Origin of the sequence: Rhizobium sp. Root149, from assembly GCF_001427345.1 — a bacterium.
Lineage (GTDB): Bacteria > Pseudomonadota > Alphaproteobacteria > Rhizobiales > Rhizobiaceae > Neorhizobium > Neorhizobium rhizoryzae.
This window is the reverse complement of the sequence record NZ_LMGD01000001.1, coordinates 113,932-566,925: the sequence shown is the minus strand read 5'-3', so window position 1 is coordinate 566,925 and position 452,994 is coordinate 113,932. Positions and strand designations below refer to the sequence as shown.

444 protein-coding genes and 2 tRNA genes (2 of these 446 cut by a window edge) are annotated in these 452,994 nt (G+C 58.9%); 242 read left to right on the top strand and 204 right to left on the bottom strand.

Features of this window, described 5'->3' with window-relative positions; genetic code table 11:
• On the bottom strand, positions 1-296 hold the 5' end (the start) of the coding sequence (gene xylF, locus ASD54_RS02755) for a D-xylose ABC transporter substrate-binding protein (protein WP_062553036.1). It extends 745 nt beyond the left edge of the window; only the first 296 of its 1,041 coding nucleotides appear in the window; the start codon lies at positions 294-296; its stop codon lies off the left edge, out of view.
• A gap of 274 nt (positions 297-570) precedes the next feature.
• Here xylF and ASD54_RS02750 point away from each other — a divergent pair, with 274 nt between their 5' ends.
• Entirely contained in the window at positions 571-1,734 is a 1,164-nt protein-coding gene (locus tag ASD54_RS02750) for an ROK family protein (protein WP_062553257.1), read from the top strand.
• A gap of 6 nt (positions 1,735-1,740) precedes the next feature.
• Here ASD54_RS02750 and ASD54_RS27395 read toward each other — a convergent pair whose 3' ends face one another.
• Genes ASD54_RS27395 through ASD54_RS02740 form a run of 3 tightly spaced genes read right to left on the bottom strand, consistent with a single transcriptional unit; the run spans position 1,741 to position 3,107 of the window.
• Complete coding sequence (locus ASD54_RS27395) at positions 1,741-1,866, bottom strand: hypothetical protein (RefSeq protein ID WP_280139161.1); 126 nt, start codon at positions 1,864-1,866, stop codon at positions 1,741-1,743.
• A gap of 48 nt (positions 1,867-1,914) precedes the next feature.
• The gene (locus tag ASD54_RS02745) at positions 1,915-2,169 is read right to left on the bottom strand and encodes an exodeoxyribonuclease VII small subunit (protein WP_062553256.1); all 255 of its coding nucleotides are present in this window, start codon (positions 2,167-2,169) and stop codon (positions 1,915-1,917) included.
• A 2-nt stretch (positions 2,170-2,171) separates the two neighbouring features.
• Positions 2,172-3,107: a histone deacetylase family protein gene (locus ASD54_RS02740; protein ID WP_062553035.1), complete on the bottom strand. Its 936-nt coding sequence runs from the start codon at positions 3,105-3,107 to the stop codon at positions 2,172-2,174.
• Positions 3,108-3,284: 177 nt separating this feature from the next.
• Between ASD54_RS02740 and ASD54_RS02735 the strand changes: the two genes are divergently transcribed.
• Positions 3,285-3,686 carry a thioesterase family protein gene (locus tag ASD54_RS02735; protein WP_062553034.1) on the top strand — a complete coding sequence of 134 codons (402 nt, stop codon included), beginning with the start codon at positions 3,285-3,287 and terminating at the stop codon, positions 3,684-3,686.
• Here the strand turns inward: ASD54_RS02735 and ASD54_RS02730 are convergent, their stop codons facing one another.
• The 3 genes from ASD54_RS02730 to ASD54_RS02720 are packed head-to-tail and all read right to left on the bottom strand — an operon-like array spanning position 3,687 to position 5,582.
• A complete protein-coding gene (locus ASD54_RS02730) occupies positions 3,687-4,250 on the bottom strand; it encodes a biotin transporter BioY (protein ID WP_062553033.1) in 564 nt (187 codons plus the stop codon).
• A gap of 40 nt (positions 4,251-4,290) precedes the next feature.
• Positions 4,291-4,908, bottom strand: a complete 618-nt coding sequence (locus tag ASD54_RS02725) for an energy-coupling factor transporter transmembrane protein EcfT (RefSeq protein ID WP_156379028.1) — start codon at positions 4,906-4,908, stop codon at positions 4,291-4,293.
• Positions 4,902-5,582, bottom strand: a complete 681-nt coding sequence (locus ASD54_RS02720; RefSeq protein WP_062553032.1) for an ABC transporter ATP-binding protein — start codon at positions 5,580-5,582, stop codon at positions 4,902-4,904. The genes ASD54_RS02725 and ASD54_RS02720 overlap by 7 nt, the downstream gene beginning before the upstream one ends.
• A gap of 130 nt (positions 5,583-5,712) precedes the next feature.
• Between ASD54_RS02720 and ASD54_RS02715 the strand changes: the two genes are divergently transcribed.
• Positions 5,713-6,906 (top strand): winged helix-turn-helix domain-containing protein, encoded by a 1,194-nt coding sequence (locus ASD54_RS02715; RefSeq protein WP_062553031.1) that lies wholly within the window; start codon positions 5,713-5,715, stop codon positions 6,904-6,906.
• Positions 6,907-6,967: 61 nt separating this feature from the next.
• Entirely contained in the window at positions 6,968-7,333 is a 366-nt protein-coding gene (locus tag ASD54_RS02710; protein WP_062553254.1) for a GNAT family N-acetyltransferase, read from the top strand.
• A 13-nt stretch (positions 7,334-7,346) separates the two neighbouring features.
• Here ASD54_RS02710 and aroC read toward each other — a convergent pair whose 3' ends face one another.
• Together aroC and ASD54_RS02700 are read right to left on the bottom strand one after the other, a co-directional pair.
• Entirely contained in the window at positions 7,347-8,447 is a 1,101-nt protein-coding gene (aroC, locus tag ASD54_RS02705; protein WP_062553030.1) for a chorismate synthase, read from the bottom strand.
• A gap of 126 nt (positions 8,448-8,573) precedes the next feature.
• Positions 8,574-11,744, bottom strand: coding sequence for an EAL domain-containing protein (locus ASD54_RS02700; RefSeq protein WP_062553253.1), 3,171 nt, complete (start codon positions 11,742-11,744; stop codon positions 8,574-8,576).
• A 303-nt stretch (positions 11,745-12,047) separates the two neighbouring features.
• On the opposite strand from ASD54_RS02700, the gene ASD54_RS02695 reads away from it, so the two are divergent.
• Positions 12,048-12,308, top strand: coding sequence for a DUF1344 domain-containing protein (locus tag ASD54_RS02695; RefSeq protein ID WP_062553252.1), 261 nt, complete (start codon positions 12,048-12,050; stop codon positions 12,306-12,308).
• A gap of 19 nt (positions 12,309-12,327) precedes the next feature.
• Here the strand turns inward: ASD54_RS02695 and ASD54_RS02690 are convergent, their stop codons facing one another.
• The 4 genes from ASD54_RS02690 to ASD54_RS02675 form a co-directional block, all read right to left on the bottom strand.
• The gene (locus ASD54_RS02690) at positions 12,328-12,924 is read right to left on the bottom strand and encodes a histidine phosphatase family protein (RefSeq protein WP_062553029.1); all 597 of its coding nucleotides are present in this window, start codon (positions 12,922-12,924) and stop codon (positions 12,328-12,330) included.
• A gap of 34 nt (positions 12,925-12,958) precedes the next feature.
• Positions 12,959-13,777, bottom strand: a complete 819-nt coding sequence (gene fabI, locus ASD54_RS02685; protein WP_062553028.1) for an enoyl-ACP reductase FabI — start codon at positions 13,775-13,777, stop codon at positions 12,959-12,961.
• A gap of 194 nt (positions 13,778-13,971) precedes the next feature.
• Positions 13,972-15,207: a DnaJ C-terminal domain-containing protein gene (locus tag ASD54_RS02680; RefSeq protein WP_062553251.1), complete on the bottom strand. Its 1,236-nt coding sequence runs from the start codon at positions 15,205-15,207 to the stop codon at positions 13,972-13,974.
• A 216-nt stretch (positions 15,208-15,423) separates the two neighbouring features.
• Positions 15,424-15,894, bottom strand: coding sequence for an RT0821/Lpp0805 family surface protein (locus ASD54_RS02675; RefSeq protein WP_244484636.1), 471 nt, complete (start codon positions 15,892-15,894; stop codon positions 15,424-15,426).
• 50 nt (positions 15,895-15,944) lie between these two features.
• On the opposite strand from ASD54_RS02675, the gene pdxH reads away from it, so the two are divergent.
• Positions 15,945-16,559: a pyridoxamine 5'-phosphate oxidase gene (pdxH, locus tag ASD54_RS02670; RefSeq protein ID WP_062553027.1), complete on the top strand. Its 615-nt coding sequence runs from the start codon at positions 15,945-15,947 to the stop codon at positions 16,557-16,559.
• Between the two features lie 21 nt (positions 16,560-16,580).
• Here the strand turns inward: pdxH and ASD54_RS02665 are convergent, their stop codons facing one another.
• Entirely contained in the window at positions 16,581-17,639 is a 1,059-nt protein-coding gene (locus ASD54_RS02665) for a polysaccharide deacetylase family protein (protein ID WP_062553026.1), read from the bottom strand.
• Between the two features lie 105 nt (positions 17,640-17,744).
• Positions 17,745-18,509 carry a sulfite exporter TauE/SafE family protein gene (locus ASD54_RS02660; protein WP_062553025.1) on the bottom strand — a complete coding sequence of 255 codons (765 nt, stop codon included), beginning with the start codon at positions 18,507-18,509 and terminating at the stop codon, positions 17,745-17,747.
• Positions 18,510-18,635: 126 nt separating this feature from the next.
• Here ASD54_RS02660 and ASD54_RS02655 point away from each other — a divergent pair, with 126 nt between their 5' ends.
• On the top strand, positions 18,636-18,947 hold the full coding sequence (locus ASD54_RS02655; RefSeq protein ID WP_062553024.1) for a pyrophosphatase: 312 nt from the start codon (positions 18,636-18,638) through the stop codon (positions 18,945-18,947).
• A gap of 12 nt (positions 18,948-18,959) precedes the next feature.
• On the opposite strand, the gene ASD54_RS02650 is transcribed toward ASD54_RS02655, so the two are convergent.
• The 4 genes from ASD54_RS02650 to ASD54_RS02635 all read right to left on the bottom strand — a co-directional run bounded on the left by ASD54_RS02650 (position 18,960) and on the right by ASD54_RS02635 (position 22,293).
• Positions 18,960-19,655, bottom strand: coding sequence for an HAD family phosphatase (locus ASD54_RS02650; RefSeq protein WP_062553023.1), 696 nt, complete (start codon positions 19,653-19,655; stop codon positions 18,960-18,962).
• Between the two features lie 33 nt (positions 19,656-19,688).
• A complete protein-coding gene (locus ASD54_RS02645) occupies positions 19,689-20,117 on the bottom strand; it encodes a VOC family protein (RefSeq protein ID WP_062553022.1) in 429 nt (142 codons plus the stop codon).
• Between the two features lie 7 nt (positions 20,118-20,124).
• Positions 20,125-21,540, bottom strand: coding sequence for a metalloprotease TldD (gene tldD, locus ASD54_RS02640; protein WP_062553021.1), 1,416 nt, complete (start codon positions 21,538-21,540; stop codon positions 20,125-20,127).
• A gap of 96 nt (positions 21,541-21,636) precedes the next feature.
• The gene (locus tag ASD54_RS02635) at positions 21,637-22,293 is read right to left on the bottom strand and encodes an invasion associated locus B family protein (RefSeq protein WP_062553020.1); all 657 of its coding nucleotides are present in this window, start codon (positions 22,291-22,293) and stop codon (positions 21,637-21,639) included.
• Positions 22,294-22,588: 295 nt separating this feature from the next.
• Here ASD54_RS02635 and coxB point away from each other — a divergent pair, with 295 nt between their 5' ends.
• The 14 genes from coxB (at position 22,589) to ASD54_RS02565 (ending at position 32,913) form a co-directional block, all read left to right on the top strand.
• Positions 22,589-23,473: a cytochrome c oxidase subunit II gene (gene coxB / locus ASD54_RS02630; RefSeq protein WP_062553019.1), complete on the top strand. Its 885-nt coding sequence runs from the start codon at positions 22,589-22,591 to the stop codon at positions 23,471-23,473.
• Between the two features lie 13 nt (positions 23,474-23,486).
• On the top strand, positions 23,487-25,178 hold the full coding sequence (gene ctaD, locus ASD54_RS02625) for a cytochrome c oxidase subunit I (RefSeq protein WP_062553018.1): 1,692 nt from the start codon (positions 23,487-23,489) through the stop codon (positions 25,176-25,178).
• Between the two features lie 63 nt (positions 25,179-25,241).
• Complete coding sequence (locus tag ASD54_RS02620) at positions 25,242-26,198, top strand: heme o synthase (RefSeq protein WP_062553017.1); 957 nt, start codon at positions 25,242-25,244, stop codon at positions 26,196-26,198.
• On the top strand, positions 26,198-26,332 hold the full coding sequence (locus ASD54_RS27390) for a hypothetical protein (protein WP_062553016.1): 135 nt from the start codon (positions 26,198-26,200) through the stop codon (positions 26,330-26,332). Before ASD54_RS02620 ends, ASD54_RS27390 begins: the two co-directional genes overlap by 1 nt.
• 27 nt (positions 26,333-26,359) lie before the next feature.
• Positions 26,360-26,965: a cytochrome c oxidase assembly protein gene (locus tag ASD54_RS02610; RefSeq protein ID WP_062553015.1), complete on the top strand. Its 606-nt coding sequence runs from the start codon at positions 26,360-26,362 to the stop codon at positions 26,963-26,965.
• Between the two features lie 56 nt (positions 26,966-27,021).
• Positions 27,022-27,897, top strand: coding sequence for a cytochrome c oxidase subunit 3 (locus ASD54_RS02605; RefSeq protein WP_062553014.1), 876 nt, complete (start codon positions 27,022-27,024; stop codon positions 27,895-27,897).
• 121 nt (positions 27,898-28,018) lie between these two features.
• Positions 28,019-28,399 carry a DUF983 domain-containing protein gene (locus ASD54_RS02600; RefSeq protein ID WP_062553013.1) on the top strand — a complete coding sequence of 127 codons (381 nt, stop codon included), beginning with the start codon at positions 28,019-28,021 and terminating at the stop codon, positions 28,397-28,399.
• Positions 28,400-28,424: 25 nt separating this feature from the next.
• Positions 28,425-29,162, top strand: coding sequence for an SURF1 family protein (locus ASD54_RS02595; RefSeq protein ID WP_062553249.1), 738 nt, complete (start codon positions 28,425-28,427; stop codon positions 29,160-29,162).
• Positions 29,163-29,209: 47 nt separating this feature from the next.
• Positions 29,210-29,575, top strand: coding sequence for a DUF1304 domain-containing protein (locus ASD54_RS02590; protein ID WP_062553012.1), 366 nt, complete (start codon positions 29,210-29,212; stop codon positions 29,573-29,575).
• Between the two features lie 8 nt (positions 29,576-29,583).
• The gene (gene ispH / locus ASD54_RS02585) at positions 29,584-30,588 is read left to right on the top strand and encodes a 4-hydroxy-3-methylbut-2-enyl diphosphate reductase (protein WP_062553248.1); all 1,005 of its coding nucleotides are present in this window, start codon (positions 29,584-29,586) and stop codon (positions 30,586-30,588) included.
• Between the two features lie 109 nt (positions 30,589-30,697).
• Entirely contained in the window at positions 30,698-31,045 is a 348-nt protein-coding gene (locus tag ASD54_RS02580) for a VanZ family protein (RefSeq protein WP_062553011.1), read from the top strand.
• Positions 31,046-31,149: 104 nt separating this feature from the next.
• Positions 31,150-32,121, top strand: coding sequence for a homoserine kinase (locus ASD54_RS02575; protein WP_062553247.1), 972 nt, complete (start codon positions 31,150-31,152; stop codon positions 32,119-32,121).
• Complete coding sequence (gene rnhA / locus ASD54_RS02570; protein WP_062553010.1) at positions 32,118-32,558, top strand: ribonuclease HI; 441 nt, start codon at positions 32,118-32,120, stop codon at positions 32,556-32,558. Before ASD54_RS02575 ends, rnhA begins: the two co-directional genes overlap by 4 nt.
• A gap of 46 nt (positions 32,559-32,604) precedes the next feature.
• Positions 32,605-32,913 (top strand): Dabb family protein, encoded by a 309-nt coding sequence (locus tag ASD54_RS02565; protein ID WP_062553009.1) that lies wholly within the window; start codon positions 32,605-32,607, stop codon positions 32,911-32,913.
• A gap of 189 nt (positions 32,914-33,102) precedes the next feature.
• Here ASD54_RS02565 and ASD54_RS02560 read toward each other — a convergent pair whose 3' ends face one another.
• The 6 genes from ASD54_RS02560 to ASD54_RS02540 form a co-directional block, all read right to left on the bottom strand.
• Entirely contained in the window at positions 33,103-33,999 is an 897-nt protein-coding gene (locus ASD54_RS02560) for a metal ABC transporter substrate-binding protein (RefSeq protein ID WP_062553008.1), read from the bottom strand.
• A 16-nt stretch (positions 34,000-34,015) separates the two neighbouring features.
• Positions 34,016-34,888 (bottom strand): metal ABC transporter permease, encoded by an 873-nt coding sequence (locus tag ASD54_RS02555; RefSeq protein ID WP_062553007.1) that lies wholly within the window; start codon positions 34,886-34,888, stop codon positions 34,016-34,018.
• On the bottom strand, positions 34,885-35,625 hold the full coding sequence (locus tag ASD54_RS02550; RefSeq protein WP_062553006.1) for an ABC transporter ATP-binding protein: 741 nt from the start codon (positions 35,623-35,625) through the stop codon (positions 34,885-34,887). The genes ASD54_RS02555 and ASD54_RS02550 overlap by 4 nt, the downstream gene beginning before the upstream one ends.
• Entirely contained in the window at positions 35,622-35,744 is a 123-nt protein-coding gene (locus ASD54_RS27385; RefSeq protein WP_280139160.1) for a hypothetical protein, read from the bottom strand. Before ASD54_RS27385 ends, ASD54_RS02550 begins: the two co-directional genes overlap by 4 nt.
• A 150-nt stretch (positions 35,745-35,894) precedes the next feature.
• Positions 35,895-36,380, bottom strand: a complete 486-nt coding sequence (locus ASD54_RS02545; RefSeq protein ID WP_062553005.1) for a peroxiredoxin — start codon at positions 36,378-36,380, stop codon at positions 35,895-35,897.
• 52 nt (positions 36,381-36,432) lie between these two features.
• Positions 36,433-37,272, bottom strand: a complete 840-nt coding sequence (locus ASD54_RS02540; RefSeq protein WP_062553004.1) for a protein-disulfide reductase DsbD domain-containing protein — start codon at positions 37,270-37,272, stop codon at positions 36,433-36,435.
• 167 nt (positions 37,273-37,439) lie between these two features.
• On the opposite strand from ASD54_RS02540, the gene ASD54_RS02535 reads away from it, so the two are divergent.
• The 3 genes from ASD54_RS02535 to ASD54_RS02525 all read left to right on the top strand — a co-directional run bounded on the left by ASD54_RS02535 (position 37,440) and on the right by ASD54_RS02525 (position 39,505).
• The gene (locus ASD54_RS02535) at positions 37,440-38,048 is read left to right on the top strand and encodes a YqgE/AlgH family protein (RefSeq protein ID WP_062553003.1); all 609 of its coding nucleotides are present in this window, start codon (positions 37,440-37,442) and stop codon (positions 38,046-38,048) included.
• A 108-nt stretch (positions 38,049-38,156) separates the two neighbouring features.
• The gene (locus tag ASD54_RS02530) at positions 38,157-38,348 is read left to right on the top strand and encodes a CsbD family protein (protein ID WP_062553002.1); all 192 of its coding nucleotides are present in this window, start codon (positions 38,157-38,159) and stop codon (positions 38,346-38,348) included.
• A 95-nt stretch (positions 38,349-38,443) separates the two neighbouring features.
• On the top strand, positions 38,444-39,505 hold the full coding sequence (locus ASD54_RS02525; protein ID WP_062553001.1) for a putative zinc-binding metallopeptidase: 1,062 nt from the start codon (positions 38,444-38,446) through the stop codon (positions 39,503-39,505).
• A gap of 3 nt (positions 39,506-39,508) precedes the next feature.
• Here the strand turns inward: ASD54_RS02525 and ASD54_RS02520 are convergent, their stop codons facing one another.
• From ASD54_RS02520 to thrC, 5 genes are all read right to left on the bottom strand, one after another.
• A complete protein-coding gene (locus tag ASD54_RS02520) occupies positions 39,509-40,348 on the bottom strand; it encodes a DUF1003 domain-containing protein (protein WP_244484657.1) in 840 nt (279 codons plus the stop codon).
• Between the two features lie 175 nt (positions 40,349-40,523).
• Entirely contained in the window at positions 40,524-43,430 is a 2,907-nt protein-coding gene (locus ASD54_RS02515) for an EAL domain-containing protein (RefSeq protein WP_062553000.1), read from the bottom strand.
• Positions 43,427-44,029: a GNAT family protein gene (locus tag ASD54_RS02510; protein ID WP_244484635.1), complete on the bottom strand. Its 603-nt coding sequence runs from the start codon at positions 44,027-44,029 to the stop codon at positions 43,427-43,429. The genes ASD54_RS02515 and ASD54_RS02510 overlap by 4 nt, the downstream gene beginning before the upstream one ends.
• Before the next feature lie 69 nt (positions 44,030-44,098).
• Positions 44,099-45,397 (bottom strand): pitrilysin family protein, encoded by a 1,299-nt coding sequence (locus tag ASD54_RS02505; protein WP_062552998.1) that lies wholly within the window; start codon positions 45,395-45,397, stop codon positions 44,099-44,101.
• 46 nt (positions 45,398-45,443) lie between these two features.
• A complete protein-coding gene (gene thrC / locus ASD54_RS02500; RefSeq protein ID WP_062553246.1) occupies positions 45,444-46,841 on the bottom strand; it encodes a threonine synthase in 1,398 nt (465 codons plus the stop codon).
• Positions 46,842-47,042: 201 nt separating this feature from the next.
• Between thrC and ASD54_RS02495 the strand changes: the two genes are divergently transcribed.
• On the top strand, positions 47,043-47,666 hold the full coding sequence (locus ASD54_RS02495) for a PilZ domain-containing protein (protein ID WP_210300730.1): 624 nt from the start codon (positions 47,043-47,045) through the stop codon (positions 47,664-47,666).
• A gap of 144 nt (positions 47,667-47,810) precedes the next feature.
• Here the strand turns inward: ASD54_RS02495 and ASD54_RS02490 are convergent, their stop codons facing one another.
• On the bottom strand, positions 47,811-48,500 hold the full coding sequence (locus ASD54_RS02490; RefSeq protein ID WP_062552997.1) for an HAD family phosphatase: 690 nt from the start codon (positions 48,498-48,500) through the stop codon (positions 47,811-47,813).
• 259 nt (positions 48,501-48,759) lie between these two features.
• Here ASD54_RS02490 and ASD54_RS02485 point away from each other — a divergent pair, with 259 nt between their 5' ends.
• A complete protein-coding gene (locus tag ASD54_RS02485) occupies positions 48,760-49,890 on the top strand; it encodes a site-specific DNA-methyltransferase (RefSeq protein WP_062552996.1) in 1,131 nt (376 codons plus the stop codon).
• Between the two features lie 211 nt (positions 49,891-50,101).
• Here the strand turns inward: ASD54_RS02485 and ASD54_RS02480 are convergent, their stop codons facing one another.
• Genes ASD54_RS02480 through mutY form a run of 3 tightly spaced genes read right to left on the bottom strand, consistent with a single transcriptional unit; the run spans position 50,102 to position 52,143 of the window.
• A complete protein-coding gene (locus tag ASD54_RS02480) occupies positions 50,102-50,386 on the bottom strand; it encodes a putative quinol monooxygenase (protein WP_062552995.1) in 285 nt (94 codons plus the stop codon).
• Positions 50,387-50,398: 12 nt separating this feature from the next.
• The gene (locus ASD54_RS02475) at positions 50,399-51,013 is read right to left on the bottom strand and encodes an HAD family phosphatase (RefSeq protein WP_062552994.1); all 615 of its coding nucleotides are present in this window, start codon (positions 51,011-51,013) and stop codon (positions 50,399-50,401) included.
• Between the two features lie 32 nt (positions 51,014-51,045).
• On the bottom strand, positions 51,046-52,143 hold the full coding sequence (gene mutY, locus ASD54_RS02470) for an A/G-specific adenine glycosylase (protein ID WP_244484634.1): 1,098 nt from the start codon (positions 52,141-52,143) through the stop codon (positions 51,046-51,048).
• 54 nt (positions 52,144-52,197) lie between these two features.
• Between mutY and ASD54_RS02465 the strand changes: the two genes are divergently transcribed.
• From ASD54_RS02465 to ppdK, 7 genes are all read left to right on the top strand, one after another.
• Positions 52,198-52,935, top strand: coding sequence for a glycosyltransferase family 25 protein (locus ASD54_RS02465; RefSeq protein ID WP_162249530.1), 738 nt, complete (start codon positions 52,198-52,200; stop codon positions 52,933-52,935).
• A gap of 80 nt (positions 52,936-53,015) precedes the next feature.
• Positions 53,016-54,248, top strand: a complete 1,233-nt coding sequence (locus ASD54_RS02460) for an O-antigen ligase family protein (protein ID WP_062552992.1) — start codon at positions 53,016-53,018, stop codon at positions 54,246-54,248.
• Between the two features lie 3 nt (positions 54,249-54,251).
• A complete protein-coding gene (locus ASD54_RS02455) occupies positions 54,252-54,755 on the top strand; it encodes a DUF721 domain-containing protein (protein WP_062552991.1) in 504 nt (167 codons plus the stop codon).
• 156 nt (positions 54,756-54,911) lie between these two features.
• A complete protein-coding gene (locus ASD54_RS02450; protein WP_062553244.1) occupies positions 54,912-55,613 on the top strand; it encodes a DsbA family protein in 702 nt (233 codons plus the stop codon).
• A 75-nt stretch (positions 55,614-55,688) separates the two neighbouring features.
• Positions 55,689-59,150, top strand: a complete 3,462-nt coding sequence (gene smc, locus ASD54_RS02445; protein WP_062552990.1) for a chromosome segregation protein SMC — start codon at positions 55,689-55,691, stop codon at positions 59,148-59,150.
• A complete protein-coding gene (locus tag ASD54_RS02440) occupies positions 59,150-59,569 on the top strand; it encodes an Ivy family c-type lysozyme inhibitor (protein ID WP_062552989.1) in 420 nt (139 codons plus the stop codon). The genes smc and ASD54_RS02440 overlap by 1 nt, the downstream gene beginning before the upstream one ends.
• Before the next feature lie 609 nt (positions 59,570-60,178).
• Entirely contained in the window at positions 60,179-62,857 is a 2,679-nt protein-coding gene (gene ppdK / locus ASD54_RS02435) for a pyruvate, phosphate dikinase (protein WP_062552988.1), read from the top strand.
• A gap of 18 nt (positions 62,858-62,875) precedes the next feature.
• On the opposite strand, the gene ASD54_RS02430 is transcribed toward ppdK, so the two are convergent.
• Positions 62,876-63,964 (bottom strand): glycosyltransferase family 4 protein, encoded by a 1,089-nt coding sequence (locus tag ASD54_RS02430; RefSeq protein WP_062552987.1) that lies wholly within the window; start codon positions 63,962-63,964, stop codon positions 62,876-62,878.
• Between the two features lie 93 nt (positions 63,965-64,057).
• Entirely contained in the window at positions 64,058-64,249 is a 192-nt protein-coding gene (locus tag ASD54_RS02425; RefSeq protein WP_062552986.1) for a hypothetical protein, read from the bottom strand.
• A 134-nt stretch (positions 64,250-64,383) separates the two neighbouring features.
• Here ASD54_RS02425 and ASD54_RS02420 point away from each other — a divergent pair, with 134 nt between their 5' ends.
• A complete protein-coding gene (locus ASD54_RS02420; RefSeq protein ID WP_062552985.1) occupies positions 64,384-65,358 on the top strand; it encodes a DUF1499 domain-containing protein in 975 nt (324 codons plus the stop codon).
• Positions 65,359-65,388: 30 nt separating this feature from the next.
• Here the strand turns inward: ASD54_RS02420 and ASD54_RS02415 are convergent, their stop codons facing one another.
• On the bottom strand, positions 65,389-66,303 hold the full coding sequence (locus ASD54_RS02415; protein WP_156379049.1) for an MBL fold metallo-hydrolase: 915 nt from the start codon (positions 66,301-66,303) through the stop codon (positions 65,389-65,391).
• Positions 66,304-66,476: 173 nt separating this feature from the next.
• Between ASD54_RS02415 and ASD54_RS02410 the strand changes: the two genes are divergently transcribed.
• From ASD54_RS02410 to ASD54_RS26400, 3 genes are all read left to right on the top strand, one after another.
• Positions 66,477-66,551, top strand: a tRNA-Gln gene (locus ASD54_RS02410).
• A gap of 218 nt (positions 66,552-66,769) precedes the next feature.
• Positions 66,770-66,940: a hypothetical protein gene (locus tag ASD54_RS26405; RefSeq protein WP_156379026.1), complete on the top strand. Its 171-nt coding sequence runs from the start codon at positions 66,770-66,772 to the stop codon at positions 66,938-66,940.
• 12 nt (positions 66,941-66,952) lie between these two features.
• A complete protein-coding gene (locus ASD54_RS26400; protein WP_156379025.1) occupies positions 66,953-67,507 on the top strand; it encodes a hypothetical protein in 555 nt (184 codons plus the stop codon).
• A 63-nt stretch (positions 67,508-67,570) separates the two neighbouring features.
• On the opposite strand, the gene ASD54_RS02400 is transcribed toward ASD54_RS26400, so the two are convergent.
• Positions 67,571-67,915 (bottom strand): hypothetical protein, encoded by a 345-nt coding sequence (locus ASD54_RS02400; protein ID WP_062552982.1) that lies wholly within the window; start codon positions 67,913-67,915, stop codon positions 67,571-67,573.
• Positions 67,916-68,162: 247 nt separating this feature from the next.
• Between ASD54_RS02400 and ASD54_RS02395 the strand changes: the two genes are divergently transcribed.
• Complete coding sequence (locus tag ASD54_RS02395; RefSeq protein WP_062552981.1) at positions 68,163-70,436, top strand: heavy metal translocating P-type ATPase; 2,274 nt, start codon at positions 68,163-68,165, stop codon at positions 70,434-70,436.
• 352 nt (positions 70,437-70,788) lie between these two features.
• Entirely contained in the window at positions 70,789-71,460 is a 672-nt protein-coding gene (locus tag ASD54_RS02390) for a helix-turn-helix transcriptional regulator (RefSeq protein ID WP_062552980.1), read from the top strand.
• A 17-nt stretch (positions 71,461-71,477) separates the two neighbouring features.
• Here ASD54_RS02390 and ASD54_RS27130 read toward each other — a convergent pair whose 3' ends face one another.
• Complete coding sequence (locus ASD54_RS27130; RefSeq protein ID WP_244484633.1) at positions 71,478-73,328, bottom strand: flagellin; 1,851 nt, start codon at positions 73,326-73,328, stop codon at positions 71,478-71,480.
• A 234-nt stretch (positions 73,329-73,562) separates the two neighbouring features.
• Between ASD54_RS27130 and ASD54_RS26385 the strand changes: the two genes are divergently transcribed.
• Positions 73,563-73,799, top strand: a complete 237-nt coding sequence (locus ASD54_RS26385; protein ID WP_156379024.1) for a hypothetical protein — start codon at positions 73,563-73,565, stop codon at positions 73,797-73,799.
• Here the strand turns inward: ASD54_RS26385 and ASD54_RS02375 are convergent.
• Together ASD54_RS02375 and ASD54_RS02370 are read right to left on the bottom strand one after the other, a co-directional pair.
• Positions 73,766-74,677 carry a CehA/McbA family metallohydrolase gene (locus ASD54_RS02375; RefSeq protein ID WP_062552977.1) on the bottom strand — a complete coding sequence of 304 codons (912 nt, stop codon included), beginning with the start codon at positions 74,675-74,677 and terminating at the stop codon, positions 73,766-73,768. The two genes, ASD54_RS26385 and ASD54_RS02375, sit on opposite strands and share 34 nt — an antisense overlap.
• Positions 74,678-74,831: 154 nt before the next feature.
• Positions 74,832-75,185, bottom strand: a complete 354-nt coding sequence (locus tag ASD54_RS02370; RefSeq protein ID WP_062552976.1) for a hypothetical protein — start codon at positions 75,183-75,185, stop codon at positions 74,832-74,834.
• Positions 75,186-75,613: 428 nt separating this feature from the next.
• Here ASD54_RS02370 and ASD54_RS02365 point away from each other — a divergent pair, with 428 nt between their 5' ends.
• Positions 75,614-76,633, top strand: a complete 1,020-nt coding sequence (locus tag ASD54_RS02365) for a LacI family DNA-binding transcriptional regulator (protein WP_062553243.1) — start codon at positions 75,614-75,616, stop codon at positions 76,631-76,633.
• Positions 76,634-76,737: 104 nt separating this feature from the next.
• On the opposite strand, the gene cysN is transcribed toward ASD54_RS02365, so the two are convergent.
• The 3 genes from cysN to ASD54_RS02350 all read right to left on the bottom strand — a co-directional run bounded on the left by cysN (position 76,738) and on the right by ASD54_RS02350 (position 80,027).
• Entirely contained in the window at positions 76,738-78,225 is a 1,488-nt protein-coding gene (gene cysN, locus ASD54_RS02360) for a sulfate adenylyltransferase subunit CysN (protein ID WP_062552975.1), read from the bottom strand.
• A gap of 1 nt (position 78,226) precedes the next feature.
• Positions 78,227-79,183 carry a sulfate adenylyltransferase subunit CysD gene (gene cysD, locus ASD54_RS02355; protein ID WP_062552974.1) on the bottom strand — a complete coding sequence of 319 codons (957 nt, stop codon included), beginning with the start codon at positions 79,181-79,183 and terminating at the stop codon, positions 78,227-78,229.
• Positions 79,184-79,286: 103 nt separating this feature from the next.
• On the bottom strand, positions 79,287-80,027 hold the full coding sequence (locus ASD54_RS02350) for a phosphoadenylyl-sulfate reductase (protein ID WP_062553242.1): 741 nt from the start codon (positions 80,025-80,027) through the stop codon (positions 79,287-79,289).
• A gap of 302 nt (positions 80,028-80,329) precedes the next feature.
• Here ASD54_RS02350 and ASD54_RS02345 point away from each other — a divergent pair, with 302 nt between their 5' ends.
• Both ASD54_RS02345 and ASD54_RS02340 read left to right on the top strand, forming a co-directional pair.
• Positions 80,330-80,785: an Rrf2 family transcriptional regulator gene (locus ASD54_RS02345; RefSeq protein WP_062553241.1), complete on the top strand. Its 456-nt coding sequence runs from the start codon at positions 80,330-80,332 to the stop codon at positions 80,783-80,785.
• A 192-nt stretch (positions 80,786-80,977) separates the two neighbouring features.
• Positions 80,978-82,285 carry a phosphatidylglycerol lysyltransferase domain-containing protein gene (locus ASD54_RS02340; RefSeq protein ID WP_062552973.1) on the top strand — a complete coding sequence of 436 codons (1,308 nt, stop codon included), beginning with the start codon at positions 80,978-80,980 and terminating at the stop codon, positions 82,283-82,285.
• A 208-nt stretch (positions 82,286-82,493) separates the two neighbouring features.
• Here the strand turns inward: ASD54_RS02340 and ASD54_RS02335 are convergent, their stop codons facing one another.
• The 10 genes from ASD54_RS02335 to ASD54_RS02290 all read right to left on the bottom strand — a co-directional run bounded on the left by ASD54_RS02335 (position 82,494) and on the right by ASD54_RS02290 (position 92,071).
• Positions 82,494-82,772, bottom strand: a complete 279-nt coding sequence (locus tag ASD54_RS02335; protein ID WP_156379023.1) for a hypothetical protein — start codon at positions 82,770-82,772, stop codon at positions 82,494-82,496.
• A 266-nt stretch (positions 82,773-83,038) separates the two neighbouring features.
• The gene (locus ASD54_RS02330) at positions 83,039-84,349 is read right to left on the bottom strand and encodes a TRAP transporter large permease (protein WP_062552971.1); all 1,311 of its coding nucleotides are present in this window, start codon (positions 84,347-84,349) and stop codon (positions 83,039-83,041) included.
• The gene (locus tag ASD54_RS02325) at positions 84,349-84,891 is read right to left on the bottom strand and encodes a TRAP transporter small permease (protein ID WP_062553240.1); all 543 of its coding nucleotides are present in this window, start codon (positions 84,889-84,891) and stop codon (positions 84,349-84,351) included. Before ASD54_RS02325 ends, ASD54_RS02330 begins: the two co-directional genes overlap by 1 nt.
• A 130-nt stretch (positions 84,892-85,021) precedes the next feature.
• Entirely contained in the window at positions 85,022-86,056 is a 1,035-nt protein-coding gene (locus ASD54_RS02320; protein ID WP_062552970.1) for a TRAP transporter substrate-binding protein, read from the bottom strand.
• 236 nt (positions 86,057-86,292) lie between these two features.
• Entirely contained in the window at positions 86,293-87,636 is a 1,344-nt protein-coding gene (locus ASD54_RS02315) for a chloride channel protein (RefSeq protein ID WP_062552969.1), read from the bottom strand.
• Between the two features lie 257 nt (positions 87,637-87,893).
• Positions 87,894-89,117: a DUF1501 domain-containing protein gene (locus ASD54_RS02310; RefSeq protein WP_062552968.1), complete on the bottom strand. Its 1,224-nt coding sequence runs from the start codon at positions 89,115-89,117 to the stop codon at positions 87,894-87,896.
• Position 89,118: 1 nt separating this feature from the next.
• Positions 89,119-90,690, bottom strand: coding sequence for a DUF1800 family protein (locus ASD54_RS02305; protein ID WP_062552967.1), 1,572 nt, complete (start codon positions 90,688-90,690; stop codon positions 89,119-89,121).
• A gap of 76 nt (positions 90,691-90,766) precedes the next feature.
• Positions 90,767-91,219, bottom strand: coding sequence for a periplasmic heavy metal sensor (locus ASD54_RS02300; RefSeq protein WP_062552966.1), 453 nt, complete (start codon positions 91,217-91,219; stop codon positions 90,767-90,769).
• Entirely contained in the window at positions 91,216-91,527 is a 312-nt protein-coding gene (locus ASD54_RS02295; protein ID WP_062552965.1) for a hypothetical protein, read from the bottom strand. The genes ASD54_RS02300 and ASD54_RS02295 overlap by 4 nt, the downstream gene beginning before the upstream one ends.
• The gene (locus tag ASD54_RS02290; protein ID WP_062552964.1) at positions 91,520-92,071 is read right to left on the bottom strand and encodes an RNA polymerase sigma factor; all 552 of its coding nucleotides are present in this window, start codon (positions 92,069-92,071) and stop codon (positions 91,520-91,522) included. Before ASD54_RS02290 ends, ASD54_RS02295 begins: the two co-directional genes overlap by 8 nt.
• Before the next feature lie 223 nt (positions 92,072-92,294).
• Between ASD54_RS02290 and ASD54_RS02285 the strand changes: the two genes are divergently transcribed.
• Complete coding sequence (locus ASD54_RS02285) at positions 92,295-92,516, top strand: CopG family transcriptional regulator (protein WP_062553239.1); 222 nt, start codon at positions 92,295-92,297, stop codon at positions 92,514-92,516.
• Entirely contained in the window at positions 92,513-92,875 is a 363-nt protein-coding gene (locus ASD54_RS02280; RefSeq protein WP_348272037.1) for a type II toxin-antitoxin system VapC family toxin, read from the top strand. The genes ASD54_RS02285 and ASD54_RS02280 overlap by 4 nt, the downstream gene beginning before the upstream one ends.
• 6 nt (positions 92,876-92,881) lie before the next feature.
• Here the strand turns inward: ASD54_RS02280 and betA are convergent, their stop codons facing one another.
• The 3 genes from betA to betI form a co-directional block, all read right to left on the bottom strand.
• On the bottom strand, positions 92,882-94,534 hold the full coding sequence (gene betA, locus ASD54_RS02275) for a choline dehydrogenase (protein ID WP_062552962.1): 1,653 nt from the start codon (positions 94,532-94,534) through the stop codon (positions 92,882-92,884).
• A gap of 243 nt (positions 94,535-94,777) precedes the next feature.
• Positions 94,778-96,241: a betaine-aldehyde dehydrogenase gene (gene betB, locus ASD54_RS02270; protein ID WP_062552961.1), complete on the bottom strand. Its 1,464-nt coding sequence runs from the start codon at positions 96,239-96,241 to the stop codon at positions 94,778-94,780.
• Positions 96,238-96,849, bottom strand: coding sequence for a transcriptional regulator BetI (gene betI, locus ASD54_RS02265; RefSeq protein WP_062552960.1), 612 nt, complete (start codon positions 96,847-96,849; stop codon positions 96,238-96,240). The genes betB and betI overlap by 4 nt, the downstream gene beginning before the upstream one ends.
• 159 nt (positions 96,850-97,008) lie before the next feature.
• Here betI and ASD54_RS02260 point away from each other — a divergent pair, with 159 nt between their 5' ends.
• Together ASD54_RS02260 and ASD54_RS02255 are read left to right on the top strand one after the other, a co-directional pair.
• Positions 97,009-97,560 carry an HdeD family acid-resistance protein gene (locus ASD54_RS02260; protein ID WP_062553238.1) on the top strand — a complete coding sequence of 184 codons (552 nt, stop codon included), beginning with the start codon at positions 97,009-97,011 and terminating at the stop codon, positions 97,558-97,560.
• A gap of 118 nt (positions 97,561-97,678) precedes the next feature.
• Positions 97,679-99,484 (top strand): EAL domain-containing protein, encoded by a 1,806-nt coding sequence (locus ASD54_RS02255; RefSeq protein WP_082547025.1) that lies wholly within the window; start codon positions 97,679-97,681, stop codon positions 99,482-99,484.
• Between the two features lie 124 nt (positions 99,485-99,608).
• Here the strand turns inward: ASD54_RS02255 and ASD54_RS02250 are convergent, their stop codons facing one another.
• Positions 99,609-100,139, bottom strand: coding sequence for a hypothetical protein (locus tag ASD54_RS02250; protein ID WP_062552958.1), 531 nt, complete (start codon positions 100,137-100,139; stop codon positions 99,609-99,611).
• A gap of 311 nt (positions 100,140-100,450) precedes the next feature.
• On the opposite strand from ASD54_RS02250, the gene ASD54_RS02245 reads away from it, so the two are divergent.
• Positions 100,451-101,452, top strand: coding sequence for an NAD(P)H-quinone oxidoreductase (locus tag ASD54_RS02245; RefSeq protein WP_062552957.1), 1,002 nt, complete (start codon positions 100,451-100,453; stop codon positions 101,450-101,452).
• Between the two features lie 72 nt (positions 101,453-101,524).
• Here ASD54_RS02245 and ASD54_RS02240 read toward each other — a convergent pair whose 3' ends face one another.
• The 4 genes from ASD54_RS02240 to ASD54_RS02230 form a co-directional block, all read right to left on the bottom strand.
• Positions 101,525-102,028: a hypothetical protein gene (locus ASD54_RS02240; RefSeq protein WP_156379022.1), complete on the bottom strand. Its 504-nt coding sequence runs from the start codon at positions 102,026-102,028 to the stop codon at positions 101,525-101,527.
• Positions 102,029-102,314: 286 nt separating this feature from the next.
• The gene (locus ASD54_RS25910) at positions 102,315-102,737 is read right to left on the bottom strand and encodes a type II toxin-antitoxin system RelE/ParE family toxin (RefSeq protein ID WP_082547024.1); all 423 of its coding nucleotides are present in this window, start codon (positions 102,735-102,737) and stop codon (positions 102,315-102,317) included.
• The gene (locus ASD54_RS02235) at positions 102,721-102,948 is read right to left on the bottom strand and encodes a hypothetical protein (RefSeq protein WP_062552955.1); all 228 of its coding nucleotides are present in this window, start codon (positions 102,946-102,948) and stop codon (positions 102,721-102,723) included. Before ASD54_RS02235 ends, ASD54_RS25910 begins: the two co-directional genes overlap by 17 nt.
• 54 nt (positions 102,949-103,002) lie before the next feature.
• Positions 103,003-103,749 (bottom strand): DUF3750 domain-containing protein, encoded by a 747-nt coding sequence (locus ASD54_RS02230; protein ID WP_062552954.1) that lies wholly within the window; start codon positions 103,747-103,749, stop codon positions 103,003-103,005.
• A 91-nt stretch (positions 103,750-103,840) separates the two neighbouring features.
• Between ASD54_RS02230 and ASD54_RS02225 the strand changes: the two genes are divergently transcribed.
• Positions 103,841-104,848, top strand: coding sequence for an asparaginase (locus ASD54_RS02225; protein ID WP_062552953.1), 1,008 nt, complete (start codon positions 103,841-103,843; stop codon positions 104,846-104,848).
• Between the two features lie 11 nt (positions 104,849-104,859).
• On the opposite strand, the gene ASD54_RS02220 is transcribed toward ASD54_RS02225, so the two are convergent.
• The gene (locus tag ASD54_RS02220) at positions 104,860-105,213 is read right to left on the bottom strand and encodes a hypothetical protein (RefSeq protein WP_062553237.1); all 354 of its coding nucleotides are present in this window, start codon (positions 105,211-105,213) and stop codon (positions 104,860-104,862) included.
• 220 nt (positions 105,214-105,433) lie between these two features.
• Between ASD54_RS02220 and ASD54_RS02215 the strand changes: the two genes are divergently transcribed.
• The gene (locus ASD54_RS02215; RefSeq protein ID WP_062552952.1) at positions 105,434-106,054 is read left to right on the top strand and encodes a glutathione S-transferase N-terminal domain-containing protein; all 621 of its coding nucleotides are present in this window, start codon (positions 105,434-105,436) and stop codon (positions 106,052-106,054) included.
• Between the two features lie 220 nt (positions 106,055-106,274).
• Positions 106,275-107,087 (top strand): DUF2087 domain-containing protein, encoded by an 813-nt coding sequence (locus ASD54_RS02210; protein WP_156379021.1) that lies wholly within the window; start codon positions 106,275-106,277, stop codon positions 107,085-107,087.
• Here the strand turns inward: ASD54_RS02210 and ASD54_RS02205 are convergent.
• The gene (locus tag ASD54_RS02205; RefSeq protein ID WP_062552950.1) at positions 107,035-107,700 is read right to left on the bottom strand and encodes a glutathione S-transferase family protein; all 666 of its coding nucleotides are present in this window, start codon (positions 107,698-107,700) and stop codon (positions 107,035-107,037) included. The genes ASD54_RS02210 and ASD54_RS02205 overlap by 53 nt on opposite strands.
• Before the next feature lie 97 nt (positions 107,701-107,797).
• Positions 107,798-109,183, bottom strand: coding sequence for a TIGR03808 family TAT-translocated repetitive protein (locus tag ASD54_RS02200; protein ID WP_062553236.1), 1,386 nt, complete (start codon positions 109,181-109,183; stop codon positions 107,798-107,800).
• A gap of 240 nt (positions 109,184-109,423) precedes the next feature.
• Between ASD54_RS02200 and ASD54_RS02195 the strand changes: the two genes are divergently transcribed.
• Positions 109,424-110,968, top strand: coding sequence for a diguanylate cyclase (locus ASD54_RS02195; RefSeq protein ID WP_062552949.1), 1,545 nt, complete (start codon positions 109,424-109,426; stop codon positions 110,966-110,968).
• Between the two features lie 34 nt (positions 110,969-111,002).
• Here ASD54_RS02195 and bioB read toward each other — a convergent pair whose 3' ends face one another.
• A complete protein-coding gene (gene bioB, locus ASD54_RS02190) occupies positions 111,003-112,016 on the bottom strand; it encodes a biotin synthase BioB (protein ID WP_244484631.1) in 1,014 nt (337 codons plus the stop codon).
• 168 nt (positions 112,017-112,184) lie between these two features.
• Complete coding sequence (locus ASD54_RS02185; RefSeq protein WP_062552948.1) at positions 112,185-112,697, bottom strand: MarR family transcriptional regulator; 513 nt, start codon at positions 112,695-112,697, stop codon at positions 112,185-112,187.
• A gap of 114 nt (positions 112,698-112,811) precedes the next feature.
• Between ASD54_RS02185 and ASD54_RS02180 the strand changes: the two genes are divergently transcribed.
• From ASD54_RS02180 to ASD54_RS02170, 3 genes are all read left to right on the top strand, one after another.
• A complete protein-coding gene (locus ASD54_RS02180; RefSeq protein ID WP_062552947.1) occupies positions 112,812-114,326 on the top strand; it encodes an MDR family MFS transporter in 1,515 nt (504 codons plus the stop codon).
• A 40-nt stretch (positions 114,327-114,366) separates the two neighbouring features.
• Entirely contained in the window at positions 114,367-115,377 is a 1,011-nt protein-coding gene (locus tag ASD54_RS02175) for a ligase-associated DNA damage response exonuclease (protein ID WP_062552946.1), read from the top strand.
• Positions 115,378-115,630: 253 nt separating this feature from the next.
• Complete coding sequence (locus ASD54_RS02170) at positions 115,631-117,280, top strand: cisplatin damage response ATP-dependent DNA ligase (RefSeq protein ID WP_062552945.1); 1,650 nt, start codon at positions 115,631-115,633, stop codon at positions 117,278-117,280.
• Between the two features lie 43 nt (positions 117,281-117,323).
• Here ASD54_RS02170 and ASD54_RS02165 read toward each other — a convergent pair whose 3' ends face one another.
• The gene (locus ASD54_RS02165) at positions 117,324-119,546 is read right to left on the bottom strand and encodes a methyl-accepting chemotaxis protein (RefSeq protein ID WP_062552944.1); all 2,223 of its coding nucleotides are present in this window, start codon (positions 119,544-119,546) and stop codon (positions 117,324-117,326) included.
• 308 nt (positions 119,547-119,854) lie between these two features.
• Here ASD54_RS02165 and ASD54_RS02160 point away from each other — a divergent pair, with 308 nt between their 5' ends.
• The 4 genes from ASD54_RS02160 (at position 119,855) to ASD54_RS02145 (ending at position 124,043) form a co-directional block, all read left to right on the top strand.
• Positions 119,855-120,826, top strand: a complete 972-nt coding sequence (locus tag ASD54_RS02160) for an alpha/beta fold hydrolase (RefSeq protein ID WP_082547047.1) — start codon at positions 119,855-119,857, stop codon at positions 120,824-120,826.
• A gap of 182 nt (positions 120,827-121,008) precedes the next feature.
• Complete coding sequence (locus ASD54_RS02155) at positions 121,009-121,776, top strand: L,D-transpeptidase (RefSeq protein WP_244484655.1); 768 nt, start codon at positions 121,009-121,011, stop codon at positions 121,774-121,776.
• Positions 121,777-122,255: 479 nt separating this feature from the next.
• Entirely contained in the window at positions 122,256-122,969 is a 714-nt protein-coding gene (locus ASD54_RS02150) for a L,D-transpeptidase (RefSeq protein ID WP_062552942.1), read from the top strand.
• A 144-nt stretch (positions 122,970-123,113) separates the two neighbouring features.
• Positions 123,114-124,043: a pyridoxal-phosphate dependent enzyme gene (locus ASD54_RS02145; RefSeq protein WP_062553233.1), complete on the top strand. Its 930-nt coding sequence runs from the start codon at positions 123,114-123,116 to the stop codon at positions 124,041-124,043.
• 66 nt (positions 124,044-124,109) lie between these two features.
• Here ASD54_RS02145 and ASD54_RS02140 read toward each other — a convergent pair whose 3' ends face one another.
• The 5 genes from ASD54_RS02140 to ASD54_RS02125 all read right to left on the bottom strand — a co-directional run bounded on the left by ASD54_RS02140 (position 124,110) and on the right by ASD54_RS02125 (position 128,085).
• The gene (locus ASD54_RS02140; protein ID WP_082547020.1) at positions 124,110-125,537 is read right to left on the bottom strand and encodes a D-alanyl-D-alanine carboxypeptidase; all 1,428 of its coding nucleotides are present in this window, start codon (positions 125,535-125,537) and stop codon (positions 124,110-124,112) included.
• Positions 125,538-125,648: 111 nt separating this feature from the next.
• Complete coding sequence (locus tag ASD54_RS02135) at positions 125,649-126,188, bottom strand: hypothetical protein (protein ID WP_062552940.1); 540 nt, start codon at positions 126,186-126,188, stop codon at positions 125,649-125,651.
• Complete coding sequence (locus tag ASD54_RS25900; protein ID WP_082547019.1) at positions 126,178-126,444, bottom strand: hypothetical protein; 267 nt, start codon at positions 126,442-126,444, stop codon at positions 126,178-126,180. The genes ASD54_RS02135 and ASD54_RS25900 overlap by 11 nt, the downstream gene beginning before the upstream one ends.
• A gap of 176 nt (positions 126,445-126,620) precedes the next feature.
• Entirely contained in the window at positions 126,621-127,010 is a 390-nt protein-coding gene (locus tag ASD54_RS02130) for a hypothetical protein (protein WP_062552939.1), read from the bottom strand.
• Positions 127,011-127,125: 115 nt separating this feature from the next.
• Positions 127,126-128,085 carry a YihY/virulence factor BrkB family protein gene (locus tag ASD54_RS02125; protein WP_062553232.1) on the bottom strand — a complete coding sequence of 320 codons (960 nt, stop codon included), beginning with the start codon at positions 128,083-128,085 and terminating at the stop codon, positions 127,126-127,128.
• Positions 128,086-128,208: 123 nt separating this feature from the next.
• Between ASD54_RS02125 and ASD54_RS02120 the strand changes: the two genes are divergently transcribed.
• The 6 genes from ASD54_RS02120 to ASD54_RS02085 all read left to right on the top strand — a co-directional run bounded on the left by ASD54_RS02120 (position 128,209) and on the right by ASD54_RS02085 (position 134,872).
• Positions 128,209-129,801, top strand: a complete 1,593-nt coding sequence (locus tag ASD54_RS02120; protein WP_062552938.1) for a helicase HerA-like C-terminal domain-containing protein — start codon at positions 128,209-128,211, stop codon at positions 129,799-129,801.
• An 81-nt stretch (positions 129,802-129,882) separates the two neighbouring features.
• Complete coding sequence (locus ASD54_RS02115; protein ID WP_156379019.1) at positions 129,883-130,638, top strand: hypothetical protein; 756 nt, start codon at positions 129,883-129,885, stop codon at positions 130,636-130,638.
• A 445-nt stretch (positions 130,639-131,083) separates the two neighbouring features.
• Complete coding sequence (locus tag ASD54_RS27125) at positions 131,084-131,413, top strand: hypothetical protein (RefSeq protein ID WP_062552935.1); 330 nt, start codon at positions 131,084-131,086, stop codon at positions 131,411-131,413.
• 612 nt (positions 131,414-132,025) lie between these two features.
• Positions 132,026-133,609: an AMP-binding protein gene (locus ASD54_RS02095; protein ID WP_062552933.1), complete on the top strand. Its 1,584-nt coding sequence runs from the start codon at positions 132,026-132,028 to the stop codon at positions 133,607-133,609.
• 10 nt (positions 133,610-133,619) lie between these two features.
• Complete coding sequence (locus ASD54_RS02090; protein WP_162249528.1) at positions 133,620-133,871, top strand: phosphopantetheine-binding protein; 252 nt, start codon at positions 133,620-133,622, stop codon at positions 133,869-133,871.
• Complete coding sequence (locus tag ASD54_RS02085; protein ID WP_062552931.1) at positions 133,868-134,872, top strand: hypothetical protein; 1,005 nt, start codon at positions 133,868-133,870, stop codon at positions 134,870-134,872. Before ASD54_RS02090 ends, ASD54_RS02085 begins: the two co-directional genes overlap by 4 nt.
• 7 nt (positions 134,873-134,879) lie before the next feature.
• On the opposite strand, the gene ASD54_RS02080 is transcribed toward ASD54_RS02085, so the two are convergent.
• Both ASD54_RS02080 and ASD54_RS02075 read right to left on the bottom strand, forming a co-directional pair.
• Positions 134,880-135,182, bottom strand: coding sequence for an alkylphosphonate utilization protein (locus ASD54_RS02080; RefSeq protein ID WP_062552930.1), 303 nt, complete (start codon positions 135,180-135,182; stop codon positions 134,880-134,882).
• Positions 135,183-135,310: 128 nt separating this feature from the next.
• Positions 135,311-135,661, bottom strand: coding sequence for an HNH endonuclease signature motif containing protein (locus ASD54_RS02075; RefSeq protein WP_062552929.1), 351 nt, complete (start codon positions 135,659-135,661; stop codon positions 135,311-135,313).
• A gap of 392 nt (positions 135,662-136,053) precedes the next feature.
• Here ASD54_RS02075 and ASD54_RS02070 point away from each other — a divergent pair, with 392 nt between their 5' ends.
• The 5 genes from ASD54_RS02070 to ASD54_RS02050 all read left to right on the top strand — a co-directional run bounded on the left by ASD54_RS02070 (position 136,054) and on the right by ASD54_RS02050 (position 142,119).
• Positions 136,054-137,340 carry an MFS transporter gene (locus ASD54_RS02070; RefSeq protein ID WP_062552928.1) on the top strand — a complete coding sequence of 429 codons (1,287 nt, stop codon included), beginning with the start codon at positions 136,054-136,056 and terminating at the stop codon, positions 137,338-137,340.
• 102 nt (positions 137,341-137,442) lie between these two features.
• Positions 137,443-138,963, top strand: coding sequence for an ABC transporter substrate-binding protein (locus tag ASD54_RS02065; RefSeq protein WP_062552927.1), 1,521 nt, complete (start codon positions 137,443-137,445; stop codon positions 138,961-138,963).
• 5 nt (positions 138,964-138,968) lie between these two features.
• On the top strand, positions 138,969-139,895 hold the full coding sequence (locus ASD54_RS02060) for an ABC transporter permease (protein WP_312222910.1): 927 nt from the start codon (positions 138,969-138,971) through the stop codon (positions 139,893-139,895).
• Positions 139,892-140,725 carry an ABC transporter permease subunit gene (locus tag ASD54_RS02055; RefSeq protein ID WP_062552925.1) on the top strand — a complete coding sequence of 278 codons (834 nt, stop codon included), beginning with the start codon at positions 139,892-139,894 and terminating at the stop codon, positions 140,723-140,725. Before ASD54_RS02060 ends, ASD54_RS02055 begins: the two co-directional genes overlap by 4 nt.
• Positions 140,722-142,119, top strand: coding sequence for an ATP-binding cassette domain-containing protein (locus ASD54_RS02050; protein ID WP_062552924.1), 1,398 nt, complete (start codon positions 140,722-140,724; stop codon positions 142,117-142,119). The genes ASD54_RS02055 and ASD54_RS02050 overlap by 4 nt, the downstream gene beginning before the upstream one ends.
• Before the next feature lie 45 nt (positions 142,120-142,164).
• Here ASD54_RS02050 and ASD54_RS02045 read toward each other — a convergent pair whose 3' ends face one another.
• From ASD54_RS02045 to ASD54_RS02035, 3 genes are read right to left on the bottom strand one after another with little or no spacing between them, the layout of a single operon-like run.
• Positions 142,165-142,962 carry a VOC family protein gene (locus tag ASD54_RS02045; RefSeq protein WP_062552923.1) on the bottom strand — a complete coding sequence of 266 codons (798 nt, stop codon included), beginning with the start codon at positions 142,960-142,962 and terminating at the stop codon, positions 142,165-142,167.
• Positions 142,963-142,991: 29 nt separating this feature from the next.
• Positions 142,992-143,462 carry a DUF1579 domain-containing protein gene (locus ASD54_RS02040; protein WP_062552922.1) on the bottom strand — a complete coding sequence of 157 codons (471 nt, stop codon included), beginning with the start codon at positions 143,460-143,462 and terminating at the stop codon, positions 142,992-142,994.
• Positions 143,463-143,484: 22 nt separating this feature from the next.
• A complete protein-coding gene (locus tag ASD54_RS02035) occupies positions 143,485-144,213 on the bottom strand; it encodes a thioredoxin family protein (RefSeq protein WP_062553231.1) in 729 nt (242 codons plus the stop codon).
• Between the two features lie 59 nt (positions 144,214-144,272).
• Between ASD54_RS02035 and ASD54_RS02030 the strand changes: the two genes are divergently transcribed.
• The gene (locus ASD54_RS02030) at positions 144,273-144,719 is read left to right on the top strand and encodes a MarR family transcriptional regulator (RefSeq protein ID WP_062552921.1); all 447 of its coding nucleotides are present in this window, start codon (positions 144,273-144,275) and stop codon (positions 144,717-144,719) included.
• Here the strand turns inward: ASD54_RS02030 and ASD54_RS02025 are convergent.
• Together ASD54_RS02025 and ASD54_RS02020 are read right to left on the bottom strand one after the other, a co-directional pair.
• Positions 144,712-145,473 (bottom strand): RES family NAD+ phosphorylase, encoded by a 762-nt coding sequence (locus ASD54_RS02025; RefSeq protein ID WP_062552920.1) that lies wholly within the window; start codon positions 145,471-145,473, stop codon positions 144,712-144,714. The genes ASD54_RS02030 and ASD54_RS02025 overlap by 8 nt on opposite strands.
• Positions 145,433-145,810, bottom strand: coding sequence for an MbcA/ParS/Xre antitoxin family protein (locus ASD54_RS02020; protein WP_062552919.1), 378 nt, complete (start codon positions 145,808-145,810; stop codon positions 145,433-145,435). Before ASD54_RS02020 ends, ASD54_RS02025 begins: the two co-directional genes overlap by 41 nt.
• A 131-nt stretch (positions 145,811-145,941) precedes the next feature.
• On the opposite strand from ASD54_RS02020, the gene ASD54_RS02015 reads away from it, so the two are divergent.
• Genes ASD54_RS02015 through ASD54_RS02005 form a run of 3 tightly spaced genes read left to right on the top strand, consistent with a single transcriptional unit; the run spans position 145,942 to position 147,102 of the window.
• Positions 145,942-146,529: a YqaA family protein gene (locus ASD54_RS02015; RefSeq protein WP_062552918.1), complete on the top strand. Its 588-nt coding sequence runs from the start codon at positions 145,942-145,944 to the stop codon at positions 146,527-146,529.
• 49 nt (positions 146,530-146,578) lie between these two features.
• Positions 146,579-146,833, top strand: a complete 255-nt coding sequence (locus tag ASD54_RS02010; RefSeq protein WP_062552917.1) for a type II toxin-antitoxin system prevent-host-death family antitoxin — start codon at positions 146,579-146,581, stop codon at positions 146,831-146,833.
• Complete coding sequence (locus ASD54_RS02005) at positions 146,830-147,102, top strand: Txe/YoeB family addiction module toxin (RefSeq protein ID WP_062552916.1); 273 nt, start codon at positions 146,830-146,832, stop codon at positions 147,100-147,102. The genes ASD54_RS02010 and ASD54_RS02005 overlap by 4 nt, the downstream gene beginning before the upstream one ends.
• 18 nt (positions 147,103-147,120) lie before the next feature.
• On the opposite strand, the gene ASD54_RS02000 is transcribed toward ASD54_RS02005, so the two are convergent.
• Positions 147,121-147,948, bottom strand: coding sequence for an aldo/keto reductase (locus ASD54_RS02000; RefSeq protein WP_156379046.1), 828 nt, complete (start codon positions 147,946-147,948; stop codon positions 147,121-147,123).
• A 92-nt stretch (positions 147,949-148,040) separates the two neighbouring features.
• Complete coding sequence (locus ASD54_RS01995) at positions 148,041-149,222, bottom strand: MFS transporter (protein WP_062552914.1); 1,182 nt, start codon at positions 149,220-149,222, stop codon at positions 148,041-148,043.
• Between the two features lie 107 nt (positions 149,223-149,329).
• On the opposite strand from ASD54_RS01995, the gene ASD54_RS01990 reads away from it, so the two are divergent.
• The 6 genes from ASD54_RS01990 to arsB all read left to right on the top strand — a co-directional run bounded on the left by ASD54_RS01990 (position 149,330) and on the right by arsB (position 153,751).
• A complete protein-coding gene (locus ASD54_RS01990; RefSeq protein ID WP_062552913.1) occupies positions 149,330-150,235 on the top strand; it encodes a LysR family transcriptional regulator in 906 nt (301 codons plus the stop codon).
• Positions 150,236-150,325: 90 nt separating this feature from the next.
• Positions 150,326-150,487: a hypothetical protein gene (locus ASD54_RS26380; protein WP_156379017.1), complete on the top strand. Its 162-nt coding sequence runs from the start codon at positions 150,326-150,328 to the stop codon at positions 150,485-150,487.
• A 183-nt stretch (positions 150,488-150,670) separates the two neighbouring features.
• Positions 150,671-151,558: a branched-chain amino acid aminotransferase gene (locus ASD54_RS01985; protein ID WP_062552912.1), complete on the top strand. Its 888-nt coding sequence runs from the start codon at positions 150,671-150,673 to the stop codon at positions 151,556-151,558.
• 253 nt (positions 151,559-151,811) lie between these two features.
• The gene (locus tag ASD54_RS01980) at positions 151,812-152,171 is read left to right on the top strand and encodes a metalloregulator ArsR/SmtB family transcription factor (RefSeq protein ID WP_062552911.1); all 360 of its coding nucleotides are present in this window, start codon (positions 151,812-151,814) and stop codon (positions 152,169-152,171) included.
• A gap of 12 nt (positions 152,172-152,183) precedes the next feature.
• The gene (locus ASD54_RS01975; RefSeq protein WP_062552910.1) at positions 152,184-152,708 is read left to right on the top strand and encodes an arsenate reductase ArsC; all 525 of its coding nucleotides are present in this window, start codon (positions 152,184-152,186) and stop codon (positions 152,706-152,708) included.
• Positions 152,709-152,713: 5 nt separating this feature from the next.
• The gene (gene arsB / locus ASD54_RS01970) at positions 152,714-153,751 is read left to right on the top strand and encodes an ACR3 family arsenite efflux transporter (protein ID WP_062552909.1); all 1,038 of its coding nucleotides are present in this window, start codon (positions 152,714-152,716) and stop codon (positions 153,749-153,751) included.
• Positions 153,752-153,799: 48 nt separating this feature from the next.
• Here the strand turns inward: arsB and ASD54_RS01965 are convergent, their stop codons facing one another.
• Positions 153,800-154,315: a DUF4142 domain-containing protein gene (locus ASD54_RS01965; RefSeq protein ID WP_062552908.1), complete on the bottom strand. Its 516-nt coding sequence runs from the start codon at positions 154,313-154,315 to the stop codon at positions 153,800-153,802.
• A gap of 87 nt (positions 154,316-154,402) precedes the next feature.
• Positions 154,403-154,732 (bottom strand): hypothetical protein, encoded by a 330-nt coding sequence (locus ASD54_RS01960; protein ID WP_062552907.1) that lies wholly within the window; start codon positions 154,730-154,732, stop codon positions 154,403-154,405.
• A 178-nt stretch (positions 154,733-154,910) separates the two neighbouring features.
• Between ASD54_RS01960 and ASD54_RS01955 the strand changes: the two genes are divergently transcribed.
• The 3 genes from ASD54_RS01955 (at position 154,911) to ASD54_RS01945 (ending at position 157,206) form a co-directional block, all read left to right on the top strand.
• Positions 154,911-155,513 carry a superoxide dismutase gene (locus ASD54_RS01955; protein WP_062552906.1) on the top strand — a complete coding sequence of 201 codons (603 nt, stop codon included), beginning with the start codon at positions 154,911-154,913 and terminating at the stop codon, positions 155,511-155,513.
• 238 nt (positions 155,514-155,751) lie between these two features.
• Positions 155,752-156,195: a cytochrome c gene (locus tag ASD54_RS01950; protein ID WP_062552905.1), complete on the top strand. Its 444-nt coding sequence runs from the start codon at positions 155,752-155,754 to the stop codon at positions 156,193-156,195.
• Between the two features lie 96 nt (positions 156,196-156,291).
• Positions 156,292-157,206: a cytochrome c gene (locus ASD54_RS01945; RefSeq protein WP_062552904.1), complete on the top strand. Its 915-nt coding sequence runs from the start codon at positions 156,292-156,294 to the stop codon at positions 157,204-157,206.
• Positions 157,207-157,307: 101 nt separating this feature from the next.
• Here ASD54_RS01945 and ASD54_RS01940 read toward each other — a convergent pair whose 3' ends face one another.
• From ASD54_RS01940 to ASD54_RS01930, 3 genes are all read right to left on the bottom strand, one after another.
• Positions 157,308-157,874, bottom strand: coding sequence for a type 1 glutamine amidotransferase family protein (locus tag ASD54_RS01940; protein ID WP_062552903.1), 567 nt, complete (start codon positions 157,872-157,874; stop codon positions 157,308-157,310).
• Positions 157,875-157,892: 18 nt separating this feature from the next.
• Positions 157,893-158,381, bottom strand: coding sequence for a GNAT family N-acetyltransferase (locus ASD54_RS01935; protein ID WP_062552902.1), 489 nt, complete (start codon positions 158,379-158,381; stop codon positions 157,893-157,895).
• Positions 158,382-158,588: 207 nt separating this feature from the next.
• Positions 158,589-159,005, bottom strand: coding sequence for a helix-turn-helix domain-containing protein (locus tag ASD54_RS01930; protein WP_062552901.1), 417 nt, complete (start codon positions 159,003-159,005; stop codon positions 158,589-158,591).
• A 120-nt stretch (positions 159,006-159,125) separates the two neighbouring features.
• Here ASD54_RS01930 and dmeR point away from each other — a divergent pair, with 120 nt between their 5' ends.
• Positions 159,126-159,404, top strand: a complete 279-nt coding sequence (dmeR, locus tag ASD54_RS01925; RefSeq protein ID WP_062552900.1) for a Ni(II)/Co(II)-sensing transcriptional repressor DmeR — start codon at positions 159,126-159,128, stop codon at positions 159,402-159,404.
• A 17-nt stretch (positions 159,405-159,421) separates the two neighbouring features.
• Entirely contained in the window at positions 159,422-160,423 is a 1,002-nt protein-coding gene (gene dmeF / locus ASD54_RS01920) for a CDF family Co(II)/Ni(II) efflux transporter DmeF (protein WP_062552899.1), read from the top strand.
• Positions 160,424-160,639: 216 nt separating this feature from the next.
• On the opposite strand, the gene ASD54_RS01915 is transcribed toward dmeF, so the two are convergent.
• Together ASD54_RS01915 and ASD54_RS01910 are read right to left on the bottom strand one after the other, a co-directional pair.
• A complete protein-coding gene (locus ASD54_RS01915) occupies positions 160,640-160,924 on the bottom strand; it encodes a hypothetical protein (protein ID WP_062552898.1) in 285 nt (94 codons plus the stop codon).
• Positions 160,925-161,066: 142 nt separating this feature from the next.
• Positions 161,067-162,680, bottom strand: coding sequence for a diguanylate cyclase (locus tag ASD54_RS01910; RefSeq protein WP_156379016.1), 1,614 nt, complete (start codon positions 162,678-162,680; stop codon positions 161,067-161,069).
• A 447-nt stretch (positions 162,681-163,127) separates the two neighbouring features.
• Between ASD54_RS01910 and ASD54_RS01905 the strand changes: the two genes are divergently transcribed.
• Entirely contained in the window at positions 163,128-165,941 is a 2,814-nt protein-coding gene (locus tag ASD54_RS01905; protein WP_156379015.1) for a hypothetical protein, read from the top strand.
• 267 nt (positions 165,942-166,208) lie between these two features.
• Here ASD54_RS01905 and ASD54_RS01900 read toward each other — a convergent pair whose 3' ends face one another.
• Positions 166,209-166,703 carry a hypothetical protein gene (locus ASD54_RS01900; RefSeq protein WP_156379014.1) on the bottom strand — a complete coding sequence of 165 codons (495 nt, stop codon included), beginning with the start codon at positions 166,701-166,703 and terminating at the stop codon, positions 166,209-166,211.
• A 91-nt stretch (positions 166,704-166,794) separates the two neighbouring features.
• On the opposite strand from ASD54_RS01900, the gene ASD54_RS01895 reads away from it, so the two are divergent.
• The 3 genes from ASD54_RS01895 (at position 166,795) to ASD54_RS01885 (ending at position 171,583) form a co-directional block, all read left to right on the top strand.
• Positions 166,795-169,077: a hypothetical protein gene (locus ASD54_RS01895; protein ID WP_156379013.1), complete on the top strand. Its 2,283-nt coding sequence runs from the start codon at positions 166,795-166,797 to the stop codon at positions 169,075-169,077.
• A gap of 491 nt (positions 169,078-169,568) precedes the next feature.
• Entirely contained in the window at positions 169,569-169,979 is a 411-nt protein-coding gene (locus tag ASD54_RS01890; RefSeq protein WP_156379012.1) for a hypothetical protein, read from the top strand.
• Between the two features lie 146 nt (positions 169,980-170,125).
• Positions 170,126-171,583: a PepSY domain-containing protein gene (locus ASD54_RS01885; RefSeq protein WP_062552892.1), complete on the top strand. Its 1,458-nt coding sequence runs from the start codon at positions 170,126-170,128 to the stop codon at positions 171,581-171,583.
• Positions 171,584-172,047: 464 nt separating this feature from the next.
• Here ASD54_RS01885 and ASD54_RS01880 read toward each other — a convergent pair whose 3' ends face one another.
• Positions 172,048-174,153, bottom strand: coding sequence for a S9 family peptidase (locus tag ASD54_RS01880; RefSeq protein ID WP_062552891.1), 2,106 nt, complete (start codon positions 174,151-174,153; stop codon positions 172,048-172,050).
• A 215-nt stretch (positions 174,154-174,368) separates the two neighbouring features.
• On the opposite strand from ASD54_RS01880, the gene ASD54_RS01875 reads away from it, so the two are divergent.
• Complete coding sequence (locus tag ASD54_RS01875; protein ID WP_244484653.1) at positions 174,369-174,752, top strand: DUF930 domain-containing protein; 384 nt, start codon at positions 174,369-174,371, stop codon at positions 174,750-174,752.
• A 45-nt stretch (positions 174,753-174,797) separates the two neighbouring features.
• Here the strand turns inward: ASD54_RS01875 and ASD54_RS01870 are convergent, their stop codons facing one another.
• Both ASD54_RS01870 and ASD54_RS01865 read right to left on the bottom strand, forming a co-directional pair.
• Positions 174,798-175,964 carry an AI-2E family transporter gene (locus ASD54_RS01870; RefSeq protein ID WP_062552889.1) on the bottom strand — a complete coding sequence of 389 codons (1,167 nt, stop codon included), beginning with the start codon at positions 175,962-175,964 and terminating at the stop codon, positions 174,798-174,800.
• A gap of 188 nt (positions 175,965-176,152) precedes the next feature.
• Complete coding sequence (locus ASD54_RS01865) at positions 176,153-177,016, bottom strand: VOC family protein (RefSeq protein WP_062552888.1); 864 nt, start codon at positions 177,014-177,016, stop codon at positions 176,153-176,155.
• A gap of 194 nt (positions 177,017-177,210) precedes the next feature.
• Between ASD54_RS01865 and ASD54_RS01860 the strand changes: the two genes are divergently transcribed.
• The 4 genes from ASD54_RS01860 (at position 177,211) to ASD54_RS01845 (ending at position 179,532) form a co-directional block, all read left to right on the top strand.
• Complete coding sequence (locus tag ASD54_RS01860) at positions 177,211-177,621, top strand: universal stress protein (protein ID WP_062553230.1); 411 nt, start codon at positions 177,211-177,213, stop codon at positions 177,619-177,621.
• Positions 177,622-177,636: 15 nt separating this feature from the next.
• Positions 177,637-177,957: a TraR/DksA C4-type zinc finger protein gene (locus ASD54_RS01855; RefSeq protein WP_062552887.1), complete on the top strand. Its 321-nt coding sequence runs from the start codon at positions 177,637-177,639 to the stop codon at positions 177,955-177,957.
• 319 nt (positions 177,958-178,276) lie between these two features.
• On the top strand, positions 178,277-178,945 hold the full coding sequence (locus tag ASD54_RS01850) for a hemolysin III family protein (RefSeq protein WP_062552886.1): 669 nt from the start codon (positions 178,277-178,279) through the stop codon (positions 178,943-178,945).
• Positions 178,946-179,013: 68 nt separating this feature from the next.
• Complete coding sequence (locus ASD54_RS01845; protein WP_062552885.1) at positions 179,014-179,532, top strand: GNAT family N-acetyltransferase; 519 nt, start codon at positions 179,014-179,016, stop codon at positions 179,530-179,532.
• Between the two features lie 281 nt (positions 179,533-179,813).
• Here the strand turns inward: ASD54_RS01845 and ASD54_RS01840 are convergent, their stop codons facing one another.
• Both ASD54_RS01840 and msrB read right to left on the bottom strand, forming a co-directional pair.
• Positions 179,814-180,287 carry a hypothetical protein gene (locus ASD54_RS01840; RefSeq protein ID WP_062552884.1) on the bottom strand — a complete coding sequence of 158 codons (474 nt, stop codon included), beginning with the start codon at positions 180,285-180,287 and terminating at the stop codon, positions 179,814-179,816.
• Between the two features lie 1,043 nt (positions 180,288-181,330).
• Positions 181,331-181,735, bottom strand: coding sequence for a peptide-methionine (R)-S-oxide reductase MsrB (gene msrB, locus ASD54_RS01835; RefSeq protein WP_062552883.1), 405 nt, complete (start codon positions 181,733-181,735; stop codon positions 181,331-181,333).
• Positions 181,736-181,935: 200 nt separating this feature from the next.
• Between msrB and ASD54_RS01830 the strand changes: the two genes are divergently transcribed.
• The 10 genes from ASD54_RS01830 to ASD54_RS01785 all read left to right on the top strand — a co-directional run bounded on the left by ASD54_RS01830 (position 181,936) and on the right by ASD54_RS01785 (position 190,217).
• Complete coding sequence (locus ASD54_RS01830; protein WP_156379011.1) at positions 181,936-184,293, top strand: putative monovalent cation/H+ antiporter subunit A; 2,358 nt, start codon at positions 181,936-181,938, stop codon at positions 184,291-184,293.
• Positions 184,290-184,709: a Na+/H+ antiporter subunit B gene (locus ASD54_RS01825; protein WP_062552882.1), complete on the top strand. Its 420-nt coding sequence runs from the start codon at positions 184,290-184,292 to the stop codon at positions 184,707-184,709. The genes ASD54_RS01830 and ASD54_RS01825 overlap by 4 nt, the downstream gene beginning before the upstream one ends.
• The gene (locus ASD54_RS01820; RefSeq protein WP_062552881.1) at positions 184,709-185,086 is read left to right on the top strand and encodes a Na+/H+ antiporter subunit C; all 378 of its coding nucleotides are present in this window, start codon (positions 184,709-184,711) and stop codon (positions 185,084-185,086) included. The genes ASD54_RS01825 and ASD54_RS01820 overlap by 1 nt, the downstream gene beginning before the upstream one ends.
• A gap of 9 nt (positions 185,087-185,095) precedes the next feature.
• Positions 185,096-186,664 carry a Na+/H+ antiporter subunit D gene (locus ASD54_RS01815; protein ID WP_062552880.1) on the top strand — a complete coding sequence of 523 codons (1,569 nt, stop codon included), beginning with the start codon at positions 185,096-185,098 and terminating at the stop codon, positions 186,662-186,664.
• Complete coding sequence (locus ASD54_RS01810; protein WP_062552879.1) at positions 186,661-187,134, top strand: Na+/H+ antiporter subunit E; 474 nt, start codon at positions 186,661-186,663, stop codon at positions 187,132-187,134. The genes ASD54_RS01815 and ASD54_RS01810 overlap by 4 nt, the downstream gene beginning before the upstream one ends.
• Positions 187,134-187,487 carry a cation:proton antiporter gene (locus ASD54_RS01805; RefSeq protein ID WP_062552878.1) on the top strand — a complete coding sequence of 118 codons (354 nt, stop codon included), beginning with the start codon at positions 187,134-187,136 and terminating at the stop codon, positions 187,485-187,487. The genes ASD54_RS01810 and ASD54_RS01805 overlap by 1 nt, the downstream gene beginning before the upstream one ends.
• Positions 187,487-187,840 (top strand): monovalent cation/H(+) antiporter subunit G, encoded by a 354-nt coding sequence (gene mnhG, locus ASD54_RS01800; protein ID WP_062552877.1) that lies wholly within the window; start codon positions 187,487-187,489, stop codon positions 187,838-187,840. The genes ASD54_RS01805 and mnhG overlap by 1 nt, the downstream gene beginning before the upstream one ends.
• A gap of 406 nt (positions 187,841-188,246) precedes the next feature.
• The gene (locus ASD54_RS01795) at positions 188,247-188,675 is read left to right on the top strand and encodes a MucR family transcriptional regulator (protein ID WP_062552876.1); all 429 of its coding nucleotides are present in this window, start codon (positions 188,247-188,249) and stop codon (positions 188,673-188,675) included.
• A gap of 308 nt (positions 188,676-188,983) precedes the next feature.
• Positions 188,984-189,430, top strand: coding sequence for a hypothetical protein (locus tag ASD54_RS01790; protein WP_062552875.1), 447 nt, complete (start codon positions 188,984-188,986; stop codon positions 189,428-189,430).
• Positions 189,423-190,217, top strand: a complete 795-nt coding sequence (locus tag ASD54_RS01785) for a DUF6456 domain-containing protein (protein ID WP_156379010.1) — start codon at positions 189,423-189,425, stop codon at positions 190,215-190,217. Before ASD54_RS01790 ends, ASD54_RS01785 begins: the two co-directional genes overlap by 8 nt.
• A gap of 4 nt (positions 190,218-190,221) precedes the next feature.
• On the opposite strand, the gene ASD54_RS01780 is transcribed toward ASD54_RS01785, so the two are convergent.
• Both ASD54_RS01780 and ASD54_RS01775 read right to left on the bottom strand, forming a co-directional pair.
• A complete protein-coding gene (locus tag ASD54_RS01780) occupies positions 190,222-190,638 on the bottom strand; it encodes a SufE family protein (RefSeq protein ID WP_062552873.1) in 417 nt (138 codons plus the stop codon).
• Between the two features lie 186 nt (positions 190,639-190,824).
• The gene (locus ASD54_RS01775; protein WP_062552872.1) at positions 190,825-191,298 is read right to left on the bottom strand and encodes a DUF5330 domain-containing protein; all 474 of its coding nucleotides are present in this window, start codon (positions 191,296-191,298) and stop codon (positions 190,825-190,827) included.
• Between the two features lie 453 nt (positions 191,299-191,751).
• Between ASD54_RS01775 and ASD54_RS01770 the strand changes: the two genes are divergently transcribed.
• Together ASD54_RS01770 and ASD54_RS27115 are read left to right on the top strand one after the other, a co-directional pair.
• The gene (locus ASD54_RS01770; protein ID WP_156379009.1) at positions 191,752-193,320 is read left to right on the top strand and encodes a HAMP domain-containing sensor histidine kinase; all 1,569 of its coding nucleotides are present in this window, start codon (positions 191,752-191,754) and stop codon (positions 193,318-193,320) included.
• Complete coding sequence (locus ASD54_RS27115; protein ID WP_062552871.1) at positions 193,292-194,383, top strand: peptidoglycan-binding domain-containing protein; 1,092 nt, start codon at positions 193,292-193,294, stop codon at positions 194,381-194,383. Before ASD54_RS01770 ends, ASD54_RS27115 begins: the two co-directional genes overlap by 29 nt.
• A 33-nt stretch (positions 194,384-194,416) precedes the next feature.
• On the opposite strand, the gene ASD54_RS01760 is transcribed toward ASD54_RS27115, so the two are convergent.
• Positions 194,417-194,650: a hypothetical protein gene (locus ASD54_RS01760; RefSeq protein ID WP_062552870.1), complete on the bottom strand. Its 234-nt coding sequence runs from the start codon at positions 194,648-194,650 to the stop codon at positions 194,417-194,419.
• Between the two features lie 171 nt (positions 194,651-194,821).
• Here ASD54_RS01760 and ASD54_RS01755 point away from each other — a divergent pair, with 171 nt between their 5' ends.
• Positions 194,822-195,160, top strand: coding sequence for a DUF1491 family protein (locus ASD54_RS01755; protein ID WP_062552869.1), 339 nt, complete (start codon positions 194,822-194,824; stop codon positions 195,158-195,160).
• Positions 195,161-195,166: 6 nt separating this feature from the next.
• Here ASD54_RS01755 and ASD54_RS01750 read toward each other — a convergent pair whose 3' ends face one another.
• Together ASD54_RS01750 and ASD54_RS01745 are read right to left on the bottom strand one after the other, a co-directional pair.
• Positions 195,167-195,778 (bottom strand): hypothetical protein, encoded by a 612-nt coding sequence (locus ASD54_RS01750; protein WP_062552868.1) that lies wholly within the window; start codon positions 195,776-195,778, stop codon positions 195,167-195,169.
• A gap of 197 nt (positions 195,779-195,975) precedes the next feature.
• Positions 195,976-196,962 carry a DUF2336 domain-containing protein gene (locus tag ASD54_RS01745; protein ID WP_082547045.1) on the bottom strand — a complete coding sequence of 329 codons (987 nt, stop codon included), beginning with the start codon at positions 196,960-196,962 and terminating at the stop codon, positions 195,976-195,978.
• A 697-nt stretch (positions 196,963-197,659) separates the two neighbouring features.
• On the opposite strand from ASD54_RS01745, the gene ASD54_RS01740 reads away from it, so the two are divergent.
• Positions 197,660-197,851 (top strand): hypothetical protein, encoded by a 192-nt coding sequence (locus ASD54_RS01740; protein WP_062552867.1) that lies wholly within the window; start codon positions 197,660-197,662, stop codon positions 197,849-197,851.
• Between the two features lie 174 nt (positions 197,852-198,025).
• Here the strand turns inward: ASD54_RS01740 and ASD54_RS01735 are convergent, their stop codons facing one another.
• Positions 198,026-198,574 (bottom strand): hypothetical protein, encoded by a 549-nt coding sequence (locus ASD54_RS01735; RefSeq protein WP_062552866.1) that lies wholly within the window; start codon positions 198,572-198,574, stop codon positions 198,026-198,028.
• A complete protein-coding gene (locus ASD54_RS01730) occupies positions 198,567-199,154 on the bottom strand; it encodes a DUF1214 domain-containing protein (RefSeq protein WP_062552865.1) in 588 nt (195 codons plus the stop codon). Before ASD54_RS01730 ends, ASD54_RS01735 begins: the two co-directional genes overlap by 8 nt.
• A gap of 458 nt (positions 199,155-199,612) precedes the next feature.
• Between ASD54_RS01730 and ASD54_RS01725 the strand changes: the two genes are divergently transcribed.
• From ASD54_RS01725 to ASD54_RS01715, 3 genes are all read left to right on the top strand, one after another.
• A complete protein-coding gene (locus ASD54_RS01725; RefSeq protein ID WP_244484630.1) occupies positions 199,613-201,247 on the top strand; it encodes an AMP-binding protein in 1,635 nt (544 codons plus the stop codon).
• Positions 201,247-202,557, top strand: coding sequence for a hypothetical protein (locus tag ASD54_RS01720; protein ID WP_062552864.1), 1,311 nt, complete (start codon positions 201,247-201,249; stop codon positions 202,555-202,557). Before ASD54_RS01725 ends, ASD54_RS01720 begins: the two co-directional genes overlap by 1 nt.
• Before the next feature lie 83 nt (positions 202,558-202,640).
• Entirely contained in the window at positions 202,641-203,474 is an 834-nt protein-coding gene (locus ASD54_RS01715; protein WP_082547016.1) for an enoyl-CoA hydratase-related protein, read from the top strand.
• Between the two features lie 103 nt (positions 203,475-203,577).
• Here ASD54_RS01715 and ASD54_RS01710 read toward each other — a convergent pair whose 3' ends face one another.
• Positions 203,578-205,815 (bottom strand): transglycosylase domain-containing protein, encoded by a 2,238-nt coding sequence (locus ASD54_RS01710; RefSeq protein ID WP_062553225.1) that lies wholly within the window; start codon positions 205,813-205,815, stop codon positions 203,578-203,580.
• Between the two features lie 176 nt (positions 205,816-205,991).
• Here ASD54_RS01710 and ASD54_RS01705 point away from each other — a divergent pair, with 176 nt between their 5' ends.
• The 3 genes from ASD54_RS01705 (at position 205,992) to ASD54_RS01695 (ending at position 207,587) form a co-directional block, all read left to right on the top strand.
• A complete protein-coding gene (locus ASD54_RS01705) occupies positions 205,992-206,459 on the top strand; it encodes a YcgN family cysteine cluster protein (protein WP_062552863.1) in 468 nt (155 codons plus the stop codon).
• A gap of 255 nt (positions 206,460-206,714) precedes the next feature.
• Positions 206,715-207,374 carry a hypothetical protein gene (locus tag ASD54_RS01700; RefSeq protein ID WP_062552862.1) on the top strand — a complete coding sequence of 220 codons (660 nt, stop codon included), beginning with the start codon at positions 206,715-206,717 and terminating at the stop codon, positions 207,372-207,374.
• 24 nt (positions 207,375-207,398) lie between these two features.
• The gene (locus ASD54_RS01695) at positions 207,399-207,587 is read left to right on the top strand and encodes a hypothetical protein (protein WP_062552861.1); all 189 of its coding nucleotides are present in this window, start codon (positions 207,399-207,401) and stop codon (positions 207,585-207,587) included.
• A gap of 61 nt (positions 207,588-207,648) precedes the next feature.
• Here the strand turns inward: ASD54_RS01695 and ASD54_RS01690 are convergent, their stop codons facing one another.
• The gene (locus ASD54_RS01690; protein WP_062552860.1) at positions 207,649-208,431 is read right to left on the bottom strand and encodes a toll/interleukin-1 receptor domain-containing protein; all 783 of its coding nucleotides are present in this window, start codon (positions 208,429-208,431) and stop codon (positions 207,649-207,651) included.
• Positions 208,432-208,665: 234 nt separating this feature from the next.
• Here ASD54_RS01690 and ampC point away from each other — a divergent pair, with 234 nt between their 5' ends.
• The gene (gene ampC, locus ASD54_RS01685) at positions 208,666-209,802 is read left to right on the top strand and encodes a class C beta-lactamase (protein WP_062552859.1); all 1,137 of its coding nucleotides are present in this window, start codon (positions 208,666-208,668) and stop codon (positions 209,800-209,802) included.
• Here ampC and ASD54_RS01680 read toward each other — a convergent pair.
• On the bottom strand, positions 209,783-211,657 hold the full coding sequence (locus ASD54_RS01680) for a heavy metal translocating P-type ATPase (protein WP_062552858.1): 1,875 nt from the start codon (positions 211,655-211,657) through the stop codon (positions 209,783-209,785). The two genes, ampC and ASD54_RS01680, sit on opposite strands and share 20 nt — an antisense overlap.
• Before the next feature lie 541 nt (positions 211,658-212,198).
• Between ASD54_RS01680 and ASD54_RS01675 the strand changes: the two genes are divergently transcribed.
• The 4 genes from ASD54_RS01675 to ASD54_RS01660 all read left to right on the top strand — a co-directional run bounded on the left by ASD54_RS01675 (position 212,199) and on the right by ASD54_RS01660 (position 218,319).
• Positions 212,199-215,612, top strand: a complete 3,414-nt coding sequence (locus ASD54_RS01675; protein WP_062552857.1) for a DNA methyltransferase — start codon at positions 212,199-212,201, stop codon at positions 215,610-215,612.
• 414 nt (positions 215,613-216,026) lie between these two features.
• A complete protein-coding gene (locus tag ASD54_RS01670) occupies positions 216,027-216,920 on the top strand; it encodes an NAD(P)-dependent oxidoreductase (RefSeq protein ID WP_062552856.1) in 894 nt (297 codons plus the stop codon).
• A 122-nt stretch (positions 216,921-217,042) separates the two neighbouring features.
• Entirely contained in the window at positions 217,043-217,753 is a 711-nt protein-coding gene (locus ASD54_RS01665) for an FRG domain-containing protein (protein ID WP_062552855.1), read from the top strand.
• Positions 217,754-218,007: 254 nt separating this feature from the next.
• Entirely contained in the window at positions 218,008-218,319 is a 312-nt protein-coding gene (locus ASD54_RS01660; protein ID WP_062552854.1) for a hypothetical protein, read from the top strand.
• On the opposite strand, the gene ASD54_RS01655 is transcribed toward ASD54_RS01660, so the two are convergent.
• Positions 218,303-219,724, bottom strand: coding sequence for a PLP-dependent aminotransferase family protein (locus tag ASD54_RS01655; protein WP_062552853.1), 1,422 nt, complete (start codon positions 219,722-219,724; stop codon positions 218,303-218,305). The genes ASD54_RS01660 and ASD54_RS01655 overlap by 17 nt on opposite strands.
• A 111-nt stretch (positions 219,725-219,835) precedes the next feature.
• Between ASD54_RS01655 and ASD54_RS01650 the strand changes: the two genes are divergently transcribed.
• Together ASD54_RS01650 and ASD54_RS01645 are read left to right on the top strand one after the other, a co-directional pair.
• Positions 219,836-220,744: a DMT family transporter gene (locus ASD54_RS01650; protein WP_244484629.1), complete on the top strand. Its 909-nt coding sequence runs from the start codon at positions 219,836-219,838 to the stop codon at positions 220,742-220,744.
• A gap of 158 nt (positions 220,745-220,902) precedes the next feature.
• The gene (locus tag ASD54_RS01645; RefSeq protein WP_062552852.1) at positions 220,903-223,089 is read left to right on the top strand and encodes a methyl-accepting chemotaxis protein; all 2,187 of its coding nucleotides are present in this window, start codon (positions 220,903-220,905) and stop codon (positions 223,087-223,089) included.
• Positions 223,090-223,093: 4 nt separating this feature from the next.
• Here ASD54_RS01645 and ASD54_RS01640 read toward each other — a convergent pair whose 3' ends face one another.
• Positions 223,094-223,777 (bottom strand): CPBP family intramembrane glutamic endopeptidase, encoded by a 684-nt coding sequence (locus ASD54_RS01640; RefSeq protein ID WP_162249527.1) that lies wholly within the window; start codon positions 223,775-223,777, stop codon positions 223,094-223,096.
• Positions 223,778-223,803: 26 nt separating this feature from the next.
• Complete coding sequence (locus ASD54_RS25880; protein ID WP_156379008.1) at positions 223,804-224,508, bottom strand: CPBP family intramembrane glutamic endopeptidase; 705 nt, start codon at positions 224,506-224,508, stop codon at positions 223,804-223,806.
• A gap of 453 nt (positions 224,509-224,961) precedes the next feature.
• Here ASD54_RS25880 and ASD54_RS01625 point away from each other — a divergent pair, with 453 nt between their 5' ends.
• The 9 genes from ASD54_RS01625 to ASD54_RS01585 all read left to right on the top strand — a co-directional run bounded on the left by ASD54_RS01625 (position 224,962) and on the right by ASD54_RS01585 (position 231,642).
• Positions 224,962-225,552, top strand: a complete 591-nt coding sequence (locus ASD54_RS01625; protein WP_162249526.1) for an ATP-binding cassette domain-containing protein — start codon at positions 224,962-224,964, stop codon at positions 225,550-225,552.
• Positions 225,549-226,277 carry a biotin/lipoyl-binding protein gene (locus ASD54_RS01620; RefSeq protein ID WP_062552847.1) on the top strand — a complete coding sequence of 243 codons (729 nt, stop codon included), beginning with the start codon at positions 225,549-225,551 and terminating at the stop codon, positions 226,275-226,277. The genes ASD54_RS01625 and ASD54_RS01620 overlap by 4 nt, the downstream gene beginning before the upstream one ends.
• Positions 226,278-226,284: 7 nt before the next feature.
• The gene (locus ASD54_RS01615; protein ID WP_062552846.1) at positions 226,285-227,145 is read left to right on the top strand and encodes an HlyD family type I secretion periplasmic adaptor subunit; all 861 of its coding nucleotides are present in this window, start codon (positions 226,285-226,287) and stop codon (positions 227,143-227,145) included.
• Positions 227,146-227,151: 6 nt separating this feature from the next.
• The gene (locus ASD54_RS01610; protein WP_062552845.1) at positions 227,152-227,589 is read left to right on the top strand and encodes a toxin-activating lysine-acyltransferase; all 438 of its coding nucleotides are present in this window, start codon (positions 227,152-227,154) and stop codon (positions 227,587-227,589) included.
• Positions 227,590-227,697: 108 nt separating this feature from the next.
• Entirely contained in the window at positions 227,698-230,184 is a 2,487-nt protein-coding gene (locus ASD54_RS01605; RefSeq protein WP_062552844.1) for a heavy metal translocating P-type ATPase, read from the top strand.
• Complete coding sequence (gene cueR / locus ASD54_RS01600) at positions 230,184-230,609, top strand: Cu(I)-responsive transcriptional regulator (RefSeq protein WP_062552843.1); 426 nt, start codon at positions 230,184-230,186, stop codon at positions 230,607-230,609. The genes ASD54_RS01605 and cueR overlap by 1 nt, the downstream gene beginning before the upstream one ends.
• Positions 230,610-230,633: 24 nt before the next feature.
• Positions 230,634-230,837, top strand: a complete 204-nt coding sequence (locus ASD54_RS01595) for a heavy-metal-associated domain-containing protein (RefSeq protein ID WP_244484627.1) — start codon at positions 230,634-230,636, stop codon at positions 230,835-230,837.
• Between the two features lie 128 nt (positions 230,838-230,965).
• Positions 230,966-231,202, top strand: coding sequence for a hypothetical protein (locus ASD54_RS01590; protein WP_062552841.1), 237 nt, complete (start codon positions 230,966-230,968; stop codon positions 231,200-231,202).
• Between the two features lie 14 nt (positions 231,203-231,216).
• The gene (locus ASD54_RS01585; RefSeq protein WP_156379007.1) at positions 231,217-231,642 is read left to right on the top strand and encodes a hypothetical protein; all 426 of its coding nucleotides are present in this window, start codon (positions 231,217-231,219) and stop codon (positions 231,640-231,642) included.
• Positions 231,643-231,711: 69 nt separating this feature from the next.
• Here ASD54_RS01585 and ASD54_RS01580 read toward each other — a convergent pair whose 3' ends face one another.
• Positions 231,712-232,353, bottom strand: coding sequence for an outer membrane protein (locus ASD54_RS01580; protein WP_062552839.1), 642 nt, complete (start codon positions 232,351-232,353; stop codon positions 231,712-231,714).
• A gap of 248 nt (positions 232,354-232,601) precedes the next feature.
• On the opposite strand from ASD54_RS01580, the gene ASD54_RS01575 reads away from it, so the two are divergent.
• The 7 genes from ASD54_RS01575 to ASD54_RS01545 all read left to right on the top strand — a co-directional run bounded on the left by ASD54_RS01575 (position 232,602) and on the right by ASD54_RS01545 (position 238,251).
• Positions 232,602-234,083, top strand: coding sequence for a protein adenylyltransferase SelO (locus ASD54_RS01575; protein ID WP_244484626.1), 1,482 nt, complete (start codon positions 232,602-232,604; stop codon positions 234,081-234,083).
• Between the two features lie 116 nt (positions 234,084-234,199).
• A complete protein-coding gene (locus ASD54_RS01570) occupies positions 234,200-234,439 on the top strand; it encodes a type II toxin-antitoxin system VapB family antitoxin (RefSeq protein ID WP_062552838.1) in 240 nt (79 codons plus the stop codon).
• Positions 234,439-234,873, top strand: a complete 435-nt coding sequence (locus ASD54_RS01565; protein ID WP_062552837.1) for a type II toxin-antitoxin system VapC family toxin — start codon at positions 234,439-234,441, stop codon at positions 234,871-234,873. The genes ASD54_RS01570 and ASD54_RS01565 overlap by 1 nt, the downstream gene beginning before the upstream one ends.
• Positions 234,874-235,111: 238 nt before the next feature.
• On the top strand, positions 235,112-235,729 hold the full coding sequence (locus ASD54_RS26375) for a hypothetical protein (RefSeq protein WP_156379006.1): 618 nt from the start codon (positions 235,112-235,114) through the stop codon (positions 235,727-235,729).
• A 145-nt stretch (positions 235,730-235,874) separates the two neighbouring features.
• A complete protein-coding gene (locus ASD54_RS01555) occupies positions 235,875-237,086 on the top strand; it encodes a terminase family protein (RefSeq protein ID WP_062553222.1) in 1,212 nt (403 codons plus the stop codon).
• A 59-nt stretch (positions 237,087-237,145) separates the two neighbouring features.
• On the top strand, positions 237,146-237,559 hold the full coding sequence (locus ASD54_RS01550; protein ID WP_062552836.1) for an MbcA/ParS/Xre antitoxin family protein: 414 nt from the start codon (positions 237,146-237,148) through the stop codon (positions 237,557-237,559).
• Positions 237,553-238,251 carry an RES family NAD+ phosphorylase gene (locus tag ASD54_RS01545; protein ID WP_082547042.1) on the top strand — a complete coding sequence of 233 codons (699 nt, stop codon included), beginning with the start codon at positions 237,553-237,555 and terminating at the stop codon, positions 238,249-238,251. Before ASD54_RS01550 ends, ASD54_RS01545 begins: the two co-directional genes overlap by 7 nt.
• A gap of 435 nt (positions 238,252-238,686) precedes the next feature.
• Here the strand turns inward: ASD54_RS01545 and ASD54_RS01540 are convergent, their stop codons facing one another.
• The gene (locus ASD54_RS01540; protein ID WP_156379005.1) at positions 238,687-238,836 is read right to left on the bottom strand and encodes a hypothetical protein; all 150 of its coding nucleotides are present in this window, start codon (positions 238,834-238,836) and stop codon (positions 238,687-238,689) included.
• Between the two features lie 217 nt (positions 238,837-239,053).
• On the opposite strand from ASD54_RS01540, the gene ASD54_RS01535 reads away from it, so the two are divergent.
• The 29 genes from ASD54_RS01535 (at position 239,054) to ASD54_RS01400 (ending at position 267,720) form a co-directional block, all read left to right on the top strand.
• Positions 239,054-239,701, top strand: a complete 648-nt coding sequence (locus ASD54_RS01535) for a hypothetical protein (RefSeq protein WP_062552833.1) — start codon at positions 239,054-239,056, stop codon at positions 239,699-239,701.
• 48 nt (positions 239,702-239,749) lie between these two features.
• Positions 239,750-240,940 carry a phage portal protein gene (locus tag ASD54_RS01530; protein ID WP_062552832.1) on the top strand — a complete coding sequence of 397 codons (1,191 nt, stop codon included), beginning with the start codon at positions 239,750-239,752 and terminating at the stop codon, positions 240,938-240,940.
• Between the two features lie 321 nt (positions 240,941-241,261).
• The gene (locus tag ASD54_RS01525) at positions 241,262-241,594 is read left to right on the top strand and encodes a DUF6107 family protein (protein ID WP_062552831.1); all 333 of its coding nucleotides are present in this window, start codon (positions 241,262-241,264) and stop codon (positions 241,592-241,594) included.
• A 28-nt stretch (positions 241,595-241,622) separates the two neighbouring features.
• The gene (locus ASD54_RS01520; RefSeq protein WP_062552830.1) at positions 241,623-242,201 is read left to right on the top strand and encodes an HK97 family phage prohead protease; all 579 of its coding nucleotides are present in this window, start codon (positions 241,623-241,625) and stop codon (positions 242,199-242,201) included.
• Positions 242,201-243,484, top strand: coding sequence for a phage major capsid protein (locus ASD54_RS01515; protein ID WP_062552829.1), 1,284 nt, complete (start codon positions 242,201-242,203; stop codon positions 243,482-243,484). Before ASD54_RS01520 ends, ASD54_RS01515 begins: the two co-directional genes overlap by 1 nt.
• A 274-nt stretch (positions 243,485-243,758) precedes the next feature.
• Positions 243,759-244,328, top strand: coding sequence for a head-tail connector protein (locus ASD54_RS01510; RefSeq protein ID WP_062552828.1), 570 nt, complete (start codon positions 243,759-243,761; stop codon positions 244,326-244,328).
• Between the two features lies 1 nt (position 244,329).
• On the top strand, positions 244,330-244,668 hold the full coding sequence (locus tag ASD54_RS01505) for a phage head closure protein (protein ID WP_062552827.1): 339 nt from the start codon (positions 244,330-244,332) through the stop codon (positions 244,666-244,668).
• Positions 244,665-245,072 (top strand): DUF3168 domain-containing protein, encoded by a 408-nt coding sequence (locus tag ASD54_RS01500; RefSeq protein WP_062552826.1) that lies wholly within the window; start codon positions 244,665-244,667, stop codon positions 245,070-245,072. Before ASD54_RS01505 ends, ASD54_RS01500 begins: the two co-directional genes overlap by 4 nt.
• Before the next feature lie 42 nt (positions 245,073-245,114).
• Entirely contained in the window at positions 245,115-245,522 is a 408-nt protein-coding gene (locus tag ASD54_RS01495) for a phage major tail protein, TP901-1 family (RefSeq protein ID WP_062552825.1), read from the top strand.
• On the top strand, positions 245,522-245,917 hold the full coding sequence (locus tag ASD54_RS01490; RefSeq protein WP_062552824.1) for a gene transfer agent family protein: 396 nt from the start codon (positions 245,522-245,524) through the stop codon (positions 245,915-245,917). The genes ASD54_RS01495 and ASD54_RS01490 overlap by 1 nt, the downstream gene beginning before the upstream one ends.
• The gene (locus tag ASD54_RS25870) at positions 245,914-246,144 is read left to right on the top strand and encodes a rcc01693 family protein (RefSeq protein WP_156379004.1); all 231 of its coding nucleotides are present in this window, start codon (positions 245,914-245,916) and stop codon (positions 246,142-246,144) included. Before ASD54_RS01490 ends, ASD54_RS25870 begins: the two co-directional genes overlap by 4 nt.
• An 8-nt stretch (positions 246,145-246,152) precedes the next feature.
• Positions 246,153-246,731 carry a phage tail tape measure protein gene (locus ASD54_RS01485; RefSeq protein WP_062552823.1) on the top strand — a complete coding sequence of 193 codons (579 nt, stop codon included), beginning with the start codon at positions 246,153-246,155 and terminating at the stop codon, positions 246,729-246,731.
• Between the two features lie 247 nt (positions 246,732-246,978).
• The gene (locus ASD54_RS01480) at positions 246,979-247,617 is read left to right on the top strand and encodes a DUF2460 domain-containing protein (RefSeq protein WP_062552822.1); all 639 of its coding nucleotides are present in this window, start codon (positions 246,979-246,981) and stop codon (positions 247,615-247,617) included.
• Positions 247,614-248,489 (top strand): DUF2163 domain-containing protein, encoded by an 876-nt coding sequence (locus ASD54_RS01475; RefSeq protein WP_062552821.1) that lies wholly within the window; start codon positions 247,614-247,616, stop codon positions 248,487-248,489. The genes ASD54_RS01480 and ASD54_RS01475 overlap by 4 nt, the downstream gene beginning before the upstream one ends.
• The gene (locus tag ASD54_RS01470) at positions 248,486-248,920 is read left to right on the top strand and encodes an NlpC/P60 family protein (protein ID WP_062552820.1); all 435 of its coding nucleotides are present in this window, start codon (positions 248,486-248,488) and stop codon (positions 248,918-248,920) included. The genes ASD54_RS01475 and ASD54_RS01470 overlap by 4 nt, the downstream gene beginning before the upstream one ends.
• 359 nt (positions 248,921-249,279) lie before the next feature.
• On the top strand, positions 249,280-253,092 hold the full coding sequence (locus ASD54_RS01465) for a glycoside hydrolase/phage tail family protein (protein ID WP_062552819.1): 3,813 nt from the start codon (positions 249,280-249,282) through the stop codon (positions 253,090-253,092).
• Between the two features lies 1 nt (position 253,093).
• Complete coding sequence (locus ASD54_RS01460; protein WP_062552818.1) at positions 253,094-253,306, top strand: hypothetical protein; 213 nt, start codon at positions 253,094-253,096, stop codon at positions 253,304-253,306.
• Positions 253,307-253,433: 127 nt separating this feature from the next.
• The gene (locus ASD54_RS01455; RefSeq protein ID WP_062552817.1) at positions 253,434-253,688 is read left to right on the top strand and encodes a hypothetical protein; all 255 of its coding nucleotides are present in this window, start codon (positions 253,434-253,436) and stop codon (positions 253,686-253,688) included.
• A gap of 48 nt (positions 253,689-253,736) precedes the next feature.
• Positions 253,737-254,408: a response regulator transcription factor gene (locus tag ASD54_RS01450; RefSeq protein ID WP_062552816.1), complete on the top strand. Its 672-nt coding sequence runs from the start codon at positions 253,737-253,739 to the stop codon at positions 254,406-254,408.
• Positions 254,398-255,795: a HAMP domain-containing sensor histidine kinase gene (locus ASD54_RS01445; RefSeq protein ID WP_062552815.1), complete on the top strand. Its 1,398-nt coding sequence runs from the start codon at positions 254,398-254,400 to the stop codon at positions 255,793-255,795. Before ASD54_RS01450 ends, ASD54_RS01445 begins: the two co-directional genes overlap by 11 nt.
• 222 nt (positions 255,796-256,017) lie before the next feature.
• Positions 256,018-256,434, top strand: coding sequence for a hypothetical protein (locus ASD54_RS01440; RefSeq protein WP_062552814.1), 417 nt, complete (start codon positions 256,018-256,020; stop codon positions 256,432-256,434).
• 189 nt (positions 256,435-256,623) lie between these two features.
• Positions 256,624-257,742 (top strand): c-type cytochrome biogenesis protein CcmI, encoded by a 1,119-nt coding sequence (ccmI, locus tag ASD54_RS01435; protein WP_062552813.1) that lies wholly within the window; start codon positions 256,624-256,626, stop codon positions 257,740-257,742.
• On the top strand, positions 257,739-258,215 hold the full coding sequence (ccmE, locus tag ASD54_RS01430; RefSeq protein WP_062552812.1) for a cytochrome c maturation protein CcmE: 477 nt from the start codon (positions 257,739-257,741) through the stop codon (positions 258,213-258,215). Before ccmI ends, ccmE begins: the two co-directional genes overlap by 4 nt.
• Complete coding sequence (locus ASD54_RS01425; protein ID WP_062552811.1) at positions 258,212-260,209, top strand: heme lyase CcmF/NrfE family subunit; 1,998 nt, start codon at positions 258,212-258,214, stop codon at positions 260,207-260,209. The genes ccmE and ASD54_RS01425 overlap by 4 nt, the downstream gene beginning before the upstream one ends.
• Entirely contained in the window at positions 260,206-260,679 is a 474-nt protein-coding gene (locus tag ASD54_RS01420) for a cytochrome c-type biogenesis protein (protein WP_062552810.1), read from the top strand. Before ASD54_RS01425 ends, ASD54_RS01420 begins: the two co-directional genes overlap by 4 nt.
• A gap of 145 nt (positions 260,680-260,824) precedes the next feature.
• On the top strand, positions 260,825-262,378 hold the full coding sequence (locus ASD54_RS01415) for a Do family serine endopeptidase (RefSeq protein ID WP_062552809.1): 1,554 nt from the start codon (positions 260,825-260,827) through the stop codon (positions 262,376-262,378).
• A 105-nt stretch (positions 262,379-262,483) separates the two neighbouring features.
• Positions 262,484-263,221, top strand: a complete 738-nt coding sequence (locus tag ASD54_RS01410; protein WP_062553221.1) for a response regulator transcription factor — start codon at positions 262,484-262,486, stop codon at positions 263,219-263,221.
• 2 nt (positions 263,222-263,223) lie between these two features.
• Complete coding sequence (locus ASD54_RS01405) at positions 263,224-264,639, top strand: HAMP domain-containing sensor histidine kinase (protein WP_062552808.1); 1,416 nt, start codon at positions 263,224-263,226, stop codon at positions 264,637-264,639.
• Between the two features lie 102 nt (positions 264,640-264,741).
• Positions 264,742-267,720, top strand: a complete 2,979-nt coding sequence (locus ASD54_RS01400; protein WP_062553220.1) for a bifunctional [glutamine synthetase] adenylyltransferase/[glutamine synthetase]-adenylyl-L-tyrosine phosphorylase — start codon at positions 264,742-264,744, stop codon at positions 267,718-267,720.
• Here the strand turns inward: ASD54_RS01400 and ASD54_RS01395 are convergent.
• Together ASD54_RS01395 and pepN are read right to left on the bottom strand one after the other, a co-directional pair.
• Positions 267,650-270,001 carry an ATP-binding protein gene (locus tag ASD54_RS01395; RefSeq protein WP_062552807.1) on the bottom strand — a complete coding sequence of 784 codons (2,352 nt, stop codon included), beginning with the start codon at positions 269,999-270,001 and terminating at the stop codon, positions 267,650-267,652. The genes ASD54_RS01400 and ASD54_RS01395 overlap by 71 nt on opposite strands.
• A gap of 162 nt (positions 270,002-270,163) precedes the next feature.
• Positions 270,164-272,815: an aminopeptidase N gene (gene pepN, locus ASD54_RS01390; protein WP_062553219.1), complete on the bottom strand. Its 2,652-nt coding sequence runs from the start codon at positions 272,813-272,815 to the stop codon at positions 270,164-270,166.
• Between the two features lie 292 nt (positions 272,816-273,107).
• Here pepN and ASD54_RS01385 point away from each other — a divergent pair, with 292 nt between their 5' ends.
• Positions 273,108-274,046 carry a DMT family transporter gene (locus ASD54_RS01385; RefSeq protein ID WP_062552806.1) on the top strand — a complete coding sequence of 313 codons (939 nt, stop codon included), beginning with the start codon at positions 273,108-273,110 and terminating at the stop codon, positions 274,044-274,046.
• Between the two features lie 18 nt (positions 274,047-274,064).
• On the opposite strand, the gene ASD54_RS26370 is transcribed toward ASD54_RS01385, so the two are convergent.
• The 7 genes from ASD54_RS26370 to ASD54_RS01355 all read right to left on the bottom strand — a co-directional run bounded on the left by ASD54_RS26370 (position 274,065) and on the right by ASD54_RS01355 (position 282,422).
• On the bottom strand, positions 274,065-274,211 hold the full coding sequence (locus ASD54_RS26370) for a hypothetical protein (protein WP_156379003.1): 147 nt from the start codon (positions 274,209-274,211) through the stop codon (positions 274,065-274,067).
• 17 nt (positions 274,212-274,228) lie between these two features.
• Complete coding sequence (locus ASD54_RS01380; protein WP_062552805.1) at positions 274,229-274,420, bottom strand: hypothetical protein; 192 nt, start codon at positions 274,418-274,420, stop codon at positions 274,229-274,231.
• Between the two features lie 135 nt (positions 274,421-274,555).
• The gene (locus tag ASD54_RS01375) at positions 274,556-275,431 is read right to left on the bottom strand and encodes a uracil-DNA glycosylase (protein ID WP_062552804.1); all 876 of its coding nucleotides are present in this window, start codon (positions 275,429-275,431) and stop codon (positions 274,556-274,558) included.
• Positions 275,432-275,476: 45 nt separating this feature from the next.
• Positions 275,477-276,772 carry an Hsp70 family protein gene (locus ASD54_RS01370; protein WP_062552803.1) on the bottom strand — a complete coding sequence of 432 codons (1,296 nt, stop codon included), beginning with the start codon at positions 276,770-276,772 and terminating at the stop codon, positions 275,477-275,479.
• 202 nt (positions 276,773-276,974) lie between these two features.
• Complete coding sequence (locus ASD54_RS01365; RefSeq protein WP_062552802.1) at positions 276,975-280,103, bottom strand: efflux RND transporter permease subunit; 3,129 nt, start codon at positions 280,101-280,103, stop codon at positions 276,975-276,977.
• Positions 280,100-281,452, bottom strand: coding sequence for an efflux RND transporter periplasmic adaptor subunit (locus ASD54_RS01360; RefSeq protein WP_062552801.1), 1,353 nt, complete (start codon positions 281,450-281,452; stop codon positions 280,100-280,102). Before ASD54_RS01360 ends, ASD54_RS01365 begins: the two co-directional genes overlap by 4 nt.
• A 181-nt stretch (positions 281,453-281,633) precedes the next feature.
• Positions 281,634-282,422 (bottom strand): SDR family oxidoreductase, encoded by a 789-nt coding sequence (locus ASD54_RS01355; protein ID WP_062552800.1) that lies wholly within the window; start codon positions 282,420-282,422, stop codon positions 281,634-281,636.
• Positions 282,423-282,562: 140 nt separating this feature from the next.
• Between ASD54_RS01355 and ASD54_RS01350 the strand changes: the two genes are divergently transcribed.
• From ASD54_RS01350 to ASD54_RS01325, 6 genes are all read left to right on the top strand, one after another.
• Entirely contained in the window at positions 282,563-283,120 is a 558-nt protein-coding gene (locus ASD54_RS01350; protein WP_062552799.1) for a GXWXG domain-containing protein, read from the top strand.
• 162 nt (positions 283,121-283,282) lie between these two features.
• On the top strand, positions 283,283-284,941 hold the full coding sequence (locus ASD54_RS01345; protein WP_062552798.1) for an electron transfer flavoprotein-ubiquinone oxidoreductase: 1,659 nt from the start codon (positions 283,283-283,285) through the stop codon (positions 284,939-284,941).
• Between the two features lie 147 nt (positions 284,942-285,088).
• Positions 285,089-285,862, top strand: coding sequence for a pentapeptide repeat-containing protein (locus tag ASD54_RS01340; protein WP_062552797.1), 774 nt, complete (start codon positions 285,089-285,091; stop codon positions 285,860-285,862).
• 153 nt (positions 285,863-286,015) lie between these two features.
• Complete coding sequence (locus tag ASD54_RS01335) at positions 286,016-287,122, top strand: cache domain-containing protein (RefSeq protein WP_062552796.1); 1,107 nt, start codon at positions 286,016-286,018, stop codon at positions 287,120-287,122.
• Positions 287,123-287,125: 3 nt separating this feature from the next.
• Positions 287,126-288,196: a hypothetical protein gene (locus ASD54_RS01330; RefSeq protein ID WP_062552795.1), complete on the top strand. Its 1,071-nt coding sequence runs from the start codon at positions 287,126-287,128 to the stop codon at positions 288,194-288,196.
• Between the two features lie 78 nt (positions 288,197-288,274).
• Positions 288,275-288,898 (top strand): L,D-transpeptidase, encoded by a 624-nt coding sequence (locus tag ASD54_RS01325; RefSeq protein ID WP_062552794.1) that lies wholly within the window; start codon positions 288,275-288,277, stop codon positions 288,896-288,898.
• A 60-nt stretch (positions 288,899-288,958) separates the two neighbouring features.
• Here ASD54_RS01325 and ASD54_RS01320 read toward each other — a convergent pair whose 3' ends face one another.
• Positions 288,959-290,110, bottom strand: a complete 1,152-nt coding sequence (locus ASD54_RS01320; protein ID WP_244484651.1) for an MFS transporter — start codon at positions 290,108-290,110, stop codon at positions 288,959-288,961.
• 297 nt (positions 290,111-290,407) lie between these two features.
• Here ASD54_RS01320 and ASD54_RS01315 point away from each other — a divergent pair, with 297 nt between their 5' ends.
• On the top strand, positions 290,408-291,364 hold the full coding sequence (locus tag ASD54_RS01315) for a diacylglycerol kinase family protein (RefSeq protein WP_062552792.1): 957 nt from the start codon (positions 290,408-290,410) through the stop codon (positions 291,362-291,364).
• On the opposite strand, the gene ASD54_RS01310 is transcribed toward ASD54_RS01315, so the two are convergent.
• Positions 291,361-292,719, bottom strand: coding sequence for a glutamine synthetase family protein (locus ASD54_RS01310; protein WP_244484649.1), 1,359 nt, complete (start codon positions 292,717-292,719; stop codon positions 291,361-291,363). The two genes, ASD54_RS01315 and ASD54_RS01310, sit on opposite strands and share 4 nt — an antisense overlap.
• Before the next feature lie 142 nt (positions 292,720-292,861).
• On the opposite strand from ASD54_RS01310, the gene ASD54_RS01305 reads away from it, so the two are divergent.
• Positions 292,862-294,226 (top strand): aspartate aminotransferase family protein, encoded by a 1,365-nt coding sequence (locus tag ASD54_RS01305; protein WP_062552791.1) that lies wholly within the window; start codon positions 292,862-292,864, stop codon positions 294,224-294,226.
• Positions 294,227-294,234: 8 nt separating this feature from the next.
• Here the strand turns inward: ASD54_RS01305 and ASD54_RS01300 are convergent, their stop codons facing one another.
• The gene (locus ASD54_RS01300; RefSeq protein ID WP_062552790.1) at positions 294,235-295,752 is read right to left on the bottom strand and encodes a glycosyltransferase family 39 protein; all 1,518 of its coding nucleotides are present in this window, start codon (positions 295,750-295,752) and stop codon (positions 294,235-294,237) included.
• The gene (locus ASD54_RS01295) at positions 295,733-296,752 is read right to left on the bottom strand and encodes a glycosyltransferase family 2 protein (protein ID WP_062552789.1); all 1,020 of its coding nucleotides are present in this window, start codon (positions 296,750-296,752) and stop codon (positions 295,733-295,735) included. The genes ASD54_RS01300 and ASD54_RS01295 overlap by 20 nt, the downstream gene beginning before the upstream one ends.
• A 127-nt stretch (positions 296,753-296,879) precedes the next feature.
• Here ASD54_RS01295 and ASD54_RS01290 point away from each other — a divergent pair, with 127 nt between their 5' ends.
• Positions 296,880-297,845, top strand: a complete 966-nt coding sequence (locus ASD54_RS01290; RefSeq protein WP_062552788.1) for a lysylphosphatidylglycerol synthase domain-containing protein — start codon at positions 296,880-296,882, stop codon at positions 297,843-297,845.
• 111 nt (positions 297,846-297,956) lie between these two features.
• Here ASD54_RS01290 and amn read toward each other — a convergent pair whose 3' ends face one another.
• Together amn and ASD54_RS01275 are read right to left on the bottom strand one after the other, a co-directional pair.
• Positions 297,957-299,453: an AMP nucleosidase gene (gene amn, locus ASD54_RS01285; protein WP_062552787.1), complete on the bottom strand. Its 1,497-nt coding sequence runs from the start codon at positions 299,451-299,453 to the stop codon at positions 297,957-297,959.
• A 405-nt stretch (positions 299,454-299,858) separates the two neighbouring features.
• A complete protein-coding gene (locus ASD54_RS01275; protein WP_062553217.1) occupies positions 299,859-300,197 on the bottom strand; it encodes a DUF2147 domain-containing protein in 339 nt (112 codons plus the stop codon).
• A 472-nt stretch (positions 300,198-300,669) separates the two neighbouring features.
• Between ASD54_RS01275 and ASD54_RS01270 the strand changes: the two genes are divergently transcribed.
• Positions 300,670-300,936, top strand: a complete 267-nt coding sequence (locus ASD54_RS01270) for a sel1 repeat family protein (protein WP_062552785.1) — start codon at positions 300,670-300,672, stop codon at positions 300,934-300,936.
• Positions 300,937-300,998: 62 nt separating this feature from the next.
• On the opposite strand, the gene ASD54_RS01265 is transcribed toward ASD54_RS01270, so the two are convergent.
• Both ASD54_RS01265 and ASD54_RS01260 read right to left on the bottom strand, forming a co-directional pair.
• Positions 300,999-302,111: a pyridoxal phosphate-dependent aminotransferase gene (locus ASD54_RS01265; protein ID WP_062552784.1), complete on the bottom strand. Its 1,113-nt coding sequence runs from the start codon at positions 302,109-302,111 to the stop codon at positions 300,999-301,001.
• 113 nt (positions 302,112-302,224) lie between these two features.
• On the bottom strand, positions 302,225-302,575 hold the full coding sequence (locus tag ASD54_RS01260; RefSeq protein WP_137135273.1) for a hypothetical protein: 351 nt from the start codon (positions 302,573-302,575) through the stop codon (positions 302,225-302,227).
• Positions 302,576-302,783: 208 nt separating this feature from the next.
• Here ASD54_RS01260 and ASD54_RS01255 point away from each other — a divergent pair, with 208 nt between their 5' ends.
• From ASD54_RS01255 to ASD54_RS01235, 4 genes are all read left to right on the top strand, one after another.
• Complete coding sequence (locus ASD54_RS01255; RefSeq protein ID WP_062553215.1) at positions 302,784-304,001, top strand: FAD/NAD(P)-binding oxidoreductase; 1,218 nt, start codon at positions 302,784-302,786, stop codon at positions 303,999-304,001.
• A gap of 115 nt (positions 304,002-304,116) precedes the next feature.
• Positions 304,117-304,207, top strand: a tRNA-Ser gene (locus ASD54_RS01250).
• A gap of 395 nt (positions 304,208-304,602) precedes the next feature.
• Positions 304,603-305,643, top strand: coding sequence for a porin (locus ASD54_RS01240; RefSeq protein ID WP_062552782.1), 1,041 nt, complete (start codon positions 304,603-304,605; stop codon positions 305,641-305,643).
• Positions 305,644-306,147: 504 nt separating this feature from the next.
• A complete protein-coding gene (locus ASD54_RS01235; RefSeq protein WP_062552781.1) occupies positions 306,148-307,188 on the top strand; it encodes a porin in 1,041 nt (346 codons plus the stop codon).
• Between the two features lie 166 nt (positions 307,189-307,354).
• Here ASD54_RS01235 and ASD54_RS01230 read toward each other — a convergent pair whose 3' ends face one another.
• Positions 307,355-308,242 (bottom strand): alpha/beta hydrolase, encoded by an 888-nt coding sequence (locus ASD54_RS01230; RefSeq protein WP_062552780.1) that lies wholly within the window; start codon positions 308,240-308,242, stop codon positions 307,355-307,357.
• Between the two features lie 134 nt (positions 308,243-308,376).
• Positions 308,377-310,452, bottom strand: coding sequence for a transglycosylase SLT domain-containing protein (locus ASD54_RS01225; RefSeq protein WP_062552779.1), 2,076 nt, complete (start codon positions 310,450-310,452; stop codon positions 308,377-308,379).
• A 228-nt stretch (positions 310,453-310,680) separates the two neighbouring features.
• On the opposite strand from ASD54_RS01225, the gene dapA reads away from it, so the two are divergent.
• Positions 310,681-311,565: a 4-hydroxy-tetrahydrodipicolinate synthase gene (gene dapA / locus ASD54_RS01220; protein ID WP_062552778.1), complete on the top strand. Its 885-nt coding sequence runs from the start codon at positions 310,681-310,683 to the stop codon at positions 311,563-311,565.
• Between the two features lie 110 nt (positions 311,566-311,675).
• Complete coding sequence (smpB, locus tag ASD54_RS01215; RefSeq protein ID WP_062552777.1) at positions 311,676-312,152, top strand: SsrA-binding protein SmpB; 477 nt, start codon at positions 311,676-311,678, stop codon at positions 312,150-312,152.
• 32 nt (positions 312,153-312,184) lie between these two features.
• Here the strand turns inward: smpB and ASD54_RS01210 are convergent, their stop codons facing one another.
• On the bottom strand, positions 312,185-312,475 hold the full coding sequence (locus ASD54_RS01210) for a hypothetical protein (protein ID WP_062552776.1): 291 nt from the start codon (positions 312,473-312,475) through the stop codon (positions 312,185-312,187).
• 264 nt (positions 312,476-312,739) lie between these two features.
• Positions 312,740-313,318, bottom strand: coding sequence for an NYN domain-containing protein (locus ASD54_RS01205; protein WP_062552775.1), 579 nt, complete (start codon positions 313,316-313,318; stop codon positions 312,740-312,742).
• 289 nt (positions 313,319-313,607) lie between these two features.
• On the opposite strand from ASD54_RS01205, the gene rpoZ reads away from it, so the two are divergent.
• From rpoZ to era, 7 genes are all read left to right on the top strand, one after another.
• Entirely contained in the window at positions 313,608-314,018 is a 411-nt protein-coding gene (gene rpoZ, locus ASD54_RS01200) for a DNA-directed RNA polymerase subunit omega (RefSeq protein WP_062552774.1), read from the top strand.
• A gap of 114 nt (positions 314,019-314,132) precedes the next feature.
• Positions 314,133-316,373 carry a bifunctional (p)ppGpp synthetase/guanosine-3',5'-bis(diphosphate) 3'-pyrophosphohydrolase gene (locus tag ASD54_RS01195; protein WP_062552773.1) on the top strand — a complete coding sequence of 747 codons (2,241 nt, stop codon included), beginning with the start codon at positions 314,133-314,135 and terminating at the stop codon, positions 316,371-316,373.
• A gap of 134 nt (positions 316,374-316,507) precedes the next feature.
• Positions 316,508-316,660: a DUF3563 family protein gene (locus ASD54_RS25865; RefSeq protein WP_082547010.1), complete on the top strand. Its 153-nt coding sequence runs from the start codon at positions 316,508-316,510 to the stop codon at positions 316,658-316,660.
• 273 nt (positions 316,661-316,933) lie between these two features.
• Entirely contained in the window at positions 316,934-317,359 is a 426-nt protein-coding gene (gene acpS / locus ASD54_RS01190) for a holo-ACP synthase (protein ID WP_062553214.1), read from the top strand.
• A gap of 65 nt (positions 317,360-317,424) precedes the next feature.
• Entirely contained in the window at positions 317,425-318,168 is a 744-nt protein-coding gene (gene lepB, locus ASD54_RS01185; RefSeq protein ID WP_062552772.1) for a signal peptidase I, read from the top strand.
• A complete protein-coding gene (gene rnc, locus ASD54_RS01180) occupies positions 318,165-318,884 on the top strand; it encodes a ribonuclease III (protein WP_062553213.1) in 720 nt (239 codons plus the stop codon). Before lepB ends, rnc begins: the two co-directional genes overlap by 4 nt.
• A 9-nt stretch (positions 318,885-318,893) precedes the next feature.
• Positions 318,894-319,847, top strand: a complete 954-nt coding sequence (gene era / locus ASD54_RS01175) for a GTPase Era (RefSeq protein WP_082547009.1) — start codon at positions 318,894-318,896, stop codon at positions 319,845-319,847.
• A 9-nt stretch (positions 319,848-319,856) separates the two neighbouring features.
• Here the strand turns inward: era and ASD54_RS01170 are convergent, their stop codons facing one another.
• Positions 319,857-320,249: a hypothetical protein gene (locus ASD54_RS01170; protein WP_062552771.1), complete on the bottom strand. Its 393-nt coding sequence runs from the start codon at positions 320,247-320,249 to the stop codon at positions 319,857-319,859.
• Between the two features lie 163 nt (positions 320,250-320,412).
• Between ASD54_RS01170 and recO the strand changes: the two genes are divergently transcribed.
• Complete coding sequence (recO, locus tag ASD54_RS01165) at positions 320,413-321,180, top strand: DNA repair protein RecO (protein ID WP_062552770.1); 768 nt, start codon at positions 320,413-320,415, stop codon at positions 321,178-321,180.
• Here the strand turns inward: recO and ASD54_RS01160 are convergent, their stop codons facing one another.
• From ASD54_RS01160 to ASD54_RS01145, 4 genes are all read right to left on the bottom strand, one after another.
• Positions 321,181-322,410: an MFS transporter gene (locus ASD54_RS01160; protein WP_062552769.1), complete on the bottom strand. Its 1,230-nt coding sequence runs from the start codon at positions 322,408-322,410 to the stop codon at positions 321,181-321,183.
• 116 nt (positions 322,411-322,526) lie between these two features.
• Positions 322,527-323,372: an MOSC domain-containing protein gene (locus tag ASD54_RS01155; protein ID WP_062552768.1), complete on the bottom strand. Its 846-nt coding sequence runs from the start codon at positions 323,370-323,372 to the stop codon at positions 322,527-322,529.
• Complete coding sequence (locus tag ASD54_RS01150; protein WP_062552767.1) at positions 323,372-324,031, bottom strand: HD domain-containing protein; 660 nt, start codon at positions 324,029-324,031, stop codon at positions 323,372-323,374. Before ASD54_RS01150 ends, ASD54_RS01155 begins: the two co-directional genes overlap by 1 nt.
• A complete protein-coding gene (locus ASD54_RS01145; RefSeq protein ID WP_062552766.1) occupies positions 324,028-326,763 on the bottom strand; it encodes a DUF2339 domain-containing protein in 2,736 nt (911 codons plus the stop codon). The genes ASD54_RS01150 and ASD54_RS01145 overlap by 4 nt, the downstream gene beginning before the upstream one ends.
• A 240-nt stretch (positions 326,764-327,003) precedes the next feature.
• On the opposite strand from ASD54_RS01145, the gene ASD54_RS01140 reads away from it, so the two are divergent.
• Genes ASD54_RS01140 through ASD54_RS01130 form a run of 3 tightly spaced genes read left to right on the top strand, consistent with a single transcriptional unit; the run spans position 327,004 to position 329,665 of the window.
• Positions 327,004-328,035 carry an ABC transporter substrate-binding protein gene (locus ASD54_RS01140; protein WP_062552765.1) on the top strand — a complete coding sequence of 344 codons (1,032 nt, stop codon included), beginning with the start codon at positions 327,004-327,006 and terminating at the stop codon, positions 328,033-328,035.
• Between the two features lie 32 nt (positions 328,036-328,067).
• Positions 328,068-328,856, top strand: coding sequence for an ABC transporter ATP-binding protein (locus tag ASD54_RS01135; protein WP_062552764.1), 789 nt, complete (start codon positions 328,068-328,070; stop codon positions 328,854-328,856).
• Positions 328,853-329,665, top strand: a complete 813-nt coding sequence (locus ASD54_RS01130; RefSeq protein WP_062552763.1) for an ABC transporter permease — start codon at positions 328,853-328,855, stop codon at positions 329,663-329,665. The genes ASD54_RS01135 and ASD54_RS01130 overlap by 4 nt, the downstream gene beginning before the upstream one ends.
• A 41-nt stretch (positions 329,666-329,706) precedes the next feature.
• Here the strand turns inward: ASD54_RS01130 and ASD54_RS01125 are convergent, their stop codons facing one another.
• The 9 genes from ASD54_RS01125 to ASD54_RS01090 all read right to left on the bottom strand — a co-directional run bounded on the left by ASD54_RS01125 (position 329,707) and on the right by ASD54_RS01090 (position 335,212).
• Positions 329,707-330,522, bottom strand: a complete 816-nt coding sequence (locus tag ASD54_RS01125) for a mechanosensitive ion channel family protein (protein ID WP_062552762.1) — start codon at positions 330,520-330,522, stop codon at positions 329,707-329,709.
• Between the two features lie 95 nt (positions 330,523-330,617).
• The gene (locus tag ASD54_RS01120) at positions 330,618-331,001 is read right to left on the bottom strand and encodes a hypothetical protein (protein ID WP_062552761.1); all 384 of its coding nucleotides are present in this window, start codon (positions 330,999-331,001) and stop codon (positions 330,618-330,620) included.
• A gap of 80 nt (positions 331,002-331,081) precedes the next feature.
• Positions 331,082-331,612 carry a tyrosine phosphatase family protein gene (locus ASD54_RS01115; protein WP_062552760.1) on the bottom strand — a complete coding sequence of 177 codons (531 nt, stop codon included), beginning with the start codon at positions 331,610-331,612 and terminating at the stop codon, positions 331,082-331,084.
• On the bottom strand, positions 331,609-332,226 hold the full coding sequence (locus ASD54_RS01110) for an HD family hydrolase (RefSeq protein ID WP_183898010.1): 618 nt from the start codon (positions 332,224-332,226) through the stop codon (positions 331,609-331,611). The genes ASD54_RS01115 and ASD54_RS01110 overlap by 4 nt, the downstream gene beginning before the upstream one ends.
• Positions 332,223-333,065: a folate-binding protein YgfZ gene (locus tag ASD54_RS01105; protein WP_062552759.1), complete on the bottom strand. Its 843-nt coding sequence runs from the start codon at positions 333,063-333,065 to the stop codon at positions 332,223-332,225. Before ASD54_RS01105 ends, ASD54_RS01110 begins: the two co-directional genes overlap by 4 nt.
• 83 nt (positions 333,066-333,148) lie before the next feature.
• Entirely contained in the window at positions 333,149-333,907 is a 759-nt protein-coding gene (locus ASD54_RS01100; RefSeq protein WP_062552758.1) for a hypothetical protein, read from the bottom strand.
• A 66-nt stretch (positions 333,908-333,973) separates the two neighbouring features.
• Positions 333,974-334,231: a hypothetical protein gene (locus ASD54_RS01095; protein WP_062552757.1), complete on the bottom strand. Its 258-nt coding sequence runs from the start codon at positions 334,229-334,231 to the stop codon at positions 333,974-333,976.
• 107 nt (positions 334,232-334,338) lie between these two features.
• Entirely contained in the window at positions 334,339-334,776 is a 438-nt protein-coding gene (locus ASD54_RS25860; protein WP_244484625.1) for a TIGR02301 family protein, read from the bottom strand.
• 10 nt (positions 334,777-334,786) lie between these two features.
• Positions 334,787-335,212: an NUDIX domain-containing protein gene (locus ASD54_RS01090; RefSeq protein ID WP_062552756.1), complete on the bottom strand. Its 426-nt coding sequence runs from the start codon at positions 335,210-335,212 to the stop codon at positions 334,787-334,789.
• 159 nt (positions 335,213-335,371) lie between these two features.
• Between ASD54_RS01090 and ASD54_RS01085 the strand changes: the two genes are divergently transcribed.
• Complete coding sequence (locus tag ASD54_RS01085; protein ID WP_062552755.1) at positions 335,372-336,136, top strand: SOS response-associated peptidase; 765 nt, start codon at positions 335,372-335,374, stop codon at positions 336,134-336,136.
• Positions 336,137-336,195: 59 nt separating this feature from the next.
• On the opposite strand, the gene ASD54_RS27380 is transcribed toward ASD54_RS01085, so the two are convergent.
• The 5 genes from ASD54_RS27380 to ASD54_RS01065 all read right to left on the bottom strand — a co-directional run bounded on the left by ASD54_RS27380 (position 336,196) and on the right by ASD54_RS01065 (position 342,043).
• Complete coding sequence (locus ASD54_RS27380; RefSeq protein WP_280139159.1) at positions 336,196-336,327, bottom strand: hypothetical protein; 132 nt, start codon at positions 336,325-336,327, stop codon at positions 336,196-336,198.
• Positions 336,328-336,523: 196 nt separating this feature from the next.
• Entirely contained in the window at positions 336,524-337,339 is an 816-nt protein-coding gene (gene pssA, locus ASD54_RS01080) for a CDP-diacylglycerol--serine O-phosphatidyltransferase (RefSeq protein ID WP_062552754.1), read from the bottom strand.
• 23 nt (positions 337,340-337,362) lie between these two features.
• Entirely contained in the window at positions 337,363-338,064 is a 702-nt protein-coding gene (locus ASD54_RS01075; RefSeq protein ID WP_062552753.1) for a phosphatidylserine decarboxylase, read from the bottom strand.
• Positions 338,065-338,196: 132 nt separating this feature from the next.
• Positions 338,197-340,083: an ABC transporter ATP-binding protein/permease gene (locus ASD54_RS01070; protein ID WP_062552752.1), complete on the bottom strand. Its 1,887-nt coding sequence runs from the start codon at positions 340,081-340,083 to the stop codon at positions 338,197-338,199.
• Between the two features lie 121 nt (positions 340,084-340,204).
• The gene (locus tag ASD54_RS01065; protein WP_062552751.1) at positions 340,205-342,043 is read right to left on the bottom strand and encodes a LysM peptidoglycan-binding domain-containing protein; all 1,839 of its coding nucleotides are present in this window, start codon (positions 342,041-342,043) and stop codon (positions 340,205-340,207) included.
• 167 nt (positions 342,044-342,210) lie between these two features.
• Here ASD54_RS01065 and ASD54_RS01060 point away from each other — a divergent pair, with 167 nt between their 5' ends.
• Positions 342,211-342,816, top strand: a complete 606-nt coding sequence (locus ASD54_RS01060; protein ID WP_062552750.1) for a TIGR00730 family Rossman fold protein — start codon at positions 342,211-342,213, stop codon at positions 342,814-342,816.
• A gap of 253 nt (positions 342,817-343,069) precedes the next feature.
• Here the strand turns inward: ASD54_RS01060 and ASD54_RS01055 are convergent, their stop codons facing one another.
• From ASD54_RS01055 to alr, 13 genes are all read right to left on the bottom strand, one after another.
• Positions 343,070-346,009: a hypothetical protein gene (locus ASD54_RS01055; protein WP_062552749.1), complete on the bottom strand. Its 2,940-nt coding sequence runs from the start codon at positions 346,007-346,009 to the stop codon at positions 343,070-343,072.
• Positions 346,010-346,828: 819 nt separating this feature from the next.
• Positions 346,829-347,737 (bottom strand): EamA family transporter RarD, encoded by a 909-nt coding sequence (gene rarD / locus ASD54_RS01050; protein ID WP_062552748.1) that lies wholly within the window; start codon positions 347,735-347,737, stop codon positions 346,829-346,831.
• A gap of 107 nt (positions 347,738-347,844) precedes the next feature.
• Positions 347,845-349,461, bottom strand: a complete 1,617-nt coding sequence (cimA, locus tag ASD54_RS01045; RefSeq protein ID WP_062552747.1) for a citramalate synthase — start codon at positions 349,459-349,461, stop codon at positions 347,845-347,847.
• Positions 349,462-349,529: 68 nt separating this feature from the next.
• A complete protein-coding gene (pip, locus tag ASD54_RS01040) occupies positions 349,530-350,489 on the bottom strand; it encodes a prolyl aminopeptidase (protein WP_062552746.1) in 960 nt (319 codons plus the stop codon).
• Between the two features lies 1 nt (position 350,490).
• Complete coding sequence (locus ASD54_RS01035) at positions 350,491-350,949, bottom strand: GFA family protein (protein WP_062552745.1); 459 nt, start codon at positions 350,947-350,949, stop codon at positions 350,491-350,493.
• Between the two features lie 123 nt (positions 350,950-351,072).
• Entirely contained in the window at positions 351,073-351,549 is a 477-nt protein-coding gene (locus tag ASD54_RS01030) for a GFA family protein (RefSeq protein WP_062552744.1), read from the bottom strand.
• Between the two features lie 21 nt (positions 351,550-351,570).
• Positions 351,571-352,956, bottom strand: a complete 1,386-nt coding sequence (cysS, locus tag ASD54_RS01025; RefSeq protein WP_062552743.1) for a cysteine--tRNA ligase — start codon at positions 352,954-352,956, stop codon at positions 351,571-351,573.
• 267 nt (positions 352,957-353,223) lie between these two features.
• Positions 353,224-354,111 (bottom strand): DMT family transporter, encoded by an 888-nt coding sequence (locus ASD54_RS01020; protein ID WP_062552742.1) that lies wholly within the window; start codon positions 354,109-354,111, stop codon positions 353,224-353,226.
• A gap of 29 nt (positions 354,112-354,140) precedes the next feature.
• The gene (locus tag ASD54_RS01015) at positions 354,141-354,881 is read right to left on the bottom strand and encodes an SDR family NAD(P)-dependent oxidoreductase (RefSeq protein WP_062552741.1); all 741 of its coding nucleotides are present in this window, start codon (positions 354,879-354,881) and stop codon (positions 354,141-354,143) included.
• 53 nt (positions 354,882-354,934) lie between these two features.
• Entirely contained in the window at positions 354,935-356,425 is a 1,491-nt protein-coding gene (purF, locus tag ASD54_RS01010) for an amidophosphoribosyltransferase (RefSeq protein WP_062552740.1), read from the bottom strand.
• 131 nt (positions 356,426-356,556) lie between these two features.
• The gene (locus ASD54_RS01005; protein ID WP_062552739.1) at positions 356,557-357,138 is read right to left on the bottom strand and encodes a CvpA family protein; all 582 of its coding nucleotides are present in this window, start codon (positions 357,136-357,138) and stop codon (positions 356,557-356,559) included.
• Between the two features lie 123 nt (positions 357,139-357,261).
• Positions 357,262-358,662, bottom strand: coding sequence for a DNA repair protein RadA (gene radA, locus ASD54_RS01000; RefSeq protein ID WP_062553210.1), 1,401 nt, complete (start codon positions 358,660-358,662; stop codon positions 357,262-357,264).
• Positions 358,663-358,762: 100 nt separating this feature from the next.
• Complete coding sequence (gene alr, locus ASD54_RS00995; protein ID WP_062552738.1) at positions 358,763-359,929, bottom strand: alanine racemase; 1,167 nt, start codon at positions 359,927-359,929, stop codon at positions 358,763-358,765.
• A gap of 81 nt (positions 359,930-360,010) precedes the next feature.
• Between alr and ASD54_RS00990 the strand changes: the two genes are divergently transcribed.
• The 3 genes from ASD54_RS00990 to ASD54_RS00980 all read left to right on the top strand — a co-directional run bounded on the left by ASD54_RS00990 (position 360,011) and on the right by ASD54_RS00980 (position 361,934).
• Positions 360,011-360,868 carry an AraC family transcriptional regulator gene (locus tag ASD54_RS00990; protein ID WP_062552737.1) on the top strand — a complete coding sequence of 286 codons (858 nt, stop codon included), beginning with the start codon at positions 360,011-360,013 and terminating at the stop codon, positions 360,866-360,868.
• Between the two features lie 65 nt (positions 360,869-360,933).
• Positions 360,934-361,635, top strand: coding sequence for an AzlC family ABC transporter permease (locus ASD54_RS00985; protein ID WP_062552736.1), 702 nt, complete (start codon positions 360,934-360,936; stop codon positions 361,633-361,635).
• The gene (locus ASD54_RS00980; RefSeq protein WP_062552735.1) at positions 361,632-361,934 is read left to right on the top strand and encodes an AzlD domain-containing protein; all 303 of its coding nucleotides are present in this window, start codon (positions 361,632-361,634) and stop codon (positions 361,932-361,934) included. Before ASD54_RS00985 ends, ASD54_RS00980 begins: the two co-directional genes overlap by 4 nt.
• Positions 361,935-361,976: 42 nt before the next feature.
• Here the strand turns inward: ASD54_RS00980 and ASD54_RS00975 are convergent, their stop codons facing one another.
• A complete protein-coding gene (locus ASD54_RS00975) occupies positions 361,977-363,473 on the bottom strand; it encodes a replicative DNA helicase (protein WP_062552734.1) in 1,497 nt (498 codons plus the stop codon).
• A gap of 381 nt (positions 363,474-363,854) precedes the next feature.
• Here ASD54_RS00975 and ASD54_RS00970 point away from each other — a divergent pair, with 381 nt between their 5' ends.
• From ASD54_RS00970 to ASD54_RS00960, 3 genes are all read left to right on the top strand, one after another.
• Positions 363,855-364,310, top strand: a complete 456-nt coding sequence (locus ASD54_RS00970) for a MarR family transcriptional regulator (RefSeq protein ID WP_062552733.1) — start codon at positions 363,855-363,857, stop codon at positions 364,308-364,310.
• A gap of 170 nt (positions 364,311-364,480) precedes the next feature.
• Positions 364,481-366,034: an MFS transporter gene (locus ASD54_RS00965; protein ID WP_244484647.1), complete on the top strand. Its 1,554-nt coding sequence runs from the start codon at positions 364,481-364,483 to the stop codon at positions 366,032-366,034.
• 4 nt (positions 366,035-366,038) lie between these two features.
• Positions 366,039-367,100: an HlyD family secretion protein gene (locus ASD54_RS00960; RefSeq protein ID WP_062552732.1), complete on the top strand. Its 1,062-nt coding sequence runs from the start codon at positions 366,039-366,041 to the stop codon at positions 367,098-367,100.
• A gap of 77 nt (positions 367,101-367,177) precedes the next feature.
• Here the strand turns inward: ASD54_RS00960 and rplI are convergent, their stop codons facing one another.
• The 6 genes from rplI to ASD54_RS00930 form a co-directional block, all read right to left on the bottom strand.
• A complete protein-coding gene (rplI, locus tag ASD54_RS00955) occupies positions 367,178-367,753 on the bottom strand; it encodes a 50S ribosomal protein L9 (RefSeq protein ID WP_062552731.1) in 576 nt (191 codons plus the stop codon).
• 24 nt (positions 367,754-367,777) lie between these two features.
• A complete protein-coding gene (locus tag ASD54_RS00950; protein WP_082547039.1) occupies positions 367,778-368,674 on the bottom strand; it encodes a DUF2232 domain-containing protein in 897 nt (298 codons plus the stop codon).
• A gap of 226 nt (positions 368,675-368,900) precedes the next feature.
• Complete coding sequence (gene rpsR, locus ASD54_RS00945) at positions 368,901-369,149, bottom strand: 30S ribosomal protein S18 (protein WP_062552730.1); 249 nt, start codon at positions 369,147-369,149, stop codon at positions 368,901-368,903.
• A 26-nt stretch (positions 369,150-369,175) separates the two neighbouring features.
• Positions 369,176-369,631: a 30S ribosomal protein S6 gene (rpsF, locus tag ASD54_RS00940; RefSeq protein ID WP_062552729.1), complete on the bottom strand. Its 456-nt coding sequence runs from the start codon at positions 369,629-369,631 to the stop codon at positions 369,176-369,178.
• Between the two features lie 285 nt (positions 369,632-369,916).
• Positions 369,917-370,798 carry an RTX toxin gene (locus ASD54_RS00935; RefSeq protein ID WP_156378999.1) on the bottom strand — a complete coding sequence of 294 codons (882 nt, stop codon included), beginning with the start codon at positions 370,796-370,798 and terminating at the stop codon, positions 369,917-369,919.
• A gap of 182 nt (positions 370,799-370,980) precedes the next feature.
• Complete coding sequence (locus ASD54_RS00930) at positions 370,981-372,024, bottom strand: aldo/keto reductase (protein ID WP_062552727.1); 1,044 nt, start codon at positions 372,022-372,024, stop codon at positions 370,981-370,983.
• Between the two features lie 227 nt (positions 372,025-372,251).
• On the opposite strand from ASD54_RS00930, the gene fabD reads away from it, so the two are divergent.
• The 7 genes from fabD (at position 372,252) to gmk (ending at position 378,834) form a co-directional block, all read left to right on the top strand.
• A complete protein-coding gene (fabD, locus tag ASD54_RS00925) occupies positions 372,252-373,196 on the top strand; it encodes an ACP S-malonyltransferase (protein WP_062552726.1) in 945 nt (314 codons plus the stop codon).
• 18 nt (positions 373,197-373,214) lie between these two features.
• Positions 373,215-373,952, top strand: a complete 738-nt coding sequence (gene fabG, locus ASD54_RS00920; RefSeq protein WP_062552725.1) for a 3-oxoacyl-[acyl-carrier-protein] reductase — start codon at positions 373,215-373,217, stop codon at positions 373,950-373,952.
• 290 nt (positions 373,953-374,242) lie between these two features.
• The gene (locus ASD54_RS00915; RefSeq protein ID WP_003502080.1) at positions 374,243-374,479 is read left to right on the top strand and encodes an acyl carrier protein; all 237 of its coding nucleotides are present in this window, start codon (positions 374,243-374,245) and stop codon (positions 374,477-374,479) included.
• Between the two features lie 114 nt (positions 374,480-374,593).
• Complete coding sequence (gene fabF / locus ASD54_RS00910) at positions 374,594-375,856, top strand: beta-ketoacyl-ACP synthase II (RefSeq protein WP_062553207.1); 1,263 nt, start codon at positions 374,594-374,596, stop codon at positions 375,854-375,856.
• 176 nt (positions 375,857-376,032) lie between these two features.
• Positions 376,033-377,175: an endolytic transglycosylase MltG gene (gene mltG / locus ASD54_RS00905; RefSeq protein WP_156379041.1), complete on the top strand. Its 1,143-nt coding sequence runs from the start codon at positions 376,033-376,035 to the stop codon at positions 377,173-377,175.
• Positions 377,176-377,274: 99 nt separating this feature from the next.
• On the top strand, positions 377,275-378,162 hold the full coding sequence (locus tag ASD54_RS00900; protein ID WP_062553206.1) for a YicC/YloC family endoribonuclease: 888 nt from the start codon (positions 377,275-377,277) through the stop codon (positions 378,160-378,162).
• A gap of 3 nt (positions 378,163-378,165) precedes the next feature.
• Positions 378,166-378,834, top strand: coding sequence for a guanylate kinase (gene gmk / locus ASD54_RS00895; protein ID WP_062552723.1), 669 nt, complete (start codon positions 378,166-378,168; stop codon positions 378,832-378,834).
• A 165-nt stretch (positions 378,835-378,999) separates the two neighbouring features.
• On the opposite strand, the gene rsmA is transcribed toward gmk, so the two are convergent.
• From rsmA to ASD54_RS00860, 7 genes are all read right to left on the bottom strand, one after another.
• Positions 379,000-379,827, bottom strand: a complete 828-nt coding sequence (rsmA, locus tag ASD54_RS00890) for a 16S rRNA (adenine(1518)-N(6)/adenine(1519)-N(6))-dimethyltransferase RsmA (RefSeq protein WP_062552722.1) — start codon at positions 379,825-379,827, stop codon at positions 379,000-379,002.
• Complete coding sequence (gene pdxA / locus ASD54_RS00885; RefSeq protein WP_244484624.1) at positions 379,827-380,843, bottom strand: 4-hydroxythreonine-4-phosphate dehydrogenase PdxA; 1,017 nt, start codon at positions 380,841-380,843, stop codon at positions 379,827-379,829. Before pdxA ends, rsmA begins: the two co-directional genes overlap by 1 nt.
• Positions 380,844-380,851: 8 nt before the next feature.
• The gene (locus ASD54_RS00880) at positions 380,852-381,793 is read right to left on the bottom strand and encodes a SurA N-terminal domain-containing protein (RefSeq protein WP_062552721.1); all 942 of its coding nucleotides are present in this window, start codon (positions 381,791-381,793) and stop codon (positions 380,852-380,854) included.
• Positions 381,794-381,921: 128 nt separating this feature from the next.
• Positions 381,922-384,246: an LPS-assembly protein LptD gene (locus ASD54_RS00875; protein WP_062552720.1), complete on the bottom strand. Its 2,325-nt coding sequence runs from the start codon at positions 384,244-384,246 to the stop codon at positions 381,922-381,924.
• The gene (gene lptG, locus ASD54_RS00870) at positions 384,246-385,334 is read right to left on the bottom strand and encodes an LPS export ABC transporter permease LptG (protein ID WP_156379040.1); all 1,089 of its coding nucleotides are present in this window, start codon (positions 385,332-385,334) and stop codon (positions 384,246-384,248) included. The genes ASD54_RS00875 and lptG overlap by 1 nt, the downstream gene beginning before the upstream one ends.
• Positions 385,334-386,509: an LPS export ABC transporter permease LptF gene (lptF, locus tag ASD54_RS00865; protein WP_062553204.1), complete on the bottom strand. Its 1,176-nt coding sequence runs from the start codon at positions 386,507-386,509 to the stop codon at positions 385,334-385,336. Before lptF ends, lptG begins: the two co-directional genes overlap by 1 nt.
• 112 nt (positions 386,510-386,621) lie before the next feature.
• Positions 386,622-387,344 carry a phosphatase PAP2 family protein gene (locus tag ASD54_RS00860; protein WP_244484622.1) on the bottom strand — a complete coding sequence of 241 codons (723 nt, stop codon included), beginning with the start codon at positions 387,342-387,344 and terminating at the stop codon, positions 386,622-386,624.
• Between the two features lie 240 nt (positions 387,345-387,584).
• Here ASD54_RS00860 and ASD54_RS00855 point away from each other — a divergent pair, with 240 nt between their 5' ends.
• The 3 genes from ASD54_RS00855 (at position 387,585) to ASD54_RS00840 (ending at position 390,347) form a co-directional block, all read left to right on the top strand.
• Positions 387,585-389,072: a leucyl aminopeptidase gene (locus tag ASD54_RS00855; RefSeq protein WP_062552718.1), complete on the top strand. Its 1,488-nt coding sequence runs from the start codon at positions 387,585-387,587 to the stop codon at positions 389,070-389,072.
• 8 nt (positions 389,073-389,080) lie between these two features.
• Positions 389,081-389,530 (top strand): DNA polymerase III subunit chi, encoded by a 450-nt coding sequence (locus ASD54_RS00850; RefSeq protein WP_062552717.1) that lies wholly within the window; start codon positions 389,081-389,083, stop codon positions 389,528-389,530.
• A 223-nt stretch (positions 389,531-389,753) separates the two neighbouring features.
• Positions 389,754-390,347 (top strand): nitroreductase family protein, encoded by a 594-nt coding sequence (locus ASD54_RS00840; RefSeq protein WP_062552715.1) that lies wholly within the window; start codon positions 389,754-389,756, stop codon positions 390,345-390,347.
• Between the two features lie 66 nt (positions 390,348-390,413).
• Here ASD54_RS00840 and ASD54_RS00835 read toward each other — a convergent pair whose 3' ends face one another.
• From ASD54_RS00835 to abc-f, 4 genes are all read right to left on the bottom strand, one after another.
• Entirely contained in the window at positions 390,414-391,262 is an 849-nt protein-coding gene (locus ASD54_RS00835) for a polysaccharide deacetylase family protein (RefSeq protein WP_062552714.1), read from the bottom strand.
• 101 nt (positions 391,263-391,363) lie between these two features.
• Complete coding sequence (locus tag ASD54_RS00830; RefSeq protein ID WP_062553202.1) at positions 391,364-393,430, bottom strand: prolyl oligopeptidase family serine peptidase; 2,067 nt, start codon at positions 393,428-393,430, stop codon at positions 391,364-391,366.
• A gap of 132 nt (positions 393,431-393,562) precedes the next feature.
• Positions 393,563-395,515: a methyl-accepting chemotaxis protein gene (locus ASD54_RS00825; protein ID WP_082547007.1), complete on the bottom strand. Its 1,953-nt coding sequence runs from the start codon at positions 395,513-395,515 to the stop codon at positions 393,563-393,565.
• Between the two features lie 408 nt (positions 395,516-395,923).
• Positions 395,924-397,810, bottom strand: a complete 1,887-nt coding sequence (abc-f, locus tag ASD54_RS00820; RefSeq protein WP_062552713.1) for a ribosomal protection-like ABC-F family protein — start codon at positions 397,808-397,810, stop codon at positions 395,924-395,926.
• Between the two features lie 183 nt (positions 397,811-397,993).
• Here abc-f and ASD54_RS00815 point away from each other — a divergent pair, with 183 nt between their 5' ends.
• The 3 genes from ASD54_RS00815 (at position 397,994) to ASD54_RS00805 (ending at position 400,359) form a co-directional block, all read left to right on the top strand.
• Positions 397,994-398,677, top strand: coding sequence for a glutathione S-transferase family protein (locus ASD54_RS00815; protein ID WP_062553201.1), 684 nt, complete (start codon positions 397,994-397,996; stop codon positions 398,675-398,677).
• Positions 398,678-398,799: 122 nt separating this feature from the next.
• Positions 398,800-399,222, top strand: coding sequence for a nucleoside-diphosphate kinase (ndk, locus tag ASD54_RS00810; protein WP_062552712.1), 423 nt, complete (start codon positions 398,800-398,802; stop codon positions 399,220-399,222).
• A gap of 123 nt (positions 399,223-399,345) precedes the next feature.
• On the top strand, positions 399,346-400,359 hold the full coding sequence (locus ASD54_RS00805) for a zinc-binding alcohol dehydrogenase family protein (protein WP_062552711.1): 1,014 nt from the start codon (positions 399,346-399,348) through the stop codon (positions 400,357-400,359).
• Between the two features lie 24 nt (positions 400,360-400,383).
• Here the strand turns inward: ASD54_RS00805 and ASD54_RS00800 are convergent, their stop codons facing one another.
• The 3 genes from ASD54_RS00800 to ASD54_RS00790 form a co-directional block, all read right to left on the bottom strand.
• Complete coding sequence (locus ASD54_RS00800; protein ID WP_062552710.1) at positions 400,384-401,265, bottom strand: dihydrodipicolinate synthase family protein; 882 nt, start codon at positions 401,263-401,265, stop codon at positions 400,384-400,386.
• Positions 401,266-401,347: 82 nt separating this feature from the next.
• Positions 401,348-401,851, bottom strand: a complete 504-nt coding sequence (locus ASD54_RS00795) for a hypothetical protein (RefSeq protein WP_062552709.1) — start codon at positions 401,849-401,851, stop codon at positions 401,348-401,350.
• Positions 401,848-402,399: a CGNR zinc finger domain-containing protein gene (locus ASD54_RS00790; protein WP_062553200.1), complete on the bottom strand. Its 552-nt coding sequence runs from the start codon at positions 402,397-402,399 to the stop codon at positions 401,848-401,850. Before ASD54_RS00790 ends, ASD54_RS00795 begins: the two co-directional genes overlap by 4 nt.
• 61 nt (positions 402,400-402,460) lie before the next feature.
• Here ASD54_RS00790 and ASD54_RS00785 point away from each other — a divergent pair, with 61 nt between their 5' ends.
• Complete coding sequence (locus tag ASD54_RS00785) at positions 402,461-403,357, top strand: branched-chain amino acid ABC transporter permease (RefSeq protein WP_062552708.1); 897 nt, start codon at positions 402,461-402,463, stop codon at positions 403,355-403,357.
• Here the strand turns inward: ASD54_RS00785 and ASD54_RS00780 are convergent.
• From ASD54_RS00780 to ASD54_RS00760, 5 genes are all read right to left on the bottom strand, one after another.
• Positions 403,347-403,814, bottom strand: a complete 468-nt coding sequence (locus tag ASD54_RS00780) for a molybdenum cofactor biosynthesis protein MoaE (RefSeq protein ID WP_062553199.1) — start codon at positions 403,812-403,814, stop codon at positions 403,347-403,349. The genes ASD54_RS00785 and ASD54_RS00780 overlap by 11 nt on opposite strands.
• Before the next feature lie 7 nt (positions 403,815-403,821).
• A complete protein-coding gene (moaD, locus tag ASD54_RS00775) occupies positions 403,822-404,079 on the bottom strand; it encodes a molybdopterin converting factor subunit 1 (protein WP_062552707.1) in 258 nt (85 codons plus the stop codon).
• A complete protein-coding gene (gene pgsA, locus ASD54_RS00770) occupies positions 404,076-404,663 on the bottom strand; it encodes a CDP-diacylglycerol--glycerol-3-phosphate 3-phosphatidyltransferase (RefSeq protein ID WP_062552706.1) in 588 nt (195 codons plus the stop codon). The genes moaD and pgsA overlap by 4 nt, the downstream gene beginning before the upstream one ends.
• A gap of 91 nt (positions 404,664-404,754) precedes the next feature.
• A complete protein-coding gene (uvrC, locus tag ASD54_RS00765) occupies positions 404,755-406,791 on the bottom strand; it encodes an excinuclease ABC subunit UvrC (RefSeq protein ID WP_062552705.1) in 2,037 nt (678 codons plus the stop codon).
• Entirely contained in the window at positions 406,788-407,549 is a 762-nt protein-coding gene (locus tag ASD54_RS00760; protein ID WP_280139158.1) for an SDR family oxidoreductase, read from the bottom strand. Before ASD54_RS00760 ends, uvrC begins: the two co-directional genes overlap by 4 nt.
• A gap of 367 nt (positions 407,550-407,916) precedes the next feature.
• On the opposite strand from ASD54_RS00760, the gene ASD54_RS00755 reads away from it, so the two are divergent.
• On the top strand, positions 407,917-408,558 hold the full coding sequence (locus tag ASD54_RS00755) for an outer membrane protein (protein ID WP_062552704.1): 642 nt from the start codon (positions 407,917-407,919) through the stop codon (positions 408,556-408,558).
• A 65-nt stretch (positions 408,559-408,623) separates the two neighbouring features.
• Here the strand turns inward: ASD54_RS00755 and ASD54_RS00750 are convergent, their stop codons facing one another.
• From ASD54_RS00750 to ASD54_RS00740, 3 genes are all read right to left on the bottom strand, one after another.
• A complete protein-coding gene (locus ASD54_RS00750) occupies positions 408,624-409,220 on the bottom strand; it encodes a glutathione S-transferase family protein (protein WP_062552703.1) in 597 nt (198 codons plus the stop codon).
• A 16-nt stretch (positions 409,221-409,236) separates the two neighbouring features.
• On the bottom strand, positions 409,237-409,902 hold the full coding sequence (locus tag ASD54_RS00745) for a ribonuclease (protein WP_082547005.1): 666 nt from the start codon (positions 409,900-409,902) through the stop codon (positions 409,237-409,239).
• Between the two features lie 77 nt (positions 409,903-409,979).
• A complete protein-coding gene (locus ASD54_RS00740) occupies positions 409,980-410,843 on the bottom strand; it encodes a 23S rRNA (adenine(2030)-N(6))-methyltransferase RlmJ (RefSeq protein WP_062552702.1) in 864 nt (287 codons plus the stop codon).
• An 86-nt stretch (positions 410,844-410,929) separates the two neighbouring features.
• On the opposite strand from ASD54_RS00740, the gene ASD54_RS00735 reads away from it, so the two are divergent.
• From ASD54_RS00735 to ASD54_RS00720, 4 genes are all read left to right on the top strand, one after another.
• Entirely contained in the window at positions 410,930-413,053 is a 2,124-nt protein-coding gene (locus tag ASD54_RS00735) for a molybdopterin oxidoreductase family protein (protein WP_082547036.1), read from the top strand.
• Positions 413,050-413,643 carry an NUDIX domain-containing protein gene (locus tag ASD54_RS00730; RefSeq protein WP_062552700.1) on the top strand — a complete coding sequence of 198 codons (594 nt, stop codon included), beginning with the start codon at positions 413,050-413,052 and terminating at the stop codon, positions 413,641-413,643. The genes ASD54_RS00735 and ASD54_RS00730 overlap by 4 nt, the downstream gene beginning before the upstream one ends.
• Positions 413,644-413,709: 66 nt before the next feature.
• Positions 413,710-414,531 (top strand): alpha/beta hydrolase, encoded by an 822-nt coding sequence (locus ASD54_RS00725; RefSeq protein ID WP_062552699.1) that lies wholly within the window; start codon positions 413,710-413,712, stop codon positions 414,529-414,531.
• 247 nt (positions 414,532-414,778) lie between these two features.
• Positions 414,779-415,105 carry a metalloregulator ArsR/SmtB family transcription factor gene (locus ASD54_RS00720; protein WP_062553196.1) on the top strand — a complete coding sequence of 109 codons (327 nt, stop codon included), beginning with the start codon at positions 414,779-414,781 and terminating at the stop codon, positions 415,103-415,105.
• A gap of 56 nt (positions 415,106-415,161) precedes the next feature.
• Here the strand turns inward: ASD54_RS00720 and purN are convergent, their stop codons facing one another.
• Together purN and purM are read right to left on the bottom strand one after the other, a co-directional pair.
• Positions 415,162-415,794, bottom strand: coding sequence for a phosphoribosylglycinamide formyltransferase (gene purN, locus ASD54_RS00715; RefSeq protein ID WP_062552698.1), 633 nt, complete (start codon positions 415,792-415,794; stop codon positions 415,162-415,164).
• Complete coding sequence (purM, locus tag ASD54_RS00710) at positions 415,791-416,864, bottom strand: phosphoribosylformylglycinamidine cyclo-ligase (RefSeq protein ID WP_062552697.1); 1,074 nt, start codon at positions 416,862-416,864, stop codon at positions 415,791-415,793. The genes purN and purM overlap by 4 nt, the downstream gene beginning before the upstream one ends.
• 299 nt (positions 416,865-417,163) lie before the next feature.
• Between purM and ASD54_RS00705 the strand changes: the two genes are divergently transcribed.
• From ASD54_RS00705 to ppx, 4 genes are all read left to right on the top strand, one after another.
• Positions 417,164-418,327 (top strand): AI-2E family transporter, encoded by a 1,164-nt coding sequence (locus tag ASD54_RS00705; protein ID WP_062552696.1) that lies wholly within the window; start codon positions 417,164-417,166, stop codon positions 418,325-418,327.
• Complete coding sequence (gene hdaA / locus ASD54_RS00700; protein ID WP_062552695.1) at positions 418,311-419,021, top strand: DnaA regulatory inactivator HdaA; 711 nt, start codon at positions 418,311-418,313, stop codon at positions 419,019-419,021. The genes ASD54_RS00705 and hdaA overlap by 17 nt, the downstream gene beginning before the upstream one ends.
• Positions 419,022-419,170: 149 nt before the next feature.
• Complete coding sequence (locus ASD54_RS00695; protein ID WP_244484645.1) at positions 419,171-421,351, top strand: RNA degradosome polyphosphate kinase; 2,181 nt, start codon at positions 419,171-419,173, stop codon at positions 421,349-421,351.
• A 6-nt stretch (positions 421,352-421,357) separates the two neighbouring features.
• The gene (ppx, locus tag ASD54_RS00690) at positions 421,358-422,878 is read left to right on the top strand and encodes an exopolyphosphatase (protein WP_062552693.1); all 1,521 of its coding nucleotides are present in this window, start codon (positions 421,358-421,360) and stop codon (positions 422,876-422,878) included.
• Positions 422,879-422,887: 9 nt separating this feature from the next.
• Here ppx and ASD54_RS00685 read toward each other — a convergent pair whose 3' ends face one another.
• From ASD54_RS00685 to ASD54_RS00660, 6 genes are all read right to left on the bottom strand, one after another.
• Positions 422,888-423,949: an adenylate/guanylate cyclase domain-containing protein gene (locus ASD54_RS00685; protein ID WP_244484620.1), complete on the bottom strand. Its 1,062-nt coding sequence runs from the start codon at positions 423,947-423,949 to the stop codon at positions 422,888-422,890.
• Between the two features lie 102 nt (positions 423,950-424,051).
• Complete coding sequence (gene rnd / locus ASD54_RS00680) at positions 424,052-425,203, bottom strand: ribonuclease D (protein WP_062552691.1); 1,152 nt, start codon at positions 425,201-425,203, stop codon at positions 424,052-424,054.
• A gap of 144 nt (positions 425,204-425,347) precedes the next feature.
• Positions 425,348-426,754: a multicopper oxidase family protein gene (locus ASD54_RS00675; protein ID WP_062552690.1), complete on the bottom strand. Its 1,407-nt coding sequence runs from the start codon at positions 426,752-426,754 to the stop codon at positions 425,348-425,350.
• Between the two features lie 87 nt (positions 426,755-426,841).
• Positions 426,842-428,089, bottom strand: coding sequence for an MFS transporter (locus ASD54_RS00670; RefSeq protein WP_062552689.1), 1,248 nt, complete (start codon positions 428,087-428,089; stop codon positions 426,842-426,844).
• 149 nt (positions 428,090-428,238) lie between these two features.
• The gene (locus ASD54_RS00665) at positions 428,239-429,084 is read right to left on the bottom strand and encodes a hypothetical protein (protein WP_062552688.1); all 846 of its coding nucleotides are present in this window, start codon (positions 429,082-429,084) and stop codon (positions 428,239-428,241) included.
• Between the two features lie 3 nt (positions 429,085-429,087).
• Positions 429,088-429,519: an ABA4-like family protein gene (locus tag ASD54_RS00660; protein WP_062552687.1), complete on the bottom strand. Its 432-nt coding sequence runs from the start codon at positions 429,517-429,519 to the stop codon at positions 429,088-429,090.
• Between the two features lie 101 nt (positions 429,520-429,620).
• Here ASD54_RS00660 and ASD54_RS00655 point away from each other — a divergent pair, with 101 nt between their 5' ends.
• The 5 genes from ASD54_RS00655 to ASD54_RS00635 all read left to right on the top strand — a co-directional run bounded on the left by ASD54_RS00655 (position 429,621) and on the right by ASD54_RS00635 (position 435,604).
• The gene (locus tag ASD54_RS00655) at positions 429,621-430,223 is read left to right on the top strand and encodes a TetR/AcrR family transcriptional regulator (protein WP_062552686.1); all 603 of its coding nucleotides are present in this window, start codon (positions 429,621-429,623) and stop codon (positions 430,221-430,223) included.
• Positions 430,224-430,386: 163 nt separating this feature from the next.
• On the top strand, positions 430,387-432,177 hold the full coding sequence (gene aspS / locus ASD54_RS00650; RefSeq protein WP_062552685.1) for an aspartate--tRNA ligase: 1,791 nt from the start codon (positions 430,387-430,389) through the stop codon (positions 432,175-432,177).
• 141 nt (positions 432,178-432,318) lie between these two features.
• Positions 432,319-432,642, top strand: a complete 324-nt coding sequence (locus ASD54_RS00645) for a DUF1236 domain-containing protein (protein ID WP_062552684.1) — start codon at positions 432,319-432,321, stop codon at positions 432,640-432,642.
• A gap of 198 nt (positions 432,643-432,840) precedes the next feature.
• Positions 432,841-433,485, top strand: coding sequence for a glutathione S-transferase family protein (locus ASD54_RS00640; RefSeq protein WP_062552683.1), 645 nt, complete (start codon positions 432,841-432,843; stop codon positions 433,483-433,485).
• A gap of 25 nt (positions 433,486-433,510) precedes the next feature.
• Entirely contained in the window at positions 433,511-435,604 is a 2,094-nt protein-coding gene (locus ASD54_RS00635; RefSeq protein ID WP_062552682.1) for a bifunctional diguanylate cyclase/phosphodiesterase, read from the top strand.
• A gap of 63 nt (positions 435,605-435,667) precedes the next feature.
• Here the strand turns inward: ASD54_RS00635 and ASD54_RS00630 are convergent, their stop codons facing one another.
• On the bottom strand, positions 435,668-436,858 hold the full coding sequence (locus ASD54_RS00630) for a hypothetical protein (protein WP_062552681.1): 1,191 nt from the start codon (positions 436,856-436,858) through the stop codon (positions 435,668-435,670).
• 184 nt (positions 436,859-437,042) lie between these two features.
• On the opposite strand from ASD54_RS00630, the gene parC reads away from it, so the two are divergent.
• Entirely contained in the window at positions 437,043-439,304 is a 2,262-nt protein-coding gene (gene parC, locus ASD54_RS00625; protein ID WP_062552680.1) for a DNA topoisomerase IV subunit A, read from the top strand.
• 89 nt (positions 439,305-439,393) lie between these two features.
• Here the strand turns inward: parC and ASD54_RS00620 are convergent, their stop codons facing one another.
• The 3 genes from ASD54_RS00620 to hemB form a co-directional block, all read right to left on the bottom strand.
• Positions 439,394-440,155: an arginyltransferase gene (locus tag ASD54_RS00620; protein ID WP_062552679.1), complete on the bottom strand. Its 762-nt coding sequence runs from the start codon at positions 440,153-440,155 to the stop codon at positions 439,394-439,396.
• Between the two features lie 114 nt (positions 440,156-440,269).
• On the bottom strand, positions 440,270-440,728 hold the full coding sequence (locus ASD54_RS00615) for an RDD family protein (RefSeq protein ID WP_062552678.1): 459 nt from the start codon (positions 440,726-440,728) through the stop codon (positions 440,270-440,272).
• Between the two features lie 79 nt (positions 440,729-440,807).
• Positions 440,808-441,821 (bottom strand): porphobilinogen synthase, encoded by a 1,014-nt coding sequence (gene hemB, locus ASD54_RS00610; protein WP_062552677.1) that lies wholly within the window; start codon positions 441,819-441,821, stop codon positions 440,808-440,810.
• 116 nt (positions 441,822-441,937) lie between these two features.
• On the opposite strand from hemB, the gene ASD54_RS00605 reads away from it, so the two are divergent.
• The 11 genes from ASD54_RS00605 to ASD54_RS00555 all read left to right on the top strand — a co-directional run.
• Positions 441,938-442,378, top strand: coding sequence for a DUF6163 family protein (locus ASD54_RS00605; protein WP_062552676.1), 441 nt, complete (start codon positions 441,938-441,940; stop codon positions 442,376-442,378).
• A gap of 233 nt (positions 442,379-442,611) precedes the next feature.
• On the top strand, positions 442,612-443,124 hold the full coding sequence (locus ASD54_RS00600) for a winged helix DNA-binding protein (RefSeq protein WP_183898020.1): 513 nt from the start codon (positions 442,612-442,614) through the stop codon (positions 443,122-443,124).
• Between the two features lie 341 nt (positions 443,125-443,465).
• Positions 443,466-444,800: a L,D-transpeptidase family protein gene (locus ASD54_RS00595; protein ID WP_062552674.1), complete on the top strand. Its 1,335-nt coding sequence runs from the start codon at positions 443,466-443,468 to the stop codon at positions 444,798-444,800.
• Positions 444,801-444,955: 155 nt separating this feature from the next.
• On the top strand, positions 444,956-447,274 hold the full coding sequence (locus tag ASD54_RS00590) for a DUF3772 domain-containing protein (protein WP_062552673.1): 2,319 nt from the start codon (positions 444,956-444,958) through the stop codon (positions 447,272-447,274).
• Positions 447,275-447,443: 169 nt separating this feature from the next.
• Positions 447,444-448,733, top strand: coding sequence for a serine hydroxymethyltransferase (gene glyA / locus ASD54_RS00585; RefSeq protein ID WP_062552672.1), 1,290 nt, complete (start codon positions 447,444-447,446; stop codon positions 448,731-448,733).
• A 12-nt stretch (positions 448,734-448,745) separates the two neighbouring features.
• The gene (gene nrdR, locus ASD54_RS00580; protein WP_062552671.1) at positions 448,746-449,225 is read left to right on the top strand and encodes a transcriptional regulator NrdR; all 480 of its coding nucleotides are present in this window, start codon (positions 448,746-448,748) and stop codon (positions 449,223-449,225) included.
• Positions 449,226-449,228: 3 nt separating this feature from the next.
• Positions 449,229-450,317: a bifunctional diaminohydroxyphosphoribosylaminopyrimidine deaminase/5-amino-6-(5-phosphoribosylamino)uracil reductase RibD gene (gene ribD / locus ASD54_RS00575; protein ID WP_062552670.1), complete on the top strand. Its 1,089-nt coding sequence runs from the start codon at positions 449,229-449,231 to the stop codon at positions 450,315-450,317.
• Positions 450,299-450,913: a riboflavin synthase gene (locus ASD54_RS00570; RefSeq protein ID WP_062552669.1), complete on the top strand. Its 615-nt coding sequence runs from the start codon at positions 450,299-450,301 to the stop codon at positions 450,911-450,913. Before ribD ends, ASD54_RS00570 begins: the two co-directional genes overlap by 19 nt.
• A gap of 163 nt (positions 450,914-451,076) precedes the next feature.
• A complete protein-coding gene (gene ribH / locus ASD54_RS00565; protein WP_062552668.1) occupies positions 451,077-451,532 on the top strand; it encodes a 6,7-dimethyl-8-ribityllumazine synthase in 456 nt (151 codons plus the stop codon).
• Between the two features lie 3 nt (positions 451,533-451,535).
• Complete coding sequence (nusB, locus tag ASD54_RS00560) at positions 451,536-452,012, top strand: transcription antitermination factor NusB (RefSeq protein WP_062552667.1); 477 nt, start codon at positions 451,536-451,538, stop codon at positions 452,010-452,012.
• Between the two features lie 14 nt (positions 452,013-452,026).
• Positions 452,027-452,994, top strand: partial view of an MFS transporter gene (locus ASD54_RS00555; RefSeq protein WP_062552666.1) — the 5' portion only. 259 nt of this gene lie beyond the right edge of the window; the window shows 968 of its 1,227 coding nt (coding positions 1-968); it begins with the start codon at positions 452,027-452,029; its stop codon lies beyond the right edge, outside the window.

Below are 452,994 nucleotides of genomic sequence, written 5' to 3'. Positions count from 1 at the left end.
ATGGCCGGGCCGATAGCGGACGAATCCTGCGCCAGAACGATGAGGGCGTTGGCGCCCTGCGAGATCAGGCTTTCGATGTCGGTCAGCTGCTTGGCAGCAGATGTCTGGGCGTCAGCAGAAATATACTTCGCGCCAGCGGCTTCGAGCGCCTTCTTGATGGCCGCTTCGTCGGTCTTCCAACGCTCTTCCTGGAAGTTGGACCAGGATACGCCAACGACGAGATCCTTGGCAAAAGCCGGTGCGTGAACAGCGGTGATGACAGCAGCAGCGGCCATCAGCTTCAGAACTGATTTCATTAAAACCTCCCGAGTGAATACGAGGCAGCCTCGGACCTCGGTCCGCTCCTCCCCCGCCCAAATACCGTCGACAACCTCCGCTCCCATGCTGGAAATTGTTTTTCTCGACAGTCGAGAAAATATCTGGCAGATGATTGTCAGGGTGTCAACAGCCCTTTCGAGTGGTGATAGTTGTGAAATCATGTGGGTGAAATCTTCGCCGACCGGAGACGAGGTTCAGGGACTACGCTTTTCTACGGCAAAGCCCGGCACCGAGCTTCTGCGCCGCCAGAACATGCTGGCCGTGCTGGGCGTGTTGCGGCTAAAGGGCGCGCTTTCCCATACGGAGCTTTCGGAACTGACAGGCCTTGCCTCTGCCACGGTCACGGCGGTCACGGTCGATCTGGAAAAGGCAGGCGCCATCGAGCGGCAGGAGCAGAGCGCGCCCAGCGGGCGAGGGCGGCCGCGCGTCTTGTTCGAGCGGGCTGCCGGGTTTGCCTATGCGGTTTCGGTGCAGATCTCTTCGGATGCGCTGCACTACGCGCTTTCTGATTACCGCGGCAAGCTGATTGACCGGTTCAGCACGGTCCGGGATGTCAACGTTGCGAAGGCGGGTCCGCTTCTGCAGGATATGGCCGCATCGCTCGCCAGGCTTCTGGGGCGTTCCAAGCTTCCGCCGGAGGCTTTCAGCCAGCTCTCCTTGAGCAGCAAGGGCATCGTGGAGCCGGAGGTTGGCAGGCTTGTCTGGTCGCCGGTTCTCGGACGCGAAGAGGTGGATTTTTCAGTGCTGGCCGATGCCTATCCCAATTGCCACCTGTCGCTCAGCAATGAAACTTTGCTGGTGGTTCAAGCCCTGGCACGGCGCCAATCATCGAGATCGGAAATGCCACCAAACGGGCTTGTTGCCCTGTCGCTCGGCCACAGCATCGGCCTCGGCATTGCGCGCATGGAGGCAGGCGAAATCATGACGACCGCCCCCAATTTCGGACACATGCTGAATGCTTCCGACAACCGGCTCTGTCGGTGCGGCGCCTATGGCTGTATCGAGGCATCAGCCGGTTTCTACGGCATCCTGCGCTTAGCGTTCCAGGTGCCGCCGAACACTATACCCGCCAAGTTCGTTCCGCTTGTGGAAATGGAAAAGATTGCCCAGTCGGCGCGTCAGGGCAACCGCATGGCGCAATATGCCTTCCGTCAGGCGGGTCTTGCGCTGGGGCAGGGGTTGTCGCGCGTGCTGAGCCTTGCAGGTGACATGCCGGTTGCGATCACCGGACCGGGCAACCGCTTCTACGATCTCCTGACGGGCGGTATCGAGGAAGGGTTGTCGCAATCGCTGCATGTGAGGCTGAACGGTCAGCCCGCCATATCGCTGGTGCAGGACGAACAGACATTGGTGTTCGAAGGTCATGTCGACCGAGCCCTGAACGCCATCGATCATCGTGTCACGCAAATGCGGTGACGCCGATCAATTCGTCTCGCCGGGCGTGAAGCCGATCATGTAGATCGCGGCCAATATGAGGGCCACGACGAAAATGGTAACAACGAAGCTGATCATGCCCTTGCGGGCGCGGGGTCCGGTATCTCTTGCCATGGCCCGGAAACGGCGGGAGCCCCGTTCAGGTTCCCAACCGGTCTGCGATTATTCGCCGTCGAGAGGCTCTGCTCCCTGCGGCTTGCCAGCCCGGTCGAGACGGATTTTCTCGATACGGTTTTCCGCTGCATTGAGAAGCGTTTCGCAATGTTTCTTGAGCGCTTCGCCCCGCTCGTAGATGGCGATGGATTCGTCCAGCGCCACATCGCCCCGCTCAAGCCGTGTCACGATACCTTCCAGCTCGGCCACCGCCTTTTCGAAGCTCAGGCTGCCCACATCCTGGTTTGCTGCACTGTCGCTCATCATCAACCCTTCATCAGTCTGCAAATGTGAAGTCCGGCGGATTCCGCCAGTCCTTCAAGATCATAGCCCCCTTCGAGAAGGCTTACGAGGCGGTTGCCCGCATAGCGTCCGGCAATTTCCATCAAACGCCCGGTCGCCCAGTCGAAATCATCGCCAACCAGATTGATCTGCGCCAGCGGATCGCGGTGATGTGCGTCGAAGCCTGCCGAGATCAGCAGGAAATCCGGACGAAAGTTGTGAAGCGCGGGCAGAACGCGGGTGGAGAATGCTTCGCGAAAATGATCGCCCGCCGCATGCGGCTCGAGCGGCGCATTGATAATGTTGTTGTGCGCACCCGTTTCGCCAAGCTCGCCGGTCCACGGGTAGAGCGGCATCTGGTGCGTGGAACAGAACAGCACGTTCGGATCGTCCCAGAAAATATCCTGCGTTCCATTGCCGTGATGCACATCCCAGTCGACAATGGCGACGCGCTCGACACCATAGGTCTTCTGCGCATGGCGGGCCGCAATCGCCACATTGTTGAACAGGCAAAAGCCCATGGCCTTCGACTTTTCGGCATGATGGCCCGGGGGGCGGGAGGCCACGAACACATTGTCCGCCTTGCCGTTGAACACATCATCCACGGCGGCAATGGCCCCGCCAATGCCGGTCAGCGCCGCCTGCAGGCTCTTCTGGCTGACATGCGTATCCGCTTCGATCTGGCGGATGCGGTTTTCCTCTTCGGGAATTTCACGCATGACGGAGAACAGGTGCTCTTCCGGATGCGCCAGCAGAACGGCATCCTCATTGGCCTGGGGTGCCTGCACACGCTCCAGACGCTCGAAGTTCGGGTGCTCCAGCGCCAGCGCCAGCGAGCGCAGCCGGTCGGCGCGTTCGGGGTGGCCCTCAGGCGTATTGTGTTCGAGGAAAATCTTGTTTTCGTACAGGCGGGTCGTCATGCACTCGGCCTCCTGCCGCTTCAACCAAAAAGGCGGGCGTCACCGAAATGGCTTATAAGTGATGAGATTTCAAGACGTCGAAACCCGCCACCCACCGCTTCCTGCTTGTGAGGGGCGCGTCTGTCCTCTTTAATGTCTGGAACGGGTGGAAGACCGGGAGACCGGTTGAGGGGCAGAATGACGGCGAAACAGATCAATAATCGGCATGTGTTCGAAGTGCCGTTTCGAGATGTCGGCATGCGCGGCGAAATGTTCAGCGCGGCCTATATCATTCATGCGGAAGAGGCGCTCGCGCGCTTCTGGGACCAGCGTGAACCGCTGGACACCGATCCGGCCTTCTATGTCTCGAAGGTCAGCTGCAATCTTCTGCGAGCCGTGCGCTTTGGCGATCGGATCGAAACCACCGTGCGGGTCAGCAAGATCGGCGGGCGCTCCGCCGGCTTTTCCATCCTCATGCACCGGGGTGCGGAACAGGTGGCGGAGGCCGAAATCATCTGGAGCGCCTGCGACCGGCAAAGCGGCGCCCCAGCACCGCTTCCCGAAGACCTGCGTGACTGGCTGTATCGCTTCCTGGATTGATCAGGCGCGCTGTGGAAGCAGCGGATAGCCGACCATGACGGCGCGTGCGGCAAGCGATGCGATCACAGCCTTCAGGATGTCGCCGGGCAGGAAGACGACCGAGCCGGTGACGACCTTGTCGAAAGGCGTGCCGGTAATGAAGCTCAGCCAGGGCATGCCGATGGCATAGACGACGACAATGCCGCCCACGACGCCCGCAATCAGGAAACCCGCCATCTGGCGCAGCGCGGGCTGGCTTTCACTGACGAGTCGCTGAGCGAGAAGGCCAGTGACGAAGGTGCCGACAATCCAGCCGAAGATGTAGCCTGCTGTCGGTCCCATGAGAACGGCAAGACCGCCGCGACCGCCGGACAGGACCGGCAGGCCGACCGCCACCAGCACGACCAGCAGAACATAGGCCAGTGCGCCGCGTGTGGCGCCAATGATGCAGCCTGCCAGCATGACGCCCATGGATTGCGCGGTGATCGGCACCGGCAGAAACGCCAGCGGAACCGGCGGAATCAGGCCCAGAACAACGATGATGGCGGTAAACAGCGCCGCAAGCACGAGATCTCTGGTTGACATGAAAACTCCTGTCGAGGCTGAGCGCCTCTTTTAAAAAAGATCAATGGCGGCTTTTCTGGCCTCGAATGCCGCGTGCGTCAATCGCGTCGGCAATGCTATCCGCATCCTTGAGGGTTGAAATGATCAGCGGACCGAGCAGGCGATGCAGCTTCACCGGAATACCGCGTGCCTTGTGCGCATCCTTCAAGGCCCCGTAGCGCGCATGAATCTCAGGAACGAAGCGCAGGACAAGGCCAAGCGCCAGACCCAGATCCGCCGCTCTGATGAGGCCAAGCCTTTCCAGCGGCATGGCGGCTCGCGTCAGTGTATCGATGAACGCAGAGAGGGATGTGCTTGCCGTCACGGCACTGGCAAAAAACAGGATGGCAGGCAGGCGTAGGAGAATGACCAGACCGTCGCGCGGCGACAGGAGCACCATGTTGACAAGTGCAAGAAAGGCAATCGTCAGGAGCACCGGCTTCGTTCTCTGCCAGAGCATCCTCTCCGTCATGCCGATACTGCGCGAAACCATAAGCGAAGCGACAAGCGCGGCTGCAAGCAGCGGCAGGTTGCTGATGAGCGTGAGCACGAGGCTGAGCACCAGCAGCGCGAAAAGCTTCCAGCCGGTTCCCATCCGGTGAAGCCAGCTTTCCCCCTCGATGTGGAGGCTGTTCAGCATCCGACCAGCTCGCAATAGAAACGGATCGCTTCGTGACCCCAGCCATCGAAAACGATCCGACCTTCGTGAAACACCAGCACTCGCTCGAAGCCTGCGACCAGATCCAGATCATGGCTCACCACAATGGCCTGTTCGGCCAAGTCGCCAATCGTGTCCTTGACGATGGCCCGGTTGCGCAGGTCCAGTTGATTGGTCGGCTCGTCGAACAGTAGCAGATCCGGCTCCGTCACCGTCACCGCCGCCAGTGCCGCCAGTTGCAACTGGCCGCCGGACAATTCATGCGGACGCCGCCTTGCAAGATCTTCAATCCCGAACCGCTGGAGCACTGCGCCAACACGCCGGCTCACCTCCGGTCCCTTGACGCCTCGGCTCTTCAGGCCAAGCGCCACGTCATCCTCAATCACTGGAAGAATGATCTGGTGTCCCGGGTTCTGGAAAATGAAGCCAATACGTCCGCGCAAGGCATCACCGTCCTCGGCCCAATCCAGACCATCGATGAGAATCTTGCCGCGCGTGGATTTGGCAAGTCCGGCAATCAGCCGGGCAAAACTGGTCTTGCCGGAACCGTTCAGGCCAATCACGCCGATCCGGTGTTCAGTCAATTCGAGAGAAAGCGGATGAAGCGCCACCCGTTCTCCAAAGCTCAAACCCGCGTTTTCAAGTTGAATGCGCAACCGTGAAGGCCTCTGTCCGTTTCCGCAGTCTCTATAACGCTCCGCTTCGATCAGGGGAATGCCTGTCTGAATACGGAAAAATCGACGCGCCGCATTGAACAAAACAAGAACAAGCGCTAGCGTGAGAATTATGACGATTCTGATTGAAAACGAGCGTGCACGGCGAATGTTTCTGGAGCGGCAAGGCCTTGCCGCCGCGCCAAATCGCGCGCTTGGTTTGCAGGGGCTGCAGCGGCTGATCGAGGATCTCGGCTTTGTTCAGGTCGATAGCGTCCAGACCGTGGAGCGCGCCCATCACCAGATCCTGTTCTCCCGCAACCAGACCTATCGGAGGGAGGATCTCGTCCGGCTGCTGGAGAAAGAGAGAAGCCTGTTTGAACACTGGACGCATGATGCCTCGGTCATTCCGTCCGCCTTCTTTCCCTATTGGAAGCATCGCTTTGTCCGCCGCGAGGCAAAGATCATGGAAAACTGGGCCAAGTGGCAGGGGGAGGGGTTCGACCGCGCTTTCGAGGCAACCTATCAGCGCATCCGCACGCTGGGGGCCACCATGTCGCGTGATGTGAAAGCGGAGGATCACAAAGGCGGCGGCTGGTGGAACTGGCATCCCTCGAAGACTGCGCTCGAATTTCTATGGCATACCGGCAAGCTCGCCATCGCGCGGCGGGAAAACTTTCAGAAAGTCTATGATCTGGCGGAGCGGGTCATTCCGCCGCATCACTATGAGCCGGAGGTAAGCCACGATGAATTCGTCGACTGGGCCTGTCGCTCGGCGCTTTCCCGGCTTGGTTTTGCGACGCATGGAGAAATCGCTGCCTTCTGGGCGCTGGTGTCCCCGCAGGAGGCGAAAACCTGGGTGGATAGCCACCGAGAGGAATTGCAACTGGTCTCCATTGCCTGTGTCGATGGCACGTCACGTCCTTCCTTTGCGCTGAAGGAGCAACTGCCCGCAATTCTGGAACCCCCTGTGCCGCCGCAGCGGATCCGCGTCCTGTCACCGTTCGATCCACTGCTGCGGGATCGCAACCGCGCCGAACGCCTGTTCGGCTTCTTCTATCGCATCGAGATTTTCGTGCCCGAACCCAAGCGGCAATATGGCTATTACGTTTTCCCGCTGCTGGAAGGGGACCGGATGATTGGGCGCATCGATATGAAGGCCGACCGCAAGACAAGCGTTCTTGGCATCAAGCGGCTGTGGCTGGAGCCGGGCGTCAAGCCATCCACCGGGCGGTTGGAGCGCCTGAACGCAGAGCTTCTGCGGCTTGCGCGCTTCACCGGTGTGGAAGGGGTGAACTATGCCGATGGCTGGCTGGCCGGTGCCTGAAGGAGTGAATGAATTGAGTGGTTACGCTGTTGTTTCAAACTTTCCCGAACTTGGCGATTACATGCGTCTGCGAACCATATCGGGATTGACGCCATTTTCGGAAGAGGCCTCCCGCAAAGGGCTGAAGGGCACGGTTTTCGGCGTTTCGATCTATTTGGGCGATGATGTTGTCGGCATGGGCCGCATCATCGGCGATGGCGGGTGTTTCTTCCAGATTACGGATATCGCCGTGGACCCTACACACCAGGGCAAGGGTCTCGGCAAGAAGATCATGGGCGCGCTGACCGATTATATCCGTCAGAATCTTCCGGCCACAGCCTATGTGAGCCTGATTGCAGATGTACCCGCAAATCGTCTTTACGAACAGTTCGGCTTCAAGGAAACGGCTCCTCGGTCCGTCGGCATGGCTATGATCGTCGGGCGGTAAACCGCAGCGTGGTTCAGGCGCGCACCTTTCCCACCTGGCCACGGTCGCGCAAATAGTGATCGGCGATGGCGCAGGCGACCATGGCTTCACCAATCGGCGCAGCGCGAATGCCAACGCAGGGGTCATGACGACCCTTGGTGCGTACATCCACATTGTTGCCGTCCGCATCGATCGACTGGCGCTCGGTGAGGATCGAGGAGGTGGGCTTCACGGCGAAGCGGGCGACGATGGGCTGACCCGTGGAAATGCCGCCCAGAATGCCGCCTGCATGGTTGGAGAGAAACAGCGGCTTGCCGTCATTGCCCATGCGCATTTCGTCGGCATTTTCTTCGCCGCTCAGTTCCGCGGATGCGAAACCTTCACCGATTTCCACGCCCTTCACCGCATTGATCGACATCAGCAGCGAGGCAATATCCTGGTCCAGCTTGGAATAGATTGGCGCACCGAGACCGGCGGGCACATTTTCCGCCACGACTTCTATGACCGCGCCGATGGACGAGCCGGACTTGCGAATGCCATCCAGATACTCCTCCCAGACAGGCACCATGGCTGCATCCGGGCAGAAGAAGGGGTTCTGGTCGACCTGCGCCCAATCCCAGTTGTTGCGGTTGATCTTGTGTTTGCCGATCTGGGTCAGGACACCCCGAATGGTCACACCGGGAATGACCTTGCGCGCCAGCGCTCCGGCGGCCACGCGTGCTGCTGTTTCGCGGGCCGAAGACCGTCCGCCACCGCGATAGTCGCGAATTCCATATTTCAGGTCATAGGCAAAGTCGGCATGGCCGGGACGGTAACTGCGCGCGATGTCGCCGTAATCCTTGGAACGCTGGTCGGTGTTCTCGATCAGCATCGAGATCGGCGTGCCCGTCGTGGTCATCGTCACACCATCGTCGGAGAGCATCACACCCGACAGAACCTTGACGATATCGTCCTCGCGGCGCTGCGTCACGAAGCGGGATTGACCCGGCTTGCGCTTGTCGAGGAACACCTGAAGGTCTTCATGGGTGAAGGTGATGCCGGGAGGGCAGCCATCCACCACACAGCCAAGCGCAGGACCATGGCTTTCACCCCAGGTTGTAACGCGGAAGAGATGACCAAATGTGTTGTGCGACATGAGACCCGACCATTCGGCGGCGAAGAGCCGCTCCCTTTGAAATCGGGTTTGTCATAGTGGAAAAGACTGGCACGAGGAAAGCCCTTTTATCGGGCAATCCGTTCGCCGGTCCTGCACCCGTCTGGATCAGCTTGCCTGTCGGAAGCCTGCCATCGCCATGGTGCTGAAGTTTTCATAGGGAAGGGGACGCGAAAAGGCGTAGCCCTGCAACAGGTCGCAGCCCATGTCCCTCAGCACCTTGGCATGCTGCATTGTCTCCACGCCTTCAGCCACGGTCTCGACCCCAAGCGATTTGGCGATGTCGATGATCGCGCGAACGAGCGTCAGCTCCTGACGGGACTCCAGGATCGGCATCACAAGTTGGCGGTCGATCTTCAAGCGCTTCGGTCTGAGCTTCAGCAAGCTGACAATCGAGGTATGCCCCGTCCCGAAATCATCGATCTCGATGTCGATCCCAAGGGCCTTGATGCGATCCAGATTGGCGGTCACGCCATCTTCGCTTTCGTCCAGGAAGATCGACTCGATGAGTTCGAAGGAAATGCGTCCGGGCGTGATCTGGAGCGTTTTCAGCGTTTCGATGAGACCCTCGTCCTTAAGACGCTTCGAAGAAACGTTGACCGATACCTTCGGCACGTCGATTCCCGCCGCCGCCCACCGCATCTGGTCCTTGAGAACAGTTTCGAGAACGATCTGGTCGAGTGTCGCAGTGACGTTCAGGTCTTCCGCGATGCCGAGGAATGCATCCGGCGCCAGAATGCCGCGATGCGGATGACGCCACCGTACGAGTGCTTCCACGCCGGTCAGCTTCATGCTGTTCGCGCAGAATTGCGGCTGGTACCAGGTCACGAACTGCTGCTCTTCGATAGCGGTCAGAAGCTCGTCGGCGGTTCGTTTCTGGGTAATGATTTCAGACTGCAGGTTCTGCGTGAAGAACTCGTAGCGGTTTCTGCCGAGATTTTTCGCCCTGTAGAGTGCGATATCCGCATTGACCAGCATCTTGCGTCCATCGATGCGCGTTCCACTGGCCTGTGCAATGCCGATGGAAACGCCGCAGCGACAGGAAAAGCCCTCGAAATCAAGTGGCTGGCGGATTTCCGTGATGATTCGGTTCGAAAGCTCGGCCACGGCGTCGGCGTCGCTTTCCCCCTGTATGAGGATAACGAATTCGTCGCCGCCGATCCGCGCAACCACGTCCTTGCCGCTGACGTTGCGCGTCAGGATCTGCGCCGCATAGACCAGCATGGCGTCGCCCGCCGCATGGCCCAGCGTATCATTGATCTGCTTGAAACGGTCGAGGTCAAGATGCAGGATCGAGACCTGCATGCGTTGAGCACGGCTTTGCTGGGTCAGCGCATCGAGTTCGATGTCGAGCTTCCGGCGATTGGCAAGACCGGTCAGTGGATCATGCAGAGCATTGTGCTCGATCCGATGTTTTGCCAGTTCCAGTTCGACGTTCTTCGCTTCGGCTTCCCGCTTTGCGGCCTGCAACTGCTGGGTCATCAGCATGTCGCCGGTCACGTCGAAGGCAATCCCGACGAGTTTGGTGGACCCATCGCGCATCGGATGCATCTTCCCGATGGATCGAACATACCGGATGCTTCCATCCGGTTGGGGAACGCGCACCGTCAGCGGTTTGGCGGAAAGATCATTGGGACCCTCCCTGACAAGACCACGCGCCATGAATCGGTCTTCTGGATGGATCATGCTGATCCAGGTTCCATGGTCGACGGTGCGCCCAGCCTCCGGAATGCCGTAGAGCTGACACATGCGCTCATCCCATATTTCCGCTCCGCCATGGGGTATGGATTCCCAGATACCGCAATTGTAGGAAGCGAGCGCCAAATTCAGGCGTGTCGAAAGCTCTTCCAGTTCCTGCTCGCGGTTCGAAAGCTCATCGAGCGCCAGCTCAAGCTCGGCATTCTTGATGTCGCTGTCGGCCTTGGCTTCCAGCAGCGTCTTGTTGACCATCATGTCGGACGTAACATCCCAGACGATGCCCGTGGTGTGGGTCGTCAGGTCGCTCTTGCGATAGCTTGCGCCCGCCGATCGCAGATAACGGATCTCGCCCTGAGCAGTGCGGATGCGGTAGATATTCGTGCAAGGTTCCGAAGAACAGATCGCCGTGAAGAAATGGGCCTCTGCCGCGGCAAGATCGTCCGGCACGATCAGATCCAGCCATTCCTCAAGCCTGTTGGCCTCCATATCGGGAGTCTTACCGTGCAGGGTGGCTGCCCGCTCGTCCCAGATCAGGTGGTTGTCTGCCTTCACTTCCCAGATGCCGATGTTCGACGTTTCCATGGCGAGGTTGAAACGCTGCGATAGCTCCAGAAGATTGGCCTCGCGTGCCTTCAGCATCTGGATATTGCGGTTGCGCTCGCCGATCAGGAAGGCTGCGATGATGATGGGAACGATGACTGCCAAGCCTGTCAGCGTCAGGAAGATGCGGAAAGGAACCAGATCTTCGGGCGCAGCGTCCCAGCCCGCCTGCGGGATCGCGCGGATATGCCACTGGCCCGTTCCGAACAGGTCCAACTGGCCCGACAGTGCAAGTATGTCTGCAGCATGCGGTTTCCCCGTAATAGGCGATGTTCCATTCAGTCCGCGATGCTCGATGGAAACATGAAGCGAGTGGGTGCTTTCAGTGTGCTGCAGGGAAACGCTGGAGGATGGGGCGTCGAGGCCCACGTCCGACAGAAATGCATTGCGGTCGATCAGCAGAACCAGTGATCCCCATGATTGCTCATCTGCGCCCGGCACAGGCACCGCAAGGTTGAGAACATCCTGGTCCGGATCCGGCAGGAGGATTGGCTCCTGCGTCGGGGAAAGCCCGCTCAACTGTCGATCCAGAATCTTCAGGTGCAGGTTCTGCTGGTCCGGGCGCGGCTGATTGCTCGACAGATCGATGGTGCCGTCGCGCGTCAGGATGTGGCTGAGCTTGTTGTCCGGCGCAACCGCGATGGCACGAATGTGACGGTTCATCTGCAGAGCGGATCGCGCCTCGTCATCCAGTTGTACAGGAGAAAAACGCGATTTATACCGCAAGACATTCGCCAGGTTATCGGCGATCATCAGATCCCGGCGCAAATGTCCGTCGATTTTCTGGACGAGGTCGGCGAGAGAATGTTCAGCAGACTCGCGCAATTCGGCCTGATGCCGCGATGTACGCTCAAGATCAATGACGAGTCCGAGCGCTATGATCCCGATGACCATGACAAAAGCCATGGCAAGCGGCGTACGCCGTGTCAGATATTGGGGGCTCTCCCGCTTGAAAATATTGAGTGAAGAGAGAAACCGCACCAGCCATGTCATCCTGTTTTACAACCATCGGGATCAAAGCTAAGGGGCGCGAGTTAATTTTCTGCTTTAGATGAACAGCATTAACTGGCCTGTGATTTCTTGTTTTCCTCTGTGGTAAACTGTCGGAACATCATCGACATTTGGTCTAAAGCATCATCTCGCCACCTGACGCAGCGGTTCGTGTTTCCCGATCTGTGGAGGAAGCCGGAAATCGTCATCATCGGGGGCGAATTTCGCCACAATCTGCCAGCAAATTATGTGTCGAAACAAGACACTCGATCCGACAATGAAAGCAGTATCTCCATGCGTCTCCTGATTGCGGCTCTCCTCGCCACCGCCAGCATCCTGTCGCCCTTGGCCAGTTCCGCTCAAAGCGTGGATGTCGAAGCCACGATCAAGGCGGTTGATACGAAAAAGCTTTCCATTACGCTTGATGACGGCAAGACCTACAAGGTACCGGAAGAGTTCAACTTCGACGGGTTGAAGTCGGGTGTGAAGGTCGTGGTCTTCTACACGGTGGTCGACGGAAACCGGATGATCGACGACTTGCAGGTCAGGCAGTAACGGCCTGGCCGCATTGCGTTCAGTTTGCGTGCCACTGCGCCTTGCCCGCGTCGCGGTCTATAACCAGCACCTTGTCTTGCGGAATGTCGCATTTTGCGGCTTCCATCTCATCCCATCCCCCGACAAGCTTCAGGATGGAGCGAACCACGCCGCCATGGGCAACACAGACTGTGGGCTGCGTTACCGTTTGCAGCCAGGCACCAACGCGCCATGACAGGATTTCATAGCTTTCCGCGTCAGTGCCCGGTGGGATGAAGGACCATTTCTGTCGGGAGCGTGCCTTCAGACGGTCCGGCGCCACGGCACGAACCTCATCCAGCGTATGGCCCTCCCAGTCTCCGAAGGAAAGCTCCACCAATCGCTCATCGGTGCGATAGGCCATGGGGTCGAGGCCCATTTCCGTTCGCGCCAATTGCATGGTTTCGCGGGTGCGGCCAAGCGGGGAGGACACGTAGTCGAAATGCGGCGCCTCGGGACCCAGAAGGCCGCGCAGGGTGCGCCCGTTCAGGCGGGCCTGAGCCCGCCCTGTATCATTCAGGCCAATATCCTTTTGGCCTTGCAATCGCCCTTCGGCATTCCAGTCGGTCTGACCATGGCGGATCATGTAGATCAGCAAAGCACGTGCTCCGTCTGTTGCCGGAAAAGACAACTCAATCCTTGACGACCGATATATCCGGTGCGTCCACAGCCTTCATGCCGATGACATGATAGCCGCTGTCGGCATGGTGAACTTCGCCCGTGACCGAACGCGACAGATCCGAAAGCATATAGAGGCCGACATCGCCCACTTCCTCGATCGTCACGGTCCGGCGCAGAGGTGCGTTGTACTCGTTCCACTTCAGGATATAGCGGAAATCGCCGATGCCCGAGGCTGCAAGTGTCTTGATCGGACCTGCCGAAATGGCATTGACGCGGATGTTCTTCGGTCCGAGGTCGACTGCCAGATACTTCACGCTCGCCTCGAGAGCTGCCTTGGCAACGCCCATGACGTTGTAGTTCGGCATGACCTTTTCAGCGCCGTAATAGGTGAGCGTCAACATCGAGCCGCCATCGGTCATCAGCTTTTCAGCGCGACGCGCGACCGACGTGAACGAATAGACGGAGATCTGCATCGTCTTGGCGAAGTTTTCCGGCGTCGTATCGACGTAGCGACCCGTCAACTCGTCCTTGTCGGAAAATCCGATTGCGTGGACGATGAAGTCGATCTTGCCCCAGACCTTCTCGATATGATCAAAAACGGCATCGATGGTCGATTCGTCAGAGACATCACAGTGGCCCGCCAGGATCGCGCCGATTTCGTCGGCCAGCGGCTCGACGCGCTTCTTCAGCGCATCGCCCTGATAGGTGAGTGCGATTTCGCCGCCCTGCGCATGAATGGCCTTTGCGATACCCCAGGCGATGGAACGATTGTTCGCAACACCCATGATAACGCCACGTTTGCCTGCCATGAGGCCGGTTGCCTGAGCCATACGGTATCCCCTAAGCTAATTTGGAGTTTGCCTATGGCATAGGCCGCCCGCGGGTTCAAGCACAAGGCAGATCATCTCCTGTAAGCTTCCGTAACACGGCGTGCATTCAGGCATGCTGGGCAAATAGGGCTGCGATTTCGCGGCGATGACGGGCCTTTGTCGCCGGATGTGCCGTGGATAACGTCATATCTCCGTTACACAAATAATCCGTAGCGCATGTGCCGCATGAGATCGATGACCTTGTCATCGGGCTTCTCCCAGAGAAGCACGCGGAACTCCACCACCAGATCACCGCGGCTGCCGTCTTCCTTCTGTAGCCCCAGTCCTTCCAGCCTTGCGGTCTGGTCGGAGCCGGTCCAGGCCGGAATGGATACGGGAACAATGCCGCCTGGGGTCTCGACCTCGGCCTCTCCACCTAGCACAGCGTCTTCAAGCTTGATGGGAAGAACGGTATGGAGGTCGAATTCCTCGAGGCGGAAACGATTGTCTTTACGAACTTGAAGCGTGACAACGAGATCGCCCCGCTGCATGTTCGGCAACCGCAGGCCCTGGCCCTTGAGGCGCAGCACATGCCCGTCGCTCATGCCGGGCTCCAGCGCAAACCGCACCTCGCGCTCGTCGGAGAGGGTTACCTGCGATGGCTTCAGTTCAAGCAGGTCCTCAAGCGAGACGCTCGCCGTCACTGTGAGATCGGGCGCTTTTTCCGGCGGTGGTACTTCGCCGCGGATACGACGAACGAGCGTCGAAATGAGTTCGATGGCCTGAAGCGGCAGAGGGGTCGCGGGCTTCGGAGCTTCCGGCTTTTCATCCGGCTCGGCTTTGCTGGCCTGATCTTGCGAAGGGTCGGAAGCCCGGGCCCCGGAAGAGGCCTGTGCCTGCTGCTGGGCATTGGGCTTGGGTCCAGACGACTGCTGACCCGCCGACTGCTGACCCGGATGCTGGCTGCCTTGCGCAGTGGATTGCTGCTGGGCGCGATAGGAACCGCCGCCGCCGGCTGCCGCGCGCTGGGCGCCGCTGCCGAAAATGCGTTCGACCATGTCTTCGGCCGGCTCGGATGCAGCACCTGCCTGGTTCTGGGCCTGTTGCTGCGCTTGTGCCTGTGCACGCTGGGCATTGGCGCGGGCAAGCTCTTCCATCACCGCTTCGGCGCGCGCGCGGGCCGCCTTGGCCCGTTCCTCCGCCTGCCGTGCGGCTTCGCGCTGTTGCATGATCGTCTGTTGAGTGTCAAAGCTCTGGTCGAAGCGGCGCCGGCGCTCGGGATCCTTCAAGAGATCATAGGCCTGACCGACCTCCGTAAAGCGCTTGGCCGCGGTCGGGTCGTCCTGATTATGATCGGGGTGCAGCGACTTCGCCTTGGATCGCCATGCTGCCTTGATCTCGTCGGCTCCTGCGTCTCTCTTGACGCCGAGAAGGGAATAAGGGTCACGCATCTTTCGCCACCGGTTCGCTGCAAAGGCTCGCGCCAGGCGCGAGCATTCCTCCATTCAACTCACGTTTTGCCCTTTGGGTTCCGTTCGGCCAGAAGAGTAATCCGCGATGTTGAGCACGACGATAGAGGCTGAGTTTCTAAAGATGCTTTTAAGAGAAAAGTGAAAACCGCATTAAGCTTAACCCAAGGTAAGCGTCTGGCGCTGTTGGCGGATTGTTCAGTTCGTCTGCGGAGCGAACGAGGTCATGGTCCATTCCGTGCCGACTAGGCACGCATTGCCGCGCATGCGCGCAATTCCTTCATAGGAATGGCGGGTCGTCAGAAACTGGCGGCACACCTGGCTGTTGAGATTGACCTCGTGAATTTCGGAAACGACACCGGCGCTTCCCGTCGATGTGTTCGCCCAGGGCAGGGGCGAGGAGCCGAGCTTGACCAGATCCGCAGAGGAAACGGCGTTCAGCACCGTTTTTTCATCCGACACTGATTCGGTGGTCCGGGTAGGTACAGTGGCCGTAGAAAGGGTTCGATCCACCTTCGGCGTGGATCCGAAAAGATCCATGGCACCCGTAGTGCAACCAGCCAAAGCGCATGCCATAACAACGAGAATTGCAGTCTGGACCGAACGCAACGAAGTGCCGGGGGTGCGGTTGATTGTCTTGTGCGTCACTGCCACCTTGCGTCCAATCACGGAAAGATTCTAGGGCTGCATTCGATCAGATCGGGAGCATTTTAGTCAATATGTCGCAAGAACGGTTAACAAGCGGTGACTTCACCCAGGAGAGCGAGCCCTTTGAGCTTTTTGCCAAGTGGTTGAAGGATGCCGAGGCCTCGGAGATCAATGATCCGAACGCCACTGCACTGGGCACTGTCGATCAGGATGGTCTGCCAAATGTTCGCATGGTCCTCCTGAAAGGTCTGGATGAGCGAGGTTTCGTTTTCTACACGAACTTTGAAAGCCAGAAGGGACAGGAAATTCTGGGTCAGAAAAAGGCGGCCATGTGCTTTCACTGGAAATCGCTGCGCCGCCAGGTGCGCGTCCGCGGTCCGGTAACAGTCGTTTCCGATGAAGAAGCGGATGCCTATTATGCCTCTCGCGCACGTGGCAGTCGCATCGGTGCCTGGGCGTCGAAGCAGTCACGGCCGCTGGAGGGCCGCTTCGCGCTGGAGAAGGCCGTTGCGGAATATACGGCCAAGTTCGCAATCGGCGAGATACCGCGCCCACCCTACTGGTCGGGCTTCCGTATAGAGCCGACCTCTATCGAATTCTGGCATGATCGCCAGTTCCGGCTGCATGATCGCGTGGAGTTCCGGCGAGCGGGCGAGGGCTGGGAAAAGGTCCGCATGTATCCCTGACACCTGTCTCTCTGAGACGTGTCACGCCGCGCGCGAGATTGCGAAGGGGATGCCGGAAGCAAGGGCCGCGACGTAACGCGGCTCCTGATAGAAGCCATTGAGCGAAATGCGTGGCAACCCCGTCAGCCTCTCAAGGCTGTCGGGGCCCAGCGTGCCGGGCTGGGTGGTGACTGCGACTGAAAAACCGAGTTCGCGGGCGAGACGCTGGTCTCGCTCCGAAACGGCTGATTTCGTACCATAAGGATAGGCAATGGTGGTGGGCCGCGTGCCAGTCACCTCTTCCAGCCAATCGGCGGAGCGCCGCATCTCGTGGCCTGCAACGTCCGGCGAAAGCCGCATCAGGGCGCGATGGCTGACCGTATGCGCGCCGAGCGAGGCAAGCGGGTGCCGGGCAAGCGCGCACAACTGCGCCCGGTCCATCGTGAGGGCCTCCGTGATCGCCAAAGGCTCGATCCCGTAGCCTCGTGCTGCGTCATCGAGACGCTTTACCGCCTGGGCCTCGCAATCCTTCTGCATGAAACGGGCGAAGCGGTCGAAGGCATCGAGCTTGCTCTTTGGGCAGGACAGCCTGATCTCTTCCTCGCCATCACCGAAATCGAAGCGGATCCGGCTTTCCTGGTTGATCAGCGCCGCCACCGTTTCCCACCAGATCGTATGCGTGCGATCCGCGAAACCTTCGTTGATGAAGATCGTGAACGGTGCGCCATGGCGTTCGAAGACGGGCAGGGCGTGATCGGCATTGTTGCTATAGCCATCATCCAGCGTAAAGCAGGCGAAGGGCCTCTCACTCGGGTTTGCAAGGCGGGCCGGAACCTTTGAAAGCGGGATGAAATCGTAGCTTTCTTCCTTCAGTCGGCTCAGCGCCTGATCCAGAAATTCTGGCGTGATTTCCAGATGGGCATTGGGTTCTACGATGCGCGGTGCATGAGGCCGCACATGATGCAGCGTAAAGATGGCGCCATGCCCACGCGCAGTGCGCAGGACACCAAGGTTAGCCAGCACGTAAGCCGCTTCCAGGCCGCCGGCAATCATTGCGCGCTTGACGCTACGGCGCCAAATGGCCTGTAACAATACGCTCATCTGATTGTTGATCCGGTTCTCGCCTTTGTCGTGGACACGCTAGCGCGTCAACCGTTAAGCACTTCTAAAAATCACCGTCTGAAACTGAAACGAATTGCGCGGTTTCTACCGGAGGATGCTGTCGAGAACCGGCAGGCTGATCACTCCCGCTGCACCGATCAATGCCAGGCAGATGCGGCGGAACGTTTTCTCGTCCGCCAGACCGAACAGTCGCGATCCAAGCAGAATACCAAGCCCGTAGCCTGGGCCTGCAACGCAGGAGACCAGCACGACGTCCAGTGTCAGCAGTCCTGCGCTGACATAGGAGACCGTGGTGATGATGGTTGAAAGGGCAAAATAGGCCACGAGATTTGCCCGAACCCGTGCGGCGGGAATGGCACCGCCCAGCCAATAGGCCACAACCGGTGGACCTGAGAGTTGTGCGACGCCACCGAAAAGACCGGCGATCAATCCGGTGCCAATGCTCAAGCCTGTTTTCGGTTTGCCCTGGTAGCGCCATCCGCTGATCAGGAAGGCAAGCAGGCCAAGCACGATGGCCGCAATGCACCAGCGCAGGAAGAGGGACGGCGCATAGGCCAGCAGCACGGTTCCCGTGGGAACGCCCACCAGTGCACCGATGGCCACCATGCCCACCTCCCGACGGTTGGCGCGACGAATGGCATCCGGCAGCATGCCGACGGTCATCACGGCATCGACGATCAGAAGAACCGGCGCCGCCACCTGTGGCGAGGCCAGCGCACTTGCCAGCGGCACGAAGATCAGGCCGCCGCCAAAGCCCGAAAAGCCACGCGCCGTTCCTGCTACGAGCGCGACGAAACTGAGAAGAAGAATCTGCTGTAGAGGGTGATTGATAAGAAAATTATCTAGCATCAGACCGCATCACGATAAAAATGATGCGCAATGAGCCCGGTTTCCGAAGTCTTTGTCAATCAAAGAAAATTAACTTGCAGAATCGAAATGTTGCCAACATGTTCTTGTGAACGGAAAGGGAACGATATGTTGGATGATTTAGCCGCCCGGTTTGAGCGTGCTTCCGCCGCCTATGCTGAGGCCAATGGTCTTCATCGGGATGATGATTGGTTCATGCTGAAACTGCATGAGGAGGTTGGAGAACTCACGCAGGCTTATAACAGGGCAACCGGACGCGGACGAGCAAAAGGGCGCACGCCTGAAGAGATCCGACTTGATCTGGCGGATGAAGCAGCAGATGTGATTGGCCATGTTTTCCTGCTGGTGCACCGTCACGGACTTGATCTGTCAGCAGCCATAGAGCGCAAGTGGCGCTTCAAGCCACAAAAGCCCGCATGAAGAAAAGCAGCGCTAAGCCGTCCGTGCAGTCTGGCGCGCCGGATGCTGATCGAAGAACGCACAGCAATGCACAAGGCTTTCCGCCACCTGCGTGCAGATCGCACGGATATCATCGGTCGGCTGCAGAAGATCAGGCACCATGACAGCCATCATCCCGGCGCTGGCCGCGCTTCGGATGCCATTGTAGGAATCCTCAAGCGCCAGGCAGTCGGCAGGATCGACCCCGATGCGCGCGGCAGCCGCCAGATAGGGTTCGGGATGCGGCTTCCCACGCGGATAGTCGCCCTGTGCGATGACATGATGGAAGCGATCCAGAATACCCAGCGTCCCCAGATGATGTTCGACCTGGAAATGCGCCGACGAGGTACAAACGGCGCGCGGAAGTTCAAGCGCGTCAAGTACATCCAGAAGCTCGCTCACGCCTGCCTTCAGGCGCAGTTCGGTTTCCGTCAGGAGGTCGAAATGGGCAAGCCAGACCTGACGGAAGGCATCGGCATCGAAGTCCGTGCCGTAATGCTCACGTAGCAGATCGGCGATACTGATCCACGGCCGCCCCAGCATGCCTTCGTAGATCGAGGGACCAATCGGCAGGTCGTGATGGGCCGCAGCCGAAATGATCGACTGGCGATACAGCACTTCGGTATCGAGCAGCAGGCCGTCCATATCAAAGATGACGGCTTTCGGAGGGCGGGGGAGGGATAGATGCATAAGATCAACTTTGCCTGGTCGCGTGTGTCTGGTTCAGGGCGAGATCGGCCTTGTTCCTGATTCTTCGAACAGGCGAAGCAGATAGCCATCGGGATCGGCAACGATGAATTGCTTCTGTCCAAGCTCTTGATCGTTACGGCGATACCACTTTTCTTCCGGGGCCAGATACAACGGATAGTGCAATTTGGCCAGACGATTTAGGATCGGCTGAATTGAGCTGACCCGGATCTGCAGGTTCATGCCGCGTCCGAGAGGCCGTTCGAGCGGCGCGCCTTCATTTCCAAAAGTCCGACCCAGACCGATCTGGTCGATCATCAGTTGCGCTGTGCCGAGTGTCAGAAAGCTGAAACCTTCCTCTGCTCGTTCATAGAGAACATCAAAGCCTATGAGCTCAACGTAGAAGTCGCGGCTGACGGACCAGTCGAAAACCGCCAGTTCAGGCACCAGCGCGTTTTCGTTCATCACTCTTTCACGCCTTCGTACCGCCGACCGTGACCTGATCCATGCGCAGATGCGGCTGGCCCACGCCGACTGGCACCCATTGACCTGCCTTGCCGCAATTGCCGATCCCGGTATCCAGTTTGGTGTCGTTTCCGACCATGGAAACGCGCTGCATGGCATCCGGTCCGTTGCCGATCAGCATTGCGCCCTTGATGGCGGGACCAACCTTGCCGTTCTCGATGAGATAGGCTTCCGTGCAATCGAACACGAACTTGCCGGAAGTGATGTCCACCTGTCCGCCGCCGAAGGAAACGGCATAAATGCCCTTCTTGACCGAGGCGATGATTTCTTCCGGCGTCTTGTCTCCACCCAGCATGTAGGTGTTGGTCATGCGCGGCATGGGCTGGTAGGCGTAGCCCTGGCGGCGGCCATTGCCGGTGGGGCTCATGCCCATCAGCCGGGCATTCTGCCGGTCCTGCATATAGCCGACGAGCTTGCCCTTTTCGATCAGCACATTGTAGGCCGACGGCGTGCCTTCGTCGTCGACGGTGATCGAACCGCGACGGTTGTCGATTGTCCCATCGTCCACGACGGTCACGCCGGGTGCGGCTACCATCTGGCCCAGAAGCCCGGCAAAAGCGGAGGTTTTCTTGCGGTTGAAATCACCTTCCAGGCCGTGGCCGACAGCTTCGTGCAGCATCACGCCCGGCCAGCCGGAACTCAGGACGACATCCATGGTGCCAGCCGGTGCGTCGATCGCTTCCAGATTGGTCAGGGCCTGCCGCAGCGCCTCATCGGCGCCCTGTTGCCAGTTGCCGTTCAGCAGAAAATCCGTGAGACCGATGCGACCGCCTTTGCCGGACGATCCGCTTTCCTGGCGATCGCCTTCGCCGACAACCACCGAAATATTGACGCGCGTCATCGGGCGGACATCCGTAACCAGATGACCGTCAGCGCGCAGAATATTGACGACCTGCCAGCTTGCCGCAACCGAGGCGGTCACCTGCCTGACCTTCGGATCCTTGTTGCGCAGGTAAGCGTCGATCTCGGTCAGAAGCTTCACCTTCTCTTCGAAGGTGGGAGAGCCGATCGGGTTTTCGTCGCCATAAAGCTTTTTGTTGGTGCGTTGCGGTGCCGCGGAATAGGTGCCTGCATAGCCGCGCGTCACCGCCTTCACCGCATCGGCGGCACGCGTCAATGCCGAGGCCGAGAGTTCGCCCGCATGCGCATAGCCCACTGCTTCGCCTGCCACGGCCCGAAGGCCGAAACCCTGGTCTGTATTGAAGGAACCGCCCTTAAGCCGCCCGTTATCGAAGGTCAGCGCTTCCGCCTGCGCATGCTCGATGAAAAGCTCGCCATCATCCGCGCCGCTCAGCGCTTCGGAGAGCATGGCGCGCAAGCGCGTTTCATCGCAATCGAACAGATTGATAAGGTCGGTGGTCATGATTAACTCCTTCGCCGATCCAGACGGTCGGCCTGGACTTCGATGTAGGAGCACACTCGCGAACGCGCAAGAAAAAGTCAGCGGAACGAGTATGGTTCAAGGCAGGGCGTCGTAGCCCTGGGCAAAACCGGACAGCTCGATCGGAATGCCGACGCGATCTTGATCAACGGATTCCCGAAGCGCGAAAACTGCGTTCTTGCCAGCCCTGAGGATCTTCATCAACTCGTCGTCGATTTCGACTTCCACATAGCACCCTTCGGAGAAGCAGCGCGTGAAATAGGCGCGACCGATATTGTTGCCGTCGACGAAGAGATCCATGCCGTCCTTCAGAAGAACGCCGAGCGGCGCGAGGATGCGCAGAATGCGGGCCTTGCGGTCCACGGTCTTCAGCACGACGACGGACAGGCCGACTTCCGGGCGATCATCGGCGATGACGTTCTGCATCATCGCACATTGTTCGACGGAAGAACCCGCGGGCTTGTCGCATAGGATCGACCAGGCGCCATGGCTCTCGCGCACGGTGCCGGGTGCTGCCGGCGAGCCAGTCTGAGGAGGGGAGGTTCTCGGCGCGGAACCGGCAGACGGGGAAGCTGGCGCCGGTTGCGCCGGCGCTGGAGCCTGCGACTGCGTGGGACGAGGTTGCTTGTCTCCCGATGACGTCTGGGCCTGGACGGGCTCTGCCACGAGCTGCGCCGCAAGCGCCAAGGGCAACAGTGCGGCCATTGTGGCGGCGCGCAGGGTCGGGAATTTCATGAAAACCTCTCAAACGAATCAGTCGCGCTATTCTTGTCGCCGGGGAGCGGGAATGAAAAGCCCTCTCGTAATTTCAAGCGACTGCGGCGAAAATGGGGAGCGAACCGGAAGCCAGCAATTCCGGGCTCTTTTGTGGTTAAAATTGATTCTGGGCAAAAATGCCGCACGAACAAGCGCCCGCAACCCCCTTCACGGATATTGCGGCAGGCGTGATTCTGTGGTTGAACCGGAGGTCTATAGCTAGGGAATTTGCGTTGTGGTCTGATCTAGATCAAACGCAAGGGGAGAGAAATCGATGAACAGAGCCTATGCAGCCTTGGCTGCGACGATCTGTCTGCTCTTTGCCTCGGGGGCAGGGGCGGATCAACCTGTGCCGTGGCAGCTTGATCTTCAGCAGGCAGCATCGCCGATCATGCATGAAATCCGGTGGTTTTCGCACTACAGCCTCTGGTTCATCGTGCCGATCACCCTGTTCGTGCTGGCGCTTCTTGTCTGGGTCGTGATGAAGTTCCGCGCCAGCGTCAATCCGGTGCCATCCAAGACGAGCCACAATACCGCAATCGAAGTAGCCTGGACCCTCGGTCCGGTCGTCATTCTCCTTTTCCTTGCGATTCCGTCGTTCAACCTTCTGAACGCGCAGCTCACCATTCCTGAAAATCCGGACGTGACGGTCAAGGCAACGGCAACGCAGTGGCTGTGGTCCTATGAATACCAGGGCTCCGAAAATCCGGTTGGTTTTGACAGCTACATGCTGAAGGAAACCGATCGCGCGGCAACGGGCAAGGTTGATCCAAAGGTCTATCCGCGCCTGCTGGCCGTCGATAACGAGCTGGTTCTGCCGGTCAACAAGACCGTGCGCATGTTGGTGACGGCTGCTCCGACGGACGTTATCCACGCCTTCGCCATGCCAGCCTTCGGTGTCAAGATCGATGCCGTCCCGGGCCGCCTGAACGAAACCTGGTTCCGCGCCGAGAAGGAAGGCCTCTATTACGGCCAGTGCTCCGAGCTTTGCGGCAAGGATCACGCCTACATGCCGATCGCCATTCGCGTCGTCTCGGACGAGCAGTACAAGGCATGGATGGCCAAGGCCGGCAGCGATCTGCAGGGCGCCAACAAGGCACTCATGGCTGCAACCGATGCCAAGACCGGCGTGAAGCTGGCCTCCGCGGAAATCAAGTAAGGGAGTGGGGACAATGGCTGGACCTTCCGCACATGATCATCAGCATGCCGCGCACGGCGCGCATGCTCACGATGATCACCATCACGATCACAAGCCGGGCTTTTTTACCCGCTGGTTCTTCTCGACCAACCACAAGGATATCGGCACGCTCTACCTGATCTTCGCGATCATGGCAGGCATTGTCGGCGGCCTCATGTCAGTCGCCATGCGCATGGAGCTGCAGGAGCCTGGCATCCAGATCTTCCACGGTCTGGCATCCATGGTCTACGGCTTCCAGGGTGATGCTGCCATCGACGGCGGCAAGCACATGTACAATGTGTTCACCACCGCCCACGCGCTCATCATGATCTTCTTCATGGTCATGCCCGCTCTCATCGGCGGCTTTGCCAACTGGATGATCCCGATCATGATTGGCGCGCCGGACATGGCGTTTCCGCGTCTGAACAACATCTCCTTCTGGCTCATCGTCCCGGCCTTCCTGCTGCTCGTCCTGTCCATGTTCGTGGAAGGTCCGGCAGGCGCGTTCGGCGTCGGCGGTGGCTGGACCATGTATCCGCCGCTCGCGACATCCGGTCAGCCCGGTCCGGCCGTCGATCTGGCGATCTTCGCGCTTCACGTCTCGGGCGCGTCTTCCATCCTCGGTGCCATCAACTTCATCACCACGATCCTGAACATGCGCGCGCCGGGCATGTCCCTGCACAAGATGCCGCTGTTTGCCTGGTCCGTTCTGGTCACGGCATTCCTGTTGCTTCTGTCCCTGCCGGTTCTGGCAGGTGGCATCACCATGCTTCTGACGGACCGCAATTTCGGCACGACCTTCTTCGCGCCGGAAGGTGGCGGTGACCCGATCCTCTACCAGCACCTGTTCTGGTTCTTCGGTCATCCGGAAGTCTACATCCTGATCCTGCCCGGCTTCGGCATTATCAGCCACATCGTGTCCACCTTCTCCAGAAAGCCGGTTTTCGGTTATCTCGGAATGGCCTATGCCATGGTTGCCATCGGCGCCGTCGGCTTCATCGTCTGGGCGCACCACATGTACACGGTCGGCCTGTCGCTCGATGCGCAGCGCTACTTCGTGTTCGCAACCATGGTCATCGCCGTTCCGACGGGCGTGAAGATCTTCTCCTGGATCGCAACGATGTGGGGCGGTTCGCTGACCTTCCGCACACCGATGATCTGGGCGATCGGCTTCATCTTCCTGTTTACGGTCGGTGGTGTCACGGGCGTTCAGTTGGCCAATGCCGGTCTCGACCGCTCTCTGCATGACACCTATTACGTCGTCGCGCACTTCCACTACGTTCTGTCGCTCGGCGCAGTCTTCGCCATCTTCGCAGCCTGGTACTACTGGTTCCCGAAGATGACCGGCTACATGTATTCCGAAGCGATCGGCAACCTGCATTTCTGGGTCATGTTCGTCGGCGTGAACCTCGTGTTCTTCCCGCAGCATTTCCTGGGTCTTGCGGGCATGCCGCGCCGCTACATCGACTATCCGGATGCTTTCGCTGGCTGGAACTACGTGTCCTCCATCGGTTCCTACATCTCGTTCGTCGGTGTTCTGGTGTTCCTCTACGGCATCTGGGAAGCCTTTGCGCGCAAGCGCGTTGCCGGTGACAACCCGTGGGGTGAAGGTGCAACCACGCTGGAATGGCAGCTGTCCTCGCCGCCGCCGTTCCACCAGTGGGAAGAACTGCCGCGCATCAAGTAAGCGCGATGAATAAGAGGCGGCGCGGCAACCCTGCGCCGCTTCCGGTAGAGTTAGGATTGAAACATGACCACAGTCGATCATCACGCGGGCCTTGGAGGAGACGATCAGGTTCGTCTCTCGGAAGCTGGCGCTCGCGATTTCTTCGAGCTCTTGAAGCCGCGCGTGATGTCGCTTGTGGTGTTCACAGCCTTTGCCGGTCTTATGCTGGCTCCGGGCCACATCAATCCCTTCATTGGTGCCATTGCCATTCTGTGCATCGCCGTTGGCGCGGGCGCATCTGGCGCTCTCAACATGTGGTATGATGCCGATATCGATGCGGTCATGAGCCGCACGGCGCGCCGTCCGATCCCGGATGGCCGCATCCTGCCGCAGGAAGCGCTCGCCTTCGGCTTGACGCTGTCCACATTCTCGGTTGCGATCCTCGGCCTTGTGGTCAACTGGTTCGCCGCGGGCCTGCTGGCCTTCACCATTTTCTTCTATGCCGTCGTCTATACGATGTGGCTCAAGCGCTCGACCCCGCAGAACATCGTCATTGGTGGTGCATCCGGCGCGTTTCCGCCCATGATTGGCTGGGCCTGCGTCACCGGCGGCGTCTCCCTCGACAGCGTCCTGCTGTTCCTTATCATTTTCCTCTGGACGCCCGCGCACTTCTGGGCACTCGCTCTCTTCAAGATGCGCGATTACGGCTCCGTTGGCGTCCCAATGATGCCGAATGTTGCAGGCGAACGGTCCACCAAGCTTCAGATGATCGTCTATGCAGTCCTGACTGCTCTGGTGGGCGTCGCACCGACATTGACCGGGCTGGTTGGGTGGGCCTACGGGGCCTTCGCGGCCGTCCTGGGGGCCATCTTCATTCTCTGTTCCATCGCCGTCTGGCGCATGCCGGATGGCGACGAAAAGATGGTACAGGCAAAGCGGATGTTTGCCTATTCGGTGCTCTATCTCTTCGTCATCTTCTGCGGTCTGCTGGCTTCGCATTTTGCAGCCGCGATCTTCGGTCCCATGGGAGGGCTGCTCTGATGGAAACGATCAAGCTCAATGAAAAGCAGCAAAAGTCCCGGCGTGGTCGCAACATCGCGCTGGGCGTGGTGCTCGGCGCGCTCGTGGTCATCTTCTATATCGTGACGCTGATCAAGATCGGACACGTGGGCTGAGATGAACGCAAGGGAGGAGGATGCCACATGACTGAAGCCGCAAAGCCAGCGCAGCGCCGGGTGAACAACAGTTCGATCCTCGTCGGCTGTGTCGTGTTCGTGGCCGGCATGGTGGGCGCCGCCTATGCCTCCGTTCCCCTGTACCGCCTGTTCTGCCAGGTGACCGGCTATAACGGCACCACCCAGCGGGTCGAGCAGTTTTCCGATACGGTTCTCGATCAGACGGTCAAGGTTACCTTCGACGCGAATACGTCGTCCGGGCTGAACTGGGAGTTCAAGCCGGTGCAGAATTCCGTTGAGCCGAAGATCGGCGAAACGGTGCAGATCACCTACAAGGCAACGAACAAATCGCCGACACCGGTAACCGGAACGGCCGTGTTCAATGTCACGCCCATGGAGGCGGGTGCCTATTTCAACAAGGTCCAGTGCTTCTGCTTCACGGAAACGACCCTGAAGCCAGGCGAAACTCTGGAAATGCCGGTGGTGTTTTTCGTTGATCCAGAGATCACCAAGGCAGAAGAAACCAAGAATATCAGAACTATTACGCTGTCCTACACGTTCTATCCAAGCCAGGGGGCCAAGCCGGTTGCCGGTTTGCAGGATAAGACGGGCGAGACGGGCCGTAAACTGTAAGAGAGGGCTCCTCCGCCTGGCGCGGGGGCTTGAGGAGAAAGACCGGGGACTTCGACATGGCAGACGCACATCAGAAAAAGCACGATTACCACATCATTGATCCAAGCCCGTGGCCGTTGCTTGCCTCCATCGGTGCTTTCGTTCTCACCTTCGGCGGTGTGGGCTTCATGCGCTACCTGCATGGTAGTGAATTCAAGATGTTCGGCCTGAACCTTGCCACGCCGTGGCTGTTCTTCATCGGTCTGGCCATCGTCATCTACACGATGATCGGCTGGTGGGCTGATACGATCAAGGAAGGCCGCGAAGGCCACCATACGCGTGTTGTTTCGCTGCATCTGCGCTATGGCATGATCATGTTCATCGCCTCTGAAGTCATGTTCTTCGTGGCGTGGTTCTGGGCCTTCTTCGATGCCAGCCTCTATGCCAACGAAGCGATCCAGGCGAGCCGCGTTCTTGCAACCGGCGGCCAGTGGCCTCCGAAGGGCATCGAAGTGCTGGATCCCTGGCATCTGCCGCTCTACAACACGGTCATCCTGCTTCTGTCCGGCACCTGCGTCACCTGGGCGCACCATGCTTTGCTGCACAATGACCGCAAGGGCCTGATCAACGGTTTGCTGCTCACCGTGGTGCTCGGCGTTCTGTTCTCCTTCGTGCAGGGTTACGAATATGCCGAAGCTCCGTTCGCCTTCAAGAACTCGATCTATGGCGCAACCTTCTTCATGGCCACCGGCTTCCACGGCTTCCACGTCCTGATCGGCACGATCTTCCTGATCGTTTGCCTGCTGCGCGCCGTCAACGGTGGCTTTACGCCGCAGAAGCATTTCGGATTTGAAGCCGCCGCCTGGTATTGGCACTTCGTTGACGTGGTCTGGTTGTTCCTGTTCTTCACCATCTACATCTGGGGTGGTTGGGGAGCACCCTTGGCTCATTGAGCCAACGCTTCACTTGAATGTGCAAAGGGCGGCTCTGGTCGCCCTTTTCCATTTGGACAGACGCCTTGGCTGCGGGTAACGTCGGTGCAGACAATAGGCAAAGTTAGCGGATAGATTGACAATGCAGGATGAAGCCCATTACCCGCCGCAAGATGCAATCCGCGCTGGCCTGTCCGGTTCCTGTCCGCGCTGTGGTCAAGGCAGGCTGTTTGATGGCCTGTTGAAGGTTCGGCCTGCCTGCGGCAATTGCGGCCTTGATTACTCCTTTGCGGATTCAGGCGATGGTCCGGCGGTTTTCGTGATGCTGCTGGTCGGATTCGTGGTGGTCGGGTTTGCGCTCTGGTTCGAATTCACCTTTCACCCGTCCATCTGGCTGCATTTCATCGTCACGGCACCGTTTTCCATCGTCATCTGCCTTGGCTCGCTGCGCTTGTTGAAGGGCGTCCTGATTGCCTTGCAATACAAGCACAGTGCCCATGAAGGCAGCATAGACCGTGGCTGATCAGTCCCCTTCGCTGCCGCCCCGCATGTCGCCTCGTCGCAAGCTCGTTTCCGCCGTGCTGGTTCTGGTCGCTCTCGCCATCCTGTTGTCGCTCGGCACCTGGCAGGTCCAGCGCCTTCACTGGAAAGAGCAGTTACTGGCGCAAATGGAGGCCCGCCGTCAGGCGGCGCCGGTCGAACTGGTCGATGCCGAAACGGCGCTGAAAACCGGGCAGGATCAGGAATATCTGCGCGTGCGTGTCGAAGGTGTCTTCGATCACACCAAGGAGCGGCATTTCTTTGCCACGGATGCTGGCCGCACGGGTTTTTATGTCTACACGCCGCTGCGACTGGCCGATAGGCGGGAGCTCTTCGTCAACCGGGGGTTCGTGCCCTATGATCTGAAGCAGGCGGACAAACGGCAGGCGGGAGAGGTGCAGGGGACCGTCGCCTTGACCGGTTACCTTCGCAACCGATTGGAGGGGAAGCCATCCTCGCTTGTGCCGGATAACGATCTGCAGAAGAACATCTTCTACTGGAAGGACTGGACAGCGATGGTGCGGTCCACGAACCTCGATCCGGTAAATGTGGTGCCCTTCTTTGTCGATGCGGATGATGCCGTGCAGCCCCCGGGCGGCTGGCCGAAAGCGGGCGTCACGCAGTTCGAATTGCCGAATAACCATCTGCAATATGCGGTCACCTGGTACGGCCTTGCTGCGGCGCTTGTCGGGGTCTCGCTTGCCATGGTGTTCCGTCGTCGAAAGGATGATCCGACTGGCCGGTGAAGGGCAATCGCGGTGTTGCATATCATTGTTTTATGAGGGGGATTTGAATGTCTGTTATTGCAAATAGTCTGGTTGCGCTGGTTGCGCTTGAGCACATCTACATTCTTGTGCTCGAAATGTTTCTCTGGACCAAGCCCAGGGGACGAAAGGCCTTTGGCCTGACGCCCGAGCGGGCAGAAGCAACAAAGGTCATGGCGGCCAACCAGGGTCTCTACAACGGCTTCCTGGCCGCAGGGCTTCTCTGGGCGCTTGTCCATCCCGATGCTGGCGTTGCCTATCAGCTCAAGCTATTTTTCATTGGCTGTGTGCTGGTGGCTGGCCTATATGGAGGGGCAACGGCTTCCAGGAAGATCTTCGTCATTCAGGCGCTTCCGGCGGCCATCGCCCTGATTTTTGTGCTGATTGCTGGCTAGGTTTGTCGATGAACATGCAGGTTTCCCGTCCTCCGCTAACGATCCGCCTGTGCGGCCCGCGCGGCTTCTGCGCCGGAGTGGACCGGGCAATCCAGATCGTGGTTCTGGCCCTCAAGCGTTATGGCGCCCCGGTCTACGTGCGCCATGAAATCGTCCATAACCGCTATGTCGTGGAAGGGCTTGAGGCAAAGGGCGCCATCTTCGTCGAGGAACTGAACGAGATCCCGGCGGAACATCGGCATCAGCCCGTGGTGTTTTCCGCCCATGGCGTGCCGAAGTCCGTGCCGGAAGATGCGCAGTCGCGCAATCTCTTCTACCTCGATGCCACCTGTCCGCTGGTGTCTAAGGTGCACAAGCAGGCCATGCGCCACCAGAGGCTTGGCCGTCACGTCGTGCTGATCGGCCATGCGGGTCATCCGGAGGTCATCGGCACGATGGGGCAATTGCCGGAAGGAACGGTGTCGCTGATCGAGACCGTGGAAGATGCCGAGGGTTACCAGCCATCGGATCCGGACAATCTGGGCTATGTGACGCAGACAACGCTTTCGGTCGATGATACGGCGGGCGTGATTGCCAAGCTGCAGGAGCGTTTTCCAAACCTGACGGCGCCTTCGGCAGACAGCATCTGCTATGCCACCACCAACCGGCAGGAAGCCGTGAAGCAGGCCGCACCCGGTTGCGATCTCTTCATCGTTGTCGGTGCTCCGAATTCATCCAATTCGAAGCGGCTGGTGGAGGTTGCTCTGCGGGCAGGGGCCACGCGGTCTCTGCTGGTTCAGCGGGCCTCCGAAATCGATTGGGAAAGCATCGGCACGATAGGCACGCTCGGCATTTCCGCCGGTGCCTCGGCGCCGGAAGTCATTGTCGATGAAATCATCGAAGCCTTCCGGGAGCGTTTCGATGCCAGTGTCGAATTGGCGATCACAACGGAAGAAAACGAACATTTCCTGGTCAACCGCGAGCTTCGCGATATCGAGCTGACCCGCGAGGATATGGCCTGGGTGAACGGGTGAGTTGGGATCCGGCGCAAGTCTTGCGATTAACGCTGTCGCAGCTTCCGCCTTTACTTGGCCACAGGTTTCCGTCACTAAGCGCTGATAAAACCCGAGCCAGCACGGAACCATGTCGGAAAAGCTCTTCAAGATACTGGCCTGGTCGACCCTTGCCTTCATTATTTTCGCAACCGTCTCTCCCATCGGCCTGCGCCCGCATGATGTTCTGCCGGTGAATGTGGACCGCGCGCTGGCGTTTGCGCTGCTGTCCTGCCTCTTCGTCGTGGCCTATCCCCGTTATTTCCTGATTTCGACGGCCTTCATCATCGCATCCGCCTTTGCCATCGAGCTGCTTCAATATCTGCAACCGACCCGCCATCCGGAAGTGCGAGACGCGCTGATCAAGGCGGCGGGCGCGGCTTTCGGCCTGCTCGCCGGCTGGCTGATCAACCGCTATCGAACGTCAAGACCGATGTAGACCCGATAGAATTCCTGTGCCTGAAGTGTCCGCGGCACTAGCCACAGGGCCATCCTGCTGTGTATTTCATGTCCAACGCAGGATCGAATGCAGGACCAGAGCTCTTGGCTGTCTATACCGACATTACCGAAAACGACCTTCGCAATTTTCTGAGCGAATATGATGTAGGCGAACTGACCTCCTACAAGGGGATCGCGGAGGGCGTCGAGAACTCCAATTTCCTGCTGCATACCACGAAGGATCCGCTAATCCTGACGCTTTACGAGAAGCGGGTCGACGCAGGTGATCTGCCCTTCTTCCTCGGGCTGATGCAGCACCTTGCGCAGAAGGGCCTGAATTGCCCGCTGCCGCTGCCGCGCCATGATGGCAAGATTTGCGGTGAACTGTCGGGTCGCCCGGCGGCGCTCATTTCCTTTCTGGAAGGCATGTGGCTGCGCAAGCCCGAAGCACAGCATTGCCACGCCGTAGGTGTTGCGCTGGCGCAGATGCATCTGGCGGCACGCGACTTTTCGATTACCCGCCGCAACGCGCTTTCGGTGGATGGCTGGCAGGAGCTGTGGGCCAAGGCTGCCCCGCGTGCCGATGAGGTTCTGCCCGGTCTTCAGCAGGAAATCGGCGCCGAGCTCGACTATCTGGTCAGCCACTGGCCGCAGGATCTGCCGCAGGGCGTCATCCATGCCGATCTGTTTCAGGACAATGTGTTCTTCCTGTCCGATCGCCTGTCAGGATTGATCGATTTCTATTTCGCCTGCAATGATCTTCTGGCCTACGATGTCTCCATCTGCCTGAATGCCTGGTGCTTCCAGCCCGATGGCGCCTATAATTTCGCGAAGGGCAGCGCGCTTCTTGCCGGTTACCAGTCCGTTCGTCCCTTGAACGCAGATGAGATTGCGGCTCTTCCGGTCCTGTGCCGGGGTTCGGCCCTACGCTTTTTCCTGACGCGGCTTTACGACTGGCTGACGACGCCGGAGGGCGCTCTGGTGGTCAAGAAAGATCCGATCGAATACCTGCGCAAATCGCGCTTTCACCGCGCGATCGAAGCTGCATCCGAATATGGGCTGGAGCCCGCCGCATGAAACAGGTGCAGATCTTTACCGACGGTGCCTGTTCGGGCAATCCGGGTCCGGGTGGCTGGGGCGCCATTCTTCGCTACGGGGAGAATGAAAAGGAACTCTATGGCGGCGAGCCAGAAACCACCAATAACCGCATGGAACTGCTGGCGGCGATCAGCGCGCTCAATGCGCTGAAGAGCCCCTGCGAGGTCGACCTTCATACCGATAGCAAATATGTGATGGACGGCATCTCCAAGTGGATCTTCGGCTGGAAGAAGAACGGCTGGAAGACGGCGGACAAGAAGCCGGTCAAGAATGGTGAACTTTGGCAGGAACTCGATGTCGCCAACCAGCGGCACAAGGTGAAATGGCACTGGGTCAAGGGCCATGCGGGTCACCCGGAAAACGAACGGGCGGACGAACTGGCAAGGCTCGGCATGGAGCCGTTCAAGAAGCGTTGAACCGACCGGGCTCAACGCAAGAAAGCTATAAATGGGAGGGGACGGCATGATCCTGCACTGTGTATTTCTGCGTCTCAAAGCATCGCTGCCGGCAGAGGAAAAAGCGGCGCTTTTCGAGGCGCTCGCGGCCTTGAAGGAACGTATCCCCGGCATTGTTGAGATCCAGCACGGACCGAACGTCTCGCCGGAAGGCCTGAGCGGTGGTTTTCGCGATGGCTTTGTTGTCACGTTCGAAAACGCCGATGCGCGTGACGCCTACCTCGTTCATCCGGAGCATGTTGCGGTCGGTGATCGCCTCGTCGCGGCTTGCGATGGCGGTCTCGCCGGATTGATGGTCTTCGATTTCGAGACTTGAGCATGTCGTAGCTAAAAGTGTGCAGCGGTTTTGCGACAACGACATGCGATAAAACAAAGAGATAAAGCGTCAAGAGCGAAGCAACACGCTTCAAGAAAATGACAGAACGAGGGGGCTGGGCAAGCCCCCTCATTCGACCGGTGACCTGCCAAGTGAGGGGGAGCAGGTTGCGCCGGATCTGTGTGATGGTCAGCTCGCCTTCTCCATGGCAGCGGCCATCTGGTCCACGTTGAAGCGGAACATCTTCTCGTAGGTGGAGGCGGGCCCCTTCGGCTTGGAGAGAGACTCGACATAAAGCTCGCCGCCCGGCTTGGCGCCCGTCGCCTTGGCAACCTGCTTCACCAGCCTCGGGTCGTTGGAGTTTTCGAAGAAGTAGGTCTTCACCTTTTCAGCCTTGATCTGCTCGATCAGCTTGGCCACGTCAGCGGCAGAGGCTTCCGTTTCGGTGGAAACACCCAGCGGCGCCAGGAAACTGACCTTGTACTCACGTCCGAAATAGCCAAACGCATCATGGCTGGTCAGCACCTTGCGCTGCTCCTGCGGGATCTTGTCCAGCTTGGAATGGGCGTAGGCGTTCAACTCGTCCAGCTTCTTGCTGTAGGCCTCCGCATTGGCCTTGAAGGTTGCGGCGTCTGCAGGATCGGCTGCGGAAAGCGCCTTTTCGATATTGGCGACCCAGACTTTCACATTGACCGGGCTGTTCCAGACATGCGGATCGGTCACCGTCTTGCCATCCTCGTCCATGGTGCGCGTGTTCACACCTTCGGAAGCCACCACCGGCTTGCCCTTGAAACCCGATGCGGAAATCAGGCGGTCCATCCAGCCTTCCAGCCCTTCGCCACTGACGAACACCACATCCGCCGCCTTCAGCGCCTTGGCATTGGCAGGTGTCGGCTCGAATTCATGGGGGTCACCATCCGGACCCACAAGCGTGGAAACCTGTACCTTGTCGCCGCCCACCTGATGAACGATGTCGGCAAGAACCGTGAAACTGGCAACGGCCTTCAGTTCGGCAGCGGAGACAGGTGCGGTGAAAGCCATGATGGCGGGTATGGCAGCGGAGAGAAACAGCAGGCGGGAAGACATGGACAATGCTCCTGGGTTAGCCTTTGAGGTGAGGGAGGGGAAAGAAGCGCCGCATGATGCCGGAGGGCGCAACAAGAATGGAGCAGCCGTAGAGACATGCGGCCGTCATGATGATTGTCGGACCGGATGCCAGTTCCAGATGATACGAGGCGATCAGGCCCACATATCCTGAAACCAGCGCAGAGCCGAAGGCGACGAGAAGCATGGTGGACAGGCTGCGCGCCCAGAGTTGGGCCGTTGCGGCTGGCAACATCATCAGGCCCACCGCCATCAGCGTGCCGAGCGCCTGGAAGCTGGCGACGAGGTTCAGCACCACCATCAACAGGAAGATGTAGTGATAGAGCGGGCCGCGCCCACCGACCGCTTTCAGGAAGCCGGGATCGAAGCATTCGGCGACCAGCGGGCGATAGATGGCTGCGATCACGACCAGTGTCAGCGAAGTGATCAGGCCGATCTGGATCAGCGCCTCTTCATCTATGGCGAGAATGGTGCCGAACAGCACATGCAGAAGATCGATGTTGGAGCCGCGCAAGGAAACGATCAGCACACCCAGCGCCAGTGACGTGAGGTAGAAACTGGCAAAGCTCGCATCTTCCGCCAGGTTCGTGAAACGGCTGACGATGCCCGCAAGAACAGCGACGGAAAGCCCGGCAATCAACCCGCCGAGCCCCATGGCCGTCAGCGATAGGGAACCGGCAACGAGATAGCCGATAGCCGCTCCTGGCAGCACGGCGTGGCTTAAGGCATCGCCCATCAGGCTCATGCGGCGCATCATGAGGAAGACGCCGATCGGGCCGGAACCCAGCGCCAGACAAAGACACGCGACAAGCGCACGACGCATGAAGCCGTAATCCATCATCGGCGCGATGAAGATGTCATAGGCGCTCATGCGGCGCCCTCGCAGACGGCGGCGTTCTCATCCCAACGCTCGGCCATGGCACGTGCGCGGGAAAGATTGGCGGCAGACATCACCTCGGTCGTCGGTCCCCAGGCGATCAGTTCACGGGCAATCAGCAGCGTTTCAGGAAAATGCTGCCGCACCTGCTCGAAATCATGAAGCACGGCCACCACTGTGCGGCCTTCGCCATGCCAGTTCCGCACGATCTCCAGAAGATCGCGTGTGGTGCGTGCGTCGATGGCCGTGAAGGGTTCGTCCAGCAGAATGACCTTTGCATCCTGCACCAGCAGGCGGGCAAACAACACGCGCTGAAACTGCCCCGCTGAAAGCGAGCCAATGGAGCGGCGCTCAAAACCCTGAAGACCAACGGCCTGCAAGGCGTGCATCGCATCCGCTCGATCCTTGCCGTTCACGCCGCCAAAGGCGCCGGTATTCTTCCAGGCACCCAGCAGAACCGTATCCAGAACAGAAACGGGAAAACGACGGTTTATCTCTGCGGCCTGCGGCAGATAGCCGATTTCCGTACGACGCAAACCATGCTCAATCCGTCCCTCGGCGGGCCGCAACTCACCAATAATCGCCTTCAGAAGCGTGGATTTGCCCGCTCCATTCGGCCCCGCAATGGCAGTCAGGCTGCCTTCAGCGATCTGACCGTTTACATGATGAACCGCCGGATGCCGGTCGTAGGTGACCGTGAGGTTCGAAAGCGAAAGGACGGGCGTCCTCATGGCAGCGAAATCGCCCAGTGGACTGCCAGCCACAGGAGGGCCAGCACGACACCGACGCCGAGTAGACGAACAAGCGCAGAGCGCTGGAGGAGATCGATGAAAAACAAGGAGTTGCGCATCCGCGCCTCATGAATGTTATGACATTACGGTTATGTTATAACAAAAATGGCGGAATAAGGGCAAGGTGTGCATGGCGAAACGGGTGACGTGATCGCAATAAAAAAAGCGGCCTCCGGATGGAGGCCGCTCGTCAGCGCAGAATAGTGAGATTACAGGCGTTCCAGCATCGCCGCAGCGCCAGACACGGTTGCCTGACCGGGTGATTCCTCGATGTTGAGCGACTTCACAACACCGTCTTCGACCAGCATGGAATAGCGCTTGGAACGAATGCCGAGGCCGGCGCCGGATGCATCCAGCTCAAGGCCGATGGCCTTGGTAAAGCTGGCATCCCAATCCGACAGGAAGCGGATCTTGCCGGTGCCGCCGGTCTTTTCAGCCCAGGCACCCATCACGAAGAAATCGTTGACGGCAACAACCGCGATCTCATCCACGCCACGCTCCAGCAGCGCATCGCGATTTTCAAGATAGCCCGGCAGATGGTTGAGCGAGCAGGTGGGGGTAAAGGCGCCCGGAACCGCGAAAAGGACGACCTTCTTGCCCTTGAACAGCTCGTCTGTCGTGACCTCGATCGGGCCGTCAGCGGTCTTTTCCTTGAACTTGGCCTGCGGCAGGGTATCGCCTTCAGCAATCGTCATAGCTTTTGTCCTTCGTGCGGTTGATAGGAATGCGCCGCACTATAGAGCCCGCCTATTCGATGGCAAGCGGGGTCTCCATGGCTCTGTTGCCTGCAATCACCAGAAGGCTCCAGTACTGTCCGGTTTGCATTGGCTTGTTGGCCAGTTTGCCAAGCGGCATATCCACAGAATAGATGCCGCCGGAGGTTTTGGCATGTTCCTGATCGAGCAGTACGTGGCCGTCCGGCCCCACCACCACGATATCAGGCCGGGGCGATCCCTCTGGCAGCTTCAGCGAAAGCTTGAGCTTCTTGTGATCAGAACCCAGTTTTGATTCTGCCACCGCAAAATCGGGTGAGGGTACTTCCGGCAGATGGCGTGTGGCTTCATCAAGGATCAGGTTTTCTTCGAGCGGAAGTTTCTTGGAGAGCAGGTTGACCTGGAACTCCGCCTGGAACGGAACGCAGATATTGCGGCAGAGACCGATGAACGCGGAAGCCTTGAACACCGCCGGACGGCTCGCATCGGTGATCTTGACCGTAAACGGCAGTGTCACGGGATGGTCGTAACCAAGATCGCGGATGTCGCCGTCCACGAACTGCTTGGGCACCGGAAACTTCATGTCGGTCAGGGTCAGGCCGCTGTCCGGCGCCAGCGAAAGCTGGGGTGGAATGCCCGCCTGTCCCGGTTGCTTCCAGTAGGTAATCCAGCCGTCACGCGGTTCGATCTGCAAGGCGCCGCGCACCGTCCCGTCGGGCTCCGGTGGCAAGGCCACGATGCGCATGCGCCCGCCATCGTTCACCGCCCAGTCCGACATCTCGGCATGGGCAGGCGTAAGCGAGCTTGCGAGCGTGGCAAGCAGGCCGAGACAGAGAGTTTGGAACCGCAAACCGGTTTTCAGTATTGAAGCCATGATCGGAGATTTAGTCGAGCACTTGATGCCTTGCCAGTCACAACGTCACAAGGCTCTTCATTTTCGGTTGATTGATAGCGCAGCCTGCCCCATCTTGGTGGAGAGGGTGTTAATAAAACATCCGCCGCCCGCCCCGAGGGCCGGTTTAACCGAACACTGGAGGCATCATGGCAATGATTTCGCACATCAAGGACAAGCGGGAGCGCGGCTTTCTGGACGGTCAGTTCCTAATTGCCATGCCGTGCCTGGCAGATGGAAATTTCACCCGCACGGTGGTCTACATCTGCGCCCATTCCTCGGCGGGTGCCATGGGCTTCATTATCAACCGCGCGCAGGCGGTGTCCTTCACGGAGCTTTTGCAGCACGTCAAGATCATCGAAGCCAGTGATGCAATCATGCTTCCCACATCCACACGGGACTTTCCGGTGCTGAGTGGCGGTCCGGTGGAATCCGGGCGGGGTTTCGTGCTTCATTCCGATGACTATGTCAGTGAAAGCACCATTCCTGTCAGTGAGGATATCTCGCTCACTGCGACGCTGGATATCGTGCGCGCCATCTATGATGGCCGCGGCCCGCAGAAGGCGACGATGCTGCTCGGCTATGCCGGCTGGGGTCCAGGTCAATTGGAGGCGGAGATCCGCAATAATGTCTGGCTCAACTGCCCGGCGACCGACAGCCTCATCTTCGACCGCTCTCTTGATGCCAAATATGAGAGGGCGCTTGCAACGATGGGTGTCAGCCCCGAGCTTCTGTCTCCCAACGCAGGACACGCCTGAAGTATAGAGCAACGATTTTAAAATAATCCGGAACAAACTTGACCAAGGTACGTTATCCGACTGAAGCCTGATGAAGAAAAAGATCAGGCCAATCAAGGAGAAAACACCATGGGTAGCATGAGCGACAAGATTTCCGGCAAGGCTAACGAAATGGCTGGCAAGACAAAGCAGGCTGTCGGCGACATGACCGATAACCGCTCGCTTGAAGCGAAGGGCGCTGCCCAGGAAGCCAAGGGTAAGACCCAGGTTGCCAAGGGTGAAGCAAAGGATGCGGTCAAGAACGTCGTAGATCGCGCCTGATACTTTTCTGAATTAATACGTAAAAGCCTGTTCCGCGTCCCCTCGGAGCAGGTTTTTACTATGAGACTACCTCATCACCTCATTGGAAAATAAAGATGCGCCTTTTCGAGTGCGATCATTGCGGTCAGTCGATCCATTTCGACAACAGGGTTTGTGTAAACTGCGGCCACCGGCTTGCATTCGTGCCGGAGCGCATGGCTATGCATGCTTTGGAAGATGAGGGCGATGGTGTCTGGTGTCTGATTGCGCGGCCTGACCACAAGGTGCGCCTCTGCACGAACGAAGTGAACGACATCTGCAACTGGACGATGCCCGCAGAGGGTTCAGAAACATTCTGCGTCGCGTGTCGCCACAATCGTCTGGTGCCGGATGCCTCGACCGAGGAGGGATTGCGGCAATGGCGCACGATCAGCCAGGCACAACGGCATTTGTTCTATTCGATGTTGAAGTGGGACCTTCCCCGCACGACCCGTGAGGAAGACCCGGAAGGCGGTCTGGTCTTCGATTTTCTGGTCGATGAAGTGCAGCCGGACGGCACAGTCGTTCCGGCCATGACAGGCCATGAGGATGGTTTGATCGCAATTCGTGCTGCGGAAGCCGATGATGCCACGCGTGAGCAGGTTCGTGTCTCCATGAACGAGCCCTACCGCACCATGCTCGGTCACTTCCGCCACGAGACGGGCCACTATATGTGGGACAAGCTCGTGCGCGATCGCGACCGACTAGGGCCTTTCCGGCTGGCCTTTGGCGATGAGACCGAAGATTATAGCGAAGCCCTGCGCCGCAACTACGAACAAGGCCCGCCGCCAAATTGGCAGGAGAGCTTCATCAGCACCTATGCCAGCACCCATCCGTGGGAAGATTTTGCCGAAAGCTTCGCGCATTATCTCCACATCGTGGATACGCTGGAAACTGCTCGCTCTTTCGGCATTGCCATCGAACCGCGCGGCCATGAGGATCTTGCGTCAGAAGTTGCCTTCAATCCCTACAAGGCGAGAGATGCAGCACAATTGGTGGACGTCTGGATTCCCTTTTCAGTGGCACTCAACAGTATCCACCGGTCCATGGGCGTGCCGGATCTCTATCCCTTCATCCTGACGCCCACGGTCGTGGCCAAGCTGGAATTCATCCACGGCCTGGTACACGGAAAACACTGATCCCTACTGCGATCCATCTGAAGGCTCCGGCGCTGCTGCCGGGGCCTTTGTCTTTTTCTGCGGTGGCTTGGCGCTTTTTACTGCCTTCAGCGCGCGCTCTGTCTTCTTGGCCTGATCGCGCATCATTTCGATCTGGATCTGCTGGATCTCTGTCAGGCGTTCCCATTGCCGGTTGAGGAGATGATCCACCTTTTCATGCAGGTGGCGGATTTCCAGTTCGGCCTTCAGGTTCACTTTGTAATCGTTCAGCGCCCGCAGCCGGTCTTTCTGCTCCTGCCGCCGCTGGCTCATCATGATCACCGGCGCCTGAAGTGCTGCGATGGTGGAGAGCACCAGATTGAGCAAAATGAAAGGATAGGCGTCGAAGGCCTCGTTCGCACCGAGGACCAGGTTCATCATCATCCAGACGGCCAGAAAGGCGCAGAAGGAGATGATGAAGGTCCAGCTTCCGCCGAAACTGGCCACGCCATCGGCAACGCGGTCACCCAGCGAGCGCTTTTCTTCGTAATCGTCTTCGATGTTCTCCGTCAGCGTATCGTGGCTTTCGAGGCTCTCGATAACCTCGTTCTCGAGGACGGAAAGCTCGCCTCGCTCCTCGCGCAGCAGTTCCGAGATGAAGCGGCTGCGATATTTCTCGATGAGCTTGCGACTGAGAAAGCCTCTATGGGGAATGTCCGGGTGATCCTGCCGGATGAAATCCACCAGAGCCGGGCGCATGTTTTCGATGTTGACCGCATCGCGCCGTTTCAACTGCTGGCCGGTGACGGCATCGCGGATCAGCTTGCGCTTTATCGTCACCACGCCCGTGTCGGGATCGGTTTCCATGGTGGCGGCAGTCGGCATGTCCTCGTCGTCGGAGGTCATGGAAGCATCCGTTTCGGCCATAGGCAGCCTCGTTGTGATGGAGGTGATAAGAAAGGCAGGCGCGCGATCATCGCACGGGCCTCATATCACCTCAATCAAGGCAGGATTGTGAAGAGGATTTTTCCGACGAGGATGATCTTCTGAACCTTTGCCATCATGCCCGGCGGGTGAGGGGGAAGCGTTCACGCAGCAGCCTTTGCACCGCATCGGCGGGCATCGGGGCGCCGAACAGATAGCTCTGACCATAGGGGCATCCCAGACGCGCCAGTTCAGCCGCATCCTCATCGGTGCCGATACCTTCCGCCACGACTGTCATATCCATGGAGCGCACCATGTTGATGATGGAGCGCAGCAGCACTTCGCCACGCTCGGAATGATCGAGAACCAGCGATTTGTCGATCTTGATCGTGTCGAAGGGGAACTGGGTCAGATAGCCGAGCGAAGAATAGCCCGTTCCGAAGTCATCCAGCGCAAGACTGACGCCAAGATCCTTCAGCTTGTCGAGAATGAGACGAGCCTGCTCGGGATTATCCATCATCATGGATTCCGTCAGCTCCAGCTTCAGCCGGTGCGGATCGCAGCCGGTGCGGTTCAGCAGCGCGCGGATTTCGTTAAAGAGATCAGCGTTCAAAAGCTGCGCACTCGACAGATTGACCGACATGAAGATTGGCAGTTCGCCGGTTACCTTTTCCCAGGTACCGAGATCCGAGGTTGCGCATTCAAGCGCAAAGATGCCGAGCGGCTCGATGAGATCGCAGGTCTCCGCAATCGGAATGAACTCGCTGGGCGGAATGAGGCCGCGCTTCGGATGCTCCCAGCGCATAAGGGCCTCAAAACCGACGATCTCGCCGTCCGAAAGCTGGATGATCGGCTGATAGGCCATGGAAAGCTCGCGGCGTTCCAGCGCACGGCGCAGGTCCGTCTCCACCTGCAGCCGGTCCGGCGTATCATTGCCACGGAAAGCTGGCCGGAAGGGTTCCACCTTGTTGCCGCCGCCGCGCTTGGCCCTGTACATGGCAAGCTCCGCATCGCCCAGCATGCTGACGGCATTTTCCTGCTGGTCCACCCAGGAAGACAGGCCAACGGACGCGGTGAGAATGACCTCGCGCTGGGCAAAATTGATCGGCACCATGATGGCCTGCGCAACAGCATCGGCGAAATCCGCCACCTTTGCCGGGTCGCGCTCCGATACGAGAATGATGCCGAACTGGTCGCCGGAAATGCGCGCCAGCGTATCCTGCGGCTTCAGCAGGCGACGCAACCGCCGTGTCAGCGCGATGAGAATATTGTCGCCAGCCGCAATGCCCAGCGCATCGTTCACCTGCTTGTAGCGGTCGATATCGATCGCCATGACCGTCGGTCTGACGTTGTCGCTGCCGGCCGCGATAGACAGGATCGATTGCAGCCGGTCGAGGAAAAGCTGGCGGTTCGGCAGGCCGGTCAGATTGTCGTGCAGCGCATCGGAAAGCAGGCGTTCGACGGAATTCTTCGGTTCCGTCACGTCCACGATGGTGCCGACGCAGCGGATGATTTCGCCGTTCGAACCCAGCACGGGCCGCGCGCGGATCTGCAGCCAATGGTAATGGCCGTCTTCAGCCCGAACACGAAATTCGTGGTGAAGCCGCCCCTTGCGCTGTTCCAGCAGAACATCGAGTGTTGCCTTGAACCGATCACGGTCATCCGGATGCAGGCGGGGTATCCAGTTGCGAACCGGCCCGTGCATGCTGCCAAGCTGCATGCCAAGGCGCACGGCCACATCCGGCGTCGTCACCAGACGGTCGCGCGCCACATCCCAGTCCCACACCGTATCGCCACTGCCCATGAGAGCCAGCGACTGCCGTTCCAGATCGGAAAACAGACCTTGCTGATAGGCGCCACCCGCGAAGGCGTGCTGCATGACCGTGAAGCCGATGAGGAGGACGATCAGAACAAGGCCACCGCCGAGTGCAGGCTGGATGATGTCATTGTCCAGCTGGCCGGAGACCGTCAGCCAGCCGCCAAACAGCCAGACCATGAACAGGGCCCAGGTCGGCACCAGCAGGATGGCGCGGTCGTAGCGGTTGAGACCCAGATAGACGATCAGAAGAATGCCCGCCGTTGCGGTCAGCGAAAGCGAGATCCTTGCAATGCCCGACGCAATCGAGGGATCGTAGATCGCAACGCCGTAGAGAAGCACAAGGCCGATGACCCAGGCAAAGGTGGCGTGTCCCAGATGCACGTGCCAGCGATTGAGGTTGAGATAGGTGAAGAGGAAGATGACAAGCGAGGATGCCAGCGCCACCTCCGCGCAGGCTCGCCATATTCGCACATCGCTCGAGGTGATGCTGATCAGCTTTTCCAGGAACCCGAAGTCCACGCAGATATAGGCAAGAACCGCCCAGGCGAGCGCTGCGGCAGCAGGCAGCATGGAGGTACCCTTCACCACGAAGAGAATGGTGAGGAACACGGCCAGAAGACCCGCAATGCCCAGCACGATGCCGCGATAGAGCGTGAAGGAATTGATCGTATCCTTGTAGGCATCCGGCTCCCACAGATAGATCTGCGGCAGGGAAGGGGTCGCAAGCTCGGCGACGAAGGTCACCACGGAGCCGGGGTTCAGCGTGATGCGGAAGACATCGGCATCCGCGCTCGGCACCCGATCCAGCGCAAAGCCTTCCGAGGGCGTGATGGCATCGATGCGCTGCGAGCCGAGATCCGGCCAGATGACCTTGGAATTGACCAGCCGGAAATGCGGCGCAACGATCACGCGCTCCAGCTGCTCCTCGGATACATTGGCGAGAGCGAAGACCGCCCAGTCGCCCTGATGGTTGGGTGTGCTGGCCTGAACCTCGATGCGGCGACGAATGCCGTCGCTTCCGGGCGCGGTCGATACCTGGAAGGCTTCACCCTGGTTGGCATAGATATCCGTTGTTGCCGTCAGGTTCAGCGCGCGGTCGTCGCGCGAGATCTTGACCGGCTCGAAGGCGAAGGATTGCGTGACGGACGACAGCGAGATGATGATCGCCAGAACCAGTCCGAGCACGCGCGACACTGCCGCTGCTATGAGGCGATCGCATCTCATAGGGTCAGCTGCTTCCCGCGCTCGGCCGTATCGCCCTCGATCAGCGAATAAAGGATGTGATCGCGCCACTCGCCGTTGATTTTCAGATATTTCCGCAACACGCCTTCCCGTTCGAAACCGGCTTTTTCCAGAAGCCGTATGCTCTTCCAGTTCTCCGGAATACAGGCTGCCTCGATACGGTGCAACTGAAGCCCGGAGAAGATGTAGGGTACTACCAGCTGGACTGCGGCAAACATATGACCCTTGGCGGCATGTCGTTCACCCATCCAGTACCCAACCATGCAGCTTTGCGCCGCTCCTCTGCGGATGTAACCGATTGTAATGCCGCCCAGGAGGGCCTTGTCTTCCCGCCGGAACATGAAGAGTGGCACCGCGAGCCCCGACGCGAATTCCTGTGAATTACGGATGACCCGTGCCCGAAACGCCGATTCCGTCAACTCGTCATGCCGCCAGCTTGGCTCCCAGGGCTGCAGGAAGGCGCGGCTCTCTGAGCGCAGTGCATACCAGGCGGCGTAGTCCTGATAGCGCGGCAGGCGCAAGAGAATATGATCTCCGTAGAGCTCTGGGGACTCCGGCTGGCGCGACAGAAACCGAAACACCAATAACCACCCCATTCTGCCTCGCCGCGCCCGTTTTCCTTGCAACGGGCGCAGGAGAAGCCACCGCCATCAACCGGCTGCGATCTGAGACTTGATCTGCGGCGAAGAAAGTGCCGCCGTGATGTCCGATAGCGGCGCCAGTTTCTCGACCGGGCCGATGGCGGACAGTGTGGGGACTGTATCGAAAAACAGGCGTCCGGCAAGATCCGTCAATCGCGAAGTCGTGATCCCTGCAAGACGTTCCATCATTTCGTTGTTTGGAATGATGCGACCATGCAGGATCATCTGCCGGGCAATCTGCCCCGCGCGGGCAGCCGGGCTTTCCTGCCCCATCAGAAGCTGGGCGCGGATCTGGGCGCGGGCGCGATCGATTTCCTGGTTGTCGATGAATTCCGAGGACTTGCGAAGCTCCTGCAGGATCACCGGCACCAGTTCCGGCAGGTCTTCGCCACCGGTTGCCGCATGAACGCCGAAGACGCCCGTATCGGAAAAGCCCCAGTGGAAGGCGTAGACCGAATAGCAGAGCCCCCGATGTTCGCGGATCTCCTGAAACAGACGTGAGGACATGCCGCCGCCCAGAATGTTTGCCAGGATTTGCGAGCAGTAGAAATCGCGCGCGTGGTAGGCCTTGCCCTCGAAGCCGAGCAGCAATTGCGTATCCATCAGGTCACGCATCTCGCGCACTTCGCCACCCAGATAGCGGGCAGGCTCGAACACTGGCGGCGCGGAAGGCGTGGTCGGCAACAGGGAGAAGCGATCTTCCACCTGCTTCACCAGCGTATCGTGGTCCACGGCGCCGGCTGCCACGATGAACATGCGGTCGGTGGTGTAGTTGCGCGAAAGATAGGCGCGGATCTGGTCCGGCTGGAAGCCTTTCACCGTCTCCGGCGTGCCGAGTATCGGGCGACCGATCGTCTGCCCGCGATAGGCAACCTCCGAGAAGCGGTCGAACACCACATCATCTGGCGTATCGTTGGCTGCACCGATTTCCTGCAGGATGACGTGCTTTTCGCGCTCCAGCTCTTCCTCGTCGAAAGAGGATTCCGTCAGGATGTCCGCCAGAATGTCGATTGCTAGCGGCACATGGTCCTTCAGGACGCGTGCATAATAAGAGGTGGTTTCGGTAGACGTGGCGGCGTTGAGTTCGCCGCCCACATTCTCGATCTCCTCGGCAATGTCACGGGCGCTGCGCCGTGCTGTGCCCTTGAAGGCCATGTGCTCCAGGAGATGCGCAATGCCGTGTTCGTCTACGGTTTCATTGCGCGAGCCCGATTTGATCCAGACGCCGAGTGCCACGCTTTCCAGATGCGGCATGTTCTGCGTCACTACGGTCAACCCGGAGGCAAGCCGGGTGATTTCAACATTCATCGTTGGTCTTTCCGGCACTCTGACCTGTCTACCCAAGAGCAATGGTTCAAGCCTTTGCCCGCGCGTGCTGGCTGATGAATGCTTCCACCGCCTTCAGCTCGGGTTCCAACAGGTCGAAGTGCTCCTCCCTACTCATCAGATCTCCCATCCATGATGGGAGCGCCGGATGAATTCCGCAAGCAGATTCTACGGCTGCCTGGAACTTGGCCGGGTGCGCGGTTGCAAGTGTCACCATGGGGCTGGTGCCCTTTGCGTTCTTGGAGGCGACGAAAATTCCCGTCGCCGTATGCGGATCAAGCAGGTAGCCGGTCTCGGCAAGGGTCGCGCGAATGGTCTCAGCCACCTGTTTCTGCGTGGCCCGACCGGCCTTGAATTCGCGGCGGATGGCCTTCAGCGCCTCCGGCTGGATCTCGAAGGCTCCTGATTGACGCAGGCCCGACATGGCCGAACGAACCGCTGCCGAATCGCGACCGTAGGATTCGAACAGAAGCCGCTCGAAGTTCGACGAGATCTGGATGTCCATGGAGGGCGAGGTGGTTGCCACCACCGGCTTCATCTCGTAGCGGCCGGTCTTCAGCGTACGCGCCAGAATGTCGTTGTCATTGGTGGCGATCACCAGCCGGTCGATCGGCAGGCCCATGCGCTTGGCCACATAACCGGCGAAAATGTCGCCGAAATTGCCGGTTGGCACCGTAAACGAGACCTTGCGATCCGGCGCGCCGAGCGAAATGGCGGATGTGAAGTAATAGACAACCTGCGCCATGATGCGCGCCCAGTTGATGGAGTTGACGCCCGACAGCTTCACGCTTTCGCGGAAAGATACGTCGTTGAACATCGCCTTCACCAGATCCTGGCAGTCGTCGAAATTGCCATGAACGGCAACGGCATGCACATTGGCGTGTCCCGAGGTCGTCATCTGCCGCTGCTGCACCGGCGAAACCTTGCCATGCGGGAACAGAATGAACACGTCCGTGCGCTCGCGTCCGGCAAAGGCGTCGATGGCCGCGCCGCCCGTATCGCCGGATGTTGCACCGACGATTGTCGCACGCTCGCCGCGCTCGGCCAGAACATAATCCATCAGGCGGGCCAGCAGCTGCATGGCCACGTCCTTGAAGGCCAGCGTCGTGCCGTGAAAGAGTTCCAGCACATAATCGTTGGGGCCAACCTGCACGAGGGGCGCAATAGCCGGATGCCGGAAGGTGGCATAGGCCTCGTCGATCATGGATTTCAGGGCGTCAGCTGGAATTTCATCGCCGGTGAAATGCGAAAGAACTGCGAAGGCTACATCCTGATAGCTTTTGCCTCGCAGGTTGCGGATTTCCTTTTTGGAAAGCTGTGGCCAGGTTTCCGGCAGATAAAGGCCGCCGTCGCGGGCAAGACCTGCCAGCAGGGCATCGCGAAAACCAAGAGCGGGCGCATCACCACGTGTAGAGATATATTGCAAGACCGTATTCCTGAGCACAATCCAAGAGACGCCGGAGAGACCGGCATGGGGGGAAACGCCGCTTTCACTACCGCCACCTTGCCTGGTTCGCATCAAACTCTTCTGCGACAGGTAAAATTCAGCTGCAATGCCAATCGATTTTTCCTTTGGGCGCTGGTATAGACCATCAAAATTTGCCGTGAAAGCCCGGAATGCGTATTCATGACGCCTATTCGGGACCGTTCAGAAGAAAAGGGTCGCAGTCACGTGTCTGGCAAGCAATCGCTCAAGTTCCTACCGCTCGCGCTTCTCGCAATCCTCGCAGGCTGCAATTCGTCTTCACCGGTATCGGGTCTTTCGCTGGGCTCCTCTGCGCAGCCCGCAGCCGCCACAGGCCCGGTTGTCGTGCAGGCCTACTGCCCGCAGGTGGGCATGCTGGAGCAATCGGCAATCAAGAACGCCTATGCGGGCAATGCCAAGGATGATCCGGCCAAGCTCATCTATCGCGCTTCGCTGTCTGAAGCCACGCGCGCCTGCACCGCCAATGACACAACGCTGACCATCCGCGTACAGGCGCAAGGCCGCGTGGTTATCGGCCCTGCTGGCAAGCCTGGCCGCATTTCCCTGCCGATCAATGTCGAAGTCATTGGCGAAGGCGACAAGGTTCTCTACTCGCAGACGCAGATCACTGCCGTGGATGTTCCGGCGGAGGGTGTCGCGCAGTTCCTGTTCGACAAGGCGGATGTCTCGATCCCCAACCAGATGGGCGGCGTTTCCACCTTTACCCGCGTTCGCATCGGCTTCGACGATGCCACGGTCAAGAAGACCGGCCGCAACAAGCGGTAAAACATCCCTTACACACAACGTCATCCTCGGCCTTGTGCCGAGGATCTACTGAAGATAACAAAATCAGTAGGTTGCAGATGCTCGGGACAGGCCCGAGCATGACGGAGGCTAGATTTACCCCCTTTGTCGTAGGGTCAGTTCAAATCAGGCCACACCCACCCATTCTCCCAGCGCCGCAATCGTTGCCGGCAGGTCGCTCATGCGCGAGATGACCGTTTCAGCACCGGCATCCGTCAGCCGGTCGGCATGGCTCGGATAGGTATGCGATGCGCCGGTAAAACCGACCACTCGGCAGCCAGCGGCGACGGCGCCGTGAATGCCATGCACGGAATCTTCCACCACGACGGCGCGGGAAGGGGAGACCTTGAACGTCGCCAGCGCGTGCAGGAAAATGTCCGGACGCGGCTTCACCTTGTCCGGCCCGAGATCCTTGGCGGAAAAGATATGCGGGGCGAAATAGGGCTTCAGGCCAACCTTGGTCAGCATCATGTCCAGCCGGTGACTGGAGGAGTTGGAGCAGATGCAGGCCTGAGTCGAAATCCGCGACAGCGCCAGCTTCACGCCCTCGATCACCTTCACATCCCGCTCCAGCCGCTGGTCGAGCAGCTTTTCGGATTTGTCGAGCAGAGAGGCGGAGAGGGGAATGTCGACTTCCTTCTCGATGGCCAGAAGAATGTTCTTCCAGGTCATGCCCGCGAAGCGTTCGCCCATTTCCTCGACGGAGATCGGGTAGCCCGCTTCCGTGAGCAGACGGGACTCGACCTGCGCTGCGATGATTTCCGAATCGACCAGAACGCCGTCGCAGTCGAAGATGATAAGGTCAAATCCACTCATGTCAGTCTTTGCTCAAAATTTCCGGGGGTGCCGTCCTCCTACACGAGCCCCTGAAGGATAACAATCCGGCTGAGCGCATAGCTGCCAATCACGCTTGCTTGACGAATGTCAGGCCCAATTGGCCGCGGCGATTTACCATCTCTCGTCCCCACGCGGACGCATTTCTCGCAATTTTCGGATCTTCTTCAGTGTTTGGTAACCAAACTGAGTAACCATAACAGTCAGTAAATGTATCCGAGTAAGCGTTAGCGAGTATCAGATGGCATCCGTTCTTCCGCTTGTGGACCTGAAGCAGCAGGTTCGTCCCGATTCCTGGATCAACAGCATCATCAAGGGCGATTGCGTTGCCGCACTCGAAGCTCTGCCGGACCATTCGGTCGATGTGATTTTTGCCGACCCACCGTACAATCTGCAGCTTGGTGGCATGTTGCATCGTCCCGACCAGTCGCTGGTCGATGCCGTCGATGACGAGTGGGATCAATTCGAAAGCTTCGGAGCCTACGACGCCTTCACCCGCGCCTGGTTGCTCGCCTGCCGCCGCGTGCTGAAGCCGAACGGCACGATCTGGGTCATCGGATCCTATCACAACATCTTCCGCGTCGGCTCCATGCTGCAGGATCTGAACTTCTGGCTGCTGAACGACATCGTCTGGCGCAAGACGAACCCTATGCCGAACTTCAAGGGTCGCCGGTTCCAGAACGCGCATGAAACCATGATCTGGGCCAGCCGCGATGCAAAGGCCAAGGCCTACACCTTCAACTACGACGCGCTGAAGGCCTCGAACGACGACGTGCAGATGCGCTCCGACTGGCTGTTCCCGATTTGCAGCGGTGGCGAGCGCCTCAAGGGCGATGACGGCAAGAAGATCCATCCGACCCAGAAGCCGGAAGCGCTGCTCGCCCGCGTCATCCTCGCCTCCACCAAGCCGGGCGATATCATTCTCGATCCCTTCTTCGGTTCGGGAACGACCGGTGCCGTCGCCAAGCGCCTGGGTCGCAATTTCGTCGGCATCGAGCGCGAGCAGGATTACATCGATGCAGCCTCTGCCCGCATCGCCGAGGTGGAGCCGCTCGGCAAGGTCGAGCTGACCGTCATGACCGGCAAGAAGGCCGAACCGCGCGTGGCCTTCAACACGCTGGTGGAAAGCGGCCTCATCAAGCCGGGTCAGGTTCTCACCGATGTCAAGCGCCGCGTCAGCGCGATTGTTCGCGCCGATGGCACGTTGGTGTCAGGCGGGGAGGCGGGCTCCATCCACCGCCTGGGTGCCAAGGTGCAGGGTTTCGATACCTGCAATGGCTGGACCTTCTGGCACTATGAGGAAGAAGGCGCACTGAAGCCGATCGACGCCCTGCGCACCGTCATTCGCAGCAATATGGCGCGTCTGGATTGAGAAAATGGCATGGCTCCCATGCCTTTTGAAAAGAGTTCGGGAACCAATTTCGCCGTATTGTCGTTTTTAGGTCAAGTGACCTCATTGACGAAGACCGATCCACCGCCTCGTTGATGAGCCCTTCCCCCGGGGATTGACCTCCAGCCGGCGGAAGGAACAAAACGCCCGGTCCTTTTCCCTCAAGGACCGGGCGTTTATTTTTTCGCATCATTTATCCTTCGCGAACTTCGAAATGCCGCTCGATACCGGCTGTGATCCGAAACCAGTCGGATGCACGGTTACGGGTCTGGTGCGCTTCGAAAGCGGCCTGATCAACAAAGATTTCCGAAACGAGCAGCCGTCCCGCGATCTCTGTGCTCTCTACGACTTCGAACTTAAGACAGCCTGGTTCGGCGAGCGTGAGTTCCACATGCTTCGGCAGTGCGGACAGCACATCTTCCCGCCGGTCGGGCGGTATATCCAGATAGCCATCGAGATAGATTTTGGCTGCGCTCACTTCGCCACTCCCTCAAACACTGAAGCCATATCGCTGCAGATCGGCCCTGAGCGTGTCGATGCCGGTAAATTGCACCGCCTGCCATCCGGCCTTTTTCGCACCTTCCACATTGATCGCCGTATCGTCGATGAACAGCGTCTTTGCCGGATCAAGCCCGAATTCCTGCGTATGTCGCTGGTAGATTTCAATGTCCGGCTTGATGAGCCGCACTTCGCCCGACACGGTCACGCCACGCGGTTTGTTGAGAAACGGATACATTTCGCGCGCGTGGCGAAAGGTGTCGGCGGCGAAATTGGTCAGCATCGTCACGTCGCGACCCTGCTCGATCAGGCTCTCCATGACGGCCACGCTGTCGAGATAGGCGGGAACCACCATCTCATGCCAGTTCTGGCGAAAGGCGCGAATATTGTCCGCGTGGTCCGGAAACTTCTCGATCAGCTCCGCCTCGGCCTCTGGCCATTCGCGCCCGCGGTCCTGCTCCATGTTCCAGTCATGGGTGCAGACATTCTCGAAGAACCAGCGCCGCTCGTCCGCATCGGGAATAATCCGCTGGTAGGGGATCGTTGGATCCCAGTGGATCAACACCTTGCCGATGTCGAAAACGATATGGTCGATGGGCGCGGTCATGAATTCCTCCTCCTGAAACTAATTCGTTCCATTTAAATCGATTTGAACGCGTTCGGAAGGGCTGTTGCGATGACTTTTTTCATAACCGTGGGAAGCGCTTGCGCTTCAAGGTTATCGACCTTCTCCCACCATCCGTTTGCGTCCGGTTGCTTTTGCGTCTTCGTCCGATACACGGTCAGCCGCAGTTCGAAATGGGTGAAGATGTGGGTCACGACACCGGCCTGATGCCATTCGCCGGGGAAGGGCGCATGCTCCTCAGTCGTGCCGCCATCCAGCCGTGCGGTCCACGCGGTGGTTGGAACCTCGGTCATGCCGCCGAGCAGGCCGCTTTCCACGCGCCGCCGCAGCAGGATTTCGCCATTGGAGGTTACGGCCACGAAGGCGGCACCCTGGCGGATCGGCTTCTCCTTCTTGGCGGCCTTCACCGGAAAGTGCTCCGGATCATGCGCCTTCAAGGCAAGACAGTCCGCATTGAACGGACAGAGCGCACAGGCCGGACGCTTTGGCGTACAGATCGTGGCACCGAGATCCATCATGGCCTGGGCGAAATCCCCCGGCCGGCCAAGCGGCGTCAGCTCTTTCACTCTCGCCTTCATCAGTGGTTTCGAGCCGGGCAGCGGATCGGAAATGGCGTAGAGGCGGGAGATGACGCGTTCCACATTGCCGTCCATCACCGCCGCTGGACGGTTGAAGGCAATTGCGGCAACGGCGGCGGATGTATAATCGCCAATTCCCGGCAGCGCACGAAGTCCCTCTTCGGTGTCCGGGAACATGCCGTCATGCTCTTTGGCGACAGTTTCCGCGCATTTTTTGAGGTTTCTGGCCCGCGCGTAATAGCCAAGGCCAGCCCATGCAGCCATGACATCCTCGCTCGGGGCGGCGGCCAGATCACCCACAGTTGGCCACTTTGCCAGGAACTTCAGGAAATAGGGCTTGACCGCTTGCACGGTTGTCTGTTGGAGCATCACCTCTGACAGCCAGATGTGGTAAGGGTCTGCGCGCTTGCCTGTCAGGCTTTCCCGTGGGGTAACGCGCCAGGGCAGTTCGCGATGATGGCGATCATACCAGGAAAGCAGTTTGTCGGAGAGAGACGTGTCGGCTGTGGAGTGCATATCGGCGGGACTATCCATCCTGTTCGACCTCAGAGATAAGGTGCATCGAGTTTGAAGCCAATGGCGGAGCAGATGGATTTACCGGTCCTCCTCATCAATATCGATCGTGCGATCGAGCGCAGGCTGTTGATTGAAGGGCAGGCGGAGAGGCTTGGCATCCGGCTGGAGCGTGTGCAGGGAGTTGATGGTTCAAAGGTGCCGCCGGACCAATGGGTGGATGCCGACCGTGATCTGTTTCTGAAGCGCAACGGTCGTCCGCTGATGACGGGGGAATATGGCTGCTACAAAAGCCATCTCAAGGCTTTTCAGCAATTGGTCGATAGCGGCGCGCCTGCTGCCCTGATCATCGAGGATGATGTGGCTCTCAGCGAAGACCTGATGCTGCGCGCTCAGTCCGTGGCAGCGACGGTCAGGGATGGTTGCGTCGTGAAGCTGGTCAATCACCGGACGCTCGCCTTTCGCCACCTTTTTACCACGCCGATGGGAGATCGTATCGGCCTGTCCCGGTTCGGACCTCAAGGTTCTGCGGCCTGCTATCTGCTGACCAGAGGCGCGGCGCAAAATCTCCTGGAGCCGCTCCGGGTGCAATCCTTGCCGTTTGACATGGCGCTTGAGCGGGTATGGCACCACCATGTGCCGGTCTATACGGCAGAAGAGTCGCTGCTGGAGTTTGGAGATTTGCGATCGCAGACCTTCATTGCCAGCCGCGCAGACTATAAGCAGCAAAAGCAAAAGGGTCTCGCGAAGATACCAACGCATATATTTCGTGTTAAGGAGGCGCTTCTTCGCGCATTTCAAACACTTTCCTAATAGAAACCTTCGCAATAAGGTACAAACCACTTGTAAGCGGCCAAGAACCGCAGACGAAACATGAGGATTGATCGGATCGAATGACGTTCAAACGCATATTGCTGGCGCGCCGTCGCATCGATCCCTGGATCCTGGCCTTTGCAATGTTTTCCGTCGCGCTGTATCTGCCCACGGCGGTTGCCATGTGCGCTGTGTTCGGAGCGACAGGCATTTATGTCGCGCTGTCCAATCGACGGCGACTTCGCGCCTATCTCGACTCCCCCCTCGGTGTCATCTTTCTCTACATCTTCTGGGTCGTCCTGCTCCTGGGTGTCCGTGGCGAGTGGCAATGGCAAAACCGCCAGCTCGGTTTCATGGGGCTTCTGCTCGGCTTCAGCTTCATTGCATCCGGCCTCTGTCTCGTGCGCCAGCCGCTGCGTTGGCTGGTGCTTGGCGGTCGCATTGGCACCTGGGTTGCGCTGGTCGCAGCGCTCTTTGCAAGCCTGTCTTTTCAGACGGCTGCGGATCGGTATGACGGCGGTGGAAACGCGGCCATCGTGGCACTGCTCGTCGCGCTGGCGGGCATTGTCGCAACCATTCCGGTGGAAAAACCCTGGCGATACCTGCCCAACGGACCCTTCTATCTGCTGATCGCCATCGTTCCGGTCTTCCTGTCGCAAACGCGCGCCGTCGTTCTCATCCTGCCTGTGTTATTTCTCGTCGAATTTGCGATCTGTTCTCTGAAATGGCGGCCTCGCTGGCGCAACAGAGCCTATGCGGCGGCGGCGCTTGGCCTGGTCGCGCTCTTCATGGCGCCACCCGTGCACAGCATGCTGATCGATCGTTTTGCCACCGTCTATGAATACTATGTAGACGGCGACCAGGCACACAATATGGATTCCGGCAACATCCGGCTGGCGCTCTGGAAGGCATCCACAATCGTGATCAGGGAGCACCCCATCGCAGGTGTGGGCCTCAGAGATACATTCGCCAATCTGGAGCGCGTTGCCGGACCGGATCTGCACTACATCGTCGGCGGCAAGCATGTGCATAATTTCCTGCTACAGGAATTGCTGGCCAACGGGTTTCTGGGTCTGGGACTTCTGCTGGCGATCTTCGCAAGTGTCCTCTGGATGGTTTGGCGTCAGCCGGATCATTATCCGCTCAAGCGCTGCGTCGTCTATTTCTACGGGACCGTGCTTGCTTTCGGCATGTTGCATGATCCCTTCTACCACGAGCAGTGCCTGGCAACGTCCATGCTGTTCCTCGCGGTCCTCATCGTGCAGTTCCGGCGCTGGAACATGCTGACGCCCGCCGCACGAAGAACCATCTGAACCATGGCGCGCAAACCCGTCCCCCTCCAGATCGCAGAGATTGCCAACGGGCTGATGGACCCGGTGCTGGCCCGCCGCGCCGGTATTTCCACAGCACTTCTCGGCTCATGGGACGAGATTGCCGGCGAGGAGTTTGCCGAATGCACGCGTCCGGAAAAGATCGCCTGGCCGCGCCGCGATGGCTCGGAAGGTGAGGGCGGCCACAAGGCCGGCGTTTTGACCATTGCCTGCGAAGGCGCGCGTGCCCTGTTTCTCAGCCATGCGCAGGGCGAACTCATCGACCGCATCAACGGTTTTTTCGGGTTTCCCGCCATCCGCCAGATCCGGATCGTGCAGAAGCCGGTCTCGGTTGCCACGCGTTACCGCCGCAAACCGCAGCCATTGCGCGGCGAGGCTGCTCGACGCCTGAACGAAATGATGGACGGGATCGAGAACGAGGCATTGCGCAAGGCGGTGGAGAGGCTTGGCACCGCCGTCCTGCAGCCAAAAAAGGCGACACGGCGATAGGGTTTTGCCTGCAGATCTAACACTCAGCTTCAGTTCATCTTTTCTCTGTCACGTTTGGTTGAGAAAAGAACATTCCGTCTGCGCGCCGCCTTGTTCTTGCAGCAAGGGCGCGATACGTGAAGCAACAAAGTCTGTTTATCTTCAATAGGTGCCATGATGCCGTTCAGCCTACCGCAAACCACCCGTCGCCAGCTTATGGGCGGCGCTGCCGCAACCGCAATCGGTGTGCCGCTTCTGGGCGCGTCCGCCGCATTTGCGGTCGATCTGCCGGAATCCTCCGGCAAGGTGGACATGGCAAAGGTGCTGCAGCCTGGCGCATTGCCGGAAATGGCGCTGGGCGATGAAAAGGCCAAGGTCACCATCGTCGAATACATGTCGATGACATGCCCGCACTGCGCGCATTTCCACACCACCACCTTCGAGCCGATCAAGCAGAAGTATATCGATACCGGCAAGGCGCGCTTCATCCTGCGCGAGTTCCCGTTTGATCCGGTCGCGACTGCTGCCTTCATGCTGGCCCGCTGCAACCCGGCCAAGCCGCAGGAAATGGCGGATGCCAAGAGCTACTACGCCATGGTTTCCATGCTGTTCAAGCAGCAGCGCGCCTGGGCAGCCCCGGCAGACGGCAATGTTCGCAATGCCCTGCTGCAAATGTCCAAGATGGCCGGTTATTCACAGGAAGGCTTCGAGGCCTGCTTGACGAACCAGAAGCTTCTCGATCAAGTGAACGCCACCATGAAGCGCGGTGCGGAAGAATTCGGCGTGAATTCAACGCCAACCTTCCTGATCAACGGCAACCGTTACTCCGGAGACATGTCGGTTGAAGCCATGTCGGCGCTCATCGATAGCCTGCTCTGATCCGAACGCATTTTTGAAAGCGGACACGGATCGCGTATCCGTGTCCGCTTTTGTCTGTCTGTCCGCAGGTGGTGCATGAAGTTCACCAAACTGCGCCTTGTCGGCTTCAAATCCTTCGTCGAGCCGACCGAATTCATCATCGAACCGGGTCTCACCGGCGTCGTCGGCCCCAATGGCTGCGGAAAGTCCAACCTTGTGGAAGCGCTCCGCTGGGTAATGGGTGAAAATTCCTACAAGAACATGCGTGCTTCCGGCATGGATGATGTGATCTTTTCCGGATCGGGAAATCGCCCGGCGCGCAATTCCGCGGAAGTCGGCCTCTACCTCGACAATAGCGATCGCACCGCGCCAGCCGCCTTCAACGATGCCGATGAGATACAGGTCTCGCGGCGGATCGAGCGGGAGAACGGCTCCGTCTACCGCATCAACGGCAAGGAAGCCCGCGCCAAGGACGTGCAGCTTCTGTTTGCCGATGCCTCCACGGGCGCCCGCTCGCCCTCCATGGTCGGGCAGGGCCGGATTGGCGAGCTCATTCAGGCAAAGCCGCAGGCGCGCCGGCAATTGCTGGAAGAGGCGGCCGGCATTTCCGGCCTGCATTCCAGGCGCCATGAGGCGGAGCTTCGGCTGCGTGCTGCGGAAACGAATCTCGAGCGGCTGGAGGATGTCACAACCCAGTTCAGCAGCCAGATCGAAAGCCTCAAGCGTCAGGCTCGGCAGGCCAGTCGCTTCAAGATGCTGTCTGCCGATATCCGCGAGCGGGAGGCAAAGCTCCTCTACATCCGCTTCGTCCAGGCGCGCGATGCGGAAAACGAGGCGACGCAGGCGCTGAATGCCGCAACCTCTGTGGTCGCCGAACGCGCCCAGAGCCAGATGGAAGCCGCCAAGGAGCAGGCTATTGCCGCGCTGAAGCTGCCGGAACTGCGCGAGGTGGAGGCCAAGGCCGGTGCCGCGCTTCAACGGCTGCAGATCGCGCGCAGCCAGCTGGAGGAAGAAGCGGGCCGCCTTCTGCGCCGCAAGGACGATCTCATGCGCCGCCTCGCGCAGCTTGCCGAGGATATTCGCCGCGAAGAGCAGTTGATGGCGGAAAATGCCGCGGTGATCGAGCGGCTGGATGCGGAAGAGCAGGAACTGACCGAGCTTCTGGCGCAATCTGGCGAGGAGGCGGAAGAACTTCGGCTTGCCTATGAGGATGCCAGCGCACGCCTGGCCGAAAGCGAAGGCGAATTCGCCGCTGTTACCGCCGAGCGTGCGCAGGTGGCCGCTCAAGTTGCGCAGCTGGAAAGGGTCATCCGCGAGATCGCCGATCGCCGCCTTCGCCTCGACCGTCAGCGCAGTGAAGCGGCAGGCGAGCTTGAAACACTCGATGACAAACTCTCCGAACTGACCGACCCGGCAGAGCGCCGCGAAGCGGTGGAGGCGGCGGAATATGCGCTTGAGGAGGCGGCAGCGTCTATCGAGGAGATCGAAGAGGCGCTGTCTCAGGCCCGCAAGCGGGAAATGGAGGCCCGGCAACCCGTCGAGCAGGCGCGCGCGCACCTGAATGGGTTGGAAACGGAAACCCGTACCATCCGCCGCATGCTGAGCGCCGGTGAGGCAAGCGGTGCGTTCACCTCGGTGGCGGAAATGATCCGCGTCGACCGCGGCTTCGAGGTTGCTCTGGGCGCGGCCCTGGGCGACGATCTCGATAGCGCCTTGGACGAGGCCGCCCCGTCTCACTGGCTGCGCCTGACAAACGCCGTCGAGGGACCGGCGCTACCGCAGGGCGCAGAACCCATTGCCCGCCACGTGACGGCGCCGCCGGAACTGGGGCGTCGACTTGCCCAGATCGGCGTTGTAGACCAGTCGAATGCGAAGAGCTTGCAGGCGAGCCTGAAACCCGGCCAACGCCTCGTGACGAAGCAAGGGGCCGTCTATCGCTGGGACGGGCATGTCACCGGCTCTGAGGCACCAAGTGCTGCAGCTCTTCGGCTTGCGCAGAAAAACCGGCTCTCCGAACTGGAGACCGAAATCGATGATGCGCGTATCGAACTGTCGGAGGCGGAAAGCCTGAGCCTTCAGGCAGGCGAGGCCATCAGGACCGAAGAGGCGCGTCTTGGCGAGGCGCGCGAACGCCTGCGGCTTCTTCAACGCAGTGTTTCGGAAGCGCGTGAAGCGCTTGCGCAGGCTGAGCGTGCTGCGGGCGACCTGATGCGCCGCCGTGCCGTTGCCGAAAATGCCCTTGCCCAACTGAGCGAACAGATCGAGGAACTGGCCGCGCAGGACGAGGCCGCCCGTGCCGAAAGACAGGATGCACCGGATCTCGCCGATCTCGACCGCCGGTTGGCGCAACATCAGTTGACGGTGGCGCAGCATCGGGCAGAGCTTGCGGAAGCGCGGGCGCGCTATGAGGGTCTGTCGCGCGATGCGGATGCGCGTCGCCGCCGTCTGTCGGCCATCTCCGCGGAGCGCACGAACTGGCGGGGCCGCGTCGCCAGTGCTGAAGGTCATGTTGCGACCCTGCGGGAGCGTGAGGACGAAGCCCGTGAGGAAATGGCCGAGCTGGATCTTGCGCCGGAGGAGTTCGAGGACAAGCGCCGCGCCCTTATGAACGAGTTGCAGAAGGCGGAAGAGGCGCGTCGCTCCGCCGGAGACGCTCTTGCCGAGGCCGAAACCCGCCAGCGCGAGGCGGACCAGCGTGCTGCCACCGCGCTTGCGGCCCTTGCCGAGGTTCGTGAAAAGCGCGGCCGCGCGGAGGAGCGTCTGGTGTCCGCCGCAGAGCGTCGACACGATGCGGAAAATGCAATTCGCCAGGCCCTGTCCGTGGAGCCGCATGAGGCATTCCGTCTTGCAGGCATCCAGCCGGGTTCCACCCTGCCGGACATGAGCGCCGTGGAACGCGAGGTGGACCGCCTGAAGATGGAGCGTGAACGGCTTGGCGCCGTCAACCTTCGGGCCGAGGAGGAGCAACGGGAACTCTCGGACAAGCTCTCCGCGCTCATCAAGGAGCGTGACGACATCATTGATGCCATCCGCAAGCTGCGATCTGCCATTCAGAGCCTGAACCGCGAGGGACGCGAACGACTGATTGCCGCTTTCGATGTGGTCAACGGCCAGTTCCAGCGCCTTTTCACGCATCTTTTCAACGGCGGTACTGCGGAACTTCAGCTCATCGAAAGCGACGATCCGCTGGAGGCAGGGCTCGAAATCCTGGCCCGTCCGCCGGGCAAGAAGCCGCAGACAATGACGCTTCTGTCGGGTGGCGAGCAGGCGCTGACAGCCATGGCGCTGATCTTCGCGGTCTTTCTCACCAATCCGGCGCCCATTTGCGTGCTGGACGAGGTGGATGCACCGCTCGATGACCACAATGTCGAGCGCTATTGCAACCTGATGGATGAGATGGCCGCATCGACGCAAACGCGCTTCGTCATCATTACCCATAATCCCATCACCATGGCGCGCATGAACCGGCTTTTCGGTGTGACGATGGCGGAGCAGGGCGTCTCGCAACTCGTTTCGGTCGATTTGCAGACGGCGGAGCGTCTTCGGGAGGCTGTTTGATGAAGCGCTTCAGTCTTGTCCTTTGTCTGCTGGTCCTTGCCGTCTCGCAGCTCTCGGCAGCCGAAGAGGCAAAATCAGGCCGCTTCCTGCACGAGATCGTTGCTTCGTCCCAGCCCCATCGGGAAAGCCTTCAGCAACTGCTGCGCAAGACACAGCGGCTTCCGCCCTGGGTGCGCAACATGATCACGAACCCGCTCTACGTCTCTGGCGCGTCTACAGCGGTGACGATTGCCGAAAAACCTTTTGAACTCTTTGGCGCCTGTCTGGTGAGACTTTGCCCACAAAGCCACCTGCGCATCCTGTTCACGCCGCAGGGAAAGATCGTCTCCATGCGTGTTGTCGATGAAAAGATGGGCGAGATCCTTCTCGGCGAACCGGATGCCGATCAACTGCTGCAATTGTCAAAACCGGGAATTTGATCAGCGAAACCCGGGATAGTCGGAGATCCACGGGCTTCAGGCCGGTGTCAGCTTCGTCGTCAACAGACGCCTTGACCCTTGGCGGGAGTAAAACAGGATATGGCTGAAATTCTGCTTAGCCAACAGCTGATTGTGATCTGATAACGCTATCATTTCGTATCGACAATACGCCACAATAGGCTAACCTCTGAAATGCAAAACATGATTTGCAATTAAGGTTATCAGCAAAATCAAACGGTCCGTGTGAATTAGACACTTTCCATAACGATTGAATTGCATAATCCTTGTTCCAGTAAATTGGGTTCAAGTTTACCCGGATCAGTTCGGGATCAAGACCCCCCGGCCGGTTTCCTGTACCAGCCGGAAGACTTTGCGGGGCCGGAGCAGGCGGCCCCGCAAAGTCTGCTAATATTTAAAATGAACGCATATCAGGAATTTATACTTTAGAAATACACCTGTCGGCCTGCCATTATCCCAAAATCCGCGAGATCTGTCGCAATATTGCTGCAATGCAGCATGATGCTGCCATTCCCCCGTTTCCAAGTCACCGTAACTGCGGTAAATGCTTGGGAAAAAAGAAGCAGTTCATGCTCGGGGCTGGAGGAGAACATGGCGACTAAGTGGGTTTACCGGTTTGGAGATGGCGCGGCGGAAGGCGGCGCTGCCGATGTCGCATTGCTGGGCGGCAAAGGGGCGAACCTTGCCGAAATGGCATCGCTCGGGCTGCCTGTGCCGCCCGGAATGACGATCACCACCGAAGCCTGCCTGTTTTTCTTTTCCAAAGGCAAGGCGCTGCCGGATGACCTGCAAGCCCAGGTTCTCTCGGCGCTTGTCGATATGGAGAAGATCACAGGCCGCACCTTCGGTCAGGGCCCTCATCCGCTTCTGTTGTCCGTCCGCTCCGGAGCGCGGGCGTCCATGCCCGGCATGATGGATACCGTGCTGAACCTTGGCCTGAATGACCAGACGGTGCAGGCGCTCGGCCACGATAGCGGCGATGCGCGCTTTGCCTGGGACAGCTATCGCCGCTTCATCCAGATGTATGGCGATGTCGTCATGGGTCTCGATCACGAGGTCTTCGAGGAAGTGCTGGAGGACGAGAAGGCCCGCCTCGGTCACGATTACGATACGGAACTGTCTGCCGTCGAGTGGCAGCATGTCGTTTCCCTCTACAAGCAGGTCATCGAGGAAGAGCTGGGCGAAGCCTTCCCGCAGGATTGTCACCTGCAGCTCTGGAACACCATCAAGGCAGTGTTTTCCTCCTGGACGAACACGCGCGCAGTCACCTATCGGACCCTCCACAAGATCCCGCATGACTGGGGAACCGCGGTCAATGTGCAGGCCATGGTGTTCGGCAATCTGGGTTCCACCTCGGCAACGGGCGTTGCCTTTACGCGCAATCCGTCCACGGGTGAGAACAGTCTCTACGGCGAATTTCTGGTGAATGCGCAGGGAGAAGATGTGGTTGCTGGTATCCGCACGCCGCAAAGCCTGACGGAGGAGGGGCGCCTCGCCAGCGGCTCTGAAAAGCCCTCCATGGAAAAGCTGATGCCGGAGGCTTTCGCCGAGTTCCGGGACATTTGTAATCGGCTGGAAGCGCATTACGGCGACATGCAGGACGTCGAGTTCACCGTAGAGCGCGGAAAGCTGTGGATGCTGCAAACCCGCAGTGGCAAGCGCACGACACGGGCCGCGATGAAGATCGCCGTCGATCTGGTGGATGAAGGCGTCATAACGCGCGAACAGGCCATCTGCCGTATCGACCCGCCATCGCTGGATCAACTGCTGCACCCGACCATAGACCCGCGCGTTGAGCGCGTGGTGCTCGGCTCAGGACTTCCGGCCTCTCCGGGAGCAGCCAGCGGAGAAATTGTCTTTACGGCGGAAGATGCGGTGGATGCCGAAGCGGAAGGCCGCAAGGTCGTGCTGGTGCGCATCGAAACCAGCCCGGAAGACATCCATGGCATGCATGCGGCGGAAGCAATCCTGACGACGCGCGGTGGCATGACCAGCCACGCCGCAGTCGTTGCGCGCGGCATGGGCATTCCGTGCGTGGTGGGCGCAGGTGGTCTGCGCGTCGATCTGCGCAACGAGCTTCTGATCGGCCCCGGCTTCACGCTGAAAAAGGGCGAGATGATCACGGTCGATGGTTCTTCCGGCCAGTTGCTGAAAGGCGCCGTGCCCATGATCCAGCCAGCGCTTTCCGGCGATTTCGGTCGGCTGATGGCCTGGGCAGATGAGACCCGCCGCATGACCGTACGCACCAATGCCGATACGCCGCAGGATGCCCGTGCGGCCCGTTCCTACGGTGCCGAGGGAATTGGCCTCTGCCGTACCGAACACATGTTCTTCGAAGGTGGCCGCATTCATGTGATGCGCGAGATGATTCTCGCCGAAGATGAAGCCGGGCGCCGTGCGGCGCTGGACAAGCTGTTGCCCATGCAACGTTCCGACTTCACGGAACTCTTCACCATCATGTCCGGCTTGCCGGTCACCATCCGCCTGCTGGATCCGCCCCTCCACGAGTTTCTGCCAAAGAGCGCGGAGGAGATTATCGAGGTGGCCGCGGCCATGGATATGGAACCGGCGCTTCTGTCGCGCCGCGTTGAGGCGCTGCACGAATTCAACCCGATGCTGGGCCATCGCGGCTGTCGTCTTGCCATTTCCTATCCTGAAATCGCGGAAATGCAGGCGCGCGCGATCTTCGAGGCCGCGGCTGCTGCGGCCAGCGAGACCGGAGCGCCGGTCGAGCTGGAAATCATGGTGCCGCTCGTCGGGCTTCGCTCTGAGCTGGATTACGTGAAGGCCTGCATCGACAAGGTCGCCGCTGACGTCTCAAGGGAGACGGGTCTTGATATCGGCTATCTGGCCGGCACCATGATCGAGCTTCCGCGCGCGGCTCTCCGTGCCCATGTCATTGCCGAAACGGCGGAGTTCTTTTCCTTCGGAACCAACGATCTGACGCAGACCACATTCGGCATCTCGCGAGACGATGCGGCAAGCTTCATCCCGACCTATCAGCGAAAAGGCATCATCGAACAGGATCCCTTCATTTCGCTGGATTTCGATGGCGTGGGCGAGTTGATCGGTCTTGCTGCCGAGCGGGGCCGAAAGACAAGGCCGGACCTGAAGCTGGGAATCTGCGGCGAACACGGTGGTGACCCTGCCTCCATCCGCTTCTGCGAGCAGATGGGGCTCGACTATGTTTCCTGCTCACCCTTTCGCGTGCCGATTGCCCGGCTGGCGGCGGCGCAGGCAGCCATCGAGCAGCAGAGCGCCCGTCGATAGCCGGTGGCTTTCCAGCCGTCAGGAAAACGAGCCGTGGAGGGCGGGAGCCGGTCGATCAATCGTCTCCAGCCATGCGTCCATGCCGGTAAACGTCTCTGCCCAGCTGGGCAGCGTCTGGCCGAAGGTCCATGCGAGGTCGCCAAGCGTGTGCAATCTGTCCGGCGTGGAGATCAGCCGGTCGATCTCCTGTGCCATCGTCTCGGCATCCTCCGCAGGCGCTGAGGTTACGCCGGCCTTGGCCCAGGTGGACACGGCGCCGGATGCGGTGCTCACCACCGGCACCCCGTGGCGAAGCGCTTCGGCAATCGCCATTCCATAGCCTTCGTAGTGCGAAGCGGCGACATAGAGATCACTCGCCTGCCACAAGGTTTCCAACTCCTCGTCCGCCACATCGCCCAGAAACGTGAAACGATCCGTAAGGCCGATGCTTTCCGCCTTTTCCTGAAGGCGCAGCAGATGGCCCGGATAGCGGGACGGATCGCCCGCCACATTCCACGTCCAGCCAGGGGTTTTCAGGTGGCTTGCAACATCCAGAATATAGTCGTAGCGCTTGCGCGGGATGACGGCACCAATGGAAAGAATGCGCGGTCCGCCATTGGTGGCATAGTCGCCAACTGCCGTCCGCAGGACGGGATCATTGCCCGGAACTGCCGCATGAATATGGTGCGCTGAAAAACCATATTGCTCCCGCACGTAGCGCGCCGTTTCATCCGAACTCACCAGCAGCGCATCGGCCCTGCTCAGGCTCGCCCTTTCCGCCTCGAACAGGCGTCGACCCTTTTCGTCGCTGCCCGTTCCATGTTCCATGACATCCGAATGGTGGAAGATGGCGGCAATTGGATGCGGCATCTGGCGAAACAGTTCCAGCAGGCGCCCGAGATAGACATGGTCCATCAGAAGAAGGGTGTGGGGGGGAAGCGCGGCAAGCCGTCGTGCCAGGGCTGCGCGCTCACTTTCGGGAACCATGGGGAAGCCTTGCTCGAGGCAATGCGTCTCGAGATCGACGCCCTGTTGGCGCAGCACCTGCACGAGGCGGGAATTGTAGACATATCCCCCCGTTCTGACCGCATAATCCGAACTGGTGATGTAGAGCACAGGTCTGGCCATGGCGCTGTCCACTTTTCGTGTTTCCTGCTGCGTCCTACGTCAGAAGGAGGCGCCACGATCAACCACTTGTCAAATATTTATCCGGTGCGGTGGTCAGTTCTGGTTTTGCATGCAGCGCTGCAAGGCAGGACTGCCCGGCTCGAAACCGTAGCCAAGGCAGGTGCGCTCCGCCGCCGCGCGGCGTGCTTCGGGGCTCACGCTCTGGCAGCTTGTGGCAAGGCCAAGCGTCAGCCCCAGGCACAGGGCTTGAACCAGGCGAAACATTTTCTGCATTTGCGGTTTCATGACGCGGCTTCCGGATGACGTGCTCGGATGAATCTCTTAAAAGAAAGCATGCACATGTCGAGCAAAAGAAGCGCGAGCAGATCAGCAGGCGGGACTTCTGGTAAACGGAAGGCCCGAGAAGGAAATATTTCTCAATGACGGTGCGTTTCGTTCGTCCGGTGTCCTCTTCGGCCTATCTGGCAAAGAAAATGGCGTGGAGTTCGCTGTTGCTGCTGTTGATGGCTTTCGCTGCGCATCGCTTCGGCCCGCTGACGACCCCAAGCTTCCTGGCGGTGGTGATCCTTTGCGCGGTGCTGGGTAGCCTCAGCATACCGCTTGCACTCCACGGGCTGGTGCAATTATGGACCACGGGCGCCCAGGGCGGGATAGCCTCTGCCAGGGCCATCATTCTGGCTTTGCCTGCCATCGCGTTGTTTGCCGTCGGCATGTATCTCTCGGAAACGCGCCCGGCGCTTTTCGATGTAACGACGGATATTGCCGATCCGCCAGCCTGGCAGAAACAGCCTGTGGCCGATCAGTTGTGGCTTTCCCAGCCCACCTTCGTCAGTCCGGCATCGCGAGAGCTGCAGGAGGAAACCTATCCGGGCATTACCAGCCGCCGTTACGAAGGCGCGCTGGACCGTGTCTATGATGCCGTTATCAAGGTCGCGGCGGCAAACCGCATCAAGTTCGACAAGGACAAGCTCGCCAAGGGGCAGAGCCAGAAAGCCAAGCCGGCCCCTTCCAGAACGCCTCAGTCCGGAGCCGGTGCCAACGGTGCAGCCAGTTCGGCCTCCAATCCGGCAGTCAATCCCCCGGCAACGGATGCCGCGCCGCCCGTGCCGGATGTGGTGCCGATTCCGCTGCCTCGCCCGTCACCCGCACTCGCCTCACTCTTGCCGCAGGCGCAGGCAAAGGGCGACCTTTCGCTTCAGGGATCGATGCGCACCTTCATTCTCGGCCTGCCTTTCGATGTGGTAATCCGGCTCCGGGAAGAGGAGCAGACGGTGCTTGTGGATATGCGCGTCGCCAGCCGCTACGGCTCGCATGATCTGGGCTTGAGCGCCGGCATCGCACAATCCTACTTGCGTGCTCTGGATGCAGAATTGCTGGGCATCGCGCCGGAATAGGTGAAGCCCGGATAAGCCGATGAGACCGGCTCAGGCAGGCCAGTAGCGTCCCGAAAGGGCAGGCGGGCCTTCCGTCAAAACTTCGCCCCGCTCGACCAGATCTTCCAGATGCGCCAGAACCGAAAGCGCGGCAGCGCCATGCAGCCGCTTGTCGGTCCTGGCGTAGATCGCCTCCACCATCGCGGCAATCGTCCGGTCGCCGTTTCGAATACGCTCCAGCACGGCGCGTTCGCGCATCCGTCGGTGGGTTCGCAAGGCCCGCAGGAAGGAAGCCGGCTCCGCAATCGGGCCGCCATGGCCGGGAAAATAGATCCGGTCGCGCGTGCGCTCCATCATCTTGTCGACGGAGGCCATGAAATCGCTCATGGAGCCATCCGGTGGCGCCACGATCGTGGTCGCCCAGGCCATGACGTGATCGGCGGAGAAGACGATGCCGGTCTCCTCCAGCGAAAAGGCTGAGTGGTTTGCCGTATGCCCGGGTGTATGGATGGCACGCAGCGCAAAGCCATCGGCCTCGATCACCCCGCCATCGGCAAGCACGATGTCCGGCTGGAATTCCATGTCGGAGCTTTCGGCAAACGGGTTCGTTTCACCCTCGTGCAGCGGACGAGCTGCCCTGTGCGGGCCTTCCGCCACGGTCAGCGCTCCGGTCTCCGCCTTGAGGCGACGGGCAAGCGGCGAATGGTCGCGATGGGTGTGGCTGATGAAGATGTGGCTGACGGTCTTGCCCTTCAGTGCCCGCATCAGCGCCTCGAAATGCGCATCATTTTCGGGGCCGGGATCGAGTACGGCGACCGTCTTGCCCTGGCCGATGATGTAGGAATTGGTGCCGTGGAAGGTGAAGGGCGATGGATTGTTGCAGGTCAGCCGCCAGACCCCTTCGGCCACCGGCACGGCATGCCCGTGCGAGGCCTCGAAATCGAGGGTAAAAGCGGGGCCGGGCAGATCTGCGGCCATGTCCATTCCTTGCAAGGTTCAGTCTGATCAGGTGCATGTGGACGCATTCGACCAAAATGTCAAAAAAGAGATCGAAGCTGATTGCGGTGAGGCATGAGCTTTGCTAAACGCAATCCCCGACGCAACTGGTGCTTCGCCCGAAGCAATTAGGCCAGTGCTGTTGGGGCGTAGCCAAGCGGTAAGGCAGCGGTTTTTGGTACCGCCATCCCCTGGTTCGAATCCAGGCGCCCCAGCCACACACACATTGTAATTTTGTCAAACATTTCTGAACATATGCAAGTTCAAAACTTGAATATTGTTCCGGGGTAAGCATCTAACCGTTTTGGCGTTGCGAAAAACGCAACGAATTGGTATGGAAATTATAGCTATAATATTATCGGGTGATACGTCCCCGCTGAAGCTGGAACAACGCTCAGTTGACGACGTTTACCTTTGGTAATGATTGGAGGCCCCGATGGTCGCACTTCTTAAGGACGATGGTGAGTTCACCCCCATGCCGGTCGTTTACGACACCGCGAAGTATGAGCAGTTGAAGGCTACGATCGATGCTGCGCCGAAAGCAGTGCCTGCTCTCGCCCAACTGATAGTGGAAAACCGTAAGCGGTTTGCTGCCAAATCCAAGTAGTCGACTGCGCGCATGGAAGAAATTGTTATTGAGCCCCTTGGCGATCATCCGCGAGGGGCTTTTTGCTGCGGCGTCGATAGAATAGATAACTTCTTTCGAAACAACGCGTTGAAAAGCCATAAAGCTTACGCACAGAGAGTTTTTGTCGCCAGTAAACACGGTGACAAAACTCCAGTCGGATTTTACGCGCTTACAATTATGACATTCCGACCGGGAATGAGCGAAGCTGCCGATAAGAAATTCGGGCGCTTTGACGCTATTCCTTCCATCTATTTGACGATGATCGCACGTGACAAAGGGGCGTCAAAAGGACTTGGCACTCATATGATGCTCGATGCCTTCAAGCGTTCTCTTGAGGTTCGGGAGCATGTAGGTGTCTACGCTCTCACACTGCATGCCTATAACGACGATGTGCGAAGCATATATGAAAAGCTTGGCTTTCAGGTTTTCGCTGATCCGGGGCAGGATCAGCAAGATTCTAAAGATGAAACGAAACGATACAAGGCAATGTTCATATCTCTTTCGGATGTTGCCGTCACATTTGCGGAAGTCGAAAACGAAAGTTGACATAGTCGTCGGTCAGCACCCAATAGGCTTTGCTGGTTTGAGACAGCGCGTTATAGAGCGCCCTCAATGCCGATGGCCTTCGTCATCCTGGTAGAGCAGTTCATCGAGAATCATGCGGATCGAATCCGGGCCGCCATTTAGGGCATAGTGAGATTGCTGGGCCTCGTCCGTTACGACGAAGACATGCGGTATGGCGCGTAGCGTCAGGAGTTCGGACAAATCGAACAGGTAGCTCGCCTGCAGCTTGATATCCAGAAGCGCCCCCGCATAGCGCTGGTTTGCGACCTCTTCCAGCGGCGGATAATCGCTGCGCACGATAAGCTCGCACCCCTCCCGCTGCCAGGCCTGCCGGATCTCCGGCGTCACGACATCAGGGCGAACAAAGAGTGCGATCTGGTATCCGGTCATTCCCTGCCTTTACTGCTGCACGGGTGCAAAACGAATGACGACCGTCAAGGTTCGCAGCCGGTGACCATTCTATCCTATATTGGCTGAGGATGAGGCAAATCAATGTGATAAGAATCAATCCAGCCCTCTGAAGGCGGATCTATGTCGCCGCTTCATTCACTTGGAAAAATTTACCTGTCTGGCGATTTTCGCTTGCACCTCTAGTGGCTAGAGGTCGCAGACTGTCTCCATCGAAAGGAAAACAGTCATGGATAATGCGGTGAAGACGAGATTCAGGGTTGATGGGATGGACTGCGCATCCTGTGCAAACAAGATAGACACGGCGGTGCGGCGCATGCCGGGCATTGCCGATGTCTCGGTCTCCGTCACCACCGGCACGATGACCGTCCTCCACGATGGGACGACAGATCTCAATGCCATTGGCCAGAAACTCTCCGGCCTTGGCTATCCCGCGCGCGAGCTGAAAGCCGCGCAGGAGGCGAGCACGGCTACCCCCGCGCATCGGCATGGTCCTGACTGCAATCATGAACATCACTCCAGTCACGACCATGGGCACCATCACGAACATGACCAAGGTCATGTCCATGGCGATCAGGACCATGGCGAAAAAGGTGTGGCGGTCAGTGAGGGTCTGCACGGCCATGATCACGGGCCTGCGGAAGGCCCTTGGTGGAAGAGCCGAAAGGGCAGGCTCACCATCGTCTCCGGCGTGGCGCTTGCTGCCGCCTATGCGCTCGGCCATCTCGTTCCTGCCATCGAAACCTATGCCTTTATCGCGGCACTGCTGGTTGGTCTCTTGCCAATCGGCCGCCGTGCCGTGATGGCGGCACTCGCCGGAACGCCTTTTTCGATCGAAATGCTGATGACGATCGCGGCCCTTGGCGCGCTCTTCATTGATGCGACGGAAGAGGCCGCCGCCGTGGTGTTTCTCTTCCTTGTTGGTGAACTGCTGGAAGGCGTGGCAGCGGGCAGGGCACGCGAAAGCATCCGTTCGCTGAGCGCGCTGGTGCCCAAGACAGCGCTTCTGGAAGAGGGTGGCAAGACGCGCGAGGTTGCCGCCAATTCTCTTGCCGTCGGCTCTGTCATCCTCGTGCGTCCGGGTGATCGGATTTCGGCGGACGGCGTCATTCTGTCCGGCGATGCTACGATCGACGAAGCGCCTGTGACAGGTGAGAGCGTTCCTGTGCGCAAGGCGGTGGGAGATCCGGTGTTTGCGGGCACCATCAATGGGGATGCAGCGCTGCGCATCCGCGTGACGGCGCAGGCCGAAGACAATACGATTGCGCGTGTGGTTCGTCTGGTCGAGGAGGCGCAGGAATCGAAGGCGCCGACAGAGCGCTTTATCGACCGCTTCTCCCGATATTATACCCCGGCTGTCGTGCTGGTGGCGGCTCTGGTCGCAGTCATCCCGCCGCTCCTCGCGGGCGCAGGGTGGAACGAATGGATATACAAGGGGCTGGCAATCCTGCTGATTGGCTGCCCTTGCGCGCTGGTCATCTCCACACCCGCCGCCATTGCTGCAGCCCTGTCATCCGGTGCGCGCCGTGGCCTGCTGATGAAGGGTGGCGCTGTTCTGGAAGGCCTCGGCACGTTGACGGCCATCGCTTTCGACAAGACCGGAACGCTGACGCAGGGAAAGCCGGTCGTCACGGATATCCTGCCCTTCGGCAAGACCGGCTATGAGGTGCTGGCGCTTTCGGCGGCACTGGAGGTGGGATCGAGCCATCCGCTGGCTCTGGCCATTCTCGAAAGGGCAAAGGACGATGCGGTGGAAATCCCCTCCGCCACCGAACTTCGCGCACTGGGCGGCAGGGGCGTGAGCGCCCTCATCGACGGGGTTGAGGTCTTCCTCGGCTCCCCCAGATCCGCCGCCGAGCGCGTGAACCTGCCTCTGGCGCATTCAAGAGCGATTGCTGCGCTGAACGATGACGGCAAGACGGTCTCGGTGCTTCTGGTGGGAAATCTCCTGGCTGGGGCGATTGCCATGCGGGATGAACCGCGTGCCGATGCTGTTGAGGGGCTGGAGCGCCTCAAAAAGGCGGGCATCAAGACCGTCATGCTGACCGGCGACAACCGGCGAACCGCAACCGCCATCGCCGCGAGGCTCGGCATTGAGGTGCATGCCGAACTGATGCCGGAAGACAAGCAGCGGATCGTACGGGAACTGCAATCGCAAGGGTTCATCACGGCCAAGATCGGTGATGGCATCAATGATGCACCGGCGCTTGCCGCTGCCGATATCGGCATTGCCATGGGCGGGGCTACGGACGTGGCGCTGGAAACCGCCGACGCCGCCGTGCTTCACGGGCGCGTGGGCGACATTGCCCTGATGATCGACCTGTCCCGGCGCACGATGAAGAACATCGTCCAGAACATCACGATTGCGCTAGGGCTGAAGGCGGTCTTCCTTGTCACCACGATCATCGGTATCACCGGTCTGTGGCCTGCGATTCTCGCCGATACGGGAGCAACCGTGCTGGTCACCATGAATGCCCTGCGCCTGCTGCGCCCAATTCGGTGAGAAAAGTCATGCTGAGAAAGATCGTCTTTGGAGCAATCCTCGTGCTGGTGGCGCTGTCTGTTGTCTTCAGCATCGTTGGTGTCCTCGCCGTCTGGAACCCGGCGGAACTCTTCAACTATGGGTAATGATCAGGCTCGATTGGGCAGTCAGCCTTCGGTGGGCTCGTAACCACGGAATGATGTGCTGCGAAATGACGGCAACATAGTCCCTCAGCGAACAACGGCGGCGGATCAAAAATCCAGTTTGCCTGTTGTTCACTGGGGATAACGTCGCCGAACGCTAAAATCAGTTTGGAAATGTTAAGTATCTATTAGATTAGGGATTTAGGAATTACTCAAAGTTGTGAAGTGTCTTGCCGAAGCATACCCCGTTTGTATCAGTAACCCAGAAGATGCTGGATTCCTGGATAACCACCGACGCAGATAATCCGTTGGAGCCAGATTACATCTATCGGCATGTCCTTGAAATGCTATCGATCAAGATGCGCCTCACGGTCATCCGTATCGGCAGCCCAGACCCTTGGGACTGGCACCTGATCCCGGTCAGGCATTCCGGCTTCACCTCCAGCCTTCTGGATATCAACCACGCGTTTCGCGAGCAAAAGCTGCGGGATTTCAAGGACCGGAACTACATGGCGCAGTCCGTCATCCCCCGGTTGAAGCAAGTTGCACAAACGCAGCAGCCAGTCATCGAACTGGTCAAGACGAAGCTGTTCGGCATCAACATCGGCTACGATCGGGTTCTCATTCCCCAGCGAAACAGGCAGGCCCCCGAATGGATCATTTCCTCCAGCTATGGCCGCTTCATGCTGGCGCAGCCGCAGAATTTCGGCGCCTTTGATCTGGATGAGGAATCCATCATCCAGCTTCTGGTGGAAGGGCGCACCGCGAAGGAAATCGGCTTGCAACTGGGCTTATCCCACCGCACGGTCGAACATCGTCTCGAGCGCCTGAAGGAACGTCTCGGCGCCCGCAACACGGTTCATCTGGTGGCGATGATCCTGGGCAGTCACATAGGCAACTGACGCAGGATCTTGCGGTATCAGTTGAAGAGCTGAAGGATGGATTGCTGCTGCGAATTGGCAATCTGCAGAGCCTGAATGCCCAATTGCTGTTGAACCTGCAGTGCCTTCAAGCGAGTCGATTCATGGTTCATGTCGGCATCGACCAATGTTCCGATGCCGGACGTGTTGGCATCCATCAGCGATTGAACGAAATCCGTTTGCCGATCAACACGGCTTCTCAACGCGCCAAGGCTGGACGTGCCGTCGATGATGCGTTGCGTTGCCGTATTCATGTAGGTGATATAGGCGTCCACGCTTTCCGGATGCTCAGCGACATCAATGCTCAGGAAGTTCAGCGAGGGGATCGGCTCGATATTCACCCGGATGTTCGAGAATGCCAGCGATGATCCGTAGCCCGTTTCGCGGTCGAAATTGGGATCGGATTTGATGATGATCTGGCTGGGCGAGGCCGCCTCAATGACGAGTTTCCAATCGGCATCGAGAAGTGATTTCAGCAGCGTCACCATGTCACCGGCGGTCTCCACCCGGCCGTCGTCGCGGTTCAGGAGTGTGTTGACATAGGCGCGATCGAAGCTGTGCGATGTTGCAGGCTGACCATTGATCGAGAACTTGAAGTCGACGCGCACGCCTTCTTCCGTATCCCCGACCTTGCCCAGCTGGAAGCTTTCGAAACCGAGAACTGTGCCGGACCCGCGCTGGCCGTATCGGTATTTTTCAACCAGACCGCCGGTCCCGATATTTGTGGCTGTGAGGTTGGCGATCTCGACATAGGAGCCGGTGCCATGTTCCTCCTTGGAGGCAATCGTCATCAGGATAGGATTATGCTCCGTCCGCAAATAGTCTGGCGGTATCCCGCGATCATAGTCCCCGTAAGCAGATGCCCCAAGCGGCTCGAGTTTCCTGTCGAGTATCTCCGCAAATTTATCGTTCGTCGTCACGATGCCACCCAATGAAGGGTCATAAGCATCCACATCAGCTTTGGTGATTGTAACTCCCAGTTGCTTGAAGCCATCGAAGTAGGGACCGGGCAGTTCCTGAAGCGATCCTTCGGGGCCGGTCTCATTCCAAGGATTGCTCGCTTCTTTATCGAGAATAAGATCGAACTTTATCTCAGCGCCCGGCGCATTGAAATCAAGGCTGCTGCCTTCAGGGAAGGAGAACTCAACCATCGCCCCTGTTGGATTGGCATAGGCCGGCCTCATCCAGCCGTCTTCTCCGCTTTCCTGTATATAGGGTGTCGCATCGGAGGAAGGGGAAAGACTGAAACCCCGAATGCCGCCAATTGTGTTGACATCACGCGGGTCACGCTGAAGCAGGCCGCCGCCTGTGGAGTTGAACAGCGAAACATCCGCCAGTGAGAAATCCAGCATCTGGGTTGCAAAATCGCCCGCGCCATTGCGCGTGGTCGATGCGACTAGGCTGGTACGTGTCACGTCCGGGTCGAAAATATCCGAAAGATCGGTCTTCAGCCAGTTCTGACCATTGAAACTGGCGGAATTGGCAATGCCGGTCACGGCTTGTTTCAGCTGGTCCAGCTCCTTTTGAACCTTGCCCTTGTCGACCCCATCCTGCTTGGACGCAACGAGCTTGGCCGAAAACTCGCCCAGAATATCGATCACCGAGTTCAGACCGGCATAGGCCGTATCGATGATCGCGGCACTCAGGCCCAGCGCATCGTGCACGGCAGACAGCGACTTGTTGTCAGAGCGCATGGTGGTTGCAATCGACCAGTAGGCGGCGTTATCCGAGGCTTCCCCAATGCGCAGGCCGGAACTGATGTTCTGCTGTGTGTCGTCGAGGTGGGACGTCAGGGAACGCAGTGTCTGCAGAGCAGCAATTGCGCTGGAATTCGTCAGAATACTTACCATTTGAACCACCAATGTCGCGGAAAACGTCACTGCAGAACGCGGGAGCGTGCGGCGCCAATATGGTTCTCAAATCGTTAATGGCGCAGTTGCAACCAGACGGTAAAAATACGGTTGTATTGCTGTTTTCTGCACTCCGCTCTAGCGCCGGATCTCTTCCATCACCCTCACGATGCAGTTGCGCATGTCGCAGCGGGAGCAGCGAAAGGACAGCGTTCGTGGGTCGGTGCCAAACCCGTGTGTACGCGCAAGGTCGCGCGCCTTGATCTGGCCCTTGTGGCCGCAATGACGGCAGGTCATGTGCAGCACCATCCGATGCCGGGAGGCCTTGCCAAGGGTGTCGATGTTTATCGTCATGTCGCCATAATCGAACATAACGTGAACGCAGGCAAGATTGCACGACCTGATTTGCGCGGCGGGTGGACGAAGCCTGTGGATGATCAATCCAGCCAGATGGGATTGGTCCAGGCCTGACGATCATGCTCGTCCATCACCACAACGCGGCACCAGTCGCCCGCAAAGCGCTTCAACGAAAGGCGCCCTTGCGTCAGCGGCCCTGCCTCGGATTGCTCCAGATATTCGGCGCGCGAACCGCGACCGACTACCGAAATTCCGCGCACCGCCGAACATTCGACGACGACTTCGTCTCCCTCAACGGCGACGAAATGAAGCGCCGGACCGCGCGAGGAGTAGTAGTCGCCGCGCTTCATGGCGGCCAGAAGGGTTTGCGGTGTGTTGGCTTCGGCCTTCACCATCATCCAGCCGCCCATCCAGTCTTTAATCTTGAAATGCGCGTCATCGGCGGCATAGCCGGAGAGCCGGTAACCTTCGCTGAGAAGCGCATCCAGAAGTGCAGTACCGTCGCCACGGTCGCATTCGCGCGCGCAGCCTGTGTTCCAGATCTCGACGCTGTGGGCGATATTTGCCATCGAGCGTCCATCCTCGATCGACAGACCGGACCATTGCGGATGGGCAATACCAAGAAACGCTCCGGCCTCCACGGCGCGGCGCGCCAGGCTCACCGCATCTTCGTTCTCGCCAAGCGGCGGAAAATCGAGCGGCAGTCCACAGGCAAGCAGATGCCAAATTTCGCCATGGCTGTTGGCAGGCGCATGGATTTCGGCACCGAAGATCGTGGTGAAGGTTTCCGTGCGGTAGGGCGTGGTATCGACGATCGGGAAATCGAAGTGAGGCACGAAGTGATCGGAGAGGCACAGGAAATCATAGCCTCCCTCGCGATAGGCCCGGCAAACCTCTTCGGGAGAGCGCACGCCGTCGGAGCGTGTGGAATGCGTATGGATATTGCCGCGATAGAAATGTCCGGGTGCTGCGAATGCGGTGATGAGGGTCATCCTGTCCTCCGAATCAGATGCTGATCCGATTCATAGCGGAATTTGATGACGTTCCAGCATAATCCGACCGAAGTGAAACGAGGATCGTAACACTCCCCGGTCACGAGTCAGGAGAAATTCCGGCAGGCTGTCGACCGCCTGCCGGATGTGTGCCTCATTCGGCCGTCAGCAGTTCCGTGCAGTAGCTCGGGCCCTTGGCGCCTGGGCGATCGGACGTGATCGTGATGGAGCGGATACGGTATTCGGAGTCAGCGCGGATGGTTGCGCTGCAGCTGACGCTGATCGAGCGGCCCTTCTCGTCCTTGATGCGGTTGAAGCCGCCGCGCCAGTTGTAGACGGTCTGCGAACCTTCCGAAGAATCGCTGTAGGGCGGTGCGTAGCGGGCAAAGAAGGAGCCAGCCGATTTGCCGACCCAGCGCGCCTCGATGGGGCTCGACACGGGACCGACCGTGGTGCATCCGGAAACGACGCCGGCAACGAGTGCCAACGCAACCAAGCGATAATTCATAATATCCTGACCCTTCGAAAGATTGCCGTCCCAGTGGGTCTGGGCTCCGCAATGAAATTCAGCAGCCCGAGCGCTTGCGCGCGCGCCTTACCATGCGCGGACTAGCAGATTTTTCATCAGCATCGTAAGCGCGATCCCGCACCGCCCACAAAAATCCTTGTGAAAGTGCGATTTCTGCCACGCCCATGGCAGCAGCCCGGAATTCAGGGCTTTCCGGGCCCTTGGACCAATGTTCAATTCAGCGTTATCTAAAAACTTGCGAGAATAAAAAGGTACGGATACTCTGGCTTTCAGAGAAAACCCGACTGCCCATGGTGCACTGCGTCCAAACACTGATGCCAGTGTCCGGGGTGCAGATCAGCAAGATTGTCATACTTTGGCGGTCGGATGTTTCGGGCACATGTCTGGAATGCAATACAGGTGAACGAGTGAAACGCGGTAGATCCGAACGGACAACCCTTCTGGACGTCGCAACACGCGCAGGTGTCAGCCCGATCACCGTCTCGCGGGTTTTGCGGGAGCCTGAAAAAGTATCTGAACAGCTGCGGGGGCGGATCCTCGGGCTGATCGAGGATATGGGCTACGTGCCGGATCAGGCGGCGCGGGCGCTGGCCAGCCGGCATAATTCCACCTTCGGCGTGTTGGTCTCATCGCTCACGAACCCGGCTTTCGTCCGGTTCATGCAAGGGGTCGAGGAGCGTGTTCGCGAAACGAATTTTCGCGTCCAATACGCCAATACCCATCTTTGCATTCACGAGGAGAGCCGTCAGGTCAAGCTGTTGCTGTCGCAGAACACGGCCGGAATGATCCTGGCCGGGCTGGAAGGGGTTGATCAGGTCAGGACGCTGCTGAAAAACGCAGCCTGTCCGGTCGTGCAGGTGGTCGATATTCACCTCCAGACGGGTGGAACGTCCATTGCCATCGATCATGCAAGCGCGGCGGCCACCGCAACGCGCCATCTGCTGGATTGCGGCTATCGAAAGATCGCGATATTCGGCCCGATTGGAGACGAAAGAGGCAGGCGGCGTCTGGCGGGATACAGCAAGGTCATGCAGGAAGCGGGTCTCTATGACGAAGACCTCGTATGCCATTCCGGCCCTGCAACCGGAGCCCAGATCGGGGCAGAACTTCTGCGCACCGCCCTGCAGCGCCACCCGGATCTCGACGCCGTGTTTTGCCAGATGGACGACCTTGCGCTGGGCGTATTGTTCGAAGCGCAGCGTATCGGCAAACGCGTGCCGGATGATTTCGGCATCTGCGGCTATAACGATCTCGATTTCGCAACGATGATGGAGCCGCCGCTGACCACGATCAAGGTTCCACTCTTCGACATGGGATACCGCGCCGCCGATATGGTGATCCGCGGTGTCGTGGGCACCATGCCAAGCGATACCATGGTCGATCTCGGTTTCCGGCTGATGAAGCGGGGCACGACGCGGACGCTCTGACGAATGCATGTCACGCTCAACCGGATTGGGTTGAGCGGAATGATCCTGTCCATGGATGAAAGAAAAAAAGGCCGGTCTCTCAGCGAAACCGGCCTTCCTTTCTGTTATTCCAGCGTTTCGAAAATCTCGTTTGAACGCTGCCCGCTGATACGGCGGATATCCACGTCATCACGGCGTGCGGCAAACGCCTCGCTCGCCATCAGCTCTTCAGCCAGATCGGCTGGCAGCGACAGGAGAACGCGCTCGCCTTCGCGGTGAATGCCGCCGAGATCCGACCGCTTTGCCGTCACCATGCCGCCCGCAACCGTGTTGTTGGTATCCGGATCGATCAGGATGAAGGCGCCCGTTGCGCGGTTCTGCTCATAGGTGTCGAAAATTGCCAGCTCGTCGAAGCTGAGGCGCACTTTGCCGATGGCGTTCATGGCCAGCGTTTCCGCATGCGGCTTCCACTTGCCGCTGGACAGCTCCAGCTGGGATACCGGCTGCACGACAACACGTTGGCGGCGCGAGCCTGCCTTCAGCCAATAGCGCTTGCCGGGCTCTATGCCGCCCGGCTGCAGGGCAACGAGCTGTGCATCAAAGCCGAGGCCGGCCATCGGCTGGCCATCCAGCGAAACGATCATGTCGCCGCGCGAGACATCCACCTGACGGTCCAGAACCAGCGTGATCGCATCGCCAGCAACGGCGGCATTGCGTACCAGGTCGAAGGTCACGATCTGCTTCACGTTTGCCACAATGCCCGACGGCAGGATGGCGACGGAATCGCCCGGCTTGATCGAACCGCCGGCAACCGTGCCCTGATAGCCGCGGAAGCTTTCGCCGGGGCGAGAAACGCGCTGGACGGGCAGGCGGAAACCGCCAGCCGTTGCCGTGCGGATTGTCGCCAGTTCCAGCGCCTGCACGAGCGTCGGACCGTCATACCAAGGCATGATGGTGCTCGCGCCATAGACGACGTTCTCGCCCTTCAGCGCCGACATCGGGATCGCCGTGATCTGGCGAACGCCCAGCGACAGGGCCAGTTCCTTGAACTCGTGCGAGATACGGTCGAACACGGACTTGTCGTAGGAGACGAGGTCGAACTTGTTGACGGCCAGCACGAACTGTTTGATGCCCATCAGCGAGGCGATGGTGGCATGGCGGCGCGTCTGTTCCAGAAGGCCGGCGCGCGCGTCAACCAGAAGAACGGCCAGATCTGCCGTGGAAGCGCCGGTTGCCATGTTGCGGGTATATTGCTCGTGGCCGGGCGTATCGGCAACGATGAAGGACCGGCGATCGGTCGAGAAATAGCGATAGGCAACATCGATGGTGATGCCCTGTTCGCGTTCCGCCTGGAGACCATCCAGCAGCAACGCGAAATCGGGCAGACCGAGATCGTTCTGCTTGCCGCTGTCGCGCGAGAGTGCGGCGGCCTGATCTTCCTTGACCGCCTTGGTATCCCAGAGCAGACGGCCGATCAGCGTGGATTTTCCATCATCCACGGAACCGCAGGTGATGAGGCGAAGCGGACGGCTGTCCTTCACTGCCTTCGCGGCTTCTGCTTCCGGCAGGTCCTGAACTTCGGCGAGAGCGGCTGTATTGGCGGGAGCAGTCATCTCAGAAATATCCTTCACGCTTCTTCTTTTCCATCGATCCGGCCTGGTCGCGGTCGATGGCGCGGCCCTGGCGTTCGGAGACGGTGGCGATTTCAAGTTCGGCAATCACTTCATCCAGCGTCGTCGCGGTCGAGCGAATGCCACCCGTCAGTGGCCAGCAGCCCAGCGTGCGGAAGCGCAACATGCCTTCCTGGATCTGCTCTCCCGGCAGCGGCTGGAAACGCGGATCTTCTGCCCACATCAGCATGCCGTCACGCTCCACGAACTTGCGGTTCTTGGCGTAGTAAAGTGGCGGCAGCGGAATGTTTTCTGCCTGGATGTAGCGCCAGATGTCGACTTCGGTCCAGTTGGACAGCGGGAAGGCGCGTACGCTTTCGCCACGACGGATGTTGCCGTTATAAATGTTCCAGAGTTCCGGGCGCTGGTTGCGCGGATCCCATTTATGGTCCGGCGTGCGGAAGGAATAGATGCGCTCCTTGGCACGGGAGGCTTCCTCATCGCGGCGTGCGCCGCCAAAGGCCGCATCATACTTTCCGGCATCCAGCGCCTGCCGCAGCGCTTCTGTCTTCATGACGTCCGTATGGTAGGCCGAGCCGTGGCTGAACGGACCAATGCCCTCTTCCTGACCGCGCGGATTGGTGTAGACGACCAGATCAAGATCGAAGCGTTCCGCCATCTCGTCGCGGAAGGCGATCATTTCCGGGAACTTCCAGCCGGTGTCGATGTGCAGCAGCGGGAAGGGCACGCGACCGGGGTAGAAGGCCTTGCGGGCGAGGTGCAGCAGAACGGACGAATCCTTGCCGATCGAGTAAAGCATCACCGGGTTTTCGAACTCGGCCGCCACTTCGCGGAAGATATGGATGGCCTCGTTTTCAAGTGCCTTGAGATGCGGATCGAGCGGCGGCTTGGTGACGGGATCCTTCAGGTGAGGGTCGAATTCCGATGTGTGCTTGTGCATGTGGTCTCGGCTTTCCTGCCGGTTGGTCCGGCTATGCGTCTTTGAATGGTCGATAGGCTGTTCGGCGACTTGCCGACTGCCCGTCATCGTGTGTCCGGGAAAATCAGGCTGGCTGGGGAATGGCGCTGGCCGCTTCGTGGACGTGAAGACCGCATTCGCGCTTCTCGTCGTTCTCCCACCACCAGCGACCGGCACGCTCGGGCTCGCCGGGCTTGATGGCGCGGGTACAGGGCTCGCAGCCGATGGAAGGATAGCCGCGCGCATGCAGCGGGTTCACCGGCACGGCTTCACGCTCCACATAGGCGTTGATCTGGCCGAGAGACCAGTCGGCCAGCGGATTGATCTTTAGCAGGTTGCGGTCTGCGTCATACTCCGCGAAAGGCGTGGTTGCGCGATTGCCCGACTGGCCACGGCGAAGGCCGGTGATCCAGATCTGGGCGCCTTCCAGAGCCTTGGCCAGGGGCTTCAGCTTGCGCACATGACAGCAGGCATGGCGTGCCTCGACGCTTTCGTAGAAACCGTTCAGACCATACTGCGCCGCATAGGCATCGATATCGTCCTGCTCCGGCACGTAGCGCTTGATGGACAGATCGAACCGCTCTTCCGTTTCGGCAATCAGAGCCACTGTTTCGGCAAAAAGACGGCCTGTCTCCAGCGTCGAAACGTTGATCGGCAACCGCGCCAGACCGATGGCAGCCGTGATCACCTGGTCCTCGATGCCGAGGCTCGTCGTAAAAACGGCATTGCCCAGCCGCGCTGCAAGCGCCAGCCGGTCTGTTAGATCAAGTTCCGCCAACTGTGCATCCAGCTGGGCGGCCCGACCGGAGAAATCTGTCTGTTCCATGAAAACTGTCCAATCCTGATAGCCATCATTATGGCGGCTTTCAGCGGGACCTGCGAGCAATGCCCTTCCTGTTCGCAACCGGCCCAGAGCAAATCAGTCTCCCGCCGGGGGGCAGACGAAAAAATCCACTCCTGCCGCCGCAGAAATGCGCAATGGTCCCAATCTCCTGCCGCCTGATGAAGCCATTTGTATTTTGCATCAGGTTGCGTTACTGGAGGCCGCCCGCAAAAGTACAGTTCGGCCAGATATTCAGCATGATCTGTACAGCTGCGGTTCAGGCATCTCCATTCATAGTGTCGCTGATGATTTCCCAGAAGGCCAAATACGCATTGCGCGCGCTGACTGCCCTTGCCCAGGCGGATGGACAGCGTCCTCTGCTGATCAGTGAAATCGCTGTCCAGCAGGCCATCCCGAAGAAGTTTCTCGAACAGATCCTGCTGGAACTGAAGCGCAGCGGCATCGTGGAAAGCCGCCGCGGCAAGCTTGGTGGATACCTGCTGCAGCGCACAGCCGGTGAAATCACCTTCGGCGAAGTGCTCCGCCTGATCGACGGGCCCATCGCGCCCTTGCCCTGCCTCTCGCTGACGGCCTATCGGCGCTGCGAGGATTGCGACGGCGAAAAGCAATGTGAAATCCGGCATGTCTTTGCGCGCGTTGCCGATGCCAGCCGCGATGTTCTGTTCTCCACCACAATTGCCGATGCGGTCAACGGCACGCGCAATACATCGGAAAAGCTCGCCTCGCTGGAAGAGGCCTGAGTTCAGGTCGAATGCCACATCCAGGCAAACTTTGCTTTCGTCAAGTCTGCGCGCAAATAGAAGAGATTTTCTTCACCTCTCTGAAACCGTACCGTTTATGCCTTCCTTCACGCGGCCGTGAGATAAGCTTCACGCTATACAGGGCATCCATTGTTGGCGTCTCAGAACTGTTGGAAAATTCTCGTGGATCACATGGCCGCTGATCATCTGGCGATCACACCCCGTCCTGACGATAGGCACACGGCGCCCGGTTGGCAGGTGCTGTGGGCGACGCGTATGCGTCATGTCTGGCACGGTCCGGTTGTCGGTTTCCTGGCGACGCTGGCATTGACCATGGGGCTTTTCGTTTATCTTTTCCTGGATGAGAGCCTCATGATGCTGCCCATGTGGTCCGGATCGAATGTCGATCCCGAAACCGGCGTGACCTTTTCCTTCACCCTCCTTGCCGGAGCCTGGGCTGGCCGGCGCGGTCTGCGTTCTTTTCGCCTGCTTCAGCCAAGGGCCGTACGGCAGGATCTCGATCAGGCAGAACGCATTCTGCAGGAGAGCGGCAGCGCCACGGCGGCACTGGTTCGGCTTGGCGACAAGCAGGTGCTGTTCTCCGAAAGCGGGCGCGCCTTCATCATGTATGCCCGTCAGGGACGCTCGCAGGTTGCACTGTTCGATCCTGTGGGGCCACGTGAGGAATGGGCGGGCCTCGTTCAGGATTTCATGGCAGTTGCGCGCGCGGCCCGATGCCGTCCCGTCTTCTACCAGGTATCGCCGCAGTTCCTGCCGGTTGCCATTGAAGCGGGGATGACTGCGCACAAGCTTGGCGAGCAGGCCATTGTCGATCTTCAGCATTTCGATCTGAAAGGCGGGCAATGGCTGAAGCTCCGGCGGTCCATCAACCGCGCAGAACGCGATGGTCTGACGTTCGAATTCCTCGCCACCGAGCGCGTGCCAGACGTGCTGGCAGAACTGCGCAGCGTGTCGGATGCCTGGCTGACCGCCCACAATGCTGCGGAAAAGGGTTTCTCGCTCGGTACGTTCCGGGAGGATTATGTCTGCCGGTCGCCTGTTGCCCTGATCCGGCTGGAAGGACGCATCGTCGCCTTTGCCTCGATCCCAACCGCCACCGCAGAGCAGGATGCGTTTATCGATCTGATGCGCCACATTCCGGGCACCCATCGCGGTCTGATGGATCTGCTCTTCGTACGCATCATGGAGCATCTGAAGGCGGACGGCTTCCGCACCCTCAATCTGGGCATGGCGCCGCTTGCGGGCCTGTCGACCCACAGGTGCGCCCCTCTGTGGCACCAGCTCTGCCGTTTCATCTACGAGACCGGAGAGCGCTTCTACAACTTCAAGGGCGTCCAGACCTTCAAGGCCAAATTCGATCCGGATTGGCAACCGCGATATCTGGTGGTTTCGGGGCGCAGCCTGCCGCTCGCCTCCATCTATGATGTAACGCTCCTGATCGGGGGAGGCCTGAAAGGCATTCTCCGCAAGTCCCGATAGGCAGTTCGCACACGCCACCAACTAGGCCTATCGCCCAGACCTCTGACAGCGCTCGCGAGGCTGTCTGCATCGCGGCAGTTCGGTGGCGCGCCAAGGTGGCGCGCTAAGGTGGCTCATCGGTGTGGCGCGCTAGGTTGGCTCTGCAGGGTAACTCATCAGTGTGGCCCGTCAGCGGGCTATCAGCGATCCAATCGGCAGTGTCCGATTGTCAGCCGCCGACGCCTTCCTTGGCGAAGACGTCGGCGACAAGCGAAGCAGGGACTTCGCCTGTTTGAACGCTGTAGCTGCGGCCAGCCAAGCGTAAGGTTTCGAGGAAGGCCAATCCTTCCTCGAAAATGGACAGACCGGTTCTTGAATTGCTTGCTTCTGTTACGGCGGGGACCGTAAAGAAAACCAAATCTGCTGTCGATGCTTCAAATGATATTGCAAGTAATAATTCTAAAAATGCTTGGAATACATTCCCTGGGCGCAATATGATGCCCGACATGAAAACGTATCGATCACTTATCTATTTGCTTTAATTTGCCAGCTCCTGTTTGCTGGCAAGGGGAAACTAGAACTCCTGACCGGGCGTGTCTAGTTAAAAATTGCACGCCCTGATATTTAATTTATGAGAAATACAACCTTTTCTTATAACGCGCGGTGGAAAGCTCTCGCGCTTCCAACGTGTGACCCATCGCAAAGCTTGCAAAAGCAAAAGGGCCTGCTGTGAACAGGCCCTTCGTCGAGGTTCGGTGGATCCGGGCGATCCGGTCAGACGAGGAAAGTCGAGATGATCGGAAAGGCTGTCAGCAGGATGATTCGCAAGACATCAGCCGACACGAAGGGAACGATACCGCGATAGGTGTCTCGTATAGGCACTTCACGCGACATGGCCGAGATGATGAACAGGTTCAATCCGACCGGCGGGGTGATCATGCCGATCTCTGCCACCATCAGCACCAGGATGCCGAACCAGATGGCAAAGTGTTCCGGGCTCATGCCGAAGTCCATGGCGGTCACGATCGGGAAGAAGATCGGGATCGTCAGGACGATCATAGACAGGCTGTCCATGATGCAGCCGAAGATGATGTAGAGCACCAGGATGATGATCAGCACCGTCATCGGTGCAAAGCCCTGCGCAGTCACCCATTCCGCGCCAACCTGCGGCAGGCGTGAAAAGGCGAGGAAGGAGTTGAAGACGGTTGCGCCCAGCACGATGAAGAAGATCATGCCTGTGGAGACGGCCGTTTCCTTGAAGCAGGCGATCAGGGACGAGCGGTGCAGCCCGCCGTTCTTCCAGGCAACCAGACCCGTTCCTGCCGCGCCCACGGCAGCTGCCTGGGTTGGCGTAAACCAGCCGAGATAGATGCCGCCCACCACGAGGAAGAAGATCAGCACGACCGGCCATACGGCAATGAGGGCAGGAATGCGTTCTGCCCAGGGCAGGCGAGGGGCCTGACCGGCGCTTTCCGGCTTCAGCCGCACATAGATGGCGATGACCGTCAGATAGGAAAGCGCGGCGATGATGCCGGGTACGAAAGCGGCAAGGAAGAGCTTGGCGATGTTCTGTTCCGCCAGGATGGCGTAGATCACCAGCACCACGGATGGTGGAATGAGAATGCCCAGCGTGCCGCCGGCGGCAAGCGTCGCCGTGGAAAGTCCGCCTGAATAGCCGTGGCGTCGCAGTTCCGGCAGGGCGACCTGTGCCATGGTGGCGGCGGTTGCCAGAGATGAGCCGCAGATGGAGCCGAATCCCGCGCAGGCGCCGACAGCCGCCATGGCAACGCCGCCCTTTCGGTGGCCTAGAAAAGCGGCAGCCGCATTGAACAGGGACTGGCTCATTCCCCCGCGCGCTGCAAATTGTCCCATGAGCAGGAACAGCGGGATGATCGACAGCGAGTAGTTGACATTCGTCGACCAGATGACGGCTTTCAGCTGCGAAAGGATGGGTGTCCATTTTCCAAGCACCATCCAGGTGCCCACCACGCCGCAGCCCAGCATGGCGGCGCCGATTGGCACGCGCAGGAAGATGAGGATAATCAGAACCGGAAAGGACCAGAGACCAATTTCAATGCCGGACATCAGTGTGCTCCCATGGCCGCAACGATTGCCTTCTTGTTGCGTATGTCACGCAGGTCGGCGAGGATGATGAAGAGGCAGACGAGAACGTTGGCGATCAGAAGGATCAGCGCGACCAGGTAGCCCCACCAGATTGGCCACAGAAGCAGCGGGGTCGTTTCACCGTTCTCCAGCTTGTCAAGGAAGCCGATGCAGTGACGCCAGGTGATCAGGGCGAAAAGACCTGCAATGATGATGTCGCCGATCAACTGCGTCACGTTCATGGCCTTCTGGCCAAAGGCGGCAATCAGCAGGTCGACGCCCACATGGCCGCGCTTCAGCTGGCAGAAGGGCAGGAAGCCGAACACCGCAAGACCGCAGAGCAGTTCCACAACCTCGATTTCGCCCGGTATGGGGCGAATGGTCAGTGCGCCGATGATGGAAAGGCCTGTAAGGGCACACGCCGCAACGAGACACAGCCCGCCGAACCCGACAAGAACGACTGATAACTGAGTGATGTATTTCTCGAGACGGGAAAAGCCGGTGCGAGATTCATGGGTTGGCATGATGAGCCCCCGAGTGGACGTTACATAAAATAGACTGGCGATGCTGCAGTTGAGAAAACGCAGATGTCGATCGGGCCAAAAAAAATCGGGCAGGACCAACCGATGGTCCTGCCCGACAGTTGAGGGAGGATTATTTCGTGTTCTGCTGGATCAAGGCGACGGCATCCTTGTAAAGGCCGCTTCCGTCGAGACCCTTCTTGTCCATCTCGGCGATCCAGTTCTTGGTGACCTTTTCACCCTGTTCCTTCCACTTAGCGGTTTCCGCCTCGTCGAGCGTGATGGTGGTATTGCCAGCCTTGTCTGCGACGGCCTTGCCTGCAATGTCGCCCTGGTCCATGGCCTGACCGAACTTGCGTGCCAATTCTCGGCCGGAATTGGCGTCGATAACTTTCTTCAGTTCGGGCGAAAGTGCGTTGTAGCTATCCTTGTTCATCGCAAAGAGAAACGCCGCCGTGTAAAGGCCGGTCTTGCCGGAGAACTGCGTATGGTTGGGCGCAAGCTCTGCGATCTTGATCGAGGGCGTCACTTCCCAAGGAACGACGGTTCCATCGATCACGCTCTTTGACAGCGATTCCGGTACTGCCGTTACCGGCATGCCCACCGCTGAAGCACCCATGGCTTCCAGCATCTGGTTCACCACCTTTGACGTGCCGCGAAGCTTCAGACCCTTCATGTCGGCCAGCGACTTGACTGGTTTGGAGCCGATCGTATGGATCAGGCCCGGTCCGTGGGTATGGACCGCAAGCACGTGATAGTCCTTGTACTCGCTCTTCAGATGCTTTTCATAGAAGTCGTAGAAGGCAACGGAGGTGGCTTCACCGCTCGTGACCATGAAGGGAAGCTCAAAGGCTTCCGATTTGGGGAAGCGACCGGGCGTATAGCCGACGAGTGTCCACACCAGATCGACGACCCCATCCTTGGCCTGATCGACGAGATCGGATGGTTTGCCGCCCAGCTGCATCGCCGGATAGAGCTGAACCTCGATCTTGCCGCCGGAATCGGCCTTGATCTTTTCTGCCCAGGGAGCAAGGACCTTGGCTGGAATGGTGGCCTGCGGCGGCAGCATCTGGTGCAGCTTGAGCACCACATCAGCGGCCGATGCCGAAAAAGCTGAAATCGATAGGGCAACCGCGGAAACACCCGCAAGCATAAATGTGCGCAACATATTCTCCTCCCAGAGCGAAACGGTTTCAGGGGTGTGCGGTCATATGTCCAGGATAGGCCGATCGATCCACCGGTTGCCCCCGACACTCCTCCCTCACAGTCACCCTCCGACCTTATCGTATAGACGCCTGCCATCGCCGCAAATAAAAAATCTCGTCGGACATATAACTGAAATGATATGTAAGCCGCTATCTCACAGGATTGCCCGCAGTGCCGGGCATGACGGTGCCATGCGGCTCATGTGTTTGCCCGTCTGTCGTTCCTGTAGCGTCGAATGGCTTCCGCGAGGAAGGGCCGGGAAAGCCCGTGATAGAGCGGTTCGGGTGAAATGATTCGCGAGGTAATATAACCAAGCATGGATGCAGCCATGATCGGTATGACGGCCTCGTGGTTGCCAGTCATCTCGATGATGATCACGAAGGCAGTCATCGGCGCCTGTACAACGCCTGCGAAATATCCGGCCATTCCCAGGATCGCACCCAGCGCGATATTGCTGCCGATGAGCGAGGCAAGCGTGCCGCCCAGGCTCACGCCAACCGTCAGGGAAGGCGCGAAGATGCCGCCGGGGATGCCGGAGATCATGGAGAGAAAGGTGGTCGAAAGCTTGGCGAGGAAAAGCAGAGGCGAAGGTGCTTCGCCGCCGAGGATCCGCTGCGATTCCTCATATCCGGTTCCAAAGGTCTCGCCGTGCGAAAGCACGCCGACAATCGCCACCGCAAGGCCGCAGGCTGCAGCGAGCAGCACCATGCGCTTCAGGGGTTGCGAATGCGCCCAGCGCCGGATGCGCCTGACAGCCTTTAACGCCGAGGCGCTGAAAGCGGCACCCAGTGCTCCGCCACATACGCCGCAGGTCAGAACCAGCAGCCAGTCGCGGCCGGTTTGCGCACTCACGGATGTTTCCCCGAAATAGGTATAGCTGCCGACGAGACCCAGCGCCGCAAGACCCGACAGGATGACTGCCGTGAGCACAAGCCCGTTCGAGCGGCTTTCGAAAGTCCGGCTCATCTCCTCGATCGCGAACACGATCCCCGCAAGCGGTGTGTTGAATGCGGCAGCGATGCCAGCCGCGGAACCCGCCAGAATGAGCCCGCGCGCCTGCACCATGCCGCCGATGCGACCGCTGGCCAGCATGAGGGCGGCGCCGACCTGGACAGTCGGGCCTTCGCGCCCGATAGATGCGCCGCAGAAGAGCCCGATGACCGTCAGGATGATCTTGCCCACGGCCACCTTCAGCGAAAGAAGCCAGGTGCGGGCATTTTCGTCATGCAGATGCCGTGCGGCAATCGCCTGCGGAATGCCGCTGCCCTGCGAGTTGGGAAAAAAGCGGATTGCGAGCCAGGCACAGAGTGCAAAGCCTACCGGCGTCAGCAGCAACGGGATCAGGTATCCGGACGTATGCGAGTTGAGCAGGTGATGAAACAGGTGCTGCGCCAAATCTGCCGCCTTGGCAAAGCCGACGCTGACAACGCCGATGGCTACCGCTCCAAGCCAGAACACGATCCGTGGCTTCCAGACGCCCCAGGATCCACGCATCACGCGGGAGCGACGGAGAAAGCGGGTTCGGCGTGGGATCAGGGGCATGGCGTATTCCGATACGTGCTAATATTGCCCTTCTAAAGCATGTCGTCGCCAAAAGTGTGCAGCGGTTTTGCGATAACGACATGCGATAATGCAAAGATCTAAAGCGTCAGGAGCGAATCTGAAAGATCGCGACACGCTTTAAACGCCTCCTGAGCCAGAGATACAAGCCTTGATCGGAAAATGCTGTTCGTCTTATGCAGAAACGGACCGGTCGCGGAGGCTGCGACCGGTCCGGGGCAAGGGGCTGCCTGCAGGGTTCAGGCAATCAGCCCCTTCATGGGAGCCACCGCCTGGCTGCCGGGAAAGACAGCATCGGCAAGATGCGCGGCGCTTGCTCCAAGAAGATCGACCGCAACACCCTTGATGACGGAGCGTAGATCGGTGGTGGGGTTCAGGTCTCTGGCCTCGAAGAGCTGTTTCTCCTTCAGGCCCGGCCAATCGGTAATCACGCGGCCGCCGCGAATTGCACCGCCCGCCAGGAATGCGACCGTGCCGGTGCCGTGGTCGGTGCCTTCCGTGCCGTTGATGCGCGCGGTGCGTCCAAATTCGGTGGCGACAACGATGGCCGTATCTTTCCAGGCCGGTCCCAGTTCCTGCTGGAACGCGAGAAGCGAATTGTCCAGCCCGCGCAGAAGCTTGGCCAGTCGTTCGGTTTCCTGTGCATGGGTGTCCCAGCCCTCGAAGGCAAGCGCTGCAACGCGTGGACCATCCTCCTGCGCAATCAGGCGTGCAGCACCGCGCGCCATCTGTTCCATGCCGTCAGGATCGCCCGCGCCGCCCTTGGCCTTGACGTCGAGGCCGGAGGCTATGCGCCCTGTCTCGATACCCTCCTGCAGCAGTTTTGCCAAAAGCGGATCGGTCTTGCCGTAGAGGTCGGTCAGCCGTGGTGCCAGATCGCCGTCTGCTGCCCGCAGAATGGAAGGCGCCCAGCCGAGCACGGGTGCCTTGCCGCGGATGACAAGCGGCGCCGTGGAGCCGACCGAAAGGCCGCGCACCCGCTCCGAAGGGCCGGGCGCAATGCGTTCGCCCTGCGGCAACCCTTCCAGCAACCGGTTCAGCCAGCCTGTTTCCACATGGCCGGGGGTCGAATATCCGCTTTCCAGTACATCCTGCCCGTCGAAGTGAGAGCGCTCGCGATAGGCCGTGGCACTGGCATGCACCACGGCTGCCTGCCTGGCCTGAAACATCCGCTGGAAATTCGGCATTGAGGGGTGGAGCGCAAAGAAGCCATCCAGCGGCAGCGCTGCCTTGTCTCCCGACGTGTGCATGGCGATCTGCTGGCGCAGGCCCTCATAGTCGGGATCGCCAACCGGGGGAACTGCCGTCAGCCCATCCAGTGCACCGCGCAGGATGATGGTCACGAAGCGTGGATCGCGACCCTGGGCCGCATGCGCGAATTTCGGCATGAATGCCCAGGCAAACAGCGCGCCGGAGGCGCCCAGGATTGCGCGACGGGTGGGATTGAGGTTTTCGCACAGCATGTCAGCACCTCTGGAATTCAGGGGAAAGGAAGGCGATGGAAAGGCCCTGTGGCCGCGTTTCGGCACGAGATACGGCCTGCAGCGTCTCTGCCGTCAGCAGCGGACCGAACCGATCACCGGCAAAGGAGCGCGGATCGACGGAACCGGGAGCCTGATGGGCAAACAGGTTGGCTGCGTCGATCCGCGTGGCAAGCCCTTCCGAAGAAGCCCAGCCATCGGTGACGTCCGAAAATCCATTCGGTCCGGACGGATCCCAGAGCGGTTGTCCCAGTGCTTTCAGGGTGGAGAGGATCTGCTGTGGCTTGGGCTTGATGCCCGTGCTGCGCAGAAGCGCCGTGACATATTGCAGCGGCGGGCGCAGCTTTTTCAGTTGCGGATCCCATGCCTCGTCTGCGTTCAGCATCGCCTTGTAGACGGCAGATAGGTTGCCTTGCGATTTGGTATAGGCCGCGGTCATCTTGTTCACGAGAGAGGGTGGCGGGTCATCCGCCACGAAGTGACGGGCGAGCTTGAACGCCAGATGCCGCGCGGTTGCCGGATGGCGCGAAAGATCGCGCAGCACAGCTCGACCCTGCTCAATGCCACCTTCTGGATAGGTGATGCCCATCACCGTATGATCGCCCGGCTCATGGGCATTGGCGTTGAAGGTGAACGCGCCCTGCGGTCCCGGCCGCTTTTCATCGCGATAGACGGCCCAGCCCGTGATGATCTTCGCAAAGGAGGTGACATCAGTCTGGCTATAGCCGGTGCCAACACCCAGCGTATGCAGTTCCATGATCTCGCGGGCAAGGTTCTCGTTCAGGCCGCGCTTGCCGTTCTTGTTGGCGGGAGAATTCGGGCCGATCGACTGCCGGTTGTCGAGAAAGACCAGCATGGCAGGATGCGTTTCGACTGCGGTCAACAGGTCTTCGAAACGCCCGAAGATATGCGGACGGATTGCCTCCCGCTCGAAGGCGCCAGCGGCAATATGAACCTCGCCGCCCTTGCCGGTCGCAATGGCAAAGTGGTTGGCCCAGAACATGGCCAGCCTTTCGCCAAACCCGATCAGGGGCTGATGGATGGTGCCGTTGAAGCGGGCATCCGCTTCCGCCAGAAGGATCTGCTGTGGCAGATAGGGACGCTTGGATGGCGGTAGGTCGGCCTTGTTTGCCTTGCCGTTTCCGGGGGCGCCATTTCCAGTCGCGACAGTTCCCGGGGCAGGGCCAGCCATTGATCCGCCCATTCCTCCGCCACCCATGCCGCCTGCATCCATGCCGCCCGCCATTTCGGCAGGCTTTGCACCACCGGCAGCCATCGCCGTCGCGGCTGCATTGGCGGCAACAGCCGGGAGAGGGCGCTCGCGCTCTGCCTTCACTTCGGCCTGGAAGTCGTAGAGGGAGACCAGCAGATCCTGCGTCGAGCGCAGGCTGCCGCCTACCGGGTGCGGCACGGCCTGCTCCGTCACCTCCTGCAAAAGCAGGTCACGCGGATCGTCCTTGATCGCCGCAATGCTGCCTTCCTGTGCGCCGAGGCCAAAACGCCAGAGCGTCAGTGCCGCTTCGAGATCCTTTGAAAGGCCGGGATTATTTGCCATGGCCGATACGAACTCCGTTTCGTTATCGGCTCTTCAACGGATGGACTTTAGAAAATCCGTCGGTTCGAAATTGTGATTATTTCGCGGCAGGCGGTCGAGGTGCTTCACGCTGCACCAGACCATCGGCCAGACGGCGGCGTTCATCCAGCGAAAGGCCTGTCGCGAACGAGATTGCACGCTCCTCCGTCGCAGCCCTGACCGCGAACTCCGCTTCACGCGCCCGTTTCAGCGCATCGCGCAAGGCAATGGCATCGAGGTCCGGCTTGCCCATCAGGGCTGCAGCCTCCACGCGCGCCTGCCTTGCCTCCAGCGAAACGGAACGTACATCCCGGCGTGCTTCGGCCAGTGCCTTCTGCAATTCGCCCCGCTGCTTCCCCGGCAGTTGCTCGCCCGCCAGCGGCAGGCGGGACGGCGGCTGACGTGTATCGCCGTAGAGATAGAACAGCCCACCGCCGAAGATTGCGGCAATCAGGAATGTGTTGAACGCCAGCAAGCCGATGACGAGCCTGCGGTAACCTTGCTCGGTCATTGAACCTCCTGCATGTGGCTGGTGTCTCCATCCGGCTGGATGCTGCCGAATGCGGTGTCATAATCGGTCCTGATGATGGATTGGCTGGGCAGCATGAAGGCCACGGCTGTTGCACCCGTCAGTCCGCCTGCCAGCCCGAGGCCCACCAGACCCGCACCGACAAGCCAGCGGATCATCCGGTTTCTCATCGTCAATCGGCGCTGACCGCTCTCCAGAATTCGGCCGACAAGCGCTGCATCCGGCGGCGCCACGCGGTAGGTTGAAAGCAGGGCTTCCAGTTGCTTGTCGCGATCTTTGCTCTCAGGCATGTTCGTCATCTCCCAGCAGGATGGTTTGCAATGCCCGCTTGCCGCGCGCAAGCAGGCTTTCCAGCGCATCGACGCTGATATCGAGAACCTGGGCCGCCTCGCGGTTCGACATCTCCTGATAGTAAACCAGAATGATGGCTTCCCGCTGGCGCGGAGCAAGGCTTTGCAGTGCGCGTTCGACCCGGACGGCATCGCCGTCCGCCGCCATGAGACCCGCATCGGGCAGAGCGCCGGGGTCGATCTGTTCGGGCAGAGTATCCGTCAGCACGTCACGCTTCTTTCGCAGCCGGTCGTAGCACAGGTTCAGCGTTATGCGGTGCGCCCAGGTATCGAATTTCGCCGCGCCTTGCCGCCAGTTCCCGGCATGCTTCCAGATGCGCAGGAAGGTTTCCTGCGCCACGTCTTCCGCCTCGCTGCGGTCTCCCAGCATGCGGCTCGCCAGCGCCAGCAACCGCGGCAGCTTAGCAGACACCAGTTCGCGCATGGCGGACGGATCTCCCGCTGCCACACGCCGCACCAGTTCTGCATCGGGATCAAGGCTCATTGGTTGCTGCTACTGCACGCGGGCCTCGGGCCACGCGGATCCCATGATGCTGGTAAATCGCAAAAGGTTCAACAGGATGCGGATCTTTGTTCTCCCTATGCAGAATCCGGTTCAGGTTCGTGTTGAGCCTTGAACGGGCGAGAAAGGCATATCCGTCGGTCGGGATTGAAACAAAATGGCGAATGGAATATATCTGATATCGTCAATTGATATCAGAGGAACCATGCGCACGCTTGTCGACATTGAAGAAAGCGCTGTCTCCGCTCTGGATCGGATTGCGCGGGAAGAGAAGGTCTCCCGAAGTGCTCTCATCCGGGAGGCGGTGGCAGAGCTTCTGGAAAAGCGGACCCGCTCCGATATGCAGGATGCCTTTGGCCTGTGGTCCAAATCAGCAGATATTCAGGACGGGGTGGACTATCAGCGATCCCTGCGGGAGGAGTGGTGAAGGCGCTCTTCGACACCAACATTCTCATCGATTATCTGAACGGTATCGAGGCTGCCCGAAGCGAGATCGAGCGCTATCGGCAACGCGCCATCAGCATGGTTTCATGGATGGAGGTCATGGTCGGTACCGCCGACGAGTATCGCCATGCAACAGAAGCGTTTCTCTCAAATTTCCAACTGGTCGAGATCGATAAGCTTGTGGCCGAGGAGGCCGTGCGTCTACGCCGTCAATATCGATTGAAGCTGCCGGACGCCATTGTCTGGGCAAGCGCCCGTGTGGGGGATTGCCTGCTGGTGACGCGGGATGCGAAGGATCTGCCGGTCGACGATCCCGGCGTGCGCATCCCTTATCGCGTCTGATCGCATCTACCGGTCACTCACCTGCCAGTTCGGGCTGACCCAAGCTTCCTGGTTGCTGCGGGGCAGGGGGTCACGGCCCAGAATATGATCGGCGGCCTTTTCGCCGGTCATGATCGAAGGGCCGTTCAGATTGCCATAGGTCACATGCGGGAAGATCGATGAATCGGCCACGCGCAGACCCTCGACGCCAATCACCTTCGTTGTCGGGTCCACCACGGCCATCGGGTCGCTCACACGGCCCATTTTGCAAGTGCCGCAGGGGTGGTAGGCACCTTCCAGATGCTCGCGCAGGAAGGCATCGATCTCGTCATCGCTCTGGACTTTCGCGCCCGGCTGGATCTCGCTGTCCAAATAGGGCGCGAAGGCCGGTTGCGAAAAGATTTCCCGCGTCACCCGTACGGCATGGCGGAATTTCACCCAGTCTTCCGGGTCGCTCATATAGTTGAAGCGCAGCACCGGTGCGTCCTTCATGTCGGGCGAGCGCAGCGTCACGGAGCCGCGCGACTTCGACATGTTGTAGCCCACATGCGCCTGGAAACCATGGCCCTCAGCCGCCGATTTCCCGTCATAGGATACGGCGATCGGCAGGAAGTGATATTGAATATCCGGCCATTTCACGCCCGCTGCGGAACGTATGAAGGCCGCCGCCTCGAACTGGTTTGAGGTGCCGAGCCCCGTCTTGAAGAACAGCCATTGCGCGCCGACAACGCCCTTCCAGAACCAGTTGTTCTTTGAATGCAGCGTGATTGGCAGCTTCGATTTGAACTGGTGGTAGTATTCCAGATGGTCCTGCAGGTTCTGGCCGACGCCCGGACGATCCGCCACAACCTCGATGCCCATGTCCTTCAGATGCGCGGCCGGACCGACACCCGATAGCATCAAGATCTTCGGCGAATTGAAGGCAGATGCCGCAACGATCACCTCCCGGTTAGCGCGCACCACCTCGATGCGGCCATCGATTTCTACCTCGACGCCGATCGCCTTCAGGCCCTCGAACACCACGCGCCGCGCATAGCAGCGAATGAGCCGGCAGTTGGGGCGCTTCAGTGCAGGCTTAAGATAAGCATTGGCGGCAGACCAGCGGCGACCGGCCCAGCTCGTCTGCTCCATCAGGCCGAAACCTTCTTGGTTTGAACCGTTGTAATCGTCCGTCACCGGGAAACCGGCCTGACGCCCTGCCTCGATGAAGGCGTGGTAGAGCGGGTTCTTCACCTCGCCACGGCGCACATGCAAGGGGCCGTCCGTGCCGCGCCAACCGTCTTCACCACCGTGTGAATGCTCCATGCGCTTGAAGTAGGGCAGCACATCGGCATAGGCCCAGCCTGTCGCGCCCATCTCGTCCCAACGGTTGAAGTCTTCCGCATGGCCGCGCACATAGACCATGCCGTTGATGGAGGAGGAACCGCCGATTACCTTGCCGCGCGGCGCGATCATGCGGCGGTTGTTGAGATGCGGCTCGGGTTCTGAGAGATAGCCCCAGTTGTAGCGGTCCATGTTCATGGGAAAGGCAAGCGCCGCTGGCATCTGCACGAAAGGCCCGATATCGGAACCGCCGAACTCCAGCACGATCACCGTATGCCTGCCATCCTCGGAAAGACGGTAAGCCATGGCAGAGCCCGCCGAGCCGGAACCGATAATGACGAAATCTGCGTTGTTCATGATAGTCGTTCCGTTAGGTCTTCTGCTTGGGGCTCACCCCCTCTGGCTTGCCAGCCATCTCCCCCTCAAGGGGGGAGATCGACTTGCGGCACCGCCTCGGTTCTTTTCGGCCATCGGTGGGCTTGTCTTCATTCCGCAGCGCCAACAAGTGGGCGATCGGGTACCGTTCTGCCGATCTCCCCCCTTGAGGGGGAGATGCCCGGCAGGGCAGAGGGGGGTGTTTCCACCCTCCGGCAGTGCTTCTCAATACGGCGCTTCGCACTTGCCCATGCCGACATAGACGGTCTTGAGTTCGCTGTAGTGCTCCAGCGCGGCTGCGGAATTTTCACGCCCAAAGCCGGATTGCTTGGAGCCGCCGAAGGGAATTTCCACCGGGCAGAGATTGTAGGTGTTGATCCACAGCGTGCCTGCTTCGAGCTGATCCACCACGCGGTGCGCGCGGCTGATATCGGCGGTGAACACGCCAGCGGCCAGACCGAATTCGGTGGCATTGGCGCGGGCCACCACATCGGCCTCATCCTCGAAATCCAGCACGCACATCACCGGGCCGAAAATCTCTTCGCGCGCAATCACCATGTCGTCGCGCACATCGGCAAACACCGTTGGCTGCACATAGAAGCCTTCGCCCGACACTGCATTGGGAATGCCGCCGCCGGTCACGAGCCTCGCTCCTTCCGCCTTGCCCTTTTCGATGTAGGAAAGAACCTTTTCGCGCTGGGCACGCGATACCATCGGCCCCATCTGCGTTGCCTCGTCGCGCGGATCCCCCAGTAGGATCGCTTCCGTGCGCTCCTTCAGCCGCGCCAGAAAACGCTCCTTCAGCGCCGTGTGAACGAAGACGCGCGTACCGTTCGAGCACACCTGGCCGGTCGAATAGAAATTGCCCAGCATGGCACCGGAAATCGCGCTTTCCAGATCCGCATCGTCAAATACGATGAGCGGCGATTTTCCGCCAAGCTCCATGGTCACATGCTTCAGGTGAGCGGCTGCGGCACCGGCCACCTTGCGGCCTGTCGGCACCGAGCCGGTCAGCGAAACCTTGGCAACATCCGGGTGCGAAACGAGAAGCGGTCCCGTATCGCGGTCCCCCTGGATCACGTTGAAAACGCCTTTCGGCAGGCCCGCCTCAACGAGTATCTCAGCGATTTTCAGCGCGCCGAGCGGCGTGATTTCCGATGGCTTGAACACCATGGCATTGCCAGCAGCCAGCGCCGGTGCCGCCTTCCAGCAGGCGATTTGCTGCGGATAGTTCCAGGCCCCGATGCCGACCACGACGCCGAGCGGCACCCGCTTCGTATAGGCGAAGTCTGACCCTAGCGGGATCTGCGATCCGTTGAGCGCGGTGGCGATGATGCCGCCGAAGAATTCAAGGCTGTCTGCGCCAGACGTCGGGTCGGCCACGATGGTTTCCTGAATGGGCTTGCCGGTATCCAGCGTTTCCAGTTCAGAAAGCTCGCGGTTGCGCTCGCGCATGATGTCGGCAGCACGGCGAAGGATCCGGCCACGCGCTGTCGGGCTCATGGCCGCCCATTCCTTTTGTGCCCGCTTGGCTGCCTGAACCGCCTTTTCGACGATGGCAGGCGTTGCGGCGTGGAGACGCGCAATTACCTCGCCGGTGGCCGGGAAAATGCTTTCGATGACCGTGCCTGCACTGTCCTCGACATAGGCGCCATCAATGAAGTGAGAGGCTTGCGGCTGGGCTTTCATGCTTGTTCTCCGGGGGCGGATGTCTGAGGAAACTGAGTAAGTTGCGCTGTCACATACTCTTCCACCAGCGCAATCGACGCGTCGATGGAAAGGGGTGCTGCCCGCAAGGACTGGCGGATATAGAGGCCGTCGATCAGGGCCGCCGCACCTTCGGCAATGCGTGCGGCCTGCGGGGCAGGGGCAAGCTGCTTCAGCGCATGCATGAGGTTGGAATGCAGGCGCCGCGCATAGAGCACCAGCAGGCGCCTTGTTTCCTCTGAACGCTGCGCTTCCACATAGAAGGCAAGCCAGGCCGCCACCGTTTCCGGCGTGAACTGGTTGGCCTGGAACGAGATGCGAATGACAGCAGAAAGCCGTTCACGTGGTGTGTGAGCCTGCTGAATCGCAGTCACAGCATCGCGGCGCAACTCCCTCAAAAGACTCCGGATTGTGGCGATCAGCAATTGCTGCTTGCTGCCGAAATAATGATGCGCCAGCGCCGGAGAAACGCCTGCCTCGCGCGCAATGTCGGACATGGTGACATCCAGCGAGCCGTGGCTGCCAATCGTCTTCAAGGCTGCGTCCACCAGCGCCTTGCGGCGAACCGGCTCCATTCCAAGCTTGGGCATTTCGATCTCCTGTTAAAGCGGATTATATTTTTGATTGACTGATCAATCAATAAAAATTCGGCGTCGGGAACCTGGCTGCTGTTGATGCGGATCAAAGTTCGCGATGCCGCGTTCATGCAGCATCTTGCAGGGATGTTTTTCATAAACAGGAGCCGAGCCATGACCGATGTCTTCACCAATCGCGATATCCATCAATTGCACAGCAAATGGGGATGGCTGGTTGCTCTCGGTCTGCTGCTCACGGCGTTCGGCGTGGCAGCGCTGGCGAACCTCTTTATCGCAACCGTCGCGTCGATCTATTACATCGGCGCGATGATGCTCGTGGCGGGCGCGATCCACCTCGTGCACGCCTTCCAGGTTCGCGGCTGGGCGGATTCGCTCCTGTGGGGCGCAAGCGCGCTTCTCTATACGGTGGCCGGCTTTCTCGCCTTCACCAATCCGGGCCTCACCGCTGCCGTCTTCACCTTGATCATGGCCATCGCGTTGACAGTCGCCGGCCTCTTCCGTCTCTGGGTCGGCTTCAAGATGCGACCGATGAAGGGCGCTGGCTGGATCATGTTTGCCGGGGCCATCACCGCTTTGGCCGGTTTGACGATTGCCGCAGGCTGGCCGGTCAACTCTCTCTGGATCCTCGGCCTGTTCCTCGCAATCGATCTTCTGATGCAGGGCTGGGCGCTTTTCTCGCTTGGCCTGGCTGCGAAAAACGCTTGAGCTACTGAGGGTTAACTGCCGAAATTTCACAAAACTATCACACAACATCAACCATCTGTTGATGAGTGGGATGTGATTGTCTCTCGCAAATAAAATAATGCGTCAGGGAGACGTCGTGATGTCCGGGGCCGTGTCCATCGAAACTCCTGTGCTGCGGCGTTTTGCCGACGGGCAGTTGCTGAACCTGAGTAAGCTTGTCATCGAAAGCGCCCTGCAGCCCATTGTCGAGCTGTCGACGGGTAAGGTCTTTGGCTACGAGACGCTTCTGCGCGGCCATGATCGACTGGGTTTTGCTTCCCCGCTGGAGCTTCTGGATACGGCAGAAGAGGCGGGTCAGCTTCTAGGGCTGGAGCAGATGTTATCTGCCCGCGCGCTTGCGAAGTTCGCGACTGTTCCGGACTTTGCCCATGCCACGCTGTTCATCAATCTGGATGGTCGTCTCATTCGCTCGGGCGAGCAGATCGTCGACCGCATGCTGCAGCAGTTGCGACAGGCCGAAATCCCGCCATCCTCCGTCTGCTTCGAGCTGACCGAGCGCTTCGACAATACCAGCGCACCGGAGTTTGCGGCTTTGATGAAGCGCATGCGCCAGGCGGGCTTCAAGCTGGCGATCGATGATTTCGGCGTCGGCCATGCCGAGATAAAGCTTCTCTGCGATTTCCCGGTCGATTACCTGAAGATCGATCGCCACTTCATCGCCGGTCTGGATGCCAGTCCGCGCAAGCGCCACCTCGTGCGCAATCTGGTCAATATCGCCCATGTGCTAGGCATCCGGGTCATCGCTGAGGGTGTCGAGCGGGAAGCGGAATGCCTGGCCTGCCGCGAGGCGGGCGTGGATATGGTGCAAGGCTGGTTCATTGCGCGGCCCACCACCTTTGTGAATGAACTGCAGCCCGCCTATCCCTCGCTTGCGGATCTTGGGCGCGCGCGCCGCACCAGCCAGTCGCTGGACGAGATCCTCATTCGCAGGCAGATTGAGCGCCTGCCCACCGTCTATGAGCATGAAGGCATCGAGACGGTCTTCGAACTGTTTCGCGCCAATCCGCGTCAGGCCTTTTTCCCGGTTCTGAATGCCAACGGCGAACCGCGCGGCATCATCAGCGAGCATCACCTGAAGGAGTTCATCTATCGCCCCTTCGGCCGCGATCTTCTGAAGAACAAGCTCTACGAGCGCTCCATTGCGCATTTCGTCGAAGGCGCGCCGATCATCGGGCTTGATGCCAATGCCGAGAGGCTGATGACCATCTTCGCCAACATGGATGGCAGCGATTGCGTGATCCTGACGGAAAACATGCGCTACGCGGGCGTGGTGTCAGCCGCGTCGCTCATCCGCGTCATCAACGAGAAGCAATTGCAGATCGCGCAGGACCAGAACCCGCTGACAGGTCTGCCGGGCAATCGGGCAATCCGGGATTTCATGCTGGAGGCCGGTCGCGATGACGACCAGACCCGCTTCTTCTGCTATTGCGATTTCGACTTCTTCAAGCCGTTCAACGATCATTACGGCTTCCAGATGGGCGATCATGCCATCACCCTGTTTGCCGCTCTGATGAAGCGCTACTTTTTCTCGCAGGGCGATTTCCTTGGCCATGTCGGTGGCGATGATTTCTTCATCGGCCTTCGCGACTGGACCTGGGAGGAAGCGCAGGAAATTCTGGGCCGCCTGCTGTCGGATTTTCATGACGATGTCGTCCAGCTTTATTCCAGCGAGGATCGCGCCTCCGGTCGCATTCGCGGCCATGATCGCAACGGCATCGAGCGGGATTTTCCGCTGCTGCGTTGCTCGATCGGCGTCGTGGAATTGCCGAAGGGCCTTCTGCTGGATGATGTTGGCCGCATCGGTGCCGCCATTGCCGGCGTCAAGGCAAAGGCGAAGGATAGCGAGACCGGACTCGCAGTTGCGGTCTTCGATCCGCATCATTGATAGAAGGAGCGTTTGCAGTTTTTATGAAAACCGCAAACGCTCTTTCCCCGAGCAGTTGCACCATGTCCGCCGGATGTCACGACGACAGAGATGGTGCTGTCTTGCTCTTTGAGGTCACATCAGATCAATAGGGGCAATTGACGATCGGCGCGTTGTTGAGCGTGGAAGAGACGCCTGCCGTAACATAACCCGTCGCAATGTTGAGGATCTGGGTCTGCGTGCTGACAAGGCCGCTGAGTGTCGCACCCGCATTGGAAGCCGCGCCGCTTGTTGCTGCGCATGTCCAGGCCGTGCCACCGTTTGGAGATGTGGTCTTCATCATGGTCGACACATTGTAGCAAGTGCCACCCGGCAGGCTGAACTGGCCCATGTTCGATGTCCACTCTCCGCCAGCGCCATTCTTGTAAAAGTTGTTGGCCGCAACCACAACCTTGCCGCTGGTATTGGTCATGGCATTGCCAACATTGGTCACGACAAGGCCCGTTTCTGTGGCGGATGTTGCGCCTGCAACAAACACGGCATCACTGGCCAGGCAAAATGCAAAATCGCTGGCAGGCAGGGCCGAAAGCTTCAGATCTGCAGACTGGGCGTGACCGACAAACGCCATCGTTGCACCCAGAAGGGATGCGAGGGAGGTGACAAACAATTTCTTCATTACAATTTCTCCGAGTTAAAGAATCATATGCACAATCTAAATACGAAAACGCATTTGCCTTGTCTCCCGAATTCGCGCAAAACGAGCGCAAATTAACTTAATCAATTATAAGTAGAATTGATGCTGTCGTGCCACAGGGCTAATCCATCACCTTTAATCGCCGAGGCTTGCGCCCTATGTTGCCGTTCGACCTGAGCACATTCGCGAGGGTGAAAAAGCTTTGCATGCGAATATGCGTGAAGGCAAAAAGAGCGAGCATTGAAGGCAAATCCGTGTTTGCCGCATTGAGCCTAACGGGGAGAATTCATTTCATGTCTTTGCCAACAACCATGCGTCACGTCGATCTGCCATCCTTCGGGGGGCCAGACGTCATGAGCTTCACCAACGGACCGGTGCCGCAACCTGGAGCGGGCGAAATTCTGGTGAAGGTGCAGGCGGCAGGCGTGAACCGTCCCGATGTCGCGCAGCGTCAGGGCATCTATCCGCCGCCGAAGGATGCAAGCCCGATCCTCGGCCTGGAAGTGGCCGGAACGGTTGCCGCAGTGGGGGCAGGGGTCACGGATTTCGCTGTCGGTGATCAGGTCTGTGGCCTTGCCAATGGCGGAGGCTATGCGGAATTCTGCATTCTCCCGGTCGGTCAGGCACTGCCTTTCCCCAAGGGATATGATGCGGTCAAGGCGGCAGCGGTTCCGGAAACCTTTTTCACCGTATGGGCCAACCTCTTCCAGATGGCGGGCCTGACCGAGGGCGAAAACGTGCTCATCCATGGCGGCACGTCCGGCATTGGTACGACCGCGATCCAGCTTGCCAAGGCGTTTGGCGCCACGGTCTACACAACGGCGGGGTCTGCAGAGAAGTGCGAAGCCTGCGAAAAGCTCGGCGCCACCCGCGGCATCAACTACAAGTCAGAGGATTTCGCCGCCGTCATCAAGGAGGTGACCGGGGGCAAGGGCGTCGATGTCGTGCTCGACATGATCGGTGCTGCCTATTTTGAAAGGAACCTGAGCTGCCTTGCCAAGGATGGATGCCTGTCCATCATCGCGTTTCTGGGCGGCAATATCGCGGAGAAGGTGGACCTGCGACCCATCATGGTCAAACGCCTCACGGTCACTGGCTCCACCATGCGCCCGCGTACGGCAGAGGAAAAGCGCGCAATCCGCGACGAACTGGTGGCTCAGGTCTGGCCTCTGCTGGAATCCGGATCTGTCGCCCCGGTCATTCACTCCGTCCTGCCCTTCGATCAGGTGGTCGAAGCACATCGGCTGATGGAAAGCAGCAGCCATATCGGCAAGATCGTCCTGACGCTGGGGTAACTCGGGCGGCTATCCGAATACTCACCAAGGTGTTTCAGCCTCCCATTGGCGGGGAGGCTGAAACGCAAGAACTCAATTGCCAGTCGGCGGGCAGTTGATAACCGGCGCATTTTCGCTGGCATGCATCACGCCTATGACTTGTCCCGAAACGACTCCGGCGCTGAAGAGCAGAACTTTACCTGTCACGTTCAGATTTCCGCCCATGCATGACCATGCAGCGCTGCCATCCGGCTGGCTTGGTTTGGTCATGATGGCAATATTGTAGCAGCTTCCCCCCGCAAGCCGGTGCAGGCCCATGCCTGATTTGAAGAAGGAGCTTGTTCCTGGCTTTCCAAAATAGTTGTTGGCCGAAATGGCGATCTGTCCCTTAGGGTTTGTGGCGGAGGCGCCGACATTGGTAACAACGACGCCCACTTCATTCTTGGTCAAGACTGTCAGGTCGATGGAGCCTTCGTCCTTGAGGCAGAAACCGATGTCCGTTTTTGCCTGTTCTGAAGCATTGGCAATATTTCCCAAGATGCCAGGGGAAAGGGATGTCGAAAGAAAAATAATACCAGAAATAAAGGAAATACGCATCAATAATCTCCGCATCTGTGCGATCTGCAAATCCTCCATAATCCTGAATCTTCTTCCGCAACAAGGACGAAATGCAATCTCTGGATGAAAAAAATATCTGATACTTTCAACGGAACTGATGCATGAGGCGGCTATAAAAAAGGAGTGACTGGATCACCCTCCGCCCGTTCAAAATCAGCGTCGGCAAGATACATTTCGTGCCTTGAAATAACGAAAGGTCGAGCCTACCTTCTTTACATGTTCAACGAAACGAAAGGAGGTGATCCGATGTCTAGTGAGATTGCGGTTAGCGAAATGGACATGGGAAAGGTTTTGGTGACGACGGGGCAGCCCTCGGCCTGATCCACACCTCCTGCAGGTTCCAGCCGCTTCGGTGGTGCTGAACCGGGTTCGTTTCGGACCAATACTCATGGAAGGGTCGCCAGTCGTGCGACCCTTTTTGTTTTCTGTAGACTTCCCGGCGATGACCGATTTCGATCACAAGGATGTCGAATGAACTGTCGGTAATGCGGCAGATGGTTCGGTGATCGCCGACCCGATAGCGCCAGCGGCCTTTCAACGACCCGGTCAAAGGCTTTCCGAATTGCCGTGGATCATCACAGGTGGCTATCCTGTGATCCATATAATCGATGATTGATTTTGCTGTCGCTTTGTCGAGTTTGCTTAAAATTTTGAAGGCAGTATTCGAATAATTAATGTTCCAGACCAAGTGCTCGCCTCACATCGGTAGAGGTCATGGTCTTTTCTTCGCCCGCAGCGATTCTCGCTTCCACAGCGTCTGCGCGCAGATCTGCTTCCGCATCCAGAATGCCGTCTTCGATCACTCGGAACAGGAACTCATTCCGGTTCATGCCATTGCGTTTTGCAAGATCGGTCAATCGTCGATCCAGATCCGCAGAAAGTTCGATTGTTTCCGTCATTGCGTCTAACTCCGCGCTCTCCGAGCCAACATTATAGCGAAGAAGCGGCGGGTGTCACACCCCGATCCGGCCGAAGGCGGGGATCTTGATGCCCGGCCGCATCACGTCGATGCCAGCCACCAGCCCCAGAAAATGCACCTCGAAACCGCTGCGTACACCGGCAGACAGGCCGATCAATCCGCGGATCGTCAGGTGCAGGTCTTTCCCGTCCTGATCCAGATGCACGAACGCGCCATCCGGCAGATAATCGCGGCCCACCGCATGCGGTGGCAGGACTGCACCCAGTTCCGGCACGCTGCGCAAGACATGTGCGACGAAGGTGTTTGAGTTCGGCCCCGGCCAGATGGTATAGCCGCCGGGCTCGGCATAGGGGTAGGCGGCAATGGCGGCTTCCACCTTGGGAATGAGCGCCTGCGCATCTTCGCCCGTTATCTTCGTCACCAGTTCCGGGCGATTGGAGTACCAGAAGGCATCTGCCGGACGGTGATTGCGCCGGATGGGTGAACCCCAGCCCACCTTGTCATAGCGGGTATACGTCCTCGCGCCTTGTTCCTTCGTCACGATCCACGCATGGCTGGCAACGGCGCCTTTCAGTCCACCGGTCTTGGCGGAAAATACGTAGACCGCTGCCTCGTCGCTTTGGGAAGCTTCCGGCAGAATGCCCGCTGAGCCCCAGTTGGCCTCGCTCCAGCGGGCAGGGTGGTCCTGCAGCGCCCACCATCCGGCAGAGGCAAAAGTGGGCAGGAGGTATATGGCGAAGATCGCCAGAAACAATCGCTTGAGGAAGATGAAGGTCGTCATAAGGAATACGGGTGCTCGTCAAAATCTGGCTGGTTGTCGTCCTGTTCTCTCGCTATGAAGATCAGCAAAGCATCATCTTCGAGGCAGGCCCATGCAAAATCCCGTGACCGTTGAAGTAACCCGTGGTTCTCTGGTCGAAAGCCGTCATCGCGGCATGGCCGTGGTGGTGGATGGCGCGGGCAAGGTGCTGTTTCAGGCAGGCGATATCGAGGCCGCCGTGTTTCCCCGGTCCGCCTGCAAGGCCATGCAGGCCATTCCATTGATCGAGAGCGGCGCGGCGGATGCCTTTGGCCTGACGGCGAAGGAACTGGCGCTCTCCTGTTCCTCCCATTCAGGCGAAGACGAGCATGTCTCGACGGCAGCGGGCATGCTGGCGAAAGCCGGACGCGATGTCAGCGCGCTGGAATGCGGTGCGCATTGGTCGTCCGACCAGAAAACGATCATCCATCAGGCCCGTACGCTGGAGGCGCCCAATGCGCTGCATAACAATTGCTCCGGCAAGCATTCGGGCTTCATCTGCACCTGCGTTCAGTCCGGTTGGGACCATGCAGGTTATATCGGTTACGATCACCCGCTTCAGGCCGAAATCCGCGCCGTGATGGAGGATCTGACGGGGGCGGCACTCGGAACCGATAATTGCGGCGTCGATGGCTGTTCCATTCCCACCTATGCCGCACCCTTGAAAGGTCTCGCCCACGGTTTTGCAAAGATGCTGACGGGAACGGGTATCTCCAAAACCCGGGCCGACGCCTCGCGCCGCCTGATGGAGGCCTGCATGGCGGAACCGTTTTACGTGGCGGGTACGGGCCGCGCTTGCACGAAGCTGATGCAGATCGCTCCGGGCAAGATTTTCGCCAAGACGGGCGCGGAAGGCGTGTTCGTTGCGGCCCTGCCGGACCACGGCGTGGCCATGGCGGTGAAGTGCGAGGATGGCACGACGCGCGCGGCGGAAAGCATGATTTTTGCTCTCGTCGCGCGCTATTTCGAAGCCGGCAGCCCGGAGCGCGAGGCGCTGATGGCGCTCGCCAACCGCACCATGAAAAACTGGAACGGCATCACCGTCGGCGAAATCCGCGCGACCGACGCCATGTTCGCCTGACTCTGTTCGGGTCAGATCCCGTCGCCGATCCGGGCGGTGCCCACCTGACCATTGTCGCGCACCCAGCGCAGCGTCTTTGAGCCTGTCTTGTAAAGCTCGAAACACATGGGCGCGCCCTTGTACCAGGTCTGGAACTGCTGGCATAGGCGATCGCCCTTGATCCACCATTTGCCGGTATCTTCCGGCTTGACGAAACGGCCAAGCCCCAGCGCTTCGCCGGATCCATCCACGACTCCGTTCTTGCGATAGTTCAGCGGGAACTCGCCGCCCATCGGCGTTGCCAGATAGATCCGCTTGCCGATGATCATCGACTGGATGTCCTGCGCGGAATAAGCCTCCCCTGACGCCTGTGCGACATGCGGCATGACGAGGCAAGCGGAAACAATCGCGGCAAAAAGAGGTTTGGCCCGCAGCACGGGAAGCAGCGTTTTCAAGGTCGTTCTCCTGTTACGTGCACACATGCAGAAATAACGCAGACTGTGCTGAACCGGATCACCCTTCGCGAACGGGAAAGCCCAACTTCCCATCTTGCGCAACTGTACAAACATAGAAAAACTGCCAAGCCGAAAGTGGAGGATTCGCCAAGTGTATCAATTGTTTTTCTCTCCGGGTGCCTGCTCGCTCGCCTCACATATAACGCTTCGAGAGGCGGGACTTCCCTTTGAGCTGAAACGGCTGAAATTCGCAGAAGGCCAGCAGCGTTCACCGGACTATCTGAAGGTCAATCCGAAAGGCCGGGTCCCGGCGCTCGTCACGCCGGAGGGCACCATTACCGAAACCCCGGCCATCCTGTTCTACATCGCGCAGATCGCGCCGGACAAGAAACTCGCGCCGCTCGACAATCCGTTCGAACTGGCACGGCTTCAGGCCTTCAACAGCTTCATCGCGTCCACCGTTCATGTGGCCCATGCCCATGGACCGCGCGGCTCCCGCTGGGCGAACGAGCCCACCTCGCTGGAGGATATGCGCCGCAAGGTGCCCGAAACCATGCGGGATGGCTTCCGCCTGATCGAGCAGGATCTGACCGGCGACTTCGTGATGGGCGACCGGTTCTCGATTGCCGATCCCTATCTTTTCACCATGTCCAGCTGGCTGAAGGGCGATGCCGTAGAGATATCCGAGTTCCCAAGGGTCAAGGCGCATTTCGAGCGTATGCAGGCCCGGGATGCTGTGCGGGAAGCGCTTGCGGCAGAGGCTGCGGGTTGACATTGGAAACAGTACCCGGAGTCAGCCGGTTGACGTCTGCGGCAACTATGCGTATCCCTTGTATCAGAGGGTCCGCAGTTCACCCAGGCGTCACCGCCCGTTCTTGACGGGAGCTAAACCTGACATCACTCCCGTTTACACGACAGGTTATCCTTCGTGCCGGGTCGGAAGACGGTGACCACCGACAGCATTCCACGGCACGATATCGAGGATAATGACGATGTCGAAAACTGTATCGGGCATGGTGGTGACGGATGTCTCCGCCTTTGCCAAATCCATTCGCAGGGAGCTTCTGGCGCGCGAGACCGGAACGGATCATAGGCCGGTCAGCCATCTGGAGCTTCTCAACATTCTGGCCCGCAGCGCAGGCTTCCGGAATTTCCAGCACTTGAAAGCATCGGACCGAAAAGTGGACACCGGTTTTCGGGCAACCCGATGCGAGGAAGAAGCATCGGACCGAAAAGTGGACACCGGTTTTCGGGCAATCCGATGCGAGGAAGAAGCATCGGACCGAAAAGTGGACACCGGTTTTCGGACAATCCGATGCGAGGAAGAAGCATCTTGTGGTGCCGCCGAAAGCCCTCTTGATGCGCGGGAGACACCAGAGCCTGAACCCGTCGATCACCGCAAGATCGAGCAGATCCTGCGCTGTTTCGATGCGAGCGGCGTGCTTTTGCGCTGGCCGAAAAAGACCTCGCATCAACGGCTGGCATTGTGGTGGTGCTGGGCGGCGATGCCATCCAGACGGGATCTGACCGAGCCGGAGGTCAATGTAGTCCTGAAAGCGTTGAATGGCTTTGGGGATCACGTGCTGATGCGCCGCGAGATGATCGACTGGAGTATGATGACCCGCTCGCTGGACTGCAAGGTCTATCGCCGGGTGGAAACAAAACCGCCCGCGGAAGCGGCAAGCCTGATTGCCCGCCTGCAGGAGCGCAAGCGGGCAGGGATTGTTCCAAGACCATCAGGCCGCGAACAGTTCAGACTGGCCCGGATGCAGGCTCCGCCAGCCGCTTCTCCCACATCGCCTTGAAGGCGGGGCGGGCCTGCGCCCGCTCCAGCCAGCCCTTGAGGGCAGGGCGGGTCTCGAACAGAGGCGCGTAGGGTTGAGCATAGCGCACGATTTCAGCGACGTTGATATCGGCCGCGGTGAAGCGCTCGCCCACCATCCAGGTCCTGGCTTCCAGGTGCTTTTCCAGCACGTCGAAGGAGCGGATAAGTGCCGCAGCGGCCGCTTCCATCGTCGCCCTTGTCTCGTCGGTCTGTTCACCCAGCGAAGCATAGGAAATCTTCAGGGCCGTCGTCTCAATTTCTGTCGCAACGAACAGCGACCATTGCATCATCGCCGCATCTTCAGCGACATCGCGGGGGCCAAGATCACCGCCGTACTTCTTGGCAAGATAAAGCGTGATGGCGAGCGATTCATGGACTTTGACATCACCGTCTTCCATGGACGGGATGGTGCCCATCGGGTTCACAGAGAGAAAGGCTTCAGACTGGGTATTGATCGGTGCACCGGGGCCAAGCGGGTTTTCCAGTCTCTTGGCCTGCACCACCGGAATATGCTCGAACGGGATCCCGAGTTCTGCCAGAAGCCAGAGCGGGCGCGTGGCGCGCGAACGGTAGGAGCCGTAGAGTTTGATCATGTCTTGCAATCCCTTTTGATCGTGGTGCTCGCAGAGTAGGGAGGGCCGAGGTCGGAGAAAAGCTCAATCCCCGTGAACTGGCCATGATATTTTTAGATCAACCACTCCGATTGTTCATGATCGTCAGGTGCTTGTGCGCGCTGCTGCCGGCAACGAGATCGCCTGTTGCTGCATCGTGCCAGCGATACCCGATGATGGCGCCCTTGGGTGTCTTCTCGAACAGATTGTTGGCTATGGTCGCTTGTCCGGCCTCTTCCACCACGGAAACGGCCATGCCTGTTTGCGCCTCGCGGATGATGTTGCCGGTGACCAGCACATTGCGCAGATAGGCGCCCCAGCCCGCCAGAAGCCCGAAGCGAGCCACGCGCTCAACCACATTGGCCGAAATCACGACGTCTGCCTCCGCCGCAATGCCATAGCCGAAGCCGACGCTGTCATGCACGTAGGGGCCGGTATCCCGGATATTGCGCACGATATTGCTGGAGATGACGCCCAGCCTGCCGCCGGAGTCGAAGTTCACGACGGAAATGCCGTTCGCGCCGCCATCTACCAGATTGCCGCTGACGAGCGCTCCTTCGAAGCCGAACTCGGAATAGATCGCGGTTTCGCCGGAGTTGAGACATTGATTGTTGGTGATCTGCACATTGGAGGCCGCATTGGCGCGGATGGCCGTGAAGGCGCTGTCAGCAATGTGGTTGCCGCTGACGAGCACATCATCGGCGCGGTAGAGGTTGATCGCATTGCCAAAGGGACCGGTGCCACCATAATCAGCCCGTGTTCTGATGATCCTGTTCCCGGTCACCATGGTGCGGTCGGACCCTTTGACGGAGCGATGCACCAGAATGCCGCCATTGCCGCAGTTCGTAACCTCATTGTCGGTCATGGCACTGTTCACGCCATCGACGGCCAGAACGCCGTATTCCGCCACAGTGCCGATGCGGTTGCGGCGAAGCGTGGCGCGGCATGCCTGCAGGTGAATGCCGCTCAGGCGCGAGCCGGTAATTTCGCAATCCTCGATCATCAGGTCGCTGATCGATTGCGCGGAAAGCAGAGCCTTCGCCTCGGCGGAAAGTGGCAGGTTGGCGCCATCGATGACAAGGCCGGAAAGGCTCAGGCGTTTCAGCCCGAGCGCCCGCAGGAAATGACTGCCGCCGGTGAAGACGATGCGACTGGAACCGGCAATGCCGGTCAGTCGCGTATTCTCCGGAAGATCCAGCTGCGAGAGAGGATAGGTGCCAGGCGGCAGGAAGACCGGCATATCGCGCGCCGCCGCCTTGCGCAGAAGATCGCCGAGATAGGAAGCGCTTGAGCGAGAAGCGTCCGCTACCAGACCATAGCGGCCGGGGTCGATTGTGCCGCGAAGTTCCGGCTTCGTCTCCGGGCGTGAGGCAGCCTCAGAGAAAGAGGGACGAATCATCGAAGTTCCCGCTGCCGCACTGAGCAGGAAAAAGTCCCGGCGTGACAAAGACTTAATAAAGTTCATCCTGATGCGCTCACTCATTGGCATCGCCACTGTATCGGATTGAAGCACCGGATTCACGCCTGCTCCGCGCAAATGAAAATCTCTTCGTTTTGCACTGTGCAAGTTAAGCAAGGGTAAGGGATTGTACCCCATTATTAACACCGTTGCGCCTACGCGTGCATAGTTCGGGAGTTATCTCTGCCAGCGGCGGGACAGTGGCAGAGCCCGGATATGTCGAATGTGCGCGGGGAGAGATTGCTTATGACAGATGCTATGGCTGGCAGCGGTTCCTCACTGTTGCCGGATGATACGCTACAGGATTTGCGCCAGCGCCTGATCCGGATTTCGACCTTGTTTTCCGCAGAGGACGGTCACTCGACCGTCATCCAGACGCTCGACGCCCGCGCGCTGCTGGACCAGTTTTCCGAAGAAGTGCATATGACCGACCGGCTGGGGCGGCTTGTGTTTGCCAATTCGGCAGCCATGTCGCGCATGCGCACCCACGCACCGCTGACATTGACCGCCGAAAACATTTATTGCGATGAGGCCGAGGCCCGGTTTCTGCTGGAACAGGAACTGATGGCGCGCGGCACGGTGGATGAGCGCGAGGAGGTCATTGCCGAGCCGGATGGCCGCAAGGTCTGGTTGTTCACCACCCGAACGCCGCTGCGTGGCGATGAAGGCCAGGTCGTCGGCCTGATGGTCATGTCGCGTGACATCACTGAACGCAAGCAGCATGATGAAACCCGTCTGGCCTACGCACAGACGCTGGAGATGATCGCCAGAGGCAAGCCGCTGCGGGATATTCTGGAGCGGATCTGCCTGATGGTGCAGCAGCCTTTGACGGGTATCTGCGCATCCGTTCTTCTGTTCGAAGAAGAGACCGCCACCTTGCGGCATGGCGCCGCCCCCAGTCTGCCGGACGCCTATACCCGGATTGTCGACGGCGTCCAGATCGGGCCGCGCGTCGGCTCCTGCGGAACCGCTGCATGGCGCCGCGAGGCTGTCATCGTGCGCGATATCCAGACCGATCCGCTCTGGAGCGACTTCAAGGAACTGGCAGGCGCCTTCGATTTGCGTTCCTGCTGGTCGACACCCCTCATGGGTGCGGATGGCGCTGTCCTCGGGACCTTTGCTCTCTATTCGCAAACCGTTCGCGAACCGAGCGAGGCGGAAATCCGGATGACGAGCCTTGCCTCGGATCTCGCTGGCATCGCCATTGAACGGGCCCGAAACGAGCAGAAAATTCGCTATATGGCGCATCACGATCCGCTGACGGGCCTGCCGAACCGCGCTCTGTTCTGGCCGCAGTTCAGCCGGGCACTTGCGCAGGCGGCGCGCGAAAATCGCAAGATCACGGTCGCCTATATCGACCTCGACAATTTCAAGCAGATCAATGACGGGCTCGGACATGCCGTGGGCGACGAGGTCCTGAAGGTGATTTCGCAGAGGCTCATCGAGTCGATCCGCTCCACGGATCTCGCAGTCCGGCTGGGCGGCGATGAATTCGCCATCGTCTTCAGCAATCCGATGCAGGATGAGGCGCATGTCCTGCGGCGGCTGGATGAGATCCGCAGGCTCATGGCGGCGCCCATCGAGTTCGAGGGTCACAGCATTCATGCCACATCCAGCATGGGGGTGGCCTTCTTCCCGAAGGATGGAACAACGCCGGAGGAGCTTCTGGCCCGCGCCGATGCGGCCATGTACGAGGCCAAGGCCGGAGGGCGCGACAAGCTGGAGGTTGCCCCAATGACCCGTATCGTTTCCGGGCGCTCGCTTCTGGCAGAGGCCTGTCCGGCCGAGTGAGCGGCTTCCCGTGGCCGCTCTCCGCCATCCTGGTTCAGATCGAAGCAGTATCCTGAACTTCTGCGCCAATAGCGCCGAAAAGGGCGGCATCCTCGCCAAGCTCTGCATTGGGCGTGGTCAGCAGCTTGTCGCCGTAGAAGACCGAATTTGCTCCGGCAATCAGGCAGAGGATCTGCGCTTCCCGGTTCAGGCTTGAGCGCCCCGCCGACAGGCGTACCGTGGACGTCGGCATCACGATCCGCGCCGTTGCTACCATGCGCACCAGTTCCAGCGGATCGATGGGCGTGCGATGCCCGAGCGGCGTGCCTTCGACCGGCACCAGTGCATTGATCGGCACGCTTTCGGGGTGCGGGTTCATCGTCGAGAGAACATGCAGCATGGAGGCGCGGTCGCGCAGGCTCTCTCCCATGCCAATGATGCCGCCGCAGCAGAGATCGATGCCGTAGGAGCGAACGGTTGCCAGCGTCTCCAGCCGGTCTTCGTAAGTGCGGGTGGTGATGATCTCGCTATAGAATTCCGGGCTCGTATCGAGATTGTGGTTATAGGCTGTCAATCCTGCCGCTGCGAGCCGTGCCGCATGGTGGGGCTTCAGCATGCCCAGCGTCACGCAGGCCTCCATTCCGAGATGCCGCACGCCTTCCACCATCTGCACCACGGCGTCGAAATCCTTGCCATCGCGCACCTCGCGCCAGGCCGCTCCCATGCAGAAGCGCTCGGCACCCGCCGCCTTGGCCTTGGCTGCAAGGCCGATCACCTTGGCCGGGTCCATCAGCCGGTCCTTCGTCAGGTCCACCTCGCGATGATGGGCCGACTGGGGACAATAGGCGCAGTTTTCCGGGCAGCCGCCGGTCTTGATGGAAAGCAGGCTCGCCTTCTGTACCTTGTTGGGGTCGTGATACTCGCGGTGAACGGCATTGGCGCGACCGACCAGTTCCAGCAGCGGCAGCTGATGCACCGCCAGAATTTCCTCCACGGTCCAGTCCAAACGGATGTCCTGAGAACCTGCCTTGGACGTCCCCTCATAGCCCCTGACGATGCCGCTATCCACAAGCCACCTTTTATCTATAATTTCGAAACAGAGTGGCGCATACAGTCACAAAAATCTCGTTGCCGCAACCGCGAACGGAGGCGATGCTGAAGATTCACAAGTAAGCGCACAATTTTATAGATAATTTTACGAAGGACGTCACAAGGCGATGAGGCTGTTGCCTGCCACTCACTCCTGATCGGAAAGCTGCGCGATCTGGTCGAAGCGGTCGATGAAGCGTTCGAACAGGGCACCGAAGACGTGACGTTCTTCCGGGCTCCAGTCCTCCAGAACCTGCTCGATCATGCCCTGTTTGACATTGCGCAGTTCTGACAGAAGGGCTTCGCCCGCGTCCGTGATCTGGATGAGCGAGCGGCGCCCGTCTTCCTGGCAGGCGTCACGGCGCAAGATTCCGCGGGCGACCAGTTCGGCCACCAGCCGGCTGCCGCGCGATGCATCCAGCCGCATGGCATCGGCAATTGCGCCCACGGTCACCGGTTGCTGGTCGGCGCGCAGGCGCCGCACGACATCGAGAATGTCCAGCTGCGAAAGTTCAAGCCCCGGTGCCGCCCGTGCAATGGCCAGACGGCTGATGACGCGGCGCCCCATCATCACCCGCATGCGCGTCATCGTATCGCCGATGCGTTGCGCATCGGGATTGGCGCTTTCCACGTTGCGCAGATGTGCGTGATCCTTCGTCATGGCGAAGCCGTATAACAAATGTATGTTCTGTTCAAGCATGTGCAGAACACATGCGTTTGACGTTGACAATTATGTGCGTTCAGCACATGAATTGCCAAAATTCAGGATCAGCTCATGGATATGCCCTCCCGCCCGGCCGATCAGATGGCCAGCCCTCTGGTGACCAGTCACGCCCGTCGTCTTGTCATCTTCCTCTTTCTGCTCACCGCCATGTTCATGGCGACCCTCGACCACCAGATCGTGTCGACTGCCCTGCCGACGATCGTGGGCGAGTTTGGCGGGCTGGAAAGGTTCGGCTGGGTGGGGTCTGCCTTTCTGCTGGCCACCAGCGCCGTCATGCCGGTCTATGGCAAGCTGGGTGATCTGTTCGGCCGCAAATATGTGATGATCGGCGCCGTCACGCTCTTCACCATCGGGTCTCTGCTCTGCGGTCTCGCCTGGTCGATGAATTCGCTGATCGCAGCGCGCGTGTTTCAAGGGCTGGGCGGCGGCGGCATCATGGTCTCCATCTTCGCCATCAATGCTGATCTGTTCGAGCCGCGGGAGAGGGCGCGTTACCAGAGCTATTCCAGCCTTGTCATCATGGCCTCGGGCAGTCTCGGACCACTGATCGGCGGCACCATGAGCGATCTTTTCGGCTGGCGCTCCATCTTCCTCATCAATTTGCCCATTGGCATCGTGGTTCTCGCGGGCCTCATCTTCCTGCTGCCGAACCGGCGCCCCAGCCGCCAGCCGAAGATCGATTATCTCGGTGCAATCCTCCTGGCAGTGGCCAGTACCTGCGTCGTGCTGCTGACGGATGGCATTTCGCTGTTCGGCTCGATCTTCTCGCTCGGCAGTCTTGCCGTCCTCGCGCTTGGCGTTGTCTCCGCCATTGCCTGGGTCATGGTGGAGCGGCGCGTACCGGAACCCATCGTTCCGCTTCGCCTGTTCAAGGATTCCACCTTCTCGCTGTTCCTGATTGTCTCTTTGATGACCGGCGGCGTCGCCATCGGCATGGTCAACTATTTCGCGCTCTTCCTGCAAACCACGACGGCGCTGTCGCCCACGCAGGCAGGGCTTTTCTTCATCGCGGTCACGGGCGGCATCGTCATCGGCTCGCTGACGGCCGGTCGTCTCATTTCGATCACGGGGCGCTACAAGCCCTTCGTGGTGGCGGGCCTCGTGATGAATATCATCACGCTGCTGCTGTTCTCGCAATTGCATGCGGGAAGCTCGCTGGTCTTTGTCGGTATCATCATGCTGCTGCAGGGCCTGTCTGTCGGGCTTGGCCAGCAGGGGCCGATCATCGGTGTGCAGAACGCCACGCCCCGCGCCGATGTGGGATCGGCAACCGGTGCCGTCACGCTGACACGCATGGGCGGTGCGGCAATTGCAATCTCCGTCTATGGTGCGGTCATCGCTTCGCACATGCATGGCGTCAGCATTCCCGGCGTCGAGAATGCGGCGGCCATTTCGCCGGACCAGATGGCCAAGCTGCCGGACGCCGCGCGCCAGGCCATCGCCAACGCCTATGCCAGTGCCTTCGAGCCGATGTTCCTCACGGCGGCAGGTTTTGCCGTGGTGGGCCTCATTGCGGCGCTGATGTTGAAGCCCATTCGCCTGCCGGTGGCAGACAGGGCAAAATGATCCCCTTTCAAAGGGAGGATTTCTGCCTATCTTCAACGGCATGAAACCAGAGGCGCTGCTGCATCCCACGCCCGCCGGGCTCTATTGCCCGCTTGGCAAGTTCCACGTCGATCCTGTGCGCCCCGTCGAGCGGGCGCTCATCACCCATGGTCATTCAGATCACGCCCGTGCCGGCCACGGCAAGGTGCTGGCGACACGCCAGACGCTGGATATCATGGCGCTGCGCTATGGCGAGGATTTCACCCGCAGTGAGCAGGCTGCCGAGTGGGGCGAGGTAATCGATGTCGATGGCGTATCGGTCCACTTTCATCCCGCAGGCCACGTGCTGGGGTCTGCGCAGATCGCCATTGAACGGGATGGCCTGCGCATCGTGGTGTCCGGCGATTACAAGCGCGGCGTCGATCCCACCTGCGCGCCGTTCCAGCCGGTGCCCTGCGATGTCTTCATTACCGAGGCTACCTTCGGCCTGCCGGTCTTTCATCACCCCGATCCCAAGGCTGAAACGCGCAAACTGCTGGCCTCCATTCGCCAGTTCCCGGAGCGCACGCATCTGGTGGGCGCCTATTCGCTTGGCAAGGCGCAGCGCGTCATCCGCCTCATCCGCGATTGCGGCTATGACAAACCCATCTTCATCCATGGCGCCTTGGCCAAGCTCTGCGATTACTATGTGAGCCAGGGCATAGAGCTTGGGGAACTGCGCCCCGCGACCATCGAGAAGAAAGATCCATCTGCCTTTCATGGCGCCATCGTGGTCGGCCCGCCCTCGGCGTTTCAGGATCGTTGGGCACGGCGTTTCAACGAGCCGCTGATTTCGTTTGCCTCCGGCTGGATGATGGTGCGCCAGCGCGCCAAGCAAGGGGGCGTGGAACTGCCACTGGTCATTTCCGATCACTGCGACTGGCCGGAGCTGCTGGAGACAATTCGGGAAATCTCCCCGCAGGAAGTGTGGGTCACACATGGGCGGGAAGAGGCGCTGGTACGCTGGTGCGAGCTTCAGGGCCTGCCTGCCAAGCCACTGCATCTGGTTGGCTACGAGGACGAGGGGGATTGAGCTGATGAAATGTTTGACAGATACCCCCCTCTGTCCTGCCGGACATCTCCCCCTCAAGGGGGGAGATCGACTCGTGGCAACGCGTCGATCCAATTGGACGACAAAAGCTGTATTCGCCTTTCTACCTCGCATTCTTTTTTCTGAGCAGGTCACCGTTCTGCCGATCTCCCCCCTTGAGGGGGAGATGCCCGGCAGGGCAGAGGGGGGTATTTCGTTCCAGCTTCCGTCATGCGCCATCGCGAAGGCTTAACCCATGAAACCCTTCGCAACACTGCTCGACCGCCTCGTTCTCACTCCATCGCGCAATGGCAAGCTGACCTTGCTCACCGATTATTTCCGCTCGACCCCGGATCCCGACCGTGGCTATGGGCTGGCGGCACTGGCCGGAACGCTGGATCTGAAGGCCATCAAGCCCGCACTGCTGAAGGAACTGGCGCTCGAAAAGCTCGATCCGGTGCTCTTTCAATATTCCTATGATTATGTCGGTGACCTCGCCGAAACCATATCGCTGATCTGGGATGGCGGCGAGAAGGAGCATGTCGGCGAGGCGGAGCAGCCGCGTCTTGGCGACGTGGTGCATCGCATGAATTCGCTGGGCCGCACGGAAGTTCGCTCCGCCGTGCGCGATCTGCTGGATCAGCTCGATCACTCCAGCCGGTTTGCCTTTCTCAAGCTCGCCACCGGTTCTCTGCGCATCGGTGTTTCGGCGCGTCTTGCCAAGCAGGCGCTGGCCGAGATGAGCGGTCCAGATGGCCTGAAAAAAGACGTCACCGAAATCGAAACGCTCTGGCACGGACTTGAGCCGCCCTACGAGCCGCTGTTTGCCTGGCTGGAGGGCAAAGCGGAGAAGCCGGTGCTGGCAACGCCTGCCATCTTTCACTCCGTCATGCTGGCCAATCCCGTGGAAGAGGGCGATCTCGACAAGCTCAACCCGGATGATTACGCCGCCGAGTGGAAATGGGATGGCATTCGTGTCCAGATGTCGAGCTTCGGCGGTACGAAGAAGCTTTATTCCCGCTCCGGCGACGATATTTCCGGTGCCTTTCCGGATGTCATAGATGCGATCAACTTCGAGGGCGTCGTCGATGGGGAACTGCTGGTCGGCGGCACGGCTCGCTCCAACAGCGCGACCCGCACCTTTTCCGATCTTCAGCAGCGGTTGAACCGAAAAACCGTTAACACCAGAATGCTGGAAGACTATCCGGCTTTCGTGCGCGCCTACGACCTGTTGTTCGACCGCGATGAGGATATCCGCGCACGCAGCTATATTCAGCGGCGCGAGGAGCTGGCAGAGGTCATCGAAAAAGCGCCGCATGACCGCTTCGACATTTCCCCGCTGATCGATTTCCAGAGCTGGCTGCAACTCGATCAGCTACGGCTCGCTCCTCCCGATCCCGTCATCGAAGGCGTCATGATCAAGCGGCGCGACAGCGTCTATCAGGCCGGACGTTTGAAGGGGCCTTGGTTCAAGTGGAAGCGCGACCCGTTCAACATTGATGCCGTCATGATGTATGCGCAGCGCGGCCACGGCAAGCGCTCCAGCTATTACTCGGATTTCACCTTCGGCGTCTGGGCGGAAGGGGAGGGCGGGGCTGAGCAACTGGTGCCGGTCGGCAAGGCCTATTTCGGCTTCACCGATGCAGAACTGGAAGTGCTGGACAAGTTCGTGCGCGATAACACGGTGGAGCGTTTTGGGCCGGTCCGGTCCGTCAGGGCCGAACCCGGTTTCGGTTTCGTGCTGGAAGTGGCTTTTGAAGGCATCAACCGCTCCACGCGCCACAAGTCGGGAGTTGCCATGCGGTTTCCGCGCATCTCCCGCTTGCGGATGGACAAGCTGCCGCGCGATGCAGACCGGCTTGTGACGCTGACGGCCATGGTGGATGCGAAAACCACGGCCGAGTGAGCTGTGACCGGACTTGGTCCGGATCGATGTCCACATCAACCGGTCAGGCTGCGCGTCGTCCACCGCTGGCGGTATCGGCTTGAACCTTGAAGCGTGCGACGAGTGATCTGAGGTGATCCGTTTCCTCCGCCAGGCGCGAGGTCCCGGCTGCCGCTTCCTCTACCATGGCGGCGTTCTGCTGTGTCATCTGGTCCATCTGGTTCACCGCATTGCTGACTTCCAGCAGCCCGGTGGATTGTTCCTGTGCCGCCTGTGCGATGGATGTCACCTGTGTCGCGACGCCAATGACTTTCTCCTTGATTTCCCGCAGCGCCTCGCCGGTGGAAACGACCAGTTTAACGCCAGCCTCCACCTCATGGGACGATTTGCTGATCAGCGCCTTGATGTCCTTTGCCGCTGTTGCAGAGCGTTGCGCCAGTTCGCGAACTTCCTGCGCCACGACGGCGAACCCCTTTCCGGCTTCGCCTGCGCGGGCGGCTTCAACACCGGCATTCAGTGCAAGAAGGTTGGTCTGGAAGGCGATCTCGTCAATCACATTGGTAATCTGGGCGATTTCGCTAGAGGCTTGCTCAATCCGTCCCATTGCCGAGGTCGCCTGCTCGACGACGCCGGATGAACGCTCGGCGAACTCGCGCGCTTCCGTGACCATCCGGCTGGAGGACTGAGCTTTCTCGGTCGAGGTACGGACCGCAGAAGTTATCTCCTGAAGTGCAGACGAGGTTTCCTCCAGCGCAGCCGCCTGTGTTTCGGTTCTGCGCGACAGGTCGTCGGAGGCGGAACGGATTTCGCCGGCTCCGCCATTGATCATGTCCGCCGCATGGCGAACCTCGTCCATCAGCGTGCGAAGCGTGCGCATGGTGTCATTGACGTTGGTTTGCAGATCGGCGAACGCACCCTGGAAGTTTCCGGACATGGAGGCCGTAAGGTCGCCATGGGCAAGCGACGCTACCACCCGCTGGGTCTCTGTCACGCCTGCATCGACGGATTCCACCAGCTTGTTCACATTGGTCGCAAAGGCATCGAGCGCCGGATTGTCATAGGATTTGGTGATGCGTTTGCTGAAGTTACCGGCAACGGCGGCATCGACAACGACAGCGATGTTGGATTGCAGGTCGGCGTTCTTTTCCTGAAGGGCGGTTTCCTGCGCCGTCAGTTCCCGCATACGGATGGCGTTCTGCTTGAACACGTCCACGGCGCGTGCCATTTCACCCAGCTCGTTGCGTTCGCGAAGGCCTGGTATCTGCGTCTCCAGATTGTTGGCGGCAAGGTCGCCCATGGCGCGTGTCAGGGCATGAACCGGCCTTGTCAGGCTGCGGGCCATGATCGTCGCAAGTATGACTGCCAGAACGAAGGCGCCGGCCCCCAGCACGACAGATGTAAGCACGCTCCTGTCCATCGTTGCTGCGATCGTTGATCCCAGGTTGGCCTGTTCCTGTTTCAGCGCAGTCGTGAAGTCGTCGATTGCCTTGGTCAGGCTGGGCCCGATCTTGTTCATGGTTCGATCAATGATGCGGTTGCGCTCGTTTGCCAGCTTGCGGCTTTCATCCACGCCCGCAATGTAGGTTACGATGTTCTGACCGACCTCGCTCATCGTGGCTTTTTGCTTGGCATCCTTGATCAGCGCTTCGACGCTGCCGATCTGGTCTCGCGCCTCGATGCCCGCATCCTGCGCGGCCTCGTAGTCACGTTCGGAGCCACTCGCCAGATATTTTCCCGCGTTCAACTGGATGGTGAACACCATGTGTTCCAGACGTCCGATCTCGAAAGCGGCCTCAACATTGCCGGCATCATTGAGCGCCGTGCTCAGCCTCGTCAGAGCTTTGATCAGGTCCGTCCCGAGATCTGCCTGCGCCGCAACAACCTTGTTCAAGTTTTCCTGGAGGCCCGCGACCTTCGAGAAATTTTCTCCATACTGCTTGGCCTGTTCGGCAAATCCAGAGATCGACGCCTTTTCCGCTTCGGTCCGAGCCTTGGCCATCATCCTGGATGCGGTGGCCCCTGCCTCCCCGAGATGGGATAGAAGATCTTTCTTCGTCGTCTCCATCTGGATCATTCTGTAGTTAAGGAAGGCGACCCGCGCCTCCAGCATGCTGCTCTGGATTCGGCTGCTTTCTGCAACCAGTTTCGACAGGTCCTCGTAGTCTGCCAGATGATCCTTCGAGGACATGCTCGACACGACCGACGCACCCGCAATGATGCACAATAAGGCGATAAAGAGCCCGAAGCCGCCATAAACCTTCTGAGAAATGTTTAAGTTATTGAGCATGTTCTCAATTTCCTACGATCGCGAATGTTCAGATGGTGTAAAAATGATTCTATACATGTTAAATTACAGATAACACTGGCATAATATATTATATATCTATTATACGTATCAATTTATACGTGCGATGCATCAATAAATTATTGGCACAAGATTCGAAAGTGTGCGGCGGAGAGGGTGATGAGCTCCAAACCGGCGGCGCCTATGCGGAAGCGGTGCTTGCATATCAGCTAGTTGTGAACGTCGACCGCTTGAGTTTCATCTCCGGCGCGCTAGCTTTTATTGCATCGCGTCATGTCTCGGGTCTGCCCATGCTCCTCAATCGCCGTGTCTTGCTTTCGGGTGTAGGTTTGAGCCTCGCTGCACCTTATCTCGCTCGCGCTCAGGTTCTGCCAGCGCCAGTGGGACAAATCCCGCCAGCCGTTCAAGGCGCAGCAGCAGAGCGCAAGCCGGAATTTCCGATCCCCGAAGTGCCGCCGCTGGAGCGGATGGATTATGCGCAGGCCCGCATGCATTTCCGCACGCGGCTTCTGGTCAAGGGGCCTTCGCCGGAAACGTCCTCTCCGCTGGGCAAGCCGCCAGGCGCGCAGCGCATCACCTATGCGGGCGGACCGGACGGAAGTCTTCAGTTGGTCGCCTGGGTCAACGATTACGAGCCTTCGGACCAGTTGAGGCCCGGCGTTCTGTTCCTGCACGGGGGCAATGCGACCGGAGATGGACATTGGCAATTGATGAAGCCCTATGCCGATGCGGGTTTTGTCGTCATGCTTCCCTCCTTCCGGGGCGAGAACGGTCAACCGGGAGATTATTCCGGTTTCTACGACGAGACATCGGATGCGCTTGCTGCGGCGCGTCATCTGGAAAGTCTGCCGGGGGTCGACAAGAACAGGCTCTATCTGGCGGGTCACAGCAATGGTGGAACGCTGGCCCTGCTGGCCAGCATGGCGGAACCCATGTTCAAGGCATCGGTTCCCATGTCTGCCGGCGTCGATGCCTGGCGCTATTTTGGTCGCTTTGACGAGGAAATCCGCTTCGATCCGCATAACCCGCAGGAATTCATCATGCGCTCTTCCGTGTGCTTCGGGCATAGCCTGAAGTGCCCGACGCTTCTGTTGCGGGGTACCGAAGAGCGACCGTTCGACCGCAATCATCAACTGACCATCGAGCGTGGGCGCGCAGCGGGCATGCGCGTCGATCATCGTCTTCTGCCGGGAAACCACAACGGCGTCGTTCCCGGTGCCGTGGTCGAAAGCATCCGCTTCTTCAAGGAATATGGAGCCTGATGCATGGCCCCCACAGGTGTGACGCGGTTTCGCGGCACCGCCATGTGTTCAAGAACTGATTGCATACGCCAGCCTCGCGAAAGTTGGGGCTGTCATGATCGCGCCCGACGTCATCTGCCGGAAGCGATCTCATGCCGCATCATCCTCGCCAGCCCAAGCTCCTGTCCACGCTCGCCGCATTGATGGCAACCTCCACCATGCTGTCGGGCTGCATTCTGGTGACCGATACCAGCCGCATGAACCCGGATGTCTTCGTGCAGGAAACGGCGCCGGTGTTCTACAATCCATCCTCGCCGCCTGAACCGCAGCCGCAGCCGGCGCAGAAGCAGCAGGCCATTCCGCAGAGACGCCAGCTTTACCAGACGCAGTTTCACCAGACCTATGGCATGCCGGTTTCGAACCCTGTGCATCGCACCTATTACGCCGGCATCCGCGATGACGGGCATACGCTTCCCGCCATTCCCTATAGCCGCGTGGATGCCCGGTATCTGCGACAGGAAGTGGACTATCAGACGATGGAGGCACCCGGCACCATCGTGGTCGATACGAAGCAACGCTTTCTCTATCTGGTTCAACCCGGTGGCAAGGCGGTCCGCTACGGCGTCGGTCTCGGTCGCGATGGTTTCGCCTGGACGGGCAGGGGCACCATTCAGTGGAAGGCGAAATGGCCGCGCTGGACACCGCCACAGGATATGGTTGAGCGCCAGCCGGAACTGCGCCAGTTTGCCGCCGCAGAAGGCGGGGCTCTGCCGGGGTTGAACAATCCGCTCGGCGCGCGCGCCCTCTATATCTTCAAGGATGGTAAGGATACCCTCTACCGCGTCCATGGAACGCCCGACTGGCAGTCGATCGGCAAAGCCACCTCATCCGGCTGTGTGCGCATGTTCAATCAGGACGTGATCGATCTCTATGACCGTGTCCCTGCCTCCAGCCCAATTGTGGTCATCTAGAGCGGAATTCGACCTGATTGGATCAATTCTGTTGGCCCAAACCGGTTGTTCCACGAGGAGAAGGGCGAGTGGCGTAGCCTTAAGCTACGCCCAAGCCCTTCGACAAAGTGGACGGCCGGTTTCGGCCAACCCTCTGGGCAGCATGTATTTTCGCCATTACCTTCGGCTTTCGCCTCGGACGTATATCCCGATATGCCCATCGGCAAAATCCTTGATCCTGATGAAAATCCATTGCTGCAGAATGATTCAATCAGGTCGAACTCCGCTCTAACACAACAGGCACTCATATTGTGGTTCTATGATCACACCCGGCTCACGTTAAGGTGCTGGATGCAACACTATCTCCTAAATTAAGGCGCCTTATACTTCTTCTGGCCACAATCGGGGAACCATTGTCGCGATCATCCGTTGGTTGGCGTTTTTTGGAGTACCGCCCGGTGTTCCAACCGCCGTTCTAGTGAAGAAGTATATCCGGCCTCATGACAACTGATCTTTTAAGCCGCCGCCGCCTCCTGAGCTTGCTCGCCGTCGGCACTGCATCCACGCTCGCGGGTTGCGCATCCTCTGGTCCACAGCGTTTCACGCCCATCGCGGCCGCTTCGCCCGCTTTCGCTCCCGCTCTCCCACCCGGCCGCTCGCCGGAACTGGACGCGACCTATGGCGAAATCGTCGATGGCGGCTTCGTCATTCCGGCGGTTCCCTACTGGAAGATCCCGCCGCGCTTCTATCGCCAGCGTGTGCCGAACGAAACCGGCGAACCGGCAGGCACCGTGGTGGTGGATACGCAGCAGCGCTTCCTCTATCTGGTCGAATCCGGTGGCCAGACTGCCATGCGCTACGGTGTAGGCATTGGCCGCGAAGGCTTTGCCTGGCAGGGCGAGGGCGTCATCCAGTGGCGTCAGAAATGGCCGAAATGGACGCCGCCGTCCGAAATGGTCGCCCGTCAGCCGCAGCTCGCCAAATATGGTCCGGGCACGGGCGGCATGGAGCCAGGCCTGATGAACCCGCTCGGCGCGCGTGCGCTCTACATTTTCCAGAACGGCAAGGACACGCTCTATCGCCTGCACGGAAATCCGGAATGGAACTCCATCGGCAAGGCCGTGTCATCCGGCTGCGTGCGCCTGATGAACCAGGACATCATCGATCTCTACGAGCGCGTGCCCAACAAGGCCCGCATCATCGTCTGGCAGTAAGCTGGAACTCGATTGCAATCAGACTGAAACCCTCGGCAGGCGCCGGGGGTTTTTTGTTGGATGTCTGTAGACAAGCCTGTATCCATTGCCTCGATCGTTCTCGATCCGCTTTGTCCATCATCCTTGAAACGTCGCAAGGTTTCCATGCCCTTACACATCAATACGCCTCTGCTTGAATCGCGCGCCCTGTCGCTGGCCGCCGAACGTCCGGTTCTTTTGAAGATGGATGCCCTGCAGCCAGCCGGTTCCTTCAAGATCCGTGGCGTCGGTGCGGCTTGTGAACACCATGTTGCACGGGGCAAACGGCGGTTCATATCCTCTTCCGGCGGCAATGCCGGGCTGGCCGTTGCCTATGCGGGACGCAAGCTGTCGGTGCCGGTTACCGTCTATGTTCCGGAGACGACGACAGAGCAGGCAAAGGCTCTCATCCGGCTGGAAGGTGCAGAGGTCGTGGTTCATGGAGCCTCCTGGCAGGAAGCCAACGAGCTTGCGCTTCAGGCCATGGGAGAGGACGCTGCCTTCATCCACCCCTTTGATGATCCGCTCCTGTGGCAGGGGCACGCGACCGTGATTGATGAAGTGGTCCAAGCCGGAGCCGTTTTCGATGCCGTCATCCTGTCGGTCGGCGGCGGTGGCCTTCTGTGCGGTGTTGCCGAAGGGCTGGCACGCAACGGCCTGGGCGATGTTCCCATCATCGCGGTCGAGACGCACGGCGCTGACTCCCTTTCGGCGGCGATCGACGCTGGGGAGTTGGTGCAACTGCCTGCCATCACCAGCATCGCAACCTCTCTTGGCGCGCGCAAAGTCTCCGAACACGCGTTTCGGATCAGCCAGAACAGGCCTGTTGAAAGCGTGGTTGTGGATGATCGGGCAGCGGTCGGGGCCAGCCTTCGCTTCGCGGATGATCATCGGGTGGTTGTGGAGCCGGCTTGCGGAGCAGCATTGACGGTTGCCTATTCCGCGCCGATATACGGGCCCGGCTATGAACGTTTGCTGGTCATTGTCTGCGGCGGTGCAACAACCTCTATCGACAAGCTGAAAGACCTAGCCGCCACCTTGCCGCATCACCGCTGAACTAAATCAAGAAAAAGGCGCCGATCCGGCGCCTTTTTCATGTCATGTGTTGCTGAGGCATAGCTCTCAACCGCCCGCTGGCACCACCTGGCATGCGAACTTGGCGGATGACAGAAGCTTGCAGGCCGATTGTGCCGCTGCCTGATTGGAGAAGCCGGAGAAGCGGGCGCGGTGCAAGGTGGAAGAGCCGCTGTGAACCGTTTCCGTGTAGGGCGTCAGGTTCTGGAACTTGCCGTCGAGCTTGTCCATCGCGCGGCCCAGCAGGCTGATGGCTTCGCCTTCGTTGCCGGTGGCACCGAGTTGCACGCGCCAGCCGGGAGCGGCCGCTGTCTTGAAGGGCAGGTCTGCCGGTGGCGCGAGATCCGATTTCGAAGGCGCAGCATAGCCAAGACTTGCAGAGGATGGTGAGACGGACGCGACCTGTGTCGGAGCCTGTTCCGGCTGGCTGCGAACAGGTGCGGATGGCACCGGCTGATAGCGCTCGGCCACAACCGGGCGAACCGGTGCAACGGCAGCCACAGGCGGTGCGGACATGGCAGGGGAGGCGGGTCGCGGAGGCTGCGTCGTTGCCACTTCCTGCGCCACCACCGGCATCGGCACATTGTTGCGCGGCAGGCGCGTCGGGAACAGCGGCGCCGGGCTGCTGGGCGCTTCCGCCACAAGGCCTGCACCGGTGCGTGTGCCGGCCTTCGGCATGGCCTTGTCCAGCAGCGAAGCCATTTGCGCATCGCGGGCACGGGCGGTGCGGCCGCCCAGAACAACGCCAATCACGCGGCGGCCGTTGTCATTTACGGCGCTGACGAGGTTGAAACCGCTGGCATTGGTGTAGCCGGTCTTGATTCCGTCCATGCCCTTGTAGCGATACATCAGGTTGTTGTGGCCACGAATGGTTCTGCCGCGAAAGGCAAAGGACTGGGTAGAAAACAGGCGGTATTCCTGCGGGAAGTCGCGAATGAGCGCCAGCCCGAGCCGCGCCATGTCCCGCGCCGTCGTCACCTGTTGGCTGTCTGGCAGGCCGGAGCCATTGCGAAACACGGTCCGGCTCATGCCGAGCTGGCGCGCCTTGCGCGTCATGGCAGCGGCAAATTTGTCTTCCGATCCATAGAGGTGATCGCCAATTCCTTCCGCCACGTCATTGGCGGATTTTACGATCATGCCCAGAACCGCCTCGCGCACCGTATAGGTTTCGCCCTGTCTGAGGCCCAGCTTGGTGGGCGTAGTGCGCGCGCCATTGGCCGACATCACGATGCGCTGGTCCCAGCGCAGGCGACCGTCATGCAGCGCCTCGAACACCATATAGAGCGTCATCATCTTGGTCAGCGAGGCCGGATGGTTCAGCGTATCGGCGTCCTCGGCATCCAGAACCTTGCCGCTATTGGCATCCATGATGAAATGCGCATATCCCGCCAGTGCAGGCGTGGACGCGGCAACCGCCAGCGTCAGAACCATTGCCTGCGTCGCGCGTCGCCACATGGTGCGCACCCATCCACTCATCGAAAACCCCCGAATTGCCAGTCCTGCTACCATATTGGGCAAAAGCGGCGGAAAATTAGATACAATTTTAGTTTTTCAAATTGTGGTTAACAGGGGGTTTCTGAGGGAGAATTAGAAATTGGGCTTCGATCGTAGTTCCAGAGAGACGGGATCGAGCTCCTGCATTGTCAGCCGCGCATTCAGCTGCCGTGCCGCCTTGCCTGCTGCCAGCCACTTCATGGCCTGGGAGAGATTGAGGCGTGTCTTGCGCCCCCCGTCGCGCGCAATTTTGCCGAACGTATCGGCCAGCTCGTCGATACGGTAGAGCCCGCCCAGGCTGGGAAGCGGCATTTCGGCGCGCTTCTGCAGAGCCTGACGCTTCACATTCAATTTCTCAGCCACGTCTGCAAGGCTGACGAGATCTGGACGAAACTCGCGCAGACGGGTTCCCGCAGGCAGGTTTCGCAATATGTTCTTCGCAGCGGATAGAATGGCATCGGTAGCATCCGTGCCTTCTGCCTCCAGTTCCACGCCCAGCAGCTTTGGATTGCCGGTTCCGATGACCGCATCTTCGTATCCGGCAGCAAATACTGCATCAGAGAGCGAATAGGCATCGTTTTCAGTGGAGGGGAGTTCGAACACCAGTTCGAATTCAAAGACTTCACGTGTCATTCATCGTCTCCTTCTCCGCCTGTTTGATGCAAGCCAGCGCCTTCTGTTTCAGCTTGGCCGCATGGTTTGACGGATTCTGCGGGGTCGAATTGATTGTCATCTGGCAATATTTGTCGTCACGGCAGTCCCTTGCGTTGGCCGGGCACCGCAAAAGGCCCCATGCATGGCCGCTGCCCCGAACCTCGACAGTCCACCCCAACGCTTCCAGCTCACAGAGAACCGTCTCAACGTCCTTTTTCGGATGACGACTACGCATTCATAAACCTCGAAATACAAAGTTGTCAATCGACAACATTATCAATTGCTTCTTTAGGTTGAATAAATTCTACTGGCTGCGAATATCAGTTGTGCAAAGTCTCTTCAATCGCCCATGAAAAACGCCGACCTGCACAGGCAAGTCGGCGTCTTGAAATACAGATAGAAAGCGTCGTGTCAGACGAACTGGCTGAGGCCCGGAACCGAACCCACAACCTGGTCCACGGTTTCAGAACCGGCATGTTCGCGGGCAACGGCGATTGTTTCGCGTGCGAGTGACGTGATCTCTCCCATGCCGAGGCCGAGGCCCATCAGCTGCTGGCCAAGTGCCATGACACCGCCGCCGAGGCTTGCCATCAGTCCGCCCAGAAGTCCGCCGCCACCAGCGCCTTCACCGTTGAACTTGGCAACCAGTTCCGGCGCGCCGGGAATGGCTTCGATCATGCGGGCAACGGCGCCATCATCGGCTTCGCGCTGCAGAAAGCCCAGCATCATGCCCACGGCCTTTTCGGCGACATCCGGTGCGATACCAACATTGTCCGCCACGCGGGTGACCAGCTCGTTCATCAAACTCTCCTCAAGGTTTTTTGACGTTCACGTCAAAGTAAAGAAATCCGCGGTCGCTGGCAAGGTGGGCAAGGGGTTGTGCCACAGCAGTTTTGCGGGAGGAGGGAAGGATCCGTCAAGTCAGCGTTTCGCCTACCGTATCTGCCATGACGGCACCTCGCTGGCCGAGTGGCTTCGGGTTCCCGGTGGTGGAATCCATCGCCGTCTGGTGTTCCAGTTCCGCGTTCAGTTCGGCACCAAGGATAACGATGATTGCTGAAATCCACGTCCAGAACAGAAAGCCGATCAGCGCGCCCAGCGTGCCATAGGTCGCGTTGTAGTCTGCCACATGCGAGAGATAGAAGGTCACGCCAAGAGAGCCGAGCAACCAGAACAGTGCCGCAAACGCTGCACCCCAGGTCAGCCAGCGCATCTTGGCCGGTTCGCGGCTGGGCCCATAGCGATACAGCATGCAGATGCCGATCGTGGCCAGCACCAGCAGCAACGGCCAGCGCAACAGGCTGAGCAGCATCTCTGCCGTTTCATCCAGATGCAGAAATGCAATCATGGCCGGAACCACGCCAAGTGCCACGATGATGATGATGGCCGCCAGAATCCCGCCAAAGGTAAAGGTCAGCGACACAAGGTTCAGCTTGAAGAAACTGCGCTTCTCTTCCTCGCCATAGGCAATGTTCATGGCCTCGAACAGCGCCTTGATGCCGTTGTTCGCACTCCACAGCGCCACCAGAAGACCGAAGATGAGGCCGAAGCTCAGCGCACTTTTCTGTTCTGTCGCCAGGGCCTTCAACTGATCGATGAAAATGTTCAGGCCGTCGGAAGGCATGACCTGTGCGAGAAACAGAATGCGGTCGGCAATCGTCGTCGGGTCGGCCACGAAACCATAGACGGAAACGAGAGCGCCCATGGCCGGAAACAGCGCCAGAAGCAGGTAGAAGGTCACACCTGCCGCCACCAGCATCACGCGATCCTGCGTCAGCGAGACATAGACGCGGTACAACACATCTTTCATGCCCTTGAAGGGGATCTGGCCCGGATGCTCCGCATGCCGCCCATGTTCGCGTTCCGCTGCCGTCATCATATCCACCATGGCTTTGCCCCTTCTCGCCTTGCCCCCGCGTCCTGTCAGGCGTTGCCGTTCCGCAAACGGCAGCCTATACATTTGCAAACACTTGAACGTTCATAACCGGGAGGCAGTTGCATGGATGACGCGGGAAAACTTTTTCTGGGCGGCAGCCGCAAACCGGATGACACGCTGAAGAAGGCGGAATACCTGCATCTGAAGTTCGGCAACCGCCATGGTCTCGTGACCGGCGCCACGGGAACGGGCAAGACGGTGACGCTGCAGGTCATGGCGGAAGGGTTTTCCGCGGCGGGCGTTCCCGTCTTCTGTTCGGATATCAAGGGAGATCTGTCCGGCATCGCCGCCATGGGTGAGCCGAAAGATTTTTTGCTGAAGCGCGCCGAGCAGATCCAGTTCGCCGACTATGACAACGCCGCCTTCCCGACGATTTTCTGGGATCTCTATGGTGAAAAGGGCCATCGCGTTCGTACCACCATTGCGGAAATGGGGCCGCTGCTTCTGGCCCGCCTGATGGATGCGACGGAAGCGCAGGAAGGCGTCCTCAACATCGCCTTCAAGATTGCCGATGAGGGCGGTCTGCCGCTGCTGGACCTCAAGGATCTTCAGGCACTCCTCACCTATATGGGAGAGCATGCGGGCGAGATTTCGCAGCGTTACGGCTTCGTGTCCAAGGCATCGGTCGGCTCCCTCCAGCGTGGTCTGCTGGTGCTGGAACAACAGGGCGCAGAACACTTCTTCGGCGAACCGGCGCTGAAGATCACCGATATCATGCGCACCAGCCAGGATGGGCGCGGCGTCATTTCCGTGCTCGCCGCCGACAAGCTCATGATGAACCCGCGTCTCTACGCCACCTTCCTGCTCTGGCTGCTATCGGAACTGTTCGAGGAACTGCCGGAAGTGGGCGATCCGGAAAAGCCGCGTCTCGTCTTCTTCTTCGACGAGGCGCATCTTCTGTTCTCTGAAGCGCCGAAAGTACTGCTGGAACGGGTGGAGCAAGTGGTTCGCCTCATCCGTTCCAAGGGTGTGGGCGTTTATTTCATCACGCAGAACCCGCTCGATGTGCCGGAAACGGTTCTCGCCCAGCTCGGCAACCGCGTCCAACATGCACTGCGTGCCTATACGCCGCGCGAGCAGAAGGCGGTGAAAACGGCAGCCGATACCTTCCGCGCCAACCCGGAATTCAAGACGGATGAGGCCATCACCCAGCTTGGCACGGGTGAGGCGCTGGTCTCGACACTGGAAGGCAAGGGCGCACCCTCCATGGTAGAGCGCACGCTGATCCGCCCTCCGGCAGCCCGCATCGGACCGCTGACCGATGACGAGCGTCGCAAGATCCTGAACACCAGCCCTGTCGCCGGTCAGTACGACAAGGATATCGACCGCGAATCCGCCTTTGAAATTCTCATGGCGCGTGCTGAAAAGGCGGGCAAGGCACCGGTGCCAAAACGCGCGGAAGTGGAGCCGGAAGCGGCACCCGCACCGAGAGAAGATAGCGCCGCAGGCCGCTGGTCGCTTCCCGGCTTTGGCAATGATGAGGCAGAGGAAGAAGAAGCGCCGCGCAAGAAGGCAGGAGCAGGGCGAGCCGGCTATCAGCGCGAAACGGTCATCGAAGCAGCCATGAAAAGCGCTGCCCGTTCCGTGGCAAGCCAGGTGGCAAACCAGATCGGTCGGGCCCTGGTGCGCGGCATTCTGGGCAGTTTGAAGCGGTGATGACTGCCCACGGTTGTGCAAGGATAGGTTGACGCAAGGCATGGAGACTATCCTTCCGGCATATTAGGAAGGAGAGTTTTGATGACTTCAGTAGCATCAACTTCATATTATGCTTCACTCTCATACCGCGCCAATACAGCCTCATCGAACAGAGCCCCTGAAAGCGCGTATGACGCCTTGTACAGCAATCAGCAGCGTGAAACGAAACCGGAGGTCAAGATTGCGGTCGACGCGTCAGGTTCTGGAGTTCCAATCGACACCACACCTTCAACGGCAACAACCAATTTTCAGGGAAAACTATTTGGGATTTCGTCCATTTGGAGCGTAAGCGATCTGCAAGAAATAAAGCCTGATTGGGAAAATCCGGAAGGTCTTTCTCAGCAAATGCTCAAAGGCTTTGAGGAAGGTCTTAATCATCGATATACCCACATGCCGGAGCCGCCAGACCCGTCGCAATGGGGTGGAACAAGACCCTATGCAGAGATCGTCGTGAAGGGCAAGGGCGTTGCCACGATTGACAATCAGGGAATTGCCGTTTCGAAAGATCCTGCCTGGAGCGAGCGTTACAGGGATGTCATGGGCAGTTTGAATGGCACTGTTGGCCCGGATCTGGCTGAAAGAACGGCAAAAGCCATCGCCAAGGCTCTCGGCGGTCGTGTCGTCAAACAGGAGACGGCATTAACACAGGCTCAATTCGAAGCACTTCCGCAACCGGAAATACCAAGGCCATGGATTGACTATGACGCCATGTATGCGGATCCAGAATACGCCCAGCTTCAGGAGATGAAGCAAAAGCGACAAGACTATCTTGAGCAAATGCAAATCGGCGATGCCTAGAAAGTTGATTTGCTGAAAAAATCGAGGAGAGCTGATGTCTCCTCGATCTCTGTTTTTTCAAATTGGTTGTTTAAGCTGCCAGTAGGCCTGTCAAATCATATGCTGGACCAGCGCCACTTGAGGTAGCCACCACTTCGACAACGTAGTGGCTCCCGAGGAAGAAGTTTTCAATCACTACAGAGCTGTTGAGGATATTATCAACTGCGTCTGCGTTAGAGAAAATTACGAGGTCATTGCCGATCCTATTCAGACCGAGGTCGTTAGCCGCGTAGCTAACGTATAAGACGTCTTCCGTGTCAAAAGCTCCATCTGTCCGAGCAGCTCCCGTATTCGTCACGCCGTCGTTTATGCGGTCGAAGCCTTGTCCGTTAAAGTAGTAATGGTCATTCCCTGATCCGCCCCACATCCGATCATCGCCAGCTTCGCCTCTAATGGTATCGGCACCTTGATCACCATAAAAAATGTCATTGCCAGTGCCACCCCAGAGCTGATCGTTTCCAGCTCCGCCTATGAAGACATCATTTCCAGCGCCACCATACATGATGTCGTTGCCGCCATCTCCCGCAAGCGTATCGGTGCCCGCTTCACCGTACAATGTATCATCGTCCGCTCCGCCATTGAGGGAATCGTTTCCATCGCCTCCATAGAGGATATCGACCCCGTTTCCGCCATCGAGCAGGTCATTACCGTTGTAACCATAGAGTGTGTCATTGCCCTCACTACCGTTGAGGCTGTCAGGATAGATGCTTCCGTGGATCGTATCGTTGCCGCCTAGTCCGTTGACAGTGAGCCATGCCTGATCAGCTGGCCAAATCGAAGGGGGGCATACGAATAGGCTCGATAATCCAGGGTGTTGTTGTTGTTATCTCCACTGAAACTTGGCATTCTATTCTCCTTGGTGACCGGCGAACCATTTCGCCGGTTTCGAGCGGGCGTGGCAGGTGTGCTGTCCAGGCTTTGACCTGCTGCGCCCGAAGTCTTGCTGCTGCTTTCAAGCAGCGACATCTTTGCGACCTTTGGGTCGGCAAATCGGCGAGCTCATCATAATGTTGAATGCAACCGACATACAATCGATTTTGATGTGTTAATGCAATTTAAGAGGGTATTGATTTAGTTGATTTGGATTTTTGCCTAAGAAGGCGCCGCCACGTTCCGTGGCCAGCCAGGTGGCAAACCAGATCGGCCGGGCGCTGGTGCGCGGCATTCTGGGCAGCTTGAAGCGGTGGGGGTTTCGTCAAAGTTGTATTAACCACACTCGCTGAACACGCATTCGTCATCCCGCGATCCGTATCGCGGGTGGATCCGGCAAACGTGATGTTTAGGGAATCTCGCTAGAACGCTGCTCACAACTTCATGGCAACCAAGGCTCTGGGCGGAGGCGGATCTGGTGGTGGACTTCAATAGTGCGAGCGGTTTCTTCCGGTCCACCGTGGCGCATGCGGACCGGCTGTTCTATTCGGATGCTTCCCGCAATGTGAGCTATGGCCAGATGGGCGAGACTGTCCGCCGCCTTGCGGGGCATTTCTCGCAAAAGGGGCGCCCCAGGCGCGTGGGCATTCTGGCAACCCGCAGTTTTGAAGCTTACGCAGGCATTCTGGCCGCTGGCTTTGCCGCTGCCGCCTATGTGCCGATCAATCTCAAATGGCCGGAAAGCCGCATTGTTACGCTTCTCGGCCTCATGGAGCTTGATGCGCTGGTCGCCGATGTCAACGGCGCCTCCCTGCTGACGCCGGATGTGCTGGCTGCTGCGCCCGATTGCATCGTGATTGCCGATGCCGCGAAGAAGCCCGCGCCCTCCCGCTCGGGCCAGCATATCGTGCATGTATCGGAGATCGAGGCCAAACCTCTTGTTCATCCGGTGCCGGTGGAAGCCGACGATCTCGCCTATATCATCTTCACATCCGGCACGACGGGTCTGCCCAAGGGTGTGATGATCTCTGCCGGATCGCTGGCGAATTATCTTGCTGAAAGCCGTAGCTGGACGGCGCTGACGCCGGACGATCGCCTTGCCGAAACCTGTGACGTCACCTTCGACCTGACGGTGCACAACCTTTTTCTTTGCGTGGAGGCGGGTGCCTCGCTCCATATTCTCTCTTCGCTGGAAATGATGGCGCCGGGGCGTTTCGTCCGGGCGCGGGAAATCACCGTCTGGATGTCAGTGCCAACGCTGATTGCCATGATGCGGCGCAATGGCTCCCTGAAACCCGGCATCTTTCCGAGCCTTCGCCTCTCCATCTTCTGCGGTGAACCTTTGCCGGTGGCCGCGGCTGAAGCCTGGGCGGCAGCAACGCCCAATGGTGTGGTTGAAAACATTTATGGCCCGACAGAAGGCACCGTCATCTGTATGCGCCAGCGGCTCACAGTCCCGCCCGTGGAAACAAAGGGGCGCGGCATTCTGGCCATCGGCAAGCCCTATGACAGCATGGAAATCGCGATCCTCGATAGCGAGCAACAGGTGCTGCCGGATGGCGTTCCGGGTGAAATTGCGCTCTCCGGCCCCCAACTGGCCATTGGCTATCTCGGCGCACCGGAACAGACGGCGGATCGCTTCCGCACTATTCGTGGCAAGCGCTGGTATCTGACGGGTGATCTGGGCATGCGGGATAAGACCGGCACCTATCATCATCTCGGTCGTACCGATAACCAGGTGAAGCTCAAGGGCAACCGCATTGAGCTGGAAGAGGTGGAGGCGCATCTGCGAACGGCCGCCGAAACGGATGTGGTGGCGGTTGTCGCCTGGCCGGTGGTGGATGGCTCGGCGCAGGGGCTGGTGGGCTTCTGCTGTAGTGACAAAGCCGCAAGCGAGATCGAGGCGGCGATGCTGCAATCCTTGCCGCGCTACATGGTGCCATCAGAGATCCGCATCCAGAACAGCTTGCCGGTCAATATCAACGGGAAAGTCGACCGGCGCGCCCTGTTCCAGCAGTTGGAAGAGGCAATAAAGGCAGCAAGATCCGATGCAGCCGAATGAAGGAAAAGACATGAACGAGACGCCAAACGCATCCATTCGGGCAATGGTGATGAACCTTCTCAGCGAGCGGGGTATCGCCGAAATCACCGGCACTGAGCCCCTGTTTTCGTCGGGTCTTCTGGATTCCGTGGCGGCGACCGAGGTTCTTCTGGCGCTGGAAACCGATTTTGGCGTCGATCTGTCGGATGAGGATTTCGACATCACCCAGATCGACACGCTGGCAAGTCTCGAACACTTCGTGGGCTCCCGGACGCCTGCATGAAGCTTCGCTCGATCAATCCGTCCGAGGCCTCTGCTGCTGCTGCGCTGCTTTCAGCCGGTTTCTCCTCTCTGTCTCATTCGGAATGGGCGGAGACGGTGCAAAAACTGCTGAACTACGCAGCAGGCCGGAGCGATGGCGTGATTGGCCAGATTGCGGAGTTGAAAGGGCAGGATATCGGCATCTGCCTCATGATCCCGAGCGCGCCCGAGGCGTCGGACGGGAAAGTTCGCAAGCGCATCAATGTCGCTGCTTTCTATCTGGCTCCCGGCCATGAATGGAGAACGACGCTCTTCATGCGGCGTCTCCTGACCGAGACGGATGTCGAATACACCGATCTGACGGCCTCTCCCTCGATGCGCGACATCAATCGACGCATCGGCTTTGTCGATCACTCCGAGGGCATGATCATCGTCGCAACGCCCATGGTCTCCATGCAGCCCGCGGCATCCGGCATTTGCCTGCTGTCGCTGAAAGAGGCAGAAGCGGAAGCTGTTGCACTGTCTGATAACGATCGGCAGGTTTTGCACGATCATCAGGCGCTGGGTTGCGCCGCCTTTGTGGTGGTGGCGGAGCAGGGCAGGGCGCATCCGCTCATCCTGGCACCCAGTTCACGGAAAGGAATTCCGGGCATGCGGGTGCTGCTGGCGCGGGATCGCGCGCTGTTGCGGTCGGTTCTTGGGCCTCTTGGCCGTTCCATGGTCCTGGGCGGCAAGACCTATATCGAGTTTGATGGAGCCGAGGCGGATATGCCTGCGGGCGCTCTGTTCCGACCGTCTGCCGCGCCCGTCCAGTCGACCCGTCACGAGGCGGGAACGGCGATAGATCACACCTATTCCGAATTCGCCTTCATACCGCCAACGCGGCTGCGGGCGGCGGTTCGCATCTACGAACATCGCATTCGCACCGAGGCGCACAGCCTGTCGCTGCAGGCCACCAGTGCCGCTATCTCCCACCCCGCCACCGGCTTTGCGCTCAAGGTGGCGGAGATTTCGGGTCTTTGAAAGCCGGTTACCGCTTGCGAACAAATTCCGTCCGCAGCACGAGACCCTTGATCGCATCGTGACGGCAGTCGATTTCTTCCGGGTTGTCCGTCAAGCGGATGGAGCGAATAACAGTGCCTTGCTTCAGGGTCTGTCCGGCGCCCTTGACCTTGAGGTCCTTGACCAGCACGACGCTATCGCCATCCGCGAGAACATTGCCGGAGGCATCGCGTACTTCTGAAGCCTTCGCCGCTTCGGCTTTCAGTTCCGAAGCTGGACGCCAGTCGCCGGTCGCCTCGTCATACACATATTCATCGTCATCGGCGGCCATGGCGCTCATCCTTCATTGGTAAATCTGATGAGGGGCCTTAAGCCGCGGCAGACCTCGCTGTCAAAACCTCATCGGGGAATTGACAGGAAAAGCAGCCCGTTTCTGGCTTTTGTCAAATTCTAAGACACTCACCAGCGGTTCTGACCCTTTTCCTTGCGGCGATTGCTGCGGCGGGTTCCATCGAAGAATCCGGGTGGCTTCCTGGCGACCCACGCCGCGAATTTCGCCATTTCCGGGTGGGACAGCAGGGCTTCCGCACTGGCATAGGTAGTTTCAAGTTCGACTTCAGAAAACAGGGCATGGATCTGCCGGTGGCAGATGCGGTGCAAGGTCTGGGTAACCCGCCCGCCACGACTTTTCGGCACGAGGTGATGCTCGTCGCGCTGGTCTTCGGGAATGTCACGGCCGCAGATCGGGCAGATCACCTCCTGCGGCGGCTTGTACCATTCGGGAACCTTTTCCCTGTGCTTTCTGGCCATGGTCGATCCTGGAACGATCCTTCTCATCCTGTGGGATATATGGGGCTCTGCGGAACCTGTTGCAAATGGACTGGTCCGCGAACTCCAGGGAACATACACGACACGAACGGCTGCACTTTCAGACAAACCCCTCCCCACAAGGGGGGGAGTACCCTCGCATTCTCGGCGGCCACCCGGCTTGCGAGGTCCAAATTTCGTGAGGTCTCAGGGTAACGGCATGCTCGACCTGCTCCCTCCCCCTTGTGGGGAGGGTCGGGGAGGGGATCTTACAATCATGTTGTGTACTGTGGTTTCAGGATTCCGCCGTGCACCAATTTCATTGACCTTGCGGCAGGTTCCGGCTCTACACCTTTCTGCCCCTTGTTCTAAGTGCTGAGGGGTGGAGACATGGCATGGATCAGCAATCCTCTCACCGAACAGCGCCTGAAGATGATGAGCCGACCGCTACCGGCTGGCGTCAGATCCTTGGTGCGCCTTACGGTCTGCGTCTGCTTGCCATTTCAGCCGGTATCGGCCTGCACGCCTTCAACGAGGTGGCGATTGCCCCGGTTCTGCCCATTGCACTGGAGGCGCTGGGCGGCATTGCCTTCCTGCCATTTGTCTATGCGGCCTTCTTTGCCTTTGTGATTGTCGGCGGGTTATCAGCCTCGCCATTGCGGCGACGGTTCGGCGCGCGCCTGGCGCTCTCCGGGGCAGGGGTCATCTATCTGGTGGGAATCTTCATCCAGTTCACCGCCCTCAATGCGCCCATGCTGCTGGCGGGTCGTGTCGCGCAGGGGCTGGCCGATGGCTGGATTGTCGCTCTGTCCTATTCGCTGATTGCCGATCTCTTTCCGCCAAAACTTGTGCCACGCATCTTTGCCGTGGAGGCCGTGCTCTGGGCCGCAGCCGCCGTGCTGGGGCCGTTCGCGGGTGGGCTGACGGTAGAGCATGTGGGTTGGCGCGCAGCGCTGGCGGTCAGTGTTCCGGTTGTTGCCCTGTTCTTCATCGTCATGCCCTTTGCCCTGCCGAAGGAGAAACGCGCCGAGACGCCCGTGACGCCGCACAGGCTCATCCCGCCGCGCCTGTTCACCGTCTCGTCCACGGTCGGCTGCGGCAGCTGGCTGCTGTTTCTGATGATGAGCGCGCAAAGCGTCTCCACCGTATTCCTCGCCTATACGCTGCATCACCGGCTGGGGCTTGCTCCGGTCAAGGTCGGGCTGGTTCTCATCACGCTGTCGATGAGCTGGAGCGTGGCGGCTATACCCATCGGCGGGATCGACAATCTGGCCATGCGCCAGCGCATCATGCGCATTGGTCCGCTTTTGCAGATCTGTGGCGCGGCCCTCGTCTCGAGCGGGCTTTACACGCTCGTCCTGCCTTTGGTTCTCGTCGGTCAGGTGTTCAACGGCGTAGGCTTTGCCATGGCTTTTGCCAGTGCCAGCCATGCCGTCATCGAAGACGCGGATCCCGAACATCGCATGACGACAAGTGCCCTTCTGCCCTCGCTGGAAACCAGCGGCTTCGTCTTCGGCTCCAGCGTCATCGGCGGGCTGGCATCCCTGTTTGGCGCGCAGGCCCAGCTTTCGGCACAGACCCCGACATCTGCGATCTTCTATCTCTGGGGTGCGTCCGCCTGCCTTTCGGGACTGGCCTTCTTTGCGGCCAAGGGCGTGACGGTGAAGCTGCGCCAGGACTGACAGTCCGCAATCGCCATCCACATTTTCCCGGATTTCACCCCATGGACAACGCCTGATTTGCTGTTTATGAGCAACGTAATTGTATAACATTTATGGTGACTCATGTTCAGAAACCTCATGGCAGGCGTTGCTGTCAGTCTTCTCTTTGCAAATTCATCGGTCTTCGCGGCGGAAGATCGCGTGGTGGATGTGGTTGCGCCCTTCGAGATCACCGGTCTCGATCCGGCAAAATCCGGTGATGTTTTCCTGCGCATGGCGATTGTGGAAACGCTGGTCGAGGCGGATGCGCAGGGCAATCCTGTTCCCGCACTGGCCAAGCAGTGGACTGTTTCGGAAGACGGCAAGACATGGACCTTCACGCTTCAACCGAATGTCCGCTTCCATGATGGGTCCGCGCTGATGGCAGAAGCGGTTGCCTCCGCGCTCAACATTGCCCGCGCCAAGCCGGGTCTTCTCAGCAAGGCGCCGATTGAGGCCATCACGGCAGAAGGCGAGGCGGTGGTGAAGATCACGCTTTCGAAGCCTTTCGCCCCGCTTCTGGCTTTCCTCGCCGAAAGCCGTGCCCAGATCCTCGCGCCCGCATCCTATGCTGGCGCTGATGTCAAATCCATCATCGGCAGCGGCCCCTTCAAGCTGACAAAGCTGGAAGCACCGCAAAGCCTCGCGGTCGAGCGCTTCGATGGCTATTGGGGCGCAAAACCTGAGATCGAGCAGGCCCGCTATCTGTCCGTCAGCCGCGCTGAAACCCGCGCCCTGATGGCCGAAAGCGGTGACGCGGATTATGTCTTCAACCTCGATCCGGCCAGCCGTACCCGCCTTGCCAAGAGCGACAAGGTGAAGCTGCTTTCGGTGTCCATTCCCCGCAGCGTGCTGATCAAGCTCAATGCCGGCCATGCTTTCCTGAGCGATGTGAAGGCGCGCGAGGCTTTGAGCCTTGCCATAGATCGTGAAGGTCTCGCCACCGCCATCCTGCGTTATCCCGCAGCGGCCACGCAGCTTTTCCCGCCAAGCCTTGGCATCTGGCATGATGCATCCCTTTCTCCGCTCAGCTACGATCCGGAAAAGGCTGAGGGCCTGCTCGCCAGCCTTGGGTGGAAAAAGGGCCCCGATGGCATTCTGGTCAAGGATGGCAAGCGTTTCGCGCTGACCCTCACCACCTATCCGGATCGCCCCGAACTGCCTCTGCTGGCGGCGGTCCTGCAGGAGCAGTGGAAAGAAATCGGCGTCGAGGTGACGATCAATTCGACCAATTCCAGCGAAATCCCCGCCAGGCACCAGAACGGCACGCTGGAACTGGGGCTGATGGCGCGCAACTTCGCCCTCGTGCCGGATCCGATCGGCACCATGCTCTCCGATTACGGCCCGACGGGTGGCGATTGGGGCGCGATGAACTGGACGAACGCAAGCTTCCAGCAGGCGCTCGACGGGCTGACGCGCATTGCCGATGCCAGCCAAGGCGAGACGCTTCGTCATCAGGCGGTTGCGGCGATCCAGGCAGACCTGCCGGTCATCCCCGTTGCCTGGTATCAGCAGACAGTTGCCGTCTCGCCAAAGCTGGAGAAGGCTGCCATCGATCCGTTCGAGCGCACCTTCGGTCTTGAAACCATGCGGTGGGGCAAGTGATGCGAATGATCCTAAACCGTCTGCTTCAGGCGGTTCTGGTTGCCTTCACGGTGGGGCTCCTGACCTTCATCATGATCCGGCTTCTGCCCGGCGACGTGGCGTATCGCATCGCGGCGGGGCGCTATGGCTATGATGTCGTGGATAGCGCGGCGGCAGCAAAAGTGGCTGCCGAACTGGATCTCAACAGACCTGCCATCGAGGCCTTCGGTCTGTGGCTCTATGATCTGGTGCGACTTGATCTCGGCACCTCGCTGGTCAGCGGGGAGCCGGTTTGGGATGAGCTTGTGATGCAGCTTGGCCATACGCTTCAACTGGCTGTCTCGGCCATTCTGCTATCGCTGTTGATCGGCCCGCCACTTGGCATTCTTGCCGGTCTCAATCGCGGCGGCTTTCTGGATCGCGGCCTGATGCTGGTATCGACTGCGTTGAGGGCTTTGCCGCAATTCGTGGTGGGTCTGGGGCTCATCGTCATCTTCGGGCTTATGCTCAACCTGTTGCCGACGGCTGGCCATGCCCATGGCAGCCATCTTGTCCTGCCAGCTTTCACGCTGGCGCTCGGGCTTGCGGCTGTGTCCGCTCAGGTGGCGCGGGATGCCATGGCAGAGGTGGCGCAATCGCAGTTCTACCGCTTTGCCCGTACCAAGGGCCTGCCGGAATGGCAGGTCTTTCGCCGCCATGGCCTGCGCAATGTGGCGGTGCCCATCGTCACCTATCTTGGTGTGCAGTTCATCTATCTGGTGGAAGGCGTCGTCGTGGTGGAAACCCTGTTTGCCTGGCCGGGCATTGGCCACGCGCTGGTGCATGCCATCTTCGGGCGCGATGTGCCTGTCATTCAGGGCGCCGCTTTGGTCATGGGGCTGATGTTCGTGGTTCTGAACGCGGCGGTCGACGGCTTTTGCTACATCATCGATCCGCGCCGGAGGGATGCATGAGCAGTCTCGTTTCCACGCAAACTCCCGCCTTGCGGTTCTCCCTGCGCAAGTCGCTTGGCCTCTTCATACTCGCAGGTCTCGTGGTCTTTGCTTTCTTGCCGTTGATCATTGGCGGCGCCGATCCGCTGAAGCAGAGCCTGCGGCTTTCGCTACAGCCGCCATCCTCTGCCGCATGGTTCGGTTACGATCATCTGGGCCGCTCCATGGCTGCACGGCTGGCTGCGGCCTTGCGTCTATCGCTGGGGCTGGCGCTGCTTTCAGTCGTCACGGCCATGGTGCCGGGCATCCTGCTTGGCGTTCTGGCAGCATGGCGCGGCGGCTTCATTGATCGAGCCATCGGTGCCGTGTCGGAATCGCTTCTGGCATTGCCCGGCCTTCTGCTTGTCCTGATGCTCACGGCCATCGTGCCGGATAATCCGGCCATGCTTTACCTTGGCATTTCGCTGGTGCTGTGGATCGAATATTTCCGCGTGACGAGGGCACTGGCACGTCCCATCCTCAATTCACCTGCGGTGGAAGCCTCGCGCCTTCTGGGCTTCGGTCCGCTCTATATTCTCAAGCGACATGTCTGGCCGGAAATCTCGGCTATCCTCCTGCGGCTCGGTGCATTCGGTGCTGCTTCCGCGATCATGGCCATTGCAGCCCTTGGTTTCGTCAGCGTCGGCGTTCGTCCGCCCACGCCTGAACTCGGGCTCATGATGATCGAGCTTCTGCCTTACTATGAGGAAGCACCGCATGCGCTGCTGCAGCCCATCGCCGTGATTTTCCTGATGGTTCTGGCCCTGCAATTGCTGGCGGGCAGGCAAAATTCCGGAAAGGAAACGGCATGAGCACGCTGATGGAAGTGCGGGATGCAGCCGTCCATACGACAGAGGCGCAGTTGGTACAGCCCTTTTCCTTTGTTCTGGAAGCGGGCCGTCCCTTCACCATTCTGGGCGAAACCGGATCAGGCAAAAGCCTGCTGGCGCAGGCGGTCATGGGGCTGCTGCCAGAGGGTTTGATGGCGTCCGGCCAGCTCAGCATCGAGGGTGAAACGCTCGATCTTGGCCGTCCCGGCAGCCAGAAGCGGCTCTGGGGGCGAAAGGTCAGCATCCTGCCGCAGGAGCCGTGGCTGGCGCTGGACCCTATCATGGCGGCGCAAGCGCAGGTGGAGGAAGGCTATCGTTTCCTGCGCAACGAAGAGAGTGATGTGGCCCGCAGGTCTGCCACGCGCGACCTTCAGCAACTGGGTGTCGCGGAGGCGAGGCGAAAGCTTCCGGGCCAATTGTCTGGCGGCATGGCGCAGCGCGTCGCCTTTGCCGCAGCCCGGGCGGGCGGTGCGCGCATCGTCATCGCCGATGAACCGACCAAGGGGCTGGATGTCGCCCGCCGCGATGAGGTGATCGAACTTCTGATGCGGGAGGTTAGGGCAGGCGGATGCGTGCTGGTGATTACCCATGATCTGGCACTTGCCCGCCAGATGGGCGGCGATCTCGCCGTCATGCTGGAAGGCCGGATCGTGGAGCAGGGGGAGGCGCTGGAGGTTCTGGCGCATCCGGCGCATGACTATACCAGGCGTCTGATCGCCGCCGATCCTGAAAACTGGCAGACACTGGATGTCGAAACATCCAGCGTAGGCGCGCCCATTCTTGAGGCGACAGGCATAGGCAAGACACGCGGCGGCAAGCAGCTGTTTTCCGGCGTCGATCTCACGATCCGTCCGGGTGAGATCATCGGGGTGACGGGACCGAGCGGGTCCGGCAAAAGCTCGCTGGGTGACATTCTCCTTGGCCTGCTGAAACCGGATGCGGGTCAGGTGCAGCGGGCAACCGGGATCTCGATCCATCGCTACCAGAAGCTCTATCAGGATCCACCAGCGGCCTTTCCGGCGCGGGCCACACTCAAGCAAAGCCTTGCCGATCTCGTGGCTCTGCATAGGCTGGAAGAGGTGCGCATCGCACCCCTGATGCAGCGTTTGCGGCTTGCAGAACATCTGCTGGATCGCCGGCCGGATCAGGTCTCCGGCGGAGAATTGCAGCGTTTCGCCCTGCTGCGGGTGTTGCTGCTCGATCCCGTTTTCCTGTTTGCCGATGAACCAACGTCGCGGCTCGATCTCATCACGCAGCAGGAAACCGTGGAGCTTCTGGTGGAACTGGCGCGTGAACGCGGCTGCGCTCTGCTGCTCGTCAGCCACGATACGGCGCTGATCGAAAAGACCTGCGACCGCACCATCTCGATCGGCTGATGAAGTCATGGCCGCCGAACGCGTTTGCGGCGGCCATGGTTCGCCTTACGATCCGGCAGACACCAGCGAAAAATGCGCGCCTTGCGGATCGATGGCATTTATGATGAAGCTGCCACCCGGCACTTCCTGTGGCCCGAAGATGACCTTGCCGCCAGACGCTTCGATGGTGGTCACGGCCTGCTGCACGGAAGGCACGTTCACGTAATAGGCCCAGCACGGCACCGGCACCTGCGGCGGCCTTGTCATCATCCCGCCGATCGGCTGGCCGTTATGGGCAAAGATCAGGTATTTGCCCATGTCGCCCATATCCATGGCGTGATCCAGCGCCCACCCGAAAACCTTGCCATAGAAGGCGAGCGCCTCTTGCGCCTCACCCGCATAAAGCTCGTGCCAGCCGAATGTCCCCGGCGTTCCCATGGCAGCCATGGGCGGCGGGTTGTCCATTGGCTTGGGTGTCATGATGCAGATCACCGCCCCGTGCGGATCGGCCACCACGGCGAAGCGACCGACATCGGGAATGTCTTCTGCTGGCCGGCGAACGGAACCGCCTTCGGCTTCGAATTGCCGGACAGTCTCATCCACGTCGTCCACGCCCACATAGCCGGTCCAGTTCGGCGGCATATGGCCTGCCATCTCGGGTGGGATTGTCATGAAGCCCGCAACACCGCAGTCCTCGTCACCTGCGCGCGTATCGAAAATACCGTATTCGAAACTGTCCGCCCCTGGCATGGGCATGCGTTTGGCACTCCAGCCCACGACCTTTGCATAGAAATCGCTGGCGGCCTGCATGTCGGTGGTCATCAATTCGCACCAGATGAATTTTCCATGGGCTGTCGATGGCATGTCATCTCCTCTTGTGGGGCAGGGGATTTTTAGGAAAGGCGGCGGTACTCGGCCCGCATGAACTCATTCCAGCTTCCATCCGGCTGGCGGGCGCTGGAGGTAAAGACACGGGTGTCATCATCCGTGAAGGTAATCTGCTCCCGATAATCCTGCATGACAGCGGGATCACCGAAACTCGGGCCGTTGGTGTAGAGGCTCAGGCTCTGGCCATCGGCGGAAAGCTCCCCTTCATACACCCACATGTGTTCCATCATGCTGCCGATCCAGCTTCCGGTGTATTTACCGGTCCTTCCATCATGCCCGAGCGTCAGCTGGGTGGTCGCTTCCTGCCCGTTGGGCATCCGGCCCTGGCCCTCCGCCAGAAACCATATGCCATGCAGAGAGCGCACGGTCTCGACCCAGTCCGATCCGTCAGACATCTCGGCCGCTGACACCTGCCAGCGTCCGACGAGCCGATTGAGAAACGCGTGTTCCTCGCGGGGTTGCGGCATTTCCATCATGTCGGTCTCCTCCCGTAGTCTGTTAATGGCAGCAGCCACCGGTTTTCGGCGCCGTCTCATATTCGTCATGGCGCTTGATGAAGTTCATCGTTTCGCTTTCATTGCGGCCAAGCGGTGCCGTATCGAGGATCATCATGGTCGCCAGCCATTCCTCGCCGCCGCGCGCATAGGACGAATAGGTATGGAAAATCTGGCCCTGCCCATCACGATAGAAGGCGGATTGACCGGGCAGTTCGTCATGCGCCTGCGGCGTCGGGGTCTCACGGAAATTGTAGAAGACAGAGCCTGATGCGAGCTGTTCGGGCGTGAACGATACGCCGAAATCATAATTGAAGCGCGATCCGAAGGATGAGACCCACGGGAATTTCCAGCCCATGCGGCGCTTGTAGGCTTCGATCTTCTCCAGCGGCGCGCGCGATACGCACACAAGTGTCACATCATGGTGGTTGAGATGCGCAAGCGTGCCGTCCAGATGATCGGCGAGGAAGGAGCAGCCCTCGCACCCTGCCTCCCAGTCCGGCCCGAACATGAAGTGATAGGTGATCAGCTGGCTGCGTCCGTCGAACAGGTCGCTCAGGCTCTTCTCGCCCGTCGGCGTCTGAAAACGGTAATCCTCCTCCACCTTCACCCAGGGCAGCGCCATCCGCTCGCGGTTGATGGCATCACGCAGACGGGTCATTTCCTTTTCGCGAACCAGAAGCTGCTTGCGCGCCTCCAGCCATTCCTCGCGGCTTGCCACTGCATGCTCCATCGCTGCCTCCTCGGACTGGATCATCTTGACAAATAGGTTGATATCAACATATATAAGCCATGTCAAATGAAGTTGTGATTCCTTTTTCGACAACCATTCATGTTCGCGATACCTGCCTGTGTCTGCATGCGCAGCGGGCGGCACGTGCCCTGGCGCGCCGGTTCGATAATGCCCTGCGGCCCGTCGGTCTCACAAACGGGCAGTTTTCCATGCTGATGTCCCTGAACAGGCCGCAACCGGCAACAATGAGTTCGGTCGCCTCGGTGCTGGACATGGACCGCACGACCCTGACGGCAGCCTTGAAACCCCTGCAGAGGCGAGGGCTGATCGAGGTGCTGACCGACCCTAAGGATGCCCGCAGCCGGCTGCTGAAATTGACGGAGGAGGGGCTGCTTCTTCTTCAGCGCGCTTTGCCGATCTGGACGGCAACCCACGCACAGGTGGATGAGGATCTGGGCGAGGGCGGCTCCGAGGCGCTGCGGCAGGGAATGGCCAGGATTAGGTGAGGCGGCTGGCGATCCGCGGATCCTGCGCAAAATCATCCAGCCGAAAACCGATGCGCTGGCGCGGGAAGTCGCAAAGCGCCTGCACATGGCGGGCGGAGAAATGAATGCGCCAGCTCTGGCGCTCCACCGGCTCGCGCTTCGCAAAGCCTTTGGCCGTCAGGAGCGCGATGTTCATGCCACGGGCCGGATCGCGCACCGAGCGGTACAAGAGAGCCTCGATGCCTGCCGTTCGTGCGCTATCCGTCAGCGTCTGACAGGCGCTGTACTCTGTCGGATGCGTCCAGAGCAGATCGTCCTCGGACAGTGGCGGCGCTGAAAGGTCGAGACCTGCCTGCGTGCTGATCTCAGCTGCAAAGGCAGTATAATCGGCAGCATTCGCCGGAAGTGGCGTCAGCGGAGATTCGGCAAAGAACAACAGTCGGTAAAATGCCATCTCCGCCACAGCGGTCGATACGGCTTTGGCTGCGTAGAAGACGCCCGGAGTTCGGCCCGCACGGCGAAAGCGGGAGCCATGGGGGTAGATCGCACCGTAGCGAAACGGCGTGGCCAGCAGATAGTCCAGTCCGATTGCCTCCGGCGGAAGAACGGGCTTTGTGGCCTCCAGCAGGCTTTCCAGAAGCGCCTGTTCATCCACCGTATCCACCAGTTTCATGGTCGATACCTGATGCTGCGCTTCCACCAGTCGCCAGAAGCGGCCCTCGATGGGCTGTGCTTCAGACGAGAGCGCGTCGGGCGTCCAGATAGGCAAGGACATCGGTCAAACCTGCAATCGTGAGAATACGGTCGATCGGCACGCCACCGAGCGCGCTGTTTTCGTTGCGCATCCAGGCGCGGGCCACGCCTTCGTCGCCCCCGGTGATGGCATCCAGCGAGCGGAAGAGGCGGATGAACAACAGGGCCAGCTCGAACGATTTCTCTTCAGGAGAAAGTGTCAGGTCACCGCGCTTGAGGCGCGAGATCGAGGCCTCGGATAGGCCCAGAATGCGACCCAGCAGACGCCCCCGTATTTCCAGCCGCTCGCAGGCGCGCAGCACCGCTTTTGACACCACGACACTGGCGGTTGACGGGTTTTCTCTTTCTGGCGAAACCATTGTGCTCAATCCTTTCCACTGAAAGGTAGTGTGGCTTCCAATCTTTGGCAAGCCCCATCGTCAGGGGCAATCACCTTGCAACGCCGTTCATCACCCTCTAAGGCGGCGGGGTCATTCTTCGAGGAATTCCCATGCTGCGCAAACTCTACGCCTGGACCATGGCGCTCGCTGCCCGCAAGGCTGCCGCGTGGTGGCTCGCCATCATCGCCTTCGTGGAAAGTTCCTTCTTCCTCGTGCCCGCCGATGTGCTTTTCGTACCCATGGTACTGGCGAGGCCAAAGCGCGCCTATCTCTATGCGGCCATCGCAACGGCGGCATCGGTGCTGGGCGGAATCCTGGGCTGGATGATCGGTCATTACGCGTTCGAGACGATCGCAAAGCCGGTTCTCGCTCTCTACGGCAAGCTCGATACCTTTGATGAACTGGCCGCGTCCGTGAACTGGGAAACGATCCTCCTGCTGCTCGTCACCTCCGGTGCCGCGCATCTGCCACCCATCAAGGTGGTGACCATTCTTTCGGGCGTCGCAAATTTCAGCCTGTTCTGGTTCATCGTCTCGGCCATTGTCGCTCGTGGCGCGCGCTTCTTTGCGCTGGCCTGGCTTCTGAACCGCTATGGCGAGGAAATGCGCCACTTCATCGAAAAACGCCTCAGCCTCATCACCGGCATCGCGGCCGTTCTTCTCATCGCGGTGTACCTGGCCTACCACTTCCTGCGTTGACGTGTTGCCATAATATATGTACAGATTTCTGTACATAAAAAGGTGACCTATGCCTCACGTTCGCTTCACGGAATTCCGACAGAACTTCGCCTCGCATTTTGATGCGGTGCTCGAATCGCGAGCGCCGCTTCTGGTGACGCGTCAGGGAGCGGAATCCGTGGTCGTCATCGCGGAAGGCGAATTTGAGAGCATGCAGGAGACGCTGCATCTTCTCTCCAACCCTGCGAACGCGGATCGCCTGCGTGAGAGCATGGAGCAGTTGGCTGGCGGCAAGGTGATCGAGCGGGATCCGACCGGCGAATGAAACTGGTCAGGACCGAACATGCCTGGGCGGATTATGAATTCTGGGTTGAGAGTGATCAGGCAGTGGTCCTGCGCATCCATCAACTGATCAAGGACATGAAACGGTCGCCCTTTTCCGGGATAGGTAAGCCGGAACCGTTGAAAGGCAGTCTCTCCGGTTTCTGGTCCCGCCGCATCACTGCGGACCATCGCATTGTTTATAATGTTTCAGGCGCCGGAGAAGACCAGCGCCTGCAAATCATTCAGTGCCGATATCACTACGTGAAGTGAGATCGACCGCTCCCCCGCTCAATCCCAATGGGGCGGACGCAGGTGACCGGGGTTGACGATGCGGCCATCGGGCCTTGCCAGTTTCGCGATCTCACCCATTTCCGCGTCCGTCAGATCGAAATCGAAGATGTCGAAATTCTCCTGAAGGCGCTCCACGGTCGCCGTTTTGGACAGCGCGATGACATCCTTCTGCTGTACGGCCCAGCGCAGCGCCACCTGTGCCGCCGTCTTGCCATGGCGCGAGCCGATGTCTTTCAGCACCTCGTCCTTCGGCACGCGGCCATCCGCCATCAGATAGTAAGCGGTCAGGGAAATGCCGTGTTTGCGGGCGGCTTCCAGCAGTTTCGACTGGTCGAGATAGGGGTGGAGTTCCACCTGGTTGGTGGCGATCGGCGCATCCGAAAGCTTTGCCGCTTCCTCCATCATGGCGATGTTGAAGTTGGAAATGCCGATATTGCGCACCTTGCCCGTCTTTTTGACGGCGTTGAGGCTCTCCATGCGGCTGGCCAGCGGCACATCGCTTTGCGGCCAGTGCAGCAGAAGCAGGTCCACATAGTCCGTCTTCAGCTTCTTCAGGCTTTCATCCACGGATGCGGCAAAGGCATCGGGTGCAAATTTGTCGACCCAGACCTTGGTGGTCAGGAAAATGTCGCCGCGGGCCACGCCGGATTGCTGGATGGCAGCGCCGACCTCGGCCTCGTTGCCATAGATCTGCGCCGTATCGATGTGGCGGAAGCCAAGCTCGATCGCCTTGGGAACGACGCGCATGACATCTTCGCCCGGCATGCGGAAAGTGCCGAAGCCGAGCGCCGGGATATTGGCGCCATTGGCGGTAACGGTCTCAATCATATGTACCTCGTCAAACATGGTGGTGAAAAAGGGGCCTTTCGGAAGGCCGGAATGGAACCCGTTGTAACTTGGGTTCCAGATCCGTCAGGTCAAGCCGTGGGTCTCGCAACGGCAACCTCGGGCGCATCCTGGCTGCCGCGCATGGCAAGCCACGCAACGATTACGGCAAGCACCGGGAAAACAACCGCGACATAGGGCACGGCGGCCAGACCCGGCCCATGGTCGATGGCATAGCCACCGGCCCAGGCGCCCAGTGCATTGCCCAGATTGAAGGCGGCAATGTTGAAGCTGGACACTAGCACTTCGCCTGCACCCTTCGCCTTGCCCATCACCCACATTTGCAGCGGCGCAACGGTGGCAAAGGCGGCGATGCCGGTCAGGCCAACGATCAGCACGCTGGACCAGCCCGAGGCGAAGAAGAGCGGCATGAGCCCGAGCGACAGGCCAAGCGCGATCAGCGTGACCGTCAATGTCCTGCCGAGATTGCGATCAGCCAGTTTTCCACCCAGAATATTGCCGATGATCATGCCGCCGCCGAATACGAGAAGAATGGGCGAGACGGCGCTGTCCGAAAGACCGGCCACCTGTGTCAGAAGCGGCGCGATATAGGTGAAAACGGTAAAGACACCGGCATAGCCGAACACCGTCGTGGCAAGGCCCAGCAGAACCGGCAGGCGGCCAATGGCACGCAGGTCCGCCCGCCAGTCTGTGACGTCAGGTGCTTGGTCGTCCTTCGGCAACAGGGCGGCGATGACCAGCAACGCGGCGATGCCCACGAGACTTACGGCCCAGAAGGTGGAGCGCCAGCCCAGTGTCTGGCCAAGCCAGGTGCCGAACGGAACGCCCAGGACGTTCGCAACCGTCAGGCCGGTAAACATGACCGCAATGGCGCTGGCACGCTTGTTTTCTGCAACGAGGCTGGTTGCCACCACGGAGCCGACGCCGAAGAAGGTACCGTGCGCAAGCGCCGTTACCATGCGGGCTACCATCATCAGCGAATAGGTGGGGGCAATGGCGCAGACAATGTTGCCGATGATGAAGATGACCATCAGGCCGAGAAGTACGCGCTTGCGCGGCATGCGCGCAGTCAGGATTGTCATGATAGGCGCACCGAAGACCACGCCAAGCGCGTAGCCGGAAATCAGCAGTCCGGCCTGCGCAATGGATACGCTAAGGTCAGCCCCGATTTCCCGCAGCAATCCCATGATCACGAATTCAGTGACCCCGATTCCGAAGGCGCCCGCAGTCAGGGCGTAGAGAGCGATAGGCATAATCGAACTTCCTATTGTTCGAATGAAAGGATGTCCGGGAGATAGCCTTGCTGGTTCTTGTGAACTAGAATGCCGGATAGAACATCACCTGTGACATAGAGGCACAAATGGCGCGACTGGATGTCAACCGCTCGGCGGAAATGGAGGTCTATGTGGCCGTGGTGGAGCAGGGCGGCTTTTCAGCTGCTGCGCGCGCACTTTCCCTGACGCCGTCTGCCGTCAGCAAGCTGATCTCTCGTCTGGAGAGCCGCCTGAATGTGCGGCTGATCAACCGTTCCACGCGCCAGTTCCGGTTGACGCCGGAGGGCCGGGAGTTCTACGAGCGATCCGCCTCCATTCTCGCCAGTATCGAGGATGCGGAACGCGCCGCGGCTTCTGCAGTGGAAGCGGTGGGTCGCATTCGCCTCAACACCAGTTCCGTCTATTTGGCACACCGGCTCAATCCGCTTCTGCCGAAGTTTTTGGCACGCTTTCCGGGCGTAACGCTCGATATCGCCCAGACCGATACGGTGGTAGACTTGATGGCCGACCACACGGATATCGCGGTTCGCACCGGCCCGCTGAAGAGTTCCAGTCTCATTGCCCGCAAGCTGGGCGAGACCCGTCTCACGGTGGCGGCGTCTCCCGCCTATCTGGAGCGGCATGGAACCCCGCTCCACCCGGATGAGCTCTCCCGGCACAATCTTCTCCGATTCGGCTATAGCCGTAGTGTCCGCGACTGGCCGTTCCGCGAGAGAGATATCGAAATCGCCGTCACCCCATCCGGTCGCGTGCAGGTCAATGATGGCGAAGGCATGCGCCAACTCGCGCTGGCGGGAATAGGCATCGTGCGCATGGGCTCGTTCGTGGTGGCGGACGATATCCGGGCGGGGCGACTCGTGCCTCTGCTGGAGGAGTTCAATCCGGGCGACCGCGAAGAATTCTACGCCGTCTATGTCGGCCAGAAAGGCCCGCTTCCCTCGCGTATCCGCGCACTTCTCGATTTTCTGGCGGAGCATGGCCGCGTCGAATGAGGTGGCATTTGACGCAACGCATGGCAAGCACCGAATTTGTGCCGCATAAGCATGCGAAGACGCGTGTTCGATGAATGAGAAACGAGGCCTATGCGTATTACCTGGTTCCTGTTGCTTGTGGCTCTCATCGCCATTGTCATGAGTATCCCGATGATCGACCGCCAGTTCAGCTCGGCAAGAATATCCGGCCAGAACTCCGGCCAGGATTCTCCACTCCTGCCGCAGCCGCAACAGCATCAGCGCCAGCCGTGATGGTGATCGATCACTCAGGCTGATAGGTCTATGTGTGCGCCTGACCGATGGAGGCGGGAAATGTCCGGATTTTCCGCTTTGGCGCAATTTTCTTTCAATCAAAAAATCAGCGGCAAAAAATTCTTGACCCTCCCGTCTCACGGGCATTCAGTGGCGTGAAAACGGTATCCGAGGAGAAGAAAAATGTCCGTCAACACAGCGCCCCGCAGCACCACCTGGACCTTCGTCGATGGCGAATGGATCAGCGGTAACCCGCCGCTCATCGGCCCGACATCGCATGCCATGTGGCTGGGCTCCACGGTGTTTGACGGCGCGCGTTGGTTCGACGGCATCTCGCCGGATCTCGATCTGCATTGCCAGCGCGTCAATCGCTCCGCCATCAACATGGGCATGAAGCCCACCAAGACGCCGGAAGAAATCGAGCATCTGGCGCTGGAAGGCGTGAAGAAGTTCGATGGAAAGACCGCCATCTACATCAAGCCCATGTATTGGGCCGAGCATGGTTCGCCCTTCTCCGTCGTCGCTGCCGATCCGGAATCCACCCGCTTTGCGCTTTGCCTGTTCGAAGCACCCATGCACACCGCCCAGCCCAGTTCGCTGACGGTATCGCCCTTCCGCCGCCCGAACCCGGAAGTCGCCATGACATCCGCCAAGACCGGCAGCCTCTACCCCAATAGCGGGCGCGCGATCATCGAGGCAAAGAACCGCGGGTTCGACAATGCCCTGATGCGCGACATGAACGGGAACGTGGCGGAAACGGCCTCCTCCAACATCTTCATGGTCAAGGATGGTGTCATCATGACGCCGGTTGCCAATGGCACCTTCCTCTCAGGGATCACCCGTTCGCGCGTCATCGGCCTGTTGCGCGCCGCCGGTCACGATGTGCGCGAATGCACGTTGACGGTGGAGGATTTCAAGGCCGCCGACGAGATCTTCACCTCCGGCAACTATTCCAAGATCGTGCCGATCAACCGCTTGGACGACCAGCAGTTCCAGGAAGGCCCCATCGCTCGCAAGGCACTGGAGCTTTACATGGACTGGGCAAAGTCGGGCAAGAAAGCCGCGGCTTGAGCAAGAGTTTGGAGGCGCCTGCGCGGCGCCTCAGACTGCTGACAATTCTGCCTACCACCCGCGACGTCATCCTCGGCCTTGTGCCGAGGATCTACTGACGTCCAACAAAATCAAGCGTTTGTAGATGCTCGGGACAAGCCCGAGCATGACGGAAACTCGCTGAAAGCCCTTTATGAATAAACTGGCGCTACCACGAGTCGCCTCCCTCGCTTTCAGCATTGACACGCCCAAACATATCCATTAATCTGGATATATGGATGAGAAAAACGTAATTGATGCGCTTGGCGCACTGGCGCAGTCCACGCGGCTGCAAACCTTCCGGCTCCTGGTTTCCAGAGAACCGGAGGGCATGGCGGCGGGTGAAATTGCCAAAGCGCTGGATGTGCCGCAAAACACCATGTCCGCCCATTTGTCCACGCTGTCGCAGGCTGGTCTGGTTCTGGCCGAACGTCAGGGCCGCTCCATCATCTACCGCGCCGATCTTGATGGATTGCGTGCCGTGACGCTGTTTCTGCTGAAGGATTGTTGCGGCGGAAACTCCCAGATCTGTGCTCCCATCATCGCCGAACTCACGCCCTGCTGCGCGCCGGGTGCAAACACCAAGACCTGCTAGAGACCGGATATCATGACCGAAAAAATCTATAGCGTGCTGTTCCTCTGCACGGGCAATTCCGCGCGCTCTATTCTGGGCGAGGCCATTCTCCAGAAAGAAGGGCAGGGGCGTTTCCGTGCCTTCTCAGCGGGCAGCCAGCCAAAGGGCGAAGTCCATCCGCTGGCTCTGAAAACGCTTGCGGCGCTGGACTACCCGCATGAAGGGTTTCGCTCGAAAAGCTGGGATGAGTTCGCCGAACAGGGCGCGCCCGAATTCGATTTCATCTTCACTGTCTGTGATAATGCAGCAGGGGAAGCCTGCCCGGTCTGGCTTGGTCATCCGGCAACGGCCCATTGGGGCATCGAGGATCCGGCTGCCGTGGAAGGCACGGAGGCTGAGAAGCTACAGGCCTTCGCCAAGGCCGCCCGTTTTCTGAAGAAACGCATCGACGCCTTCGTCAATCTGCCTCTGTCCTCTCTGGACAAGCTCGCGCTTCAGGCGAAGCTGAAGGAAATCGGCGCCCTGGAAGGCGCTACCTCCGGTAACGGTAAAGGCTGAGCATCGTGTCGACCTTCGAAAGATATCTCACCCTCTGGGTCGCCCTGTGCATTGTTGTCGGCGTAGCGCTCGGACATGCTTTTCCGGCAGTGTTCCAGTCAATCGGTGCGCTGGAAGTGGCAAAGGTCAATCTGCCGGTTGCGGTTCTCATCTGGCTGATGATCATTCCGATGCTGTTGAAAATCGATTTCGCCGCCTTGAGAGAGGTCGGTCAGCACTGGCGTGGTATCGGCGTTACGCTGTTCATCAACTGGGCGATCAAGCCCTTCTCGATGGCGCTGCTCGGTTGGTTCTTCATCGGCTGGCTGTTTCGACCCCTGCTTCCGGAAACCCAGATAGACAGCTATATCGCGGGCCTCATCCTGCTGGCGGCGGCTCCCTGCACAGCCATGGTGTTCGTCTGGTCGAACCTCACCAAAGGTGAGCCGCATTTTACGCTGAGCCAGGTAGCGCTGAATGACGCGATCATGATTGTCGCCTTCGCGCCCATCGTCGCCCTGCTGCTCGGTCTGTCCGCTATCACCGTGCCGTGGGATACGCTTGTCCTGTCGGTCGCGCTCTACATCGTCATTCCGGTTGTCGTTGCGCAGGTTATCCGTCGTGCGCTGCTGGCCGGGGGTTCGGGGGATCCGCTGGACAGGCTGCTGGCACGTCTTGGCCCGCTGTCGCTGGTAGCGCTGCTCGCTACACTCATCCTGCTCTTCGGCTTTCAGGGAGAACAGATCATCGCGCAGCCGGGCGTCATCGCGCTGCTTGCCGTGCCGATCCTCATTCAGGTCTATCTGAACTCGGGTCTCGCTTATCTTCTCAACAGATGGTCGGGCGAGAAGCACTGCGTAGCCGGCCCCTCGGCGCTGATCGGGGCATCGAACTTCTTCGAGCTGGCGGTCGCCGCCGCCATCAGCCTGTTCGGCTTCCACTCAGGGGCCGCTCTTGCAACGGTCGTCGGTGTGCTGATCGAGGTGCCGGTCATGCTGACCATCGTCTGGATCGTCAATCGCTCGAAGGGCTGGTACGAAGCCTCGCCCCGCGTCGCGAGATGAATCTCTTTCCCCGCCTGCCGTCGTGACAGGCGGGGAAACGTTGTTCACTTAGCCGAGCGAGTTCTGGATCGTCTTCAGCATGGCAAGATGCGTTTCGATGGCCGGTACGGCCACCGTCGAAGCACCTCGCGCCATCTCGTCCTTGCCGGAGCGGGCGTAGTCCTTGTGGATCGCCATCAGCTCCTCATGGCCCGTAATCTGGCCTTCGATGTACATCTTGTCGAATTCCGCACCCTTGGCTGCCTGCAGCTTTTGCAGCATGGCCTTGTGCTTGTCGTCGAGGCTGACTGCACCGGGTTTCGAGCCGAACGCTTCGGCGACCGCCGCCTGTTCACGAATCTCAAGCTGGGCGAAAGTCTTGACTGCCGGGGAAGAGGCGTTCTGAGCCGCCAGCTTGCTGGTTTCGGTGGCGAATTCGCCGCCCATCAGCGCCTTCATCTTGTCCTTGCCCATGGCGCTGCCCTTCGCGCCTGCTGCCTGACCTGCGCCCTGCGCAAGCACATGGGTCGCAAGCGGGAAGGCGCTGGCAACTGCCATTCCGGCCAGAATGTTGCGTCTGTTCATGATGTCTCTCCTGAGTTTTCCCGCTTGCGCAACAGGCAGCAGGCCCTAAGAGTTCCATCGGTTTCTGTACGGTAGCAGACGGTATGCCTACCGCTTCGGCGTAACCTTCACCTGGTCAGCAGAAAGCTCTGAGCCCACTTCGGCCTTCTTCGTCTTCTTGTCGAACACGCAGATGGTGGAAATGGTCTGTTTTGCTCCCTTGGCCTTGCCGCTGACGAGTGCCAGGCCATAGCTCTCGCTGCCATAGGGATCCACCACGCTCACCGGCTTCTCGATGAGCCGCGATGCCGCCTTGCCGCAAGCCGCCTCCACCTCCTTCGCAAATCCCGCCCAGGCATCGTCCGAGGAGGCATGAGCTGCAAGCGTCGACGCGCACAGCAGGAGGCCGGTTGCGAAGACGACGGTTGGTTTTGTCATAAGAATCTCCTGAAAATTTTCCGGCGTGACGAAGCCTGAGGAGGGAGCAAAACTTTGCTGGAGTCAAATGGCGGATGTGCCGAATTTTCCCCTCTGGCCGGTTGCCTATGGCCGCGCGGGAACCTATGTTCCCGCTCAACCTGATATCCAAAGGTTCTGCCGAAAAAGGAGTAAGATTATGGCCTTCGAACTTCCTGAACTCCCTTACGACTACGAAGCCCTGCAGCCCTTCATGTCGAAGGAGACGCTGGAATACCACCACGACAAGCACCACAAGGCCTATGTCGACAACGGCAACAAGCTGGCTGCTGAAGCCGGTATGGCAGACCTGTCTGTCGAGGAGGTCGTCAAGAAGTCCTTCGGCACCAATGCCGGTCTCTTCAACAATGCTGCCCAGCACTACAACCACATCCATTTCTGGAAGTGGATGAAGAAGGATGGCGGCGGCAACAAGCTTCCGGGCAAGCTGCAGGCTGCAATCGACAGCGATCTCGGCGGCTACGACAAGTTCAAGGCAGATTTCATCGCTGCCGGCACCACGCAGTTCGGCTCCGGCTGGGCCTGGCTGTCGCTGAAGGATGGCAAGCTCGTCATCTCCAAGACCCCGAACGGGGAAAACCCGCTGGTTCACGGCGCGTCCCCGATCCTCGGCGTCGACGTCTGGGAACACTCCTACTACATCGACTATCGCAATGCGCGTCCGAAGTATCTGGAAGCCTTTGTCGACAGCCTGATCAACTGGGATTACGTGCTGGAAATGTACGAAGCCGCTTCCAAGTAAGCGCGAACCATCGCAGGTTGAAGCCCGGCGGGAGCCATCGCTCCACCGGGCTTTTTCGTTTTCCGTCATGGTTTACAGCGGGTGAAAACCTGAGCTTTCGCTACATTTTGGCGCAGCGGTTCACAACTTTGTGTGCCCCGAAAAACGCCTTTCTTTCAACGTGCTGGCGTGTAATCTGCGGCTGTTGTCGAGACGCTTCGGGGATGGCCTGTCGCGTCACAAGCGAGAGGGAAAATTCATGAAGTTCCGCACAGCCATTGCCGCCACCATGGCCATCTGTCTTGGCGCCGCTGCAGCCATTGCAGCCGATGAACCGCAGGCCGTCCGCCAGGCGCAGATGAAGCAGATCGGTGCTTCTGTCGGCGCGCTCGGTGCGATTGCCAAGGGTGAAAAGCCTTACGACGCTGAAACGGTGAAGAAGGCACTTTCCACCATTGCCGCTGACGCCAAGGATTTTCCAAACCACTTCCCGGCTGGTTCCGAAACCGGTGGCAACACGGCTGCAGCGCCTGCCATCTGGCAGAACATGGATGACTTCAAGGCGAAGTCTCTGAAGCTTTCCAAGGAAGCTGAAACGATCCTCGCTTCCATGCCGGCTGATCAGGCAGCGGTAGGTGCTGCTCTGAAGACGCTCGGCGGCGAGTGCAGCGCCTGCCACCAGACCTACCGTCTGAAGCGCTGATCGAAGCAATTCGCCATGGCCTGATCGTGATGGTCAGGCCATGGCAAGCTTGCCTGGCTTTAACCAGGCCAGTTATCGGAAATTGAGAGAGCGTTCATGGCGTCCACCCTGACAAAGATTATTCTCGGCTGTCTGGTCGTGGTGGCAGGCGGCGGTGCCGCGGCCTATGCTCTTACCAAGCCGAAGCCGCATCCGGCCGAATATTGGGCCAATCTGGGCAGCCCGGATGTCGCCAATGGCGAGAAACTGTTCTGGGCAGGCGGCTGTGTCAGCTGTCATGCCGCAACGGGTGCCAAGGGCGAGGATCTCAAGGTCCTGTCCGGCGGTCACGCACTGCCGACGCCGTTTGGCACCTTCAACGTTCCCAATATTTCGCCGGATCCCAAGGCGGGCATCGGCAACTGGACGCTGGCGCAGTTCGGCAATGCCATGACGCGCGGTGTCGGCCCGGAAGGTGAACATCTTTATCCGTCATTCCCCTACAGTTCCTATGCGCGCATGACGCCAAAGGACATCAACGACCTCTTCGGCTATATCAAGACGCTGCCCGCCAGCTCCAATGTCGCGCCCGCGCATGATCTCGGCTTCCCCTTCAACATCCGCCTTTCGCTCGGCGGCTGGAAACTGCTGTTCCTCGATGACAGCCCACGCGTTCAGATCGCCAATGCCAGCGATCAGGTCAAGCGCGGGCAATATCTCGTGGAAGGCCCGGGCCATTGCGGCGAATGCCACACGCCGCGCAATGCGCTGGGCGGTCTGGAAACCGGCAAATGGCTGGCCGGTGGCCCGAACCCGGAAGGGCAGGGCAAGATCCCCAACATCACGCCCGGCTCCACCAGCATGGGCAAATGGAGCGAGGATGAGATTGTCAGCTATCTGGAAACCGGCTTCACGCCGGAATTCGACAGCGTCGGCGGCTCCATGGCGGAAGTGCAGCAGAACATCGCGCATCTGCCCAAGCAGGATATCCAGGCCATCGCCGCCTATCTGAAGGCCGTGCCGAAGCAGTAGCGACAACACGGTATCGGAAGCTTTGAGCAGACGTGCAGAGCACCTGACACTGCTCATTTTCACCTGATCCGTTCAGCCGGGACGCCGTCGGCGGGGCAAAATCAGGAGAATTCAGCCGCAAAACCGTTCAGTTCTGCCTCGGCCTCTTCGGTCCAAAGCCCGAGCGCCTTGAGGATTTCGCGCGCAAAGGTGAAGGGGGAGGTGCCGGGGGCGGTGATGACGCCCTGATCGCTCACCGCCTGCGGTTGGTTCTGATAATGGGCTTCACCGTGATACCCGCCATGGGCCTGATGGGAGGTGAGGCTATTGCCGGTGTGGCGAACGCTGTCAAGAATGCCGCTTCCCGCCAGAACGCTCGCCGCCGCGCAAATGCCTGCCACCACTTTCCCCTGCGCGCGGAACTGGTGGATCAGTTCGTTGAACGCAGGCGCTTCACCTTTTTCCCAGATGAGACCGCCAGATATGACCAGCGCATCGAAGAGTGCCGGATCGAGGCTGGCATAATCCGTATCCACCAGCACCCGCAGCCCGCCCATGGAGGTCACCGGGCGGCCATCGGGTGAAGCGGTGACGATTTCGACGCCCAGATAGCCGCGCGCGGCTGCCATCAGCAGTGCTGGCTCCCAATCGGCATAATCTTCCGTCAAGGCAAGGGCGATGCGGGTCATCCGGAAATCCTGATTTTCTTAGGCGAGAGCCTGCATATAGCGCATGCCTGTCACCGGGCGCGGCACGAAGTCCATCTGCTCGTAGAAGCGATGGGCGGCGAAATTGCCGGTGGCGGCTGAAACGGAGAGATAGTCGCAGCCCTGCGCAATGGCGCAATCGCGCGCGCGGCTCACAAGGTGCTGGCCGATGCCGTGGCCGCGATGACCATCGCGCACAAAGAGGTGGTGCAGGTCCATGCCGCGCTTGCCTTCCTGCGCCCGGTAAAGGGGCACCAGAATGGCGTAGCCGATCAGTTCTTCGCCCGCATCTGCCACAAGCGCCTGGATCCAGGGCATAGGGCCGAAGAGATCGCGCTGCAGCTTGTCGGGCGTCATGGCCGCGGCATCGCCGTGATGGGCTGCCAGAAGCGCAATCATCTGGTTGAGCTCGGGCAGATCGCGCGGCTTGGCAACGCGGATATTCACGACGGCGGGGCGGACGAGGGAAATTTCAGTATCTTCGGTCATTGCGGCATCCTCTTCTTGGGTGTGGTGCCGTCAGGTGCCGTTATCTTACAACAAAGCCGCCTGACGGCGGCTTGTTGACATTGTGATCTGTCGAGCCGCCCGTTACCGGTAGGCCCAAAAATACATGGCAGCGATTTGTGCGTGTACGATCATCATGCGAAGATCAGTGCGATACAATCGGTTCAAAGTCAAGCGGCTTTCCGTCACTCAATGCTCGTGATCGCAAAGACCGTGATCCGACAGCGAGCGAATGACATAGCATTCCTCCACAGTATGCCCGCCGCTGCAATGCGAGACGATGCGCTCCAACTCGCTCTCCAGTTTTTTCAGCCGGGCAATCTTGTCGCGCACATCGTCAAGATGTGCCGCGGCAATCCGGTCTGCCCCTTCGCACGGCGCCTTCGGATGCTCGCTCAGCGCAATCAACTCACGGATCATGGCAATCTCGAAGCCGAGATCGCGCGCATGACGAATGAAGGCAAGCCGCTCCAGTTCGTCGCGCCTGTAGCGGCGCTGGTTGCCTTGTGTGCGTTCTCCTTCCGGCATCAGTCCCATCTGCTCGTAGTAGCGGATGGTCGGAACCTTGACGCCCGTGCGTCTGGACAATTCGCCGATGGAATACATGAGCGCCCAAAACCTCTAGTCTCTAGAGGGTACATAAAGGTTTCCTCACGAAATGCAAGATCGCCCTCGCAAAGTGCACTATGACATGATAGGGTACCCCCCTACCTTATAGGATCGATCATGTCGCATACCCATCGCAGCAAGGACAAGCTGGTTGCCCGCATTCGTCGGCTGAAAGGTCAGATGGAGGCGGTGGAGCGGGCGTTGGAGAACGAGCAACCCTGCGGGGATGTGTTGCAACTTCTTGCCTCCATTCGTGGCGCTTTATCCGGCCTGACTGTGGAACTGATGCAGGAGCATCTGAGCGAGCATGTGGTGCAGGCTGAAACGGATGCGGAGCGCCGTCAGGCGGCCAGCGAACTGGCAGAGGCACTGCGCACCTATATGCGCGGCGAATAGGAAACGAGAGGCGGACAATGGCTGTTCACTTTGAAGATGCGAAGCACGAACACGTGTTTCTGGGTCAGAACCATGCGCGCAACGAACGCAAGGTCTGGTGGGTCATTGCGCTCACGGCCAGCATGATGGTGATCGAAATCGTGGCGGGCAGCTGGTACGGGTCCATGGCGCTGCTGGCCGATGGCTGGCACATGTCCACCCATGCCGGCGCCATGCTGATTGCGGCACTTGCCTATTGGTATGCGCGGCGCGAGGCGCGCAACAGTCGCTACACGTTCGGCACCGGCAAGCTGGGAGATCTCGCCGCCTTTGCAAGCGCCATTGTTCTGGCGCTGATTGCGCTGCTGATCGCTGCAGAGAGCCTCGTTCGACTTGCCAATCCGGTGGAAATCGAATTCACACAGGCCATCCTGGTTGCTATCGTTGGCCTTGCCGTCAACCTGGCCAGTGCCTGGTTGCTGCGCGACGAGCCACACCATCATGGTCACAGCCATCATCACGATGACCATGATCACCATGGCGACCACGCACACGATGGTCATCACGGACACCATGGCGGTCACGCGCCTCACGGCAATTCGCATCACGGCCATGCAGGAGATAACAATCTCCGTGCGGCCTATCTGCATGTTCTGGCCGATGCCCTGACATCTGTCCTTGCCATCGGCGCACTTCTCTTCGGTCGTGCCTATGGCTGGATCTGGCTCGATCCGTTGATGGGAATCGTAGGCGGCATCGTCATCGCGCGCTGGTCCTACGGGTTGATCCGCGATACCTCACGCGTCCTGCTCGATGCGGTGCCGGAAAAGGCCGAACTTGCCGAGGAAATTCGCGAGCGGCTGGAAACGGAAGGAAACCGCATTGCCGACCTGCATCTGTGGCAGGTGGGGCCGGGTCATCACGCGGCAATCCTTTCGATCGTCGCGCGGGAGCCGGAAGAGCCGATGACCTACAAGGAGCGCCTTCGCGATCTGACGACGCTCTCTCATGTCACGGTGGAAGTGGCGCGCGCCGCTTGAACGGACCGGATATTCCTAACTGCTGACGATCTTGTCTATCCTACGCGACGTCATTCTCGGCCTTGTGCCGAGAATCTACTGACGTCCAATAACATCAGGCGGTCGTAGATGCTCGGGACAGGCCCGAGCATGACGGAAAATAGCTGAAAGCCCTTTGTCAACAATATGAAGACAAGGGCGCAGTGGCCGGGCGTTTGAACTGTGTTGAGCCGCTGATCAGAATTCGGAATAGATATCTTCGATCTGCGAAACCGTGTGCGTGCCGGTCTGGATCAGCGGCGCCGCCGGTGCCTTTGGCGGCTCGTCGCCTGTCTTTGCACCCTCAACTGCCCAGAGTGCATTGGCCAGCGAAGAGGAAAGCAGCGTGCTGCTGCCGGTGATGCCGCTCAAGGAAATCCGGCTCGTTTCCGTGGTTTGAGGTAGGGCTTCCTCGGCCTTCCGCTCTGCCTTGTAGGGGCGAGCTGAATAACCGTAGCCATTCATTCCGCTGTCGATCTGCATCGCGTTGACCTGAAGTATGGTTACCTAAGTTAACCACTTCTTAATACGCGAAGCTTGCGCGAGGCTTGCGTGGTGCGCGCGGAGCAGGTTTGGACGGTTGACTTCTTTTCAGGCTTGCCGGGTGGTGCTTCGGGTCCAGCACTCAGCGCGAAAGCGCAAGGCTCTTCTTGTCCGGCTGCTGCAACCCGGCATAATCGCCGAAGGTTACCATTCGGTTTCGACCGGCGGCCTTTGCGGCGTAAAGGGCGGTATCGGCAGCCTTCACGGCCTCTTCCATGGAGACCTCGTCCTTCAGCGCGATGAACAGCCCGCCGGAGAAGGTGAGGGCCAGATCCGTCACGCCGGGGATCTCGGTCGCGGACAGTCGCTCCTGCCAGCGGGCGGCATGGGCAAGCGCCTCCGTCCGCGTGCAATCGGGCAGGATGACCAGAAACTCCTCGCCACCCCAGCGGAATGCCTGCCCTTGTGCACCCAGATCTTCCGTCAGCATGGCGGCAAACAGCTTCAGCACCGTATCGCCTGTCTGGTGGCCATACCGATCGTTGAACAGCTTGAAATGGTCGATATCGACAACGGCGACTGCCACGCGCTCCCGCGCCAGATTGCCCTGGAAGAGGGCGGGCAGAATGTCCTGCGCATGGCGCCGGTTATAGAGCCCGGTCAGGTGGTCGCGGGATGCCTCCTCCTTCAGCAGGGTCTGCAACAAGACGTTTTCGTGCAGGCGCGCTTCAAGATCGCGGGAAAGCGCGGCCATGCGTTCTTCCGCCGCCTTGCGCAGCGAAATATTCCGCATCACGATCATGCGTCCGCCGCGGCGTCCCCAGGGTGTCAGGGAGTGCGCGGAGATCTCGAAAATGCCGTAGCCGCCAAGTGTCAGTTCGCTGCGCTCGCCCTCGCTGGAGGCCGGAGCCTCGAGAATGGCCCGAAACTCCGGTTGCATGGACAGCGAACTGCCGATCGCCTGGCGCGGCATGCCGGGCAGGGCGGAGGCGGCTGGGTTGAGCTCGAGGATACGGTTCTCCGCGTCAAGCACGATCACCGGGTCCGGCAGAACCTCGAAGATCGCGTCACGGCCGATAGGGGGTAGTACGAACAACTGTCCGAACAGTTGCGCGCCCAGCATGAAGGCACCGGTTGCCGCAAAGATGAAGGGTGTCGGGTCGTCGTTGAAAATGGTGAAGCCGTAGGCCGTGTAGGACACGTTGCCGACCAGCGGAAAGAAGGCCGAGGCCAGGAGCGCCCATAACTGCCAACGATGAATGCCGCGGGCGCGGATCGTCAGCGTCAGGCCCAGCACGAAGGCAATGGCCATGGCCGAATAGGCAAAGATCATGGCGGCCGGATAAAGCCAGCCATGTTCGAACAGCATCGTCGTCTCGTCGATCAACCGGATATACATCCAGCTGTGCCAGTCGTTGGTCAGTGCGAGGATGCCGAAAGTGCTGCTGATAAGCCCGATGGCAACGAGCTGCCACACCTTTTCGACGTCCCGCCCGCGCGCATAGGTCAGGAAGCTCAGTGACCAATAGAGCGGCGTACCGATAATGCCGAACCAGGCAAATTTGCAGGCCCAGATCTTGAAATCGAGATCGCTGGAGGAGTGCCGCGCAAGAACAGCCGCCGTCCAGGACAGCGCGAAAAGAATGGAGAGGGTGAATGCCTTGCGGCCGGGTGCATCCGGCGCGCGGATGGCGCCTAGAATGATGAGAACGGCCAGCACCATCACGGAGATGAGTAGCCAGATTGACGTCTCCAAGTGTCCACCTCATGCCGACCGGAGCGCCGGTTCGTGCCGACACTCATGAAATCCGAATCAAACTATAACGCGTTTGCTTAACGACTGGTTGTTGATCGATCAGATCCGGTGCGTTGCGTCATCAGACAATATTACAATAATTACTTCCTAATAAGCTAATCTAAACTTGCAGAAATGCAAATTGTCAACGATTGGCTATTTACATTTATGCGAAGATAAAATGTAATCTATGCGGGGAATGAGTATTAAAACATCATGAAATAATAATCCTAATATAAGGGGGGAGGCCGGATGGCTATGATTTCGCTTAATAATAACGAAGCGAAAGTGTCTTCGCTGCGCACTGAAGAAAAAAAGGAAGAGACCGCGCCAGCGATACAGGAAACACAGCAGCCCCGGAAAATAACTCCGCCCGCCAGCAGCCGTAAATTTATATCGTATGAAGGTTTGAAGCGCCCTGAGGGTTCTTCCAGACAGACCTCAGCGGAAACCAAGAAGCCCGAAGCCAAAAAGCCGATCAAACCGGCAGATCTGCAGCCGGATCCTGATCAGCGTACGGTGACGACCGTGGAAGGGCGCGTGCTGGGATATGACGAGAAGTTCAATCCGGTTACCGACGTGTCGATGAAACGCAACATACCGGAAAACAAGCTTGAAAAGCAGAAAGTCGACAACGTCGAAGCGTCAAGTTCTCTATCCAAGATAATTAATACGGTTTCTGGAAACGAGCGTCTGAACCAGGAATTTTTCAACTATCTCGATCAGAAATATGCAAACGCCCAACGTCCGCCTGAAGGGATGGATGTTTATCAGAACCCGCAGAATTACTCTCCGGAACAGAAGCTGGCGAGATATGTCGACCTTGTGAAGGTCAAGGCTCAATTCGAGGCCTACAAGGAAGCGCGCCTGAAACCGCATACCGGTCAGATGCGCACCATCCTCAACCAGCCGGAGGTGGAAAAAGATATCCAGCAGGCCATGGAAACGCTCATGGAGGATCCGACGGTCGCGGGCCTGTTGTCGAGCGAATATCTGCAAGGTAGCCGTGAAATCCTGGAAGGAAAGCGGTTCCAGGAAGACACGAACAAATACGATCAAGCCTATACCGATGCGGTCAACCATCTGCGCACGGACCTTCAGGACCAGTTCAAGAGCCAGATCGTAGATGGGGGTATTTTCCGCGATGGCGTGGCGCGCGGGGTCAATGAGCGCACGATTCTGATCAATTACAATACGGCTCTGCAATCCTTCGGCAGTGTTCTTGGAGCCGACTATATTGCTCCGTTTCAAGACACGATCCAGAAGCACTACACCGAGTTTTACAGCAACAAGGTCGAACCCTTGCTGCCGGATACGGCTGGCAGCCTGAATGCTCTGATCCTCAATGCGACGTCAAACTTCAATGTACCGGAAGCGCAACGGGACAATGTCGGCCTTGTCACACCCACCATCGATGGTCAGGCCTACAAGGAGCTTGGTCTTGCGCTGAAGACAGACGGCTTCATGCAGGTGCTTGGCGGCTTGAAGATCGATCCTCAGACGCAGAAGGATATGAATGCGGCTGGTCTCGATCCCGGCATACCGAAGGATGGGTTCACGGCTGCCTTCCTTCCCACGGTCACCAATATTGCCACGCAGGTTTTCGGCACCTCTGCAGCGAAGAAGGCAGACAGGGATAGCTTTACCAGCACTGTTCTGAAGGAATTGCGGCCCTTGATGGAGCGGCTCGATGGCGGCGTCGATCCCATTACCTTCGGCGGCCTGGCGGAGCGGGTGCGTCTGTCCCTGCGCCGAAGCGGCAGCCCCATGGCGGCCTACGGCAATGAGGTGACGACTGCGCTGAACGGCTTGATGCGTGGCGCCAACCTCACGAGCAACAAGCTGCTGGACGGGATGTATGGCGCGGGCACTGGCTTTGCGTTGAAAGACGTGCAGGCGCTGACCATGCTGGCCGTGGGCTATGAAGGGAAGGGACTGGCTGAGACGAAAAATCCTGAAGGTGTTCTGCGTGATGGAAGCGGAGACAATAGCGGGGTTGCGAAAAAGGTTTTCGGCACCGAAAACCGGATGTGGGATTCCGGCGCGCTTCAGCGGTTCGGGACCGAGGGACTTGAGTATTACGCCAATAAATTCAGCGGTGATGTTCGAACGCTTCTGCCAAATAGTGTGGTTCACAACCCCCTCATCGATGCAACGGCCTATGGCAAGAAGGCTGTCGATGAGGTTCTTCAGAACTATGCGCTTGCCGTTGGAAAAGGGCTGTTCGGCAATGATGAGGCGGCCGTGAAGGAATATGCCACAAATGTCGTGCGCATGACCTACAACCTCAATTCGGCCTTGAAGCCGGGCGGATCCCTGGACAAGACGTACAAGCTGGCGATGGAACTCGCCTCCCTGGAAAGAGGCAACTTCTTTGAAGGGTCGGTCAGCGTGGATGATCAGCTGAAGACCATGGCCAAATACTCCACGCTATTCCTGAGTGCCACGCGCACGATCCATGGCGGTGTCATGGGGGCAGGCAGCTTCGATCCCAGCAGTCTCGCGTCCCAGATCCTGACGAGTGCTCAGGGCATGTCTCACGTCATGGACTTTGTCGGCTCCAAGATCAAACCCTCCATAGACGCCAAAATCCTTTTGAACATTGGCGAATACGCGGATGCCGCAAAGCAGCTTGCCCGCACGACCTTCGTAAAGGGCAGTGGTGTCTTGAGTGGCCTCATAGACGTTGCCTGGTTGCCCGTCGATATCTTCACTTTTGTGCGAAACCTGAAGGCTGGCAACCTGGACACTGCGGAGAAGATCTTCAACGGTATCATCATTGGGACAGATGCCGGCGTCGCCGTGGACGGAGCCGTTGCGATAGCCCGCACGGTTATCCCGGCAACCGTTCTGCAGAGTTCACGCTTTGCGTTTCTCTTTACGGGAACCGGGGGCGCAATCATGGCCGGGCTGGGCGCGGCATTCAATCTCATCAATGCTGGCGCTTTGATCGGCCTCGCCATCTGGCAGAACATCAAGGCTGAAAAGGAATATAACAAGGCAGGGGACAGGCTCGATGCAAACCTCAAGCCCCTCACGGATAATACAACGAGTGACAACCTGAAGTTATATCCGGAGGCAGGTGATCCCTGGGGTGGGGATTCCATGCGACAGAGGCTTTATCAGATGCATCTGGATAACATGTACAAGCACGACCTCACGCCCTTCGACTGGGCTGCCGTGCGGGATGCCAACCGCAAGAGATACGAGGCCGCGGCATGATCTCCTGCCAAAAATAGCGCAGGGGAGTTTGACGACAAAGCACCGGCGGGATTGCTGGGCAGAAGCCTGACGGCGCTTCTGCTTCCCTGTGCTCTCGTCCTGCAGCTCTTTATCAGGCCCTACTTTCAGCAAAGCATGGTGGTTTAGTCGCTGAACGGCGACTTTACCACCTGTTATAGCCGCCGCAGCCCGCGCAGATCATCCTACCCACCGCAAAAGTAAAATATCATACTATTGCTGTAACAATTTTGTTATTGAGTCAGTAAATCACTGAGAATCAATGCATTTTAACTTGATAAACAATAAAAAACGCCAATTGAAAAGGAAAATATATTTAATAAAATTTTTCTTACGTAAATAATACAGTAAAGAGGTGGAATACATGCGAATTTCGCCATCGGGGACAGCTGCACAGAAAACAACATTGGAACGTGAAAAGGAAACGGCCACATCGTCTCGGGATACAGTGTCGACCACCCCCCGCAAGATCGATCCGCTGGGCAAGTCCGGGCCGGACGGCAGATCCGGATCTGGTAGTTCCGGATCTGGCAGTTCAAGTTCCGGGGGGACGCCAACCGGCTCCTCATCATCGGCAGGCGCCTCGACGTTGAGATCCGGCAGCAGCACCACGGTGCGGACGCTTTCAACGACTGCGTCAAGGACGCCGGGTTCGGGGGCTTCGGGCTCGGGCAGTTCAGGCCGCGGACAGGCGTCTACGCTCTCCTCGAACAGTGCATCAGGCGACAGGAGCACTCTTTCCATCGATGCGACCGAGCCGACCTCCGCCTCTGCCAGCCTCACCAGCACGACGTCTGAGGGAGTTGGTACGGAAACTGATTCCGGCGCGGGCGGGGTGACCTCCGGCCGAGTGGTTGGTTATGACGAAAAAGGCAATCCTATTACGGAGGATTGGCTGAAATCGCAGATACAGCCCAGCAAGCTGGAGCAGCAGAAGGTCGATTCCGTCGAGGCCTCGAAATCCATGTCCGAACTCATCGGCAAGGTGACCGGTTCGGAGCGGATCAACAAGGAATTCTTCGCCTATCTGGACGGCAAATATTCAGGCGTGGTGCGCGCGCCCGATGGTATGGACATCTACCAGAACCCGCAAAACTATTCCGCTGAACAAAAGGTCGCCCGTTATATCGATCTGCTGAAGGTCAAGTCCCAGTTCGAGGCCTATCGCGACGCGCGCCAGCAGGAAAACACCGGCAATTCAAAAACGATCCTGAACGAGCCGGAGGTGCTGAAGGATATTCAGCAGGGCATGGAGACATTGCTGGAAGATCCTGCCGTTTCAGGCCTTCTGGCTTCCGAATATTTGCAAGGGACGCGCGAGATCCTGGAAGGGAAGCGCTTTCAGGACGATGAGGCCCAATACGATCAGGCCTATACCGATGCGGTTGAGAAACTTCGCACGGATATAAACGCGCAGTTCAAAGCGGATATCCTCGATGGCGGTATTTTCAATGGAGGGGCTGCGCGCGGCGCCAATGAACTGTCGATATTGACCAATTACAATTCGGCACTGAAGGCCTTCGGTAGCGTGCTGGGTGCTGCGGAAATTGAACAGCATCAGGATGTAATCAATAACAGCTACAACGAATTCTATACGTCGAAGATCGAGCCGCTGCTGCCAGACTCATCTTCTTCCTATACCTCGATGCTTCTGGCTTCTATTCAGAACCTCAATGTGCCCGAGGCCCTGAAACTGAACATGGGCATGATGACACCGATCATCGATGGGAAAACCCATGTGGACCTCGGTCTTGATCTGAAAACCTCGGGACTTGCCGACAAGCTGGCCGGGATCAAGATGAATCCCGAGACACTGGCAGAACTGAGGGCATTGGGTGTTTCTGCAAATCTTGCGCAGGACGGCTTGACTGCAACCTTCTTGCCCAGTGTGATCCAGATGGCCAATTCGGTTTTCGGAGCCGGGGAGGCCGAAAAGACCAAGCGCGCCCAGTTCACCGAAACAGTCCTTCAGGAACTGCGGCCTCTTATCGGCAGGCTCGATACCGGCATGACCGCCATGGATCTCAATGGTGCGCTTGAACGTGTTCGATTGTCGTTGAAGATGAGAAACAACCCGATGGCAGCCTATGCCAACGAAGTCACGACTGCGTTGAACGGGTTGGTGCGCGGCGCCAATCTCACCGGCAATCATCTCATGATGGGTACCTACGGGGCAGGTACGGGCTATGACCTGGCGAAGACGCAGGCACTCATGTCGCTTGGCGTCGGTTATGAAGGCCGCGGCCTCTCGGCGGGCAACGATCCTCAGGGATCGCTCAGAGATACGGGAACCGATAACAGTGCTCTGGCCAGGAAAATCTTTGGCACCGAAGGCCGTCAATGGGAAGCTGGCCTGATCAAGCGCTACGGCATTGCGACTCTGGAGCCGCTTTCTTCCAAAATGGCAGACGACATCCAGGCAATCCTGCCGAATAGCACCGTCCAGAAGCCTATTATAGATGGAGTTGCGCACGGTCGGAAAGCAATTGACAATATCGTGGAAACCTATGCTACCGCCGTGGCGAAAGGTCTCTATGGGCAAGATGCGGAAGGCGTGAAGCAGTTTTCCACCAACATGGTGCGCATTGATGTACAACATGTGGGGAATGAACAAGCCGGGCGGCTCGATGCAGAAGCTCTTCGCCACGGCAACGCAGCTGGCGCAATCGGGAGGTTATACCTTCAAAGGGTCCATCAGTGTCGAGGAGCAGCAGAAGGCTCTGGCGAAAATGGGCACAATGTTCATCAGTGGAACCCGCACCATTCATGGGTCCGTCATGCTGGGACAGGGCAGTACGCCGGAAGGCATTGCCAGCCACGTACTCACGGCAGCGGCAACAAGTGGCCACCTGATGGACTTTGTGTCTTCCAAGATGTCGCCGGCCTTCAAGGGATCCAGGCCGCTGTCGGACAAGGCCATTCTGCTTTCGGCAGGTCTTGTCGCCGATCACGCCAAGGAAGTGGCACGCGTGGGTCTTGCCAAGGGCGGTTCCATGATGGGCGGTCTGGTCGATATCGCCTGGCTACCGGTCGATATCTTCACCTTCGTGCAAGGTCTGAAGGCCGGCAGGCTCGATACGGCGGAGAAAATCTTCCACGGCATCATTATCGGCACTGACATCGGCGTTGCCGTCGATGGCGCGATTTCTCTGACCCGAGCCCTGGTGCCCGCGGCCATCCTCAAGGCATCGCGCTTCGCAACCCTGTTCATGGGCACCAGCGGGGCCATCATGGCTTCGCTTGGAGCTGCCTTCAATCTCGTCAACGCCATGGCGCTCGTCGGTCTGGCGATCTGGCAGAATTTCAAAACCGAACAGGCATTCGACAGGGCAGGCGATCGTCTTGATGAAAACCTCCTCAAATATACCAACAACACGACGAATGATTACCTTCAGGAATTTCCGTTTGCGCCCATCTGGAGCGGCAAGAAGGGAGAGGAAGAGGCCTGGCAGAAACATCTCGACAGTATGTACAAGCACGACATCACGCCGTTCGACTGGGCTGCCGTGCGCGAGGCCAACCGCAAGAGATACGAGGCCGCGGCATGATCCCCTGCCAAAATGTCGCGGGGGAAAACGCCTGAGCATTGGATGACAGCACGCAGAGCCTGTGGCAAAGCTGCACGCTATGGGGATTGAAGAGAAAGCACCGGCGGGTCTGCTGGGCAGGAGCCTGACGGCGCTTCTGCTCTCCTATGCGCTCGTCCTGCAGCTCTTCATCGGTGCCTATTTCCAGCAAAGCATGGTGGTACAGGCGCTGAACGGCGACTTTACCATCTGTTCCACCCACCTGGGCTCCGCTGCCGGAGAAGATCCGGCAGGCTCCGAGGGAAAAGCGCAATGTCTGGCGCTCTGTCAGCTGGCCTGCGGCATCGCGCCCGGTCTGGCCAGCTTCCTGCGCATTCTTCCGCCGCATGAACCCACGGCTCAGACCATTGTCTGGCAGGCTCAGGCAGAAACACCGCTCTCTGCCAAGCCCTTCCATGCGCCGCATGCCAGAGGGCCACCACAGCTTTCATGATGCCTTGAACGCGGGGTTTTCCCGCCTCTTTTCAAGCTCATGGAGCAAATCATGTCATCTTTTCCGTCAGGCGGATGTGCCAGTCCGCGCGCGCAGCTCTGCGCCAGTCTCGTTGAAACCATCTCCCTTTCTGCTGGAGGTCAGCCATGACCGCAGCACAGTCAAAAAAGATAACGCAGAAGCCCGTGGCATCTGCCACAGGAGGCGAGCTTCGCGCCTTCCTCACACGCTTGCATTTCTACATCGGGCTCTTCGTCGGGCCGTTCATTCTGGTCGCGGCCTTGTCGGGCACGGCCTATGTGCTGACGCCGCAGCTCGAGAACTACGTCTACAGAAGCTACCTGAACGGCGTCTCCTCCGGCCAGCCGCTGAGCCTTGAGGCGCAGGTCAACGCGGCCCGTGCCTATCATGGTGCGGACAAATCCCTGTTCGCTGTTCGCCCCGCAACCGAAATGGGCAAGACGACCCGCGTGATGTTTGCTGATCCGACGCTCGGCGAATCCGAAACGCGCGCAGTCTTCGTCGATCCGGTCACGCTGGATGTGAAGGGCGACCTCGTCGTCTACGGTACCAGCGGCGTGCTACCGATCCGCTGGGTCATCGATATCTTCCATCGCAATATGCTGCTGGGGGATTTCGGCCGCAACTACAGCGAACTGGCGGCCTCCTGGCTCTGGATTGCGACCCTCGGCGGCTTCCTGCTCTGGTTCTGGCGCCGTAAGACAGACACTGCAAGAACGCAGTCCAAGGAAGGCGCAACCGCCAGCCTCCGTCGGGTTCATTCCACTATCGGGGTCTGGATCGGAATTGGTCTTCTGTTCATTTCCGCAACGGGACTGACCTGGTCGAAATATGCGGGCGATAACATCGATGCGCTTCGCCAGTCGCTGAACTGGGTCACGCCATCGGTTTCGCTGAAGCTGGAATCGGTTGCTGCGCCCGCCGCTGATCACGCAGGCCATACGGATCATTCCGCCCATGCCGATCATGGCAAGGCAAGCACTGCGCCCACCACTTCAGGTCTGCCGGATCCTGCCACGCAGATCGATCAGGTTCTGGCAACGGCAAGATCCTCCGGCATCATCGACAGTCCGATGGTGGAAATCCGTCCGTCCAAGTCCGCCGACAAGGCCTGGATGGTACGCGAATATGACCGCTCCACGCCCACGCAGGTGGATACGGTTGCCGTGGATCCACGTTCGATGACAGTGACCAGCCGCGCTGACTTCGCCACCTTCACCATCGTGCCGAAGCTCATCCGCTGGGGCATCGATCTGCACATGGGCATCAAATTCGGACTGGTGAACCAGATCGTGATGGTGCTGATTGGCGCGGCCCTCTCGGTCTCCATCGTCTATGGTTACATCCTGTGGTGGAAACGCCGCCCAGCCGCAGGTGCGCCAGCCCGCACGCTCGCGCAGTCCTGGCTCTATCTCGGCTGGCCTGCAAAACTCGGCGTGCTGGTCGTGGCTGTCGCGCTTGGCCTTGCCTTGCCGCTGATGGGGCTTAGCCTGCTCGCTTTCGTGGTGATCGATCTCCTCCGCTGGAGGCTTGATAAGTCCCGCCGCGCGGGCCGCCGCCTGCAAGCTGCTCCTGCGGAATAGATTGAGGGAAGGGGCTTCATCAAACTGCTGAGGCCCTGATACCCCCCTCTGGTCTGCCGACCATCTCCCCCTTGAAGCGGGGGAGATTGGCTAGCGTAACCCGCTCGACCTATCGAACCTTATCCGTTCTCCGCAATCGGCAGCTTCGCCAGATGCTGAACGAGAGCCACGAGTCGATCTCCCCCCTTGAGGGGGAGATGTCCGGCAGGACAGAGGGGGGTGAAGCTCCGCGCTCCAAGTAAAAAAAGCGGCAGTACTCAAAGCTGAAAATAAGAAAACCCGCACGGGCTGGACAGCAATCGTGCGGGTCAATTTCTTCATCTAAGCGAAACTCTCCCGGCAGTTACCGCTGTCGGGAGAACTCCTGAAGACTAGCGCGGAACGAGTAATTCCGCAAGATACTAGAGAATTCCCAGGAAAAGTGTATTTGCGGTTTTCCGTCCGGGAATTCGTAGAGCAAAGCCTCACATCTTGCCCGCAACCTTGATGGCGAAGGCATATTCGAAGGCGATTTCTTCCAGCCGCTGGAAACGGCCGGATTTGCCGCCATGGCCTGCCGCCATGTTGGTTTTCAGGAGATAGGGTCCGGCCTCCGGAGCTGTCGCCCGCAGCCGCGCAACCCACTTCGTCGGTTCCCAGTAGGTCACGCGCGGATCGGTCAGGCCCGAGATTGCGAGGATTGGCGGGTAGGGCTTGTCCGCCACATTGTCGTAAGGGGAATAGGCGGCAATCCAGTTGTATTCCTCTTCCGACTCGATCGGGTTACCCCATTCCGGCCACTCCGGCGGCGTCAGCGGCAGCGTGTCGTCCAGCATGGTGTTCAGCACATCCACGAAGGGAACGGCGGCAATGATGCCGGCGAACTTCTCCGGCGCCATATTGGCAATCGCCCCCATCAGCATGCCGCCAGCCGAACCACCTTCGGCGATGATGTTGTCGAAGCTGGTGAAGCCTTCCTTCACCAGATGATCGGCTGCCGCGATGAAGTCCTTGAAGGTGTTCTGCTTCTTCTCCATCTTGCCGTCTTCGTACCAGGCAAAACCCTTGTCCTTGCCGCCACGAATATGCGCGATGGCGTAGACGAAACCGCGATCGGCGAGCGACAGCGCATTGGTGGAGAAGGAGGCGGGGATCGTCACGCCATAGGCGCCATAACCGTAGAGCAGGCAGGGCGCGGAGCCATCCAGAACCGTATCCTTCCGGTAGAGCAGCGAGACAGGAACCAGTTCGCCGTCATGGGCAGGCGCCATGACGCGGCGCGTCACATAATCATCCGGGTTGTGGCCGGAGGGAACCTCCTGCGTCTTCAGCAGCACCCGTTCACGCGTCACCATGTTGTAGTCAAACAGCTGGCTCGGCGTCGTCATGGAGGAATAGGAGAAGCGGATGACGTCGGTATCATATTCCGCCGCACCGTGCAGGCCCAGCGAATAGGCCTCTTCGTCGAAGGCAATGGCATGCTCCGCACCCGTTGCCCGCTCGCGCACCACGATGCGCGGCAGCCCGTCGCGCCGTTCCAGCCATACCAGATGACGCGCATAGGCGGCGTGGGAAAGGATGAGGCGACCCGGTTCATGCGGCACGGTCTCGGTCCAGTTTTCCTTGCCCGGTGCCGTCACCGGCGCTTCCACGATCTTGAAATCCTTGGCATCGCCGTCATTGGTCAGGATGTAGAACACATCGCCGCCCTCGGTCATCGAATATTCGACACCTTCCTCGCGCTCCGCCACCAGCATGGGTTCCGCGGTCAAATCCTTGGTGGAAAGCAGCCGGTATTCGGACGTCTCGTGGTCATGAATGTCGATGAAAATGAAATCGTCGAGCAGCGAGCCGCCGACGCCCATGAAGAAGCCGGGATCCTTTTCCTCGTAAACAAGTCGATCTGCCGATTGCGGCTGGCCGATGATATGGTGGAACACCTTCGAGGGGCGGTGGTTCTCGTCCTGCAGTGTGTAGAAGAAGCTCTTGCCATCGGGCGCCCAGACACCGCCGCCGGAGGTGTTTTCCACCACATCGGCAAGATCTTCCCCGGTTTCGAGGTTGCGCACACGCAGCGTGAAGTATTCCGAACCCTTGTCGTCATAGCCCCAGATGCCGTGGCTGTGGTCGCTGTTCTGCCCAAGGCCGCCCAGACGGAAGTAATCCTTGCCGGCTGCTTCCTTGTCGCCATCCAGCATCACATGGCGTTCGCCGCCGTCGCGAGGTGTTCGAAAGTAATGCGGCTGCTCGCCACCGGTGACGAACAGCGTACCGTAGGCGTATGGCCCGTCCTTCACCGGAACCGAGCTATCGTCTTCCTTGATGCGGCCCTTCATTTCGGCAAACAGCTGCTTCTGAAGCTCTGCCGTATCACCCAGTGCCGCTTCCATATAGGCGTTCTCGGCCTCCAGATGCGAACGAATCTGCGGGTCGAGAATGGAGGTATCCTTGAACATCGCCTGCCAGTTGTCAGCGCGAAACCACGCGTAGTCATCCGTGCGGGTCAGGCCGTGGCGCGTGTCGGTCTGCGGCTTCCTGGCGGCAACGGGGGCTTGCGGAAGGTTGGAAAAGGCTTTGCGGTTATAGGCCAAGGATCATCTCCGGCATCAATGTGAATGTGCCCCAGAGATAGGCGGAACATCGCGTCATAACAAGCGGGCATCCCGCGTGCTTTCAGCCGACGCCTGCGCCAAAACCTGATCACGATTTACATTTTTTCAGTCTGATGGGTAGCCAAGCGGGGGTCGCTTGCCTAGTTTCCGGCCCGTCCGAGTCATATTGGATGGAAACCGACATGATAAAAACCATGACTGCCGCGGCACTGGTTCTGACCGGTGCGGCGGTCCTGCCTGCCTATGCGCTGGATGATAGCATCATTCGCCAACTGGATCGCCTGACCCCGGAAGAGCGGCGGGAACAGCGCTGCGATATCGAAGCCATGAGCCGGATTGCGAAGCAAGGCGAGGGCTACAAGCCCGACAAGGTGATTGCCTACACCTTTGCCGATACGGAGGAGACCGAAGGCCTGCTGAGAGCCCCCGGTGCCGTGTTCCGCAGCGCGGGCGATTGGTATCGCCTGAAATACAAGTGCAAGACAGCGGAGGATGGTCTGACCATCCAGTCCTTCGATTACAAGGTCGGCTCCAAGGTCCCGCGCGAAGAATGGGGCGAGTATTATCTGTATAATTAGGAAAAGCCGGGGTATGTGTGCCCCGGCATTTTCCCATTTACCAATTCATCCCGGCAGCTGCGGCGCCGTTTTGCGTTCGGGGAAGAGTTCCTGCGCAATCGTCATCACGATCAGCGAGAGTGGCAGGGCCAGCATCGCGCCGATCGCGCCCCACATCCAGGTCCAGAACAGGATGGCGATGAAGACGAGGAACGGGTTGATCTCCCATTGCCGACCCATGACGGCCGGAAACAGCAGGTTTTCCATGATCAGGTGAATGGTGAAGAAGGCAAAGGCCGGAAGAAGCCCGATCAGCAGTGTATCATGCGAAAGAACGCCCGCCACCGCAACGGAAAGCGTCATCAGCGTGATGCCGAGATAGGGCACAAAGCTGGAGAGGAAGGCGAAGATGCCCCACAGGATGGGCATGGATAGCCCGCCGAAATAGGCAATCAGGGTCATCACCACGCCGAGGCCGAGATAGATCAGGCTGGCTGTCGCGAAGTAATAGCCAAGCACTTCCTCCACCGCGTTGAGAATGCGGATCGTCAGCAAACGCTGGCGGCGTGAGGGAAAAGCCATGATGATGGCGCGGCGCAGTTTCAGTCGACCGTATAGAAACAGAAGAAGACCGGCGAAGAAGATGAGCGCCTGAATAATGGCCGGTGTGACGCTGGAAGACAGGACCCCTAAAATATTGGTGCTGTTTTCCATCAGCTTTTCCATGGACATCGGACCGGTCTCGAAGGTCGCTGGTGTAATGTTCAGCCAGTGATGCTGCTCGAGAAAGGGCGTGATACGCGCCAGCGCCTGCTCCACGATCATCGGGCCTGACTGGACGAAGGTGGCGACGGGTTCCGCCAGCGCGTTCACGATCAGGAAGATCGACACCATCACGAGGCTGGAGAGAATGAAGGCGATGCCGAAGCGGGGAATGCCATATTGGCCCATGCGCTCGGCCACCATGCCGAGAATCATGCCGACCACGATGGCGAGGGTCACCGGCTTCAGAATGAGCGAGAGGTGCTGCACGACAGCAAAGCCGATGATCAGGAAAATGCCGATCACCGCCCAGGCCTTGGCCACTTCCAGCGCTTCGCGACCAAGCGGGGAGAACTCGGTTGCATCGCTATTGTAGACCGCAAGCTCGTCCTGGCGCGCAGCCTCGTGTTCCAACACCTGACGCTTGTGCCTGGCATTCTGCCGGTTTTGACCGGCGATCGTCGTACCCATGGAAGACCCCCTGAATGATGGCCGACAACGCGCGAACAGGAGACAGGTTCCAACTTGTGGGTGAGGGAGGATTAGGGTGCAGTTTACCTCAATAATCCGCCGAATAACCCCCCTCTGTCCTGCCGGACAGAGGGGGGTGTTGAAAGGGATCGATCAAGACTGGGACATGCCATGTCTTGCGGTTACCCTTAAGCCACGAGATTGAGCCCGATGCCCCAAGGGTCTTTCAGCGCCCAGCCGGAGGCCGTCTTCCGGGTGGCAATTTCCAGTTTTTCAAGCGCAGCCAGAGCCTTTGTCAAAGCCGCCTCATCGGCAAAACGCAGGGTGTAATCGGAAAGGCCGCTCATCGCATCCTGTCGAGCCGCCGCCCCTCGGCTGTTCCAGATATTGGCCGCCACATGATGGTGATAGCCACCCGTGGCAAAGAAGCTGGCACCCGGATAGCGCGCCATGATCTTCAGGCCCAGAACGTCGCGGTAGAAGACATCGGCTTCCGGAATATTGCCCACCTGCAGGTGAATGTGGCCAATGGCCGTACCAGCCGCCATGCCGGCGAAACGCTCCTGGGGTGCGCTGTCGTAAAGCGCCTGGAGATCGAGCCGATCGGTTGCCATTTCGACCGTGCCATCGTCGTGATAGGTCCATTCCAACGGCGAGCGATCCCGATAGATCTCGATGCCGTTGCCCTCCGGATCAGACAGATAGATTGCCTCGCTGACGAGATGGTCGGATGCGCCCTCTAAACGGATACCGCTATGAGCGGCATGTGCCAGCCAGGCGGCAAGCTCCCGGCGGTTGGGCACCAGAAAAGCGGTGTGAAAAAGCCCGGCTGCATTGCGTGGCGCAGCCTTCACCTGCCCACCCGTGGAAAGCGTGAGAAGCGGTGTGCCATGGGCACCGAGAACCACGCCGCTCGTGTTCTTCTCCAGCACCGACAGGCCAATTGCCTGCTGGTAATATCCGCTCACAAGGTCCAGATCGCGCACCACCAGATGCGCCGCATCCACATGCGCGGGTCGGGTCAATGCAAAGGGCAGGGTCGTATCGGACATCGGATAAGCCTTGGGCCGTGTTCAAGATGACCTGAATATGCGCCCACGCCTGCGTTCAAGAAAGGTGGTTGATTGGCGAAACTTCGTTCACCAATAACGAACGATAGTCCGTGGCGCCGAGTTTGATTTCCATCAAGGCGCCTTTCGCTCTCAAGACGGAGAATGGCTTCATCAAATCTCGGGAGATCACGCACATGTACGCATCCATCGTCGTCGCCATCGATATCGCCCAGCTGGATCGTGGCGAACAAATTCTGAAGAAAGCCGTCGCGCTTCTCGATCAGGGTGGCAAGATCGCGCTCGTCAACGTGGTTGAAGAACTGCCGAGCTACCTGGCCATCGACGTGCCGACGGATCTTCTGGGGTCGGCACGCCAGGAAGCGATGACCAAGCTTCAGGACCTGCGCGAACGTGTGGGCACCTCAGCCAGCATCGATGTGCGCACGGGCGCACCGGCCCACGAAATTCTGGCCGCCGCGCAGGCTTATAGCGCAGATCTCATCGTGCTTGCCTCGCACAAGCCGGACTTCTCCAACTATCTCATCGGTGCGACGGCGGACCGCGTCGTGCGCCATGCCAAGTGCTCGGTTCTCGTAGACCGCTGATCAGGGGGGGGGCTAATGGATACGCAACATTACCAGCAGGTGCTCGAAGCGCGCCGCAACGAACTCGACCGCCGTCTGCACAAGATCGAGGCGGACCTCGATCAGCCCGGCAATCCCGATGATGACGACCGGGCAATCGAGCGCAACAATGACGAGGTGCTCGAAGGTCTGGGTGAGGCGGGTCAGAAGGAGCTTGCCTCCATAGAGGCAGCCCTTGCCCGCATCGAGGCTGGAACCTTCGGTGCCTGCGCCAAATGCGGCGAGCCGATCAGCGAGGCGCGCCTTGCAGCGGTTCCGCATGCGGCGCTCTGCTGTACCTGCATGAAAGAGCAGTGAAAACGGGAACGACGCCCCTCGTTTACTTCAAGCTGCCGATAGACGTCTGAACACCCTATTCCGTCATGCTCGGGCTTGTCCCGAGCATCTACAGCCGCGTGATTTTATTGAACGTCAGCAGATCCTCGGCAGAAGGCCGAGGATGACGCCGTGTGGCAGGGAAGCTTTGTCCAGATGGGGAGAAACTGACGCTACCGTCAGTTTTGACGATGTTTGAACGCGCATGACACAAAGTGATGCGCGTCTTCATATTTCCTCCGTTGCATCATTTTATGCTCTTCGGCATCTTGGATACTGATTTGAAGAGTGTTGGGACGATATGACGGAACTGTTCGCCTTCGGGCGCAGATATGATTTTCATGAGATCGTGGCCGATGGCGTGGTGCACGGCATTGGCATCGTGCTGGCCCTGATCGGGGTCACCGCGCTGATTTTCTATGCAACGCTGTGGGCAAGCCATGGCGAACTGGCTGCCGCCTGGGTCTATGGCATCGGCCTGCTGCTCTGTCTGTCCGTGTCCTTCACCTACAATATCTGGCCGCATACGCGCACCAAATGGATATTGCGCCGGTTCGATCACTCGGCAATTTTCGTTTTGATTGCAGCGACTTACACGCCGTTCCTGCAAAAGGGCGCGAATGATCCGCTGATCTTCGGCATGCTGATCTTTGTCTGGGCGGTGGCGGCACTCGGCATCACGCTGAAATGTGTCTTTCCGGGGCGGTATGACCGGCTCGCCATCCTGCTCTATCTCGGCATGGGCTGGAGCGGCATCGTGGTCGTGGCACCCCTGTCTGAGCTTTTGCCGTCCATCACGCTGTGGCTTATCGTCATTGGCGGCGTCATCTATTCGCTCGGCGTCATCTTCCATGTGTGGGAACGCCTGCGTTTCCAGAATGCCATCTGGCACGGCTTCGTCATCTCCGCCGCCATGGTGCATTATTCTGCAGTGCTCACCTGCTTCAGCCTCACGCCCGCAAGCGCGTGAGCGGTGCTGGACGCGTCCCCACATCATCTGATAAGCGAGACGAAACGTTTATCATAGTGGACAATCCCATGAGTGCTGCGCCCGTCATCCGAGAGGCCACCGAGGCCGATATTCCCGCCATCCTTGCCATCTATAACGATGCCGTGGCGAACACGACGGCCATCTGGAACGATAACCTGGTCGATCTTGAAAACCGGCGCCAGTGGTATGCGGTGCGCAAGGCCAAGGGGTTCCCTGTTCTGGTCGCAGACCGTGACGGGGAGGTCGCCGGTTACGCGGCCTATGGCGAATGGCGGGCCTTCGAAGGCTTCCGCCATACGGTCGAACACTCGGTCTATGTGCACAATCAGCATCGCGGCGCGGGCATCGGTCGGCTGCTGATGACGGAACTGGTGGAGCGCGCGAAAGCGGGTGGCATCCACGTCATGGTCGGCTGCATCGAGGCGGAAAACAAGGCCTCCATCCGCCTGCATGAGGCGCTGGGCTTCCGCCATGTCGGAACCTTTGCGCAGGTCGGCGTGAAGTTTGGTCGCTGGCTGGATCTCACCTGCATGGAACTGAGAACCGGCAGCGGCGATCCAGGCTGAGCGTTTGGAACGCAAGGCGGAGGCCCGAGAGTTTGGCGCGATGCTGAACCCGCCTTCTGCCTTGTCAGGCATCTCCCCCTTGAAGCGGGGGAGATCGGGAAAACGGTTGACGCTCGCTCATCATCTCCTGTCGAGGAAATCTTCCTGCATAATCAAAGCAAAGCTTGGGGACGAAGGGCCAACCACGAGTCGATCTCCCCCCTTGAGGGGGAGATGTCCGGCAGGACAGAGGGGGGTTAGGTCTAGGAGAGGTTCGTGCCTTTGAAAAATCGTGAAACGCCTCAATCGCCATCCTGCCGGTCAAGGATATCTCGCGCCCGCCGCAGCGCCTCTTCCGGGCTGCTGCCGCGATGATAGTCGTTCGTGATGATCCGGCGAAGCCGGGATTTCAGGTCTGATTGTCCGTCCTCGCCCTGGAGTGCTGTAGGCGCGGGAAGAGAGCGATTTCCGCCGGAACGCAACCCGCTCTGAAGATCGTTGCGCAGATCGATCAATGCACCGAGCACCTGTTCGCCAACTGGCTCCCCCGGTGCATAGGCCACAGGCGGTCGATGAATGGCACCTGTGCCCAAGCCTGTGCCCATGTCTGTGGCCATGCCTGTGCCCAAGCCTTTGACCTGAAGACGATACCACAGTTGAAGAGCAAGAATGCCAATCAAGCCTGCGGGCGGCGTGAGGATTTTCAGCGCCTTGATCCAGTCGGATGATGCCTGCCACGTATCCAGCAGGTCGGCCCAGAAATTGTAATCCGGCATTCCCTCTATCTCCCCAAAATCACCTCGCAAGAAGAAGCGACCACCGGAGGCGAGAACCTCTGGTGGCCGGGGAGCTAGAAAAATCGCCACAGAAACGACCGCCCTGACCTTTAAGCCGAAGCTCTGGACATGGTCAGGGCCTCCCCGACCATAGAAAGGTGGGAAGTGGACCTTATAGACATAAGACCACCGCCTCAGCCACGAACCTATGGCTGAGGGGTGTCATTTTGACGGTCGACACCGACCGTCTGTGGCACAGAGTTTTCTAGGCTCCGGGAAAGGCCCGTTACCGCCCTTCCTGCCACAACCATAGGATATACGCGCTCAGCGTGAAAATGAATTTTCCTGACAGCGGATGCTCGCCAGTTGCAGAACACACAGCGGCTCGAGGCGTAAATTTGTCGATCTGCTTGGGGCCGTAGACCGCTTTGTCGAACCGACCGGAAGACCGGTTGCCAGTTTGTTGACCAAGGGCTTGCTCCACATTTCCGTCATGCTCGGGCTTGTCCCGAGCATCTGCAACCGCTTGATTGTATTGGACGTCAGTAGATCCTCGGCACACGGCCGAGGATGACGTCGCGGGGAGTAGGCAAGATTGTCACCGGTCGAGAGTGACCGGAAGACCGTTCGTCCATTTGTTGACGAAGGGCTTACCGCACACTTTCGTCATGCTCGGGCTTGTCCCGAGCATCTACAACCGATTGATTGTATTGGACGTCAGCAGATCCTCGGCACAAGGCCGAGGATGACGTCGCGGGGCGTAGGCAAGATTGTCACCGGTCGAAAGTGACCGGAAGACCGGTCGCCARTTTGTTGACGAAGGGCTTGCCCCACATTTCCGTCATGCTCGGGCTTGTCCCGAGCATCTRCAACCGMTTGATCTTATTGGACGTCAGTAGATCCTCGGCACACGGCCAAGGATGACGTCGCGGGGCGTAGGCAAGATTGTCACCAGCCAAAAGCGCCCGGAAGACCGGTCGCATCGCTATCGAAAATGTCATTCGGCCCAAGTACAGGCAATGGTCGCTCCCGGCACGACCGGTTCACACCGGCTCGAACACCATGGAATGGCCGTTGATGCAGTAGCGCAGGCCGGTCGGTGGCGGGCCATCGGGGAAGACATGGCCGAGGTGCCCGTCGCAAGATGCGCAGCGGATTTCGATCCGCACCATGCCATGCGAGGTGTCGCGCAGTTCACGCACGGCATCGGGCTTCACCGGCTCGAAATAGCTCGGCCAGCCGCAGCCGGAATCAAACTTTGTATCGGAGAGAAATAGCGGCTCATCACACCCGGCGCAGCGATAAAGTCCCGTGTCCTTGGAATTCCAGTAGGGGCCGGTAAAGGCGCGTTCTGTACCCTGCTGCCGCAGAATGCGATATTGCTCGGGCGTCAGCTGCTCGCGCCATTCGGCATCGCTCTTTTCGACTTTCGTCTTGACGTCGCTCATGGGTTTCTCCTTCTCTTTGTCCCTAAGATAAGAAGGGAAAGGGCGATCACAAAGACGCCAGACGGGTGTTTTTTGCCTAAAATCATTGAGCCAGCTGTTTTGTTGCCGTAAGAAGTCTGCTCCCGACCCGAGGGATTCTCGTCAATAGTGTGCCGTCCGGCGCATGCATCGCAGCAATTTCCAGAAAGGAAGCACACACAGTGATCACCCTGTTTTGTCTCCTGCTTCCCTTCCTAGCCGCCGTCGTTGCTTCGCCATTGACCCGGAAGTTCGGACACAATTCTGCGTGGATTCTGGCGCTGGCGCCCGCCTGTTCGTTTTTCTACTTCGCCTCCCATCTGCCGGAGATAGCCAATGGTGAGGTCGTCACGGGTGGCTATGCCTGGGTGCCGAGCCTCAACCTGTCCTTTTCGTGGTTCATCGATGGGCTTTCGCTCACCTTCGCGCTGCTGATCACCGGCATCGGCACGCTGATCGTGCTCTATGCGGGCGGTTACATGAAGGGCCATCCGCAGCAGGGGCGCTTCTTTGCCTTCATCCTGCTGTTCATGGGCTCCATGCTGGGCGTGGTCGTGTCGGATAGCTTCCTCATGCTGTTCGTCTATTGGGAGCTGACATCGATCACCTCCTTCCTGCTGATCGGCTTTGATCACACGCGGGAAGCAGCACGGCGTTCGGCCCTGCAGGCGCTGGTCATCACCGGCGGCGGCGGTCTTCTGCTGCTGGCGGGCCTGCTGTTTCTCTGGAACATCAGCGGCATTACCCAGCTTTCGCTCCTCATCCATGGCGGTGATCTGGTGCGCGAAAGCCCGTTCTATCTCGCGGCACTGCTGCTCATTCTGGGCGGCTGCTTCACGAAGTCGGCGCAGTTTCCGTTTCACGCCTGGCTTCCCAACGCCATGGAAGCGCCAACACCGGTTTCCGCCTATCTGCATTCGGCAACCATGGTGAAGGCGGGTGTCTATCTTCTGATGCGGCTCAACCCGGTTCTGGGGCAAACACCCGCCTGGGAAATCCTCTTGCCCTTCTTCGGCGGTATCACGCTGATTGTGGGAACCTTCCTGTCGCTGCGGCAGACGGATCTGAAGCTGATGCTGGCCTATACAACCATGGCCTCGCTCGGTCTTCTGGTCATGCTGACGGGCTTTGATACGGAGCATGCCATTTCCGCCGCCGTGCTGTATCTGGTGGCGCATTCCCTGTTCAAGGGCGCGCTATTCATGGTGGCCGGTATTGTCGATCACGAGGCAGGCACACGCGATGTCACGCGGCTTGGCGGTCTGCGCTCGGCCATGCCCATTACCTTTGGCGCGGCGCTTCTGGCTGCCCTTTCCATGGGTGGTCTGCCGCTGTTCTTCGGCTTTCTCGCCAAGGAAGAGATCTACTACGCACTTGCGGGCGGCAATCCTCGCGCCATCCTGTTCACCGCTGTTGCCGTTGTCGGCAATGCCCTGATGTTTGCCATTGCCTTCGCCGTGGCGCTGAAACCCTTCCTCGGCAAGCCGGTGAAGACGCCGAAGCACGCGCATGAGGGTCCGGTTCTGCTGTGGCTTGGCCCGGTCGTGCTGGCGGGCCTTGGCCTTCTCGCGGGCCTGTTTTCCTCAACCGCCCATCGCTTCATTTCGTCACCCATGGCCAGCGCCATTGAGGACAAGCCGGTTCAGGTGACGATGTCCACCGTGCCGCATCTGGGCGTGCCGCTTCTGCTCTCCGTCGTCACCGTGGCGCTCGGCGCACTCGTCTTCTGGCGGCTGGCTCAGGCGCGCTTGCTGATGACGAAATTCATCGATGCGCTGGGACCGGGACCGGACCGCGCGTTCGATGCCTTCATTGCCGGTCTGGTGAAATTCTCCGCGGCCGTCACCCGTTTCGTGCAGCCGGGGCGGATGGATGTCTACGTGACGGCCACCTTCGTTCTGGTTGCCGTAACCCTCCTTGTTCCGCCCATCGTCTATGGCGAGCTTCCGGCGCTGCCGGCATGGCCTGCCGATGTCATGCTGCATGAATGGGTCTTTCTTGCCATTGCCGCCATCGGTGTCGTTGCCGTGCTCACCGCCAGCAACCGCCTCACGGCCATCGTCGCGCTCGGCATTCAGGGCTTTGCCGTCGCCGTTCTCTTCCTGCTGTTTGGTGCGCCGGATCTCTCCTTCACCCAGTTCATGGTCGAAACGCTGTCCGTCGTCATTCTTGCGCTGGTCATGGCGCGGTTGCGGCTGATGCCCTCCGATCATCGCCCGCTCCTTCAGAGGCTGGGGGATGGGACGGTCGCCGTCGCCTGCGGTCTGGGCTTCATGCTGTTGTTGCTCAAAGCCACGCAAGGCACGTTCAACAACAGCCTGACGGAATTCTTCAACGCCTATTCCAAGGTTATTGCCCACGGCGCCAATGTGGTGAACGTCATCATCGTCGATTTCCGCGGCACGGATACGCTGGGCGAAATCGCGGTGGTCATGATCACCGGCCTTGCCATCCTGGCGCTGATCCGCATCCGCACCGGTTCCTCCACCCTCAAGCCGCGCGACAACGATCCCGATGCACCGGAAGGAGAAGGCGCATGAACACGCTGATTTTCCGCACTGTCGCCCCATTCCTGACGGCGCTGATGATTGTGTTTTCGATCTTCGTGCTTCTGCGCGGCCATAACGAACCGGGCGGCGGCTTCATCGGCGGGCTCATCGCGGCATCGGCTTTCGCGATCTACGGCATCGCCTATGGCGTGGCGGCGGTGCGTCGCGCGCTGTGGTTCCATCCGCTGTCGATCGCCGGGGCAGGGCTGATGCTTGCGGTCGTCTCGGGCCTTATTTCGGCTTTCGCTGGCGTGCCCTTCATGACGGGTCTGTGGATCTATCCGCATCTCTTCGGCGTGGAAGTGCCGCTCGCCACCGTCATGTCCTTCGATATCGGCGTCTATCTCGTCGTCGTCGGGTCCATCACCTCCATTGCGCTTGCTCTGGAAGAAAAGGATGATGCGTGATGGAAACACTCTTCGCGGTACTTGTCGGCATCCTGTTTTCCGCTGCCATCTATCTCATGCTGTCAAAGCAGTCCGTGCGCGTGCTGCTTGGCATCGCGCTGCTCGGCAATGCGGTCAATCTGCTGCTGTTCACCTCGGGCAGGCTGACGCGGGAAGTGCCGCCCATCATTGCAGCGGGGCTGGATGCGCTGCCGGGTAACACGGCCAATCCGTTGCCACAGGCCCTCATCCTCACGGCCATCGTGATTTCCTTTTCCTTCTTCGCCTTCCTGCTGGTGTTGACCTACCGCGCCTTTCAGGAACTCGGCACGGACAATACAGACGAGATGCGTCTGGCCGAACCGAAGAACGAACCCATGCCACCAACCGGTTATTGAGGACGGACCATGGCCTCTCCATCCTCTTTGTCTGTCGATCTGTCGCAAGCCTTCGTCATGGCTCCTCCAGGCCTTGGCGAGTGGCTCGTCATCCTGCCGCCCGCGCTGATGATCACCGCAGGCGCTCTGCTGATGATGATGCGCCACCGCGTTGATCGCCACGGCTTCATTGCCATCCCGGCGCTCGTGGCTCTGGTGCTCATCGACGCAGCGCTGCTGTGGAAGGTTTCCACCGGCGGTCCTGTAACCATGATGATGGGGCGCTGGCTGCCACCCTTCGGCATCGCCTTCACGGTGGATGTGCTGGGGGCGCTGATGGCGCTTGTCTCAGCCCTTGCGGGCCTGGCGGCGGGTCTTGCGGCACTGACGGATATCAGCGATAGCGGCCGCCGCTACGGCTTCTTCCCGTTCCTGATGCTGCTGATGGCCGGCGTTTCCGGCGCCTTCCTGACGGGTGACATCTTCAACCTCTACGTCTGGTTCGAAGTGCTGCTCATCTCGTCCTTCGGTCTGCTGATTCTGGGGTCCGAAAAGCAGCAGATCGATGGTGCGCTGAAATACGCCGTTCTCAACCTGATCGGCACCACGCTGTTCCTCATCTCGGTCGGCTATCTCTATGCCATCTTCGGCACGCTCAACATGGCGGATATCGCGCTGAAGGCGCGGGAGATCAACGGTGCGCCGCTGATGACGCTGTCGGCCCTGTTCATTCTCGCCTTTGCCATGAAGGCGGCGGCCTTCCCGGTCAATTTCTGGCTGCCGGCCTCCTATCACACGCCGCGCATCACGGTGTCGGCGCTTTTCGGCGGGCTGCTGACGAAGATCGGCATCTATGCGCTGCTGCGCGTCATGGTCATGCTGTTTCCGGTGCAGCGGGAAGAGTTGAGCCTCGTGCTGGCGATTGTTGCGGTCCTCACCATGGTCCTGTCCGGATTTGGCATGCTGGCCCAGAACGATCTTCGCCGCATGGCAGGCTTCGCCGTCATCCTCGGCATCGGCAACATGCTGGCGGGCATAGCAACCGGCACCATGGTCGGCCTGTCCGGTGCCGTGCTCTATGCGCTGCATTCCATTCTGGCCATGACTGCGCTCTATCTCGTAATCGGCCGGGTGAAGGCGCTGACCGGTTCCTGGACGCTGTCGGCGGGCGGCGGTATTTATAGCATGGCGCCCGGCTTTGCCTTCGTATCGCTGGCGCTGTTCCTGGCGGTGGCAGGTTTACCGCCATTCTCCGGTCTCTGGCCGAAGATCATGCTGGTCAAGGCATCGGTGGATATCGGTGCCTGGTGGCTCGCGGCGGGCATTCTTATCTCCGGCTTTCTGGCCACCATCGCGCTTGGCCGCACCTTTCTTCTGGCCTACTGGCGGCCTGCTCCGGAGAGCGCTGCCTCTGTTATCGCTGGACCGCTCACGCAGGACCGGCTGGCCGCTGTCGCCATTCTGGGGCTGACGGCTCTCATCCTGCTGTTCGGCCTGTTTCCCGAAGCGCCATTGTCCCTGTCGCAACAGGCAGCGACCGGTCTACTCGACCCGCAGTCCTATGTCCGTTCGGTCTTCCCGCAAGGAGGTGCGCAATGACGGCGCTTGGCCTCAACCTGCTTCTCGCCGTCTTGTGGATTGCCGTCAGCGGCAGCGCCACCTTCGTCAACTTCCTGTTCGGGTTTCTGGTGTCTGCGCTTGCCATCGGCTTGATCCGCGAACAGGCGGAAGGCGTCAGCTATCTGCGGCGTGTTCGCTTCATCCTGTCCTTGACGATCCTCTTCTTCAAGGAACTGGCGCTATCGGCCTGGAAGGTCGCAACCCTCGTCCTGCGGCGGGATATGGACCTGAAGCCCGGCATCTTCGCCTTTCCGCTGACGGTGGATCGCGATTTCGAGATCACGCTGCTTGCCAACCTCATCACGCTGACGCCGGGCACGCTGTCGGTCGACGTCTCGGAGGATCGCCGCACACTCTATGTCCACGCGATCGATTGCTCGGACCCGGAAGGAACGAAGCGGGATATCGCCGAAGGGTTTGAGCGCAAGATCATGGAGGCGTTCCGCTGATGATGGCAGCAACTCTGTTCAATTTCGCAGTATGGCTGGGTCTGGCGATCTTGAGTGTCGCCTTTCTTCTGACGGTATATCGGGTGGTGAAGGGGCCGACGCTTGCCGACCGCGTTGTCGCACTGGATATGCTGGTTGGCATCGTCATCGGCTTCATCGCCATCATTGCGGTGAAAACCGGCTTCACGCTCTATATCGACATCGCGATTGCGCTCGGTCTCGTCGGCTTTCTGGCAACGGTTGCCTTCGCCCGCTTCATCCTGTCGCGCCAGACGGCGGACGAAGAGGGCGACAAGGCAGACGGGGCACGGGCAGAAACGGCCTCGCACACTGATACAAGAAGGGTGCGCTGATGGCCGACCTCATTAACTCCCTGTTTTTGCTGGCTGTTGGGGCCATCGTTGTTGCGGGAAGCCTGTTTTCGCTGATCGCGGCAATCGGTCTCAATCGGTTGCCGGATGTGTTCACGCGCATGCATGCAGCCTCGAAGGCGGGAACGGTGGGCTCCGGTCTTCTGCTGCTTGCGGCAGGCCTTCACGCAGGCGAACTGTCCATCCTCTTTCGCGCGCTTGCCGGGTTCCTGTTTTTCATTCTCACGGCGCCCATTTCGGCACATCTTCTGGCCCGCGCCGCGCATGAGGTTGGCTACAGGTTGCATGAAAAAACAGTGATGGACGAATTGCGGCGCGACAGACCTCTTGAATAACGTTGTTACCGTTCCAAATAGAGGGACCCTTTGCGCTGCATCGCTTTGGTCAGTAAATACTATAGCCTCTTTATTGAGCCAGATCAGAATAAACACATGCAAATTGTATTTGGACTTTGTTCGGAACGGTGTTATTCGCATTGATGCAGAGTACGAATATTGACGTCCGCTTCGCTCACCCGGCAATCTGCCACTTCCAAGATCTGTATTCATGGTTGTGGCCGTTCTAGTGTTTGTTGAGTCTTGCGGAATGCCAAGTAATCCGATCTCGTTCTATGGTTGTCCCTGTCGAGCCTAGGGGTGGGTTCGGATCATCTTGAAGCAGGTGCAACAGTCGGACGAGGTCGCTGTGTAAATGGCGAGCGGCTTGCCGTTTGCCGAGCCAACAAAAAACAGGAGATCTACGATGACTGAACTTGCAGCAGGCAAGGCGCCCGATTTTCTGGTGGAATTGACCGCCGATATCGTGGCTGCCTATGTCAGCAATCATGTCGTGCCGGTGGGTGATCTTTCGAACCTGATCGCCGACGTGCATTCCGCCCTCAGCAACACCACGTCGCCTGTTCCGCAGCCGGCTGCTGTCGAAAAGCCGAAGCCGCCTGTTCCGATCCGCAAGTCGATCGAAGACGACTATCTGATCTGCCTGGAAGACGGCCAGAAGTTCAAGTCGCTGAAGCGCCACCTGATGACGCACTACAACATGACGCCGGAAGAATATCGCGAAAAGTGGGGCCTGCCAGCCGACTATCCGATGGTTGCTCCGGCCTATGCGGAAGCCCGCTCCCGCCTTGCCAAGGAAATGGGCCTCGGCCAGCGCCGCAAGCGCGCCAAGTAAGTGTCCTGTCCCCGGGCCCGATCCGTCGGGCGCCGGGAGATATGCCTCGGCCCGCGCGACCTGCGCGTTCACCGCCGCCAGTTTTAAAGGGTGAAGATCCGACCATTGTGCGACCCGCGCAGTGGTCGGGTCTTCACCCTTCGTCGTTTAATCTTGCAACTTCCCATCATGACTCGAAATAGGAAAAAAATCGTATATCTTGCGCAGAGTTAGGCCTGAGATCCTATGAAGATGTGAATAGCCTCTTCCCAGTCCGGGGTGGATGGCGATATGGTATATGAATTAATTCCTAGTTCGAGGAGTTGTTCATGTTATTCGACGATTTAATTTCGGCCTCTGCCTCCGCATTTTTCAGCTGCGATCGGTCACAGGTCTTTCATTCGGGCAAGATGGCGCGTTCACGTTTACCATCGCCACCGCGCTCCCGTCTTCTGCACCATTGCCTGCAGATGGAACATACGGTTCTCGCCATCGAGGATCTTCTGCCCATCGTCAGCCGGTCCCGTCATCGCGTCCGCGAGCGCAACAGCCGACTGATCACGCTCTATCTCTGCCATGTCATGCTGGGCCTGTCGCAGGTCACTGTCTCCCGCATCTTTGGCATCTCCCGAACCTCGGTGCGTGAGGCCTGCCAGGCGGTCGAGAACAGTCGCGATGATCACCATCTGGATGTGGTGCTCGAAATTGTCGGTCGTCTTGGCGCTCGTATTGCCCGACAGCAAGAAGTTTCGTTGGAGGTCGATGCAGATGACTGATGGCGTTCAGTTGCTCAGGCTATTGCGTACTCTGCTGGCCGCGCCGGATGGGCTTGCCGCGGCGCTTGGTGCAGACGCACTTGTTTTGACTGTAGGGCAGGGCGGAAATCGCAGTTTTCCCGCAACGGTTTACGACGTTGCGCTTTCCTCCGGCCTCATCGGGTGGTCTGGCTCCATGCTCCAGGCGCGACCCGAGGCTCGCGCCTATCTGCGCCGCGCCATGGCTGAACGGGAAGAGGAAAGCTTTGCCACCCAGCACCGGCAGGAGGTGCGCGGCGAGGTGGAGATCGGCGGCGAAAGACAGGCGGTGATCCGGAATCTGCTGGAATCGCCGCTCGGACATCTTCGCCGTCTGAAGGATCGCACCGGCGCACCGTTCCTCCCGCAGGAGGCCGTGGATGCAGGCGACCGGCTGGCTGCGGATTTCGAGCGCGGACAATTGCAGCCCAGCATCACCTCCACCTGGGAGCCTCGACTGGCAACGCGCAGCGCAGGGCAGGGTGGCGGCAAGCAGGATCTATCCGACAGCGCAATGATGGCGCGCGACCGCCTTTGGCGCGCGGTGGACGCCATCGGGCCGGAACTTGCCGGTGTGGCGCTGGATGTCTGCTGCTTCTACAAGGGGCTGGAACAGGTGGAACGCGAACGCGGCTGGCCCAGCCGTTCCGCCAAGCTCATGCTGCGCACAGCGCTTCTGGCGCTTGCCCGTCACTACGCGCCGCCACCGGCCAATCCCCGCCGTCACCAGTGGGGAGCTCAGGACTACCGGCCCGCGATCGATCGCTGAAAAGTCATGCTGCCGCGCGGGCTGCCTCGTCGCGAATGCGCTTGACCATGGAGCGCAGTCCGTTTGCCCGCTGGGTGGACAGGTTCTCCACCAGACCGATGCGGTTGAAGATGTCGATCACATCGGTCGCGGCGATCTCGGAGGCGCGCTTGCCGGAATAGGCGGCAAGAACGATGGCCACCAGGCCGCGCACGATATGCGCGTCGGAATCGCCCTCGAATGTCATGAGAGGATCGGCGCCCCCGTCTGTATGCGAGACGAGCCACACCTGGCTGGCACAGCCGTTGACCTTGTTCTCGGCGGTCCGCTTGTCTTCGCTCAGGTCGGGCAGCGCCTTGCCGAGTTCGATCACATAGCGATAGCGATCTTCCCAATCGTCCAGGAACGCAAAATCGTCGATGATCTGGTCGATGCTGGTCATGCTGTCTCCGCCAAGCCTGTGGTCTTTCCATATAGGAACTTACCCTTGCAACGGAAACGGAAAAAAACGCCGCAGGAACAGGATTCTTGCGGCGTCAGCAAAGCTGAAAGTCAGGGGCAGTAACAACCTTCACCGGGAATGCCCGGTGCCGGGATCAGTCAAAATTCGATGTGAGAACCGAGCATTCTACCGGTCTGGCCGCTTCAGCGGCAGGGGAACCACGGTTCCGGTCACGACGGCATCGGGTTTCGGCGGCATCGGCTGCAGGTCAGGTCTGGCAACCGTGTTCGTCACGGTGTTACCAGGAGGATTGCCAGCGGCGTTGCCAAGGGTGTTGCCAACTGCATTGGCAGCCAGTTTCGGCTGTCCCGCTTTCTCTTCCGCCAATTGCTTGTCCAGGAATTCGAAGGCAACGCGGGCACCTTCCTTGGCGCGAGCGGTCAGGGCAACGAAAGCCTCTCCGCCTTTCTCGCACACCTCGGGTTTTTCGGTGCAGAGCGAACTGATGTAGCTATAGGCGCCGCTCGCTGCCGAGATGGCTTCGGTCAGCTGGAGCTGGTTCGCTCCGGCTTCACCGGCGTCGGGCGTGTGGGTGCTGAAGTAGGATAGCACCACCAGCCCCATGCCGAAAACCACACTCGTCTTGAAGAGGAACCACATTGCTGTTCATCCGCCCGTTTGCTTGCCACCGGCCTGTTCTCGCCGGATCTGTTCTGACACCCACACTAGAACGCAGGCAAAAACGTCCCGTTGCGGTAAAAGCCAGCATTTGGATCAATATTGTCTCGAATTTTAGTGATCACGTCGCAAGGCACCGATTTCGCCAATTTGAAGCGCATTTTAGGCGTCCGTGTTAAGCATAAATGTGGCAAAGGCTCACAGTTCCCGGGCCTTCCACAGGTCATTGGCGCCCCACTGGTTAACGAAACCGTGAAAATTGAGGGAATTCCGATGCTTACCCTCGGTTAACCACGACCGGAATTGCACCGTTCCGAGACATTCAAAACCGCTTTTCGGGCCTCTTAAAGGGGGTTTTCGGGGTCTGCTTTTATAGTTTCCTTAAACCCCCGGGGCCTATGGTCGCTCCATCGAGATTCGCGATTAGGTATTGGTGTGCGCGTATTCAGAAACATCGGCGGCAAGGCTCTCCAGACGGTAGACCGTGCGGCCCGGCATTGGCTGCATCTGGTGGCCGATCGCGATGACGTGCGCGCAGCCGATGTGGTCGCGCTCAGGCTTCTGGCGTTGGTGTGCCTGGTCAGTCTCTTCGTTCTGCCTGTTCTTTCGGTCCTGCTGTTCAGCCCAGCACTGGCTCTGCCGGTAGCAGCGGCGCTGATGCTCGCCTGCCTCGTCTGCGTCACCGCGGCGGGCCTGGTGCTCGTGCGCGACCGCACGCATTATAATGACACTGCCGAAGAAGCCCTGCCGGAATTCTCTGCTTTCGAATGTGGACCGGGCATTTCCTTCCTCTGCGATATGCAGGGCAGGATCAGCCGCACCGGTGGCCGCGACCGGCATCTTCTGCCCGCCTCGCGCGCGGAACCAAAGGGCTTGACCCTTGCCGAACTCGTGCATGTTTCGGATCGCATCGGCGTGGCCCAGGCGCTGGATCGCCTGCGCCAGGGTGCCGAGAGCGCGACCGTGGAAGCGCGGTTGGAGCATGGCCTGGATCAGCAGGGCGGTCGCCAGTTCCTGTCCACCATTCTCGATATGACGGCCGTCTTCAATGGCGATGGCGAGTTGAGCCAGGTCTATGTCCAGATGCGCGACCAGACCGATGCGGTGACGCTGCGCGAACAGGTCGCCTTGCATTCGGCAGAGGCACAGTCGGCCAATGAGGCGAAGTCGCGTTTCCTCGCGGCCGTCAGCCATGAACTGCGCACGCCGCTCAACGCCATTCTCGGTTTCTCGGATGTTCTGATCGGCGAGTATTTCGGCAAGCTGGAAAACGATCGCCAGCGGGAATATGTCGGCCTCATCCGCCAGTCCGGTCACCATCTGCTCGGCGTCGTCAACGCCATGCTGGATATGAGCCGTATCGAGGCAGGACGCTATGAACTGCTGACGGAAAGCTTCGAGCTCGCAGAGGTCGTGGAAAACTGCCGTGCCATGCTGGATCTTCAGGCCCGCAATCGCGGTGTCACGCTCGCAGCGCGCGTCCCCCGCAATCTCGGCGAACTGGTGGCCGATCCGCGCGCCGTGCAGCAGATCCTCATCAATCTTGCCGGCAATGCCATCAAGTTCACCGAAGCAGGCGGCGTCGTCACCATCGATGCCCTGCGTGAAGGGCGTGAGATCAAGCTCGTCGTCAGCGATACGGGCATCGGCATTCCGGCGGAAAAGATTTCGCTGCTGGGCCAGCCTTTCTGCCAAATTCAGGATGGTTACACCCGCAACTTCGAAGGCACGGGTCTCGGACTTTCACTGGTCAAGGGATTGGTTGGCCTGCACGGTGGACAATTCACCATTGAAAGTCGCCTGGGCGAAGGAACCGTGGTAACGGTGGTTCTCCCGGCAGAAGGTTTATCGATGGACGCCAACGCGCCATCTCATGAAAATGCCGCCCGGGCTGCGGTAGAAGAAGCCGTCGAATTTCCTCCCCGTTTGCATGCAAAGGCAAATGTGGCTGTAACGAGTAGACAGGGAATTGCGCATGACCGCGCGGAAGCGAAAAGCGCCTGATCGCAGAAAGGCGCCGGTAAAACAGCCGGGCCTGCTGGTGCAGGCTCTCACGGCAATCAGCCGTGCGCTCACCCGGCATCCGCGTCGCGTGGCGGGTCTTCTCAGTGTCTGCGTGGCGTCCAGCTTCGTGGCGGCCAATGCGCTGTGGTATCAGCCGGAAGGCCACCCCGCGCCCTTCTTCAGAACGCGCGATGCAACGGACCCGAACGGCATTGCCGGTTATCGTCCGCTGTCCCGTCCGCACGATAGCGATGTGACGACCATCCGCATCCAGCGCGCAACGGATGAGGATCTGCGCCAGATCATCCGCGCAGAAGCGCCGGCTCCGGCAAAACAGTCTGCCCCCGCTCAGGCCGCTCAAGCTCCCGCGACACAGGCACCCGCTGCGCAAGCACCCGCCACTCAGCCTGTCGCGCAGCCCATGTCGATTGCCGCAGCCATCCACGCCGCCGAGCCGCAGGCATCTGCCCAGAATGCACAGGTGAATGGAAGCCCAAATGTGGGGCATCCCGTTCCGGAACAGCCGGTCGGCTCCATCAAGGGCCCCATTGCGGTGCCGGTGCAGCGGCCTTCCGGCAGCCTGAAGGGTGAGGATCCCGTGGCCGCCGCCATTCGTACCGCAGAACGTGGCGCCCCTGCAGCGCAGGCCATGCCGCGACCACCGGCGGACATTCCAGCCGCGTCAAAGGCCGCGAAGCCGGATCAGGCGCCGCTGAAGCCGCAACCGGTCTCAGCCACGCCGCGTGTTCCGGCAGCCAACGGCCTGCCTCCGGCCACGGTGCAATCCCCGGCCAAGCAGGCGGCCAGCGCCCAAAGTCTCGCAGCCCAAACCCAAGCAGGCCAGATGCCCGCATCCCTGCCTGCGGGCGAAAACGCCAATCTTATCATGCAGATCCAGCGTGGCTTGCTGAACATTGCCTATACGGATGTCACGGTGGATGGCGTAGCGGGAGCGCAGACGAAAGCCGCTATCCGGCATTTCCAGAAGCATTACCGCCTGCCGGAAAATGGCGAGCCCTCCGAGCTTGTTCTGCGCAAGCTCAAATCCATCGGCGCGCTTTGAAGTATTTCGTGCAAACTATCCGGTGATCAGGTCTTACTTCGGATGCTCCTGCGCAAACACCAGCAGGTTCCATGTCACAGGGCCGAGTACGATGTGTTCATGATGATGGGTCGGAATAGATTGTCCCTTGCCAAGGGCAATCTCGTTGCCGCAGGCCTTGCAGCGATAGATGCCGCTGTTGAACACGATTTGTCCGGGCTTGTAGGTCTGGTCAAACGCCCCGACATCGCTCTGGCACATGTGGTGGGCATATTTGTACTTCGCCATTGGGTCTCCGTCATGGATTGCGCTCGCCGGTGACAGAAGCTTAAGCGTGTATTTCTTAAGCCTTTTCAAAATCATCCGCTCAATTGCCCCGGATTGGTGCGAATTTACGCTTCCTGAAGCGGAAACCGCCGCGCATTGTCTCATTCCGCGTCGGTGGTATAGAAAGCACCCATGAGACTGAAATCGGAAATCTTCATCGCGGCCTTGACCCGGCGCGTCTTCGGGCAGGGTGGTTTTGCCGCCATCGAGCAGCGGGGCGCGGACGAGGCGGGCGCCATCTTCATTCGCCAGCGCCATCGCGATGGCCGGGAAACGCTCTATGCGCCAGCACCGCAGATGATGGTGGAAGAGCCAGGCGAGCGCCGGTTCGAAAAGCGTCTGGAGAAGGTTGATCCCGCGACGGTCGACGATGCTCTCGCCCGCGAACGCCGCTTCGACAGCGATCTCTGGCTGGTAGAGCTTGAAATAGACGAGATCGGCGATCTCATTCCGGTTGTCGAGGGTTCCTAGAACCGTTTATGCAGCGTCCTTTTTCTCATCGAGATAGGGCTTGGCGAGAATGGCCTGCGGTGCGCTGGTGGTCTCGCCGGTCTCTTGCTGCGCACTATCCAGAACCAGCGTTTTCACCACATCTGCCATGGCCTTCAGCTTCACCGCTTCCGGGTCTGGCGTTTCCGCTGCTTCCTTGGCGGCAACGGCATCGTCATAGGCCTTCTGCTTGGCTGCCACATCCTCGGCAAAGCGTGCGAGCTTTACATCCTCGGCGGAAGGTATTGTAACGTGCATCGATGCGCCGTCAGGCAAATTTGTATGGATTTCAAATTCCCCTGGCGGAAAAGCATCTCGATTAGCCATAATGACTTCAATGAGAGCATTATGGCTCGCATTATTGGGATGGATGTGGCTGCCATCCGGGGCAGTCCATTCCATCTGCTTCTTGAACTCCTTGTTGAACTGCTCAACAAAGCTGGGATTTTCAGCAAAGGCAGTCAGAATGCCTTTGAACACGGCGGGCGAACTCGCCTTGAAATTCGATGAGCCGAGAAACCCCTCGACGGATGATGTATTCTGCCCTGATCGCAAAACGGTCAGCGCAGCCGTATTATTGACAGTTGAAATGGATGTCATTCTTGTCCCTCCCGGAAGCGCCATGCGCCATTCATGGCAAGACGCCCGAGCTGGGGGAGCGAGCCTCATGCCTCTCCGGTTTTAACCAGACGAGAGTAATAGAGATTCGGATTCGATACAACCGGTGAGATGCATCAATAAATTTGAATACTCTATAAGTAGAAACTCATCAAGCGCGGAATGCAAGACACCGCGCGTCAGGCTCGTCTGACTTTGGCAGCCACCTGTTCGGCACCATCGTTGGCGGCTGCCGTGGTGTGTTCGGTCTCCGACATCTCATGCTTGTCCGCATAGGTGTAGCGGTCGGCGCGGCACCAGGCTTCCAGGCGGCGAATGCATTCGTCGTCCTGCAGACTGTCCCACAGGATTTCGCCGCGGGAAACGCCACCGACGGATTCCTTCAGGTGTCCATAAAGCCGTTCGAGAATGAAGAAGGCCTCCTGCGCATCCATGCCCAGCGCCTTCAGCGTCGTCGCCAGTTGCAGGCCGGAAATATCCATCATGATGCGCTCTGCCAGCCAGCGGCTGGCGCTCAGCGTATCGGCAAGGCAGGTGGCGAAGGCATCCGCATCCCGGCTGCGGGCAAAGCGCACCATCAGCGCCTCCTGCACATCGGTTGCCGTGCGAAGCCCCAGCCTGTCGCTCGTCGGGCGCGCCTGCATGGCCGCCAGCTGCTTGATCTTCTGGCGCAGCGCTTCATCGCGCTGTGCCGCTTCCGCCGCCTCTGTGGAAAGCGGTTGCTGTGTCGAAGGCACAGCAGCGGGCGTCGCGGGCTGTTCGGCGATCGGTGCCTTGTCCACCGCCACCGGTGTCTTGTCCGCTTTCGCAGGCAGGCGGGCATGACGCATGCTGACCAGCGCATCGATCACGGCGGGCGAAAGGGCAGGGCGGCGCACGATGGCGCGCGCGTGTTCGGCACCCTGGCAGCGGGCGATCGCGATCAACTGGTCATCGTCGAGACAGGGCGATGCCATCAGAAAGGGCGCGGCAATCGCAATCGGCTGGCTGGCGATGAAAAAGGCAACGCTGGACGGCACCTGCTCGCATTGCGAAAGGGCGGAAACGGCCTGGCGCCGTGCCTCTTCGCTGGAGGCGGTGTAGAGCGGCGAGAAAAGCTCGGCGAACTGGCGCAGCTCCGATTTCGTCGGATGTTTCAGGTCCTCGAAACTGGTGACCGTAGCCATCAGCACCACATCCTTTTTACGCAAAGCCTGCGGCTTCTCAAGTTCCCGATAGCGGTCCACGCTCATATCCACCGACGCATGACTAACAACAGACGTTTCAAGCTTATGCCGCAGCGCATCATGCGCCGGGAAAATCTCAGGAAGGGCAGGGAAAGGCCGTCGCTCCACCCGCTTCATGGTTAAGGCATCGTAGGGCCGACGGGGTTAATGGCTGGTGAAGATTAGCAAACTGTGCCGAACTGTTGCACATCTGTCTCGCGTTCCCTGTGCGCGAGCGGACACAAGGTCTTGCAACCTGTGGAGGGAAAGTTTCGCACAAGCTGGCAGCCAAATGCTTCTCTACGCTTGTGTATTAACGGAACGTCAACAATCTTATGTCTGAAATGAGACTAGACCGCATGAGCCGCCCCTCGGTTGCAGGGGATCGAAAATGTAATTCCGGTTTGAACCCGGTCTTGCTTTTTCGGAAAGGTGAAGAAAACCACCTGCGGATTTCCTGCGTAGAAAATACGTCGGTGCCCCGTGAATATGTCAGGCCGACACTGAACAGCTTTGCCGGACGGACCGGCCAAACGGCTCTTTCCGGCAGAACAGAGAACGGCGCAAATGCCTCGCAAGAGGTTGCGTCAGCCCCGATCAGGGGCAGGGTGAAACTGTCTGGTCCTTCATCCGTCTCATCCCCTCAATGGAGACGAGCATGGCAGAGATAGTCGTACTGAAGAAATGGCGTGAAACCCACCCGGGCAAGGCCCCGCTGCGCATGCAGCCGGCGGGTCTGGCTCAAAGCCCGGCGCAACTGGTCTTCTTCATGGGCGTGCGTTACGAGCGTATCGAAGACCTGACCCACCGCAAGATGGACGAGATGGCGCTGGCCTTCGACAAACATTGAAGCGGTAATACGAGCGAAACGGAGCAGCCTCCCGCAAAAGCATGGCGCGCAAAAGTGTGGAGCGGTTTTGCGATAACGACATGCGACAAGAAAACTTAAAGCGTCAGGAGCGAATCTGAAAGATCGCGACGCGCTTTACAGGTCTTCTGTTGCTCGTCCATGAGATGGAATTGTCTATTCCCATTCCATCGGGCTGCAATCAGCCTTGGTCAGGAATTGAAGGGCCGCCTCGCGAAAACTCTGCTGAGGCACAAGTGCGCGCAGCACGGCATAGCCCTCCACCTGCGCCGTCTCCACGATGATTGGCTGAACCTGCGTCGACGCCAGCGCCTTTCGAAGCGCCGTCGCCTGTACGGGCGTTGCCACGATCACATCCAGCGTCCGGTCGGCGGCCGTGCGGTCATTGATACTGAAGGTCTCGTTGGAGGCACTGTCGAAGGTCGCCATGGACCAGAACGGCACGCCATTGGCAGAGGTCAGGCGAACGGGCTGATCCGTGATGTCGAAAGCGCAGACGGCGATTTCCAGAAACGGATCCTGTTTGGCAAGGCCTGCCCGATCCGGCTTGGCGCCCACGATGTGAAAGCGAAATTCCGGCCCCTCGTTCATCACCTGGCTATGGGCATCCCGCTCGCTGAAACTGGGCAGCGAGAAGATGATGACGAGGTGCAGCAGTGCCGCACCGACAAGTCCGGTCAGGATCGCCAGGAGTACTCTAAGCATGGCTGCAACCGGTCTTTGTCAGCTTCGGCATGGTGAGATCGATCAAGCCCGAGCTTCCCGCCGTTGGCGTGTCCAGAAGCGTCAGCACAAGGCGAAACGGCTGGTTGGGCGTGGTGGAAAGCCAGTTGCCGGGAAAGGCGGACGGCGCAACCGTGACCTCGAAACTGCCATCGGCCCGTCTCAGAACGATGCGTGAATTCAGCGCCTGCGGCCGCTCGGCATCCGGGGAGGGTGGCAGGCGGTCTTCGCCGGTCACGAAAAGCGTCCAGGCGCGGGTGGGCGGCGTCTGGCCGGAAATCACATAGGTGCAGTCGCCGTCCAGGCGCGCGCCTGCATCATCCACGCTGGCCGTAAAGCTCAGGCCCTCGGCGCTGCCCAAAAGCAGCTTGCCGCCATTGGCCCGGTGCGCCTTCGCGTAAGGATCGGCATTGATGGTCTGCGCCTGCGGAAAGGCTTCCCACGCGCCAAGCTTGATCGCGCCGAAGCCCACGGTCGCATCCAGCGCGACGAGGGTCGACCATATGCCGCCGCCGAAGGCGATCAAAAGGCTCAATGCGACAAGGAGAGGGAGGCGAAACAAGCGGAAGGCAACCTTTGAATTTCAGGCCTGCATCCTACCACCCATCGCGGGTGAACAAAATGCCTTTTTGGCCGCTGCCCAGGACGGGATGCAGACCCCGATCACGAAATGTTGAATGCTACACATTGCCGCCGTTCGAGTGAAGGAGGGCGTCAGGCAAGAGAAAGTCATACATTTTAACACGCGTATAAAGTGTATTTCTTATGTGTTCAAGTATAATTCCTGTGCATGTGGTCACGCCCCTTTTTTCTCAATCCCTTGGTTCTAAAGGTTTGCACGTGACATCTAACGTCAAATATAAAAATATGCTTTTGGATATAATTGATACATAACCGTTTTTACGAAAAATATAACCGTCTATATTTTGGTATACAGATCGTTCACTTTGCGCCTATTGTGCGATTAATACTTATACGATTAGCAGAATTTATTTTTAAAAAGACCTTAAGGAGAAAGTAATGGCAGACCTTATGTCGCGTCCTGCTTCCGCAGAAGTTGTATTCGAGGGCCTTCAGCCCGTCCTTGGCCGGGGGGATGTTGCAAGCACCTCACTCCTGGCCTCCCTCAACCGGCAGGATCGGCAGCGTTTCCTGTCCTTTGGCTGGGGCGAGGCGGCGTCCCCGCGTTTTCATACGGTGCTGGACGCCATCGCGTTCCAGTTCGCCCACCAGCCGCATGAACGTGCCGTGATGTGGCAGGGACGCGCCATGACCTATGGCGAGCTGGATCACGCCTCGAACACACTGGCTGCGGCGCTGCAGGCAAAGGGCGTCGGTCCCGGCAGTGTTGTCGGTCTTTATCTCAAGCGCTCCATTCCCATGGTGGTCGGCATCGTGGCTGTGATGAAGCTGGGAGCGGCCTATGCTCCGCAGCATGTCGGCGTAGCACCAGATGAAATCCTCACCCACGTCGCAGCCGTTTCGGCAGCCCCGGTCGTACTCACCATGCGCGATTGCTTCGCAGCACTTCCCCCCTTCGAGACGGCAAGCGTCCTTGTCATCGAGGATGTTCTCGAGGCGGAAGCTCTCGCATCCGTTCCGGATGTGGCGCTTCGTCCGAAGCCCGAGGACCGTTGCATTCTGCTTTTCACCTCCGGCACGACGGGACAGCCGAACGGCGTACAGGTCACTCATGCCAACCTGGCCAATGTTCTGTTTACGGCTCCGGGCGATCTCGGCATTCGTCCGAGCCAGAAGGTGGGGCAGATCCTGTCCATCGCCTTCGATATGGCGGCCTGGGAAACGTTGGGCGCGTTGGGCAATGGCGCAACGCTGGTCATTCGCGGCTCTTCCATTCAGGAAACGGCGGAACAGGTGGATGTGCTCATCGCAACGCCCTCCATCCTTGGCAAGCTGGATGTGGACCGCTGCCGCCAGATAAAGACAGTGGCCGTGGCCGGCGAGCCATGCCCGCGTCCGCTGGCCGATCTCTGGGGCAGCTTCTGCACCTTCATCAACAGCTGCGGCCCGACGGAAACGACCATCATCAATACCGCCGCCGTGCATCGCCCGGAAAAGCCGGTGCTTTCCATCGGCAAGCCCACGCCCAACAACACGGTCTATGTTCTCGACGAAAACCTCATGCCGCTGCCCATCGGCGAGGTGGGGGAAATGTGGGCGGGCGGCGCGTGCGTCAGCCTCGGCTATCTTGCAAACGAGGCGCTGACGGCAGAGCGCTATCGCCCCGATCCCTTCCGCCCCGGCCATATGATGTTCCGCACCCGCGATCTGGGTCGCTGGACGGAAGATGGCGAACTGGAGCATTTCGGCCGCGTGGACGACATGGTCAAGATCCGCGGCTTCCGGGTGGAGCTGGATGGTGTCTCCCGCGTCATCGAAACGACGCAAGGCTGCCAACAGGCTGTTACCCTCAAATATGATGACCGCAGCCTTGTCGCCTTTGTCACGCCCGCCAGCCTGGATGTCGAGGCCGCGTCCCGCGCGGTTGGCGATCATCTGCCTTACTACTGCGTTCCTGCCGCCATTCTCCCGCTTCCCTCGCTGCCGCTCACTCCTCGCGGCAAACTCGACAAGCGCCTGCTGCTCTCCATGGCACGGGATCATATCGAAGCACAGGCTTCGGAGCTGAACTGATGACCCTCGAACTCTCTGAATCGCCTGCGGCCAGCTTCAACCTGCGCCGCATTACCCGGCATCCGCTGGCCATGGAGTACCACCGCCTCTATGCGCTGGTTGCCATCGTCAATCTCGTCCTCGCCGTTCTCTGGTGGCAGGATGGAAGCCTCCTGCAGAGCGGGGTGGCCAACCTCGAACTGCTGGCGAATATGGCGCTGGTCAATTTCAGCCTCGGTATCCTCATCCGCCAGCAGCGCGTGGTGAACCTCCTCTTCTGGCTCGCCACCCGCATTCCCACCAGCTGGCCGCTATGGATCCGCTGGCGCGCCGCCAAGGTGTTCCACTTCGGCGGCCTGCATTCCGGTGGCAATACGGCCGGCAGCCTGTGGTTTTCCCTGCTTCTGGCGGGCATGGGTTTCAACCGCTTTCAGGGGCAAAGCCTGCCGTCGGATCTGACGCTTGGCCTCACCGGGGTCATGCTGGCGCTCATCGCGCTGATCGTCACCTGCGCATTGCCATCCATGCGCGCCCGCTATCACAATCTGTTCGAAAAGACGCATCGCTTTGCGGGCTGGACGCTTCTGGCCCTCTTCTGGGCGCAGACGCTCTCGCTCATCCACGATCAGGGGCAGCCGGTTCTTCAACAGCCGTCGATCTGGGCGCTTACCGTCATCACTCTGTCGGTCGTCTCGCCATGGCTCACGCTGAAACGGGTGAAGATCGAGGTGGTGAAGCCCTCGAACCACGCCGTCACGGCGCGCTTCGATTATGGGGATACGCCTTTCCCGGGCTCATCGAATGCCATCAGCCACACGCCCTTCGGTGAATATCATGCCTTCGCAAACGCACCGAAACCGGGTGAGCGCGGCTATCGCCTCGTCATCAGCCGTGCAGGCGACTGGACGGGCCGGTTCATCGATAATCCGCCGAGCCATGTCTGGGTCAAGGGCATCACCACCTCCGGCGTGGCGCGCATCGAAGTGCTGTTCAAGAAGGTCGTCTATGTCGGCACCGGGTCCGGCATCGGCCCCATCCTGCCGCATCTTTTCGCAGGAGAGGTTCCGAACCGGCTGATCTGGTCCACCCGCTCGCCGCGCAAGACCTATGGTGCGCTGGTGGATGAGGTGGAGGCCTCGACCGAAAACCCCCTGATCTGGGATACGGACCTGCGCGGTAAACCCGATCTCGCAGCGCTCGCCCTGCAGGCTGTGCAGGAAACCGGTGCGGAAGCCGTCATCGTCATCGCCAACCAGAAGGTTACCAGACAGGTTGTCTATGCCATGGAATGCCAGGGCATTCCGGCCTACGGCGCCATCTGGGACAGCTGACAGGAGAGAACGCGAACACTGCCGCCGGAGCCAGAACTCCGGCGGATTTTTTCAGATCAATCCATTTTATTGAGGATAAGCCCATGAATGCCCCCCATGTGCCTAACCATGCGCCTAACCATGCTTTGAAACTGAATGGCCAGACGCAACAGCACCCGGAAGACGACCTGATCGTTTCCGTGGAAGGCCGCGTTGCCACCATCCGCATCAACCGTCCGCAAGTCTTGAACGCCCTGAACAGCCAGTTGATGCACCGCATTCTGGAGCTTGCCACGGGCTTCGATCGTGACCCGGAAATTCGCGCCCTCATCATTGCCGGCAGCCGCAAGGCCTTTGCCGCCGGGGCCGATATCGCCGAACTATCCGGACACACTCACGCAACCATGTATGAGGCCGATGTCTTCCACGAATGGGACCGTTTCGCGGATCTGCGCCTTCCCAAGATTGCAGCCGTCAGCGGCTATGCGCTGGGCGGCGGCTGCGAGCTGGCCATGATGTGCGATATCGCTCTGGCGTCGGAAACCGCAAAGTTCGGCCAGCCGGAAGTCAAGATCGGCTGCATTCCGGGCATGGGCGGCTCCCAGCGTCTGACCCGTCTGGTGGGCCGTGCCTGCGCCATGGACATGATCCTCACCGGCCGCATGGTGGATGCGAACGAGGCGCTGCGCATGGGGCTGGTCAGCCGCGTTCTGCCGGTTGATGAGTTGGAACGGGAAGCAGCGACCGTTGCCGCCACCATAGCGTCTTACGCCCATGACATCGTGATGATGGCGCGTCAGGCAGTAAACGCCGCCGAGGAAACCACGCTTTCGGCGGGACTGCGCTACGAGCGGCAGATCTATCACGGTCTCTATGGCAGCGCCGCCCAGCGCGAAGGCATGGCAGCTTTCCGCGAAAAGCGTGCTCCGGATTTCTGAGGCGGAAAGAAACCAACGGTCCGGAAAGGCGCAGCAATTACTTCCTTAGCGAAGCCGGGAGCCTGTCCGGCATGCGCCGGAAAGGCTCTGGGAACGTTCAGCCTTACGGCAGTCTCTTCGCCGTCTGGTTCGGCTTGTCCTCTATACTTCCGCGAACGCTCGCTTCTGCCACTTTCTGCGCAGAGGGCAGGGGTGCAGCGTCGCTCAAATCCTTCGAGATCCGTCGCAGGATACGGGTGCTGTCGGCAGAAAGCGAACGGGGGCGCACCAGCTGCGCCATGCCGTTCGGCGTCGCGTTCGCGCCGTCCTTGGCACTCGCCAGCGGCAAGCCAGGGGCATGGTTGCCACGCGGAAGCGGGTTGTCGATACCGGGAATAGGCTTCAGTTCGATGCCCTGATGGGCGTAATCCATCAGCTTCTTGAAGGTCATGGCCGGAAGCGATCCGCCGGTCATGTTGTTCATGGAGGTGAAGTCGTCGTTTCCGAACCAGACAGCAGCCGTGTAATTGCCTGTGAAGCCGATGAACCAGGCATCGCGGTAGCTTTGGGATGTTCCCGTCTTGCCGCCGGTCACGATGCCGCCCTCAAGAGCGGCGCGCTTGGCGGTGCCGATCACCGGAATCTGCGTCAGGATGCGGTTCATGGAAGAGACCGCCTGTTCCGAAACAATGCGCTTTGCGGCAGGCTCGTCGCGGTTGAAATCATAGAGGATTTCGCCCTCATAATCGCTGACCTGCGCAATGGCATGGCGGCGCGCTTCCACGCCCCCGGCGGGCATCACTGCATAGCCGGTTGCCTGGTCGAGTACCGTGACTTCCGATGTGCCGAGCGGCACGGTCTTGTCGCTGCGCAGGGGCGTTGCAACACCCATGGTTTTCGCCAGTTCGACGATGGGTTTGACGCCCAGCTTCTCCTTGGCAAGGCGAACGGGCACGGTGTTCAGGGATTGCGCCATGGCAGAGAGCATGGTCACGCGGCCCTTGTAGGAGCGGGCATAGTTCTGCGGCGACCAGTTGTTCCAGGTAATCGGCGCATCCGAAATCATGGTGTCGGGCGTGAAACCGTTCTCCATGGCAAGCGTATAGGTGTAGAGCTTGAAGGATGAACCGGGCTGGCGCAGTGCCTTGGTGGCGCGGTTGAACTGGCTTTCGCCATAGTCACGCCCGCCGACCATGGCGCGCACATCGCCGCCATTCTCGATCATCACCAGCGCGCCCTGCTTGACCTTGTAGCTCTCGCCATATTCACGAAGCGAACTTTCCACCGCCTCCTGCGCCGCCTGTTGCAGGCCCATGTCGATTGTGGTGCGCACGATGAGCGAGCGTTTCTTGATCTTGCCTTCATCCGCCAGCCGCTGCACTTCGTCAAACGCCCAGTCGAGGAAATAGTCAGGTGCGGCCAGTTCCGCGCGGTCGATCACGCTGGCCGGGTTGCGCCGTGCCGCCACCACCTGTCCCTCGGTCATCATGCCGCTCTGCACCAGATTGGTCAGAACTTCGTTTGCACGGCCGCGGGCGGCAGGCAGGTTCACATGCGGGGCATATTTGGCAGGTGCCTTGAAGAGGCCGGCCAGCATGGCCGCCTCCGCGAGATTCACATCTGTAATGCTCTTGCCGAAATAGAACTGGGCCGCCGCCGCCGCACCAAACGTACCGGCGCCCATATAGGCGCGGTCCAGGTACAGCCGCAGGATCTCCTTCTTGGAAAGGTTTGCCTCCAGCCACAGCGCCAGGAAGGCTTCCTTGATCTTGCGTTCCAGCGAGCGCTCATTGGTGAGAAACAGATTTTTCGCCAGCTGCTGCGTCAGCGTGGAGCCGCCCTGAACCACGCCGCCTGCACGGGCGTTTTCGCTCATGGCGCGGGCGAGACCAAAGAAATCGATGCCGAAATGGTCGAAGAAGCGCCGGTCTTCGGTGGCCAGAACCGCCTTCACCAGATGATCCGGCAACTGGTCTATCGGAACCGCGTCTTCGTGAATGATGCCGCGATGGCCCACCACATTGCCGTAGCGATCAAGAAAGGTGACGGCAAAATCGCCGCGCGAGCGCCAGTCTTCCTTGGTTTCCTCGAAGGCGGGCATGGCCAGCGCCAGAAGCAGCACAAAGCCCGCGGTGCCGAAGGTCAGGCCCTCATCGGCAATCTCGACAACGACGCGCTTCCAGCCGCGAACCCGGAAACGGCGCGAAAAGATGGTGATCTCTTCCCAGATTTCGCCAAGCTTGAAGCCCAGGTTCCAGACAGTGGAATCGATCCAGCTGTCTATGCGCAGCAGAAGGTGGCGTCTGCGGCGACGCTTCTCTTCTCGCACATCTGGCTGTCTCGGATCGGGATCGTCCTGCACGTCGGAATTCCTGTTGAGCAACCGTTTTGCTTGACGCCTTCCTCATGAAGGACCAAAAGCCAAGGGCAACGCCTTTCGCCAGCAATGGCCGACAAATGGTGAACGCACCCTTAACTCGCCTGTCAAACCGATCCTTATCGGCTAAATTATGCCCGCCGTGGCCAAGAAAAGACAAGATGGAAAATCCTTTCTGGAAAGTGAAATCGCTGGATCAGTTAACGCAAGGCGACTGGGAAAGCCTCTGCGATGGCTGTGGTCTCTGTTGCCTCAACAAGCTGGAGGACTGGGACACCGGCGAGGTGGCCTTCACCTCCGTCGCCTGTCGCCTGCTGGATGGCGACAGCTGTCGTTGCTCGGACTATGAAAACCGTCAGGCGACCGTGCCGGACTGTATTCAGCTCACACCCCAGAGCGTGCGCGAAATTCACTGGCTGCCACCCACCTGCGGCTATCGGCTGGTGCGCGACGGGCTGGATCTCTACTGGTGGCATCCGCTCGTCTCCGGCGATCCGGAAACGGTGCATCAGGCCGGTATCTCCGCGCAGGGCCGCACCATTTCCGAGGAGGACGTGGATGTGGACGATTTCGAGGACTACCTCGTGGAATGGCCGCTGACCGTGGGCGAACACGCCAAGACGAATTGAGGGGGAGAGGGGGCTTGCGTCAAGCCGTGGCCCCACCAGACCGCAACCATGTTATGATAGAGACGGGCACGCTGCACCCTGTGCAAGGCGCCGTTAAAAAGGCGCGTCTGAAGGACGCCACCGGAGTCAGATTTCGGTTGACGTGAGTGAAAATCAGGTTGTACTCATTACGTGAGAAAATCAACCTTTAGTTTAAATTCTCATTGATTAGCATGTCTGAAAAACCTGAGAAAACTTTCGCAGGGTGTATCTCAAATGGCTTTGGCAGCATCGATCTACCTCGCGACACACATCCTGTTGCAGGCTTCGGCTTCTCCATCCGCATTGCTCGGCGAGGGGGCAGCGCAGACCCTTATGGAGACATCAGGTGGAAGCCCGGTTGCACCTGCACCGCCCCCCGGGAGTGGTTTACCCTCAGCGCCGGTCCAGCCGATCCAGATTGCGCAGGTTCAGCCCCAGCAACAGGCCGAGACGCATGTGCAGGCCCCCGCGCCGCGCGATCTCTTCATTGAGGATTGTTACGAGATCGATGCCGAAGGCCGTGGCCACATCGACTGGTATGGTTTGGGAAGCGAAGCCGAAGCCGAAGAGTGTTTCAAGCAACTGGCCACAAAAGCGGGCACTCCAGATGCATTTGCAGAGATACTGCGCAGTAATGGGTTAAAAGTTTATGCAGGAGAATTCCTGCAAGGTCCTGTTGTAGAAGGCTATAAATTCATACCCAATTATATCGAAGCTGGGCAATATTTCGGCTACTTCTCTTATCTTGCACTTAGAATGTTTCATCCGGTCGCGCTTATCGCTACTTGGCTTACTGGCCATAAGTGGACTCTCCGGGTGCAAGTTATCTACAAAGTATCGCCGGAGGTTAAGCCTGATGAAGTCAATTTCAGGTACGATATATCATTTAAATAGCATAATAAATCAGGAGAGGAAGGAATGAGTAAAGTATTTCTTGCAGCAAATTACGTTAGCGCCAGTGGTAGCTTGTTTACGCCAGCAGAACTCGAAAATTCCGGTCACCTGCAGATTGTTTATCTTCAGGACTCTGGTGTCTATGAAGAGATAGAGGTCCAGGCGCGCATGATTTCTAAGGAAGAGGTGGGCGAATACGCCAAGACGAATTAAGGTGGACCTGAGAGTTGTCCTAAAATATTTTGTAGCATCAGGACTCTGCTAGAACTCAGTGCTAGTTACCAACGCACGGAATGATTCTGAATGGGTCTGTCCATCCGTGAACCACGCCCTGAATCGCAATAGCTTGTTTATTTGCCTGTTTCAGTTTCAAAACCAATGGCCTATCCGGTGTGATGGCTCCACCCATCGGCGCTATTGAGAATCCGTTTGCTTCTATTGCGGGGAACGGCCGTTTGTAAAATCCATTCAACATTGGCTGCCCACCATTTAGTTCGAACCTGACGTCAGGTTCGTCATTAGCTAGCATTATTACAAAATTCGGGTTGGGTTCCATTAGATGTGACGCTTGGATTTGAATCGTAATTTCTTCCTTACCGGCTTTCAAGAACTTCCAAGTAAGATTACTGAAGCCTTCATGTGAAGGAGTAAAAGAAATGTTACCTTGGACTACATTGACGATCTGGTTGAGGCCAACTTCAATTCCAACGGAATAGAGATCAATATAAAGATTTTGTTTCAATACTTCTGGCATAGGGACGTTGCCAATTCGAACAGGAACAAGTCGAGTTTCTCCTCGGCTTGATTTTAAGAGTGCGTTCTGCCATTCCATTCTTACAAGGCCACTTTGCAAGGCCAGTTCGGAAACAAAGAAAAAAACAAATTTTGGAGCTGTCAGGCCTTCATTCATCTTTTCGATGATGCCGTCACCGGGTTTTATTGACCAGGAGTCATAAAAAATGGCCTCCTCGCCAAAGATTTCTTTGAGGCGGATTGCTACCGGCTCAACAACCGGCTTGTCCTCATGTTTATGGCTAAGAAAAATTTGATGAGCCATGATCTCTTGGTTGCTAGATGATTGAGAATGCCTCCATTAGATGCATTCTAATCGATTTTGCAATCTATTTCATTGCGGTCACGTTTTACTAAAACAGGTGCTTTTGCGTCGAGCAGAAGCACAGTTGGAATAACAAGGCAGAATAACATTCGGTCGTTTTTGCAATCCCACCCCCGCCACAACTTCGCCCTTAAACCTGATCACTGCTCCCATCGCAAATGGGAGTATTTGAATATGCACATAAGTCGTCTGGCACCCGTCACTCTTGCCGTGGCCTTTACCTCGGCGCCTTTCGCACAAGCCGATGACTTAAAGGCAAAGGCGGCAGCTGCGTTCCAGCCGGTCGTGAAGCAGTATGATATCCCCGGCCTCATCGTCGGGATTACCCGCAACGGCACTCACGAATTCTACGCGACCGGTCTTGCCTCCAAGGCCGACCGCCGCGACGTGACGCCGGAAACACTGTTCGAGCTCGGCTCCATCAGCAAGCTGTTCAATGTCACGCTGGCGGCTCTGGCGGAGCAGCGCGGCACGTTGAAGCTGGAGGATAAGGTCGCGCATCATCTCTGCGCCGATAAATGCCGGATCGGCGATGATCTGACGCTGATGGATCTCGCCACGCACCACACCGGCGGCATGCCCTTGCAGGTGCCGGATTCGGTTTCCGATGTGAACGGCCTTGTGGACTGGATGAAGGACTGGAAGCCAACCAACCCCGGCGCGCGCAGCTATTCCAATGTCAGCATCGGCATGCTGGGCCATATCAGCGCGAAAGCCATGGGCATGCCTTATGCGAAAGCCGCCGAAGGCACGCTCTTTCCCGCATTGGGGCTGAAGAACACCTTCGTCACTGTTCCGAAGAGTGAGATGAAGCTCTATGCCTACGGGTACAACAAGGCAAATGAACCGATCCGGGTCGGCAAAGGTGTGCTTGATGCAGAAGCCTATGGCGTAAAGTCGAGCGCGAGCGACATGCTGGCCTTTCTGGATGCGGAACTCGGCACCCGCTCCGTTTCCGGCGAGCTGCAAAAGGCGTTCGAGCGCACCAGGACCGGACAGTTCAAGACAGCCTATTTCTCGCAGGCCATGGTCTGGGAAGAATATCCCTGGCCGGTGAAGCTCGATCAGATGGTTGCGGGCAACAGCCCGGATTTCATCCTGAAGCCGCAGCCGGTCGAGAAGATCGCTGAGCCCGCAAAGCCGGGTGAAAGCACTATCCTCAACAAGACCGGTTCCACCAATGGCTTTGGCGGCTATGTGGCCATGATCCCGGAGAAGAAGCTGGGCATCGTGGTGCTCGCCAATCGCAACTATCCGAACGAGGCCCGGATCCGCGCAACCTATGCGCTGATCAAGTCGCTGGGCGAGTAGTCGCACCCTCGGCAGCGGGCACCGCAATCCTCAGCGCGCGCAAGGCGTTGAGGATTGTCGCAACGTCGATTGCCTCCTGTAACAGGGCACCCTGAACCGGCTGGAGATAGCCAAAACCGGCAGCCAGCATGGCAAGAACGGAAAGGCCTATGCCCACCACCACGCTTTGCAGCGCAATGGCGCGGGCGCGTCTTGCAATCACAAAGCCGGTGAACAAGCGGTCTATCCGGTCCACCAGCAGCACCACGTCCGCGGCTTCGGCAGAGGCTGCGGCACCCCGCGCCCCCATGGCAACCCCCACATCCGCAACGGCAAGGGCGGGCGCATCATTCACGCCATCGCCCACCATCATCACCGGACCCAGCTTGCGCTCTTCCAGCACCACATGAACCTTACGATCAGGCGAAAGCTCCGCGTGAATGGCGTCGAGCCCCAATCCGCCTGCAATGCGCTCAGCCACGGCGGCGCGGTCTCCGGTCGCGAGAACCAGCCGCTTCACACCGTCGCGCCGAAGGCCCGCCAGCATCTCGCCCACATCGGCCCGCACCGGATCGGCCATCAGAATAGATCCGGCGAACTGTTTTTCCACACCCACGGCTACCAGCACGGAACCCGCTTCCGCTGCCGCAATGGCAGAGCCCGCATCCCCCGTTCGTGCCGTCACGAAGCCATGGCCTCCTACGAAAACGGTTCTGCCTTCCAGCATGCCCGCCACGCCTTCGCCCGGCACTTCCTCCGTCTGCGCAGGCAGGTGAAGCGCCAGTCCGCGCACCTCAGCGGCCGTCACCAGCGCCTGCGCCATCGGGTGTTTTGAAAGCTGATCCACCGATGCGGCAAGCTCAAGGACCTCGGCCTCGCTGAACCCCGGTTCTGCATGAATACGCGTAATCTGCGGGCGCCCGTCGGTCAGCGTGCCGGTCTTGTCCAGCACCAGCGTGTGAATGCGCGCCATGCTTTCCAGGGGTTTCGCGCCCTTGATGAGGACGCCGAACTGCGCCGCGCGCGAAAGCCCCGCCACCAGCGCCACCGGAACCGCGAGAATGAGCGGGCAGGGCGTGGCGACAACCAGCACGGCGACGGCGCGAATGGGGTCTCCCGTGGCCCACCAGGCGGCAAATGCAATCAGAACCGTCACCGCCAGAAAGCCGATGGAGAACCGGTCGGCCAGACGCGACATTGGCGCCTTCGAGCGCTGGGCCTGTTCCACCAGCCGCACAATGCCCGCATAGGTGCTGTCCTTTGCGGCCTCTGTCGCCAGCATGTCGAAGGCATCGCCCGCATTGGTGGAACCGCTCAATACCTCGGCACCCGGTTCAAGCGAAACAGGCAGCGATTCCCCGGTCAGCGCGGCCATGTTGAGATAAGCTGAGCCTGTCTCAAGCCGTCCATCGACCGGAACCACATCGCCCTGACGGATCAGCAGCCGGTCTCCGGGGATCACCTCCTCGACGGGAATCTCCTGCAGGCCGCCATCGCGGTGGCGGGTTGCCGTGCGGGGTGCGCGTGAGAGAAGATCGCGCATCTCGCGCCGCGCCCGCCCTTCCGCAAAAGCCTCCAGAAACGTGCCGCCCGTATACATGATGGCGACAATAGTGGCCGCCAGCGCCTCATCGAACAAAAGCGCCGCCGACATGGAAAGGGCTGCCACCACATCCAGTCCCACTTCGCCGCGAGCAAGGCTGCGGATGATTTCCACCACAAGCGCCGCCAGCACCGGAAGCGTGGCGGCGCTCCAACAGAGCCGCGCCAGATCCGCTCGGCCCAGCAGGAACTGCAAGGCCAACCCGCCGATCAGGCCCGCCACCGCCACGCACAGCAGCAACACCTTCATGCGGTCTTCGGTTGTGCTTTCCATGCGCCTTGGTCCCCTCATCTATGCTGAGGCTCACCCTAGCGGCCATGCGGACCAAAGCACATTGATTTCCGTCATGTGGGGCGCGGTTGCTGATATCATCCCTCGCAGGAGACGATGTAGAATAAATCCGCAGATCACCCCCCTCTGCCTTGCCAGGCATCTCCCCCTCAAGGGGGGAGATTGGCAGAGCGGCTAGCCGCTCGACCTCCTACTCAAGGTGGTCAATGAGGATCCAGACGGTGCCGCGTTCACCCACCTCCCCTTGAGGGGGAGGTCGGTCCAAAGGACCGGGTGGGGTGAATATAGCACACGCTTGCTGCGTCATCGATCAAACAGCCAGCAGCACCGAAGCGACAGAGGGTCGATAACGCAGGCCACACTCTCCCACCTCCCGCTTCAAGCGGGAGATTTCCGGCAGGACAGGGGGGTAAATTGCGCGTCAAACTCTTTGTATCCTGTTCAGCAATCATCCCTCCATGGTTGCCTGAGCGCAGGCTATGGCTATGATCGCGACTCAAGGCATGGATGCGGGGAATTTCGGGTGGTACAGGCAAAGGTTGAGACGTTTATTGCGCGTTGGCAGGGGCAGGAAGGCGGGCAGGAGCGCGCCAATTATCAAATGTTCCTGACAGAGCTTTGCGACCTGCTGGAGGTTCCCCGGCCGGATGCCGCCTCCGCCATCCATGACCATAATGATTATGTCTTCGAGCGGGTGGTGAAGGAAACCGCCCGCGATGGCACAAGCTCGCTGAAGCGCATCGATCTCTACAAGCGCGATTGCTTCGTGCTGGAAGCCAAGCAGAGCCGCCTGTCGGGCGAGAAGAAGCTGGCAGATGCGGGCCAGACAGGCGCCAACGCCCAGCAGCAGGATGCCGCCCCGCGAGGCAAGCGTGCCAGCGCCAACCGCAGCTGGGACGTGCTGATGATGAATGCCCGCGCGCAGGGCGAAAACTATGTGCGGCTTCTACCCGCGAGCCATGAGCCGCCGCCCTTCGTGCTGGTCTGCGATGTCGGCCATGCCATTGAAGTCTATGCCAATTTCCGCCGCGATGGAAAGGCCTACGACCAGTTCCCGGATCGCCGCTCTTTCCGCATCTATCTGGAAGATCTGGCCGATGAGGCGGTGCGCGCCCGCCTGCGCGCTATCTGGCTTGATCCCATTTCGCTGGACCCTTCGCGCAATGCGGCCAAGGTCACGCGGGAAATTGCCACGCGCATTGCGAAGGTCAGCCAGGCGCTGGAAAAAAGCGGCTACCCGACGGAAGAGGTGGCCATGTTCCTCATGCGCATGCTCTTCACCATGTTTGCGGAAGATGTGGACCTGCTGCCGCAGGACAGTTTCAAGGATCTGCTGAAGGACTGCGCCGCCAACCCGGAAATCTTTCCCGGCATGATGGAAGACCTCTGGAAGGCCATGGATGAGGGCGGCTTTACCGCCACCATTCGCCACAAGGTCAAGAAGTTCAACGGGGAGTTTTTCAAGAACCGCCGCGCCCTGAAGCTGGCGAAGGAAGAGATCGAGGAACTGGCCGCCGCCGCCCGCCACGACTGGCGGGATGTGGAACCGGCCATTTTCGGCACCTTTCTGGAGCAGGCGCTGGACCCGCAGGACCGCCGCAAGCTGGGCGCGCATTACACGCCCCGCGCCTATGTGGAACGCCTTGTCATTGCCACCGTCATCGATCCGCTGCGCGCCGAGTGGGATAGCGCCCGCTCCACCGCCGACCGGCAAAAGGCGGAAGGCAAGCCGGAAGCGGCCATCAAAACCGTGCAGGCCTTTCACGACAAGCTGTGCGAAACGAAAGTGCTGGACCCCGCCTGCGGCACCGGCAACTTCCTGTATGTCTCGCTGGAGCTTATGAAGCGACTGGAAGGTGATGTGCTGGAAGCGCTGGTCAACCTCGGCGGTCAGGAAGGGCTGGCGCTGGAAAGCCACACGGTGGACCCGCACCAGTTTCTGGGCCTGGAGGTCAACCCCCGCGCTGCCGCAATCGCGGAGCTGGTGCTGTGGATCGGCCATCTGCAATGGCATTATCGAAACCGGGGCATCGCCCCCTCTGAACCCATTCTGAAAGCTTTCAGGAACATCCAGACCATGGATGCGGTGCTGAAATGGGATGGTTATCCCATGCCGAAGGTGGAGGAGGGCCGGGAAATCTATCCCAACCCGCGCCGCCCCGACTGGCCGAAGGCAGATTACATCGTTGGAAATCCGCCTTTTGTCGGTAAGGGCGAGCCAATGCGTGCTGCATTGGGTGATGCAAAACTAAAAGCACTTTGGCAGGCGCATAAGCACATGAACGAAAGCGCCGATTTCGTCATGTACTGGTGGGATCGCGCAGCGGAAATTCTGCTGAAGCCAAAGAGCGGGCTGAAGCGCTTCGGCTTCGTTACGACCAATTCCATCAGCCAGATGTTTAATCGTCGGGTTATGGAGCCGCATCTCAACGCCAAGAAACCGCTTTCGCTCACCATGGCCATTGCCGACCACCCGTGGACCAAGGTCACGAGGGATAGCGCCGCCGTGCGCATTGCCATGACGGTGGCACAGGCCGGAAAGCATGATGGCCGCCTGCTGGAAGTGACAGCGGAAGAGGCGGTGGAAACCGATAGCCCAGTCATTCTGTTCGAGGAGAAGCTGGGCCGGATCAATGCGGATTTGACCGTTGGCGTGGATGTGACAACGACCTCGGAACTGTTGGCCAATTTTGGAATTTCCGGGAATGGTGTCATGATTGCCGGAGGCGGCTTCCTGATACAATCTGAAGAAGCTAAAGCTTTAGGATTGGGTCTTGTCCCCGGGCTTGAGCAGTATATTCGCGATTACAGAAACGGTCGGGATCTGACAGCTCGATCCCGAATGCTAAAAGTCATTGATCTTTATGGTCTTGAGGTGAATGAGGTCCGTTTGCGGTTTCCTCACGTGTATCAGCATTTACTTAGCAAGGTAAAACCGGAACGAGATAGAAATTCGGACCGAAACTTTAGAGAGCGTTGGTGGATATTTGGAAGGCCGCGTACGGAGTTGAGACCCGCCTTAGCCGGCTTGAAGCGTTACATTGCTACAGTGGAGACAACAAAGCATCGCGTGTTTCAGTTTCTTGACGCTTCGATCTTACCCGATCACATGGTGGTTGCGATCGCCGCTGACGCTGGACACACGCTCGGCGTTTTATCATCTCGCTTCCATGTAGCTTGGGCGCTTAGAACCGGCGGCTGGCTGGGCATGGGCAATGATCCCCGCTACTCCAAATCCCGCTGCTTCGATCCCTTCCCATTCCCGGATGCCACCGATGCCCAGAAGGCTGCCATCGGCGCCATCGCCGAAGAGCTGGATGCCCACCGCAAGCGCGTGCTGGCGGCGCATGAACACCTCACGCTCACCGGCCTTTACAATGTGCTGGAGCGGCTGAAGGCGGGCGCGAAACCGGATGAGCTGAACGACAAGGAACGCCGCATTTTCGATGACGGTCTGGTGCTGATCTTAGATGAACTGCACGAAAAGCTGGATGTCGCGGTGGCGGATGCCTATGGCTGGCCGGTGGATTTGGGCGAAGAAGAGGTGCTTGCCCGTCTGGTTGCGCTGAACAAGGAGCGGGCGAAGGAAGAAAAGCGCGGCCATGTGCGCTGGCTGCGGCCTGATTACCAGATCCCGCGTTTCGGCTCCGATAAGGAGAAGGAAGAGCAGTTGGAGGCCGATCTGGGCGAGGCCATCCTCGCCGCCGTTTCCGGCCCGAAACCCAGCTTCCCCACCGACGAACGGGACCAGACACCCGCCGTGCTGCATCAGCTTATGGAGGCGGATGGCCTTCTGGATGCGGAGGCCATCGCCAGCGCCTTCAAACAGGGCCGCAAGTGCCTGAATTCCGTGAATGCGGTTCTCGCGTCTCTCTTCCGCATGGGCCTCGTTTCCTCCTCCGATGGCAAGCACTTCGCCTTCCGCCGCGCGGCGTGAGGTTGAGTCTCTTGAAGCGGCACCCCCTCTGTCCTGCCGGACATCTCCCCCTCAAGGGGGGAGATCGGCAGAGCGGTTAGCCGCTCGACCTCTCGCCCAAAGTGGTCAATGAGGATTCAGACGATGCGGCAGGTCGATCTCCCCCCTTGAGGGGGAGATGTCCGGCAGGACAGAGGGGGGTATGGAGAACAATGCGACCGAAGTGATCAGCAGAACGGTTAGCCGCTCGACCTCTTGCTCAAGGTGGTCAATGAGGATCCAGACGGTGCGGCAGGTCGATCTCCCCCCTTGAGGGGGAGATGGTCGGCAGACCAGAGGGGGGTCTAAAGCGCTACACAATCTGACTAACACCCCCATTCCATTTCCGCCCGCCACACCCTATCTCTGTCCCCGCATATCAGCGGAGGATTACTTATGGGCAAGCGGATCATCTTCACCGGCGGCAGTGGCAAGGCGGGGCGGCATGCCATTCCCTATCTGCTTGAGCAGGGCCATACCGTTCTGAACCTCGATCTGAAGCCGTTTCCGGATGGCTCGGTGCCGACGCTGATTACGGATCTCACCAATTCTGGCGAGGTGTTCAACGCGCTGTCCCAGCATTTCGGCTTCGAGGGGCTGGAGACGGGCGAGGGCGTGCCGAAGGTGGATGCGGTGGTGCATTTCGCCGCGGTCCCTCGCATTCTCATCCAGCCGGATAACACGACATTTTCCGCCAACGCCGTTTCCACCTACAATATCATTGAAGCGGCCATGAAGCTCGGCATTCGCAAGGTCGTGGTCGCCTCCAGCGAAACCACCTATGGCGTCTGCTTTGCGGAGGGTGACAAGGATTACCACGAGTTTCCGCTGACCGAAGACTATGACGTAGACCCGATGGATAGCTACGGCCTCTCCAAGGTGGTCAACGAAAAGACGGCTCGCGCCTTCGCCATGAGATTCAAGGCGGATGTCTATGCGCTTCGTATTGGCAATGTCGTTTCGCCAGAAGATTATGCCAGGTTCCCGGAATATCTCGCCAATCCGCCCATGCGCAAACGCAATGCCTGGAGTTATATCGATGCGCGCGATCTCGGCCAGATCGTGCATCTGTGCATCGAGAAGGACGGCCTGGGCTTTCAGGTCTTCAACGCCGTCAACGATACGATCACCGCCAACGAGCCGACACGGGAATTCTTGCGCAAATACGCGCCCGGAACGTCCATTACCGGCGAGTTGGAAGAATTCGGCGCCCCGATCAGCAATAAGAAGATCCGCGATCTGCTGGGCTTCAAGGAGCAACACGACTGGCGCAAGTATGTGAATACGTGATGAATATTTAATATAAAAGGTTAGTCTCAGTCATTCGCAAGTATAGATAAAGATTTACTTGCGAATCGGTTGCGCATGTTTGATGGTGCGATTTAGTTGAATTTTGCAACCATGGTGCATGTGTGTCGAGCCCACTTATCCCCAGTCCCTGCTGGTTTAAATTCATCGAGAATGTCTCCGGAAAGACAGATCGTCGCTGGATTTTTCGCGGTCAGGCCGATGCGAGCTGGTCGCTTATTCCCGGTGTTGGGCGGCCAGAAGTGAAGGGAAAGCGCAGCTATCGCAGAGAGGACGAGCTTCGGATATTCGAGGAGTTCAAGGCGGAAGCGCTCTGTTTGCATCCCGACACCTCGACAGACATGGAACTGCTTGCTCTTGCGCAGCATCATCAACTGGCCACCCGTTTGTTGGATTGGTCGACCAACCCATTGGTAGCTGCCTACTTTGCTTGCCAGGATGAGAAAAATACAGTGGATGCTCGTGTCCATATGATCCGCACCGAGTTAACCGGCATCAAGCTGAAGTCGGACTTCAAGCCCTTCGACGAGGATATGGCTGACGTTGTCCTTGTCCGCGTGCCGCCGCGCACATCTCGCATTACCGCACAGCAAGGTGTCTTTAGCATTCACTCGCATCCTGTCGATGCATGGCAACCCGATCCGGCCCGCAACAAGGCAATTGCGCAGTACGAGACTTTCAATATTCCCGCCAGTGAAAAGCCGTTTTTCCGTGCCGTGCTCGGCATTATGGGTGTTGATGAATCGCGCCTGATGGGTGGACTGGACGGGATCGGCCGCACTCTCTCTCGTTCCTATTACAATCGGTTCGTTTGATGGGAAAGAAGAACTCGAAAGCAACAGGTTCCAACTTTCGTGCATCGACTGGCAGAGGGCAACGTAAATTCGGACTCCAGTTTCGGTTGAATTCGGATATTGTTGTCCCTGGCGAAATCGTGAAGACACGAAACAAGTATTTGGGCAATCAAGCCTTGAGAAAGGCAAGTTCAGTGGCTATTTCCCGCCGTAGCGTAAGGACATCTTTAACCCCCCAGAGCCATCATGATGTGGCTTCACGGAGTGGTGCTGATATGACGACTGACGTTGACCGGACATGGATTGCCGAACAAGTTCGCGCAATAGACATTCATGATTTCAAGGCTTGGCACGAGCTGGAACAGAAGGTTCACGGTGTCGCGTTCGTGGCTATGGAAGTGGACGGATCTACCTTCGACGTCGAGAAGGATGGTGCGTTCAGAGGACGTGTCAACCTGCTGCTGGATGCGCCCTACACTGGCCTTAGTGGGCAGGAGCTCAAGTATTCCTTGGTGGTTCCCGCCGGTATCGATGGCTCTATCGATGGTAAGAACGTCCATGTGACGAATGTCAGGATGCAGTTCTAACCTTTCCCGCACCCCGCTCCAGAACCTGCCAGCTTTTCTCATCCGCCATCTGCGCCACGTTGAAGCGCATGAAGCGGCTGGCGGTCTGCGCCGCGCTGAACACATTGCCCGGCGCCATCACCACGCCTTCAGCCATCGCGGCCTGCGCGAGGGCCGTGGAGGATGTGCCGTCGGGTAACTCGCACCAGAGGTAGAAGCCGCCGCGTGGTGCAAGCCATGGCTCGATGCCGAGCGTCGTCAGTCTCGCGCTGACACTGCGGCGGGTGCGGTTCAGGCGGCGGCGCACCTCTTCCATGTGTTTGCGATAGCTTCCACCGGTCAGAACCTCACCGATGACATGGGTGACGATGGGGCACGGGCCGCCAAATTGCGCCGCGATCTGCAGGTCCACCAGCCCTTCGATCCACTCAGCACGCGCCGCAATATAGCCGCAACGCAGGGAGGCAGACAGCGTCTTCGAAAAGCTGCCGATGCGGATGACCCGGTTCAGCCCGTCCAGCGCCGCCAGCCTGACGGAAGGTTCCGGTTCGAAATCGGTGAAGATGTCGTCTTCCAGGATGAGCAGATCATGGGCTTCCGCCAGTTTCAGCAGCCTGTGCGCTACAGGCGGCGAAAGCGTGGCCCCGGTTGGGTTGTGCAGAGCGGAATTGGTGAGGTAGAGGCACGGCGCGCTTGCCTGTAGTGCGTTTTCGAATGCGGTGAGATCCGGACCCGTGGGCGTCATGGCGACGCTGATCACCTGCACCTGATGCGCCTTCAGCAGAGCGCGGAAATTGAAATAGCACGGGTCGTCGACGAGAACCGTATCGCCGGGTTTCAGCAGCAGCCGGCAGATGAGATCGATCGACTGGCTGCCGGAGCCGGTCAGCATGATATTGGCAGGGTCGAGCGCCAGCCCTTCCTCCGCCGCGCGCCGTGCCAGAAGCCGCCGCAGATCGAAATCACCCTGCGTGCGGCCATAGTTCAGGAGCACGGCATCCTCGGCGCGCGCCACATTGCGAAGAGCACGCCGCAGCGCCGCCTGCGGCATCCAGTCGGCAGGCAGCCAGCCGCATCCGGGCTTCGGGCTTTCGTCATCGGCATCGAGAGACTGGCGCGAAACCCAGAAAGGGTCCACCTCGCGCAGTTCAGGCGATTCATCACGCGTCGAAAGCGCAACAGGCGACAGCGTATTGGCCGTCACGAAAAAGCCGGACCCGGCACGCGCCCGGATCAGCCCCTCTGCCGCCAGCCGGTCATAGGCTTCCACCACGGTCGACGGCGATACGCCAAGGCTTGCGGCAAACCCGCGAATGGAGGGCAGGCGGTCGCCATTGGTGAGCGCGCCAGAAGCGATGCGGCTGCGGATCTGCGCCATGACATGCGCGGTGCGGCCTGAAGCTCGGGCGTGTGTTTCAGCGGTCATCGGTTCATCCGTATGGGTGACGCATCCAGTACAGTTTGGTTGAATTGTATGGCTGTGTGCCTGTCTGCGCCAGCCCCGCCGACCTATGATCCAAGCAAAAAGGATGAGATGATGAAAGCAGCAGCGCAGACAATTCGAACTGGAACCATGGATGGTCTGGTCAGCGGGCTGATCGGCGTCATCATTTTCAGCGGCTCCCTGCCTGCCACCCGTCTTGCAGTGCTGGGCCTGCCGCCGCTCTTCGTCACCTCGGCGCGTGCCGCCATGGCAGCCGTGCTGGCGGCGCTGCTTTTGGTTATGTTGCGGCAGAAGCGGCCGCAACGTTCGGATCTCCTGTCGCTTGCCGTCATCGCGCTCGGTGTCGTGATCGGCTTTCCGCTGCTGACCGCGATGGCACTGCGCTCCATTTCCTCGGCCCATTCCATTGTCTTCATTGGCCTTCTGCCGCTCGCCACCGCCGCCTTCGGCGTACTTCGCGGGGGAGAAAGGCCAAAGCCTCTGTTCTGGCTGTTCTCCGTGCTCGGCAGTCTGCTTGTTGTGGGCTTTGCCCTGTCGAATGGCGGGCAGGCTTCTCTGCAAGGCGATCTTCTGATGATCGCCGCCGTCATTGTCTGTGGCCTTGGCTATGCGGAAGGCGGCAAGCTGGCCCGCAGCCTGGGCGGCTGGCAGGTCATCTGCTGGGCGCTGGTGCTATCCATGCCGCCCATGGCTTTGCTTTGCCTTTTCACCTGGCCGCAAGAGCTGGCAGCCGTACCCGTCACGGCCTGGGCCGGGCTCTCCTATGTCACCGTGTTCAGCATGCTGGTTGGCTTTATCTTCTGGTATCACGGGCTGGCGAAGGGCGGCACAGCCTCCGTCGGTCAATTGCAACTTCTGCAACCCTTCTTCGGGCTTCTTCTGGCGGCACTGCTGCTGGGCGAGGCGGTGTCCTGGTCCATGCTTGCGGCAACCACAGGTGTGATTTTGTGTGTTGCAGCAGCACGTTATTTCGCCCGGCCGCAAAAGCTTCCAAAAAGATGAGCTCAATCAAGGGTATAAAGGCAGGAGCGCGATCCGGAAGAGCTTTCTTATTTTATGTTATATAACAGGTAGATATCCTAGACGAAAAGTGAGACTATTCGAATTAATGGAAAATTTAAAATGCGCTGCAACTTTGAGGTATTCCCTGGAGGTTGGTAATGCGCTTTTCTGATTTGTCCATCGCGGTTCGACTTTGCATCTGTGCGTTGATCCCGCTTGTCGCCGTCACGGCCTTGGCATGGCATCTTGTGGTTGATCAATATCAATCTTATCTGCTGTCGAAACAGATTGCCGCAGCGACGATCGACATCGAAATCATCAGTCGCAATGTACAAAAGCTCCAGGTGGAGCGGGGCCAGACAGCCGGCTTCCTGGGCTCCAAGGGCAAATCCAACCGCGATGAGGTTGCGGAGGCCCGTCGCGGCACGGATCTGGAACTGCCCAGGCTTGCGGAAATTGCCGGAAACCTCGGCGCCTTTGGCGTCAAGGCAGAGACGGTCTCGCAGATCAGCCGGGCGATTGGCGAGATCCACACGTTTCGCAGCGGCATCGATCAATTGACGACGGCACCGCCGCAATCCTTTGCCTTCTATACGGGGTTCATCACCAACCTTCTGGATGTAACCCGCCGACTGTCACTCTCCGGATCGCAGGGCAGTCTCGTCAGCCGTCTTCAGGCATCGCTCAATCTTGCTCTGGCGAAGGAACTCGCCGGTCAGGAGCGCGGCATGGGCAATGGCTTCATTGCCGCAGGCAAGATTCCGCCTGAGCAATATATGACCTTCGTTCGCTTTTCCGGCGCGGGTGACATTCTTCTGCAGGAATTTGCAAAGCTCGATCCGGATCTTGCCAGCTCGGCGCTGACGACATTCCGGGAGAGCGCTGATGGGGCGCAGATCGAGCGCTTCCGCCAGCAGATGCTGCAGGCCAACGGCGAAAACGTGCTGAATGGCCTTGATGCCAAGCTCTGGTTCGGAAAGACGACTGCCCGCATTCAGGTGATCCACGATGCCGAGATTGCGGAACTGGCGGTCATCCGCAAGATGGCCGAAGAGGCGGCGTCCACCGATCTTTCGGAACTCAGAGTGGCGAGTGCCATCGCCATTGGTTCTGTGGCGCTGACCCTCGGTCTGGGTGGCGTGACGCTGGTCAGCGTGGTTCGCCCCTTGCGCAACATGGTGAGGGTTGTCGAGCGCCACGCGCGCGATGAAGATGGCGAGATGCTGCAACCGACCCAGGGTCGCGACGAGATTGGCCAGCTGAGCCGTGCGATCGTCATCAGCATGGAAAATCATGCCCGGAAGGCAAGGGAGGATGCGCAGGAGCGCCAGCGTCAGGCCGAGCAGCGCTGGAAGGAAGATCAGGAACGCCATGCCATCGATGCAGAGCGCGCCAAGGCGGTGGATTTCGCCGTGTCGGAACTCGGCCGCGCGCTGAACGAGCTCTCCGCCGGCAATCTGACCTATCAGATTTCGGCCCGGTTTGCTGCGGAACTTCAGCCGCTCAGTGACGCCTATAATCGCTCGGTGCAGGCGCTGGGGGCCACAATGCATGGTGTCGGTTCAACCGTTCTAACGGTGTCCAACGGCGTCAGCGAGCTGCGCTCCGGTGCAGAAGAGCTGGCGGAGCGCACGCAGCGCCAGGCGGCCTCCCTTGAAGAAGCCTCTGCCGCTCTGAGCGAGGTCACCACGACACTGGAGGAAACCACCAATCGCATGCGCACCGTCACAGGCATGACGACCGGTGCCCGCAAGAGTGCCGAGATATCAGAAACCATCATGCAGGATACGGTCAACGCCATGCAGCACATCGAGGCCTCTTCCGGCCAGATCGTGCAGATCATCGGCGTTATCGACAATATCGCGTTTCAGACCAACCTTCTGGCCCTGAATGCAGGTGTCGAGGCGGCACGTGCGGGTGAGGCGGGCAAGGGCTTTGCTGTCGTGGCACAGGAAGTGCGCGAACTGGCGCAGCGTTCGGCGGCGGCCGCCAGCGAGATCAAGGGGCTCATCCAGAATTCGGCAGATGCTATCCAGCGCGGGGTCGATCTGGTGCAGAGTTCCGGTCGCTACATGACGGAGATCCGCAGCCATATCCAGACGATCGACCAGGAAATCGGTACGATCACCGAAGGCGCACGCCAGCAGGCCGCCGCGATTTCGGAAATTTCCGTCGCCGTCCACGACATGGATCAGCTGACGCAGCGCAATGCGGCCATGGTGGAGGAAAGCAATGCCGCCACCTACGCCATCGAACAGGAAAGCCATGCCCTGCGCGAAACGGTCAGCCAGTTTCGGGTGAGCACGAATGAGGAAGGTTTCCGGCGCACCTCCCGCGCTGCCTGAACCATCACACCCCGATATGGCGGATGACGATGAAATTCATCGCCGCATGGAAGAAGATGGGCAGCCCGATGCCGCCGCTGAAATAGCGGATGAGGCTGAAAGAGAATGCCATGAACAAGTAGTTGGTGAGTGCAGCGAGACTGTTTGGCCAATGCACTGCGGCAAATAGGAGGGCTGTGCATAAGGTGATGAGGCCATCACTGCGTCCTCGCGCCTGAAGTCGTGCCCAGAGATAGCCGCGCCAAAACAGCTCCTCGGCAACTGGCGTTAGGAGACAAATATCAATCATCATCAAAACGGCACTGATCGAAAGTTCCAGCCCAGCATTGGGCTTGCCATATTGTGCCAAGAGGTTCACCGCCAGCCATAAACCTCCAATCGCCAAGGCAGCAATCATCGAGCGCGACGGGCGGAAGGATTGTTTGATTGGCTGTAGGCGGATCAGACACGCGGTCAGAATAGTAGAATAGAACACGACACCGACAGTTACGGACGCGCCGCGCTTGCTGACCACGGGGCCCAGCTTCTCGCCGGTGAGAATGATACCCATGAATGCACCCAGCGTTTGGGCGACAACCGCAACAATGACGATGAACACAATCGGCACTGCGCAATCGATGAAGATCATGCGCAGGAGCGTCAGCATATTGCGGGCCATGCCTTTCAGAAATCGGAAAAGGTAGTGCATCGCGTCTCTAACGCTGTACCGCAGCATCACACCCCGATATGGCGGATGACGATGAAATTCATCGCTGCATGGAAGAAGATGGGCAGCCCGATGCCGCCGCTGAAATAGCGGATAAGGCTGAAGGAGAAGCCCATTCGCAGATAGTTGAAGAGCGAAGCGAAGTTATCGGGCAAATGTATCGCTGCAAACAGAAGCGCGGTGCAGATTATGATCGAAACCTCGCCGTATCCCCGCGCTTGAAGCCTTGCCCAGAGATAGCCGCGAAAGAACAGCTCCTCGACAACAGGCGTAAAAACACACGTAGAAAGTATCATCAGGCCCGCGCTTAGGGAAAACTCGAGGCCGACATCAACCTTGCCGATTTGCGCCAACACGTTGATTGCCAGGAGCAAAATACCGATGGCGATGGCAGCCATAATTGATCGTGGCGAGCGGAAAGACTGTCTGATTGGTTGAAGCCGGATAAGGGATGCCAAAAGAAGTGGCCCATTCCCGGTGACTACGGCGGTAAGATGGCTCGCCCTTATCTTTACGATGCCTTCCAGCTTTTCCCCAGACAGAATGATAGCCATGAAGGTGGAAAGCGTAGTTGCTATAACGCCTGTTGCAAGCAAAAATAAAATCGGCACAGCGCAATCAATAAATATTATACGAAATATTTTTGTTGCGCTATGAATAATATATTTAAGCATAAGCCAATTTTTTCTTTTATATTGATCGAAATTAGTCATCGATTGGAAATCGATGACTAATTTAATGCACAAAATTAAAATCGGTATTCAATCGTTATGTTGGCCTTGTTGGCCGCCGTAATCACCCATTGCAGTATAATTACCGTAGTCTGGATGAATCCCGCTGTTAATGTTGTTGCCAACGTACGTCTCAGCGGCCTCAGCAACTCGTTCGCCTACCTCGCCAGCAAGAAACGATGCCAGAGGCCCGAGCGGAGATGCCGCCGTCTCGGCAGCAAACCGCGTAGCCTCCACAAACGCACTATTCCCAGAATCACTAGAACCACCCATAAAACACTTTGAAAAAATAAACTGCGGTAGACCGCGAGCTGCATTTACGCAAAAATTTTCAGTAACGCAATTAAAAAGTGTTTTTTAGATAAAAAATCCATCTTTGGGTGAAAAGCCCGCTGCTTTTTCGCATATTCCGCTGACCGACAGGTCATCGATAAGTTGAGCCTGACGGTTTCCCCCGGTCAGCCTACGGTGATTGTCGGGCGATCCGGCTTCGGCAAGTCCACGGTCGCTAAGGTTTTGGCAGGACTTTATCCACCGGATGCCGGAAGCGTTCTGATCGATGATCAGCCGATGACGAATTTTTCACCTGGCAGTGTCAGGGCCGCCATTTGCTATCTTCCGCAGGAGCCTGCTCTTTTTAGCGGGACGATCCGGGAAAATCTCCTTCTGGCTAATGAGAATGCGACAGAAGACGAGATAGAACGGGCGCTGGAGAATAGTGCCAGCGTCGACATCATCAAGCGCCTTCCAGAGGGCCTGGATACGCAAATCGGTGAACACGGCTCATCCCTTTCGGGCGGCCAAAGACAGAGATTGGCTCTCGCTCGTCTGCTGCTTTGCAATCCGAATGTTCTGATTGTCGATGAACCGACAAGCGCCCTGGATGAGGTTTCTGCATCCATCGTCACGCACACATTGATGCGGCTTGCTCAGTCCCGGGCCGTTGCGATCATCACGCACCGACCAGACGTGTTCGGCCCTGACGCGCGCATTCTTGATCTTGAACAACTGCAGGGACAGAAATGACCTCTACAATACCTGCGAATGAAAGCGCGGTTTCGCCCACACTACGCATCACTGTCTGGCTTCTCCTGCTTCTCTTTGCTGCCATTCTTGGCGGTGGCATTCTAGCGAAGACTGAGGTGGTTGCTCGCGGTGCCGGAAAGTTGGTGCCGGTCGCGCGCGTTCAAATCGTGCAGCCGCTTGCTGATGGCAAAGTCGTCGAGTTGGCTGTAGCCGAGGGGCAGTCTGTGGCCAAAGGCGACATTCTGGTGCGCCTTGACCCCACATCTGCGCAGAGCGACATCCAGCGTATACAGGCCGAAATTGATCAGCAATCACTCCATGCCAACGTTGCAGCAGCCGTTTTCTCGTCGCTGATGGCGCGTGATCCTGCTGCGGCAGGGTTCATGGAGTATGGGATCGCGGAGTTCCGGGGAAGACGCGGTATCAATCCGAACGGAAGTGCAGTCGGCGAAGATCTGGTGCGCGCTGCGCTAGGGTCAAAACTCAATCAGGTTTCGGGCGTGGCGCGAGCGGATTTTGTTGGCGAACAGGAGAAGAGGCTGCCGTGGAGCACTACTCCACAAAGCCTTTTCGACGCCTTCGCAGAGAAAATCCGCCGCGTCCCGAAGGGATATGGCGAAAATCGCTCATTTCTGCGTCGCGAAACCTTGATGGATATCAGATCCACCTTCGGCTTCGCTTCTATAACTGAACGATTTTCTCTCATACCACGCTCCAAATCCTGATTGAGTTTTGACCCTAGCATCCCTGCGCGACCAGGTGCTGCAGCTCGACGCCAAGCAAAAGCAACTGGAGTTTCAGCAGCAGGCACAAGGAGCGCGGGTAGACAAGGCAAAAGTTGACCGCGATATCGTTTCGCAAAACCTCGCAACTGCTGAAAGTCTGATGAGCCAAGGCATTCTCAGTCGAACCGCTCATCTTGAAAGGCTGCGCGAGCTTAGATCCATTGATGGAGACGCGGAGGTCAGCGCGCGCGAATTGTCGGCACTTGTAGCGTCGGGAGAAGCCACCAGGCGCCAACGTATCTCAATCATTTCCGACAACCTTGCAACACAAAGTCGGCGGCTGCGTGAGGCGGAGATTGCCTTGAGTAGTTCACATGCTTCGCTGAGAGCGGCAGAAGACAAGTTGCGGAATCTCACGCTCCGTTCTCCTGTCCATGGTCGGATCGAAAACCTCAGCATTCACACCATTGGTGGCTTCGTATCAGCAGGAGCAAGTCTGATGACTGTTGTCCCGACCAACGGAGGTCTGGAGATCGAAGCATTTTTCGATAATCGAGACATAGGCTTCCTCAGAAACGGACAAAGCGCCTACGCGAAGCTAGACGCGTTTCCCTCTGAGCGTTTCGGGGTTATTCCCGCTACCGTGATAAATTTGGGAGCGGACGCGCGCCAAAGCGGCGGCACGAACTGGGTATATGCGGTTCGGCTGAAGGCAAACAGATCCCACATGCTGGTTGATGAAGCGCCGGTGCCATTTTCTCCCGGCATGACTGCCACAGTTGACGTGGTTACATCCGAGCGACGCCTGATATCATACTTTTTTGAACCGATCACCAAAGCATTTCAAAATGGTCTCAAGGAGCGATGAAGCATTATGAACGACACATTGGCCGTAAAGAAGCTCGGTGCCATGGAGGCCCTCGGGAGCATGACAGCTCTGGCGCTCCAGTCTCCGCTGCATCGATATTGGCGCATTAGTGATATCCAAGCTAATTTTCTGCCTGCGCTAAAATCGGGGCAGTGCAAAATCTACTTTGATGGACCGAATGACCCAATTGCCTTCGTCACCTGGGCGCTTCTGGATGATGCTGCACATGAGAAATTACTAAGCGATGGGGTAACCCCCAATGCCGGGCAATGGTCATCGGGGAGTTATCTTTGGTTCATTGATATCGTAGCGCCATACGGTGACGCAGCTAAGGTGATCAGAGATATGCGAGAGAACTACTTTAGCGGGAAAAATGGCTACTCTATAAAGCGTAATCTCGATGGCTCGATCAACCGTATTAAGCAATGGCGAAACATCCGCTGATTGGGCCTGCCCCTTCAAGCGGATGGAAGCGAAATAACCGTAGCTCACCTCTTGACCTTCCCATGATGGGAAGCCCTATCTGTGGATGGAAGACAAGGATTCCATCCCATGAACCAGACCGTCAGAACCGACCATCTCCATGAGCCGCTCATCATTCCGGTGGAGGGCATGAGCTGCGCTTCCTGCGTGAAGCGCGTGGAAAAGGCTGCGGCAAAGGTGCCGGGCGTGGCGACGAGTGCCGTGAACTTCGCGACCGAAAGCCTGACGGTGGAGCCATCGGAGGGCTTTTCCGCAGCAACGCTGGCCGAGGCGATCCGCAAGGCAGGCTATGAGCCTAAGGCGGATATGTTTGCCTTCACGCTGGAAAAGCCACTGAAGGAAGGGGATGCGGAGCGCCTCAACGCGGCGCTCTCACATGTTGCCGGGGTCGTGTCCGTCACGACAAGTGAGGGCGAAAGGCATGTGAGTGTGGAAGCCTTCGGACGCGATGCGAAGCGGCTGGTTTCCGCTGCCATCCGCTCTGCAGGCTTTGTGCTGGAAAAGCCGAAGCCTTCCACGGGGCATGTTCATGAGGGTCACGAAACCCATAACCACCACGAGGAGGATGCGGGCGTCCTGAAGCGCGATCTGGCGATTGCCGCGGTGCTGACGTTGCCGCTCTTCGTGCTGGAAATGGGCGGTCACATCTACGCACCTTTCCATCACTGGCTGATGGGCGCGGTGGATATCCAGTGGCTCTACTATGGTTACTTCGCGCTGGCGACGGCGGTGATCTTCGGCCCCGGTTTCCGCTTCCTGAAAACGGGTCTACCAGCGCTTTTGCGCGGCCATCCGGAAATGAATGCGCTGGTCGCCATCGGCGTTCTGGCCGCCTATTCCTATTCCACCGTCACCACCTTTGCGCCGCAGCTTTTGCCGGAAGCCGCCCGCTTCGTCTACTTCGAAGCCGCCACGGTGATCGTCACATTGATCCTGCTGGGCCGCCTGCTGGAAGCCCGCGCAAGGGGGCGAACGGGAGCGGCCATTCGCCGCCTGCTGAACCTTCAGGCCAAGACCGCACGGGTGGAGCGCGGCGGCCAAGCCATTGATATTCCAACCGATGAGGTGGAAGTGGGTGATGTGCTGATCGTGCGTCCCGGCGAGCGTATCGCAGTGGATGGTGTGGTGCTCGACGGCTCTTCCAACGTGGATGAGTCGATGATGTCCGGCGAGCCTCTGCCCGTGGAAAAGCATGCGGGGTCTCAGGTCGTGGGCGGTACCATCAATGGCAGCGGCAGCTTCCGGTTCCGGGCAGAGAAGGTGGGTGCCGATACCATGCTCTCGCAGATCATCCGGCTGGTGGAACAGGCGCAGGGCGCGAAACTGCCCATCCAGGCCGTGGTGGATCGTGTGACCGGCTGGTTCGTGCCCGCCGTCATGGGGGTCGCGCTGCTCACTTTCCTTGTCTGGTATGTTGTCGGGCCTGAGCCGGTTCTGCCGCACGCGCTGGTGGCGGCGGTTGCGGTTCTCATCATTGCCTGCCCCTGCGCCATGGGGCTGGCAACGCCCACCTCCATCATGGTCGGCACCGGTCGCGCGGCAGATCTGGGCGTGCTGTTTCGGAAAGGCGATGCGCTGCAGGCCCTTCGCGATGTGAAGACGGTGGTGCTGGACAAAACCGGCACCGTGACCAAAGGCCAGCCGGAACTCACCGATGTGCTGACCGCGCAAGGCTTTGATGAAACGGAGCTTCTGCCGCTCGTAGCCGCCCTGGAGGCGCGCTCGGAACACCCGGTGGCGGAAGCCATCGTGACATCCGTGAAGGCGCGGGGGCTTTCCATTCCCGCCGCCGAGAGCTTCGCGGCTCGCGTAGGTTACGGCATCGAAGGCAAGGTGAATGGCAGGACAATTGCTGTCGGCGCAGATCGGCTGATGGTGGAACTTGGCCTGTCGGTCGGAGCTTTCGCGGACGATGCGGCACGGCTGGCGGATGAGGGCAAGACCCCGCTTTACGTGGCACTCGATGGCAGGCTTGCCGCCATTCTGGCCGTCGCCGATCCGCTGAAGGAAACGAGTCGGGACGCGATCCGGCAGCTGAAGGCCATGGGCCTGACGGTGGCCATGGTAACGGGCGATAATGCCCGCACAGCAAAAGCCATTGCTGCGCAGGTGGGGATCGATGAAGTGGTGGCCGAAGTGCTGCCGCACGGCAAGGTGGAAGCGCTGGAACGGTTGAGAGCGGCGGGACCGGTAGCCTTTGTCGGCGATGGCATCAATGATGCACCGGCACTGGCAAGCGCTGATATTGGCATCGCCATTGGCACGGGCACCGATGTGGCGATTGAAAGCGCCGATGTGGTTCTCTCTTCCGGCGCGCTGACAGGCGTTGCAGATGCCATCGCGGTGAGCCATGCGACAATGAACAATATTCGCCAGAACCTGTTCTGGGCCTTCGGCTATAACGTGGCGCTCATCCCGCTGGCGGCCGGCGCGCTTTATCCCGCATTTGGCATTCAGCTTTCGCCAATGATCGGGGCGGGCGCCATGGCGCTGTCCAGTGTTTTCGTTCTGACCAATGCGCTGCGGCTGCGCAGCATGAAGCTGGGAGCAGTCTGATGAACATTGGCGAAGCGTCCAAGGCGTCCGGCGTCTCATCCAAGATGATCCGCTACTATGAGCAGATCGGCCTGATCCATCCGACCGCCCGTTCGGACAACAATTACCGGCTTTACACGGAGGACGAGGTGCATGTGCTGCGCTTCATCCGCCGCGCCCGTTCACTCGGCTTTTCGCTGGAGGAAACGCAAAAACTGCTGGCGCTCTGGCAGGACAAGGCACGCGAAAGCGCTGCCGTGAAGGAGGTTGCCACCCAGCACATCGCGGATCTTGAGCGACGCATTGCCGAAATGCAGGGCATGGTGAAGACGCTGAAGCATCTTTCCCATTGCTGTTCCGGCGATGGCAGGCCCGATTGCCCCATTCTGGAGGATCTGGCGACAAGCGCTGCGCCGCCGGTGAAACCAAACCGTCGAAAACACTGAATTATCAGCATAAGGAGACTGACCATGACCACATTCCACGTTCCCGACATGACCTGCGGCCACTGCGAAAAGACCGTGAGTTCCGCGCTTAGCAAAGCGCTGCCCGGTGTGCCGGTCGCCATCGATCTTGCCAACCACCGCGTCACGCTGGATGGCGGCGATGCGGCAAAGGCGGAAGAGGCCATTCGCGATGCAGGCTATTCGCCGGAGAAGCTCGGCCTGGCGTGAGGGCCTGCATTGGCGAAGGCTGTGCTTGACGGATTCCTTTCGAGTGGGGAGTCTGTCAAGTCTTCGGATGCGCCGGTACTTGATCGGATAGCGTTCACAGTCCATAATGGGTTGCAAGGAGACATCGGATGGTTCAGCGTAAAATTGATACTGCGTTTGCATACGCTGCGGGCCTTTCTGCAACGCGGAAGGCGCACAAGCGCGCTCCGGGTCCATCTGCGCGCGACGAAGATTTCGTATCTGCTGATGTCCAGCGCGCCAACAGCTTTGGACCCGACTATGATCCGGCGTATTTTGCGAAGCTTGACGCCTTGATCGAAGAGCATTACGGGCCGATTGTGGACTACAAGATCGTCAATAATTGATCTCGCAGGCAAGCGTGAAACTGCTGCCTCCGTATGACCTTGTCGAGTTGCCGCTTCCTCTGAAGTGGGACTTTGTCTGGTGCAATTTTCCCCACGCGGAAACACCTTTCAAGCCGGGGCCCTATTTCAGGCCCGGCCTTGTGCGTAATGCGGGATTTGTGCGGACACAGGATGATCGAGAATTTCCATTTGTCAGCGTTGTTTACTGTACAACGCAACTCGATCTTTTGAACGATAAGAGCTTCATTATCGACAATCCGGCGCACCTGCAGCAATGCGGGCTGTTTCTTGAAACCCTGGTTGTAACGAACCGCATCATTCGTCTGCCCTGGTCTCCCTCGTTCTTCACGCGTCGGCAAAGAGATAATAGGGGCCCTGTGGTAGGGCAGTTGCCGGAAGAACTGAAGCCAAGGGTCTTGGGACTCGTTTCCGAGTTCTGAGCAATGAAAACAAAAACCCCCTCCCGACGCCGGGAGAGGGTCTCTTCAGACAGCCGAAACTGTCGATGATCAGAACTTCACGCCGATGCCGACATTGACGACATGCTGGTCGAAATCGGCATTGATGCCGCCGATCGTCTTGTCGCCGTAATCGTTGTAGCGATATTCCAGACGGCCAAACACGTTGTCTGTGAAGGCATAGTCGACGCCAGCGCCGAGCGTCCAGCCATGGAAGGTCTTGCTGGTATCGCCAATCGGCGTATCGACGTAACCGTTTGTGCCGGTATAACCGCCTGCCGCAAACAGCAGGGCGCGGTCGAAGGCATAGCCGACGCGGCCACGAACGGAACCAGACCAATCGGTTCCGGCATCGATGCCACCCGCATAGGAATTCTCATTCCAGTCATAGTTTACATCGCCTTCGATACCGACGACGAAGCCGCTCGCCATGGCCCAGTTATAGCCGACGAAGGCGCCCATGCGGCCACCATCGAAATCATCGCTGGCGCTGATGCCCGGTGCGGAAGCATCCGCATTGCCCCAGCCGTAACCGCCGAGCAGACCGACATAACCACCCGTCCAGGTGAAGGACGGTACGGCAGCCTCAACGGCCATGGGCGCTTCCGGAATTTGCTCCACGGCATCTGCAGCAAGCGCCGCAGAAGAGCCTGCGAAGCCCAGAGCGGCGGCGAGAAGAAGAACTTTTTTCATGGATGCACTCCTTTAATTCAGTAGAAGCTCAGTTAGCTAGTGCGCCGCGCTGGGAAGGCTGTAGCGGAAATGCAACAAAGTATCGCATTTTCAGGAGCGCTTGCCGGTGACACGTCAGACTGCGCCCATAACGCACGAGACCGGTTCTGGTTCATCCCTTGCGAATAAAGCTTTTCACCCCATTTGCGATGGAAGACATTGGGTGTGGCGCAGCGTATGCCGCCGACGTGATTTCGGGAGTTAAGATATTGTTTCCATTTGATAATAGCTACGCACGTCTGCCGGAGCGATTCCATGCTTCCGTCTACCCGGAAGCGGTGTCGGGGCCTGTTCTCATCAAATTCAACGAGGCGCTTGCGAAAAATTTATCCCTCGACCTTGACCCGAAGGACACCAATCGGCTGGCCGCGATCTTTGCAGGCAATGTTTTGCCACCGGGAGCGGAGCCGCTGGCCATGGCCTATGCCGGTCATCAGTTCGGCAACTTCGTTCCGCAACTGGGCGATGGTCGCGCCATTCTGCTGGGCGAGGTCGTGGATGTGGAAGGCATCCGCCGGGATATCCAGCTGAAAGGGGCAGGGCCGACACCGTTTTCACGGCGGGGCGATGGGCGTGCCGCCCTGGGGCCGGTTCTGCGCGAATACATCATCTCGGAAGCCTTTGCCGCACTTGGCATTCCCGCCACACGGGCGCTGGCTGCCGTGCTGAGCGGCGAGCCGGTCTATCGCGAGCAGCCGGTGCCCGGTGCCGTGTTTACCCGCGTTGCTGCCAGCCATGTGCGCGTCGGCGCTTTTCAATATTTCGCGGCACGCGAAGACCAGGAAGCGATCCGCCTATTGGCGGATTACGTGATCGACCGGCACTATCCGGATCTGAAGCAGGAGCCAGAACCCTATCTGGCGCTGCTGCAGCGGGTTTCCGACCGGCAGGCGGCGCTGATTGCCCGCTGGTTGAGCATCGGCTTCATCCATGGCGTGATGAACACCGATAACATGACCATCTCGGGCGAAAGCATCGATTTCGGCCCTTGCGCTTTCCTTGATGAGTATGACCCGATGAAGGTGTTTTCCTCCATCGACCGGCAGGGTCGCTATGCCTATCGCAACCAGCCTGGCATCGGCCAGTGGAACATTGCGCGTCTGGCGGAATGCCTTCTGCCGCTTTTGGATGCGGACGAGGAAAAGGCCGTCGGCAAGGCGAACGAGGTACTGAAAAGCTTCGGCGAAACCTTCCAGTCGCACTGGATTGCCGCATTCCGCCGCAAGCTGGGGCTCGGTCTGGAGGAGACGGGTGACGCTGAACTGGTGCAGGATCTGCTGACGGCCATGCACGAGGGCAAGGCGGATTTCACGCTGACTTTCCGGCGCCTGACGGATCTGGCTGCGGCGGAAGAAGGGCAGAAGGCGCTTGCCGCCGAGGCCGCGTTTACGGAAGGTTTCATGCCGTGGGAGAAAGCGGAAGAATGGCTGCCCCGCTGGCGGGCAAGGCTGGCGCGCGAGCCGGAGCGCCATGATGCAGCATCGCTCATGCGAAGCGTCAACCCGGCCATCATTCCGCGCAACCACCGCATCGAGCAGGTAATCCGCGCCGCGATGGAAGGCGACCTCAAACCCTTCGAGCGCCTGCTGGAGGCTCTGGCCGAGCCTTATGCTGATCGTGCCGAATTCGATGAGTATCGCGAAGCGCCGCTGGATGAGCAGAAGGTGCGGCTGACGTTTTGCGGAACGTGAGCGATTGCGATCCAGTAAAACTGGAAGCCGGTTTTCGGCAAACCCGATGCGCTGGGAACCTTCTCTTGTGAGGATATCCTTCCGAGGATATATTCATATCCAACAAAGGATATCCCATGGCGCTCTACATCAAAGACCCCGAAGTCGATAGGCTCGCAAATGAGCTTGTCAGCCTGACAAAGACCTCCAAGGTCGACGCGGTAAAGGCCGCTTTGAAGCGGGAAATCGCTACCCGAAAGGGTAGCTTGCCCATTCGTGAGCGACTTGCGAAATCCCTCAAGATGGCGCGCGAGGCAGGTCCCTACGCGCCAGGCGACCACAAGCAGGAAGCAGACGAAATGTGGGGCGAGGCCTGATGCTGTTTATCGATGCCTCTGTGGTTGTTGCCATCCTTGCGGGGGAAGAGGATCGTGATGACTTGCTGGACCTTCTTGCTGAGCATGAAGGCCCTTTCTACGTTTCACCGATAGTACGTCTTGAAGCATGCTTTGCACTGACGCGCCGCAAAGCGGAAGCGACCGGCCGCGACAAGCCGGCAACACCTGAAATGCTGGAAGAGTCGCGGCGGTTGGTCGATCAGTTTTTCCTGGATCTTGAGGCGAAGGAGATCCTGATTTCGGCGGATGTGGGCGCAAAGGCGCTTGATGCGGCGCAGCAATTCGGCAAGATCGTCAATCATCCGGCCAAGCTGAACATGGGTGACTGCCTGTCTTACGCATGCGCCAAAGCCTATCGCACCCGGTTAGCCTATAAGGGCAACGATTTCGCTTTTACCGATATCGGTTGGTAAAAAACCTACGACCAGGAAAACACCAAAATAGGAAAATAATCCTTGACGGCGTGACGGTCGTTTGATAGGGTTTGGGCATAGTCGAAGAATTGCGACTGGCGCGATGGTTCGCAGCGGCTCGTTACGGAGCGCTGGGAACGGCCGAGGCGCTGGGTCGCACTATCAGTTTTATGAAGAGCTTCCAGTCGGCGGCCTCGGTTTTACAAAAAACCGGGGCCGTTTCTTTTTGGCTGGCAGCATGAGGGATTTTCGCGAGGTGGCGGATATGGATGTGCTGGATGAAATCGATCTGTCACTGTTCGGTTTTCCAAGGGCAGGCAGCGGCCTGCCGGACGCAATGCGCGCGCAGGCGGATGCGGTTTTGCTGGAGCTGAAAAGCGCCGATGCGGCAGCGGGGGCAGAGGAGCAGCGCGCACTTCTGGCCGAGATGATGCGCGAGATGCGGGCGCAATTCATTGCCTTTCGCGATCTTCGTGCCAAGGCGGCAGAGCTTTGCGAGGGTGGCGACGAAGCGGTCCAGAAGCTGGCGCGGGCAGACCTGAAGGCCGCCACCGATGCCATGAGCCTGATTGTCCGCACGATCGAGAAGGTGGACAGCCTGCAACGTCAGCTGATGCTCGACCTCGAGCGCGAAGAGGAGCGGGCGGCGAGCGAAAACGGCTATCCGGAGGCAGTCCATGAAGTTGCCAAGCTTATCGAAGACCGCGCCCGCGAACTGTTTGACGACTGGAAGCGCCGCGAATGCGCTGGCACTGGCGAGGGGAGTGCGGCTGGCGCCGATCCGCCCGCCGATGATGCAGCAGGCCGTGGTGATTGCGCAGACATTCGGGCAGGACATGAACCGCATTCTGGATAAGCGCATGCCGGGTCTTGGTTCTGGCCGTTACCTGTTGGAACAAGTGCAGGCTTCGCAGGCCGCTATTTTGCAACGATCCATTCCGGATCGGCGCGGCGATGAGATGGTGGCAGATGGACCCTTATGGCAGCGGCACGCCCTTCGTATGCGCCAAAGCTGGGCATTGCAGGGGCGGCTGGACCAGCAGCCGCCGACGGGTGACTGGCGCACCTGGCTGATCATGGGCGGACGAGGGTCCGGCAAGACACGCGCCGGGGCCGAATGGGTGCATGCGCTGGCCAGTGCCGGGCAGCGAAGCGAGCTTCGGATTGCGCTGGTGGCGGAAACGCTGGGCGATGCCCGCGAGGTTATGATCGATGGCGTTTCCGGCATCTGCCGGATTGCCCGCAGACAAAGGCCGGATTTCGAACCATCGCGGCGCAGGCTGATCTGGCCGAACGGCGCGATGGCGCAGGTCTTCTCCTCCGAGGATCCGGAAAGCCTGCGCGGGCCACAGTTTCATTTTGCCTGGTGCGATGAACTGGCCAAGTGGAAATATGCCGACGACACGTTCGACATGCTGCAATTCGGTCTGCGACTGGGCGACGATCCGCGCCAGCTGGTGACGACGACGCCAAGGCCGGTGCCGATTTTGAAGCGGTTGATCGCCGAGGAAGGCACGCGACTGGTGAAGATTTCCACCCGCGACAATGCGGCCAATCTTGCGCCCGCTTTCGTGAAAGGGCTCGAGGCGCGCTATGGCGGCAGCCGTCTGGGTCGTCAGGAACTGGACGGCGAGTTGATCGACGACAGGCCAGACGCGCTGTGGAAGCGGGCCGACCTCGACGCGCTGCGCATTCGTTTCACCGGCGCGCTGCGGCGGATCGTGGTGGCGGTGGACCCGCCGAGCGGTTCCGGTGTCAACTCCGTCTGCGGCATCGTGGTCGCAGGGCTAGAACAGACAGGCCGTGCCGTGGTGCTAGCCGATTGTTCTGCCGAGGGTTTAAGCCCCGCCGGATGGGCGCAGGAAGTGGTGAAGGCCTACCGCCGCTTTTCCGCCGACCGCGTGGTGGCGGAGGTAAACCAGGGCGGCGAGATGGTGGCGGCCATGCTGAGAAGCATAGACCAGACACTGCCGCTGACTGAGGTGCGGGCAACACGAGGCAAGTTTACCCGCGCCGAACCGGTGGCCGCACTCTATGAACAGGGGCGGGTGGCCCATGCCGGACGGTTCTCAGCACTCGAAGACCAGATGTGCGATTTCGGCCCGGACGGGCTTTCCGGCGGGCGCTCTCCCGACCGGCTGGATGCATTGGTCTGGGCGCTGACGGCGCTGATGCTGGAGGGAAGCAGTGAGCCAAGGGTGCGGGGGTTGTGAGGTCGCACGTTGCCATTTGGCAAAATGAGGTTATATTTATGCCAGAAGGAGAAGGTATCATGCAGCTTCAGCCGATAGCCTCCACACCTGCCGATGCGATGTCTGCCGAGATTACCGATGCGGAAGCGGCAGCCTTGGCGCGCACCACAGTGAACCTGTTCAAGGTCTGGGATATAACGGATGCGCAAGCCTGCACGTTGCTGGGCGGAGTTTCCGCACGCACCTGGGCGCGGTGGAAAGAAGGGAACACGGGGCGGATTCCGCGTGATCTGAAGATGCGGATGGCGCATCTGATGGGTATTCACAAAGGTCTGCGTTACCTTTTCAAGGAGCCTGCGCGGGGCTATGCCTGGATCAAGACGCCGAACGCAGCCTTTGGCGGACAATCGGCACTCGATCTGATGCTCCGTGGCGAGCTCTCCGATCTCTCCGCCATGCGGAAATGGCTGGATGCGGAGCGGGGTGCCTGGTGAGCGGTGACGCCGTGCTTTGCCATGTCGAATGGCCGCAGACTTTCCGGATCATACGCTCCATCTACCCGCCGATCGATCTGTTTGAAGACATTGCCGACCCGCGCGACTGGGAGGCGCTGGTGGCGGTGGAGGCGAAGACCAACCCTCGCATTCGCTTCGAGGTGGGTGATCTGGGCAAAGTGCCCGCGCACAGGCGGGTGAGCGGACCGGGCGCAAGCCTTGTGATGGCGCCCTTCGTGCATTGCTCCACGGCAAGGCCGGGGCGTTTCTCCGACGGACGCTATGGCATCTATTACGCAGGCGACAGGGAGGACGTGGCGCTGGCGGAAACGATCCATCACCACCAGAACTTCATGGCGGCGACGAACCAGTCTGCCGGATGGACTTCGGATTTCCGGGTGCTGGTGGGAAGCGTGGACCGGTATCTGCACGATGTAAACGCCGTGCCTGACGTTCTGAACGAAGCGGATTATGCGGCTTCGCAGATTGAGGGCCGCAGGCTTCGCGATGCGGGCAGTGACGGACTGTTGTGGGATAGCGTGCGGATGCCGGGCGGCCAATGCATCGGCCTATTCTGGCCCGATGTCATCCCCATCCCCACGCAAGGACGGCATTATTGCTACCACTGGAACGGTGCGCGCGTGGATTTCGTGCGGCAATACGATACCGGCCAGGTACTGGCGGTGAGTTGAGGTGAGGGGGCATCTTGCCGATGGTGGAGGTTGGGATTATATTGAGAGCTGGAGTGGAGACAGGGCGCTAACCCCGCCTCCGTTGCTCTTAGATTATGAAGTTAACCCGCACGTCAGCCTGCCAGCCCGTGCGGGTTTTTCGTATTCTAAGAGTGATGCTAAATGGAAGAAACCACATAGCTCATCTCCAGTTGATGGCGAGGCCTTCGCCAAGGCCGAAGTGGCCCATCTCCTTCGGTACGCATGGCAGTGCGTATTGCTTTCGTCACCAAATCTATGAGCGCCCTTTGTATGGGACGCTGAACGTATCAAAAAAGCCGCGCCTCCGAGGTCGGGGAGGCAGCGGCTTCAAATCTGGATCTTGTGCATCAGTCTGCCTTGAAGGCCAGCTTTCTTCTCAAAGCGGCGCAGCCGATGTTCTTGATGTAAACGGGATTAGCGCTTGACCGGGATAGAGATGACCGGTGCGGAAGCGGTTTCGCGCATCTGGCGCCATTCGGATTCGAGGCGATCGACCAAATGCTGCGGAATCTGTTGCTTTGGTGTGGTCACAGCGGGTTGAACCGGTGCTGGCTGCTGCATCATCATGATCTCCTTCCGAACAGTCGCAGGCCCAATAACTGCCGCGCTGGCCGTTGGTTCCATACAGTTATCGGGAAGTAAATAGGGTGCTAACCACCTAAACCGATTAGCAATTTTTAAAATCGATTGAAACATTTGCATAAGTTCTGCCAAGAAGATGCCGTTACGGTTAATCCCGGCGCTGCAGCTTCAACGCGCAGACGCTGACGGAGAGATTCGCATGAGAGTTGAACGGGCCCGCTATTTCGATCAGGTGCGGGCAAGGCTGCATGAAGGAAAACTGGGCGATGCGGCAAGAGCCGGGCACGAGGTGCTCTTAAGCGCCTGGGAGGCGAAGTATGCAAAGCACGATCCGCGGTTTCTGGCCTATTGCCTCGCCACCGCCTTTCACGAGACGGGAGGGGCCATGCAGCCGGTGGAGGAGAACCTCAACTATTCTGCCGAGGGTCTTCGAAGAGTCTTTCCGAAATACTTCCTGCCGGGTGAGGAACATGAGTTTGCCAGGAAGCCGGAGCGCATTGCCAACCGTGTCTACTCAAACCGCATGGGCAATGGGCGCGGCGAGAGCGGCGATGGCTGGCGCTTTCGCGGACGGGGTCTTGTGCAGATTACCGGGCGCGACAACTACCGCACCTATGGCATAGACGATGCGCCGGAAAAGGCCATGGAGCCGGAGAGGGCAGTGAAAATCCTGTTCGACGGCATGATTGCCGGCAAGTTTACTGGCCATGCACTGTGCGATTTCTTCAACGACCACGCCAGCGACTGGGTGGGTGCACGGCGTGTGGTGAACGGCCAGAACCGTGCCGAAGAGATCGGCCTGTTCGGCGTGATCTTCGCGACCGCCATCGGTCTGCGCCTGGGTTGACTTCCCATTGGGCTGATTTCCCACTGAACTGAATTTAGGGAGACATCAATGAACCTGTTTCGATGGCCGTGGGCTTCCACGGACAAAGGCAAAGCCGTGGCCGCTTCCGAGCGAAAGGCGCAAGGAGTGGTCGCAGGACTGGGAGCAGGCGGGGCTCTGGCGCTGCTGACCGGCGAGAGGGGAAATCCGGGTGGTGGGCGAAGCTATGCGAGCCTTGCCCGCCATGGCCTGATGCGAAACCCCGTGGCCTATCGCGCCGTGCGCATGGTGGCAGAGGCGGCGGCAAGCGCCCCCTGGCTTGTTTATTCCGGCGAGCGGGAACTGAAGGAGCATCCCGTCCTGACCCTTCTGGCGCGGCCCAATGCACGGCAGGCGGGGCCGGAATTTCTGGAAATGCTGTTCGGGCACCTGCTTCTGTCCGGCAGTTCCTACCTGGAACCTCTGATGCTGGCCGGAACGCCGCGCGAACTGCATCTGCTGCGGCCCGACCGCGTGAGCGTGGTGGCAGGAAGCGATGGCTGGCCGGTCGCCTATGACTACCGGGTGGGGCCTCGAACACGGCGCATTCCCGCCTTCTCGGAGGACGAAGCAGGGCTTCTGCATCTGAAGCTGTTTCATCCGCTGGACGATCACGGCGGGCTTTCGCCGCTGGGTTCCGCAGGCTCTGCCATCGACCTGCACAATGCCTGTGCCCGCTGGAGCAAGGGGCTGCTGGACAATTCGGCGCGCCCATCCGGTGCGCTGGTCTATCAGCCGAAAGAGGGCGGCAATCTTTCGCCCGACGCCTACGACCGGCTGAAGGCGGAACTGGAGGCGGGCTATCAGGGGGCTGTGAATGCCGGGCGTCCGCTGCTTCTGGAGGGCGGGCTGGACTGGAAGGCCATGGGGCTTTCCCCGAAAGACATGGATTTCGAGGCCGCCCGCAACGGGGCCGCGCGCGACATTGCCTTGGCACTGGGTGTGCCGCCGATGCTGATGGGCATTCCGGGTGACATCACCTATGCCAATTATCAGGAGGCGAACCGTTCGCTCTTCCGTCTGACGGTGGTGCCGCTGCTGACGCGAACCGCGGCGAGCCTTTCCGCCTGGTTCTCCGATCTCTATGGCGACCCCCTGCGCCTGCAGCCGGACCTCGACCAACTGCCGGGTCTTTCTGCCGAGCGCGACGCGCTGTGGAGCCGGATCGGGGGCGCGAGCTTTCTCAGCGACGAGGAAAAGCGGCAGGCCGTCGGCTATTGAATCAATCTGTGAAGCGGCTGAATCAGAGTGTGAGGGGCTGGGGGTAAGGGGTTGGCGCGACTGAGGTTTCGCCGACTTCTGTTGCCGCTTTACCCCCCTCTGTCCTGCCGGACATCTCCCCCTCAAGGGGGGAGATCGACTCGTGGCTCGCTCTTTGCACCTGACGAAGCTACCGATCGCGGTGCGCTTAGAGATGAGAGAGATCGAGCGCTTGCCTCCTGCCAATCTCCCCCCTTGAGGGGGAGATGGTCGGTAGACCAGAGGGGGGGTGCTGTATCCTCCAATATCCAATTCCAAAAATTCCAACTGAGGTGAACGACGATGGCTGACCTTGGCCACGATGGCGGCATGCTGGCCGCGCGCATGGTGGGAGCGACGGCGGGGGCATGGGTGTCGCTCGTCTATCTTCTGCCCGAAAGCTGGAAGGAGGCGGTGAGCCGCTTTCTGACCGGCGCCTGCTGCGGCGTGATGTTTGGCGCGCCGGTTGGCATATGGCTTTCCGAACGGCTGGGGCTGGTGGGCCAGCTGACAGCGTTGGAAACTGCCCTTTCCGGTTCTGCCGCGGCCAGCCTTTCCGCCTGGTGGGTGCTGGGTGCCTTGGTGCGCGTGGCCGGACGGTTCGGTGCGAAGCCGGACGGCGAAAAACAATCCTGAAGCGATTTCATTTTTGCAGGAGACCTTCATGCACGCTTATCGCGGGCCATGCCCGACCGTGCGCAAATTTGCGAGCCTGACGCTGTCCGAACTCGGTGGCGATGGCAGCTTTTCCGGCTATGCCAGCGTGTTTGGCGAGGTGGACCTCGGCAAGGACGTGATCGAGCGCGGAGCCTTTCTGAACTGCCTTGTGGAGCGCGGCGCAAAGGGTGTGCGCATGCTCTACCAGCACGACCCGAACGAGCCGATCGGCGCGTGGGAAACCATTCGCGAGGACAGTCGCGGCCTTTACGTGGAGGGCAAGCTTGCCCCCGGCGTGGCCCGCGCCCGCGAGGTGCACGCGCTGATGAAGACCGGCGCACTGGACGGGCTTTCCATCGGCTTTCGTACCATACGCGCGAGACAGGACGCGAAGACGGGCGTTCGCCGTATTCCGGAGGCGGATCTCTGGGAAATTTCCGTTGTGACCTTTCCGATGCTGCCATCGGCTAGGATTTCCAACGTGAAGCAGGCGCGGTTTTTCCGCGACCGAGACACCGAGCTTGTGCGCGCCCTGCGCCGGGCCACCAAGACCATGTTGACCAGCCATATGAGAGGACGAATTTGATGCAGGATATTGCCCTCAACGCTTCACTGAGTGCTTCACCCGAAACCAAGGCGCTGCCGGAAATCAAGGCCGTGCCAGATACGATGATGGCGGCCTTCGAAGAGTTCATGGAGGCTTTCGAAAGCTTCAAGGACGTGAACGACCGCCGCCTTTCCGAGATCGAGCAGAAACTGACCGCCGATGTTGTGACGCGGGAGAAGCTGGAGCGCATCAACCGCAGCATGGACGAGCAGAAGCGGGTTATCGACCAGCTGGCGCTGAAGAAGGCGCGACCTGCGCTGGGTGGCGCTCGCGAGGCGGGGCCTGAAGTTGCCGAACACAAGGCAGCCTTCGAGGCCTATGTGCGCCGTGGCGACGAAGGTGCGTTGCGCGAGCTGGAGGCCAAGGCGATGAGCGCGGGCTCGACCAGCGATGGCGGCTATCTGGTGCCGGACGAGACGGACACCGAGATTGGCCGCCGCCTGAGCGTGGTTTCCCCCATGCGCGCACTGTCCACGGTACGCACCGTATCCACCACTGTGCTGAAGAAGCCGTTTGCCCTGAGTGGCCCGGCGACGGGTTGGGTTTCCGAAACGGCGGCCCGCCCGCAGACGACATCGCCGCAACTGGCGGAACTGAGCTTTCCCACCATGGAGCTCTACGCCATGCCCGCCGCCAGCCAAACGCTGCTGGACGATGCGGCGGTGGACATCGAGAGCTGGCTGGCGAGCGAGGTGGACACGGTGTTTGCCGAGCAGGAGGGCGATGCCTTCATTCGCGGCGACGGCGTGAACAAGCCGAAGGGCTTTCTGGCCTATGACACCGCAGCCGACAGCGCCTGGGCCTGGGGCAAGCTCGGCTACGTGGCAACGGGGCAGGCGGGAGCCTTTGCCTCGTCCGGTGCATCGGATGTGCTGGTGAACGCCATTTATGCGCTGAAGGCCGGACACCGCCAGAACGCGACCTTCCTGATGAACCGGCGCACTCAGGGCGAAATTCGAAAGCTGAAGGATGCCGATGGAAACTATCTGTGGCGTCCGCCGGCAACGGCCGGTCAGGCCGCGACGCTGATGGGCTTTCCCGTGGCGGAAGGCGAGGAAATGCCGGACATTGCCGCCGGTTCGCTTTCCATCGCTATCGGTGATTTCAAAGCCGGATATCTGGTGGTGGACCGCGCGGGCGTACGCATTCTTCGCGATCCCTATTCCGCCAAACCCTATGTGCTGTTCTACACCACCAAGCGCGTGGGCGGCGGCGTGCAGAATTTCGAGGCGATCAAGCTGGTGAAGTTCTCCGCGAGTTAAGGTGGGGTGGGGGAGCTTCTTCCGCTTCAATCCTTGGCTTACCCCCCTCTGCCTTGCCAGGCATCTCCCCCTTGAAGCGGGGGAGATCGGCAAGACGCACTCACACATTCTCTCGCAGCTTCAGTGATTGCCGCACTCTGTGACGTTGCGATGTATGGCGAGCCAACCACGGGTCGATCTCCCCCCTTGAGGGGGAGATGTCCGGCAGGACAGAGGGGGGTACTCCCTCTCGACACATCAGGCGGCTCATACCTTTCCCAACAAGGAAGTTTCCATGACCTATGCATTGATCGATCCGCCAGCCGCGGAGGCGCTGACGCTTGGCGAGGTGAAGGCACATCTGCGGCTGGATGGAACGCAAGAAGATGCGCTTCTGGCGCAACTGATTGCGATTGCCCGCGAGCATCTGGAGCGGGAGACGGGGCTTTGCCTGATCGAGCAGACGCTGCGGCTCTATCTCGACCAATGGCCGAAGGACGGCGTGATTCAGATTGCGAGAGGACCGGTGCAAGCCATTGAGGGAGTAACGGTTTACGCCGAAGACGGAACGGCCTCTCATCCATCGCTTGAAGACCATCTGCTGGATGGACAGGCGCGCCCGGCCAGACTGTGGCTGCGTGATCCGCTTCCGCCGGGACGCGCAATCAATGGCATCGAGATCGATTTCACCGCCGGTTTCGGCGAGGCGGGCACGGATGTGCCGGACCCGCTGAAGCGCGCCATGCTGATCCATATCGCGCTGATGTTTGCCCATCGCGGTGTCCTGTCCCCCGATCAGCAGCCGGGGGCGATGCCGGATGGCTATGACCGGCTGGTGGCGCCCTTCCGCATGAGGAGGCTTTGAAATGAGCGCCCTGCCTCTGGACCCCGGCCAGTTGACCCACCGCCTGGCACTGGAAGCGCCGAACGACGAGAGCGACGGACAGGGCGGCAGCCTTGGCGGCTGGGTACAGGCGGGAGAGGTGTGGGCGCGCATCGAACCGATTGCCAGCCCCTCCTTCACCGACATGGCAGGGGGCGAACGGGCCGTGGTGACCCACCGGATTCTGCTTCGTCATCGCCACGGCATCGGCGCCGGTCAGCGGTTTCGGGAAGGCGAACGGCTCTTCCGAATTCGCCTTGTGCGCGATCCTGACGAAACCAGACGCATGCTTTCGTGCCTCTGTGAGGAGGAAGCACAATGAGAGGTGGACAGGCACTTCTGAAGGCAATCCACGAGCGCCTCGCAAACGATGTACAACTGCGTTCAACCGTAGGAATCCAAGGCTTCAGGGACCGGATTGCAGGGCGTGTAAGCCTTCCTGCAATTACCTATGGGGCCCTTGAGAGCCGCGACTATTCCACCGGGACTGAAATTGCGGAGGAGCACCTCCTGACGGTGGAAATCTGGTCTGATGGGAAGGGACGCGCTGAAGCACAAAGGCTGGCCGCTCAGGTGGCGATATTGCTGGACCGCACGGAACTGGCGCTGGGAGAGAACCAGCATCTGGTGAACCTGACGGTGACAGGCATACGCCACAGGCAGGACGCGAAAACCCAGGCGCAGGTGGCGGAGGTGAACCTGCGGGGCGTGACGGAAGAGACGTGAGACTTTTTTCAGAACCAGATTATTCAACAGGGATTTATTACAATGGTGGCACAGGCAGGACGTGACCTTCTGTTGAAGGTGGAAAATGGCGCAGGCTGGCAGACCGTGGCGGGTTTGCGTTCCAAACGCTTGGCATTCAATGCCGAAACTGTGGACATTACCGATGCCGAAAGTGCCGGACGCTGGCGTGAGCTTCTGGGTGGGGCAGGCATTCAGCGCGCTTCGTTGAACGGGGCAGGACTGTTCAAGGACCAGACCTCCGATGCAATGATCCGCAGCGCCTTCTTCGCCGGCAGCATTCTGAACTTTCAGGTGGTGATCCCGTCCTTCGGCACGATCAGCGGACCCTTCCAGATGACCTCGCTGGAATATTCCGGGGAGCACACTGGCGAAGTGCGCTTCGAGATCGCGCTGGAATCCGCCGGTCAGCTGACGTTCGGAGCGATCTGATGCAGACGACCGAGACGACGGGCAAGGGACTGGGATTGCATCGCCGTGCCAACCGGCAACGCGGCGAGGTGGAGGCGATGATCGATGGCGAGCGGCGCATTCTGTGCCTGACGCTGGGCGCGCTGGCCGAACTGGAAACCGCTTTCGGCGTGGCCGATCTTTCCGAGCTGGCGGCCTATTTTGCCAGCGGACGGTTGAAGGCGGCCGATCTGGTGCGGGTTATCGGCGCCGGACTGCGCGGCGGCGGCAATCTGTTTCCCGACGAGGAAGTGGCCGACATGAATGTGGACGGCGGCGTGACCGCCTGCGCTCGCATTGCCACCGAACTGCTGGAGGCGGCCTTTAGTGACGGAATGACGACTGGCGCGCGAGGGAACCCAATTCCCCGCCCTTGAGCGCCGCAACGGGCGCCCCGCATGACAGCGCGACGGCTGGATGGCCGGACGTGCTGCATGTGGGGCTTTGCCTGTTGCGGCTTCCTCCCGACATCTTCTGGCAGCTTTCGCCACGTGAGTTCATGGGGATGGCAGGGGCCTTTCGTCCCCGCCCGCCCGGACTGGACCGCGCAGGGCTTGCGGCGCTGATGGCCGCCTTTCCCGACACGCCCCCTTCTTTCCCTTGAGGTGACCGATGACCGATACTGTTTCCACGGGCCGTGGACTGGATGACGCGCTTTCCACCAGTGAGGCGCTTTCCCGCTCGATGCAGGATCTGCAGGCGCGTTCGCAAAGCTTCGGCTCGGCGCTTTCAAGCGCTTTGCAGGGAGCGGCTCTCAACGGCAAAGGCCTGGACACTGTGCTGCGTGGACTGGGGCAACGCTTGAGCGACATTGCCCTTGCCGCTGCGCTGAAGCCGCTGGAGAACGCAATGTCCGGCATTGCAGGAAGCCTGCTCGGCTCCCTCGGTTCGGGCGTAGCCGGAAAGGTGACGCCCTTTGCCGATGGTGGCGTGGTGCGAAGCCCGAGCTTCTTTTCCATGGGGGGAAACGCGACCGGCCTGATGGGCGAGGCGGGGGCGGAAGCCATTCTGCCGCTGAAGCGTGGCGCCGATGGCGCTCTGGGCGTGGCGATGTCCGGCGGCTCTGGGGGAGCCTCAGGGCAGATCGTGTTCAACGTGACGGCGACGGACGCGGCCAGCTTCAAGCGCAGCGAGGGCCAGATTACTGCCATGCTGGCCCGCAGTGTGGCGCGCGGACGGCGGGGTGTGTGAGGGCCGTTTTGACGTTGAAAATGTTACCCCCCTCTGCCTTGCCAGGCATCTCCCCCTCAAGGGGGGAGATCGACTCGTGGCGGGCTCTCGGTCCTCAGTAGTGTTACCCTTTGCGGCAACCGCCATTGGTAAGGAATGCGAGCGGATGCGTCTTGCCGATCTCCCCCGCTTCAAGGGGGAGATGGTCGGCAGACCAGAGGGGTGAGTTCCCGCATGAAGCTTTTCGAGAATAGAAGAGACTAAAACCATGACCGGATTTCATGAGGTGCGCTTTCCGCTGCGGCTGGCGCTGGGCACGAGCGGCGGGCCTGTGCGACGTACCGACATCGTGAACCTGTCCAACGGGCGCGAGAACCGCAACGCCCGCTGGCGCCATGCAAGGCGGGTCTACGATGCCGGTTCCGGTGTCCGCTCGATTGCCGATCTCTATGAGGTGCTGGAATTCTTCGAGGCGCGGATGGGCGAGCTTTACGGCTTTCGCTTTCGCGATCCGCTGGACTGGAAATCCTGCGGGCCGACAGGACACGTGAGCGCCGACGACCAGTGGATTGGCACCGGCGATTGGGTGACGCGCACATTCCAGCTGATCAAGACCTATGGCGACAACGGCGGTGAAACGCGACGGACCATTGCCAAGCCGGTGGCGGGAACCGTGCGGGTGAGCGTGGACGGTGAGGAGATCTCCTCCGACCGCTTCACGCTGGAAGCCGCAACGGGGATCGTGACCTTCGACGCTGCCCATGTGCCGCCGGAGAGGGCCGAAATCCGCGCCGGTTTCGAGTTCGACGTGCCGGTGCGCTTCGACACCGACCGCATCGACGTAAACCTTTCCGCCTTCAACGCCGGTCGAATTCCGGCCATTCCGATCAAGGAGATCCTGCCGTGAGACACATACCGGCGGAACTGGCGGCCCATCTGGCGGGCGATGCCACGACGACCTGCCATGCCTGGCGGGTGACACGCGCCGATGGCGTGGTGCTGGGCTTTACCGACCATGACGACGACCTGGCGGTGGATGGTACGCTCTGCCGCGCGGCAAGCGGCTTTTCCGCCAGCGACAACGAGGCCGAAAGCGGCATGGCGGCCAATGCGGGCGAGGTGCAGGGCGGCTTTTTCAGCGACACCATTGCCGAGGACGAGCTTGCCGCAGGCCGGTTCGACCATGCGCGGGTGGAGCTGTTTCTGGTGAACTGGGCAGACCCTTCGCAGTTCACGCGGCTTGATGTGCGGGAAATCGGCGAGGTGACGCGGGCAGGCGGCGCCTTTACCGCAGAACTGCGCAGCATGGCGCATCGTCTCGACCAGCCGCAGGGGCGTGTCTATGGCCGTCGCTGCGATGCAAGCCTGGGCGACGGCCGTTGCCGGGTTTCACTCAGCGCGTTCCAGTCTGCCGCGACGGTGAGCGCCCAACGCGACCGCAGCCATCTGACCGTGACGGGGTTGGTCGAGCGCGAGAGCGGCTTCTTCGATCAGGGGAGCTTGCGTTTTGCCGATGGCTCGACCGCCATGATCGAGCGGCATGTGGCAGAAGAAGGCGGCACTGGGCGGCTGACGTTGTGGTTGCCGTTGGAGCGCGACGTGGCCGAGAGCGAGGCGGTGCTGCTGACGGCTGGCTGCGACAAGAGCTTTGCGACCTGCCGCGCCCGCTTCGCCAATGGCCTGAACTTTCGCGGCTTTCCCCACATGCCCGGAAGCGATTTCAGCTATTCCTATGCAGATGGAGACGGCCAGCACGATGGCGGCGTGCTGTTTCCATGATGGGGCAGCTTGTGGTGGCGCTGGCGGAAAGCTGGATCGGCACACCCTATCGGCATCAGGGTGCGACGAAGGGTGTGGCATGCGATTGCATCGGTCTCATCCGCGGGGTCTGGCGCGAGCTTTACGGCTGCGAACCACCGCTGGCCGTGCCGCCCTATGCGCCGGACTGGGCCGAGCGGGCGGGCGAGGAGCGGCTGCTCAAGGCGGCGTTGGCGCTGTTCGGTGCCCCGGTGCCGGGCAGTGACATGCAGGCGGGCGATGTGCTGCTGTTTCGCTGGCAGGCGGGATGTGCGGCCAAACATGCGGGCATTCTGGCCGATGAGACGAGTTTCATCCACGCTTACGAACAGGCGGCGGTGACCCGCTCCAGTCTCGTTCCTGCATGGCGACGGCGGATCGTGGCCGTGCATCGCTTTGGGGTGGGTGTTTAGGGACCTGTCACCCCGGCCAAGCGTGCCAAGCGTGAAGCACCCCCCTCTGCCTTGCCAGGCATCTCCCCCTTGAAGCGGGGGGAGATCGGCAGGAAACATTCGCTCGCCTTCTCTCAGCTGCAGTGATTGCCGCGATCTGTCACCCCACCCGGCGCTCTGCGCCGACCTCCCCCTCAAGGGGAGGTGGGTGAGCGTGGCATCTGCTTGTCTATCTCCTGTCCACTGCGGCTGGTGGAAAAGACGGCAAAGGAGCGGCCAGTTCCCACCTCCCCTTGAGGGGGAGGTCGATGCGTTAGCATCGGGTGGGGTGATACTGACATTCTCTGAAGCCTCCCAATAAACCCAAGGACTTCACAACCATGGCTACCATTCTGTTTCAGGCGGCGGGGGCGGCGCTCGGCTCCGTCTTCGGTCCTGTGGGCGCGATGCTGGGGCGTGCGGCAGGCGGGCTGGCCGGCGCGGCGGTGGACCGGGCGCTGCTTGGTTCGCCCACTGTCACGGGCCCACGCCTTGCCACAGCGCGACTGGCCGGAGCGGATGAAGGCACGGCCATCCCCCGGCTTTACGGCACGATGAGGATTGGCGGCACGCTGATCTGGGCAACGCGCTTCGAGGAAGAGGTGCGCACGGAGCGCAGCGGCGGCAAGGCGACCGGCGGGCAGAAGGTGAAGAGCTTCGCCTACTATGCCAACATCGCGCTTGGGCTCTGTGAGGGCGAGGTGGCGCATGTGCGGCGCGTGTGGGCCGATGGCCGCGAACTGGACCTGACGACAATTCAGATGCGGTTCTACCCTGGCAGCGAGGACCAGCTGCCTGATCCGCTGATCGAAGCGAAGCAGGGAGCAGGAAACGCGCCTGCCTTTCGGGGCCTTGCCTATGTCGTGTTCGAGCGATTGCCGCTCGGCGATTTCGGCAATCGTATTCCGCTGCTGCAGTTCGAGGTCGTGCGGCCCATCGGCATGCTGGAAGCGCAAATCCGGGCCGTGACGATCATTCCCGGCTCCAGCGAGCATGGCTATGCAACGGTGCAGGTGACGCAAGACACCGGTGAGGGTAGTGCCCGAATTCTCAACCGCAACAACCGCATGGCCGCGACCGATTGGGAAGCATCCCTCGACGAATTGCAGGCGCTGTGCCCGAACCTTGAACGCGTGGCGCTGGTGGTCAGCTGGTTCGGCACCGACCTTCGGGCTGGCGAATGCCGGATCGTGCCCGGCGTTGAATTCCTTGCGCGTGAGGGAGAGAGCATGCCCTGGAACGTGGCGGGCATCGAGCGAGCCGATGCGCATCTGGTGAGCCGCAGGAACGATGCGCCGGCCTATGGCGGCACGCCTTCCGACGAGAGCGTGAAACAGGCGATTGCCGACCTGAAGGCGCGGGGCATCGAGGTTTTTCTCTATCCGTTCGTGATGATGGATGTGGCGGAAGACAACACGCTGCCGGACCCTTATGGCGGGTCGAAACAGGCCGTCTATCCGTGGCGAGGGCGCATCACCTGCCATCCGGCGCCGGGGCAGGCAGGCTCTCCGGACAAGACAGTGGAGGCGGCGAGCGAGATTGACCAGTTCTGCAATCGCACCGAGGGCTATTGCCGCATGGTGCTGCATTACGCCGATCTGGCCGCTACAGCGGGTGGCGTGGACGGCTTCATCATCGGTTCGGAATTTCGCGGGCTGACGACAGTGCGCGGGGCGGGAAACAGCTTTCCCTTCGTGGCGGAACTGGTTCGACTGGCAGGCGATTGCCGTGCGAGGCTCGGGCCATCCATCAAGCTGACCTATGGATCCGATTGGAGCGAATATTTCGGCTATCACCCGAATGACGGGACCGGCGACGTGTTCTTCCACCTCGATCCGCTCTGGGCCTCGCCTGCCATCGATGCCGTGGGGATCGACAATTACATGCCGCTTTCCGATTGGCGCGATGACGACCTGATGGGCACAAACCCGGATGGCATGACAAGCGCCGAGGATGTGGCGGCAATGCAAGCGGCGATCACGCGCGGCGAGAGCTTCGACTGGTATTATGCCAGCGACGAGGACCGCAGGGCGCGGCTGCGCTCGCCCATCACCGATGGACTGGCGGGCAAGCCCTGGGTGTTCCGCTACAAGGATCTCTCCGGCTGGTGGGGGAACCATCACTTCGACCGGACAGGCGGCACCGAGAGCGCCAGCCCGACCGCCTGGGTGCCGGGTTCGAAACCGATCTGGTTTACCGAACTGGGCTGCCCCGCCATCGACAAGGGGGCGAACCAGCCGAACCTGTTCGTGGACCCGAAATCTTCCGAGAGCGGCTGGCCCTACTTCTCCAGCGGCGGACGGTCTGACGCGATGCAGCGCCGTTTTCTCGACGCGCATCACGGGTTCTGGCAGGGCAATGACGCGCCCGCTGGCATGGTGGATGCAGGGCATATATTCGTCTGGAGCTGGGATGCGCGGCCTTACCCCGCTTTTCCGCAAGCCACATCCATCTGGAACGATGGCGAGAACTGGCGGCTGGGCCACTGGCTGACGGGACGGCTGGGGGCAGGGACGCTTGCCGACACCATTGCCGCGATCCTGACCGATCACGGATTGACAGATTTCGATGTGAGCCAAGTCTGCGGCGACCTGACCGGTTATGTACAGGCAGACATTGCCTCTGCGCGCCAGATGCTGACGCCGCTGGTGGAAGGTTTTCTGCTGGATGTGACGGAAGTGGAGGGGCGGCTGATTTTCCGCTCGCGCAGCAAGGCCAGCTTGGCCGCGACGGCAATCGATGTGCTGGCCGAGCGTGAGGGTGAGGCGGCCTGGAGCGAGACGCGCGGCCATGACAGCGATTTTGCCGCGGAGGCCGTGCTGGGCTTTGCCAACCCCGATCTCGACTACGAGCAGGCAGCCACGCGCTCCCGCCGCATTCCGGGGGCGACGAACCGCGTGTTGCGGGCAGATATTCCGGGCGCAATGGCCGATGAGGCGGCGCAGGCAGCCACGGAAGCGCTGCTGCGCGACAACCACCTGTCCCGCCAGACCATTCGATTTTCGCTTGCTCCAAACGATGTAAGGCTGACGCCGGGGGACGGGGTTCAGCTGACCGATGGGCCGGACGGCATCTACCGTGTGATGCGGATCGAGGATGGCGACATGCGGCGGGTGGAGGCGCGCAGGCACGAATCGGTTGCGAGTGTCGCAAACCGCCCCGCGCCCCGGGAACGGGTGAGCGCGGTCGCCGCATCCGACGCATTTGCACCGCTGATCGCCTTTCTCGATCTGCCACGCTTCGCCAGTGGCGAGGCGGAGAGCTTTGCCCGTGTTGCGGCCTATGCGAAACCCTGGACGCGCATGCTGGTTTCAAGCTCTGCCACCACGGAAGGATTTCGCAGTCGGGTGCTGGTCGATCGGCCGGCCCGCATTGGGCGGCTGACCGCGGCGCTGGTGGCCGGTGCCTGGGGGCGGTTCGACAGGGTGTCGATGATCGAGGTGGATCTGCCGTTCGGCGGGCTTTCTTCCGCGAGCGAGATTGCCGTACAGGCTGGCGAGAACCGGCTGGCGGTGATGGCCGATAACGGCGTGTGGGAAGTGCTGGCCTTTGCCACAGCGCAGGAAGTGGCACCGGGGCGGTTTCGACTTTCCAACCTGCTGCGCGGTCTCGCCGGGACCGAGGATGCCATGGCGGCAGGCGCGGCAAGCGGAGCACAGGTGGTTGTGCTGGATGAAGCCGTGGTGCCGCTGGGGCTGACGGAGAGCGAACGCGGACTGGCGCTGAACTGGATCGTCGAACCGGTTGGCGCGAAAGCCGGTCGCTACGGACCGCGTCAGACTGTCGCAGGACTGCGAGCTGAGACACCGCTGGCGCCTGTTCACCTGAAAGCTGAACGGCGGGAAGACGGCGTGTCCTTCCGCTGGGTGCGCCGGAGCCGCATCAATGCCGATGACTGGGACGCATACGACATAGCCCTCGATGAATCGGAAGAACGCTATCGGCTCGAACTGCTGCATGCTTCAACCGGCGCCGTGGTGGCCCAGGCCGAGGTCGATGCCTGCCTTCATCAGTATGATCTTTCTCAGGAATTGAGCGATTTCGGATTTATTCAAACAAGTTTCCGTGTGCGCCTGGCGCAGCTGGGGCGGGCGGTGCCGCGGGGCATTACCCGAGATCAAGTTATTATCGTGAAAAAGCAGGGAGTTATTTAAAATGGATAATGCAAAGACATGGTACGAATCCAAGGCTGTCTGGGGCGGGCTGATTGCGCTTTTCGCCTCAATTCTTCAGGCGCGGGGACATCTGTTTCCCTATGAGCAACAGGCAGCACTCGTGGATGCACTGACCAGCGCAGGCGGCGCTTTCGGCGCGCTTCTGGCCATTTACGGGCGGCTGGCGGCCACCAAACCCATTGTCGGAACCTGACGTATAAGCATTGTCTGCATGACGGCTGAGGGGCACATTCATTTGCCATTCAGCCGTCATTCGATACATAATTTGCCAGTTGGTTTGGGTTATCAGGCCTAGCATTTTGTAATCGGAAGTCGTCGTCATGGCATCACTCAAGGTAATCGCGATGGTCGCGGCAGGTTTGTTCAGCCTGTCTGCTGCTCATGCCTTCGCCCGCGACTACCTGATTCTGGTTGCCGGAGATTGTGGCGACGCCGCATCCAAGGTTGTGCGGGAGACCGGCGGCGAACTTCTGTCGGCGCAACCGTCGAAGGACGGAGCGACCTGCATTGTGACCGTTCTGGTGCAGGGTAGCGGAGAGCGCCCGCGCAAGGTGACTGTTCGGGTGCCGATGTAGTAGAAGGCGAAAAGCCGCTTCTCGTATTCCATCGAATCAAGGATTTCCATGCGCATTCTCGTGGTCGAAGACGACAGCAACCTGAACCGCCAGCTGACCGATGCGCTGAAGGAGGTCGGCTATGTGGTCGATCAGGCCTTCGACGGCGAGGAAGGGCATTATCTGGGCGAGACCGAACCCTATGACGCGGTCATCCTCGACATCGGCCTGCCAGAGATGGACGGCATCACGGTGGTCGAGAAATGGCGTGCGGTAGGCAAGGCAATGCCGGTGCTGATGCTGACGGCGCGCGACCGTTGGAGCGACAAGGTGGCCGGCATTGACGCCGGTGCCGATGATTATGTGGCCAAACCCTTCCACGTGGAGGAAGTGCTGGCGCGCGTTCGCGCCCTCATTCGCCGCGCTGCCGGACATGCTTCTTCTGAAATCACCTGCGGGCCGGTGAAGCTCGACACAAAGGCCTCCAAGGCGACGGTGAACGGCGTGGCGATGAAGCTGACGTCGCACGAGTTTCGCCTGCTGTCCTATCTCATGCACCATATGGGCGAGGTCGTCTCCCGTACCGAACTGATCGAGCACATGTACGATCAGGATTTTGACCGCGATTCCAACACGATCGAGGTGTTTGTCGGACGTCTTCGCAAGAAGATCGGTGTCGACCTGATCGAGACCGTTCGTGGTCTTGGCTACCGCATGCAAGCACCATCCGATGTACGTTAGATCGGTCACGGCGCGCGTTCTGCTGCTGGCGACTGCCTGGTCGGGCGTGGCGCTGGTGGTGATCGCGCTCGTGATCTCGGCGCTCTACACGAAATCCGCCGAACGCGCCTTTACCGATCTGCTGCGTGCGCAGCTCTACAACGTGGTGAACTCCATCACCATTGGCGAAGACAACGCGCTTGCGGGCAATCCGCAACTGGGTGACCTGCGCTTCTCCCAGCCCGAAACCGGCTGGTACTGGATCGTCGAGCCGCTTGGCACCTTTGCCGCGACGCCGCTGTCATCTTCGTCGCTCGGCACGTCGAACATCAAGGTGCCGTCCATCCTCAACGTACCCTTCAACAATCGCTATGAGCGCTTCTATCCCGCCATCGACGCCTTCGGGAACAATGTGCTGGTGGCGGAAACAGAGGTGGTGCTGGACAGCGAGGGCAGGGCGGCGCGCTTTCGCGTGACAGGCAACCTGACCGTGGTAACGGAGGATGTGCAGGCCTTCACCCAGAGCCTCTACATCGCGCTGGTGGTCTTCGGCCTCGGCAGCCTCGTGGTCAACGGTCTTGCCATTCTCTTCGGTCTGCGACCGCTGGACGAAGCGCGCCGAGCGCTGGAAAAGGTGCGACGCGGGGAGGCGGAGCGTCTGGAAGGCGAGTTTCCCCGTGAAGTGCATGCGCTGACCATCGAGATGAATGCACTGATCGACAGCAACCGCCGCATTGTCGAGCGTGCCCGCTCGCAGGTGGGAAATCTGGCCCATTCACTGAAGACGCCGATTGCCGTGCTTCTCAACGAATCGCGCCTCATCGACAAGGGCCGTGGAGACGTGGTGCGCGGGCAGGCGGAAGCCATGCAGAGCCAGGTGCAGAGCTATCTGAACCGCGCCCGCATTGCCGCCCAGCGCGAATCCATGCTGGCGCGAACCGATGCCGAGCCGGTGCTGGAGCGCCTGATGCGGGTGATGCGGCGCCTCAATCCCGACAAGACATTCGAACTGATCGCGACACAGGCCAATCTGGCACTTGCCATGGAGCAGCAGGATGTCGAGGAAACGGTCGGCAACCTTCTGGAGAATGCGGCGCGCCATTCCAGGAGCGGCGTCTGGCTGACCATCATGCCGTCACTGGCACCCGAGGGGGAAGATCCGGCCCGGCGCAACTGGGTGGAAATTGCTGTTGAAGATGATGGGCCGGGCCTTAACCCCGACGAAATCAAGGAAGCCATGAAGCGCGGTCGCAGGCTGGATGAAAGCAAGCCCGGCACGGGTCTTGGACTTTCGATCGTTGGCGAAATCGCCCGTGAATATCAGGGCCGTTTCCGTCTTTCGCGCGGGCGTCGCGGGGGCTTGCGCGCTGTGCTGACACTGCCGGGAATTTCACGCGACGCGGCATGAGTTGCATCCTGGGACCGACGCAGTGCGGTATAAATGGCACACTGATCGCTTTCCGGCTCGACACTCTGTGCCAGCACGCTACAAACAGAGTTCAAACCTTCGCTTGGTTTCGCCACAGTCGACGTGCATGGCCAGTGACGTAATGGGCCGAGTTCAGGTTTGAAAATCAGGTGCGTAGATACCAGATAACTGTCTACGCAAGCACGAAACGGTTGGAGTAGAATGGAAGTCCGCGCTGTGAAATTCGTCGTTTGGCCTGTTCTTGCTGCAAGCCTGCTTTCGGCCTGCACATCGACCGGAGGCAATCGTGGCGGGCTCTTTGCCAAGGCGCCGCCGAACAATTTCATTGTGGCGCTTCAGGGGGGTATCGTCAGCCGTGCCGGGACACAGCTCAGCGAAAGCGACCGCCAAAGGGCGCTGGAAGCGGAATATCGCGCGCTGGAGTTTTCCGAGGTCGGACAGTCGACCGAATGGAAAGGCCGCAATATCAGCGGCGAGGTGGTGGCAGCAGCGCCCTATCAGGTGGGTTCACAGAACTGCCGCAGCTACACGCACACGCTGACGATCAACGAACGTGAGTTGAAGGCGCGCGGCACGGCCTGTCGCAATGCCGATGGAGCCTGGACTCCGCTGAGCTGAACCGCGTTCTCCTTCCCATTGAACCAATTGTGTTTCGCGCCCTTGCTTGACGCAAATCAAGGCCCGTGTCAGGCAGTCCGTCCATAGGAGAGAGGAGACTGTTCACGAAGTTGCGGCCAAACGCCTCAAATTCGTGTCATCGTCCCCGATCCGATTGGAATAGTGGTGCGCTTGACGTAATTGGCTTCAATGATTTTCTGGATTCTTATCGCAGTACTGACGGCTGGAGTGGCAGGTCTTCTGATCGCGCCGCTGATGAAGCCAAGGCCGCAACCGACGACGGCCCGTGAAGACGAGGCTGCGGTTTACCGCGACCAGATGAAGGAGATCGATCGCGATCTCGCGCTCGGTCTTCTCGGCGAGAAGGAGGCCGACTACGCGCGCGCCGAAATCGGACGCCGTTTGCTGGCTGCCACCGACGCGCCGCAGCGGGGCCTGACGCCCGCCGCCCTGCCGCGCCCGCATCGCATCACCACGCTTCTGGTCATTCTCTGTCCGCCTATCGTGGGACTTGCGGGCTATCTGATGCTGGGAAGCCCCGGCATGCCCGACCAGCCGCTGGCGGCACGCCTTGCCAATCCGGGCAACAATATCGAACTTCTGATCGCCAAGGCCGAACGGCATCTGGCACAGAACCCCAATGACGGGGCCGGTTGGGATCTGCTGGCGCCGATCTACATGCGATCCGGCCGCTTTGCCGATGCGGACCAGGCGTTTCGCAATTCGATCCGCATCCTGGGCGCGACACCGCAACGACTGGCGGGCCTGGGCGAAACCATGGTCGCCGCCAATCAGGGCATCGTGACCGACGAGGCACGCGGCTTCTTCGAGAAGGCGGTGGCGCTGGAACCCGACAATATGCGCTCGCGCTTCTATGTGGCGCTCGGGCTGGAGCAGGCGGGTCGCAAGGCGGAGGCGCTGGCCGCCTTCAACGCCATCAAGCGAGATTCGCCCCCCGGAGCCGCATGGGAAAGCCTCGTGAACCAGCACATTGCCGCCAATAGCGAGAATGCACCCGGGAATCCGAGCGCTGCCGATGTTGCCGCCGCCCAGAACCTTTCCGGGCAGGACCGGCAGGTAATGATTGCGGGCATGGTGGAAAGCCTTGCCGAGCGGCTGAAATCTGACCCGAAAAACATCGAGGGCTGGCTGCGGCTGGTGCGCTCCTACATGGTGCTGGGCCGCGAGCAGGACGCCCGCAATGCCCTTCAGACAGGGCTGAAGACATTTCCCGCAGAGACGGGCGAGGGTCAGCGGCTTGTGGCGCTGGCGCGTGAGATTGGACTGGGCGAGGGGATCGTGCAATGACGCGCAAACAGAAACGCATGGCCGTGATTGCTGGCGGCATGAGCTTCATCCTGATTGCCGTGCTGCTCGTGATGTTCGCCTTCAGCCAGTCGGTCGCCTATTTCTTCATGCCGAGCGATCTTGCCAAGAACGAGGTATCGCCGGGAACGCGCATCCGTCTGGGTGGACTGGTCGAGGCTGGTTCCGTTCAGCGTGGGGCCGGATCGACCGTGAGCTTCAAGGTGACCGATGGCTCGGCGAGCGTACCTGTGAGCTATACCGGAATTCTGCCGGACCTGTTTCGCGAGGGCCAGGGCGTGGTGACCGAAGGCGTGTTCACGTCTTCCCGTGCCTTCGTTGCAGATTCGGTGCTGGCCAAGCATGATGAGAACTACATGCCGAAGGAAGTGGCGGATCGCCTGAAGGCGGACGGCGTCTGGAAGGAGGGCGAAGGCAGCCCGACCACCGGCGCCAAAGGGAGTGTGACGCGATGATTGTCGAGATCGGCCATTATGCGCTGGTTCTGGCGCTTGCGATTGCCCTGATCGTCTCCATCGCGCCCGTTGTGGGTGCGCGGCGGAACGATGCGGCGCTGATGGCGCTGGCACCCTCGGGCTCCATCATCCTCTTTGGCATGGTGACGCTTTCGTTTCTGGCGCTGACCTGGGCCTATGCGGTTTCCGATTTTTCCGTGCGCAATGTCTGGGAGAACTCCCATTCGCTGATGCCCATGGTCTACAAGCTTTCCGGCGTCTGGGGGAACCACGAAGGTTCCATGATGCTGTGGCTGCTGATCCTGACGCTGTTCAGCGCACTCGTTGCATTCTTCGGGCGCAATCTGCCGGAAACATTGCGGGCCAACGTGCTGGCCGTGCAGGCCTGGGTGACGGTCGCCTTCCTGCTGTTCATTCTGCTGACCTCCAATCCCTTCATCCGCCTGATGCCGGCACCCGCGGAAGGGCAGGATCTGAACCCTATCCTGCAGGATCCCGGTCTCGCAGTGCATCCGCCTTTGCTGTATCTCGGCTATGTCGGCTTTTCCGTCTGCTTCTCCTTCGCCGTTGCTGCCCTCATCGAAGGACGCATCGACGCGGCATGGGCGCGCTGGGTTCGCCCCTGGACGCTGGCTGCCTGGACCTTCCTGACGGCTGGCATCGCCATGGGGTCCTACTGGGCCTATTACGAGCTCGGCTGGGGCGGCTGGTGGTTCTGGGATCCGGTCGAAAACGCTTCCTTCATGCCGTGGCTTGCGGGAACAGCACTTCTGCACTCGGCGCTGGTGATGGAAAAGCGCGAGGCGCTGAAGATCTGGACCGTGCTTCTGGCGATCATCACCTTCTCGCTGTCGTTGCTCGGAACCTTCCTCGTCCGCTCCGGCGTTCTTACCTCCGTGCATGCCTTCGCGACAGACCCGACCCGCGGCACCTTCATTCTGGCCATCCTCTCGATCTTCGTCGGCGGAGCTTTTGCACTGTTTGCCTGGCGCGCACCGCAACTGAAAAGCGGCGGCATCTTTGCGCCCATTTCCCGCGAAGGCGCTCTGGTTCTCAACAATCTGATCCTGACGGTATCGACCGCGACGGTGCTGACCGGCACGCTTTATCCGCTGGTTCTGGAGACGCTGACGGGTGAGAAGATTTCCGTCGGCGCACCCTTCTTCAACCTGACCTTCGGCCTGTTGATGATTCCGCTTCTGCTGATCGTACCTATGGGGCCGCTTCTGGCCTGGAAACGGGGTGATCTCCTGGGCGCCATGCAGCGGCTCTATCTCGTTGCGGGGCTGGCGCTGGTTGTAGGGCTCGGGATCTACTACGTAGAAAATGGCGGCCCTGTTCTGGCCTTCCTCGGTCTGGCGCTCGGCATCTATCTCATTCTCGGTTCGCTGGTCGACCTCTGGTACCGCGCCAACTTCGGCAAGCTGGCTTTTTCCATTGCCCTTGCCCGGTTGAAGGGGCTTCCACGCTCTGCCTTCGGAACGGCGCTGGCGCATATGGGCCTTGGCGTTACCGTGCTGGGCATCGTGGCGGTGACGGCTTTCGAGACCGAGCACGTGCTGGAAATGAAGCAGGGCATGACAGCGGATGCAGGCGGCTATACGCTCGTATTCGATGGCATGAAGGAAGCGGTCGGCCCGAACTTTACCGAAGAGCGAGCGCATTTCACGATCAGCAAGGCGGGCGTTGCCGTTGCCGACGTCTGGTCTTCGAAGCGCATCTACACCGCGCGCCGCATGCCGACGACGGAAGCCGGTATCGTTAGCTTCGGTCTCAGCCAGCTTTATGTGTCGCTGGGCGACCCGATGGCCGATGGCGGCATCGTGGTGCGCATCTGGTGGAAGCCTTTCATTCTCTGTATCTGGCTTGGTGGCTTGATCATGATGATTGGCGGCTTTGTTTCGCTCTCTGACCGCCGCCTGCGTGTTGGCGCGCCAAGCCGCAGAGCAAAGGCGGCAAAGCCGGCCAAGCCCGCCATGGAGCCTGCGCAATGAAGAGGCGTTTTCCTCTCGTCCTGCTGGCGAGCCTGATGCTGGCGCCGGTGACTGCTCTTGCCGTCAATCCCGATGAGGTTCTGAAGGACCCGAAGCTGGAGCAGCGCGCCCGTGACCTGTCAGCTCAGCTTCGCTGCATGGTCTGCCAGAACCAGTCCATCGACGATTCCAACGCCGAGCTTGCCAAGGACCTGCGCGTGCTGGTGCGCGAGCGGATAACGGCGGGCGATAGCGACGAGCAGGTGATCAACTATCTCGTCTCGCGCTACGGCGAATTCGTGCTGCTGAAGCCGCGACTAAGCGCCCAGACGGTCGCGCTTTGGGCAACCCCTGCGGTCCTTTTCATCATCGGCGGAATTGCAGTCTACCGGTTGTCTCGCCGCTCCCGTCCCACGACGGGTGCTGAGAAGGCCCTGACGGCGGAAGAGCAGGCGCGACTGGCGGAACTGCTGCGCAAGGAAGAGGGCTGAGCGGCGTTTTTTCCGCTCTCCGCAACATTACAAACATTTCACCCATCGGACACGTGCAGTTAAGGTCACGGCACCTATATCTTCAGTCATCCACCGCCGCCGGACCTCCGGCAACCAGTCTGAATGATGATAAAGGTATCGAACCATGAGCAAGATCGGACGCCCCTCCCTGAAGACCATTCTCAAGGGAACCACTGTGGCGGGCCTCGCAGCCGTAATGCTTTCGACCGGCATTCCCGCACAAGTCTATCAATCCTATGCTGAGCCGGTGACTGTTGCTTCGCCGCAGGTTCCAAGCTTCGCAGATGTCGTTTCCGCCGTATCGCCTGCCGTTGTTTCCGTTCGCGTTAAATCCGATACGACGCCAGCCTCGGACGATGCCAGCAATGGCTTCTCATTTGGAGGCCGCGGCTTTGACGAGCTTCCGGACGACCATCCGTTGAAGCGCTTCTTCCGTGAGTTTGGCGGCCAGATGCCGAACGGCCGCAACCAGGACCGCGCCGAGCGCAACAACCGCAACGGCAACCGCCAGCATTACATGCGTCCTGTCGCACAGGGCTCCGGCTTCTTCATCTCTGAAGACGGCTATCTCGTCACCAACAATCACGTCGTGGCTGACGGTTCGGCCTATACGGTGGTCATGAACGACGGGACCGAACTCGATGCGAAGCTGATCGGCAAGGACAGCCGGACGGATCTCGCCGTCCTGAAGGTCGATACCAAGCGCAAGTTCACCTATGTGAAGTTTGCCGATGACGCGAAGATCCGCGTCGGCGACTGGGTCGTTGCCGTCGGCAACCCCTTCGGTCTCGGTGGCACAGTCACGGCCGGTATCGTCTCTGCCCGTGGCCGCGATATCGGTTCCGGTCCCTATGACGACTTCATCCAGATCGATGCGCCGGTCAACCGCGGTAACTCCGGTGGCCCGACCTTCAACCAGAACGGCGAAGTGGTCGGTATCAACACCGCGATCTTCTCGCCCTCCGGCGGCAGTGTCGGCATCGCCTTTGCCATTCCCGCCTCCACCGCAAAGGATGTGGTGGCCGACCTGATGAAGAGCGGCAAGGTGGAGCGCGGCTGGCTTGGTGTCCAGATCCAGCCGGTGACGCAGGAGATCGCGGAATCGCTCGGTCTTGCAGAAGCCAAGGGTGCGCTGGTCGTGTCTCCGCAGAACGGTTCTCCGGGCGCAAAGGCTGGCATCAAGCAGGGTGATGTGATCACCGCCGTCAATGGCGAGCCGATCAAGGATGCCCGTGACCTGGCCAAGAAGGTTGCAGCCATCGGCCCGAACAAGAAGGTGGATGTTTCCATCTGGCGCGGCGGCAAGGCGCAATCCGTTGAAGTGACGCTCGGCAATCTCGCAAGCGACGAAGCCTCCAAGGCCGAAACGCAGCAGAGCCAGCAGCAGGCGCAGCCTTCGAGCGAAAAGGCGCTTGCCAACCTTGGCATCACCGTCGGCCCTTCCGATGATGGTACGGGCGTTGCGGTAACCGATGTCGATCCGGACTCGGAAGCTGCAGCCAAGGGACTGAAGGAAGGTGAGAAGATCACCGCCGTCAACAACCAGCAGGTCGCAACGGCAGCCGACATTACCAAGGCCATCGCCGCCGCCCGCAAGGATGGCCGTACCCGGGCGCTGTTCCAGATCGAATCGCAGAGCGGCAGCCGCTTCATCGCACTTCCGATCAACGAAGGCTAAGGGACCGGTCAACTCCTCTTGTTTGGGGCGCCGGACCAGCAATGGTTCGGCGCCATTTTCATTTTCGATTTCAGGGAGACACCAATGCCGTTACAGCAGGAAAGCATGGAGAAGCCCGCTGAAACCCCTTCCACCGGGCAGGGTCGCGAGGCTATTGTCCCGCACATGAAGATTCTTGTGATTGAAGACGATCTCGAAGCCGCCGCTTACATGACCAAGGCCTTTCGCGAGACGGGTATTGTGGTCGATCACGCCAGCGATGGCGAAAGCGGCCTCTTCATGGGTTCTGAAAACGCCTATGATGTCATGGTCATCGACCGCATGTTGCCGCGGCGCGATGGGCTGTCTGTGATCAGTGAATTGCGCAAGCGCGGCATCAATACGCCCGTTCTCATTCTCTCTGCACTTGGACAGGTGGACGACCGCGTGACGGGCCTGCGTGCGGGTGGCGACGATTACCTGCCCAAACCCTATGCGTTCAGCGAGCTTCTGGCGCGCGTGGAAGTGCTGGGTCGGCGAAAAGGGACGCCCGAGCAGGAGATGACCTACCGTGTCGGCGATCTCGAGCTTGACCGGCTTTCCCATGAGGTTCGCCGTCAAGGCAAGGAGATCCTCCTTCAGCCGCGCGAGTTTCGGTTGCTGGAATATCTCATGAAGAATGCCGGTCAGGTTGTGACCCGGACGATGCTTCTGGAGAATGTCTGGGACTATCATTTCGATCCGCAGACGAATGTCATCGACGTGCATGTTTCGCGCCTGCGCTCGAAGATCGAGAAGGATTTTGACAAGCCGCTGCTGAAGACCATTCGCGGCGCCGGTTACATGATCAAGGACGAAGCTTGAGCATGAGCCGTCTTCGCCTGCTGTTTCGCTCGACCAGCGTTCGGCTGTCGGCGCTCTACATCATCCTGTTCTCGCTCTGCGCCGCCTTTCTGGTCGTCTATGTGACGGCCATGTCAGAGCGAATTCTGACGCAGCAGGTTCGAGAGAGTATCAATCAGGAAGCCGCCGATATTCGCGCAGCCTATGATCGCGGCGGCATCAACCTGCTTCTGAGGACCATGGAGCGGCGTGCACGGCAACCGGGCGCCAATCTCTATGTCATTGCAAGCCCAACGGGCGAGATGCTGGCCGGGAACGTAGCTTCCGTGGAGCCGGGCGTTCTGGATCAGGAGGGCTGGACGCGGATGCCGTTCCGCTATGAGCCCTTCACGGAGCAGGGGCCGCCGCGTCCGCATGTTGCAACGGCGAATGTATTTTTCCTCGACAACGGCCTGCGGGTGATGGTGGGACGCGACCTGGGCGAACCGGGGCGTTTCCGAGGCATTGTGCGCCGCGCGCTGATGGTGGCGTTGGCCATCATGGGTCTCGGTGCACTGGTGATCTGGTTCGGTATCGGGCGAAACGCCTTGCGGCGCATCGATCGTATGTCGGCGGCAAGCACCAAGATCATGGCGGGCGATCTGTCACAACGGCTGCCGGTCGGCGTTTCCGGCGACGAATTCGACCGGCTCTCCGAGTCTCTCAACGCCATGCTCGAGCGCATCGAGAAGCTGAATGAGGGGCTGCGGCAGGTTTCCGACAATATCGCCCACGATCTGAAGACGCCTTTGACGCGGCTGCGCAACAAGGCAGCCGACGCGCTGGATGAGGATGATGGAGAGGTTCGGCGTGTGGCGCTGGAAGGCATCATCAGCGAGTCAGACCAGCTGATCCGGACGTTCAACGCGCTTCTGATGATCTCCCGGGTCGAGGCCGGTTCGATTGCAGCCGAAATGACGCCGGTGGACATCTCCGCCATCTGTGCCGATTCCGCCGAGCTTTACGAGCCGGTTGCGGAAGAGGCCGGACTTTCGCTGGTGACTGAAATCGAGCCCGGCCAGGCCGTGCAGGGAAACCGGGAGCTTATCGGGCAGGCAATGTTCAACCTGCTCGACAATGCCATCAAATACGCAGCCAAAGGCGAGCAGGACCGCCCGATCCTGATGCGCCTGAAGCGACAGGGCGAGGAATTGCATCTGTCCGTCTGCGATCACGGGCCGGGCGTGCCGGAGGACAAACGCTCCGAGGTGGTGAAGCGCTTCGTGCGGCTGGACGAGAGCCGCTCAAAGCCGGGCACCGGTCTTGGCCTATCGCTTGTTGAGGCGGTCATGGAACTGCATGGCGGGCGTCTGGAACTGTCACAGACGAATGCCGGGGCAGATGTCCATCCGGGTCTGACCGCGACCATGGTATTTCCGGCTTCAGCGCGAAGCATGTAGCCTATTTATGCAGCATCTGCCTCTTTTGTGGTGAGAACGGGCTGACAGATTGCCATCCCCGCGCTACAGCCTGAAGATATGCGGCAGAATTGGGAGGTTCGTATCGTGGCTGAGCAGGTGCACTCTCTGGGCGAGCTTCGCGACAACCCCTTGCGCGCCTTCAACCAGACGGAGGCGAGGGCTGCCAATGCGGTTCTGAAAGAGATCGCCGGACAGGAGCCCGTTGTCGCCGAGATGCTGAAGGATGGCGGCGTACTGAAGGAATTCCTGGCCGCAGCGCTTTCGCTTTCTCCCTACCTGCGTGAGAGCCTTTCCATCCGTCCCGCGATGCTGGCGCGCTACCTCTCTGCACCGGTAGAACAACTGCTGGCGCAATGCGTGGAGGCCGCGCGGCAAAGTTGGGAACCGCGCTCTGATGGATCCGTGCCCACAGAAGCCGAGGTGATGACGGCGCTCCGAAACGCGAAGAGGGAGGTCAGCGTTCTTCTGGCGCTGGCCGATCTGGCGCGTCTGCACGATGCAAGACAGACCACCCGCTGGCTGACAAGGCTGGCGGATGTGGCCGTCGCCGCATCGATTGACCATCTGCTGGTGACGGCGCACCACGCAGGCAAGCTGACCTTGAACGATCCCGCACGACCCAGTGAAGGGTCCGGGCTGATCGTGCTTGGCATGGGCAAGCATGGTGCGGAGGAGCTGAATTACTCCTCAGACATCGATCTGGTTGTCTTCTATGACCCGGAGAGCGGCATCCTGCCGGACCCGCTGGAGGCGAGCGAGCTCTACGGTCGCATGATGCGCCGGATGATCCGCATGCTGCAGGAGCGCACGGGCGATGGCTATGTGTTCCGCACCGACCTGCGTCTGCGGCCTGATCCGGGCTCGACCCCTCTGGCCGTCTCCGTCGAAGCGGCGCTCGTCTATTATGAAGGGCGGGGGCAGAACTGGGAACGTGCCGCCTACATCAAGGCAAGGCCCATTGCTGGCGACCTGCAGGCAGGCACCGACTTCCTGCGCCAGCTGGTTCCTTTCGTTTTCCGCAAATATCTCGACTACGCAGCGATTGCCGATATTCACTCGATCAAGCGCCAGATCCACGCGCACAAGGGCCACGGCGCCATTGCCGTGAAGGGCCATGACGTGAAGCTAGGGCGGGGCGGCATTCGGGAAATCGAGTTCTTCGTGCAGACCCAGCAGCTGATCGCGGGAGGCCGCATGCCCCCCTTGCGGGCGCGCCGCACCGAGGATGCACTTTCCGCACTTGCCGATGCGCAGTGGATACGGCCCGAGATCGCCATGGAACTCACGGAGGCCTACTGGTTTCTGCGGGATGTGGAGCATCGCATCCAGATGGTGCGCGACGAGCAATCGCACCGCTTGCCCGAGGGCGAGGCGGAGCTGAAGCGCATTGCCTTCATGATGGGCTTTGCCGATACCAAGGCGTTTGGCGACAGGCTGGAAGAGATCCTGCGCACCGTGGAGAAACGCTATGCGCGGCTTTTCGAGCAGGAGACAAAGCTTTCCGCCGCCGATGGCAATCTGGTTTTCACCGGTCAGAACGACGACCCGGAAACCCTGAAGACATTGGAGCGGATGGGCTTCGAGCGGCCTGCCGATATGTCTCGCGTCATCCGCACCTGGCATTACGGACGATACCGCGCCACGCAATCGGTCGAGGCCCGCGAACGGCTGACGGAACTGATGCCGGAACTGCTGATGGCCTTTGGCAAGAGCAAGCGCGCTGATGAGGCGCTGCTTAGGTTCGATGGCTTTCTGAAAGCACTGCCAGCCGGTATCCAGCTTTTCTCGCTTCTCGGCAACAATCCCAACCTGTTGAGCCTGGTGGTAACGGTCATGTCGGCGGCACCTCGTCTTGCGGATATTATTGCCGCGAGGCCGCATGTGTTCGACGGCATGCTGGACCCCGGCCTTATGGCGCAGATGCCGACACGCGATTACTTGCAGGAACGATTGACGACCTTTCTCGGCGGCGCGCGGCATTATGAGGATTTGCTTGACCGACTACGCATCTTTGCCTCGGAGCAACGCTTTCTGATCGGCATAAGATTGTTGACGGGCAGCATCAGCGGCATTCAGGCGGGGCATGCCTTTACCGATCTGGCTGACCTTATCATCGCCAAGGCGCTGGAGGGCGTGCGCAGCGAGATCCGGCAGGCGCATGGGGACTTTCCGGGCGGGCGGATCGCGGTGATCGGCATGGGCAAGCTTGCAAGCTTCGAGCTGACCGCCGGTTCCGATGTCGATATCATCCTGCTCTACGACTATGATGACGGCGCCCTTGAATCGGACGGAGATAAGCCGCTCGATTCACTCCGCTATTTCACACGTATCACGCAACGGCTGATCGCAGCGCTGTCGGCGCCAACTGCGGAGGGCATCGTTTTCGAGGTGGATCTGCGCCTGCGGCCTTCCGGCAACAAGGGGCCGGTTGCCACACGGATCAATTCCTTCCGCAAATATCAGGAAGAGGAAGCCTGGACCTGGGAGCATATGGCGCTGACGAGAGCACGGCTGATCTGCGGCGACGACAGCCTGATGCGGGAGGCGGATGATGTGATCGCAACGATCCTCAACCGCCCACGGGAGCGTGACAGAATTGCAGCCGATGTGGCCGAGATGCGCGCGCTGATCGAACAGGAAAAGCCACCACGCGACCAATGGGATCTGAAGCTTATACCGGGCGGCCTGATCGACATTGAATTTCTGGCGCAGTTTGCCCGGCTGATGAACGGGCGGGCCAGCAGCCTGACCGCTGAGGAGCGTCAGTTGACGGGCACCGGCAGAAGCCTGATGCTCTATGCGCAGGACATGATCAGCCGTGACGATCTTGATCTCTGCCTTCAGGCGCTCGCCGTCTACACGGAGCTTTCGCAGATCATCCGGCTGTGTGTCGGCAGCGAGTTCGACCCTAAGGATGCGCCCGCAGGTCTGATCGAGCGGCTATCCACGGCTGTGGATGCCCCGAACCTCAAACTGGTGGAGGCAGACCTCAAGCGGCTGTCGAAGGGCGTGCGATCGGTTTTCCAGTCGACGACGCGCCGCCGTCCCCAGGGATCGTAAGCGCGACGACCGTGCCGTGCTTCATGCGGGAACGGATGCGCATGGAGCCGCCATGGAGTGTGACCAGCGAGCGGGAAATGGCAAGCCCAAGGCCGGAGCCTCCCTTGCTCTTGGCATACTGGCTCTGAACCTGCTCGAACGGCTGGCCGATCTTCCCAAGCGCCGCCTTCGGAATTCCAATCCCCGTATCGGCGATGGTGAGGCGCAGGCCCTTGGCCGTCTCGCGGGCGCGCAACTCGATCCTTCCGCCTTCGTTGGTGAACTTCACAGCATTGGACAGCAGGTTCAACAGGATCTGCTTCATCGCGCGACGATCGCCCACCATGCGCAGATCCGGGCTGAGACGCTGCGTCACGATAATCGATTTTTCCTCAGCCGGGATTGATGTGAGGCGTAGGCTCTCCTCGATCAGGGGCGCCAGATCAATCGACTCGCAATGGATCTTCATGTGGCCTGCTTCGATCTTCGACATGTCGAGAATGTCGTTGATGACGTTCAGCAGATGCTTTCCGCTTTCGTGGATGTCCTTGGCATATTCGCTGTATTTCGGCGAGCCGACCGGGCCGAACATGCCGTTCAACAGGATTTCAGAGAAACCGAGAATCGCGTTCAAGGGTGTGCGCAACTCATGGCTCATATTCGCAAGAAATTCCGACTTCGCCTTGTTCGCGGCTTCCGCTCGATCCTTCTCGGCCAAATAATTGGCATTGGCGACGGACAGTTCTGCCTTCTGGCGCTCCAGCTTCTTCTGGGATGACGAGAGATCGCCAATCGTTGCCATCAGTCGGCGCTCGGATTCACGCAGGCGCTCCTGATGCCGCTTGAGCAGTGTGATGTCTGTGCCAACTGACACAAGACCGCCATCCCGCGTGCGCCGCTCGTTGATCTGGAGCCAGCGTTCATCGGCCAGTTGCACTTCGATTGTGCGCGAAAAGCCGTTCTGGTCGGGATCCGCAATCCGCCGCTCTACCACGGGCCGAGAGGCCGCAGCCGTCACGATGGCCTTCTCCGTGCCGGGAACGAGTACGCTGTCGGGCAGGCCGTATGCCTGTTGGAAGTGCGTGTTGCACATGACCAGACGGTCGTTCTTGTCCCACAGGACGAAGGCTTCCGAGGTGCACTCGATGGCGTCGGCCAGACGCTGATCCGCCTCCGCATAGCGCTGGGCAAGACGGTGCTGTTCCGTCACGTCCATGGCGATGCCGATGACGTGGGTCCGACCCATGCCTGTTTTGACTACCTGTGCGCGGGCCCGCATCCATACATAATGACCGGCCGCATGGCGCATGCGGAAAACCTGGTCGACCTGCTTTGCATTGCCGCGACCGACCGCGCGGGCAAGCGCGAAGAGGTTGCCATCGGCCGGATGCATCATCCGGGCAGCCTCGCTGAAGGACAGTACATTGTTGCCGGGCGGAAGTCCCAGCATTTCATACATGGAGCGCGACCAGAACAGCTTGCGGTTCGTGAGATCGAAATCCCAGAGACCGCAGCGTCCACGCGAGAGAGCCGTTTCGACGCGCATATTGGATTCGAGAAAGATCTCGTCGGCTTCGCGCGCACGTTTGGCCTGCACATAGTAAGCGTAGAGGATGACCAGCATGACCGAGGAAATGCCGGTGAAGAGCGTCACATTCAGAGAGACCTGCTGGCGCCAGTATTGATCGATCTCATCCAGAGAATGACCCGCCACCAGCAATCCGCCGCCGAGGCTGCGAATGGCTGCATAATGGGGCGCGCCCTCAAATGTGGTTTCGATAATGCCATTGCCTCCGCCGAACCGTCGCAGGGCCACCATTTCCGGCAAAAAGGAATCGAACCGCGCCCCGATGAACGACTTGGCGCTGCCCGTCGCGCTGAAGATCCGACCCGTGCTGTTGACGAGAAGGATGAAGCTCTGCCGATCCAGATCCTGCGGCAATGTTTTGAGGCGCTGCTCAGCGGCTGCCTGATCGGCGGCAACGAAAATCTCGTCGTGACCCTGAAGGGCGGAGGTGCCGATGGCGGCCAGAAGCGCCGTGGTTTGCCGGGCATCCTCTTCCATCCGGGCACGTTCGGACACAAGACCCATCAGTCGGGAAATGGCAATGACGCTGAGAAAGGCGATGATGAGGACGGGGATTGCGCGTTTCAGCCAGACATCCAGGTTCGGAATGGCCTGCAGACGCTGACCAATGCGCAGCGATCGGTCTCCGATGGCCAGCAGCCACAGCAGCACCCGATCCCAGAATTTGAAAAACAGCCGCCCTTCAGCCGCGGTTTCCCGCTGCACGTCCGCCATCGCTTTGCTTGATCCCTCGTGAGTGATTCGCAAATCATGTTGCGATCCGAGGGCAGTGAATCATTGCTGATTCGCCTTGTCCAGATGCGGTTTTAAGAAAAATTTAACCATATTGCGGAAATGGCGCCCCGCGATCCTGCAGGGGCGCCAGGCTGGCTGATCTCAGCTGTCTTTCAGCATCCGCTCGATGAGGTCCCGAACATCGGTCGAGAGCTTTGATGTGCGGTCGATTTCCAGTAGTGCCGCACGCGCATGGTCGGCGCGGCTGGCATCCAGCGCCCGCCAGGAGCGCATGGCGGTCAGCAGTCGCGCAGCAAGCTGCGGATTGCGCGGATCGATCTGCGTGACCTGAGCGCCCAGCAAACGGTATCCCTCACCATCGGCGCGATTGAAGGCAGTTGGATTGGCAAACGCAAGTGAACCCACCAGCGAACGAACTCGGTTCGGGTTCGTCGCAACGTAGAGCGGATGCTCCATCAGGGCGTTGACACGGTTCAGCGTATCTCCGCCCGGAATGGTGGCCTGCAGTGCAAACCACTTATCCAGAACAAGCGGGTTGTTTTCGAAACGTTTGACGAAGGTTGCCAGTGCTTCTGCCGTTGCCGCATCCTCCGGGAAGCGGTGCGCCAGAACCGTCAGGGCCTGAACCATATCGGTCATGTTATCCGCATCCGCGAAGGCCTTGGCGGCGCGCTCGGTGCCGCCCGTGACATAGGCCAGATAGCCAAGCGCGCTGTTGCGCAGTGCCCGTTTGCCAGCGCTTGCCGCATCAGGGCTGAAGGCGCCTTCCGGCTTCATCGTGTTGAACAGGTTCTCGAAAACAGACTGGCCGCTTTCGGCAATGGCCTTCAGGATAGCCTGACGGCCCTTATGGATGGCGTCAGGATCAATGTTGCTGCCAAGCTCACGGGCAATGTCCGCCTCGCTGGGAAGAGCGAGCGCCTGAGCACGGAAAGCCGGCTCGAGTGCTTCATCGGCTGCCGCTTCCAGCAAGGTGGAGATGAAAACCGGATCGCAGGTGATGGCCTTGCCTTCACGCGCATCCTTGGCTGCGTGCAGGAGGTTGGGCAGCGCCAGATCCGTCAGCGCCTGCCAGCGGGCAAACAGGTCCGTATCGTGACGGGCAATGCGCACCAGATCCTCGGTGCTTTGCTTGAAATCGAGATTGATCGGAGCAGAGAAACCGCGGTTCAACGAAAGCACCGGACGTGTCGGTACATTTTCGAAAACGAAGACCTGAGCCTTTTCCGTCAGGTGCAGAACATCGCCCGTGACCTGACCGCCGCTGACCTTTGGCGCATCAAGCAGGGCGCCATTGTCCTGAATGAGGGCATAGGACAGCGGGATATGCATCGGCTGCTTGGTGGACTGCCCCGGCGTGGCCGGGATCATCTGCTCCAGAGAGAGCGTGAAAGTCTTGGCCACCGCATCATAGATGCCGGATGCCGTCACCAGTGGCGTTCCCGCCTGATGGTACCAGAGCGAGAACTGCTTGAGATCGACGCTGTTGGCATCTTCGAAGGATTTCACGAAATCCTCGACCGTTGCCGCCTCGCCATCGTGGCGCTCGAAATAGAGGTCCATCCCCTTCTTGAAGCCATCCTTGCCAAGGATCGTCGCGATCATCCGCGTGACTTCGGAGCCCTTCTCGTAGACGGTGGTCGTGTAGAAGTTGTTGATCTCGCGATAGGCCGTCGGACGAACCGGATGCGCCAGCGGGCCGCCATCTTCCTGGAACTGTTCGGCCTTTAGATGGCGCACTTCGGCAATCCGCTTGACTGCCCGCGAGCGCTGATCGGCGGAGAACTCATGATCGCGATAGACGGTCAGGCCTTCCTTCAGGCACAGCTGGAACCAGTCGCGGCAGGTAATGCGGTTGCCCGTCCAGTTGTGGAAGTATTCGTGGGCGATGATGGCTTCGATATTGGCGTAGTCCTGGTCCGTTGCCGTTTCGGGATCTGCCAGAACATACTTGTCGTTGAAGACGTTGAGGCCCTTGTTCTCCATGGCCCCCATGTTGAAATCCGATACGGCGACGATCATGAAGATGTTGAGGTCGTATTCGCGACCAAAGACTTCTTCGTCCCACTTCATCGACCGCTTCAGCGCATCCATGGCATAGGCTGCGCGATCTTCCTTGCCGTGTTCGACATAGATCTTCAGCGCAACTTCGCGTTCCGACATCGTGACGAACGTGTCTTCCACGACACCAAGATCACCGGCGACGAGCGCGAACAGGTAGCTTGGCTTGGGGAAAGGATCGAACCAGGCGGCGAAATGCCGGCCTTCGTCGTAATTGCCGCCGCCCAGGAAATTGCCGTTCGACAGCAGAACAGGATTGGCTGCCTTGTCGGCAATGATGGTCACCGTATAGGGCGCCAGTACGTCCGGACGGTCCGGGAAATAGGTGATGCGACGGAAACCTTCCGCCTCGCACTGCGTGCAATAGACGCCATTGGTGCGGTAGAGACCCATCAACTGGGTGTTGGCTTCCGGATTGATGGTCGTGATGACCGTCACTTCGAACGGTTCGCTTCCCGGCAGGTCGCGGATCACCAGCTGATCGGGAGAAAGATCGTATTGGCTGGCAGGCATCTCGTTCTGGTCGAGACGCAGTTCGGTGAGAACCAGTTCGTCACCATCCAGCACCAGCGGCGCGGACGCGTCCACGCCCTCACGCCGATGGAAGATGAGCCGGGATTCCAGGCGCGTTGCCTGCGGATCAAGTTCAAAGGTCAGATCGACGCGTTCCAGGACGAAATCGGTGGGGCGATAATCTGCCAGATGTACGATCTGACCCGTGTCTGTACGCAGCATGTTGCTTCCTGAAATGGAATGACCGATCGGTTTTGACGAGCTCTACTTGCCCAGTTTCGCGGCACTATTGCATCCAAAACTGAACGATTGCTAAAGCGGTCCCAAATAAAAACACTAATCCCTCAACACGTCCGCTAAAACCTGCGTGTGATTTCCGGAAATCATCATTCTATCAAAAGTCGTGATGAAACGTTTCACCAAATCAGGTTACACTTCTGCCCAGCCTGCCTGATCCCCGAAGTTTGCGAATGGCTTGGATCTTTGAAAAACAAGCCGCCACGAGTGAAGCATGAGTTCCGAAGCCCCGGATCCCTTGAGGGGGATCCTCATGAAACTGTTGTCCGTCATGGCTTTTCTTGGCATGCAGACCTTCATTAAGGCCGCAGGCGCAGGCATTCCGGCAGGGCAGATTACGTTCTATCGCTCGTTCTTCGCGCTCATCCCCATTTTCGTCTATCTGGCTATGCGAAAGGAACTGGCCTCCGCCTTCCGGACGTCCAGCTTGACAGGCCATCTCAAGCGCGGCACGCTCGGAATGATCGCCATGGTCATGGGTTTCTTCGGCCTGATCCATCTACCGCTGCCGGATGCCATCGCCATCGGATATGCCTCGCCGCTGATGGCGGTGATCTTTGCCGCGCTGATCCTGAAGGAAAAGGTGCGAATCTATCGCTGGACTGCGGTTGCGATCGGGATTCTCGGCGTTCTGATCATTTCATGGCCGAAGCTGACCATGTTCGAACAGGGCGGAATGGGAGCCAACGAGGCGACGGGGGCCATAGCGGTTCTGCTATCGGCAGTGATCGGCGGTCTCGCCATGGTTCAGACCCGCCAGCTCGTAAAGACCGAGAAGACGTTTACGATTGTGCTCTATTTCTCGCTTCTGTCTGCGGCCTTCTCGCTCATCAGCCTGCCTTTTGGATGGAATGGGCTTTCCTGGGAGACGAAGCTGATCCTGATCTGTGCAGGCATCTGTGGCGGGCTCGGCCAGATTTTCCTGACGCAGAGCTACCGGCTGGCCGATGTCTCGACCGTCGCTCCCTTCGACTATTCGTCGATCATCTTCGGGATCGCAATTGCCTATGTGCTTTTCGGCGACGTCCCAACCTGGCAAATGCTGTTGGGAACAGCAATCACTGTTTCGGCCGGGATCTTCATCATCTATCGCGAGCACCAGCTTGGGCTGGAACGCAAAGCGGCGAGGAAGGCATCCTCGCCGTCAACATGATTGATCAATGGCCGTTGATCAGATCGGGATACCGGCGAGCGGAGAATGGTCACGCCCGCGGCTTTCCGCGCTCTGGCCCGCAGAGCGGGTGTATTCGTGGCTCGCACGAACAGCGACAGATATCGAGGCAAGGTTATCGCGGATCTGGCGAAGTCTGTACTTCATTGGTTCACACTCCTTGATCAGCGTTCACGACAATCGGCGAAGATCGCCGTCGGACGGGAGAGGCCGCCGCGACGCGCATAGGCCGTCGCCGTCAGCTGCTCATTCGTAGCAGAGCCGAAGTTGTGGTAGCCCGCAGTTGAGCGAGGCGATAGGCCTGCAAGACGAAGCGTCTCGAAGCCGGAATGAATGGGGCGAATGCGTGTGCTCATGGCCTTGGTTCCTAAACGTTCCTCCCAAGACACTTCTGTATATTGCACCGCAACATGATGAATTCAACAGCAGCTACCGTGATGCAGCCATGCGAATTACGCATACCACATTTCATAAAAGTTTAAGACTCGGATTTACGACTCGTTGAGCGAGATGCGCTGGCGGAACGTGAGGAGATCCTTCCAGGCCAGCGCCTTGTTGGCCGGTGCCGTCAAAAGATCCTGCGGATGCAGGCTTGCAATGGCTGGGATGGCACGGTCACCGACCTGCACATCCCTCCAGGTGCCGCGCATGGCAAAGATGGATTGCTCTTCTGCAAAGAAGAAACGCGCCGTGAAATTGCCAAGGATCAGAAGGTGGTTAGGAGCCGCAAGCTCGATCTGGCGCTCGATGAACGGGCGGCAGATGTCCATCTCTGCGGGCGAGGGCGGACGATTGCCCGGCGGCCTCCACGCCACGACATTCGTCAACAGCACCTTGTCGCGATGAAGTCCGATGGCAGCCAGCATTCTGTCCAGCAATTGGCCCGGCCGACCAGAAAAGGGAATACCGTCCCGGTCGCACTCCGCCGAGGGCATGGGACCGATGACCATGATGCCGGAGGAAGGGTCGCCTGATGCAAATACGGTGGAGCGCGCGCCATTCTTCAGGTTGCAGCCGGAAAAGCCTTCCAGCGCCGCTTTCAGCGCGTCCAGGCTGTTGGCGGCAGCGCAAGCCTGCCGGGCAGCCGCCACGGCATCCGCGTCGGGCACGGCGACATTGACACCGGGAGCGGGCGTCCGGGCCGCGGGCGACGGCGCTGAACGCCCGGCATTGGCAGGCCGTTCGCTTGTCTGCGGGGCGGCCTGCTGGCGATTGCGCATCTGCGCCTCGCGCTCAAGACGCTGGGCCTGGAACTCGGCAATACGATCAACGGCCTCGTCCTCCAGAAGCCAGTCGCATCCGGAATCCGCATAAAAGTGCAGGAGGGCTGCGAGTTCTGCTGGGGCAAGTTCCGAGGCTGAGGTCATGACCTCACTCTATCCGAACCCGGTTGCCGGATAAAGCCTCTGGCCTCATGCAACCCACTGCTCAATGTCCGTGCTCTCGCCGATCAGCGACAGGCCGTGCGCGATGGACAGCAACTCGCCGCCGCTTTCGATCCGTTCCGTGCCGAAACGGTTGACGAACAGCTGGCGCACGGCCGGCACGAACGAGGTGCCGCCGGTCAGGAACACCTTGTCGACCTGGTCGGCAGATGTATTGGTCTTGACGAGAACTTCGTCCAGCGCCTCTTCGATGCGCGCGAGATCCTCCGAAATCCAGCTTTCGAAGTCGCTTCGCTTCACGGTTCGGCGACCGGCCTTGCCCAGCGGCGAGAAGTTGAACTCGGCCTCTTCAGCGTTCGAAAGCGCCATCTTGGTCGCGGAAATCGCCTGATAGAGCGGATAGCCTTCATCATGCTCGATAAGCTCGATGAACAGTTCCAGCTTGTCCGGCTCCGTTGCAGAGCGAACCAGCGACTGAAGATCCGTGAACTCGCGCGTTGTCTTGAAGATCGACAACTGGTTCCAGCGTCCGAAGTTTGCGTAGTAGCCCGCCGGAACCTCCAGCAGTTTGTCGAAGCTGCGGAAATGGCTGCCCTTGCCGATTTCCGGCGAGACGAGATTGTCGATCAGCCGATAGTCGAAGTGATCGCCCGCGATGCCGACACCGGAATGACCGATCGGAATGGCGCGCAACTGCCCCGCATGGCGTTCGAACCGGATCAAGGAGTAGTCGGTAGTGCCGCCCCCGAAATCGGCAACGAGAACATTGGCATCCTTAGTCAACGACTGCGCGAAGTAATAGGCGGCGGCCACTGGCTCGTAGACGAAATGCACTTCCGGGAAATCGAAGCGCTCCAGCGCGGTGCGATAGCGCTGCAAGGCAAGCGCCTCATCCGGGTTTGCGCCGGCAAACCGGACAGGACGCCCCACGACCAGCCGTGAAATCTCGTTCGGCCACGCGTCCCCTGCATAGGCCTTCAGCCTGCGCAGGAAGATCTCCATCAGATCCTCGAACTGCTGCCTGCGCGCGAAAACGAGGGTGGCCTGGAATGCCGCACTGGCGGCGAAGGTCTTGATCGACTGCAGGAAACGGCAATCGCCTGGATTATCGATGAACTGGCGGATGGCGGCCTGTCCGGCCTCAACCTTCAGAGCCTGCGCACCGAGCGCCTTGTCCTTCATGAAGGAGAGGGCGGTTCGCATGCTGTCGCTTGTTCCCGCGCTACTGACGAAAGGCACGGAATGGGTGGCATTGGCACCCGGTTCACCGAGCGCGAGAACAGTATTGGTCGTGCCGAAGTCGAGCCCGAGCGCACGTGCCATGGCCGCATCCTTTCTGAAAGTGCTGGATACGAATGCGACTGGCGCATCCGATGGAGGCGCAAACGGCGCCGCTGAAAAATAGGGAGGCGGGCTGATCGCACAGGATCGGCTGCTTGGCAAGAAAAAAGGGGCACGAAAAACGGGTCAGCAAAAAGGGGCGAGAAAATCCCGCCCCTCTTTGTAAATGCTACGCGTGATTTGCCTATTCGGCGGCAGCTCGGCTTTCCTGCTGGAAGGTGCTGTTGGCCGGATCGTCATGCCCCTTGCGGCGGAACAGGCGCCCAAGGGCTTTGCCCAGGCGATCCATCTCGACGAAGATGACCGGCGTGATGAACAGGGTCAGCAATTGCGAGACGATGAGCCCGCCGACAACGGCGATGCCGAGTGGCTGGCGCAATTCCGAACTGGCGCCCTCACCAAGCGCAATCGGCAGCGCACCGAGAAGGGCGCAGAACGTCGTCATCATGATGGGCCGGAAACGGCGCACGCAAGCCTCGTGTATGGCACGCGCGGTCGTTTCGCCCTTGTCGCGGATGAGTTCGACCGCAACGTCGATCATCATGATCGCGTTCTTTTTCACGATGCCGATCAGCATCAGAAGACCGATGAGGGCAATCACGGACAGGTCGAAGTTCATCACCTTCAGTGCGATCAGCGCGCCGAAAGCAGCCGCTGGCAGACCGGACAGGATGGTCAGCGGATGGATGAAGCTTTCATAGAGCACGCCCAGCACCACATAGATGGTGAGAACCGCCGCAAGGATCAGCATGCCGGTATTGCCCTGGCTTTGCTGGAAGATTGCCGCGGTTCCGCCATAGGATGTGAAGACATCGCTTGGCATGTTGATGCTGGATTTGATCTGGTCGATCCGCGCCGTTGCCTCCGAAAGCGCGACGCCTTCAGGCAGGTTGAAGGAGATCGTGGTGGAGACGAGCTGACCGGTCTGGTTGATCGTGACGGGTGCAGCGCGGCGCTCCACCGTTGCGAAGTTCGAAAGCGGAACCAGCGTTCCCGTCTGCTGGGACATGACGTTGATATTGCGCAGGAACTCGTCGTCGTAGGAACGGCTCTGGTCAAACTCGACAATCACGTCGTAGCTGTCGCCCGTCGACTGGATTTGTGCCGCCGCATAGCCACCGAACGCCATTTCCAGCGTCTTGCGAAGCTGGTCATTGGTGATGCCGTAGGCAGCTGCCTTGTCCGTATCGATCTGGATATTGGCGGCAATCGCACCGTTCTGCGCATCGGTCGCGAGATCGGTGAACATCCGGTCCTGGCGCATCGCGGCCATCATCTTGCCAGACCATTCCGTGGTCGTGGCGGTATCGAGCGCCTGAACAACCAGCTGATACTGGCTCGCAGTCGAGCGGCCGCCGAAGCGCAGGCTCTGCTGTGGCGTGATGTAGGTCTTCAGGCCCGCCACTTTCGCCGTCGCTCCACGCAACTGGTTGATGGTCTCCGTCAGTGCCCCGCGTTCTTCCTTCGGCTTCAACTCCACGAACATCGTACCGTTGTTCAGCGGGCTACGCGCGCCGCCGCCAACAATGGAGGTGACATGCAGCACCGCCGGGTTCTTGCCAATGATGTCCGCCACCTGCTGCTGCAGGTCACGCATCGCCTCATAGGAAATGTCTTCTCGGGCGCGGGTAGAGACCGAAAGTCTGCCTATGTCTTCCTGCGGAAAGAAGCTGGACGGAAGCGTCTTGAACAGATAGCCGGAGGCCGCAACGCTGCCGATGAAGAGCAGCAGGACGAGGCCGCGGTGACGCAGGCACCAGGAAACGGCCCGATCGTAACCGCGCAGTGTCCAGTCGAACCCGGCATTGAACCAGCGGATGATGAAGGGCGGCTTGCCGGAATGATTGGAGAGGCGCGAACCCAGCATAGGCGTCACCGTCAGCGAGACGATGGCCGAGGCCATGATGGCCATCGTGACCACCATGCCGAACTCGTTGAACAGCCGACCCACGACGCCGCCCATCAGCAGAATGGGAATGAACACCGCCACCAGCGAGACGGACATGGAGATGATGGTATAGCTCACCTCGGCCGCACCCTTCAGCGCAGCCTCCCGCATGGACATACCTTCTTCCGAAAGACGCAGAATATTCTCCAGCATGACGATGGCATCATCCACCACCAGCCCGACCGACAGAGTGAGGCCCAGCAGCGAAATATTGTCGATACTGTAGCCCAGAACATACATGCCGCCGAAGGTGGCAATCAGCGATAGGGGCACCGCAAGGCCCGGAATGAGCGTCGCGGTCAGGTGGCCGGTAAAGAGGTAGATGACCAGAATGACGAGCGCGATGGTCAGAAACAGCGTGAACTGAACGTCCGATATCGCATCTTTGATGGAGGTCGAAGCATCGTTCATGACGTTGAGATGCACGGATGGCGGCAGTTGCGCCTTGAGCGCGGGCAGTTTCGCCTTGATCTCGTTCACGACGTCAACGGTATTGGCATCCGGCTGGCGTTGCACCGCGAGAATGATAGCCTGCTTGCCGTCATACCAGCTGCCGCCTTTCAGGTTTTCCACGCTGTCCTGCACCGTTGCCACGTCGCCCAGATGGATGGGCGCACCACCTTTGTTGGCGATGACGAGGGTGCGGAATTCCTCCGCATTCGTGCGCTGCGTCTTGGCATCGATGGTGAGCTGCTGGCTGCGGCTCTGAAGCGTCCCGACCGGAGTCTGGTTGTTGGCATTGGCTATGGCGCTGGTAACCGTATCGACACCGAGATTTCTTGCCTGAAGCTTGGAGGGATCAAGCTCGACGCGCACCGCATAGGTTTGCGATCCATAGACGCTGACCTGCGCCACGCCCGACAGCGTGGACAGCATGGGCGAAATCACGTTCTGGGCGATCTCGTCCACCTTGGAGCGTGGCATTTCATCGGAATTGATAGTGATCAGCAGGATTGGCGCATCGGCCGGATTGGTTTTGCGATAGCTGGGCGGCGTCGTCATGTTGGACGGCAGCTGCCTTGTGGCGTTGGAGATCGCCGCCTGCACGTCTGCCGCCGCCGCATCGATGTTTCTGTTCAGATCGAACTGAAGGACGATGGATGTATTGCCGAGCGAGTTCGACGCGCTGATTTCGCTGATGCCGGGGATCGTCTCGAACTGCTTGATGAGCGGTGTCGCGACTGAGGTTGCCATGCTTTCGGGCGAGGCGCCGGAAAGGGAGGCGGAAACGTTGATAGTGGGAAAATCCACCTTCGGCAGGGCCGCGACGGGCAGCTGCTTGTAACCGGCAAGACCTGCGAGAACCACGCCGATGGCCAGCAATGTCGTGGCGACCGGGCGGCGAATGCAAAAGGCCGGGATCATGGCTTGGCTCCCTCGATCAGCGCCGCCTGTTCCGTCCGGGCGGGCTTTGCCGCCGCCTGGCTGCCAGAGAACTGCTCGACGATCGTCTGGCCATCGGCCAGCTGCACCTGTCCCTCGACGACGATATGCTGACCCTCGGTGAGGCCGGACGCAATCGCGGCCTGATCGCCATTCGTGCGCGCAAGTACGATCTTCGTCGCGTGGACCTTCGCCTTGTCGTCCACCGTATAGACGAACGGCCCATCGGCACCCTGCCGCACAGCCACCGTCGGCACGATCAGGCTCTTGGTGTCGGTCACGAAGTGCACTGTCACGTTCAGGCTTTCGCCGGGCCACAGAAGCGCGCTGTCGTTCTTGAATTCTGCCTTGGCGAGAACGGTTCCGGAGGCCTGATCGACATTGTTGTCGAAGAAGGAAAGCACCCCCTGATCGGCAACGCCGCCGGTTGCTGACTGGTCTGCATCCACCTTCACACCCGATTTCAATCCGGCATGAAGCTGCGGCAGATAGCGCTGGGCCATGCGGAAATTCACATAGATCGGATCATAACGGGTGATGGTCACCACGCTTGCACCCGCGCTGAGATAGGCGCCGGGGCTGATGGCGATATTGCCCAGACGTCCGTCGTAAGGCGCCTTCAGTTCGAGATTGCCCAGCGCGATCTGATCCGAAGAGAGGGTCGCCTTGTCGGCTTCCACTTTGGCAGCGGCGGAATCACGCGTCGCCTTGGCCTGCTCGTAACTCTGTTCTGATTGCACATTCTGCTTCAGCAGGTTCTGCGTTCTGGCAAATGCGGCATCGGCCTGCGCCAGGGCCGCCTGATCGCTGGCAAGGTTTGCCTGATCCTTTGCGACCAGCGCCCGTGCCGTGCGATCGTCCTGTCTGGCAATGACGTCGCCTTTTTTGACCTCCTGCCCATCCTTCGCCAAAATCTCGACCACGGGACCGGACTGGAGTGCTGCAATCGTGGTGGTATCGGCCGCTTCCGCAAAGCCCGTCGCCACCACATCCATGGGTAGGGTGCCGGAAGTCACGGCAATCGTCTTGACGGCGGAGGGGCCGCCGCCTCTTCGGTTCTGACCCTGACCCTGACCCTGACCCTGACCTTGGCCCTGGCCACGACCTTCGCCATTTGCCTGGGCAGTCTCGCCAGAACCCGGCTTCTGGCCACCTTGCTTGCGGCTGGCATCGGCCGTTGCCGGTTCAGGCGTATCCGATTTCAGCCCGGCTGCCAGCGCCAGTTGATGCCAGGTCGGTGGCCTGATCTGCTCGGGGAGTTGATCCCTGTAATAGACTGCACCCGCAGCCAGGATCGCAAGGATTGCAACGCTCGAGAGAATTTTTTTCATGGGTTTGTCCGCGCAGGGATAATGACGGGCGTGCTCAGCCATAAGTCGACAAAGCTTTGATCGTCAGGAAACGCCACAACTTACGCAAAAGCACCTTAAACTTCTGTAATGTAGGCGTTTCTATTCTGCGCTGCGCGAGGGTTGCACTTTCCCGTCAGGCTGGCGGGAAAGTGCGCGTCTATCAGATTGACTTTGCAGCGCCGCCATCAACGCGAATGGTGCTGCCTGTCACATAGGCGGCTGGGCCTGAGCACAGGAAGGCGCCAACCGCGCCGAATTCCTCGACGGTGCCGAGACGCTTTGCCGGGATCGAGGCGATCGAGGCAGTGCGAACCTCTTCCAGCGACTTGCCCTGGCGCTTGGCGTTGGCACCATCCAATTCGTCGATACGGTCCGTATGAATACGACCCGGCAGGATCATGTTCGCCGTAATTCCGTGCGCCGCCACTTCCGTTGCCAGCGTCTTGTTCCAGCCGACGAGCGCCCCGCGCAGCGTGTTCGATAGCGCAAGATTTGGAATGGGCTCGATGACGCCGGATGAGGCAACGGTCAGGATGCGACCCCAGCCTTGCGCCTTCATGTTGGGCAACACAGCATTCGTCAGCGTAATGACGCGCAGGACCATGGTCTGGAAAAAGCTGTCCAGCTTTTCCGGTGTCATGTCTTCGGTCGTTCCAGGTGTCGGGCCGCCAGTATTGTTGACCAGGATATCGACGCCGCCGAACTTCTCCTCAACAGCCTTGACCAGTGCCGTGACCGCATCGTCTTCGGCAAGATCGGACCAGACCCAATCGGCCTTGCCTTTGCCCAGAGCGTTGATTCGTGCGCAGTTCTCCGCCAGCTTTTCTCCACTGCGACCACACAGGAGAACATTTGCACCCTCCTGAGCCAGCGCCGTGGCGATGCCAAGTCCAAGGCCTCGTGATGAGGCCAACACCAGTGCGCGTTTGCCGGTAATGCCGAAATCCATGATCAGTTTCCTTGCTGCATGCTTAGTCTGGCGCGGACGTTATCGCCGGACGGTCCGATGGTGAAGGGTTGTGAATGATCTTTTCATCGAATGTTGATGATAAAGTTGCCCCCTGAACCAGAGCACCTATAATTCAATTTATGTCATCCCCGCTGAAATTCGAAACACAGGAAGAAGCCCTGGTCTTCTTCGATTCCCTGGACCCGATCACGCCGTCCGAACTCATCGGTCTGTGGAAGGGGTCTAGCCTGCCGACCGGTCATCCGCTGGACGGGGCGCTGGAAAGCCTTGGCTGGTATGGAAAGCGCTTCCATGCCGACCGCAGGGCAGATGCGCTTCTGTTCAGTGTCGGTAGCCGAAGGCTTGTGCCGCTGGACCCGAAGCATCTTCCGCTGCGTCTGGTGCTCCGGTTTAGCGGTTTGGTGCGTCGGCAGTGGTTCCGAAACCTGTTTGCCTATGCCATGAAGGGAATGTGGGCGCGCGGGCCGGTTGCTGCCGTCAAATCCGCCGAATTCCGTGCCGCATCAAGTGCAGCCATGATCTATGACGATCAGCCGATCATTGATCATTTCCGCCGGATTGATGCGGATCGCGTCATGGGTCTGATGGTGGTTGAAGGGCAGAGCGACCACTACATCTTTCTGCTCGAAAGGGCGGAAGAGATCGCAGTGCCGCAAATCCGGCCGCGCATTTCGTAGGTCTTCGTCAAATATTGACGTGAACGTAAACGTTATTTATCTTCGCTCCCAGATCTAGGAGGGGCCGGACGATCATACCCCCATGTCATATGTTCGCTCGACAAGGCGCGCAGGTTTTGACAAGGAAGTGGAAAGATGGGAACGGCCGAGCGGAGTGAGAGAATGAGCGATATGGAGCTTCCTGAGCGCGAAAGCATGGAATTCGACGTGGTCATCGTCGGGGCAGGGCCCGCAGGCCTGTCGGCGGCAATCCGGTTGAAGCAGCTGAACCCGGAACTTTCGGTCGTCGTGCTGGAAAAGGGCGCGGAAGTCGGCGCACATATTCTCTCCGGCGCTGTCGTCGATCCAATCGGCATTGATCGACTTCTGCCGGACTGGCGCGACGATGCCAGCCATCCGTTCAAGACCCCGGTGACCGACGACCAGTTCCTTTTCCTCGGTCCGGCAGGCTCCGTCCGGCTACCGAACGCCTTCATGCCGCCGCTGATGAACAATCACGGCAATTACATCGTATCCCTTGGTCTCGTCTGTCGCTGGCTCGCCGAGAAGGCGGAGGCGCTTGGCATCGATATCTATCCGGGTTTTGCCGCCACTGAAGTGCTCTACAATGAGCAGGGCGCGGTGATCGGCGTCGCAACCGGTGACATGGGCATCGAGAAGAATGGCGAACCCGGCCCGAACTTCACCCGCGGCATGGCGCTTCTTGGCAAATATGTGCTGATCGGCGAAGGCGTGCGGGGCTCGCTCGCCAAGCAACTGATTTCGAAGTTCAAGCTCGATGAAGGTCGTGAGCCGCAGAAATACGGCATCGGCTTCAAGGAGCTGTGGGAGGTCAAGCCGGAACACCACAAGGCCGGTCTGGTTCAGCACTCCTTTGGCTGGCCGCTCGACATGAAGACCGGTGGCGGCTCCTTCCTCTATCACCTGCATGACAATCTCGTGGCTGTCGGCTTCGTCGTGCACCTCAACTACAAGAACCCCTACCTCTTCCCGTTCGAGGAGTTTCAGCGGTTCAAGACGCATCCGGCCATTCGCGACACCTTCGAAGGTGCCAAGCGCATTTCCTATGGTGCCCGCGCGATCACAGAAGGCGGTTACCAGTCGGTGCCGAAGCTTTCCTTCCCCGGCGGTGCGCTGATCGGCTGCTCGGCCGGTTTCGTCAACGTTCCGCGCATCAAGGGCAGCCACAACGCCGTTCTTTCCGGCATGCTGGCGGCGGAAAAGATTGCGGAAGCCATTGCTGCAGGCCGCGCCAACGACGAGCCTGTCGAGATCGAGAACGAATGGCGTTCGACCGCCATCGGCAAGGATCTGAAGCGGGTGCGCAACGTGAAGCCGCTTTGGTCGAAGTTCGGCACAGCACTTGGCGTCGCGCTCGGCGGCATCGACATGTGGATTAACCAGATCTTCGGCACGTCACCCTTCACCATGAAACATGGCAAGACCGACGCCGCATCGCTGGAGCCCGCAGCCCAGCACAAGAAGATTGAATACCCGCGGCCAGATGGCGTTTTGACGTTCGATCGCCTGTCATCGGTCTTCCTGTCCAACACCAACCATGAAGAGGACCAGCCGGTTCATCTGAAGGTGAAGGACATGGACCTGCAGAAGCGTTCCGAGCTAGGCGTGTATGGCGGACCGTCCGCACGCTACTGTCCTGCAGGCGTCTATGAATGGGTGGAGAAGGATGGTGAACAGGTTTACGTGATCAACGCGCAGAACTGCGTTCACTGCAAGACCTGCGATATCAAGGACCCGAACCAGAACATCAACTGGGTGCCGCCGCAGGGCGGCGAGGGGCCAGTCTATCCCAGCATGTAGCGACTGCGGAACCGCACGTCAGCGATTTCGTTGAGCGAACAGCCATGAGCAGGGAAAGCGGTCAAGAGGCATCGCTTTCCTCTTTCGGCTAAGGGGTAACCACGCTAAGACTGACGCAATTGTGTTGGAAAGTGCACTGGCAAGACCATGAACGCACCCGTCAAGCGGAAACCGAAGTCCTTCTGGTCGAGAGCCTGGAGCCGTATCCGCCAAAGCAAGATGAAGATCTTCATCCCGATCATCGTGATTGCGGGTGGCTTGGTATTGCTGTTCCCCAACAAGCATAACGGATTTGGCGGCGGCCGCTGCCGCGCGGATGCAGGCCCGGAAGTCAACTGGGCCGACTGCAAGAAGCGAATGCTGATGCTGAAGGACAGCAATTTTGAAAAGGCGAAGATGGCGGAGGCGGATCTCAGCAATTCCGATTTCAGCCGCAGCAAGCTGGTTGGTGCCGATCTCACCAAGGCAGCCATCATTCGCACATCCTTCGTCAAGGCAGATCTCAGCAGTGCCTCGCTTCTGAAGGTGGAAGGCTATCGCAGCGACTTCGGAAGCGTCGTGGCGACGCAGACCAAATTCACGATGGCTGAAATGCAGCGCGCCAATTTCACGGATGCAACGCTTGTGGGAGCGGATTTCACCAAGGCAGAACTTGGACGGGCAGTGTTCAAGGGTGCGGAATTGGGAGACACGCATTTTGCCATGGCTAACCTTGCGAGAGCGTCGTTCAAGAGCGCCTCCATGAAGGGGCCGGTCGATTTCGCTAATGCCTTCCTGTTTCTCACGCGTTTCGAGGGCGTAGACCTCAGTCAGGCGACGGGTCTCAAGCAGGATCAGATTGCCTTGTCTTGCGGGAACAGCAAGACCAAGCTTCCTCAAGGGTTGACCGTTCCTGTCGAATGGCCCTGCGAAGAAGACTGATTTCCGACCTGTTCAGGCTGCGTTCTTTTGGTCATAGCGACAATTATCAATCGGCATTGATGATCGTTATTGTGGGCAAGCGTTCGCTTGATTGACTCCATTACACTTTACCAGTGAAACAGCGACAGTCTCCGCCGGTCAAAGCTTGGGTTCATGTCGCTCGATCGTTTTCTCGCCTTCGTATCTGCTCTCTGTGTCGGTCTTGTGCTGCTTCTTGGCGGTTGGTTGATGATTGCCGACCAGCAGGCACTGCTCACCGATGCCCGCCAACGTGAAATCGATCAGACCTCGGTGGTTTTTTCGACCACGATGGATCAGGCCGCCATTCTTTCCGCAACACATTCCGAGCTTCTGGCCGCTGATCCTTCCATTCGTACCCATCTGGCGGCAGGTTCTCGCAACGAGCTTCAGGCCTATGCCAAGCCGATGTTCGAGCGGCTGGCACGCCTGGCGGGCGTTAGCGTGGTGCATTTCCATGATGCAGCCATGAAGTCCTTTCTGCGCGTCTGGGAACCGCAGAATTTCGGGCAGGATCTTTCCACCTTCCGTCCGATGGTGGTGGCTGCCAATCACGACCGGCAGACGCAGAAGGGGCTGGAGCTTGGCGTGCGGGGCTTGAGCCTTCGCGCGGTATCCCCGGTTTTCGACACGAGCGGAAGCAACTTCATCGGAACCGTTGAGGTCGGCGTCGATCTGCAGGCGCTTGCCGATCTTGCCAAGGCTGCCAGCGGCAGTGATTTTGCTCTCGTGCTTGATCGTCGCTACCTGAAAGACGTGGGCAATGCCGTCGTGTCCGCCAATGGTCTTGTTCTTGATGCCTCCACCGACAAGGGTCTGTTCGAAAGCATTCTCGGCGCTGGCAAGGTCCAGCTCTCCCGTAGCGAGCTTCTTTTCTTCCATCGACTGGGGGACCGGGATCTGACCATTCAGGGTCGCCCGCTGATCGACTATAGCGGCAACATGATCGGAACGATTCTGACTGTCAGTGATTTTGGATCGCTGGAAAGCTATTACAACCGTTCACTGGTCACGATCGGGTCAGTATTTCTGGCCGGCCTCCTGATCGTGACCGCGATCTTCATGAGCACGGTGCGCGCAGCCGTGATCAGACCCCTGAAGGATCTGGCGGTCCGGGTGAAGGCGTCGCCTGAAGAAGCCGCCAAATCGCAGGCGACCAGTGGACTGAAGGAGTTCCGCGATCTGCAGAAAGCCGTCTCCGATGCTGTGTCCACGAGGCAGGATCGGGCCGGGGAGCCTTGAACCATGCACAATATGTTTCTTCGGCTTTTCGTTGCGTGTCTCGTCATCCTGCTCGGATCGTTCGCTGTCTCTGCGCAGGAGGGGGCTGAACGTCAGCCGCTTCCGCAAGGCGTGCAGCGTCCCCTGCAGATCCATCTGGTTGTCCGTGTGCTCGATATTCTCAAGATCGATGAGACCACGGGCGATGCGCAACTGGTCGTCGAAGTGCAGCAGCGCTGGAAAGATCCCGCGCTTCAGTTCAATGCTATCCAGTTCGGTCGTGATCGGCAGGATTTCACCGGCGCGGAAGCCGCAGCGAAGCTCGCCACGATCTGGAACCCGGCTGTCGAGATCGAGAACCGCAGCGGAGATGAAACGCTCCAGCTTGAGGCCCTGTCGATCCGCAGCAACGGGGAAGTGACGTCGATGCGCAGGCTTGAGGGGAGCTTCCGTTTTGCCCGTGACCTGTCGGCCTTTCCCTTCGATCAGCAGCATGTGAGGCTGGCCTTCGTATCCCAGTACTATCCGGCTGATGATGTGGTCTTCGTGCAGGACTTTCAGGATCGGCAGCTCTCCGGATTGCCGCCCCAGCTTTCTGCCTCGGACTGGAGCGCCAAGAACCTCTCCTTCACGACGGCCCAGTTTTATGGTTGGAGTGCAAGGCCCTTTGCGAAGCTGACGGCAGAGGTTGCCATCGATCGCAAATGGCCGCGCTATTTCCTGCGCATTTTCATTCCGTTCATCGCCGTCCTGTCCGTATCGCTGTTCATCCTGTGGCAGCCGAAGGGTTTGATCGGCGACAAAACGGGTGTCACCTATTCAGCACTTCTGGCGCTGGCGGCTTTGAGCTTCACCTTCGAGGCAAGTTTCCCCGGCAGCATGTCGGTGACATCGCCAATCGCCTTCATGATCTCGATCGGATATTTCTATCTGATCCTGGCGCTTCTGATCGATCTCTTCATGGAAAGTGAGCGCTTTCCGGGACGCACGGCCTATCCCTTCCTGTCCAGCGAAGTTCGCCGAGTGGTCCGGTACGTCATGCCACTCATGTTCACCATCATCTGCATCTGCGTTACGCTGCGGTCGCTTGCCTGAGCCTGAATTAGTGCTTCATTAACCATAATGTCCGTAACGTGCGACTCATCTCAAGATGACCGCAATAAGGACACATTCATGTCGATCTCGCGCCGCGGACTGCTGATCGGGCTTCCGCTTCTCCTTGCCGGATGCGCTTCTACCTCCGGAACCCAGCAGGCAGATTACTCGGCCCGGCCGAACGAATTGCATCCCCTGAAGGAAGTGCCGCTCGACAAGATCAGGCCGGAACTGCGTCGAACCGAAGTGGCCTATGCGACGGAACACAAGCCGGGCACGATCGTGGTGGATACGCCCGCGCGTCGTCTTTACTATGTGCTGGATAACGGTCGTGCCATGCGCTACGGCGTCGGTGTGGGCCGTGCCGGTCTGGCACTGGCCGGAAATGCCTATGTCGGTCGCAAGGCCGAATGGCCGACCTGGACGCCGACCGCCAACATGCAGCGCAGAGAAGCCCGCTACAAGAAGCTTGCCGGTGGAATGCCGGGTGGCCCCAATAATCCACTCGGAGCACGCGCAATGTATCTCTACCGGAGCGGTGCCGATACCCATTTCCGCATCCACGGCACCAACCAGCCAGAGTCGATCGGTCATGCCATGTCGAGCGGCTGCATTCGCATGATGAACCACGATGTCGTGGATCTCTATTCCCGCGTGAAGGTGGGCGACAAGGTTGTCGTCATTCAGGAAGCCCGCGCCTGATTTCAAAAGGTTGAAACAACAAGGCGGCGGAGGGAAACCAGTCGCCGCCTTTGCTTCTGATCAGCCCTTTTTGCGCTCCAGCGCGACAGACACGGAAAAGACCGCAAGGCCCACCAGCGAGAGTGCCGCGCCAACATAGCCGGTGGAGCCGTAGCCATAGCCCCAGGCGATCGTCAGGCCGCCGAGCCACGCCCCAAGCGCATTGGCAATGTTGAAAGCCGAATGACTGGACGCAGCAGCAAGCGTTTGCGCGTCTGCGGCAACATCCATCAGGCGAGTCTGAACCGCGGGGCAGGCGGCAAATCCGCAGCCGATGAGAAACACGCAAAGACACAGCATGAAAGGCACATCCGCCGTCAGGCTGAACACCGTCATGACCACGACGTTGAACAGCATCACGCCGCCGATCGTCCCCTTGAGCGATATGTCAGCCAGACGAGAGCCGATGACATTGCCGACATTCATACCGATGCCGAAGAGCGCAAGCACGAACGACACCATGGCGACGGGCATCATGGCGGTCTCGGTCGTCGTTGAGGCGATGTAGCTGAAGATGGAGAACATGCCGCCAAAGCCGGTTGCGGCCACGCCGAGCGTCAGCCAGACCTGCGGTCGCTGAAGCGCTCCCAATTCCCGGCGAATGCTCGCGCCCGGCTGAACCTGATCCTGCGGCTGGAACAGCCAGACGAGTGCGACCGTCAGCAGGCCAACGCCGCCGACCAGCAGAAATGCGGCGCGCCAACTCATCATCTGACCGAGGAAGGTAGCGATGGGCGTGCCGATCAGCGTTGCGATGGTCAGGCCTAGCATCACGCGTCCGACAGCGCGGGCACGCCTGTGTGGGGCTGCCATGGAGGCGGCCACAAGAGCCGCGACACCAAAATAGGCACCGTGGGGCAGGCCTGTGACGAAGCGGAGAGCGGTAAAGGTGGTGAAATCCGGCGCAACGGCGCTCAGAATATTGCCGATCGCAAAGATGGACATCAGCATCAGCAGAAGGCTGCGGCGACTAATCCGAGCTGCCAGTGCAGCTATGATCGGTGCGCCGATCACCACGCCTAGCGCATAGGCGGTGATGACATAGCCCGCCTGAGGAATGCTGACGCCATAGGTAGCGGCAACATCCGGCAGCAGGCCCATGATGGCAAATTCGCCGGTTCCGATACCGAACCCACCGACCGCCAGCGCGATCTCGATGAGCACGATTGTCATGGGAGAGAGGGATTGAGCGGTTCGGTCGCGCAGAACTGACGGATCGTTAGCCCGATCTGCGGCAAGGGTATCAGTCATGAAATTCACTGTCTGGCGGGAGGAGAAACTTTGAAGGCGATGTTTTTGACATCGCTTAATAAGGCTAGCATATCATATTGCACTGCGAAACGGTTTAAATTGGCAAATCGCAATCGGATTGTCCGGCAATGTGCCGGTCGGGCTTGTCGCATTCATAAAAGGCAACCATTTAACTCTGGCGCCGTTGTGGTGCGGATTTGAGATGGAACGCGGGCTTCAATGAAACTCATTGCGATCTTCAACCGTGACGGCGGTACCTTCAAGACGACCGACATGGACGCCTATTGCGATCATGCCGCGCGCTTCTTCGCAGAGCAGGGGCATGACATCGAATGCCGGGTCGTAGCCGGAGACGATGTCGTAAGCGCCATGGAAGAGGTCGCGAAAAGCGGGGTCGACGGTTTGATTGCCGGTGGTGGCGATGGAACCATTTCCGCGGCGGCTGGCATTGCCTGGAAAAGCGGTCTCGTGCTGGGCATCGTGCCTGCAGGCACCATGAACCTCTTCGCGCGCACTCTCAAACTGCCTCTCGATATCTGGCAGGTGATCGATGTTCTGGCGCGAGGCGAGGTGGAGCACGTGGATATTGCCAGCGCCAATGGCCACAGCTTCGTGCACCAGTTTTCCGCGGGTCTGCATGCCCGCATGGTGCGATATCGCAACCAGATGAGCTATGCCTCGCGGCTTGGAAAGATGCGAGCCAATGCCAGGGCCGCTTTGGGCGTGATGTTCAATCCACCGGTTTTCGAGGTGGAATTTAACGCCGAAGGCCGCCGCGGTCTGCGCAAGGTTTCCGCCATTTCGGTCTCCAACAACGAGTTCGGCCAGGATGCGCTTCTCTACGCCGACAGTGTCACGGGCGGCCACCTCGGTTTCTACATCGCAGACGCCTTGACGCCGGCAGGCGTTGCCAAGCTCACGATCGATATCCTGCGCGGCAAGCTGAAGGAGAACGAGGCAGTAACCGCGATGACAGCCACCGAACTGGAACTGCATTTTCCCAAGCGGCGGCACGATGTGCGCTGCGTCATCGATGGGGAGCTGCTGCCAATGGCGAGGGATGTCAAACTGCGTATTCACGCCGGGGAGCTTAAAGTGCTGGTTCGCCAGCCGCAGCAGCCCACCCTTCAGGTGCAGGACCAGGAAGGCATGGTTGAACAGCAGCCTTCCCTCTAGATACGCGCGAGATAGGTCTGGTAATCGAAATCGGACACCGTGCGCAGATAGGCGATGGCCTCTTTGCGTTTCGTATCCGCATAGAGGCGCTGGTAGCCTTCGCCGAACGTATCTCGAATATACTCTGACTGCGCGAAGTCCTCGACGGCGGTGAGAAAGTCATGGGTCAGTCTTCTGCCACTCGTGGCTTGCTGGCCCGCCTCGGTTGCCGGACCCGGATCCAGCGTCGAATCGAGCCCTCTCAGAATGCCGCCCAGAATCGCCGTCAGCAGCAGGTAGGGGTTGGCGTCTGCGCCTGCCACCCGATGCTCGATACGTGCGCCCGGTCCATCGGTTTCCGGAATGCGGATTGCCGTCCCGCGATGGCCGACACCCCAATCGATATCCACGGGAGCAAAGGAGCCGGGCTGGAACCGTCGGTAGGAATTGGCAAAGGGTGCAAAGACGAGCTGCGCTTCCCGCATCGTCTCCAGCATTCCGGCACAGACAGATTTCAAGGCAGTCGGTTCCCCACCTGCCGCATCCAGCACGTTGCGCCCTGATCTATCTATGACGCTGGCATGCACATGCAGGCCGGAACCGGCATGGTCGCCATAGGGTTTGGCCATGCAGGTTGAGCGAAGGCCATGCTTGCGTGCCGCCATCTGCGCAAGACGCTTGAGATAGATGCAGTCATCGGCCGCCGCCAGAGCATCCGGCCGATGGTTGAGGTTGATCTCGAACTGGCCAGGGCCGAATTCCGCCGTCGTGGCGTCCGCTGGCAGGCCCTGCAGATCCGCCCATTCGCGCAACGTGTCCAGATAGCCCTGCAGGGCGTCCACGGCGCTCATGTCGTAGAGCTGAAATCCGTTCGGTTCACCCCGGTAGGTGAGAGATCTTGGCGGGCGCGGTTTGCCGCTCTCACGCCAATCGTCCTCGATCACGTAGAATTCAAGCTCGGTCGCAACGACCGGTGTCAGCCCCCGCTCTGCAAACCGGGCAAGCATGGAGGACAGGATCGCCCTCGGATCCATGAAGCTCGGTTCGCCCGTCAGTTCATGCATTGTGGAAAGAACCTGTGCCGATCCTTGCGGCGCCCAGGGCATGGGTGCCAGACTTCTGGGATCGGGAATGCAGCAGCCGTCGGGATCGCCGAGCGTCAGTGAGAGGCCCGTGATATCGTCATTGTCATCGCCCCAGATGTCCAGCGATTGCGTGGATGTCGGCAGCCGCACCTTGCCATCCCACACCTTGTTCTGCGCGCTGAGCGGAATCTGCTTGCCGCGAAGATCGCCGTTCATGCCGACGAGCAAGATTTCGATTCTCGGTTCCTGGGTCTCGACCGGCATCCGCGCCTCGCTGCTTTTTGTATTCATCACTGGCCGTCAGTCCGGATGGACCTTGCTTGCCAAGCCTGTTGCTGTTGGTCCATGTTCGTAGCGGATCGAACAGGGGCTTACAACGTGGCCGCCTCCGTTCAATCGCCAACATCGTAAACAAGTCAGACGGGGGAAGTCTTTGGACCCGGTTCGTAATTCCGAGAACATGAGCGCAATCGACCTGGCGCATCACATCCATCCCTTTTGCGACATGAAGGACATGGCGCGTCATGGTACGCAGATCATGGCGCGAGGTGAGGGGATCTGGATCTTCGATTCGCAGGGCAATCCCTACATGGATGCCTTCGCCGGTCTCTGGTGCGTGAATATCGGCTACGGGCGCAAGGAAATCGGCGAAGCCGTCATGCGGCAGATGAACGAGCTGCCTTATTACAATACCTTTTTCGGCACATCGACCCAGCCCGCGACCCTTCTAGCCCAGAAGGTCACGAGCTATACGCAAGGCCTGATGAGCCATGTCTTCTTCACCTCGTCAGGGTCCGAGGCAACAGACACTTGGTTCCGGCTGGCCCGGATCTACTGGAAGGTGCTGGGCCAACCTTCCAAGAAGCAGGTCATCGCACGACGCAACGCCTATCACGGGTCTACCGTGGCCGGCGCATCGCTCGGCGGCATGAAGCATATGCACGAGCAGGGCGATCTGCCGATCGAGGGTATTCACCACATCGGTCAGCCTTATTGGTACGCAGACGGTGGTGATCTGACGCCAGCGGAATTCGGGCTCAAGATGGCCCGCGAGCTTGAGGCCAAGATCGATGAACTGGGCGAGGAGAATGTGGCGGCCTTTGTGGGCGAGCCCATTCAGGGCGCAGGCGGCGTCATCATCCCGCCGGATACCTATTGGCCAGAGATTGAGCGTATTTGCCGGGCGCGCAACATTCTGCTGATTGCGGATGAAGTCGTTTGCGGTTTTGGACGCCTTGGCAGCTGGTTCGGCCATCAGCATTTCGGCTTCAAACCCGATATGGCATCGATCGCGAAGGGGCTTTCATCCGGCTACCTGCCGATCGGCGGCGTGTTGATCAGCGAAAAAGTCGCCGCTGTGCTGGCTGAGGCCGGCGACATCAACCACGGCTACACCTATTCCGGCCATCCGGTCTGCGCCACGGCAGCGCTGGAAAACCTTCGTATCGTGGAAGAGGAAGGACTTGTGGAACGGGTGCGCGACGATATCGGCCCCTACCTCGCACAGGCCCTTAAGACCCTTGAGGATCATGAAGTGGTCGGGCAGGTCGAATCGGTCGGATTGCTGGGCGCGGTTCAACTGGCCAAGGACAAGTCCACCCGCCAGCGGTTCAAGGATCCCGATCGCGCCGGGCGCGTGGTGCGCGGCTTCTGCTACGACCACCAGCTCATCATGCGCGCGACAGCGGACCGGATGCTGATTTCGCCCGCCCTGATCATCAGCCGTGAAGAGGTGGACGGGTTGGTTCAATATATCCGCCACGGTCTCGACCATTTGCGAGAGCAGCATCTCGATTGAAAGCTGTCTCAGCGCTGGGGCAGGGCGACCTGCTCCAGCCAGACATACCCGAACCGCATGGTATCGCCTTCCTGCGCGAAGTTGTACGGAACGTCGACATAGGTGATCTTCAGCGATGCGGGCGAAACATCATTCGCTTTCAGGAAGCCGGCCAAGTCGTCCGAGAAACCTTCGCGGCCGTCCCGCAGTGGCCAGACGATGAGGCCCGGACCGCGCCGCACGGCATCGGCAAAAGCGATAGGCTGAAGCTGCGGCATCAGCACCGGAACGCTGGTGAATTCCAGCCGTGCATTGCCAGCCATCATCAGATCGTCGGTGAGAATGAAGGCAGGCCGCTCATTGCGGGCACCCACGACCTGTTCCAGCATCGGCTGGTAAGGCGTGTGCTCCTTGCTGTAGCGGCCGATATAGGGCGCGATGATATTGGCGACTGCGAAATACAAGACGCTGACCGTCACAATGGCCATGACGGGAATGCCCATACGGGCCACGCTCCCCCTTGTGTCGATCCGTGCCGCTGCAATCTTCAGGGTAAGGTAAAGAGGAAGCAGCATCTGGAAGGGGGACAGCCATTTCTGACGGATGCTGGAAGCCCCGAACCCGAGGCCGATCAGCGTAACCAGCACAAGACAGACCACGATCATCCATCCGATGACCCGGCTCCAGCGATCGCTGGCTCTCAAAACCGCTCCCAGATCCCTGTAGAAGATGACGGCGAAGATTGCGATGACCGGCAAGGTGCCCTTCAGGGTCGATAGCAGAATGGAGATGAGGCCGCGAATGCTGTCACGCGCCAGATCGCCGGACGCACCTTCGCGCATGGCTTCCACTGTGCCGGTGGTCGCTACATCCAGGTTCATCAGAGCCCAGATCAGATGCGGCAGCGCAATGGCCGCCGCAACCAGCATGGCCGGAATCATGCGCCAGTCTAGCAAGCGTTTGCGGAAATCGGGTTCCGGCAGGACGGCGATGATGGCCGCAATCGGGATGATGACAAAATTGTATTTCGTGAGGAAGCCAAGTCCGACCGTCAATCCGAGCAGGATGTACGAGCCGAGACTTGGCCTGTCGAGCGTCTTCAGGAAGGCAAGCAGGAACAGCGAAACGAAGCAGAGCGTTGCGATGGCATGCGTCAGATCCCGCTGCGCCAGAACGCTGATGGAGGGAACCATCAATAAGCCGAGCATGGCAATGAGCGGCAGTCTTCTGTCTTCCATCACCTGGCGCGCGGCAAGCCCGTAGAAGATGCAACAGAGAAACAGCAGGCTGTTCTTGAGTGCCGAGAGCGTTGCAACCGACAGGCCGAACAGCGCATTCATGCCGATCTGCAGCCAGTCATACAGCGGCGGTTGCCGTCCATAGCCTAGCAGCAGCATTTGCGACAGAAATGCCTGCTCCGCCTCGTCATTCTGCAGGCTGTCGGAACGCAGAACCCGCATGATGACGCAGAGAATGAAGTAGGCGAGGACTGCCCACACAATGACGCCCGGTTGGCGGACGAGAAGATTACGGGTTCTGCTGATCACGGCTATAGATTTCCCTGACCACATAACTCAGGCTGCTGTCATCCTTGAAGTAAACGCGCGCCAGCATTTCCGCCAGAATACCGGTGGTGATCATCTGAACCGAGGACAGGAACAGCATGATTCCGACGAGAAAGAGCGGCCGCGTACCAATGTCATTGCCAAGAATGAACTTGTCGATGAACAGGTAAAACAGGATGAGCGCCGAGAGCGCGCCGATGCCAAGGCCAAGCGAGCCGAAAAAGTGGCCTGGCCGCGCCTTGAATTTCATGAAGAACAGGACCGACAGAAGATCGAGGATAACCCGGAACGTGCGCGAAATGCCGTATTTGGAAACGCCGTGCTGCCGTGCATGGTGCGTGACGGGCATTTCTCCGATGCGGGAACTCGGCACCACGTTGGCGACCCAGGCGGGGATGAAGCGGTGCATTTCACCCATCAGCCGGACCTGCTTGATCACCGACCCGCGATAGATCTTCAGGCTGCAACCGTAGTCGTGCAGGCGAACGCCGGTAATGCGCCCGATCAGGCGATTGGCGATCCAGGAAGGGATCTTGCGCAGGACAAGGCCGTCCTGCCGGTTCTTGCGCCAGCCGACCAGAAGGTCCAGTTCACGGCGCTCCAGTTCCGCCACCATGGCCGGAATGTCTTTCGGGTCGTTCTGCAGATCGCCATCGAGCGTTGCGATCAGCCGTCCGCGCGCTTCGGTGATTCCCGCCTGCATGGCAGCCGTCTGGCCGAAATTTCGCTGCATGGCGACGATGCGAAGTTCCAGCCCCTCGGGCCCGATGGCGGAACGGGCGGCGGTCAGTGTGGCATCGGTGCTGCCGTCATCGACGAGGATCAGTTCCCAGCGTCCGGCATATCCAGCCATTGCCTCCTGAACGCGCGCAATCAGCGGGCCGACGCTTTCCTCTTCGTTGAAGACAGGCACGACAAGCGAAAGTTCAAGCCCGCCTGTGCCCACCGTATCCGCGCCGATCAATTCCACAGTTGTACGCACCTGGTCTTTCTCCTAAACCTCGGGGGCTTGCCTTGATGGCCATCGACCCGGCCGGGTGATATCGCGTGGCGATATCTCCTCCGGGAATTGCCGAAGTGGATCTATTGCTGATGGACGCGTCCTCTATATGAAGAACGAAAGGCTTGCCAGCCAAAAGCCATGGATTCTCCGCCATACGACCACACTTGTGACACTTGTTGCGGTGGTGTGTTATGTCGGCTTCATCCAGTGGGTATGGGGATGGGCGCAAATCGTCGGGATCTGGAGAACAGCCGGTCTTGGCATTGCAAGCACCGCGCTTCTGCTTTTGCTGATGACCTATGTGCTTCGCACCTGGCGGATCTACGATTATTTTCCGCGAGAAACGAAAGGCAGCTTTCGCCGTCTGTTTCGTGTGGTGCAGGTCCATAATCTCCTGAACGTCATGCTTCCTTTTCGCAGCGGTGAACTGAGCTTTCCCTTGCTGATGAAGCAGGAGTTTGGCGTCTCCATCACACGGGCCAGCGCTGCACTGCTGGTCATGCGGCTTTTCGATCTGCATGCGCTCTTTGCGGCAGCGGGGTTCGGTCTGGCTTTGGAACACCGCAATCTCTGGCTCTGGCTTCTTTGGGCACTGTTCGCGTTCAGTCCCGCGATTGCCTTCGCGCTCAAAGAGGGTCTGCTGAGGCAGGCGCGCAAGATCTCTCACCCCAAGCTTCAGCACATGATGGCGGAACTCGAACAAGGACTTCCGGCCAACACATCATCATTCATTCGCGCTTGGGGTGTAACCCTCGTCAACTGGTTCGTGAAAATTGCGGTCATGGCCTGGGTTCTGGTTCTGCTCGCAAACATCGGCCTTGCCGCAGGCTTCGGTGGCGCGCTTGGGGGAGAGCTCTCCTCAGTGCTTCCCTTGCATGCGCCGGGCGGCATCGGAACCTATCCGGCAGGAATAACAGCCGGAGCCTTGGCTTTCGGTGCCGAACGTTCGGAAAGCGCATTGGCTGAGCTGGGGCAGGCCGCCATCAACGCGCACCTGCTGATCATTCTCAGCTCCGTCATTGGCGCCGGGCTGTCGATGCTGGTTGCGGGGCGGTCGAAAACACCCCGCTAAAGCATCGGGCGAAAAAGTGGAATCCGGTTTTTCGCTCAACCGATGCGTCAACAAAGAATTTAGAGCGGCGGGCCGTTTCCGATTGGTCGCCCGACGCTCGAATCTCTCGGGTTACTGGAACGCCGTCTCGTAGAAGCTGCGCAGCTTGCGCGAATGCAGCGTTTCTGTCGGCATGGCGGCAAGTTTCTGTACGGCACGGATGCCGATCTTGAGGTGCTGGCGAACCTGCGTCCTGTAAAATTCGGTCGCCATTCCCGGCAGCTTCAACTCGCCATGCAAAGGCTTGTCGGAAACACACAGCAGGGTGCCATAGGGAACGCGGAAGCGGAAACCGTTGGCCGCAATGGTGGCCGATTCCATGTCCAGCGCAATCGCGCGCGCCTGCGACAATCGCTTGACCGGTCCTGCCTGGTCGCGAAGTTCCCAGTTACGGTTGTCGATGGTGGCAACGGTGCCCGTTCGCATGATGCGCTTCAGCTCAAATCCTTCGAGGCCCGTGATTTCCTCGACCGCATCTTCCAGCGCTTGTTGAACTTCAGCGAGCGCCGGGATCGGCACCCAGACCGGCAGGTCGTCGTCCAGCACATGGTCTTCGCGCATGTAAGCATGTGCAAGAACGTAGTCGCCGAGCCGCTGGCTGTTGCGTAGCCCGGCACAATGACCAACCATCAGCCAGGCATGCGGGCGCAGCACGGCGATGTGGTCTGTGATTGTCTTCGCATTCGATGGGCCGACGCCGATATTCACCAAGGTTATTCCGGCATGCCCCTTCTTCTTGAGATGGTAGGCTGGCATCTGGGGAAGGCGTACGGGCGCTTCGTTTGTGCGACTCCCGGCAGGGGTGATGATGTTGCCGGGCTCGACGAAGGCTGTATAGCCTTCGCCGCCATTCGCCATCAGTTCACGAGCCCAGGCCGCAAACTCGTCGATGTAGAACTGGTAGTTGGTGAAAAGCACAAAGTTCTGGAAATGATCCGCGCTCGTGGCCGTGTAGTGGCTGAGGCGGGCCAGTGAGTAATCGATGCGCTGTGCAGTAAACGGCGCAAGCGGCGCGGGCTCACCTGGAACCTGATCATATTCACCATTCGCGATCAGATCGTCCGTGTTGTTGAGATCCGGCGTATCGAAGATATCGCGGAGCGGCATGTCCGATACCGTCGCAGACGCGGATGCCTCGATATGCGCGCCTTCTCCGAAGGCAAAATGCAACGGAATCGGCGTCTGCGATTCGGACACCGTGATCGGTACGTTGTGATTGCGCATCAGAAGACCCAGCTGTTCCTTCAGATAATGGCGGAACAGTTTCGGCCGTGTGACGGTGGTCGTGTAATGGCCGGGCGCCGTGACATGGCCGTAGGACAGGCGCGAATCGATATGCCCGAAGCTGGTGGTTTCTATGCTCACCTGCGGATAGCACGCCCGATAGCGACCTTCGATCGGCTGGCCCTTCGCCAGATTTCCGAATGCCTCGATCAGGAACCCGGTATTGCGCTCGTAAAGCTCGGTCAGCGCGTCCACCGCAGCGGCGGGATCACTGAAGACCCTAGGCTCATAAGCCGGTGGATTGATGAAGGTGGGGGCAGATTGGGAAAAGATTCGTTTTGTCATGAGCCATTATAGTGTGGACTTGTTGACAAGCCAATTACGGCCGGGAAGCAGATTGCCGAGTTTTGAACTCAGAGGAGGGCGCCGCATTGCCCGCCTGTGGTCCGGCAGGAAAACGCAGAGGCATCCGATAGGGCATTCGCTTTCCGTGTCTGGTTCACAAGTGCCGACATTGAAATTGCAAATACCATCATCGTCAGCGTTATGATTGTCATTCTGCGCGCCAGTCTTGTCATGTCCGTCCACCCCTTATGCCTTATCCCTGTATCAAAGATGACAAGACTTGCCTGAACCTGCACTGAGGCAACCGTTCATCCGCAATTCAAGAGTCTTAACGAGACGCGAGCGAACAAAAAAATCCGCCGGAGTGACCGGCGGACCTTCTGGACGAATCGTGTGGGAGCGAGTTTAGAGGCGCGTCCAGGTCTGCGATTTGCAGAACACCGACATGACGCAGCCCTTCATCTTCAGAGAGTTTCCGCTGACTGCGCCCGATCCGCTATAGGTCTTATCGGCTTCGGGATCGGTGATCTCACCGCTGTAATTGCCGCCGGTGCCGCTCATCTTGCCGATCTGCTTGCCCGCATGTTTGCCGGTCTTCAGCGTTACACAGAAGGCAGAACCACACTTGCTGATGGCTGCCGTCTCGCCACTGGCAGTCTTCCAGTTGCCTTCGATCGGTTCCGCGGCCCAGGCAATGCCTGAGAACGCCAGCATTGCTCCTGCGATCAGTCCAGTCATGCGAATCATATGTGACGCTCCTCCGCCAAAGTGAAATCCGTCTTCCCCGAACGCAGTTCCTCCTCCGCGTTCTCGGGCTGATGTGCTGAGATTAGCTTACGCACACGTAAAGGTAAATAGGTGCCATTTCGTCAGGCCCGGTCCTGGCATCAGAGTTTGCATGCGAAATCATGGTCAAGAAAGGGTGAAAACGCCATGGTTGCCGTAAACCTAACAAAACGCGGAATCGACTGGTCCACAAGGGATGTGATGTTTAACAAAAACTGAGGTTTACCAACTGTTTGGACTTTGTTTGTTTCAAATTAATCATGCATTTTAGGCGAATTTTGAAGCCGCTGCCGCATAGTGAACCCATGAAGACGAGCAGAAAATCTGCCGGTCGGAGGTGATGAGAACCCGGAGAGGTTTCGCACTTTCGATGCCCGCAAGGGCTCTCGAAAACAGGGCAAGAATAACCGGTTCAACAGGGATTAAACCAATGGCACGCTTTGACATTCAGGAATGCGAAATGACGGCGATGGGTGGCGAGGCCCGCGCTGAACTCTTCTGTGACATGGGCTTGATGTATGCCACCGGACGCGGCTGCCCGGTGGATCTGGTTGCGGCTCACAAGTGGCTGAACATCGCCGCCATCAAGGGATCCGACCGTGCCGCGGAATTGCGGGCGGACCTCTCCCACATGATGACAAAGATGCAGCTTGCGGAAGCCCTCCGCGCCGCCCGCGACTGGATGACCACGCACTGATCCATCGCACGTCTATCCCTGAACCGGCAGATCGACGAAGAGGCTGAAGAGCTTAGTAATCTTCAGCCGATCGTCTTCAAAACCTGCGGCAGGGCCTCCGCCAGCAGTGTCATGTCCTGCGGCAGACCCGTGCTGATGCGGATGCACCGGTTAAGCGGCGCAACACCCGGCATGCGGATGAACACGCCGTGCTCCATCAGGCCATCCACGATGGCCCGCGCATAGGCGCCATCCCGACCGCAATCGATCGCGACGAAGTTGGTCGCCGACACGAGGGGCAGAAGCCCGTTCGCTCTGGCGATGTCGGAAATCGCGTCACGGGAGGCAGAGATTTTCTGCAGCACATCCGTGAGATAGGCCTGATCCTTCAGGGCCGCCAGCGCACCAGCGACGCTGATCCGCGCCATTCCGAAATGATTGCGAATCTTGTCGAAGGCCTGCGCGTTTTCAGGCGTGGTGATGACATATCCAACCCGCGCCCCGGCAAGACCATAGGCTTTGGAAAGCGTGCGCGTGCGCATGACATTGGGGCGGTCGATCAAACGGGAAAGCGCCGGGGTCGTGCCGTCTGGCGCTGTTTCGCAATAAGCCTCGTCCAGGATCAGCAGACAGGTTTCCGGCAGCGCTTCGGCAAATTCGGCCACGGCATCGGCGTTCCACCAACTGCCCATGGGATTGTCCGGGTTGGCGAAATAGACCAGTGGCGCATTTTCGCGCTTCACAAGCTCAAGCAGACCGGCCAGATCTTCCCGATCCTGCACGTAAGGTGCGGTGACAAGTCGGCCGCCATAGCCAGCGACATGAAAATTGAAGGTGGGATAGGCGCCAAGCGATGTCACCACCGGCATGCCCGGCTCTATGATCATGCGAACGATATGGCCGAGAAGGGCATCGATGCCTTCGCCCACCGCGATATTGGTCGGGGAGCAGCCGAGATGAGCTGCCAAGGCCTGCTTGAGTTCGAAATTCTCCGGGTCGGAATAATGCCAGGTATCAGAGGCGGCCTCCGCCATGGCGGCCACGACGGACGGTGCCGGACCGAAACCGCTTTCATTGGCGCCGATTCTGGCCCTCACTATCAGTCCACGGTTGCGTTCGATTGCTTCCGGTCCGACAAAAGGAACAGTGGCAGGCAGTGAGGAAAGAAGAGGTGTGAAGCGCGCAAAGCTTGGCATGATGTTCCCGGCTCAAAGGGCAATGAGAGCCACACCATAAAGTGCTCCGGCTTATCCGCAAGTACACTTGCGGCGAGACTGGTACACTCGCCCGTCAGACCCGCAACGCCTTCTCAGGCGTCTTCAAATCCCCGCCGAATGACGTGATGCAGGAATTCCGGTGCCAACAGCATGTTGAAGCCGACAACCACATGCTCAGCTTCGCGCCGGATCACGGTGCAGCCGATTTCGTCATGGATGCCGAGAATTTCGAGGAAGAAGTTTTTCGGCATCGTCAGGTTGGGGCTGACATCCAGATCCGCGCCGTAAAGGGAAATGTTGCGCACGATGCAGCGGAAGTGAGAGGCCGTGCTCAGGTGATGGCCGACGAAGATGACTTTTCCCGGCCGGTCGATGACGTATTTCGGAAATGCCTGGTCGCGCGGAATGTTCGCTTTCGGATCAAGGTTGATATTCAAGGACATGACGCCCTCCATCGCTATTGGAACCCAAGAATAAGGGATATCACCTACCAAGCGGTAAAGGCGCTGCGTAAAATATGATAGGCAGCTTATCTTTTCGATAGTTTCTTCAACTGCCTGCTCCTCGTTGACGCCTTGTCCGCACGGCGCTACCCAAGCAGTCTCTACGCTCGATAGGAAAGGGCGGAAGACGCGAATGAAGGAGCGGGCAATGACGGTTGATCTGGTGGTTGTTGGGGGCGGACAGGCTGCTTTCTCACTTGTGGCCAAGCTTCGCAGCCTTGGTGACAGCCGCTCGATCACGATCCTGACCGCCGAGAATGTTGCTCCTTATCAACGTCCGCCTCTCTCCAAGAAGTATCTGCTGGGCGAGATGGAGTTCGACCGTCTTCAGATGCGCCCAGACGCCTGGTATGGCGAGCAGGCAATTGATCTGCGACTTTCGACATTCGTGGAGGAGATCAACCTTGCTGCTCGCTCGGTTCGCATTCAGGACGGTTCCTGCCTGAACTACAACAAGCTCGTCCTTGCAACAGGGGCTGCCCCGAGACGCCTTCCCGCAGCCATCGGAGGCGATCTCGAAAACGTTTTCGTCATGCGTGACAAGCGCGATGCGGACCAATTGGCTGCGGCATTCCAACCAGGCGCGCGGGCTCTGGTGATAGGCGGCGGTTACATCGGCCTGGAAGCGGCGGCCGTTGCAAGACACAAAGGGCTTGAGGTCACGCTTATCGAAATGGCGGACCGTATCCTCAAGCGAGTCGCCTCTTCTCAGACCGCAGACGCCATGCGGGCGATCCACGAATCGCACGGCGTTGCGATTCGTGAGTCGACGGGCTTGCGTCGCCTGATTGGGGAGGGCGGCAAGCTGGTGGGCGCCGAATTGGCAGACGGAACCGTCATCGATCTCGATCTGGCCATCGTCGGAATCGGCGTGACGGCGAATACGGAGCTTGCCCAGGCTGCCGGACTGACGGTGACGGATGGAATCGTGGTCGACTCAATGACGCGGACATCGGATCCGGACGTCCACGCGATCGGCGACTGCGCCAGCTTGCCTTGGCAAAACACAATGATCAGGCTGGAATCAGTTCAAAACGCCGTTGATCAGGCCGAGGCGCTCGCTGCGATTCTCGCAGGCAGTGACAAGGCCTATGAGCCTAAACCGTGGTTCTGGTCGGATCAGTATGATGTCAAACTGCAGATTGCCGGACTGAACGTCGGGTTCGACGAAACCTTCGTGAGGCAGGGAGTGCGACCGGGAAGCCAATCGATCTGGTATTTCCGGGAGAATCGGTTTGTTGCTGTCGATGCCATCAACGATGCCAAGGCCTATGTTACCGGCAAGAAACTGCTGGATTCGAACATGCCTTTGAACAGATCGATTCTTGAGGATCCGACGCGCGATCTAAAGGAGCTGCTTGCCTGAAGCCGTGTCTCATCGCAAAAAGCTCAAGGATTTCAGATGATATCGGGGGATTTTGCAGGCAGTCTCGCAAAATGCCTTGCAATCGGTGGCTCGACGACATAATCACGTCGGCACCGGAGAGGTGGCCGAGTGGTCGAAGGCGCTCCCCTGCTAAGGGAGTATACGTCAAAAGCGTATCGAGGGTTCGAATCCCTTCCTCTCCGCCACTATTGATGCGAAAGCGCGCATTTCAAATATCTCATACATGACTGAGCATGAGGCAGACTCGCGAGATGAGCTGCTGGTGCAATTGCGCAACATGGCCTTCGCAGGTCTGGCTGCGCGTAACACCCTGTCGGATAACGACTTTCTTAATCATTGGTAAAATTTGAAACGTTGTCCACGCGCTTTTGTGTCGTTTGAGCAACAGCCATTTGTGAAGCAGCCCGGCTTGTCTGATTGCGGTCAACTTCACGATTGCAAGCGTCAACTGACCGAGTATGTTCACCATCAGAAGCGAGGCGGTGGATCGTCTACCTTCTGATTAAACGGGTGTGGGGCAGGGAAGGTCGTTTCGCGATCTAAAAACCCAAACCCTCGTTAAACTTGACTGGAGGTCATTATGAACATCAAGAGCCTTCTTCTCGGCTCCGCTGCTGCTCTCGCAGCAGTATCCGGCGCCCAGGCTGCCGACGCTATCGTTGCTGCTCAGCCGGAGCCGATGGAATACGTTCGCGTTTGCGACGCATTCGGCGCTGGTTTCTTCTACATTCCGGGTTCTGAAACCTGCCTCAAGATCGACGGCTACGTTCGTTTCCAGACGGACTTCGGTCGTAACCTGTCCGGCACGTCTGACTGGAACTCCTTCACGCGCGCTCAGGTCAACTTTGACGCCCGTTCTGACTCTGAACTCGGCACGCTCCGTGGTTACATCGGTCTGCGCGGCAACGCTCAGAACTCCGGCAACCGCGCTACGTTCGTAGACCAGGCCTTCATCGAAATCGGTGGCCTCAAGGTTGGTTACTTCTACAACTGGTGGGATGACGGCCTCTCTGGCGAAACCGATGATATCGGCCAGAACACGCTGTTCAACTCCATCCGTTACACCTACACGGCTGGCTCCTTCTACGCTGGTCTCTCGGTTGACGAACTGGAAAGCCAGTCTGCAACCGCTCAGGTCGCTCCTTTCGGCGTAGCTCGTGCAGTTGACCCGAACAACAACGTCGGCGTTTCCGGTATCGTTGGCGGCAAGTTCGGCGGCGTAAGCGTCAACGTTCTCGGCGGTTACGACACGGACCAGGAAAACGGTTCTATCCGTGGTATCCTGACGGCTGATGTTGGCCCAGGCACCTTCGGCCTCGCAGCAGTATGGTCTTCTGGCCAGAACTTCTACTACGACAAGGCTGAGTGGACTGTTGCAGCTGAATACGCTGTAAAGGTCACCGACAAGTTCAAGATCACCCCCGGCTTCCAGTACTTCTGGACGCTCGACCAGAACCGCTTCGGCGACTTCGTTGGTTCGCGTGACGCTTGGAAGGCTGGTCTGACGTTCGACTACCAGCTGGCAAAGAACCTGTCTGCAAAGGCTTCGGTACAGTACTACGATCCTGACCGCGCTCAGGAGTCCTGGTCTGGTTACCTGCGTCTGCAGCGTTCGTTCTAATCTGACCATTCAGGTCTGATTGCGGAAGCCCGGCTTAGTGCCGGGCTTTTTGCGTTTGCAGCAAGGCCGAAGCCGCACACTCATCGTTGCTTGGCTCAGCACGCTTGTGATGAGCATTCTAAGCCAGCTCGTTCAGGTTTTGCGGCCATGATGAGTCCCGTCGATCGACCAGCCATCTCCCATCAATTGATTCCGAATCTGAATTGCTCGGCGGATCAAGCTCGGATTGAGGCGGAAATGTGTCAGTGAAATCCTTGATTTCATTAATATTTCGTTAGTTTATGACGTGTCTGGCGTGTGCTGATATGATGTGATTAACTATTAGATGTTGCGCTGACGCGAATGTGTCACGATTTCGCAACAATGTTGAATTCAACGACCGTTGATAATCTCAAAACGTAGCTTTTTAATTTTGCGACTGCGAACGCCGGTGTTTTAATAGCCTCACATCAGGTTGACCCAAGCCACCTGACGCCCGATGGTTTCAATTCTCGAGGGAAAAACATGAACTTCAAGGTTCTCGCCGCAAGCTCTGTAGCTGCGCTGTCCTTTGCTTCGGCATCTTATGCTGCCGATGCTATCGTTGCTGCTCAGCCTGAGCCAATGGAATATGTCCGCGTGTGCGACGCTTTCGGCGCTGGCTTCTTCTACATTCCGGGTTCTGAGACCTGCCTGAAGATCGGTGGCTACGTCCGTTTCCAGACTGATTTCGGCCGTGATCTTTCTGGTCGTTCTGATTGGAACGCCTTTACACGTGCACAGCTGGAACTCGATGCTCGCTCGGATACGGAACTTGGTACGCTTCGCGGCTTCATCGGCCTTCGTGGCAACTCCGACAACTCCACCTCGCGCGGCGTAAACGTCGATCAGGCCTTCATCGAAGTCGGTGGCCTGAAGGTCGGCTTCTTCTACAGCTGGTGGGATGACGATCTGTCTGGCGAAACAGACATCCTGTCGTCCAACACGACTCAGTACAACGCCATCCGCTACACCTACACATCGGGTGCCTTTTTCGCTGGCGTCGCCGTTGAAGAACTCGAAAGCGCCTATGCTGGCGGTTCGAACCTCGGCGTTGCTTACGGTTTCGTTCCGAAGGCTAACAACAATGTCGGCATCAGCGGTGCAGTTGGTATTTCCGAAGGTGCGATCCGCGGTAACCTGATTGGCTCCTACGACATCGACCAGGAAAACGGCGCTCTGCGCGCGATTGCCTATGCCGATATCGGTCCTGGCACGCTCGGCCTGTCCGCTGCCTGGGCTAGCGGTGCGAACGCTTACTACGATGAGTCCGAGTGGACTGTCGCCGGTGAGTACGCCATCAAGCTGAACGACAAGTTCACGGTCACCCCGGCTGCTCAGTACCTCTGGAAGGTACAGACCAACCGCGTTGGCGACTTCGTCGGTGGCGATGCATGGCGCGCTGGCGTAACCGTGGATTACCAGCTGGCCACGAACCTGTCGGCCAAGGTGACTGCAAACTACCAGGACATCGACAACGGTCCGGAAAGCTGGACTGGCTTCTTCCGTCTGCAGCGCGCATTCTAAGAGCGCCTGACGACAAAGTTTTGAAAACCCGCCGAAAGGCGGGTTTTCTCGTTTTAGCTGGCAGGCAGATGCATATCTGCGGAAGTGCGCGTCGATCTCACGGTTACAGCACGCAACAGAACAAGGCCGTAAACGCTGGCAGCGAACTGGACAGTCGCGAGTTGGGTTAGACGGGACGCAGAAAGTCTAGGAGCGCGTCGTACACCTGCGGCTTGTGCAGAAGCGGCGCATGACCTTGACCTGCGGCTGTTACGACACGGAGTTCCGGGTGCCGGTCTTGCATGGACGCTACGATCTGTTCGGTCAACAAGGTTGAGTGTTCGCCTCTAACAACCATCATCGGCCTGTCGTTCAGCAGATCGAATTGGGTCCATAGGTGAGGGAGCGGTTGTTCAAGATCCATCGATGCGAATGCACGCGCGATGGCTGGATCGCAGTCGGGAACAATTTGTCCGCCCTGTTCGGTATAGATGGCGCGAGCCATGTCCTGCCAATCGCTTGGCTCGAGAGCAGGGAAGGCGGCTCCATGCACGCGGGACAGCTGTTCCGCCGCAGATGCCCAGTCTGGAATGGCGCTGGTGTTGCCTTCGCCGAGATAGCTCTGGATCAGTTTCAATCCTTCCAATCCGAGTTCTGGACCGACATCGTTCAGCATCACGGCTGCTATTCGATCCGGGGCAAGTTGAGCGAGGATATGAAGAATAAGGCCGCCGCGTGAGGTGCCGACGAAGATCGCCTGCGTGATCCCGAGCGCATCCAGAACCAACAGGCAATCCTGTGCTTCAGTGAAGATGGAATAGGTTGCGGGATCTTCAGCCCGGTCCGAGGCGCCGCGCCCGCGATAATCGATGCAAATGACGCTGCGTGGCTTGATCGGATCGCCAGAGACCCGCTTGGCAAAAGCATGAAAATCGCGGCTATTGCGGGTCAGACCAGCCAGGCAGACAACGGGGAGGGCCTCGGAAGAGGGCTCATGGTTCCTGTAGGTCCGGTAAGCGATCCGTGTGCCGTCCGCTGATGTCACGAAGTCGAGTTTGGCGCCGTCTTCTCGCACGCTGGATCCTTCTTCCTGTGTGGCCGAATGCTTCGCTTGTCTAGGGTCAAAGTTTCATGTCGCGTCCTGAGGCGCAAGATGCATGCCTCGCCTTCCAGCACGTCCGGCAACAGCAATATGCGGGAAATAGGTAACTACGACCGGCGTCCAAACCGAAGGTCATCGACGATATCGGCTTTTTGACCCAGGCGAACCTTGTAGACCTGATAGTTTTCCATCACACGCTGGACATAGTTGCGTGTTTCCGGGAACGGTATCCGCTCAATCCAGTCGACAACCTCATCGATGGTCTTGCCGCGTGGATCTCCGTAACGCGCAATCCACTCCGGCACACGCCGCGGCCCAGCATTGTAAGCAATAAAGGTCATGATGTAGGAGCCATCGAAGGCGTCGATCTGCTCACCAAGATAATGCGCGCCAAGGGTCGCGTTATAGCCTGGATCAGAGGTCAACTTGGCCGCCGTAAAAGGCAAGCCATGCCGGCCGGCAACCGCTTTCGCTGTACCGGGTAGCAATTGCAGCAGGCCGCGCGCATCTGCGCCCGAAATTGCGGTCGGATTGAACGCGCTTTCCTGCCGCGCAATGGAGTAGGCAAGCGCCTTTCCGGAACCAATGATATTGGCAGACGGCGGGATGACGCCGATCGGAAATGCCAATGCAGCGACATCCAGCCCGCGGTTGAACGCAGACTTGCCGATCTCAAGGGACATGGCGTGGTTGTTGTTCCGCTCCGCGCGCGCCGCCAGAATTGCCAGCTCCCCGGGGCTCGTCATTTCGTCAGCCAATGCCTTGTAAAGTGCGTCGGCTCTTTTCGCGTGTCCGGCCTGATCCAGCCTGTCGATGGCGCGCACCGCTTCCCGCGATTCGAACAGCCGCCGATCCTGGGCACTGGGCGATGGATAGGAAACATTGAGGGCAGGGCGGTTGAGGCGTGCCGCTGCAAGCTGTCCATAAAAGGTCGCGGAATAGGCCGCGGCCTTCGAGAAATAGTCACCGGCATTGCCCGGACCACCGGCTTCCGCAGAGCGACCAAGCCAGTACCAGGCGCGCGAAGCCGACAGAGGCCTGCTCGAAGCCTTCAAAATCCGTTCAAAATGCTGGGAAGCCGCCTTCGGGTCTCGCATGCCGCGCAAGGCGTACCAGCCCGCATGAAACTCGGCATCAACGATATCTGTCGGGCTTTTGGCGTTGTGGGCTGCCACCACCTGATAGGCCGACCTGAAATCGCCATTATCCGCCAGACCGCGTGCAATGATCCGGCGCTCGTTCCACCATTCGCTGGCATTGACCATGTCTCCGCGATCCTTGGGAGCACGCGCAAGCAAAGCGGCCGCCTGCTCGTACTGATCCTGACGGCGGAGATATTCGATCCGGACGAAGAGATAGGCGGAATCGTCCTGCAGCGACCGCTCGACGCTGCTTATGAGGGCGGCTGCATTCTTTGCATTGGTCGCAACTGCAACCCAGGCTTTGTAGAGAGATGGCGCGCGGCCAAGTTCGCTAAAGCGCTGTGCCTGCGCTGAGCGTCCCCGGTACATGAGGTAATCCATCCGCGCTCGATGATCGGACGCTGTCAGCACAGAGCCGAATTCCCGCAGGATCTGATCTTCCAGATCCTTATCCAGCGTATAGCCAATCCAGAATGGTCGCAGGACCTTTGCTGCTCCCGGTCCATTTCCCTGCGCGGCAAGCGATCTGGCCAGAATGATGGCGCCTTGGGGCGTTTCTGGAAGTGTGCTGCCAAACGCCGCAAGCACCTGAACGGGCGGAGGATTTTCTGCAAAAAGCGATCGCTCGGAATTGGCGCGTAGCCTGGAAAGTCCCGGCCAGCCGGTCAGTTCCCGTTGGGCTTCGGCGATCTCGGAGGAGGGGACGCCGCGAGCACCCGACGTTGCAATCGCCCAGGTGAGAAGATGATGATCAAGCGAACCGGGGGGCAGCGCGTCCCGGGCGGCAAGTGCTGACGTGATGTCCCGGTTGGACAGAGAATCTAGGCCCTGCTTCAGAAGCGAAAGAGAGGCGTCGGCGTCCTGCGGGACAGTGGCGCGCGGAATGGAACCGGTGATTTCCGGAACAGGCACGGCGGCAGGCTGAAAGTCTTTTGGCCGGGAAACAGGATGCGGAAGCGGACCATCCGGCAACGGCGCACAAAGGACCGCGGATGCCGTCAATAAAAGCGTCAGACTTGTTACGCAGAGAGAGGTCTTCATCCCGCACTCATGTTCGCACAGTTGCAATCCGTTCCGATAGTTAATTACGCTCCATCTTGATTAACAGCCCGTTACTGCATGGGCCTCGCATCGGCAATCTTCTATCACGATCTATTGCAAAACGCACCTTGTCACGCTTGTCGCGGCTCAACTCGCCCTTTATGGTGCGCGCACTTAAACAAGAATAATGCGGCCGAAGAATGAGTACGGTCGCCGAGGAGACTTTGCATGTTCAAGGGGTCCATGCCCGCGCTCATCACGCCATTTACCGATGCGGGCGCAGTGGATGAGGAGGCGTTTGCTGCTCACGTGGAGTGGCAGGTTACGGAAGGCAGCACTGGTCTGGTGCCGGTCGGAACCACGGGCGAATCTCCTACGCTCTCACATGATGAGCACAAGCGCGTCATTGAACTGTGCATTGAAGTCGCTCGCAAACGTGTGCCCGTCATTGCGGGCGCCGGCTCCAACAATACGCGCGAAGCTATCGAACTGGCCCAGCACGCGGAAGCGGCGGGTGCAGACGGTTTGCTCGTTGTGACGCCCTACTACAACAAGCCGACGCAGAAAGGCTTGTTTGCCCATTTCTCGGCGGTTGCAGAGGCCGTGAAGCTGCCTATCATCATCTACAACATCCCGCCGCGTTCAGTCATCGACATGACGCCGGAAACGATGGGCGCCCTGGTCAAGGCAAATTCCAATATCGTGGGCGTGAAGGATGCGACTGGCAAGCTCGATCGTGTTTCCGAACAGCGCATGACATGCGGCAAGCAATTCATCCAGTTGTCTGGCGAAGATGGTACGGCTCTCGGCTTCAATGCCCATGGCGGTGTTGGCTGTATCTCGGTGTCTGCCAATGTGGCACCACGCCTGTGTGCAGAGTTCCAGCAGGCGACGCTGGCCGGTGATTATGCCAAGGCATTGGAATACCAGGATCGCCTGATGCCGCTCCATAAGGCCATCTTCATGGAGCCGGGTGTCTGCGGCACCAAGTACGCTCTGTCGCGCACGCGTGGCCTAAACCGGCATGCGCGTTCGCCGCTCATGTCGACGCTTGAACCTGCCACCGAGGCTGCCATCGATGCGGCACTCAAGCATGCGGGCCTCCTGAACTGACAAGGTCGGCAGCCCTTGCTTGGCTGCCATCTTTGCTTTTGAGAGCCGACACACCACATCATTGATATCGTCCGGCTATCGGGCGGATCATCAGGAACTGGAATAGGCAGATGGCACCCAGAGGCAGCCAGCGCGTCGTCAACAAGATCGTTGCGGAGAACCGCAAGGCGCGCTTCAACTACGAGATCGTCGATACCTACGAAGCAGGTCTGGTTCTGACCGGCACCGAGGTCAAATCTCTGCGCGATGGAAAAGCCAATATTGCCGAATCCTACGCCTCGGATGAAGGTGACGAAATCTGGTTGATCAACTCGCACCTGCCGGAATATCTGCAGGCGAACCGGTTCAATCATGAGCCTCGGCGCCGTCGTAAACTGCTGCTGAACAAGCGGGAGATCAGCCGTCTAAGGGCAGGTATCAATCGTGAGGGCATGACACTCGTGCCGTTGAAGATCTATTTCAATGAAAAGGGCAGGGCCAAGCTGGAACTCGCTCTGGCCAAGGGCAAGAAACTGCACGACAAGCGCGAGACCGAGAAGGAACGCGACTGGAATCGCCAGAAAAGCCGGTTGTTGAAGACCGGCTGATCTGTTGTTCCCGATCAGGTTGGTCGGGTGTGCTACCTTCCGCTCATGCCCAGCGTGAAGAGCAAAGCCTTCTGCTTTGCTTCGTACAGGGCGCGCTCCTGCTCATAGGCGCGGAATGCCGGATTGAGGCGCATGCTCTCCCCCTCCAGATCCGCATTGAGATCTCTCATTTGATATGGGTTGAGATCGATAATGCTATTCGAGATCCTCACCTGGCGTCGAAGAGCCGCTCTCGTCAGCATCGCGATGGTTTCATAAACGGCGCGGCCGGTCTCCGTGACTGCGGAGATGACGAGGGAATGGGCGTGGCTGATCGTGCGCATGGCGATATCCTTTCAAACGGCACGAAGAGGTGATGCCCGCGCTGCAGCATGCAGGCAGGGGATCGGCGAATGGGTGAGGGGTTGATGATGCGCGGCTGTCGCCGCAAGCTGTACGCAGACAATGCTGCTGCAGCATCAATTCGTCCAGCGAATGTTTGAGATAGATGCGATCAAGTTTTATGATCGATAATGGGGACCTGAAATATTCCGAACAACAAAAAAGGCGCCACCCGGGCGCCTTTTCGTGAATGATGATGATGCGTTTTAGCTCGTCGGCAGATCTGCACCGGCATCATGTGGACGCACAGGCCGCTCGGAGGGGTCGCGACCGATTTCCGCCTTCAGAGACAGAAGATCGATGAAATGGTCCGCCTGACGGCGCAGGTCGTCTGCGATCATCGGTGGCTGCGTTGCCATGGTCGACACGACCGAAACCTTGCGGCCCTTGCGCTGCAGTGCTTCCACGAGCGTCGTGAAATCGCCGTCGCCAGAGAAGAGCACCAGGTGATCAACGGTCTCGGACTGTTCCATCGCGTCGATAGCCAGTTCGATGTCCATATTGCCCTTTACCTTCCGGCGTCCCATGGAATCGGTAAATTCCTTGGCAGGCTTTGTCACAACCTTGTAGCCGTTGTAATCAAGCCAGTCGATCAGCGGACGAATGGACGAATATTCCTGATCTTCAATAAGAGCGGTGTAATAGTAAGCCCGCAACAGGTAGCCGCGCTTCTGAAAAGCCTTCAGCAATTTGCGATAATCAATGTCAAAACCAAGGCTTTTCGAGGCTGCGTAAAGATTCGCGCCATCGATGAAGAGAGCTATTTTTTCGCGGGGGTCAAACATAAATCCTCATCCGTCCCAGAAATGCTACTGCGACCCTGCCACTATGTCTGTCGTACGAATAATTTCACAACAGAGTTGTAGAAATGGCTGGTAACATTATGATATTTTCATATAACCAGCCTTTACGGCACGGCTCAAATTTATCCAAGCAACTTATGGTTGAATATACCATAGACTTTGTGGTGAGAAGGGGGTAAATCGCAGCCGCCCGAGGAAAAACTTGAATTTGGCGACCTTTGCCTGTATCCGGCATATCAAATCCTGAAATACCGACCATAAAGGACAGGCTATGGCCCGCGTCACAGTAGAAGATTGCATCGACAAAGTCGATAACCGTTTTGAGCTTGTGCTTCTGGCAAGTCATCGGGCGCGTCAGATTTCGCAGGGTGCTTCCATCACCGTTGACCGCGATAACGACAAGAACCCGGTCGTGGCCCTGCGCGAAATCGCCGATGAGACGCTATCGCCGGACGATCTGAAGGAAGATCTGATCCACTCCCTGCAAAAGCATGTGGAAGTCGATGAGCCGGAACCCGATCCGTCCAGCCTCATTGCCGCCAATGCAGGTGCTTCCGGTCAGGACAAGGTGCTTGACGAAGACGATCTTCCTGAGACGTTGACGTTCGACCAGATGTCGGAAGAAGAGCTGCTGGCTGGTATCGAAGGTCTCGTTCCGCCGGAAAAGAGCGACGACTACTGATATTTATCAGTCAGCGCTGTATCTCATGCAGCGCAGCAGATATATTGATGGTCGCGTCGACGCATAGGTCGGCGCGCCATTTTTGTTTTCAAGTTCGACAGGATTTTCCACGGCATGATGCGGCAATACGAGCTCGTTGAGCGCGTCCAGAAGTACAAGCCAGACGCAAACGAAGCTCTTCTGAACAAAGCCTATGTCTACGCCATGCAGAAACATGGCCAGCAGAAGCGCGCCAGCGGCGATCCCTACATTTCCCATCCGCTGGAAGTTGCCGCCATCCTGACCGACATGCATCTGGATGAGTCGACCATTGCCGTGGCTCTCCTGCACGATACGATTGAAGACACCACCGCGACGCGCGCCGAAATCGATGAGCTCTTCGGCGAGGATATCGGCCGCCTCGTCGAAGGTCTGACCAAGCTCAAGCGTCTGGATCTTGTTTCCAAGAAGGCAAAGCAGGCAGAAAACCTGCGCAAGCTGCTGCTTGCGATCTCCGATGATGTGCGCGTTCTTCTGGTCAAGCTTGCCGATCGGCTGCACAACATGCGCACGCTTGAACACATGCGTGATGACAAGCGCGCCCGCATTTCCGAAGAAACCATGGATATCTATGCGCCGCTTGCGGGTCGCATGGGTATGCAGGACATGCGCGACGAGCTTGAGGATCTTTCGTTCCGCTATCTGAACCCGGAAGCCTATGAGACGGTTACCAAGCGCCTGGCAGAGCTTTCTTCGCGCAACGAAGGCTTGATCTCGAAGATCGAGGAGGAATTGCGCGAACTTCTCGTCGCCAACGGATTGCTGAACCCCTACGTGAAAGGTCGGCAGAAGAAGCCTTATTCCGTCTTCCGCAAGATGCAGTCGAAATCCCTGTCCTTCGAGCAGCTCTCGGACGTCTATGGCTTCCGTATCCTGGTGGATGATATTCCGGCCTGCTACCGTGCGCTCGGCATTGTCCATACTCGCTGGCGCGTCGTTCCGGGTCGTTTCAAGGACTATATCTCGACGCCGAAGCAGAACGACTATCGCTCCATCCACACCACGATCGTCGGCCCGTCGCGGCAGCGTATCGAGCTGCAGATCCGCACCCGGCGCATGCATGAGATCGCGGAATTCGGCATCGCGGCGCACAGCCTCTACAAGGATGGGGAGAACACGGAGGGCGGCGAACTGCTCTCCAAGGAATCGAACGCCTATTCCTGGCTGCGTCATACGATCGAGGCGCTGGCGGAAGGGGACAATCCGGAAGAATTTCTCGAACATACCAAGCTCGAGCTGTTCCAGGACCAGGTTTTCTGCTTCACGCCAAAGGGCAAGCTGATCGCCCTGCCGCGCGGTGCTACCCCAATCGATTTCGCCTACGCGGTTCATACCAACATCGGCGATACGACGGTCGGTGCGAAGATCAATGGCCGCATCATGCCGCTTGTCACCCGCCTGAATAATGGCGATGAAGTCGAGATCATTCGGTCCGGCGTACAAGTTCCGCCCGCTGCCTGGGAAGAGATTGTGGTGACCGGCAAGGCGCGTGCGGCCATTCGGCGCGCAACTCGCATGGCAATCCGCAAGCAATATGCTGGCCTTGGTTATCGCATTCTGGAGCGCACATTCGAGCGCGCCAGCAAACAGTTCTCGCGCGACATCCTGAAGCCAGCGCTCTTCAGACTTGGCCACAAGGATGTGGAAGACGCGATCGCGTCTGTAGGACGCGGTGAGCTGTCCTCGCTGGATGTCTTCCGGGCTGTGTTCCCCGATTACAAAGACGAGCGCGCCACCATCAAGCCGGCGGCCGATCAGGGCTGGTTCAACATGCAGAGCGCCTCGGGCATGATGTTCCGCCTGCCGGGCCGTGAACGCACGGCGCAGGAGGCAAGCGAAGCGGCCGTGCCAAATGGCGCTGGTCCCGATCCCTTGCCGATCCGTGGTCTTGCCGATCATATCGAGGTTCAGTTTGCCCCATCCGGTGCGGTGCCCGGAGATCGCATCGTGGGTATCATGGAAGAGGGGAAGGGCCTCACCATCTACCCTATCCAGTCTTCCGCGCTTCAACGCTTCGACGATCAGCCGGAACGCTGGATCGATGTTCGTTGGGATCTGGATGAGGCCAACAAGTCTCGTTTCATGGCGAAGGTCGTCATCAACGCGCTGAACGAGCCCGGTACTCTGGCCACCGTCGCCCAGACAATTGCCCGCCTCGACATCAATATCCGCATGATGACCATGGGGCGTGTTGCAACCGACTTCTCGGAACTGGCGCTGGAGCTGGAAGTCTGGGATTTGCGTCAGCTCAATCAGCTGCTTTCGCAGTTGAAGGACCTGGATTGCATCTCCACGGTCAAGCGGCTCTACGATTGATCATTCGTTAATCGCTCTTTGCCTGTCTTCTAATCAAGCCATGCGTGTAATGCATGGCAGCTGAAGCGGACTGGCTCTGGTGGTTTCAATCGGTTCGTCTTATGTTTTGTGCATCGCAACAAGGAGACGAACACATGTTCAAGCCCATGAGACAGCTCGCCCGCGCCCTTCGCGCTCCCACCGTTCAGGAACGTGAAATGGCCTATTTGAACGATGCGAGCGATGCAATCGAACTCGAATACCGCATGCGCCAGGTTGATCGCGGAATGTTCCGCAAGTCCTTCTGAGCAGGGCGACCCACAACCTGCCTCGCACAATAATTGTGCGGTGCAAAATACATGACTGAATATCCGATAGGTGCATGGCTCCGTCTAGGAGCGCACTCTCCGGATGGGTAGCGCGGCGCTCTTGTTCCTTGGCGCCGCTCGGCGATTGCAGAATACGCGTCCTTGCGGTATCGCCTTGAGGACTGGCGTGCGCGGCCTTTGTCGCTTGAGCGCCAGCATGTGGCACAGATCCATCTTGATGGTGGCTTTGTTGACCAGGGCGAAAGGATCACCATGATCATTGGAATGGGTAGCGACCTGATTGACATCCGAAGGGTCGAAAAATCCATCGAGCGTTTCGGCGAGCGCTTTACCCATCGCTGTTTCACGGAAACTGAACGCCGCAAGTCCGACGGGCGCAAGACACGTGCCGCCTCCTACGCCAAGCGCTTCGCTGCCAAGGAAGCCTGCTCAAAGGCCTTGGGCACCGGCATTGCGCAGGGCGTCTTCTGGCGTGACATGGGGGTCGTCAACCTGCCATCAGGCAAACCCACAATGCTTCTGACAGGCGGCGCAGGTGCGCATCTGGCATCGATGATGCCCGCCGGGCACGAAGCTGTGATTCATTTGACCATTACCGATGAATATCCTTACGCTCAGGCCTTTGTGATCATCGAGGCCCGCCCCATTTCTAGTGAAGCCTCCATCCTGTCGCGCTGAGGCATTGCCCGCTCCCCTGGAAGGGGTTAGAGAAGCGCGAAAGCCGATAACGAAAGACGTCAACCGTGTCCGAAAAAGCCGAAAAGTCACAGAGCGCCCTCTGGGAAAACATCAAGGTCATCATCCAGGCGCTTCTGCTGGCGTTGGTTATCCGAACTGTTCTGTTTCAGCCCTTTACGATTCCGTCAGGCTCGATGATGCCGACGCTTCTGGTGGGCGACTACATCTTCGTCAACAAGTTCGCCTACGGCTACTCCAAGTATTCGCTGCCTCTTTCGCCAAACCTGTTTTCTGGGCGCATTCTGGCCAGCGAACCGACACGCGGTGATGTCATCGTTTTCCGTCTGCCGACAGATCCGAACGTGGACTATATCAAGCGCCTGATCGGCTTGCCGGGCGACCGTATCCAGATGATCAACGGTGTCCTGCATTTGAACGGCAAGCCGGTGCCCAAGCAGCCTGATGGAAAATTCACATCGGACTACCGTCTCGACCCCGGCACGGATGTGCCGGTCTTCCGCGAGACGCTGGATAATGGCAAGGCTTACGAAACGCTGGATCAGATCCAGGATGGCCGTGGCGATAACACACGCGAGTTCGTTGTTCCTGCTGGCCACTATTTCTTCATGGGTGACAATCGCGACAATTCTCTCGATAGCCGCTTCGATGTGGGCTACGTTCCTGCGGAAAATCTCGTCGGTCGCGCCAGCATCATCTTCTTCTCGCTGGGCAACGATACGTCCTTCAGCGAAATCTGGAAGTGGCCTGCCAACATGCGCTGGGATCGTCTATTCAAGGTCGTTCAATAATGAAGTCGACGACCCTGTCCGCAGAACAGCGCGTGAAGCTGGAAACGGCGCTCGGGCATACGTTTGCGGATAAGCAGTGGCTGGATCGGGCGCTGACGCATTCAAGCACCGGCGGCGGCAAGGCCTCGAACTACGAGCGGCTTGAGTTCCTGGGCGACCGCGTTCTTGGTCTGTGTGTGGCAGAACTCTTGTTCAGCACCTATTCGACGGCCACGGAAGGCGAACTTTCCGTTCGCCTGAACCAACTGGTCAGCGCCGACAGCTGTGCCAGTGTCTCGGATGATCTCGGTCTTCACCAGTTCATTCGTACCGGTTCCGATGTGAAGAAGCTGACTGGCAAGCGCATGCAGAACGTGCGGGCCGACGTTGTGGAAAGCCTGATTGCGGCCATCTATCTTGACGCCGGACTGGAGGCTGCGCGAAGCTTCATACTCAAGCATTGGGAAAAGCGGGCGAAAAGCTCGGCCAATGGCCGCCGTGATGCCAAGACGGAATTGCAGGAATGGTCCCACGCGAAGTTTGGCCGTACGCCTCATTACCGCGTTGATGATCGTTCCGGTCCCGACCACGAACCGCAATTCACCGTGACGGTCGAAATTGAGGGTGTAGAGCCCGAAACCGGTATCGAGCGCTCCAAGCGGGCCGCGGAGCAGGTTGCAGCAACGAAACTGCTGGAGCGCGAAGGCATCTGGCAAAAGCCTGAACAAGAAGGCTGAAGGGTCAAGATGAGCGAAGAACAGAACATTGCCGACGATGGTGTCGGCACTCATGCGGCGGATGCGCCAAAAACCCATTCCGGCTTTGTGGCCCTGATCGGTGCGACGAATGCCGGCAAGTCTACGCTGGTCAATCGGCTTGTTGGCGCCAAGGTGTCGATCGTCAGCCACAAGGTTCAGACGACGCGCGCTATCGTGCGGGGCATTGCCATCCACAAGAACGCGCAGATCGTCTTCATGGATACTCCTGGTATCTTCAAGCCGCGCAGACGTCTGGATCGCGCAATGGTGACATCCGCCTGGGGCGGCGCCAAAGATGCCGATTTCATCATGCTGTTGATTGATAGCGAGCGCGGCCTTCGGGGCGATGCGGAAGCGATCCTGGAAGGTCTGAAGGACGTCCACCAGCCGAAGATACTGGTTCTGAACAAGATAGACCGTGTGAAGCCGGAGGATCTGCTCAAGCTGGCGCAGACTGCGAACGAGGCCGTCAAGTTCGAGCGGACATTCATGATTTCGGCCACGACGGGATCTGGCTGCGAAGATCTCATGGATCACCTCGCAGAGGTTCTGCCGGAAGGCCCGTGGTACTATCCGGAAGACCAGATTTCCGATCTGCCCATGCGCCAGCTCGCTGCCGAAATCACGCGCGAAAAACTGTTCCTGCGCCTGCATCAGGAGCTTCCCTACTCCTCGCATGTTGAAACGGAGAAGTGGGAAGAACGTAAGGATGGATCCGTTCGCATCGAACAGGTGATCTATGTCGAGCGCGACAGCCAGAAGAAAATCGCGCTGGGCAAGGGTGGCGAAGCGATCAAGGCAATCTCCACTGCGTCCCGCAAGGAGCTGTCCGAAATCCTCGAACAGCCCGTTCACCTGTTTCTGTTCGTGAAGGTTCGCGAGAACTGGGGCGATGATCCAGAGCGTTTCCGCGAGATGGGGCTGGAGTTCCCGAGGGGCTGAGCCCTTGCTCTACCGCTTCTGACGGTCCATCAGCGCCTTCACTTCCAGGAAGCGTCGACGATTTTCGTCTTCCTTTTCGCTTGCTGAGTAACAGGTGTTGGAAATGCAAAAGCGCTTGAGCCCGAACGGGGCTTGAGCCTTGTCGAATTCGCAATTGATCTCGTTGGTATAGTCCGTCGGCTCCGGGTTCGCCCGTGTGGAATAGGTGAGGCGTGCACCCGGCGGATCAAGCTCCGGAAAGGACTGCACAACGCCGGTCTTCAGCGTCGGGACCAGCATGAAGCTCTTGGCCACTGCAACGCAGGCCTGCTCCAGTTCGGCGGATTGCGCGCGGGCCATTTGCGGCGCAATGGAGATCAATGCGGGAAGGGTGATAAGGACGGCGAGCGACGCGTTGCGCATGGTTTCTCCGGAATTTTTACTCTCGGCGCAGCAACCGATCAGCCCCCTGTTTGGTTCCCGCATCCAGACACCGGATGCTATGTTTTGTTCCAGCACGTCTTCGCGATTGCGCGTAGACCCGATGTCAGGTGAAACTGCGTTCCAGAAGGAAGACACGGACACTATGCAGTGGCAGGATGAAGGCATTGTGATCGGTGTTCGCCGCCACGGCGAAACGAGCGTCGTTGCGGAGCTGATGACAAAGACGCGCGGTCGCCACATGGGCCTCGTTCGCGGTGGACGTTCCCGCACCATGCAGCCGGTGCTTCAGCCGGGAAACCGCGTGGATGCGGTCTGGCGCGCCAGACTGGACGAGCATCTGGGCGATTACAAACTTGAGCCGATCCACCTGCGGGCGGCGCGTCTCATGGAAAGCGCAACCGCGGTTTATGGCGTGCAGGCCATGGGGGCGCTGCTTCGCCTGCTGCCGGAGCGCGATCCGCATCCGCATCTGTTCGATGCTCTGGATGCCATTCTCGATCATATGGAAGATCCTGCCGGGGCCGGGGAACTTTATGTTCGCTTCGAACTTGCCGTCTTGAATGATCTCGGCTTCGGGCTCGATCTGGGCGAATGCGCGGCCACGGGTACGCGGGAGAGGCTGGTCTACGTGTCCCCGAAAAGCGGACGCGCGGTCAGTCGCGATGCAGGTGCGCCCTATGCGGACAGAATGCTGCCACTCCCCGGTTTTCTCTCGCCGGAGCCCTCCGAACCGGCGGGCGTGCGCGAACTGGCGGATGCCTTCCGCCTCAGTGGCTTCTTTCTACATCGACATGTCTACGAGCCGAGAGGCCTGCAGCAAAACGCCGCCCGGGACGGTTTCGTCCAGGCGGCGCTGAAAGCACTGGAGCGCAGGAACAAGCCAAGCGAGCCGGTTCCGTCGGACGTTTGATCAGGCTGGGTTCGCGGTCAGAAGCCGTTCGACCGGACGTTCGCGGATAGGCCAGTGAACGATTGCCGCAAAGATGCCAAGACCGACGCCCAGCCACCACACGGGATCATACGAACCGAAGTGATCGTAGAGATATCCGCCCATCCACACGCCGAGGAAGGAGCCGATCTGGTGCGACAGGAATACCATGCCGCCCAGGAGGCCAAGATGCCGCGTGCCGAACATGATGGCCACGAGACCGTTCGTCGGCGGAACCGTGGATAGCCACAGCAGGCCCATGACGGTGGCGAAGACGATGACCGAAAGGGGAGTCTGCGGCAGAAGCAGGAAGGCCGTCACGGCAATTGACCGGCCGATATAGATATAGGCCAGGAAATAGGGTTTCGAATATCGCTGACCGATCCAGCCCGCGCCCAGCGAGCCGATGATGTTGAAAAAGCCGATGAGGGCCATGGCGATGACGGCGTATTTCGCATCGATACCGATATCGCCGAGATAGGCCGGGAAGTGCGCTGTGATGAACGCCACCTGGAAACCGCAGACAAAAAAGCCGCTGACCAGCAGCAGATAGCTCTGGTGCGCAAACGCCTCGCGCAGGGCTTGTCCAACACTCTGTTGAACGCTGGATGCGCTCTGCGTACCGGAATTTGCATTCCCCTTCAGCGGGAAGGCCAGCAGCGGAATGATGAGCATCAGGCCGCCCATGATGACTAGGCTGTCCGACCAGCCATAGAGGTTGATCAGCGTCTGGCTGAGCGGCGCGAAGAGGAACATGCCTGCGGACCCGGCCGCGGTGCCGATACCGAAAGCCATGGAGCGCTGCTGCGGTGTGACATTGCGCGCAAAGGCCGAAAGAATCACGCTGAACGAACCGGCACCCACCGCAAGACCAACCAGCATACCGCCGCCCACATGCAGCCAGACAGGCGCTGTTCCATGTGCCATGAGCAACAGGCCTGCAGCGTAGAGAACGCCGGAGGCGACGAGAACGCGCGCTGTGCCGAAGCGGTCGGCGATTGCTCCGAAGAACGGCTGACTCAAGCCCCAGAACAGGTTTTGCAGCGCCATGGCAAGGCCGAAAGTGCTGCGATCCCAACCGGTTTCCGAAAGCATCGGCAATTGGAAAAAGCCCATGGCCGAGCGAGGACCGAACACGAGCATTACGATGAGGGAGCCGCTGGCGATGATAAGCCAGGGCATTTGTGAGGCGAGGGCACTTGGCTTGGTCATGTCGGTATAATCCCATTTTGCAGGAGAATAACCGTGTCAGGCTCAAAACCAAGTGAGTTTTCTTTATTGCTTACATTCAACTCTGTGATGAATGCGAAGCCGCATGCGAGGTTCGCTTATCGCTTCTTGATCGCCCACGGCTCTTTTGCGCCGACAGACTGCGCCTCATTACCAACCTTGATGGTGCCATGACCCACAGGCACGGCATTCCAGCCGAAAAGCGGACCGGGGACGCTTCGATCCGCAGACATGCGCATCCGGCCCATGGCAGGCATCGGGGACGCAATGTCTCGGGATCCGGTTGCCTGATCCTGAGTCGTCATGATGCAGCGTGCGCAGGGCTTGACGAGCCTGAAGAGAATGTCGCCGATCTTGACCGCTTCCCAGCCGTCTTCGGCCCAGGCCACGTCGTGCTCCAGCACGATATTGGCGCGGAAGCGCTCCATTCCGACGGTCGTTTCACCATGGGCCGCCATGTTTTCATTCAGCGCGTTGAGCGAGGCCGTGTTGGTGATCAGCACCTGATAGCCGTCACCGAAGGCCACCGGCGTTTCCTCACCCACCCAGTTCACGCTGGCCGTCCGGCGCGATACCTCGTCGAAATGGACGAGCTGCAACGGGCGCTGCATCCATCGCGATATGGTCTGGTTGATCTCTTCGTCGGCAACCGCCGCATTCACCGTGGAGTCCCAGATGATGACGTCTTGTCTGCGGCGATCTGGAGTGGCTGGCGCCAGCAACGGCTCATCGCTGCCTATCCGCAGCGTAAGGCCATTGTCGTCTGCATAGGCAGATATCTGCGCCAGCTGCGGCAGGTCACGCTGAGTCACAAACTTTCCGCTCGGTTCGGTCGCCATCCAGCGGCGGTCGCCGGCCAGCCCGAAGGCATCCACCTGGGCCTCGTTGAGACTGATGCCACGGGCGCTTTTCAGCGGAAAAATATTCAGGGCGGAAACACGCATCAGCCGTTCTCGATCTCGTCCAGAAGTGTATCGTAAACCAGCTTTAGTCGCGCATGCCGCGCTTGCGCAAGGGCCTGCCCCGTTTGCGTTTGAAAGCCCTCTGCCAGTTTGAACAGCTTTTCAGGGAAGTGGTCCAGCGCGAACCTGTTGCCGTTGATGTCGCGATCCAAAGCCCGCGGATCACCAGCATCATAAAGACTGCTGCCCATGCGGCCTGAGATGTAGAAGCAGCGGGCGGCTCCTATCATGCCGATTGCATCCAGCCTGTCGGCATCCTGAAGGATTTTGGCCTCGATGGTCTCGGGTTGAATGCCTGCGGAAAAGCTATGCGCTTCAATGGCATGGGCGACCTTTTCGATTCTGTCTGTGAAGCCGCCGAGTTCGGTGAGCAAGGAGATTGCTTTCAGAGCCGCCAGCCGCGACGCCTTGCTGCGGTCCGGCGAGTTCTTCTCCACACTCACACAATCATGCAGAAGAACCGCAGCAGCAATGACGTCGGCATCGCCGCCCTCCTTGCCATGAATGCGCATGGCGTTCTTGAACACTCGGGCAAGATGCGCCGTATCATGCGCGCCATCTTCTGCATCGAACGCATGCGGAAGAAGCGCCGCCGCCAGATCCTGGAACGGCGCGAAAAGATCAGTCACTTTGTCCATCATGCCGCCGGCTCTTCCGGCGCTGGTGTCGAGCGGGCCAGTACCTTTTGGTAAAACAGGCCGATGCCGATCAGAACACCGCCGAGCCCGATGAAGGAGAGGGCGCGAAGAATCCCTTCCAGGTTTGACATATCGATGAGGAAGGCCTTGCAGACTGCGATCAGAACCAGCGCCGCCGAGGCAAGGCGAAGGCTGCGCGCATTGAAGCGCGAGCCCAGCACCAGAAGGCCCACCCCAATCGCCAGCCACACAACGGAATAGGTATAGGTCTCCGCAGAGAGGAAGCCCTTCCATTCCGCAATATGTGGCCCCTGCCAGAACCAGCGCACACTCAGCGTTGCCCAGGCGAAAACGAGAATCGCCGCGGCGATCGCCAGCATGATGACATAAGGGCGCGGACGCTTGTCGCGCGCGTAATAGGCAAGCCCCGCATAGGCGAGCGCAGGCAGCAGATAGCCCGGCAGCAGCAGGTTGACCAAAGGCCAACTGCCAAGATTTTCATCCGTGAAGAAGGGATTGAGCGCGCCGAGATGCAGGAAGAGCGCATTCAGCGTTGCAACTACGCCTGCGAGGATAGAACCGTAGCGCAAAGCGCCGGATGGGTTGCCAAAATCCAGCGTCATCAAGATGCCCGACAAACCGATCAGCAGAAGCGTATAGATTGACTGTTCGCCAAGGGTCGGCACGGCATCGTTCAGAACGCCGCCGTTCATGGCATGGCGAACGAGAATGGCAATTGCGATCAGCCCCATGAGCGCCGCCAGACCCTGGAGTGCGTTCAAGGCGCGTCGACCTTCCCAGTGCCGGAGAAACCATGCAGAAAAGGTCAGCAGCGCAGCCGGAACGCCGTATCCTGCCAGCAACTGGTTGAAGACCGGCGTCGTCGAAAGGTTCTGCACTCCGACGATCGTCGGCTCCCACCCGATCCGGACCAGAGTCACGAAGGCGGCGGCGATCATCGCCCAGGGCAGTCCGCGCCAGCGGTAACGAGACGCTGCAAGAACATAGGCTGCTGCGATGATCGGAACCCCGATCGTCGTGGCGAGCCCCTTGGTCAGGCAATGCAGCGCAAGGGTGAGTGCGCCGAAAGAGCCGAGCAGCAACAAGTCGCGGGACATATGCGCAAACGCCGCGTCGTTCTCTGATGTCGAGATGCGCAGTGCCGTCGCGAAAAGTGCCGCTGCCGTCAGCAGCATCGCAATGGCGTGCCACCAGTCACCGTTCAGCGCTCCGTAGTTGATAAACGTGATGGAGGCGATGCCGAGCGGAATGATCGACGCAAGAAGCGCCCAAAACACGCTGAATTCCGGATCGATCCGGTCATTGCGGCGAATGAACAGGCAGCCGCAGAGGGTGAATATGCCCCCGAGAATGAGCCCGCCCAGAGCTTCAGGTGCAATGCTGCTCAGCCAGCCATCGACGGAAGCTTGCGGTAAAGTGGATGACACGACGCGAGAGGCGTCGAGCAGGGCGAAGAGTGAAATTCCCCAGATTGCCGTCAATCCGGCGAATATCGCGGGGATCGTCGCAGACCGACGCCCCGCGCCAAGGCCGGCAAGGCAGCCTGTCACGGCCACGAATATCAGGACCGGATCTGCGATAGCTGGAAGATCTGCCGCGACCATGGTCAGGATCGAGAGCATTACGGCCAGTGAGATCGAGATCATGATGGCCTTTGGCGAGCGCGCAAGCAGTCTGCGGGTGTAGCGCCACAGACCGCGTTCGGCTGCCGGTTCCGCGATATCTGCCTCAAACCGGCGACCTGGCCAGAAGAAGGCAGTTCCTGCAATCATGACGATCAAGGCGATGCCTGAGGCTGGCGGCGGCGGCAGAGCGCTGGGCTCCAGAACATAGGCACTACCCCAGCTGAACATGATCCAGCACATCATCAGGAGGTTGGCAAATACGGGCAGAAGGCGCCACTCGCGAATCCGGGCCGCCAGCGTCGCGGCGCACCAAACCGTGGTGAGATAGCCAAACAGAACGTAGAAACTCGGGTCGTCGCTGGACACAAGAAGCGGCGAAACCAGACCGGCCACCAGACCGAGCCCCGCAAGCGCCTGCCCATGCAGCAAGGAAAGCCCGAGCGTGGCAAAGGAAACAAGTGCGAGGAGCACAAAGGCCGTTGTCAGCCCGAGGAAGCCATAGAAGGCATGCGCGGTAAACACGGTCGCCAGCAGGGTCACGCTTGCCGCCGCGGTCAAGATGCCCGGAATCATGGCGTTGTTGTAGGCCTGTGGAAGTCTGGGCAGCGATCCCCTGCGCAACACTTCACCGCCCGCCGCCAGCAACAGCCCGAATATCGTCGCGAGCGTCAGCCGCGCTGCTGGCCCCAGAAGACCCGCTTCGATGGAATAGCGAACAAGAAATACGCCGCCGAGGGCAAGTGCCAGACCGCCAACCCAGACCGTCCATTGCGCGCCAAGCCTGCTTTCGAAACTTTCGCGCGGCTTCACATTGGCCGCAACCGGAATGAATTCCGGCCTCGCGGGTTCCGTCTCTGACAGTGCCGGTTCGTCGGGCAGCGTGTGAGCGGCCGTTTCAAGTTCGGGCAGGGTTTCGGTCGGTCTGTCATTGACCACCGGAACGGTGTCAGTGCTGTTTGCGCTGCTCCCCTCCTGCAGCCGCAGCGTCAGTGTCTTCACCTCCGCTTCCAACTGGTTGACCCGATTGGACAGGCGTCGCTGGCCGATCAATAGGATCAAAACTCCAACAAGAACCAGTAATTCGTACATAGGTGCTCCGCGTTCCCAGCTCGGAACCCGTTATATCGTCTGCGCCGTCAGAAAGGAAAGGCTGAACGACAACGGCATTTGGATGCCAAAACAGCAAGCAGATCGTGCATAAGCAAAAGGCGAAAAGATTAAATCATAATCATAAAGTTTAATTGTCCATATTTTATGCAAATGGTGCTTGCAACGCACTGAATGAACGGCTTTCATGTGCGCATTCGAAAACGCATCCAGGGGGATTGAATGTTCACGCGCCGTCTGTTTTCCAAGCTTCCGGTCATCGCCGCCGTGGCGTTGAGTGCCGGATTTTCCGCGCCAGCCTTCGCCGACACTGCCATCAAGTTCACGCTGGACTGGAAGTTCGAAGGCCCGGCAGCAGGCTTCCTGCTCGCTGTCGACAAGGGTTACTTCAAGGCCGAAGGCCTGGACGTGACCATCGATACCGGTAACGGATCGGTCGAGGCCATTCCGCGCGTTGCAACCGGCGCCTACCAGATGGGCTTTGGCGATATCAACTCCCTGATCAAGTTCCTGGATGAAGATCCGAACCAGAAGATCAAGGCTGCCATGATGGTCTATGAGCGCCCGACCTTTGCCGTCGTGGGCCGCAAGTCTTTAGGCATCACCACCGATCCCAAGTCGCTCGAAGGCAAGAAACTCGGGGCGCCGCCACCGGATGGCGCATTCGCCCAGTGGAAGGCGTTCAAGCAGGCCGCCAAGATCGATGACAGCAAGATCAAGATCGAATCGATCGGTTTCCCGGTGCGTGAACCCATGCTGGCCAAGGGTGATGTCAACGCCGTCTTCGGCTTCGCCTTCTCGGTTGTCTTGAACCTCAAGAAGCAGGGGATCAAGGACGAGGACATTTCCACGATCCTGATGGCGGAACATGGCTTGAATCTCTATGGCAACGCCGTGCTCATCAATACTGATTTTGCTCAGAAAAATCCGGCTGCCGTGAAGGGTTTCATGAAGGCACTGGCAAAGGGCTTTGCCGACGCCGTGGCAAAACCGGAAGAGGGTGTTGCAGCCGTCCTGAAGCGTAATGAGACTCTTGACAGCAAGATCGAACTGGAGCGCCTGAACATGGCCAATGCCATGAACATCAAGACGCCTTACGTGAAGGAAAATGGCTTCGGTGGCGTGGATATGGCTCGCCTTGGTGCCTCGATCGAAACGCTGAAGATCTCCATGGGGCTGAAGGGCAACGTCAAGGCCGAGCAGGTTTTTGACGCAAGCTACCTGCCGCCGAAGGCCGAGCGGATGCTGCCGTAAGGCAGCAACACCGCCAGTGCGAAGGAGAGAACATGTCTCATTTGGTTTCCATCGATAATGTCGATATGCGCTACGGGGGCGCAAGCGGCACGCTGGCGGTATCCGGCCTGACCATGCGGGTCGACAAGGGAGAGTTTGCTGCGGTCGTCGGACCATCCGGCTGCGGCAAATCCACACTGATGAAGCTGGTGACCGGCCTTCATATTCCGCAGACGGGCGTTGTCGTCGTTGCGGGACAACAGGTCACCAAGCCGGTTTCGATTGTCGGAATGGCCTTTCAGAACCCGACCATGCTGCCGTGGCGGACCACGCTTGAAAACATTCTCCTGCCGCTGGAGATCGTCGAAAAACATCGGCATCGCCTGCGTGCCAACAAGAAGGAGTATGTCGAAAAGGCGGAGCGGCTGCTGGAAATCGTCGGTCTGAAAGGGTTCGGATCAAAATTCCCGTGGCAATTGTCGGGTGGCATGCAGCAACGTGCCAACCTTTGCCGGGCGTTGATCCACGAACCGGAGCTTCTGATGCTGGATGAACCGTTCGGCGCTCTGGATGCGTTCACGCGTGAGGAACTCTGGTGCGTGATCCGCGACCTCCATGCCGCTCAGGGCGTGACGATCATTCTCGTGACGCATGATTTGCGCGAGGCGGTTTTCCTCGCCGACAAGATCTTCGTCATGAGTTCGAGGCCGGGCCGGATTTTGAAGGAGCATCACGTTCCTTTTGAACGTCCCCGTGACCTGGAGGTCATGTATCAGGCTGGCTTCAACGACATGGTGCATGAACTGCACGGCGAAATCGCAAAAGCGAGGGTGGCTGCATGAGTGCTGTTCTGGAATCTCCGCCTGTTGTCGCAAAGCCGGTCATGGCGCGGATCAACTGGGTGAAGGCGGCACCCTGGCTCTACACCATCGCGCTTTTCGTTGCCTGGGAACTGCTGGTCATCGCGCTTGACATGCCGCCGACAGTGCTGCCCGCACCGACCGATGTCTTCGGCGCCATCGCCAAATACTGGTCTCCGATCTGGAAGAATTCGATCCAGACGCTCTACACGACGACCCTTGGCTTCGCGATTGCCGTTGTGGCCGGTCTGGCGATCGGCCTCTTCATCGGTTGGTCGAAGACCATCTATGCCGGTCTTTACCCGCTGATGATTGGCTTCAATGCCATTCCGAAGGTGGCGCTGGTTCCGATCCTTGTCATCTGGTTCGGTATCGGCACGGTTCCAGCCGTATTGACGGCCTTCCTTATTTCCTTCTTTCCGATTGTCGTGAACGTGGCCACTGGGCTTGCGACCATCGAACCGGAAACGGAAGACGTGCTTCGGGCACTCGGTGCCAAGAAGATGGATATCATGCTGAAGGTCGGTATCCCGCGCTCAATGCCCTATTTCTTCGGCTCCCTGAAGGTGGCGATTACGCTCGCCTTCGTCGGGTCCGTCGTGTCGGAAACGGTGGCTTCCAACTATGGCCTTGGCAATATGATGAGCTCTGCACAGAGCCAGTTCAATGTCCCGCTGGTCTTTGCTGGACTGCTTATGCTGGCCATCGAAGGCATCGTCATGTACGCCATCATGGCCTGGCTTGAACGCCGCATGACGGGCTGGGCGCATCGCTCGACGATGGCGCAGTAACCAAGACTGGCGGCGAGTTTGATCGCCGCCATTTTCAATTTTTACGTAGTGCGCACCGTAATGCCCGCTGCGTGGAAGGCTTCCTTTGCGCGCTTGGTCATGTCACGGGACACGGCCCACCAGACACCCGTATTGGCCCAGTAACGCAGCGAGATGACGGCTCCAGCATCGGTCAGGTCGGTCACGAAGGCGACAGGCGCGGGCTGCTTCAGAACGCGCTCATCAGAGTTGGCCATGTCGAGCAGCATCTGCATGGAGCGCTCAATCGCATCCTGATCGGCAATATGCAGCTTCAGATCGTGCATGCGCGTCGGCAGTCGGCTGTGGTTCGTGACCGGAACATTCCAGAGCAGGGAATTCGGGGTCAGTCGGTAAAGGCCGTCATAGGTCTTCAGCTCGGTCGCAAAGAGACCGATATCCTGCACGGTGCCACTCACACTCGGTGTTTCGATGTATTCGCCAACGCGCAAGGGGCGCAGGACAAGCAGCATGATACCGGCCGCGATGTTTTGCAGCGTGCCTTGCAGGGCGAGACCAATAGCCAGACCGACAGCGCCGAGAGCCGCCAGAATAGACGCGGTCTGCACGCCGAACTGACCAAGCACCATTACGACGACGATGATCAGAATGGCGTAGCGGATGATGTTGGCGAAGAATTGCGCCAGCGTCGCATCGAAACCGCGAATGCGCCCGAGGCCTTCATGAGCCCAGCGGGATAGCATTCCTGCCGCAAGCCAGCCGATGATGAGGAGCAGCAGAGCGCCGACCACGGAAAACGAGTATTGCACGGCGAGAGCGGAGAGCTGGGCGAGTGCTGCGCGTGTTGCCACGACGAAATCGGTAGCCTGTTGATCCATGCGGGGAAGATTGCCTGTCGTTGTTGATTACGAAAGGCTAATTGGTGCAGAGCTTTGCGGTATCAAGAGAGCTGGGGCACGACCTTTTTGTCTCTTCACGGCTTGCTGATCTCATCACGAAAACGGATTGCAAGATTGACCTGCAGGGTGATTCCAATCTGCGACATCGGTGACTGGCGCTGCGTGTTGATGTTGCTGGTTATGCCAAGCAGCTTGCAGCTATCGGCAATAGACTGAGTAATGATCTGGCACTGCTTCCCAGCCAGTTGGTAAGCTCGCTTCTGGATTGCCTCTATCTGCTCCTCAACCGCCGTGCCCTCGACAATCGGATTGGATAGGCCAAGGCTCACATTTATCGATACATGCCCTTCCGGGACTTGTAACGCGCGGGGATTGTATGGAATTGTCTGGCATAGGGCCGAGTTTGGCAGGGTCGCAATGGCAATGAACAAAGCAAATGCGGAAAGTTTCTGATACATGAATATTCTCCTCTGGTGGTGGTTTCTACCAAAGGATGCATTTACTTGACTTAAACAAAGTCCCTCAATGTTGAATCAGCTCATGAATTTGGATCACCGCAAAGCGGCAACATGAAGCTTGCCCGCCCATCGGTATCAGCGCCGCGACCCATCGATTTGACGGCTGCCACCAGGCGACCGTCGCGCTTTAGAATGCGGTCCCCGAACTCGATCAATCTCGTATTAGGGGTGGCATGCGGTGCCACCTTGCGCAATCTGCCAGCGAGATCGAACTCGTCCTGATGAGGATCAACGGCAAGACAGGCGATGAGCGCTGCGGCAGGAGACCGGGAGACCCCCATCCAGCAATGGATGAGAAGCGGAGCGGACTGATCCCAGTCCTGCGCGAAATCGATCAGCTGGGAAACATGCTCTTCGGCGGGCGCAATGAGATTGCCCGTCCCAGCAAAGGCGATGTCGTTCATCTTCAGCTTGAGATGGCGCTCGGCCCGTATGACGCCCGGACGATGGAAGTCCTGATTCTCCGCAATCAGGCTCACCATCTCGGTTGAGCGGTGCCTGACCGCCAGTTCCGCGATCTTCTCCAACGGCCCAACAACGAAACCGGTCATGTCGAAACGCCTGTTACACGTTGCGTATCCAGCGCATGGAAGCGGTTTAAAAACTCCGCCTGCGCCTCAAGCGCCGCCATCGGTTCCAGCGGCAGCATTTCCCGGGTTATTCCGCGTGGCAGGCCAAAGAATTTGCGTGCTTCCTCTTGGGAGAAGCCGGCAAGCTCTGTGGCCTCGAAATAAGCTGCAACCGTATCCGCCTTTTTGATCTTCACCTTCAGCTCTCGCGATGGGTGCGGAGGCAGGCCGAAACGCAAGTGCACCGCCGCCTCCAGGCGATGTTCAACCGCCTTGTAGCCACCGCCGACCACGGCCTTGAAAGGCGAAATCATGTCGCCGATCACATATTCCGGTGCGTCGTGCAGAAGTGTCAGCAGCAAATCGATGGGTAATGCAGCAGGGTTTTGCTGGCGAAAGATGATCTCGACCATCAGGCTGTGCTGGGCAACGGAATAGGCGTGATCGCCACGCGTCTGGCCGTTCCAGCGTGCCACCCGCGCAAGACCATGGGCAATGTCGGAAATCTCCACATCCAGCGGCGATGGGTCGAGAAGATCCAGCCTTCGGCCAGAAAGCATGCGCTGCCAGGCGCGCGCGGAAGATGCCGTGGTCACGCGTCTGCCCCATCCGCATTGGTGGGGAAGCTGAGGCCGGTCCAACCTGGGAGCGTGAGGCTGACCACTACCTCGCCAGCGAGGATTGGCACTGCATTGGCCATGGCATCGCCCGCCCGGTCAATCCGCACGATGGCCAGCGCCCGGTTCCCGACCACCGTACCCAGATGACCGATCGGCTTGCCGCCGGCGGTCAATTCGGTGCCTGTTTCGGGAAGTGGATGGTCTGATTTGATCTGCACCACACGGCGCCGTGCCGTGCCGCGATGCTGCATGCGCGAAACCACTTCCTGACCCACATAGCAGCCCTTGCGGAAGGAGAGGCCGCCGTTGAGATCCATCAACACATCATGCGGGAAGGCATCCTGAAGCGCGTAATCCTTTGGTGCCGTGGCAAGGCCCGCCTGGATGCGAAGACTGTCATAGGCTTCCCTTGAGTCAGGGGCTTCAGGCTCCGGCTGCCGAAGGACGCGGAGACCTGCCTTGGCGAAGGCGGCGTCCAGAATGCCTTGCGCAGAGTCAGCCTCCTCGCCCCAGATCAGGCGGACGCTGCCTGTCGTTGCGGAAAGAGAAACCGCAGCCCGCAACTTGTACATGGTCAGGCGCTTGAGAAGCACATCGGCAATCCCTGACTGGCATTCGAGGGTAAAGCCTTCGCCAGTCCGCCAAATCAGGAAGTCGAACAGAATCTTGCCTTGCGGGGTCAGTAATGCGCCGGGGCGCGCTTCGCCTGCGGGCAAGCCGTTGACGTCGGTGGTAATGAGATTGTGCAGAAAACTCTGCGCATCGGCACCGCCGATATGGATGAAGCTTCGATCTGAAAGGCTGGCAGAAGGCATGAGATTCGTATCCGTGTTGTAACGTCACAGATAGTCAGCACTCACCATGGAGGCAAGCCATTGCCTTGGGTCGAGGTGTTGGCTCAATCGCCGCCGGCAAACACTTTCCACTGCCCGGTCGGCGTGATGCCAATGCGATAGAAGTTGTAGTTATTGCCTTCTTCCATGGACATCAGGTCGCCCGCTGTGATGATGCGCAGCAGTTCAACGCGCTCGGGCCCCGTCAGCGTGTTGAGCGGCTTGCCGACGAAATAGGGCCAGACATACATTTCGTCCGGCTTGCCGACATTGATGTGTGCTGCTCCCGTCTGCAGAAGGTCCATCAGAATGGCCATGATTTCCTGACCATCAGGATCTCCGGACAGGCTTTTGATGGCTTCGATCGCATCGCCTTCGGCGCCCACCTGCATCTGGGCCGGGTCGAATGCTGCCAAGGGGCGAAGCTTCTCAATGTCGCCCGTGGCGGCGGCCTCGTTGATCAGGTTCCGCATCCGGGCAACTGGCGCCGGAAGCTTCGAGAGATCGCGAATGATCTCCACCTTCCCACCAGACTGGATCTGCGCAGGCGTCGCAACCGGATCTGTCGGGGAGGGGGTGGCCGAAGCGTCGGGTGACGGGGCTGGTGCAGATGGGGCAACAGGTGCGGCGGGTACTGAAGGCGAGGCGGGTGCCGCGGGTGCGGCAGGGGCAGGTGTTTCCGCCTGCGCCATGCGTGTTCCATCAATATGCGAAATGCTCAAGCTCCAACCGGGCGATGTGCCGCCGATCAGAAGGGTGGAGGACAATGCGACACTGGCAATCAGCGCTTTCGCAATACGCGCTTGCGTCGATGCATTGGGCATGAGGAAGTCCCTGGCATTTTCGAGGAGAAAGAATGAAACGCTGTGTCTGTTACCGACGCAGGATGTTCACTGAATCTTGCGTTCGGGGGAGAACTCGCCCGCAAGCATGCGCTCACGCAGAGAATCCAGCATTGCTTCCGCGCCAGCTTCCCCATGCAGACGAATTGTTTCGCGCATGGCAAGTGCAATTGCAGCGTCTGCGATGATCTCAGGTTCGATGCCATCGGCGCGGCCATCCGCCCATGCTTCGTTCTGATACTCGAGCGCCACCTGCATCTTCTCGTGCACAATCATGTCGTCGATGTCGTTGCGCGCAGTCTGCATGTGTATTCCTCTTACAAGGTGGTGCCTGTTGTTACCGGCACGTTAACAACACTAGCAGCCTTTTATCAAAACGACACGCCCGCACCGCGAAAGAGGCTAATAAAACCTTAATTTCCGTAACGTGTGGCGATTTCGCCAGAAAGTGTTGCACCTTCGTTACGGTAGCGTTCTTCGGCTGTGCGTGCGGCGGGTGTGCACGACGTGTGTACCGCTGCAAAAGCCCTGTAACCCCGATTGAAGGCCGCCGTCAATTTTTCCCGTCTATGGGGTTCATTTATGGTTTCCGTGTCGAGCAAAGTTTGCATCGCGCTGCGCCAGTCACCCGAGGCCGCGCCGCATAGAGACCGCAAATAGTGTATTGAACCAAGGACTTCCGCTAGTCGCGCCAGTTGGCCGTCATAGGGCGTCGGCTTTTCCTCAGTTTGGGGCGGCGTCGTTACTGTCGGCTGTGGAGCCGGCTTCTTCTGCGCAAGCGCAGGCTGCCCGGAAAGCCCTGTCAGGACTATGCAGAGCACAAGCCATGGCGTTCTTGTAAGCCCAGTCACCAGCAAATCCTCACTTCGTTTGTCTGCGTTGAGCGAGACGTTCCGCGCATTCCAACACGCTGGCCGGAACGGGAAGGGACCGGATCTCTTCCGCCGTATACCATCCCGCATCACTTGCATCATCCGCGGCAATCGCCTCATCGCTGGAATCGCTCTGCACCAGAAATACGGAAAGCAGGAAGTGACTTGTCATCTGGCCATTCTCGGCGCGAGTCGGAAGATCATAGCTCGCGAAAAGCTCGGGGTCGCGGACGGGAATCCCGGTTTCTTCCTCGAATTCGCGCAAGGCTGTCTCCTCCGGCGTCTCGCCAGGTTCTGCGCGGCCTCCCGGAAATGCGAACAGGTCCGCTGACGGCGGATTCCTGCGGCGGATCAACAGAAATCGGCCGTCGCGTTCCAGAATGGCAGAGGAAGCGAGCCGCGGCTGTTCAGGCATGAACTTTGATCTCTCCGTTGAATGGGATCCAGCGCCAGTCGATGTGGCGAATCACAAAAACCTATCTTCTCTTTTCGAACCTTGAAAGCGAGAGGTCACGCGCACCGTAGACGAACTGCGCGACTTGACGCCTCATGCCTGCGGTGCCATCTCATTTCTATGTGTGGACGCTACGCCTTGACCGCGACGCCGGAGGAGATCCTTGAATTCCTCAGCGTCATAGACATTGATGACTTTCCCAAGCGCTACAACATCGCGCCAACACAACCTATCCTGCTCGTCGTGGCTGGCGAAAAAATGGCACCCGGAAGCAATCTTCCAGAGCGTCGCGCCGTACTGGCACGCTGGGGGTTCCTGCCCGGATGGGTCAAGGATCCGAAAGATTTCCCCTTGCTCATCAATGCGCGCGCTGAGACGGCCATCGGCAAGGCATCGTTTCGTGCTGCCATGCGTCATCGGCGCGTCCTTGTTCCGGCATCGGGCTTCTACGAATGGCATAGACCTTCAAAGGAGGAGGGCGGAAAGGCGCAAGCCTACTGGATCCGTCCTCGCAACGGAGCCGTGGTTGCCTTCGCCGGTCTTATGGAAACATGGAGTTCTGCTGATGGCTCCGAGGTGGATACTGCCGCGATTCTGACGACCCATGCAAACGCATCAATCGCGCCAATCCATAACCGGATGCCGGTCGTCATCCAGCCGCAGGATTTTGAGCAGTGGCTTGATTGCAAGACGCAGGAACCCCGCGATGTTGAGCATTTGATGCAGCCTGCGCAGGCAGATTTCTTTGAGGCGATCCCTGTCTCAGATCTCGTGAACAAGGTTTCCAACATGGGGCCTGATGTACAGACGCCCGTCGAGCCGAGCATGAAGCTCAAGGCCGTGGCACCGGCAAAACCGGGAAGCGATCAACTGTCTCTGTTTTAGTCAGCCCCGCGCCAAACGGCGCAGGCCGTTCTCGTAAGTATTCTGCCGAGTATAGAGGATTATGCCTTCTTCAGGACGTTGCGCTTCAGCATCAGAGCGGCAGCAACAACGGCCTTGATGCCCAGGGGGCGAAGAGGTGCGTGGAGTTCAGCGGTTTTCGGGTTCAGCGTCTGTGTTGCATTCTGGCTCATGAGTTTTCCTCCAAAAACGATTCTTTTGCCGCCTGTGCGGGCGGACTGTTTCGGAGAGGAAACAGGCGAAAATTTGTCTTGTCCAGCGTCAGAATAAAATTTGATATATTTTTTTAATTATTAATAATTCGTTATTTGTTGAAAGTGGCGTTAAGTATTGTCTCTTATTGCAGCGCAGCATTGCTGCTGCGTTGCATTAAACGTTGGCGTGATCGTCTTCAATAGTCAGTGTGCCATACCGCTTCTTCCAGGCACTGGCAGAGAAGGGCAGGAAGCAGAGATAGGCGGCGGCAGTCAGGGCCAGGATCTGCCAGGTGAAGCTCATCAGCAGGGCAACATAGACGACAACGCCCAGAAGGAGCGGCAGCATCAGGTCGCGTCTCACACGCGTTTCGGATTTGCCAGACCACACGGGGACACGGCTGACAAGCAGATAGCCAATCAGGAGAGTGTAGCCGGTCGCAACAATCGCGAATGACCGATCAAGATCGAGCCCGAGAAAGCCGAGATAGACCGGCAGCATGACAAGCATGGCTCCCATAGGTGCAGGCACGCCGACGAAAAATTCGGATTGCCATTTCGCCTTGAACTCCCGCTCGGCCATCACGTTGAAACGTGCGAGCCGCAAGCCAGCCGCAATGGCGTAGATGAGCGCTGCGATCCAGCCGATCGAACCGACCTTGTCGAGAATGAACACGTAGAGAACCAGCGCGGGCGCAACGCCAAAGTTGATGATGTCGGCGAGCGAATCCATCTGTACGCCAAATTTTGACGTCGCCTTGAGCGCGCGCGCAACGCGACCATCAATTCCATCCAGAAAGGCTGCCAGCAGGACCATGGCGACGGCAAGTTCGAAGCGGCTTTCGAAAGCCAGCCGAATGCCGGTCAGACCTGCGCAGATGGCCAGTACGGTGATGAGGTTGGGCACCATCAACCGAAGCGGGATCTCGCGCAAGCGAGGGCCGCGCGCATCGTCGTTGTCCTGCTGGTCCGTTCTGGCTTGATCCTGCATGTCTTTTTCCCGGTGTCTCTCGATCAGTTGCGACGGCTGATCGTGGGGCCCTTGTTGGAATTGAACTCCGCGATTACGGTCTCGCCGCAAATGGTGCGCTGACCCAGTGAAACGCGTGGCTGGCCGCCTTCCGGCACGTAGATGTCGAGCCGCGAACCGAAGCGGATGAGGCCGAAGCGCTCACCGGCGTCCAGCGGCTCGTTCTGGTGCACGAAGCAAAGGATACGGCGCGCGACGAGGCCGGCAATCTGCACGACACCCAGCTTCCCGTGCTTGGTTTCGATCACCAGACCGTTGCGTTCGTTGTCCACGCTCGCCTTGTCCAGTTCTGCATTGACGAACTGACCGGGACGATACACGATCTGCGACACGCGTCCGCGCGCTGGCGAGCGGTTCACATGGCAATCAAACACGTTCATGAATACGGAGATGCGCAGCATCGGCTCTGACCCAAGGTCGAGCTCGGCCGGAGGAACAACCATCTGTACCGAGGAGACGCGCCCATCCGCGGGGCTGACGATGATGTCGTCATCCTGTGGGATCACGCGCTCGGGATCCCGGAAGAAGTAGGCGCACCAGAGCGTCAGTACGAGGCCGATCCAGAACAGCGGCGCGGCAATGAGGCCGAGCAGCAGGGACGCCACGAAGAAGGCGATAACAAAGACATAGCCTTCCTTGTGAATCGGGACCAGCGTGTTGCGGATCGTGTCGAGCAGATTGACCAATGGTGTCTCCAGAATGTCGAGCTTCTTGATGCTTGGCTTAGCTGACTACAGGCAAACCGTTTTGGGGGCAATCCGGTTCCGGGATGGATGCATTCAGGAGATCCCGAGAAAGACGGTGAGTGAGCCCTCACCTTAGCTCGCGGGCTCGCGCCGCACCACAACGCCCATATCGTCACTTTCACGCACCTGACGAAGATGCTCTTCGGCTTGCGTTGCTTCCCGCTGCCTGTTCCACATGGAGGCGTAAAGACCGTTCTGCTCCAGAAGTGCAGCATGTGTGCCGCGTTCAGCGATCTCGCCGTGGCGCAAGACGATGATTTCATCAGCATTGATGACGGTTGAAAGCCGGTGTGCGATGACAAGCGTTGTCCGGTTCTGGGAAACGAGATCAAGCGCCGACTGGATTTCCTGTTCCGTGGTCGTATCGAGCGCAGACGTAGCCTCATCGAGGATGAGGATTGGTGGCGCCTTGAGGATGGTCCGGGCGATTGCGACGCGCTGCTTTTCGCCGCCGGACAGCTTGAGGCCTCTTTCACCGACCATGGTTTTGAAACCGTCCGGCAGGCTGCGGATGAAGGTGCCGATTTGCGCAATTTCGGCGGCTTTCAGCACTTCGTCTTCGCTGGCGGAGATTCGTCCATAGCGAATGTTATAAGCAATCGTGTCATTGAACAGCACCGTATCCTGCGGAACCATCCCGATGACGGATCGAAGGCTGGTCTGGGTGATATCCCGCACATCCTGCCCGTCGATGGTGATTGCGCCCTGCTGAATATCGTAGAACCGGTAAAGCAGCCGCGAAATCGTGGATTTTCCGGCTCCTGATGGCCCGACAATGGCAACCGTCTTCCCGGCTGGGACCTCGAAGGAAATGCCCTTCAGGATGGGACGCTTGGGATCATAGGCAAAATGAACATTCTCGAAGCGAATGGCACCCTGCGCAATTGCAAGCGGCTTCGCATCCGGCTTGTCGACAACTTCGGCCTTCACGTCTAGCAGATCGAACATCTGCTCGATATCCGTCAGGCCCTGTCTGATCTCGCGGTAAACGAAGCCGATGAAGTTCAGCGGCACCGATAGTTGAATGAGCAATGCATTCACGAACACGAAATCGCCGATTGTCTGTTCGCCGCGTTGAACGGCGAGGGCAGACATCACCATCATGATCGTCGTGCCAAGACCGAAAATCACGCCCTGGCCGAAGTTCAGCCAGCCGAGAGAGGTCCAGACCTGCGTGGCGGACTTCTCGTAGCGCGCCATGGAGGCGTCGAAACGCTCGGCTTCCATCTTCTCATTGCCAAAGTATTTGACGGTCTCGAAGTTCAGAAGCGAGTCGATTGCCTTGGTGTTGGCATCCGTATCACTCGCATTCATGGAGCGGCGGATGCTGATGCGCCAGTCGCTGGCTTTCACGGTGAACCAGATATAGGCCCAGACGGTGATCGCTGTGATCGCCACGTAGGTGAAGCCGTAGCTGATCCAGAAAATGGCGGCCGTCAGGAGGAATTCGATCAGCGTTGGCGCCGAGTTGAGGATGGTGAAGCGGACGATCGTTTCGATGCCCTTCGTGCCACGCTCGATGATGCGCGAAAGGCCGCCGGTCTTGCGTTCCAGATGAAAACGCAGTGATAGCTGATGCATGTGCACGAAGGTGCGATAGGCAAGCTGGCGCACCGCATATTGGCCAACGCTCGCGAACAGCGAATCGCGCAACTGGTTGAGGCCGAGCTGAATGATCCGCGTCAGATTATAGGCAATGACCAAAGCGACGGCGCCCAGGAGGAACATTGGCAGCACGCCTACCATATCCAGCTTGCCGTTCAGGGCATCGGTGGCCCACTTGAAGAAGTAGGGAACCCCGATCAGGACGAGCTTCGCAACAATCAGAAAGACTGTCGCCCAAACGACGCGTGCTTTCAGATCGCTTCGGCCTGCTGGCCACATATAGGGCCAAAGGTTCACGATCGTTGCGAGCGGATTGCTGGCGTCCGCCGATACGGTCTTCTGTTTGTTCTGCATGACTGCCTCCGGAAGGAGGTTCTGTTTAAGGCCTGCTTGCGCTGACCGCAACGCAATTCAGGGATTCGCGGCACGCCAGTTCATCATAAATGAGAGCCGCAGAAGCGGCCCCAATCTCGTTTCAGGTCTTGTTCAGGCGCTGCCGATGCAGTTTTTCTGCTTCCGTTTCCGGCATGGCGTCCTTCGGGACGCCGAAGATCTGACCTGGCTGGATCACATCCGGGTTTGCGATCTGATCCTGGTTTGCCAGATAGATCGTCGTGTAGCGGACACCCTGGCCGTAGACGCGACGGGAAATCTGCCAAAGCGTATCCCCACGACGAATGATGACTGAGGCGGCCTCGCTCTGGGTCAAGGGCGCCTGCGCAATTGTCCTCGGCGCGCCCGCATCCTGATTGGTCGCAGGTGGGGTAGCCTGCGCTGTCGCAGGCGCAGATGGCAGGGTGGACGATGTAACGCGCGCGATCATTGCGCTCAGGGTCCCCAAGTTCTTGCGAATGGCTTCGACATCCTTCGGCAGCACTTCCAGAGCAGCCAGAGCATCCGCCGCTGCCTTGATTGTCGTATCGGCAATCGCTGCGGCGTTGGCGCTGACACCGGCAGGCAGGCGGTACTCTGTCAGCGACCGGAGTGAAATGGTCACGGCGGAACGCGCCGCGGCAACCTGCTCCATGCTCGGCGTTGCACCATTGGCATAGAGGTTCTGCAGCAGTTGGAAGGCCTTGGCCACTTCATTGCGCAGCTTGTCGAAGGCCCCGGCATCGATCGGCGTCAGGCTCGCCGCAGAATTCTGTTGTGTCGCAACTGCAGCCACCTGATCTCCTGCGGGACGATTGAACGGAACCTCGACGCGAACAATGATCTTGTCGTCTGCGCCGATCTGATCGACGGCAATCGTATGCTGACCGACCGTCAGTTCACGAACGCCATCGATGACGAAACTTCCGTCGCTGCCTGCGATCGTCTGGCCAATGACCTGTCCATCCGCATAGGCCTTGAGGCGCGAACCGGGCTTGGCGACGCCCGCGACGAAAAGCTTGCTCCCTTCCACCTCTACAGCACTGATCTGAAGATCAGCCTTGCCCGCATCCGACGACTTCGGCACCGCAGGTGCGACAGCCAGGGCACTCGCGTTTTGCTGTGCTGGAGCTGTTCCTGTTGCAGGCGCCGCGACCGTCGGCTGTTGCGGCTGGGGCTCGGTAGAGGGTTGGGCAACCGGAGCATTCATCACCTGCGGGACAGGTTTTGCGGGTTCGGCGGAGGCTTGCGCCGTGGATGCATCAGGCGCAGTCGTTGCAACACGGTCGGTCTTCGCAGGCGCTGTCGGCTTGGCGATAATGCGGCTGGCTTCGCCCGGTTTGGTGACCATGGCCAGCAATTCCGATTCCTTGCCCTGGGGAACCGAGACCGTCGCTATTTCTTCGGAGATTACCGTCTTGCCGTCGGGGCTCGTGGCTTTGAGAACCAGTTGGTGGTCGCCCGGAGAAAGCGGCTTGTCGAGAATGGCAACGAACTCGCCCGCCTTGTCGACTGTGGTCGTGGCAACCGTGTTCGCCTGATCCGTTACTTCCAGCTTGGAGCCTGGAGCCGCGCGACCTGCAATGACCGTGGAGCCATCGGGCTCGACACGAAGCACGTCGAAGGTCGGAATGATGACCGGAGCTTCGGCTTTCTGCGGTGCAGGCGAGGCTGGTGCCGCAGCGGGCTTTTCCGGTGCGGGCAGTACATCCTGCTTCGTCTCGGCTTGCGGCTTTGCACCCTTGTCAGCCGTTGCGGATTGTGACGCCGAAGTTTCCGGTGCGGCAGGTGTCGGCGCCTGCGTTGCCGGTGCTGCAGGAGTCATGGCTGTCGTCTGCGGCTTCTCATCGCCCGATAGCCGAGGCATGACGAAAAACACCATCAGCAGGGTTGCGACAGCAAGAACAGCAAGAGCGAGCCAACCGGCACGATTATGGATCATCAAAACCTCTCCTGGCGTCACGGCGCCAACGGTTCCGGATTACAGTGTTCATTGAGAGTTAACAAGGATTCGCCGCCTTTTGCACTTGCTCACAGCTTGATTCCCCGTCACTTTTGACGACGGAGCCGTGAAGTTCGGCATCCGATACATGAAATACGGAGAACGCTGTGCCAATTCGATCCATTTGTGCTTATTGTGGCTCACAGCCGGGACGTGATCCGGCCCATGTCGCGGCAGGCAGAACGCTTGGCAAATCCATCGCCACACACGGTCTTAATCTCGTCTACGGCGGCGGAACAAAAGGTATCATGGGCGCGGTCGCATCTGGCGTTCTGTCCAATGGCGGGAAAGTCACCGGCATCATTCCGGAATTCCTTGTGGATATGGAGGCGACACGTCATTCGCTTGGACAGCTCAATGAGTTGATCATCACGAAGGATATGCACGAGCGCAAACACAAGATGTTCGAGCGCGCCGATGCCTTCGTGACGCTTCCGGGCGGCATTGGAACGCTGGAGGAGATCGTCGAGATCATGACCTGGGCGCAACTCGGTCGCCACGGCAAACCCATGGTCTTTGCCAATATCGGTGGTTTCTGGGATCCCATGCTGGAACTGATCGATCATATGAAGCGTCAGGGCTTCATTCACAACGCCAATCTGGTGCAGCCACTCGTCATCGACAGGGTCGAGGATATCGTTCCTGCGATAGTGGATGCGTGGGGTGACGCATCGCCATCCGATGGTGACAAGGCAATCATGGATCGTCTCTGAGGGTGATCGACGGAGGGTCTGATTAGGGCCCAGGGACGCACGAAGCTCAATGGGCATAGCCCGGTGAAGTGCGGCTGAAGCATGTCGTAGCCAAAAGTCTGCAGCGGTTTTGCGAAAACGACATGCGATAAAACAAAGAGTTAAGGCGTCGGGAGTGAATCTGAAAGATCGCGACACCCTTGAACGGATGCGCCGTCAGAAGTCTGGCTTCTGGCGGCGCCCGGCTCCAGTTATCTACCCGGCCATCAATCTGTCATTCCGGGATCTTCCAATCTTCCCAGTTCGCTGACTTACGGTATTCCTCGACCTTGGCTCGGATGGCTGCCCAGTCTTCGGGGGTGAGTGTCCGTTCTGCGTTGTCATCCTTGTAAGGTTGACCGTTGCGATCCCGGTCGCGGGATTTGATGTCGTAGAATGACATATTCGTCCCGATCAATCGCGCCATATCCGCGTCCAGCGCGTCCTTCGTCTTGTTATAGGCTTTTTCCGCCTTGACCAGCTGCCAGATGGCATAGCCACCCCAGGCGATCCAGGAGACCGCGGAGGCGGCAGTAAAGATGGTGCTTGACAGCAGGCCTGAGAAGAAGCGGAAAGGCGCGGCTGCGCTGGCTGCTCGGCCCGCTGCCGCCGCTGCGGGACCGGCTCGGTTCAACCAAGTGGAATTAATCAGCACTTCTCCAAGGCCGGCCAATCCTTGTACTGCAAGAATGGAATCGGAGACGGTTCCGATACCCATCAGTGCGAGATCTACCGGGTTGCCGCCATCCTTCAGTGCCTTTGCGAACTGATAGATCTCCAGTGGTGCATAGCCGAAACCGGCGGCATTACCGACGACCTTCGCAGCGGTACCAAGATTCTTGGCCAGCGCCTTTCGGCTTGCATTGATGACGTCTGGCTCGCCCGGCAACATGGCCTCCATGTGGGGGATCAGTTTGCTCGCATAGGTGGATCCACCCTTCAACAAGGCCGAAAGACCACCCATGGCATGCATGACGCCAAGGCCGATCGTATCCCAGGTGGCATCCGGATTATGGTCGGCAAGCCAGGAGGTGCGCAAGGAGTTGACAATTGTGGTCGCGCCGCTGACGACCATTGACCGGTAGCGCGAGATCTCGATTGAGGGAGGCGCCGACTTGATATTGGTTTCCGCCCAGGCTGTCAGATTGGCCTTCAGTGTGTGAATGTCACCGCCCGGTTTGGTGAGCCCCCACACCGCGCCCAGCATGGTCGACATGTTGGCTGTGAAGGTTTTCGCTTCTTCGGGGTTGTCCTTGAAATACGATGCGGCCAAAGCTTGCGCGGATGGAGCAACGATTTTTGCAATCGCATCCAGCTTGCTCTGTCGGGTGAATATCTTCGGATCCGTGACCCCGTCTTCCAGACCTGTTCGGTTGCGCAACCCTGCGGCTACGCTCTTGCTCATCTTCTCGACGCTTTTGTCCCAGAATTCGGTGGCCATCGTCGATGGCGCCGCGCTAAAAACGGCTGCACTCCAGCCTCGGCCATTGTCGTCGTTTCCGAACAGTTTTTTCATGGCGGCTGCATCGCGCGCACTGAGGCCATCCGTTCCGGCGACAACCAGACTTTGGCCAGCGAGACCTGTCCCAATAGTAATGGCCGCGGAAATGTCGTTGACGGAATAGGTGCCAATTTCACGACCTTTGTAATTCGGGTCGGCAGTGGCATCGGCGTTCATCGTATTGATCGCGCTCGCCCCCATGACTAGGCCGCGAAGAGCCTGGACCATATCCTGCTTGGTAAAATCGCCGGTTGCAGCGGAAGGGGTGAATGTGAGGCGGTCCAGATAGGCATTCATCGCATCAGGCGATTGGGTTGTTCCCATGAATGTCATCAGCGGATCGATCTGGTTCATAACCGCATCCGTGAATGCCTTCCGGTGTGCAGCGGCATTGGCATCCGGTTTCCCGCCCGCCGTAGCGGCATCAGGGTATCTGAGATTTGCCATGATCTCGACGGTCGGACGGAAAAGGTTCTTTAAACCAACGCCTTCCTTCCACGCGACATCTCTTTTCGCAACTTCGCGAAGGGTGTTAACGTCGACCGAGAGATTGCGGAATATGACGCTGTGAGGACTGATATTACTCGGATCGAGTTGCGGAAGTACACTTGGACCGAGGCCGCCGAATTCGCGCTTGACCTGTTCGTCGAAGATTTCCTTGAAAACATCGCCTGGGTTAGGTGCATTTGGAAGGATGTGGGTCGCAAAGAATTCCTTGTATTTTTCCTCCGCCTTCGTCATTCGCTCCTGGAAGCTCGCGCCTCCGATCAGTGGAATGTCCGTTGGCTCAAGGGTCTGCTGCATTCTGCCAAAGACGTCCTGTTCCGGCAGGATGGAGAGATAGGCACCGAGCGTAGTATTGTATTCCTCCATGATCGCTTTGGCATCCTTGCCGGCCTCCAATCCTTTTTTGAGCAAGCCGCCTTCCACGATGTCTCTGTCAAACGCTGCCAGGACCGCATCCAGTGTCGGCTTCATGGCTGCGTCTTTTTTCTTTCTTTGCTCGATCTGGTCCAGGGGATCGTCGTTCTCAAATGGCGTCAACTGGTTCCAGTTGAATCGCAGTTTGAAGGCATCCATGATCATCTTCACGTAGCCGGACTGAACATCCTTGTCTGATCCGAGGATGGCCAAAGCCTGCTTGAAGTCTTCGCCTATTTCCTTCTGGTTGTTGATACCATCGCGCCACTTGTCGGCTTCACCCTTGAAACCATCATATCTTGCTCTGGTGTAGAGCAGGTCCATGTACATGAGAGTCTTCTGCTCTGCGGTATACTTTCCCGGATTCCGGATCACATCCATCGTGGCGAAAGACATGTCTTTCGTACTGAGCTTCGTCGCCAGATATTGATGAACCTCTCCCATCAGACTGGAGCCCATCAGGTTTTGAATGAGGTCTCCTGCATTGTCGTAGCCCTTTGTATTGGCGGGCGGATCACCGGCCGCAGCCGTCGATGTCGTCGATGGTCCTTTGGCAGATGTCGTCGTCGAGCTACTATTGGTGTTCTGTTCCGGCGCTTCTGAAGACGCTCCCGATGAACTGATGGAATGTTGCGTGCGAGTGCCACCGCTTGCATCCGATGTGTTGAGCTTGACTTGCCCTTTGCTCCCCGGCGATGACGTCGAGCTCAGGCTGGTCGGTGCGGATCCACCAGTACGCGCGCCCGAGGTCATGAGGGTGGGTGCGCCCGACAGTCTGGAGAGTGGCTGAGATGTGGGACTGCTTGGTACGCTTCCGGTAGATGATCGCTGCTGCGGTGCAGTCAACGGACCACCGCGAGGACTGACATCTTTGTTGTCTGACAATCCTGTTCGAGAGGGTATTATTGACGGTGCGCGGGTGTTTCCGGAGCTCCCGCCGGTGCCGGAACTCGTCCCGCTGGAAGGTCTCGACGTTTGACTCGAACCCGTCCCGGAACTGCTGCTGGTGCGGGGCGATGAACCCGAGCTTGTACCGGAAGAGCTGCCGCCGGATGACGTGGAGGAATTCGCGGGGCGTCGTTTGGACGGAGAACTGTCTGGCGAAACTTTTTTGACGGACCCTGTCTCGGTTTGAACTGGTCTGTCTGAGGTCTTATCGTCTTGATCGGAACTGGAAAAAGAACGAGTAGGTGCGCTGGAAATCGATGTTTTCACAGTAGGTTATCCCCTCGAAATATTTTATATCTTTAATTAACCGTAAATTTTAAGCAAATTTCACAAAATTGTCAATAATATCATATATTGTAGTTGTCTAAACTACAGGATGGAGCAGAGTATTTAATTACAGCTAAAGTATTGTTTCCTTAAATTTCTGGTTAAATGGCTGAGAATAGGCTGTTCACGCCCCTGCGCAGTGGCAATTTTCCACAAATTCAATGTGTAAAAAATTTACGCTTTAGTTCGAGACGGGCGAGTCTCTGAGCGAACGGACGGCGTCGTCAGCTTTTCAGAGCAGGATGTTATCAAAGCCGAAATGCACGGTCGGAATCGTCGGCGATTCCGCAGTTTTGCCTATCGGGCTCGATAGTTCCGCAGCATGGAAAAACTGTAGAGTGCAAGGGCCGACCAGATGAGCACGAATGCGAAAAGCTTGACGGGGTTCATGGGTTCCTTGAAGACGAAGATCGCAATCAAGAACACAAAGGTGGGCGTCATGTACTGCATGATGCCAATCGTTGAAAGCCGGAGCAATTTCGCGGCGTTGGCATAGATCATCAACGGAATGGCGGTCGCCAACCCCGCTGCCGACAAGAGCCATGTGTCAGAAACCGTGCCATGCGTAAAATGGCCGGTTCCACTCATTTCGAGCCAGATGATGTACGGCAGGGCGAAGACCGTGAGGATGGCAACCTCAAGGAAGAAGCCTTGATTGGGGCCAACCGGCAACGTCTTGCGAAACAGCGCGTAGAAACCCCAGCTGATGCTCAAGGTCAGCGAAATCCAGGGCAGTCGACCGGCATCCCAGGTCAGGATTGCCACAGCGATCAGCGCAATGACAATGGCGGCTTTCTGCGCAGGCGCCAGTTTTTCTTTCAAAAGGGTGGAGCCCAGCATGATGCTGAAGAGCGGATTGATGAAGTAACCAAGCGCGGCTTCGATTGCATGGCCTGAAGCAACCGCGTAGACATAGGTGCACCAGTTCACCGTGATCAGGCAGGCGGTCACGAAGGCCATGACCATGGTCTTGCCGGACGCGAAGGCTGCCTTCAGGTCGCCGAAGCGCCGTGTCACCAGAAGCACGAGGGCGGCCAGCGGAAGAGACCACACTACCCGGTGTGCCAATACTTCGAAAGGCGACAGATGAGACAGCATCTTGAGGTAGATGGGCATGAAGCCCCAGAGGCCATAGGCGGCAAAGGCATAGGCAAATCCCTTCGGGGTATCGCCGTTCAGGGCAGGAGTTGTTTCGCTGCTTGCCATTCTGCATGCCTTTCGTCGCCACAAGGCGGATGGTCTACGCCTGAACCACAGGCGTAACCAATTCATTTCGCTGAAGCTAACATTCCATTTGGTGAAGCGCCGAAACGCTATTCGGCGGCCAGCCGTCCGGCCATGTGCCGGTTCTTCATCAGCTTGTAGATGATGGAGTCGATCAGCGCCTGGAAGGAGGCATCGATGATGTTTTCCGAAACGCCGACCGTCCACCAGCGGGTTCCGTCCCCGTCCATGGACTCGATGAGAACGCGGGTAATCGCCTCGGTCCCGCCATTGAGAATGCGCACCTTGTAATCTACCAGTTCGAGTTCCTCGATCTCCTGGTTGAATTTGCCGAGATCCTTGCGCAACGCCAGGTCCAGCGCGTTGACCGGACCATCGCCCTCTGCCACCGACATGATGCGATGCCCATCGATGATCAGGCGAACGACAGCTTCGGACACAGTCTTCAACTGGCCGTTGGCGTCGAAGCGCCGTTCCACCATGACGCGGAAACCGTCGATATCGAAGAAATGCGGAATTGTGCCCAGAGTGCGCCTCGCCAGAAGCTCGAAGCTCGCATCTGCACCCTCATAGGCATAGCCTTGCGCCTCACGCTCCTTGACGATGGAAATCAAGGTATCCAGGCGCGGGTCATCCTTCGCAACGTCCAGCCCGATGCGCTTCAGCGCGTTGAGGAAGTTGGATTTGCCACCCTGGTCCGACACCATGACCTTGCGGAAATTGCCGACACTTTCCGGCACGACATGCTCGTAGGTACGGGGATCCTTGAGCAATGCGGAGGCATGAATGCCCGCCTTCGTTGCGAAGGCGGAGGCACCCACATAGGGTGCCTGCGCATAAGGTGAACGGTTCAGCAATTCATCGAAGGCGTGAGACAATCGCGTCAGGCCCGTCAGGCGTTCCGCATCGATCGCGGTTTCGAACCGATCCGAATACACCTTTTTCAAGGCGAGGGTGGGGATGAGGGTGATGAGGTTTGCGTTGCCGCAGCGCTCACCGATGCCGTTCAGCGTTCCCTGGATCTGCCGCACGCCCGCCTCAACGGCCGCCAGTGAATTGGCAATGGCCTGCCCCGTATCGTCATGCGCATGGATGCCAAGCGAAGTCCCGGGAATGCCGGAGGCGATGACGGCGGAGACGATTCTGCGCACTTCGTCCGGCTGCGTGCCGCCATTGGTGTCGCAGAGCACCACCCAGCGTGCACCGGCCTCATAGGCGGACTTGGCGCAGGCAAGGGCGTAATCGGGGTTTGCCTTGTAGCCATCGAAGAAATGCTCGCAATCGATGAGCGATTCCCGCCCCGATGCGACCACCGCCTTCACGCTGTCCCGGATCGATTCGAGATTCTCTTCGTTCGTGCAGCCAAGCGCGACCGCGACATGATAGTCCCAGCTCTTTGCGACAAGACAGATCGCATCGGTTTTCGATTGCAAGAGGGCGGCCAGACCAGGATCGTTTGCGGCCGAGACCCCCGCACGTTTCGTCATGCCGAAAGCGGTGAATTTGGCCGCATGCGTTTGCTTGCGTGCGAAAAATGCGGTGTCAGTTGGATTGGCGCCGGGGTAGCCCCCTTCCACGTAATCGATGCCGAACTCGTCAAGCAGCTTTGAAATCGCGATCTTGTCCTCGACCGAGAAATCAATGCCGGGCGTCTGTTGCCCGTCACGCAGTGTCGTGTCGAAAAGATAGATGCGTTCCATGCTCATCAGTTGCGCCTCCCCGGGCCGCAAATCGTTCAATCAGAGGGCCCAAAACGGGCCGCAAACCGTATTCTTTAGTCCGTCTTGCCGGCAAAACGGTCCGTTGCCCGGATCAGTTGATCCAGAATGCCGGGCTCCAGATAGGCGTGACCGGCTCCTTCGATGAGGTGAAAATCAGCCTTGGGCCACGCCTTGTGCAGAGCCCAGGCATATTTTGCCGGGCAGGGCATGTCATAGCGGCCATGGATAATCACGCCCGGGATATCTTTCAGCTTGGAGGCATCGCGCAGAAGCTGCCCTTCCTCAAGCCAACCGGCATGAACGAAGTAGTGGTTTTCGATGCGCGCAAACGCCAGTGCATAGGCGTCTTCCTCGAAGGTGCCGGAATAGGTGGGGTTTGGCAGAAGCGTGATCGTCTCACCCTCCCAGATGCTCCAGGCGCGCGCGCAACGCAACTGCGCCTCGCGATCGTCGCCGACCAGACGGCGGCGATAGGCGACCATCATTTCGTGGCGCTCATCTTCGGGAATGGGTGCCTGAAAACGCTCCCACTTGTCGGGGAACATTTCAGATACGCCAAACTGATAGTACCAGTCGAGCTCGGCCTTGGTGAGTGTGTAGATGCCGCGCAAGACAAGTTCGGACACGCGGTCAGCATGGGTTTCCGCATAGGCTAGCGCTAGCGTCGATCCCCAGGAGCCGCCGAAGACCAGCCATTTTTCGACGCCCATCATCTCGCGTAACCGTTCGATATCGGCCACAAGATGCCAGGTCGTATTGTTTTCCAGGCTAGTATTCGGCGTGCTTTTGCCGCAGCCGCGCTGATCGAAGAGGATCACATCGTATAGCGCGGGATCGAAAAGGCGTCGCTGCGTCGGGCTGATCGTGCCACCGGGACCGCCATGCAGGAATACCGCAGGCTTTGCTCCCTTCGTCCCGACCCGCTCCCAGTAGACCCGGTGACCGTCGCCGGTCTCCAGGAAACCGGTCTCGAAAGGCTCGATCTCGGGATAAAACGTCCGCAACTCGTTCATGTCATGCATCCTTTGGCGGCCACTCGGCCGTATCGTGATCCGGGTGCTGGTAGCTATCCACCAGGCTCTCATCAAGGCTTTGTGCTACCGCGCGCTTCTCGAACAAATGGTCGATCCAGGGCAGGCGCTTGTCGTGGTTAACCTGAACTTCCGGTTCAAACAGCTCCGGTTGATCGAAAGCGCCAATCGCCAGCTCCACACCATCTGGATGATGGTAGGTCAGCGGCGTTCCGCACTTCGGGCAAAAACCACGCTTCACCTTGGCGGAAGAGCGAAACAGGCTGGGCTGCCCGCGCGTCCAGGTCAGATGCGCCTGATCAGCGGAAATCAAGGCCGCGAAAAAGCCGCCGAACGCTTTCTGGCACATGCGACAATGGCAGATGGACGGGCGACCAAGTTTCTCAGCCCGAAACCGCACTGCGCCGCATTGGCATCCGCCGGTAAATACGCCTTCCATCATGCCTCTCCTACCTCAAACGTACATAGGCAACCACGCCGATCGTGATCGCGGCAACCAGAACACCTTTTGCAATGAGCCCGTAAAGCAGCCATTTCGGCATTTTGGTATTCGGGTTTGGCGCGCTCATGCATTTGGCTCCGGCCAGACATCGGTATCGTGATCCGGGTGCTGGTAGGAAATGATATCCGCCAGAAAGGGCGCATCCTCCAAGTCTTCCTCGGTAGGATGGCCCGGCAAAGTGTGCAGCGTATCGATAAATGGCTGCTTGCCTTCAATGCCGAACTGCTTGACCGGCGGCAGCACGGAGGGATCATCGAAGGCTCCGGCGGCCACAGCCATTCCATCCGGGGCTTCATAGGTCAGTGGCGTTCCGCAATCCGCACAGAAACCACGAGACACGATATTGCTGGATTGGAAGATTTTGCGCTCACCACGCGTCCACTGGAAATCCGTGTTGCGCACGGAAACCAGCGGCGCGTAATAGGCACCGAACGCCTTCTGGCACATGCGGCAGTGGCAGATCGAACTGTCCTTCAAGGGACCGGTGACGCGAAAACGGATCGCCCCGCACTGGCATCCGCCGGTATGCACTTCACTCATGCTCTCCTCCCGCTTTTGCCATCAGCGCCTCACTTCCCAGGTGGTCACACGCTCGCCGGTATCCTTGGCCTTGCCATCCTTGAGCTGAATGCCCTTGGCGGCAAGTTCATCGCGAATGCGGTCGGCCTCGGCAAAATTCTTTGCCTTGAGAAGTTCGAGCCGCATTTCGACAAGTGCATCAATGCCCGCGGCAATGGCTTCGTCGACTTCCGTTGCCTTTGGCAGCAGCCCCAGCAGATTGGCAGAAGCCGCAAAGCGTGCCTTCGCATCTTCATCCGAATGCGAGGCCTGCGCCAGTGCATGGATGGCCTGGACGGCTGCGACGGTGTTCAGGTCATCCGCCAATGCATCCAGTACGTTTTCGCAAGGCTTGGCACTTCCGGCTTCGACCACCGGCCACTTGGCCAGCAGACGTTCCGCCTCTTCCAGCCGCTTGACGGAAAAATCGATCGGCTCGCGGTAATGCGTCATCAGCATGGCAAGCCGCAGGACCTCGCCCGGCCATGTGCGGCCACCAAATTTCTCGGTTTCCAGCAACTCGTTGATCGTGACGAAATTGCCTTCCGACTTCGACATCTTGCGGCCTTCGACCTGCACGAAGCCATTGTGCATCCACACATTCGCCATCACATGCGTGCCGTGCGCGCAACGGGACTGGGCGATTTCATTTTCATGATGCGGGAAGATGAGGTCCAGTCCACCGCCGTGGATGTCGAAGGTCTCGCCCAGATAACGGGCACTCATGGCTGAGCATTCGATATGCCAGCCGGGACGGCCACGGCCCCAGGGGCTTGGCCAGCCGGGTTCGCTTTCGCTGGACGCCTTCCACAGCACGAAGTCGCCGGGATTTTTTTTGTGGGCATCGACCGCTATGCGTGCTCCTGCCTGCTGCTCATCCAGCGGACGCTTGGAAAGCTGGCCGTAATCGCTCATGGAGCGGGTATCAAAGAGAACCTCGCCCTCTGCCGCATAGGCGTGGCCGCGCTCGATCAGCTTCTCGATGATGCCGATCATCTGGGCGATGTTATCGGTTGCGCGCGGCTGGACGGTCGGTTCAAGGCAGCCGAGGGCAGTCACATCCGCCTGAAACTGCTTCTCGGTCCGTTCCGTCACCAGCCGGATCGCCTCGTTCAGATCGAGGCCCGGATGATCGCGCAGGGCACGTGCATTGATCTTGTCATCCACGTCGGTGATGTTGCGGGCATAGGTCACCTGAGGCTCGCCATAGACATGACGAAGCAGACGAAACAGCACGTCGAATACGATGACGGGGCGCGCATTGCCGATATGCGCGAAATCATAAACGGTGGGGCCGCAGACATACATGCGCACATTGCTCGGGTCGATTGGCTGAAATTCAGCCTTCTCGCGGGTCAGCGTGTTGTAAAGCTTGAGCTTGAGGCTCATGGACAGTCTCTCCCGAATGAAATTCACCCACCGGCCGGAACCGGTTCCCTTGTCTTCTTGGAATTTCGAGAGACGAGAACGGCCAGGCCAGCGAAACGCTAGCGAATAATAATCCCGCAAATGATGCAGCAGTTGGCCTTGTTCATGGGGCAAAGCTTATGGCGCGACAGGCAGGGATGGTCAAGGGGGCGTCAAGGCGCAAACGTTCGCCGGATCCGATCCCGACAGAATATTCTTTCTAGCGGGCTGCAGGCGCGAGGGAGAAGCTCAAGGCTGAAGCGGGATCTTGTCCTTGGCGGGAAAAATACCGAGTACTAGTGTACATCCCGCAATGATAACTGCGCCACCGATGAATTGCAGGATGGTGATGGGTTCATTGAGTGCGAAGGCTCCCACAAGCACCGCAATCACTGTGACCACGAACTCCACACTGATTGCGCGCGTGGCGCCAATGCTGCTGACGAGGCCGAAATACAGCACATAGGTGAGGGCGCTCATCACGCCGGCCTGAACGAGCAGATAGAGATAATCGATGGCGTGCGGCACGCCCGGAACCGGAACGAGAAACAGGAGTGGCAGTGCCATGACCCCGCCGAACAGGAAGGCGCCGATCGTCACTTCCCAAGGGCCGGTGTCGCTCAGGTAACGGCTGGCATAATTGCTGCCAAAGGCCGCGCAGAAGGTGCTGAAGACCATCGCAACGCAGCCGACAATGAAATTCCTGTCGACAGGCACAGCCGGAAAACCAACGAGCATGATGATGCCAATGGTTCCCAGAGCAAGCCCGGCAACGCGCGCGGGCGTGATGAGCTCCGTACCCCACACTCTTGCAATCACCATGGAGAACAGGGGTATCGTGGCGACGAAGATCGCCGCCATCGCCGTGCCAATCAACGGCGTGGCATAGGAAATGCCGATGAGCTGGCCCGCCACGGTGGTCGCACCGACAACGGCCAGCGGTCTCCAGCTTGCCGGGAACCGCAGCTTGCGTCCCATAATTCGCGAGAGACCCAGCAGAAGCGCCCCGGCCAGCAGGCAGCGGAATGTTACCGATCCGACCCAACCGAAGGCCGCAATGACATGCAGCAGCAGCAGGAAGGAAAGACCCCATGCGACCGAAAGAAAAATGTAAACGAGGATGTCGCGAGGGCGCATGAGGACTGTCTGAAACGCGGCTACCGGAGTTATTCCGGCAATTTATAATCTACGAATTTACCCTCGCGAACAACATAGAGACGGCCTGTTTCCGTCATGTCCGGCGCACAGAGCGGCAGGAGCTTTTCCGCGACTTCGGATGGGTGGGGAACGGTTTTTGGATCTTCACCTGGCATGGCCTGCGCCCGCATGGCTGTGCGGGTGGCTCCAGGATTGACGTTATTGACGCAGAGCTTGGTATGCGAGGTTTCCGCCGCCCAGGTGCGCCCCAGCATTTCGACAGCCGCCTTGCTGGTGGCATAGGCACCCCAAAAGGCACGAGCATCATTGGCAACGCCAGAGGAAAGCAGCAGTGCACGCCCGGCATCCGACTTCAAAAGAAGCGGTTCGACCGAGCGAATGAGCCGCCATGTCGCAGTGACGTTGGTCAGCATGACCTTCTCGAAGACCTTTGCTTCGACATGGCCGAGTGGGGAAATGACGCCCAGAATACCGGCGTTGGCGACCAGAATGTCCAGCTTGCCCCAGCGTTCGAAAATCGAAGCGCCCAGCCGGTCGATTGCTTGCATGTCTGTGATGTCGAAGGGAACGAGGGTCGCCGTGCCGCCTGCCGCCTGAATGGCGTCGTCCAGTTCTTCAAGGCCGCCCACCGTGCGTGCACAGGCAATCACATGCGCACCGGCTTTGGCGAGCGCCAGTGCCGTGAAATAGCCGATACCACGCGACGCGCCGGTGACCAGCGCGATCCTGCCCTTCAAGTCAATGCTCATATCCGTCCCACTATGAATGATCCGGCAGAGGCGATCCGCTCTGCCGGATTGTCTCAGCCGTTGCTGGCGAGAACCGAAACCTTCCGTCCCATCGTCTCGGCTGCTTTGTCAAGCAGGCGCGTCGGATAGTCGCCGGTAAAGTAGTGGTCGGTAAATTGCGGACGGGCCGGGTTGCGGTCTTCACCGCCAACGGCACGATAGAGACCGTTGATGGAAAGGAACTGCAGGCTGTCTGCGCCGATATAGCGGCACATGGCTTCCACGCCGTCGTATTGATTTGCCAGAAGCTTTTCCGCATCTGGCGTATCGATGCCGTAGAAATCCGGATGGAAAATCATCGGGCTGGCAACACGCAAGTGCACTTCCTTGGCGCCGGCATCGCGGATCATCTGCACGATCTTCAGCGACGTCGTGCCGCGAACGATGGAATCATCCACCAGCACGACCCGCTTGCCTTCGATCATCGCCCGATTGGCCGAATGCTTCAGCTTCACGCCGAAGGCGCGGATCTGCTGCGTCGGTTCGATGAATGTACGGCCGACATAATGATTGCGGATGATGCCGTATTCGAATGGAATGCCGCTTTCCTGCGCATAGCCGAGTGCCGCTGGTGTGCCGCCATCCGGCACGGGCACCACGACATCAGCCTCGACCGGCGCTTCCTTGGCGAGATTGATGCCCATGTTCTTGCGGGCGACATAGACGCTGCGACCGCCGACGACCGAATCCGGACGGGCGAAATAAACGTATTCGAACAGGCAGAGGCGTTCCGGCTGCGCTGTCGGAGACTTGCGCGAATCGATCTCGATCGAGCCATCCGGCTGGATTTCGCAAATGATGATCTCGCCGTTCTCGACGTCACGGACATATTTCGCGCCGATGATATCGAGCGCACAGGTTTCCGAGCAGAAGATCGGCTTGCCGTCGAGTTCACCCATGACCAGCGGACGGATGCCCGTGGGGTCGCGTGCGGCAATCAGCTTCGTGCGGGTTAGCGCCAGCATCGAATAGCCGCCTTCCATCTGGCGGATCGCATCGATGAAGCGATCTGTCGTGGATGTATAGCGGGAGCGGGCGATGAGGTGCAGAACCACTTCCGTATCGGACGTGGACTGACAGATGGCCCCACCGGCGATCAACTGGCGACGCAGGGTCAGGCCATTGGTGAAATTGCCGTTATGGGCGACCGCAATGCCGCCGACTTCGAGTTCTGCAAACAGCGGTTGTACGTTGCGCAGAGCAACTTCGCCGGTCGTCGAATAGCGCGTGTGGCCAATCGCCATGTCGCCCGGCAGTTTCGCCAGCGTTGCGGGGTTGGTGTAGTGGTCTCCCACCAGACCCATATGCTTTTCAGTATGGAACTGTGTTCCATCGAAGCACACGATACCCGCTGCTTCCTGACCACGATGCTGCAAGGCATGCAGGCCGAGGGCTGTCAGTGTTGCTGCATCGGGATGACCGAGAATACCAAACACGCCGCATTCTTCATGCAGGGTGTCACCATCAAGATCATGGAATGCGTCATGCGAAACCGGCTGATTCATCTGCAGGTCCTTGCCAACTCAGAAAAAACTGAAAGAGGCCGGTAGGGTTCGCAAGGAACATCATCCGGCCTTCTGTCATGGGGTTGTAACACAAATGGAGGCGTTTGGCTTCCCTCGGTAGTCCAGGTTCGTCAATTATTTGTAACAGGTGTGTTCGGAGCTTCGTCAGACGGAGCCGCCTCATTACCCTTCGCCTCGCCACGTCCCAGGATGCGCGCGCGGATCTGAGGTTCGATATCCGTTGGCAGAACGGTCTCAAGCCGCGCAACGAGCGTATCCAGGAACGGCTTGGACTTGGCTTGCGTAACCCAGGCAGGTTGCGACCTGACATCGACCAGCCAGTTCCAGAAGGCGACGGCAACGACGAGCAGCAAAATGCCGCGCGCTGCCCCAAACAAGAAGCCGAGCGTGCGATCCAGCGCGCCGATGCGGCTGTCGATGATGAAATCGGCAATGCGTGTCGTAATGAAAGTGATGATGATCAGCGCAACAAGAAAGATGACGCCTGCGGACCCGGCAAGAGCGATACGGTCGTCGGCTGTATAATTCTTGGCATAGGGCAAGAGCAGCGGGTGCAGATAATAGGCTGCAGCGATGGAGCCGGCCCAGCTTGCGATGGACAGCACTTCGCGGGAAAAGCCGCGAACCATGGCGAGAACCGCCGAAAACAGCGTGACGCCAAGAACAATGCCGTCAAAAATCGTGATGGGCATAGATGATCTACTCCAAGACTGATCGGTCCCGCGGCGGGGATGCATGATGTGGCCTTAGCGGAACTCCGCAGAAAGGCAAGAATTTTGCGCATCTCTTACAACAGTGGCGACGCCGGGGGAAGATCAATCCTCATCTGTCTGCTTGCCGAGCTTGCGCGCGGAGCCTGCAATCTGCACCACGAGATCGGGTAGCCCCTCGATTTCGGTCAGGCCTTTGCGACCCTTCGGCAGTTCGGCAGAGGATGAAGGCAGTGTCGCGCGTGCAAAACCAAGCTTTTCCGCTTCCTTCAGACGTTGCGCGGTTTGTGAAACAGGACGCACCGCTCCCGAAAGGCTCACCTCACCGAAGAAGACCGAATCGACGGGCAAGGGCGTGCTGGCAAGCGACGATACGAGGGCCGCGGCCACGGCAACATCCGCAGCCGGTTCGCTGATCCTGTATCCACCCGCCACATTCAGATAGACATCGTGCTGTCCGAGCCTAACGCCACAATGCGCCTCCAGAACCGCCAGGATCATGGCGAGACGGGAGCCATCCCATCCGACCACTGCACGGCGCGCCGTGCCAAGCGACGTTGGCGCCACGAGGGCCTGAACCTCAACCAGAACTGGACGCGTTCCCTCCATTCCGGCAAACACAGCGGCTCCGGGGGCCTTGGTATTGCGTTCGCCCAGGAAAAGTTCGGATGGGTTTGTCACTTCCCGCAGGCCCTTATCGGACATTTCGAAGACGCCGATCTCGTCGGTCGGTCCGAAGCGGTTCTTCACCGTCCGCAGGATCCGGTAGTGGTGGCCGCGATCGCCTTCGAAATAGAGAACGGCGTCCACCATGTGCTCCACAACGCGCGGTCCGGCAATCTGACCCTCCTTGGTCACATGGCCCACCAGAACCATAGCGGCACCGGTCTGCTTGGCAAACCGGATCATGGCCTGAACACCCGTGCGCACCTGCGTCACAGTACCGGGTGCCGAATCGACAATGTCGCTCCACAGTGTCTGGATGGAATCGATGATGACGAGGTCTGGCCGCTTGCCCTCGGCAAGCGTGGCGAGGATATCTTCCACATTGGTTTCGGCAGCCAGAAGCACATCGGTGGACGCCGCCCCAAGGCGTTGCGCCCGAAGCCTCACCTGCGCCACGGCCTCTTCCCCCGAAACATAGATGATTCGGTGCCCGCGTCTGGAGAGGGCCGCGGCGGCCTGCATGAGCAGGGTGGATTTGCCGATGCCGGGATCGCCGCCCACCAGCACCGCAGAGCCCCTCACGAAACCGCCGCCAGTCACGCGGTCAAGCTCGCTGATGCCCGTTTGAACGCGAGGCGCTTCTTCGGTCTCCCCGGAAAGCGTCGTCAGTGCAACGGCGCGGCCCTTCTTGGGTGTCTTGCCCGGACCCCCGCCGATGCCGCCGAGCGGATCATCCTCGATGATCGTGTTCCATTCGCCGCATCCATCGCACTTCCCGGCCCAGCGCGTGTGCACCGTGCCGCAGTTCTGGCAGACGAATTGGGTTTTTGCCTTGGCCATGACTATCCAATGCTTGAAGGCCTCGGAATTCACGGCCCATTTTGATCATGTTTTGTTCTCGTATCCTCTTGGCAACAAGTTTGCAAGAGGATCGGACAACTCAGACTTCGTCGCCGGTGTATCGACGCTCATAGCGCAGGCCGAAACCTGTCAGGAGTTCGTAGCCAATGGTGCCGCCTGCTTCTGCAACGTCATCCAGTGGCATGTTCGGCCCGACAAGTTCGACATAATCGCCGGTTCGCAGAGCTCCGCTGGGTAGATCCGTCGCATCGAAGACCGTCAGATCCATCGTGATACGCCCAAGGACCGGCAACTTGTACCCGTCAAACGCGGCGGCAGCACCGCCTGCTGTTCCGTTGCGCAAGGGAACGCCTGAGCCTGATAGCGAACGCATATAGCCGTCTGCATATCCAACGGAAGCAACAGCAAGCCGGCTGTCACGAAGAAGCCGGTGCGTACCGCCATAGCTCACTGTCTCGCCTGCTTTTGCATCGCGGATCTGCACAATGCGGGCCTCCGCCGTCGCCACGGTCCTTAGAGGTCGGTCCATCGCCAGCGAGGCCTTGCCTCCGTAAAGTGCTATTCCGGGTCGCGTGAGATCGAAGTGGTAACGTGGTCCGAGGAAAATTCCGGCCGACGCCGAGAGGCTTGATTCAACACCTTCGAAAGCAGCGCTAACCTGCTGGAAAAGATCAAGCTGGTTGCGTGTCGTCTCCGCATCGGCGGCATCGGCTGTGTGCAGGTGAGATAGCACGAGGACCGGATCGAAACTCGTCGGGCGAGAAACATCCTGCGCCAGGGCCATCGCGTCGTCAAAGGAAAGCCCGAGCCGGTTGAAGCCGGTATCTACCTGCACCGCGCAGGGATAGGCGCCCACCTCGGCAATCACCGACATCCAATGCGTCATCTGCTCTTCAGAGGCGAGAACGGGCACCAGGTCGTTCTCCAGAAACAGGCGCTCCTGTCCGGGCCAGATCCCTGATAAAACGAAGATCCTGGCATCGGGCGCATAGGCACGAAGTGTTGCGCCTTCGGAAGCGGCGGCCACGAAGAAGTCCCGCGCCCCGGCTTCGTAGAGTGTCAGACCGCAGTCTTCGATGCCGAGACCGTAGGCATCGGCCTTCACCACGGCGCCGGTTCTTGCGCGACCGGAGCGTTTGGAAAGCTCGACCCAGTTCTCGGCCAAAGCCGTCAGGTCGACGGTCAGGCGCACCGGCGCAATGTCAAACGGATCGGCTTCTTCGATCAGCGGCTCGGTGTCGGGCATTCTTGGATCCTTCTGCTACGTCCTGCGGACCCTATCACTTTTGTTCAAGACGATCATAACGAACACGTCTATTCTGCAGTCATGCACAATGTTTCGCAGCAGCAAGCCGCCGAGGCAACGCCTGTATCGGGAACGGAAAGAACACGCTTCTGGCGGGCAAGGCACTTTCGTGACATGGAGTGCCTGACCGCCTCCTTCATCACGCATGAATTTTCTCCGCACTCGCATGATACGTTTTCGATCGGTGCCATAGAAAACGGATGTCAGGTCGCTAACATTCGGGGAGAGCGGGAAGCAACGGGTCCGGGCGCCTTGTACCTCATCAATCCCGGCGAGATTCATGACGGCCAGCCAGGCGGACCGGAGGGCTACCGCTACCGGATGATCTACCCGGATACGGCGCTTCTGGTCGATATCATAGAGGATATGACAGGGCGTGCCTTTCACGGATCTCCTAGTTTTTCCCGGCAGTTGCTGACAGATGCACCACTGGCTGCAGCCTTCAATCGCGCCCATCGCGCCGTGGAAGAAGAGACAGGGCTTGCCGGAGAGCAGGGCATGTATGGGGTGCTCGCCAACATGTTCAAGAGACATGGCAGCGCCATCATCCATCTGCCGGAATACAGTGAACCGGTCGCCATGCGCCGGGTGCGAGACTATATCGCCCAGAATTTCGATCAGGATATCGGGCTTGAAGTCTTGGCCCGCATTGCCGGCCTCAGCCGCGCCCATATGATCCGTGCCTTTCGCAAGCATTATTTCATTACGCCGCATGCCTATCAGACCGATCTCCGGATCCGGCATGCGCGTCATTTGCTGCGAGAGGGAGCAACCCCGTCGGATACGGCCCTTGCCTGTGGATTTGCCGACCAGGCGCACCTGACCCGTCACTTCAAAGCCCGCACAGGCCTCACCCCAGCTGTCTTCAGGGCCGGTTGAACATCACTTTCGTTCAAGACCGATTGATACGTGATGGCTAAAGCCTCTTTCGAATGGAGGCATCGATGCATCATCAATCGCGCCGGGCAGAGTTTTCTGCAGGCATCAAATCAATTCTCCCTCTTGTGCTGGCTGCCCTGCCGATCGGCTTCGTATTCGGCACGGTCGCAAGCGGCAACGGGCTCTCTCCGCTCGAAACGACCTTGATGAGCGCGCTCGTTTTCGCAGGCGGATCGCAATTCGTGGCGTTGGATCTGTGGCAGCATCCGGCGTCCTGGAGCGCGCTTGGCCTTGCCGCGCTTCTGGTCAATCTGCGCCATATCCTCATGGGCGCATCCTTCGCGCGGAGCCTCGGACTTTTCAGGATCTGGCAAAAAATACCGGCCTTGCTGGTGATGGCGGATGAAAACTGGGCACTGGCGGAAGCGCGTGCCAACAGGCAGGCTTTGACGCCAGCCTTCTATCTTGGTCTCGCGCTGCCCTTCTATCTGGGCTGGATCATGGCAAGTCTCAGTGGCGCCCTGTTTGGCACACTTCTGGGAGATCTTGCCGTCTATGGCCTGGACTTCGCATTCCCTGCCGTTTTCATCGTGCTGCTGATGGGCTTCTGGAAGGGTCGGCAGACGGGGCTGGTGCTCCTTGCCAGCGCCTCGGCCTCGCTTGTCGTTCACACGCTTGTTCCGGGTGCCTGGTATATCGCCGCCGGTGCATTGGCCGGATTGGCAGCGGCGCTCATGCCGGATCGCAGGGCGGAGGTGCGGGCATGACGCTCGAGCCATCGACCCTTGCCGCCATACTCGCCATGATGCTGGCGACTGTTTTCACCCGCTTGTTCGGCGCGTTTCTGATAGGCCGGATGAGCCTTTCAACCCGAACTGAAAAAGCGCTGAAAACGGTTCCGCCCGCTGTCTTGATGGCAGTGGTTGCGCCAACAGCCTTGGCAACCGGCATCGCGGAATCCGTTGCCTGCGGTGTCACCGCCCTTGCAGCCCTCCGCCTGCCGCTTCTTCCAGCCGCGGTGGCAGGGGTCTTGACCGTTGCCGGTATGAGAGCCGTCGGCCTTTAACGAAAACGCCCCGCTTGTGATCGGGGCGCTCATCTTGAAGCATCAGTGCTCTTCGTACTGGATGAAACTCGGGTCAGCCAGATCAGCAAAGCGCGTGAACTCGGACTGGAAGGCGAGCTTGACCGTGCCGGTCGGTCCGTGACGCTGCTTGGCAATGATCACGTCGGCCGTGCCCTTCACTTTCTCCATCTGTTGTTCCCACTCAGGGTATTTAGGGTCGCTGATGTCGCGTGGCTCCATGTTCTTCACATAGTATTCTTCGCGGAATACGAAGAGAACCACGTCGGCATCCTGCTCGATCGAGCCGGATTCACGGAGGTCTGAAAGCTGCGGACGTTTGTCTTCGCGGCTTTCCACCTGACGCGAGAGCTGCGAAAGCGCAATGATCGGCACATTCAGTTCCTTGCCGAGCGCTTTCAGGCCGGTCGTAATCTGCGTCACTTCCTGCACGCGGTTTTCGCCGGATTTGCCGGAGCCGGTCATCAGCTGGATATAGTCCACCACCAGAACATCAAGTCCACGCTGGCGCTTCAGGCGTCGGGCGCGAGCGGAAAGCTGCGCGATGGAAATACCACCGGTCTGGTCGATGAACAGCGGCACCTTCTGCATCATCTGGCTGCAGGCAACCAGCTTTTCGAAATCCGCCTCGGTGATGTCACCACGACGAATCTTCGAGGAGGAAACCTCGGTCTGTTCGGAGATGATACGCGTGGCCAGCTGTTCGGAGGACATTTCAAGCGAATAGAAGCCCACAACGCCGCCATTCTTGGCTTTGAAAGAGCCATCGGGAAGCACTTCCGGCTCATAGGCTGCCGCAATATTGTAGGCAATATTCGTGGCCAGAGAGGTTTTACCCATGCCGGGGCGTCCGGCGAGAACGATCAAGTCAGACCTTTGCAGCCCGCCCATCTTCGCATCCAGCGACATGATACCGGTTGAGATGCCGGACAAGTGGCCATCGCGCTCGAACGCGGTGCCAGCCATGTCGATGGCCTGGGCCACGGCATCGGAAAAGGTCTGGAATCCGCCATCGTAGCGACCCGTTTCCGCAAGCTCGAACAGGCGACGCTCGGTATCCTCGATCTGCGTCTGCGGCGGCATGTCGAGCGGCGCGTCATAGGCGATGTTCACCATGTCCTCGCCGATGGTGATCAGCGCGCGACGCAGAGCCAGATCGTAGATCGCGCGGCCATAGTCTTCCGCGTTGATGATGGTGACGGCTTCCCCGGCCAGACGACCGAGATATTGTGCCAGCGTCAGATCGCCTACCTTGGTTTCGGCGGGAAGAAAGGTCTTGATCGTCACCGGATGGGCGATCTTGCCCATGCGTATGATGTCGCCTGCAACCTCGAAAATCTTCCGGTGCAGCGGTTCATGGAAATGACCCGGCTTCAAAAAGTCGGAAACGCGATAATAGGCGTCATTATTGACCAGGATCGCGCCCAGCAGAGCCTGTTCTGCCTCAAGATTGCTTGGGGCTTCGCGGTAGTGAGGCTCGTTAGAGAGAGCGGGCGCAAGTTTGCGCGCGGCTTCGTTCATCGTTTCGATCCAATCATGATCATGTTCGGTATGCTGCCACTTTACCTGTCCCGGAGGGAGATAACAGACGCCAGCGCATAACTCACATCGATTCACAGCCCTCAACCGCCGAATGACGGAAAAGCGTGAGTGATGCGAGTTTTCCGTTGACTGTGCTTTTCCCCGAATCAGGTCGCGGAGGCCACATTATAGAGATCTCTTTTCCCCGGTGCAGATGCCGGTTGCATCTTTTGCAAAACTTGGTGAACGCGCGCATGGGACGTCTTTGATGTCTGTCAAATTTGCATAGCTGCGTCCTGACATGAATTATTGAATATCATTATGCTCTGACATACGTAGGCTATAAATTATTAGTAACCTAATCATCAGGGATCAATAACAATGTCGCGTCATACGATCAATGAGCGGTTGTTCGACGAGATGTCGGCCTTCAACAGGCGGCTGCGTGCGATGTTCGACATGCGAACGCGCGAGACGGGCCTGACATTGACGCGGGCGAGAGCGCTTTTTGCGCTGAGCCGACGGGGTCATCTTTCGCAAAAGGATCTGGCGCAGGAACTCGAAATCGAGACGCCAACACTGGTTCGCGTGCTTGACGGCATGGAGAAGCAGAACCTGATCGAACGACGCGCTGGTGAGGGTGACCGACGAGTCAAGGAGATCCATGTAACCGCGGAAGGAGAGATTGCCGGACGTGCGGTTCAGACCCTGGCGCGCGATCTGAGGGCACGGCTTGTGGAAAACATTTCGCCTGAGGATCTGGAAGTCACTCTGCGCGTTCTCTTGCAACTCAACCGGAACCTTGCCGTTTCGAGCGTCGAGGAGCAGCGTTTATGAGCAGTGTCAGTGCAACGATGGAACGTCAGGCGGACACGCGCGAACCCGTCAGCGAACCCTCGCCGACGCCGGTTGGCTTTCTGTCTTCCACCTTTCGTCCGCGCCAGCCTGTGCCGGTTGAAGAGCGACCGGTATGGTTGACGCTTGCCTATATCTTTTCCGGGCTTCTAATGTTCCTGACCCAGGGTCTGGGTATGAACATTGTTACCGCCAATATCTATCAGTTGCAGGGAACCTTCTCGGCAACAATTGCGGAAGTTGCCGCCCTGTCTGCGGCATACATGGCGCCCTATGCCAGCCTTTCGCTCGCGCTCTTCAAGATCCGTGTGCAGTACGGTCTGCGTCCCTTTGCCGAACTGAGCATCGCCGCCTTTGTTCTGGCCTCCTGCCTCAATCTTTTCGTGACTGACTTCCATTCGGCGCTCGTCGTCCGGTTTGTCAGCGGTATGGCGGCTGCTCCGCTGTCGTCTCTCGGCTTTCTCTACATTCTGGAAGCATTCCCTGTGCAGAAGAAGCTGACAGTCGGCCTCAGCATTGCCCTGACTGGAACCCTGCTCGCAGCGCCCGTTGCGCGGATCATTTCTCCGGTCCTGATGGATATTGATGGCTACCAGACGCTCTATACGATGGAGCTGGGCCTTGCCTTGCTGGCTCTGCCGCTGATTTTCGTTCTGCCTCTCACAGCGCCGCCTCGCGTCAAGGCAATCGAACGCATGGATGTCTTCACCTATATGCTTCTGGCAGTCGGTCTTGGCTCTTTCGCCGTCTTCTTCACGCTGGGTCGCTTCTATTGGTGGTTTGAGGCCCCATGGCTCGGCATCCTGCTGGCGACCAGCATTGCGACGCTGACGGTCTTTGCCATGATCGAACTGCGCCGGACCAATCCGTTGCTCGATCTGCGCTGGATCTTCTCCTGGCAGAATCTGCATCTGGCGGCCGTGTTGATCATCTTCCGCACGGTCACGGCGGAACAATCCAGCACCATGGTCGGCTTCCTGCAGCAGCTTGGAATCCAGAACGACCAGATGGGTGTTCTCTTTGGCTACATCCTTCTTGCCTCGCTTGTCGGCGGTGCGGTCTGCGCATTCCTGATGTCACGGCAATATCTGGGCACCGCCCACGTAATCGCGCTTGCCATGATTGCGATCGGCGCATTCCTGGACAGCCAGTCGACGAACCTCACCAGACCGGAACAGTTCTATGTCAGCCAGTCCATGATCGCCTTCGGCGCAGCCATGTTCCTCCCTCCCGTCATGGCGCGTGGCTTTGCTGCGGCCATTCAGAAAGGGGCTCCCTATCTGGTCAATTTCATCGCAATCTTTCTTTTCACCCAGATCAGTGGATCGGTCATCGCCACGGGTCTGCTCGGCACCTTCGTGACAATACGTGAGAAGTTTCACTCCAACATGCTGGTTGAGAACATTCTTCTCGCCGACCCGGATGTTGCACAGAGAGTCGCCCAGCTGTCCGCGGGCTATGCCAAGGCGTTGACGGACAAGACGCTTCTGAACGCCGAGGGTTTGATGCTGCTTGGCCAGCAGGTTTCGCGCGAAGCCTACATCCTCGCTTACAACGACACATTCCTGCTGATCGGCATTGCCACATCGGCCGCACTCATCGGTCTCCTCATTCACCTCTCCTGGGATAGCGCGAAAGCGGCATTGGCCGTGCGGCGCATCGAGAAAACCTCCAAGGCAGAGGCAACAGTTCAATCTCAGGTATAAAGACATGTTGAAGAAACTATTTTCCCCAGTCACGCTCATTATCCTGCTCGTGGGCCTCGTTGGTCTTGGCCTCGTTCTTTACGCCTGGAGGCTCCCGCCGTTTACCAGCAGCGTGGAGATGACGGACAACGCCTATGTGCGCGGCTATGTGACAACGCTGAGCCCACAGGTCAGCGGTTATGTGGTCGAGGTTCCGATCAAGGACTACCAGAAGGTCAAGGCAGGCGATGTGCTGGCCAGGATCGATGACCGCATCTATCAGCAAAAGCTGGCGCAGGCGCAGGCAACTCTGGCCAGCCAAAAGGCCGCACTGGACAATTCCCACCAGCAGGAAGTTTCTGCCAAGGCAAACATCACCTCCAGCGAAGCATCCCTGACCAGTGCGAAGGCTGCCCTGACGCAGGCAAGTCTCGCAAGCGAGCGACAGCAGAATCTCAGCCGCAGTGGTGTCGGCACGACCAGTGTGCAGGAACAAGCGGAAGCAGCACTGGAAAAGGCGAGGGCTGGCGTGCAACAGGCAGAGGCTGCCCTTGAGGTTTCTCGTCAACAGCTGCAAACGATCGTCGTCAATCGCGGCTCGTTGGAAGCTGCCGTCTCGAGCGCGGAAGCAACCGTGGAACTTGCGAAGATCGACCTCGCCAACACCGAAATCCATGCACCGCGGGACGGACGCGTGGGTGAGGTCGGCGCGCGCATCGGCCAGTATGTCACGGCTGGTACTCAACTGATGGCCATTGTGCCGGATGACGTGTGGATCATCGCCAATTTCAAGGAAACCCAGCTGCAGGGCATGCAGGTCGGCCAGCCGGTCCAGATCACCGTCGATGCTCTCGGCCATCGTGAACTGCGCGGGACAATCGAGCGCTTTTCCCCGGCAGCGGCGTCCGAATTCGCTGTCATCAGGTCGGACAACGCGACAGGCAACTTCGTCAAGATCGCGCAACGTGTCGGTGTGCGCGTGAAACTGGATGCGGCCCAGCCTGCGGTCGAAGATCTTCAGCCCGGGCTATCCGTTGTTGTGCGTGTCGACAAGACCGAGCAACCGGTCAGAACCGCAGCGAACTGAAAAGACCCCTTACCATGACAACAAAAAACCCCGGTTCGCTGAACCGGGGTTTGTTGCGCCAGAAATGGCGAAAGCAATCAAGCTTCGTCTTCGTCGCGGTCTGCATCCGGATCGAAGAAGTCTTCCGGACGAAGCGCGTCTTCGTCAACGCCGTAGATGGCATCAGCGGAGGTGAGGCTTTCGCCCTTGGCCTGACGCTCGGCTTCTTCAGCGGAACGAGCAACGTTCAGTTCGACTTCCAGTTCGACTTCAGCATGCAGATGAAGCGTAACCTTGTGCAGGCCGATTTCCTTGATCGGGTTGTTCAGGTCGACCTGGTTACGGCCAACGTTGAAGCCGTTTGCAATCAGAACGTCAACGACGTCACGAGCAGCGACAGAACCGTACAGCTGACCGGTTTCGCCAGCGGCGCGAACAACGATGAAGCTCTTGCCTTCGAGGGCTTCAGCAACCTTCTGGGCTTCAGACTTGCGCTCAAGGTTACGGGCTTCCAGCGTTGCACGCTCGGCTTCGAAGCGCTTCTTGTTGGCTTCGTTGGCGCGCAGCGCCTTGCCCTGCGGCAGCAGGAAGTTACGAGCATAACCATCGCGAACCTTTACGGTTTCGCCCATCTGGCCAAGCTTGGCAATGCGTTCAAGAAGAATGACGTCCATCTTCGTGTCCTTTCGAGTTCAATTTCAGGAGTCGGTGTTGTCGGTGGGGCGGGCAGGCGTCAACGCGATTGTCCGCCGCGTATCGGAAAGTCCGACGATCACGATGGCGATCATCGGCAATAGCATCATGGTCGAGAGATAGGCCAGAACGAGCGCAGGCACGCGCCAGTCCTTGCCGCGCAGCCGGAAATGCAGTGAAGCAAACCCGGCCATCAGGAAGCCGGCGCCGAATGTGCCGCAGATCGTGGCGCCGATCATGGCCGGAACGCCGCCTGCAAACATCAGGACGATGCCGGCGAGGAAAACGAAGATCGCATTGCGGTTCATGCGCAGGGCAGACGGCATGTCTTCACGTGGGCGAAGCGCGCGGCCGCTGCGGGATACGATCCGGATGGCGAGATAGAAGGCGGTAAACAGCAAAGTCACCCAGATGCCGCCCTGGATCATCGGCAGCATCAGCACGATCAGAACCTTGGTCTGGGCAAGGCTTTCAGCGTTCGGTGCAAGGCCCGGGCTCTGCTGGTTGAAGCTCTCCGCCATCAGGTCGACCATGCGGTCCGTCAACTGCGGTCCGTAGCCGATGACCATGCCTAGAATGATGACCGCTGCCGTTACAAGCCCGCACAGATGCAACAGGATGTCCGAGATCGGGTACCAAGCCATCAGATGGTCAGGACCGCCAAGCTCAGAGGCAGGGCGAGCGAGATTGGCCAGATGCGAAAGCCAGCCAGCCGGGATCAGGGTGAAGATTGCCATGGCCAGCGCGAACATGGGCGTGACGAGAACCGCGCCCAGAATTGCGGCCGTGATAATGGCAATGATCGCCGTACGATTTCCCCAGCCGAGACCGGCCACGAGAACGGGAAGCGCGGAAGAAGCATAGAGAACAGACGCAAAAGACGGCTGCGCATTCGCGCCCATGACGAGCAGCGTTGCGGCAATACCGGCAATGATGCCGGTCGTCAGCACTGTCTGGTTCAATCCGTTCACGTCTCGCTGTCCTGCCGGTTCAAGCAGTTAGGGGAGGCACCTGAATCAAAGTCTCAGGTCGCGTGGTCCCCAACATGGGTTTTAGAGGTTCCGATCCACGCCCATCGCGGAAGGGAGACGCCGCCGAAGAGTTGAGCCCCGGCGGCGACTGTTTCAATTAGGAAACGACGTAAGGCAGCAGGCCGAGGAAGCGGGCGCGCTTGATGGCCTGGGCCAGCTCGCGCTGCTTCTTCTGGGAAACAGCTGTGATACGCGAAGGAACGATCTTGCCGCGCTCGGAAATGTAACGCTGCAGAAGACGAACGTCCTTGTAGTCGATCCGCGGTGCATTTGCGCCCGAGAAGGGGCAGGTCTTGCGACGGCGGTGGAACGGGCGGCGTGCCGGAGCAGAGGATGCGTCAGCCATTGGTAATTCTCCTTAAGCTCTCGAAATTACGCGCGGTCTTCGCGCGGTGCGCGCGGACCACGGTCACGGTCGCCATCACGCGGCGGACGCGGACCACGATCGCCGAAGTCACGGCGCGGGCCACGGTCATCGCCATCACGACGCGGACGATCGTCACGATCGCGCTTCTGCATCATGGCAGATGCACCTTCTTCGTGCTTTTCGACAGCAATGGTCATGTAACGAAGAACGTCTTCGTTGATGCGCATCTGACGCTCCATTTCGTGCACGGCAGCAGCCGGTGCATCGATGTCCATGAGCGCGTAGTGAGCCTTGCGGTTCTTCTTGATGCGGTACGTCAGGGACTTGAGGCCCCAGTTTTCAATGCGCCCGACCTTGCCGCCGTGAGCTTCGATAACACCCTTGTACTGTTCTACGAGGGCGTCAACCTGCTGAGCGGACATATCCTGCCGGGCAAGGAATACATGTTCGTAAAGAGCCATTGTAGCTTGCCTTTCTTGCGGTTGTCTTGGCCCGGTAATCGGCGGCTAAGCCTCAACGACTGGTCTTGGAAAGAGCAAAAGCCCAAGCAAGAAAAGCGTTACGATCGAGACGGTCGAGAGCGGAGACACGGGAGGCCGGAACCCTTGTGGTTCCAACGGTTCCATTTGCGAAACCGGCCCTCCGTTCAGCCACCAGCCAGAAGACCGGGCATTTCGAACAGGCGGGCTTATACGCTCATTTCGCGCGAATGCAAGCCGTCTGGGGAAATTACCGGTTTTGCCGGATCAGTTTATCCGCAGCATCGTCTGTCCGTCCTTGACGGCAAAGCTGAAGCTGGCGGTTGTCTTGCCGTCCAGCGTGATGGTGATGCGATCCTCGCTGCCCTTGATGGATGCGGTCAGGGTGTTTCCGGAAACTGCGATGTCCAGGTCATTTGCCGTGAGGCTTCCGAGTGCGATGGCAAGACCTGATGTGCTGCGAACGGTGTCCTGCCCGTCACCTCGACCAAACCCATACTCGATCAAGGGATCGGCGCCGGTAGCCTTGATGCTGACAGTGTCATTACCCAGGCCGCCGCGCGCAAAGATCCGGTTGCCTTCCAGAACCAGATTATCGTTGCCGTCCCCGGCATCCAGATTACGGATCGTGTCGGCTGCGACCTTCATCGTATCATCGCCAGCTCCGCCAAGGAGGTCGAGGGCGAGTTTTGCCTTGATCTGAATATCGTCCTTGCCATCGCCGCCGTCGATCGATCCGACAAAGGCACCTGCGGCCTTGATGCTGTCATCGCCGCTGACGGTGCGAATGTCCGAAATGGAGTCACTCTTGAGGATAAGGCTGTCATTGCCTGCACCTGCATCGATGTTGGTGATGCCGCGACCGGTGACCGTCAGGGTGTCGTCACCCTCACCACCTGTGCCAGCGGTGACATAGCCCAACTGTTCCTCCATGGTCGCCTTGTCCTGCGCTTCGGAGGAATTGAGAGTGATGATCTCGATGATTCGGGAGAGCGCACGCTGGCTGGCATTCGGCTCGTTATCGGCGGGTACGGCAGGCGGACGATTGCCTGCATATGTGGTGCTACTGGCGGCTTTTGGGGTTGAAAACAGCAGATCGATGTCGCGCGCTGCATTCGGGCTGCGAAAGAAGCCGCTGATCGTGCTCATGAATGCCTGCTCCCCGGACGAGATCGATACTGCAGCCTCATGACGCATTGCGCTGAGGTGCTTGCTTCAGCTTACAATCGGGGCTTGAGACGATCCAGCAACACCACGGGACTAGGTTAGCATTCAGTGAAACGGCAGCCACTGAGAAGGGCTGCCGCTTGGCTCAGCTTACATGCATATTTTCAGATCGGCATCGGATACTGACGGTGGATCTTGTTGATCTCCCGCAGGATCTCGTCGGACAATGTGACGTCAGCCGCACCGATATTGATCTTCAACTGCTCCATCGATGTTGCGCCGATGATTGCTGCCGCCATGAAAGGGCGGGTGAGGCAGAAGGCCAGTGCCAGTTGGGAAGGATCGATCCCGTGCCTGGCCGCCAGATCCACATAGGCCTGCGTTGCCGCCTGCTGATGCTGGACAAGACGCCCGCCGATATCGCCATTGATGGCGCCGCGTGAACCGACTGGCTTTTCACCGGAGAGATACTTGCCGGAAAGAATGCCGCCTGCGAGCGGCGAATAGGCCAGCAGGCCCACATCTTCATGATGGGAAAGCTCTGCGAGGTCCAGATCGAAATGTCTGCACAGCAGGCTGTACTCATTCTGGATAGTGGCAACGCGTGGCAGACCCTTTTCTTCGGCAAGCGAGAGGAATTTCTGCGTTCCCCAGGTCGTTTCGTTGGAGAGACCGATAGCGCGGATCTTGCCGGCCTTCACGCAGGCGTCCAGCACGTCCAGCTTTTCTTCGATCTCACCCAGCGTCTGCGATTTGTCCTGTTTGAAGGGATCGTAACCCCAGTTGGCACGGAAGTGATAGCTGCCACGATTCGGCCAGTGGATCTGGTAGAGATCAATGTAATCGGTCTTCAGGCGCTGAAGGCTTGCATCCACGGCATCCTGTATGGCTTGCGCCGTAATCGGTGCACCGCCGCGAATATAAGGGCGTCCCGCACCGGCGACCTTCGTTGCCAGAACGACCTTGTCTCTCTTGCCGGTCTTCTCGAACCAGTTGCCAATCATGCGCTCGGTATCGGCATAGGTCTCGGCAGAGAGGGGCGTGGTGGGATAGAGTTCGGCCGTGTCAAAGAAATTGACCTGATGGTCGAGCGCGTAGTCCATTTGCTCGAATGCTTCGGCTTCGCTGTTCTGCGAGCCCCAGGTCATCGTTCCGAGGCAGATTTCCGAAACGGAAATGTCGGTTCGTCCAAGTTTCTTGAATTTCATGAGGTGTATCCGTGGTGGGCATGATGGGAGGGCGGCTGCAATGTAGGCCGCTTCTCGGTCAACGCAAGACGCATCCCGAAAATGCAACTTCGAGAAAACCGTCTCGTCCATAGACGTTCATAAAGTGTGGCCTACCTGACCTTGAAGCCTAGTCTATTGGCCGAAAGTCTTGACTTGCTCGGCCAGAATGTGAATGGAAGGCAAAAATAGGGAAGGATACAGGCCCGATGAGCATTGCTTTCACATTCCCCGGTCAGGGCAGCCAGGCTGTCGGCATGGGCAAGGATCTCGCCGAAGCATTTCCGGAAGCGCGCGCCGTCTTTCAGGAAGTTGACGATGCGCTTGGTCAAAAACTCTCCGACATCATGTGGAATGGTCCCGAAGATCAGCTAACACTGACGGCCAATGCCCAGCCCGCATTGATGGCGGTTTCCATGGCTGTGATCCGTGTGCTGGAAGCCGGTGGCCTGAAGCTCGCCGACAAGATCTCCTATGTGGCTGGTCATTCGCTGGGCGAATACTCTGCCCTGGCGGCTGCCGGAACGTTTTCCATAGCCGACACCGCGCGCCTGCTGCGCATTCGCGGCGACGCGATGCAGTCTGCTGTGCCTGTGGGCGAGGGTGCCATGGCTGCCATCATCGGTCTCGAACACGCTGACGTTCAGGCGGCATGCGAAGAGGCGAAGGCGGCGGGTGTCTGCCAGATTGCCAATGATAATGGCGGCGGGCAGCTCGTGATTTCCGGCTCCAAGGCTGCGGTCGAGAAGGCCGCAGCTCTGGCAACCGAAAAGGGCGCAAAGCGGGCCATCATGCTGCCTGTCTCCGCGCCATTCCATTCCGATCTGATGGCGCCTGCCGCCACCGCCATGGCTCACGCACTGGACAAGGTGGTCAAGCAGGATCCGGTCGTTCCGGTCGTCGCCAATGTGCGCGCCGCCCCTGTCACGCATGCGGACGAGATCGTCAAGCTGCTGGTCGCGCAGGTCACGGGTCAGGTTCGCTGGCGCGAAACCGTTGAATGGTTTGGTGCAAACGGCGTGACGACATTGTACGAGCTTGGTTCCGGCAAGGTTCTGACCGGGCTCGCGCGTCGCATCGACAAGAACGTGACAGGCATTGCCGTCAACACACCTGCTGATATTGATGCGGCGCTGAAGACGCTGCTCGGCTGATCTCGAAGGATTACGAACATGTTTGATCTGACTGGCCGCAAGGCTCTTGTGACGGGTGCGACGGGCGGTATTGGCGAAGAGATCGCCCGTGCCCTTCATGCGCAGGGCGCCATCGTTGGTCTGCACGGAACGCGCGCCGAGAAGCTGGAAGCCCTGGCAGCCGAGCTTGGCGAGCGCGCCCATGTGTTCCCGGCAAATCTCGGCGACCGTGATGCCGTCAAGGCGCTCGGTGAAAAGGCCGAAGCCGAACTCGGCGGCGTCGACATTCTGGTGAATAATGCCGGCATCACCAAGGACGGCCTGTTCGTGCGTATGAGCGATGAGGACTGGGACAATGTCCTGGAAGTCAACCTGACCTCCACATTCCGTCTGACTCGCGAACTGACGCATCCCATGATGCGCCGCCGCTTCGGCCGCATCATCAATATCACGTCGGTCGTTGGCGTGACCGGAAATCCCGGTCAGGCGAATTATTGCGCGTCCAAGGCAGGGATGATTGGCCTTTCGAAGTCGCTGGCTCAGGAAATCGCCACCCGTAACGTAACGGTAAACTGCATTGCTCCCGGCTTTATCGAAAGTGCGATGACCGGAAAGCTTAATGACAAGCAGAAAGAAGCCATTCTGGGCGCAATCCCGATGAAGCGCATGGGCATCGGCGCCGACATCGCTACGGCTGTTGTTTACCTTGCCTCGAACGAAGCCGGATACGTAACGGGTCAGACCCTGCACGTAAACGGTGGCATGGCAATGATCTGAACAGCTTGCATTCCATTGCCTCTGCCCACAGTTTTGGCTGTTGGCGGCGGTAAAACCGGTCATTTTCTGGCTTTGCGGCGCGGTGAAACCGTGTTAATCGGGCCAATGACTGGCTACAGTCACCCCGAATGCGGACCTCCTCGGTGCGATTGACGCATGACTAGGTCGCAGTCTAGCTTCGGGTTGAGTGAGTTTGCCCAGGAGCCGTTCTGTAAAAGACGGCCATGGGTTCCAACAGGGTACGGCTGCCGTGACGGCGGTCCGAAAAGATAAAGGTCGAGGAAACCGACATGAGCGATATCGCAGAGCGCGTTAAGAAAATTGTCATTGATCATCTCGGCGTCGATGCCGACAAGGTTGTCGAAGGCGCGAGCTTCATCGACGATCTGGGCGCTGACTCCCTCGACACCGTCGAACTGGTCATGGCTTTCGAAGAAGAGTTCGGCGTTGAAATTCCGGATGACGCTGCTGACTCCATCCTGACCGTCGGCGATGCCGTGAAGTTCATCGAGAAGGCTCAGGCCTGATCTGAACTTAAGAGTTAGAGCACGCCTTGATGGCGGTCGCTCTTCAACGGCCCGGCATGTTCGGGCCGTTTCAGTCATATGACATCATCAATTCTTGGCGGGTGGGGCGCTGGCATGAGGCGTGTCGTTATCACCGGTACCGGTATGGTATCTCCTCTCGGCTGCGGTACGGAAATCAGCTGGTCCAGGCTGATTGCCGGTCAAAACGCAGCAAGGCTGGTTACGGAGTTTGAGGTCGAAGATCTCCCCGCAAAGATTGCCTGCCGCATTCCGACAGATCCTTCCATCGAAGGTGCCTTCAATCCGGATGACTGGATGGAGCCCAAGGAACAGCGCAAGGTCGATCCCTTCATTTTATACGGTGTAGCTGCTGCCGACATGGCGCTGGCAGATGCAGGTTGGCACCCGAAAACAGATGATGACCAGTGTGCAACTGGCGTTCTCATCGGTTCCGGCATTGGCGGCCTGGAAGGCATCGTGGAGGCAGGTTACACGCTGCGCGACAAAGGCCCTCGGCGCATCTCGCCATTCTTCATCCCGGGCCGTCTGATCAACCTCGTTTCCGGCCAGGTATCGATCAAGCACAAGCTGCGTGGTCCAAACCACGCCGTCGTCACCGCTTGCTCGACCGGCGCGCATGCCATCGGCGATGCAGCGCGGCTTATCGCTTTCGGTGATGCGGATGTCATGGTGGCTGGCGGTGCAGAATCGCCGATCTGCCGTATTTCGCTCGCAGGCTTCGCTGCCTGCAAGGCGCTCTCCACGCAGCACAATGACAATCCGCAGAAGGCTTCACGCCCCTATGATCGTGACCGCGACGGTTTCGTCATGGGTGAGGGCGCAGGTATCGTCGTGCTTGAAGAGCTGGAGCATGCCAAGGCGCGCGGCGCGAAGATCTATGCCGAAGTTGTCGGCTATGGCCTCTCTGGCGATGCTTTCCATATCACCGCACCTTCGGAAGATGGTGACGGGGCTTTCCGCTGCATGACGGCTGCCCTGAAGCGGGCAGGCATCAGCGCCTCCGAGCTCGATTACATCAATGCGCATGGGACATCGACCATGGCCGATACGATCGAGCTGGGCGCGGTGGAGCGGTTGGTGGGCGATGCGGCCTCCAAGATTTCCATGTCCTCGACCAAGTCGGCCGTCGGTCATTTGCTTGGTGCGGCCGGTGCAATCGAAGCCATTTTCTCGACGCTGGCGATCCGCGACAACATCGCGCCGCCGACGCTCAATCTGGATAACCCGGACGTGGAGACGGCTATCGATCTGGTGCCGCATGTCGCGCGCAAGCGCGAAATCAACGTGGCACTCTCCAACTCCTTCGGCTTCGGCGGCACGAACGCATCGCTGGTCCTGCGTCGCTACGAAGGCTGATTTCGAAGTGGGAGCCGCGTCGTGACCGACCGGTTCCCGCTTACAATCCCTGTTTTCGCCGCATTGCTTGGTCACAGACCGGCATTGTTGAGCTGATTTAAGGAGTAGCGGTGACCGATACGAACAGCACAAGCGAACCGAATTCGGCAGGCGGCAGCTCCGGCAGTGGCCCGTTCATGCCAAAATCGCCAAACGAGGCTCTGAAGCCGGAGCGGGTGCCCGAACCACCGCGCCGTTCCCGCAAGGCCCGAAGCCAGTTGGTCATCTTCCTGAATTTCCTGATGACCTTGATCGTCCTCGTCAGTGTTGTGGCCGTCGCCGCGTTCTACTACGTCATATCCGCTTATCAACAACCTGGACCGCTCGCCACGAACACGCATTTCGTCGTGCCGGATGGTGCAGGTCTCGCCCAGATCTCTCAGATGTTGGAGCGCAATGGCATCGTCTCCGATGCCCGTGTCTTCCGGTATATGACGGCGAGCTATCTCCAGAAGGAGCAGACACTGAAGGCGGGCGAGTACGAGATCAAGGCAGGGATGTCGATGAAGGACATTGCCCTGCTGCTGGAATCCGGCAAATCCATTCTCTATTCAGTCTCCATGCCCGAGGGGCTGACCGTTCAGCAGATGGTCAAGCGCCTGGCGGATGATCCAATCCTCGAAGGTCCGGTGCCGAATGAACTGCCGCCGGAAGGAAGCCTGCGTCCGGATACTTACAAGTTCTCTCGTGGTACGACCCGCGGCGAAATCCTGGCTCAGATGCGGGCAGCACAGGAAAAGCTAATCGATCAGATCTGGGCCAAGCGCGATCCGGATCTTCCTATCAAGACGAAGCAGGAATTCGTCACGCTCGCCTCAATCGTGGAAAAGGAGACCGGTAAGGACGATGAGCGCGCGCATGTCGCTTCGGTCTTTATGAACCGTTTGAACAAAGGCATGCGCCTGCAATCGGATCCGACGATCCTCTATGGCCTGTTTGGTGGCGCTGGGCGTCCTGCCGATCGGCCGATCATGCGATCTGATATCGACAAGCAAACGCCGTTCAATACCTATCAGATCAAGGGACTTCCTCCGACCCCGATCGCAAACCCCGGGCGGGCAGCACTGGAAGCTGTTGCCAATCCGTGGCGGACGAATGACCTGTATTTCGTTGCGGATGGAACCGGCGGACACGCTTTTGCGGCGACGCTCGACGAGCACAATGCCAATGTGCGGCGTTGGCGCAAGATCGAGGCCGAACGGGCCAACGCCTCGGGTGATACGCTCAATGGCGGTTCACCGGGCGGGGCCGATGCCGAGAAGCCGCCGAAGGGCAACTGACGCGGCATGCACATTACCAATTCCAGGCGTCGCTCCGGCGGCGCTTTTCTTTATCAACGTAGCCGGTTCCGGTTGCAGCATGAATTCTGAGGCCAGATGATGAATGTACAATCCATGACAGGGTTTGCCCGCTGCGAGGGCACCAGCGGTCGCTTTCGTTGGGTCTGGGAGTTGCGTTCTGTCAACGGTAAGGGGCTCGACTTCCGTCTTCGTCTGCCGCCAGGTTTCGAAGCGATGGAAAGTGAAATCAAGGCGCGTGCCTCGAAGCATCTGAGCCGTGGCAACATTCAGGCTACGCTATCCGTTTCCGTGGCGGAATCCAGAATGGAGGCCGTTCTCAACCGCGACGCGCTGGAGGCCGTTCTCAAACTTCGAGAAGAGTTGGGAGGTCTTGTTGATAACGCACCGCTCAAGCTCGATACCGTGCTTTCTATTCGTGGACTTGTTGATATTCGGGAAGCTGGCGAAGAACCAGCAGCACTCGAGATCAGGGATCGGGATATTCTCGCAGGTTTGGAGACGGCTCTGTCCGATCTGGTGTCCATGCGGATCCATGAGGGAAACGCGCTTGCCTTGGTTTTGCGTCAGCATTTGGAGACAATCGCGCGGCTGACGACGGTTATTGAGTTGGATCCCTCCCGTTCGCCGGAAGAGATCACCCGGCGCTTGGCAGCTCAAGTCGCAAGCCTCCTCGATGGCAATGGGGGGCTGGAGCGGGAGCGGCTTTACGCAGAGGTCGCGCTGCTTGCGACCAAGGCCGATCTACGGGAGGAGGTCGATAGGTTGAAGGCCCATGTCGGCGCAGTCGAGGAACTTTTGCAGAAAGGTGGCCCGGTCGGCCGCCGTCTCGATTTTCTTGCACAGGAATTTAACCGCGAGTCGAATACGATCTGTTCCAAATCGAACTCTTCCGCGGTAACCGCAGCCGGTATCGAGTTGAAAGTGGTGATCGACCAGTTTCGCGAACAGGTTCAGAATTTGGAGTAGCCAATGAGCCCGGTGTCTTCCGTGCCAACAAAAATCGCCCGGCGTGGCCTGATGCTGGTGCTGTCGTCACCATCGGGCGCTGGCAAATCCACAATTGCCAGCAACCTGCTGCGGGACGACCACAGCCTGGAAATCTCCGTCAGCGTCACGACGCGCGCGAAGCGCCCGAGCGAGATCGCAGGCAAGCACTATCATTTCATCTCCATCCCGCAGTTCGAACGCATGCGCGATAATGGCGAGCTTCTCGAATGGGCGGAAGTGCATGGAAACTATTACGGCACGCCCCGTGAACCTGTCGAAAAGGCCATGGCCGAGGGCCGTGACATGCTGTTCGATATCGACTGGCAGGGCGCGCTACAGCTTCAGGAAAAGATGAAGGCAGACATCGTCTCCATCTTTGTCCTGCCGCCCAGCATGACGGAACTCCAGTCGCGCCTGCATCGCCGCGCTGAGGATACCGAGGAGGTCATCCGTACACGCTTGGCAAATTCCCGTGCGGAAATCGAGCACTGGCGCGAATATGACTATGTCATCGTCAATGATGATCTCGATGAGGCTTTCGGTCACGTGAACTGCATCGTGAATGCGGAGCGCGTTCGCCGCGATCGCCGCCATGGTCTTTTCGATTTCGTTCGGGAGCTGCTTGAGGAAGAGCCGGTGCTACCGCGCTGAGGTCAAGCTGAGTGCATCAATAGGCGCCGTGGCTTCTGCCACTAAAGCATGGCGTGCAAAAGTGTGCAGCGGTTTTGCGATGACGACATGCGATAAAACAAAGAGATAAAGCGTCAGGAGCGAATCTGAAAGATCGCGACACGCTTTCGCGCCTTTATTATGCCATCAGAGAGAGTTGGCCAGCGCGACGAACTCGTGGACGGAGAGTGTCTCAGCACGGCGTGTCGGATCAATCTCGGCTCTTGCCAGAAGAACCTCGCCACCAAGGGGCTTCAGGCTCTGCCGCAGCATTTTCCGGCGCTGCCCAAAGGCGGCTTCCGTGACCTTTTCAAGCTTCTTCACGTCGCACGGAAGTGGATTCTGGTTCGGCACCAGGTGAACGACAGAAGAGGTCACCTTCGGCGGCGGTGTGAACGCTTGGGGCGGTACGTCGAAAGCCATACGAGCATCCGTGCGCCATCCGCACAACACGCCCAGGCGGCCGTAATGGTCATCATCTTCGCGTGCGACAATGCGCTGGCCCACTTCCTTCTGGAACATGAGCGTCAGCGATTCCCAGAAGGGTGGCCATTGATGCGGCAGCAGCCAGTTGATCAGCAACTGCGTTCCAACATTGTAGGGAAGATTGGCGATGATCTTGACCGGACCTTCGGGCGCTAGCGCTGCAAAATCCGTTTTCAGCGCATCCCCTTCGATGACCTCAAGCCGTCCCGGATAGAAGTCTGAAATCTCCGCAAGAGCGGGTAGGCAGCGGGAATCGCGCTCGACTGCAATGACCTTCTTCGCACCGAGAGACAGGATTGCGCGCGTGAGACCACCCGGACCGGGGCCGACCTCGAAGACAGTGACACCTTCCAGAGAGCCCGCAGTACGCGCGATCTTCTGCGTGAGATTGAGATCCAGTAGAAAGTTCTGTCCAAGAGCCTTGCGCGCATCAAGCCCATGCCGGTTGATGACATCGCGCAGCGGCGGAAGCCCGTCCAATGTGCCCATCAGTTTTGCTGCGCCTCATGTGCGGCCAATCTGGATGCGAGTCTCAAAGCAGCAATCAGACTGGTGTCGCGCGCGATACCGGTGCCCGCAAGCGAGAAGGCAGTGCCGTGATCCGGAGACGTCCGAATGAAGGGCAGGCCAAGCGTCACGTTGACGGAATCGTCGAAGCCAAGAGCCTTAGCCGGTATGAGGGCCTGGTCGTGATACATGCAAACCGCTACATCATAGCGGCTACGGGCATCATCGTGGAACATGGTATCGGCGGGCAGAGGGCCAAATGCATTGATACCGCGCGCGCGCACCTGCTCGATGGCTGGTGCAATGACATCGCGATCCTCGGTGCCCATGGCGCCGTCTTCGCCCGCATGCGGGTTCAAGCCTGCAACGGCTATCCGCGGAGAAGCAATGTTAAAGCGATAGCGCAGGTCGTGATACGCAATCGAGCATGTCTCGATGATTGCGTCGGCTGTCAGTCTACGTGGGACGTCCGCCAGCGGTATATGGATCGTGACGGGAATTGCCCGGAGCTTTGGCCCGGCCAGCATCATGACAGGTCTGCAATCCTTGCCGGTGGCGCGCTGCGCAAGATCGGCGAGAAATTCCGTGTGGCCCGGAAACTTGAAACCAGCCTCGTAGAGCACCGACTTCGCGATCGGATTGGTCACAACCGCGGCGGTGATACCCTGCATGGTGAGCGAGACTGCGTTTTCAATCGAGCTAATGATTGATTGGGCAGCAACGATATGGGGGCGTCCCGGCGCGATCACGCTGCCAATGGCCACCGGAAGAATCGGCAAAGCCTGATCAAAATGCTTCCAGGCGTCTTGTGCATCCGTCTCGCGGATCTGGATCTCTTCACCGAGCAGGCGCGCGCGCGCGGCAAGGGCTTCCGGGTCGCCGATATAGACAAAGGGATGCAGGCCCAGATCTTTGCGCTTCAGCCAAGCCGAGATTGCAATGTCCGGACCGATGCCGGCCGGATCGCCTTGCGTCAATGCCAGCGGACGTTCAACCAATTTCAGTCTCACGGATTTACGATCTGCGCCTTCTTGCGCAGTTCTTCAAGATACTTGGCGCTGTTGGGGTCTTCGCCGCCCTTCTTGGCCTTGCCGATGTCTTCCGCGCGGAACACGACTTCCGCCGCCGCATCATCCGAGACCTGACGCTGATTGCAGATGGCCAGGAATTCGACGCCCTTTTCAGTCACGCGGGTGCCTGTCGTACCATTGGCTGAGGCCTTCTCGATCAGCGGCTTCCACTCTTCCGGCAATTCCGGCTTCATCAGACGGCCCAGATCGCGCACCGAGACATCGCGCATGGTCTTTGCAAAATCTTTTGCCTGTGCGCAGCCCGGGAAGCTGGAGCGGGATTTTTCCGCCTCAGCCTTGCGCTGTGCGGTAATCTTTCCCTTTTTGGATTCCGGGATCACGAAAATGATCTGCTGGAGGAAATATTCCGTTGTGACCGGCTTTTCCTTGTTCTGCATCATGCGCTTGACCAGTTCGTCATTCGACATGCGGCCAGCGCCGTAACGCGCGTTGACAAGACGAGGCCAGCTCATCTGCACCGCGATAAAGGCTTTGAAATGCTCGACGCCGACACCGGCTTTATTGAGGATCTCGCTCATTTGCGCTGGCGTCAGCTTGTTGCTTGCGGCGAATTTTGCGAATGAACGATCGACGTCATCGGTGCTCACCGACATGCGAACGCGCGCAATCTCATCGCGCTTGAGAGCTTCTTCCACCAGTTCGTCACGGGCCATCTTCTGCAGATTGCCGGTTTTCCGCTGCAGTTTCAGGAACGCGACGCGCTTTGCCACATCAGACGATGTAATTGGAGTCTTGTTGACGACAGACACAACCTCGGTCGCTGCCGAGGCAGTCTGCGTCATGGGCTCAGCAACAAAGGATATGGCGAGCGCCGTTGTGGCAAGGGCAATCCGGCGCCATGCTACGCTTGCGAACATTTCTCATCCTCTTCCTGGCAGCGAGGCGGCATCGACGCCGCCTGTCCAATTAACGCGCTTTGTGTGTTCGATTGCACATTTCATGCGGCGAAACAATGACGTTCCGCACGCATTTCCAGGGTCGACCTCTATCGGGTGGTATCGCCACCGATATTGATGTCGCCCAGTGTGCGGAAGCTCAACCGAGCCGTGACCGTCCAGTCATTGGCATCCGTGCTGGCCGGCTTGTCCGTGTAGCCAACTGTGAAGATCGTGCACTCGTCCGCGTAGGTTACGCCGATACCACGCCGAATGACGCGATCATTGTTGAGATCCCACGTCGCTGAGGTGCCGAGTGACCAATTTTCGTTGATGCGGAAATTGGCGGCACTCTTCAGGTACTGGCTATCCGTGTTCAGACCATAATCAGGCTGCGCCTGTATGTTCGTATAGATCAATGATCCGCTCACCCGTGGAAGCGAATAGCTGATCGAGGCATCGGCACGGCGCAGTTCGAAGGACTTTTCGTCGAAACGACCCTGGCCCTGGAAACTGTAGCCCTGCGGAAGATCGATCGCAGCCATGGCAACGAAATCGGAAACATCCGATTCCAGGCCGGATTGCGCGCCAACATTGACGAGATCCGCTGTCGCGAACGAATTCAGGCCTGCGATCCGATAGGACTGACCAAAGATACCGCGAACGCCGATGCCATTGTCGAAGCTGCCGTTGTAGCGAATGCCGACATTGGCGCGCGTGCCGCCTTCGATACGGTCAAAGCCGGAAAACTTGTCCCGGTCGAACAACGAAGTCGCATCGAATACGAAGCTCTGGGCATCTTCATTGGGCAGGCGACCGGCGAGTTGCTCATCCGGACGTGCGAAGATCTGCGCCATCGGTTCGATGATGTGGCTGCTGCCCGCACCTTCGATCAGGATCGGGTAGCGTGCCTCAAGACCTGCCGTCAGCATGTAGCGCGTGCTCGCGCTGTCGCCTTCAAAACCACCGGCATAGGTCACGCCGTTGAAGCCAGGCGCAGCATCACCCGTGTGGCGCAACACATCACCGCGTGCAGCGAGAATCGGCGTCAGCAGAAGGCCTTCATCCGTTGTGAACGTCCGCTTCCATTCCGCCTCGCTGGAGAAGCGGCTGTAGCTGCCTTCCAGGCCACGGAAACGCGTTGACGTACCTTCGGTGTAGAAGTCGTCAAGGCGGCGCGACAAGTTTGTGAAGTTGGAGGTTACCTTCAACTCGCCACCCGCGACCGATTCCGGCGCGTAATAGAGATAGTCCAGAGACGGATAAACGATGGCCTGCTGCTTTTCAGCCGTACGGCGAGCATCCGTGTCCTGGATATCGAAATAGTAGTTGTGCAGGTCGAAGTAGTTCCGCTGCCCGACCCCTGTCAGGTAGATGTCGTTGGTAAACGGCGTTCCTGCAACATCGGTCAGCTTGTAGGTCTTCGAGAAGTTATTGTCCGTCTGGGCCATGACATTCCAGCCAAAAGCCCAGCGAGGATTGATCTCGAACCGTGCCTTCGATGCGACCATGGCACGCTGATCGGCACGTTCATCGCTCGTGCCCTTCACGAAGGCGCCCGGATCCTTCTGATCGATATAGGCGAAACGGAACGTATGGTCGCCGTTTTCAAAGCGGTTGCGAACCTCACCCTGCAGCAGAAGACCCTGCTTGGTGTAGTAGGTTGGGCTAATCGTCGCATCCATGCTCGGTGAGAAGACATGGTAGTAGGGAACGGTCAGACCCACGCCGAGTTTGTCGGTCACAGTGGCGCGCGGGAAGATGAAGCCTGACTTGCGCTCAACCGTTTCGTCGGGAACCGTTACGAAAGGAACATAGCCGATTGGCATGCCGAACAGTTCGAACTGGGCGTGCTCAAGCCGGATGGTGTGCGCCTTTCCGTCACGGATGACACGCTGCGCCTTCACCTGCCAAAGCGGGGCTTTGTCCGGGCGCTGGGCGCAGGGCAGACATGCCGTGTACACGCCGTTGTTCAGCACCATCTTGTCGTCGGGAAGTTGTTCGGCACTTTCCGCAACCAGGCGCGTATTATCGGTCGTTTCGACGCGAAGCGAGTTCACGAAGCCCTGGCCGAAGTTATCCGTCACGTCCATCGCATCGGCATAGACACGGGTTCCACCGGGCTCGATCAGCTCGATATTGCCCGTCGCCATTACGCGACCGGATTTCTGGTCGTATTCGACACGCTGCGCCACCATGCGGTAGCGATTGTAATAGATCTGAACGCCACCGACTGCCGTGACGCGCTGCGAATCCTGATTGTAGGTCAGTTCATTCGCGCGCAGGAGCATCTTTGCTCCATCGGCAACTGCGGGTGCGAGGGGTGAATCCTGCGCAGAAACAGGCAACGGGTAGGCAGCCGCAACACACGCAGCCGTGCTTGTCAGCAGGGCAGCGAAAAGCCGTCTGATATTCCCGCGGTCATTTACCGCCACTAGCCATCCTCCTGATGGAGCAGGATCGTTGCACCGAGCGCCAACGCAACAATCACTGGAATCCAGACTGCTACGAAAGGTGGCACGACACCGCTACTCCCAAATGCTTTCACAAGCACAGACACAACATAAAGCACGAAGCCGCAAACGATTCCACCCAGAATCACCGAGCGCGATTGCGCCATTCGGCTGAAACGAAGAGATACGGTTGCTGCAATGAGCGTCATTGCCACCAAGAGGAGCGGCAAGGACAAGAGCGAATGGAACTGAGTTTCCAGAGCCTTTGTAGAGATACCGAAGGATCGGGCAACCTCAATTTTTCGTAAAATGTTAAAGAAAGCAACGCTTTCGGGCTTTGACAGAGACTCCTGCAGAAACTCCTGTTTCAAGTTGGTCCGAACCTGCGCCGTTTCTTTTCGGGATGCCGGAGCATCGGTTCGGGTATCGAGAACGTTGTTAAGCTTCCAGTAACCATTTTCCAAGGTCGCCGAGTCTGCATCCTGCCGGAGCGTGATGCGACCATTCTTGTCAAAATGGAACACGACGACATTGAATAGACGCGTTCCGCCGTTGTCAAAGCTCTTGGCACCAATAACCGTATCGCTATCCCCATCAATCTGTCTCAGCCACGGCAGAAAGTTCGAAGGCTTCGATGCGTTGCTAGCCTTGCGCCAGTCTGTCTCCATGGAGGTGGCCAGATCCTGGCCCCAGGCGCCGAGGGGATTGATCACTGTCGTCGTCACGATACCGATCACGAAGGCGCCAGCAACGAAGGGCAGAACGAACTGCCAGACGGAAAGGCCTGCTGCGCGTGTGACCACGAGTTCCGAGCGCCTGTTCAGTGCAATCAGCGTTGTCATGCCGATGAAAAGGGTGAGAGTCGGAATGGTCTGCTGAAGGATAAGCGGCAGGCGAAGGGCACTCATCAGCAGGCCGCCGGTGACGCTGTAGCCAACGAAGCCGGACATGCGACGGCTCGTCTCGCTGAAATCGGCGAGAAAGATAATGCCGCAGACGCCGAGCAGGAACCAGACGGAAGTGATGATGTAGCGCTTGAAAAAGTAGCGGCTGAGGGTCGGCGCTGCAATCATTGCGAACCTCCCTGTGCCGAGTTGACGCTCGCCAGGCGACGGCGCGCCAGATCCGAAAGGCGACCCAGTGGCTGCGAAATGAAGCGCGGCATTGCAAGCTGCCTGTTGGTCACCAGCATGTAAGCGCATATCAGGCCGAAACCGATCGGAACGGCGTAGACGAGTGGAGTGACCGCGGGATTGTTCTTCGAAAGATTCGTCACATAGAACGAGAGCCATCGAAGGGTAAAGCAGAAGATGAGCGCCAGGACCATGGGATGAAGTCGTGCTCTACGGCTTGAGCGAGCGCCGCCTGCCACGACCAGCGAAATCAGGGCGAAAGCAACAGGCAAGAGCCAATCGGACATGCGCCTATGCAACTCCGAGCGGAAGCTGCCCGGCGAGAACAGGAAGGTTTTGTCTGTCGGGTCGGGTTTCAGCAGGAAGGACAGGCTTCTGTCACTGGCAAACACAGGTGCACCGTCAGTCGATTCGGTCATGGAGGACAAATCGAATGCATAGGACACGAACTTGACGATGGAGATGCGACCTTCCTTCGTCTTGCGGTGAACCTCACCATCGCGCATCGTGAGCGTCTTGCCGTCTTCGGCAATCGATCCCTCGCGGGCATAATAGATGAGATCCATGTTCGGATCGCGATAGTCGACCATGTAAATCCCGGTCAGAACACGACCGGAATGCCGCTCGGAGATCTGGACGTAAAGTCCGTCTTCAATGCTGCGGAACGTTTTTTCCTCAATGACCGAAGACAGAAGATCCGCATAGGCTGCGGCGACCATTTCGCGCGCTTTGACGCGCGCGGCAGGCTCGACGAAATTCGTGATCAGGAACGAGAATGCTGCCATGGTAATCGCAAGGATCATCACCGGACGATAGATGATCGACCGTGCAGAACCTGCGGCATCGATGACGGCAAGCTCCGAATCGTTGTTCATCGCATTCAGCGTTTGAGTGATGCCGATGACAATTGCGAAGGGCAGGACGACAGGGATGATCGTTGGCAGGATAAACGTTGCCAACGTCATGAACGAGCCCATGGACTGACCGGTATCAGTCACCAGATTGATCCGTCCCAACACCTGGATCGTCCAGATGATTGTCAGGACCGGCACCAATGTGACCAGAAACATCTGGAAAGCACGCCGGAAAATGTAGAGTTCGAGTATTTTCATACGGATCCGATACGCCAACATTTGCTGCGGCTTCATGCGCAGCCCAATGAAATTGAGCTACGCCTTAATCGGCTCTTACGCAATTTATGTGGTCAAGGCGACAGTTGCCTGCTCACAAAGCCGTTTTCGACCACCGATTTTTTTCTTTCTGTGTCTCGTAGTACACCGCGACCGCAGCATAGACCACACAGGAGGAAAGGAAGCCTAGCGTCACATCCGATAGATAGTGCCCGCCGAATGCAACCCTGAGATAGGGCGAGACAAGACACAGCATCAGGATGACTGGCCCGAAGATGACTCTTAAACGTGGCGGCAGCAGGACAATGAGACATGCCAGCCAGCCGGCACCGGCTGCCTCGCCGGATATAAAGGAGCAGTTTGACAAGCAGGATCCATCCAGCGTCCCGGCCGAAGCGAAGGCGTGGGTGCCGCCAAACAGATCTGTTTCGTAGGGGCGAGGCCGGCCCGATATGGTCTTCAGGATCAGGTTGACCAACAGATAGGGACCGAGGATCGAAGACAGAAGAGCGACCGAATAGCGTCGGGTTCTTGTCGCATCGTAGGTAGCTCCGTGATGCTGGAAATTGCGGATCATCAGCAGAATGATCACCATGGCCACAGCAATCGGAACATAGAAGTAGAATTTCCGGACAAAAATCAGGACTGGCTCCCGCGCCGCCGGAAAGTAGCCACATGTCCTTAAATCTGTACTTCCAAGTGCACACCCGCTCTCACGAAAGAACGCCTTGGCCGCCCACAGGTCGATCTGTGGGAACGCGTAGAACACGCCGAGCAATATCCACCAAAGCGCGAACAACGAAACGAACCAGGTCACAGGCCGACGAAACAACTCGACGGCTGCATCCTTAGATGACAGAGAGTTAGATTGTAAGATATACGCCACTTTCTATTTCCCGGCCCCGATCGCGGCCGACAATAGCCACGAGAACTGTCTTCTAGCAAGGGATAGAACCGTGCGGTAAACTACACCTGAACGATTCAGGGCTTGTCGCCGTGCGCCTGCACACCAAATGCCTGTCAAATCAATCCTGCCTCTTTAGTCTACGGAGAAGACATGTCTTCCAAACTCGATATCCGTTTTGCCTCCCGCACGGAGCGGGCCGATCTTGCAATCCTGTTCCAGGCCTCGGATGAGAAGCAGCCTTCAGGGGCAAGTGAAGCCGATCCTGCGGAGATCCTCGAAAGGGCTGCGGGTGTAGCGAAGTTTCATGGAAAATCGATGACGGTGCTGGATTTGATTGCTCCGCATCAATCACCCTTCGATCGCGTCTCTGTGATTGGCCTTGGCAAGACGCAGGCTCTGAGCGATCACGATTGGCTGCGTGCGGGAGGCAAGGCGGCGAGTCTCATCAAAAAAGCCGAGACAGTCGCGGTCTATCTTGATGCGCCGGGCACGGTTCCAACGCCCCGTCAGGTCGCGGACGTTGCGCTTGGAATGCTGCTTCGCGCCTATTCCTTCGACCGGTTCAAAACCAAGAAGGGCGATGATGAAGAAGGCGACGTGAAGACCGTCTCCGTCACCATCATCAGCGCAGTGTCGGATGAAGCCGCCGCATTGCTTGGCGACGTGCAAGCGGTAGCGGGTGGCGTCAATCTGGCGCGCGAACTCGTCAACCTTCCGCCGAATGTCCTTGGTCCCATAGAGTTCGCCGATCATGCGAAGGCACTGGTCACACTTGGTGTCGAGGTCGAAATTCTGACTGAAACCGAGATGAGGGCGCTCGGAATGGGTGCGCTGCTGGGCGTGGCCCAGGGTTCGGAGCGGCCGCCGCGACTGGCGGTCATGCAGTGGAAGGGCGGCAAGGCCTCAGACAAGCCGCTGGCCTTTGTCGGCAAGGGAGTGGTCTTCGATACGGGCGGCATATCCATCAAGCCAGCTGCCAACATGGAAGACATGAAAGGCGATATGGGCGGCGCGGCGGCGGTCATCGGCCTGATGCATACACTGGCGGCTCGCAAGGCAAAGGTTAATGCGGTCGGTATTCTGGGGCTGGTGGAAAACATGCCCGATGGCAAGGCCCAGCGCCCCGGTGACATTGTCACATCCATGTCGGGCCAGACCATTGAAATCATCAATACCGATGCCGAGGGGCGCCTCGTTCTTGCAGATGCTCTTTGGTACTGCAACGACCGCTTCAAGCCGAAATTCATGGTGAACCTTGCGACCCTGACCGGGGCTATTGTCGTCGCACTCGGCAATCTCCACGCAGGCCTGTTCTCCAATGACGATCCCTTGTCCGAAGGACTTCTTGCCGCTGGAGAGAAGACCGGTGAAAAGGTCTGGCGCATGCCGCTCGGCAAGGAATACGACAAGCTGATCGATTCCAAGTTCGCCGATATGAAAAACACCGGTGGCCGCTATGGCGGCTCAATCACCGCCGCCCAGTTCCTCAAGCGCTTCGTTGGAGAAACTCCCTGGGCGCATCTTGATGTTGCAGGTACGGCCATGGCATCTCCCTCGACCGAGATCAATCAGTCCTGGGGTTCCGGTTATGGCGTCCGCCTGCTCGATCAGTTGATCCGGGATCGTTACGAAGGCTGACCTATCGCATGACAGAGGTGCTTTTCTATCATCTGACCGAATCCAAGCTGGAGGATGCCCTTCCGGCCCTCCTGGAAAAGAGCGTGGAGCGGGGATGGCGTGTCATCGTCCAGACGGTCGGCAGGGATCGTGTGGACATGCTGGATCAGCACCTCTGGACGTTTCGAGAGGACAGTTTCCTGCCCCATGGCGCGGATGGGGATGCGTTTGAGCGCGATCAGCCTGTTCTGCTGACCGAGAGTTCGGCGAACGCCAACGCAGCAAGCGTGCGCTTCATCGTGGATGGAGCGCAGCCTCCTGAACTTGCGCCCTATGAGCGCGTGGTCTTCATGTTTGACGGCTATGACAATGCTCAACTGGAGGGGGCGCGAGAGCAGTGGAAGAGCCTGAAGGCTCAAGGCCATGCTCTGACCTATTGGCAGCAATCTCCTGAAGGCCGTTGGGTCAAAAAAGCCTGAGTTAATTCGTCCGGAAAGCAACTCTCCCTCGCTTGTGCGATGCGAAAGGTATTGCTAGCTGATGGGCGGGAGTTTTTGGTACCCCCAGAGCATGGAGCGCAAAAGTGTGCAGCGGTTTTGCGATAACGACATGCGAAAAAACAACGACATGCGAAAAAACAAAAAGATAAAGCGTCCGAAGCGAATCTGAAAGATCGCGACGCGCTTGAGCTGGAGCCGCTTAATGACGACAAATACCCGCAAGGCCGATCATCCTGTTTCAGACATTTTTCCATCTCGCTGGTCGCCCCGTGCATTCACAGAGGAAACGATCAGCGAAAATGAGCTTCTGACCATTCTGGAAGCAGCGCGCTGGGCGCCATCTGCCTTCAACGCGCAGCCTTGGCGTTTCATCTACACCCTGCGCGGCGATGCTGCATGGGATGCAATTCTCGGCGCTCTGCTGCCGTTCAACCAGACCTGGGCAAAGACGGCATCTGCTTTGGTGATTGTTGCCAGCGAAACCAAGATGGTGCCTCCGGGCAAAACTGAGGCTGTCGATAACGGCACGCACACGTTTGATGCCGGTGCCGCCTGGGGCTATCTCGCTCTGCAGGCGCATATCTCCGGTTTTGCTGCTCATGCCATGGCTGGCTTCGACAAGGACGCGATGGCAAAGGCTGTCAATCTGCCCGAACATCATGTGCTGCATGCATCCGTCGCTATCGGCAAGCAGGGCGATGCGTCTCTGCTGCCCGAAGCATTGCAGGCGCGTGAAGTGCCAAGCCCGCGTCATCCGGTTGGCCAGATTGCCTTTCATGGCGGTTTCAAGGGCTGATGCTGGAATGATTTTCCTAAGAAAGGCGGTCTCCGGGCCGCCTTTTCTCGTTTTACTACTCAAAAATCAGTTCGCGAGAGATGCCATCAGCAGCGACGGTTTGTGGGAATGCTGAAGGTTGACGACCTTGTATCCTTCCGCCTTCAACTGCGTCAGCAGCGCCGGAAGCATCGCGGCAGTGCGATGATGAATGTCATGCAGCAGGATGATTCCGTGACCGTGATTGCGCAAGGCATTCATGGTCCGCGTTGCGACGGCGGCCGGTGAATCGCTGAAGTAATCCTTCGAATCGATTTGAACATCCAGAACTACCATGCCATTGGCCGCAACCCAGCTGCGCAAGCGCGAACTGTCCGCAAGATAAGGGAAGCGGAAGAACCCGACCTCTTCATTCGTCGCGCGACTGACGGCCAACTTGCCCTTTTCGATTTCCTCGACCGCCGCATCGAAGGAGAGCGATCTCAGGTTTGGATGGCGGTAGGTGTGGCTACCGATCGTATGGCCGGACCGCGCCACCAACATCGCGATATCCGGGTGCGCTTTCGCCATTTCGCCCACCATCAGGAACGTTCCCTTGACGCCGAACTCATCGAGCGTCGCGAGAATTCGCTCGGTTTTCTTCGGCATCGGACCGTCGTCGAAGGTCAGCACTACTTCCTTGTCGCGAAGCTTGAGATCGGCGATGGAGGCAACCTCAATGGTTCGTCCGGAAAGTCCTGCGGGATTGTTGATACGCCCCCACGCAACCGGCGTCAGAGCGACCGGATCCTGCGGTCCCTTTTTCACCGGCGCATCTGTGGCCGGTGCCGCAGCGAAGGAGGAGACCAACGTACCGCCTTCCGATACGGGGCGTCCGGCGCAGGAGGAGAGCAGGCAGGCGAGAGAAGCTATGGCGCAAAGGACGCGGGCGGACATGAAACCAACTTTGAAATGAAAGGGGCAAGGCACTGATATGCTTCGCCACTCTCACTCAACATGGTTAATGGCGCGTTTATGCGCCGCAGCAAAAGATCACGTTACGGCTTCATGATCGTCTGTCGGAGGAAGCTGTAGCCCATGGCGGTACGTCGAGCCATTTCGGCGGAATTTCCGGCACCACCGTGCCCGCCTGAACCATATTCATGGAACAGAGGCTGATGTCCGGCCTCTTCCAGACGCTTTGCAAAGCGTCGAGCATGGGAAGGGTGAACGCGGTCGTCATTGCTCGAGCTTTCGATATAGATCGGCGGGTAGCGTTTGACGGCAGCAGGCTGCACATTCTGGAGTGGAGAATAGTCGAGCAGGAAGGCTCTATCCTCCGGCTTGTCAGGATCGCCATATTCATCCATCCATGCCCGTCCTGCCGGGAACTCGTGAAAGCGCATCATGTCGAGGACCGGGACACGGCACCACACAGCGCCGAAATCATCAGGATAGCGCGTCAACATGACACCTGTCAGCAGGCCGCCATTGCTGCCGCCGGTGCAGGCAATGCGCGCTGGTTTCGAATAACCGCGCTTTACGAGATCTCGCGCGATGGCCACAAAGTCCTCGAAGGCCTTGTGTCTGCCCTCGCGCTTGGCAACGGTGTGCCAGTCAGGGCCGAGCTCGCTTCCGCCACGGATATAGGCTTGCACGTAGGCACCGCCCTGTTCAAGCCAACCACCGGTTACGCCGGAGTAGCCGGCGGAAAGGGGTACGCTGAACCCGCCATACCCGTAAATGAGTACCGGAAGCTCGCCGTCTTCCCAGGTTTTCGGCAAGACCAGATGATAGGGTACCTGCGTGCCATCTTCGGAAGTCGCTTCCAGAAGGAGAGACTGCATGCCCTCCGCATCAAAATAGGCTGGAGCCGAGCGGCCATTCTTCAGGCCAGGCTGTGACGAGCGATCCGAAAGATCCAACTCGAAGCAGGTGGGGGGCGTTAGAAAGCCTCGCCCGGTGACCCATACACGGTCAGTTCCCAGATGAAGATCGGAGTATTGCGATGAGAATGATACGGCTTCGAATCCATCCGGCAAATCGATCCTGATCGGCTGTGCATTCGCATCGGTCAGATCGAGCACGAAAAGAGACGGCTGGAGCCGGTCTTCGACAACATAGACTATCCAGTCCCTCAGTAGTGCAAACTGGCTGATCGCGCTGCCTGGCTTTGGTTCGAACAGAATACGCCGGTTCTGATCCAGGGGCTCGCTCGAGAAAGGCGTGAGCTTCTGCAAGGCCAAGGTTCCGGTCGCCAGTTGCTCATCGCTTTTCGCAAGCCAGACCAAGAAACCGCGATTGATGTCGAAATCCATGTCAACCGGCAGAGGCAGGCGTTTCAGGTCGGCAGGAGAGGGGCCGACGTGAACGCTGGATTTTCCGATCTGATGGTTGGCAACAAAAACATGGATCGACCGGGTCTCAGCCTGGCCAGTCATGTCGAACTCCGGATGCAGAACGAATGCATAGGCACTGACGTCAGCCTTCTCGCCCGCATAGAGCGGTGGCGCGTCTTCCGGCCGGGTTCCCCGTGTCAGTCTGCGTCCAACGCGCGGCCATCCGGATTGGGTGGCCGAGTCCTCATCGATCGAGCCGAAATAGCAGATCTCGTCGGCATTCAGCCAGCTGGCATGGGAGCGGACAGCTGGCGTGTCGAAGCCGCCTTCGACGATGGATCTGGTTTCCGTATCGAATTCCAGCAGCCTCGAAAGGTCGGAACCGCCGTCGGAAAGGCGGAGGAGAACTCGTGTCGGCCGGAGAGGGCAGGTGATTGCACCGCCGAAAATCCAGCGCTTGCCTTCGCGCTCGCAGAAGGCGTCGACATCGAATACGGTTTCCCAAGGCGCGTCCGGCGATGGCTCCAGATCTGCGGGCAGGCGACGCCACAGACCGAGCGGATTGGTAGCAGTGCGGTGAAAATCGAAATACCAATTGCCGCGCCGGCTTGGGATGATGAGTCGGTCTTCGCGCTCCATCAAGGCCTGGATTGCCTTGGCGGTCTCTTCCATGTGCGGCGTTGTCAGTACGCTGGCTGAGGCATCATTGCGGGCCTCCACGAAGGCAAGGGTTTCAGGATCCGTGTCCTGCTCCAGAAAGAGATCCTCTGCGACGGGCTTTTCCATGGTCAACTCCTGCAAATCACAGGCAGGACCATAGAGCATCGCAAGACAAAGTGAATCCCGTTGCGAATTGATCTTCCGTCCAAAAGACCGACCGGACGCCGAAATGCGCCCGGTCAGTTGGTCATTTTGAAATCAGCCTCTACCGGCGGCAACCATTGGAACGCTGCCCGACCGGGAGTTGCTGTTCGCGAACCCCTGTTGCGAGCCGTGGCCAGCTCGCTCCAGCTTGAACCGCGCAATCAGATTGGAGAGGTGGTAGGCATCGTCCGCCAGCTTGTTGGTGCTGGCGGTCGTTTCCTCCACCATCGCCGCATTGCGCTGGGTTACCTGGTCCATCTGGCCAAGCGCCTGGTTGATCTCCATCAGGCTGCTCGATTGCTCGTTGGAAGAGCTGGCTATGGAATGAACTTCCTCGTTGATGCTTTCCACATGCGTTCGGATCTGGGATAGAGCCTGACCCGTCGCTGTCACGAGACGAACTCCGGCACCCACTTCCTCGCCCGACTTGGTGATGAGCGCCTTGATATCCTTGGCCGCATTGGCGGAACGCTGGGCAAGTTCGCGCACTTCCTGCGCAACAACCGCAAAGCCCTTGCCCGCTTCGCCCGCGCGTGCCGCCTCGACGCCCGCGTTCAGAGCGAGGAGATTGGTCTGGAATGCAATCTCGTCGATAACATTGATGATCTGTCCGATCTGCCCGGAAGCGGCCTCGATTCGCTCCATCGCGGCAATGGCATCACCCACGACGACACTTGAATTCTCCGTGCTGACGCGAGCGTGATCGACTTTCTTGGCGGCATCACCAGCACGCTGCGTCGACTGACGAAGAGCCGATGTAATGACTTCCAGCGCGGACGAAGTTTCTTCAAGGGCTGCGGCCTGCTGTTCTGTGCGCTTCGCCAGATCGTCGGACGCATAGCGCAATTCGCCGGAGCCGGAATTGATCTGGTCAATGGAATAGCGAACCTCGGAAACGATGGCGCGCAGCGTGTCCATTGTGGAATTCACGTTCTGCTGCAATTCGAAGAAGGCCCCGCTGAACTTGCCCTGCATGCTCTCGGTCAGGTCACCGGTTGCAAGCGCGCTCATCACTCTGCGGGTTTCAGAGAGACCTGCTTCGATGTTGCCCACCAGTTCGTTCATTCCAGAAGCGAACGCATTGAGCTCCTTGAAATGATAGGTGATGGTCATACGGCGAGAGAAATCTCCCTCGATCGCCGCCTGAACCATATGGCCGATATCCTGGCGAAGTTCGTCGCATTTTTCGCCGAAAGCGGCTTCCTGCTCGGCAATCTGCTGAACCCGGATACCATTCTCCTTGAACACCTGAACAGCCTTGGCCATGTCGCCGATCTCGTTTTTCCGGTCGAGGTAGGGGATCTCGACCTTGAACTCCGCATTGGCCAGCTTGCGCATCAGCTTTGTGATCCGGTCGATAGGGCGGGATACTTCCCGCGACACGAAAATGGTGGCTCCGATACCAGCGATCATACCAACCAGGAGGACAAGCCCGTTCGAAATGAGGGATTTATTGAACTGGGTGGCACTTTCCGCATACATCCGTTTGGCTTCGTCGACATTGGCATCGCGAAACTCGTCGGCATAGTTGTCCATCAACTCGTAGCTTTTCACCATGTCGCCCGTCAGCAGCGATGCTGCGGCTTGCTTGTCGCCGGCGCGCGAGAGGCTGACGAGTCTGTCGTTAAGCTTGAGATATTCGTCGGCAGCAGCGGTAAACCCGGCGAAAGCCTTGCGTTCGACATCAAGCGAGATCATGGGCGCATAGGTCGCCATCCGGTCCTTCAGCTTCTTCACTTCCTTCGTCAAGGCAGCGTCAGCATCCTTCATCGCCTGCGGATCGGTTGTCAGGATGTGGCGTGTCTGCAGACCGCGCAGATTTGCGATGGAGATATTCAACCTGTTCGTAATGTCGACGCTTGGAACCGCATCGTGGGCAAGCCCATCAACATTCCCGAAGATGTTTCGCATGGTCGAAAGTGCGAAGCCGCCTTGCAGAAGCAGCAGGCAAAGAAGCAGCGCAAAGGCGGAGGTCAACGACGTTTTCAGCGAGATTGTCCGAAGCATGTATGTGTCCAGTTCAATCAGGGAAAGCGGTCCGCTCCATCATGGAGATTACGCACGAAACAACCGGGCGAGCGTTCATTCGCTCGACGCAAGACGCACAGACGCATCGCGCGATGCTGTGCAGGCACGCTGAATGCTGCGCGCACCAGGGGCACACGCCAATGATCAAATGTTATCGAAATGCGCTTTGAGCGCACAGTGCGCACCCTGCACGAGGCAATACCTTTCCGTGCATTCTGCGCAGCTTTCTAAACCATGATGTGTTCCAAGCTTTAAGATATTCCTAAAGCTGCAATAGGATTTCTACACACCTAAAAAACGCAATCGCAGTGTTCTGGTAATAATCGATGCCCCACGCAAGGAACGTGAAGCAGATCTGTAGTCATATTTAATCAATCCGCCAAAGCGTCATGAAGACAGAGCTTCTTCGTAATGAGAAGAAAGTTCGAGCCAGAGTTCTTCTGTTTCAGCAAGTTTTGCAGCAGCATCACTTCGCTGCTTTGCTTTCTCCGCCGCCTTGGCGGGTGATTTCTCGTAAAGCTTGGGATCTGCCAGTTCAACGTCCAGAGCCTGGATCAGCTTTTCAAGCTTCGCAGTCAGTGCTTCCGCTTCGTTGATGCGCTTCTTGAGCGGAGCGAGGGATGCGCGCTTTTCTGCGTTTGCTTTGCGCTGATCGGACTTGGAGACACTATCGTCAACGCCCGTCGAAAGTTTCTCGTCCTTCTTGCGCGATGAAGCAACAACGATGGAGCGATAGTCCTCCAGATCGCCGTCGAAGGGCGCGACCGTTCCCCCGTTCACGAGCCACAAGCGATCCACCGTGGCCTCGAGCAGATGGCGATCGTGTGAGATGAGGATCACAGCGCCGTTGTAATCATTCAGCGCCTCGATGAGCGCCCTGCGGCTATCGATATCCAGATGGTTCGTCGGCTCGTCGAGAATGAGAAGGTTTGGAGCGTGAAACGCGGCAAGCCCCATGAGCAGGCGAGCCTTTTCTCCGCCAGACAGATCCTTGGCGGCAGTGTCCATCTTCTCTGTTGCCAAGCCCATCTGGGCCACGCGGGCGCGAACCTTCGCTTCGGGCTGATCCGGCATCAGCCTGCGTACATGATCGGCAGGCGATTGTTCCGGTATCAAATCGTCCAACTGGTGCTGCGCGAAGAACCCGATCTTCAGGTTCGGGGCTACACGCAGGTTGCCGGACTGCGCTTCCAGTCTTCCGGAAATAAACTTCGCGAAAGTGGACTTGCCGTTACCGTTCGACCCGAGAAGGGCAATGCGATCATCGTTGTCGATGCGCAGATTGATGCCCTTCAGAATCGGCTTGTCTGGCTCATAACCCACGACACCCTTGTCGATCGCGACAATGGGCGAAGACGGTTGCTTCTCAGGCTCCGGAAACGTGATCGGCTGAACGTGATCCTCGATGACCGCCGCGACAGTGCCCATGCGCTCCAGTGCCTTGATGCGGCTCTGGGCCTGACGCGCCTTCGTGGCCTTCGCCCGGAAACGGTCGATGAAGCTTTGCAGATGCTTGCGGGCGGCGTCATTTTTCGCCTTGGCCTTCATCTGTAGTTCGTCGTTTTCCGCTTTCTGTCGCTCGAAGCTGTCGTAGCCACCGCGATAGAAGGTCAGCTTCTTCTGGTCGAGGTGGACAATGGCGTTCACGGCGTTGTTCAGAAGATCGCGGTCGTGGCTGATGATGACGACCGTATGCGGATAGCGCCGTACGTAATCTTCAAGCCAGAGCGTGCCTTCGAGATCGAGATAGTTCGTGGGCTCGTCCAGCAGCAAGAGATCCGGCTGCGAGAAGAGCACCGCTGCCAGGGCCACGCGCATTCGCCATCCGCCGGAAAATGATGAGGCCGGACGCGCCTGTGCTTCGGCGTCGAAACCGAGACCCGCCAGAATGCTGGCCGCGCGAGCTTCCGCAGAATGCGCATCGATGTCGACGAGGCGCATCTGGATTTCAGCTATCCGGTTCGGGTCCGTCGCAGCTTCCGCTTCCTTCAGAAGAGCCGTCCGTTCCTTGTCCGCTGCCAGAACGATTTCAATCAAAGGATCCTCGGTGCCGGGGGCCTCCTGTGCGACCTGACCGATCCGCGCATTCTTTGGGAGAGATACAGAGCCGCTTTCGGAGGCCATCTCGCCGGTGATGACGCGAAAGAGCGTGGACTTGCCCGCGCCATTGCGCCCGACAAGGCCGGCTTTCGTGCCGGTGGGAAGGCTGACGCTGGCGTGATCGAGAAGAAGGCGGCCTGCGACGCGTGCGGAAAGATCGGTAATCGTAATCATGGCCGCGGTTTTGGCCGAAGAATCAGGGGTTGGCAAGAGAATGAGTGGATCAGGTGCAGGCGAAGGAACGTTTGGCTGAGGCTTCGATTATCTTTGCAGATGAGACCGATCAAAAATGATGATTTGCAGGACGGTGCGCCAGGCGCTTGAATGCCGCACCAACCAGATGAGGGGACCAATGCCATGACCAGAATTCTCTACTCGCTCTGCGGTCGCGATGTGAGCAGGCCTTTCTCGCCGCACTGCTGGAAGATCGTCATGGCTCTGGAGCATAAGGGGCTTGAATATGTCGAGCGGCCGGTGCCGTTCACTGAAGTTCCCAAGCTGGAAAACGGGTTCTCCAAAACCGTGCCGGTTCTGCGCGACGGTGATCTCCTGATCCGCGACAGCTTCGATATTGCAGTTTATCTTGAAGATACCTATCCCAACCGTCCGACGCTGTTTGGCGGCGAGGGTGGCAAGGCACTGGCACGCTTCGTAGAAGGTTACTCGCAGATGCTGGTCCATCCGGTGCTTTCGCGCATTGCGATCAAGGATATCCACGACATGCTGGACGAGAAAGACCAGACCTATTTCCGCACCAGCCGTGAAGAGAGGTTGGGTCGCAAGCTGGAGGAGTTCGAAGCCGGTCGTCCGCAGGCGATAACCGATCTCACTACGCAACTGGAGCCGATGCGGCATATGTTGAAGTTCCAGCCGTATCTCGGCGGAGAAACACCTCTGTTTGCGGACTATATCCTGTTTGGTGCGCTCCAGTGGTTGCGGATCACAACGGGCTCGCTCGCGATTTCCCAGGATCATTCGGTCGCTGAATGGTTCGAGCGGTGCCTGGACCTGCATGGCGCAAAGGGCAGGGCGGTCGCCTGAAGCTCAATCTTCTCAGCTCTGACGTATGACGGCTGCGTGAAATTGCCGGAACCCCCTTGTTTTCGCGATTCGGGGCGGCTAAACACCGCCCACTTATCCCTACAACTGAGGAATTTCAGGCAATGGCGATTGAACGCACCTTCTCCATGATCAAGCCGGACGCAACCAAGCGTAACCTGACGGGCGCTATCACCAAGGTTTTCGAAGAAAATGGCCTTCGCGTCATTGCTTCCAAGCGCGTCTGGATGAGCAAGCGCGAAGCTGAAGGCTTCTACGCTGTTCACAAGGAACGTCCTTTCTTCGGCGAACTCGTTGAAGGCATGACCTCCGGCCCGACGGTCGTTCAGGTTCTGGAAGGCGAAAACGCGATCCTCAAGAACCGCGAAATCATGGGTGCAACCAACCCGGCTCAGGCTGCTGAAGGCACCATCCGCAAGACCTTTGCTCTCTCCATCGGTGAGAACTCGGTTCACGGCTCCGACGCTCCGGAAACAGCCGCTCAGGAAATTGCTTACTGGTTCGCTGAAACCGAAATCGTCGGCTGATCAATCGATCCGAAAGCCAATTCTCAAGCCGTCCGGGAAACATCTCGGGCGGCTTTTTACGTGGTTTTCTTTCCGTCTCGCGCCCTTATATCCTCGCTGATATGATTGAAAAAGGAAATCGAGATGAAGGCTATTGCGTATCAAACTGCGGGTTCGCTGGATCGAGCAGATGCCCTGATGGATGTCGAGCTAGACACGCCCGCCGCCAGTGGCCGTGACCTGCTCGTCAAGGTAAAGGCCGTTTCTGTCAATCCTGTCGATACAAAGGTTCGCCGCCGGGCCTCCGCTGAAGACGGCCAATGGAAGGTTCTCGGTTGGGATGCTGCTGGCGAGGTGGTGGCCATAGGTGAAGGCGTCCAGGACTTTGTGGTGGGCGACCAAGTCTACTATGCAGGGGCATTGGATCGTCAGGGTGCAAATAGCGAATTTCATCTGGTCGATGAACGTATCGTGGGACGAAAGCCCTCCACGCTTTCCTATGCGGAGGCAGCTGCCCTGCCGCTGACAGCCATTACGGCGTGGGAAATGCTTTTCGACCGGCTCAAGGTCAGTACGCCGGTGCCAGGTGCTGCGCGTTGCGCACTGATCATTGGTGGCGCGGGCGGTGTCGGCTCTATTGCGATCCAACTCCTGAGGGCAATGACGGATCTGACAGTCATTGCAACGGCATCACGTCCGGAAACCCAAGCCTGGGTAAAAGAGCTTGGAGCCCACCACGTCATCGACCACAGCCATCCGATTGCACCGCAAGTCGCGGAGCTCGATATCGGCCAACCGGCTTTTGTCTTTTCCACCACCGAAACGCAATGGCACGTCGCAGATATAGCGGACCTGCTTGCCCCACAGGGCCGCGTGGGGCTTATCGATGATCCTGCCGTGATGGATATAATGCCCTTCAAGCGAAAGTCGGCCTCCGTCCATTGGGAATTCATGTTTACACGCTCGATGAACGAGACCGCCGACATGGACGAGCAGGGCAAACTGCTCAACGAAGTCGCAGCCATGGTGGACGCAGGCAAAATCCGGACGACGCTGACCGAGGTCATCCGTCCGATCAATGCGGAAAACCTCAAAGCAGCGCATGCGGTTCTTGAAAGCGGAAAAGCGCGGGGCAAGCTGGTGCTTGAGGGCTTTTAAGCGGGCTGTCGCTCCCGGTCTTTCTCAGCGCAACTCGTCCAGCGCCGCCTCTATGCGAGGTCTGGCGCTCGCGGGAACGGGCAGGACAGGGCGAGGAGGTTCGGCTTCAAACAGACCGAGCAGCGAGCCGATCGCATACATGACGCGAAAGCTGCCAAATTCCTTGAACAGCGACCACAGAGGTTCGAACATAGCATTCAGCCGTTCTGCCTCGGCTCGGTCTCCTGCGATAGCCGCCTGCGTCAATGCCAGCGCAGGTTGGGGGAGCAGGCCCGCCACAACGCTATACCACGCGTCAGCACCGGCCAGCAGGCCATCGGCCGCACCCCAGTCTCCGCTGTAGCCGATGCTGAAGCCGGATGGAGCAAGGGCGCGCAAGCTTCTGATTTCGTCCGCGAAAGCGGTCTCACCCGGCAGCGGCATCTTGATCGCTGCGATGTTGGGAATTATCGCCAGCTTCTGGATGAGGTCGAGGCTGAACTGGAATCTGGTCGTCGTCGGGTTGTTGTAGATCACGATCGGCAGGCCGGTCGCATTCGATACAGAAACAAAATGCTGATAAACCTCTTCCTGTGTGAGGGGCGCGTAGGAGACCGGTGCCAGCAAAAGCGCATCGGCTCCCGCCGCCTCCGCATCTCGTGCCAATTGCTGTGCGTGATCCGTCCGCAAAGCTCCTACGCCCACAAGCAGCGGAACGCGCTCGCCAATGCTGTCCTTTGCAGCCTCAACCGCACGGCGTCTTTCTTCGCGTGAAAGGTAGGCATAGGCACCGGTGCTGCCGAGCAATCCAATGGACCCTACCTTCGCCTCCGCCAGTCGGTCCAGAACTCGGGCCAATGCAACGGCATCGACTTCTCCGTCTGCATTGGTCGGCGTAGTCGGAAATGCGGACAAACCTTCAAACATTGTGATGCATCGCTCCCCTTCATCTATGGATATGATGTATCGGGAAGCGTGTGACGAGACAAGATGATCTCGTCACCAGTCCCTAGGCCGGGCATCCCTGGACAGGCGAGAGATCGACGGCATCATTTGGCTTGAACACCTGTGGATTGAGGTCATAAGCCGGACCAACGACCAGGGAATTGGCCGGAAGAACACTCTGATCGATGGTCGCGACGAGATCGGTTTCCAGTGTCTGGCGAACCCTGCCATCTGAACCCGCTATCTCAACCCTGATGTGGTAGGCTTTGCCTTCCTTGACGCATTGGAGGTCGGGACTCTCCAGAACGATCTTCGTCATATTCGGATAGAGTATTTGGCGAGCTACGAGGGGATCACCGCCGCGCGGGTTGTCGAAATAGGCCGTTGCAGTTCCCGGTCTCAAGGGCTGCTCCAGAGGCCGGAGAGTGACGACATAGTTCGCCTTCGAAAGCCTGTAGTTGAAAACGAAGATATGACCGCTGAACTCGGCAATCTTGTTTTCCGTTTCTCGCTGGCAAGCCGTTAGTGGAACGAGTGTGAGGCATAAGGCTACAACCTTTCTAATCATGCCGTATCTCCAGTCTTCTTGCGGCGATAATGGCGGTTGGCCTTGGTACGATTGCCGCAGACGGCCATGTCGCACCAGAAGCGGCTCTTGTTCTTGCTGCGGTCGAGGAAAAGCCAGCCGCAGTGGCCGCAGATCTTCAGACGTTGCGGATCAGGAAGGCTGAGGAGCCGCAGGGCTGAATGAACCGTTTCCGCTTCCAGCGAGCCGGCGGTGGGATTGCTGCGCAAAAGCTTTGATCCCTGATCCAGCAGATCGGCAAGTAAAAGCTGTGCATCGTTCGCTGTCGCGAGGCCGCGAAAATAGCGGTCAACTGCCTCGCGGAATGTCAGAAAGGTCTGCTCATTGCCGGATTGAACCGGCCGCAACTGCGCCCAGCGTTCCCGCTCTGCGGAAAGAACACAAGCAGCATTCGCAAAACCCGCCAATTGCTCCGGCACGGCGAAGCGATCCAGGCTGCGTGCGGGGTCCATGCGCAGAATGACGCTATTGGCAACATCCAGTGCCAAGGCGCCGCCGACAAAACGATGGGGTGTCCAGGAAAAGCTCATATCGGAAATATAACTGGCAAAAGACGTTTTACCAGTTATATTTTGAGCCTGGAGGACGGGCATGGACTACGCACTTCAACAGTTTGCAAACGCGGTGCCACTGTCCGCGCTCTATGCGCTCCTCGCATTTGGCTACGCCCTGTCGGTTGCACTCACCAAGCGGGCGGATTTAACCTACGGCGCGCTGTTTGCTTTTTCCGGTCATGCATTCCTGCTCGGGGCCCATGCCGGATGGAACATTCTGTTTCTGACATTCGCCGCCTCGCTGGCCGCCGGAGCCGTTCTTACGCTTGCACTCGTGATGCCTCTGAGCGTTCTCATAGGTCACCGGATCGCAGCGCCACTCTCGGCAGTTTCTCCAAATGCCTTCACCGTCGCGTCGCTTGGGCTCTTGTTGGTGTTGATGGAGGGCGCGCGGCTTGCCTCCGGAACACAGGAACTCTGGCTGCCGCCTTTCCTCAACCAAAGCATCGCAATCGTGCCAAACCTCGCGTCGCCCGTGACATTGACCATTTTGCAACTGGTGAATACCGGCGCCGTGCTGATCCTTCTCGTATCGGCCGCCGTATTTGTGGCGCTGTCACGATGGGGTCGCAACTGGAGAGCCGTGTCGGAGGACCGGCTGGCGGCGGAACTGTGCGGCGTAAATTCCCGCGCGATGTTTACGCAAACCTACGTGTTGAGCGCTCTACTGGCGGGGCTGGGCGGCATTCTGGCCACCATGCACTACGGTACGATGGGCTTTGGTGCCGGATTGATTTTTGGATTGAAGATCGTTCTGATTTCCGCGGCGGGCGGGCATCTTCACCCGTGGCGTGCAGCTGTGGGTGCGGCTATCTTTGCCTTCGGTGAGACCTTCTGGAGTGCCTTTGCACCCATGGTGTGGCGAGATGCGGCCCTGATTTCCCTGCTCGCTTTGCTGCTGGTGATAACGCGCCAGCAAAAGCCTATGGCTTGAGCCACTTGTCGCGCGCGGCGTCATCGGCATCCTTTGCCGCGACCCAGTTGCCCGTGGAGCCATTTGCAAGGTGCTCCTTCTTCCAGAAGGGAGCTGCCGTCTTCAGAAAATCCATAACGAAATTCGCACCATCGAAGGCTGCCTGCCGATGAGATGCGGCGGCAATGACCAGCACGATATTCTCGCCGGGCGCTATCTTGCCATAGCGATGGACGGCTGAGAGGCCGAGAAGGGAAAAGCGTGCGATCGCCAGTTCTGCGATGCGGGCCATTTCCGCTTCCGCCATGCCGGGATAGTGTTCCAGTTCAAGAGCGTTCAGACTTCCGCCTTCATCGCGGCAGAGGCCAGTGAACGTCACGACGGCGCCAATGTCCTGTCGCCCTTCTGTCAACATCGCGATCTCGGTTTGCAGATCGAAATCTTCGCGCTGGACGCGGATGAAGGGCTTCAGAGCCACCATTTTCTTATCCACCCGTCATCGGTGGGAATATGCCGATTTCGCGCGCTCCGGTGATGGGTTCGTCGTGGTCGACATGTTCCTGATTGATGGCGAGGCGGATCACTTCCGGATACTGAAGTGCTGCTTCATACTCTTCGCCCAAGGTCTTCAGGTGATTCAGCAAATCCCGGCCAGTCACGACCGCTTCCGGAATGTCGATTTCCTCTTCCGGCTTGTCGATCCGCTCCCGAACCCAGGCAAAATAGACGAGCTTTACCTTCATTCTTCATCCACCACATGTCTGAGACCGGCGCGGAAATAATCATAGCCGGAGTAGATCGTGAGAATGGCCGCGATCCAGAGGAAGGCACGACCGATTTCGGTTGTGTAGGGCAGAACCTTGTCCCCGGCATCGCCTGCCAACAGAAACGCGATGGAGACCATCTGCAAGGTGGTTTTCCACTTGGCAATGCGCGTCACAGGCACGGCGACCTTCAATGCGGCCAGATATTCCCGCAGGCCCGAGACCAGAATTTCGCGGCAGAGTATGGTGATCGCCGCCCATAGTGACCAGCCCGCAATCGTGCCATCTGCTGCCATCAGCAACAGGACCGAAGCAACCAACAGTTTGTCGGCAATTGGATCCAGCATACGCCCGATGTTCGATGTCTGGTTCCAGATGCGCGCCAGATAGCCGTCGAGGTAGTCCGTGATGGAAGCAACAACGAAGATTGCAAGAGCGGTCCAGCGTGCCACATCGGAGCTTTCGAGGCGCCCTTCGACGAAGAAGCACGCCACGACGACCGGTACGGCTACGATACGCGCATAGGTCAGAAGATTGGGAATGTTCAGTGCGCGCGATGCCATGGTCAACCTGTCAGTTGCAATTGCCTTTAAGTGATGCTTCGGGCTCGAAGCGTCAACTCAAAATTCTCGTGTCGTATCTGTCTTCTGCCGTTCAACTCGATCTGTTCTCGTGGAAATGATTGTAGATCTGCTTTGCCACCGACTCCGAGATTCCCTCCACCGTCATCAGATCGGTTATTCCGGCTCGGGAGACGGCTTTTGCGGTTCCGAAATGCTGGAGAAGAGCCCGCTTTCGCGAAGGGCCGATGCCCGAAATCTCATCGAGCGGGTTCTTCACCATCTCTTTCTTGCGCCGTGCCCTGTGAGAGCCGATTGCAAAACGGTGAGCCTCGTCCCGAAGTCGCTGGATGAAGTAGAGTACCGGATCCCGCGGCGGCAGTGAAAAATCGCTGCGGTCATCGGCGAAGAATCGTTCGCGCCCCGCATCGCGGTCCACACCCTTGGCAACGCCAATGGCCGTGACGACCTGCCTTATACCAAGCTCATCGAGAATCTTGCGCACCGCAGACATCTGTCCCTGGCCGCCGTCGATGAGGATGACATCCGGCCAGGCAGGAAAGCCCGCGTCGACGGCATCTTCTTGAGAAGGCAGAGCGCTGCGATCCGGTAGGCCTTCCTCCTTCAGGAGACGTGAGAATCGCCGCGTCATCACCTCGCGCATCATGCCGAAGTCATCGCCGGGGGTGATGTCCGTCGATTTGATATTGAACTTGCGGTACTGGCCTTTCACGAAGCCTTCCGGTCCGGCAACCACCATGCCACCCACGGCATTCGTGCCCATGATATGGGAGTTATCGTAGATCTCGATCCGGCGCGGCACATAGGGCAGGGCAAAGGTTTCCGCGAAACCCTTCAGCAGGCGCTCTTGCGATGCCGTTTCCGCAAGGCGGCGTCCATGGGCTTCGCGCGCATTGGCAAGCACATGGTCGCTGAGATCCTTTTTCTCGCCGCGCTGCGGCACGGAGATGGTGACCTTGTATCCGGCCTTCTCACTTAGCGCGTCCGCAAGCAGAGCCTGTTCCTCGATCGTCTCCGATAGAAGGATCTGACGCGGCACCGGCTTGTCGTCGTAAAACTGCGCCAAGAAGGCATTCAGAACTTCCGAGCCTTGGAGCTGCGGGTCCGCCTTGGGGAAATAGGCCTGATTGCCCCAGTTCTGGCCCGCCCGGAAGAAGAAGACCTGAATGCAGGTCAATCCGCCCTCATGATAGATCGCAAAGACATCGGCCTCTTCAACGCCTGCCGGGTTGATGCCCTGATGGCTTTGGACATGACTGAGCGACGCCAGCCGGTCGCGATAGACGGCGGCACGTTCGAAATCCAGATCGGCAGAGGCCTCCGCCATCTGGCTGGCGATGGTCGCCTTGACGCTCTGGCTCTTGCCGGACAGGAAGTCCTTCGCTTCCTGCACCAGAAGCCCGTAGTCCGCATCGCTGATCTCATGCGTGCAGGGGCCGGAACAGCGCTTGATCTGATAGAGCAGGCAAGGGCGGGTGCGGCTTTCGAAGACGCTATCGGTGCAGGTTCTCAGCAAAAACGCACGCTGGAGGGAATTGATCGTGCGGCCGACCGCACTCGCAGAGGCAAAGGGCCCGAAGTAATTGCCCTTGCGAGCCCGAGCACCCCGATGCTTGTAGATGGCCGGTGCCCGATGATCGCCCGTGATCATGATGTAGGGAAAGCTTTTATCGTCGCGCAAGAGGACGTTGAAGCGAGGGCGCAGCCGCTTGATGAGGTTCGCTTCCAGAAGCAGGGCTTCGGTTTCCGTGCGAGTGGTGACGAATTCCATCTGCGTGGTTTCGCGCACCATCTTCGACAGACGGTTGGAATGAACCCGACCTTGCGCATAATTCGAGACACGCTTCTTCAGGCTGCGGGCCTTGCCCACATACAGCACATCGCCTGCTTCGTTGAACATGCGATAAACGCCCGGTGCGTTCGGCAAATGCTTCACGAACTCGGCAATAAGATCGGCGCCCTTGAGGCCCGACTCGTTCTTCCAGCCCTCGTTCCACTGGACGCCAGCCAGCGATGACGCCGCTTCCGCTTCCGGCTGGATTACGTCGTCTTCATCGTCATCTGATTCGTCGTAGAGAACGCCGCCGTCAGGCAGTTTCGTTCCATTCATTCAATGATCTCCGCCACATCAGGCGTTTCCCAGGCCAGATGCTGGCCACCATCCAAGGCTATCATTTGGCCCGTGATGGACGGAGTGTCAAAAAGAAAACGGATCGTGCGGCCGAATTCGTCCCGTGATGGACCCTGTTTCAGCGGCAGACCGGCAATCTGCTTTGCGAAATCTTCTTCCGCCTGACGTTCGCTCTTGAAGGAAGGGCCGGGACCGATGCCGTTGACGCGGATGCGCGGCGCATAGGCCTGTGCGAGCGTCTGGGTGGCGGTCCACAGTGCGGCCTTGGAGAGGGTATAGGAGTAGAACTGAGGCGTCAGCTTCCAGACACGCTGATCGATGATGTTGACGATGAGCCCGGTCTCGCCCTCCGGCAACTGTGCCAGAAGACCAGCCGAAAGAATGGACGGAGCCCGGACATGAATGGCAAAATGCTTGTCGAAGACATCCGGCTCGAAGCGATCCGGCTCATCCTTGAGAAAGATCGAGGCGCTATTCACCAGCCCGGTGAGGGGCCCGAGTTCCGCAGCCGCTCTCCCGATCAGCATTTCCGTCTGACGGTCATCCAGCAGATCGGCCTGCAGGGCCACAGCCTGACAACCCTCATTTCGAAGATTTGCGGCGAGCGCTTCCGCCTCGGCGAGCGACGCGTTCGCGTGGATCGCAATGGCATGTCCGTGACGGGCAAGATCTTCGCAAATTGCCCGGCCCATGCGCTTCGCGCCGCCGGTCACAAGTATGGTTTGTCTTTTGTTCACGCTGTCACTCGCATTTGAGGGAGTTTTCACTAAAGTTTTTCATGATGAGCTTTACGGTTCGCGCCAATCAACAGATCGGGCGACAGGCCTGTTTTTGTTATACATGAATCTATTGATGTATTCACGTCGATGTGAATAATAGTTCTTATGAATAGCAAACGTATACGCTCTGTTATGGTTAACAAAGTGCATGTTGCCCTGAAGCAACATCCAGATTCAGCCATCGCTCTGCCACAATCAATTCACATTTCGGTACTTTCAATTCCTCATTTCCCCACCAATTTCACTGTCAACGCGACGGGAAACCAAAAGCCTGCTGGAAACAAAGGCAGCTTCTCCCTCACGGTAATGAAAAGGAGAATTAAGTATGCGTACTCTTATCGCGACCCTCATGGCATCTGCCGCTGGTCTCATCGCTGTTTCGGCCCATGCGGCTGATGCTGTCACCCAGATTCCGGAAGCACCTGCTGCCGTTGAAACTGCGGCACCTGTCAGCAACTGGTCTGGCTTCTACCTTGGTGGTTACGGCTCGTACGACATGGGCAAGTTCAAGGGTGGCTCCAGCCACACCGATGCTGACGGCGCAGGCGGCGGCGTATTCGGTGGTTACAACTGGCAGAGCGGCCAGATCGTTTACGGTGCTGAAGCAGACCTCGGCTATAACGGCCAGAAGGGCGCTGCAGGCAATGGCACCGTTGGCAAGGAAAAGCTGAACGGCTCTGTTCGTGCCCGCGTCGGTTACGACCTGAACCCCTTCATGATCTACGGTACGGCTGGTCTGGCCGCTGCTGACCATGAACTCTCGAACGCTCGCGGTACCGACAGCAACACGGCTCTCGGCTACACGGTCGGCGCCGGCGTTGAAACCATGGTAACGAACAACATCACCGCTCGCGTTGAGTATCGTTACACGGACTATCAGGACAAGGATTACAACCTCGGCGGCACGAACTTCTCGCGCGGCTTCGACGACCACTCGGTTAAGGTTGGTATCGGCGTCAAGTTCTGATCCGCGTATTCTGGATCAAGAAGCGGTCGGAGGGAAACCTTCGGCCGCTTTTTTTATGCTGGTGATCAGGCAGCAGGCTTCACAGTCGCAAATTCGGGGAACAGCTTCGAAAACTGGTCTGGCCAGGCAGCAAGCTTTGGCCTGCCATTCGCCCATTTGCCGGCAAAGCGCAGATCAAGATAGCCGATCAGCGCAGCAAGGGCGAAGTGACCGCCGTGCAGGGTGTCGCCGACGACAGGAAGGTTGGCCTCGAGATAATCCAGACCGCGTGTCACCTTGCTCCACTGCTTGTCGATCCACGACTGCTCGACCTTATCCTCGGGCCGGAACCGGCGTTCGTAGATGATGGCGAGCAGGCAATCCGTAATACCATCCGCCAGTGCTTCCAGCACTTCCGCGTCAGTTCGGGCTTGCGCCTCTGCCGGATAGAGCTTGCCGCCGGACTGGCGGTTGAAGAACTGCATGATGGCGACAGAATCATAGACAGGCTTTTGGCCATCGCGCAGCAGGACTGGGATCTTGCCCAGCGGATTGTTATCGATGAGTTCCGGCGGTTCGGCATTGGTGTCGACACGAACTTCTTCGACCCCGAGTGCAAGATGGCGCGCCGCCATGCGGCACTTCGCGGAGTAGGGGGAAGCTGGAGACACAAGCAGTTTCATGGCATTTCCTTACAGTTTACTGTGCCGGCGGCACGGTGATGCGTTTGATTTTGCAGCCACCCCGGTCAACCTGCGTGCAGGGGCGGAAGCCCAGATCCTTGGTCATGCAGATCCGCACCTCCTCAAACTTGGAGGCCTCGCAATTGACGGCGATGGAGTCCGCGGTGAGGCCAGGATTGATCTCGGTGAATTTCTGTTCGATCATCTCGGCCGAGAAAGTCCCGGTCGTCGTAAGAGCGGTCAGATCCTGCGGCAGCTTGATCTTGTTGTAGGCGCTTCGGATTTTCTCCAGATAATCCTTCTGGGAAAGGCCCGTGCAGGTTCCATGCTTGCGCCATTGGTGCCCGATGAGGCCCATGGACGGCATGATGTCGAAATAGGGGCGACCAACGGCATCCGGCACCGTTCGCGGTTCAGAACTGGCGCAGGATTGGGGGTATCCGCTTTCATTCTGCGGCCAAAGCCCATGGACGATGAAGGAGAATTTCTTGTCGGTGCCGCATTGCTGCGGGCTCTTCTGTCCTCGCTCGCCTGAGCAGAAGGTGGGTGACCAGGACAGGGCGAGAACGTAGAAATCGAAGGCCCCGGCCTTGTCCTCCGCACGCGTCTGCGGTGCGATGGCGAACGTACTTGCGGCAAGGGCGGTGAGGGCAATCAGTTTTGAAAAAATAGAACGGAACATGAATCAAATCTCCGATGCACGGAGAAGATGTCCCGGCGTGCGTGCTGGGTCAAGCACCGTTCCGTCACGGCTGGCGACTAAGTGTCTATCCGTTCTTCCCCACGCAGCCAGAATGCGCGCGCAGATGCAAAGCGATCCTGAGCAAGCAGATCCTTCAGGGGAGGAAGAAGACGGTGCAGGTCATCTTTCAGCGTGAAGGGTGGATTGACGATGATGAGGCCCGAGCCAGACAGGCCGGTGCCATCACGGTCACTCTTCACTGAAAGCTCTGCGCAAAGCATCTTGGGAATGTCGAGCGCCTGCAATTCCTCATGGAAGCGCCGGATCGGCGCTCCTTTCTTTAGCGGATACCAAAGGCAGTAGGTGCCGCCGGAAAAACGACGATAGGCTGTTGCCAAGCCCTGAACCAGCCGTTCGTATTCTCCTTCGATCTCGAAAGGCGGATCGACGAGAACGATGCCGCGCTTTTCTTTCGGAGGGAGGTGGGCGCCCAGCGACAGCCAGCCATCCAACTCGGTAGCGCGGACCTGGAAGTCACCTTCGAAAAGACGTGCCAGACGGCGGTAATCATCCGGATGGAGTTCCATCGCCGCAAGCCGGTCCTGTGGGCGAAACAGGTTGCGCGCCAGGCGGGGAGAGCCTGGATAGTAAGTGAGGCCACCTTTGGGATTTTCAGCACGAACCGCGTCGAGATAGGGCTGCAGAAGGCCAGCAACCTGACCGTCCAGATCGGCTTCCAGCAAGCGGCCGATACCATCCCGCCACTCGCCCGTCTTCTGCGCTTCTTCCGAAGATAGGTCGTAGAGCCCAATGCCGGCATGGGTATCCAGCACACGAAAAGCCTTGTCCTTCTTCTGCATGTGCCGGATCAAAAGAGCCAGGACTGCATGCTTGAGAACATCGGCAAAATTGCCTGCGTGATAGATGTGCCGGTAGTTCATTCCAAACCCTGCTGGATGATTTCAATAGATTTGATGCAACGCAAATGCCGCTTTCTGCGAGCCTTCGCATGTCCTATAGGAAAGACATGAACGTTGCGACCCCGATCACACTCAAAAATTCCACCGGACACACTGTCTGTCCGCATGACTGTCCCTCGGCCTGCGCGCTGGACGTTGATCTGACCGATGATGGCCGGATCGGACGCGTGCGCGGTGCCAACGCCAATAGCTACACGGCAGGCGTCATCTGCGCCAAGGTCGCTCGCTATGCGGAACGGCTCTATCACCCCGACCGCCTCATGACGCCGAAAAGACGTATAGGCGCAAAAGGTGACGGCAGCTGGCAAGAGATCTCCTGGGACGCTGCACTGGACGAGATTGCGGAAGCCTTCGTGAAAGCCGAAGCCCAGCACGGCAGCGAGGCAATCTGGCCTTATTTCTATGCCGGAACCATGGGGCAGGTGCAGCGCGATTCGATCGAACGTCTTCGCCATGCCAAGCGCTATTCCGGCTTCTTCGGTTCCATCTGCACGAATATGGCCTGGACAGGCTATGTGCTGGGAACAGGCGCTTTGCGTGGTCCTGACCCTCGCGAGATGGCGAAATCCGATTGCGTGGTGATCTGGGGGACAAACCCGGTGGCAACGCAGGTCAACGTGATGACGCATGCGGTGAAGGCGCGCAAGGAGCGGGGCGCCAAAATTGTCGTTATCGACATCTACGACAGCCCGACGATGAAGCAGGCGGATGTGAAGATCATCCTGAAACCGGGTACGGATGCAGCACTTGCCTGCGCCGTCATGCACATCGCTTTCCGGGATGGTTACGCCGACCGTGACTACATGACGAAATTTGCCGACGATCCCGCAGGATTGGAAGCGCATCTTCAGGCGAAGACGCCAGAATGGGCGTCTGCCATTACCGGGCTCTCGGTCGAAGAGATCGAGGCTTTCGCGCGTCTCGTCGGCACGACGAAGAAAACCTTCTTCCGCCTGGGCTATGGCTTTACGCGCCAGCGCAACGGAACCGTGTCGATGCACGCGGCGCTTTCGATCGCCACCGTGCTCGGCTCCTGGCAATACGAGGGCGGGGGTGCCTTCCACAACAATGGTGAACTCTTCCGGCTCGACAAGCGCGAACTGATGGGCACAGCCTATGTCGACCCCGATATCCGCATGCTGGACCAGTCGCAGATCGGTCGCGTTCTGACGGGCGATCCGGTTGCGCTGCGCCATCGTGGTCCGGTGACGGCACTTCTCATCCAGAACACAAATCCGATGAACATCGCGCCGGAGCAGCGGTTGGTGCGGCAGGGTTTCCTGCGCAATGACCTGTTTGTCGCGGTCCATGAGCATTTCATGACAGACACCGCGCAGGTGGCCGATATCGTGTTGCCCGCGACGATGTTCGTTGAACATGATGATCTGTATCGCGCTGGCGGTCAGAACCATATCCTGCTCGGTCCGAAACTGGTGGAGCCACCGGCCACCGTGCGCACCAATCTTTTCGTCATTGAGGAACTCGCCAAACGCCTTGGCGTGGATCACTATGCGGGCTTCGGTTTGAGCGAACGCGAACATATCGATCGCATGCTGCTGCCGAACGGCTACCCAGGTTACGATCAGTTGCTGGTCGACAAATGGATCGATTGTCAGCCGGGCTTCGAAGAGTCTCACTATCTGAATGGCTTTGGCTATCCGGATGGGAAGTTTCGCTTCAAGCCGGATTGGGCAAACGGTCCATCCCCCAACAAGACGCCAGCCAGCATCGGTCCGCTCGGACCCCACGCGGAACTTCCGACATTCCCCGATCAGGTCAATGTCATCGAACTGACCGATGACGAGCATCCTTTCCGGCTGGCCACGTCGCCTGCGCGCAACTTTCTGAACTCCACGTTTGCGGAGACAAAAACCTCGCGCGACAAAGAAGGGCGTCCAGAGGTCATGGTTCACCCGGATGATGCCGCCAGCCATGATCTTGAAGACGGCAGCATCGTTCGCATCGGCAACCGGCGAGGTGACCTGCGCATCCACGTCAAGATCGTTGCGACTGCCCGGCGCGGCGTTCTGATTGCCGAGGGGCTCTGGCCGAATGGTGCACATATAGATGGTGAGGGGATCAATGTCCTGACCGGGGCTGACCCGGTGGCACCCTATGGCGGTGCCGCCGTTCATGACAATCGGGTTTGGCTCAAGAAGGAAACGGCATGACGCAGCCAATGCAACCCGAAGTGACCATCGTCGAGAAGAAGCTGCTTTCCGATAACTGGTATTTTCTCCACAAGGTCAGCTTTGACTATACGGGTCGCAACGGCAAGACGAGCAGGCTCGACCGCGAAGTCTATGATCGGGGCAATGGCGCAACGATCCTGCTCTATGATCCGAAGCGGGACCTGGTGGTTCTGGTCCGCCAGTTCCGCATGCCTGCCTATATGAACGAGACCGACGGATTGCTGATCGAAACCCCGGCCGGCCTTCTTGATGGCGAGCACCCGGAAGAAGCTATCCGCCGCGAAGCGATTGAAGAAACCGGCTATCAGGTGCGCGATGTGCGCTTTCTGTTCAAATGTTTCATGTCGCCCGGCGCAGTGACAGAACTCATTCACTTTTACGCCGCCATTATTGATGTGGAGGACAGGGTGAGTGAAGGAGGCGGTCTTGAGGAAGAGAACGAGGACATCGAGGTCCTGGAAATTCCGCTCTCGCAAGCTTTGACCATGGTGGAGAGTGGCGAGATCCTCGACGGCAAGACGATCATGCTGCTGCAATGGGCGCTCCTCAATCGCGATAGGCTTCGATAGGGTCAGGACGGAACGCAGATCGGAAAACTGCGTTAAACGGGGGCAATCCAGCGAAAGGATCCCCCGATGACCATGATCAAGACCCGGACCGGAACAGAACTCTACGTGAAGGATTGGGGGCAGGGTCGCCCGATCGTCCTGCTTCATGGCTGGCCGCTGACCTCAGACACCTGGGATGACTTCGCCATGGAAGCGGCCAATGCCGGCTTTCGCGCAATTTCCTATGATCGCCGCGGCTTCGGACGTTCTGAACAACCATGGACGGGTTACGACTACGATACCCTGTCCGACGATCTTGCAGATGTCATCGAAGGGCTTGGCCTTTCAGATGTGACGCTCGTCGGCTTTTCGATGGGTGGCGGGGAAGTGGCGCGCTACATGTCTCGCCATGGCGGGAAGGGCGTCGTCAAGGCGGCGCTCGTGGCTTCGGTCGTTCCCTTCATGCTGAAGACGGAAGACAATCCGGAAGGCACGTCCGAGGCAAAATTTGCTGAAATGACGGAAGGCATGAAGGAAGATCGCGCCCAATTCTTCCGCTCCTTCTTCAAAAGCTTTTACGGCGTGGGCGTCTTTACCGGATCGGTCAGCGACGCGGTGTTGGACTGGTCTTTCAATCAGGCCATGATGGCCGGCCTGAAGCCGACGCTCGCCTGCGCGGAGGCCTTCGCAACCACTGATTTCCGTCCAGATCTTGCACATTTCCGCGTGCCGACTCTGATCATCCATGGAACAGGTGATGAAACGGTTCCGATCGATGCATCTGGCCGTGCTGCTGCCGACGGTATCTCAGGTGCAGAACTGATTGAGTATGAAGGGGCGCCTCACGGGCTATTTGCATCCCACAAGCAGAGATTGACTGAAGATCTTCTAAATTTTCTAAAAAAATGAAGGAAATCGTGTCCCGATTAACCCATCCTTCGACATATATACTCTAATTTTAGTATATTGTCGCCCTGACCGCTATACATTAACGTAACATGTATAGCGGTTAGAGTTTGAGCTCTCTGGCACCCTGACACTGTAACGATCATTCAGGGTGTCAACCAACAGGGGGTCAACGCCTCAGGCATGTCAAATCGGTCATTCTGACAATGGCTTGGCACGCGCAAGACCGCCTTCTTGGATGGAGTGGGTCATGACGTACATAGCGAGCAATGTCGCCTTTGAAGTTGAAAGTCTGGCTTCGGACACGCCACAGGCGTCTGAAGTTATCAGTCACCTCAAATCATTGGCCCATCCAGTGAGACTGAAAATCGCATGCGCACTGATGGAAAACGAGTATTCGGTCGGCCAGCTTGAGCAACAGGTGAACGTCCATCAGCCAACCCTTTCGCAACAATTGACGGTTCTGCGCGAGGGCGGTCTCGTTGATACGCGGCGGGAAGGGAAGCAGATTTTCTACCGTATGAAGGAGGAGAAATCTGTGGCGCTCATCGTGGCATTGTCTCGGATATTTGCCTGAGCCGCGATCTGCCGCTGTGAGCAACTGGCTTCAGACCAGACTCCGGAAGATCTCCGTCAAATGCTGATGATATATTGATCGGGACCGAATGCAGGTTCCCGGGGCTGGCCCTTCGAAAGAGCGATCTTCTGCAAGGCAAGTCTATAGGTTTTATGCTCGACGATCAGGACGCGATCTGCCAGAGACTGTGCGGTGTCATCGTGAAGAATGGGCACAGCCGACTGCGCGATGATCGGTCCCTCATCCATACCTTCGGTCACTATGTGAACCGTGCAGCCCGCCACTTTCATGCCTGCCTCGATTGCACGTTGATGCGTGTGCAAACCCGGAAAGAGCGGCAACAGTGATGGATGGATATTCAGGATGCGCCCCTCATAAGGACGAATGAAGTCCGAAGAGAGCAGGCGCATGTAGCCCGCCAGACAGATCAGGTCCGGCTTCAACGTCGCGAGCGCCTCAAGCACCGCACCTTCATGCTCAGCCTTGGAACCGAAATCCTTGCGCTCGAAGGCAAAGGTCGGGATGCCGCGTGCTTCGGCTTTGGCGAGGCCACCTGCGTCCTTGCGATCCGAAATCACGCCGACGATCTCGGCAGGAAAATCGTCCGCCGCACAGGCATCGGCGAGCGCCAGCATGTTCGAACCGCCGCCCGAAATCAGGACAACAACGCGTTTGCGGATCTGCCTCATAGAGCAAGCGTTCCCTTGTAGATGGTTCCGGGAGCGCCCGCTTCCCGGGCAACCATCCGGCCAAGCGGTACCACCACTTCACCTTCACGATTGAGAACCTCTGTCACCGCCTGCGCATTTTCTGCCGAGACAACGGCGATCATGCCGACGCCACAGTTGAAGGTGCGCAGCATTTCGGTGGCGACAACGCCGCCCGTTTTGGCAAGCCACGAGAAGACGGGCGGAACCGGGATGCTGTCGAGATCGATTTCTGCGGCCAGATGATCCGGCAGAACGCGTGGAATATTATCAGGGAAACCGCCGCCGGTAATATGTGCCAGGGCCTTGAGCGCATTCGTTTCGCGGATCGCTTTCAACAGTGGCTTTACGTAGATGCGGGTTGGTGTCAGCAGGGCTTCGCCAAGCGTCTTGCCGTCAGAGAACGGAGCCGGATCGCTCCATGAAAGGCCTGAGACGTCCACGATTTTGCGGACAAGCGAGAACCCGTTGGAGTGAACGCCGGACGAGGTCAGACCGAGAATGACATCGCCAGCCTGAAGATCGCCGGTCGGCAGCAACTGTCCGCGCTCGGCAGCCCCGACAGCAAACCCTGCCAGGTCATAGTCGCCATCGCGATACATGCCGGGCATTTCAGCGGTTTCACCGCCGATCAAGGCGCAACCAGCCTGACGGCAGCCGTCCGCAATGCCGAGAACGATTGCGGCACCCTGTTCCGGGTTTAGTTTGCCGGTCGCGAAATAATCCAGGAAAAACAGCGGTTCAGCGCCCTGCACGACAAGGTCGTTGACGCACATGGCCACGAGGTCAATGCCGACAGTATCGTGACGGTCGGCGTCGATTGCGATCTTCAGCTTGGTGCCGACGCCATCGTTGGCCGCAACGAGAACCGGGTCGGTGAAGCCTGCTGCTTTCAGATCAAACAGGCCGCCGAAGCCACCAATCTCGCCATCGGCACCCGGTCGACGCGTGGAGCGGACGGCGGGCTTGATCTTCTCGACCATGAGATTGCCCGCATCGATATCGACGCCGGCATCGCTGTAGGTAAGACCATTCTTGCCTGCTTCACTCATCATGCGTCTCCAATACGGGTTTGGCAGGTGCTGCAGCACTGACCCGGAGCGGCAGTCGTGCCTTGAGCGGAAACCTGCAATCTTGCTCAAAATCCCGGCCTCGCCACCGTGATGGCGGCGGTTCCATTCTTGCGGCTGGCCATGGCACGGAGTGCCGCCAGATGCAAGAGTTTGCCGGTGTTTGCCCCTGTTTTCGAACCTCCACCGGCCAGATTTCCCCTTGGTGTAATCCGGCTTGACCTTGATGGCAGGTGCAGCCTATCCCACTTCATGAATGCAGTGCAGCAGGGAACCCTTTCATGGCCTATCACATCAGCGGTGCAAGCCTTCGGCGTTACGTGCTGTTCTGGCTTTGCGCGTTCGTCGCCTTCGTCATCTTTCTTCTGGCCTTCAGGACGATCCTGTTGCCCTTCGTGGCGGGTATGGCATTGGCCTATTTTCTCGATCCGGTTGCCGACTGGCTGGAGCGGCGAGGCCTCAGCCGACTGATGGCAACCATAGTCATTCTCATCAGCTTCATCCTGATGTTCGCGATCGCGCTGGTCGTCGTCGTGCCCCTCATCATCAGCCAGTTCAGCCAGTTCGCGCAGGTCTTGCCCGATTACGTCACGCAGCTGCAGCAACTGATCGCCAATCCCGAGAACTCTTACCTTCCGAAGTGGATGGTAACGCAGATCCAGAACGCCAAGCAGAATTTCTCCGGCTTGATGTCGGAAGGCGCGGGCTTCATCGGCGGATTGCTGAATCAGCTGTGGAATTCAGGCAAAACGCTGATCGACGTGATTTCGCTTCTCGTCGTCACGCCCGTCGTCGCATTCTATATCCTGCTGGATTGGGACCACATGGTTGAGAAGGTGGACAGCTGGGTTCCGCGGGATCAGGTCCATACCATCCGCCAACTGGCGCGAGAGATGGATGATGCCGTCTCCGGCTTCATTCGTGGGCAGGGCTCGCTCTGCCTCATTCTCGGCATCTATTATGCCGTCGGCCTTTCACTAGTCGGTCTGAACTTCGGCCTGCTGATCGGCTTCGTCGCGGGTATGATCAGTTTCATTCCCTACATCGGTTCGCTGGTCGGACTCATCCTGGCGGTGGGTGTAGCGCTCATGCAGTTCTGGCCGGATTACGGCTGGATCATCGCCACCATGGTCGTGTTCTTTTCCGGGCAGTTTATCGAAGGCAATATTCTTCAGCCGAAGCTCGTGGGGTCCAGCGTGGGCCTGCATCCGGTGTGGCTGATGTTTGCGCTTCTGGCCTTCGGTGCCATGTTCGGTTTCGTTGGCTTGCTGATTGCAGTGCCCGCCGCCGCAGTTGTTGGCGTGCTTGTGCGATTTGCGATCTCACGCTATCTTCAAAGCGACATATATTTCGGCCATTCGACTGCCCTGCCTTGGGATGAAAAGGCGGAAGTCGCAACAAAGGCCGTGCAAGAGCCCCAAATTTCGCATGACAGAGACGCTTGATAAGACAAGGCGCCAGCGCGCGGAGCAGCTTCCGCTGGCGCTGAGCCATGATGCCGCAATCGGCCGCGAGGATCTTCTCGTCGCGGAACCGGTGAGTGCTGCCGTTGCAATGATTGATGCATGGCCGCACTGGAATGCTCCGGTCGTGATTTTGACTGGGCCTGCCGGCTGCGGAAAGACGCATCTGGCCAATGTCTGGCGAGAGAAGGCCGGTGCAGAGATCATTCAGCCGAAAGCGGGCGCAGAAGCCGCAACGATCGCGGCGGCAGGACCGGTTCTCTTCGAGGATGCGGACCGGGTTGCTTTCGACGACAACGAGCTGTTTCACGTCATCAACAGTGTCCGGGAAAACGGTCACAGCCTCCTGATGACCGCGCGGCTCTGGCCCATGTCATGGCCCGTCACCCTGCCTGATCTGCGCTCTCGCCTGAAGGCGGCCACGGTGGTTGAGATCGGCGAGCCGGACGAAGACCTGCTGGGACAGGTCATCATCAAGCTCTTTGCAGACCGTCAGCTGCACATCGATGATCGGATCGTGGCCTATATCGTGGCGCGTATGGAGCGCTCCATGCAGGCAGCACAAGGTGTTGTTGAGCGGCTGGATCATCTGGCTCTAGCCAGGGGCACGAGGATTACGCGCAATCTCGCGGCCGAAGTGCTGGAGAGTTTCTCGACGGACGATGCGGAAGATTGACTGTCATCTTTCCGTCGTTGAAAAGTTATAGGGCCGGGAGGAAGGGCCGGAACAGGCGTTGATTCCGGCTGACATGAACTACGCCATGCGGCGCAAGTCGTGTCGGGAAACTCCTGTTCAGACTTTGGGAAGGGTCGTCAATGGATCAGATGTCGGAAACCAATGTGCTGCCGCCTGTTGCGGAGGCACCGGGCATCGACCTGCTGAGCAGCCCTGAGAGGTTTATCAACCGAGAATTTTCGTGGTTGCAGTTCAATCGGCGTGTTCTCGAGGAAACCTTGAATACAGCCCATCCGCTTCTGGAACGGGTCCGTTTCCTGTCAATCTCTGCGGCCAATCTCGACGAGTTCTTCATGGTCCGCGTCGCGGGCCTGGAAGGGCAGGTGCGTCAGGGTATCGTCGTTCGCAGCCCTGATGGAAAGACTCCCGCGGAACAGCTCGAGGATATCCTGAAGGAAATCGACAATCTTCAGATGGAGCAGCAGGCGTCTCTCGCCGTTCTGCAACAATATCTGGCCAAGGAAGACATCCTGATCGTGCGGCCAGCCGCCCTGTCCGACGAGGACCGAAGCTGGCTGGCAACCGATTTCGAGGATAATCTTTTCCCGATCCTGACGCCGCTTTCCATTGATCCGGCCCATCCGTTCCCGTTCATCCCGAACCTCGGCTTCTCCATGGGCCTGCAGCTGGATAGCAAGAGTGGTCGCGAACCGATGACGGGCCTGCTGCGTCTGCCGCCGACGCTGGATCGGTTCATCCGTCTGCCGGATGAGGGGGCGACGATCCGCTACATCACTCTCGAAGATGTCGTGAGCATGTTCATCGACCGCCTGTTCCCGGGCTATGAGGTAAAGGGCGCCGGTACATTCCGCATCATTCGCGACAGCGATATCGAAGTCGAGGAAGAGGCCGAAGATCTTGTCCGCTTCTTCGAGACGGCGCTGAAGCGCCGCCGCCGTGGCAAGGTCATCCGGATCGAAACGGATAGCGAAATGCCCGCATCGCTGCGCCAGTTCGTGGTGCAGGAGCTTGGCGTGCCGGATAACCGTATTGCCGTTCTGCCCGGATTGCTGGCGCTTAATACCCTGTCAGAAATCACCAAGGCACCACGTGATGATCTGCGGTTTGAGCCCTACAACGCCCGCTTCCCGGAGCGTGTGCGCGAACACGCGGGCGATTGCTTTGCCGCCATTCGCGAAAAGGACATGGTGGTTCATCACCCCTATGAAAGCTTCGATGTCGTCGTGCAGTTCCTGTTGCAGGCAGCGAGAGATCCGGACGTGCTTGCGATAAAGCAGACGCTGTATCGTACCTCGAACGACAGCCCGATTGTCCGCGCCCTGATCGATGCCGCCGAAATGGGCAAGTCCGTCACCGCGCTCGTCGAGCTCAAGGCGCGCTTTGATGAAGAGGCCAACATTCGCTGGGCGCGTGACCTGGAGCGTGCAGGCGTGCAGGTCGTGTTCGGTTTCATCGAATTGAAGACGCATGCGAAGATGTCAATGGTCGTGCGTCGCGAAGATGGCAAGCTGCGTACCTACTGCCACCTTGGCACCGGCAATTACCACCCTGTCACCGCCAAAATCTACACGGATCTTTCGTTCTTCACGTGCAATCCGAAAATTGCGCATGACATGGCCAATGTCTTCAATTTCATCACCGGCTATGGCGAGCCGGAAGAAAGCATGAAGCTGGCGGTTTCGCCCTATACATTGCGGCCCCGAATCCTGAAGCACATCGAGGAAGAGATCGTCCATGCCACTGAAGGACGTCCTGCGGCGATCTGGATGAAGATGAACTCGTTGGTCGATCCGGACATTATCGACGCGCTCTATCGCGCCAGCAGGGCAGGCGTCGAAGTGGATCTCGTGGTACGCGGCATCTGCTGCCTTCGGCCACAGGTCGAAGGTCTCTCGGAAAATATTCGCGTGAAATCGATTGTCGGTCGCTTCCTCGAGCACAGCCGCATCTTCTGTTTTGGCAATGGCCAGGGCCTGCCTTCTGAAAGGGCGCTGGTCTATATCGGGTCAGCCGACATGATGCCGCGCAATCTTGACCGAAGGGTCGAAACGCTGGTCCCGCTTCTTAACCCTACAGTGCATGAGCAAGTCCTTTCACAGATCATGCTGGGCAACCTGATTGACAACCAACAGAGCTACGAGATACTGCCCGACGGAACATCGCGCAGGATTGAAGCACGCAAAGGTGAGGAACCTTTCAACGCGCAACACTATTTCATGACCAATCCGAGCCTTTCGGGCCGGGGTGAAGCATTGAAGTCAAGCGCGCCAAAACTCATCGCGGGCATCATGTCCGGACGTAAGAAATAGGGCTTTATGGTACGATCTGATGCACAGGGGCGTCTCCCCGGAAGCGCTCCTGTTTCCGTGGTGGATATTGGGTCCAACTCTGTTCGCCTCGTGGTCTACGAAGGCTTGTCTCGCGCACCTGCCGTTCTCTTCAATGAGAAGGTTCTCTGCGGTCTCGGCAAGGGCATCGGCCTTACCGGAAAGATGGACGAACAGGCGGTTGAACGCGCGCTCAATGCGCTGCGTCGTTTTCGTGCGCTTTCGGATCAGGCGCAGGCAAAGCGTATTTTCATCCTGGCGACAGCTGCAGCCCGTGAAGCGAGCAATGGACCTGCGTTTATTGAAGAGGCGGAGCGCATCCTCAGCCATCCCGTCCAGGTGCTGTCCGGCGAAGAGGAAGCTCTCTACTCGGCCCTCGGTGTCATTAGCGGCTTTAGTGAAGTTGATGGAATTGTCGGCGATCTGGGCGGCGGTTCGCTGGAGCTCATAGACATCGAGGCCGGAAAGGTCGGCAAGGGCATCACCCTGCCGCTCGGTGGTCTGCGCCTTTCCGAAGTATCCGGTGGATCGCTTGCGAAGGCACGCAGTCTTGCGAAAGGACATGTGAAGGATGCCGCCCTTCTCGCGAAAGGGGCAGGGCGCACCTTCTACGCTGTCGGCGGAACCTGGCGCAACATTGCCAAGCTGCACATGGAGATGACGCATTACCCACTGCACATGATGCAAGGGTATGAGTTGCGTTTCGACGAGATCCAGAACTTTCTTGAGCAGGTCGTGCTTTCGAAGGACAGCAAGGATCCGGCTTGGCAATCGGTTTCCAAAAACCGCAGGGCGCTTCTGCCATTTGGTGCAGTTGCGATGCAGGAAGTGCTGAGCGTCATGAAGCCGGCGCGCGTGATCTTCTCCGCTCAAGGCGTGCGCGAAGGCTATCTCTATGCCCAACTGCCCAAGGAGGAGCAGGCGGAGGATCCGCTTCTGATAGCTTCCGATCAGTTGGCCATCCTGCGCGCCCGTTCGCCGGAGCATGCACGCGAACTGGCGGAGTGGACCGGTCGTATGGTGCCCTCCTTCGGGATCGATGAAACGGAAGAGGAAAGCCGTTACCGGAGAGCCGCATGCCTTCTGGCGGATATCAGCTGGCGTGCTCATCCGGATTATCGCGGGCTTCAGGCTCTTAACCTGATCGCGCATTCGTCACTGGTGGGTATCACGCATCCGGGGCGCGCCTATCTCGCGTTGGCGAATTACTACCGCTTCGAAGGTCTGCATGACGATGGCGCAACGGAGCCTCTGGCGCAGATTGCCACGCCGCGATTGCTGGGCCTTGCCAAACTTCTGGGCGGGCTGCTTCGCGTGGTCTACCTCTTCTCGGCGTCCATGCCGGGCGTCGTCAACCACCTGTATTTCCGCAAATCCAATCAGCCGGATCTGGATCTGGAACTGGTCGTCCCCCACGAATACATCAACTTCGCGGGCGAGCGTCTGGATGGGCGTCTCCAGCAACTGGCGAAGCTGACGGGCCGTCGTCTCGCATTCGTCTTCGAATAGTCCGCGATTTCAGGCGGTTGGCTGTCTCAGCGCGAAGACGGTAAGGGGAGCATCATGACCTTTGATCGTATGCGCGCCGCAAGCATGGGCGGTCACATTGTCTGGAAGCTTCATGCGGCCCAACAGCTCGGCTGATATCAGAACAGGTTCTCCAAGGGTCTTGCAGAGGCCCTCTATGCGCGCCGTCGTATTCACGACATCGCCGAAATACGTGATTTTCTGGTGAAATAGACCGATTGCGGCGGTAACCACAGTGCCGCCATGGAGAGCCGCACAAATTTTCGGCGCCCTGCCAAACTGTTGAATCCACCAGTCCTTATTGCTTTCCAATTCGCTCAGGATCGCGCAGAGACATGAGACGCAGCGCGCCCCGTCTATGCCCGCTTTCAAACGCCATGTGATGATGGCGCAATCGCCAACATAATCGTCTATCTCTCCATCATGAGCCCGCACATGTTCTGCAAAACTTGCGAAGATTTCTCCCAGAAATTCCTGCGCCCGCAGATCGCCGAACTCACGCGCGTAGCTCGTCGAACCGACGACATCGATAAAGAGAAAGATGCGTTCCTCTTTCAGAGGCTTTCTATAGCGACCCGTAATGAGGCTGGAAAACACCTCCCGGCCCAGCAACTGCCTGATCCGCAACAGTGTGATCCCCACGAAGAAGAAGGCCATCGTGTAGAGAAAGCTTGTCAGTCTGAGGATAAGGACATCGCGCCACTCGGCATCAGCAAGACCCAAAAGCTTCAAACTGGCGCCTGCGATGCCAAAACCCGTTCCCGTCAAAACCAGATAGGCAAGCAGTGTGCTGCCGAAGTAGGCCGGTGTGGAAAGCTTCTGTATGCGTGCGTGAAGGCCTGGCAGTAGCCGGCCGGATTCGAAGAGAATGAGTGGAAGGCTGCACGCGAGAGCGTAGATCGCACCGATGTAGTAGGCTTTGCTGTCCGTAAACAGCACCATGTAAAGCACGCCCGTAAGCGCGACAAACAGGCAGAGCAGGATCCATCGCGAGAGGGGCATGACAGCCCTGCCGCTTGGCGTTGCGAGGCGCTTCCTTGTCGGTCTCTGCATGACTTCCGCCAAGTTTCCGGCTGCAGGTTTCAGATGATGGCCTTTACTATTCCTCACTCAAGGACAGATGAATGAGCCTCACGGAAACCCATGAACTCCGGTTCATGGTCCCAGCTCGACCGCCTCGACCCGCTTGTCTACGAAGCGAAGCGCAACCTCGCCCGAGATCAGCTTGAGAGCGGGATCCCCGAAGAGATCCTTGCGCCAGCCCTGGAGAGCAGGCACATCTGCTGACGCGCCATCGGTCGCAATCTTGTCAAGATCGTCGCTGCTGGCGAGAACCTTGGCGGCAACGCCGTGCTTCTCCGAAACCAGCCGCAACAACACCTTCAATAGTTCTACGGCAGACTGTGCGCCTTCAGGAACATGCGTGTGCTTTGCGGCCTGTGGCATGTCCGATCGCGGCAGGCTCAAAGCCTCGTTCACCGCAGACAGGATCGAAGTGCCGGAGGAAGAGCGCTCCCAGCCTTTCGGGATCGTGCGCAATCGGCCCAGCGCATCCACGTCCTTTGGCTGTTGCTGGGCAATTTCGAAAATCGCGTCATCCTTGAGCACCCGGGAGCGAGGAACATTGCGGCTGCGCGCTTCGCGTTCTCTCCACGCGGCGACATATTTCAAAACCGCCAGTTCCTGCGGTTTGCGCAGACGCGATCGCAGACGCAGCCACGCATCATCCGGATGCATGTCGTAGGTTTCAGGCGATTCCAGAACCGCCATCTCCTCACTCACCCAGGTTGTACGACCTTCCGCTTCCAGCTTGTTCTTGAGGAAGAGATAGACATCACGCAGATGGGTTACATCGGCCAGTGCATAGTCCAGCTGCTTATCCGAAAGAGGGCGCCTGCTCCAGTCCGTGAAACGAGACGACTTGTCGATCTGCACATTCTTGATCCGCTGTACGAGCTGGTCGTAGGAGATCGAGTCGCCAAAGCCGCAGACCATTGCGGCGACCTGCGTGTCGAAAATGGGATGCGGTATCAGATTTCCGAGATGGTAGACGATTTCCAGATCCTGACGTGCGGCATGAAAGACCTTCACGACTTCCGGATTTGCCATCAGCTCGAAAAAAGGCTTGAGGTCCAAACCCTTGGCGAGTGGATCGACGATGACTTCAAGATCCGGGCCTGCCATTTGTATGAGGCACAGCTCTGGCCAGAAGGTCGTTTCACGCAGGAACTCCGTGTCAACGGTCACGAATTGCGAGCGGGCAAGTGTTCGGCAGGCTTCCTCAAGGGCAATTGTCGTATCGATCATCAGCTTCGTCGGCAGGAGTTGAGAATAAACGTTCTACCTTCCTTCTCCTTTCGTCAGCCAAAGTCAACAGAAGGACCGTTGCGATGGATCAACCCCCGGTATTATCCGCTGCTTTGTCGTCCAGACGGCAACAATGTACAAAATTCAGGTGACCCTAACGTAAGATGTCATTCCGCTCTTCTGATGCTCGATGATGTGGCAATGCAGGACCCAGTCACCCGGATTGTCGGCAACTAGCGATAGTTGTACCTTCTCGTCTGGCATGGCGAGATAGGTATCGGTGATCAGGGGCGGAACCTGTCTCATATTGGAAGCGACGACCTGGAAGTTCATTCCGTGCAGATGGATCGGATGGATGTGCGGCGTCAGGTTTTCCAGATTGAAGATATAGCTCTTGCCCAGTTTCAGCTCCGCAAGCGGCGCGGTCGGATCGACGCTGTCCCCAGGCCAAGGCACACGATTGATAGCCCAGAACGTATATCCAAGCGAGCCGCAGAAGGATTCCTTTGCGCCACCTTCTGCCGTAGCGCTGAGGATCAGCGGTATCTGCTCTGCATTCTTGAGATCAGGCTCCTGCCATGGATTGGCTGAGAGAGGTGGCAGCTCCTCGAGCCGGTGCTTGAGGCTTTGGCCGATGGCCTGGAAGGTCGCAACAGTTTTTGCGGTGGAAGGGCGCGTGTCCAGGAGCGACACGACACTGCCTTCGACATCCGGCATACGCAGCGCAAGGTCGAGACGCTGACCGGGCCCGATGACCGCCGTTTCCAGTCGGAAGCGGTTCGGCACCGGTTGGCCGTCTATGGCAATCACCTCGGCATCAGCACCCTCCAGCCGAAGCTGGTAGATGCGCGTCACGTCACTCGCAACAAGCCGCAGTCTTAAAATTCCGCCCGATGGCGCCTCATAGGCAGGCTGGACCTGCCAGTTCGCTCCCCTCACAGTGCCGAATGTGCCGTTTCGCGCGGCGTCGCGCGGCTTGAACTGCTCGATGAACTCTCCCTTTGCCCCAAGCCGCCAGTCCCGCAGATTGAGTGCGATTTCCGCATCGAATTGCGGGTCTTTCGGGTCCTCGACGATCAGCATTCCTGTCATGCCGCGACCCATCTGCGTCAGTGTATTGCAGTGGGGGTGGTACCAGAAGGTGCCCGCATCCGGTGCCGCAAACCGATAGTCGAAGCTGTCGCCCGTATAGACATAGGGTTGGGTCAGAAAGGGAACGCCGTCCATCCGGTTCTCGATGCGCAGGCCATGCCAGTGAATGGTCGTTGGTTCATTGAGACGGTTCACGAGCTTCGCGGAAAAGGCTTCACCCCGCTTTGCGCGCAAAGTCGGCGGCATCAACGCATCCGGCTCGCCAAGGGAGCGGTAGGTCATAACGCCATCAGTCAGATGCTGACCGTCCAGCAGAGCTTTGGCGTTCACGGCCTCCAGTTCGATTTCATTGGCGGCGTTCGCTGTTCTGCTGGAAACTATCGCAGCACCCAGCCCCGTTCCATAGGCCGCGATGCCAAGCCCAGCTTTCAGCACGTTCCTGCGGTTCATCCGGATCATGGTGGCGCGTCCTGCTTCTTGTCGCCGCCTTTTAAACATGAGTGCGCAAATCATCAATGAGCTGACGCGGGCAGAGTGACGCAGTGCTCACGTCCGGGGTGGCCGGCGCTCGTCATCGGGTGTGCCAGCGAGCTTGTTGAAATAGGCCGACGTTCTCAGCAGGGCTCGAAAGCGACCCGGCCTTTGTTCTGGCGGAATGGCGGGCCGGGTTCTCATTCTCAGGAATGTATAGGCAAGGAACCCGGTGAAGATGAACGAGGTGTAGATGAAGAACACCTTGGGTCCGATGAACTGCAGCAGAAGCGATGCAAGCAGCGGCCCGATGGTCGCCCCGATAGACCAGAAGAAGAGAAGCCCTGCGGAAACCAGAGCGTGCTCGCCCGGCTTTGCGTGATCGTTCGCATGGGCCGAGCAAAGGGAGTAAAGCGGCATGGCAAAGGCACCATAGACGAAGATGCCGATGATGTTCGCGGTCTGGTCAAGGCCAGCGACGAATGAAAGGTATCCGCCTGTGAGGATCGTTCCGATCGTGGCCCAGATGATAACCTTTCGACGGTCCAGCCTGTCGGAATAAAGGCCGAGGGGATATTGCAGAACGACACCGCCGATGATGCCCGCGCTCATGAAGGTGGCAATCCCTGTGACGCTCATGCCGATATCCTGGGCGTAGATCGGTCCGATATTGCGGAAGGCCGCCATGGCGAGGCCCACCGCGATGACGCCGACCACGGATAGCGGCGAGATCCGCCAGACGGCGCGAATATCATAGTTGATCGCTTCCGGTGGAGAGGGGTGCGAGCGGTCTGCAACCGAGATGGGAACCAGTGACATTGCCATCGCAATTGCCACCAGCGAGAAGATGACCGGACCTTCGACGCCGATGGCAGGAATAAGATATTGGGCAAGCGTTACCGATGACAGATCGACCAGGCGATAGACGGAAAGAGTCCTGGCCCGATTGGCATTGGTGACCTTGGCATTGATCCAGCTTTCGATGACGGCGAAGAGACTGGCCACCGCAATGCCGATGATAAACCGCATCAGCATCCAGAAACCGGGCTCGATAAAGAGCGGCATGAGAATGCTGCAGCTTGCCGTGATGGCCGCCATGGCCGCGAAGCTGCGAATATGCCCGATGGATCGCAGGATGCGGGTCACATAGAGGCAACCGATGGCAAACCCGATGCTGTAGGCAGCACCGATCATTCCAATCGTTGATGGTGAAAAGCCCTCGGCGGACCCGCGAAGCGCAATATAGGTCCCTTGCAGGCCATTGCCGCCAATCAATATGCCGGCAGTGACGAGCAGGGGGATCAGCGGGCGTATGGTGGACATGGTTTGAGGCCATCTGCTGTGCTTGACGAGCGAGGGGCCATTCCCATGCGTCGTTCCACTGTTTTAGCCACGCCTTGAGGCGGAAGATAGTTCAGAGCTTAGATCGATCCATCACGGGAACTGATGATTGCGGCTCGATAAGTCTCATCTCAAAGGAACGGCTGACCGCTGAGAGCTTGAACAAAGGTCATGACCACAACCGCGATCGATACTAGAGCACCGCCGAGAATCATCCAGCGAGCGTGCTGCGCAACAAGACAATCCGCCAGCAGCCCCAGAATCGGCAGAGCCTGCATGATGTGCGTTGCGAAGAAGTGCGGAACGCGCAGATCGCCACCGGTTCGCGACCAGCCGAGCAGAAGAAGGCCGCCTGCATCGCTGCGAATTCCGCCTACCCAGTGACCGGGTCCGGCAATCTGGCCGCTCCCGAGAACGAATGCCGTAATCAAGGTCAGGATGCTGCCCAGAATCAATCCCCAGCCAGCCCCAAGCCGCAGGCCCGCCTGGACGGAGCGATCCGGGCGACGAAGGATGTAAATTCCGATGACCAGGCTTGAGAGAACAAGCAGGGCGGCACCCACGCCCATCAGGCTATAGGCAAGGGCCTCCGTCGCCGTGGCTGTGTTGAAATGGGAGGCGCGGCCACGCGCAGCCTGCAGCGTGATGTAGGCAATCTCACCGGTTGCTGTGGCGGCGGCGACCATGCATGCAAGCCAGACGCCACGGCCTTCACGGACACGTCTTTCGATCAGCGGCAGCAGCAAAAGCAGCGTTCCAAGCATGACGATGAGCGACGCCTGAAATTTGAGCGGCTTGATCCAGACACTGATCTCATTGATCAGCCGGTCGTCGATGACGAGGGCGACCAGACTGGGAACAGCGAGTCCCAGTTGCAGCCCGATGCTGACGATCAGCAAACGCCGTGTCTTGTCTGCCGAGCTCTGGATGTTGCGTGAGAGGGCAGGTGAAATGCTGTCGTCAAAGCCTATCGTCATCGGTCAGACCTTTCGGAGCGTCAGCGCCGCCTCGCTGGCGCGGGTGATGGAGAAGAGCAGAAGGCCGAGTGGACCGAACATGAAAGTGGCAACAAGCAGAGGCCCCTGCAGCAGCCGGTTAAAGCCACGCCTGTCGGCTTCGATAGCGATCCAGGTGCCCACGAAGAGATCGAAGGCAAGGTAGTGCACCCAGCCGGCCGTCAGCACCGCATCGCTCAGAAACAGAGCGCGGACTTCGGCAATCGAGCCGAACCCGCCATCTTCAACCCGAAAGAAATAGACGAAGACCAGGACCGCATAGGTGAGCGACAGCGCCCCGATCAAGCCTGACCGGATGAAAGCGACCAGTGCTGGCCATCGGGGCGCAAAAATGAGCAGCAGCCAGCCACCCAAAGCAACGCTGCTGGCAAGTGAAAATACGGTATCTACGTGCATGAGCGCCTCATCTTGACGGTGACAAGATTAAGCATGAGGCCAAACTTGGCAATGTCAAGATTATTTTGACACGCCCTGTGCTTCAGCGGTAAGAAGGTGGAATGGCGAGACAAAAAGCGTATCATCATGGGGATCTGCGGCAGGCGCTCATCGAGAATGGCCTAGCCCTGCTGGAGGAACTGGGGCTTGAGGAATTGTCATTGCGCAAGCTGGCGGCCCGGGTGGGCGTGTCTCATGCTGCGCCGGAGCATCATTTCCCAAGCCTGCGTCATTTATTGAACGCTCTGGCTGCGGAGGGCTTCAAGGCGTTCCGACTGTCAATGACAAGCGAGATGTCAACGGCCGCGCCCACTGCTGCCGAGCAACTCCGTGCTGCCCTGCGGGGTTACACGGCCTTTGCCGCGTCGAATCCTCATCTTTTCCGGCTGATGTTCAATAAGAACAGGCTGGATTGGGACGATCCGGTTCTCGGCGAAGCAGGGCAGGGCGCGCGCGATGTGCTGGCGGAAGTTTCCCGTTCTGTGGCTGAACGCCTGGGTCTGACAGGCGTCGAGGGCAGACTTTCCGTCGAACATCTAGTCTGGGCTCACGCCCATGGTTACGCACACCTTCTGATTGATCAAAAGATTGCGCGGGATAGCGCCTGCGCAGACCTTTCCCCGGTTCCGCCTCTGGATCTCGTGCAGTTTCTCCTGCCGGAGTAACCTCGTCTGAGTCGCGACCGCGCAGAGGATAAAGGCCCGCCTTTCTGCGTTGAATGGCACTTCTGCTTGACAAATCTGGCGCACCATGCGCTTTTCCGCCCGATTTTAAACGCTGGCCGGAATCTGTGTTTCGAGCTGGCTTACCCGATTCCAGGATTTTGAAATGCACCCTTATCGCAGCCACACCTGTGCCGCTCTCAGGAAGTCCGATGTCGGCGCGACCGTTCGCCTCTCCGGCTGGGTCCACCGTGTTCGTGACCACGGCGGCGTTCTGTTTATCGACCTTCGCGACCATTATGGCATGACCCAAGTGGTCGCCGATCCCGATAGCCCGGCCTTCAAGGTCGCCGAGACCGTTCGCGGCGAATGGGTCATTCGTATCGATGGCGTGGTCAAGGCCCGCACCGACGAAACCGTCAACAAGAACATGCCAACGGGCGAAATCGAGCTCTATGCCAAGGAGATCGAGGTTCTGTCGGCTGCCAAGGAACTGCCGCTGCCGGTCTTCGGTGAGCCGGAATACCCGGAAGATGTTCGCCTGAAGTATCGCTTCCTCGATCTGCGCCGCGAAACGCTGCACAAGAACATCGTCAAGCGGACCCAGATCATTGCGGCCATGCGGTCCGGTATGACGTCTTCCGGATTTGCCGAGTATTCGACGCCTATCCTCACGGCCTCTTCGCCTGAAGGTGCGCGAGACTTCCTGGTGCCGAGCCGTATTCACCCCGGCAAGTTCTTTGCCCTGCCGCAGGCGCCGCAACAGTACAAGCAGCTTCTGATGGTGGCTGGCTTCGACCGCTACTTCCAGATCGCGCCTTGCTTCCGCGATGAGGATCCGCGCGCAGACCGTCTGCCGGGCGAATTCTACCAGCTCGACGTCGAGATGAGCTTCGTCACCCAGGAAGATGTCTGGGGCACGATGGAGCCGATGATGACGGCGGTGTTCGAACAATTCGCCGAGGGCAAGCCTGTAACAAAGAACTGGCCACGCATTCCTTATGATGAAGCGATCCGCAAATACGGCTCTGACAAGCCGGATCTGCGCAACCCCATCACCATGCAGGCTGTCACCGAGCATTTCGCTGGCTCAGGCTTCAAGGTCTTCGCGAACATGATTGCGTCGAACCCGAAGGTCGAAGTCTGGGCAATTCCGGCGAAGACCGGCGGAAGCCGCGCTTTCTGCGACCGCATGAATGCCTGGGCGCAGGCGCAGGGCCAGCCGGGTCTCGGTTACATTTTCTGGAAGGAAGAGGACGGCAAGATCGCCGGTTCCGGTCCGCTCGCAAAGAACATCGGCGAAGAGCGCACCGAAGCAGTTCGCACGCAGCTTGGACTGGAAGCTGGTGACGCCTGCTTCTTCGTGGCGGGCGATCCTGCCAAGTTCTACAAGTTTGCTGGTGAAGCCCGCACGCGCGCAGGCGAGGAACTGAACCTCGTTGATCGCGATCGCTACGAGTTCTGCTGGATCGTCGACTTCCCGTTCTTCGAATACAACGAAGAAGACAAGAAGATCGATTTCGCTCACAACCCGTTCTCGATGCCGCAGGGCGGATTGGATGCTCTCGAAAACCAGGATCCTCTGACGATCAAGGCCTATCAGTACGATGCCGTCTGCAACGGCTTCGAGATCGCCTCGGGCTCGATCCGTAACCAGTCGCCGGATCTGATGGTCAAGGCCTTCGAACTGGTTGGTCTCTCCAAGGCCGACGTCGAAGAGCGCTTTGGCGGCATGTACCGCGCATTCCAGTATGGTGCGCCTCCACACGGTGGTTGTGCCTTCGGTATCGACCGCGTCGTCATGCTTCTGGTGGGCGCGAAGAACCTGCGCGAAATCACGCTGTTCCCGATGAATCAGCAGGCCCAGGATCTTCTGATGAATGCACCGTCGGAAGCAACCCCGACACAGCTTCGCGAGCTTTCGCTGCGCGTCATCCCGCCGCAGAAGAAAGACTGATCTTCAGGCTGATTATCGTCTTCAACGCCGCCGCTTGCAGAAAGCGGCGGCGTTTTTGTTTATCCGCCGATGGGTCCATCGCGAGGGAACCAAGTCACCATCCCGGTGTTGTCTGGCAGAACAAACACAGGGAGAATTGGAATGTTGAAGTCGATGATTGTCGCATCTGCGACCCTTTTCATGTCGACTGCGGCCTTTGCGCAATCCACCGTGATCGTATCCGAACCGCCTCCGCCAGGCGCGGTCGTCGTTCGCGAAATGCCCGCGCAGGTACGGACTTACGTCATGCAACAGAGCGTCCCGTCCGTTTCCTATCAAGGCGACGTTCTGGTCGGGCGCGTGCTGCCGCAGGATGTCGATGTGCATGTGGTCGATGGGTATAATGACTATGCCTACACAGTCGTGAACGAGCGCCGTGTGGTTGTCGATCCGGGCACGCGTCGTGTCATCCAAGTTCTTGATTGAACGAGAAGCTCCCGGCGTGAACCGAGTTGGGTTCACGCCGAGACAAACTTATATTTAATAAATCATAAATTTATTATGTAATGTGAGTAGTATTCGTATATCGATAGCTGATTTGTATTTCGAATGAACTTAATCTCTTCAACGAAATCTCAACAGATTTAATACATAGTCATTGTATTAATCTGGGTTGGAGAGCTTATGGATTATCTTTACGTCACCAAGGGATCTGGAAACTGCATCAAACCTTATCTTGCAGCTTCCTATTGCGGGTATCAGCTGGATATCATCGAATTGAACCTCTTGGGTGGCGAGCATCGTTCGGATGCCTATCTGCGAATAAACAGCCGTGGACAGGTGCCTTACCTCGTCACCAAGAGTGGCGTTGGGATCGGTGAATCGAATGCGATGCTTTGGTTGATTGCAGACGGTTCCGACCTCATGCCGGATACGGCTGTCGAACGAGCCCGCAGTCTGCAGTGGATGTTCTTCGAGCAGTCCAAATTGGAGCCGTTCATTTCACCTGCCCGTTTTCTCACCTTCATTGCTCCGCAGCTTGGGCAGGGCAGGGAGGCCGATATTGCCGTCTGGTTGGAAAAAGCCAGAAGCGGCCTCTCTAGCCTGGAGGCTCATCTGGGTAACAGCAGCTTTATGCTGGGAGAGCGCTACGGAATCACGGACATCGCTGTCTTTGGCTATGTGCACGTGGCACACGAAGCAGGAATAGACATGGCCGAATTCCCAGCCGTTCAGCGGTGGATCGGCCGCGTTTCCTCCACGCCCCGGTTCCGACCGTTGGCCGAACTCTGCACCACTGCGCGCCCGTTCTCACAGGGCCTCGTCTGAATGAATATAGCGGGGAGGACGCTGGATGCCCAAGGTGAGTGTAGCGGAAAGAGTGACGCTTCAGCCCGAAGAGCAGCCCGTTGTCTGGCAGGGCGGCGATTTGCTGGATCGGCTTTCAACCGCGGTCTGGATTTTCGACATTGATGAAGGACGTGTTGTCTGGGGCAATGAGATGGCGCTGGAAATCTGGGCCGCCATCAACCTTGAGGAACTGCGCGCCCGGCGCATGAAAGACAATATGTCGCCCGCAGTGTCTCGCCGCCTGCTTCAGTATCAGACGGACTTCATCGACAAGGATGCCGTTTTCACCGAAATGTGGACGCTGTACCCGCGTGGCGTCCCACGCCCGCTACAGGTCCGCTTCAGTGGCTTCCGTCTGCCTGATGGACGCATGGCCATGCTCTGCGAGGGGCGGGACGAAATGAGCCTGGTGCCGGAGGCTATCCGTAGTGCCGACGTTCTCCTCCACACCCATCTCATGATCTCTCTGCATACGATTGAAGGGAGAACTCTTTATTGCAATCCGGCTGCCAGAGCTGATTTCGATATCCGGTATGGCTCGCTCAGTGATCGTTTCGTCAATCCGCAAGACTTTGAATCCCTGTTGCAACGATTGAATGGTGGTGGTGAGGCAAGGCTGATCGCTGAAGTCTACACAGCTCAGGGAAAGCGCTGGCATGAACTCATTGCGCGTTCCTGCTTCGACCCGGTGTCAGGCTCGCCCTCCCTCATCCTCAGCGAATCGGACGTCACCGAACTCAAGGAAGCTGAAGCGCTGGCGCAGAAGCTTGCGCATCATGACCCCCTGACGGGCCTGTTCAATCGACTGAGCCTGCCGATTCGCTTTGAGGAACTGACAACCAAGGCAGAGCTTACGGGTTCGCGCATCAGCCTGCTTTTCATTGATCTTGATCAGTTCAAGACAGTCAACGATACGCTGGGGCATCTCCAGGGAGATAACCTGCTGCGGGATGTCGCGCGTCGGCTGCGTGAAATCTGCAGCGAAGACGACATTGTCGTGCGTCTGGCAGGCGATGAATTCCTGTTCTTGCTATTTCAGCACAACGACATGCCATGCCGGGTGAAGTTGATCGCAGACCGGGTGCTGGACAAACTGGCGATTTCCGTCGAAAGCGACCGGCACCAGATCGTGGTGACGCCAAGCATCGGAATTGCACATTACCCCGATCACGGAACCGATATCCAGACGCTGATGCGCCGGGCAGATCTTGCCATGTACCAGGCGAAGGCCGCAGGCAGGAACCAGGTCTTCGTCTACAACGAAGCTCTCAGCCGGGCTCGAGAAGAGGAAATCGAACTGCTGACCGGCCTTCGCGACGGCCTTCGATATGGGCAGATCGTTCCGTTCTACCAACCTCGTGTCAGCGCCGTCGATGGAAGCATCATCGGTATGGAGGCGTTGGCACGATGGAAACATCCGAAGCTCGGGATGGTGCCACCGTCGACCTTTATACCTCTTGCGGAAAAGGCTGGCCTCATCAACCAGATCGGGACGATCGTTCTGGAACAGGCCGTCGAGCAGCGCGAGAAATGGATGCGCAATGGGATAGACCTGACGATTTCCGTCAACCTGTCCCTCCGTCAACTTTGCGAAACAGACTTCAGCGCCGTCGTCGAAGCCTGCCTCAACCGGCATTCCTGCCCACCGGAGCGCCTGGAGCTGGAATTGACCGAGACACTCTTCTCCGACAGTGATCCCATCATCCAAGAGAATCTCAACAGGATCAGAGAGCTGGGCGTCCGGATCGCGATCGACGATTTCGGGACTGGCTATTCCAATATCGCCCGACTGAACGAGCTGGCGGTCGATTGCATCAAGATCGACCGAAGTCTGGTCTCACAACTTCCAAAAAATGAGGAAATGGTCAGCCTCGTCATTGCGATGTGCAAACTCATGCAGGTGACGATTGTCGCAGAGGGTATCGAAAACGAAACCGTCGCTGAATGGGTGCGATCCCATGGCGTCCACGAACTGCAAGGTTACCTTTACGGAGCGCCGCTTCCGGCAGCTTGCGCGGAAAAACTCGCCCGCAACAGCAATCTGCGGTTTGCGGACATTTCGGTCGAGCAAGACCACTTTGTCGCTGCCGGGATTTAGAGAATTAAAAAATGGCGCCGATCAGCAATCGGCGCCAGTGAGGCTCGGAAGATTGCGTGACGCTCAATCGTTGGCTGAGATCGAAACGCCCAGCATGTCCGGGAGCGAGTTCGGAGCCGCCTGCGCTGCGCCAATGATCATGGGAAGCGGAACCGGATTGGCAGGTTCTGCCGTGATCGTGATGTTCTGCGGATTGTCGAGGTAGGCATTGACTGCGCTGGAAACAGCGTTCTGGAGCTTGGGCAGGTTCGCCTGGGCCATTGCCAGCGGCACCATTCCCTTGAGCATCATCGCCATTTGTTCGCCTGAAACATTCTGGCTCTTGCCTGCATAGTTCAGGGATCTCTTGGTGATACCGTCGTCCGAGAAGCTGATCTGCGCGCTGTTGAAGGTCAACTGCTGGAGAAGGCCAAGCATGGCAAGGCCCGCAGCCTGCTGGGCAGCTTCCTTGTTCGGGTTGGCTTCCATGGCCGCGGTCGTATCGCGCAGCGACTTGAGGAAGCTCGGCGTATAACCGGACAGGCTGAACGTCATATCGAGACGACCGATATTGGCGAAATCGAAGGCATATTCCGTGATGTCGATCGTTCCGGGGCCAACTTCCCATTCGCCTTCCATAGTGATCGTACCATCGATCTTGGTCAGGCCAAGGCTTTCAATGGTCGCCTTGGCATTGGCATCGTCAACGGTAGAGAGATCGACCTTCACGCCATCGACAGAGGCGCTGAAGCTCAGGCTGGAATTGTCGTCCGAGCGTTCGGTCGTCACTTTGGATTCTGCGACAGCAACGACCTGCTTCCCGTCAACTGTTACCTCAACCGGACCGCTGTGCGCTTCGTCATAGACCATCAGGGAATCAATGGTGTCACCATTGGCATTGCCAGGAATGTAGAGGCCTGCGAAGTAGAGATCCTTTGCGGTGATCTTGGTCTTGTCTTCGCTGGCGTTGATGTTGGCGAACGTCATCTTTTCAACGGTGTAGCCGCCGCCCTTGGCATCTTTCACGCCGGTCAGTTGCACGTCGCCGATATTCAGACGCGAGCCACCCTTGGTATCGCCGACGGTCACACCCTTCAGGGTCACGTTGGAGCCGTTGATGTCAACGGACGCTGGAGTGATGTTGCCGGGCTGAAGATTGAAGCCGGCGGTCAACTTCTTCATGAGGTCGGCGCCGTCGAGGGCAAACGCAGGAGAACTGACAAGCCACAATGCAGCCCCGACGGAAAGAATTTGTTTGGAACGAATATGCAGCATCAAGCGATCCTCCAGCGGTCGGCATGGCAAACTGAACTCTGATTCCCGCCCTTTATATGCGCTCCGCTCAAAAGGTCCATGGGGCACACAGGACAGCGGTCGACCTATCGCTGCTGCGTGCTCATCCACAGGCCGATTGCATCGCTTTGTTGCCGGGAATCAGGGTTTCCGATAGTCAAGGGCCATGGGAAAAAATCTGACACCTCCGCCCGACGACGATGGCGGCGATAACATTCTGCCGGTGGACCTGAAGGCCGCCCTTGAGGAGCGTTATCTCGCCTACGCTTTGTCAACGATTATGCACCGCGCGCTTCCGGATGTGCGTGACGGCCTGAAGCCGGTGCATCGCCGCATTATCCATGCCATGAGCGAGATGGGGATCAGGCCCAATTCCGCATTCAAGAAGTGCGCCCGTATCGTCGGCGATGTGATCGGTAAGTTCCATCCGCATGGCGACCAGTCGGTCTATGATGCGCTGGTTCGCCTGGCGCAGGATTTTTCGCAGCGTTACCCCGTGGTCGACGGACAGGGGAACTTCGGCAATATCGATGGCGACAGCGCTGCTGCCTATCGATACACCGAAGCCCGCATGACCGAAGTAGCGGCTCTGCTGCTGGAAGGCGTCGATCAGGACGCCGTCGATTTTCGTGCCACCTACAACGAGGAAGACGAAGAGCCGACCGTTCTGCCGGGCGCTTTCCCAAACCTTCTGGCCAATGGCGCATCGGGAATCGCGGTGGGCATGGCAACATCCATACCCCCTCACAACGCACATGAACTCTGTGACGCGGCTCTGCATCTCATCAAGCATCCGGATGCGCCGGTTGAAAAGCTGGTCGAGTTCGTGCCAGGACCGGATTTCCCGACCGGGGGTGTCATCATTGATGGTCGGGAGTCGATCATTGATGCCTACAAGACTGGTCGCGGTGGTTTCCGCGTCCGTGCGAAATGGGAAACCGAGGATCTGGGCCGTGGCGGCTATCAGATCATCATCACGGAAATTCCATTTCAGGTTCAGAAGTCCAGGCTGATTGAAAAGATCGCGGAGCTTCTCATCGCCCGCAAGCTTCCGCTGCTGGAAGACGTGCGCGACGAATCGGCCGAGGACATCCGCGTCGTGCTGGTGCCAAAGAACCGCACCGTCGATGCGACGCTTCTCATGGAATCACTCTTCCGCCTGACGGAACTGGAAAGTCGGTTCCCGCTGAACATGAACGTGCTGTCCATGGGCAAGGTGCCGAAGGTGATGGCCTTGAACGAGGTTCTGCTGGAGTGGCTGCAGCACCGAAAGGACGTGCTGATCCGCCGTTCGCGTTTCCGCCTGGCTGCCATTGAGCGTCGGCTGGAAATCCTCGGCGGTCTGTTGATCGCCTACCTCAATCTGGATGAAGTAATCCGCATCATTCGCGAGGAGGATGAGCCGAAGCCGGTGATGGTTGCCAAATGGCAGCTGACCGACGTGCAAGTCGAGGCCATCCTGAACATGCGCCTGCGCAATCTGCGCAAGCTGGAGGAATTCGAGATCCGCAAGGAGTTCGATGAACTCACGAAGGAGAAGGCCGATATTGACGCCCTGCTTGCCTCCGACGACAAGCAGTGGAAAGTGATCGAGCATGAGATTCAGGATGTTCGCAAGAACTTTGCCAAGGGCAAGGGAAAGCCGTTTGCACGCCTGACCCAGTTTGCGGACGCGCCGGAGGCCGATATCGAAGCCATCCAGCAGGCCATGATCGAGAAGGAGCCGATTACGGTCGTCATTTCCCAGAAGGGCTGGATTCGTGCGCTGAAGGGTCATATCGGCGATACGTCCGGTCTGACGTTCAAGGAAGGTGATGGATTCAAGATCGCTTTCCCCGCGCAGACGACCGACAAGATCCTGCTCCTGACCACCGGAGGCAAGGCCTATACGCTGGGAGCCGACAAGCTGCCCGGTGGACGTGGCCATGGCGAACCGATCCGCATCATGGTCGATATGGAAAACGACCAGGATGTTCTGACGGCCTTCGTGCACGACCCATCGCGCAAGCTTCTGCTGGCCTCGACGGCTGGCAATGGGTTCATCGTGCCGGAAACCGAACTCGTGGCAAATACCCGCAAGGGCAAGCAGGTCATGAATGTTTCCATGCCTGACGAGGCAAAGCTGGTGATCACCGTGGCGGGTGATCATGTGGCGATCGTGGGAGAAAACCGGAAACTGCTGGTGTTCCCGATGACGCAACTGCCGGAAATGAACCGCGGCAAGGGCGTGCGTCTGCAGCGCTACAAGGACGGCGGTATTTCCGACATCAAATGCTTTGCCATTGCTGAGGGTCTGACCTGGGAAGATAGTGCCGGGCGGGTGTTCTCCAAGAACAAGGACGAACTGCTTGAATGGCTCGGTGACCGTGCAACCGCTGGCCGCTCCGTGCCGAAGGGCTTCCCGCGTAGCGGAAAGTTCAGCGGCTGATCAAGGATAGGAGACGGTGTGATCGCGCAGTAAGCGTGCCGCACCGTCTGCATCGATCTCGCCGGGCGCGACAGCGCGAGCGAGCATGTTTAGTTATCATTTCCTAAATCATACCGTTCCCAGCCTCTCGGAGTCAGATGCTCCTGCGGCTGGTAGCGCGTCTTGTAATGCATCTTTGCAGAACCCTTTACCCAGTAGCCGAGATAGACGTGGGGCAGGCCCAACTGCCGGGTCCGATTGATGTGATCGAGAATGATGAAAGTGCCGAGTGATCGCTTCTCCATGTCCGGCTTGAAGAAAGAGTAGACCATGGAAAGGCCATCGCTCATCAGATCGGTCAGCGCCACGCCGATGAGTTCCCCTTGCGGCTTGTCTCCGATGCCTTGGCCCGGCACGCGACGGCGATACTCAACAAGGCGCGTGTTGACATGGGTGTCTTCCACCATGATCGCATAGTCGAGCGCCGACATATCCGACATGCCGCCGCGCTGATGGCGGCTATCGAGATATTCCCGGAAAAGGGTGAACTGTTCGGTAGAAGGTTGGGTCGGGACCATCGTCCCCACCAGATCGCGGTTCGCACCCAATACCTTGCGCATGGTTCGGTTTGGCTCGAACTCGTTCGCCAGAATCCGAACCGAAACACAGGCCCGGCATCCCTCGCAGGCCGGACGGTAGGCAATGTTCTGAGAGCGGCGAAACCCGCCCTGTGTCAAAAGGTCGTTCATCTCGGCGGCGCGAGGACCAACAAGGTGAGTGAAGACCTTGCGTTCCATCTCGCCCGCAAGATACGGGCAGGCTGCCGGTGCCGTCAGATAGAACTGAGGAGATGGCGTTGCCTGGGTATTCATGCGTAGAGCTTGACCTTTGCTAACATCCAGTCGGCACACATGCCTTCCGAGCCTGAATCAATAGCATGGCGCAACTTCCCAAAAGGTCAACAGAAGCCGCGCAACTTGACGCGATCAAACCGTTCGCACGACCACCGTTCCGAGCAGCATGTCGTGCACCAAACGTGAGCGATCCGTGAAAAGGCCAGCCAAGAGTATCAGCGGGGTGAGGATCGAGTTCAAGATCCAGAAGAGCACCATATGAACGACTGCCGTCAGGAAATCCAGGCGACGACCATCGACCCGCATCATCGCGATGCCTGCTGCCCGCATGCCGGGGCTCGCCTGCGAGCGACCACCAAGCGTCATGCCGAAATAAATCAGCGCGACGATGACGAAGAGAGCCGGATAGAGGAAGAAGCCAAGTCCGAGCGTGATGATGCCGAGGAAAAAGACCACGATCGCCGCCGGAATGCAGAGAAGCAGAACCAGCATGTAATCGATCACGAAGGCAAAGATCCGGCGAGACAGCACGCCGCGATAGGCGCGCCAATCTTCCGGTGCGGCAACGACAGTGCTGTTATCCAACGACATCAATAGTCTCCCTCAGTTCAGTAAATGAGATATGGGAAGCCTTGATGAACTCTACAATATGGCTTCGCTGAAGGGGACTTTAGCTCCGCGCCAGCTTTCTGGCGACCTCGATCGCGAAATACGTCAGGATCCCGTCACAGCCCGCGCGTTTGAAGCAGAGCAAGGTCTCCATCATGATGCGCTCGCCATCGATCCAGCCATTCATAGCAGCGGCCTTGATCTGCGTATATTCACCGGAAACCTGATAGGCATAGGTCGGGAGGCCGAAGGCTTCCTTCATGCGCCAGCAGATATCGAGATAGGCAAGCCCGGGCTTCACCATCAGCATATCCGCGCCTTCTTCTACATCGAGTGCGGCGTCGCGCAGGGCCTCGGTGCCATTGGCCGGATTGATGTAATAGCTGTTCTTGTCGCCCTTCAGCAGACCGCCGGTGTTGATGGCCTCGCGGTAAGGGCCGTAAAAGCCGGACGAAAACTTGGTGGCGTAGGACATGATGCCGACATCCTGATGCCCTGCCGCATCGAGTGCGCGGCGAATTGCTCCAATCCGTCCATCCATCATTTCCGACGGCGCGATGATGTCGGCTCCGGCATCGGCCTGCATGATCGCTGCGCGGGACACCTGATCCACCGTCTCATCATTGATGATGACGCCGTCGCGAAGAATTCCATCATGTCCGTGGCTGGTGAAGGGATCGAGCGCCACATCCGTGATGATGCCGAGGTTCGGAATGGCCTGTTTGACGGCGCGGGTGAACTGATTGATGAGATTGTCCCGCTCAAGGATCTGCGAGCCTGTGGGATCCCGCTTTTCCATTTCGATGTCGGGGAAAGGGGCAACAGCCGGAATACCAAGCTCGGCTGCCTCGCGTAGCGCTTCCACCGCCTTGTCGACACTCATACGGTTGACGCCCGGCATCGCCTTGATCGGATCAACGATGTTTGTCCCCGGTACGATGAAAATCGGCCAGATCAGATCATCGACCGTCACCCGGTTTTCTTGCGTCAGCCTGCGCGTCCAGTCCGCCTTTCGGTTGCGTCGCATGCGACGGTGGCCGGTGATCTCATCGACAAGATGCGTCTTGTTGCTCATGGCTGACCTCATTGCATTTCAATTATGGTGCATGGCCTACCATGTGAGCCGGTTGAAGGCGAGGGGCAGGGGAGCACGCTCTGGCATGGAGCACCCAACGCGGCTATTCTGCATGGATGGAGATTGATTCACCCGCCTCGCCGAAGCGCAGTATCGCTGAAATTCTATTTGTCGTGTTCCTGCGCGGCATCGCTGTTGTGTGCCTGTGGTTTGGTCTCCAGTATTGGAGCATGCTGGTCGGCTACTCCTTCGGTGGGCGTGCCAGGTTCGATCTCCTCACGCTGCCCTGGCGTGTTGCAGGCTCGGCGCTGGCTGTCGTCTTTCCGGTTGCATCGCTCGGTCTATGGATGGCGACTTCCTGGGGACCGGTGCTCTGGGTCATCGGTGCCGGTACGCAGATCCTCATGTATCAGGTCTGGCCCGAAATCTTTGGCCGCAATCTCGTTGTTCCGCTGCTCCATGGACTCGTTGCTGCGCTGTATATCCTGTTCCGGATCGCGCTTTGGGTGGAAGAAAAGCGGAAGTTCGAGGAGCGGGTAAGGATTGATTTACCCTGATTTTCAAGCTTTTGCGGCTGGATTTGGCTAAAAATTTAAACGTAAGCGACTGAATAAAAAGCAGAATTTATTATTCCGGCATGGGTGGGGCCAATCGGTCGAGCTGGGGAAAAGATGCGTTAGGGTTTCATTAGCCCTGTGTTTTAAGTCGAATTTTATGAGCATTCGATAGTGTCACTCACAAGGCGGGAAGAAAAACCAACACCGCCAAACAAAACAGTGAGGCAGACATGTTGAACAACCAGATCAAGCCGCAGGCAACTGCAGCAGCCGACAGTCATGAAGAAACTATTCGCAATCTTTACATGGAATCCCTGCACCTCGTCGAGCGCCTGCATCGCCGCCTGCTCGATGTGATCAAGGACGAGTTCGATCGTCAGGGACGCGACGATATCAACGCCGTCCAAGCGCTCCTCCTCTTCAACATCGGCAACTCGGAACTGACCGCCGGTGAACTTCGCTCTCGCGGCTACTATCTTGGCTCCAACGTTTCCTACAACGTCAAGAAGCTGGTCGACCTCGGCTTCATCAACCATCAGCGTTCGCGTATCGACCGTCGCTCGGTTCGTATCAGCCTGACCAAAAGCGGACAGGAAATCGCAGAAGTTGTTGGCAAGCTCTACGAGCGCCACATCGGCTCCATCGAAAAGGTGGGCGGTATCGGCGAGCCTGAGTTCGTCCAGATGAACAAGCTGCTCCAGCGCCTCGATCGCTTCTGGAACGACACCATCGCCTATCGCATGTGATGAGGCTCTACAGTCCGATCCACCGGACTGGCCTGCCACACCACAGACGACCTCCACTTCGAAAACCGGACGTGCCCAGCGCGTCCGGTTTTCGTGCTTTCTGGGTCTATATGGTCACGAATTTTACACACCGCTGTGACCGAAACGCTCCTGACAAGAATTGGCCATATTGCTATGGGACCGCGAAACAAGTGTTGTGGCGCAACTTGTCCTCTCCTTCCAGAGGCTCCCAGCGCCATGAAGAACGTGGATATTCGGGACAGCCTAATCTCCACGACGCTTTATTAACCATATCCGGTATAGGCATTGACGCTGTGCTGTCGGGTTAGATGGATTGAGTGATGTCGAACAAGAACAACTTCGAACTTATCTCGCGCAGATCGCTCCTGCGGTCGGCAGTCTCACTTGGAGCCGCTGCGGTGGCTGCGCCGGTTCTGGCTCAGGACGCGCTTCAGGACATCATTTCCGCTCCTCGCCGCGGCGCATGGGACGATCAGTTCGACGCCAGCGCTGCTTCGCGCGCAACGGTCAATGTTGTTTCCAACAATCCCGTTCTCGGGTCACAGGCGCCGGGTTACATCCAGCAGGCGATTGGCGAATATCAGGGCATCGTCTCCAACGGTGGCTGGCCTCGGGTAACGCCCGGGCAGGCGGGCTTGCGAATCGGTAATGCCGATCCGGCTGTGCAGCAGCTTCGTCAGCGCCTCATGATCTCTGGTGATCTGGCGCGCAACGCCGGTATGTCCACCTCGTTTGATTCCTATGTCGACAGCGCCGTCAAGCGTTTCCAGGTTCGCCATGGTCTGCCGGCGGACGGCGTCCTAGGTGAGTTCACGCTGAAGGCGTTGAACGTGCCGGCAGAAACGCGCCTCATGCAGCTTCAGACGAACCTTGTTCGCGTTCAGTCGATGGCGGGCGATCTCGGCATTCGCCATGTCATGGTGAACATTCCGGCGGCCTATATCGAGGCAGTCGAATCGGATCGCGTCGTTCTGCGCAATACAGCCATCGTCGGCCGTATCGACCGCCCGACCCATCTTGTGAATTCCAAGATCTACGAAGTCATTCTCAACCCTTACTGGACGGCTCCCCGCTCGATTGTCGAGAAGGATATCGTGCCGTTGATGCGCAAGGATCCGACCTACCTGAAGCGCAACAACATCCGTTTGTTCGACGGAAGGGGCCAGGAAGTCGCGCCGGAAACGGTTGACTGGAATGCGCCGAAGGCACCAAACCTGATGTTCCGTCAGGACCCGGGCAAGATCAACGCCATGGCCTCGACGAAAATCAACTTCCACAACAAGAACGGCGAGTACATGCATGACACCCCGCAGCAGGGGTTGTTCAACAAGCTGATGCGGTTTGAATCGTCCGGCTGCGTTCGTGTCCAGAACGTGCGAGATCTCGTGACCTGGCTGCTTCGCGATACGGCGCCGTGGAGCCGTCAGGAAATCGAGCGGGTTATCGCAACGGGCGAAAATACGCCGATCAAGCTGGCACAGGAAGTTCCGGTCTATTTTGTCTACATCACTGCCTGGTCCGCAAGGGATGGTGTCGTTCAGTTCCGCGACGATATCTACCAGCGTGATGGTGCAACTGAACTTGCACTGCAGACCAAGACCGGTACCGAGCAAAATCCCGGCTCGATCGAACAGGACATGCTGCCGCAGCAGTAAACATTTGGATTTGTCAGACCTGGAAGGCCGACCTCCTCGCGAGGCCGGCCTTTTTCATTTGTCGCCTCATCACTTTCATTATCGAGATTGGCTCTTGCATTCGAGACATCCATCTGATTTCCCGGATAAAGGGAATTTCAGGGGCAAGGGTCAGCATGAAGCCACACGGAGCTGTTGCAGCGATCAAATCGGGCAAGCACTGGTTTGCGCCTTGTCTGTTGCTTATTGTTGCACTCGTCAGCCTTGCGACGCTCGTTCCCAAGATTGCAGCTGCGCAGACAAAAGCCATAGATCCGGCGCTGGAATGGGCGAAGACCGCCCAAAGAGCCGAGCAGGCCCTGCAATCGGGTGAGGCGTCGTCCGATGCTTTCGAAGTTCTTCGATCCGAACTGGCCACCCAGCGGGCAGACGCCGATGCGATCGTCGACGGGGCAGGGCTTTCCATACGATTGCTGGAGGCGCAACTGGCAACACTGGGGCCCGCTCCCGGCAAGGACGACAAGGAGCCGGATCTGGTTGCGGCACGGCGCAAGCAGTTAGGCGATGAACTGGCCAAGGCGCGTGAGCCGGTGATGAACGCCAAGCAGGCATCGGCCCGGGCAAACGTTCTGATCGAGGAAATCGACAGGCTTGTGCGTTCGCGGTCGGCGACCAGTCTTTTCGAGCTCAGACCATCGCCGCTCTTCCCTTCAAGCTGGTCGGCCATGATGAGCGATTTCGATCGGCTGGATGCGAAGATAACCGACGACATCACCCGTTTGCGATCACCTTCGACCGAGCCGTTCGATTTTGTCGGCGATCGGCTCATTCCAGCCGCCTTGCTTTTGCTCGCAACCTTCCTTTTGCCAGTCGGCCTCGGCCACTTGCTGCTGGTCTATCTCGAACGTCGTATATCGGCGCCTGCGGGGTCTGTGCGGTTTGTCGGACAGGCTCTCGGCGTGCACGTGATCCGGCTGGTGTTCTCGCTGGTCGCCGCCAGTCTTGTCGTTATCGCGGCAGTTCTGCTGGAAGACGGCATCAAGTCAATCCAGAACACCTCCGGTGCAGCCATCGCGATTGCCATCGCATTTGTCATCGCAAACTCGATTGGCAATGTCCTCTACGCGCCTAGCCAGCCTGCGCTGCGTCTTATCCGGTTAAGCGATGGTCTTTCCCGCTCCTGCTATTGGCTCGGCATGGCGTTTGCCGGATCCATGGGGCTTGAGCTTCTGATGGAAGGACTGACAGAGGACTTCGCATTCTCGCCGGGTGGAAGTTCGGCCCTGCAAAGCGTCAGCATCGTGATCGGCTGCGTTATCCTTTTCGTCTTCGCAAACATCCTCCGGAAAGTTGCGCTGGAAGTAGCGACGGATGAGGATGATGACGCTCCCTTCGGTCCCGGCTTTTTCCGTATCGCCGGTCGAGCGGTGCAGGTTGTCGCGGTTCTATCCCTTATCGCTGCGGCGATTGGTTACGTGCCGCTGGCGCGCGCGGTGCTCGCACCCATCATGGGCAGTATCGCGATCTTCGGCCTGGCCTTCATCCTGCACTATGTGGTTATGCTGCCGGTGCGCGGCGCCTTGCGTGGCCAGCAATCATCGCTGGAACTGGCATCCATGGTCATTGCGGCGGTGATCGTCCTGGTCAGCCTGCCGCTTCTTGCAATCGTTTGGGGTGCGCGTGAAGCGGAACTCGCAGAGCTGTGGCGGCTCATTCAGAACGGCGTCGATCTCGGCGGTGCACGGCTGTCACCCAAAGTTCTTGTCGTTCTCATCGTCACCTTCCTCTTCGGCATGCTGTTGACACGCTGGGTCCAGCGGCTGACCGAGCGTATGGTATTACCCAAGACCAGGATCGACAGTGGCGGGCGCAACGCAATTCGGACCGGGCTCGGTTATGTTGGCTTCATCGTCTCGGCGCTGATGGCGATTTCTGTCGCAGGGCTCAATCTTTCGAACCTCGCCATCATCGCGGGCGCACTTTCAGTCGGCGTCGGTTTTGGCATGCAGACCATCGTGTCGAACTTCGTATCCGGCATCATTCTCCTGATCGAGCGACCGATCAAGGAGGGTGACTGGATCGAGGTATCGGGCTTTTCTGGAATTGTCCGGAAGATCGCGGTCCGCTCGACGCGGATCGAAACCTTCGACCGCCATGATGTCATCATCCCAAATGCCGACCTGATTGCCGGAACGGTCAAGAACATGACCTTGAGCTCGCGCGCAGGGCGCATGATCATTCCGATCAATGTTTCACGCCATGCGGATATCGACGGCATTCGCCAGATCCTGCTGGATACCGCGAAAGGCCATCCCGCCATCCTTGCACAGCCTGCGCCGCAGGTTTTTCTGCGAAACCTTGGCGCCAGCATGCTGAACTTCGAGCTTCGCTGCTATCTGCGCGACGTCGGAACCGAAACAGGCGCGCGCTCCGATCTGCTGCTGACCCTCAACCGGACCTTCGCTGATCTGGGTGTGGACATGCAGTCTGCCTGAAGGCTTCCTGAGGGCTTTTATTCTCGGATAATCTTTGAGCAGCGGATGAGAATCATCAGATGCTTTTCAAGTCTGTCCGGAATTGATCCGCAAATGTCGCTGTCCGTATTGCGCTTGTGAAGGCGGACCGTTAAGACGCCATCGCATCAGTTGTTCCAGGAGCCCTGTCATGTCGCATAGAGATGCATTCTTCTCCCGCCCGCTTGCTGAATCCGATCCGGAAATTTTCGGTGCGATCGAGAAGGAGCTGGGTCGCCAACGTCACGAAATCGAATTGATCGCCTCGGAAAACATTGTTTCGCGCGCCGTTCTGGAAGCGCAGGGCTCGATCATGACGAACAAGTATGCTGAAGGCTATCCGGGCAAGCGCTACTACGGTGGCTGCCAGTTCGTTGACATCGCGGAAGAACTCGCCATCGAACGTGCCAAGAAGCTGTTCGGCGTCAACTTCGCCAACGTTCAGCCGAACTCCGGTTCGCAGATGAACCAGGCGGTGTTCCTCGCGCTGCTTCAGCCGGGTGATACCTTCATGGGTCTCGACCTGAATTCCGGCGGTCACTTGACCCACGGTTCGCCGGTCAACATGTCCGGCAAGTGGTTCAATGTCGTGTCTTACGGTGTTCGTGAAGAAGATCACCAGCTGGACATGGACGAAGTTGCCCGCAAGGCTGAAGAGCATAAGCCGAAGCTCATCATCGCCGGTGGTACCGCCTATTCCCGTATCTGGGACTGGAAGCGTTTCCGCGAAATCGCAGATTCCGTTGGCGCTTACTTGATGGTCGACATGGCGCATATCGCCGGTCTCGTGGCCGGTGGCGTTCATCCGTCGCCGTTCCCTCACTGCCATGTGGCCACAACGACGACGCACAAGTCTCTGCGCGGTCCGCGTGGCGGCATGATCCTGACGAATCATGAGGATCTGGCGAAGAAGTTCAATTCCGCCGTCTTCCCGGGTCTCCAGGGTGGTCCGCTGATGCACGTCATCGCTGCCAAGGCCGTTGCTTTCGGCGAGGCGCTTCAGCCGGAATTCAAGGATTATGCGGCGCAGGTCGTGAAGAACGCCAAGGCTCTGGCCGATACGCTGATCAAGCACAATCTCGATATCGTTTCCGGCGGCACAGACAACCATCTGATGCTGGTCGATCTTCGCAAGAAGAACGCCACCGGCAAGCGTGCAGAAGCAGCGCTTGGCCGCGCCTACATCACCTGCAACAAGAACGGTATTCCGTTCGACCCCGAGAAGCCTTTCGTGACATCCGGCGTTCGTCTTGGCACGCCGGCCGGTACCACGCGCGGCTTCAAGGAAGCAGAATTCACCGAAATCGGAAACCTGATTGTCGAAGTTCTCGACGGGCTGAAGGTTGCCAATTCGGATGAAGGCAATGCAGCCGTGGAAGAGGCAGTGCGCGGCAAGGTCGTCTCGCTGACGGAACGCTTCCCGATGTATCCGTATATGTAAGAGGCAACTGAGATGCGCTGCCCCTACTGCGGTTCCGAAGACACTCAGGTCAAGGATTCGCGCCCGGCGGAGGATTTCACCTCCATCCGTCGGCGGCGCATCTGCCCGGATTGCGGCGGTCGCTTCACGACATTCGAACGCGTACAACTGCGCGAACTGATGGTGGTGAAGAAGACCGGCCGCAAGGTTCCTTTTGATCGCAACAAGCTGGTGCGGTCGTTCCAGATCGCGCTTCGCAAGCGTCCTGTTGATGCCGATCGCATCGAGCGCGCCGTGTCTGGTATCGTCCGCCGCCTCGAAAGCTCTGGCGAGAGCGAAATCAGCTCCGAGCAGATTGGGCTTCAGGTTCTGGAAGCCTTGAAGAGCCTCGATGACGTAGCATTCGTGCGCTACGCGTCCGTCTACCGCGACTTCAGCCATGCGGATGACTTCGAAAAGGTCATCTCTGAAATCACAGCCAAGATCGGTCGTGATTCCACTGCGGAATCCTGATCCGTGTCGGCTTCGCCTGATGATCAGCGCTACATGGCGCAAGCCATCGCGCTGTCGCGAACGCACACCGGACAAACCGGCACCAACCCATCCGTCGGATGCCTTATCGTCAAGAATGGTGTGGTGATAGGGTCCGCCGTCACTGCCGTTGGTGGACGCCCCCATGCGGAAACACAAGCCCTGGCCATGGCCGGAGAGGCGGCGAGGGGTGCGGTGGCCTATGTCACCCTTGAGCCATGTTCTCATTATGGGCGCACACCCCCTTGCGCTAACGCGCTTGTCGAGGCGGGCATTGCGCGCGTTGTCGTCGGGTTGAAGGATCCTGATCCTCGCGTTTCCGGCAAGGGTCTTGCGATCTTGCAAAGTGCGGGCATCGAAGTGGTAACAGGTGTCTTGCAGGGTCAATCCTGTGATGCGCTTCGGGCCTACCTGATGCGGCAGATGAAGGCACGGCCCTATGTGACTCTGAAACTTGCGGTTTCCACCGATGGCATGATCGGTCGGAGAGGCGAGGGGCAGGTGGCTATTACCGGTCCCCTTTCTCGGCAGGAAGTGCACCGCATGCGTGCGGAAATGGACGGCATCCTGGTGGGGATAGGGACCGCCATCGCTGATGATCCGCAACTGGATGTCCGGATTGCAGGGCTGGAGCATCGCTCTCCGATCCGTATCGTGCTGGATCGTCATCTGCGGCTTCCGCTCGATGGCAAGCTGGTTGCAAGCGCGCAGCAAATTCCGGTGATCGCAGTTGGAGACCGGTTTGCCGAAACCGCACCGGCGTTGACCAAGGCCGGTGTTGAAATTCTGGATGTGCCCGATTTGCCAACCCTGTTGACGCTGCTTGCCGATCGAGGCCTGTCCTCGGTTCTGGTCGAAGGTGGCGCTACGGTTGCCAAGGCATTTCTGGATGCCGGGCTCGTCGACCGTATCGTGCTCTTTGAAGGCCCGTCAGCGATTGGCGAAGGCGGGATTGAATCTCCGCTCACGCATGACGACATACCGCAGGATTACAAGCCGGTTCGCCGATTGAACTTCGGCCCAGACCAGTGTTGCGAATACGAGAGGAAATTTGAATGTTCACAGGCATCGTAACAGACGTCGGATCGGTTTCCGCCCTCACGCCGCTGGATGAAGGCATTCGGTTGCGCGTGACCACAAGTTACGATCCTCGCACCATCGATATCGGCGCCTCGATTGCGCATGCGGGCGTGTGCTTGACGGTAACGAAGCTATCGGAAACCGACAGCAACGAGCGTTGGTATGAAGTTGAGGCCTGGGAAGAGGCGCTACGTCTGACCACGATCTCCTCATGGACGGTCGGGACACGCATCAATCTTGAGCGCGCCCTGAAAATTGGCGACGAGCTTGGTGGTCACATCGTCTCCGGCCACGTGGACGGAAAGGCCGAGATCCTATCCATCACGTCGGAAGGCGAGGCGGTGCGTATCCGTCTGAGGGCACCTCAGCAGTTCGCTCGCTTCGTCGCACCGAAGGGGTCCGTGGCGCTTGATGGAACCTCATTGACCGTGAATGCGGTTGACGGCACGGATTTCGATATTCTGCTGATACGCCACACACTCGAAGTCACCACCTGGGGCGATCGTAAAGCGGGCGATTTCGTCAATTTCGAGGTCGATACGATGGCGCGCTATGCAGCCCGTCTGGCGGAATTCCCGGCGAACAACTAGCCTCTGGCCGTTCACCAAAACCGAGGAAAATGCGCTTCGGCATCCATTCGCGCGTTCCGCGCATGGCTGACCCGTGGAAAATCACTTGCCATTCGACGCGTGGCATGGTTTGACGCGCCCAACTCCCAACATCTTATTTCGCAGAATTGCGACCAGGACGACCATGACCGATTCACACAAGCCTCACCTGTTGATTGTCGAAGCGCGCTTTTACGACGATTTCGCCGACGCGCTTCTGGATGGCGCAGTCAGTGCCCTGCAAGAGGCTGGCGCCACGTACGATCTGATCACTGTGCCTGGCGCGCTCGAAATTCCGCCTGCAATTGCCATGGCGCTTGATGCCGCGGAGCAGGGTGGCGTCAATTATGATGGCTTCATCGCGCTCGGCATGGTCATCCGTGGTGAGACCTATCATTTCGACATCGTGGCGAACGAATCTTCCCGTGCGCTGATGGATCTTGCCGTGTCGGAATCGCTGGCTATCGGCAATGGCATCCTGACCGTCGAGAATGATGAACAGGCCTGGGCACGTGTCCGCAAGTCGGACAAGGACAAGGGCGGTTTTGCTGCGCGTGCAGCTCTCACCATGATCGCGCTTCGTGAGAAACTGGGCGCCTGATCCATGTCTAAAGATCCTGCACAGCCTATCAAAACAGCAAACCAGCGCGGCGCCGCCCGTCTTGCTGCCGTTCAGGCCCTCTACCAGATGGATATTGGCGGCACTGGTGTCCTGGAAGTCGTTGCTGAATACGAAGAGCACCGTCTTGGTCAGGAACTCGATGGCGATACCTATCTGAAGGCGGACCCCTCTTGGTTTCGTGCGATCGTCGCCGGTGTCGTGCGCGATCAGTTGAAGATTGACCCGGTTATCGGTGCCGCGCTTCTGGATGGCTGGCCGTTGTCGCGCATCGATTCGACGCTCCGCGCGATCCTGCGCGCTGGCACGTTCGAAATCCTTGACCGGAAAGATGTCCCGGTCGCGGTCATCGTGACGGAATATGTCGAGATCGCACAGGCCTTCTTTGAAGGGGAAGAGCCCAAGATCGTCAATGCGGTTCTCGATCGCATTGCCAAGCAGGTTCGCGGCGAGAAGAAGTAGCAGGAACGGAAGCCATGGAAAACGCAGGCGGCACGGAACTGGACAGGCAGTTGGGTGCCGCCAAACGCAATGTTTTCCTGCTTGCGAGTGCGCAAGCGGTGCTCGGCTCGGCAGCCCCGCTTAGCATTTCCGTTGGCGCGTTGGCAGGCTACCAACTGCTCGGCGCTGACAAGTCTCTCGCGACGGCTCCGGTGACCGGCTTTAATGTCGGCACCGCACTCGGGGCAGTGGGCATCGCAATCCTGTCCCGTTTCCTTGGGCGCCAAGCCGCCTTCATGGTTGGAGCATTGTTGGGTGCCGTCGGTGGTGGTCTGGCGACCGCCGCACTCTTCCAAATGAATTTCTGGCTCTTCGCGATAGCGCTAATGCTGATTGGCATGAGCGGAGGCTTCACCCAGAAAATCCGTTTTGCAGCCGCAGATGCTTCCCCCTCTTACTTTAAGCCGAAGGCCATTTCGTGGATCTTGGGCGCTGGCATCGTGTCAGCAATCATCGGGCCGCAATTGGCAATCTGGGCGAAGGATATCTTCGCGCCGGTGACATTTGCCGGAACGTTTCTGGCTTTGCTGCCGCTTTGCGCAATCGCGCTCGTGATTCTGACCTTCCTGAAGCTGCCGCCCATGGCGAAAGCCGGAAGTGCGGATACTCCAGCGCGCCCGTTGATGGAGATCATCTCCAACCAGCGTTTCGCCACGGGAATGATTTGCGGCATAGGCTCCTATGCGCTTATGACCTTTGTGATGACCGGTGCGCCGCTGGCCATGGTCGTCGGTTGCGGTTTTCCAACGGAACTGGCCACCCTCGGCATCCAGTGGCACGTGATCGCCATGTTCGGTCCAAGCTTTTTCACCGGCATGATCATCGCGCGGGTTGGGGCTGAGAAGGTCGTTGCACTTGGTCTTTTCACGCTTATGGGCTGTGCTGTCATCGCGCACATGGGGATCGAACTCTGGAACTTCTGGGGCGCCCTGATCCTCCTCGG

Excerpts from the sequence above, each read along its gene's own strand:
- ASD54_RS02750 (WP_062553257.1), top strand. The coding sequence starts at position 571 with ATGCTGGCCGTGCTGGGCGTGTTGCGGCTAAAGGGCGCGCTTTCCCAT.
- ASD54_RS27395 (WP_280139161.1), bottom strand. The coding sequence starts at position 1,866 with ATGGCAAGAGATACCGGACCCCGCGCCCGCAAGGGCATGATCAGCTTC.
- ASD54_RS02745 (WP_062553256.1), bottom strand. The coding sequence starts at position 2,169 with ATGAGCGACAGTGCAGCAAACCAGGATGTGGGCAGCCTGAGCTTCGAA.
- ASD54_RS02740 (WP_062553035.1), bottom strand. The coding sequence starts at position 3,107 with ATGACGACCCGCCTGTACGAAAACAAGATTTTCCTCGAACACAATACG.
- ASD54_RS02735 (WP_062553034.1), top strand. The coding sequence starts at position 3,285 with ATGACGGCGAAACAGATCAATAATCGGCATGTGTTCGAAGTGCCGTTT.
- ASD54_RS02730 (WP_062553033.1), bottom strand. The coding sequence starts at position 4,250 with ATGTCAACCAGAGATCTCGTGCTTGCGGCGCTGTTTACCGCCATCATC.
- ASD54_RS02725 (WP_156379028.1), bottom strand. The coding sequence starts at position 4,908 with ATGCTGAACAGCCTCCACATCGAGGGGGAAAGCTGGCTTCACCGGATG.
- ASD54_RS02715 (WP_062553031.1), top strand. The coding sequence starts at position 5,713 with ATGACGATTCTGATTGAAAACGAGCGTGCACGGCGAATGTTTCTGGAG.
- ASD54_RS02710 (WP_062553254.1), top strand. The coding sequence starts at position 6,968 with ATGCGTCTGCGAACCATATCGGGATTGACGCCATTTTCGGAAGAGGCC.
- aroC (WP_062553030.1), bottom strand. The coding sequence starts at position 8,447 with ATGTCGCACAACACATTTGGTCATCTCTTCCGCGTTACAACCTGGGGT.
- ASD54_RS02695 (WP_062553252.1), top strand. The coding sequence starts at position 12,048 with ATGCGTCTCCTGATTGCGGCTCTCCTCGCCACCGCCAGCATCCTGTCG.
- fabI (WP_062553028.1), bottom strand. The coding sequence starts at position 13,777 with ATGGCTCAGGCAACCGGCCTCATGGCAGGCAAACGTGGCGTTATCATG.
- ASD54_RS02680 (WP_062553251.1), bottom strand. The coding sequence starts at position 15,207 with ATGCGTGACCCTTATTCCCTTCTCGGCGTCAAGAGAGACGCAGGAGCC.
- pdxH (WP_062553027.1), top strand. The coding sequence starts at position 15,945 with ATGTCGCAAGAACGGTTAACAAGCGGTGACTTCACCCAGGAGAGCGAG.
- ASD54_RS02665 (WP_062553026.1), bottom strand. The coding sequence starts at position 17,639 with ATGAGCGTATTGTTACAGGCCATTTGGCGCCGTAGCGTCAAGCGCGCA.
- ASD54_RS02660 (WP_062553025.1), bottom strand. The coding sequence starts at position 18,509 with ATGCTAGATAATTTTCTTATCAATCACCCTCTACAGCAGATTCTTCTT.
- ASD54_RS02655 (WP_062553024.1), top strand. The coding sequence starts at position 18,636 with ATGTTGGATGATTTAGCCGCCCGGTTTGAGCGTGCTTCCGCCGCCTAT.
- ASD54_RS02650 (WP_062553023.1), bottom strand. The coding sequence starts at position 19,655 with ATGCATCTATCCCTCCCCCGCCCTCCGAAAGCCGTCATCTTTGATATG.
- ASD54_RS02645 (WP_062553022.1), bottom strand. The coding sequence starts at position 20,117 with ATGAACGAAAACGCGCTGGTGCCTGAACTGGCGGTTTTCGACTGGTCC.
- tldD (WP_062553021.1), bottom strand. The coding sequence starts at position 21,540 with ATGACCACCGACCTTATCAATCTGTTCGATTGCGATGAAACGCGCTTG.
- ASD54_RS02635 (WP_062553020.1), bottom strand. The coding sequence starts at position 22,293 with ATGAAATTCCCGACCCTGCGCGCCGCCACAATGGCCGCACTGTTGCCC.
- coxB (WP_062553019.1), top strand. The coding sequence starts at position 22,589 with ATGAACAGAGCCTATGCAGCCTTGGCTGCGACGATCTGTCTGCTCTTT.
- ctaD (WP_062553018.1), top strand. The coding sequence starts at position 23,487 with ATGGCTGGACCTTCCGCACATGATCATCAGCATGCCGCGCACGGCGCG.
- ASD54_RS02620 (WP_062553017.1), top strand. The coding sequence starts at position 25,242 with ATGACCACAGTCGATCATCACGCGGGCCTTGGAGGAGACGATCAGGTT.
- ASD54_RS27390 (WP_062553016.1), top strand. The coding sequence starts at position 26,198 with ATGGAAACGATCAAGCTCAATGAAAAGCAGCAAAAGTCCCGGCGTGGT.
- ASD54_RS02610 (WP_062553015.1), top strand. The coding sequence starts at position 26,360 with ATGACTGAAGCCGCAAAGCCAGCGCAGCGCCGGGTGAACAACAGTTCG.
- ASD54_RS02605 (WP_062553014.1), top strand. The coding sequence starts at position 27,022 with ATGGCAGACGCACATCAGAAAAAGCACGATTACCACATCATTGATCCA.
- ASD54_RS02600 (WP_062553013.1), top strand. The coding sequence starts at position 28,019 with ATGCAGGATGAAGCCCATTACCCGCCGCAAGATGCAATCCGCGCTGGC.
- ASD54_RS02595 (WP_062553249.1), top strand. The coding sequence starts at position 28,425 with ATGTCGCCTCGTCGCAAGCTCGTTTCCGCCGTGCTGGTTCTGGTCGCT.
- ASD54_RS02590 (WP_062553012.1), top strand. The coding sequence starts at position 29,210 with ATGTCTGTTATTGCAAATAGTCTGGTTGCGCTGGTTGCGCTTGAGCAC.
- ispH (WP_062553248.1), top strand. The coding sequence starts at position 29,584 with ATGAACATGCAGGTTTCCCGTCCTCCGCTAACGATCCGCCTGTGCGGC.
- ASD54_RS02580 (WP_062553011.1), top strand. The coding sequence starts at position 30,698 with ATGTCGGAAAAGCTCTTCAAGATACTGGCCTGGTCGACCCTTGCCTTC.
- rnhA (WP_062553010.1), top strand. The coding sequence starts at position 32,118 with ATGAAACAGGTGCAGATCTTTACCGACGGTGCCTGTTCGGGCAATCCG.
- ASD54_RS02565 (WP_062553009.1), top strand. The coding sequence starts at position 32,605 with ATGATCCTGCACTGTGTATTTCTGCGTCTCAAAGCATCGCTGCCGGCA.
- ASD54_RS02560 (WP_062553008.1), bottom strand. The coding sequence starts at position 33,999 with ATGTCTTCCCGCCTGCTGTTTCTCTCCGCTGCCATACCCGCCATCATG.
- ASD54_RS02555 (WP_062553007.1), bottom strand. The coding sequence starts at position 34,888 with ATGAGCGCCTATGACATCTTCATCGCGCCGATGATGGATTACGGCTTC.
- ASD54_RS02550 (WP_062553006.1), bottom strand. The coding sequence starts at position 35,625 with ATGAGGACGCCCGTCCTTTCGCTTTCGAACCTCACGGTCACCTACGAC.
- ASD54_RS27385 (WP_280139160.1), bottom strand. The coding sequence starts at position 35,744 with ATGCGCAACTCCTTGTTTTTCATCGATCTCCTCCAGCGCTCTGCGCTT.
- ASD54_RS02545 (WP_062553005.1), bottom strand. The coding sequence starts at position 36,380 with ATGACGATTGCTGAAGGCGATACCCTGCCGCAGGCCAAGTTCAAGGAA.
- ASD54_RS02540 (WP_062553004.1), bottom strand. The coding sequence starts at position 37,272 with ATGGCTTCAATACTGAAAACCGGTTTGCGGTTCCAAACTCTCTGTCTC.
- ASD54_RS02535 (WP_062553003.1), top strand. The coding sequence starts at position 37,440 with ATGGCAATGATTTCGCACATCAAGGACAAGCGGGAGCGCGGCTTTCTG.
- ASD54_RS02530 (WP_062553002.1), top strand. The coding sequence starts at position 38,157 with ATGGGTAGCATGAGCGACAAGATTTCCGGCAAGGCTAACGAAATGGCT.
- ASD54_RS02525 (WP_062553001.1), top strand. The coding sequence starts at position 38,444 with ATGCGCCTTTTCGAGTGCGATCATTGCGGTCAGTCGATCCATTTCGAC.
- ASD54_RS02520 (WP_244484657.1), bottom strand. The coding sequence starts at position 40,348 with ATGCCGACTGCCGCCACCATGGAAACCGATCCCGACACGGGCGTGGTG.
- ASD54_RS02515 (WP_062553000.1), bottom strand. The coding sequence starts at position 43,430 with ATGAGATGCGATCGCCTCATAGCAGCGGCAGTGTCGCGCGTGCTCGGA.
- ASD54_RS02505 (WP_062552998.1), bottom strand. The coding sequence starts at position 45,397 with ATGAATGTTGAAATCACCCGGCTTGCCTCCGGGTTGACCGTAGTGACG.
- ASD54_RS02495 (WP_210300730.1), top strand. The coding sequence starts at position 47,043 with ATGACGCCTATTCGGGACCGTTCAGAAGAAAAGGGTCGCAGTCACGTG.
- ASD54_RS02490 (WP_062552997.1), bottom strand. The coding sequence starts at position 48,500 with ATGAGTGGATTTGACCTTATCATCTTCGACTGCGACGGCGTTCTGGTC.
- ASD54_RS02485 (WP_062552996.1), top strand. The coding sequence starts at position 48,760 with ATGGCATCCGTTCTTCCGCTTGTGGACCTGAAGCAGCAGGTTCGTCCC.
- ASD54_RS02475 (WP_062552994.1), bottom strand. The coding sequence starts at position 51,013 with ATGACCGCGCCCATCGACCATATCGTTTTCGACATCGGCAAGGTGTTG.
- mutY (WP_244484634.1), bottom strand. The coding sequence starts at position 52,143 with ATGGATAGTCCCGCCGATATGCACTCCACAGCCGACACGTCTCTCTCC.
- ASD54_RS02465 (WP_162249530.1), top strand. The coding sequence starts at position 52,198 with ATGGATTTACCGGTCCTCCTCATCAATATCGATCGTGCGATCGAGCGC.
- ASD54_RS02460 (WP_062552992.1), top strand. The coding sequence starts at position 53,016 with ATGACGTTCAAACGCATATTGCTGGCGCGCCGTCGCATCGATCCCTGG.
- ASD54_RS02455 (WP_062552991.1), top strand. The coding sequence starts at position 54,252 with ATGGCGCGCAAACCCGTCCCCCTCCAGATCGCAGAGATTGCCAACGGG.
- ASD54_RS02450 (WP_062553244.1), top strand. The coding sequence starts at position 54,912 with ATGCCGTTCAGCCTACCGCAAACCACCCGTCGCCAGCTTATGGGCGGC.
- smc (WP_062552990.1), top strand. The coding sequence starts at position 55,689 with ATGAAGTTCACCAAACTGCGCCTTGTCGGCTTCAAATCCTTCGTCGAG.
- ASD54_RS02440 (WP_062552989.1), top strand. The coding sequence starts at position 59,150 with ATGAAGCGCTTCAGTCTTGTCCTTTGTCTGCTGGTCCTTGCCGTCTCG.
- ppdK (WP_062552988.1), top strand. The coding sequence starts at position 60,179 with ATGGCGACTAAGTGGGTTTACCGGTTTGGAGATGGCGCGGCGGAAGGC.
- ASD54_RS02430 (WP_062552987.1), bottom strand. The coding sequence starts at position 63,964 with ATGGCCAGACCTGTGCTCTACATCACCAGTTCGGATTATGCGGTCAGA.
- ASD54_RS02425 (WP_062552986.1), bottom strand. The coding sequence starts at position 64,249 with ATGAAACCGCAAATGCAGAAAATGTTTCGCCTGGTTCAAGCCCTGTGC.
- ASD54_RS02420 (WP_062552985.1), top strand. The coding sequence starts at position 64,384 with ATGACGGTGCGTTTCGTTCGTCCGGTGTCCTCTTCGGCCTATCTGGCA.
- ASD54_RS26405 (WP_156379026.1), top strand. The coding sequence starts at position 66,770 with ATGGTCGCACTTCTTAAGGACGATGGTGAGTTCACCCCCATGCCGGTC.
- ASD54_RS26400 (WP_156379025.1), top strand. The coding sequence starts at position 66,953 with ATGGAAGAAATTGTTATTGAGCCCCTTGGCGATCATCCGCGAGGGGCT.
- ASD54_RS02400 (WP_062552982.1), bottom strand. The coding sequence starts at position 67,915 with ATGACCGGATACCAGATCGCACTCTTTGTTCGCCCTGATGTCGTGACG.
- ASD54_RS02395 (WP_062552981.1), top strand. The coding sequence starts at position 68,163 with ATGGATAATGCGGTGAAGACGAGATTCAGGGTTGATGGGATGGACTGC.
- ASD54_RS27130 (WP_244484633.1), bottom strand. The coding sequence starts at position 73,328 with ATGGTAAGTATTCTGACGAATTCCAGCGCAATTGCTGCTCTGCAGACA.
- ASD54_RS02375 (WP_062552977.1), bottom strand. The coding sequence starts at position 74,677 with ATGACCCTCATCACCGCATTCGCAGCACCCGGACATTTCTATCGCGGC.
- ASD54_RS02370 (WP_062552976.1), bottom strand. The coding sequence starts at position 75,185 with ATGAATTATCGCTTGGTTGCGTTGGCACTCGTTGCCGGCGTCGTTTCC.
- cysN (WP_062552975.1), bottom strand. The coding sequence starts at position 78,225 with ATGACTGCTCCCGCCAATACAGCCGCTCTCGCCGAAGTTCAGGACCTG.
- cysD (WP_062552974.1), bottom strand. The coding sequence starts at position 79,183 with ATGCACAAGCACACATCGGAATTCGACCCTCACCTGAAGGATCCCGTC.
- ASD54_RS02350 (WP_062553242.1), bottom strand. The coding sequence starts at position 80,027 with ATGGAACAGACAGATTTCTCCGGTCGGGCCGCCCAGCTGGATGCACAG.
- ASD54_RS02345 (WP_062553241.1), top strand. The coding sequence starts at position 80,330 with ATGATTTCCCAGAAGGCCAAATACGCATTGCGCGCGCTGACTGCCCTT.
- ASD54_RS02340 (WP_062552973.1), top strand. The coding sequence starts at position 80,978 with ATGGCCGCTGATCATCTGGCGATCACACCCCGTCCTGACGATAGGCAC.
- ASD54_RS02335 (WP_156379023.1), bottom strand. The coding sequence starts at position 82,772 with ATGTCGGGCATCATATTGCGCCCAGGGAATGTATTCCAAGCATTTTTA.
- ASD54_RS02330 (WP_062552971.1), bottom strand. The coding sequence starts at position 84,349 with ATGTCCGGCATTGAAATTGGTCTCTGGTCCTTTCCGGTTCTGATTATC.
- ASD54_RS02325 (WP_062553240.1), bottom strand. The coding sequence starts at position 84,891 with ATGCCAACCCATGAATCTCGCACCGGCTTTTCCCGTCTCGAGAAATAC.
- ASD54_RS02320 (WP_062552970.1), bottom strand. The coding sequence starts at position 86,056 with ATGTTGCGCACATTTATGCTTGCGGGTGTTTCCGCGGTTGCCCTATCG.
- ASD54_RS02315 (WP_062552969.1), bottom strand. The coding sequence starts at position 87,636 with ATGCCCCTGATCCCACGCCGAACCCGCTTTCTCCGTCGCTCCCGCGTG.
- ASD54_RS02310 (WP_062552968.1), bottom strand. The coding sequence starts at position 89,117 with ATGCTGTGCGAAAACCTCAATCCCACCCGTCGCGCAATCCTGGGCGCC.
- ASD54_RS02305 (WP_062552967.1), bottom strand. The coding sequence starts at position 90,690 with ATGGCAAATAATCCCGGCCTTTCAAAGGATCTCGAAGCGGCACTGACG.
- ASD54_RS02300 (WP_062552966.1), bottom strand. The coding sequence starts at position 91,219 with ATGACCGAGCAAGGTTACCGCAGGCTCGTCATCGGCTTGCTGGCGTTC.
- ASD54_RS02295 (WP_062552965.1), bottom strand. The coding sequence starts at position 91,527 with ATGCCTGAGAGCAAAGATCGCGACAAGCAACTGGAAGCCCTGCTTTCA.
- ASD54_RS02290 (WP_062552964.1), bottom strand. The coding sequence starts at position 92,071 with ATGAGCCTTGATCCCGATGCAGAACTGGTGCGGCGTGTGGCAGCGGGA.
- ASD54_RS02285 (WP_062553239.1), top strand. The coding sequence starts at position 92,295 with ATGCGCACGCTTGTCGACATTGAAGAAAGCGCTGTCTCCGCTCTGGAT.
- betA (WP_062552962.1), bottom strand. The coding sequence starts at position 94,534 with ATGAACAACGCAGATTTCGTCATTATCGGTTCCGGCTCGGCGGGCTCT.
- betB (WP_062552961.1), bottom strand. The coding sequence starts at position 96,241 with ATGAAAGCCCAGCCGCAAGCCTCTCACTTCATTGATGGCGCCTATGTC.
- betI (WP_062552960.1), bottom strand. The coding sequence starts at position 96,849 with ATGCCCAAGCTTGGAATGGAGCCGGTTCGCCGCAAGGCGCTGGTGGAC.
- ASD54_RS02260 (WP_062553238.1), top strand. The coding sequence starts at position 97,009 with ATGACCGATGTCTTCACCAATCGCGATATCCATCAATTGCACAGCAAA.
- ASD54_RS02255 (WP_082547025.1), top strand. The coding sequence starts at position 97,679 with ATGTCCGGGGCCGTGTCCATCGAAACTCCTGTGCTGCGGCGTTTTGCC.
- ASD54_RS02250 (WP_062552958.1), bottom strand. The coding sequence starts at position 100,139 with ATGAAGAAATTGTTTGTCACCTCCCTCGCATCCCTTCTGGGTGCAACG.
- ASD54_RS02245 (WP_062552957.1), top strand. The coding sequence starts at position 100,451 with ATGTCTTTGCCAACAACCATGCGTCACGTCGATCTGCCATCCTTCGGG.
- ASD54_RS02240 (WP_156379022.1), bottom strand. The coding sequence starts at position 102,028 with ATGCGTATTTCCTTTATTTCTGGTATTATTTTTCTTTCGACATCCCTT.
- ASD54_RS02235 (WP_062552955.1), bottom strand. The coding sequence starts at position 102,948 with ATGACGGAAACAATCGAACTTTCTGCGGATCTGGATCGACGATTGACC.
- ASD54_RS02230 (WP_062552954.1), bottom strand. The coding sequence starts at position 103,749 with ATGACGACCTTCATCTTCCTCAAGCGATTGTTTCTGGCGATCTTCGCC.
- ASD54_RS02225 (WP_062552953.1), top strand. The coding sequence starts at position 103,841 with ATGCAAAATCCCGTGACCGTTGAAGTAACCCGTGGTTCTCTGGTCGAA.
- ASD54_RS02220 (WP_062553237.1), bottom strand. The coding sequence starts at position 105,213 with ATGCCGCATGTCGCACAGGCGTCAGGGGAGGCTTATTCCGCGCAGGAC.
- ASD54_RS02210 (WP_156379021.1), top strand. The coding sequence starts at position 106,275 with ATGTCGAAAACTGTATCGGGCATGGTGGTGACGGATGTCTCCGCCTTT.
- ASD54_RS02205 (WP_062552950.1), bottom strand. The coding sequence starts at position 107,700 with ATGATCAAACTCTACGGCTCCTACCGTTCGCGCGCCACGCGCCCGCTC.
- ASD54_RS02200 (WP_062553236.1), bottom strand. The coding sequence starts at position 109,183 with ATGAACTTTATTAAGTCTTTGTCACGCCGGGACTTTTTCCTGCTCAGT.
- ASD54_RS02195 (WP_062552949.1), top strand. The coding sequence starts at position 109,424 with ATGACAGATGCTATGGCTGGCAGCGGTTCCTCACTGTTGCCGGATGAT.
- ASD54_RS02185 (WP_062552948.1), bottom strand. The coding sequence starts at position 112,697 with ATGACGAAGGATCACGCACATCTGCGCAACGTGGAAAGCGCCAATCCC.
- ASD54_RS02180 (WP_062552947.1), top strand. The coding sequence starts at position 112,812 with ATGGATATGCCCTCCCGCCCGGCCGATCAGATGGCCAGCCCTCTGGTG.
- ASD54_RS02175 (WP_062552946.1), top strand. The coding sequence starts at position 114,367 with ATGAAACCAGAGGCGCTGCTGCATCCCACGCCCGCCGGGCTCTATTGC.
- ASD54_RS02170 (WP_062552945.1), top strand. The coding sequence starts at position 115,631 with ATGAAACCCTTCGCAACACTGCTCGACCGCCTCGTTCTCACTCCATCG.
- ASD54_RS02165 (WP_062552944.1), bottom strand. The coding sequence starts at position 119,546 with ATGCTCAATAACTTAAACATTTCTCAGAAGGTTTATGGCGGCTTCGGG.
- ASD54_RS02160 (WP_082547047.1), top strand. The coding sequence starts at position 119,855 with ATGCTCCTCAATCGCCGTGTCTTGCTTTCGGGTGTAGGTTTGAGCCTC.
- ASD54_RS02155 (WP_244484655.1), top strand. The coding sequence starts at position 121,009 with ATGGCAACCTCCACCATGCTGTCGGGCTGCATTCTGGTGACCGATACC.
- ASD54_RS02150 (WP_062552942.1), top strand. The coding sequence starts at position 122,256 with ATGACAACTGATCTTTTAAGCCGCCGCCGCCTCCTGAGCTTGCTCGCC.
- ASD54_RS02145 (WP_062553233.1), top strand. The coding sequence starts at position 123,114 with ATGCCCTTACACATCAATACGCCTCTGCTTGAATCGCGCGCCCTGTCG.
- ASD54_RS02140 (WP_082547020.1), bottom strand. The coding sequence starts at position 125,537 with ATGAGTGGATGGGTGCGCACCATGTGGCGACGCGCGACGCAGGCAATG.
- ASD54_RS02135 (WP_062552940.1), bottom strand. The coding sequence starts at position 126,188 with ATGACACGTGAAGTCTTTGAATTCGAACTGGTGTTCGAACTCCCCTCC.
- ASD54_RS25900 (WP_082547019.1), bottom strand. The coding sequence starts at position 126,444 with ATGCGTAGTCGTCATCCGAAAAAGGACGTTGAGACGGTTCTCTGTGAG.
- ASD54_RS02130 (WP_062552939.1), bottom strand. The coding sequence starts at position 127,010 with ATGAACGAGCTGGTCACCCGCGTGGCGGACAATGTTGGTATCGCACCG.
- ASD54_RS02125 (WP_062553232.1), bottom strand. The coding sequence starts at position 128,085 with ATGACGGCAGCGGAACGCGAACATGGGCGGCATGCGGAGCATCCGGGC.
- ASD54_RS02120 (WP_062552938.1), top strand. The coding sequence starts at position 128,209 with ATGGATGACGCGGGAAAACTTTTTCTGGGCGGCAGCCGCAAACCGGAT.
- ASD54_RS02115 (WP_156379019.1), top strand. The coding sequence starts at position 129,883 with ATGACTTCAGTAGCATCAACTTCATATTATGCTTCACTCTCATACCGC.
- ASD54_RS02090 (WP_162249528.1), top strand. The coding sequence starts at position 133,620 with ATGAACGAGACGCCAAACGCATCCATTCGGGCAATGGTGATGAACCTT.
- ASD54_RS02085 (WP_062552931.1), top strand. The coding sequence starts at position 133,868 with ATGAAGCTTCGCTCGATCAATCCGTCCGAGGCCTCTGCTGCTGCTGCG.
- ASD54_RS02080 (WP_062552930.1), bottom strand. The coding sequence starts at position 135,182 with ATGGCCGCCGATGACGATGAATATGTGTATGACGAGGCGACCGGCGAC.
- ASD54_RS02075 (WP_062552929.1), bottom strand. The coding sequence starts at position 135,661 with ATGGCCAGAAAGCACAGGGAAAAGGTTCCCGAATGGTACAAGCCGCCG.
- ASD54_RS02070 (WP_062552928.1), top strand. The coding sequence starts at position 136,054 with ATGGATCAGCAATCCTCTCACCGAACAGCGCCTGAAGATGATGAGCCG.
- ASD54_RS02065 (WP_062552927.1), top strand. The coding sequence starts at position 137,443 with ATGTTCAGAAACCTCATGGCAGGCGTTGCTGTCAGTCTTCTCTTTGCA.
- ASD54_RS02060 (WP_312222910.1), top strand. The coding sequence starts at position 138,969 with ATGATCCTAAACCGTCTGCTTCAGGCGGTTCTGGTTGCCTTCACGGTG.
- ASD54_RS02055 (WP_062552925.1), top strand. The coding sequence starts at position 139,892 with ATGAGCAGTCTCGTTTCCACGCAAACTCCCGCCTTGCGGTTCTCCCTG.
- ASD54_RS02050 (WP_062552924.1), top strand. The coding sequence starts at position 140,722 with ATGAGCACGCTGATGGAAGTGCGGGATGCAGCCGTCCATACGACAGAG.
- ASD54_RS02045 (WP_062552923.1), bottom strand. The coding sequence starts at position 142,962 with ATGCCATCGACAGCCCATGGAAAATTCATCTGGTGCGAATTGATGACC.
- ASD54_RS02040 (WP_062552922.1), bottom strand. The coding sequence starts at position 143,462 with ATGATGGAAATGCCGCAACCCCGCGAGGAACACGCGTTTCTCAATCGG.
- ASD54_RS02035 (WP_062553231.1), bottom strand. The coding sequence starts at position 144,213 with ATGGAGCATGCAGTGGCAAGCCGCGAGGAATGGCTGGAGGCGCGCAAG.
- ASD54_RS02030 (WP_062552921.1), top strand. The coding sequence starts at position 144,273 with ATGTCAAATGAAGTTGTGATTCCTTTTTCGACAACCATTCATGTTCGC.
- ASD54_RS02025 (WP_062552920.1), bottom strand. The coding sequence starts at position 145,473 with ATGTCCTTGCCTATCTGGACGCCCGACGCGCTCTCGTCTGAAGCACAG.
- ASD54_RS02020 (WP_062552919.1), bottom strand. The coding sequence starts at position 145,810 with ATGGTTTCGCCAGAAAGAGAAAACCCGTCAACCGCCAGTGTCGTGGTG.
- ASD54_RS02015 (WP_062552918.1), top strand. The coding sequence starts at position 145,942 with ATGCTGCGCAAACTCTACGCCTGGACCATGGCGCTCGCTGCCCGCAAG.
- ASD54_RS02010 (WP_062552917.1), top strand. The coding sequence starts at position 146,579 with ATGCCTCACGTTCGCTTCACGGAATTCCGACAGAACTTCGCCTCGCAT.
- ASD54_RS02005 (WP_062552916.1), top strand. The coding sequence starts at position 146,830 with ATGAAACTGGTCAGGACCGAACATGCCTGGGCGGATTATGAATTCTGG.
- ASD54_RS01995 (WP_062552914.1), bottom strand. The coding sequence starts at position 149,222 with ATGCCTATCGCTCTCTACGCCCTGACTGCGGGCGCCTTCGGAATCGGG.
- ASD54_RS01990 (WP_062552913.1), top strand. The coding sequence starts at position 149,330 with ATGGCGCGACTGGATGTCAACCGCTCGGCGGAAATGGAGGTCTATGTG.
- ASD54_RS26380 (WP_156379017.1), top strand. The coding sequence starts at position 150,326 with ATGCGTATTACCTGGTTCCTGTTGCTTGTGGCTCTCATCGCCATTGTC.
- ASD54_RS01985 (WP_062552912.1), top strand. The coding sequence starts at position 150,671 with ATGTCCGTCAACACAGCGCCCCGCAGCACCACCTGGACCTTCGTCGAT.
- ASD54_RS01980 (WP_062552911.1), top strand. The coding sequence starts at position 151,812 with ATGGATGAGAAAAACGTAATTGATGCGCTTGGCGCACTGGCGCAGTCC.
- ASD54_RS01975 (WP_062552910.1), top strand. The coding sequence starts at position 152,184 with ATGACCGAAAAAATCTATAGCGTGCTGTTCCTCTGCACGGGCAATTCC.
- ASD54_RS01965 (WP_062552908.1), bottom strand. The coding sequence starts at position 154,315 with ATGAACAGACGCAACATTCTGGCCGGAATGGCAGTTGCCAGCGCCTTC.
- ASD54_RS01960 (WP_062552907.1), bottom strand. The coding sequence starts at position 154,732 with ATGACAAAACCAACCGTCGTCTTCGCAACCGGCCTCCTGCTGTGCGCG.
- ASD54_RS01955 (WP_062552906.1), top strand. The coding sequence starts at position 154,911 with ATGGCCTTCGAACTTCCTGAACTCCCTTACGACTACGAAGCCCTGCAG.
- ASD54_RS01950 (WP_062552905.1), top strand. The coding sequence starts at position 155,752 with ATGAAGTTCCGCACAGCCATTGCCGCCACCATGGCCATCTGTCTTGGC.
- ASD54_RS01945 (WP_062552904.1), top strand. The coding sequence starts at position 156,292 with ATGGCGTCCACCCTGACAAAGATTATTCTCGGCTGTCTGGTCGTGGTG.
- ASD54_RS01940 (WP_062552903.1), bottom strand. The coding sequence starts at position 157,874 with ATGACCCGCATCGCCCTTGCCTTGACGGAAGATTATGCCGATTGGGAG.
- ASD54_RS01935 (WP_062552902.1), bottom strand. The coding sequence starts at position 158,381 with ATGACCGAAGATACTGAAATTTCCCTCGTCCGCCCCGCCGTCGTGAAT.
- ASD54_RS01930 (WP_062552901.1), bottom strand. The coding sequence starts at position 159,005 with ATGTATTCCATCGGCGAATTGTCCAGACGCACGGGCGTCAAGGTTCCG.
- dmeR (WP_062552900.1), top strand. The coding sequence starts at position 159,126 with ATGTCGCATACCCATCGCAGCAAGGACAAGCTGGTTGCCCGCATTCGT.
- dmeF (WP_062552899.1), top strand. The coding sequence starts at position 159,422 with ATGGCTGTTCACTTTGAAGATGCGAAGCACGAACACGTGTTTCTGGGT.
- ASD54_RS01915 (WP_062552898.1), bottom strand. The coding sequence starts at position 160,924 with ATGCAGATCGACAGCGGAATGAATGGCTACGGTTATTCAGCTCGCCCC.
- ASD54_RS01900 (WP_156379014.1), bottom strand. The coding sequence starts at position 166,703 with ATGGAAAGAGTGCTCCTGTCGCCTGATGCACTGTTCGAGGAGAGCGTA.
- ASD54_RS01885 (WP_062552892.1), top strand. The coding sequence starts at position 170,126 with ATGACCGCAGCACAGTCAAAAAAGATAACGCAGAAGCCCGTGGCATCT.
- ASD54_RS01875 (WP_244484653.1), top strand. The coding sequence starts at position 174,369 with ATGACTGCCGCGGCACTGGTTCTGACCGGTGCGGCGGTCCTGCCTGCC.
- ASD54_RS01870 (WP_062552889.1), bottom strand. The coding sequence starts at position 175,964 with ATGGGTACGACGATCGCCGGTCAAAACCGGCAGAATGCCAGGCACAAG.
- ASD54_RS01865 (WP_062552888.1), bottom strand. The coding sequence starts at position 177,016 with ATGTCCGATACGACCCTGCCCTTTGCATTGACCCGACCCGCGCATGTG.
- ASD54_RS01860 (WP_062553230.1), top strand. The coding sequence starts at position 177,211 with ATGTACGCATCCATCGTCGTCGCCATCGATATCGCCCAGCTGGATCGT.
- ASD54_RS01855 (WP_062552887.1), top strand. The coding sequence starts at position 177,637 with ATGGATACGCAACATTACCAGCAGGTGCTCGAAGCGCGCCGCAACGAA.
- ASD54_RS01850 (WP_062552886.1), top strand. The coding sequence starts at position 178,277 with ATGACGGAACTGTTCGCCTTCGGGCGCAGATATGATTTTCATGAGATC.
- ASD54_RS01845 (WP_062552885.1), top strand. The coding sequence starts at position 179,014 with ATGAGTGCTGCGCCCGTCATCCGAGAGGCCACCGAGGCCGATATTCCC.
- ASD54_RS01840 (WP_062552884.1), bottom strand. The coding sequence starts at position 180,287 with ATGCCGGATTACAATTTCTGGGCCGACCTGCTGGATACGTGGCAGGCA.
- msrB (WP_062552883.1), bottom strand. The coding sequence starts at position 181,735 with ATGAGCGACGTCAAGACGAAAGTCGAAAAGAGCGATGCCGAATGGCGC.
- ASD54_RS01825 (WP_062552882.1), top strand. The coding sequence starts at position 184,290 with ATGAACACGCTGATTTTCCGCACTGTCGCCCCATTCCTGACGGCGCTG.
- ASD54_RS01820 (WP_062552881.1), top strand. The coding sequence starts at position 184,709 with ATGGAAACACTCTTCGCGGTACTTGTCGGCATCCTGTTTTCCGCTGCC.
- ASD54_RS01815 (WP_062552880.1), top strand. The coding sequence starts at position 185,096 with ATGGCCTCTCCATCCTCTTTGTCTGTCGATCTGTCGCAAGCCTTCGTC.
- ASD54_RS01810 (WP_062552879.1), top strand. The coding sequence starts at position 186,661 with ATGACGGCGCTTGGCCTCAACCTGCTTCTCGCCGTCTTGTGGATTGCC.
- ASD54_RS01805 (WP_062552878.1), top strand. The coding sequence starts at position 187,134 with ATGATGGCAGCAACTCTGTTCAATTTCGCAGTATGGCTGGGTCTGGCG.
- mnhG (WP_062552877.1), top strand. The coding sequence starts at position 187,487 with ATGGCCGACCTCATTAACTCCCTGTTTTTGCTGGCTGTTGGGGCCATC.
- ASD54_RS01795 (WP_062552876.1), top strand. The coding sequence starts at position 188,247 with ATGACTGAACTTGCAGCAGGCAAGGCGCCCGATTTTCTGGTGGAATTG.
- ASD54_RS01790 (WP_062552875.1), top strand. The coding sequence starts at position 188,984 with ATGTTATTCGACGATTTAATTTCGGCCTCTGCCTCCGCATTTTTCAGC.
- ASD54_RS01785 (WP_156379010.1), top strand. The coding sequence starts at position 189,423 with ATGACTGATGGCGTTCAGTTGCTCAGGCTATTGCGTACTCTGCTGGCC.
- ASD54_RS01780 (WP_062552873.1), bottom strand. The coding sequence starts at position 190,638 with ATGACCAGCATCGACCAGATCATCGACGATTTTGCGTTCCTGGACGAT.
- ASD54_RS01775 (WP_062552872.1), bottom strand. The coding sequence starts at position 191,298 with ATGTGGTTCCTCTTCAAGACGAGTGTGGTTTTCGGCATGGGGCTGGTG.
- ASD54_RS27115 (WP_062552871.1), top strand. The coding sequence starts at position 193,292 with ATGACCGCGCGGAAGCGAAAAGCGCCTGATCGCAGAAAGGCGCCGGTA.
- ASD54_RS01760 (WP_062552870.1), bottom strand. The coding sequence starts at position 194,650 with ATGGCGAAGTACAAATATGCCCACCACATGTGCCAGAGCGATGTCGGG.
- ASD54_RS01755 (WP_062552869.1), top strand. The coding sequence starts at position 194,822 with ATGAGACTGAAATCGGAAATCTTCATCGCGGCCTTGACCCGGCGCGTC.
- ASD54_RS01750 (WP_062552868.1), bottom strand. The coding sequence starts at position 195,778 with ATGACATCCATTTCAACTGTCAATAATACGGCTGCGCTGACCGTTTTG.
- ASD54_RS01745 (WP_082547045.1), bottom strand. The coding sequence starts at position 196,962 with ATGGCTACGGTCACCAGTTTCGAGGACCTGAAACATCCGACGAAATCG.
- ASD54_RS01740 (WP_062552867.1), top strand. The coding sequence starts at position 197,660 with ATGGCAGAGATAGTCGTACTGAAGAAATGGCGTGAAACCCACCCGGGC.
- ASD54_RS01735 (WP_062552866.1), bottom strand. The coding sequence starts at position 198,574 with ATGCTTAGAGTACTCCTGGCGATCCTGACCGGACTTGTCGGTGCGGCA.
- ASD54_RS01725 (WP_244484630.1), top strand. The coding sequence starts at position 199,613 with ATGGCAGACCTTATGTCGCGTCCTGCTTCCGCAGAAGTTGTATTCGAG.
- ASD54_RS01720 (WP_062552864.1), top strand. The coding sequence starts at position 201,247 with ATGACCCTCGAACTCTCTGAATCGCCTGCGGCCAGCTTCAACCTGCGC.
- ASD54_RS01715 (WP_082547016.1), top strand. The coding sequence starts at position 202,641 with ATGAATGCCCCCCATGTGCCTAACCATGCGCCTAACCATGCTTTGAAA.
- ASD54_RS01705 (WP_062552863.1), top strand. The coding sequence starts at position 205,992 with ATGGAAAATCCTTTCTGGAAAGTGAAATCGCTGGATCAGTTAACGCAA.
- ASD54_RS01700 (WP_062552862.1), top strand. The coding sequence starts at position 206,715 with ATGGCTTTGGCAGCATCGATCTACCTCGCGACACACATCCTGTTGCAG.
- ASD54_RS01695 (WP_062552861.1), top strand. The coding sequence starts at position 207,399 with ATGAGTAAAGTATTTCTTGCAGCAAATTACGTTAGCGCCAGTGGTAGC.
- ASD54_RS01690 (WP_062552860.1), bottom strand. The coding sequence starts at position 208,431 with ATGGCTCATCAAATTTTTCTTAGCCATAAACATGAGGACAAGCCGGTT.
- ampC (WP_062552859.1), top strand. The coding sequence starts at position 208,666 with ATGCACATAAGTCGTCTGGCACCCGTCACTCTTGCCGTGGCCTTTACC.
- ASD54_RS01680 (WP_062552858.1), bottom strand. The coding sequence starts at position 211,657 with ATGGAAAGCACAACCGAAGACCGCATGAAGGTGTTGCTGCTGTGCGTG.
- ASD54_RS01670 (WP_062552856.1), top strand. The coding sequence starts at position 216,027 with ATGGGCAAGCGGATCATCTTCACCGGCGGCAGTGGCAAGGCGGGGCGG.
- ASD54_RS01660 (WP_062552854.1), top strand. The coding sequence starts at position 218,008 with ATGACGACTGACGTTGACCGGACATGGATTGCCGAACAAGTTCGCGCA.
- ASD54_RS01655 (WP_062552853.1), bottom strand. The coding sequence starts at position 219,724 with ATGACCGCTGAAACACACGCCCGAGCTTCAGGCCGCACCGCGCATGTC.
- ASD54_RS01650 (WP_244484629.1), top strand. The coding sequence starts at position 219,836 with ATGAAAGCAGCAGCGCAGACAATTCGAACTGGAACCATGGATGGTCTG.
- ASD54_RS01645 (WP_062552852.1), top strand. The coding sequence starts at position 220,903 with ATGCGCTTTTCTGATTTGTCCATCGCGGTTCGACTTTGCATCTGTGCG.
- ASD54_RS01640 (WP_162249527.1), bottom strand. The coding sequence starts at position 223,777 with ATGCACTACCTTTTCCGATTTCTGAAAGGCATGGCCCGCAATATGCTG.
- ASD54_RS25880 (WP_156379008.1), bottom strand. The coding sequence starts at position 224,508 with ATGACTAATTTCGATCAATATAAAAGAAAAAATTGGCTTATGCTTAAA.
- ASD54_RS01620 (WP_062552847.1), top strand. The coding sequence starts at position 225,549 with ATGACCTCTACAATACCTGCGAATGAAAGCGCGGTTTCGCCCACACTA.
- ASD54_RS01610 (WP_062552845.1), top strand. The coding sequence starts at position 227,152 with ATGAACGACACATTGGCCGTAAAGAAGCTCGGTGCCATGGAGGCCCTC.
- ASD54_RS01605 (WP_062552844.1), top strand. The coding sequence starts at position 227,698 with ATGAACCAGACCGTCAGAACCGACCATCTCCATGAGCCGCTCATCATT.
- cueR (WP_062552843.1), top strand. The coding sequence starts at position 230,184 with ATGAACATTGGCGAAGCGTCCAAGGCGTCCGGCGTCTCATCCAAGATG.
- ASD54_RS01595 (WP_244484627.1), top strand. The coding sequence starts at position 230,634 with ATGACCACATTCCACGTTCCCGACATGACCTGCGGCCACTGCGAAAAG.
- ASD54_RS01590 (WP_062552841.1), top strand. The coding sequence starts at position 230,966 with ATGGTTCAGCGTAAAATTGATACTGCGTTTGCATACGCTGCGGGCCTT.
- ASD54_RS01580 (WP_062552839.1), bottom strand. The coding sequence starts at position 232,353 with ATGAAAAAAGTTCTTCTTCTCGCCGCCGCTCTGGGCTTCGCAGGCTCT.
- ASD54_RS01570 (WP_062552838.1), top strand. The coding sequence starts at position 234,200 with ATGGCGCTCTACATCAAAGACCCCGAAGTCGATAGGCTCGCAAATGAG.
- ASD54_RS01565 (WP_062552837.1), top strand. The coding sequence starts at position 234,439 with ATGCTGTTTATCGATGCCTCTGTGGTTGTTGCCATCCTTGCGGGGGAA.
- ASD54_RS26375 (WP_156379006.1), top strand. The coding sequence starts at position 235,112 with ATGAGGGATTTTCGCGAGGTGGCGGATATGGATGTGCTGGATGAAATC.
- ASD54_RS01555 (WP_062553222.1), top strand. The coding sequence starts at position 235,875 with ATGCGCCAAAGCTGGGCATTGCAGGGGCGGCTGGACCAGCAGCCGCCG.
- ASD54_RS01550 (WP_062552836.1), top strand. The coding sequence starts at position 237,146 with ATGCAGCTTCAGCCGATAGCCTCCACACCTGCCGATGCGATGTCTGCC.
- ASD54_RS01540 (WP_156379005.1), bottom strand. The coding sequence starts at position 238,836 with ATGATGCAGCAGCCAGCACCGGTTCAACCCGCTGTGACCACACCAAAG.
- ASD54_RS01535 (WP_062552833.1), top strand. The coding sequence starts at position 239,054 with ATGAGAGTTGAACGGGCCCGCTATTTCGATCAGGTGCGGGCAAGGCTG.
- ASD54_RS01530 (WP_062552832.1), top strand. The coding sequence starts at position 239,750 with ATGAACCTGTTTCGATGGCCGTGGGCTTCCACGGACAAAGGCAAAGCC.
- ASD54_RS01525 (WP_062552831.1), top strand. The coding sequence starts at position 241,262 with ATGGCTGACCTTGGCCACGATGGCGGCATGCTGGCCGCGCGCATGGTG.
- ASD54_RS01520 (WP_062552830.1), top strand. The coding sequence starts at position 241,623 with ATGCACGCTTATCGCGGGCCATGCCCGACCGTGCGCAAATTTGCGAGC.
- ASD54_RS01515 (WP_062552829.1), top strand. The coding sequence starts at position 242,201 with ATGCAGGATATTGCCCTCAACGCTTCACTGAGTGCTTCACCCGAAACC.
- ASD54_RS01510 (WP_062552828.1), top strand. The coding sequence starts at position 243,759 with ATGACCTATGCATTGATCGATCCGCCAGCCGCGGAGGCGCTGACGCTT.
- ASD54_RS01505 (WP_062552827.1), top strand. The coding sequence starts at position 244,330 with ATGAGCGCCCTGCCTCTGGACCCCGGCCAGTTGACCCACCGCCTGGCA.
- ASD54_RS01500 (WP_062552826.1), top strand. The coding sequence starts at position 244,665 with ATGAGAGGTGGACAGGCACTTCTGAAGGCAATCCACGAGCGCCTCGCA.
- ASD54_RS01495 (WP_062552825.1), top strand. The coding sequence starts at position 245,115 with ATGGTGGCACAGGCAGGACGTGACCTTCTGTTGAAGGTGGAAAATGGC.
- ASD54_RS01490 (WP_062552824.1), top strand. The coding sequence starts at position 245,522 with ATGCAGACGACCGAGACGACGGGCAAGGGACTGGGATTGCATCGCCGT.
- ASD54_RS01485 (WP_062552823.1), top strand. The coding sequence starts at position 246,153 with ATGACCGATACTGTTTCCACGGGCCGTGGACTGGATGACGCGCTTTCC.
- ASD54_RS01480 (WP_062552822.1), top strand. The coding sequence starts at position 246,979 with ATGACCGGATTTCATGAGGTGCGCTTTCCGCTGCGGCTGGCGCTGGGC.
- ASD54_RS01470 (WP_062552820.1), top strand. The coding sequence starts at position 248,486 with ATGATGGGGCAGCTTGTGGTGGCGCTGGCGGAAAGCTGGATCGGCACA.
- ASD54_RS01465 (WP_062552819.1), top strand. The coding sequence starts at position 249,280 with ATGGCTACCATTCTGTTTCAGGCGGCGGGGGCGGCGCTCGGCTCCGTC.
- ASD54_RS01460 (WP_062552818.1), top strand. The coding sequence starts at position 253,094 with ATGGATAATGCAAAGACATGGTACGAATCCAAGGCTGTCTGGGGCGGG.
- ASD54_RS01455 (WP_062552817.1), top strand. The coding sequence starts at position 253,434 with ATGGCATCACTCAAGGTAATCGCGATGGTCGCGGCAGGTTTGTTCAGC.
- ASD54_RS01450 (WP_062552816.1), top strand. The coding sequence starts at position 253,737 with ATGCGCATTCTCGTGGTCGAAGACGACAGCAACCTGAACCGCCAGCTG.
- ASD54_RS01445 (WP_062552815.1), top strand. The coding sequence starts at position 254,398 with ATGTACGTTAGATCGGTCACGGCGCGCGTTCTGCTGCTGGCGACTGCC.
- ASD54_RS01440 (WP_062552814.1), top strand. The coding sequence starts at position 256,018 with ATGGAAGTCCGCGCTGTGAAATTCGTCGTTTGGCCTGTTCTTGCTGCA.
- ccmI (WP_062552813.1), top strand. The coding sequence starts at position 256,624 with ATGATTTTCTGGATTCTTATCGCAGTACTGACGGCTGGAGTGGCAGGT.
- ccmE (WP_062552812.1), top strand. The coding sequence starts at position 257,739 with ATGACGCGCAAACAGAAACGCATGGCCGTGATTGCTGGCGGCATGAGC.
- ASD54_RS01425 (WP_062552811.1), top strand. The coding sequence starts at position 258,212 with ATGATTGTCGAGATCGGCCATTATGCGCTGGTTCTGGCGCTTGCGATT.
- ASD54_RS01420 (WP_062552810.1), top strand. The coding sequence starts at position 260,206 with ATGAAGAGGCGTTTTCCTCTCGTCCTGCTGGCGAGCCTGATGCTGGCG.
- ASD54_RS01415 (WP_062552809.1), top strand. The coding sequence starts at position 260,825 with ATGAGCAAGATCGGACGCCCCTCCCTGAAGACCATTCTCAAGGGAACC.
- ASD54_RS01410 (WP_062553221.1), top strand. The coding sequence starts at position 262,484 with ATGGAGAAGCCCGCTGAAACCCCTTCCACCGGGCAGGGTCGCGAGGCT.
- ASD54_RS01405 (WP_062552808.1), top strand. The coding sequence starts at position 263,224 with ATGAGCCGTCTTCGCCTGCTGTTTCGCTCGACCAGCGTTCGGCTGTCG.
- ASD54_RS01395 (WP_062552807.1), bottom strand. The coding sequence starts at position 270,001 with ATGGCGGACGTGCAGCGGGAAACCGCGGCTGAAGGGCGGCTGTTTTTC.
- ASD54_RS01385 (WP_062552806.1), top strand. The coding sequence starts at position 273,108 with ATGAGTTCCGAAGCCCCGGATCCCTTGAGGGGGATCCTCATGAAACTG.
- ASD54_RS26370 (WP_156379003.1), bottom strand. The coding sequence starts at position 274,211 with ATGAAGTACAGACTTCGCCAGATCCGCGATAACCTTGCCTCGATATCT.
- ASD54_RS01380 (WP_062552805.1), bottom strand. The coding sequence starts at position 274,420 with ATGAGCACACGCATTCGCCCCATTCATTCCGGCTTCGAGACGCTTCGT.
- ASD54_RS01375 (WP_062552804.1), bottom strand. The coding sequence starts at position 275,431 with ATGACCTCAGCCTCGGAACTTGCCCCAGCAGAACTCGCAGCCCTCCTG.
- ASD54_RS01370 (WP_062552803.1), bottom strand. The coding sequence starts at position 276,772 with ATGGCACGTGCGCTCGGGCTCGACTTCGGCACGACCAATACTGTTCTC.
- ASD54_RS01365 (WP_062552802.1), bottom strand. The coding sequence starts at position 280,103 with ATGATCCCGGCCTTTTGCATTCGCCGCCCGGTCGCCACGACATTGCTG.
- ASD54_RS01360 (WP_062552801.1), bottom strand. The coding sequence starts at position 281,452 with ATGAAAAAAATTCTCTCGAGCGTTGCAATCCTTGCGATCCTGGCTGCG.
- ASD54_RS01355 (WP_062552800.1), bottom strand. The coding sequence starts at position 282,422 with ATGGATTTCGGCATTACCGGCAAACGCGCACTGGTGTTGGCCTCATCA.
- ASD54_RS01350 (WP_062552799.1), top strand. The coding sequence starts at position 282,563 with ATGTCATCCCCGCTGAAATTCGAAACACAGGAAGAAGCCCTGGTCTTC.
- ASD54_RS01345 (WP_062552798.1), top strand. The coding sequence starts at position 283,283 with ATGAGCGATATGGAGCTTCCTGAGCGCGAAAGCATGGAATTCGACGTG.
- ASD54_RS01340 (WP_062552797.1), top strand. The coding sequence starts at position 285,089 with ATGAACGCACCCGTCAAGCGGAAACCGAAGTCCTTCTGGTCGAGAGCC.
- ASD54_RS01335 (WP_062552796.1), top strand. The coding sequence starts at position 286,016 with ATGTCGCTCGATCGTTTTCTCGCCTTCGTATCTGCTCTCTGTGTCGGT.
- ASD54_RS01330 (WP_062552795.1), top strand. The coding sequence starts at position 287,126 with ATGCACAATATGTTTCTTCGGCTTTTCGTTGCGTGTCTCGTCATCCTG.
- ASD54_RS01325 (WP_062552794.1), top strand. The coding sequence starts at position 288,275 with ATGTCGATCTCGCGCCGCGGACTGCTGATCGGGCTTCCGCTTCTCCTT.
- ASD54_RS01320 (WP_244484651.1), bottom strand. The coding sequence starts at position 290,110 with ATGACAATCGTGCTCATCGAGATCGCGCTGGCGGTCGGTGGGTTCGGT.
- ASD54_RS01315 (WP_062552792.1), top strand. The coding sequence starts at position 290,408 with ATGAAACTCATTGCGATCTTCAACCGTGACGGCGGTACCTTCAAGACG.
- ASD54_RS01310 (WP_244484649.1), bottom strand. The coding sequence starts at position 292,719 with ATGAATACAAAAAGCAGCGAGGCGCGGATGCCGGTCGAGACCCAGGAA.
- ASD54_RS01290 (WP_062552788.1), top strand. The coding sequence starts at position 296,880 with ATGAAGAACGAAAGGCTTGCCAGCCAAAAGCCATGGATTCTCCGCCAT.
- amn (WP_062552787.1), bottom strand. The coding sequence starts at position 299,453 with ATGACAAAACGAATCTTTTCCCAATCTGCCCCCACCTTCATCAATCCA.
- ASD54_RS01270 (WP_062552785.1), top strand. The coding sequence starts at position 300,670 with ATGGCACGCTTTGACATTCAGGAATGCGAAATGACGGCGATGGGTGGC.
- ASD54_RS01265 (WP_062552784.1), bottom strand. The coding sequence starts at position 302,111 with ATGCCAAGCTTTGCGCGCTTCACACCTCTTCTTTCCTCACTGCCTGCC.
- ASD54_RS01260 (WP_137135273.1), bottom strand. The coding sequence starts at position 302,575 with ATGTCCTTGAATATCAACCTTGATCCGAAAGCGAACATTCCGCGCGAC.
- ASD54_RS01255 (WP_062553215.1), top strand. The coding sequence starts at position 302,784 with ATGACGGTTGATCTGGTGGTTGTTGGGGGCGGACAGGCTGCTTTCTCA.
- ASD54_RS01240 (WP_062552782.1), top strand. The coding sequence starts at position 304,603 with ATGAACATCAAGAGCCTTCTTCTCGGCTCCGCTGCTGCTCTCGCAGCA.
- ASD54_RS01235 (WP_062552781.1), top strand. The coding sequence starts at position 306,148 with ATGAACTTCAAGGTTCTCGCCGCAAGCTCTGTAGCTGCGCTGTCCTTT.
- ASD54_RS01225 (WP_062552779.1), bottom strand. The coding sequence starts at position 310,452 with ATGAAGACCTCTCTCTGCGTAACAAGTCTGACGCTTTTATTGACGGCA.
- dapA (WP_062552778.1), top strand. The coding sequence starts at position 310,681 with ATGTTCAAGGGGTCCATGCCCGCGCTCATCACGCCATTTACCGATGCG.
- smpB (WP_062552777.1), top strand. The coding sequence starts at position 311,676 with ATGGCACCCAGAGGCAGCCAGCGCGTCGTCAACAAGATCGTTGCGGAG.
- ASD54_RS01210 (WP_062552776.1), bottom strand. The coding sequence starts at position 312,475 with ATGCGCACGATCAGCCACGCCCATTCCCTCGTCATCTCCGCAGTCACG.
- ASD54_RS01205 (WP_062552775.1), bottom strand. The coding sequence starts at position 313,318 with ATGTTTGACCCCCGCGAAAAAATAGCTCTCTTCATCGATGGCGCGAAT.
- rpoZ (WP_062552774.1), top strand. The coding sequence starts at position 313,608 with ATGGCCCGCGTCACAGTAGAAGATTGCATCGACAAAGTCGATAACCGT.
- ASD54_RS01195 (WP_062552773.1), top strand. The coding sequence starts at position 314,133 with ATGATGCGGCAATACGAGCTCGTTGAGCGCGTCCAGAAGTACAAGCCA.
- ASD54_RS25865 (WP_082547010.1), top strand. The coding sequence starts at position 316,508 with ATGTTCAAGCCCATGAGACAGCTCGCCCGCGCCCTTCGCGCTCCCACC.
- acpS (WP_062553214.1), top strand. The coding sequence starts at position 316,934 with ATGATCATTGGAATGGGTAGCGACCTGATTGACATCCGAAGGGTCGAA.
- era (WP_082547009.1), top strand. The coding sequence starts at position 318,894 with ATGAGCGAAGAACAGAACATTGCCGACGATGGTGTCGGCACTCATGCG.
- ASD54_RS01170 (WP_062552771.1), bottom strand. The coding sequence starts at position 320,249 with ATGCGCAACGCGTCGCTCGCCGTCCTTATCACCCTTCCCGCATTGATC.
- recO (WP_062552770.1), top strand. The coding sequence starts at position 320,413 with ATGCAGTGGCAGGATGAAGGCATTGTGATCGGTGTTCGCCGCCACGGC.
- ASD54_RS01160 (WP_062552769.1), bottom strand. The coding sequence starts at position 322,410 with ATGACCAAGCCAAGTGCCCTCGCCTCACAAATGCCCTGGCTTATCATC.
- ASD54_RS01155 (WP_062552768.1), bottom strand. The coding sequence starts at position 323,372 with ATGCGTGTTTCCGCCCTGAATATTTTTCCGCTGAAAAGCGCCCGTGGC.
- ASD54_RS01150 (WP_062552767.1), bottom strand. The coding sequence starts at position 324,031 with ATGATGGACAAAGTGACTGATCTTTTCGCGCCGTTCCAGGATCTGGCG.
- ASD54_RS01145 (WP_062552766.1), bottom strand. The coding sequence starts at position 326,763 with ATGTACGAATTACTGGTTCTTGTTGGAGTTTTGATCCTATTGATCGGC.
- ASD54_RS01140 (WP_062552765.1), top strand. The coding sequence starts at position 327,004 with ATGTTCACGCGCCGTCTGTTTTCCAAGCTTCCGGTCATCGCCGCCGTG.
- ASD54_RS01135 (WP_062552764.1), top strand. The coding sequence starts at position 328,068 with ATGTCTCATTTGGTTTCCATCGATAATGTCGATATGCGCTACGGGGGC.
- ASD54_RS01130 (WP_062552763.1), top strand. The coding sequence starts at position 328,853 with ATGAGTGCTGTTCTGGAATCTCCGCCTGTTGTCGCAAAGCCGGTCATG.
- ASD54_RS01125 (WP_062552762.1), bottom strand. The coding sequence starts at position 330,522 with ATGGATCAACAGGCTACCGATTTCGTCGTGGCAACACGCGCAGCACTC.
- ASD54_RS01120 (WP_062552761.1), bottom strand. The coding sequence starts at position 331,001 with ATGTATCAGAAACTTTCCGCATTTGCTTTGTTCATTGCCATTGCGACC.
- ASD54_RS01115 (WP_062552760.1), bottom strand. The coding sequence starts at position 331,612 with ATGACCGGTTTCGTTGTTGGGCCGTTGGAGAAGATCGCGGAACTGGCG.
- ASD54_RS01105 (WP_062552759.1), bottom strand. The coding sequence starts at position 333,065 with ATGCCTTCTGCCAGCCTTTCAGATCGAAGCTTCATCCATATCGGCGGT.
- ASD54_RS01100 (WP_062552758.1), bottom strand. The coding sequence starts at position 333,907 with ATGCCCAATGCATCGACGCAAGCGCGTATTGCGAAAGCGCTGATTGCC.
- ASD54_RS01095 (WP_062552757.1), bottom strand. The coding sequence starts at position 334,231 with ATGCAGACTGCGCGCAACGACATCGACGACATGATTGTGCACGAGAAG.
- ASD54_RS01090 (WP_062552756.1), bottom strand. The coding sequence starts at position 335,212 with ATGCCTGAACAGCCGCGGCTCGCTTCCTCTGCCATTCTGGAACGCGAC.
- ASD54_RS01085 (WP_062552755.1), top strand. The coding sequence starts at position 335,372 with ATGTGTGGACGCTACGCCTTGACCGCGACGCCGGAGGAGATCCTTGAA.
- ASD54_RS27380 (WP_280139159.1), bottom strand. The coding sequence starts at position 336,327 with ATGAGCCAGAATGCAACACAGACGCTGAACCCGAAAACCGCTGAACTC.
- pssA (WP_062552754.1), bottom strand. The coding sequence starts at position 337,339 with ATGCAGGATCAAGCCAGAACGGACCAGCAGGACAACGACGATGCGCGC.
- ASD54_RS01070 (WP_062552752.1), bottom strand. The coding sequence starts at position 340,083 with ATGCAGAACAAACAGAAGACCGTATCGGCGGACGCCAGCAATCCGCTC.
- ASD54_RS01065 (WP_062552751.1), bottom strand. The coding sequence starts at position 342,043 with ATGATCCATAATCGTGCCGGTTGGCTCGCTCTTGCTGTTCTTGCTGTC.
- ASD54_RS01055 (WP_062552749.1), bottom strand. The coding sequence starts at position 346,009 with ATGACCTCGGGCGCGCGTACTGGTGGATCCGCACCGACCAGCCTGAGC.
- rarD (WP_062552748.1), bottom strand. The coding sequence starts at position 347,737 with ATGGCAAGCAGCGAAACAACTCCTGCCCTGAACGGCGATACCCCGAAG.
- cimA (WP_062552747.1), bottom strand. The coding sequence starts at position 349,461 with ATGAGCATGGAACGCATCTATCTTTTCGACACGACACTGCGTGACGGG.
- pip (WP_062552746.1), bottom strand. The coding sequence starts at position 350,489 with ATGAACGAGTTGCGGACGTTTTATCCCGAGATCGAGCCTTTCGAGACC.
- ASD54_RS01035 (WP_062552745.1), bottom strand. The coding sequence starts at position 350,949 with ATGATGGAAGGCGTATTTACCGGCGGATGCCAATGCGGCGCAGTGCGG.
- ASD54_RS01030 (WP_062552744.1), bottom strand. The coding sequence starts at position 351,549 with ATGAGTGAAGTGCATACCGGCGGATGCCAGTGCGGGGCGATCCGTTTT.
- cysS (WP_062552743.1), bottom strand. The coding sequence starts at position 352,956 with ATGAGCCTCAAGCTCAAGCTTTACAACACGCTGACCCGCGAGAAGGCT.
- ASD54_RS01020 (WP_062552742.1), bottom strand. The coding sequence starts at position 354,111 with ATGCGCCCTCGCGACATCCTCGTTTACATTTTTCTTTCGGTCGCATGG.
- ASD54_RS01015 (WP_062552741.1), bottom strand. The coding sequence starts at position 354,881 with ATGAGCATTGACTTGAAGGGCAGGATCGCGCTGGTCACCGGCGCGTCG.
- purF (WP_062552740.1), bottom strand. The coding sequence starts at position 356,425 with ATGAATCAGCCGGTTTCGCATGACGCATTCCATGATCTTGATGGTGAC.
- ASD54_RS01005 (WP_062552739.1), bottom strand. The coding sequence starts at position 357,138 with ATGCCCATCACGATTTTTGACGGCATTGTTCTTGGCGTCACGCTGTTT.
- radA (WP_062553210.1), bottom strand. The coding sequence starts at position 358,662 with ATGGCCAAGGCAAAAACCCAATTCGTCTGCCAGAACTGCGGCACGGTG.
- alr (WP_062552738.1), bottom strand. The coding sequence starts at position 359,929 with ATGCCCGACACCGAGCCGCTGATCGAAGAAGCCGATCCGTTTGACATT.
- ASD54_RS00990 (WP_062552737.1), top strand. The coding sequence starts at position 360,011 with ATGCACAATGTTTCGCAGCAGCAAGCCGCCGAGGCAACGCCTGTATCG.
- ASD54_RS00985 (WP_062552736.1), top strand. The coding sequence starts at position 360,934 with ATGCATCATCAATCGCGCCGGGCAGAGTTTTCTGCAGGCATCAAATCA.
- ASD54_RS00980 (WP_062552735.1), top strand. The coding sequence starts at position 361,632 with ATGACGCTCGAGCCATCGACCCTTGCCGCCATACTCGCCATGATGCTG.
- ASD54_RS00975 (WP_062552734.1), bottom strand. The coding sequence starts at position 363,473 with ATGAACGAAGCCGCGCGCAAACTTGCGCCCGCTCTCTCTAACGAGCCT.
- ASD54_RS00970 (WP_062552733.1), top strand. The coding sequence starts at position 363,855 with ATGTCGCGTCATACGATCAATGAGCGGTTGTTCGACGAGATGTCGGCC.
- ASD54_RS00965 (WP_244484647.1), top strand. The coding sequence starts at position 364,481 with ATGTTCCTGACCCAGGGTCTGGGTATGAACATTGTTACCGCCAATATC.
- ASD54_RS00960 (WP_062552732.1), top strand. The coding sequence starts at position 366,039 with ATGTTGAAGAAACTATTTTCCCCAGTCACGCTCATTATCCTGCTCGTG.
- rplI (WP_062552731.1), bottom strand. The coding sequence starts at position 367,753 with ATGGACGTCATTCTTCTTGAACGCATTGCCAAGCTTGGCCAGATGGGC.
- ASD54_RS00950 (WP_082547039.1), bottom strand. The coding sequence starts at position 368,674 with ATGGGCGCGAATGCGCAGCCGTCTTTTGCGTCTGTTCTCTATGCTTCT.
- rpsR (WP_062552730.1), bottom strand. The coding sequence starts at position 369,149 with ATGGCTGACGCATCCTCTGCTCCGGCACGCCGCCCGTTCCACCGCCGT.
- rpsF (WP_062552729.1), bottom strand. The coding sequence starts at position 369,631 with ATGGCTCTTTACGAACATGTATTCCTTGCCCGGCAGGATATGTCCGCT.
- ASD54_RS00935 (WP_156378999.1), bottom strand. The coding sequence starts at position 370,798 with ATGAGCACGATCAGCGGCTTCTTTCGCAGCCCGAATGCAGCGCGCGAC.
- ASD54_RS00930 (WP_062552727.1), bottom strand. The coding sequence starts at position 372,024 with ATGAAATTCAAGAAACTTGGACGAACCGACATTTCCGTTTCGGAAATC.
- fabD (WP_062552726.1), top strand. The coding sequence starts at position 372,252 with ATGAGCATTGCTTTCACATTCCCCGGTCAGGGCAGCCAGGCTGTCGGC.
- fabG (WP_062552725.1), top strand. The coding sequence starts at position 373,215 with ATGTTTGATCTGACTGGCCGCAAGGCTCTTGTGACGGGTGCGACGGGC.
- ASD54_RS00915 (WP_003502080.1), top strand. The coding sequence starts at position 374,243 with ATGAGCGATATCGCAGAGCGCGTTAAGAAAATTGTCATTGATCATCTC.
- fabF (WP_062553207.1), top strand. The coding sequence starts at position 374,594 with ATGAGGCGTGTCGTTATCACCGGTACCGGTATGGTATCTCCTCTCGGC.
- mltG (WP_156379041.1), top strand. The coding sequence starts at position 376,033 with ATGCCAAAATCGCCAAACGAGGCTCTGAAGCCGGAGCGGGTGCCCGAA.
- ASD54_RS00900 (WP_062553206.1), top strand. The coding sequence starts at position 377,275 with ATGAATGTACAATCCATGACAGGGTTTGCCCGCTGCGAGGGCACCAGC.
- gmk (WP_062552723.1), top strand. The coding sequence starts at position 378,166 with ATGAGCCCGGTGTCTTCCGTGCCAACAAAAATCGCCCGGCGTGGCCTG.
- rsmA (WP_062552722.1), bottom strand. The coding sequence starts at position 379,827 with ATGGGCACATTGGACGGGCTTCCGCCGCTGCGCGATGTCATCAACCGG.
- ASD54_RS00880 (WP_062552721.1), bottom strand. The coding sequence starts at position 381,793 with ATGTTCGCAAGCGTAGCATGGCGCCGGATTGCCCTTGCCACAACGGCG.
- lptF (WP_062553204.1), bottom strand. The coding sequence starts at position 386,509 with ATGAAAATACTCGAACTCTACATTTTCCGGCGTGCTTTCCAGATGTTT.
- ASD54_RS00855 (WP_062552718.1), top strand. The coding sequence starts at position 387,585 with ATGTCTTCCAAACTCGATATCCGTTTTGCCTCCCGCACGGAGCGGGCC.
- ASD54_RS00850 (WP_062552717.1), top strand. The coding sequence starts at position 389,081 with ATGACAGAGGTGCTTTTCTATCATCTGACCGAATCCAAGCTGGAGGAT.
- ASD54_RS00840 (WP_062552715.1), top strand. The coding sequence starts at position 389,754 with ATGACGACAAATACCCGCAAGGCCGATCATCCTGTTTCAGACATTTTT.
- ASD54_RS00835 (WP_062552714.1), bottom strand. The coding sequence starts at position 391,262 with ATGTCCGCCCGCGTCCTTTGCGCCATAGCTTCTCTCGCCTGCCTGCTC.
- ASD54_RS00830 (WP_062553202.1), bottom strand. The coding sequence starts at position 393,430 with ATGGAAAAGCCCGTCGCAGAGGATCTCTTTCTGGAGCAGGACACGGAT.
- ASD54_RS00825 (WP_082547007.1), bottom strand. The coding sequence starts at position 395,515 with ATGCTTCGGACAATCTCGCTGAAAACGTCGTTGACCTCCGCCTTTGCG.
- abc-f (WP_062552713.1), bottom strand. The coding sequence starts at position 397,810 with ATGATTACGATTACCGATCTTTCCGCACGCGTCGCAGGCCGCCTTCTT.
- ASD54_RS00815 (WP_062553201.1), top strand. The coding sequence starts at position 397,994 with ATGACCAGAATTCTCTACTCGCTCTGCGGTCGCGATGTGAGCAGGCCT.
- ndk (WP_062552712.1), top strand. The coding sequence starts at position 398,800 with ATGGCGATTGAACGCACCTTCTCCATGATCAAGCCGGACGCAACCAAG.
- ASD54_RS00805 (WP_062552711.1), top strand. The coding sequence starts at position 399,346 with ATGAAGGCTATTGCGTATCAAACTGCGGGTTCGCTGGATCGAGCAGAT.
- ASD54_RS00800 (WP_062552710.1), bottom strand. The coding sequence starts at position 401,265 with ATGTTTGAAGGTTTGTCCGCATTTCCGACTACGCCGACCAATGCAGAC.
- ASD54_RS00795 (WP_062552709.1), bottom strand. The coding sequence starts at position 401,851 with ATGATTAGAAAGGTTGTAGCCTTATGCCTCACACTCGTTCCACTAACG.
- ASD54_RS00790 (WP_062553200.1), bottom strand. The coding sequence starts at position 402,399 with ATGAGCTTTTCCTGGACACCCCATCGTTTTGTCGGCGGCGCCTTGGCA.
- ASD54_RS00785 (WP_062552708.1), top strand. The coding sequence starts at position 402,461 with ATGGACTACGCACTTCAACAGTTTGCAAACGCGGTGCCACTGTCCGCG.
- moaD (WP_062552707.1), bottom strand. The coding sequence starts at position 404,079 with ATGAAGGTAAAGCTCGTCTATTTTGCCTGGGTTCGGGAGCGGATCGAC.
- pgsA (WP_062552706.1), bottom strand. The coding sequence starts at position 404,663 with ATGGCATCGCGCGCACTGAACATTCCCAATCTTCTGACCTATGCGCGT.
- uvrC (WP_062552705.1), bottom strand. The coding sequence starts at position 406,791 with ATGAATGGAACGAAACTGCCTGACGGCGGCGTTCTCTACGACGAATCA.
- ASD54_RS00755 (WP_062552704.1), top strand. The coding sequence starts at position 407,917 with ATGCGTACTCTTATCGCGACCCTCATGGCATCTGCCGCTGGTCTCATC.
- ASD54_RS00750 (WP_062552703.1), bottom strand. The coding sequence starts at position 409,220 with ATGAAACTGCTTGTGTCTCCAGCTTCCCCCTACTCCGCGAAGTGCCGC.
- ASD54_RS00745 (WP_082547005.1), bottom strand. The coding sequence starts at position 409,902 with ATGTTCCGTTCTATTTTTTCAAAACTGATTGCCCTCACCGCCCTTGCC.
- ASD54_RS00740 (WP_062552702.1), bottom strand. The coding sequence starts at position 410,843 with ATGAACTACCGGCACATCTATCACGCAGGCAATTTTGCCGATGTTCTC.
- ASD54_RS00735 (WP_082547036.1), top strand. The coding sequence starts at position 410,930 with ATGAACGTTGCGACCCCGATCACACTCAAAAATTCCACCGGACACACT.
- ASD54_RS00730 (WP_062552700.1), top strand. The coding sequence starts at position 413,050 with ATGACGCAGCCAATGCAACCCGAAGTGACCATCGTCGAGAAGAAGCTG.
- ASD54_RS00725 (WP_062552699.1), top strand. The coding sequence starts at position 413,710 with ATGACCATGATCAAGACCCGGACCGGAACAGAACTCTACGTGAAGGAT.
- ASD54_RS00720 (WP_062553196.1), top strand. The coding sequence starts at position 414,779 with ATGACGTACATAGCGAGCAATGTCGCCTTTGAAGTTGAAAGTCTGGCT.
- purN (WP_062552698.1), bottom strand. The coding sequence starts at position 415,794 with ATGAGGCAGATCCGCAAACGCGTTGTTGTCCTGATTTCGGGCGGCGGT.
- purM (WP_062552697.1), bottom strand. The coding sequence starts at position 416,864 with ATGAGTGAAGCAGGCAAGAATGGTCTTACCTACAGCGATGCCGGCGTC.
- ASD54_RS00705 (WP_062552696.1), top strand. The coding sequence starts at position 417,164 with ATGGCCTATCACATCAGCGGTGCAAGCCTTCGGCGTTACGTGCTGTTC.
- hdaA (WP_062552695.1), top strand. The coding sequence starts at position 418,311 with ATGACAGAGACGCTTGATAAGACAAGGCGCCAGCGCGCGGAGCAGCTT.
- ASD54_RS00695 (WP_244484645.1), top strand. The coding sequence starts at position 419,171 with ATGTCGGAAACCAATGTGCTGCCGCCTGTTGCGGAGGCACCGGGCATC.
- ppx (WP_062552693.1), top strand. The coding sequence starts at position 421,358 with ATGGTACGATCTGATGCACAGGGGCGTCTCCCCGGAAGCGCTCCTGTT.
- ASD54_RS00685 (WP_244484620.1), bottom strand. The coding sequence starts at position 423,949 with ATGCAGAGACCGACAAGGAAGCGCCTCGCAACGCCAAGCGGCAGGGCT.
- rnd (WP_062552691.1), bottom strand. The coding sequence starts at position 425,203 with ATGATCGATACGACAATTGCCCTTGAGGAAGCCTGCCGAACACTTGCC.
- ASD54_RS00675 (WP_062552690.1), bottom strand. The coding sequence starts at position 426,754 with ATGATCCGGATGAACCGCAGGAACGTGCTGAAAGCTGGGCTTGGCATC.
- ASD54_RS00670 (WP_062552689.1), bottom strand. The coding sequence starts at position 428,089 with ATGTCCACCATACGCCCGCTGATCCCCCTGCTCGTCACTGCCGGCATA.
- ASD54_RS00665 (WP_062552688.1), bottom strand. The coding sequence starts at position 429,084 with ATGACGATAGGCTTTGACGACAGCATTTCACCTGCCCTCTCACGCAAC.
- ASD54_RS00660 (WP_062552687.1), bottom strand. The coding sequence starts at position 429,519 with ATGCACGTAGATACCGTATTTTCACTTGCCAGCAGCGTTGCTTTGGGT.
- ASD54_RS00655 (WP_062552686.1), top strand. The coding sequence starts at position 429,621 with ATGGCGAGACAAAAAGCGTATCATCATGGGGATCTGCGGCAGGCGCTC.
- aspS (WP_062552685.1), top strand. The coding sequence starts at position 430,387 with ATGCACCCTTATCGCAGCCACACCTGTGCCGCTCTCAGGAAGTCCGAT.
- ASD54_RS00645 (WP_062552684.1), top strand. The coding sequence starts at position 432,319 with ATGTTGAAGTCGATGATTGTCGCATCTGCGACCCTTTTCATGTCGACT.
- ASD54_RS00640 (WP_062552683.1), top strand. The coding sequence starts at position 432,841 with ATGGATTATCTTTACGTCACCAAGGGATCTGGAAACTGCATCAAACCT.
- ASD54_RS00635 (WP_062552682.1), top strand. The coding sequence starts at position 433,511 with ATGCCCAAGGTGAGTGTAGCGGAAAGAGTGACGCTTCAGCCCGAAGAG.
- ASD54_RS00630 (WP_062552681.1), bottom strand. The coding sequence starts at position 436,858 with ATGCTGCATATTCGTTCCAAACAAATTCTTTCCGTCGGGGCTGCATTG.
- parC (WP_062552680.1), top strand. The coding sequence starts at position 437,043 with ATGGGAAAAAATCTGACACCTCCGCCCGACGACGATGGCGGCGATAAC.
- ASD54_RS00620 (WP_062552679.1), bottom strand. The coding sequence starts at position 440,155 with ATGAATACCCAGGCAACGCCATCTCCTCAGTTCTATCTGACGGCACCG.
- ASD54_RS00615 (WP_062552678.1), bottom strand. The coding sequence starts at position 440,728 with ATGTCGTTGGATAACAGCACTGTCGTTGCCGCACCGGAAGATTGGCGC.
- hemB (WP_062552677.1), bottom strand. The coding sequence starts at position 441,821 with ATGAGCAACAAGACGCATCTTGTCGATGAGATCACCGGCCACCGTCGC.
- ASD54_RS00605 (WP_062552676.1), top strand. The coding sequence starts at position 441,938 with ATGGAGATTGATTCACCCGCCTCGCCGAAGCGCAGTATCGCTGAAATT.
- ASD54_RS00595 (WP_062552674.1), top strand. The coding sequence starts at position 443,466 with ATGTCGAACAAGAACAACTTCGAACTTATCTCGCGCAGATCGCTCCTG.
- ASD54_RS00590 (WP_062552673.1), top strand. The coding sequence starts at position 444,956 with ATGAAGCCACACGGAGCTGTTGCAGCGATCAAATCGGGCAAGCACTGG.
- glyA (WP_062552672.1), top strand. The coding sequence starts at position 447,444 with ATGTCGCATAGAGATGCATTCTTCTCCCGCCCGCTTGCTGAATCCGAT.
- nrdR (WP_062552671.1), top strand. The coding sequence starts at position 448,746 with ATGCGCTGCCCCTACTGCGGTTCCGAAGACACTCAGGTCAAGGATTCG.
- ASD54_RS00570 (WP_062552669.1), top strand. The coding sequence starts at position 450,299 with ATGTTCACAGGCATCGTAACAGACGTCGGATCGGTTTCCGCCCTCACG.
- ribH (WP_062552668.1), top strand. The coding sequence starts at position 451,077 with ATGACCGATTCACACAAGCCTCACCTGTTGATTGTCGAAGCGCGCTTT.
- nusB (WP_062552667.1), top strand. The coding sequence starts at position 451,536 with ATGTCTAAAGATCCTGCACAGCCTATCAAAACAGCAAACCAGCGCGGC.